The sequence below is a fragment of the Pseudomonas nitroreducens TX1 genome (assembly GCF_000313755.1).
Taxonomy (GTDB): Bacteria; Pseudomonadota; Gammaproteobacteria; order Pseudomonadales; family Pseudomonadaceae; genus Pseudomonas; species Pseudomonas nitroreducens_A.
On record NZ_AMZB01000136.1, the window covers coordinates 1 to 357048 of the forward strand.

The following is a 357048-nucleotide window of genomic DNA, read 5'->3' on the forward strand; positions in this document are numbered from 1 at the left end:
AAAAGCCGCCCCGAGGGGCGGCTTTTTTTCGTTGCAGCACAGCAGCCTTACAGCGCCGCCAGCATCGACTGGGCCGGGATGGCCTGGAAGTCGATGGACATCATCAGGCTCAGCACGCTGATCGCGATGATGGAGAAGGCGAACAACTGGCGTGCCCAGCGGCGGTCGTCCTCGGCACTGAAGCCTTTCACCGCGATGAACAGCCACCAGGCACTGACGGCCAGCGCCACCACCAGGTAACCGTAGCCGGCAAAGCCGGTCACAGTCAGCAGCAGGGTCGCCAGGCCGAAGGCCACGACGTAGTAGAGGATCTGCTTCTTGGTCGCTTCGATGCCCTGCTCCACCGGCAGCACGGGAATCCCGGCAGCGCGATAGTCGTTGAGGCGGAAGATCGCGATGGCGTAACTGTGCGGCATCTGCCAGAGGCAGAAGATCAGCAGCAGCACCGCCGCGCCCATGTCGAAGTGACCGCTGGCGGCGCAGTAGCCCACCACCGGCGGCATGGCTCCGGAGAGACTGCCGACCAGCGTGCCGTAGACCGAGCTGCGCTTGAGCCAGAGGCTGTAGAGCACGACGTAGACGAAGAAGCCGAACGCGGCGAGCAGGGTCGCCTGCACGTTGGTCTTCCACGCCAGCAGGCCGAAGCCCGCCACACCGAGCACCACGCCGTGGGCCATGGCGGCCTTCAGCGAGATCTGCCCGGTCACGGTGACACGAGTGCGGGTACGCTCCATGAAGCGATCGATGTCGCGGTCGATGCAGTTGTTGAACACACAACCACTGGCAACCACCAGGGACAGGCCGATCACGGTGGCCAGCAGCAGCATCGGGTCAACGCTGCCGCGAGCGGCGAGGAAGTAGCCCCCCGCCACCGCGATCAGGTTGCCGAAGATGATGCCCGGCTTGGCCACCAGCAGATAACGCTTGAGTTTCACGGCATCGGCCCTCAGGGCATCGGCATCATCAGGGCGTCTGCGGTGTAGATGATCCACAGCGACAGACCGACCACCAGCAGGATGATGATGGCGGTGAAGATGAATGCCATGACGTTCCAGCGGCCTTCGGAGCTGAAGTTCATGTGCAGGAAGCAGATCAGGTGCACGACGACCTGGACCAGGCCCAGGATCACCATGGTCAGCAGGGTGGCATGACGCGAGAAGCCACCGTCGATGACCATGTAGAACGGGATGGCGGTCAGGATCACCGAGAGCACGAAGCCGATGGCGTACGAGCCCAGGCTGCCGTGGCCGGCACCGTGGGAATCGTGGCCGTGGGCGCCATGGGAGTCGTGATGATGTGCAGCAGCGGACATTACAGAGCCCCCATCAGGTAGACGACGGTGAATACGCAGATCCAGACGATGTCCAGGAAGTGCCAGAACAGGCTCAGGCACATCATGCGGGTGTTGTTCTGCGCGGTCAGGCCACGGGTGCCGATCTGCGCCATCAGCACCAGCATCCACAGCAGGCCTGCGGAAACGTGCAGGCCGTGCATGCCGACCAGGGTGAAGAAGGACGACAGGAAGGCGCTGCGGCTCGGGCCGAAGCCTTCGACGATCAGGTGATGGAACTCGTTGAGTTCCATACCGATGAACGCCGCGCCGCAGAGGAAGGTCACGCCCAGCCAGGCGATGGCCTTGCCCTTGGCACCCTTGTGCGCGGCCAGCATGGCCAGGCCGTAGGTGCAGGAGGAGATCAGCAGGATCGCGGTTTCGACGGCCACGTAGGGCAGTTCGAAAATGTCCTTGCCGCTCGGTCCGCCGGCCGTGTGGTTGACCAGCACGGCGTAGGTGGCGAAGACGCTGGCGAAGAGGATGCAGTCGGTCATCAGGTACAGCCAGAAGCCGAATACCGTCATACCGCCGCTGTCATGGGCGTGGTCGTGGTCGTGCGCCGCTTCGTGCGTATCGACCAGGTGTTGATTCAGTACTGCCGTCGACATGGTTTTATACCTGCTGCGCGGTGGCGAGTTTCTGGAAGTTGGCGTTCTCGATGCGCTCGATCTCATCCGGCTGGACGTAGTAGTCCAGGTCGGTGACGTAGCTGCGCACGATGATCGACGCGATCATGCCGACGAAGCCAACACCCACCAGCCACCAGATGTGCCAGATGGCGGCGAAGCCGAAGAGGAAGGCGAACACGGCGATGGAGAAGCCAGCGGCAGTGTTCTTCGGCATGTGGATCGGCGCGTAGGCCGGCAGCTTGCGGTACGCGGTACCGGTCTGCTTCATGTCGTGGAACGCGTCGATGTCGTTGACCTTCGGCAGTTCGGCGAAGTTGTAGTACGGCGGCGGCGAGGAAGTGGACCATTCCAGGGTACGGCCACCCCATGGGTCGCCGGTCAGGTCGGCCAGTTGCTTGCGGTTCTTGATCGACACCAGCAGCTGGATCAGCTGGCAGGCGATACCGAAGAAGATCAGCACGGCGCCGAAGAACGCCACCACCAGGTACGGCTTCCACATCGGGTTGTCGTAGTGGTTCAGGCGCCGGGTCATGCCCATGAAGCCGAGGATGTACAGCGGCATGAAGGCCATGTAGAAGCCGACCAGCCAGCACCAGAAGGAACGCTTGCCCCACTTCTCGTCCAGCTTGAAGCCGAAGGCTTTCGGGAACCAGAAGACGAAGCCGGCCAGGTAGCCGAACACCGCACCACCGATGATGGTGTTGTGGAAGTGGGCGATCAGGAACAGGCTGTTGTGCAGCAGGTAGTCAGCGCCCGGGATGGCCAGCAGAACGCCGGTCATGCCACCGATGGTGAAGGTGACGATGAAGCCCAGGGTCCACAGGATCGGGGTGTCGAAGCGCAGGCGGCCACGGTAGATGGTGAACAGCCAGTTGAACAGCTTCACCCCGGTCGGGATGGAGATCAGCATGGTCGCAACGCCGAAGAAGCCGTTGACGTCGCCGCCCGAACCCATGGTGAAGAAGTGGTGCAGCCACACGGTGAAGCCGAGGAAGGTGATCGCGGCGCTCGCCCACACCATCGAGGTGTAGCCGAACATGCGCTTGCCGGCGAAGGTCGCGGTGACTTCGGAGAAGATGCCGAAGGCCGGCAGGATCAGGATGTACACCTCAGGATGGCCCCAGGCCCAGAAGAGGTTGATGTACATCATGGCGTTGCCGCCCAGCTCGTTGGTGAAGAAGTGCATGTCGAAGTAGCGATCCAGCGACAGCAGGCCCAGGGCCGCGGTCAGGATCGGGAACGACGCAACGATCAGGATGTTGGCGAAGGTGCAGGTCCAGGTGAAGATCGGCATCTGCATCAGCTTCATGCCGGGGGTGCGCATCTTGAACACGGTGACCAGGAAGTTGATACCCGTGAGCAAGGTACCCATACCCGAGATCTGTAGCGCCCAGATGTAGTAGTCCACACCCACGCCCGGGCTGTAGGCCAGTTCGGACAGCGGCGGGTAGGCGACCCAGCCGGTACGGGCGAATTCGCCCAAGCCCAGCGAGACGTTCACCAGCATGGCGCTGACGACCAGCAGCCAGAAGCTCAGGGAGTTCAGGAACGGGAACGCCACGTCGCGCGCGCCGATCTGCAGCGGCACGGCCAGGTTCATCAGGCCGGTCATGAAGGGCATGGCCATGAAGATGATCATGATCACGCCGTGGGCGGTGAAGATCTGGTCGTAGTGTTCCGGCGGCAGGTAGCCGTGGTTGGCGCCTTCAGCCAGTGCGAGCTGGCCGCGCATCATGATGGCGTCGGCAAAGCCGCGCAGGAGCATGATCAGGGCGACGATGATGTACATCACGCCGATCTTCTTGTGGTCGATGGACGTCAGCCACTCGGTCCACAGGTAGGTCCACTTGCGGTAGTAGGTGATCGCGCCGAACACACCGAGGCCCAGCAGGGCGACGACGGCCAGCGTGATGACGATGATCGGCTCGTGATACGGCACGGCCGACAGTGTCAGTTTCCCGAACATCTGTGCTTACTCCTGGCTCGGATTCATTTGCATGCCCGGCATGTTGCTCATGTCGTGGCCCGCCATGGCGGCCTCTTCATGCGCTTCGCCGTGCTCGCCCTTCTCGGCCTGCTCTTTGGCTTCGTGGGCCTTGGCCATGGCGTGGCCGGCGTGTTCCCACTTGTTCAGCACGTGGGAGAACAGCTCGGGGCTGACGGTGGCGAAGTAGGTCGCCGGGACGTTCTCGGTCGGCTTCACCAGCTCCGGGTACTGATCAAGGTTCAGGGTCTGCTGCGAGGCCTTGACCTTCGCGACCCACTCCTGGAAGCCCTGCTCGGAGGTGGAGATGGCCTTGAACTTCATGCCCGAGAAGCCGCCGCCGCTGTAGTTCGCGGAGATGCCGTCGAACACGCCTTCTTCGTTGGCGATCAGGTGCAGCTTGGTCAGCATCCCGGCCATGGAGTAGATCTGGCTACCCAGCTGCGGGATGAAGAACGAGTTCATCACCGAATCCGAGGTGATCTGGAAGTTCACCGGGGTGTCTTTCGGGAAGGCGATCTCGTTGACGGTGGCGATACCCTGTTCCGGGTAGATGAACAGCCACTTCCAGTCCAGCGAGATGGCCTGGATGGTCACCGGCTTGACCTCGGAGTCCAGCGGACGGTAAGGGTCCAGCTTGTGGGTGCTCTCCCAGGTGATCCAGCCGAGCACGGCGATGATCAGGCAGGGAACCAGCCACACCACCAGCTCGATCCTGGTCGAGTGGGACCAGTCCGGCATGTAGGTGGCCTTGGTGTTCGAAGCCCGGTATTTCCAGGCGAACGCAAAGGTCATCAGGATGACCGGCACCACCACGATCAGCATCAGCAGGGTTGCCGTGATGATCAGGGACTTCTCGTCAGCGCCGACCTGCCCTTTCGGGTCGAACAGCGCCATGTTGCAACCACCGAGCATCAGCATCGGCAGCCACGCCAGTCTCTTCAAAATTCCTGTGTACTGCTCTTTTTTCATCTTGCGGCCTTAGTGGATGAAAATCGCTTCACCGCCCATGAGCCTTCGCCACGCATTGCTCGACGACTCGTTACCCGCGACTTTTCCAAGCCGCCTGCCAGGGCTGTCATGGATTCACGAACGCGGCCGCAAGGATTCCAGGCAAAGGGAGGTCGCCCGGTCTTCGCGATGCGAAACCGATTTCGTCAGCTGATTCGTTCCGTGTTATTCAGCGTGTGGTGTCTGGACTGGCGGCCCGCTAGAGCGCGCGCGTCGCACACCGGATGCACGAGCGGATTGCCCGACTCGTCTTATGACAGGAGCCCACCAATGGCAGCCCCCTGTTGTTATGCCGCTGCACCGAAGGGTGAACACTGGCAATGATCTGCGTCAGTGCGACTCAGCGATTTGGGGGTAGGAAATGGACGGCGGATATTACAAAGCATTTCAGAAATGCCTTTCAAGGCCCATTCCGCCCATTTTTTACAAGATATTTTCTCACCCCGAGAAACAGTCCCATCTGAAATCGCTCAGAAAACGATCAACTCATACCAATAGCGCAAGGCTTCAGCTCGCCACCAGGGTCTTGCACGCGCGTGCCACACGACTGTGTCAGAACCATGAAACACGCGGCTTCCAGCCCATCACCATGAGGGCACCATGAGGTGCTAACGCCATTGGCAAAGACCTTGCCATGATGGGGATCAAGCACCGTTGCGAAAGAGACGGAAACGCCTTGCGCACCCTGCGACACATCGACGCACTGGAACGTTTGCAAGACGGAAAATCATTCAATTTGTGACGACAGTACCCGGAGAATCAGATCGAACCCACAACATGCGCGTATGGTTCCGGGGACGAAACCCGACTGCCATGGCCGGCGAGACGACCATGGCAGGAGATGAAATACCCGGGGCGAAAACGCTCCCGACACCCAGCGCCGTCGATCAGTGGCTGGAGGCTTCGTGCCCGGGCGCCAGCCAGGCCATCAGTCCGCTGGTCTCGGCACGAATGCGCAGATCGGAGGTGACCGAGTTGTAGTAGGTATCCGACGCTTCGAGCTGGTGGGAGTAGTACTCGTTCTCGGCGATCAGCACATCCAGCAGGGTGCGCTTGCCCAAGTGGTACCACTGGTCATAGAACATCTTGCGGACCCGATCGGCCTCGCTCAGCAACTCCTTGTAGTCGGCCGCCCGGGAGGCCGACAGATCACGCTGCTGGACCAGATTGCGAATGGTGTACTCCGACTCACGACGAGTCGCTTCCATCTTCTGCTCCGCCGCGTTGGCCCGCGAGTAGGCAGCACGCTGCGCCGCCGACGCCGAACCACCGGTGAAAGCCGTCCACTCGACAGCAAGGCCCGTCGACCAGGGCGCCTCGTTGTTCATCATGTTGCCACCGGCACTGCGCCCGACGACCCAGTTCAGCTTCGGCATGCGCGAGGACTTCACCGAGTCCGCGTTGGCCAGCGCTGCCTCCTGCTCCCAGCGTGCCTGGCGAATCGCCGGCATATCCGACAACTGAGCCAGCGCCTGATCCAACGGCATAGGAGTCCAGTCCCATTTCGCATTGGCCGGCACCGTTACGTCTTCGCCGACTAATCTGGCCAGGGTGGTTTTCACTTCCTGGAGCTTGGCTTGCACCGTGTCACGCGCGGTCTCCGCCTGCAGGAGGCGTGAGCGAGCCTGTACCGCCTCACTGGCACGACCGGGGTCCACCTGGGCGATCTTCGACAGCATGTCCACCAACTCGCGCATGCGGGTCACGTACTGGTCACTGATCGTCAGCGCCTGTTGCTGGTGAGCCAACTCCACCACGGCCGACGCCGTATTGTACGCAACGGTGACCTCCGACTGCGCCAGCGCTTCCTGCTGCGCGTTCGCGGTTTTCTCACGGCTATCGATGGTGTGGCCGATGGTGCCGAAATCATAGATCGGCGTAGTCATCTGCACGGTGGTGCTGCCGCTGTTGTCGTACTCGTCGCTCTTCTTGCTCTGCCAGGACTTCGAGGCCGCGCTGACCTGAACCTGCGGCCAGCGTGCGCCCTTGGCCTGATCCACATCCCCCTTGGCAGCCTGCCAGTTGGCATCGGCCTGCTTCATCTCCGGGCTGATCTGCAACGCGGTGCTGACCATCTGGCGCAGGTACTCCAACGAGGCCTCCGAGCTTCCCAGGCTGGGGGAGGAAACACTGCCGCCTGAGCCGAACGAACCGCCAACGCCGACACCTATCGGCACACTCAGGTCCAGCTTGGGCTGTGCGGCTTGCTTCACCGGGCTGGACGAAGCAGCGGGCGCAGCTGCCAAGGTTACTTTCGCGCTTTCGACCACCGGAGCAGCGCTCGAAGGCGCGGCGACAACCACAGCTGCCGGGGCCGGTTCGGCAGCCTGGCCCGCCTGAGTCGATCTCGGCGTGGAGTAGAAGGTCAACGTGTCGCTCGTGTCATAGGCGGAAGCATTGGCAAGACCTGCCAGCGACGACATTGCAATGACCAGAGCCGGGCGACAGAAACACCATCGCTGATTCTTGAATGGGTGGAAGCTGGATGTACGGCTACTCATTGCATTATCTCTCTCGGAAGGCCTCACGCGCCTTGAGCGCAGGTTTGAGGATGTAGTCCAGGATGGTTTTCTCGCCGGTACGTATCTCTACCGTCGCGGTCATACCGGGGATGATCGGGAAGTGTTTGTCGCCGCGAGTGAGCTCGGCCTGGTCGGTGCGAATCAGTACGCGGTAATAGGTGTCCGGCTTGCCCTGCTGGCGGGCGCGGTCGTCGTCCTTGATGGTGTCCGGGCTGATGAGCTCGACCTTGCCGCTGAGGCCGCCATAGATGGCGAAGTCGTAGGCGGAAATCTTCACGGTGGCCTCCAGCCCGGGGCGCAGGAATGCCACGTCAGAGGGCAGGATCTTGGCTTCCACCAGCAGCTTGTCCTCCAGCGGGACGATTTCCATGATGTCCTGGCCCTGCTGGATGACGCCGCCGATGGTGTTGACGCGCACGTTCTTCACGATGCCCTTCAAGGGGGCCGTCAGCGTGGTGCGCTTCATCACGTCCTCGCGCCCCGCCGCATTCTCCACCGATTGCGCGAGCTCACTTTCGACACGGGTCAGTTCGGCGTTGGCGTCGGAGCGGTACTTGTTACGGCGCTCGCTGATCTGCAGGTTGAACTCGTTTGCCTGGCGTTTCATGCGCAGGATTTCAACGTCGGAGATCAGGCCTTGCTTGGCCAGGCGCTCCGAGACGGCCAGCTCACCGTTCGCCAGAGACAGGCTCTTCTGCAGCCCCGAAATGCCTTCGTCCAGTGCTTGCTTGCGGGCGTTATAAGCCTCGGTCTCGGCACTGACGATCGACGGCACGGCGATGACATCCGCAGGGAACACCAGCGGCTGACCGTAGGCCTCCGAGCGCAGGCGGACCAGTTGCCCCTTCAGCGCCAGGGCTTTCGACTGCGCCTCACGATAGGAAGCGCCGGCACGGGTAGGGTCGATCTTCAGCAGGACCTGACCGGCCTCCACCACATCGCCCTCGCGCACGTTCATCTGCTCGAGGATGCCGCCTTCCAGGCTCTGGATAACCTGCTCGCGACTGGACGGGATCACCCTGCCCTCGCCCTTGGTGATTTCTTCCACCCGAGCGAAATAGGCCCAGATGAGCAGACCGAAGAACACCGCGGCGATCAGCAACAGCACCACCATGCTCGCGGTGGTCTTCTGGGCGATCAGCGCTGCCTGCAAGTCCGAGACATAGACAATGTCGTTGTCGCGCAGCCGCGCGACTTCTTTCGAGTAAGGGGAAACGTTCGTAGCCGCTACAGCCTTCTGGGGCCGAGCGACAGCAGGCACCGTTGCCGGCTTCGTTGGGGTATCGGTCATGAGGTTTACCTGGCGGCAGCCGGAGCCTTGCCCGGCGCCTTGGAGTTGTTGGCCTGCAGGGCGCGCAGCACTTCGTCCTTCGGTCCGTCGGCGACGATCTGGCCGGCATCGATAACTATCAGTCGCTCGATCTGCTCCAGCACCGAGAAGCGGTGCGTCACCACCACCAGCGTGCAGCCGCGGGTAGCGGTCTCCAGCCGTTGCAGGAACTGGCGTTCGGTCTGCATGTCCATGCCGCTGGTAGGCTCATCCAGCAGCAGCACCTGGGGGTGCAACAACAGGCAGCGTGCCAGAGCGACGAGCTGCCTTTGACCACCGGAAAGCGCCTGGCCCATTTCTCCCACCGGGCGGTCGAAGCCTTGCGGATGACCCGCGACAATGGAGTCCAGGCCGGTCAGGCGCATCACATGCAGCACTTCCTCACTGGTCGCAGATGGGTTACCGATCAGCAGGTTGTCGCGCAGCGAGCCGAAGAACAGCCGCGCGTCCTGGCCAACGAAACCGACCGTGGAGTTCCAGTCCGCCGGATCGATCTGTTCAGCGTCGATGCCGTTGACCAGCAGTTGGCCTTCCACCGGCTGGTAGAGGCGAGCCATGACCCTCAGCAGTGTGGATTTGCCGCTGCCGATACTGCCGACAATGGCAACGCGCTCGCCGTGCTTGATGCTCAGGCTGATATTGTTCAGCACGGTCGGCCGCGGTTGCATCGGCGGAGCCGGATAGGAGAACTTCAGCTTGCGCAACGACAGCGTCGCGTTCTTCGGCGCGTCCAGATAACGGCGGCTGTTGTCGCGAACCGTGGGAACTTCCATCAACTGATTCAGCGAATTCAGCGCGGTCTTGGCCTGCTGGTAACGCACGGCCAACCCCACGGCACTGGCCAGCGGCGCAAGCGCGCGGCCACTGAGCAATACCATGCCGACCAAGGCGCCCTGGGTCATGTCGCCATCGCCGATGCGATACACGCCCCACAACACCAGGACCACCGTGGTCATCTGAGTGATCAGCGAAACCGAGTTGGCGGCCAAGTTCGACAGGGATTTGGTCTTGATCGACGAAGCCGCCAGTTGCGCGCTGAAATCCTCCCAGCGACGCAGCATGCTGCCCTCGGCGTGCGTCGCCTTGAGCGTCTCGACACCCTCGATCGCCTCGATCAGCAGGCCGTGTTTCTGCGAGGCCTCGCGAAGGTTCTCCTTCATGTAGCGCGACAGCGGCAGCTGGATACAGGCACACACGCCGAGCAGGACAAACATCGCGCCCAGCGGCACCATCGCCAGTGGGCCGCCGATGAGGAACAGCACCAGGACGAACAGCGTGCAGAACGGCAGGTCCGCCAGGGTCGCCAGGGATGCCGAGGTGATGAAGTCACGCACCGACTCGAACTCGCGGAACTGGTTGGCGAAGGAGCCGGCGGACGGCGGCTTGTGCTCCAGTCGCACCTCCAACAATTGACGGAACAGCTTCGCGCCGAGGATCAGGTCGGCCTTCTTGCCGGCAGTATCGATCAGGTAGGCGCGAACCTGGCGCGAGGTGAATTCGAAGGCGATCGCCATCACTACACCCGCCGCCAAAGACCAAAGCGTCACATAGGCCTGGTTGGGCACGACGCGGTCATAGACGTTCATGATGAAGAAGGTGCTGGCCAGCGCCAGGATGTTGATCAGCACGGTCGCCAGCGCACCGCTGTAGTAAAAGCGGCGGTAGTTCCACAGGGTGGAGAACAGCCAGTGGCCCTTGCCCTCGCCACGCGGAATTTCGGTGCGCGCATCTGGCGCCGGCTTGGGCCGCACCAGCAGCGCGTAGCCCAGGTAGTTCTCCTGCAGCTCTTCCGCACTCAGAGTGATGGCGCCCCCGCCAGCCTCGGGAACGATCAGGTCGAACTCTTCACCCCGACGGGCCACCAGGATACGGGCCTCGCCATTGCGGAACAGCAGCATCAACGGGAACAGATAGGAGGACAGCTCAGCCGGGCGTCGCTTCACCCAGCCGGCCCCGATACCGGCCTGTTCGAGCATACGCACCACCAGACTGGGTCTCAGGCGCTGATCGCGCGGCAATCCGGCATAAAGAGACTCAAGGCTCGCGGGTCGCTTGAAATGCGCGCAAAACCAGCGCACACCGGCCAACAGGCTGTCGCTGTCGGATGCAACGCCCAGGTCGACGACGGCCTCGGGCGTTAAAGAGGGATTCATGGGCACACCTTCAGGTACCAGGGAGGAAAACTGTCCGCATGGTAGAAATGCGCCGTTTCCGGCGGCATCGGAAAAGACTGATTGGGCTGGTGTACCTTTCCCTCACCGGCCAGGGGCAATGCGGGATGTGCGGTTTCGAGGGGGAGAAGAGAGAGGCCAGCGCGAGGGGGGGCAGGGATACAGCGAGAAAAGATCCCGCCAGAAGCGTGCCGCGATGGCACGTCCCGGCGGGATCAGGCGGGAGATGGAAGGTGAGTTGGATCAGTTGCCCGCAGTATTCTGGATGATCAACTCAACACGGCGGTTCGGCGCGTTACAGGCAATATTCTGGCTGCGCGAACCGGAGTTGCACTGCGCCACCGGCTCGGAGCTGCCGCGACCGCTGGCATGCACCAGTTTGCTCTGTACACCGCTATCCAACAGCGCGGCGCGCACCGTCTCGGCGCGTTGCTCGGACAAGCGTTGGTTGGCTTGAGCTTTACCAATCGGGTCGGCGTGGCCCACCACTTCGATGCTGGTGATGTTCTCGCGCTTCTGATTGATCTCTTCGACTACCTGACGCAGTTGTGCATGGCCTTCGGGTGTCAGGTCGTTGTATCCGCTCTTGCCGAACTTGAACAATACGTCGCTGCGCAGGCTCAGCCTGGTCTGGGTCTGGCACGGCACCACGGAAGCGGCACGGCTGAGCATATGAGTCTGCCGGCGCATGCCCCGCAGGCTCTGCTCGGCGTCCTGACCGCTGTGCACGATCGGGGTGCTCTGGTTCGGGACGACTGGCGCTTCCAGGACATAGGTGCGGCCGCCGTCGAATTTCGCGTAGCTCTGCGGATTGCGCTTGCCGGTGTACAGCGGCTCATCGCCGATATAGGACTCTACCGAGTGCTCGCCTGCAGGCGTGCAGAATACGGTATAGCCTCCAGGCATGAGAGCGCTGTGCAGTTGGCCGTCGATATAAATGTGGGCGGCATTCTTGCCGTCGTCGTGGCCACGAAACATCACGATCTGGGCCTGTTGGGCGATGACGGACTCTGTCCGCTGGTAAGTTTCGCCATAGATCTTCTGATTAAGCTCGAAGGCCATGCTTTGCGGAGCATGGACAGCAGCCATCACAGCCAGGGCTGCCAGCGTCAGGGACCACTGGCGCTTGATAGACGATTTCATTGTCAAAACTCTCTGGTTGGCGTCGCCCGGTGGGCGACGCGCAGGAATTGGGATGGATGACGGGAGACGGGACACACACCCCATCTCCCCTTCAAGGCCATGATTAGACGAGGGTGCTGGTCACCGCCTGCTTGATCAGAACCTCAGCGTCCAGGTTGCTGTAGCTGTAGACGTTGTAAGTCTCGCCACCGATGGATGCCGTACCGGCACTCTGCCAGACGCCAGGGGCGGTACCGTGATCATGCAGGTTGGATAGCTCCACCCGATCGCCCGCATCGCCATCGACCATTACCTGGACCTTGCCATCGGCACGGAACAGGTTGGTTTCGCCCAGGTTCAACACGTCGTTGAGAGAGATCTTCAGCGTGTTGTCGCCGGTGCCGGTGATGTCGAACTTCTCGATGCTGGCGATCTTGCCCTGGTCGTGGTCGCCGATGAGTCTGGTCAGGTCAAGGACCTGATTCGCACCGGTCAACTTCAGCGTGTCGAGGCCCACGCTGCCGTGGATGTGCGCGCCGTCCTGGGCGAAGTACGCCACTGGGTCGACAGCCATCGAGATGATGTCGCCGCCGGACAATATCGACGAGGAAACGTGGGTCACATGGGTGCCGCCTTGATCGCCCGTAATTTCGATTCTGCCAATGTTATTGCTGCTCGACTCGTAGGAGAACGACTGGATGTCGTAGGTACCGGTCGGGTTGAGCATCTGGACAGTATCCAGCACGGTTCCGTCGGTACTGTAGACCGTCATTACAGCCGCGTTCCCGGTCCCTGGCTCGATACCAGTGACGCCGATCTCGACCGTGGAGCGCGCCGAGTCGAAGGTAATAACTGCCGTCTTGTCCGCAGCCACGTACATTGAACCGCTCGTAGCGTTGGCCCACATGTTGCTGCCCGACGCCGTCTTGGTGGCAGTGCCGGTGACAGTGAAGGTCCCACTGGTGCTGTGATAGCCATTCAAGGACGTACCATCGCTGAAGGATTGCACGGCAAAGGACTGACCCTGCCACGAGACCTCTTTCGTGGCATTAGCCCCGTCGTAGTATGTCTCCCAACCATGGTCAACCAGACTCTGGCCGGACGATGCCGACGTCGCCAGGGTCGTAGTGAAGTTGTCCAGCAACGTACCGTTCTTGTCCTGGTAGACCACCGCTTTGCCAATGTGCGTCCCTTCCGGCGCGGTATAGGACACTTGCTCATAGCTGTAGGTAGAACCGCCGTTGTTCACGACATAACGGTCGAAGATCAAGGCACCGTTGGTGTCGTAGACCTCCAGGCGGGAGCCATTGTTGGCGATGGTCTGTTGGGTTTCCAGGCCCCACAGGTTGTAGGAGATGGACTGCACCGGCTGGTCGAAGGTGAAGATCGCTGCCGAGTTGCTGATCGCGCTGGTGCCGGTACCGATGTACAGGTATGAGCCATCCGGGTTGTGCTCGATTGCGCTGCGTACCGATACAGTGCCCTGCGATGTCAACGTGAAGTGCCCTTCATCGCTGTGATAGCCAGTGCCCGAGGTGGCTTTGCCAACTTCATTGGTAAATGTGTCGTTGTAGCCAGGCACATGATGGACCTGAGAGAACTTCAGGGTATCAAGAACGACACCGCCTCCGGCCGCGCCCGAGCTGTTCACACCATCGCCATAGATCATCACTTTGCCGATATCCGCACCCACCGGGGCGGTGAAGCTGTACTTCGCCGAGGCGCTGACACCACCACTTCCGTCAGCCAGGACATTCGAATCGGAAAGGACATTACCCTCGGTGTCGTAAACCACCACGCGCGAGCCACCCGAGTTGTTCTGCAGCGAGCTTATGTTGATAGAGAAGCTATCCACCGGCGTAGTGAAGTTGATCTGCGCATAGTTGGTGGTTGCGCCACTCGACGGGTTATCGAAGTACAGGCCGGCGTTACCTGAAGCGGTCGCATCAAGGTGAGTAAGGGTGCCGTTGGAGGTGATGGTAATGCCACCGCCCTGGTAGACCGTTTGCGAGCCAAAGGTGGTGACGTTGCGGTTCAGGTCGTCGATAGCCAGCGTCTCCCAACCCTGGCCGTGAACCTGGAATACCGAACTCGGCAAGCTCACCTGCCCCTGCGGGGTGACGATTTGCGCGGTGACTGCGAAGTCCCACTGGCCACCCTGGGTAGTGGTCTGCTGGGTTGGAACATTGGCCGTCACAGTGCCCGAGGCGATGTCGCCATTGGTCAGCACCTGATCATAGGTAGTGTCGCCCCAGACGATGTGCAAGGTGTCACCCGCCTTGGCGTTGGTACCGGCCAGGGAGACGTTTACATCGCTACCGTCTGCCGCCTTGTCCGTGGTGTATGCGCCGACAGCATCCGGAATACCGGTGATTGTCGGCGCACCGCCTGCCGAGCCCAGCAAGGTCACGTTCTGGCTCGCCACATCGGTCTGCACCACACTGCCATCCACAACGCGGGCCTGGATAGTCCAGTTACCAGTGTGTGCGTCGGTGTCTACGGCAGTCCAGTTCAGGTTGTTCGTGGCGGCGTCTTTCCAGGTAGCACCGCCATCGAAGGAAACCTGTACCTTCTGATTACCGGTCAGTGCCTGCGCAACGGTGCCGTACACACCACGTCCAGCCCCGCCATCCTGCGTGATGAAATCGCCGGAGTGCGCCATGTCATTGGCCGAGTCCTTGCTCATGCCGGTGATGGATACCGCGTTCAGCTGGACCTGATACGAATGACTGGCAGTGATGGCGCCCGCGTTACCCGCCGCGTCATGCGCCACCAGGGTCGCATCGATCTCATGCGCTGCGTCATCCACCAGCTTGCTGCCAGGGACGTCCACGCCCCAGGTCCCGTCCGCCCTCACATCGGCGCTGTAGGTGGTAGCGTCGAGCACGAAGGTCACCTTGTCGCCCGCGGTGAAATCACCGGTCACCTTGCCACTGATCGTCACGTTGCCCTGCGACTCCACCGAGCTGATGGCGTTGTCGCTGGTCACATTGTCGATGGTCAGCTTCGTGGAACCGTCATTCGGCCCCGTGTAGTCGGTGATGAGGGTGAACGGATCGGACTTCGGACTGACGTTGCCGGCCTTATCGGTCGCATCGACGGTGAACGTGTGTTCGCCTTCGCTGATCGGCGTGGTCGGGGTGTAGCTCCAATTGCCATCCTTGTCGGCGGTGGTATTGCCCAGTTTGTTGCCGTTATCGTAGATGACCACGGTGGAGCCGGCTTCAGCCTTGCCCGACAGGGTCGGGGTGGAGTCGTCGGTCACGCCGCCGTTCCCGACCGGGCCCTGGATGCTGCCCACGTCGTCGTACACGGAATCAATGCTCGGCTTGGTCGGCGCGGTCGTGTCGAGGTTGAAGCTGAACTTCGCCGGGTCGCTGACGTTGCCGGCCTTGTCGGTGGCGGTGGCGCTGATGGTATGCGCACCGTCAGCCAGATCGGCGGTCGGGGTGAAGGTCCAGTTACCCCTGGCGTCCACGGTGGTGGTGCCCAGCCTGGTCTCGCCATCGTAGACGGTGACGGTGCTGCCAGCCTTGCCGGTGCCCTGGATTTCCGGACGCGTGTCGTCGGTCACGCCGTTGGCGGCGATGTCGCCCTTGATGGAGCCGACATCATCGATCACGTGGGTGATGGCGATGAGGTTCTTCGAAGTGTCGACGATCACGTCCAGCTTGTCGCCCTGGCCGCTGCTGTTGCCAGCCGGGTCCAGCACTTCGGTGGTGAGGGCGTGATCGCCATCGGCCAGCGGAGTGGTCGGGGTGAATTCCCACTTGCCGTCGGCGTCGACATCGGCTTCGCCCAGCCTGGTGCCGTTGTCATAGATGATGACCTTGCCGTTGGGCTCGGCATCACCGCTGAAGGTCGGGCGGTTGTCGTCGGTGATGTCGCCTTCGTGCAGCGGGCCGGTTACGTCGCCAACGTTGTCGGTCACGACCAGGTCGCTGACGTTGGACGGTTTGCTGGTGTCGACGGTGAAGTCCCACTTGCCGGTCGGTTCGCTGACCACGCCCACGGCGTTGGTGGCGGTGGCATAGACCTCATGTTCGCCATCAGTCAGTTCGCTGGTGGTGATGCTCCAGTTGCCTTTGCTGTCGGCAGTAGTGCTGCCGATCAGCAAGCCGTTGCCGTCATACAGCTTGACGGTGCTGTTCGCTTCGGCAGTGCCCGCGACAGTCGGCTGGTTGTCGTCGGAGACGTCGCCCTTCTGCAGGAAGCCCTGGTAAGGGCCGACATCGTCGTACACGCTGACGATGACCGGCGCGGCCGGTGCGGACGGGTCGAAGGTGAAGCTGTACGCTTCGCTCGCCGCGGAGCTATTGCCCACTGGATCGGTTTCCACCACGGTCAGGTCGTTCAGGCCGACGTTGAGCGGGGTTTCCGGCGTCATCGACCAATTGCCGTTCTCGTCCACCACGGCGCTACCGATCTTGTGGTTGCCGGTGCTGTCATTGGCGTACACGGTGATGGTGTCGCCGGCAGTGCCGGTGCCGCTGATTTCCGGACGCGGGTCGTCAGTGGTGCCACCTTGCGCGACATTGCCGGTAATGGTGCCGACCTTGTCTTCCACCCCGGTGATGGCCGGCGCGTCAGGCGCGGTGTAGTCGGTGGTGATGCTGAAGACGTCCGATTTCGGGCTGGTGTTGCCAGCCTTGTCGGCGGCATCGACGGTGAAGTCGTGCTGGCCTTCGCTGATCGGCGTGGTCGGGGTGTAACTCCACTTGCCCTCGGAGTCAGCCACCACGGAGCCCATTTTCTCGCCGTTGTCGTAGACGATCACGGTCGAGCCGGCTTCGGCGTTGCCCGACAGGGTCGGGGTGGAGTCGTCGGTCTTGCCGCCGTTCTCGATCGGCCCCTGAATGCTGCCCACGTCGTCGGTCACGCCGTCGATGCTCGGCGTGTTCGGCGCAGTGGTGTCCACGCTGAAGTCGAACGCGTTGGTCGGTGTGCTGGTGTTGCCGGCCTTGTCGGTGGCTGTGGCGGTGACGCTGTGCGCGCCTTCGGCCAGCTCGCTGGACGGGGTGAAGCTCCAGTGGCCCTTGGCGTCCACGACGGTGGAGCCCAGCTCAACCTCACCGTCAAAGACGGTGATGGTGCTGCCGGCCTTACCGCTGCCCTGGATTTCCGGGCGGGTGTCGTCGGTCACGCCGTGCAACTTGATGTCGCCCTGGATGGCGCCGACATCATCGATCAGGCGATCGATGGTCACGACGACCTCCTGGGTGTCGACGATCACGTGCAGCGGGTCGCTCTGGCCACTGCTGTTGCCAGCCTCGTCCAGTACTTCGGTGGTGACGGCGTGCTCACCATCCTTGATCGGCTCGGTGGGGGTGAACTCCCACTTGCCGTCGGCGTCGACGTCGGCTTCGCCCAGCTTCTCGCCGTTGTCATAGATGATGACCTTGCCATTGGGCTCGGCATCGCCGCTGAAGGTCGGGCGGTTGTCGTCGGTGGTGTCGCCGTCGTGCAGCGGCCCCTGCTTGTCGCCGACGTCGTCGGTCACGACAAGGTCGCTGACGTTGGACGGCGCGCCGGTGTCGATGCTGAACGGCCACAGGCCGGTCGGCTCGCTGGCCACGCCAATAGGGCTGGTGGCAGTGGCATAGACTTCGTGCTTGCCATCGGCCAGGGCAACGTCAGGGGTGATGTTCCAGTGACCCGAAGCATCGGCGATGGCACTGCCGATCGGGACGTGGTTGCCGTCATAGAGGGTGACCGTGCTGCCGGCCGGCGCGCTGCCGGCGAAGGTCGGCGTGTTGTCGTCGGTCACGTCGCCCTTCTGCAGGAAGCCCTGGTACGGACCGACGTCGTCATACACGCTGTCGATCGTCGGTACGGCCGGCGCAGACATGTCCAGCGTGATGCCGTAGGGCTCGCTGGTGGTCGAGTTGCCGGCAACGTCGGTTTCTACAGCGGTCAGCTCGTTCAGGCCGACGTTGAGAGGCAGCTCCGGAGTCAACGACCAGTTGCCATTCTCGTCCACCACGGCGCTGCCGATCGGATGGTGACCGGTGCCGTCCTGGGTGTAGACGGTGACGGTGTCGCCGGCGGTACCGGTACCGCTGATGGTCGGATGCGAGTCGTCGGTGGTACCGCCGTTCTCGACGTTGCCGGTGACCAGACCCGCGTCGTCGAGCACGCCGGTAATGGCCAGCTTGTCGGCATCCGGCGCGGTGGTGTCGATGATTACCTTGACCTCGGTCGGTTCACTCTTGTTACCCGCCGGATCGATGGCGATGACGGTGATGGCGTTTTCGCCTTCCGCCAGCGGCAGGGTCGGGGTGACAGACCAGTCACCGTTTTCGTCGGCTTTGGTTTTGACTTCTTCACCGGTGGGTAAGATGACGACCACGTCGGCACCCGGTTCGGTGGTGCCACCGATGGTCGGGGTGTTGTCGTTGGTGATGCCGTCCCCCTTGGTGCCCGAATCGGACGCAGGGTCGAGCCAGGCATCCGGAGCGCCCGGAGCCTGGGTATCGATCACCACGGCAATGACGGTCGGCTCGCTCTGGTTGCCGGCAGGGTCAGTGGCGATGACGCTGATGTCGTTCTTGCCTTCAGGCAGCGGCTGGGTCGGAGTCACCGACCAGTCGCCGTTCGCATCGGCCGTCGTGGTCACAGCCTCGCCCGTGGGGAAGGTGACTTCCACGGTGGCGCCCGGCTCAGTCTTGCCGTCGATGGTCGGCTTGGTGTCGTTGGTGATGTCGTCACCCTGGATACCGCTGTCGGAAGCGGGGTCCAGGTGCGCTTCAGGCGCGCTCGGGTCGCGGGTGTCGATCACCACGGCGATGACGGTCGGCTCGCTCGGGTTGCCGGCCGGGTCGGTGGCGATGACGGTGATGTCGTTGTTGCCTTCGGGCAGCGGCTGGGTCGGGGTCACCGACCAGTCACCGTTCTCGTCGGCCTGGGTGATGATGGTCTCGCCGGTGGGGAAGGTGACGGTCACCTCGGCGCCCGGCTCGGTCTTGCCATCAATGGTCGGCCTGGTCTCGCTGGTGATGTCATCGCCCTTGATGCCGGTGTCGGACGCAGGGTCCAGATGCACTTCGGGAGCCGCCGGGGCGATGGTGTCGATGATGACCGGCACGGTGATTTCGGTCTGGTTGCCAGCCGGATCCTGTTCGATCACCTTGATGTCGTTGTTACCTTCGGGCAGCGGCTGGGTCGGCTGGGGCGCCACCCAGGTGCCATCTTCGGCGACAACGGTGGTCACGCTCTCGCCCGTGGGGAAGATGACGATGATGGTGTCGCCCGGCTCTCCTTCACCATGAACGGCCGGCGTGTTGTCCGGGCTGTGGGTCTGGCCGTCGTCGCCCTTGGGGCCGTCGATCTCGGCGATCGGCGCAGCCGGCGAAGTGGTGTCGACGACGATGTCGATCACCTTGACCTTGTCGCTGAGGCTCTGGCCGGGAACGACCTGGGTAATGTCGAAGCTGTGCGGGCCATCTGCCAGCTCAGGGGTGAAGGACCAGGTGCCATCCGCCGCAACGAGGGCGGTGCCGATTTCCTGGCCGTTGTCATAGATGTGGATGGTCGCGCCAGGCACGCCGTTGCCGGAAATGGCCGGGTGCGAATCGTCGGTGACGTCGCCATTGGCTAATTGCCCCTGGATCGGACCGACATCGTCCATGGCCTTGGTGTTGGTGGGGGCAGCACTGGTGGGCGTGTGGTGACCACCGCCATCCTTGTTGTGATGGATGATGGCGGCGGCCGCGGCGCCAACGCCGGCCAGGCCGAGCAGCCACGGCCAGAGGACGAAGCCTGCAGCGTCATCGAAAGTGGACGCCTGATAAGCGGCGCCGTCCGCCAGGGCATCACCGCCCAATGCAATGGGAGCCGACTCCCCCTCGGCCAGCAGCAGCGGGCCGCCGAAACCTTCGCCGTCCGTGCGGACATAGGCATACAACTGGCCGTCTTCGGCAACGCCATAGAGCTGGCTGTCCACGCCGTCGGCATAGAAGTCGGTAATCGTCAGATCAGGCTCTTCACTGCCTTCGAAGCTGATCTGCAGATCCTTGCCAACGCGTTTGACGGTGACGTTTTCCGGGGCGACGTCGCTGTTTTCGACCTGGAGAAGGTACTTGGTACCTGAATGCGCCTTGGTTTTTCCGCCCGCTTTCACCGCAACCTTCTTGGCTGCGTTTTCGGTCACGGCGACAAGACCGATAGTTTCAACTGCCATTTAAACCCACCTCGGGAGGGACACGTTTCGAGGTGAGAAGCTTAATTTTCTGCCACAAGCGAAAAGATCAGACCGCTCTGACGAGGCGTCCGGTTTTTCTGATCAGCCATGTCAGGCGCCTGCGAAATCAAGCCATAAAAAACGAAGTTCGAGTCGATGCGAACTCGCAATGACGCCGCAAGGATCAGCCTGGAGTAGCAGCGACCATCACAGTGGCAAGCGAAGGATCCACCCTGCGCACTACCGCACAAAGGCATTCCTTCTCTTTGAGCATTCTGCCGGGTGTGGCCCCTGGGGGAACCAAGAGTTCGCGCGAACGCTGGCGTGACGGCAAAATGGATACTGTGCGCAGAAACGAAAAAGCCCACCTGTGAAGGTGGGCTTTTCGGGTGAAGCGGCTTTGACTCCGCTTCCAGGATCTGCTGATACAGATGCCTTGAATATGGTGGGTCGTGTAGGATTCGAACCTACGACCAATTGGTTAAAAGCCAACTGCTCTACCGACTGAGCTAACGACCCAAAGTTGGTCGGGGTAGGGGGATTCGAACTCCCGACATCTTGCTCCCAAAGCAAGCGCGCTACCGGACTGCGCTATACCCCGTTTGAAAGTTGGCTCCGCGACCTGGACTCGAACCAGGGACCCAATGATTAACAGTCATTTGCTCTACCGACTGAGCTATCGCGGAACTGCAAGACTTCCAATCTCTTCTACTTTCTTCCGGCTTCACCGGTTTCCCGTATCAGAGGCGCGCCATTTTACGTATATCGAAACGCCTGTCAACACTCTGATCCAAAAAGTTTTTCTCTCCTTTGCAGGCGGCCGGGCTGGTTGCTATATCTGCATGGAAAACTCGAGTGATCCACCGTGGCTGCAAACGGAACGATCACGCACAGGACGGCCATGAGCAACAAGGACACCCCACCGCCCTCCCCCCTCGCCAGCCGGGCTATCCAACCCCGCTTCGGCGAGCTGGTGCAGGCTTGCCGCCAATTGGCGATGAATCACCTTGCCGAGCTACTGGGGAATGTCTTCGCCCAGGTGGACGACGCGCTCTTCGAGTGCGCCGAGAAAGCCGAGAACAACCAGGTCCAGGCCCTTTTCTTCGATGCCATGCGCGAAGTTCGCCGCGAGCGGCCGAACCTCGAGCGTTTCTACCACCAGCGCATTGCCCATGGCCTGAGCGACTTCCTCGAAGGCAAACTGCCTTTCTCGGAGCCGCTGGAGGAGCTGGACGTCGACCAGCTGACCCTGGTCGGCAACGACGAATATGAAGAAACGCTGCTGGTAACCAACATGGTCAACCAGGTGCGCGCCCACTCAACCCAGCAGCTGTTCGCGCTGGATCAGCGCCTGGCACTGCTCAACAACGGCAGCAAGCTGGGCGAGGACCGCAACCCCTTCGGCCCGCAGGCCATTGCCCAGGCATTCCGCGACACTCTGGCACGAAGCACCTTCCCACTGCGGATCAAGACCATCCTTTATGTGCTGTTCGATCAACAGGTCATGCAGCATCTGCAACCTCTATATGAACAGCTGAACAAACGCCTGGCCGATGGCGGGGTCCTGCCCAACCTGAAATATCGCCCGCAGGGGCAGCGCCAGGCATCCCCAACCGCACCGCGCCCGCCTGTGACCGGGAAAAACACCGCCACAACGGACGTCGGAGCGCCAACGCCAGTGCCCTATGCCGCGAGCGATATGCCGGAAATGCCACCGGGCGACCGCAATGCGCTGTTCGGCGGCCTCGCAGTCCTGCTTGCCGAGCACCGCCGACGAGGCAACAAGGCCACGCTGTTCGGCAACACCCAGAGCATCGTCAGCTTCGGACCGAGTTCGGCCACCACGACCTACAGCGCCAACGAGTTGCTCGAGGCGCTGAATCGCCTGCAGCGCGAATCGGCCCACGAACTGGCCCAGCGCCTTCGCCAGCCACAGCCGGTCGATGCGCTGAAGGCCGACCTGCAGCGCCAATTGGAATCCGGCAGCGCGCAACCGAAGAACACCCGGCTGACCGACCAGGAGGCCGATGTCATCGACCTGGTGGGCATGGTCTTCGACTTCATCCTCGACGACGAGAACCTGCCGGACAGCTGCAAGACCACCCTCTCCCACCTGCATACGCCCTTCCTCAAGGTCGCCCTGCTGGACAAGCAACTGTTCACCCAGCATCACCATCCGGCACGCAAGCTACTCAATGCCATGGCCCAGGCCGGCGTGCTGTATGGCGGCGAGGGCGAGGAGCGCGCTCTGCTGGCGAAGATGCACTGGGTAGTCGAGCGGGTGATCCAGGGCTTCGTCGGCGACCTGTCGCTGTTCGACAGCCTGCTGGGCGACTTCAACGAATACGTCAGCAACCTGCGACAGAAGGTCGAGCTGCGCGAGCGTCGAGCCATGGAGGCCGCCCGCGGCCGCGACCGTCTACTGGCCGCCCGCGAGCAAGCGCTGGACGCCATCGCCAAGGTGACGCAGGACCGCGACTTGCCGGAACTGGTGCGCAACTTCCTGGAAATGAGCTGGTGCGATGCTCTTACCTTCATTGTGCTGCGCAGCGGCGAGCACAGCGACGAATGGAAACGCGCCTGCGAAGTCGGTGAACAACTCGCCTGGAGCGTGACGCCTCTGGATGCCGCTGGCCGCGATCATCTGCAGGCCATCCGCTTGGCCCTCCTGGAAGAGCTGCGCAAGGGTCTGGAAGTGCTGGGGGGTTACCACGAGGACGGCATCCGCCGGCTGCTGCAGGATCTGGTTGCCTGCCAGCACGCGATCCAGGCACAGCAACCGCAGATCGCCGCGCAACTCAAGCAGGAGCTGCCGGAGAGTCCGCTGGGCGCCATGCTTGGCGCCGAGGGCCATACCCTGGTCAAGCCCGATGGCGCGGCGCTCTCCGAACGCGTGCGGGTATTGATCAAGGAGTTGAGCCAGCAGGAGTTCGGCACCTGGTTCGAATTCAGCGACACCACGCCGCCGCGCCGGCTCAAGCTCTCGTGGTTCAGCCCGACCACTCGCAACTACATGTTCGTCGACCACACAGGGCAACGGGTGGCGGTCAAACCGATAGTGCAGTTGGCCCAGGATATGGAGGCGGGCAGGGTCCGCCTGGTACCGATGGAACAGTCCGCCCCGCTGATGGATCGTGCGCTGAATGCCATCTACCGGGTCCTGCAACGCTTTACTTCCGGGCGCAGCCCGGCACAGACCTGAGGGAGCAGTCGATGAGTGAACGTCGCCAGCATAGCCGGCAGCAGACCGGGCTGACCGTGGAAGTCTTCGACCGTCACACCAGGCGCAGCCTGGGCCGGCTCGCCGACCTGTCCGCCGAAGGGTTCATGCTCTGCGGGGTGGACGTGCCGGAGGCCGACTCGGTCTGGGAGTGTCATCTGGTACCGGCTCCGCCACTGGACGAAATCGGCGAGATCCAGCTCGGCGCCGATTGCCTGTGGAGTCGCGCCGGCACCGACGGCCAATTGGGCTGGGCGGGTTTTCACATCATCGACATCGCCGAGGATCAGGCGGAGCGGATCGAGCAACTGCTGATCCTGCTCGGTGGGGCCCGCGAGACAGGCTGAATACCAATGGGAGCCGGCCATGCGCGCGATCACGGAACGGGCCAGCGCCGGCCGGACAGGAAAAAGCCCGCCAATTGGCGGGCTTTTTCATGGAGCACGGATCAGGAGAAGACGATCTCGTCATTTTCGACCTTGGCGTGGATCTGCGTACCAGGGTTGAACTTGCCGGCCAGGATCAGTTGCGCCAGCGGGTTCTCGATCCAGCGCTGGATTGCGCGCTTGAGCGGCCGTGCGCCATACACCGGATCGAAACCGACGGCGATCAGCTTGTCCATGGCGTCGTCGCTCAGCTCCAGGCTCAGCTCGCGCTCGGCCAGGCGTTTGCGCAGGCGGCCCATCTGGATCTGGGCGATGCCGGCGATCTGCTCGCGAGCCAACGGTTCGAAGACCACCACTTCGTCGATCCGGTTGATGAATTCCGGACGGAAGTGCGAATTCACCGCATCCATGACTGCTGCATGCTGGGCTTCACGGTCGCCGACCAGTTCCTGGATCTGCGCAGAGCCCAGGTTCGAGGTCATCACCACCACGGTATTGCGGAAGTCCACGGTGCGGCCGTGGCTATCGGTCAGGCGGCCGTCTTCGAGCACCTGCAGCAGCACATTGAAGACGTCCGGGTGGGCCTTCTCGACTTCGTCGAGCAGCACCACGGAGTACGGCTTGCGTCGCACGGCCTCGGTCAGGTAACCACCTTCTTCATAGCCGACGTAGCCCGGCGGTGCGCCGATCAGACGGGCCACGGAGTGTTTCTCCATGAATTCGGACATGTCGATGCGCACCAGCGCTTCCTCGGTGTCGAAGAGGAATTCGGCCAGCGCCTTGCACAGCTCAGTCTTGCCCACCCCGGTCGGGCCGAGGAAGAGGAACGAGCCGCTGGGGCGATTCGGGTCCGCCAGCCCCGCACGGGAACGGCGCACGGCGTTGGCCACGGCTACCACGGCCTCATGCTGGCCGATGACGCGCTTGTGCAGCTCGTCTTCCATGCGCAGCAGCTTCTCGCGCTCGCCTTCGAGCATCTTGGAGACCGGGATGCCGGTCCACTTGGCGACCACTTCGGCGATTTCCTCGTCGGTCACCTTGTTGCGCAGCAGCTGCTTCTCGGTCTGGCCATGCTGGTCGACCATCTGCAGGCTGCGCTCCAGGTCCGGAATGGTCTGGTACTGGATGCGCGCCATGGTTTCCAGGTCGCCCTTGCGCCGCGCGGTCTCCATTTCCTGCTTGGCCTGCTCGATCTTCTGCTGGATCTGCGCGGAACCCTGGACCTCGGCTTTCTCCGACTTCCAGATTTCCTCGAGGTCGGCGTACTCGCGCTCAAGCTTGGCGATGTCTTCTTCCAGCTTGGCGAGGCGCTTCCTGGTGGCCTCGTCGTCTTCCTTCTTCAGCGCCTCGCGTTCGATCTTCAACTGGATCAGGCGGCGATCCAGGCGATCAAGTTCCTCCGGCTTGGAGTCGATCTCCATGCGGATGCGGCTGGCGGCCTCGTCGATCAGGTCGATGGCCTTGTCCGGCAGTTGGCGATCGGTGATGTAGCGATGGCTGAGCTTGGCCGCGGCGATGATCGCGCCATCGGTAATGGTCACGCCGTGGTGCACCTCGTAGCGCTCTTTCAGGCCACGCAGGATGGCGATGGTGTCCTCCTCGCTCGGCTCATCCACCAGCACTTTCTGGAAGCGGCGCTCCAGGGCGGCATCCTTCTCGATGTACTGGCGGTATTCGTCCAGGGTGGTAGCACCCACGCAGTGCAACTCGCCACGGGCCAGGGCCGGCTTGAGCATGTTGCCGGCATCCATGGCGCCTTCGGCCTTGCCGGCACCGACCATGGTGTGCAGTTCGTCGATGAACAGGATGATCCGCCCTTCCTGCTTGGACAGTTCGTTGAGCACGGCTTTCAGGCGCTCCTCGAACTCGCCGCGGAACTTGGCGCCAGCGATCAGCGCGCCCATGTCCAGCGCCAGCAGACGCTTGTCCTTAAGGCCGTCGGGCACTTCGCCGTTGACGATGCGCTGCGCCAGGCCTTCGACGATGGCAGTCTTGCCGACGCCGGGTTCGCCGATCAGCACGGGGTTGTTCTTGGTGCGGCGCTGCAGGACCTGGATGGTCCGGCGGATTTCGTCGTCACGGCCGATCACCGGGTCAAGCTTGCCGTCCTCGGCGCGCTTGGTCATGTCGACGGTGTACTTGTCCAGCGCCTGGCGCGAGTCCTCGGCGTTCGGATCGTTGACCGCCTCGCCGCCGCGCAGGTTGGCCACGGCGTTTTCCAGGGCCTTCTTGGAAACGCCCTGGCTGGTCAGCAGCTTGCCAAGCTTGGTGCTGTCGTCCATGGCCGCCAGCAGCACGAGCTCGCTGGAGATGAACTGGTCGCCTTTCTGCTGGGCCAGGCGGTCGGCCTGGTTGAGCAGGCGCGCCAGGTCCTGCGACAGGTTCACGTCGCCGGTGGGGTTCTGGATTTTCGGCAGCGTGTCCATCTCTTTATTGAGCGAGGCACGCAGCGCCGGGATATCGAAGCCGACCTGCATCAACAGGGGCTTGATGGAGCCGCCCTGCTGATCGATCAGCGCGGACAGCAGGTGCACCGGCTCGATGGCCGGGTGGTCATGTCCAACGGCCAGGGACTGGGCATCGGAGAGTGCAAGCTGGAGCTTGCTGGTCAAACGGTCGATTCGCATGAGGGTCGTCCTTCCTTTCTATAGCGGGCCGGAGCGATGAGTGCCCCTGGTCACGACAAAGCCCGCCGGGATGCCAGATAGATAAGGACGATTTTGGTCGGTTCAAGCCATTTGGCCATGACACCCGTCAGTTTGTGCCTACAGAAAGGCCATAAGGAGCGAGTCTCGGACCTCGACCTTGGAAGGACTTTGTAGGAGCGAGCTTGCTCGCGAACCGCTTATGACCGTGAGGTTCGCGAGCAAGCTCGCTCCTACGAAAAGCCGATCAGGTCAGCCAGATCAGGCTCGCCAGGCGGCCGGTACGGGGGTTGCGGCGGTAGGAATAGAAGCGTTCGGTGTCGGTGAAGGTGCAAAAGTCCCCACCATAGACGGCGGTTACACCTTTTGCCGCGAGACGGATGCGCGCCAGCTCATAGATGTCGGCCATGAACTTGCCGGCATTGGCGCTGGGTACGAAGGCCCGCGTGGTTTCGGCGTGGTCCGCCAGGAAGGCTTCGCGTACTTCCGGGCCGACTTCGAAGGCCTGCGGGCCGATGGACGGGCCGAGCCAGACCAGCAGCTCTGCCGGTGCGACGCCCAAGGCATCCACGGTCGCTTCCAGCACGCCACCCGCCAGCCCGCGCCAGCCGGCGTGGGCTGCACCGACACGAGTACCCGCGCGATCGCAGAACAGCGCAGGCAGGCAGTCGGCGGTCATGATGGTGCAGGCCATGCCGGGCGTGGCGCTCCAGCTGGCATCCGCGGTGGCGACGACAGACGGATCGGCCTCGACCACATCGATACCATGAACCTGGCTCAACCAGGCGGGCTGGCAGCCCAGATCGGCAGTCAGACGGCGGCGGTTCTCGGCCACGGCGGCCGGGTCATCGCCGACGTGGTCACCGAGGTTGAAGCTATCGAACGGCTCGAGGCTGACGCCGCCGGCGCGGGTCGTCACGCAAGCTCGGACGTTCGCCGGAGCCGGCCAGTCGGGCGTCAGCCACGGGGTCATACGAAGGACTCGTTGTCCTGCCGCAACAGGCTCAGCAGCCAGGTGAAGTCATCCGGCAGCGGCGACTCCCACTTCATGCGCACGTGGGTAGCCGGGTGATCCAGCTCCAGGAAGCGCGCGTGCAGGGCCTGGCGCGGGAAATCGCGCAGGGACTCGACCAGGGTCGGGCTGGCCCCCGGCGGAATGCGGAAACGCCCGCCGTAGGTGGGGTCGCCCACCAGCGGGTGGCCGATGTGCGTCATATGGACGCGGATCTGGTGGGTACGGCCGGTTTCCAGCTTCACCCGGGTGTGGGTGTGCGCTCGGAAGCGCTCCAGCACGCGGTAATGGCTGATGGCGACCTTGCCGGTCTCGATCACCGCCATTTTCTGCCGCTGCACGCCGTGGCGGCCGATGGGCGCGTCGACGGTGCCACCGGCGACGATCACACCGGTGACTATGGCTTCATAGATGCGGCTGACCGAGCGCGCCTGCAGCTGGGCGACCAGGTTGGTATGCGCTTCCAGGGTCTTGGCCACCACCATCAGGCCGGTGGTGTCCTTGTCCAGGCGGTGCACGATGCCGGCGCGCGGCACGTTGGCCAGATGCGGCACGTGGTGCAGCAGCGCATTGAGCAGGGTGCCATCCTGATGGCCGGCAGCGGGGTGAACCACCAGGCCGGTGGGCTTGTCGATGACCAGGATGTGGTCGTCTTCGTAGACGATGTCCAGCTCGATGTCCTGGGCTACCCATTCACCCTGGGCCTCCAGTTCAACGTCCAGCTGCAGGCGCGAGCCGGCATGGACGATGTCGCGCGGGCGCAGCACGGCGCCGTCGACCTTGAGACGGCCGTCCTTGATCCAGCCCGCCAGGCGGGACCGGGAGTGGTCGGAGAAGAGCTGGGCGGCGACCTGGTCGAGACGCTGACCACCGAGGTCGAACGGCACTTCTGCCGCGAGTTGGATGATATCGGACATGACTGGACACGAAGGGCGCGCGGCCTTTTGGTTCGGCTGCGCGCTGTGGTTAAATACGGGGCCTTTGTCCCAGGGGTACCCCTGGGGCGCCAATCATAACAGACGGTTGCGGCCGCGACAGCCGACCGTCCAGGGACGCAAGCCGCCATGCAAGTGAAACACCTGCTGCTGATCGCCACCCTCGCCTTCGTCACCGCTTGCTCCTCAAAGGGCGAGAAGGTGGATGAGAACCTGAGCGAAAGCCAGCTGTACCAGCAGGCACAGGAAGACCTCAACAACAAGAGCTACACCAACGCCGTCGCCAAGCTGAAGGCGCTGGAGTCCCGCTATCCGTTCGGCCGCTATGCCGAGCAGGCCCAGTTGGAACTGATCTACGCCAACTACAAGAACATGGAGCCCGAGGCCGCCCGCGCCTCCGCCGAGCGCTTCATCCGCCTGCACCCGCAACATCCGAACGTCGACTACGCCTACTACCTCAAGGGCCTGGCGTCCTTCGACCAGGACCGCGGCCTGCTGGCGCGCTTCCTGCCGCTGGACATGACCAAGCGCGACCCGGGCGCTGCCCGCGACTCCTTCAACGAGTTCGCCCAACTCGTCAGCCGCTACCCGAACAGCCGCTACGCCCCGGACGCCAAGGCGCGCATGATCTACCTGCGCAACCTGCTGGCGGCCTACGAAGTGCACGTCGGCCACTACTACCTGAAGCGCCAGGCCTATGTCGCCGCCGCCAACCGGGGTCGCTACGTGGTCGAGAACTTCCAGGAAACCCCGGCCGTCGGGGATGGCCTGGCGATCATGGTCGAGGCCTACCAGCGCCTGGGCCTGAACGATCTGGCCGATTCCAGCCTGGAAACCCTGAAGGCCAACTACCCGGACAACCCCAGCCTGAAGGATGGCCAGTTCGTTCCGCGTGAAGACGAAGCCGACAACCGTTCCTGGCTGGCCAAGGCCACCCTGGGCCTGATCGAGACCAACGATGCCCCGCCGCACATGGAAACCCAGGCATCGAAGGACGTGATCAAGCAGTACGAAGACGCCGAGCAGCAGATCCCGGCCGAACTCAAGCCCGAAAACCAGAGCGACGTCCAGGAAGAACAGCATGAATCCGAAGGCAACGCCGGCAGTGGCGACCGCTCCTGGTTCAGCTACATGACCTTCGGCATCTTCGACTGATAGCGGCAGGCTCGAGAAAAAAGGGAGGCTTCGGCCTCCCTTTTCATTTGGGCAAAGCCTGGACGTCTTATCCCGGGCCCGCCAGGTGCGCGCACAGGCTCACTGTGCGCCACCGCGCGGCTTGGATAAACTGCGGCTCTTTATGCACAAGGGATTGCCATGACCCGTCTGCTGTTCTGGATCGCCCTCTTCGCCTTCGGTTGGTGGTTGTGGCGCAAAGCCACCCGCCCGGCTCGTCCCGCCCACAAGGCCAAGGGCGAGGACACGGCCGCGCCGATGGTCCGCTGCAACCAGTGCGGCGTGCATGTGCCGCAGACTCACGCCCTCCGGGACGAGGGCAACTGGTATTGCAGCCGTGCGCACCTCGAACAGGACCGCACCGACCGTGGTCGCTGAAGGTATCTCGCTCACGGGCCAGGGCCTGCGGGTCCTGCGCCTGTATCACCTGTACCGCCTGACCATCGGGCTGGTGCTGGTGCTGCTGATCTCCAGCAGCCTGGATGATGAGCTCCTCAAAGTGGCCCACCCCGAACTGTTCCACATCGGCTGCTGGGTCTACCTGGTCCTCAATATCCTGATCGCGGTGCTGATGCCCACCCCGCGGCAGCTCTTGCCGCTGTTCATCCTGGCGGCGCTGGACATACTACTGCTGAGCGCCTTGTTCTATACCGCCGGCGGCATTCCCAGCGGCATCGGCAACCTGATGGTGGTGGCCGTGGCCATTGCCAATATCCTCCTGCGCGGCCGCATCGGCCTGCTGATCGCCGCCATCGCTGCTATCGGCCTGATCTACCTGACCTTCTACCTGAGCCTCACCCAGCCCACGGCTATCAACCACTACGTCCAGGCTGGCGGCCTGGGGGCGCTGAGTTTCGCCTCGGCACTGCTGATCCAGGCCCTGGCCCGGCGCCAGCAGATCGTCGAAAACATCGCCGAGCAGCGCGCCACCACGGTGGCCAATCTCGAAGAGCTCAATGCCCTGATCCTGCAGCGCATGCGCACCGGCATCCTGGTCCTGGGTGATCGCCACCGCGTGCTGCTGGCCAACCAGAGCGCGACGACCCTGCTCGGCGGCCACGACCTGCCCGGCCACTCGCTCGCCGAATACAGCCCGCAACTGGTCTCCAGCCTGCAGCAGTGGCAGCAGAACCCCGCCCTGCGCCCACCGAGCTTGCAGCCCCTGGAGTCGGGCCCGACCGTGCAGCCGAGCTTCATCCCCCTGCGCCGCGACAACGAGCAGCACATCCTGATGTTCCTCGAGGACATCTCGCAAATCGCCCAGCAGGCCCAGCAACTCAAGCTGGTCGCCCTGGGTCGCCTTACCGCCGGCATCGCCCACGAGATCCGCAACCCGCTGGGGGCGATCAGTCATGCCGCGCAGTTGCTGCTGGAGTCCGAAGAGCTGGACAAGCCCGACCGACGCCTGGCGCAGATCATCCAGGACCAGTCGCGGCGCATGAATCTGGTCATCGAGAACGTTCTGCAGCTCTCGCGCCGACGCCAGGCCGAGCCGCAGTTGCTCGACCTGAAATACTGGCTGCACCGCTATGCCGGTGAAATGCGCGAGAGCCTGCGCGAAGGTCAGCAGATTCACGTCGAAACCGGCCAGGGAACCGTGCAGACCCGCATGGATCCGCACCAGTTGACGCAGGTACTGACCAACCTTGTGCAGAATGGGTTACGGTACAGCACTCAGAAGAACGGCACCGGCCAGGTGTGGCTGCGGCTGTTCCGCGACAGCGAAACCGATCTGCCCGTGCTGGAAGTACTCGATGACGGGCCCGGAATCGCTGCCGAGCAGCGGGGGAAACTGTTCGAACCGTTCTTCACCACCGAAAGCAAGGGCACGGGCCTTGGCCTGTACATCTCCCGCGAGCTGTGCGAAAGCAACCAGGCTCGACTGGATTACAAGACGCGTGACGAAGGCGGCACCTGCTTCCGCATCACCTTCGCCCACCCGCGCAAACAAAGCTAAGAAGACGCAATGACCATGAGCCGTCAAAAAGCCCTGATCGTCGACGACGAACCCGACATCCGCGAGCTGCTGGAGATCACCCTCGGCCGCATGAAGCTGGATACCCGCAGCGCCCGCAACGTCAAGGAGGCCCGCGACTTCCTCGCCCGCGAACCCTTCGACTTCTGCCTGACCGATATGCGCCTGCCCGATGGCACCGGCCTGGACCTGGTGCAGTACATCCAGCAGCGCCATCCGCAGATGCCGGTAGCGATGATCACCGCCTTCGGCAGCCTCGACACCGCCGTGCAGGCGCTCAAGGCCGGTGCCTTCGATTTCCTGACCAAGCCTGTGGACCTCGCCCGGCTTCGCGAGCTGGTGAACACAGCCCTGCGCCTGCGCTCCCCGGATGCCGAGGAGGCACCGGTGGACAGCCGCCTGCTCGGCGACTCGCCGCCGATGCGCACCCTGCGCAACCAGGTGGCGAAGCTCGCGCGAAGCCAGGCGCCGGTGTACATCAGCGGCGAGTCCGGCAGCGGCAAGGAGCTGGTGGCCCGACTGATCCATGAGCAGGGCCCGCGCGAGAGCCAGACCTTCGTGCCGGTCAACTGCGGCGCCATCCCTTCCGAGCTGATGGAAAGCGAATTCTTCGGCCACAAGAAAGGCAGCTTCACCGGTGCGGTGGAAGACAAGCTCGGCCTGTTCCAGGCAGCGAACGGCGGCACCCTGTTCCTCGACGAAGTGGCCGACCTGCCATTGCCGATGCAGGTCAAACTGCTGCGCGTGATCCAGGAAAAAGCCGTGCGCGCCGTGGGCGGCCAGCAGGAGGTCGCAGTGGATGTGCGAATCCTCTGCGCGACCCATAAGGACCTGGCCGCCGAAGTGGCCGCCGGCCGCTTCCGCCAGGACCTCTACTACCGTCTGAATGTCATCGAGCTGCGCGTTCCGCCGCTGCGCGAGCGCCGCGAAGACATCCCACTGCTGACCGACCGCGTGCTCAAGCGCCTGGCCGGGGACAGCGGCCTGGCGGCCGCCTCGCTGAGCGCCGATGCACTGGAGAAGCTCAAGAACTACCGCTTTCCCGGCAACGTGCGGGAACTGGAGAACATGCTGGAGCGCGCCTACACGCTCTGCGAAAACGACGTCATCCAGCCCCACGACCTGCGCCTGGCCGAGACCAGCACCGCGGACAGCGGCGGCGAGGCGAGCCTCGCGCAGATCGACAACCTCGAGGACTACCTCGAGGACATCGAGCGCAAGCTGATCATGCAGGCGTTGGAAGAGACGCGCTGGAACCGTACTGCGGCAGCGCAGCGCCTGGGCCTGACCTTCCGCTCCATGCGCTACCGGCTGAAGAAACTGGGTATCGACTGATCCCCGGCAGGCCTCAGACGATGGGCGTCGCCACCAGACGCCCTTCCGGTGAGTAGGGTGCCGCCTCGATGATGGGCTGACGCTTCTGCATCAGGTCCACCAGCAACTGGCAGGACGCCGGCGCCAGCACCAGACCGTTGCGGTAATGGCCGGTGTTCAACCATAGCCCCTGATGACCGGGCACCTCGCCAATGAAGGGGATGCCCTGCGGCGCCCCCGGACGCAGCCCCGCCCAGTGGTTCACCGGCTGCATGCCCGCCAGCGCGGGAATCAACTCTTGCGCCGACGCGCGCAGGCTGCTCAGAGCCTCGTTCGATGGAGTCTTGTCGAAACCGGCAAACTCCAGCGTGCTGCCCACCAGGATATGGCCGTCACGGCGAGGTATTGCGTAGCGACCTTTCGCCAGCACCATGCTGGAGAGGAAATCAGGAGCGCAGCGATACAGGATCATCTGTCCCTTTACCGGCTCGACCGGCAACTCCAGGCCCAGCCTGGCCAATAGCTGGCCACTCCAGGCGCCAGCCGCCAGTACTACCGAGCCGGCAGTGAAATCGCCCTGCTCAGTGAGCACGCCTGTCACGCGCTCGCCCTTCTGCAGGAAGCCGGTCACCTCCACCTGTTCCTGTACGCTGACGTTTGGCAGCCGCACCAGCGCCTCGCGCAACGCCTTGGCCAGGCGCGGGTTGCGCACGTTGGCCACGCCGGACATGTACACCGCGCGAGCGAAGCCCTGCCCCAGAACCGGGACAGCCTCGTGTACGGCATCGATATCCACCTCAGAAAGCGGGCGGCCATTGGCCTTGGCCCAGGCCAGGGCTTCGGCCTGGTCGTCGAGGTCAAGCCAGTAGAGACCGGTGACATGCACTTCCGGATCGAGCCCCGTGTCGGCGAGCAGGCGATCCCCCAATAGCGGGTAGAAGTCCTGCGACCAGTGGGCCAGGTTGGCGACCGCCGCGCTGTAGCGCCACGGATAGAGCGGCGAGACGATGCCACCGCCCGCCCAGGATGCCTCACGCCCGGTCTCGCCGCGCTCCAGCAGCACCACCTCGGCGCCCGCCTGCCCCAGCGTCCACGCAGTCAGCATCCCGACTACGCCAGCGCCCACCACGATCATGTCCGGCATACCACGCCCCACATCACAGGAAAACCAACGGCCCATTGCCGGCCGCACACTATACCGGGCATGAGCGGATGAGGGAGCAGGACAGAAGTCGGTGCGGCATCGGACCGCTCCTACAACATCCATCCAACTTGCCCCCGAGCGCGCCGCGATCAAGGGCCGATACTTGGCCCTTCCGCACACATCCAGGAGCAGGTCATGGCCAGGGATCGGGGCTTCACTCTCGTCGAACTGCTGTTCACCCTGGCAATCATCGCCATCGCGCTGTCCATCGCAGCTCCGTCGTTCAGCGAAATGCTGAGCAACCAGCGCGCAAGCACGGCGACACATGAACTACGCAGCGCGTTGGACTTCGCCCGCGAAACTGCTGCGCATAGCGGGCAACCCATCAGCGTCGTCGCGAACCATGGCGACTGGGCGGCGGGCTGGGAGATCTTTGTCGACCCAGACAATCGCGGCACCCGTCCCCCGGAGCAAGTACTGCTCGCCGTTCATGATCCACTGACAGGCATCCGCGTCCACACGGACAGCACTTCGCGCCGCTTTATCCACTACATCCCCCGCGGCAACGCCATCCAACCCAACGGCGCCTTCCACGCCGGCACGCTGACGCTCTGCGGCGAGGGTCGCAGCAGCTTTCGCATCGTCTTCAATAAGGCCGGACGGATCCGCACCGAGTCCGGAACCACCGAGGACTTCTGTCTCCGCTAACGCACTTCGCACATCGTCCGTGACAGGCCTCACACAAGCCCGGATGGCATGACCGAACATCGCCCTATAACGAACGGTCATCCATAGAAAAAGGACATTTCCCACACGACTAGGCAGCATTGCCGCTATCGAAAATGTAGGGAATGCGCCCCATGTCGCGTCCAAAGGGACTGGCCGGATTTACACTGATCGAATTGATGCTTGTCGTGGCGCTATTGGCCGTATTTGCGTCCTTGGCGCTGCCAAGCTTCCAGACACTCATCCGTAACAACCGCACCGAGAGCACTGCCAACGAGTTGGCCGCGCTATTTCAATATGCGCGCGGCGAAGCAGTAACGCGCAGTCTGTCAATTACGGCAACGGCAGCCAACGGTAGCTGGGTCGTATCCCAGGGTAATATCTCGCTCCGCTCGATGAACGTACCGGCGTCCCCCATGAGCATCAGCCCCACCAGCACGACACTGACCTTCTATTCCAACGGTACGGCATCGGCAAATACCAGCATCTATGTCTGTCAGTCCAGCAACACAGCCAGCGGCTACCTGATCGAAATCACGGCCAGTGGATTGATCAAGCTGTGGCCCCGCGGCAAGAGCAGTGCAAGCCAGGCGCTGGGGAGCTGCGGATCATGAGTCATTGCCCAGAGCGTCAAAGTGGCTTCAGCATGATCGAGGTATTAGTCGCGCTTCTACTCATCTGCATCGGCGTGCTGGGTATGGTCGCCATGCAAGGACGCACCACTCAGTACAACGTTGATTCCACCCAGCGCAGCAATGCCGCCATGTTGGCCAACGAACTGCTGGAAACAATGCGGAGCAACCGCGACCAGGTGTACACGGCCGCCAACAGCATCAATAGCAGTTCGCCCTACTTCAAGCTGGGCAGCACCACTTATCCGACCGCGCTGGCCGCCAACGAATGTCAGCCTTTGCCCCCCAATTCCAACGCAGCCAAGCAACTCAGTTGTTGGCTGACCCGCGTTCGCCAGATCCTGCCCGATGCCGCAGCACTAGGCAGCGAGGTCCATGTCTGCCAGGCCGGCGACAGCATTGGCACGTGTGGCAATACCGGTCGCGCCGTTGAAATCCAGCTCGCTTGGCGTGTGAAGGAGGGCGAATGCATGGACGCTTCCTCCGCGGCGGGATCTGACGGCAGTGTTTGCCATTACCGGATACGGGCGGAGATTTGACATGCGCAACTGCACAACTACCCAAGCCGGCCTTTCCCTTATTGAATTAATGGTGGCGCTGGCTATCAGCAGCTTCCTCGTGCTGGGTATCACCCAACTCTACGTTGATAACAAAAACGGTTTTCTGTTCAGTACCGCGCAGATCGAGAACCAGGCAAACAGCCGCTATACCTTCATGATCCTTGATCAGGAGCTAAGCAAGGTCGGCTACCGCCGTCGCCCGGACCAATCCTTCGCAAGCGCCTTCCCTGCCGCCAATACTGGCGCGCCTTCGGGTTGCAGCTTCAGTGCGGGGCAGGCTGTAACCCTCCCCAGCAGCGGTGGCGGGCTTTGTATCCGCTACCAGCCACGCGATGGCAACGAGCGTGACTGCCAGGGCAACCTGCCAGCCAGCAGTGCAGTCCCCACCACCCCGTACACCAACGCAACGCTGATGGTCATGGAAAAGTTCACCATTGACGCCAATGGCAACTTGCAGTGCGCAGTGGGAAGCAATGCTGCGCAGACCGTTCTCAGTGGCGTGGCGGATATCCAGTTCGAGTACGGCGTCGGTCCTGCCACCTCCGACCGGGTGGTGGACACCTATACGGTATCCCCTGGCAGTTTGCCGATTCGCGCCATTCGTTACTCGGCACTGATGGCCAGCAGCATCAACGTGCGCAAGGGCGGTGACAGCCTGACGCTTTCGCAGTGGAAGACGCGCTACCCATCGTCAACACCCAGCACGAGTTCCTCATTCGACAGCGGCCAGTTGTTCCAGGTGGCCCAAGGCACCATTACGTTCAGGAATCTGTTGCAATGAAAACACCCCGCCAAGCGCAACAAGGCGCGATCCTGTTCGTCTCGCTGATCATCCTGCTCATCATCTCGCTCCTGGCCATTTCGAGCGTCCGTCAATCGACCCTGGAATCGCGTATCACCGGCAGCGTGATCGAGGAGAAACGCCTGTTCAACAGTGCGGAGTCCGGGTTGCGCAATACGGAATCGACCATTGCGAGCTCGATGCTGCCAGCGGACCAATGCGCCAGCACCATCGTATTGCCTTGCCTGTGGAATAAAACACCGGCCTATACGCAGGATTTCAGCGATGGATTGGCTTATACCGGGAAGGGGACCTACCCCGCAGCTACCTCCGGCGTCACTACTTCCGTGACCCGTTACATGATTTCCGCGCCCACTGGTGGCGCGGCCGGCCAAACAATGAATCCCGAATACGGCAACATGATGCTGGGTACGGGAACCTTCATGTATGAAGTCAACAGTCGCGCTACCAGCAATGGCCGCACAGTTCCAGTGCGCTCGGTCATGGCGCGCGTTTTCAACAATTGATCCAGGCCCAGATATGAAGAACCCTACCCGTTTTTCGGCCAGCGCTCGTCCGGCCATCCTGCTCGGCCTGCTGCTCTCGTGCTGCGCGGCACACGCTGATATCGACATATCCAACACGCCCGTATTCGTCAACGACTCGGTACCGCCGCTGAACATGCTGGTAATGGGGCGAGACCACAAGCTCTACTACGAGGCGTACAACGATGCCTCCGACCTGAACGGCGATGGTATTCTCGATGTGGGCTACAAAGGCTATCTGACCAAAGCCAACGGCGGCATCGACTATTACGGTTACTTCAATTCGTATGTCTGCTACGACTACTCTGATGGAAAGTTCGTCCCGTCGGTGGCGACTACCAACAAGCAATGCACCGGCAAGTGGAGTGGGGACTTCCTCAACTACCTGGCCACGTCCCGCATGGACGCGTTACGCAAGGTGCTCTACGGCGGCTATAGAGTGGAAGACACAACCAGTTCCACTGTGCTTCAGGCCGCCTATATCCCTCAGGATGCGCATACTTGGGGCAAGGAGTACCTGAGCCAGGCGCACGACGGCTATTTGATCAGCAGCTTCACTCCTTTGACCCAACCCGCTCCCGGCTACCGACACTTGTTTGCCGTTACCTCGCTGACGCAGGACACTGGCATTCCGCAACTGCGCACCTTGACCAACACAACGTTCCGCATTTGGAACTGGGTGTCCAAAGAACGCCCGGTGGCAGGCACGGACTGCGTGAACAGCTCAGGCTCGACCGTCGCCTGCACCAGCGGCGGTCCCAGTAACTCCTGGGCACTGGTACCTGCCGATCAACTGTCAAATCTCAACTGGACCATCTGGAAGGACAGTACCGCCACGTCCACCAACAAGTCGCAGATGGACACGCTGTTCAACGCTACCAACAGCGGCAACAGCACGCGCTGCGGCACGGGCACCTTGCCGTTCAGCAACATCAATACCGGACAGAACTTCACCAATCCCTGGACCGGCAGAAACAACAACAATTGCACGCAAGATGCTTTCCATACCGAAATCACCGGCACGCTGACGCCTTCCATGACCGGCACCTACGAGTTCTCAGTGGATGGTGACGACGCAGTGGAGTTCCAACTCAACGGGACTGTGATCGCTTCCGCCTACGGCGACCACGGAGCTACAGGCGCCGGTGGCAGCGGCACCCCCGGGTCCATATACCTGACCGCCGGCCAGGCTTACACCATTAAGTACCGCCATGAAGAGAATGGCGGTGACGCGAGCTTCTATCTCTATTGGAAGACCCCGGCCAGTGGCACCAGCACCATGACCGACCGCAACATCAAGGTTGTCGCCTGCCCTGCCGACTCGACGCTGCGCGAAAGCAACTGTACCGCCTACGGCCAGAGCGGCATCAAGCCCACCGGCATTCTTCACGACTACGGCGCCGCCAATAAGATGTATTTCGGCCTGCTCACAGGCTCATTCCAGAAGAACATCAGCGGTGGAGTGCTGCGCAGCAAGATCCAGAGCTTTGTGAAGGAATACAACACCAGTACCGGTCAGTTCTGCTCTTCGGGCAGTAACATCTGCACCAATACCGATGCGGTGACCAATGGAATCGTGGCAACGATCAACAAGTTGCGCATTATTGATTTCAGCTACAGCTCGCAGTCCTATGGCTGCGGCTGGATCACCACCCGCCCCATCGCTCAGACGGATACCTGCTATATGTGGGGTAACCCGATTGGCGAGATGATGTACGAAACGCTGCGCTACTTCTCCGGCGCTACCGCTCCGACCAGCACTTACGACTACGGTACTGGCAGCAGCAAGGACGCCGACCTCGGCCTGCCGCGAGTGGGCACCTGGACGCCTCCTTATCGCTCCTCGGCTAGCGCCACCGATGGCTACCCGCTGTGTTCGGTGCCGGCAATGACGGTCATCAGTGACATCAACCCCTCTTATGACTTCAAACTGCCGGGCAGTAATTTCTCGACCGCCGTCAGCGCCCCGAGCAGCGGGCCACTCGCCGGTCTGAACGTCTCCACCGAAGCAGACGCTATCTGGACCAAGGAGGGGGGCGGCAGCCGCAATATCTTCATTGGGGAATCCAATGGCGTCGCGGACAGCGCGCCTACCCCCAAGACCGTGAGCAATCTGTCCACCGTTCGGGGTTTGGCGCCGGAGGAACCGAGTAAACAGGGCACTTATTACTCTGCTGCAGTGGCTCACTACGGCGCTCGCACCGCCATCGGTGGGACCAAAAAAGTCCTGACCTACACCGTGGCGCTCGCCTCACCACTCCCCACTATCAAGTTCCCGGTCACCGTCTCGGGTACCACCAGCACAATTACGGTGGTTCCCTTCGCAAAATCCGTAGGGGGTAGCAGCATCGACCCCAATGGAGCCTTCCAGCCCACTGACCAGATCGTCGACTACTACGTCGAAACTTTCGCTAATACTGCGCCGGCCTGTAATGGCGGTGCCCCCAGCGTGGTGACCGACTGCGATGCCACCGTTAATGGAGGCCGTCCATACGCCAAATTCCGCATTAACTATGAGGATGTGGAGCAGGGTGCCGACCATGACATGGATGCCATTTCCGTCTACGAGTTGCTCGTTAACGCTCAAGGCAAGCTGGTCATCAACATGACATCCGAATACGCCGCTGGTGGCATCGACCAGCACATGGGGTACGTCATCTCAGGTACCACCCGCGATGGCATCTATTTGGAAGTCAAAGACCAGAGCGGCTCGAACGTTGCCTACAAACTTGACACCCCTGCCGATCAGATTCCTGGCTATTGCAACGTCACCGGCACCAAGCCGGCAGCCTGTACTCTGACAGCCCTCAACTCGAGTCGTACCTTCGACATTTCCGGCAACCCAGCAGCGACCTTCCTGCAGAATCCGCTATGGTATGCCGCGAAGTACGGCACAACCGCGGCTAACCCCGATGCCGATGGCGACGGTGTGCCGGACAATTACTTCTTGGTCACCAACGCCCTGACGCTGAAAGACCAGCTCAACAAGGCATTCAACGATATCTACCAACGTAACAGCTCTGTCTCGGCCCCCACGGTCGGCCGCATGCAGGCGGGCGCGTCGGTATCCGACGACCGCTCCGTCTATCGCACCAACTTCAAGGTGGAAGACTGGTCTGGCGACCTCATCAAGGAAACTATCAGCCCAGTGGACGGAAGCCGCACGGTCAATTGGCACGCCACCGTTCCTTCCAGCCGAACCATCAAATTCAAGGGAAGTTCGGGCTCGCTCGCCAATCTGACATACAGCAATCTTGCTGGCATTTCCTACAACGGCACATCGCTTCAAAGCACCTTGACGGAAGGCCAGCTTAACTACGTCCTGGGTTCACGAACCGGCGAAGGAACGGACTATCGGCGACGCGACTCTTTGCTGGGCGATATCGTCAACTCCAGCGTTGCGGTAGTTTCCGGTGCACAGTATCTGGCCTATCTCGCAGGCGCCATCGATGGCGGCAACGCGAAGTACCAGGCGTTCATGGCAGCCAAGAGGGATCGGGCGAAGCGCATCTATGTCGGCGCCAACGACGGGATGCTTCATGTATTCGATGACAATGGGAGCGAAGTCTTCGCCTATGTGCCACGCGCCGTGATACCCCAACTGCGGTATCTGAGCAGCCGTGATTACACAGCCTCCCAGCATCGCTGGTACGTGGATGGTGCGCTTACGGTACGCGATGTGTATTTCGACGATGACTGGCACACTGTACTGATTGGTAATCTGGGTGCGGGTGGGAAGTCGGTATTTGCTCTGGATATCACCGATCCGGCAAACATTTCGCTGCTCTGGGAATTCAGCGAAGAAACCGCAGCGACGAAGGACACCACCAATACCACGTTGAGCAACATGGGGTTCAGTATCCCGACCCCAGTGGTCGCACGGCTGCACAGTGGTCAATGGGGAGTGCTGATCCCCAACGGCTACAACAGCGCCAACAACGGTAGCGGCAAAGCAGTCATGTTCATCCTGGACATCAAGACCGGTAACGTATTGCGTACCTTGGTGGCCCAGGGCGCAGCAGGTACCAATGGTCTATCGAGCATCCGCGGCGCAGACAACAACGGCGACGGCATCATCGACTATGCCTATGCCGGGGATCTGCAGGGTAATTTGTGGCGTTTCGATCTGCTCGACACCAGCTCAACAACCCCATTTGCCAGCACCACCGTCAACGCATCCACCTTCAAGGTGTCATTCGGCGGCTCGCCCCTCTACACCGCGATGGACAGTACCGCCACAAACGCCGTGGCGCAGCCGATCACCGCTCCGCCATCGCTAGTGCGCCATCCGTCGATGACTGGCTATCTGGTCATGTTCGGCACTGGCCGGTACCTGGGCAGCTCCGACAAGGTATCGCCCTTCCAGGTGCAGTCGCTTTACGGCATCTGGGACAAGCAGACCGCTGGCGAGGCAGCTCCTAACACGCCGTCACTGACGCGCACCAACTTGCAGGAGCAGACCTTCTCCTCGCAGGTGAACGGCGCCAGCTTCACGAATCCAGCAACCTCCACCACGACCAGCCAAGACATCCGGCTGCTGAGCCAGAACAGCGTGAACTGGACAACCAAGAGCGGTTGGTTCCTCGACTGGCGCGTCGGTACCGGCAGTTCGTCTGTTGTCGGCGAGCGAGTCGTCGACGAGATGGCTGCCCGTGGCCAAGTGCTGTTCGTCAACACCCGCACGCCTAATCTGGATGTCTGCCAGGCAGGTGTGGAGGGCTGGTCTTACGGCATCGACCCCAACACGGGCGGCCGCTCCAGCTTCAATGTATTCGACTTCAATCAGAACTCGAAGGTCGATAGCGGAGATGCCTACGTCAATGGCAACAACAACTCTGTCGTCAGCGGCTACAAAACGCCAGCGGGAGGTTCAGCGCTGTCAGGCGACCTGCGTTTCACTTCCGATGGCGCTCCGATGACGGTCAGCTTCGGCCCGGAATCTACCGGTCGGCAATCCTGGCGCGTGATACCACAGAGCAATTAAAGAGGCAGTATTCATGACAACGCAACGTGGCTTCACGCTGCTCGAAATGATGATCACAGTGGTGGTGATCTCGATCCTGGCGGCGATTGCTTACCCTAGCTACCAGCAATACATCCTGCGCGGTAATCGTGCCGAGGGGCAGGCTGTGCTGAACGACGCAGCCGCCCGTCAGGAACGCTACTACGCTCAGAACAATGCCTATACCGATGACTTGACCAAGCTCAACATGCGCAACAGTTCCGGCAATGGCACCACGGCAAGCGTGCAGTCGGATACCGGACTTTACACCGTGACTCTCAGCACCACCGCAGCCAACAGCGGAGGCTATTTGCTGACCGCAACGCCACGGCGAGCTCCCCAGACGTCAGATAGTCAGTGCACCACATTGACGTTGAACGCACTGGGAGTAAAAGGCTCCACGGGCACGGCAACGACTGCTGATTGCTGGAAGTAAACGGCAAAAACAAAAAGCCCGATCAACTGATCGGGCTTTTTTTGTCCGCCTTCCAGGCTCGGCTCAGACCGCCTTGACCCTGAGTTCCTTGGGCATCGAGAAGGTGATGTTCTCCTCCCGCCCATCCAGCTCCACCTCGGGCTCCGCCCCCCAATCACGCAGTTGCTGGATAACGCCACGCACCAGCACTTCCGGAGCTGAAGCGCCGGCGGTGATGCCGATGCGCTGGACGCCTTCGAACCACTCCTTCTTCAGGTCTTCGGCGCCGTCGATCAGGTAGCCCGGAGTGCCCATGCGCTCGGCCAGCTCGCGCAGGCGGTTGGAGTTGGAGCTGTTCGGGCTGCCCACCACCAGCACCAGGTCGCACTGGTCGGCGAGCTCCTTCACCGCATCCTGGCGGTTCTGGGTGGCGTAGCAGATGTCGTTCTTGCGCGGGCCCTGAATGTGCGGGAACTTGGCGCGCAGCGCGTCGATCACCTTGGAGGTGTCGTCCATCGACAGGGTGGTCTGGGTAACGAAGTGCAGCGCCTCGGGGTTGCGCACCTCCAGCGCGGCGACATCAGCCTCGTCTTCCACCAGGTAGATGGCCCCGCCGTTGGAGTCATCATACTGGCCCATGGTGCCTTCGACTTCCGGATGGCCTTGGTGACCAATCAGGATGCACTCGTGGCCGTCGCGGCTGTAGCGCACGACTTCCATGTGCACCTTGGTCACCAGCGGGCAGGTCGCATCGAAGACCTTCAGGCCGCGGTTCTCGGCTTCCTTGCGCACCGCCTGGGAAACGCCGTGGGCGCTGAAGATGACGATGGTGTCGTCCGGCACCTGGTCGAGCTCCTCGACGAACACGGCGCCGCGGTTGCGCAGGTTCTCCACCACGAACTTGTTGTGCACCACTTCATGGCGCACATAGATCGGCGGGCCGAAGACGTCGAGGGCGCGATTGACGATCTCGATCGCCCGGTCGACGCCGGCGCAGAAGCCGCGGGGATTGGCGAGTTTGATTTGCATGGTGGCCTCGGGTGCTACGCAAGCCGGCCCACGAGGGGCCGGTAGGAATACTTCGCCTCAAGCGCAACGGCCCGCCGGCGGCGGGCCGCGCAACCAGTCAGGCTGGTTGTACGTCGATGATATCGACGTCGAACGACAGGGTCTTACCGGCCAGCGGATGATTGAAGTCGATGGTGACGTGCTGCTCATCGAACTGCTTCACGACGCCCGGCAACTCGGTCTTGGCGGCGTCGTTGAAGATCACCAGCAGGCCCTCGGCCAGCTCCATGTCCTGGAACTGGTCGCGCGGCATCACCTGCACGTTGGCCGGGTTCGGCTGGCCGAAGCCATTCTCCGGCTCGATGGTCAGGGTGCGCTTGTCGCCGGCCTTCAGGCCGAACAGCGCCTGCTCGAAACCCGGTAGCAGGTTGCCGTCGCCGACCTTGAAGGTGGCCGGCTGCTTCTCGAAGGTGCTGTCGACGACGTTGCCGTCATCGAGTTTCAGGGCGAAATGCAGGGTGACCTTCGAGTCGCCGCCGATGCGCTGAATGGTGTCAGAGGAATCAACCATTGGCGGTCTCTCCGGAATTCTTCGATTTGAACATGTCCAGCGCCAGCATGATGGCGCCGACGGTGATGGCGCTGTCGGCCAGGTTGAAGGCCGGGAAGCGCCACTGGTCCTGCCAGTGGACCAGGATGAAGTCCACCACGTGGCCCAGGACCATGCGGTCGTACAGGTTGCCCAGCGCGCCGCCCAGCACCAGCGCCAGGGCGATGGCAAGCCAAGTCTCCCCGCGCTTCAGGCGCTTGAGCCAGACCACCAGCACGACGCTGACCACGATGGCGATCAGGGCGAACAGCCAGCGCTGCCAGCCGGAGCTGTCGGCCAGGAAGCTGAATGCGGCGCCGGTGTTGTAGGCCAGCGTCCAGCTGAACAGGTCGGGGATGACCACGATCTGCTGGTACATGGTCAGCTCGGACTGGAAGAAGGCCTTGCTGACCTGATCCAGCACGAACACGACCACGGTGATCCACAGCCAGGGCAAGCGGCCGAAACGATCGGCGTTAGGCATAGTGACGCACCTCGCCCGCGCCATCGATGTTCTCGACGCAACGGCCACACAGTTCCGGATGCGCGGCATGGCTGCCGACGTCCGCACGGAAGTGCCAGCAACGGCCGCACTTGGCGTGGGCGGACTTGACCACTTTCAGCTTCAGGCCCGGCAGTTCGCTCTCGACGGCATCGGCCGGCGCATCGGCCAGCGGCGCGACAGTGGCGGCGGAAGTGATCAGCACGAAGCGCAGCTCATTACCCAGTTTCTCCAGGCGCTTGGCCAGGGAGTCTTCGGCGTAGAGGGTGATCTCGGCCTGCAGGTTGCCGCCGATGGTCTTGGCGCTGCGCAGGTTTTCCAGTTCCTTGTTCACGGCAGCCTTGGCAGCCATGACTTCGTCCCAGTAGGCGCGGTCCAGTTCGGCATCGGCCGGCAGCTCGGAGAGGCCGTCGTACCAGGTGGTCAGCATCACCGATTCGGCGCGCTCGCCCGGCATGAAGCTCCAGATCTCCTCGGCGGTGAAGGCCATGATCGGGGCGATCCAGCGCACCAGGGCCTCGGCGATGTGGAACAGTGCGGTCTGGCAGGAACGGCGGGCGACGCTGTTCGCCTGGGTGGTGTATTGGCGGTCCTTGATGATGTCCAGGTAGAAGCCGCCCAGCTCCTGCACGCAGAAGTTGTGCACCTTGGAATAGACGTTCCAGAAGCGGTAGTCGCGGTAGGCCTCTTCCAGCTCGCGCTGCAGCTGCAGGGCGCGGTCGATGGCCCAGCGGTCCAGGGCCAGCAGCTGGTCGTTGGGCAGCAGGTCCTTGGCCGGGTCGAAGCCGGACAGGTTGGACAGCAGGAAGCGCGTGGTATTGCGGATACGGCGGTAGGCGTCGGCGCTGCGCTGGAGGATCTGCTGGGAAACGGCGATCTCACCGGAGTAGTCGGTGGACGCGACCCACAGGCGCAGGATGTCAGCGCCCATGCTGTCGATCACGGTCTGCGGCACCACGGTGTTGCCCAGCGACTTGGACATCTTGCGGCCGGACTCGTCCACGGTGAAGCCGTGGGTCAGCAACTGGCGGTACGGCGCGTGGCCGTCGATGGCGCAGCCGGTCAGCAGCGAGGAATGGAACCAGCCGCGGTGCTGGTCGGAGCCTTCCAGGTAGAGGTCGGCGGCCGGGCCGCTGGCATGGCCCAGCTCGGCGTGGGAGCCGCGCAGCACGTGCCAGTGGGTGGTGCCGGAGTCGAACCAGACATCCAGGGTGTCGTTGATCTTGTCGTACTGCGCGGCCTCGTCGCCCAGCAGCTCGGCGGCGTCGAGCTTGAACCAGGCCTCGATGCCTTCTTTCTCGACGCGCAGGGCGACGGCTTCCATCAGCTCGACGGTGCGCGGGTGCAGCTCGCCGGTGGCCTTGTGCAGGAAGAACGGGATCGGTACGCCCCAGTTGCGCTGACGCGAGATGCACCAGTCCGGACGGCCGGCGATCATGCCGTGCAGGCGCGCCTGGCCCCAAGAGGGCACGAATTCGGTTTCGGTGATGGCTTCCAGCGCGCGCTCGCGCAGGGTGGCACCGGTCTGCGGCTGCTTGTCCATGCCGACGAACCACTGTGCGGTGGCACGGTAGATCAGCGGAGTCTTGTGACGCCAGCAGTGCATGTAGCTGTGGCTGATGCTGGCGTGCTTGAGCAGCGCGCCGACTTCATCGAGCTTGGCGACGATATTCGGGTTGGCCTTCCAGATGAACTGGCCGCCGAAGAACGGCAGGTCGGCGACGTACACGCCGTTGCTCTGCACGGGACTCAGGATGTCGTCGTTGACCATGCCGTACTGCTTGCAGGTACGGAAGTCATCCTCACCGTAGGCCGGGGCGGAGTGAACCACGCCGGTACCGGCGCCCAGCTCGACGTACTCGGCCAGGTAGACCGGCGAGAAACGCTCGTAGAACGGGTGGCGGAAGCGAATCAGGTCCAGCGCTTCGCCCTGTGCAGTGGCGATGACCCGGCCTTCCAGGCCGTAGCGTTGCAGGCAGGACTCGACCAGTTCCTCGGCCAGCACCAGCAGGCGCTCGCCGGTATCGACCAGCGCGTAGGTGAATTCGGGGTGGACGTTCAGCGCCTGGTTGGCCGGAATGGTCCAGGGGGTGGTGGTCCAGATGACGATGGCGGCCGGCTTGGGCAGGCCGGCCAGGCCGAAAGCGGCGGCCAACTTGTCCGCATCCTCAACCGGGAAGGCGACATCGATGGCGTCGGATTTCTTGTCGGCGTACTCGACCTCCGCCTCGGCCAGGGCCGAGCCGCAGTCGAAGCACCAGTTCACCGGTTTCAGGCCCTTGAATACGAAGCCCTGCTTGACCATCTCGGCGAGCGCGCGGATTTCCCCGGCCTCGTTGGAGAAGTTCATGGTCTTGTAGGGATTGTCCCAGTCACCCAGCACGCCCAGGCGGATGAAATCGGCCTTCTGTCCTTCGATCTGCTCGGCAGCGTATTCGCGGCACAGTTCGCGGGTCTTGTCCGCCGGCAGGTTCTTGCCGTGGGTGGTCTCGACCTTGTGCTCGATCGGCAGGCCATGGCAGTCCCAGCCCGGCACGTAGGGGGCGTCGTAGCCGGCCAGGGTCTTGGAGCGGACGATGATGTCCTTGAGGATCTTGTTGACCGCGTGACCGATGTGGATGCTGCCGTTGGCGTAGGGCGGGCCATCGTGCAGGATGAATTTCGGGCGACCTTCGCCAATCTTCCGCAGCTTCTGGTACAGGCCAATGTCGTTCCAGAGCTTGAGAGTTTGCGGCTCGCGCTGCGGCAGGCCGGCTTTCATCGGGAAGTCGGTTTCGGGAAGGTTCAGAGTGGCTTTGTAATCGGTCATCTCAGGGCCTGTTCAGGATCTTCAATCAAGCGGTTGGCCCAGCCAGTAGGCCCGGGCGGCGGCGATGTCGGCGAGGATGGCCGCCTTGAGTGCCTCGAGCGAGGCAAAACGCTGCTCATCACGCAGCTTCTGGTGGAACGTGATAGCCAGGTGCTGGCCGTACAGATCGCCGGCGAAATCCAGCAGATGCACTTCCAGGTGGGGCCGGCCATCGCCATTCACAGACGGCCGGGTGCCAATGTTGGCAACCCCGTTGCAGCGCTGGCCAGCCACCATCGTACTGACCAGGTAAACGCCGTTGAGCGGCGCCTTGCGGCGCTTGAGCTGGATGTTCGCGGTGGGCGAACCCAGCGTACGGCCCAGCTTCTGCCCATGCAGCACGCGGCCGCTCAGGCTGTAGGGGCGACCCAGCAGGCGCTCGACCATGTGCAGGTCGCCGTCGGCCAGGTCCTTGCGGATACGCGAGCTGCTCACCCGCATGCCGTCGACTTCCACGGTGGTCGCGGCCTCGACGGTGAAGCCCTGCTCCGCGCTGGCGTTGACCAGGAAGGCGAAGTCGCCGGAGCGGTCGCAGCCAAAACGGAAATCGTCACCCACTTCCAGGTGGCGAACCCGCAGGCCCTCCACCAGCACCTGGCGGACGAACTCGGCGGCCGACAGCTCGCGCAGGCGGCGGTTGAACGCCAGGCAGAGAACGAAGTCGACGCCGTACTGGCGCAGCAGTTCGAGCTTCTCGCGCAGGCGCGTCAGGCGCACCGGGGCGGCATCGGGAGCGAAATATTCGCGCGGCTGCGGCTCGAAGATCACCACGCAGCTGGGCACGCCCAGCTCCAGCGACCGCTCGCGCAGACGCCCCAGGATCGCCTGGTGGCCGAGATGGACGCCGTCGAAGTTACCGATGGTGGCGACACAGCCCCCGGACAGGGGCCGCAGGTTGTGAAGGCCTCGAAGCAGCTGCATAGCGCGCGTATTGCTCAGAAAGTGGTCGATTATACCTGCACCCGCCGCGGCGCGACAGGCAAAATGCCGTCGCCGCAAACGGATGCAATGCTTTACCCGATGAAGGCTACAGCACCGCGCGACGGGAAAAGTCCCGCAGGCGGAAGCCAAGGAGCGCCAGCATACCGAAATAGGCGGCGACACCCGCCGCCACCAGGGCACCCAGGCGTACCAGGCGGATCGGCATGCCGCCCTGATCCCAGGCCGGCATGAAGTGCATCATGCCGACCAGCACCGCGCACATCACCAGTACAGAGACGACTAATTTGGCGATGAACCCGCCCCAGCCAGGCTGCGGCTCGAACAACTGGTGCTTGCGCAGTTGCCAATACAGCAGCCCGGCATTCAGGCACGCCGCCAGGCTGATCGCCAGCGCCAGCCCCGCGTGCTTGAGCGGGCCGATGAACACCAGGTTCATCAACTGGGTGGATACCAGCGTAAAGAGCGCGATCTTCACCGGTGTCTTGATGTTCTGCCGCGCGTAGAAGCCCGGCGCCAGCACCTTCACCAGGATGATGCCGAGCAGGCCGACCGCATAGGCGACCAGCGCATGCTGGGTCATCAGGGCGTCGTGGCCGTCGAACTTGCCGTACTGGAACAGCGCGACGGTCAGCGGCTCGGCGATCACCGCCAGGGCCAGGGAGCACGGCAGCACCAGCAGGAAGCACAGGCGCAGCCCCCAGTCCATCAGCCGCGAATACTCATGGCGGTCATCGCTGGCGTAGGTCTTGGCCAGGGATGGCAGCAGGATGGTGCCCAGCGCAACGCCCAGCACGCCGGACGGCAGCTCCATCAGGCGGTCCGCGTAATACATCCAGGACACGGAGCCTGCGACCAGGAAGGAGGCGAAGATGGTGTTGATGATCAGCGAAATCTGGCTGACCGAGACGCCGAGGATCGCCGGCCCCATCTGTTTGAGCACACGCCAGACGCCAGAATCTCGCAGGTTGATGCGCGGCAGCACCAGCATGCCGATCTTCTTCAGGTGCGGCAGCTGGTAGAGCAGTTGCGCCAGGCCCCCGGCCAGCACCGCCCAGCCCAACGCCATGATCGGCGGGTCGAAGTACGGCGTCAGGAACAGCGCGAAGACGATCATGCTGACATTCAGCAGGGTCGGCACGAAGGCCGGCACCGAGAAGCGATTCCAGGTATTGAGGATCGCCCCGACCAGGGAGGCCAGCGAGATCAGCAGAATATAAGGAAAGGTCACCCGCAGCAGCGAACTGGTGAGCTCGAACTTCTCCGGTGAATCGACGAAGCCGGGAGCCGTCACCCAGATCACCCAGGGAGCTGCAAGCATCCCCAGCACGGTGACCAGCGCCAGGATCAACGTCAGCAGGCCGGACACATAGGCGATGAAGGTACGGGTCGCCTCCTCGCCCTGCTGGGTCTTGTACTCGGCCAGGATCGGCACGAAAGCCTGGGAGAACGCCCCCTCGGCGAAGATGCGACGCAGCAGGTTGGGCAGCTTGAAGGCGACGAAGAAGGCGTCGGTGGCCATGCCGGCGCCGAACATGCGCGCGACTATCGTGTCGCGCACGAAGCCGAGCACCCGCGAGATCATGGTCATCGAGCTGACCGCGGCCAGCGACTTGAGTAAGTTCATAGCGTCCAGAACTGGTAGAATGGCTGCCCCTGCAGGGTGCAGCCCTGGCCTTGGAGCAATTGCTCGAACGCCAGGCGAAGCGCAGCAGTGTAGGGCCGCGGGGCGAATAAATCACCCCACCCGCCGGACAGTGTGCGCCCGTCGCACCACTCGTCGGAGGCCGCGCATACCCTTGACAAGGCCTTGATGCAACGGCATTATTCGCGGCCTTAATTTATTCGCAACATCCCAAGTTTTCTTCGAGGAGCTCGACGGTGGCCAACACACCTTCCGCCAAAAAACGCGCCAAACAGGCTGAGAAGCGTCGCAGCCACAACGCCAGCCTGCGTTCCATGGTTCGTACCTACATCAAGAACGTAGTCAAAGCAGTCGACGCCAAGGACCTGCCGAAGGCCCAGGCCGCTCTGGTTGCCGCTGTACCGGTCATCGACCGCATGGCTGACAAAGGCATCATCCACAAGAACAAGGCCGCTCGTCACAAGAGCCGCCTGAACGCCCACGTGAAGGCCCTGGCCACCGCGTAAGCGTTCCGTTCTCGAAAAACCGGCCTCAGGGCCGGTTTTTTATTGCCTGCGATTTCTTCAGCAAGCCGTTCTCCACAGACTCGCCTTCTTTGTCGACGAAAAGCCCGCAGGCAAAAAGAAAGGGCGGTCACCCGCCCCTCTCTTTCTTATCTTACTTCTCAGGCCACGGCATGATCGGAATCGCCGTTACCGCATTCTGCGGACTGCCCTCGATCACCCGGTCGCTGTAGACTAGATAGACCAGCGCATTGCGCTTCCTGTCGAAGAAGCGCACCACCTGCATGGTCTTGAATACCAGCGACGTGCGCTGCTGGAAAACCACCTCGCCATCCTTCAGCTCACCCGCAAAGCGGATCGGCCCGACCTGGCGACAGGAGATCGACGCCTCGGCGCGGTCCTCCGCCAGCCCCAACCCACCTTTCACACCGCCAGTCTTGGCGCGCGACAGGTAACAACTGACACCTTGCACCTTCGGATCATCGAAAGCCTCGACGACGATCTTGTCGTTCGGCCCGACCCACTTGAAGACAGTGGACACCTCGCCAACCACGTCGGCCTGAGCCAGCACCGGCAGCAGCATCAGCGCCGCCATCAATCCCTTGCGCATGGACAATCTCCTCAGACGAGCACCAGGTTGTCGCGGTGCACCAACTCCGGACCGTCGACATAGCCCAGCAGACCCTCGATGGCGTCGGTCGGCTGTCCGATGATCTTCTGCGCCTCGAGCGCACTGTAGTTCGCCAGACCACGGGCGATCTCCCGCCCCTGCTGATCCACGCAAACCACCATTTCGCCACGACGGAAACTGCCTTGCACGGCTTTCACGCCGACCGGCAGCAGACTCTTGTGATCCTGGGCGACCGCCTTCACCGCACCATCGTCCAGCACCAGGGTGCCACGCATCTGCAGGTGCCCCGCCAGCCATTGCTTGCGGGCCGCCTTGCGGCTCTGCTCAGGGGTCAGCAGCGTACCGAGACGCTCGCCGACACGCAGGCGGTCCAGCACGCGCTCGATACGACCACCAACGATGACGGTGTGCGCACCGGAGCGCGCGGCCAAGCGTGCCGCGCGCAGCTTGGTCTGCATGCCGCCACGCCCCAGCGCACCACCGGTACCGCCTGCCACGGCATCCAGCGCCGCATCATCGGCACGGGCCTCGAAGATCAGCTGGGCGTCAGGGTTGTTGCGCGGGTCGGCATCGAACATACCGTCGCGATCGGTGAGGATCACCAGCAGGTCAGCCTCCACCAGGTTGGCCACCAGCGCCGCCAGGGTATCGTTGTCGCCAAAGCGGATCTCGTCGGTGACCACCGTGTCATTCTCGTTGATGACCGGGATTACGCCGAGATCGACCAGCGTGCGCAGGGTGTTGCGCCCGTTCAGGTAGCGCTTGCGATCGGACAGGTCGTCATGGGTCAGCAGCACCTGCGCGGTCTGCAGGCCGTGTACCCCGAAGCTGGACTCCCAGGCCTGCACCAGACCCATCTGCCCCACCGCGGCAGCCGCCTGCAACTCGTGCATGTCACTAGGCCGGGCAACCCAGCCCAGGCGACTCATGCCCGCCGCCACAGCACCGGAAGACACCAGCACCAGCTCGACACCCGCGCAATGCAGCGCGACCATCTGCTCGACCCAAACCGCCATGGCGTCGCGATCCAGACCGCGGCCGTCGGCGGTCAGCAACGCACTGCCAATCTTGACTACCCAGCGCTTGGCGCCAGTGACCTTCTCACGCATACCCTCAACCTTAGAAGTCAGGCTTCACACGTTTCATCCGGACCGGCGGGCGCCGCCCCGATCAAGGCACGTAGAAGATTTCCGGCCCATCACCGTCGTCTTCGTCATCCTCGAAATCATCGTCATCCACATCGTCGACATTCTTCAGGCCGGATCGACGCAGCGCACGGGCGTCATCCAGGGCCTGCAGACGGGCGCGAGCCTCGTCCTCGATGCGCTGATCCAGAGCCGCCAGGGCTTCACCATAGGCCGGCTCTTCCTCGATACGCAGGGTGCGCTCATCGAGGTACTTCATGATGTCCTGGCTCAGCTTCTCGGTGCCTTCACGCTCCAGGGCGGAGATCACATAGACCGGACCCTCCCAGCCCAGGCGCTCGACCACGGCCTGCTTGCGACGCTCCTGCTCCTCCGGCTCGAGGATCTGGTCCATCTTGTTCAGCACCAACCAACGGTCACGCTCGGTCAGCGCCGGGCTGAATTTCTCCAGCTCGTTGACGATGGTTTCCGCGGCATCGGCCGGATCGCTTTCATCCAGCGGCGCCATGTCGACGATATGCAGCAGTAGGCGAGTGCGCGCCAGGTGCTTGAGGAAGCGGATACCCAGACCGGCGCCCTCGGCAGCCCCCTCGATCAGGCCGGGGATATCGGCAACCACGAAGCTCTTGAAGCGCCCCACGCTGACCACGCCCAGGTTCGGCACCAGGGTGGTGAAAGGGTAATCGGCGACCTTCGGCTTGGCGGCGGATACCGCACGAATGAAGGTGCTCTTGCCGGCATTCGGCAGGCCGAGCAGACCGACGTCCGCCAGAACCTTCAGCTCCAGCTTGAGGTCGCGCGCCTCACCGGGCTTGCCCGGCGTAGTCTGGCGCGGCGCACGGTTGGTACTGGACTTGAAGCGGGTATTGCCCAGTCCATGCCAGCCGCCCTGGGCAACCATGATGCGCTGACCGGCAGCGGTCAGGTCACCGATGATCTCCTGGGTATTGGCATCGATGATGGTGGTGCCGACCGGCACGGGCAGGACGAGATCCTCACCCTTGGCGCCGGTGCAGTCCTTGCTGCCGCCGTTCTCGCCGCGCTGGGCGTCGAAACGACGGGTGTAGCGGTAGTCCACCAGGGTGTTCAGGTTCTCGTCGGCCTCGAGGTACACCGAGCCGCCGTCGCCACCGTCACCGCCGTTGGGACCGCCTTTCTCGATGAACTTCTCGCGGCGGAAGCTCATGAGGCCGTTGCCGCCGTCACCGGCTTTGACGTGGATGGATACTTCGTCGACGAATTTCATTGCGAACGCCTCCCGCCGAGCTGGCGGGTTGAAAATAAGAAAAGGAGCATAGGATACAGCCAAGTCCGCGCAAACGCCCGAACCGACAGCACCACGCCTGGAAACGCCAGAAACAAAAAAGCCCCGTCGCGAGACAGGGCTTTTTCAGTGAGAGCTCGCTTAGGCAGCGACGACGCTTACATAGCGACGGCCAAAGGCGCCTTTCACTTCGAACTTGATCACGCCGTCGACTTTAGCGAACAGAGTGTGATCCTTGCCCATGCCAACGCCGTAGCCAGCGTGGAACTGGGTACCGCGCTGACGCACGATGATGTTGCCTGCTTTCACAGCCTGGCTACCGAACAGCTTCACGCCAAGGCGTTTGCTTTCTGAGTCGCGGCCGTTGCGGGTACTACCGCCAGCTTTTTTGTGTGCCATGAGTCAATTCTCCTGAAGAGGAATTAGGCCTGGATGCCGGTGATCTTGATTTCAGTGAACCACTGGCGGTGGCCCTGACGCTTCATGTGGTGCTTGCGGCGGCGGAACTTGATGATGCGCACTTTGTCGTGACGACCGTGGGAAACCACTTCTGCAGTCACTTTCGCGCCTTCTACCACCGGCAGGCCGATCTTGACGTCATCGCCATTGGCGACCAGCAGAACGCGATCCAGGTTGATCGCTTCGCCGGTGGCGACGTCGAGTTTCTCGACCTTGAGGAATTCGCCTTCGGTGACTTTGTATTGCTTGCCACCAGTAACAATTACTGCGTACATCTGGATGTCTCCGTTAGACCTGCTCACCCGACGCTTTATAGAAAGAGGAATCGGTCGGCATGGCTGCATGGGGCCGGAAAGGACGCCCGTGCAATTGCGTAAGGCAGGATATGCCAGGGAAGTTCGGGGCCGCGATTGTACGCAAAGCCCCCGCGCGGATCAAGCCCCATGGGGCCTCGCCTTGACAGGCCTTCCCCGCGCCACCTAGCATGCCGCGCAATCTACGAGGAGCGCTGTCTTTAATGCAACCCCAGGCTTTCTATCGCGTGGTGGCGGACGACTTTACCGCCGTCGACGGCATCATCCGTCGCCAACTCACTTCCCGCGTTCCCCTGGTGGAAAAGATCGGCGACTACATCATCTCCGCCGGCGGCAAGCGTCTGCGCCCGCTGCTGGTGCTCCTCTCGGGCAAGGCCCTGGGCTATTCGGGCGATGACCTGAAGCTGCTGGCCGCCACCATCGAATTCCTGCACACCTCCACCCTGCTGCACGACGACGTGGTCGACGCCTCCGGCCTGCGCCGCGGCCGCGCCACCGCCAATGCCCAGTGGGGCAATGCGCCGAGCGTGCTGGTGGGCGACTTCCTCTATGCGCGCTCCTTCGAAATGATGGTCGAGCTGGGCTCCATGCCGGTCATGCGCATCATTTCCCAGGCCACCCGCGTGATCGCCGAAGGCGAAGTGCTGCAACTGTCGAAGGTCCGCGACGCCAGCACCACCGAAGAAACCTATATGGAAGTCATCCGCGGCAAGACCGCGATGCTCTTCGAAGCTTCCACCCACAGCGCGGCTGCGCTGGCTAACGCACCGGCCGAGCAAGCCGAGGCGCTGCGCCTGTTCGGTGATGCCCTGGGCATCGCCTTCCAGCTGGTGGACGACCTACTCGACTATCGCGGCGATGCCGCCAGCCTGGGCAAGAACGTTGGCGACGACCTCGCCGAAGGCAAGCCCACCCTGCCGCTGATCGCCACCATGCGCGACGGCACTGCGGAACAGGCCGCGCTGGTGCGCAAGGCCATCCAGCAGGGCGGCAGCCAGGACCTGGAAGGCATCCGCGCCGCTGTGGAAGCCGCAGGTGCGCTGGACTACACCGCCAACCTGGCTCGCGAGTATGCCGCCCGCGCCATCGAGCACCTCCAGGCGCTGCCGGACAACGAATACCGCGCCGCGCTGATCGAGCTGGCCGAGTTCTCGGTCGCCCGCACGCACTGATCCGCGTTTCGCAAAAGCCCGCCCCGGCTCGCCGCGGCGGGCTTTTTGTTGCTTGTCCCTTGATCGGGAACAACAGAGGGTCGCCTGCGCGAAATTTTTTCCAATTCAGGCTTGCTATTGAGATAATAAGAATTATTCTCATTAAACAGTCTGCACGGAGGAATACGCCATGACCTACATGATCGACGCCTGGCTGGATCGCCCACACCCCTACCTGCGCATCCTGCATCGAGACACCGGGGAAGTCTGCGCGGTGCTGGAGGAAGAGGCCCTGGACGAGCTGCGCGAACAGGGCGGCCTGGAACTCTCGGAGCTGTCTACCAGCGAGCCGGGAGTGCTCAAGGAACTGGTACGCAACCTGTTCCTGTTCTGTTACGCCCGCGCACTGCGCTGAGGGCGGCGCCTGCAGGAGCGCATGCATTCGGATTTACGGCGACGCCGGATGCGCCGTCGGTGCTCCGCCGCCCGGGAGGCGGATGCACGAAGGGGCGCCTGAGCGCCCCTTTTCCTGCGCAGTCGCCAGGGATGGCACTGCGCAGCGAACCTTCGGAAATCAGAGGATTTCCAGCAGCTCGACGTCGAACACCAGCACGCTGTGCGGCGGGATGCTGCCGACGGCCTGGCCGCCATAGGCCAGCTCGCTCGGCACATGCAGACGCCATTTGCTACCGGCATTCATCAGTTGCAGCGCCTCGACCCAGCCGGCGATCACACCGCCCACCGGGAATTCGGCCGGCTGGCCGCGCTCGTAGGAGCTGTCGAAGACGGTACCGTCGACCAGGGTGCCGTGGTAGTGGGTCCGCACGGTGTCTTCGCGGGACGGCTTGGCGCCTTCGCCAGTGGTCAGTACTTCGAACTGCAGGCCCGAAGGCAGGACGGTCACGCCTTCGCGCTGGGCGTTCTGCACAAGGTATTCGCGACCCACGCCGGCAGCGGCTTCGGCTTTCGCCTGGGCCTCAGCCTGCATGCGCTCGCGGATCACCTGGAAGCTGGCGGACAGGGCTTCGCCCGGAACGCGGCTTTCGGCACCGGCATAGGCGTCGGACAGGCCGGCCAGAATGGCCTCCAGGGTCATGCCCGGAACCGGGTTCTCGCGCAGCTGGTCGCCCAGCTGACGGCCGATGCCGTAGCTGACACGGCCTTCGTCGGTGGAAAGGTTGAGTTCGCTCATCGCGGCGCTCCGCTGGGGGTTCAAAAAAGGGCCGCCAGCCTAGCACAGATGCACCGCCTCCCCACCGCGCGAGTCTCGCGCGGCAGGTCAGGTCCAACGCAGCGCGCGCAACTAGCGCAACGGCATGGTCACGCCGGCGCCGATATCGCGCTCATCGAGCATGCCGCACATCTCGTCGTGCACCACCGCATGCACCAGATGGAACGGCAGTGGCGGAAGCGCGCGCAACACCTGGCGCGCATGAGTGACAGAGCGCACGCTGATGACGTGCCCCGAGTCATCCTGGACCGGGTAGAAGCGCGCGCCCATGCGGGCTTCCAGCACATAGATGTCACCCTCCAGCGACACCAGGTTGATTTCATCGATGTCGCCGGCAACGGAGCGGCTGGTCAGTTCCTGCAGATTCATGTGTTGCACCTCCTGCGGGTTGATCCACGCAGAAGTCTTGACCAGCAGGCGTCCACCGCAAGCCGAAAACGCAACCGCCCGTCCGTTTTGCAACGGCCGGGCGGCGGTGATGACGCAGCAGCACCTCAGTGGTCGTGGCGCGTGGCCTTGTCCAGGTAGCCCATGGCGAAGGCCGAGAGAACGAAGGTGAGGTGCATGATCACGTACCACATCAGCTTGTTGTCTTCGATGTTCTTGGCGTCCATGAAGATGCGCAAGAGGTGGATCGAGGAGATCGCCACGATGGAGGCAGCCACCTTGTTCTTCAGCGAACTGGCGTCCATCTTGCCCAGCCAGCTGAGCTTTTCCTTGCCTTCGTCGATATCCAGCTGCGACACGAAGTTCTCATAGCCGGAGAACATCACCATCACCAGCAGGCCGCCGACCAGCGCCATGTCGATCAGCGACAGCAGCACCAGGATCAGGTCCGCCTCGGCGATGCTGAAGATGCTGGGCAGGATGTGGAAGATTTCCTGGAAGAATTTGATGGTCAGCGCCAACAGGGCCAGCGACAGACCGATGTAGATCGGCGCCAGCAGCCAGCGCGCGGCGTACAGGGAGTTTTCGACGAAGCGTTCCATGGTTCTCGCGGGAAGGTCGTTGGGAAGGGGCTGCCGCAGTATAGCGGATGACTTTTACCCGTTATCCCGGCTTTCTATGGATAAATATGTCTATGGACGAATAGCTGGGCGGCCACGGCATGAAACCGTAGCGACCAGACGCCCCGCGACCTTCAGCGATTCGTACAGAGACTGCGCAACCGCACCGTTAACCTTCGGGGCGGAACTGGAAGCTGCCGACATGGCGCGACCGCTCGCCGTTGAGGCGGCGCAGTTCGCCCTGCAGGTGCAACTGCCAGATGGGGGGATCGTCTGCCACGATATAGCCCTGCTGGGCCAGGCAGTCGGAAATCGCCTCAAGCACGCCTTCGGCCACGAAAGGCCCGCAAAACGGGCCCTGCGCCTTGATGGCGGTGGGCTGCGCGCCGGACATGCCGGCGGCGCACAACAAGGTCCAGAGTCCATTCTCTCCGGCCAGCGGCCTGATCTCGCACTCGATGCGCGTGGTCAGCCCCAGACAGGGGCGGATAAGGCAGAGGTTACGCGGCATGGCGGCACCCTCGCGGTTGTCCTGAGTTCGAGACTACACCCAGGTTCCGACACGCGAAAGCGCGGATTTATCCGGCCATCTTGCGGACAACGGCGTGAAAATGGCGCCGGAGGAATGCCCCGGCCGGCGCCCTGCCATGGTTGTATTCAGTCGGCGTCTTTCTTCTTGCGGGCGCGCTCTTTCTCTACGGGTGCTTTTTCCACCGGCACTTTCTCCGCCTTCGGCTTGCTGGCGGGCTTGGCGGCAGCAGGCTCCTTCGCCGGCTTTTCCTTCTCTTCCTCGTCCATGCCCAGCTCGGAGATTTCCTTCAGGCGCTCGACGACACGGGCGTTGACGCTGCCCTTGGGGAAGTGGCCGTTGGCGTCCGGCGCACCGGCCGGCTCGCCGACCAGCAGGCTCAGCGCCTCGTCGGCCTGGCGCACGGCGTAGATGTGGAACTGACCGTTGCGCACTGCCTGCAGCACACGTTCGTCGAGCATCAGGGTGGCAACGTTGGCGCGCGGAATGATCACACCTTGTTCGCCGGTCAGGCCACGGGCCTCGCAAAGGCGGAAGAAGCCTTCGATCTTCTCGTTGACCCCGCCGACCGCCTGCACTTCCCCGAACTGGTTGATCGAGCCGGTGATCGCGAAGCATTGGCGCAGCGGCGTGCGCGACAGGGCGGAAATCAGCGTGCAGACCTCGCCCAGCGAGGCGCTGTCGCCGTCTACGTAACCGTAGGACTGCTCCAGGGCGATGCTTGCGGAAATCTCCAGGGGAAATTCCTGGGCGTAGCGGCTGCCGAGGTAACCGGTGAGGATCATCACACCCTTGGAGTGGATCGGCTGGCCGAGGTTGACCTCGCGCTCGATGTCGACGATGCCGCTGCCGCCCGGATAGACGGTGGCAGAGATGCGCGCCGGCATGCCGAAGGCGGAGTCGCCCACTTCCAGCACGGTCAGACCGTTGCACTTGCCCACCGCAGCGCCTTCGCTGTCGATCAGGATGATGCCGGCGAGGATGTCGTCGAGAATCCGCGCCGAGACGCGGCCGGTGCGGGTTTCCTTGGCCTTCAGGGCGCGCTCGATGTGGCCCAGGTCGGTCACTTCCTGGCCGGCCAGCTGGCGGATGAAGTCCGCTTCGCTGACCAGCTGGAACAGGTCGCCGATGCGCGCAGAGAGACGGCCCTGGTGCTCGGCCAGGCGGGCGCTGTAGGTGGCCAGGCGCGCCACGGCCTCGCGGGTGAGCGGCGCGAGGCCTTCTTCGGAGGTACGGGTTTTCAGCAGCTGGGCGAATTGTTCGAGGCTGTCCTCGGCGAGCGGGATGTCCTCGTCGAAGTCGACCAGCACGCGGAACATCTCCTGGAAGTCCGGGTCGAGGTCCTGCAGCGTGTAGTAGATCTGCCGCGAGCCGATGATGATCACCTTGAGGTTCAACGGGATCACCTGGGGCGTCAGGCTCATGGCGGTCAAGCGGCCGAGCTCGGCCAGGGGCGACTCCATCTTCAACTGGCGCGATTGCAGCGCACGCTTGAGGGCATCCCAGACGAACGGCTCGCTGAGCAGCTTCTCCGCCTCCAGCACCAGGAAGCCGCCGTTGGCGCGGTGCAGCGCACCAGGGCGCAGCTGGCGGTAGCTGGTGTAGAGCGCACCCTGGTCGGAAGCGTATTCGATACGGCCGAACAGGTTGTCGTAGGTCGGGTGCGACTCGAACACCACCGGCGCGCCGCTGGTGGCGTGGTGGGCGATGGCCTGGTTCGGCGCGTACTGCTCTTCCAGGCTCTGCTTGCGCTGCGGGTCGGTGCGCTCGGCGTCCACCAACTGGTCGACCACGGTCTTCAGCAGGTTGAGCTGCATGGCCTGCAGGTAGGCGCTGCCCCCGGAGTTGTTGTTGTACTTCTCCACCAGCGGCGCCAGCAACGGCTGCAGCGCCAGGGTGATGGTTTCCTCGTTGAGCTGGCGCAGCTGGTTGCTGGACTCGCGCTTCCACTGCGGCAGGCTGGAGAGCTCCTCGTTGAGGTGCTCCTCGAGGTCGGCAATGTCGGCGTGGAAGCGCTCGCGCTCCTCTTCCGGCAACTGGGCGAACTCGGCCTCGTCCAGCGCCTTGCCGTCCTTCATCGGGGTGAAGGCAATGTTGGCGCTGTCGCGATACAGGGCGACTTCCTTCTCCAGCGCCAGGCGCTCGACGGTGTCCAGGGCCTTGTCGTAGCGCTGGTTGAAGGCGCGGTCGATGGCACTCTTCTTCTGCTGGTAGGCCGGGTTCTCGAACACCGAGGGGAAGGTGGACAGCAGGTTGTCGATCAGGTGGTCGATGTCGGTGCCGAACTCGGCGGCGCTGCCCGGCGGCAGCTCGATCACGCGCGGCTCGCGCGAATCATCGAAATTGTTGACGTAGACCCAGTCGGCCGGCGTCGGCAGGCGCTTGCCCTCGGCCTTCAGGTAACGCTGTACGAAGGAGAAGCGACCGGTGCCCGGCTCGCCCATGACGAACACGTTGTAACCCGGGCGCGGCATCGCCACGCCGAACTGCAGCGCCTCGACCGCGCGCTCCTGTCCGAGCACGCCCAGGAAAGGCTCCAGTTCTTCGGTGGTCTTGAAGGGAAACTGTTCGGGGGAGAAGGGGCGGGTCAGTTCATCGGGCGCCAGGCGCAGGCCGGCAGCAACGGAATCGGGCATTGGAGGTCCTTGCTTCGGGCGGCGCGTGGCCGCGGAGATTCGTCCGCATTCTCGCGCCGCCCGCGCGCCACTGGCAAGGCAGTATTGGTGACAGTTTCAGTCCACCGCATCGGCGCAGCGCAGGCAGTGCTCGGCCGCCGGCAATGCGCGCAAACGGCGCTCCTCGATGAGCTCGCCGCAACGCACGCACTCGCCATAGGTGCCGTCAGCCAGGCGCAGGCGCGCCATGCCCACCAGGCGCATGCCTGCCTCCGCCTCGGCCAGCAGGGCGCGCAGCACATCGTCGTTCTGCCGCTGCTGGGCCTGCTCGGCAAAGTCCGGCGAATGGCTGCGACCCAGGTCGCGGCGGATGGCTTCGGCACGCTTGGAATACTCGGCTGCCAACTGGTCCAGCACTGGCCGTGGATCGAAATCGACCATGACGACTTCCTCGCAAGGGGAACTGATTCAAGTGTGGCCGGTTCCAAGACTTCCGCCGCTGATGCCGATCAACTGCCGGTCATCCGGGCCCTTTCAGCCGGGGCCGGCCATACTGCCTGCGGCAGCGGTTGCCTTGACACCCGCAAGGCATTGGAGAAAAGCTCTGACAGGCGCTGTTTTGCTGTCAGCGACTGCTCACCGGTCCCCGACCTCAAAAAGAGAGAAAAACGATGAAAAGGATTCTGCTCGGTACCCTCCTCGCCACCGCCTCCCTGAGCGCCCTCGCCGATGCACCCGGCAGCGACGGCTGCGGCTGGGGCAACATGCTGTTCAAGGGCCAGCGCGGCACCGCCACCCACGTCCTGGCCGCCACCACCAACGGCACCAGCGGCAATAACACCTTCGGCATGACCACCGGCACCAACGGCTGCCACACCAACGGTGCGCTGACCTATGGCGGCAAGCCGATGATCGTGCTCAGCAGCATGATGGACGAGCTGTCCGAGGACATGGCCAAGGGTGACGGCGAAGCGCTGACCACCTACGCCGTGGTGCTGGGCGTGAAGCCCGAGGATCGCGCGCACTTCGCCCAGGTCACCCACGAGCACTTCGCGCAGATATTCAACAAGGCCGACGTCACCGCCGAGGACGTCTACGCCAACACCCAGGCCGTCCTGAAGCAGGACAGCACCCTGGCCAAGTACGCCGAACAGGCCTGACGGCCGACGCGAGCCCGCTCACTCCGGGCGGGCTCACCCTTCCCTCCCAGTAGCCCACTCGATGCCCAAACGCCTGTTGCCCTGGATGGCGCTGTGCGCCTGCACCCCACTGCTGGCTTCGCCGGCGATCGACCCACAACGCCTGCAAAGCCTGGCCAACAAGCCCTACTGGCTCGCCCTGGGTCACTACGAGCACGCCAAGCTCGGTGGCTGGCGCAGCTTCGTCGACGACCCGAAGTTCTTCCTCGCCCAGGACGGAGACCGCCATCCGGAAGCCGAACTGGCCGCCACCGTGAAGGCCCTCTACGCCCCGGCCAGCCTCGGCGACAAGCACGCCCAATGCGTTTACCCGGCGCGCACTCGCTGGTTGCGCCAGCAATTGCAACTCGACGACCTGCCGACTGTGGCGTGCAAGGAATTCACCACCTGGTACCAGGACATCAACCCGCACAGCGCCGTGCTGGTGTTCCCGGCCGCCTACCTGAACAGCCCGTCCTCGATGTTCGGCCACACCTTGCTGCGCATCGACCAGGCCGACGTCGACTCCGACAACACGGCCCTGCTCAGTTACGCACTCAACTTCGGTGCCTACATCGAGGGCATGGACAACAGCATCCTCTATGCCTGGAAAGGCCTGATGGGCGGCTACCCCGGCCTGTTCGCCCTGGTGCCCTACCGCGAGAAGCTCTCCGAATACAGCCGCCTGGAGAACCGCGACCTCTGGGAATACCGCCTGAACCTGACGCCGGAAGAAACCGCGCGCATGGTCGAGCACGTCTGGGAACTGAAGCAGATCCGCTTCAAGTATTACTTCTTCGACGAGAACTGCTCGTTCCGCCTGCTGGAACTGCTGGAGATCGCCCGCCCTGGCACCAAGCTGACCGAGCACTTCCCGCTCACCGCCATCCCCACCGACACGGTGCGTGCGGTCAAGGATGCCGGATTGATCGACCGGGTGGACTACCGCCCGTCCCGCGAGCGCGAACTGCTGGCCCGCGGCGAACCACTGAGCCACGACGAGAAGGTGCTCGCGCGCCACATCGCCGACGACGACAGCCAGCTGCAAAGCCCCGAATTCGCGGCCCTGCCCGCCGACCGCCAGGCACTGGTGCAGGACACCGCCTTCCGCCTGGTGCGCTACCGCGCCACCGGCCAGGAGCGCGATCAGTCCACCGCGTCGCGCAGCTACAACCTGCTCAAGGCGATCAACCGCAACCCGCCGCCAGCACTGGACGTGAAACGCCCCGGACAGCCGGAGAACGGCCACGAGTCACGCACCTGGCAACTGGGCGCCGGCAGCCGCGATGGCGAAGCCTTCGCCCAGTACGGCCTGCGCATGGCCTACCACGACCTCGACGACAACGCCTACGGCTTTCCCCTCGGCGCACAGATCGAGATCGGCCAGCTCAAGCTGCGCCAGTACGAGGGCAATCGCTGGCAACTGCAACAGCTGGACCTGGTCACCATCCGCTCCATGACGCCGCGCAACGAGCTGCTGAAACCGCTGTCCTGGCAGGTCGCTGGCGGCTGGGAACGGGTGATCGGCAAGCACAGCGACAATGACCACGACACCCTGGTCGGCCACCTCAACGGCGGTGCCGGCGGCAGCTGGAAGCTGACTGACGAGCTGCAGGCCTATGCCCTGGGCACGGCGCGCCTGGAAAACAACCAGGATTTTGCCGCCACCCTCGCGCCGGCCATGGGCTTCGACACCGGCGTGCTGTGGAGCAACCCGCTGGGCAACCTCAGCCTCGAGGGCAAGGGCGACTACTTCCACAACGGCGAAGTACGCCGCACCCTGAGCTTCGGCCAGCAGGTGGAACTGGGCCGCAACCTCGGCCTGCGTCTGTCGGCACAACGCGAGTTCAGCCATGAAGCCAGCCCGCGCAACGAAGTGATGCTGGAGCTGCGCTGGTACCACTACTGATCCAGCTGGCGCTCCGCGATGCCCTGGACGGCAAACCATTGCACCAAGGCATCGTGCTGCATCACGCGCGCATGCACCGGCGCATTACCACCGCCCGTTAACAGCCGGCCGAGGTCGCAGCCCAGGTCGCGCAGCCGCTCCAGCAAGGCGATATCGCCGCTGCGCACCGCATGCATCAGGGCCAGGCGTTGCAGCTCTGGTTCCGCGGCGAGGCGTCCCTGCTCCAGTGCCATGCGCCAGTCACGCACCAATGGCCGCAGTGAATCGTGCAGAAGCCGCGCCAGCGTTTCGCCCTCGGCGCCCGCGGCGGCCAGTTCATCCAAGGCCTCGAGCAGCTCCTGCCCGGCATCCGCGCCCTCGGCGAACGGGTCTTCATCGAAGCCCAGCAACGCGAACAGGCCGTACAGGTCGTCGGCCACCCGGGTCAGTGCGTCCTCGTGCAGACGCAGCGGCCAGGCTGGCGGCAAGGCGCGGCTCCAGGCGTAGATAGCGCCGAACTCTTCCGGCTCGACGCAGACGTAGACCCGCTCCAGGTACTCGAAACCACCGATGGGCAAGAAGCCCACGCGGCCATTCCACTGCTCGCCGCTCTCGTCGGCGACTTCTTCGGCGCACTCCTGTTCGTGCTCCAGCCAGCCCCAAAGGTCGCGGTAGCCGTCGCTGTCGGGGTAGAACAGTTCATTGAAGGAGTACGGATGCAGGTGGCCGTCGTAGTCCACTCAGAGCTCGTAATCCAGTCGACCACCGAAGCTGCAGCGCCACAGGGCGACCAGTTCGGGCGGCAGCTGGCTGCCCAGGCGCAACTGGACCTCTGCCAGCTGGGCATCACTGATTGGCGGCTGCGCGTCGTGGATGATGCGCCCGGCGAACCAGGCCAGGCGGTGGTCGCGCAGCAGTTGCTGCTGGGCAGCCGTGAACTCAGGCATCGCCGCCCTCCTGGCGCAGCGCATCGCGTGCGCTCATCAGGGCGAAGCCCAGCAGATTCAGCCCGCGCCAGCGCGCCGGGTTGCCCGCGTCGGGGTGATCGGCCGCCAGGCCGATGCCCCAGATGGCATCCACCGGACTGGCCTCGACCAGCACGCGCTCACCGGTGCCCAGCAGGAACTCGCGCAAGTCGACGTTCTGCCCGAACTTGGCGTGGTTGGCGCGGATGACGATGCCCAGCCGCTCGGCATTCCAGGCCGCCTCGTCGAAGTCGTGGATCTCGCGGCCGATAGACTTCGCCTCGGCCGGCGTGCGCGCCGCGAGAATCCGCGCCAGCGCCGCTTCGTCGTCGAACAGCCGGGCCTTGGCGGCCATCATGCAGTGCTCGGCGCTGCGGTAGGTCACTCCGTCGATCTCGAAGTCCGCTTCGAACCACTGGCTGAAGCAGCTCTTGTCGACTTCCACGGCATGCTTCGGGCGATGCCCCCAAAAGTACACATACTTGAACGCTTCGCCTGCCTCGATGCGGCGGCACAGCTGCTCGACGCTCATCGCATCTTCCATGATCGGCTCCTTGCCGCTACCCAAAAACGCCGATTCTAGCGCACCCCGCCAGTGATGCCGGCCCAGTCCAGGCCGAAGCGTGCCAGGTACTTGCGCAGGCGGTCTGCATCGTTGGGATTCTGCTTTTCCTGGCGCGAAACGGCGAACAGCTGACGGCCCGCATCGGACAGGCTGCGCGCCTGCCGGCAGACGTCGATCACCGCTTCCAGTTGCAGGCGGTCGAACAGGTCCAGCGCCTCGGCGCTGTCGCCCAGCAGGACATCCAGCAGGCTGTCCGCCTGCGCGGCGCCCCAGGAGCGGCGCAGCCGGCCAATCTCTTCTTCCACCAGTGCCTCGTCGATCCGACCACTGTCGGCCAGGGTCGCCATGCGTGTGATGGACGCCGACAGCTCGCGGAAGTTACCGCTCCACAACGCCTGCGCCGAGTTGGCGAAAGCCAGGTAACGCGTGCGGGCCTCGCGGTTGAATCGCACCAGGCGGCCCTGCTCGCGGGCGTGGCGCTCCAGCTCGAAATCGATGTTCGGCTCGATGTCCTCGCGGCGCCCGGCCAGCCCCGGCAGGTCAAAGGTCCAGAGGTTGATGCGGGCGAACAGGTCCTCGCGGAACAGGCCTTCAGCCACGCGCTCACGGAGATCGCGATGGGTGCCGGCGATCAGCTGGAAATCGCTGCCCACCTCGCGGTCCGAACCCAGCGGGAAGAAGCGCTTCTCCTCGATGGCCTTGAGCAGCATGGCCTGCTCGTCCAGGCCCAGTTCGCCGATCTCGTCGAGGAACAGCATGCCGCCATCGGCCGCACGCAGCAGGCCTTCACGGGCGTTCTGCGCGCCGGTGAAGGCACCCTTGATATGGCCGAACAGCGCGGACATGGCGCCGTCGCCGCGCAGGGTCGCGCAGTTCACCTCGACGAAACGGCCCTGGAACTGGTGCCGTGCACGCTTGAGTTCGTACACGCGGCGAGCGAGGAAGGACTTGCCGGCGCCGGTCGGGCCGATCAGCAGCATTGGCGCGCGGGAGCGTCCGGCAACCCGCTCGATCTGTTCGATGGAACGGTTGAACTCGGCATTACGCGTGGCGATGCCGGACTTGAGAAAGGCCAGGCTTTCTTCCTGTTCGCGGCGGAAGCGTGTGGCGATGCGGTCATAGCGCGACAGGTCGAGGTCGATGACCGCCACCGTCCCTTCCGGGTGCCGCGCCTCGTCCTTGCGCCGCGCCGGCGAAGCCTGCACCAGCCGCGCCGGCAGGTAGCGCGCCTCGGTCAGGAGGAACCAGCAGATCTGCGCGACGTGGGTGCCAGTGGTGATGTGCACCAGGTAGTCCTCGCGCTCGGTATCGAAGCGGTAGCCACCGACGAAATCGTGCAGCGCGCCATACACCTCCTCGAAATCCCACGGGTTGCGCAGCGCCATGGGCTGCAGGCGCACCTCGGTTTCCGGGGAGATATGCCGCACGTCGGTGGCAATGCGCTCGGCCAGCCCGATATCCCGAGCATCCAGCCCATGAATCAGTTCCAGGCGGTCGATCAGCAGGTCCTGCTGCTGGCACAGGCCGACCGTGGGCCGCCACTTCTGCCAGCGCGCCGCGCCCTTGCCGACGCGATCCAGGGTCGAACCGAGGAAGCCGATGGCGACGGTTTTCTTGGCTTTCATCTTTTATCCATCAAGATAAATAACGATATCAGGATATCCACAAATCTCCTGAGCGGCCAACCGGCCCGGTCAGCAATACGCAGAATTTAAGTAATTAAATCGTTATATATCAGATACTTACAAAATACATCAGCCTTTCAGAACAAACCTGGCACGCCCCTCGCTATATCTCCCTCGACCGCATCGCTGATGCAGCCCACGGGCAGGGGCTTCAACTCCCGCCGGTGCCCGAGCCCACCCCTGGTGTCGGCTTCGTGCATGCCGCTGCAGCAGTCACGGTCGATGGCGCGGTAGCTCAGTCGGATAGAGCAACCACACGTGGTCGACGCAGGTTCGAGTCCTGCTCGCGCCGTTCGGTAGCTCAGTCGGATAGAGCAGCCATTTTCGGATGGCCTGTCGCGGGTTCGATTCCCGCTCGAACACTGCCCTCCCACGGCAGCTACTCATGAAGGCAACACCCCGCCGGTGGGCAACGGGACAGGCGCAAAGCGGCCAGGAGGCCGGAAATGCCAGGGACCCGAAGCCACCGCCGGTCCGTCCGGTACGAGGACCGGGCCCGCGACAAGGCAAGTGCTGGCCGATGGATTCGGCGCAATGGACAGGATGTCCGCAGCACCTGGCTCTCGCAGGCCCCCGCCTCGCCACCCGACGGGCCGGCGAACACCGGCACCCAAGGACAAGAGAAAGAAGGAAGAGAGCAATGAAACTGCTGAAGCGCTTTACCGTGAAGAAGAACGAACGCGGCCTGCTGTACTCCGAGGGCGATTTCCTGGCGATTCTCGAACCAGGCATCCACCGCCACCTGGACTTGTACAACCGCCTGAGCGTGGAAACCTTCAGCCTGAACACCCCGTTGTTCGAGCACCGCCTGGCCGGCTACCTGCGCCTGGCGGAACCGGCGCTGGTCGAACGCCATTTCACCCGCATGGACCTGGCCGAGAACGAGGCCGGCCTGCGCTTCGAAGACGGCGTGCTGGCGGAAATCCTCGCGCCGGGCAGCCGTCGGCTGTACTGGAAAGGCCAGACCGAGCAGCGCCTGGAGCGCATCGACCTGAGCCAGGAGTACCGCGTGTCTCCGGCGCTTTTGCAACAGATGCAGGGCAACCTGCGCGGCCGCAGCGTGATCGGCGTCGAGGCGTTGCTGGTGACCCTGGTGCCGGCCTACCAGGTCGGCGTGCTGAAGGTCGACGGTGCGGTGGTCGAGTTGCTGCCGGCGGGCCAGTACGGCTTCTGGCGCTACAACCGCCAGGTGAGCGTGGAGCTGATCGATACGCGGATCCAGGCGCTGGAAGTCAGCGGCCAGGAAATCCTCACCCGCGACAAGGTGAGCCTGCGCCTGAACCTGGCCGCCAACTGGCGTTACAGCGACGTACTGACGGCGTTTTCCAGCCTGTCCAAGCCGCTGGAGCACCTCTACCGCGAACTGCAGTTCGGCCTGCGCGCGGCGGTGGGCACCCGTTCGCTGGACGAGTTGCTGGAGAACAAGCAGCTCATCGACGACTCGGTCAGCGCGTACCTGAAGGAGCGGCTGCCGGGCACCGGCATCGAGGTCAGCGGCCTGGGCGTGCGCGACATCATCCTGCCGGGCGAGATGAAGACCTTGCTGGCCCAGGTGGTCGAGGCAGAGAAGGCCGCGCAGGCGAACGTGATCCGCCGCCGCGAAGAAACCTCGGCGACCCGTTCGCTGCTGAACACGGCCAAGGTGATGGAAGACAATCCCACCGCCCTGCGCCTGAAAGAACTGGAAACCCTGGAACGGGTAGCTGAACGAATCGACCGCATCTCGGTATTCGGCGGCCTGGATCAGGTATTGAATGGACTGGTAACGCTGAAGCAGGCCTGAGCCAGCTCGGCAACGAAGGAAACGGACATGAAAGAGAAAACCTTCCAACTGCTGGAAGTCGCCAACGGCAAACCGATCAAACTCTGGACCCAGGGCGTACCGGTCGAGGACGACGCCAAACAGCAACTGATGAACACCGCGAAGATGCCCTTCATCTTCAAGCACCTGGCCGTGATGGCGGACGTGCACCTGGGCAAAGGTTCCACCATTGGCAGCGTGATCCCCACCCGGGGCGCCATCATCCCGGCCGCCGTCGGCGTGGACATCGGCTGCGGCATGATCGCCGCGCGCACCTCGCTGGTGGCTGCGGACCTGCCGGATAACCTGCATGGCCTGCGCAGCGCCATCGAGAAGGCCGTGCCCCACGGCAAGACCTTCGGCCGCCGCGACCAGGGCGCCTGGGAGGACGTACCCGAGCATGCCGACGATGCGTGGCGCGCGCTGGCCGGGCGCTTCAAGGTGATCACCGACAAGTACCCGAAACTGGAGAAGACCAACAACCGCAAGCACCTGGGAACCCTCGGCACCGGCAATCACTTCATCGAGGTCTGCCTCGACGAGGCCAACCGCGTCTGGTTCATGCTGCACAGCGGATCGCGCGGGGTGGGCAACGCCATCGGCAACCTGTTCATCGAACTGGCCCAGGCCGATATGCGCCAGCACATCGCCAACCTGCCGGACCGTGACCTGGCCTACTTCGAAGAAGGCAGCCAGCACTTCGACGACTATGTCGAAGCCGTGGGCTGGGCCCAGGACTTCGCCCGGCAGAACCGCGAACTGATGATGCGCGCGGTGATCGCAGCGGCGCGGCAGATCATCCGCAAGCCGTTCGAGGCAAGCCTGGAAGCGGTGAACTGCCACCACAACTACGTGCAGAAGGAACGTCACTTCGGTGAAGAGGTACTGGTAACGCGCAAAGGCGCGGTGTCCGCGCAGAAAGGCCAGCTCGGCATCATTCCGGGGTCGATGGGCGCCAAGAGCTTCATCGTCCGCGGCCTGGGTAACGAGGAGGCGTTCTGCTCGTGCAGCCACGGCGCCGGCCGGACCATGAGCCGCACCAAGGCCAAGAAGCTGTTCAGCGTCGAGGACCAGGTGCGCGCCACCGCACACGTCGAGTGCCGAAAGGATGCGGATGTGATCGACGAGATCCCGATGGCCTACAAGGACATCGACGCCGTGATGGACGCCCAGCGCGAGCTGGTGGAAGTGCTGCATACCCTGCGTCAGGTGGTGTGCGTGAAGGGGTAGAAGGGCGCGGGCCGGACGGGCCCGCGTCGACAGCAAGACAGGAAAGGGACATGAACAAGGAAGAACGCCACCCCCTCCCCGCCGCCATGCGCGAACGGGTATTGGAGGAATTGGCAAGACTGGAACAGGAGCATGGCGTGACTGTGCTTTATGCGTGCGAGTCAGGCAGCCGCGCCTGGGGCTTCGCCTCGCCGGATAGCGACTACGATGTGCGCTTCGTCTACGTGCATCAACCGGAGTGGTACCTGCGTGTGGACGAACCGCGCGACGTGCTGGAACGCCCGCTGACCGACGAACTGGACCTCAGCGGCTGGGAACTGCGCAAGACCCTGAGGCTGCTGCGCAAGTCCAACCCGACACTGCTGGAGTGGCTGGACTCGCCGCTGGTGTACCGCAGCGAACCGGCGGCGGCCGAGGAACTGCGCCAACTGGCTCGGGACTTCTACTCCCCCGCCGCTGCGCGAGCGCACTACCTGTCGATGGCCAAGAAGAACTTTCGTGGCTATCTGCAGGGCGAGGCGGTTCGCTACAAGAAGTACCTTTACGTGTTGCGCCCGCTGCTGGCCGTGCGCTGGATCGACCAGGGCCTCGGCATGCCGCCGATGGTCTTCGAGACACTGATGGAGGCAACGCTCGACGATGCCGCGCAGCGCGCCGACGTCGAGGAACTGCTGGTGCTCAAGCGCCAGGCGGTCGAGGCCGAATACGGCCCGGCACGCCCGGCACTGCACCGGCTGATCGAGGCAGAGCTGCAACGCGCGGAAGACCTCGGCGCACCCTGTGGCGGCTGCCGCGACACGCAGCGCCTGGACCACTTCCTGCGCGATCAGGTGAGGACGTATGCCCGATGAACAAGGACCTGATCGAACTCGACGGCGCCGACGGCGGCGGGCAGATCCTGCGCAGCGCGCTGAGCCTGTCGATGATCACCGGCAAGGCGCTGCGCATCGTCGACATCCGTGGCCGGCGTTCGCGGCCGGGGCTGCTGCGCCAGCACCTGACGGCCGTGCGCGCCGCGGCGGAGGTCTGCGGCGCGACGGTGCAGGGCGATGAGCTCGGCGCGCGCAGCCTGACCTTCCGCCCCGGTGCGATTCGCGGCGGCGACTACCGCTTCGCCATCGGCAGCGCGGGCAGCGCCGTGCTGGTGCTGCAGACCCTGCTACCAGCCCTGCTGTTCGCCGACGGGCCGAGCCGCCTGGCGATCACGGGGGGCACGCACAATCCGTTGGCGCCGCCGGCGGACTTCATCGAGCGCAGCTGGCTGCCGCTGTTGCGGCGCATGGGCGCGAAGGTCGACTTCGAGCTGCTGCGCCATGGCTTCATGCCCGCCGGCGGCGGTGAATTGAGGGTGTGCGTCGAGCCTGGAGAGTTGCAGCCGCTGCATCTGCCGCAAGCCGGCGCCGTGCTTTCGCGCTCGGCCCGCGCCCTGCTCGCGGCCATTCCCGGTCACGTTGGGGATCGCGAGCTGGAGAAGGTGAAGCGACATCAGGATTGGCACGCGGCATCCGCTCGGGTCGTCCATCTGCCGGAGGACCAGGGGCCGGGCAATGCCTTGCTGCTGGAAGTCGAGTGCGAGCACCTGACCCTGGTGTTCTGCGCCTTCGGTCAATCCGGGATCAGCGCCGAGCACGTTGCCAGCCAGGCATTGCGCCAGGTTGATGACTGGCGCCGCAGCGGCGCCAGCGTCGAGGAACACCTTGCCGACCAGATGTTGCTGCCCATGGCGCTGGCCAGAGGCGGCAGCTTTACCACGCCGGTGCTGAGCGATCATCTGCTGAGCAATCGCGCGGTGATCGAAGCCTTCCTGCCCGTGCACATCGACTGTCTGGCAAAGCCTGCATCAGGCCAGCACATCCGCATCACGCCGGCTTGACGCTTTTCTCACCAACCGCGGGCTAGAGTCGCGCCATGTCACCTCGAGTGGCGCTTCCCCTGTCGGCGCGTGTACCCGCCTTATCGGTACACGGGAGCTTCCATGGCGCACCGCGCCACCCTGATCCTGCTCTGCGCCGCGCTACTCGCCGGCTGCGAAACCACTCACGAAAACCTCCTTGCCCAAGGCTACCCGCCCGCCTATGCCGACGGCTATGACGATGGCTGTGGCAGCGGTCGCCAGGCGGCCGGCGCGATTACCGGCGAGTTCCGCAAGAACGTGCCGCGCTACCTGGGCGAGCCGAAGTATGCGCTCGGCTGGAACGACGGCTTCCAGCAATGCCAGGCCATGCGCGTAAGCCAGGAACGCCAGCAGTACGAAGAACAGCGCAAAAGCGACCGGGACCGCGACTGGGAACAGCAGAAGGACCGCGCGCTCGGCCAAGCCCTGCGGGAGAACTGAGACTGCGGCAACATTCCACAGATGGCATGAGCGCCCGTTTGATTTCGGTCAAGCCTCCCCCGCCGCCCATCGCCTCTCCTTGAAATCAGAAGAAACCAAAGCCTGAAACCAAGGAGACTCCACATGCAGCCCATCAAACTGGCGCTGGGCAGCTTGCTGCTGGCCGTGAGCACGGCGGCCGCGCAAGCGAATGCCGACATCCTGCGCGACAACGCCAACAGCCTCTTCAAGCCCATCCCGGAGCAGCCCAGCGACAAACTCGACCCCAACCAGATCGAACTGGGTCGGCAGCTGTTCTTCGAACCACGCCTGTCCGCCAGCCATGTGATCAGCTGCAATACCTGCCACAACATCGGCACCGGCGGCGCCGACAACGTGCCCGCCTCCAGCGGCCATGCCTGGCAAAAGGGCGCGCGCAACTCGCCCACCGTGTTCAACGCGGTGTTCAACGTCGCGCAGTTCTGGGATGGCCGTGCCAAGGACCTGGAAGAGCAGGCCAAGGGCCCGGTGCAGAACCCGGTGGAAATGCACAACACGCCGAAGAACGTCGAGGCCACGCTGAGCAGCATGCCCGAATACGTCGCTGCCTTCGGCAAAGCCTTCCCCAGCGACAAGCAACCGGTCAGCTTCGACAACATGGCCCGCGCGCTGCAGGCGTTCGAGTCGACCCTGATCACGCCGGATTCGCGCTTCGACCTCTACCTCAAGGGCGACGACAACGCCCTCGACGCCAAGGAGAAGAAAGGCCTGCAGACCTTCATGAGCTCGGGCTGCATCAGTTGCCACAACGGCGTGAACCTGGGCGGCCAGGCCTACTTCCCGTTCGGCCTGGTGAAGAAGCCCGACAGCAGGATTCTGCCCACCGGCGACAAGGGACGTTTCGAGGTCACCAAGACGCAGAATGACCAGTACGTGTTCCGTGCCGCCCCCCTGCGCAACGTCGCGCTGACCGCGCCGTACTTCCACAGCGGGCAGGTCTGGGACCTGGAGGAAGCCGTAGCGATCATGGGTACCGCACAGCTGGGCAAACAGCTCAACGCGGAAGAAGTCGGCGACATCGTTGCCTTCCTCAAGACCGTCACCGGCAAGCAGCCGAAGGTGGAATATCCGATCCTGCCGCCGAGCACCTCGGCCACGCCCAAACCGGTGGATTAATCAGGCCAACGCCGAACCTGCAGGAGCGAGCTCGCTCGCGAAAGCACTACGCCAGCGCCGATAGGTTCGCGAGCAAGCTCGCCCCTACAGGGCACGCCGGCTGGAATGAAAAACGGGCCCGATGGGCCCGTTCTTTTCATGCTGTCGGAGCGATCAGACCACGCCCTGGGCCAGCATCGCGTCGGCTACCTTGACGAAGCCGGCAATGTTGGCGCCCTTCACGTAGTTGATCCGGCCATTCTCCTCGCCGTAGGCGACGCAGGCATGGTGGATGTTCTGCATGATGCCGTGCAGGCGCTGGTCCACTTCCCCGGCGGTCCACAGCAGGCGCATGGCGTTCTGGCTCATCTCCAGGCCGCTGGTGGCGACGCCGCCGGCGTTGGAGGCCTTGCCCGGCGCGTAGAGGATGCCGGCTTCGATGAAGATATCCACAGCCTCCAGGGTCGATGGCATGTTCGCGCCTTCGGCCACGCAGATGCAGCCGTTGGCCAGCAGGGTGCGCGCGTCGTTGGCGTCCAGCTCGTTCTGCGTGGCACAAGGCAGCGCAATGTCGCAGGCGAGCGACCAGGGACGTTCGCCGGCGAGGAAACGCAGGCCGGGGCCGGTCATCTCGCTGAGACGGCCGCGACGGACGTTCTTCAACTCCATGACGGCTTCCCACTGCTCCAGGGTCAGGCCGGCCTCGATGAACAGTGTGCCTTCGGAATCGGACAGCGAGATCACCTTGCCGCCCAGTTCCATGACCTTCTGCGCGGCATACTGGGCTACGTTGCCGGAACCGGAGATGGCCACGCGCTGGCCGTCGAAGCCGCTCTCGCGGGCCTTGAGCATTTCCTGGGCGAAGTACACGCAACCGTAGCCGGTGGCTTCCGGGCGGATCAGGCTGCCGCCGTAGGACATGCCCTTGCCGGTCAGCACCGAGGTGAACTCGTTGGACAGGCGCTTGTACTGGCCGAACAGGTAACCGATCTCGCGGGCACCCACGCCGATGTCGCCGGCCGGCACGTCGAGGTCAGCGCCGATGTGGCGGAACAGCTCGCTCATGAAGGACTGGCAGAAGCGCATGACTTCGGCGTCGCTCTTGCCCTTGGGATCGAAGTCCGAGCCACCCTTGCCGCCGCCCATGGGCAGCGAGGTCAGGGAGTTCTTGAAGACCTGCTCGAAGGCGAGGAACTTCAGCACGCCCAGGTTCACCGACGGGTGGAAGCGCAGGCCGCCCTTGTACGGGCCGATGGCGCTGCTCATCTGGATACGGAAACCGCGGTTGACCCGCACTCGTCCGGCATCATCCACCCAGGGTACGCGGAACAGGATCGCGCGTTCGGGCTCGACGATGCGTTCGACGATGCCGGCCTGCAGGTAGTGCGGGTTGGCTTCGAGGAAGGGCCAGAGGGAGCGCAGCACCTCTTCCACTGCCTGGTGGAATTCGGGTTGATCGGGGTCGCGCCGCTTCAGGCGCTCGAGGAACGAGTCAACGGATTGCGTCATGTCTACACCGGTACTTTTCTGATTATGTGATGCTTTTTGCCGGCAGACTCTAACAATCCACGCCGCCCCGAGATAGTGCAGCGTGACGCTTTTATGAATCTTTATGGTGCAAAAATATAAATCCCACTTCTGCCGGACCGGCAGAAAAACAGATTCCTGTATACAAAATCAATAGGTAGTTGCACTCAACAACTCATTCCACCAGGACGCCCATGATGCTCGCACGCCCTCTCGCGCTTCTCGCCGCTCTCACCTGCACCCTCGCCCTACCCGCCCACGGAGCCATGAAACTGGGTAACTTCACCGAATCCGGTGCGCTGGTGGTAGCGGATACATTCGACAGCGAAGTGATCCACAAGTCGAAGTTCAGCAGCGACGACCTGGAGCGCATGTCACGCCAGCTGGAAGAACAGCAACGCACCCTGCAGGACCAGGCGCGGCAAATCGACACACTGCAGCGCCAGCTGGAGGATCAGCGCCGCGCCCTGGACGATCTCAAGCGCAGCCGCTGATACAGGCACAGAAATGAAAACGGGGCCCGAAGGCCCCGTTCTCTTTCAGAAGCGGCTTACGCCAGCTTCTTGTAACGCACGCGGTGCGGCTGCGAGGCAGCGTCGCCCAGGCGTTTCTTGCGATCGGCTTCGAACTCGGTGTAGTTGCCTTCGAAGAAGACCACCTTGCCGTCGTCCTCGTAGGAGAGGATGTGGGTCGCGATGCGGTCCAGGAACCAGCGATCGTGGGAAATCACGATGGCGGCGCCGGGGAAGTCCAGCAGCGCTTCTTCCAGCGCACGCAGGGTTTCCACGTCGAGGTCGTTGGACGGTTCGTCGAGCAGCAGCACGTTGCCGCCCTGCTTCAGGGTCAGGGCCAGGTGCAGACGGCCACGCTCACCACCGGAGAGGTCCTTGACGAACTTCTGCTGGTCGCCGCCCTTGAAGTTGAAGCGGCCGACGTAGCTGCGCGACGGGACTTCGTAGTTGCCGATCTTGATCTGCTCGAAGCCGTCGGATACCTGCTCCCACACGGTCTTGTTGCCGTCGAGGATTTCGCGGCTCTGGTCGACGCTGGCGATCTGCACGGTTTCGCCGATCTCGATGGTGCCCGAGTCCGGTTGCTCCTTGCCGGTCAGCATGCGGAACAGGGTGGATTTACCCGCACCGTTGCCACCGATCACGCCGACGATGGCGCCCTTGGGAATGCTCAGGGACAGGTCGTCGATCAGTTGGCGATCGCCGTAGCCCTTGCTGACGTTGTGCAGCTCGATGACCTTGTCGCCCAGGCGCGGACCGGCCGGGATATAGATCTCGTTGGTCTCGCTGCGCTTCTGGAATTCCTGCGACTGCATTTCCTCGAAGCGCTGCAGACGGGCCTTGGACTTGGACTGGCGAGCCTTGGCGCCCTGGCGTACCCACTCCAGCTCGGCCTTCATGGCCTTGGCGTGGGAAGCTTCCTGCTTGGCTTCCTGGGCCAGGCGGTTGGCCTTGGATTCCAGCCAGCCGGAGTAGTTGCCTTCGAACGGGATGCCCTGGCCACGGTCCAGCTCGAGAATCCAGCCGGCGACGTTGTCGAGGAAGTAGCGGTCGTGGGTGATCGCCACCACGGTGCCCGGGAAGTCGTGGAGGAAGTGTTCCAGCCAGGCGACCGAGTCGGCGTCCAGGTGGTTGGTCGGTTCGTCCAGCAGCAGCATGTCCGGGGCGGACAGCAGCAGGCGGCACAGGGCGACACGGCGCTTTTCACCACCGGAGAGGTGCTCGATCTTCGCATCCCACGGCGGCAGGCGCAGGGCGTCGGCGGCGACTTCCAGCTGGCGCTCCAGGTTGTGGCCGTCGGAAGCCTGGAGGATGGCCTCCAGCTTGGCCTGCTCGGCGGCCAGGGCGTCGAAGTCGGCGTCCGGCTCGGCGTAGGCGGCGTAGACCTCGTCCAGGCGAGCCTGGGCGGCCTTGATCTGGCCGACGGCCTCCTCGACGATCTCGCGAACGGTGGCCTGCGGATCGAGCTTGGGCTCCTGCGGCAGGTAGCCGACGTTGATGCCCGGCATCGGGCGCGCTTCACCTTCGATCTCGGTGTCGACGCCGGCCATGATGCGCAGCAGGGTGGATTTACCCGCGCCGTTCAGGCCGAGCACGCCGATCTTGGCGCCGGGGAAGAACGACAGGGAGATGTTCTTGAGGATTTCACGCTTGGGCGGCACGACCTTGCCGACCCGGTGCATGGTGTAGACGTATTGAGCCATGGATACCTGACTTCTGGGATGAATTGTGATCGGGATGGCCGGAACAGACGACGGCAGGTTCCGGGACGCCGGCTCAGTGGCCGGAGCGGCAGCGCTCGAACGCTCGCGAGCGGGCTGCCGGCGGGCGCGAACGACCGATGGACGGCCCTTCGCGCGGGACTCTGCGCGGATGTACTTTATGCAACCCACACCACGCGCGCGTGCGGCAAAGCTACCGGAATGAACCAGGAAGGGCAAACGACGCTCGTCGGCCATACTGGCACTTCGCCGCCTTTCCGGGCATCCTAGCCTGCGCCGAATTCAGCCGTATCGCCCCAGGTCCCTAAGTCCTTGTCTATTTTCCCCCGTACTCCTCCGGACGCCCTGGCCAGGCCTGGCCGCGTGGCGACCCGGACCGCGCTGGTGCTGCTGGTGCTGTTCATGCTCGCCCTGCTGGGCTGGCAGCTGCACCAGGAGTTCCGCAGCCAGGAGCGCTTCGAGCGTGAGCGGGTGGTGCTGCACGGCGAACAGATGGCCCAGCGGATCTCCCTGACCCTGGAACTCAAGGCGGTGGCCGCCCAGGCCCTGCTGCAACAGGAACAGGACCGCGCCCCCAGCGATCTCCACGCACCGTTGATCGCGGGACTGAAGCACATCTATCCATCCTTCCACAGCCTGGTCCGACTGGACGCCAGCGGCGCACCCGTGCGCGACTCCAGTGGCATCAAGGACGCCGCTTTCATCGAAGCCCTGGGCCGGCGCAGCGCGCAGCAGGCCTATCACTATGCCTTCAGCGAGGAAAACGGCGGCTACTTCTATGTCTGGTTGAAGGCCACCAAGCCCGGCGAAGGCGACAACGTTATCCGCCTCGACGAAAAGTCCGCCCGGCGTGGATGGGCCGCGCAGATCCGCCCCGAGTCGCCCGACTGGATCCTGGTCGACGACGTCCAGCAGAAGGTCCTCGGTCGCTCCAGCGGCTACCGCCCCGGCCCGCTGTCAGCGGCCTCACCGCTGGAACAGGCGCAGAGCCTGGACGGCCTGGATATCCAGAACACCGACTGGAAGCTGCACCCGCAATTCGACGACCGGCAGATCCGCTCCATCCTGCTGCCGCGCCTGGGCGGCGAGCTGGCGCTGCTGCTGGTGCTGGCCGGGATCGCCGGCGCCGCCCTGCTGCGCCTGCAACGCGAACAGCAGAACCTGCGTACGCTGACCGCTGAGTCGCAGCAGGGCCTGCGTCAGGCCGCGCAGGCCCTGGGCGCAATCGACGAGCGGGTGCTGGTGACCCGCGCCGACGGCCGCCTCGCCTACCTCAATCCACAGGCGGAACAGTTGTTCGGCCTCACGACCGAAGATGTCGGCGAGCATCACCTGCTGGAGCTGCTGCCGGGCCTGGGCGGGTTGCTCAACGGCAGCGAAGCGGCCAGCGAGAACGGCGCGGAACTGGTGCGAGTGAACCATGCAGGACAGCCGCGCCTGTTCGCCGTCAGCCACCACTCGCTGGACGACAGCCCCCTGTCACCGGAGCAGACCTGGGTGCTGCGCGGCAACCTGCCCCAGGGCGGGCAGGTCTGGGTGCTGCGCGACGTCACCGAGGAACAGCAGGCACTGCATATCCTCGAGGAGACCCGCCGGCGCTACCAGGACATCTTCGACGGCGTCGGCGTCGCCCTCTGCGTGCTCGACCTCTCCGCCCTGCGCCAGAGCCTGGTGGACCTCAACCTGCGCCGGCAAAGCGATCTGCGCGACTGGATCGCCTCCCAGCCCGAGCGCTTGTCCTGGCTGCAACGCCAGGTGCGCATCACGGAGATCAACAACGTCGCCAAGCGCCTGATGGGCGTGGGCACCACCGAGCAGGCCTGGCAGGTGCTCATCGGAGGCGCCGGCATGCGCCCGGAGGGCGTCCGCAGCAAGGTGCTCGAAGCCGTCCTGCACGGCCACGGCATGGTCGAGCTGGAAGCCTGCATCAATACCCGTCAGGGCGAGCAGCGCCACCTGTGGCTGCAACTGCGCGTGCCGGAGATGATCCAGGACTTCCACGCCGTCACCCTGAGCCTGTCGGACATCACCAGCCGCAAGCAGGTCGAGCTGTCGCTGATCGAGCGCGAGAAGTTCTGGTCCGACGCGGTGCGGGCGGTGCCCGACACCCTGTACATCCACGACATCGCCGCGCGTCGGGTGATCTTCAGCAACCACAACCTCGGCCACCAGCTCGGCTACAGCAGCGACGAGCTGCGCGAAATGGGCGAGCGCTTCTGGGAAAAGGTGCTGCACCCCGACGATGTCGAGTGCTACTGGCGCGTGCGCAACCTGCAGCAGGTCGTGGGCGATGGCCTGCTGCTGGACAGCCAGCTGCGCTGGCGCCACCGCGACGGCAACTGGCACTGGTTCGACATCCGCGAACAGGCCTTCACCCGCGACGCTTCCGGCCGCGTGGCGCGGCTGATCGGCGTGGCCAAGGACATCACCGACACGGTCGAGGCGCACAACTCCCTGCGCGAAAGCGGCCGCCGCTACCGCATGCTCGCCGAGAGCATCAGCGACGTGATCCTCTCCACCGACGCCCAGGTCAAGCTCAACTACATCAGCCCCTCGATCCAGCAGGTATTCGGCTACAGCCCCGAGTGGGTGCTGACCAACGGCTTCCAGCCGATAGCCGCCAACCCGGTGCAACTGGAGCGCCTGGAAGAACTGCTGCACCGCGTACAGGCCGCCATCGGCGAGCCCAAGCGCCTCGCCGAACTGCGCGAGAACAGCGAACCGCAGCTGTTCAGCCTCGACTGCCTGCATGCCGACGGCCACAAGATTCCCGTTGAACTGCGCATCGCCCTGATGTGGGACGACCACGGCCGCTTCGAAGGCCTGCTCGGCGTTGCCCGCGACATCAGCCAGCAACGCCGTGCCGAGCGCGAGATGCGCATGGCGGCGACGGTGTTCGAACATTCCACGGCGGCGATCATGGTTACCGATCCGGCCGGCTACATCGTGCAGATCAACGACTCCTTCAGCCGCCTGACCGGCTACTCCGCCGAGGAAGTGCTGGACCAGCTGCCGCGCCTGCTCACCGCCGACCGCCAGGAAGCCAACCAGCTCAAGCACGTGATGGAAAGCCTGCTCAAGAGCGGCAGTTGGGAAGGCGAGATCCTGCAGAAGCGCAAGAATGGCGAGTTGTATCCGAGCTGGGTCGGCATCACCGCGGTGCATGACGAGGAAGGCGACCTGGTCAGCTTCGTCTGCTTCTTCAGCGACATCAGCGAGCGCAAGGCCAGCGAGCGGCGCATTCACCGCCTGGCCTACTACGACGCCCTGACCCACCTGCCCAACCGCACGCTGTTCCAGGACCGCCTGCACACCGCGCTGTTGCAAGCCGAGCGCCACCAGCAGTGGGTGGTGCTGATGTTCCTCGACCTCGACCGCTTCAAACCGATCAACGACTCCCTCGGCCACGCCGCCGGCGACCGCATGCTCAAGGAGGTGGCCGAGCGCCTGAGCCTTTGCGTCAGCGACGACGACACCGTGGCGCGCATGGGCGGCGACGAGTTCACCCTGCTGCTCGCCGGTCAGAAGGACCGCGAGAAGGCGCTGCGACAGGCGATCCAGGTGGCCGAGCAGATCCTTTCCAGCCTCGCTCGCCCCTTCACCCTGGAGGGCCGCGAATTCTTCGTCACCGCCAGCATCGGCGTGGCGCTCTCGCCGCAGGACGGCGCCGAGCTCAGCCAGCTGATGAAGAACGCCGACACGGCGATGTACCACGCCAAGGAAATGGGCAAGAACAACTTCCAGTTCTACCAGGCCGAGATGAACGCCCGCGCCCTGGAACGTCTGGAGCTGGAAAGCGATCTGCGCCGCGCCATCGAGCTGCACGAGTTCGTCCTGCACTACCAGCCGCAGTTCACCGGCGATGGCCGCCGCCTGACCGGCGCCGAGGCGCTGCTGCGCTGGCAGCACCCCAAGCGCGGGCTGATCCCGCCGGCTGAGTTCATCCCGGTGCTGGAAGAGCTCGGCCTGGTCGCCCAGGTCGGCGACTGGCTGCTGGAGCAGGCCTGCCTGCAGCTTCGCGCCTGGCACCGGGACAAGGTGCGGGTGCCGAAGATTTCCGTAAACCTCTCGGCCCGGCAGTTCGCCGACGGCCAGCTGGGCGAGCGCATCGCCGGCATCCTCGAGGACACCGGCATCGCCCCGGCGTGCCTGGAGCTGGAACTGACCGAAAGCATCCTGATGAGCGACGTTTCCCAGGCGATGCAGATACTTCAGGGCTTGAAGCGCCTGGGGCTGGCGATTGCGGTGGACGACTTCGGCACCGGCTATTCGTCGCTCAACTACCTCAAGCAGTTCCCCATCGACGTGCTGAAGATCGACCGCAGCTTCGTCGACGGCCTGCCCCACGGCGAGCAGGACGCGCAGATCGCCCGCGCCATCATCGCCATGGCCCACAGCCTGAACCTGATGGTGATCGCCGAGGGCGTGGAGAGCCACGAGCAATTGGAGTTCCTCCGCGAGCACGGCTGCGACGAAGTGCAGGGCTTCCTCTTCGGCCGCCCCGTGCCGGCCGACCAGTTCGCCGCGCTGTTCGCCAGCAACGCGCTGTTCCTGCTGGGCTGACCGCGCATCCGCAAGATGCCTGGTCCGCTCCTACATCCAGCCCACCATCGGTGTTGAACCGCTCCCAATTCCGCGCACCGACTGGCCTTGAACCCCGCTTGTCAGCCACATGACCGCCTTTCATGTGCCAGCACCGACGCCTTGGGTTAGAATGCGCGCCTTTCCCCCCCAGCACCCGATCCTTAAGAGGACCGCCATGTTCAGCCGTGATTTGACCCTCGCCCGCTACGATGCCGAACTCTTCGCCGCGATGGAGCAGGAAGCCCAGCGCCAGGAAGAGCACATCGAGCTCATCGCCTCCGAGAACTACACCAGCCCGGCGGTGATGGAAGCCCAGGGTTCGGTGCTGACCAACAAGTACGCCGAAGGCTACCCGGGCAAGCGCTACTACGGTGGTTGCGAGTACGTCGACGTCGTCGAGCAGCTGGCCATCGACCGCGCCAAGGAACTGTTCGGCGCCGACTACGCCAACGTACAGCCGCACGCCGGCTCCCAGGCCAACGCCGCCGTCTACCTGGCCCTGCTGTCGGCCGGTGACACCATCCTGGGCATGAGCCTGGCCCACGGCGGCCACCTGACCCACGGCGCCTCCGTCTCCTCCTCCGGCAAGCTGTACAACGCCGTGCAGTACGGCATCACCGACGCCGGCCTGATCGACTACGACGAAGTCGAGCGCCTGGCCCTCGAGCACAAGCCGAAGATGATCGTCGCCGGCTTCTCCGCCTACTCCCAGGTCCTGGACTTCGCCCGCTTCCGCGCCATCGCCGACAAGGTCGGTGCCTACCTGTTCGTCGACATGGCCCACGTGGCCGGTCTGGTCGCCGCTGGCGTCTACCCGAACCCGGTGCCGTTCGCCGACGTGGTCACCACCACCACCCACAAGACCCTGCGCGGCCCGCGCGGCGGCCTGATCCTCGCTCGCAAGAACGAAGAGATCGAGAAGAAGCTGAACTCCGCCGTCTTCCCGGGTGCCCAGGGTGGCCCGCTGGAGCACGTGATCGCCGCCAAGGCCGTGTGCTTCAAGGAAGCCCTGCAGCCCGAGTTCAAGGCCTACCAGCAGCAGGTCCTGAAGAACGCCCAGACCATGGCCAGCGTGTTCATCGAGCGCGGCTTCGACGTGGTTTCCGGCGGCACCCAGAACCACCTGTTCCTGTTGTCCCTGATCAAGCAGGACATCACCGGTAAGGACGCCGACGCCGCCCTGGGTCGCGCCTTCATCACCGTGAACAAGAACAGCGTACCGAACGACCCGCGCTCCCCGTTCGTCACCTCCGGCCTGCGTATCGGCACCCCCGCCGTGACCACCCGCGGCTTCAAGGAAGCCGAGTGCCGCGAGCTGGCCGGCTGGATCTGCGACATCCTGACCAACATGGGCGACGAGTCCGTGGTGGACGGCGTGCGCGAGAAGGTCAAGGCCATCTGCGCCAAGTTCCCGGTCTACGGCGCCTAAGCCGAACCCGCGAACCGCACGATGAAAAAGCCCGGCAGATGCCGGGCTTTTTCATGGGCGCCCCGCTACGGGAGCAGGCCGAACCTGTAGGAGCGAGCTTGCTCGCAAACGAATTCCAGCCAGGTGCCGGCGTTATGCGGCTCGCGAGCAAGCTCGCTCCTACAACGGCACGAACATCCCTTCCATGGAGCTCCATTTCGTAGGGCGCATAACGCGTCAGCGTTATCCGCAGCAGCGCTCGCGGCGGATAACCTGTTCCAGGTTATTCGCCCTGCGTCCTCAAGTCCCTATAGAGAAGCTAAGGCTGCCCACCGGACTTCTGCTCCGGCTGAACCGGCACATCGCGCATCTGGTTGAGCCGGTGCACCAGGGTTTCGGCTTCCGCCTGGCTGGCGAATCCCTTGAGCATCACCTGGCCATCGGTCACCACCCGCGTCACTTTCGGCAGCAGGCGCAGTTGCCCGTCGATGACTACTGCCAGGGCGCTGCCCTGCTCTTCCTCGGTCAATTTAGCCAGACGTTGGCTGGCTTCGGGGGTGAACAGCACGCGCACCGCCGGCTTGCCGCCAGCAACACTGGCCAGTTCGGCCCGCTGCACGTCGCGCTGGGTCAGCGCGGGATGAGTCGCCACCAGCACGGCCTTGCCTTGCGGATCGGCCAGGGTGCGAGTGCTGGCCGTGGGCTTTTCCGCCACGGCATGGACATCGAAGGTGTGCTGCGGTGCCGACGGCGGCGCACCGGCGCAGGCGCCCAACAATGAGGCGAAGAGGATCGGAATAGAGCGTTTCATCGACAAGGAGGCGGGCTGAAGGGCCCGGTCAGGCCAGGGTTATAGAGGGTGAGACCACTGTCAGGGTACAAGTTGCACTCCCTTGGTCGGTTGCCGCGACTAAGCTTGCAGACGAACGGATGCTGGCGGTCCGGTCAGAAATTCTCCGGCTCAGGGCAAGCTGGTATCATGCGCGCCTTTTGCCGGTCACAAGAAAAGGCGCAGGGCCCACCTGGGCATGCACCTTGCTTTTCCCGGCCAGAACGATAACGGCGCAAGCGCGTCACGGGGAGCCAAACATGCTGGAAAAGCTGTTCCAACTCAAGGCGCACAACACCAATGTGCGTACCGAGATCCTGGCGGGTATCACTACCTTCCTGACCATGGCCTACATCCTTTTCGTCAACCCGAGCATCCTCGGCGAGACGGGCATGGACAAGGGCGCGATCTTCGTCGCCACCTGCCTGGCCGCCGCCATCGGCTCGGCGGTGATGGGCCTGATCGCCAACTACCCGATCGCCCTGGCTCCCGGCATGGGTCTGAACGCCTTCTTCACCTACACCGTGGTCCTGCACATGGGCCACACCTGGCAGGTGGCGCTCGGCGCGGTGTTCCTCTCCGCGTGCATGTTCTTCATCATTTCGATCTTCCGCATCCGCGAATGGATCATCAACAGCATCCCGCTGGCCCTGCGCTCGGCGATCGCCGCGGGCATCGGCCTGTTCCTCGCGCTGATCGCGCTGAAGGAATCGGGCATCGTCGTCGCCAACCAGGCCACCCTGGTGGGCATGGGCGACCTGGCCAAGCCGGCGCCGCTGCTGGCAATCCTCGGCTTCATCCTGATCGTTGCCCTGGAAGCCCGCCGGGTGACCGGCGCGGTGATGATCGGCATCCTGGTCGTCACCTTCATCTCCATCGCCATCGGCGTCTCCCAGTTCGGCGGCGTGGTGTCGATGCCGCCGTCGCTGGCGCCGACCTTCCTGCAGCTGGATATCAAGGGCGCGCTGGACATCGGCCTGTTCAGCGTGATCTTCGCCTTCCTCTTCGTCGACCTGTTCGACAACTCCGGCACCCTGATCGGCGTGGCCAAGCGCGCCGGCCTGATGGGCAAGGACGGGCACATGCCGAAGATGGGCCGTGCGCTGATCGCCGACAGCTCCGCCGCCATGGTCGGCTCGCTGCTGGGCACCTCCACCACCACCAGCTACATCGAGTCGGCGGCGGGCGTTTCCGCCGGCGGCCGTACCGGCCTGACCGCCATCGTGGTCGCCGTGCTGTTCCTGCTGGCACTGTTCTTCGCCCCGCTGGCAGGCAACGTGCCGGCCTTCGCCACTGCGCCGGCCCTGTTCTTCGTCGCCGTGTTGATGGCCTCGGGCCTGGCCGAGATCGACTGGGACGACCTGACCGTCGCTGCGCCGGTCGTAGTAACCGCCCTGGCCATGCCGCTGACCTTCTCCATCGCCAACGGCATTGCCTTCGGCTTCATCACCTGGACCGCCTGCAAGCTGCTGTCCGGCCGCTTCCGCGAGCTGAACCCGGCGCTGGTGATCCTGTCGATCCTGTTCGTGATCAAGCTGGGCTGGTTCAACGCTTGAGTTAAGGGGGCTGCTGCGCGTCGGCCATACTGCGTTGCCAGGTCAATCCGGAAAGCCGCTTGCGGCTAACCCGTAGGGCGGCCCCGAAGGGGCGAGCGAAGTGAGTCATGCTCATTTACCCTCCGCTTCCGAATCGACCTGGCGCCTTGTCTGACCTAGCTCGCACGCCCCGATGGTTTCGAGTTGCCCTTAGATGAAAAGCGGTCCGGCAAGTCCGGGTCCTTTGAAGAGTTTTCCCATGAGCAGTCCGCGTTTCGATCCCTCCCACTACGACAGCCAACTGGCCGACAAGGCCGCACGCCTGCGCGAGCTGCTGGCGCCCTTCGACGCGCCCGAGCCTGCGGTGTTCGATTCGCCCCGTGAGCATTACCGCCTGCGCGCCGAGTTCCGCCTGTGGCGCGAGGGCGAGGCACGCCACTACGCGATGTTCGAGCAGGGCGACAAGCACACGCCGATCCTGATCGAGGAATTCCCCATCGCCAGCCAGCGGATCAACGAACTGATGCCGCGCCTGAAGGCAGCGTGGGCTGAGCCAACGCTGGGCCACAAGCTGTTCCAGGTGGAGTTCCTCACCACCCTGGCGGGCGACGCGCTGATCACCCTGTGCTACCACCGCCCGGTGGACGCCGCCTGGCAGGCCGCCGCCGAGAAGCTGGCCGCCAAGCTGGGCGTGAGCATCGTCGGCCGTTCGCGCGGCAAGCGCCTGGTGGTCGGCCGTGACTATGTCAGCGAAGAACTGACCGTCGCCGGCCGTACCTTCCGCTACCGCCAGCCGGAGGGCGCCTTCACCCAGCCCAACGGCGAGGTGTGCCAGAAGATGCTCAACTGGGCATACGAAGCCCTGGGCCAGCGCGACGACGACCTGCTGGAGCTGTACTGCGGCAACGGCAACTTCACCCTGCCCCTGGCCACCCGCGTGCGCAAGGTACTGGCCACCGAGATCAGCAAGACCTCGGTGAACGCCGCCCTGGCAAACCTGGCCGACAACGCCGTGGACAACGTCACCCTGGTGCGCCTGTCCGCCGAGGAGTTGACCCAGGCGCTCAACGACGTGCGCCCGTTCCGCCGCCTGGCCGACGTGGACCTGAAGTCCTACTCGTTCGGCAGCGTGTTCGTCGACCCGCCGCGCGCTGGCATGGACCCGGATACCTGCGAACTGACCCGCCGCTTCGACAGCATCCTGTACATCTCCTGCAACCCGGAGACCCTGGCGCAGAACATCGCCCAACTGCACGACACCCACCAGGTCAGCCGCTGCGCCCTGTTCGACCAGTTCCCCTACACGCATCACATGGAGGCCGGCGTGCTGTTGACCCGCCGCTGAGCCCCGGCCGGCCGACCGCGTGCCGCCCAACCAAGGGTTGGGCGGCGAGCCGCCGCAAGGCGGCTACGCTTGCGGGACAATGACAAGAGGCACGTCCATGTCCCGCCTGATCCTTCCCCTGCTCTGCCTGTTGCTGGTCGCCTGCGCCGGCAGCGACCCCGCCAACATCAGTGTGTCTCCCGCCGCCAACGGCCGGCAAAGTACCTTCTTCATCCAGGCCGTGCGCGCCCAGGGCCACCGCGAGGACCTCGAAGATCGCTTCGATCTTGCCGTGCGCCGCGCGCTGGAAGCCAAGGGCTACCGCTATCAAGAGAACTCAGGGGAGTTGCGAGTGATCTATGCCGTCGGGCTGGACAGCCAGACCGGCATCGTCCAGCGCCCGGTAGTGACCGGCGCGGGCGTGATGACCCAGACACAGATTACCGACCAGGAACAGGCGCGCCTGGCGCTGCAGATTCTCGACGAGGCAACCGGCCAGGTGCTCTATCAGGCGCAGGTGGCGCGCCAGCTGCACGACCCGAAGATCACCCAGCAGGCCGTGGACGAAGGCATCGCCCGCCTGCTGGCGGATTTCCCCGCGCATGCAGGGCAGTGAGGATCAGCTGTAGTTCGACGGCGACTTGCGCACGAACTTGATGCTGTACTTGAAGTCGGCCTTGCGCGTGACGCTGATGGCACGGCGGGTAACGGTATCGATGGTGATGTTCCAGTTGCCGGTGCTGGGCACCTTGATCTTCGCCGGGAACCGGTCGAACGCGCCGCCGTGGTAGACGTGGCGCCCGCCATTCTTGAAGCTGCGGAAGGCGGCATCGGTCATCAGGCGGATGTTGCAGGTCATGGAGCACTCGATGACAACCAGGTCGCCTTCGTTCAGGTGCTCACGTTGGTGTACGAACTTCATGCTGGCTCCGCCTTGCTTCTACCGCGAAATCAATACGATAGCACGGAGCAGGGGTTGCCCGGCAGCGGGGCCGCCAGCAGGCCGGGCCGCTTATCCGACGCTCGCATCATCCGCCGTTCACAGCCCCTCGAAGTCCGCCTTGCGCTCTTCCGGCTCCTCTTCCTCGCGCACCACCACGTGGCGATGGCGCGACTGCCGCTCCAGCCAATAGAGGGCGAAGATCGCCAGTGCCGAAATCGCACCGCGATAGACCACCCCGGCCAACTGGGCGTCCCATTCCATGCCGCCTTCGGTCCAGGCGATGAGCAGGCGCGACAGCGTCAGGGTCAACTGGACCAGGATCACCAGGATCAGCGCCGGCCGCACCAGCAGGCGTCGCCGCAGGGCGAAAACGAGGAACAGCGCCAGGGCGAACTGGTGGCCGCCGTAGAACACGCGGGCATCGCTCACCGAGGACGGTTCCATCAGCAACATACCGCTGAGGTTGGCCATTTCGTACGGGCGGATCCAGTAGAGCAGTCCCAGGCCACCCCAGACCAGAGCCTGGACCAGCAGGACGAGACGGGCGAAGAGCATCCGATTTTCTCCTTGGCCATGCAGCCATTGCCGAGCGTCCAACCCTGCGACCGACAGTCGCGGACGCACCACCGATCAGCTAGAGACCCCACGCCGCCTGGCAAGTTCGACGCCCACGTCATATCGGGAAACAAACGGCCGGTGGGGCCGCACCCACCGCGGGAGTATGCTCGGTCGCGTTCAACTTCCAAGGCTCCCAACCATGCGCACCCTGCTTCTGCTCACCGCCCTTGTCGCCGGCGCCGCCCAGGCCGCCGAACCGCTGACCATCGACGTACACCGCGATGCCAACTGCGGCTGCTGCAAGGACTGGATCAAGCACCTGGAAAGCAACGGCTTCACCGTCAACGACCATGTCGAGGCGGACATGAGTGCAGTGAAGACCAAACTGGGCGTTCCGCACAGCATGGGCTCGTGCCACACCGGCGTGATCGACGGCAAGTTCGTCGAGGGTCACGTGCCGGCTGCCGACGTTCTGAAGCTGCGCGAGCGTACCGATCTGATCGGCGCCGCCGTGCCGGGCATGCCGATGGGCTCGCCGGGCATGGAGATGGGCGACCGGCATGACGCCTACCAGGTGGTTGGCCTGAACAAGGCCGGCCAGCGCGAAGTGCTGGCGGATTATCCCGCTCGCTGAGCCCCTGTAACGAGGCACTCCCTCACCCCTGAGCGCGAGCGGAGGCGGGATGGGGCTTCCGGCGCGCGGGGCACTCTCCAGGTCCCTGCGCGACATGGCTCCGCAAGCCCGATGGGGTGAGGGACTCCAAAACGAAAAGGGCGGCCAGTTGGCCGCCCTTTTCATTATCCACGCCCGGTCACTCGGCCTTGGCCGGCAACAGGCCATCGGCGCGGAACATCGCCTTGATTCCGCGCACGGCCTGGCGCAGGCGGTCGCGGTTTTCGATCAGGGCGAAGCGCACATGGTCGTCACCATAGTCACCGAAGCCGATGCCCGGCGACACCGAAACCTTGGCATCCTTGAGCAGCTTCTTGGCGAACTCCAGCGATCCCATGTGCGCGTAGGGTTCGGGAATCTTCGCCCAGATGTACATGGAGGCCTTGGGGTTCTCTACCATCCAGCCGGCCTCATGCAGGCCCTTCACCAGCACATCGCGGCGTTTCTGGTACTGCTCGGCGATATCACGCACGCACTGCTGGTCGCCCTCCAGTGCGGCGATGGCCGCCACCTGCAGCGGGGTGAAGGTGCCGTAGTCGTGGTAGCTCTTGATCCGCGCCAGGGCCGAGACCAGCTCCGGGTTGCCGACCATGAAGCCGATGCGCCAGCCGGCCATGTTGTAGCTCTTGGACAGGGTGAAGAACTCCACCGCAATGTCCTTGGCGCCGGGCACCTGCATGATCGAGGGGGCTTTCCAGCCGTCGAAGGTGATATCGGCGTAGGCCAGGTCGTGCACCACCAACACGTCGTAGCGCTTGGCCAGATCGACCACGCGCTCGAAGAAATCCAGCTCCACGCATTGCGCGGTAGGGTTGGAGGGGAAGCCGAGGATCATCATCTTCGGCTTGGGGATCGATTCGCGGATCGCCCGCTCCAGCTCGTTGAAGAAGTCGATTCCCGGCACCAGCGGCACCGAGCGTACCTGGGCGCCGGCGATCACCGCGCCGTAGATGTGGATCGGGTAGCTGGGGTTGGGCACGAGGATGGTGTCGCCGTGGTCCAGGGTCGCCAGCATCAGGTGCGCCAGGCCTTCCTTGGAGCCGATGGTGACGATGGCTTCGGATTCCGGGTCGATCTCCACCTCGTAGCGGTCGCGATACCAGTGCGAGATGGCGCGGCGCAGGCGCGGAATGCCACGGGAGGTGGAATAACCGTGCGTGTCTTCGCGCTGGGCGACCTGGCAGAGCTTCTCGACGATGTGCGGCGGCGTGGCCCCGTCCGGATTGCCCATGGACAGGTCGATGATGTCCTCGCCACGGCGGCGGGCGGCCATCTTCAGTTCGGCGGTGATGTTGAAAACGTAGGGGGGCAGGCGATCGATGCGCGCAAAGCGACGAGCTGAACGGGGTTCAGTCATGGTGTCCTCGGATGAACGTAGGCGCCCGGAACCGTCCGAGCGACGCCGGCCACTGCGGTGGCCTGGAAAGCGCGGCGCTGTGACCTGCGCTTTCTTGTCGGCGAACATATAGCTCGCTAGGCTGGCTGTCGAGTTTTTCTTTAGCCGCTCAAGGTCGGCATCTGGAGGCCCATGTCCGCGCAACAGTACTGGCAGCTCGACGTTTTCGCCGACCAACCGCTCACCGGCAATGGCCTGGCGGTGTTCCCCGATGCCCGTGGCATTCCCGAACAGACCCTGCTGGCACTGACCCAGGAGCTGCGGCAGTTCGAGTCGATCTTCCTGTTTCCATCCGCCTCGCTGGACACCTACTCGGCACGCATCTTCACCGTCGACGAGGAACTGCCCTTCGCCGGGCACCCGGTGCTTGGCGCGGCAGCGCTTTTGCACCACCTGCACCAGCGCGGCGAAGAGGAACACTGGACGCTGTTGTTGCCGGCCAAGGAAGTGAAAGTGGCGACGCGCCGTCGCGGCAGCGGCTTCCACGCCGAAATGAACCAGGGCGCCGCCGACTTCGGTACCGTGCTCGATGACGAGGCGCGCCGCTGGTTCGCCGAAGCCTTCTCGCTGACCGCTAGCGATCTCGCCGACTACCCCGCCGCCGTGGTCAGCACCGGCCTGCCCTACCTGCTGCTGCCGGTGCGCAGCGAGGCCCTGGGCCGCGTGCGCCAGCGCACGGATCTGACGGCCGAGCTGGCAAAACTCAATGCCGCCTTCGTTTTCGTGCTGGATGTGGATAATCGCGAGGGCCGCACCTGGGACGGCGCCGGGATCGTCGAGGACATTGCCACCGGCAGTGCCGCCGGCCCTGTCGCCGCCTACCTGGTGGAACTGGGCAAGGCGCGCCGTGGCGAGCTGTTCCAGCTGGCCCAGGGCCGTTTCGTCGGTCGCCCCAGCCGGCTCGACGTGCAGGTCGGTCAGGACGACGAAGTCCGCGTTGGCGGCGATGTGCAACTGCTCGCCCGCGCCGAACTGCTGCACCGTTTCGCCTGACGACCGGGCTGGCGGTGAGCCCCACCCGAGACAACACTGAACCCACCTGTTCGATGGAGATGCCGCCATGCAATGGCGCAAAGGACGACGCAGCGACAACGTAGTGGATGCCCGCGATGACAACGGCGGCGGCATGAGCGGCGGCGGGGGCATGCGTATCGGCGGCCGCGGCCTGAGCCTGGGCGGCGTGGCCATTGTGGTGGTGATCGGCCTGCTCTCCGGACAGGACCCGATGACCATCCTTGGCTCGCTGCTTGGCCAGATGGACGTCTCCCAGCAGGCGCCTGCCCGCCCGACCCAAGGCAAGCCGGCCACCGGCAACGATCCGCAGGTGGAGTTCGTCCAGTCGATTCTGGGCGATACCGAGGACACCTGGGGCGAAATCTTTGCCCGCAGCAATGCCCAGTACGAGCAGCCCAAGCTGATCCTGTTCAACGGTGGCGTGAACTCCGCATGCGGCTTCGCCTCCTCCGCCGTCGGCCCGTTCTACTGCCCGGGCGACCATCGCGTGTACCTCGACCTCGGATTCTTCCGCGAGATGGAGCAGAAGTTCTCCGCCGCCGGCGACTTCGCCCAGGCCTATGTGATCGCCCACGAGGTTGGCCACCACGTGCAGAACCTGCTGGGTGTTTCCGCCAAGATCAACGCCGCTCGCCAGCGCGGCGCGCGCATGGAAGGCGCCAACGGCCTTTCGGTGCGCCAGGAATTGCAGGCCGACTGCTTCGCCGGCGTCTGGGCCAACCACGCCCAGCAACGCCTGAACTGGCTGGAACCGGGCGACGTGGAAGAGGCGCTGAACGCCGCCAATGCCATCGGCGACGACCACCTGCAGCGCCAGGCGCGCGGCACGGTAATGCCGGACTCCTTCACCCACGGCTCATCCGAGCAACGCGTGCGCTGGTTCAAGCTCGGCTTCGAAAGTGGCGCGCCGGGCAAGTGCGATACCTTCAAGGCGCAGACGCTGTGACGTCTTGACCGGGTTCGCGAGCTCGCTCCTACAAGCACCGAACATAACGGTAGGAGCGAGCTTGCCCGCGAACCGCCCGGAACGATGGTCTACAGGTACCGCCCTAGCACCTCAAGGAAGTACGCCGGGTCCAGCGGCTTGACCATGAAATCCAGCACGTTCAGCCGCATCGCCTCGATCACGTCGCGGGCGTCGGCCTGGCCGGACAGGACGATGATCGGCAGGAAGGTGCCAATCTCGTTCAGTTCGCGGATCAGGTCCAACCCTGCACTCTCGTGCTCCATGCGCAGGTCGGTCACCAGCAGGTCGATGTCCGACTCGTCGCGGCGGATACGGCGCAGTGCTTCGGCAGCGCTGCCGACGGTCAGGCAACGCAGGTTCGCCCCCTCGACCAGCTCGCGCACCTCGGCCAGCACCTCGAGGTCGTCGTCGACCACCAGCACCAGCGGCTTGCGCGGCGCCCGCGCAGCAACTTCGCGCAGCGCTTCGAGCTCCTCCTCGTCGAGGACCACAGGATTGACCATGAACGCCACACCGCAAGTAGAGGCTCGTTGACATCAGTCTAGATGGCAACTGGCCTTTATTCCTGTCGACCGGCAGGCGCAACGCAGATAAAAAAAGGGCCGCAACGAGTGCGGCCCTGGAAATACGCCGGCAGAACCGGCGTCGTGGGATGTCAGCCCGCCTTGGCGAGCCCGGCCTGGCCAAGGCGCTCGGCGATCTCGCCGAGGATGGCCGGGTCGTCAATCGTGGATGGCGGCGCGTAGCCCTCCCCGTCGGCGATCTTGCGCAGCACGGCACGAAGGATCTTGCCCGAGCGGGTCTTGGACAGGCGCTTCACCACCACTGCGCGCTGGAAGCAGGCCAGCGCGCCGATACGCTCGCGTACCAGGGCCACCAGCTCGCGCTGCAGATCCGCCTCGCTCGCCTGCGCGCCATCCTTGAGCACCACCAGCCCCAGCGGCACGTGGCCCTTGAGGTCGTCCTGCACGGCGATCACCGCGCATTCGGCGACAGCCTCGTGCAGCGCCAGCAACTCCTCCATCTCGCCGGTGGAAAGGCGGTGGCCGGAGACGTTGATCACATCATCGGTGCGACCCATGATGTAGACGAAACCCTCTTCGTCCACATAGCCGCCGTCGCCGGTGTGGTAGTAGCCGGGGTAGGTCTTCAGGTACGCCTGCAGGTAGCGTGGATGATCGTTCCACAGTGTCTGCGCGCAACCGGGCGGGAGCGGCAGGGCGATGACGATGGAGCCCTGTTCGTTCGGCCCGAGCAGCTGCCCCTCGTCGTCCACCACCTGTACGTGGTAGCCAGGCACCGCGCGGTTGGTGGAGCCGGCACGCAGATCATGGTCGCCCAGGCCGGTACAGGGCGCTGTCACCGGCCAGCCGGTCTCGGTCTGCCACCAGTGGTCATGCACCGGCTTGCCGGTGAGTTCCTCCAGCCAGTGCTGGGTGCTGCTGTCGAGCTTTTCGCCGGCCAGGAACAGGTGGCGTAGCGAGCTCAGGTCATAGCGCTTGAGCAATTCGCCCTGGGGGTCTTCCTTGCGGATCGCGCGGATCGCCGTGGGCGCGCAGAACAGGCTGTTGACCCTGTGCTCCTCGATCACCCGCCAGTAGCTGCCGGCATCCGGCGTGCGCACCGGCTTGCCCTCGTAGAACACCGTGGTGCAGCCATTCATCAAGGGCCCGTAGACGATCAGCGAATGGCCGACCACCCAGCCAACGTCGGAAACACCCCACCAGACGTCCCCCGGCTGCAGGCCGAAGATGGTCGGCAGCGCGTAGCTCAGCGCCACCGCGTGGCCGCCGTTGTCGCGCACGATGCCCTTGGGTTTCCCGGTGGTGCCGGAGGTGTACATGATGTAGAGCGGGTCGCCGCTGGCGACTTCCACCGGGGCGGCCGGTTGCGCGCGGGCCAGGGTTTCGCGCCAGTCCAGGTCGCGGTCGGCCGTCAGCTCCGCCATTGCCTGCGGACGCTGCAACACCAGCACATGGGCCGGCTTATGGCTGGCCAGCTCCAGCGCCTTGTCCACCAGCGGCTTGTATTCGATCACCCGCTCGAACTCCAGGCCACACGACGCCGTGAGCACGAGCCGGGGTTTGGCATCGTCGATGCGCAGCGCCAGCTCATGGGGCGCGAAGCCGCCGAAGACCACCGAGTGCACGGCACCCAGCCGCGCGCAGGCGAGCATGGCCATGGCCGCCTGCGGCACCATCGGCATGTAGATGATGACGCCGTCGCCCTTTTCCACGCCGAGTGCGCGCAGGGCTCCGGCCAGGCGCGCGACTTCATCGCGCAGCTCCAGGTAGCTGAAACGTTGCTGGGTGTTGGTCACGGGGGAGTCGTAGATCAGCGCGGCCTGCTTGCCGCGGCCCAGTTCGATCTGCCGGTCGAGGGCGAGGTAGCAGGTGTTCAGGCGGCCATCGGCGAACCAGCGGTGGCTGCCGTCGGGCAGGGCCTGCAGGGTCTCCTGCGGGGCACGGTACCAGGCCACGCGGCCGGCCTGCTCGGCCCAGAAGGCGGAAGGTTCCGCGATGGAGCGGTCATGGGACTGCCGGTAACTCATCGTCACTGCCTCTTATTGTTGTTATCGAGGTCGAACAACGAGTATGGACGGGGATCGCCACCCCACCATCAACCTTTGGTCGTAGGCCATTCGCCCGACCGGTGCATGATTGCTTTTCAGGATTTTTCAGCGAAGCGCGGCCACCCTCCTCCACTCCCGGCCGACGCGCTCTGGGAGGGGCTCTGGGGAAGAGTTCAACGCAAGGCCGCCGCATGTCGGCGACCACAAGTCGCACCCGCTACCGCCCGATGACAGGACTAAACTGACAGTCCCTTTTCACCTGACAGCGTAGGGGTGAGCAGCATGAACATCCTCGTCCGTCCGTCCCATCTTCGCAAAGACCAGCCGTGGGAAGTCTGCCTCGATCAGCAGGCCGTGGGCTTCCGCAGCGAGCTCGAGGCGCGCAGTTTCGTGGCTACCCTCGAAGCGCGCCTCAAAGCCCCGCACCAGCTACCGGAACTGGTGCAGCGCGTCGCCAGTTGATCAGGCCGCGCGTTCGCTGATCTGCCCGCTCATCCAGCCGAGCACGGCGGCCACCAGGCCGCAGACGGTGATGACCACCGCCATCGGCAGGGCAGAGCCGTCGTGCAATGCACCGACCAGCGCCGACGCGCCGGCCGCGACGGTGAACTGCAGGCTGCCCATCAGCGCCGACGCGCTGCCCGCGTGCCGCCCCTGGCTGGCCATGGCGCAGGCCGATGAGTTGGGCAACAGGAAGCCCAGGCTGGCGATGGCGCCGAACAACGGCAGCAGCAACGGCCACAAATGCTCGGGCCTGGCCAGGGTGATCGCCAGCAGGGCCAGGCCGCAGCCGAAGTACACCCATACCGCCCGGCGCAGCCAGAACCCCGGTCCGCGATAGCGCAACAGCCGTGCATTGACCTGCGCCATCAGGATGAAGCCCGCGGCGTTGCTGCCGAAGATCCAGCCATAATGCTCGGCCGGCACGCCGTAGAGTTCGATGAAGACGAAGGGCGAACCCGCGATATAGGAGAACATTCCGGCGATGGCGACCCCGCCGGTGAGCGCGTAGGTGATGAAGGAACGGTCGCGGAACAGCGCGCGGTACTGCTTCAGCGCACCGCGCAGCGGTGGACGCGGCCCGCTCGGGATGGTCTCGGGCAGCCACAGGGCGATGGCGCCGCCGGCCAGGGCGCTGAACAATGTCAGGCAATAGAAGATCGACTGCCAGCCGGACAGGCTCAGCAGCAGCCCGCCGCCCAGCGGCGCGAGTATGGGTGCCAGGCCCATCACCAGCATCAATTGAGAGAAGGCCTTGGCAGCGGCGATCGGGTCGCACAGGTCACGCACCACCGCCCGCGAGATCACCATGCCCGCGCAACCGCCCAGAGCCTGGACGAAGCGCGCGCCAATCAGCCATTCCAGGTTCGGCGCGAAAGCGCAGGCGAGCGACGCCAGGGTAAAGATGCTCACGCCCAGCAACAGCGGAATGCGCCGGCCGATACGATCAGCCAGCGGTCCGTAGAGCAGTTGGCCGATGGCGAGACCGGCGAAGTACGCCGACAGGCTCAGCTGAATGTGTTCGACGTCGGTGCCGAAGGCCTGCGCCAGCGCCGGGAAGCTGGGCAGATAGAAATCGATGGCCATCGGCCCGAAGGCGCTCAGCGCGCCGAGGATCAGCAGGATGCGGAGGTTCATGGATCACCTGGTCACACGCGTCCGCCAAAGGAGCGGTCGATACCGCGGGGCAGGCAGGTGTGGATAACGGGTTGGCGCGCACGCTGGGCGCGGCGAAGCTCTGCATTGTGGCGAGCGCCGGAAAATTAGCAAGCTCCCTAAGCAAATCCCGAAACAAAGGGGAGAAGCAGGCCCGGCCGCGCCAACCGGGCCCACTGCTGAGTCAGGCCTTGTGTACCCCCTCTGGCTCGGCCTTGGCCTTGCGGCCGGCGAGCTTGTCGGCGGCGGACTCCACCAGCATGTAGAACATCGGGATGAGGAAGGTCGCCAGCAGGGTCGCGGCGAGCATCCCGCCGATCACCCCGGTACCGATCGAGTGACGGCTCGCGGAGCCGGCGCCGGTGCTGATGGCCAGCGGTACGCAACCCAGGATGAAGGCCAGCGAGGTCATCACGATGGGGCGGAAGCGCAGCTTGGCCGCCTCCAGCGCCGCCTCGATCGGGCCCATGCCCTGCTCTTCGCGGCACAGCACGGCGAACTCGATGATCAGGATGGCGTTCTTCGCCGCGAGACCGATCAGGGTCACCAGGCCGACCTGGAAGTACACGTCGTTATCCAGCCCGCGCAGCCAGATCGCCAGGATCGCCCCGAACACTGCGAAGGGCACTGCGGTGACCACCGCCAGCGGCAAGGTCCAGCGCTCGTACTGGGCCGCGAGGATGAGGAACACCAGGATCAGGCCGAAGATGAACGCCGTGCTGCCCGAGCCCTGGGTCGCCAGCTCCTGGTAGGCCGAACCGATCCACGCCAGTGAATATTCTTGGCCCAACACCTGGTCCGCCACTTCCTGCATCGCCGCCAGCGCCTGGCCGGAGCTGTAGCCCGGCGCCGGGCCGCCGAGGAGCTTCGCCGCCGGGAACACGTTGAAGCGCGCGTAGGAATCCGGGCCGAGGATGCGTTTGACCGACACCAGCGTAGTCAACGGGACCAGATCGCCGGCGGAGGAACGCACGAAGACCTGGCTGAGGTCGTCCGGCTTGCGGCGGAACTCCGGCTCCGACTCCAGGGAGACCTGCCAGGTCCGCCCGTAGAGGGTGAAGTCGTTGACGTAGTAGCTGCCGAAGGTGGACTGCATGGCGGTGAACACGTCGTTGATCGCCACGCCCAGGGAGCGCGCCTTGGTGCGGTCCAGGTCGACGTAGTACTGCGGCACGTTGGCGTTGAAGGTGGTGTTGACCCCGGCCAGTTCCGGGCGCTTGGCCGCGGCGGCGAGGAACTTCATGGTCACCTCTTCGAGCTGCTCGGAGGTGCCACCGCTGCGATCCTGGATGTAGGCCTCGAAGCCGCCGGTGGTACTCATGCCGGTGATCGGCGGCGGGTTGAAGGACATCACCACGCCGTCTTCCTGGCCGGCGCCCATCTTCATGAATTCGCGGGTCAGGTTGCGCGCATCCAGTTCGGGCGTGGTGCGTTCCTTCCAGTCCTTGAGCGGCACGAAGGACACGCCGGCGTTGCTGCGGGTGCCGAAGGTGAGGATGTCGAAGCCGGCGAAGGTGACCACGTCCTGCACCGCCGGATGCTTCATCAGCTCGTGGGTCACGTCGCTGGTGAGTTTCTCGGTACGGGTCAGCGAGGCCGCGGGCGGCAGGAAGTAGGCGTTGAGCACGTAGCCCTGGTCTTCGTCGGGGACCAGCGAGCCGGGCACCCGGCCGAACAGGATGATCAGCAGGGCGATCATGCCGCCGAACAGCAACAGCCCCAGCGCCGCGCGCTTGAGGAAGAACTGCACCCCGGCGCCGTAGCCGTTGGTGATGCGTTCGAAGGTGCGGTTGAACCAGCGGAATGGCGCGGCCGGCTCCTTGTGCTCGGGCTTGAGGATCAGCGCGCAGAGTGCGGGGGAGAGTGTCAGCGCGACGATGCCGGAGATCACCACCGACACTGCGATGGTGATCGCGAACTGCTTGTACATCTGGCCGGCCAGACCACCGAGGAAGCCAACCGGGATGAACACGGCGCAGAGCACCAGCACGATGGCAACGATCGGCCCGGTCACCTCCTCCATGGCCTTGATCGCCGCGTCCTTCGGGCTCAGCTTCTCGGTGCGCATCACCCGCTCGACGTTCTCCAACACCACGATGGCGTCGTCCACCACGATACCGATCGCCAGCACCATGCCGAACAGCGACAGCAGGTTGATGGAGAAGCCCATCAGGTACATGCCGGCGAAAGTGCCGACCAGCGACACCGGGATCGCCAGCACCGGGATCAACGTGGCGCGGATGTTCTGCAGGAAGATGAAGACCACCACCATCACCAGGATCAGCGCCTCGACGAAGGTGTGGATCACCTCTTCGATGGAGACTTTCACGAAGATCGTGGTGTCGTACGGGATCTTGTAGGTGATGCCCTGCGGGAAGCGCTTGGACATGGCGTCCATGTGGTCGCGCACGGCCTGGGCGGTGTCCAGCGCGTTGGCGCCGGGCTGCAGGTAGATACCGAAGGCGGCGTTCTGCTGGCCGTTGAGCGAGGTCACCAGGGAATAGTCCTGCGCGCCCAGCTCGACCCGCGCCACATCCTTGAGGAGGAGGCTGGCGCCGGTGGAATCGCTGCGCAGGATGACGTTCTCGAACTCCTTGGGATCGGTGAAACGGCCCTGCGCCGTAGCCATGTAGGTGAAGTCCTGCGGCTCCTTCATTGGCTGCTGGCCGAAGCTGCCGGCGGCGAACTGCGAGTTCTGTTCGCGGATGGCGTTGACCACGTCGGTAGGCGTCAGGTCGTACTGCGCCAGCTTGTCCGGGCGCAGCCAGACGCGCATCGCGTAATCCTTGGAGCCGAACTGGCTGACGTCGCCGACACCGGGAATCCGCTTGAGGTCGTCGATCACGTTGATCAGCGCGTAGTTGCTGATGAAGATCGGGTCACGCGAGTTGTCCGGAGAGAACAGCGTCACCACCTGCAGGATGTCGGAGGACTTCTTCTCCACCTTCACGCCCTGCCGGCGCACTTCCTCGGGCAGCTTGGCGAGCGCTGCCTGCACCTTGTTGTTGACGTCGATGGTGGCCTGGTCGGGATCAGTGCCGACTTCGAAGTAAACGGTCAGGCTCATGGCGCCGCTGGCGTCGGAGTTGGACAGTTGGTAGATCATGCCCTCCACGCCGTTGATTTCCTGCTCCAGCGGGGCCGCCACGGTTTCGGCGATGACCTGGGAGCTGGCCCCCGGATAGGACGCCGATACGGACACTTGCGGCGGCACGATTTCCGGGTACTGGGCGATGGGCAACGCGCGCATGGCCACCAGGCCCGCGAGCAGGATCACGATGGAAATCACCATCGCGAACACCGGACGTTCGATGAAGAAGCGCGAAATCACGATGTGCGCTCCTTAGGATTGGGAAGAAGCGGTGTTGGCCGCAGCTTCCTGCGCGCCACCTTCGGTCGCCTTGACCGGCTGGTCCGGGCGCACCTTGAGCAAGCCGTCGACGATCACGCGGTCGCCATCGTCGACACCGGCGTCGATGATCCAGCGGCCATCCACAGTCTTGGAGGTGGTCACCTGACGCACGCGGGCGAAGCCGTCCTTGTCCACCACGTAGACGAAAGTGCCGCGCGGGCCCTGCGCCAGCGCGCGCTCGGGCAGCGTTACGGCGTTGCTCTGGGTGATGCCGGTGATCAGGATGCGCACGAACTGGCCGGGGATCAGCAGGTTGTGCGGGTTGGGCACCACGGCGCGGGCGTTCACGGTGCCCGTGCCGGTGTTGACGAAGCTGTCGGTGAAGTCGACGACGCCTTCGATGGGGTACTTGCTGCCATCGCCGAAGCGCAGCTCGGCGGTGAGTTTGCCGTCCTTGGGCAGGAGGTAGCGACCACTCTTGACTCCGTCGTTCATCTGGCTCGCCTGGGTGTCGGGATAGGCGAAGTTGACGTACACCGGGTCGAGCTGGGTGAGTTTGGTCAGCAGGCTGGAATTCGGGTCGCTGGCCACCACCAGGCTGCCTTCGGAGCGCACTTCCTTGCTCGCCATGCCGGAAATCGGCGCGGTCACCGTGGTGTAGTTGAGGTCGATCTGCTTGGCCTGGACGTTGGCCCTGGCGGCTTCGACATCGGCCTTGGCCTGCTCGAAATCGGAGGTGTAGCGGTCCAGCTCGCTCTCGCTGGCGAAGCCCTTGCGTTGCAGCTCGCGAATACGCTTGAGGTCTCGCTCGGTCTGGCGATAGCGCGCCTGCGTCTGCGCCAGCGAACCCTTGGCCTGGCCCAGAGCGGCCTGGTAGGGGCGCGGGTCGATGCGGAACAGCACCTGGCCTTCCTTCACCGGCCGGCCTTCTTCATAGGTGCGTCGTTGCAGGATGCCGCTGACCTGGGCGCGTACTTCCACCTCGCGGTAACCGGCGGTGCGCGCGGCGTACTCGAACGTCAGGGGAACAGGAGCGCTCCTGGCGACTTCGACCGTCACTGCCGGAGGAGGTGGCGCAGCCGCGGTGGGCTTGTCCTCGGCCTGGGCCCAGGCAGCGAACAAGACTGGCAACCCAGCGACAACAAGCGCGACGGGCAAACGGCGGGCGAACGACATGTAACCTCTCCATGGAAATGACTGACGGCGGAACCCCTAGGGACGACGACTGTGAGGCCTTTACCTACGCCAGTGTCTGTAAAGCACTGTTAGCGCAGTAAAATCAGTAAACTGGCGGTCACCCAGTGATCCTAGCCTGTATACCACCAAGCGCCATGCGAAGAACTAAAGAAGATTCGGAACGAACCCGTCAGACCATTCTTGACTCGGCTGAAAGCCTTTTTTTTGCGAAAGGCGTCTCAAATACCAGCCTCGAAGAGATCGCACGCGCTGCTGGCGTCACCCGTGGAGCGGTGTACTGGCATTTCCAGAACAAGGCGCACCTGTTCAACGACATGCTCAACCAGGTTCGCCTGCCGCCCGAACAGTTGGCCCAGCGCCTATCGGGCTGCGACGGCCACGACCCGATCGAGTCGCTGTTCCAGCTCAGCGTGGAAGTGGTCGAGAACCTCGCCCGCGATGAGCAGCGCCGGCGCATCCTCACCATCCTCCTGCAACGCTGCGAATTCACCGATGAACTGCGCGACGCCGAGGAGCGCCACAACCATTTCATCCGCCAGTTCATCGAGCTCTGCGAGCAACTGTTCAGCCGCGAGGATTGCCGCACGCGGCTGATGCCGGGGGTGACGCCCAAGATAGCCTCGCGCGCGGTGCACGCGATGATCTTCGGCCTGCTCAGCGACTGGCTGCGCGATCCGGCGTTGTTCGACCCACTGCAGGAGACCCGCGAGCTGTTTGACGCCGTGTTCCGCGGTCTGGTGCGCGACTGGCACCCGGCGCAGACGTAAGGGCCGGCACGACACCGGCCCGGAAGGAAAGACGCCTCAGGCCGCCTCGGCCTCGTAACCCTCCTCGCGGATCGCCGCGAGGATCGCGGAGTCGTCCAGCCGGCTGGCGACGCGGACTTCGCCGGCACCCAGGTCGACCTGTACATCCGCCGCGGCGTCCAGCGCCTGCACCGCCTGGGTGATGGCCCGCACGCAGTGGCCGCAGCTCATGCCTTTGACATTGAAGGTGTGCATGGAATCTCTCCTCTGATGGATTGAAGCGTTGGGCGCAGTCTCGACCTTGCCACCGTGGCAAGGTCAAGCCTCTCGCGTACCCATCGTCCTGCACTTGTCCTACGTCATCCTCTCAGCCAAGCTGCGGAAATAGCTGACTCATCGGAGAACGCCCATGCGCCGTTCCCTAGTGCTCGCCGTTGGTCTCACGGCCACCCTTCCGTTCATTGCCTGCGCCGACGGCATGCCCGAAGGGCCCTCGGCGCCTTCCGCACCCGCGCCTGCTTCCCCGGCCGCACCGCCGCCGAGCACGCCAGGCTCCTGGCCGATCCCCGACGCCCAGCCGGTGGCCTATGCCGTGCTGATCGTCAGCCGCGAACGGCTGGACACCGGCACCGCTTGCGACATCGACCTGTATGTCCAGGACGAAAAGGTCTCGCGCCTGCAGCCCGAAGGCGAAATCGCCCTCAACCTGCCGCCCGGCGAAGTCTCCCTGCGCCTGCAGACCGCCAACTCCGGGCTCTGCCGCAGCGGTATCCAACCCCTGCGCGCCCAGTCAGTCCTGTTGCACGCCGGCGAAGTACGCAAGTTCCGTATCGCCAACAGCGAAAGCGGCCTTTACCTGATGCCGGTCTCCAGCGGCAGTTGAGAATGCGCCTCGCGGCCTGACCTGCGACAAGATGGCAGCGAGCGAGGGTTGACCTTACCCTCGTGTCAAGGTTGATGCTATCGGGGAACTTCAGGGAGAAAGCCCCATGAGCAGCGCCACCCCCATCGAACTCGACCTGCCCGTCTCCGGGATGACCTGCGCCAGCTGCGCCGGTCGAGTCGAGCGTGCCCTGCGCAAAGTACCCGGCGTGCAGGACGCCAGCGTCAACCTCGCCAGCGAGCAGGCCCGCGTGCAGCTGGCCGCGCCGTCCACCGGCGAAACCCTGCCGGCGCTGGTCGCCGCCGTCGAGCAGGCCGGTTACCAGGTGCCGTCCCACAGCCTGGAACTGGCCATCGAGGGGATGACCTGCGCCAGTTGCGTCGGCCGCGTCGAGCGCGCCCTGAACAAGGTTCCCGGCGTGCGCTCGGCCAGTGTCAACCTGGCCAGTGAGCGCGCCCATGTCGAGCTGCTCGGCGCGATGGATAGCGCCGCGCTGATCGCCGCCGTCGACAAGGCCGGCTACCGGGCCCGGCCCATCGAACCCGACCAACCCACCGTGGACCCGGCCGTGGCCCGCCTGGCGCGCGAGCGCTGGTGGCTGGCCGCCGCCATCCTGCTGTCGCTGCCGCTGGTGCTGCCGATGGTCGGCGACGGGTTCGGCCAGCACTGGATGCTGCCGGCCTGGGTGCAATTTCTCCTCGCCACGCCCGTCCAATTCATCATCGGCGCGCGCTTCTATGTGTCGGCCTACAAGGCCGTGCGCGCCCGCAGCGGCAACATGGACCTGCTGGTCGCCCTCGGCACGAGCGCCGGCTACGGCCTGAGCCTGTACCTCTGGTACGCCGCAGTTCCCGGGCAGATGCCGCACCTGTACTTCGAAGCCAGCGCCGTGGTCATCACCCTGATCCTGCTCGGCAAGTACCTGGAAAGCCGCGCCAAGCGCCAGACCGCCGCTGCCATCCGTGCCCTCGAGGCGCTGCGCCCGGAGCGCGCCACCCGCGTGCGCCACGGCGTCGAGGAAGACGTCGCCATCGCCGAACTACGCCTGGGTGACGAAGTGCTGGTGCGCCCCGGCGAACGTTTCCCGGTGGACGGCGAAGTCCTCGCCGGACAGAGCCACGCCGATGAAGCCCTGATCACCGGCGAAAGCCTACCGGTGCCCAAGGACGTCGGCGACCCGGTCACCGGCGGCGCAATCAACGGCGAAGGCGTGCTGCGCGTGAAGACCACCGCCCTGGGCGGCGAGACCGTCCTGGCGCGGATCATCCGCCTGGTGGAAGACGCCCAGGCGGCCAAGGCGCCGATCCAGAAGTTGGTGGACAAGGTCAGCAACGTGTTCGTCCCGGTGGTGATCGGCATCGCCCTGGTCACCCTGGTCGGCTGGCTGATCGCCGGCGCGGGCTGGGAACAGGCGCTGATCAACGCCGTGGCCGTGCTGGTCATCGCCTGCCCCTGCGCCCTGGGCCTCGCCACCCCGACCGCGATCATGGCAGGCACCGGCGTAGCGGCCAAGCATGGCATCCTGATCAAGGACGCCGAAGCCCTGGAAGTCGCCCACGCGGTGACTGCCGTGGCCTTCGACAAGACCGGCACCCTCACCTCCGGCCAGCCGCGTATCACCAACCTCGCGGCAGTCCATGATGAGGCGCAAGCCCTTGCCCTGGCCGGCGCTTTGCAGCGCGGCAGCGAACACCCGCTGGCCCGCGCCGTACTCGACGTCTGCGCCGAACGCCATCTGAACCCCGCCGCCGCCGAGGCGACCCAGGCCCTGACCGGCCGCGGCATCCAGGGCCGCATCGAAGGTCGCCTGCTGGCGCTGGGCAACCGCCGTATGCTCGACGAAGCCCAACTGCTGCCCGGTGCGCTGGAAACATCGGCCAAGCGCTGGGAAGCCGAAGGCCGCACCCTGTCCTGGCTGATCGAGCGGGAGCCGCAAGCCCGCGTGATCGCCTTGTTCGCCTTTGGCGACAGCCTCAAGGAAGGTGCGAAAACCGCCATCAACGCCCTGCGCGAACGCGGCATCGCCAGCCACCTGATCACCGGCGACAACCGTGGCAGCGCCCAGGTCGTGGCCGATGCGCTGGGCCTGGACGACGTGCATGCCGAAGTATTGCCCGGCGACAAGGCCGCCGTGGTCGGCGCGCTGCGCCAGGAAGGAAAAGTGGTGGCGATGGTCGGCGACGGTATCAACGATGCCCCGGCGCTGGCTGCAGCGGACGTGGGTATCGCCATGGGCGGCGGCACCGACGTTGCCATGCATGCCGCCGGCATCACCCTGATGCGTGGCGACCCGCGCCTGGTGCCGGCGGCGCTGGACATCTCCCGGCGTACCTACGCGAAGATCCGCCAGAACCTGTTTTGGGCCTTCATCTACAACCTGGTGGGCATCCCGCTGGCCGCCTTCGGCCTGCTCAACCCGATGGTGGCCGGCGCGGCGATGGCCGCTTCGAGCGTCAGCGTGGTGAGCAATGCCCTGCTGCTCAAGCGCTGGAAACCCCAGGATCGGAAATGACAGTGCCGCTCCCGAGCCATCGGGGGCGATCGCTCAAGAGGAATCGGCATGAACATCGGCGAAGCAGCGAAGAAAAGCGGCCTGACCGCGAAGATGATCCGCTACTACGAATCCACCGGCCTGCTCGCCCCCGCCGGGCGCAGCGCCAGCGGCTACCGCCACTACAGCGAGCACGACCTGCACACCCTGGCCTTCATCCGCCGCTCGCGGGACTTCGGCTTCTCCCTGGAAGAGGTCGGCCAGTTGCTCGCCCTCTGGCAGGACCGCCAGCGCGCCAGCGCCGACGTGAAGGCCCTGGCCGCCCGGCATATCGACGAGCTTAACCGCAAGATCGCCGAACTCAGCAGCCTGCGCGACACCCTGCAGGAACTGAGCGACCACTGCCAGGGCGACCACCGGCCGGACTGCCCGATCCTCAAGGACCTGGAGTCAGGAACGTGCTGTCACTGATCTGCTGCCTGGGTCAGCCTTGGCCGCTCACTGCCATGCGGCGGCGCCAGATCGAGGCCGGCAATACGGTCACCGCGAGGCCGACGAACACCAGCACGCAGGCCATCCAGTCCTGGGTGGTGAGGTCTTCCCCCAGGAACAGCCAGCCCGACAGCAAGCCCGACACCGGCACCGCCAGGGCGAAAGGCGTGACCTGGCTGGCCGGGTAGCGGCGCAGCAGGAAGCTCCACAGGCCGAAACCGACGGTGGTGGCGAGGAAGGCGATGTAGAGCAGCGCGCCTGCGCCGGTCCAGTTGATGTTGACCACGGCGTGCTCGATGGCCTCCGGGCCTTCGAAGATCCACGACAGCACCAGCAGCGGCAACGGCGGGATCAGGCTGACCCAGCTGATCAGGCGCAGCATATCGCTGGCGCCGGAGCGCTTGGTGGCGATGTTGGAAAAGGCCCAGGCCAGCGCGGCGGCAATCACCAGCAGGAAGGCCACCAGGCTATCGCCCAGCGGGCGCTCCAGGCCGATCAACAGCAGGCCCCCGGCGGCCAGCGCCAGGCCGATCAACGCACGCGGGCTCGGGCGCTCGCCGAGGAAGACGGCGGCGATCAATACGGTGAAGAACACTTGGCTCTGCAGCACCAGTGACGACAAGCCGGCGGGCATCCCGATGTGCATGCCGACGAACAGCAGGCCGAACTTGACCACGCCCAGCAGCACGCCGATCTGCACGATGCGCCAGAACGGCGCCGGCAGCGGACCGCGCAGGAAGATCAGCGGCAACGCCGCGAGGGCGAAACGCAGGGCGCAGAACAGCAGCGGCGGGAAGTCGTGCAGGCCGACCTTGATCACGACGAAGTTGACGCCCCAGATCAGGGTGACCAGCAAGGCGAGGAGAACGTGGCGGAGGGGCATGGCAGAGCGCTCGGGGTGGGATGCGGGAAAACTAACAGCCCTCGCTTGAAATGTATGGATACAGTTGCGGCCTTACAGTTCTCCGACACGTTTTTTGTAGGAGCGAGCTTGCTCGCGAACAGATTCACCGGGCAAATCGGCGATGGGCGGGATCGCGAGCAAGCTCGCTCCTACGCAGGCTCGATCTGGAGTTTCGGCCAGCGCGCCGGCCAGTTCTTGGCGGCAATACGCTCGCGATAGATGTGCGGCTTGGCGCGGAAGTGCCCGGTCGGCCGGACGCGCAGCGCCCAGATGTCGTCGATCCCCAACGGCGCCAGCAGTTCCAGGCAACTACCGCGCAAGCGCAGCGCCACCGCCGTGCAGAGCTCGGGCCAATGGCACATTGCGTCCCCGCAATCCCGATAGGGCGAATCGCCATTGCGCAGGTGCATTCGCGCCTGGTTACGCACGGACCAGGGTACGCCGGGACAGGCTTCCTGCAACCGGCGTTCCCACTGGTAATCAGCTTCCGGCGCCAGGCAGTCGGAACAGAAGTAGAGGACATCCACATCGCTGACTGGCGTCTGCTCGTCGTAGCCATGCATGGCGTCCCACACCGCATTGCGCACGAAACCTGCGGCGATCCAGGCGCCTTCCGGGCCGTGATCGCGCACTATACGCAGCAGGTGCAGGCGCTCGGGTTGCCCGGCGATCAGTGCCAGAAGCGCCGACTCACCGGGCAATGGGCTCAGGCCTGCTCCCACGGCGGAGGCGGCGGCTCGTCGCGCTGCTGCGGGGCATCCTGGGCGGCGCGGCCGGCTTCGCGGCGTTCCTGCTCACGCATGGCATCGGCAATTTCACGCAGCACCGAATCCACGTCCGCCTCGTCTTCCGGATCATCGAAGTGCCCGGTCAGCGGGGTGTCCGGCTGCAGCTTGCCGTCCTCGTAGAGGGCCCACATTTCCTTGGCGTAGTGGGTGTACTTGAGTTCCGGGGCGAAGCGGCCGAAATAGGCGGCCATGTTGCCCACGTCGCGTTCGAGCATGCGGAAGGCGTGGTTGTTGCCGGCGGCGTCCACGGCCTGCGGCAGGTCGATGATCACCGGGCCGTCCGGCCCGACCAGCACGTTGAACTCCGACAGGTCGCCGTGCACGAGGCCGGCGCAGAGCATCATGACGATCTGGCGGATGAGGAACTCGTGGAAGTCTCGGGCCAGCTCGGGCTCCATCACCACGTCGTTCAGACGTGGCGCAGCGTCGCCCTCTTCGTCGGCGACCATTTCCATCAGCAGCACGCCGTCGAGGAAATCGTAAGGCTTGGGCACGCGCACGCCGGCATTGGCCAGGCGGAACAGTGCCGCCACCTCGGCGTTCTGCCAGGCGTCCTCCTGCTCCTTGCGGCCGTACTTGGTGCCCTTGGCCATGGCGCGGGCCTGGCGGCTGTTGCGCACCTTGCGGCCTTCCTGGTATTCGGCGGCCTGGCGGAAGCTGCGCTTGTTGGCTTCCTTGTAGACTTTGGCGCAGCGCAGCTCGGCGCCGCAGCGCACCACATAGACAGCTGCTTCCTTGCCGCTCATCAGCGGGCGCAATACTTCGTCGATCAGGCCGTCTTCGATCAACGGCTCTAGGCGTTTCGGGGTCTTCATCGGGCTTCCTGGCGTACCTCTCTGGGGCGCTGCGCTCCTTATACGGCAAACGTCGACGACCGCCCAGCGCGATCAGGGTTCGGGCGGGGTCAGCTCGATGCTTTCGGTCACCGCATCTTCGAGTCGTTGCAGTTCGAGCCCCAGCGCCTCGTCGCTGTCGGCGTAACGCTGGGCGATATTGGCGAAGCCTTCGGCAACCTCGCGGAAGGCCTCGACCACCCGCGGGTCGAACTGGCTGCCGGCGCCGGCCTTGATGCGCTCGGCGGCTTCCTCCGGAGTCAGCGAAGAGCGGTAGGCGTGACGGCAGGTGTATTCGTCATAGCAATCGATCAGCGACAGCATGCGGGCGCCCAGGGGGATCTGCTCGCCGGCCAGGCCTTCGGGAAAGCCGCTGCCGTCCCAGTGCTCATGGTGGCTGTAGGCGATTTCCTTGGCAAAACGCAGAAAGTCCGCTGGCGATCCGAGTTTGCGCTCCGCCGCTGCCAAGGCATCGCGGCCAACGGTGGTGTGGCTTTCGAGGATCAGCCGGTCGGCCTCTTCCAGTTGGCCGGGGTTGTGCAGAATGCGGTCGGGCACGGCGACCTTGCCAATGTCATGCAACTGCGCCGAGCGCACCAGCAGTTCGATGTTTTCCACCGACAGCTCGGCTGCGAACTCCGGGTGCAGCGACAGCGAGCTGCCCAGCAGTCGCATGTAGTGCTCGATACGTACGAGGTGGTTGCTGTGCGGGTTGTCGCGCAGGTCGCAAAGGGTCGCCATGGCTTCCAGCGTGGCGTCCTGAATCGCCTGCAGTTCGCGGGCGCGACGGCGCACCTCCAGCTCCAGGTACTCGCTCTTGTCGCGCAGGAAGTCGGCGTTGGCCTTGAGGTTCAGGTGCGCGCGGATGCGCGCCAGGGTCACCGGCGGGCTGATCGGCTTGGTCAGGTAGTCCACCGCGCCCAGGTCCAGGCCCTTCTGCTCGTCGGCGGCGCTGACCATGCCGGTGAGGAAGATCACCGGTATGTCGCGGGTCATGGGGTCGGCCTTGAGCTGCCGGCACACTTCGTAGCCGTCCATCTCCGGCATCATGATGTCGAGCAGCACCAGGTCCGGGCGCGGATCGCTCTGCATCAGGCGCAGCGCCTTCGGCCCACTGGACGCCACGCGCACCTGATAGCGGTCCATGAGCAGCTCGCTCATCAGCATCAGGTTGTCGGGTTGGTCGTCCACCACCAGGATCATCTCCTGCTCCGGCCGGTCCAGCATGCTATCCATCGCAACTCCTCGCATCGGTCAGATTCGTGACATGCCACGGGTGATCGGACCATGGCCCTGTCCGCGTGTTCCTATCCCGCCCTTTCTTATCTGCTGCGTCATATGCGGATATCGCGCTCCCTCGCGAGATTCACCAGACTTTCCAGGGCCCGCTCGAATTCGAATCGCCGCACATTCGTGGCGATGCCCTCGTAGCCCTCATTGAAGACGCTGCGCAGCAGGCTTGCACGCTCGCCGAGCAACCGTCCGGCGCGCGGGTCGTCCGCCGCCAGCAGGTGCGCCAGGCGCCGACAGACCTGCTCGACCTCGGCGACGTTGCCGCTCTCCAGCAGCGCCGGCGCGGTCGCGGCGGTCGGCAGCAGCGGCACCGGCAGCGGTTCGTGATTGATGTTCTGCAGGCTCAGGTTGACCGAATCATCCACCCGCCCCAGCGGCAGCCGGCACCAGAACAGGCTGCCGCGATCCGGCTCGCTTTCCACCCCGACGCTGCCGCCCATCGCCTCCGCCAGCTTGCGGCAGATCGCCAGGCCCAGGCCGGAGCCGCCGTAGCGCCGGGTGATGGAACTGTCCGCCTGCTGGAAGGATTCGAACAGGCGCTCCTGCTGCAGTTCGGTGATGCCGATGCCGGTATCGCGGAAGGCGAAATACAGCTGCAGGCTGTCCTCGTCCTCGTCTTCCAGGCGGACGATCAGCACCACCTCGCCCTGCTCGGTGAACTTCAGCGCGTTGTTGCCGTAGTTCATCAGGATCTGCCGCAGGCGCAGCGAATCGCCCACCACCTGGGCGGGCACTCGCGGGTCGATCTCGCAACGCACCGTCAGGCCCTTGCTCGCGGCGCGGATACTGAACAGGTCGAACAGCTCGCCGAGCAGGCGTTCGAGGTCGAAGCCGATGTGTTCGAACTCCAGCTTGCCGGCCTCCACGCGGGACAGGTCGAGGATGTCGCTGATCAGCTCCAGCAGGTACTGGCCCGACCCCTGGATCTTGCCCAGGTAATCCACCTGCTGCGGGTCCAGGGTGGTTTCCTGCAGCAGGTGCGCCAGACCGATGATGATGTTCAGCGGCGTGCGGATTTCGTGGCTCATGTTGGCGAGGAAGTCGCTCTTGAGCTGCGCAGCCTCCTCGGCCAGGTCGCGCGCCTCGGCCAGCGCCAGCTCGGTGGCCTTGCGCGCGGTGACGTCGCGGCTGACGCCCACCAGCCCCAGCAGCCGGCCCTGGTCGTCATGGAAGGCGCTGCGCAGGGTATCGAACAGCACCCGCCGGCCATCGGGGTAGACCACCCAGCCTTCGCTGGCGAACGGCTGCCTTTCGGTCAGCGCCTGGCGGTCGCGGTCCTGGCGACCGGCGCCGGCGGCGCGGCTGAACAGCTGCTGATCGCTGCGGCCAATGATGTCTTCCGGCGCGCGCCCCAGGCAGTCGGCGAAAGCCTGGTTGACGCCCAGGTAGCGGCCCTGGGTGTCCTTGAACCAGATCGGATCGGGAATCGAGTTGATCAGCGCCAGCAGCGTGCTGCGCTGGCGCCGCTCCTCCGCCTCGGCGCGGGCGCGCTCGGCCACCTGGATCGACAACCGGCGGTTCCACACCAGCACGAAGGTCAGCAGGCCGAGGACGCCCACTACCCAGGGCCAGGCGATCTGTAGCAGGTGCATCCAGTCGAAGATGTCCAGCGCCGGCAGCCAGCGGGCCTGGATCGCCTCCTGCTCGTTGCGGGTGATGCTGCCCAGCGCGCGGTCCAGCAGCGGCACCAGCGGTTCGAGCTCCTTGCGCGTGGCGAAGCGCACCTGGCTGTTGCCCAGCCCGCTGTCGCCGCGCACCTCCAGATTGGACAGGTCGAGTTGCTCGATCAGGAAGGTGGAGGTGATGAGGTTGCCCACGTAGGCATCGGCGCGCCCGGTGGAAACGGCCTTGAGTGCGCTGGGGGAGTCCTCTACCAGCACGAAGTCGATACCCGGAACCGCCTTGCTCAGCAGCTCGTGCACGGCGTAGCCCTGCTCCACCGCTACCCGGCGGCCGGACAGATCGTCCAGCGTGCGGAGTGTGCTGTCGCGCCGGGCGAAGATCAGGCTGCTGCTGGTGACGTAGGGCTGGGTGAAGCTCAGGAAGCGCTGGCGCTCTTCGGTGGCCGCCATGGATGGCAGCAGGTCCACCTCGCCGGCCTTCACCGCCGCCAGCACCTCCTCCCAGGTGTTGTAGAGCACCGGCTGGATGCGCATGCCCAGGCGCTCGGACAACAATTGCAGGTAATCGGCGCTGATGCCGTGGAACTGGTCGAACTCGTCGATCACCTCGAACGGCGGCCAGCCGGCGCGGAACAGCCCAACGCGGATCGGTTCGTGGGCGGCGACGAAGGCGCGCTCCTGCTCGCTCAGGTCAACGCCCGCGGCACGGACCTGCGCGCACAGCGCGAGGAGCAGCAGAACAGAGAACAGGCAGAGTCGGCGCAAGGACATGGGTTCTTCTTCAGGCGATACCCAGCAAGCGTAGCCCCTGCTGCCGCGCTTCGAATTTGAAAACGCGATGCGGATTGCTGCACTTCGTGTCGGGACGGAGAATCCCCTCAACAGCCATTGCCTGGAGAGCTGCCATGACGACCACCTCACTTGACCCCGAGCGCTGCTGGCAGGCGGTCTGCGAGCGCGATGCACGCTACGAGGGGCGTTTCGTCTTCAGCGTGCGCTCCACGGGCGTGTACTGCCGGCCGAACTGCCCGGCGCGCCGGCCGTCGCGGGAGAACGTGGCCTTTCATGCAGCGCCAGACGCGGCCGAAGCCGCCGGCTTTCGCCCATGCAAACGCTGCTCGCCGCGTGGCCCGAGTCCAAGGGAGCAACTGGATGCGCTGGTCGCCGCGGCCTGCGAACTGCTCGACAAGGCCGAGAAGCCGCCCACCCTGGACGAACTCGCCGGGCGCATCGGCCTGTCCGCCTCGCACCTGGCCCGCGCCTTCAAGGCCCGCACCGGCCTGACGCCCCGCGCCTGGGCCGAATCCCGCCGCGAGCAACGCCTCGCCGCCGCCCTGCCGCAAGCGCGCTCGGTGCTCGACGCCGCACTCGAAGCCGGCTACTCCGGCACCCGCGCCCTGTATGAAAGCGACATGCCCCTGAGCCCCGCACAACGCCGGCAGAAAGGCGCCGGCGAACGCCTGCGCTACGCCATCGCGCCCTCCCGGCTCGGACTGGTACTGCTGGCCGCCACCGACAAGGGGGTGTGCGCCCTGCTCTTCGCCGACGATGCCGGCGAGCTGGAGCGCCAGTTGGCCGAGCGCTTCAGCGCTGCCGAGCGAGCCCGCGACGATGAGGGTCTCGGTGACTGGCTGCGCCAGGTCCTCATCCAGCTGGAAGAACCCGAAAAGGCCGCGCAGCTCCCGCTGGACCTGCACGGCAGCGCCTTCCAGCTTCGCGTCTGGCGCGCCCTGACACGCATTCCCAGCGGCGAAACACGGCGCTACGGCGAACTCGCCGAGACATTGGGCACCCACCCGAGGGCCATCGCCCGCGCTTGCGCCAGCAATAATGTCGGCCTGCTGGTGCCCTGCCACCGTGTGGTCGGCGGTACGGGCGAAGGCGGCTATCGCTGGGGCCTGCCGCGCAAACGCGAACTGCTGCGCCGCGAGGAACACGCCGCCGGTCAGAACCCCGAGGTGGATTGACCTCGATCACGCACGGCGAAGGGGGGCGGCGTGCTATTTTCCCCCGCCTTACCCCACCTCCCCGGCACACCATGGATTTCTGGTCCCTGATCACCCGCCTGGGCGACAGCTCCCTGCTCGCGCCCGCCGCCTTGTTCGTCTTCTGCTGGCTGCTGTACCGCCGCGAGACAGCCAAGGCCGGGTTGTGGGCGCTGCTGTTCGGATGCTCGACCGCACTGGTGGTGGGTTCGAAGCTGGCCTTCATGGGCTGGGGAATCGGAATTCCGAACCTGAACTTCACTGGCATCTCCGGCCACAGCATGATGGCCGGCGCAGTACTGCCGCCGCTCGCCGCGCAATTGTTCAGCAGGCGGCGCGCCAGCCTCGTCGCGGCCGGGCTGGCGGCGCTGGTCGCCGTACTGGTGGGCCTGTCTCGGCTGGCGATCAACGTGCATTCGCCAGCCGAGGTCTATGCAGGCCTTGCGCTGGGTCTGGGGACCAGCGCCATATTCCTCGGCGCCACGCGCGCCGCCCTGCCTGCCCTGCAGCCTGCGCTTCTGCTGCTGGTCGTAGCGCTGGGGCTGGGCCAAGCGACCACCGGGGTTCGCGCGCCGACGCACCAGTTGCTGGAGCGCATCGCCGCACACCTGGCCGACCGCGACCAGCCCTATCAGCGCGGTCAGTGGGCGGGCCAGCCGGACGTCTGAGCCGGAGTCTCGTTCGGATTTCCGAACGACAATTCCCCGAATATCCGGGAGGCCGAACGCCACGCTGCCTCGCCGCGACGCCTACCTCTTAATTAATCATTATATTTCATATAGTTAGATGAATATCCAGGATTTGGCACGGACCCTGCTCTGCTCCACCTCGAACGTGCGACCGGCCTGGAGTGAGCCTCGTCGGCGCAGGACTGAATAACAAACACAACCAGTCGAGGTAGTCTCCATGCGTTTCGCACCCCGTGCGTTGGGCGTCGCCATTGTCGCGGCCCTGCTCGCCACTCCCGTCGTCGCCGAAGAACTCACCGGTACCCTGAAGAAGATCAAGGACTCCGGCACCATCGTCCTCGGCCACCGTGACGCCTCCATCCCCTTCTCCTACCTCGGCAGCGATCCGCGCCAGCCCGAAGGTTATTCCCACGACCTGCAGATCAAGGTCGTCGAAGCCCTGAAGAAGGAGCTGAACGCTCCCGACCTGAAGGTTCGCTACAACCTGGTGACCTCCCAGACCCGTATCCCGCTGGTGCAGAACGGCACCGTGGACATCGAGTGCGGCTCCACCACCAACAACCTTGAGCGCCAGAAGCAGGTCGACTTCTCCGTCGGCATCTTCGAGGTCGGCACCCGCCTGCTGACCAAGACCAGCTCGGGCATAAACGACTTCCCGGACCTCAAGGGCAAGAACGTGGTGACCACCGCGGGCACCACCTCCGAGCGCCTGCTCAAGCAGATGAACGCCGACCAGAAGATGGGCATGAACATCATCTCCGCCAAGGACCATGGCGAGTCCTTCCTGATGCTCGAATCCGGCCGCGCCGTGGCCTTCATGATGGACGACGCGCTGCTCTACGGCGAAATGGCCAAGGCCAAGAAGCCCGACGACTGGCACGTGGTCGGCAAGCCGCAGTCCTTCGAGATCTATGCGTGCATGGTTCGCAAGGGCGATGCACCGTTCAAGAAGGTGGTCGACAAGGCCATCTCCGACACCTTCGCTTCGGGTGAGGTCAACAAGATCTACGACAAGTGGTTCATGCAGCCCATCCCGCCGAAGAACCTGAATCTCAATTTCCCGATGAGTGATGAGCTCAAGAAGCTGATCGCCAATCCGACCGACAAGTCTGCCGAGCAGATGTAACGGTCGCGCGCGGCTGCGCCCACAAGGCGTAGCCACGCGGGGGATCGGGAGCGCGCGCCATGCGCTCCCGAGCCCACTACTTCAATGATGACGATGCCGGAACACCCGCTACCCGCGGGTGGTGGGAGTCCTTGCGCCCGCGTCCGGCCTCGAACACACCGTGAAATGTCTTACCCGAGGGGAAACCCGTCATGGATTACAACTGGGACTGGGGCGTGTTCTTCAAGTCCACCGGGATCGGCGACGAACGCTACCTGGACTGGTACATCACCGGCCTGGGCTGGACCATCGCCGTCTCGCTCGCGGCCTGGGTCATCGCCCTGGCGCTCGGCTCGCTGCTGGGCGTGATGCGCACCCTGCCCAACCGCTGGTTGTCGGGCATCGCCACGGCCTATGTGGAGCTGTTCCGCAACGTGCCGCTGCTGGTGCAGCTGTTCATCTGGTACTTCCTGGTGCCGGATTACCTGCCACAGCCGATCCAGGACTGGTTCAAGCTGGGCATCGCCCCGGAGACCTCGGCCTTCATCAGTGTCGTCGTGTGCCTGGGCCTGTTCACCGCCGCGCGGGTCTGCGAGCAGGTGCGCACCGGCATCCAGGCGCTGCCCAAGGGCCAGCTCGCCGCCGCCAGCGCCGTGGGCTTCCGCCTGCCGGCGATCTACCGCCACGTGCTGCTGCCGCAGGCGTTCCGGATCATCATTCCGCCGCTGACCTCGGAATTCCTCAACGTCTTCAAGAACTCCTCGGTGGCCTCGCTGATCGGCCTGATGGAGCTGCTGGCGCAGACCAAGCAGACCGCCGAATTCAGCGCCAACCTGTTCGAGGCCTTCACCCTGGCCACCGCGATCTACTTCACCCTGAACATGAGCCTGATGCTGATCATGCGCATGGTCGAGAAGAAAGTCGCCGTGCCGGGCCTGATCTCCGTGGGAGGTAAATGATGGACTTCAGCCAGATCGTCCCCGCCCTCCCCGGCCTCTGGGAAGGCATGCTCACCACCCTGCAGCTGATGGCGCTGGGTGTGCTGGGCGGCGTGGTGCTCGGCACCGTCCTCGCGCTGATGCGACTGTCGAGCAGCAAGCTGCTGTCGAACATCGCCGGCTTCTACGTGAACTACTTCCGCTCGATCCCGCTGCTGCTGGTGATCACCTGGTTCTACTTCGCGGTGCCGTTCATCCTGCGCTGGATCACCGGCCAGGACACCCCCGTGGGCGCGTTCACCTCGTGCCTGGTGGCCTTCATGATGTTCGAGGCGGCGTACTACTGCGAGATCGTCCGCGCCGGCATCCAGGCCATCCCCAAGGGCCAGATCGGCGCGTCCTACGCGCTGGGCATGACCTACGGCCAGTCCATGCGCCTGATCATCCTGCCCCAGGCGTTCCGCAAGATGACCCCGCTGCTGCTGCAGCAGAGCATCATCCTGTTCCAGGACACCTCGCTCGTGTACTCGGTCGGCCTGATGGACTTCCTCAACGCCGCCCGTTCCCGTGGCGACATCATCGGCCAGCCCCATGAATTCCTGATCTTCGCCGGTCTCGTCTACTTCGTCATCAGCTTCGCCGCGTCCTTCGGTGTGAAGCGCCTGCAGAAAAGGTTAACCGTATGATCTCCATCGATAACGTCAGCAAGTGGTATGGCGACTTCCAGGTGCTCACCGACTGCAACACCAAGGTGTCCAAGGGTGAAGTGGTGGTGGTCTGCGGGCCGTCCGGCTCGGGCAAGTCGACCCTGATCAAGTGCGTCAACGCGCTGGAGCCCTTCCAGAAGGGCGACATCACCGTCGACGGCACCTCCATCGCCAACCCGAAGACCGACCTGCCGAAACTGCGCTCGCGCGTCGGCATGGTGTTCCAGCACTTCGAGCTGTTCCCGCACCTGACCATCACCGAGAACCTCACCATCGCCCAGCGCAAGGTGCTGGGACGGAGCAAGGAAGAGGCGATGGACAAGGGCATGAAGCTGCTCGACCGCGTCGGCCTCAAGGCCCATGCGCACAAGCATCCCGGCCAGCTCTCCGGCGGCCAGCAGCAGCGCGTGGCGATCGCCCGCGCGCTGGCCATGGATCCGATCGTCATGCTGTTCGACGAACCGACCTCGGCGCTCGACCCGGAGATGGTCAACGAGGTGCTCGACGTGATGGTCCAGCTCGCCCACGAAGGCATGACCATGATGTGCGTGACCCACGAGATGGGCTTCGCGCGCAAGGTCGCCGACCGGGTGATCTTCATGGACCGCGGGCAGATCGTCGAGGACTGCCCGAAGGAGGAGTTCTTCGGCGACCTGCAGAATCGCGCCGAGCGCACCCAGCAGTTCCTCGCCAAGATCCTGCCGCACTGAGTCGGGTTCGCTGATCCACCCGAGCGCCCCGGTTCGCCGGGGTCCTCAACCTCACCGCAACTACAAGAATAAATAAGGAAGTCCCATGCGCGTGTTCCACTTCAGCAAGTTGCCCCTGGGCGTCGCGATCCTCGCGGCGAGTTCGTCGGTCTTCGCCGTCACCCTCGACGGCGGTGCGGTTGCCGCGCCGGACCAGTACGGCGCGAAAGTCGCCAGCGAGATCCTCAAGAAGGGCGGCAATGCCGTCGACGCAGCGGTCGCCACCGCCTTCACACTCGCGGTCACCTATCCCGAAGCCGGCAACATCGGCGGCGGCGGCTTCATGACCCTGTACGTCGAGGGCAAGCCGTATTTCCTCGACTACCGCGAGATTGCGCCGAAGGCCGCGACCAAGACCATGTACCTGAATGAAAAGGGCGAGGTGATCGAGAACCTCAGCCTGGTCGGCGCCAAGGCCGCCGGTGTACCGGGTACCGTGATGGGCCTGTGGGAAGCGCACAAGCGCTTCGGCAAGCTGAAGTGGAGCGAGCTGCTGACCCCGGCCATCGGCTACGCGCAGAGCGGCTTCCGCGTCGCCGACCAGCAGTACCAGTACCGCCAGGACGCCATCGCGCTGTTCAACGGCAAGACCAATTTCGGCGACTACTTCGGCACCATGAAACCGGGCGAGACCTTCAAGCAGCCCGAACTGGCCAAGACCCTGGAACGTATCGCCGACAAGGGTCCGGATGATTTCTACAAGGGCGAGACCGCCAAGCTGCTCGTCGCGCAGATGAAGCAGGACGGCGGCCTGATCACTTCCGACGACCTCGTCGACTACAAGGCCCAGTGGCGCGAACCAATGCGCATCGACTGGCAGGGCAACACCCTCTACACCGCGCCGCTGCCCAGCTCCGGCGGCATCGCCCTGGCCCAGCTGATAGGCATCAAGGAGCAGCGCGCCGCCGACTTCGAGGGCGTGGAGCTGAACTCCGCGAAATACATCCACCTGCTCGCGGAAATCGAGAAGCGCGTGTTCGCCGACCGCGCCGACTACCTGGGCGACCCGCAGTTCTCCAAGGTGCCGGTGGCCCAGCTGACCGACCCGAACTACATCGCCAAGCGCGCCAAGGAAGTGAACCCGGACGCCATCTCGGAAACCGAGAAAGTCCGTCCGGGCCTGGAGCCGCACCAGACCACGCACTTCTCCATCGTCGACAAGGACGGTAACGCCGTCAGCAACACCTACACCCTCAACTGGGACTTCGGCAGCGGCGTGGTAGTCAAGGGCGCGGGCTTCCTGCTCAACGACGAGATGGACGACTTCAGCTCCAAGCCGGGCGTGGCGAACGCCTTCGGCGTAGTGGGCAGCGATGCCAATGCCATCGAGCCGGGCAAGCGCATGCTCTCCTCCATGAGCCCGAGCATCGTCACCCGCGACGGCCATGTCAGCCTGGTGCTGGGCACTCCCGGCGGCTCGCGGATCTTCACCTCGATCTTCCAGGTGCTGAACAACGTCTACGACTTCCACCTGCCCCTGGAGAAGGCCGTCGCCGCGCAGCGCGTGCATCACCAGTTGCTGCCCAAGGACACCATTTACTACGACGCTTATGCGCCGCTCACCGGCAAGGTTGCCGACGAGCTCAAAGCCATGGGCTACACCCTCGAAGACCAGGGCTGGAACATGGGTGACATCCAGGCCATCCGCGTCGACGGCAAGGCCCTGGAAACCGCCTCCGATCCGCGCGGCCGCGGCGTCGGGCTGGTGGTCAAGCCCTAACCCCTGGCGGACGCACCGTGTGGTACCCGAGTCAGTCCATCGCCGCCCCCCGGCGTTGGGCTGGCTCGGCCCCGGCGACTGTGCTGCAATGCGCTTCCAGCCCATTGCCGCCGCCGCTCACCGTGAAGCCACGCCTCGTGCGCAACTACCTGTTGCCCCTCCTGCTGCTCCTGCTCACCCTGGGCTTCGGCTACGGCGGCTACCTGATCAGCGAAGGTGCCGGCACCCGCAGCCTGATCGAGAGCGGCGAGCGCCAGCTCGAACTGCACGCCCGCGGTGTGGAAAGCGAGATCAGCCGCTACACCTACCTGCCCAGCCTGCTGGAACTCGAAGGCAGCGTCAGCCGCCTGCTGGTGGACCCGACACCGCTGCATCGCGACCGCGTCAACCATTACCTGGAAGGCCTCAACCGCCGCGCCGGCAGCCGCGCCGTGTACCTGCTGGATACCTCCGGCCGCGTGCTGGCCACCAGCAACTGGCAGGATGCCGACAGCTACCTGGGCGAAGACCTGTCCTTTCGCGCCTATTTCCAGGAAGCGGTGAACGGCCGCCCCGGCCGCTTCTATGGCATCGGCAGCACCACCGGCGAGCCCGGCTACTACCTCGCCCACGGCCTGGTCCACGGCGGCAGGATCGTCGGCGTGGCGGTGGTCAAGGTGCGCATGGAAGCCCTCGAAGAGCGCTGGGAGAAGGCGCGCCTGCAAGCCTTCGTCAGCGACGAGAACGGCATCATCATCCTCTCCAGCGACCCGACCCTGCGCCTGAAGGCCGTGCGTCCGCTCAGCGACCAGGACAAGGAACGCCTCGCCCGCAGCCTGCAGTACTACTGGTGGGCGCTCAATGAATGGCAGCCGCTGGCGCGCCACCCCCTCGGCAAGGGCGTGGAGGAGATCAGCTTCCCGCCGCCGGGCGAGAACACCGAAGGCCACAAGCCGCTCAGCTACCTGATGCAGACGCGCAGCCTGAGCGACACGCCGTGGAACTTCACCCTGCTCACCCCGCTGGCCGACCTGCGCCGCGAAGCGCTGATGCATGGCGTGCTGGCCGCCGTCGGCTTCGCCCTGTTCGCCTTCCTGCTGATTGCCTGGAACGAGCGGCGCAAGGTCATCGCCACCCGCCTCGCCGCCCGCGAGGCACTGGAGCAGGCCAACAACGCCCTGGAGCGACGCATCGCCGAGCGCACCGCCGACCTGCGCGCCAGCAACCAGCACCTGCGCGAACAGATCCGCGAGCGCCGGCAGGCCGAGGACACCTTGCGCAAGGCCCAGGATCGCCTGGTGCAGGCCGGCAAGCTGGCGGTGATCGGGCAGATGTCCACCAGCATCGCCCACGAACTCAACCAGCCGCTGGCAGCGCTGCGCACCCTGTCGAGCAACAGCGTGCGCTTCCTGGAACGCGGCAAGCTCGATGTCGCCAGCAGCAACCTCGAAGCCATCGCCGAAATGGTCGACCGCATGGGCCGCATCACCGCCAGCCTGCGCGCCTTCGCCCGGCGCGCCGACGACCACGGCCAGGCAACCCTGAGCAAGGCAGTGGACGCGGCGGTGATGGTGTTGCAGGTGCGCCTTGCCGAAGTACCGGTGACCCTGCACCGCGACTACCCCGACGCGCAGCTGGCCATCGACCAGACGCGCCTGGAACAGATCCTGGTCAACCTGATCGCCAACGCCCTCGATGCCATGGGCCCGCAGGCCGACCGCCAGCTGTGGCTGGAAGGCCGCAGCGAAGGCGACGGCCACTACCGCCTGGTCGTTCGCGACAATGGCCCTGGCATTCCGCAGGATGCGCGAGCGCACCTGTTCGAACCCTTCTTCACCACCAAGCCCGGCGAACTCGGCCTGGGCCTGGGCCTGACCCTGTCGGCCAGCCTCGCCACCGCCGCCGGCGGCAGCCTCGGCGTGGCCTATCCGGAGGCCGGCGGCACCGCCTTCGAGCTGCACCTGCCGCTGCTGCCCGCCATGGAGACACCCGCATGAGCGACCCATCCCTGCGCGTCCTGATCGTCGAGGACGACCCCCACGTGCGCCTCGGCTGCCAGCAGGCGCTGGCCCTGGAAGACATCGAGACCGACAGCGTGGGCAGCGCCGAGGAGGCGCTGAAGAAGGTCGGCGCCGACTTCCCCGGCATCGTCGTCAGCGACATCCGCATGCCCGGCATGGACGGCCTGCAACTGCTGGAGAAGCTCAAGGAGCGCGACCCCAGCCTGCCGGTGGTGTTGATTACCGGCCACGGCGACATCGCCATGGCGGTCAAGGCCATGCGCGACGGCGCCTACGACTTCATGGAGAAGCCCTTCTCACCGGAAAAACTGGTGGACACTGCGCGCCGCGCCCTGGCCCAGCGCGCGCTTACCCGCGAAGTCAGCCAGCTGCGCCGCCAGCTCGCCGGCAAGCAGGCCCTGGAAAGCCGGCTGATCGGCCGCTCGCCCGCCATGCAGGCGCTGCGCGAGCTGATCGCCAACGTCGCCGACACCTCCGCCAATGTGCTCATCGAAGGCGAGACCGGCACCGGCAAGGAACTGGTCGCCCGCTGCCTGCACGACTACAGCCGGCGCCAGCCCAAGCCCTTCGTCGCGCTCAACTGCGGCGGCCTGCCGGAAAGCCTGATCGACAGCGAAATCTTCGGCCACGAGGCCCATGCCTTCACCGGCGCCGGCAAGCGGCGGATCGGCAAGATCGAGCACGCCGACGGCGGCAGCCTGTTCCTCGACGAGATCGAGAGCATGCCGCTGAACCTGCAGATCAAGCTGCTGCGCGTACTACAGGAACAACAGCTGGAGCGCCTGGGCTCCAACGAACTGATCCGCGTGGACTGCCGGGTGATCGCCGCGACCAAGTCCGACCTCGCCGCCATGGGTCGCGAAGGCAGCTTCCGCAGCGACCTCTACTACCGCCTCAACGTCATCACCCTGAACCTGCCGCCGCTGCGCGAACGCCGCGAAGACATCCTGATGCTCTTCGAACACTTCCTGCAGCAGTCCTCGCTGCGCTTCGACCGCCCGGCGCCGATCATCGACAACGCCACTGCCGCCACCCTGATGGCCCACGACTGGCCAGGCAACGTGCGCGAGCTGCGCAACGTCGCTGAACGCTTCGCCATCGGCCTGCCGGTGCTGGCAGGCGGCAGCCTCGGCCCGGACGCCGGCGAGCCGCGCTTCGCCGAGGCCGTGGAAGCCTTTGAGAAAAGCCTGCTGTCCACCGCCCTGGAACGCCACGCCGGCAACCTCAGCCAGGCCGCGCACGCGCTGGGCATGGCCAAGACCACGCTGTTCGACAAGGTGAAGAAATACGGCCTGAAGAGCGATTAAGCGGTCTTTGCTTCCCACATGGCGAATGGGCAGAAGCCATTGTTTTCACTTGAAAGCCCGTGCCGTTGCTTTCCCTCTCCCCCGCCCTCTCCCTGAAGGGAGAGGGAGCCGTTCGGCGCCGCCGATGAGCGCGGTATTTACCGGCCGCCCGGACTAGTCCCCTCTCCCGTCAGGGAGAAGGGCCGTTCGGCGTCGCCGATGAGCGCGGTGTTTACCGGCCGCCCGGACTAGTCCCCTCTCCCGTCAGGGAGAAGGGCCGTTCGGCGCCGCCGATGAGCGCGGTATTTCGCGGCCGCTCGGGCCGGCCCCCTCTCCCTTCAGGGAGAAGGGCCGTTCGGCGCCGCCGATGAGCGCGGTATTCCCCGGCCGCTCGGGCCGGTCCCCTCTCCCTTCAGGGAGAGGGTTAGGGAGAGGGCATGCCCTCGTGCCGAGTCTCCTGCAGGAGCGGACCATGCCGCGCCCACGGAGCACGCCGTTCTGCTACGGGATTACCGGCCTGCCTGCTTCCGTTCCCATTGATCTGCGCCGTCCCGTCCCGGACACTATCGACCTTTGAACCGGCCGCACGAGCGGGAGCCCTCATGTCCACCCAAGCCGAAACCCTCTGGAACCAGCTCTGCGCCGACGCCGGCGTCGATCCGCAGCAGCGCATGGCCGCGCGCCGCGCCATCCTCGCCGACAGCAGCGCGCTGGACGCCACCGTCTACCGCCCGGACGACAACGACCCGGACGCCGAAGAACTGGACATGGGCGATGCCAAGGTGCAATTCCTCGGCCCGTTCGAGGCGCCGGTCGAATGGGACGCCGCCGAGCGCGAAGATTTCTTCGACGACGCCGACCCGGCACTGTTCTTCAGCGTTCGCATCGAGTGCGAGGCAGAACCCGGCACCTCCGGCTTCTTCGTCCCGGAAGTGGGCGACTACCTGGCAGTCATGGATGGCGGCAAGATCCAGATGTATTTCCTGCACGACTGGCGCGAAGACGAAGACGGCTGCACCTGCGTGCTGATCCGCGACGACATCCAGCTCTGATCGAGGCGACGCCCTTCGAGGACTTCGCCCAGCCCTGGGCCGAGGCCTACCGGCTATTGCCTATGAAGGAGCCGTCAACCAGGGCAACATACTTTCCTACAAATATCTCGGAAGGCTCCGATGAGTCTGGCGTGAGTTCGCTGTCTAGAGTACTCACCCTTTTTCATCAGCCGGACCTTCCGCCATGAACCTCGCTCCCGACAGTCTCTGGGTCGATGTGGAGACCTGGTCTCCCTACCGCCCGCAACGCATCCTCCACGGCCGCATCAGCCGCGCGGACTATCTCGCCCTGTGCAATGGCCACGCGCCCTCCGAGGTGCGCCTGGGCGATTGCCAGAGCCGCCACTGCCCGACCGGCCCGGTACAGGACCTGTTCCTCAGCGGCTCGCACATCCTCAACGTCACCCCGGTGGAGCGGGTGGCCTGAACGGCGAGGGCTGGAGATTCGGAGAGGAAAGTCCCACAGCCCATTCAGAGGAACCCGACAGAGCCTGCACGGAACCGACGTTAAGGTTTGCCCCCTCTTCTCACCCATGTGGAGCGACGTGGCAATGAACGAACATCTCAAGGTCGAAGTCGTGGTTCGCGCGCATAATCGCGAGTCCTCAGTGCTCCAGGGCTGGATCAGCCAGGGCGACTACTCCGCGCTGTGCCATGGCGCGGCGCCGTTCGTGGTGCGCATGAACGACTGCCAGTCGGAGATGGGGCTGCTCGAACGGCCGGAAGACATCTACGTACGCAGCGCCTACATCCTCAGCATCGAAGTGCTCGACCGCCTGCCTGCGCGTCAGTCGGCCATGCCACGGTAGACGTAGGTCATGGGCCGCGGGCCCGGCAGGTAATCCTGGATCAGTTCGCGCAAGTGGAAGCCACCGGATTCGATCAGCGCCGGCATGTCGCGGTCCAGGTGGCAGCCGCCGGCCAGCGGCTTCCACACCGGCGTCAGGCGGTGCTGCCAGGCACGCACGCTGGCGTCCGGCGCCAGGCCGTGTTCGCAGAAGAAAAATTCGCCACCGGGCTTGAGCACCCGGCGCATTTCCTTCAGCGCCGCCACGGCATCGGGAATGCTGCACAGGGTGAAGGTGCAGACGATGCTGTCGAAGCTCGCGGCGTCGGCGCGGATCTCGCCCAGCTCCAGCGCCACCATCTCCACCGGGATGCCAATCGCCGCGGCGCGGTTGCGGGCGAGCTTCTGCATCTGCGCCGCGGGGTCGACCCCGACGATTGTCGACACTTTCGCCGGATCGTAGAACGACAGGTTCAGCCCGGTGCCCATGCCGATCTCCAGCACCCGGCCATGGGCGCGGGGCACCAGCAGCGAGCGCTGCTTCATCACATCGCCCAGTCCGCAGGCGAAGTCGATCAGCCGGGGCAGGACATAACGGTCGTAGAGTTGCATGCGTGTGATCTCCGCTTTTCCCCTGATCCTAGCGGTCCTCAGCCGCGCCGGCTCAGGGGCTGATGAGGGGATATCCGCCAATTTCACGGACAGCAGCGCCGACTGACCACTCCCCTTGGGCATAAACCCTGGCGGCCGTTAGACGATTGTCGACACTTCATCAAATCTTGATTGACCCAGAGGCTTTCGAGGGGTAGCTTTCGCCGCACATCAAGAAGATTGTCGACACCATGAGCGATAGCCTGACTCTGCCAAGCCCCGTTTCCGACGACAGCGAGACCCTCTCGGAACACGTGTTCCGCAAGATCCAGTCCGCCATCGTCAAGGGCGAGATCGCCCCCGGCAGCAAGATTTCCGAGCCGGAACTGGCGCGCACCTACGGCATCAGCCGGGGCCCGCTGCGCGAGGCGATCCACCGCCTGGAAGGCCAGAAGCTGCTGGTGCGCGTACCGCACGTCGGCGCGCGGGTGGTGTCGCTGAGCCACGAGGAGCTGCTGGAGCTCTACGAGATCCGCGAATCCCTCGAAGGCATGGCCTGCCGCCTGGCCGCCGAGCGCATGAGCCAGGAAGAGATCGACGAGCTGCGCCGTGTGCTCGACACCCACGAGCGCGACGAGGCGTTCCAGGCCGGCCGTGGCTACTACCAGCAGGAAGGCGACTACGACTTCCACTACCGGATCATCCAAGGCAGCGGCAACCGCACCCTCACCCGCATGCTCTGCGGCGAGCTCTACCAGCTGGTGCGCATGTACCGCCTGCAGTTCTCGGCGACGCCCAACCGGCCGCGCCAGGCTTTCGCCGAGCACCACCGGATTCTCGATGCCATCGCCGATCGTGACGGCGAGCTGGCCGAGTTGCTGATGCGCCGTCACATCGGCGCCTCGAAACGCAATGTGGAGCGTCACTACCTGGACGCCCAAGCCAAGACAGCCAACGTACGAGGTGAACAATGAGCTACAAGACCGCCGGCCAACGTTTCCGTGACGCCCTTGCCGAAGAAAAGCCGCTGCAGGTGATCGGCGCGATCAACGCCAACCACGCCCTGCTGGCCAAGCGCGCCGGCTTCAAGGCCATCTACCTCTCCGGTGGCGGAGTGGCGGCGGGTTCCCTCGGCCTGCCGGACCTGGGCATCAACACCCTGGATGACGTGCTCACCGACGTACGCCGCATCACCGACGTCTGCGACCTGCCGCTGCTGGTGGACATCGACACCGGCTTCGGCCCCAGCGCCTTCAACATCGAGCGCACCGTGAAGAGCCTGATCAAGGCCGGCGCCGCCGCCGCCCATATCGAAGACCAGGTCGGCGCCAAGCGCTGCGGCCACCGTCCGGGCAAGGAAATCGTCTCCGTCGACGAAATGGCTGACCGCGTGAAAGCCGCCGCCGATGCCAAGACCGACCCGAACTTCTTCCTGATCGCCCGTACCGACGCCATCCAGGCCGAGGGCGTGGACGCCGCCATCGAGCGCTGCCTGCGCTACGTCGAGGCCGGTGCCGATGCGATCTTCGCCGAAGCCGCCTACGACCTGCCGACCTACAAGCGCTTCGTCGATGCGCTGAACGTGCCGATCCTGGCCAACATCACCGAGTTCGGCGCCACCCCGCTGTTCACCCGCGACGAACTGGCCTCGGTCGGCGTGGCCATCCAGCTGTATCCGCTGTCCGCCTTCCGCGCCGCCAACAAGGCCGCCGAAGCCGTGTACACCGCGATCCGCCAGGAAGGCCACCAGCAGAACGTGATCGAGCTGATGCAGACCCGCGCCGAGCTGTACGACCGCATCGGCTACCACGCCTTCGAGCAGAAGCTCGACGCGCTGTTCGCTGCTGGCAAGAAGTGATTTTCGTTCGTTCAGGCCAGGCCTGGACGAATCGTAGGGTGCATAACGCCTCAGGCGTTATCCACCATCGGCTGTAACGGCGGATAACGCTTCGCGTTATTCGCCCTACGCCACGGCGAAGCCCGAGCGGCTTTCGCCAACCAGATTCGAACCGACCGCACGGCCCAGGCCAGCGGAACAAGAACAAGCAACCGGATTTGATGAGGAGACACGCGATGAGCGCTACCGCAGAAACCACCACCGGCTTCAAGCCGAAGAAGTCCGTGGCCCTGAGTGGCACCGCCGCTGGCAACACCGCCCTGTGCACCGTCGGCCGCACCGGCAACGACCTGCACTACCGTGGCTATGACGTCCTGGATTTCGCCAACCGCTGCGACTTCGAGGAAATCGCCCACCTGCTGGTCCACGGCAAGCTGCCCAACGCCGCCGAACTGGCCGGCTACAAGGCCAAGCTCAAAGCCCTGCGCGGCCTGCCGGCCGGCGTCAAGGCCGCCCTGGAAACCCTGCCGCCGTCCGCCCACCCGATGGACGTGATGCGCACCGCCGTGTCCGTGCTCGGCTGCCTGTCGCCGGAGAAGGACGACCACAACCATCCGGGCGCCCGCGACATCGCCGACAAGCTGATGGCCTCCCTGGGTTCCGCCCTGCTCTACTGGTACCACTTCAGCCACAACGGCAAGCGCATCGAAGTCGAGACCGACGATGAGTCCATCGGCGGCCACTTCCTGCACCTGCTGCACGGCCAGAAGCCGCGTGAATCCTGGGTGCGCGCCATGCACACCTCGCTCAACCTGTACGCCGAGCACGAGTTCAACGCCTCCACCTTCACCTCCCGCGTGATCGCCGGCACCGGCTCGGACATGTACTCCTGCATCGCCGGTGCCATCGGCGCGCTGCGCGGTCCGAAACACGGCGGCGCCAACGAGGTGGCCTTCGAGATCCAGAAGCGCTACGACAACCCGGACGAAGCCGAGGCCGACATCCGTGCCCGCGTCGAGCGCAAGGAAGTGGTGATCGGCTTCGGCCACCCGGTCTACACCGTGTCCGACCCGCGCAACAAAGTGATCAAGGAAGTCGCTCACCAGCTGTCCGTCGAGCAGTCCAACACCAAGATGTATGACATCGCCGAGCGCCTGGAAAGCGTGATGTGGGAAATCAAGAAGATGTTCCCCAACCTCGACTGGTTCAGCGCCGTCAGCTACCACATGATGGGCGTGCCGACCGCCATGTTCACCCCGCTGTTCGTGATCGCCCGCACCGCCGGCTGGTCCGCCCACGTCATCGAGCAGCGCATCGACGGCAAGATCATCCGCCCGAGCGCCAACTACACAGGCCCTGAAGACCTGAAGTTCGTGCCGCTCAAGGATCGCAAATGATGAACACTCAATTCCGCAAACGCCTGCCCGGCACCGCGCTGGACTACTTCGACGCCCGCGAGGCGGTCGACGCGATCCAGGCCGGCGCCTGGGACAAACTGCCCTACACCTCGCGCGTGCTGGCCGAACAGCTGGTGCGCCGCTGCGAGCCCGCCGACCTGACCGCTTCGCTGGAGCAACTGGTCTACCGCAAGCGCGACCTCGACTTCCCCTGGTACCCGGCGCGCGTGGTCTGCCACGACATCCTCGGCCAGACCGCGCTGGTCGACCTCGCCGGCCTGCGTGACGCCATCGCCGAACAGGGTGGCGACCCGTCCAAGGTCAACCCGGTGGTGCCGACCCAGCTGATCGTCGACCACTCGCTGGCCGTGGAAGCCGCGGGCTTCGACCCGGACGCGTTCGAGAAGAACCGCGCCATCGAGGACCGCCGCAACGAGGATCGCTTCCACTTCATCGACTGGACCAAGACCGCGTTCAAGAACGTCGACGTGATCCCGGCCGGCAACGGCATCATGCACCAGATCAACCTGGAGAAAATGAGCCCGGTGATCCAGGCGCGCGGTGGCGTGGCCTTCCCCGACACTTGCGTCGGCACCGACTCGCACACCCCGCACGTGGATGCCCTGGGCGTGATCGCCATCGGCGTCGGCGGCCTCGAAGCCGAGACCGTGATGCTGGGTCATCCGTCGATGATGCGCCTGCCCGACATCGTCGGCGTCAAGCTGACCGGCAAGCGCAAGCCGGGCATCACCGCCACCGACATCGTCCTGGCACTGACCGAGTTTCTGCGCAAGGAGCGCGTGGTCGGCGCCTACGTCGAGTTCTTCGGCGAGGGTGCGGACAGCCTGACCATCGGCGACCGCGCGACCATCTCCAACATGTGCCCGGAATACGGCGCCACCGCCTCGATGTTCTACATCGACGGCCAGACCATCGACTACCTCAAGCTCACCGGCCGCGAGCCCGAGCAGGTGGCGCTGGTGGAGACCTACGCCAAGACCCTCGGCCTGTGGAGCACCGCCCTGGAGACCGCGGAGTACGAGCGCGTGCTGGAATTCGACCTGGGCAGCGTGGTGCGCAACATGGCCGGCCCGTCCAACCCGCACCGCCGCCTGCCGACCTCGGCGCTGGCCGAGCGCGGCATCGCCGACGAAGCCAAGCTTGCAGCCGGCAAGGGTGAGGAAGCCCAGGGCCTGATGCCCGACGGCGCGGTGATCATCGCCGCCATCACCAGTTGCACCAACACCTCCAACCCGCGCAACGTCATTGCCGCCGGCCTGGTGGCGAAGAAGGCCAACGCGCTGGGCCTGGTCCGCAAGCCGTGGGTGAAGACCTCCTTCGCACCCGGTTCGAAGGTCGCCAAGCTGTACCTGGAGGAAGCCGGCCTGCTACCGGAGCTGGAGAAGCTCGGCTTCGGCATCGTCGCCTATGCCTGCACCACCTGTAACGGCATGTCCGGCGCGCTGGACCCGGCGATCCAGAAAGAGATCATCGACCGCGACCTGTACGCCACCGCCGTGCTTTCGGGCAACCGCAACTTCGACGGCCGTATCCACCCCTACGCCAAGCAGGCCTTCCTCGCCTCGCCGCCGCTGGTGGTCGCCTACGCCATCGCTGGCACCGTGCGCTTCGACATCGAGCAGGACCCGCTGGGCACTGACAGTCAAGGCAACCCGGTCACCCTGAAGGACCTCTGGCCGTCCGACGAAGAGATCGACGCCATCGTCGCCTCCAGCGTGAAGCCCGAGCAGTTCAAGCAGGTCTACATCCCGATGTTCGACCTGGGCAGCGTGCAGGAAGCCGAAAGCCCGCTGTACGACTGGCGCCCGATGTCCACCTACATCCGCCGCCCACCGTACTGGGAAGGCGCGCTGGCCGGCGAGCGCACGCTCAAGGGCATGCGTCCGCTGGCGATCCTGCCGGACAACATCACCACCGATCACCTGTCGCCGTCCAACGCCATCCTGGCGGACTCGGCCGCCGGCGAGTACCTGGCGAAAATGGGCCTGCCGGAGGAGGACTTCAACTCCTACGCCACCCACCGCGGCGACCACCTGACCGCCCAGCGCGCCACCTTCGCCAACCCGCAGCTGGTCAACGAAATGGCCGTGGTGAATGGGGAAGTGAAGAAGGGTTCGCTGGCCCGCGTCGAGCCGGAAGGCAAGGTGATGCGCATGTGGGAAGCCATCGAAACCTACATGAACCGCAAGCAGAACCTGATCATCGTGGCCGGCGCCGACTACGGTCAGGGCTCGTCCCGCGACTGGGCGGCCAAAGGCGTGCGCCTGGCGGGCGTGGAAGTGATAGTGGCCGAAGGCTTCGAGCGCATCCACCGCACCAACCTGGTGGGCATGGGCGTGCTGCCGGTGGAGTTCAAGCCGGGCACCACCCGCCTGACCCTGGGCCTGGACGGCACCGAGACCTACGACATCAAGGGCGACATCTCGCCGCGCAGCGACCTGACCCTGGTGGTCAATCGCCGCAACGGTGACGTGGTCGAAGTCCCGGTCACCTGCCGCCTGGACACCGCCGCCGAAGTGAAGGTGTACAACGCCGGCGGCGTGCTGCAGCGCTTTGCCAAGGACTTCCTCGAGTCGTCCGTGGCGTGATGTATCGGCTCCGGCCTGCCGAGTGCAGGCCGGGTTGAAAGCCCCTCTCCCCCGCCCTCTCCCTGAAGGGAGAGGAAGCTGTCCGTGCCGGCTGATGCCATGGTCTCAACCTGCACCCAACGGTCCCCTCTCCCTTCGGAGCGGGGCGCGCAGCCAGGGTTAGGGAGAGGGCAGCCCACCACCGAATTCCCAGGGACCCGACCCATGCCCCACGTACCCCAAGTGAAGATACCCGCCACCTACATCCGCGGCGGCACCAGCAAGGGCGTGTTCTTCCGCCTGCAGGACCTGCCCGAGCGCTGCCAGGTGCCCGGCGCGGCGCGCGACAAGCTGTTCATGCGCGTGATCGGCAGCCCCGATCCGTACAGCGCGCACATCGACGGCATGGGCGGCGCGACCTCCAGCACCAGCAAGTGCGTGATCCTGTCGAAAAGCACCCAGCCGGACCACGACGTCGACTACCTCTACGGGCAGATTTCCATCGACAAGGCCTTCGTCGACTGGAGCGGCAACTGCGGCAACCTCTCCACCGCCGCCGGCTCCTTCGCCATCCACGCAGGTCTCGTCGACCCGTCGCGCATCCCGGACAACGGCACCTGCGTGGTGCGTATCTGGCAGGCCAACATCCAGAAGACCATCATCGCCCACGTGCCGATCACCAACGGCCAGGTGCAGGAAACCGGCGACTTCGAGCTGGACGGCGTGACCTTCCCCGCCGCCGAGATCGTGCTGGAATTCCTCGACCCGTCCGACGATAGCGACGAAGGCGGCTCGATGTTCCCCACCGGCAACCTGGTGGACGATCTGGAAGTCCCCGGCATCGGCACCTTCAAGGCGACCATGATCACCGCCGGCATCCCGACCATCTTCGTCAACGCCCAGGACATCGGCTACCAGGGCACCGAGCTGCGCGAAGCGATCAATGGCGACCCCGAGCAGCTGGCGCGCTTCGAGAAATTCCGCATCGCCGGCGCCCTGCGCATGGGCCTGATCAAGACGGCCGAAGAAGCCGCAACCCGCCAGCACACGCCGAAGATCGCCTTCGTCGCGCCGGCCAAGGACTACGTCACCTCCAGCGGCAAACAGGTGCAGGCCGGCGACATCGACCTGCTGGTGCGCGCGCTGTCCATGGGCAAGCTGCACCACGCCATGATGGGCACCGCCGCCGTGGCCATCGGCACCGCCGCCGCCATTCCCGGCACCCTGGTGAACCTCGCCGCCGGTGGTGGCGAACGCAGCGCGGTGCGCTTCGGCCATCCCTCCGGCACCCTGCGTGTGGGCGCCGAGGCCAAGCAGGTGAACGGCGAATGGACCGTGACCAAGGCCATCATGAGTCGCAGCTCGCGCATCCTCATGGAAGGCTGGGTAAGGGTGCCGGGGGATTCGTTCTGATCCTTCGGTGATGCCGTCAAAACACAAGGCCCGCGGATGCGGGCCTCGTTTTTTCCTGGGGAAGATCGTGCCTGGGGTGAGGGCTGATCAATGCGCCGATGCATCCCAGTTGGCACGAGCGACACGCTTTTGATCTCGTAGGAGCGGAGCTTCTCCGCGAACACCGGCGCGAGCTGAACGTTTCGCGGACAAGGTCCGCTTCTACGTAGTTGGGTATTCCTCAGCGGAGGCTTGCCCTCTCCCTAACCCTGGCTGCGCGCCCCGCTCCGAAGGGAGAGGGGACCGTTCGGAGTAGGATGAAACCGTGGCATCAGCCAGCACGGACGGCTCCCTCTCCCTTCAGGGAGAGGGCTGGGGAGAGGGAAGGACCCCGAGCACGGACTCGCAGAAGAAGACAGTTGCTCCTACGAATGCGCCCGATGCAGATCCGGCGTCAGGCGACGAAGTCGCCTTGCAACTGTTCCAGCAAGACCTGGATGCGCGCCAGGCGCACGGTGGGGTCGTCCATCTCCAGCAGCACCTGCTTCTGGTCGCGCTCGAACGGCAGCAGATAAGCGAGCTGGCAGGCCAATGCCTGCTGGCCGTTGACCTCACCGCCCATTTCCAATGCCGATACCATCGGGTGCATGGACAGCGCCTCCAGCAGAGCCGCCAGGTCGTCGTGCTCCTTGGTCAGCGGCCGATCGGGCTGTTCGTCCAGCCACTCCACCTCGGCCACGGTCAGTTGATCCGTCTGCACATTGGCCGAAAGCACGCGGAAGCGCCGCCCGCCCTCGACCCGGATGCCCAGCAAGCCGTTGGACTGCTGCTGCCAGTCGCAGATACGCGCCTCGCAGCCGACCAGGCTGTAGCGCTCCGGCGCATCGCCGACTTCCTCACCCTCGACGATGGCTACCACGCCAAACCCGCCGCTCTGCTTCATGCAGCGGCCGATCATGTCCAGGTAGCGCGCCTCGAATATCTGCAGGTCGAGGCGGCAGCCGGGAAACAGCACGGTATTGAGGGGGAAGAGCGGAAAACTCATGGGTACTCCCATTTTTGATCAGAGCCTGTTTACGCTCGTGCGAGCTAGAGCCGTAGTAGGCGGCAAGCGCCCGAAGAGCGGAGTTTACTGCTGTAAATGAGCATCTGAGGGCGTTTGCCAACGCCCTACGGTCGACGCGCAGCAGATCGTCAACAGGCGGTCAGGCGATCAGCGCTACCGCCAACGGTAGCAGCACCGCGGTGGCCACGCCCATCAGGCTCATGGCCAGGGCGGCGAAGGCGCCGCATTCCTCGCCCTCCTGCAGGGCGCGGGAGGTGCCGACGGCGTGGGCGGTCATGCCCAGCGCCATGCCTTGCGCGGCCGGGTGATGCACGCCGAAGCGGCGCAGCAGTTCCGGGCCGAGGATGGCGCCGAGTACACCGGTGATCAGCACGAACACCGCCGCCAGCGCCGCCACGCCGCCGATCTGGCTGGCGACGAGCATGGCAATCGGCGAGGTCACCGACTTGGGCGCCAGGCTCATCAACAGCTCGTGGTCGACGCCGAACAGCCAGCCCAGGCCGATCCCCAGGGCCGTGGCGAACAACCCGGCCACCACCAGCGTGATCAGCGTCGGCCAGAACAGCTGGCGGATGCGCTTGAGATTGAGGAACAGCGGCACCGCGAGCGCCACGGTGGCGGGGCCGAGGAGGATGGTCAGCACCTTGGCGCTGGTGCTGTATTCGGCATAGTCGATACCGCAGGCCAGCAGCACCGCGATGACGATCAGCATCGACACCAGCACCGGCTGCAGGAACACCCAGCGCGTGCGCTCGTAGGCGGCCAGCGCCAGCTGGTAGGCGCCCAGGGTGACGCCCACGCAGAACAGCGGATGGTGGATGACGGCATTCACCGCGCCTTGCCAGTCGAACATCACGCGCCCTCCTTCTGCTTGCGCTGGCGGTCGATGAGCTTCTGCATCAACCAGCCGGCGAACACGAAGGACACCAGCAGCGACAGCGCAAGCGCCCCGACGATGGCCCAGAAGTCCGCGGCGATCTGCTTGGCATAGGCCATTACGCCCACCGCCGCCGGCACCAGCAGTAGGGGCAGGTAGCGCAGCAGCGAGGAGGCGGCCTCGTTCACCGGCTTGCTCACCTCGCCGTTCCACACCAGGAAGGCGAACAGCAGCACCAGCCCAATGATGGGGCCGGGAATCATGTGCAGGATGAGAGCATTCAGGCCCGTGCCGAGCAGTTGGAACAGCACCAGCCAGGTCAGACCTCGTAACAACATCGGGGACATCTCCAGCGCAAGGAGCCGCCATTATGCCCGCCCGGCGCCCGCTATGGCTCGGCATTCGCCCAAAGCATGAATGCCGCTGCGGCTTGACCGACCGCGGACCCCATGCTGATCTGTTGGCGGAACTCTTGCAGGCCGAACTAGAAGAACAACGATATCCCCGGAGGAAACATGGCATTCGTACCCGTAAGCGCACTGAAGGACTACATCGGCAAGGACCTGGGCCATTCGCAGTGGATCACCATCGATCAACAGCGCATCAACCAGTTCGCCGAGTGCACCGAGGACCACCAGTTCATCCACGTCGACCCGGAGAAGGCGAAGAAAACGCCGTTCGGTGGCACCATCGCCCACGGTTTCCTCTCGCTGTCGCTGATCCCCAAGCTCTGCGAGGGCCTGCTGGTCCTGCCGGAGAACCCCAAGATGGTGGTCAACTACGGCCTGGACAGTGTTCGTTTCATCCAGCCGGTACCGGTGGACTCGCGGGTGCGCCTGCAGGTGACCATCACCGACATTACCGAGAAGAACCCGGGCCAATGGCTGATCAAGGCCCGCTGCACGCTGGAGATCGAAGGCCTGCCCAAGCCGGCTTACATCGCCGAATCCCTGAGCCTGTGCTTCGTCTGACGGCTTGCGCACAGCGCTGAGAAAAAAGCCCGCGTCCGCGGGCTTTTTTACGTCACACTGATTCTGCGCCCCACCGTCGATTCGAGAGTCCCGATGCCACGCCACCTCCTGCCCTTGAGCCTCGCCCTGCTGCTGATCGCCTGCGGCGAAGGCGAACCGCTGACGCCCCCGGATGCCCGCCTGCCCGATGGCGCGCGCTACCGAGGCGAGCTGGTGAACGGCCAGCTGCAGGGGCCGGGCCGGCTCGATTACAGCAATGGGGCCTGGTACGAAGGCGCATTCGACAAGGGCCTGCAAAGCGGCCAGGGCAAATGGAACGACGGCAACGGCACGAGCTATGAAGGCGAGTTCCGTGACGGCCTGTTCGAAGGACGTGGCCGCCTACAGTACGCCGACGGCAGCTTCTACGAGGGCCAGTTCAAGCGCGGCGAGTTCGAGGGCGAAGGCCGTCTCTCCCAGGGCGGCACCACCTACAGCGGCGGCTTCCGCAAGGGTCGCTACGAGGGCCTGGGCAGCCTCGAACTGGCCGACGGCACCCGCCACCAGGGGGCCTTCGCCAGGGGCGAGGCCAACGGCGAGGGCGCCCGCCGGGACAGCCTGGGCAACCAGTACAGCGGTACGTTCAAGAATGGCGTACTCGAAGGCAAAGGCATCTTCCGCGACGACGCGGGCGATCAATACAGCGGTGAATTCCGCAACGACCAGTTCGACGGTACCGGGCGCTTCCAGAATGCCGATGGCGACGTCTGGTCCGGTCGCTTCAAGGCTGGCGCGCTCAGCGGGCCGGGCGAGTTCATCGGCGCCGATGGCAGCCGCTACAAGGGCGACTTCCGCTTCTGGCGCTTCGACGGCCAGGGCACCCTGAGCAAGGCCGACGGGCAGACCTACAGCGGCGGCTTCGCCCGTGGCGAGTACTCCGGCGCCGGCACCCTCACCCGGCATGACGGCAGCGTGCAGAAAGGCATCTGGAATGCAGGCCAGTTGCGCCAGGACGCCGCCGGCCAACGGCTGCCCAACCCGCTGGAAGTCGGCTTGCTGGAACAGGGCGTCCTGCTGGAGAAAGCCCTGGCCGCCGTTCCGCAGTCCACCCCGGCCATCGAGCTCTACGGCGTCAGCCTCGGCGGCGACGGCAAGCAGAGCGTGTTCCTGCGCGAGGCCGACTATGTCGCCAACCTGCTCGGCGAGCGCTTCGGCGCGCGCGGCGTGGTGCGCCTGGTCAATCACCGCGATCACCTCGCCGACCGCCCCATGGCCACCCGCGAAACCCTCGCCCGTACGGTGCGGACCATCGCCGAGCGCAGCGGCCCGGAGGACCTCGTGTTCATCTACCTGACCAGCCACGGCTCCCACGACCACCAGCTGGTGCTGGACATGCCGGGCCTGAAGCTCGACGACCTGCCGGCCAGCGAGTTGGCCAGCCTGCTCGCCCCGCTCAAGGATCGCGCCAAGGTGCTGGTGATCTCCGCCTGCTACAGCGGCGGCTTCATCCCCGCGCTCAAGGACGACAAGACCCTGATCATGACCGCCGCACGTAGCGACCGGGTATCCTTCGGCTGCTCCGAAGAGGCCGACTTCACCTACTTCGGCGATGCGCTGTTCGCCAAGGCGTTCCAGCAGACCGACGACCTCAATCAGGCGTTCAGGCTGGCCAGCGCTGCCGTGGCCAAGCGCGAGAAAGAGGAAGAGTTCGAGCCATCGCAGCCGCAACTCTGGGCGCCTGAAGCGGTCATTACTCGCTGGCAGGCCCTGCGTGCGCAACAGACACACACCACGTTGGCGCTCGGCGGCAACGATGCGCAGGCAAAAGGACAGGGCGACAACTAAGCTGGAAAGTGTGTCAGAGGGGAAACACAGATGTACTCGAAACCGACGAATATCCTGCTAGCTGGCGCCACCGGTCTGACCGGTGAGCATCTGCTCGACCGCATGCTCAACGAGCCCACGGTCAAGCGCGTCATTGCCCCGGCCCGAAGGAAGCTGGCGGAGCACCCACGCCTGGACAACCCCGTCGGCCCGCTGGCCGAACTCATCCCGCACCTGCTCCAGCCGGTGGACACGGTGTTCTGCTGCCTGGGCACCACGCTCAAGGAGGCCGGCTCCGAGGAAGCTTTCCGCAGTGTCGACTACGACCTGCCGCTGGCCCTGGGCGAGCGCGGCCTGGCCCTGGGCGCCCGGCACTACATCGTGGTCAGCGCGCTGGGCGCGGACAGCAAGTCGTCGATCTTCTACAGCCGGACCAAGGGCGAACTGGAAGATGCCCTGCGCCAGCAAGGCTGGCAGCAACTGACCATCGCACGGCCGTCACTGCTGCTGGGCCAGCGCGAGGAAATCCGCCTCGCCGAACTGCTCGCCGCGCCCTTCGCGCGCATCCTGCCCGGCAAGCTGCATGGCATCGAAGCCATCGCCCTGGCCCGAGCACTCTGGCGCCTGGCCCTGGAGCCGGGCAAGGGCGTCCGCGTCGTCGAATCGGACGAACTGCGCAAGCTCGGCAAGTAATCCCACAACCGCAGGGCGCACAACGCTTTTGCAGGATGGCGTGGAGCGAAGCGATACCCAATCACGATCACGCCTGCATGGCTATCGCTCCGCTCCCTCCATCCTACGAAGGCTCACTCTGAACGCTCGTCAGAGCTCCTACTTGAACGGATTCAGTTCCCGCCCCACACCTGCAGGCCGATGCCCAGTTCCGCCGCAATCGAGAGCGGCAGCAGCAGCGTATCGAGCAACGCGCTGCCCGGCAGGTCGAGCGCCGGGTAGGCCGGCGCGTCGGTGCCGAAGTGGTCCTTCGGGCAGCAGCCGCCATTGAGCGAATACCAGTCCAGCCGGGTGCCGGCATAGATCAGCGGATCGCCGGGGCGGCTGTCATTGAGTGTCTTCACGGTGGCGCAGCCACCCAGTTGCAACAGCAACAGGGCGGCGAGGAGCTTATTCGTCACTGACAAGATGGTGTTCGCCCCAGCGCGGCAGCATGTCCTGGGGAATACCCAGCTGATTGAGGATGCGCGCAACGACGAAGTCGATCAGGTCGTCGACTGTCTGCGGCTGGTGATAGAAGCCCGGAGCAGCCGGCAGGATCACCGCGCCCATATTGGACAGCTTGAGCATGTTCTCCAGGTGGATACTGGAGAACGGTGCCTCGCGCGGCACCAGGATCAGTTGGCGGCGCTCCTTCAGCGCAACGTCGGCGGCGCGTTCGATGAGGTTGTTGCAGGCGCCGGTGGCAATCGCCGAGAGCGTCCCCGTCGAGCAGGGCACCACCACCATCGCACTCGGCGCGCCGGAGCCGGACGCTACCGGCGCCATCCAGTCTTCCTTGCCGTACACGCGGATCTGCCCGGGAGCGGCGCCGGTGTATTCGCTGAGGAAAGCCTGCATCGCCTGCGGCTTGCTCGGCAGGGTCACGTCGGTCTCGGTGGCCACCACCAGTTGCGCAGCCTTGGAGATCAGGAAGTGCACCTCGCGGTCCTCCTGCACCAGGCAGTCGAGCAGGCGCAGGCCGTACTGGGCGCCGGAGGCGCCGGTCATGGCGAGGGTGACGCGTTCGGCTCCGGCCATGTTCAGCCCTCCAGCGCCTGGGCGAGCTTGCCGTGCAGGCCGCCGAAACCGCCGTTGCTCATGACCACCACCTGGGTGCCAGGCGTGGCGATGGCTTTCACGCCCTCGATGATGGCTTCCAGCGAATCGCACACGTGCGTGGGAACCGTGGAGCTGGCCACGGTGGCAGCCAGGTCCCAGCCCAGGTTCGGCGGGGCGTACCAGAATACGTTGTCAGCCTGCACCACCGACTCCGGCAGGCCGTCGCGGTGGGCGCCGAGTTTCATGGAGTTGGAACGCGGCTCGACCACGGCGATCACCTTGGCATCGCCGACGCGCTTGCGCAGGCCGTCGAGGGTGGTGGCGATGGCGGTCGGGTGGTGGGCGAAGTCATCGTAGATGGTGATGCCCTTGACCTCGGCGACCTTCTCCATGCGCCGCTTGACGCTCTTGAAGGCCGACAGCGCGGCGCAGCCCAGCTCCGGCACCACCCCGACATGGCGGGCCGCCGCGAGGCAGGCCAGGGCGTTGGCAACGTTGTGCTGGCCGGTCAGTTCCCAGTCCACGGTGCCCTGGGCACGGCCGTCGAACATGACCTCGAAATGCGAGCCGTCCTCGCTGAGCAGGCGCGCCTGCCACTGGCCGCCTTCGCCGGTGGTCTGCACCGGGGTCCAGCAGCCCATGTCGATCACACGCTTGAGCGCGGTTTCGGCGGTGGGATGGATGACAAGGCCTTCGCCGGGGATGGTCCGCACCAGGTGGTGGAACTGCCGCTCGATGGCGGCGAGGTCGGGGAAGATGTCCGCGTGGTCGAACTCCAGGTTGTTCAGGATCGCCGTGCGCGGGTGGTAGTGGACGAACTTGGAGCGCTTGTCGAAGAAGGCGCTGTCGTACTCGTCCGCCTCGACCACGAAGAACGGCGTGCCGCCCAGGCGCGCGGAGACGCCGAAGTTCTGCGGCACGCCGCCGATCAGGAAGCCCGGGCTCATCCCGGCGTGTTCCAGTACCCAGGCCAGCATGCTGCTGGTGGTGGTCTTGCCGTGGGTGCCGGCGGCAGCCAGGACCCAGCGGCCCTGCAGCACGTGGTCGGCCAGCCACTGCGGGCCGGAGACGTAGGGCAGGCCCTTGTTCAGGACGTATTCCACAGCGGGGTTGCCGCGCGACAGGGCGTTGCCGACCACCACCAGGTCCGGAGCCGGCTCCAGGTGGGCGGGATCATAGCCCTGCATCAGCTCGATGCCCTGGGCTTCGAGCTGGGTGCTCATGGGCGGGTAGACGTTGGCGTCGGAGCCGGTCACGCGGTGGCCCAGCTCCTTGGCCAGGACGGCCAGCGACCCCATGAAGGTGCCGCAGATGCCGAGGATGTGAATATGCATGCAGACTCCTGCAATCAAGCCTTTGAAGGCGCTTCGAATGGGCGGCAGAGTAGCACAGCGCGCCCCCGCGCGGCCCGCCGCCGGGGCATCAGACGACGAGGTGGGGAGGCGGTTCCCGGTGGAGGGGGAAGGCGTTCACTTTTCCATCATCGTCGTGCGTTTCAAGTCGGCGGTGGTCGACGGGGATATGTGCTTGCGCGCCCCCTCACCCCAGCCCTCTCCCTCAGGGAGAGGGGGCAGATCGTGCCGGCTGACGTCGAGGTTTTCGCCTTCACCGTACGATGCCCTCTCCCCCGCCCTCTCCCTGAAGGGAGAGGGGGCCGTCTGTGCCGGCTGATGCTGAGGTTTCATCCTGCACCATGCGGTCCCCTCCCCCTTCAGGGGGAGGGTTAGGGAGAGGGGGCGAAGTCAATCGAAGCGCCTGCCCAACGCCCAAGCACCGTTCGCGAGCAAGCTCGCTCCTACAGGCTCGGCGAACGCGCTCTTCGTAGGAGCGAGCTTGCTCGCGAACCGCATGGCACGGGGCCAATGGCGGACGGAGTGCGCTCCTACGACAGCTGCTTCCTGCTCAACCCGTGGCGGTTGAGCTTGCGGTACAGCGTGTTGCGACTGATGCCCAGGTGCTGCGCCACCCGGCTGACATGCCAGTGATGCGCCTCGAGCACCTCCAGCAGCGCATTGCGTTCGGCCACGCCGAGGGTGTCGCCGCCGTCCTCGGCCATCGGGGCCGGCGGGGCAGCAGGCGCCGGCGCGCGGCGCAGGTCCGGCGGCAAGTCGGCCATCTGGATGCGCCCGCCCTCGCACAGCGCGCAGAGCGTGCGCAGTACGTTGCGCAACTGGCGCACGTTACCCGGCCAGGGGAAGTCCAGCAGGTGCCGGCGCACGTCGTCGTCCAGGCGCACGCTGCGGCCCTTGCTCTCCTCGGCCAGCAGGTGATCGAGCAGCGCGCCGCGGTCTTCGCGCTCGCGTAGCGGCGGCAACGCAACCACCAGGCCGTTGAGGCGGTAATAGAGGTCTTCGCGGAACTGTCCGGCGGCCACCAGCGCTTCCAGATCGCGGTGGCTGGCACTGATCAGGCGGATATCCACATCCTGCGGCTCGCCGCCGATGGGCACCACCTGGCGCTCTTCCAGCACGCGCAGCAGGCGGGTTTGCAGCGCCAGCGGCATGTCGCCGATCTCGTCGAGGAACAGGGTGCCGCCATCGGCCTGTTGCAGCTTGCCGCGCATGCCTTCCTTGCGCGCGCCAGTGAAGCTGCCGCCGCGATAGCCGAACAGCTCGCTCTCGATCAGGGTCTCGGGAATCGCCGCGCAGTTCAGCGCGACGAAGCTCTTGCCAGCGCGCTCGCCGCCCAGATGCACGGCGCGGGCGAAAGCCTCCTTGCCGGTGCCGGTCTCGCCCTGCAGCAGCAGTGGTACGTCGTGGGCGTAGACCTTCAGCGCACGGCGGAAATCGTGAGCCAGTTGCGGGTCGTCAATGCACAGCCCCTTCGCCAGCGGCGCGCGCGGCAGCACCGGCGCGGCGGCGATGGGACGCTTGCCGCGCAGCAGCGCATAGAGCATTCGCCCGGCATGGGTGCGCAGCGGCCAGCTGGCATTGGGCTGCGGGTCGGCGCGGCTGAACAGGTCATCCAGGCGACACTCGAAGAACTGTTCCAGGGAGCGGCCGATCAGGCTTTCCCGGCGGCTGCCGAGCAGGTTGATGGCGCTCTGGTTCGCCGCACGGATGCGTCCGTCGGCGCCCAAAGCCAGCATGCCTTCGCTGAACAACCCGAGGCCATCGGGTTGCAGGTGGAAACGCAGCAACCACTGGTCCTCGAAATGGCGCAAAAAATAGCAGCTCTCGATGGCCTTGGCCGACAGGTTGACCAGCGCCATGGTGTGGAACTGGCTCTGCCGCGATACATCGCGGCGCGCGGAAGAAACGTCGAGCACCGCCAGCAGTTCGCCCTGCGGGTCGAACACCGGGCTGGCCGAGCAGGTCAGCCCGGTGTGGCGGCTGCGGAAGTGTTCGTCCTGGTGAATGGTCAGCGCCTGGCGCTCCACCAGGCAGGTGCCGATGCCGTTGGTGCCTTCGCGGGCTTCGCTCCAGTCGGCGCCGAGCCACAGCCCGGCCTGTTCGAAGGTGCGTCGCTCGGCGGCTTCGCTGACGCAGTTGAGGATCACCCCGCGGGAATCGGTGAGCAGCACCGCATGACCGGCGCCGGACAGCTGCTGGTGCAGGCTGTTCATCTCGTCGCTGGCGATCTCCAGCACCTGGCGATGGCGCTCGCGGACTTCGAGCATGCGTGCGTGCTCCAGCACGGCCGGCGCCATGGGCTGCGCCGGGTCGAGGTGATACTGCTCCAGGCAGCGCATCCAGGAGCGGGCGATCGACGGGTCCGCGCCGGGAGCACCGGCGGGCGCCTTGCCCTCGGCCACGGTCATGACCTGGCGGGCGTGGCGGCTCAAATCGTTGGCGCGCATTCTTGTTGTTCTCCGCTTGGCGACGGGGAGGCAGCCCCGAATTCCCACGAAAGTCCTGTAGGACCTTTCTTTCCTACAGAAAGCGCGGGAATGCAGGACAGCATCCCCTACGCGCCAGCCCAATGCAACGCCTGGCCGACCGTCAGGTCACGACTGTCACGCAAACGGGACAAAGTGTCACGAAACGCTGTGCCAAGGGCGTAACAGCGCGCTTTCCAGCTCATCGCCAGCAAACCGTCCAGCCCATGCGCGGCGCGCCTTTCGCTGGCATGGCCCGGCCCTTGCTCTACGCTTGATCAACGTCCTCCCCAACAAGCACAAGACCCAGGAGATCCGACCATGCGTTATGCCCATCCCGGTAGCGAAGGCGCCATCGTTTCGTTCAAGGCGCGCTACGGCAACTACATCGGCGGCGAATTCGTCCCGCCGGTGAAGGGTCAGTACTTCACCAACACCTCGCCGGTGAATGGTCAGCCCATCGCCGAATTCCCCCGCTCCACCGCCGAGGATATCGACAAGGCGCTGGACGCCGCCCATGCCGCCGCCGACGCCTGGGGCCGCACCTCGGTGCAGGACCGCTCGCTGGTGCTGCTGAAGATCGCCGACCGCATCGAACAGAACCTGGAACTACTGGCTGTCACCGAGACCTGGGACAACGGCAAGCCGGTGCGCGAAACCCTCAACGCCGACATCCCGCTGGCCGCCGACCACTTCCGCTACTTCGCCGGCTGCATCCGAGCGCAGGAAGGCAGCGCCGCCGAGATCAACGACAGCACCGTCGCGTACCACATCCATGAACCGCTGGGCGTGGTCGGGCAGATCATCCCGTGGAACTTCCCGCTGCTGATGGCCGCGTGGAAGCTGGCCCCGGCGCTGGCCGCCGGCAACTGCATCGTGCTCAAGCCGGCCGAGCAGACCCCGCTGGGCATCTGCGTGCTGATGGAACTGATCGGCGACCTGCTGCCCAAGGGCGTGCTCAACGTCGTCCAGGGCTTCGGCAAGGAGGCCGGCGAAGCGCTGGCCACCAGCAAGCGCATCGCCAAGATCGCCTTCACCGGCTCCACCCCGGTGGGTTCGCACATCCTCAAGTGCGCTGCCGAGAACATCATTCCGTCGACCGTGGAACTGGGCGGCAAGAGCCCGAACATCTACTTCGAAGACATCATGCAGGCCGAGCCGACCTTCATCGAGAAGGCTGCCGAAGGCCTGGTGCTGGCCTTCTTCAACCAGGGCGAGGTGTGCACCTGCCCGTCCCGCGCGCTGGTGCAGGAGTCCATCTACCCGCAGTTCATGGACGTGGTGATGAGGAAGGTGAAAGCCATCAAGCGCGGCGACCCGCTGGACACCGACACCATGGTCGGCGCCCAGGCTTCCCAGCAGCAATACGAGAAGATCCTCTCCTACCTGGACATCGCCCAGCAGGAAGGCGCACAGATCCTTACCGGCGGCAAGGTGGAGAAGCTCGAGGGCAGTCTCTCCACCGGCTATTACATCCAGCCGACCCTGCTCAAGGGCAACAACCAGATGCGCGTGTTCCAGGAGGAGATCTTCGGGCCGGTGGTGGGCGTCACCACCTTCAAGGATGAGGCCGAAGCGCTGGCGATCGCCAACGACACCGAGTACGGCCTGGGCGCGGGCCTCTGGACCCGCGACATCAACCGCGCCTACCGCATGGGTCGCGGCATCAAGGCCGGCCGCGTGTGGACCAACTGCTACCACCTGTACCCGGCGCATGCCGCCTTCGGTGGCTACAAGAAATCCGGCGTGGGCCGCGAGACCCACAAGATGATGCTCGACCACTACCAGCAGACCAAGAACCTGCTGGTGAGCTACGACATCAACCCGCTGGGCTTCTTCTGAGTTTCTCCTGAACCACCCGCCCGGCTCGCGCCGGGCATTCTCTCCAATCGATCTTTGCGCGGCCTGCGGGCCGCGCTTTTTTTTGCCTGGGGGAAACCGGCTTCTCATGAAAGCCCGCGCCGGGGCTTCCCCTCTCCCCGCCCTCTCCCTGAAGGGAGAGGGAGCAGATCGTGCCGGCTGACGACGTGGATTCACCCTGCACCGAACAGTCCCCACTCCCTACAGGGAGAGGGTTAAGGGCAGTCCCTCGCGCAGGGTTTCATGTAGCGGGCCGCGCAATGGAAATCTCAGCAGGCGCCGCTGCGCCACTGCCGCGGGCTCACGCCGAACCAGCGGCGGAAGGCACGGGAAAAGGCGCTGGTCTCGGAGTAACCGAGCAGCGGCGCCAGCTCGGAGATCGGCCGCTGCGGCTGGCGCAGGTAATGCAGGGCCAGCTCGCGGCGGGTGTTTTCGACCAGTTGACTGAAGCTCAGCCCAGCCTCGCGAAGGCGCCGTTGCAGGCCGGCGGTCGTCAGCTCCAGCTGCTCGGCGATGATCTCCAGCGACGGCTCGCCGTCCGCCAGCGCAAGGCGGATCTGCGTGCCCGCGTCCTCCACCAGGTTCGGCGCGCCGCCCTGCTCGCCCAGGCGGCGGATCACGTCCTGCACCAGGAACAGCAGGTTGGCGTCGCGCTCGGGCATCTGCCGGCCGTAGAGGTCGCGCTTGGGAATCAGCATCGAATTGCAGCCACGCTGGAACAGCACCGGCGCATCGAACACCCGACCGTGCTCCTGCCAGCCCTCCGGCCGTGCATGCTCGAAGCTCACCGCACGCGGCGCCCATTCAGGGCCAAGGGCATGACGCAGCAGGTTCAGTGCCATGCCCAGGGTCAGCTCGGCGTCCTGACGGCGGTCGAGGATCGCACCATGGCGCACCTGGTAGTCGAAGCGATAGCACTCACCGCAATCCACCAGGCGGATCAGGGTGTCGTGCTGGTGATAGGGGAAGGCGGCAGCGAAGTTCTTCAGCGCGTCCTCCAGGGTTTCCGAGCACAGCCCGACATAGCCCAGCAGACCCAGCTCGCGCGGGCGGAACTGCTCGCCGTAGCGCAATCCGAAGTTGTCGCAGCCCGACTGCCGCGCGGCTTCTTCCAGCACCTGGCAATAGTTGGTCAGCGCCAGGCTCAGGGTGGGATGCAGCAGGCGCTCCGGGTCGATGCCGGCGCGGCCGAAGACGCGGTCGATGTCGCCACCCTGGTCGCCAATGAAGCGGCCCAGGCCGCTGGCGGCGGCAGACAGCACGCCAATGTTGCTGGCCAGTGGAAGGTTGAGTCCGGATGGAGAGAACAGAGGCTGGCTCATGTCGGTTACCGATCTTGTTATGGAGCACCCAGGGCAGGTCGTTCCCGGAAGGGATGAATAAACAAAGCAAAACCCGTGCCTCGCCCATGCTTCGACCCATGGGCCGGACAGGGCGCCACGCCTGGCTTTCAGCTGCTACAACCGGGGGCAAACCGGTGATTTTCGGCACCAGAAGCGGGCACTGCGCGCACGGTGGGGCGATGGGTAACAACCAGTTGACCCTGCACGCCAAAAGCCGGTTCCACCGGTCAAGTCTTGCGCGGCAGTGCGCCACTACCATCGAGGCTCTGGTATCCGTCCACGCCCTTGCGGCCCGCCCCGGTGGCGGCCTATCCCTTGCGGAGAGAGGAATAACAACAATGAGCGCATCACAACTCAAACCGACGCTTGGCACCCTTCACCTCTGGGGGCTCGCCGTGGGCCTGGTGATCTCCGGCGAATACTTCGGCTGGAGCTACGGCTGGGCCGCCGCCGGCACCCTGGGCTTCCTCGTCACCACGCTGATCGTCGCGGTGATGTACACCTGCTTCATCTTCAGCTACACCGAGCTGACCACCGCCATCCCCCACGCCGGCGGGCCCTTCGCCTACAGCCTGCGGGCCTTCGGCAAGACCGGCGGGATGATCGCCGGCATCGCCACCCTGATCGAGTTCGTCTTCGCCCCGCCGGCCATCGCCATGGCCATCGGCGCCTACCTCAACGTGCAGTTCCCCGGCCTCGATCCGAAGTGGGCGGCCACCGGCGCCTATGTGATCTTCATGACGTTGAACATCCTCGGCGTGAGCATCGCCGCCACCTTCGAGCTGGTGGTGACCGTGCTGGCGGTGGCCGAACTGCTGGTGTTCATGGGCGTGGTCGCTCCGGGCTTCAGCTTCAGCAACTTCGTACTCAACGGCTGGGCCGGCTCGGACGTCTTCGGCACCCCGGCCATGGCCGGCATCTTCGCCGCGATCCCGTTCGCCATCTGGTTCTTCCTCGCCATCGAGGGCGCGGCCATGGCCGCCGAAGAGGCGAAGGACCCGAAACGCACCATTCCACGCGCTTACATCGGTGGCATCCTGACCCTGGTGTCGCTGGCCATCGGCGTGATGATCTTCGCTGGCGGCGTGGGCGACTGGCGCGCCCTGTCGAACATCAACGATCCGCTGCCGCAGGCGATGAAAACCGTGGTCGGCAACAACTCCACCTGGATGCACATGCTGGTGTGGATCGGTCTGTTCGGCCTGGTGGCGAGCTTCCATGGCATCATCCTGGGCTACTCGCGGCAGTTCTTCGCCCTGGCCCGCGCGGGCTTCCTGCCCCGCAGCCTGGCCAAGCTGTCGCGCTTCCAGACCCCGCACCGCGCGATTCTTGCTGGCGGCGCGGTGGGCATCGCGGCGATCTTCAGCGACGGCCTGATCAGCCTGCAGGGCATGACCTTGACGGCGGCGATGATCACCATGAGCGTGTTCGGCGCCATCGTCATGTACATCATGAGCATGTTCAGCCTGTTCAAGCTGCGCCGCAGCGAACCGGACCTGGAGCGCAGCTTCCGCGCACCGGGCTACCCGGTGGTCCCCGGCATCGCGCTGGCGCTGGCGCTGGTCTGCCTGGCCGCGATGCTATGGTTCAATAGCGTCATCGCCTCGGTGTTCCTGGTGCTGATGATCGGCGGCTGCTCCTGCTGCAGCATCGTCATCAGCCTGAATCGGGGCACCGACGCATCGTTCGCCAGCCAGGGTTGAGGAGAAGCGCCATGTCCGGATTCGCCCACAGTGTCGGTGGCCAGACCTGGCGCTTCGACAGCCTGCGCGAGGTGATGGCCAAGGCCAGCCCGGCGCGCTCCGGCGATCGCCTCGCCGGGGTCGCCGCAGGCAGCGACGCCGAGCGCGTCGCCGCACAGATGGCACTGGCCGACATCCCGCTCAAGCGCTTCCTCGACGAAGCGCTGATCCCCTACGAAAGCGATGAAGTCACCCGGCTGATCATCGACACCCACGAACGCCAGGCTTTCGCGCCGGTCAGCCACCTCACGGTGGGCGGGCTGCGCGACTGGCTGCTCGGCGATGCGGCCGACGAAACCAGCCTGCGCGCCCTGGCGCCGGGATTGACGCCGGAAATGGCGGCGGCGGTGTCGAAGATCATGCGCGTGCAGGACCTGGTGCTGGTGGCGCAGAAGATCCGCGTGGTCACCCGCTTCCGCAACACCATGGGGCTGCGCGGGCGCATGTCCACCCGGCTGCAACCCAACCACCCGACGGACGACCCGGCCGGCATCGCCGCCAGCGTGCTCGACGGCCTGCTCTACGGCAACGGCGACGCCATGCTCGGTATCAACCCGGCCACCGACAGCCTGCAGTCGATCTGCACCCTGCTGGAGATGCTCGACGCCATCATCCAGCGCTACGAGATTCCCACCCAGTCCTGCGTGCTGACCCACGTCACCAGCTCCATCGAGGCGATCAACCGCGGCGCGCCGCTGGACCTGGTGTTCCAGTCCATCGCCGGCACCGAAGCGGCAAACGCCAGCTTCGGCGTGAGCCTGTCGATCCTCCAGGAAGGCTATGAGGCCGGGTTGTCGCAAAAGCGTGGCACCCTGGGCGACAACCTCATGTACTTCGAGACCGGCCAGGGCAGCGCGTTGTCGGCCAACGCTCACCACGGCGTCGACCAGCAGACCTGCGAGACTCGTGCCTATGCAGTGGCGCGGCACTTCAAGCCGTTCCTGGTGAACACCGTGGTCGGCTTCATCGGCCCGGAGTACCTGTACAACGGCAAGCAGATCATTCGCGCGGGCCTGGAAGACCACTTCTGCGCCAAGCTGCTCGGCGTGCCCATGGGTTGCGACATCTGCTACACCAACCACGCCGAAGCCGACCAGGACGACATGGACATGCTCCTGACCCTGCTGGGCGTGGCCGGCATCAACTTCATCATGGGCATCCCCGGCTCCGACGACGTGATGCTCAACTACCAGACCACCTCCTTCCACGACGCGCTCTATGCGCGGCAGACGCTGGGACTTAAGCCTGCGCCGGAGTTCGAGGAATGGCTGGCGCGCATGGAAATCCTCCGCCAGCAGGACGGCCGGGTGCAGATGGCCGGTCAGCTTCCCGGCGCCTTCCGCCATGCACTCGCGCAATTGTCCTGAGCGCCACTCGCTTGAGGAGTTTTCGATGAGCGACAGCTTCACCCCCAACCCCTGGCAGGAACTGCGCCGCCTCACCGCGGCGCGCATCGCCCTGGGCCGCGCTGGCACCAGCCTGCCGACCCATGCCCAGCTGGACTTCCAGTTCGCCCACGCCCAGGCGCGCGACGCCGTTCACCTGCCCTTCGACCGCGACAGCCTCGCCGCGCAATTGGCCGGGCGCGGCCGCGAAACGTTGCTACTGCACAGCGCTGCCGCCGACCGCGACACCTACCTGCAACGCCCCGACCTGGGCCGCAGGCTGAACGAAGAGTCGGCGCAAATCCTGCGCCGCCATGCCGACCGCCATCCCCAGGGCTACGACCTGGCGGTGGTGATCGCCGACGGCCTGTCCTCGCTGGCCGTGCAACGTCACAGCCTGCCCTTCCTCGAACGCATGGAAGAACAGGCGCGCAACGAAGGCTGGAGCCTGTCGCCAGTGGCCCTGGTGCAACAGGGCCGCGTCGCCGTGGCCGATGAAGTGGCCGAGCTGCTGCGGGCGAAGATGGTGGTGATCCTGATCGGCGAGCGCCCCGGCCTGTCCTCGCCGGACAGCCTGGGGCTGTACTTCACCTGGGCACCGAAAGTCGGGCTGAACGATGCCTACCGCAACTGCATCTCCAACGTGCGCCTGGAAGGCCTGAGCTACGGCCTGGCCACGCACCGCCTGCTCTACCTGATGCGCGAAGCCTGCCGCCGCCAATTGTCGGGTGTGAACCTGAAGGACGAGGCGCAGCTGCCGGTCCTCGAAGGCGAGAGCGCGGGTGGCCGGGGCAACTTCCTCATCGACGGTTGAGCGGACCTGAGTATCACCTGCACTGTGAGCGCGACCACATGCCGCGTGGTCGCTCCACGGCTTTAAGATTTGTCTTAAATCACCCTCTGCGCCCATCGCGATAAAAACCAGCCCATCAGCGTGCCCAGCGCACGAACAGAAGCGCCGCATGCCGCGCTTCATGTCGATGGCGAGAAGATGGATTTACCCAGCAACGCATTACTCACCCCAGCCGTTCCCGCGCCGCGACAAGACGGCTTCACCCTGATCGAGGCCATGGTGACCATCGGCCTGCTCGCCATCCTGCTGGGCATCGCGGTGCCCTCCTTCGATCTGCTGATCAATCGCAACCGCGCGCAAAGCACCGGCAAGGAGCTGGCCGCCCTGCTTCAGTATGCCCGTGCCCAGGCGCAGATCGGTCACCAGCCAGTGCGGGTGACGCCGCAGACCGAAGGCGACTGGACTGGCGAGCTGATCGTCAGCCGCTTGCGCGGCGGGGATCTGGCCGGCCATCGCGAAATCGAGTTGCGCAGGGTCCGGCTGGTCGATGCGGGAACTGTCTCGATCACCCAGGACGCGACGGCCCCGTTGGAGTTCGACGGAAACGGCATCGCCATCGGCAGCGGCGGTTTTCCTCGAGTCTTCACCCTGACGGCGGGCCGCTATTCCAGCAAGGTCTGCCTGCAGCGCGGCGGAGCGGTGGCTCCATGCGACTGATACAGGGCAGCCCGATGGCACAACGGGGCTTCTATCTGATCGAGGTGCTGGTGGCGGTCATGCTCACCAGCGTCGCCCTGCTCGGCATGCAGGCCCTGCAGGGCCGCGCCATTGCCTACAGCCATGACAGCCAGCAGCGGCAGAATGCCCTGCTGCTCGCCGCAGATCTGGCGCGCAGCATCCAGGCCAATCGCGAGGCGCTGGCGAGCAAGGGCAGGCTCAGTAGCGATGCGGCCTACCTGGTACCGGCCGGCACCAGGTTCCCCAGCCTGGGCAACGGCCAGAGCTGCGCCACCAGCGGCCTTGGCAAGGCGGCCAGGGCGCAGCGCGAACTGGCCTGCTGGGCAGAGCAGGTGCGCCTGAAACTGGACACCGACGATGCCTTGCTGAGCGACTCCACCTTCATCTGCCCCAGCCGCGACGGCAAAACTTGCGCTGCCGGCTCGCGCCAGCCGCTGCTGCTGATCCAGCTCGCCTGGCACAGCCGCAACTGCCGGGCCGGCAGCCCCACCACTGCCGACGATAACGACGCGGCCTGCCTGTCCGGCGGCGATGCGGGCGGCGTCGAACGCTATCGCCTGAGCTTCCAGCCATGAATCCGCACCGCGAATCGGGCATGTCCCTGATCGAACTGATGGTCGCCATCACCCTCGGCGTGATCGTGCTGCTGGGAGTGCTGCAGGTCTACCTCGCGGGCAGCGACCATGCCGCCTTCAACCATGCCCAGCAGCAGAACCAGGCCAGCGCGCGGTTCATTCTCGACCTGCTGCAGCGCGAGAGCGGCCATGCCGGCTATAGCGCCTGGGTGCGCCACGCCACCGAAGCCGATAGCCAGCAATACGACTTTGTCATCGATCGCGAAGGCCCCTTTCCCGCCCTTACCGACAGCGCCACCGGCTGCACCTTTGCAGAGCGCCAGGTCGCCAGCCTGGACGCCGGCGGCAGCGGCCTGTGCCTGCGTTACCAGCTCGCCCAGAGCAGCGACGCGCAAGTGCACCAGGATTGCACCGGTGCGGCGCTCTATGGCGAGCAGGACAAGGGTAACCCGCTGACCCTGGTCAGCCATCTGCGGCTGGCCGACGGCCAGTTGCTCTGCAGGACCAACAATGCGCGGTCCACCGGCGAGGTAGTCCTCGCCAACGGCATTCACGACCTGAAATTCGCCGTCGGTTCGGCTCACCAGGTGCGCGCCGGCCTGGTGCTCGCCTCCACCCGTGCACTGCTACCGGAGAACTGCACGTACCAGGACCCGCTGAACCCCGCGACGCAGAAGAGTACCGGCACGCGCGGGCTCTGCAGCGCCTTCAGCCAGACGCTCTACCTGAGGAGCCAGCCATGAACAGGCAAAGTGGCCAGACCCTGCTGATCGCCCTCCTCATGCTGCTCGCGCTGAGCATCCTGACACTGGGCAACCTGCGCAGCGGCATGCTGCTGGACAACAGCCTGGCGGAAACGCGGGACTACCAGGCGGCGCTGGGCGGCGCCGAATCGGCCATCAGCGAGGCGCTGGACCGCACCCGCTATAGCCCGTCGATGGCGGTCGACGCTGCCGACACCTGCGTCAGCACCATGCAGGACCAGCAACAAGTGCTGCTGTGCGACCGCCTCTGGCTGGAACCCGACAATGCCGTCAGCGCCGCCCTTCTGACGCGGGCGCGCAGTTACCAAGGCAACGACCTGGCCACCCCCGACCAATTGGCCGAACTGAGCAGCGCGCCGCGCTGGTATGTCGCCGCGCAGTGCGAGAGCCGCTCCTCCAGCGCGATGGCCGACTGCCTGAGCGGCAACGGCACCTTGCTGCTGCAGATGAACGCCCTGTCCACGGGCATCACCGACCAGGCCCTCGTGCGCCTTCAGGAGTACGCCCGTGTCCAGCGCTGAGAAGCCCTATCGCCGAAACCTGGCTGCGCTGCTTGGCTGCCTGCTGGCCAGTGCCGGCGCCTGGGGCGGAGCGCCCAGCCAGGCGCCGCTGTTCCTGGTGGAAGGCGTCTCGCCGAATCTGATCGTCACCCTCGACGACTCCGGCAGCATGACCAGCGCCTATACCCCGGACGGCATGAGCTCCTACAGCATCGCCAACCGTGCATCGGCCTACAACCCGATGTACTACAACCCGGACATCACCTACGAAGCGCCGTGGAAGGTCACCTTCAGCGGCGGGCGGATCGTCAGCGAGCGCTATACCACGAGCTTCGACAAGGCGTACTACGACGGCTTCCTCACCCTCCAGACCAATACCGTGGACCTGAACAGGAACACCGGCAATGGCTACAGCCAGAACGCATTGCAGAGCGTCAACACCACCGACGGCTACCAGCGCTATGCCCACTATTACCAGTTCGACGCAGCCTGCCCGCACAAGCGCAACGTCGCCACCAGCACGCTGAGCGCGGTGCAGAACTGCGCGGCCGATTCATCGTTCACCAGCGCCGGCGCCTGCACCCGCACCTGCTTCACGCCAAAGTGGATAACCACCCCGCAGGAACAGCAGAACTACGCCAACTGGTTTTCCTTCTACCGCACCCGCCAGCTCGCCACGCGCACCGCCGCCAACCTCGCGCTGTTCGATCTGCCCGAGCACATCCGGGTGACCTGGCAGGGCCTGAACAACTGCTACAGCCCGAATTTCAACCTGAACTCCACCGCCTGTGGCAACCAGACCCTCGCGGCCTTCAGCGGCCAGCACAAGGCCGATTTCTTCACCTATGCCAGCCGCCTGGCCGCCAGCGGCGGTACCCCGCTGGGCACTGCGCAGAACCGCGTCAACAGCTATCTCTCCAACACCACAGCCTACAACCCCTATGCCCGCGTACCAGGCAATGCCCGCGATACAAAGACCGAGTATGCGTGCCGTCCCAGCTACCACCTGCTGATGACCGACGGTTTCGGCGACGGCTCCGGCGGCAGCAACGCCGACGGTACGGCGCGCACGCTGCCCGACGGTACTGCCTTCCCGGCCTCCGCGCCCTTCCAGGACAGGTGGTCGAACACCCTGGCCGACAACATCTTCCTGGGTTGGGCCACCGACGCTCGCAGCGATCTGGACAACAAGGTTCCACCGCGCTTTCGCGACGGCAACGACTACTGGAATCCGAAGAACGACCCGGCCACCTGGCAGCACGTCACCACCTACACCGTCGGCCTGGGGCTCGGCCCGACGCTGAAATACCTGCAATGGGGCGGCGATACCTATTCCGGCTCCTATGCCCAACTGCTCGATGGCAGCAAGAGCTGGCCGAATCCCAGCGCCAGCACCAGCCTCGACGGCATGACCGTCACCGCCAACGAGGGCAAGGTCGCCGCGCTCTGGCACGGCGCGCTGAACTCTCGTGGCGAGTTCTTCAGCGCCGACTCCACCAGCGAGTTGGTGAAGGCCTTCCAGGCCATCGTCAGCAGCATTTCCAGTGACCAGCTCGCGGTGGCCGCCGCGGGGGCAACGTCCACCTCGCTGAGCACCAGCACCTACCTCTACCGCGCCAGCTACCAACCCATCGACTGGAGCGGCGACATCCTGCAATACCGCCTGGATGCCAGTGGCAATGCCCAGGCCAATACCAGTCTGTCCTTTCGCAACCAGCTCAACCAGCGCTCCCCCGCCAGCCGCAGCATCTATACCAACACCGATCCCGACGGCAGAACGGGCAAACTGCAGGCGTTCATCTGGAACAACCTCGCCGAGCAGCAGAAGGCCCTGCTCGACCGGGCGCCCGGCACCCAACGCGACGACAACCTCGGCCAGCGGCGAGTCGCCTGGCTGCGCGGCGACCGCAGCGACGAGGGGACTATCTTCCGCGCCCGCAACCATTTGCTGGGCGACATCATCTATTCCTCGCCGCTGGTCGTAGGACCGCCCTCCTCCGTCGCCTACTACCTGGAGAAGGCCGCCGGCGCCACCGGCTACAACGACTTCCGGCAAGCCCACGCAGACCGGGAGAGCCGTCTCTACGTCGGCGCCAACGACGGCATGCTGCACGCCTTCGATGAAACGGGCAGGGAGCGCTGGGCCTTCATCCCCGCCGCGGTATTCGCGCAGCTCAACTACTTGCCCGACACCCGATACGCCGCGCGCTCGGAAGAGGAAAACACCAACAGCCTGCACCGCTTCTACGTCGACGGCAGCGCAGTCACCCGTGACGTCTATTTCAATGGCAGCTGGCACACCGTGCTGGTCATGGCACCCGGGCGCGGCGGACGCGGCCTGTTCGCGCTGGACATTACCGAAGCGGACTCGCCCCGCCTGCTCTGGGAGCACTCCGCCACCAGCCGTAGCGAGGACGGCAAGGACATCGAGTTCGGCTACCTGCTCGATCGTCCGGTCATCAGCCAGTTCGGCGGCGTACCCTACGTACTCACCGGCAACGGCTACGACACCGGCACCGGTTACTCGCTTTCGATCCGCCTGGAGGATGGCCGCATCAGCACCGCCAGCCAGTCCGACGCCGGGGACGGCGAAGTGGGCAGCACGGTTTCCTGGACTCGGGCAGCCAGCCCTGGCGACCTCTCGCACCGCTACTTCGGCAATCTCCAGGGCCGGCTCTACCGGCAAACCGGCATCGACTCGGTGACCAGCCTGCTGTCGAGCATTCCCGCCAGCCGCAGCCAGCCGCTGAGCGCAGCCGCCGAAGTCACCCAGCACCCGCGCGGCGGCCAATTGGTGATGGCCGGCACCGGCAAGTATTTTGAAGGCGGCGACAAGGAAGGTGCCGGCAGCCGGCAGTCCCTCTACGGCTTCTGGGACCAGACCGACTACCTCGCCCATGTCGATGGCGCCGGCGCCCCCGCCACCCTGGGCAAACTCGCCGACCTGCAGGTGCAGACCCTCACCCAGGAGTCGGTCCAGCACAGCGCAGGCACCAGCGAGGTGCGGCAACTGAGCAGCCGCCGCGTGGACTGGGACAGCAGCGGCAAGCGCGGCGTCGGCATCCGCGGCTGGTATTTCGACCTGGCCGACGGCGAGCTGATCCTCGATCAGCCATTCATGCTGGGCGATGTCCTCTTCGTCACCATCAGCCGACCCAACGCCGATCCCTGCAGTGCCGGCATCACCTACTGGCTGCTCGCCATCGATCCGAAAACCGGTGGCGCCCTGAACTTCAACGTGTTCGACCTGGTGGGCGACGGTTCCTTCAGCGAGCGCGCCAGCGGCATCAGCATCAACGGGCCGGTAACCCGCATCGGCGACAGCCTCTACACACCGGACGGCAAGCGCATCCCTGTGCAGCTCTTCGATCCGATGAACCAAGGCCGTTTCAACTGGCGGATCATGAACTACAACCTGCCCACGAGTTATCCATGAAGTGCCCGCACGCAAGCCGGGCAGCCGCTGGCGGCTTTACCCTGGTCGAACTGATGGTGGTGGTGTCCATCCTGGCGCTGCTCGCCGGCATCGCCATTCCCAGCTACCGCCAGTTCGTCCTGCGCGCCAACCGCAGCGACGCCCAGACCCTGCTGCACGACGCCGCAGTCCAGCAGGAGCGCTACCTGGCGCAGTACAGCAAATACACCGACGACCCTGCCAAGCTGGCTTTTGCCTATCCCCTGGCGGCCGACGGCAAGCGCCTCTCGCAAAACGGACTGTACGAACTGGCCGTCGTTTACCTCGACGGCAGCCCCCGCCGCTACCAACTGACCGCCCTGCGGCGGGGAGCGCAGTTGCGCGACAACGACTGCGGCGACTTCACCCTGGACAACCGGGGCACTCGCGGCGCCAGCACCGGCAGCGTGCAAAGCTGCTGGCGCTGATCAAACGCTCGCTTGGATTGCGCTTTCAACAATTTCTGGTGCAGCATCAAGGCCAATGGCTATCCGCTGGCATAGCCCCTGCATTGCCCTACCAGCCCATTCACTCCCTCCGCCGAGGCCCGCTTATGCGCATCGTGCAAGCCACGCTCGACCACCTCGATCTGCTCGCGCCGTTGTTCGTCAAATACCGCGAGTTCTACGGCATGCTCCCCTACCCCGAGTCCTCGCGAAAATTCCTCGAGAAGCGCCTGCGCCGCAAGGAATCGGTGATCTACCTGGCCCTGCCGGATGACGACGACGGCAAGCTGCTGGGCTTCTGCCAGCTCTACCCGAGCTTCTCCTCGCTGTCGCTCAAGCGCGTGTGGATTCTCAACGATATCTACGTCGCCGAAGAGGCCCGCCGCCAGCTGGTCGCCGACCACCTGCTGCAAACCGCCCGGCAAATGGCCCGCGAGACCCAGGCCGTACGCATGCGCGTGTCCACCAGCGTCAACAACGAAGTGGCGCAGAAGGTCTACGAGTCCATTGGCTTCCGCGAGGACAGCGAGTTCAAGAACTACATCCTGCCGATCAGCGACGATCTGAACTGACGATCTGAATTGAGGTGCGGAGCGGCCCGCTGGCATCGGCGGGCCCGGAGTATTAGAGTGCCAGTATCGGAATTGCCGCGGCCTCCGCATGAAGGGATCCCATGCGTATTTCCCTGCTTGTTCTGCGCACCGCCTGTCTCTGTCTCGCGCTGCTGGGCACCACCGCCCAGGCCCAGACCCTGCGAGTCGCCACCCTGGAGTGGGCGCCTTACGTCGGTAGCGACCTGCCGGGCAACGGGTTGGCCAGTCGCATCCTCAACGAAGCGCTGGCGCTCAACGGCGACAAGGCCGAACTGGTCTTCCTGCCCTGGCAACGCGCCCTCAACGAAGCCCGCGACGGCCGCTTCGACGCACTGATGCCGGCCTACCTGTCGGCAGACCGCCGGGAAGATTTCTACACCTCGATGCCGCTGCTGGACTCCCAGCTGGGCTTCTTCCGCCGCCGTGACCGCGCCCTGCCGATCGACCCACGCAACCTCGACAGCCTGCGCCCGTACCGCATCGGCGTAGTGCGCGGCTACGTCAACCAGAGCGCCTTCGACGCCGCCGACTTCCTCAACAAGGACGTAGTCAGCAGCGACTGGCAGAACCTGGAGAAACTCCTGCGCGGACGCATCGACCTGGCCGTGGTGGACCGCTACACCGGCTACCAGTTGCTCAGCCAGAACGCCCCGGCGCTGCGCGAACAACTGGAGTTCATCGACCCGCCGCTGGAGGTCAAGCCGCTCTACGTGCTGGTGCCGAAGAAGCGTGCCGAGGGCGAAGCCCTGGCTGCCAGCCTCGACCGTGGCCTGCGCACCCTGCGCCGTAGCGGCCGCCTGCAGCAGCTGATCGCCGAAGCCCACCTGGAATCCGCCATGAACACCCGTGAAGTGGCCGCCCACCCACTGGCCGAGCAACTACCGCAAGCCGGCGGACAGCACGGCGCCGCGCTGACCCCCAGGACGCCGCCGGAGCTGTTGAGCTGGCAGGCGAGCCTGCTCTGAGACAGTCCCCCACTCCGCTCGGTATTTGTCACAAGGCGTTGCCGCGCTCACAGCGACAGGATTTTCACGCAGAAGCTGTAATATCCTCCCGCGGACTTCCGTCGCAGGATTCGACGGAGCGCGCGCCGTCATACCGGCCACGCCTTATACTGGGCGGCCCGGCCGTTCACCTTGTTGTCAGACAGGCTTCTCATGGAATTCAACCCGATCGATCTGATTCTCCACCTCGACAGCTACCTGTCGCTGGCGGTGGCCAACTACGGCACCTGGATCTACGCCATCCTCTTCCTGGTGATCTTCTGCGAAACCGGCCTGGTGGTAACGCCCTTCCTGCCCGGTGATTCCCTGCTGTTCATCGCCGGCGCCATCTGCGCCACCGGCGGCATGGACCCATGGATGCTCGGAGGCCTGCTGCTGGTCGCGGCGATCAGCGGCGACAGCACCAACTACGTGATCGGCCGAACCCTGGGCAAGCGCCTGTTCAGCAATCCGAACTCGAAAGTCTTCCGCCGCGATTACCTCGATCAGACCCACGCGTTCTACGAGCGCCACGGCGGCAAGACCGTGACCCTGGCGCGCTTCCTGCCCATCGTGCGGACCTTTGCCCCCTTCGTCGCCGGCATGGCCTACATGCCCTATGCCCGCTTCCTGTTCTTCAGCGTGGCCGGCAGCATCGCCTGGGTCGGTGGCCTGGTGACCCTGGGCTACTTCTTCGGCAACGTGCCGTTCATCAAGCAGAACCTGTCGGTGATGATCGTCGCCATCATCGCCTTCTCGCTGGTGCCCATGCTGATCGGCTTCATCCGCCACAAGCTGCGCCCCTCGGCCAAGGCCCAGCCCGGCGAGCACTGATCCGCCCATGTGGTCGTTCAAGGCCTGGCGCCGCCGGCGCTTTCTCGCCCGCTATCCGCTCGATGCAGAGCTGTGGACGCAGGTGCGCCGGCACCTCCCGATCCTCGACGGCCTGAGCGAGGAGGAACTGCGCCGGCTCGGCGAGCGGGCGCTGCTGTTTCTGCGCGACAAACGCCTGTCGCCGCTGCCGGGCATCGAACTGGACGACTACCGCCGCCTGCTGCTGGCGACCCAGGCCGAACTGCCGCTGCTGCACCTGCCGGACCTGAACTGGTACGGCGGCTTCCATGAGCTGGTGCTCTATCCCGACGACTTCGTCAGCCCGCAGAAGCACCGCGACCCGGCTGGCGTCCTGCACGAGTTCGATGACGAGCGCGCCGGCGAAACCTCCTTGCAGGGCCCGGTGATTCTCGCCTGGCCCGGCGTGGAAAACGGCGGCGGCTGGGATGCCTACAACCTGGTGATCCACGAACTGGCGCACAAGCTCGACATGCTCAACGGCGACGCCAACGGCTTGCCGCCGCTGCACCGCGACATGCGCGTGGCCGACTGGGCCGCGGCCATGCAGGCCGCCTACGACGACCTCAACCGCCAACTCGACCACGATCCGCAGGCGCACACCGCCATCGACCCGTACGCGGCGGAGAATCCGGCGGAGTTCTTCGCCGTCACCAGCGAGTACTTCTTTACCGCTCCGGACCTCCTTCAGGCGGCCTATCCCAAAGTCTATGAACAGCTTTCGCTGTTCTACCGGCAAGATCCGCTCTCGCGCCTGCACAAGCTTCAGGCCGAGCACCCCGAATATCAGGAAACTCAGGCGCACTAGGCGATGTCTGTGGCTTGGACACGGCAATCTGCCTATAATCCGCCGCACTTTTTCGGCCCGACCATTATCTGGAGTCGTCCATGAGCTACAGCAGCATCCCGGCTGGCAAAGACCTGCCGAACGACATTTACGTCGCCATCGAGATCCCGGCCAACCACGCGCCGATCAAGTACGAAATCGACAAGGACACCGACTGCCTGTTCGTCGACCGTTTCATGGCTACCCCGATGTTCTACCCGGCCAACTACGGCTTCATCCCGAACACCCTGGCCGACGACGGCGATCCCCTGGACGTGCTGGTCGTGACCCCCTACCCGGTCGCTCCGGGCTCGGTGATCCGCGCCCGTCCGGTTGGCGTGCTGAACATGAGCGACGAAGCCGGCGGCGACGCCAAGCTGATCGCCGTACCGCACGACAAGCTGACCGTCCTGTACAAGGACGTGAAGGAATACACCGACCTGCCGGCCCTGCTGCTGGAGCAGATCAAGCACTTCTTCGAGAACTACAAGGATCTCGAGAAGGGCAAGTGGGTGAAGGTCGAAGGCTGGGGCGACGCCGCCCAGGCCCACGACTACATCACCAAGGCCGTCGCCGCCTTCCAGGCCAAGTGATGGTGGCGCGGATTATCCGCGCAACAGAAGAAGCCCCGCCTCGGCGGGGCTTTTTTATGACCGGGATTAGGCTTTTCGTCCCGACTTTGCTACCATCTGCGCCCCGCGAGCAGCTCGCTGCATCGCCACAGAATCAAGGCGGTCCGCCCTACCAGAAGTAAGGTTGGACCACCCCCTGAAAGCCGGCCACAAGCCGGCTTTTTTAATGCCCGCGATTTGCCTCCCTGCATCCGGCACAGCCCCCTCCAGACCGCTCGCCGGCCAATGCGCCATTGTCACGGACCGGGCATAAGATCGGACTACTGCCCCGCCGGTCCGCTGCCATGAATTGCTCGTCATCGCTCCTGCTCGCCTTGCTGCTGACCGTGCCTGCCCTTGCCCATGCGCAAGCCGCGGACTGGAAGCTCGCCAAGGACCAGGACGGCGTGCGCGTCTACCTGAGCGAAGTGCCCGGCTCACAGTACAAGAGCTTTCGCGGCGTAACCCTGGTGAAGGCGGATGTCGCCACGCTCGGTCACCTGCAGGAGAACCTGCGCGTCTCCTGCGCGTGGCTCTATGCCTGCGCGCAGATGCGCCTGCTCAAGTACAGCGACGAAGCCATCTGGGTCTACCTCGATACCCAGTTGCCCTGGCCCGCCGCGCCGCGCGACCTGGTGCTGAAGGTGAGCACCGAGGAAACGCCCGACGGCGGTATGATCCGCCACCTGCAGGCCGCTCCGGACTACGTCCCGCCGGTAAAGGACCGCATCCGCGTACCCAGCGTCTCCGGCACCTGGAAAATGGTCCCCAAGGGCCCGAAGCTCACCGAAGTCACCTACGAGATGCGCGGCGAGCCGGGCGGCAGCGTGCCGTCCTGGCTGGCGAACCGGTTCGTGGTGGACGCGCCCTTCGAGTCGCTGCGCATGCTGAAAGTGGTGGCGGAGCACCAGGGCGTCCGTGACGGCGGCTACTAGAAAGCCGGTAGGAAATCACCGCTGTCAGCACTTGCGCAGTCGCCTGCACCCTGACCGAAGATTTGCCCGCAAAGCCCGTCTCTGCTAGTGTCGCGAGGTTTCCGAATACCCCCGCCGAGATGTCCGTATGGCCCGCAAGAAAGCTTCCCTCGACTTCGAACAGTCCCTCGCCGAGCTGCAAACGCTGGTGGAGCGTCTGGAAAGCGGCGAGCTGTCGCTGGAGGATTCGCTGGGTGCCTTCGAGCAGGGCATCCGCCTGACCCGCGATTGCCAAACGGCGCTGACCCAGGCGGAGCAGAAGGTACAGATCCTGCTGGAACGCGATGGCGAACTGAGCGAAGCGCCCTTCGATCCGGAAGGCGAAGACGCATGATCGCCGAGTACCAGGCGCGCTGTACGGCGCGTGTCGATGCTGCGCTGGAAAAGCTTTTCGTCGCTCCCCGTGAAGAACTCACCCGCCTCTATGCCGCCATGCGCTACAGCGTGGTCAACGGTGGCAAGCGCGTGCGCCCGTTGCTGGCCTACGCGGCCTGCGAAGCCCTGGGTGGCGAGGCCGAACGCGCCGACGGCGCGGCCTGCGCGGTGGAGCTGATCCACGCCTATTCCCTGGTGCACGACGACCTCCCGGCCATGGACGACGACGATCTGCGTCGCGGCCAGCCGACCACCCACATCGCCTACGACGAAGCCTGCGCGATTCTCGCCGGTGACGGCCTGCAGGCGCTGGCATTCGAGGTGATCGGTAACGCGCAGCTCAATCCGCAGGATGCCCAGACCCGCCTGGACATGCTGATGACCCTCGCCCGCGCCGCCGGTTCTGCCGGGATGGTCGGCGGGCAGGCAATCGACCTGGAATCCGTGGGCCGCAAGATCGACCAGGCCGCGCTGGAGACCATGCACCGACACAAGACCGGCGCGCTGATCGAAGCCAGCGTTCAGCTGGGTGCCCTGGCCAGCGGCCGCGCCAACGCCGATGCGCTGGAAGCGCTGCGCCGCTATGCCGAGGCCGTGGGCCTGGCGTTCCAGGTGCAGGACGACATCCTCGACGTGGAAAGCGACACCGCCACCCTCGGCAAGACCCAGGGCAAGGACCAGGCGCACGACAAGCCAACCTACCCCGCCCTGCTCGGCCTCGATGCCGCCAAGGCCTACGCCCTGGCCCTGCGCGACCAGGCGCTGGCCGCGCTGGAGGGTTTCGGCGACAACGCCGAGCCGCTGCGCGCCCTGGCGCGCTACATCGTCGAACGCCGCCACTGATTGCCCGGCACGCGCATTGCGTGTGCAAATGCCGTGAATCGCCGATTGCGATGACCGCTGGCCGGTGCTTCACTGCATTGCAGGGATTTCGTATACCATATCCGACAATAACCACCTGACCGGACTGCATCGTGCCGCTACGCAACGCCCCCAACCTGGGTATCGTTCCCTCCGCCTCGGAGACCATCGCCAAGCACCTGCGCGAGGCGATCATTTCCGGCCAGATGGCGGAAAACGAGCCGATTCGCCAGGACGACATCGCGCAGATCTTCAACGTCAGCAAGATCCCCGTGCGCGAGGCGCTCAAGCGCCTGGAAGCCGAGGGCCTGGTGGAGTTCCAGCGCAACAAGGGCGCGCTGGTGACGAAGATTTCCGAACCGGAACTGGCGCAGATGTTCGAGGTGCGCGTCGTGCTCGAAGCCCAGGCGATCCGCCTCGCGGTGCCGAACATGACCACCGAGACCTTCGAGCGCGCCGAGCGCATCTGTGCCGAGTTCGTCGGCGAAGACGATGTCGGGCGCTGGGCCGAACTGAACTGGGAATTGCATGCCTGCCTCTACGAGCCGGCGCAGCGTCCCTATCTGGTCGGCCTGATCCGTTCGATCCACGATAAGCTGGAGCGTTACCTGCGCATGCAGATGAGCCTGTCCTCGGGCAAGGAACGCGCGGACCACGAGCACCACGACATCCTCGACGCCTGCCGCGCCGGCGACGGCGAGTTGGCCGCGCGCTTGCTGGAAGAACATATCAACGGCGTCTGCCGCACGCTCTACGAACACCTGCCGAACCGGCCGACGCCGAGCTGAGGTTGGCGTCTGTTGATGCTTTGTCACGGCCGCGACGGCACTGAATTTTGCGCGGGATAGGGGTTATAGGAAGTCAGTGCCGCCAGAGTGGAGTGAAGCGTTGCGCAAAATGCAGAGCCGTCCCTTTGGGTTGCGCGGCAAATCGCACCAGGCGTCGTTGCGGGACTAGACAAGGGGCGGCCATTGCCGTCGTCCCGCGTCTAGCCTGACGCGATTTGGCGCAGCAACGCGGCTCGCGCCAAAGCATCAACAGACCCCACCGCCGCTGTGCCGATTTCATCATCGGCCCGGCGGAAAACCCTCAAGCCCCGATTCCCGACCCACGCCACCCTAGGGTCTACAACAAGACGCTTGAGGGGGCAGCATGAAACGCATCCAGGTTCTCGATTCCCACACCGGCGGTGAACCCACGCGCCTGGTGCTCGACGGCTTTCCCGACCTTGGCAGGGGCAGCATGGCCGAACGCCGCGCGCTGCTGGCCGAGCAGCACGACAGCTGGCGCGCCGCGACCGTGCTGGAACCACGCGGCAGCGACGTGCTGGTCGGCGCGCTGCTCTGCGAGCCGGTTGACCCGAGCGCCTGTGCCGGGGTGATCTTCTTCAACAACACCGGCTACCTGGGCATGTGCGGCCACGGCACCATCGGCCTGGTGGTCTCGCTGGCGCACCTGGGCCGCATCGGCCCGGGAACGCACAAGATCGAGACGCCGGTGGGCACCGTCGACGCAACCCTGCACGACGACCGCTCGGTGAGCGTGCGCAACGTGCCCGCCTACCGCTACCGCAAACAGGTACCGGTTGACGTACCCGGCTACGGCAGCGTGCGCGGCGACATCGCCTGGGGCGGCAACTGGTTCTTCCTGATTGCCGATCACGGCCTGCGTGTCGCCGGCGACAATCTCGATGAACTGACCGCCTACACGGTCGCCGTGCAGAAAGCGCTGGAAGACCAGGGCATCCGTGGCGAAAACGGCGGGCTGATCGACCACATCGAACTGTTCGCCGACGATCCCGACGCGGACAGCCGCAACTACGTGCTCTGCCCCGGCAAGGCCTACGACCGCTCGCCCTGCGGCACGGGCACCAGCGCCAAGCTGGCGTGCCTGGCCGCCGACGGCAAGCTCGCCGCCGGCGACATCTGGCGCCAGGCCAGCGTGATCGGCAGCCAGTTCGAGGGCCGCTTCGAGTGGCTCGGCGAGCCGGCCGAGGGGCGCATCATCCCGACCATCCGCGGCCGCGCCAACATCAGCGCCGAAGCCACCCTGCTGCTGGAAGAGGACGATCCCTTCGCCTGGGGCATCCGCCCGTGAGCGATGCCGACATCATCGTCATCGGCGCCGGCATAGTCGGCGCCGCCTGCGCCAATGCCCTCGCCCGGCGAGGGCTGGCCGTGCTCGTGCTGGACGCGCGCCTGCCCGGCGCCACCGCCGTCGGCATGGGCCACCTGCTGGTGCTCGACGACAACCCCGCCGAACTGGCGCTGAGCGACTACTCCCTGCAGCGCTGGCGCGAATGGGGCCACGGCATGCCCGCCGAATGCGCCTACCGCAGCAACGGCACGATGTGGCTGGCCGCCAACGACGAAGAGATGGCCGAAGCCGAACGCAAGTTCGCCGTACTGCGCGAGCACGGTGTCGCCTCGAAGCTGCTCAACGCTGCGGAGCTGCTGCGCGAAGAACCCGAGTTGCGCAATGACCTGCACGGCGGGTTGGAAATCACCGGCGACGGCATCCTCTACGCGCCGCGCGCCGCCGCCTGGCTGCTGGAATCGGCCCTCAAACCGATCCGCCAGCGTCAGGCAAAGGTCGTGGAAATCGATGAACCCCGCGTGCGCCTGGAAGGCGGCCAGTGGCTGAGCGCCAAGGCCATCGTCCTGGCCAACGGCATCCAGGCAGGCGAGTTGTGCCCCGGCCTGCCCATCGAGCCGAAGAAGGGTCATCTGCTCATCACCGACCGCTACCCCGGCAAGGTGCGCCGCACCCTGGTCGAGCTCGGCTACGTCACCAGCGCACACAACGCCAGCGGCCCCTCGGTGGCCTGCAATATCCAGCCGCGCCCGACCGGGCAGCTGTTCATCGGCGCCTCGCGGCAGTTCGGCACCACCGACCCGCAAGTGGAAGGCTGGATGCTGGCGAAGATGTTGCGCCGCGCCGTGGACTACATGCCGGGCCTCGCCAAGCTCAACGTGATCCGCAGTTGGGCCGGCTTTCGCGCCGCCAGTCCGGACGGCATGCCGCTGGTGGGCGAACACCCGCAGCGCCCCGGCCTGTGGTTGGCGGTCGGCCACGAGGGCCTCGGTGTGACCACTGCGCCGGGCACCGCCGACCTGCTCGCCGCGCAGCTGTGCGATGAGCCGCTGCCCTTGGTGGCCGAACCCTATTCCCCGAACCGATTCCTCGGAGCCAACGCCCATGCCTGAGCTGACTCTCGATGGCCGCCCGCTGCGCGTCGCCGCCGGCACCACGGTCGCCGCCGCGCTCGTCCTGGGTGGCGACGGCACCACGCGCACCTCGGTCAGCGGCCAGCGTCGCGCCCCGCTGTGCGGCATGGGTGTCTGCCAGGAATGCCGGGTGACCATCGACGGCCAGCGCCGCCTGGCCTGCCAGACCCTGTGCCGCGACGGCATGCAGGTGGAGACGCGTCCATGAGCGAAACGGCCGAGATCGTCGTCGTCGGCGCCGGGCCGGCGGGCCTGTCCGCCGCTCTCGCCGCCGCCCCCAGCGGCGCGAGCGTCGTCATCCTCGACGACAACCCGCTGCCGGGCGGGCAGATCTGGCGCGACGGCCCCAAGGCACACCTGCCGAGTGCCGCCATCGAGCTGCGCGAGCAGGTTGCCGCCTGCGCCAATATCAAGATTCACAGCGGCACGCGCGTGGTCGCGCTGGCCGGCGAGCGCAGCCTGCTGCTGGAAGACTTCGAGCGCGGCTGGCGGCTGGACTACCGCAAGCTGATCCTCTGCACCGGCGCCCGCGAGCTGCTGCTGCCCTTCCCCGGCTGGACGCTGCCCGGCGTCACTGGCGCGGGCGGCCTGCAGGCGCTGATCAAAGGCGGCGTGCCGGTGGATGGGCAGCACGTGGTGATCGCCGGCAGCGGCCCACTCCTGCTCGCCAGCGCTGCCACCGCCCGCGCCAACGGCGCGAAAATCCTGCGCATCGCCGAGCAGGCATCCTGGCGGGCGGTGGCACGTTTCGCCCTGAAGCTGCCGCGCTGGCCGAACAAGCTGTTGCAGTCGTTCAGCCTGTACGACCCGGCCTACCGTGCCGACAGCCATGTAGTCGCCGCGTTGGGGACCGATCACCTGGAAGGCGTGCGAATCAGCCAGGGCGGCAGGCTGAAGGAAATCGCCTGTGATCGGCTGGCTTGCGGCTTCGGTCTGATCCCCAACGTGCAGCTCGGCCAGGCACTGGGTTGCACGCTGGACGACGGTGCGATCCGCGTCGACGCCTGGCAGGCAAGCAGCCACGATGGCATCTACGCGGCGGGAGAATGCACCGGTTTCGGTGGCTCGGAGAAAGCCCTGGTGGAAGGCCGCATCGCCGGTCATGCCGCCGTGGGCGAGCACGACCGCGCTCGCGAACTCTGGTCGCAGCGCCAGCGCTGGCAAGGCTTCGCCAAGGCACTCGGGCGCGACTTCGCCCTCGACCCGCGCCTGAACCAGCTGGCGCAACCGGACACCCTGGTCTGCCGCTGCGAAGACGTGCCCTACTCGGCGCTGGCCGGCAAACCCGACTGGACTGCCGCCAAGCTCGCCAGCCGCTGTGGCATGGGCGCCTGCCAGGGCCGTGTATGTGGCGCGGCGGCGAAACAGCTGTTCGGCTGGCAACCGCCAACGCCGCGCCCGCCTTTCAGCCCGGCACGGGTGGAAACCCTGCTGCAGCTCGCCGAAGACGGAAATTCCGGCCGCGTCACCCCGTAGGGCGCATAACGCCTCTGGCGTTATCCGCCATCCTCCGCCGCGAAAGAGCAGAGACGGCGAATAAAGCGTTCCGCTTTATTCGCCCTACGAGTTGACAGCGCCCGACCATCTCGCCACTTTGCAGCGTACCTTCCGCCATGTTCCGACAGCCGACCCGCTTCCCGATGCACGACCTGATCCCCCAGGGCGCCCGCGACCTGGACAGCCTGCTGCAGACTTTCCGGCAGATAGCTCCGCTGCTCGATGCCATGCCCGGCGTGGTGTTCTTCATCAAGGACACGGCGGCGCGCTACGTATTGGTCAACCAGACCCTGGCGCGGCGCTGCGGCGTGAAGGACGCCCGCGAGTTGCTCGGGCGCACGGCCGAGGAGGTCTTCCCCTCGCGCTTCGGGCCGATCTACACCGAGCAGGACCGCCGCGTGCTGGAGACCGGCGGCCAGCTCAGCGACCAGCTGGAGCTGCACCTCTACCCAGGCCGCCAGCCGGGCTGGTGCCTGACCCACAAGCTGGCATTGCGTGATGCGGAAGGTGACGTCATCGGCATGGCGGGCATTTCCAGCGACCTGCAGGCGGCGCAGTCCACGCATCCGGCGTACCAGCGCCTGGCGACGGTGGACGCCTATATCCGCGAGCACTTCGACAAGCCGATCAATCTCGCCGAGCTGACCGAGTTGGCCGGGCTGTCCGTCGCGCAACTGGAACGTCACTGCAAGCGCATCTTCCAGCTCACCCCGCGGCAGATGATCCACAAGGCGCGCCTGGGCGCGGCCACCCGGCTGCTCGGCGAAGACCTGCCGATCACCGAGATCGCCCTGCGCTGCGGCTACACCGACCACAGCGCCTTCAGCCGGCAGTTCCGCGCACTCACCGGACTGTCGCCGACGCAGTACCGCGAGTCGCAATCCGCACCCAGCTGACTGGACACCCGTGGCGCATAACCCCTACGGAGTTATGCGCCGCCGGACCAGGCGCTGAGATGGCAGATAAAGCGTGCCGCTTTATGCGCCCTACGGGTCTGAGCCTCCTGCGAACCACCCCCACCCAACCTACGACACCCGAGTGCTCCCATAAGGGGCAACGAAACACGCGCCTGCTTCATTTGGTAACAGCGACCGGACCGCGCCTACAGTTGTTTCGGAAGGGGCCCTGCAACCAATCCCCCCAACGCCGGGCCCTGCGACCCATGAGTCACGTCCCGATGGTTTCTGGCACATGCCTTGCTCATGAAAATATCGTATACGAAATCCATAATACAAAAATCGCTGCACAACACTGACTCAGAGAGGCCCCCATGAAATTCTCCCGAATTGCGCTAGCCCTCACCGCTGTGTTCCTTGCCAGCCAAGCCCAGGCCGACAAGCTCGACGACATCATCGAATCCGGCAAGCTGCGCTGCGCCGTTACCCTGGACTTCCCGCCCATGGGCTCGCGCGATGCGCAGAACAACCCGGTCGGTTTCGACGTGGATTACTGCAACGACCTGGCGAAAGTCCTCGGTGTTACCGCCGAAGTCGTCGAGACGCCCTTCCCGGATCGTATTCCCGCGCTGGTTTCCGGCCGCGCCGACGTGATCGTCGCCTCCACCTCCGACACCCTGGAGCGCGCCAAGACGGTCGCCATGACCATCCCCTACTTCGCCTTCCAGATGGTGGTGCTGACCCGCGAGGACACCGGCATCACGAAATACGACGACCTCAAGGACCGCCCGGTGGGCAACACCAGCGGCACCTACGAGGCCATCGCCCTGGAGAAGGACGTGAAGAAATGGGCCGGCAAGGGCTCCTTCCGTGCCTACCAGAGCCAGAACGACACCATCCTCGCCGTCGCCCAGGGCCACATCGACGCCACGGTGGTCACCAACACCGTCGCCGCTTCCACCCTCAAGTCCGGCAAGTACAAGGGCCTGAAAGTCGTGGGTAACGCGCCCTACGTGATCGACTACGTGTCGCTGGCCGCCGCGCGCAACGAATACGGCCTGATCCATTACCTCAACCTCTTCGTCAACCAGCAGGTGCGCACCGGCCGCTACGCCGAGTTGTACGAGAAGTGGGTGGGCGGCACCCCGGTCGATCTCACCGTTCCCCACGTGTACTACTGACAGCGGGTGCGACATGTCTTCGATGCAGGCTTCAAGGGTGCAGGACTCACGCCTGACAGGGCGGGTCCTGATGGGGGGTAGCGCCGAAGGGGCACTACTGTCCGCCGACACCGGGCTGAGCTTCTGGGGAGGCGTCGAGCCTTTCACGGGCGAGGTCATCGACCGCCACCATCCGCTGTCGGGCAGCTTCCTGCCCGGCCGGGTGCTGGCGATTCCCAGCGGACGCGGCTCCTGCACCGGCAGCAGCGTGATGCTGGAGATACTGCTCAACGGCCACGCACCGGCAGCGCTGCTGCTGGCCGAGCCGGATGAAATCCTCACCCTCGGCGTGCTGGTGGCGCAGGCGTTGTTCGGCCGCTCCATCCCGGTGCTGTGCGTGGGGCGCGAGGGTTTCGAGCTGTTGTCCGCGGGCGGCTGGGCCCGCATCGAAGGCGATACCGTGACACTCACGGCCCAGCGCCCTGCCGATGGCTGGCAGGGCGTGATGGCCAGCGATGCCGGGCCGCTGCCGGAAGGCCTGGCGCTGAACGCGGGCGACCATGAGCTGCTCGATGGCAAGCACGGCAAGGCCGCCCAGGCCGCCATGCAGATCGTCCTGCGCATGGCCGCGCTGCAAGGTGCAAAGGATTTGCTCGACGTCGCCCAGGCGCACATCGATGGCTGCATCTATACCGGCCCCGCGAGCCTGCGCTTCGCCCGCCAACTGGCGGACTGGGGCGGCAGGGTGAAGGTGCCGACCACTCTCAATTCCATCTCCGTGGACCACCGCCGCTGGCGGGAGCTGGGCGTCGACAAGGCCTTCGGCGAGCCTGCTGCCGCGCTGGGCGACGCCTACATGGAGATGGGTGCGCAGATGAGCTACACCTGCGCGCCCTACCTGCTGGACAGCAGGCCGAGCCTCGGCGAACAGGTGGTCTGGGCCGAGTCCAACGCCGTGGTCTACGCCAACAGCGTGCTCGGCGCGCGCACCCTGAAATACCCGGACTACCTGGACATCTGCATCGCCCTCACCGGCCGCGCACCGAACGTCGGCAGCCACCGCGACGAAGGCCGGCTGGCCACGCTGCGCATCGATGTCGAGCTGCCGGCCGAGCACGACGAGTCGCTCTTCCCGCTGCTCGGCTACCACATCGGCGAGCTGTGCGGCTCACGCATCCCGGTGGTCGACGGCCTGCAGCCGCTGGCGCCGGACAGCGATGCGCTGAAAGCCTTCGGCGCGGCCTTCGCCACCACCTCCGCCGCACCGATGTTCCACATCGCCGGCATCACCCCGGAAGCGCCGGACACCGCCACCGCCCTGGGCGACCGGTCGCCGCAGCAACACCTGCGCGTCACCCCGGCGGACCTCATCGCCTCCTGGCGCGAGCTGGACCACGCCAGCGAACCCGGCGTGCAATTGGTGTCCCTGGGCAACCCGCATTTCTCCGCCAGCGAATGCGCGGAACTGGCCAAACTGGTTGCCGGGCGCCGCAAGCATCCGGACGTCGCACTGGTCATCACCCTGGGCCGCGCCGTGCAGGAAAAGGCCCGCGCCGCCGGCGACGTAAAGGTGCTGGAAGACTTCGGCGCGCAGCTGCTCAACGACACCTGCTGGTGCATGATCGGCGAGCCGGTGATCCCGCCGCAGTGCACCACGCTGATGACCAACTCGGCGAAGTACGCCCACTACGGTCCGGGCCTGGCCGGGCGGCAGGTGCATTTCGGCAGCCTCGCCGCCTGCGTAGAGGCGGCCTGCAGCGGACGCGGTGACGGTGGCGTGCCGCGCTGGCTGAGCGAGGGGGTACGCTGATGTTCAACTACAGCTTCCACTGGCGCTCGGCGTTCAAGGCCCTGCCGGACATGCTCGGCGGCGCCTGGGTGACCCTGGAAACCGCCGCGCTGTCGATGATCCTCGGCGTGCTCATCGCGCTGCTGCTGACCGTCATGCGGCAGATGAAGAATCCATTGCTGAAGGGCTTCGCCGACACCTGGGTATCGATTGCCCGCAACACCCCGTCGCTGTTCCAGATCTACATCCTGTACTTCGGCCTGGGTTCCTTCGGCCTGCACGTCAGCTCCTGGGTGGCGCTGCTGGCGGGGATCACCTTCAACAACGCCGGCTACCTCGCGGAGAATTTCCGCGGCGGCCTCAAGGCCGTTCCGGACACCCAGATGCGCGCCGCGCGCTCGCTGGGCATGAGCGCCTTCCAGGCGTACCGGATGATCATCGTTCCGCAACTGCTGCGCATCGTCTATTACCCGCTGACGAACCAGATGGTCTGGGCGGTGCTGATGACCTCGCTGGGCGTGGTGGTGGGCCTGAACAACGACCTCACCGGCGTGACCCAGGACTTCAACGTGCGCACCTTCCGCACCTTCGAGTACTTCGCCCTGGCCGCGGTGCTCTATTACCTCATCGCCAAGGTCATCGTGGCGGTCGCCCGCCTGCTGAGCTGGCGACTGTTCCGCTACTAGGAGAAGCACGCATGTTTTCCACGAGCTTCACCGCAAACGACCTGCTGTTCCTGCTGCAGGGGGCCTGGGTCACCGTCAAGCTGACCGTCGGCGCCATGCTCATCGGCACCCTCGCCGGCATCGTGCTCGGCTGGCTGCGCGCCACCCTGCCGCGCGCCACCATGCCGGTCGGCTGGTTCCTCGACATCTTCAGAAGCGTGCCGCTGCTGATCCAGTTCGTGCTGTTCAACTCGCTGAAAAGCATCGTCGGCCTGAACTGGAGCGCCTTCACCGTCGGCTGCCTGGTACTGGGCGTGTACGCGGCGGCGTTCTGCACCGAGATCATCCGCAGCGGCATCCTCGCCGTCGGCCCGAACATCCGCCGGGCGAGCCGCTCGCTGGGCCTGACCTACTGGCAGGACCTGCGCTACATCGTGCTGCCGCTGGCCGCGCGCGTGGCCTTCCCCGGCTGGCTGAACCTGGTGCTGGGGGTGATGAAGGACACCGCGCTGGTCATGTGGATCGGCATCGTCGAACTGCTCCGCGCCTCGCAGACCATCGTGACGCGCATCCAGGAACCCCTGCTGGTGCTGTGCATCGCCGGGGTCATCTATTACCTCATGAGTTGGGTCGTGGCGCGCCTCGGCGCCCGGCTGGAACAAAGGTGGCAGGAAAATGATTGAAATCGACAACGTGCACAAAGCCTACGGCGATCTCGAAGTGGTCAAGGGCGTGAGCCTGACCGTGAAGAAGGGCGAAGTGGTCTCGATCATCGGCGGCTCGGGCTCGGGCAAGTCCACCCTGCTGATGTGCATCAACGGCCTGGAGCCGATCCAGCGCGGCAAGATCCGCGTCGACGGCATCGAGGTCCACGCCAGGACCACCGACCTGAACAAGCTGCGGCAGAAGATCGGCATCGTCTTCCAGCAGTGGAACGCCTTCCCGCACCTCACCGTGCTGGAGAACGTCATGCTCGCCCCGCGCAAGGTGCTGGGCCTGTCCAAGGAAGAAGCCGAGGCGATGGCGGTGAAGCAGCTCAAGCACGTCGGCCTGGGCGACAAGCTCAAGGTATTTCCGCAGAAGCTCTCCGGCGGGCAGCAGCAGCGCATGGCGATTGCCCGCGCGCTGGCCATGTCGCCGGACTACATGCTGTTCGACGAAGCCACCTCGGCGCTCGACCCGCAGCTGGTGGGCGAGGTGCTCGACACCATGCGCCTGCTCGCCGAAGAGGGCATGACCATGGTGCTGGTGACCCACGAAATCCGCTTCGCGCGCGATGTGTCCGACCGCGTGGCGTTCTTCCGCGAGGGGCTGGTGCATGAGATCGGCACGCCGGAGCAGGTGATCGGCAACCCGCAGCGGGCAGAGACCGCGGAGTTCCTGAGGTCGGTGAACTAGGCCGTTGATGAACTAGAGACAAGAGCCCCTCTCCCTAACCCTCTCCCGCATGCGGGAGAGGGGACTGAACGGAGCAGGTTGATGCCTTGGCGTCAGCCGGCACGGACGGCTCCCTCTCCCTTCAGGGAGAGGGCTGGGGAGAGGGAAAACGGGCCGCCAGAGAATCAGGAGAGAGCAATGCGTTCAAGCAAGATCATCCACGTCGTCAGCTGCCACGCCGAAGGGGAAGTCGGCGACGTCATCGTCGGCGGCGTCGCCCCGCCACCGGGCGACACCGTGTGGGCACAGTCGCGCTTCATCGCCAGCGACAACGTGCTGCGCAACTTCGTCCTCAACGAACCGCGCGGCGGCGTGTTCCGCCATGTGAACCTGCTGGTTCCGCCGAAGGACCCGCGCGCGCAGATGGCCTGGATCATCATGGAGCCGGCCGACGTGCCGCCCATGTCCGGCTCCAACTCGTTGTGCGTCAGCACCGTGCTGCTCGACAGCGGCATCCTGCCGATGCAGGAACCGCAGACCCGCCTGACCCTGGAAGCGCCGGGCGGCCTGATCGAAGCCGTGGCCGACTGCAAGGACGGCAAGGTGCAGCGTGTGGAAGTGCGCAACCTGCCCTCCTTCGCCGACAAGCTCGACGCCTGGATCGAGGTGGAAGGCCTGGGTTCGCTGCAGGTGGATACCGCTTACGGCGGCGACAGTTTCGTGCTCGCCGACGCCCATGCCCTCGGTTTCACCCTGCATGCCTCGGAAGCCGCCGACCTGGTCGCCACCGGCCTGAAGATCACCCAGGCGGCGAACCAGCAACTGGGCTTCAAGCATCCGGAGAACCACGACTGGGCGCACATCTCCTTCTGCCAGCTGACCGCTCCGGTGGAGCGCGTTGACGGGGTACTGCACGGCCGCAACGCGGTGGTCATCCGCCCCGGCAAGATCGACCGTTCGCCCTGCGGCACCGGCTGCTCGGCGCGCATGGCGGTGCTGCATGCAAAGGGCCAGCTGAAGGACGGCGAGCGCTTCGTCGGCCATTCGATCATCGATTCCAAGTTCCACTGTCGCATCGACGGGCTCACCCAAGTCGGCGACAAGGCGGCGATCCACCCGCGCATTTCCGGTCGGGCCTGGATCACCGGCACCCACCAGCACCTGCTCGACCCGAGCGATCCGTGGCCCGAAGGCTACCGGCTCTCGGATACCTGGCCGAACGGTTACTGAATTCCCCCTGCAACCCTGATTCGCCGCGTAGCGGCACCCGACGACGAAACTTCCTCAAGAAGCTTCGTATACGAAATACGACAATGGAGACAACCATGAGCAAGAAGGTCAATTGGAGTGGCGTGTTCCCCGCGGTGACCACTCAATTCAACGACGATTATTCGGTCAACCTGGAAGCCACCCACCAGGTGATCTCCAACCTGGTGCGCGACGGCGTCTCGGGCCTGGTGGTCTGCGGCAGCGTGGGCGAGAACACCTCGCTGTCCATCGAGGAGAAGATGGCCGTCACCGAAGTCGCCAAGGACGCCTCCGGCGGTCGCGTACCGGTGATCTGCGGCATCGCGGAGTTCACCAGCCACGGTGCCTCCCAGGTAGCCAAGGCGGTGCAGAAGGTCGGCGTCGACGGCATCATGGTGATGCCCGCGCTGGTCTACTCCTCCAAGCCGCACGAGACGGCGGCGCACTTCCGCAGCGTGGCCACCAGCACCGACCTGCCGGTGATGGTCTACAACAACCCGCCGATCTACAAGAACGACGTCACCCCGGACATCCTCATCTCCCTGGCCGACTGCGAGAACATCGTCTGCTTCAAGGACAGCTCCGGCGACACCCGCCGCTTCATCGACGTACGCAATGAAGTGGGCAACCGCTTCATCCTCTTCGCCGGCCTCGATGACGTCGTGCTGGAAAGCATCGCGGTGGGCGCCGAGGGCTGGATTTCCGGGATGTCCAACGTCTTCCCCCAGGAAGGCGAAACCATCTTCCGCCTGTGCAAGGCCGGCCGTTATGAAGAGGCCATGCCGATCTACGAATGGCTGATGCCGATTCTCCACCTCGACGCCCGCCCGGACCTGGTGCAATGCATCAAGCTGTGCGAGGAGATCGCTGGCCGCGGCACCGCCCTCACCCGCCCGCCGCGCCTGGCGCTGCAGGGGGCTGATCGAGAGCACGTGGAGACGATCATGGCCAAGGCGCTGGCCAATCGGCCGAAGCTGCCGGAGGTGGGGCTTTGAGCCGCGTTGTATCGAGTGCCCGGGGCAACCCTCTCCCCCGCCCTCTCCCTGAAGGGAGAGGGAGTGTCCGAGCGAAATGAAGGTCCACTGCTCTCCTGACGCATTGGCTGCGGGAGAAGGACGCCGCGACGCATCGCGCCGGACCAGTCCCCTCTCCCTTCAGGGAGAGGGTTAGGGAGAGGGGCCTTTGCTCCCGCACAAAGCCCACCGGAGACTATGGAACACATCCCATGACCGCCCAGAACTTCATCGCCGGCCAGCGCGTCGGCTCCGGCACCCTCCGCCTGCAGAGCCTCGACGCCAGCACCGGCGAAGCCTTGCCCCGTGAATTCCTCCAGGCCACCGATGCCGAAGTGGACGCCGCCGCGCGCGCCGCCGAAGCCGCCTTCCCGGCCTACAACGCGCTGCCGCCAGAGCGCCGCGCACAGTTCCTCGATGCCATCGCCAGCGAACTCGAAGCCCTCGGTGACGACTTCATCGCCACCGTCTGCCGCGAGACCGCGCTGCCCGCCGCCCGTATCCAGGGCGAACGGAGCCGCACCGCGAACCAGATGCGCCTGTTCGCCAAGGTCCTGCGCCGGGGCGACTTCCTCGGTGCGCGCATCGACCGCGCGCTGCCCGAGCGCCAACCACTGCCACGCCCGGACCTGCGCCAGTACCGCACCGGCGTCGGCCCGGTGGCCGTGTTCGGCGCCAGCAACTTCCCGCTGGCCTTCTCCACCGCCGGTGGCGACACTGCCGCGGCCCTGGCCGCCGGCTGCCCGGTGGTGGTTAAAGCCCACAGCGGCCATATGGCGACCGCCGAGTTGGTCGGCGAAGCCATCATCCGCGCCGCCGAATCCACCGGCATGCCCGCCGGCGTGTTCAACATGATCTACGGCGTCGGCGTCGGCGAGCCGCTGGTGAAGCACCCGGCGATCCAGGCGGTCGGCTTCACCGGCTCGCTCAAGGGCGGCCGCGCACTGTGCGATCTCGCCGCCGCGCGCCCGCAGCCGATCCCGGTCTTCGCCGAGATGAGCAGCATCAACCCGGTTCTGGTCCTGCCCGCCGCCCTGCAAGCACGCGGCGAGAACGTCGCCCGCGAGCTGGTCGATTCCGTGGTGATGGGCTGTGGCCAGTTCTGCACCAACCCCGGCCTGGTGATCGGCATTGCCTCGCCGGCCTTCAGCCTGTTCGTCGCCCACCTGATCGCCGAGATCGGCCAGCGCCCGGCGCAGACCATGCTCAACGCCGGCACACTCAAGAGCTACGAAAAGGGCATCGCCCGCCTACTCGCCCACCCCGCCGTGCGCCACCTCGCCGGCCAATCGCAGGAGGGCAGCCAGGCTCTGCCACAGCTGTTCCAGGCTGGAGCCGAACTGCTGGTGGAAGGCGAGGAATTGCTGCAGGAAGAAGTCTTCGGCCCGACCACCATCGTCGTCGAAGTGGCCGATGAGGCCGAACTGCACCGCGCGCTGGACGGCCTGCACGGCCAGCTCACCGCCACGCTGATCGCCGAAGCCGCGGACCTGTCGCACTTCGCCGCGCTGGTGCCGGTGCTGGAGCGCAAGGCCGGTCGCCTGCTGATCAATGGCTACCCCACCGGGGTGGAAGTCTGCGACGCCATGGTCCACGGCGGCCCGTACCCGGCGACCTCCGACGCACGCGGCACCTCCGTCGGTAGCCTGGCCATCGACCGCTTCCTCCGCCCGGTGTGTTACCAGAACTATCCCGACGCGCTGCTGCCCGATGCGCTGAAGGACGCCAATCCGCTGGGTATCGCGCGGCTGGTGGATGGCGAGACGACGCGCAACGCGGTGACTCGCTGAAGGGTTCGTCGGCGCGGGAGTGAACTGTCGGCCAGTCCCGCGCCGCTGCTCGGCCCCGGCCTTGCGCCGGGGCTTTTTTATGCGCCGCTTTTCGTAGGAGCGAGCTTGTTCGCGAACCGCCCCAGCAGCGGAGCCAAGCTGTTCGCGAGCAAGCTCGCTCCTACAGGGAAAATCCCTTATGCCAGCAAAGCGCGCAAATCGGCATACAGCGAATCGCTGATCTCCACGCCCTCTTTCAGACTGCGTTCGCGCACCGTGAAACGCCGCTGGGACGGCAGACGCGCGCCCATGTCGAGGATGGACTCGAACAGCTTCTCCGCCCGCGCCAGGTGCTGCGGGGCTTCTGCGCCAAGGAAGCGCGCCGGATCGATGGCGATCAGCAGTTCGCCGTGATACGGCGAAGACTTCGTCCCGGCGTCGAACACCGTGGACTCGGCACTGGTCAGGTCGCCAATCAGCGGGCCGGCAATCAGTTCGACCATGGTCGCCAGCGCCGAGCCCTTGTGACCGCCGAAGGTCAGCATGGCGCCCTCGAGCACCGCCCCCGGGTCAGTGCTGGGGTTGCCCTGGGCATCAATGCCCCAGCCCAGCGGAATCGCCTTGCCCTCGCGCTCATGCAGCTGGATTTCCCCGCGCGCGACCACCGTGGTGGCAAAGTCGAAGACGTAGGGGTTCTGCCCCACACGCGGCCAGCCAAAAGCGATGGGATTGGTGCCGAACAGCGGCCGCGTGCCGCCCGCTGGCGCCACGTAGGCTTGGGCCGGCGTAACGGCCAGGGCTACCAGGCCATGGGCGACGATCCGCTCGATCTCCACCCACAGCGCGGAAAAGTGCACGCAATGGTTGACCGCCATCGCAGCGATGCCCTGGCTGCGCGCCTTCTCGACCAGTGTCGGCAGCCCGAGATCGAACGCGCACTGCGAGAAACCGCCCTTGGCGTCCACCCGCACCAGCGCCGGGGCCGGTTCCGACAGCTCCGGCACGGCATCGAGCGAAACCTTGCCGGCGCGCGCCGTGTGGATGCAGCCAAGCAGCCGCCACACCCCGTGGGAGGTGCAGCCATCACGCTCGCCGGCCAACACCGTCGCGGTCACGCCCTGCACGTGGGGCTCACTGAAACCGTTGCGACGCAGGATCGCTTCGGACAGTTCGCGCAGTTCTTCCAGGCTCAGTCGGGTCACGCCATCCTCCTCGGTTGCTACAAAAGACTGCGGCAATCCGCCGCCGGTCGGTGATCGTGTCTACAGTGGATGCTCGCGCCAAGGCCCGCTTGCGTGCAATCGTCGGCAGCGACGACGATTTCGGCACAGCCTGCCGTACCATTTCCGACCATCCGGTCGTCCGAAGGATTGGCCCCACGTTGCTTGGGGCATTCCGGCGCATCAGGTAAACTTCCGCATCTTTGCCTTCTCATAACGATCAGCCTGATGCCCACGACGTTTCACGAGATTCCCCGCGAGCGCCCTGCCACGCCCCTGCTTGACCGCGCCAGCACGCCGGTCGAGCTGCGCCGGCTGGGCGAAGCGGAGCTGCTGACCCTCGCTGACGAACTGCGCCAGTACCTGCTGTACAGCGTGGGCCAGACCGGTGGCCATTTCGGCGCGGGCCTGGGCGTCATCGAACTGACGATCGCCCTGCACTACGTCTTCGACACGCCTGACGACCGCCTGGTGTGGGACGTCGGCCACCAGGCCTACCCGCACAAGATCCTCACCGGTCGCCGCGAGCGCATGGGCAGCCTGCGCCAGAAGGATGGCCTGGCCGCCTTCCCGCGCCGCTCGGAGAGCGAGTACGACACCTTCGGCGTCGGCCACTCCAGCACCTCCATCAGTGCCGCCCTCGGCATGGCCATTGCTGCGCGCATGCAGGGCTCCAGTCGCAAGTCAGTGGCGGTGATCGGCGACGGCGCGTTGACCGCCGGCATGGCCTTCGAGGCGCTCAACCACGCGTCGGAGGTCAAGGCCGACATGCTGGTGATCCTCAACGACAACGACATGTCGATCTCCAACAACGTCGGCGGCCTGTCCAACTACCTGGCCAAGATCCTCTCCAGCCGCACCTACAGCAGCATGCGCGAAGGCAGCAAGAAGGTGCTATCGCGCCTGCCCGGCGCCTGGGAGATCGCCCGCCGCACCGAGGAGTACGCCAAGGGCATGCTGGTCCCCGGCACGCTCTTCGAGGAACTGGGCTGGAACTACATCGGCCCCATCGACGGCCACGACCTGCCGACCCTGATCGCCACCCTGCGCAACATGCGTGACCTCAAGGGCCCGCAGTTCCTACACGTGGTGACCAAGAAGGGCAAGGGCTTCGGCCCGGCCGAGATCGACCCCATCGGCTACCACGCCATCACCAAGCTGGAACCCGAGGGCGCCCCCGCCCACGCTGTGCCGAAGAAGGCCGGCGGGCCGAAGTACTCCAGCGTGTTCGGCCAGTGGCTGTGCGACATGGCGGCGCAAGACCCGCGCCTGGTCGGTATCACCCCGGCGATGAAGGAAGGCTCCGACCTGGTGGCCTTCGCCGACAGGTTCCCGGAGCGCTATTTCGACGTCGCCATCGCCGAGCAACACGCCGTGACCCTGGCGGCCGGCATGGCCTGCGACGGCGCCAAGCCGGTGGTGGCGATCTATTCCACCTTCCTGCAGCGCGGCTACGACCAGTTGATCCACGACGTCGCGGTGCAGAACCTCGACGTGTTGTTCGCCATCGACCGCGCGGGCCTGGTGGGCGAAGACGGCCCGACCCACGCCGGCAGCTTCGACCTCTCCTACCTGCGCTGCATCCCCGGCATGCTGGTGATGACGCCCAGCGACGAAAACGAACTGCGCAAACTGCTCACCACCGGCCATCACTTCGAAGGCCCGGCGGCAGTGCGCTATCCGCGCGGCACCGGCCCCAACGCCACCATCGAGGCAGCCCTGGAACCGGTCGAGATCGGCAAGGGCGTGGTGCGCCGCGAAGGCAAGGCCGGCAAGGTCGCCTTCCTGGTGTTCGGCGTGCAGCTGGCCGAGGCACTGAAAGTGGCCGAGCAGTTCGACGCCACCGTAGCCGACATGCGCTTCGTCAAGCCGCTGGACGAGGAACTGGTGCGCCGGCTCGCCGCCAGCCACGAGTTGCTGGTGACCGTCGAGGAAAACTCGGTGATGGGTGGCGCGGGCGCCGCCGTCAGCGAATTCCTCGCCCGCGAGAATATCCAGCAGCCGATCCTGCACCTGGGCCTGCCGGACTACTACGTCGAGCACGCCAAACCGGCGCAGATGCTCGCGGAGTGCGGGCTGGACGCCACCGGCATCGAGGCCGCGGTGAAGGCGCGCCTGGAAGCGCTCGGCAGCCGCTGAGCGCATCCCTCGCACTGAGTATTGCCAGTCACCGGCGCACCCTCTAAGGTGCGCCGGTTTTCGTTCGAGGTAACGGGAAGCAGGTGAAAGACCTGCGCTGCCCCCGCAACGGTAACCGACGCGCCCCTGATGGAGCGCAGCATCGCCATCCGCCACTGCTTAACGCGGGAAGGCGGCGATGTGATGTCGGCAGCCCGGAGACCGCCCTCGACACGCCCCGACAGGTGTTGCGGAGGGCCGCACCGTCAAGTGCGGTGCGTCCGCCCTTGCCACGCCCTCCTCGAAAGTCATCCGACCACTTTTGAGGACGTTCCATGAAACTGACCCGACTCGCCCTGGCCACCAGCCTGCTGCCCGGCCTGGCCTTCGCCGCCGACGACATCTACCGGCTCTCCGACCAGGTGATCACCTCCGCACGCCAGGCCCAGCCGCGCGCCGAAGCCACCTCGGCCAACAGCGTGTTCACCCGCGCCGACATCGAACGCCTGCAGGTACGCAGCGTCCCCGCCCTGCTCGCCCGCGTACCCGGCGTGCAGATGGGCAGCTCCGGCGGCGTGGTCTCCTACTCCGTGCGCGGCACCAGCACCGCGCAGACCCTGGTGCTGGTGGACGGCCAGCGTGTCGCCTCGGCCAGCAGCGGCATCGCCCGCCTGGACTACCTGAGCATCGACAGCATCGAACGCGTCGAAGTGACCCGTGGCCCGCGCTCCGCGCTGTACGGCGCCGACGCCATCGGCGGGGTCATCCAGATCTTCACCCGTCGCGGCGAAGCCGGCCTGCACCCGGAAGTACGCCTGGCCGCCGGCAGCCACGGCACCTTCGAACGCAGCCTGAATCTCTCCGGTGGCGACGAACAGACGCGCTACAACCTCGGCGCCAGCCTCGACGAGAGCCAGGGCTGGGACCGCACCAGCGACAACGTCGGCGCCGACAGCGACCACGACGCCCAGCGCAACAAGGCGGTACACCTGAACCTGGACCACCGCTTCAGCGAAGACTGGAAGGCCGGCCTGAACCTCAACGACCAGCGCGGCAAGAACGAATACGACGACGCCTACAACTTCGAACCGGGCTCGCCCCGCGACGAATTCCGCGTCAGCAGCTACAGCGCCTACCTCGACGGCCAGATCACCCACATGTGGAACAGCCGCCTGGAGCTGGGCCGCAGCTTCGACCGCAACAAGGCCGTGGGCGCCGCGGACAGCTGGAACAACGGCACCCTGGAAACCACCCGCCACTCGGCGAGCTGGATCAACCGCCTGCAACTGGACGACGCCAACCAGCTGGCCCTGGGCGCCGACTGGTACGAAGACAAGGTCGACGGCAGCACCGACTTCGCCGAGGACCAGCGCAGCAACCGCGCCTTCTTCGCCCAGCACAGTTTCAAGGGCGACGACTTCGGCACCGAACTGGGCATCCGCCACGACAACAACCAGGCCTACGGCAGCCAGAACAGCTGGAACGCCGCCTTCAGCCTGCCGGTCGGCGACAGCCAGACCTGGATCGCCAGCTATGGCGAAGGCTTCCGCGCGCCAACCTTCAGCGACCTCTACTACCCCGGCGCGAGCAACCCGGAGCTGAAGGCCGAGACCTCGAAAACCTACGAACTGCAATGGCGCGGCGACTTCTCCGGCACGCACCTGGAAGCCTCGCTGTACCGCACCGAGATCGATGACCTGATCGCCTGGGACAGCAGCAGCAACCAGCCGGAGAACATCAACAAGGTGCGCATCGACGGCTTCGAGGCCAGCGTCGCCCGCGAGGTACTGGGCTGGCAGGCCGCCCTCGGCCTGAGCCTGATCGACCCGCGCGACCGCGACACCGGCCACACCCTGCCTTACCGCGCGCGCCGCACGCTGAGCCTGGACCTCGACCGCCAGTTCGCCGCCTTCGGCGTCGGCGGCACCTGGCGCGCGGTCAGCCAGCGCTACGACGACGCGGCCAACACTCGCGAGCTGTCCGGCTATGGCGTTCTCGATTTGCGTACCAGCTGGCTGGCCAGCAGCGAGATTCGTTTCGACCTGAAGCTGGATAACGCCCTGGACCGCGACTACACCCTCGGCGACTACCTGCGCCCGACCAGCCCGATGGACTTCATGGGCGAAGCCCGGCCCTATCGCGAGCCGGGCCGCACCGCACTGCTGGCGGTGACCTGGACGCCGGAGCTATAAGGCGTCGCGCTTTTGTAGGATGGCGTGGAGCGAAGCGATACCCATCGCTCACTGCACTGGCAGCATGGGTATCGCCTAGGCTCCACCCATCCTACGTTCGAGGCTCCCTGGACCTGCAGCAGCGGTGTAAATGGCTGTTCGCGAGCAAGCTCGCTCCTACGAAGAGCAGCCCAGCAAACGCCGAAGCTTCAGCGTAGGCAATACCTGTAGGAGCGAGCTTGCTCGCGAACCCGCACGGCAGCAGGACTCAGAGTACCCCCGCCATCCGCCCCAGCTCCGCGCAATCGCGCGCATGCCAGTCGGTCAGCTCGGGCCAGGGGTTCTCTGGCAGATTCACCAGCGCACTGTGCGCCCCGGCGGCACGGGCGCAGTCGAGATCGAAGCGGTAATCGCCGACCATCAGCATCCGCTGCGGCGCCACGTCCCAGCGCGCGGCGAGGCGCAGCAGGCCATCCGGGCTGGGCTTGGGAGCGGCCTCGCCGCGGCCGAGGACATCTTCGGTCAGGAAGCAATCACCGATGCCGATGGCGGCCAGCGTGATCAGCGCCAGCTCATGGGCATTGCGTGTGAGAATGCCCAGTCGGTAGCCGGCGCCATGCAGCGCGCGCACCAGTTCCACGGCACCCGGCGCGGCGGTAGAGGCCACCGCCAGCTCGCGCTCGTGCTCCAGCAGCCAGGCATGCTTGGCCGCCGCCTCGTCCTCCGGCAGCGCGGCCAGGTGGCTGAGGATGTCGTGTTCCTGGGGGATCCCCAGCGCCCGCTTGATCGCCGGGAAGTCGTGCACCGCCAGGGTCAGGGTGCCGTCCATGTCGAACACCCAGTGGCGCACTTCACCCAGGGTCATGCCCAGTCCTCACGGCGACGGATCAGGCCTTCCTGGGTCGAGGACGCCACCAGCTGGCCGTCACGGTTGAAGATGCTGCCGCGCACGAAGCCGCGGCCGTTGCCAGCCCAGGGACTGTCGATGGCGTAAAGCAGCCACTCGTCCGCGCGCAGGTCGCGGTGGAACCACACGGAGTGGTCGATGGTGGCGACCTGCATGTCCTTCTGCCACACCGAGCGGCCGTGGGGCAGCAGCGAGGTGGTGAGGAAACCGAAGTCCGAGGCGTAGGCGAGGATGTACTTGTGCAGCGCCGGCACATCCGGCAGCTTGCCGTCGGCGCGCAGCCAGAGGTACTTGATCGGCTCGCCGACCACCGGGTCATAAGGGTCGTTCTGGGTGACCGGGCGGATTTCGATGGGCTTGGGGTACAGCAGCTTGTCGCGGATGCGCTCGGGGAACTGCTGGGCGCTGCGCTGCTTGAGTTCGAGGTCGGTCGGCAGGTTCTCCGGGCCGACCACGTCGGGCATGCTGATCTGGTGCTCGAAGCCTTCCTCGTCGGTCTGGAACGAGGTGCTCAGGGCAAAGATCGGCTGGCCCTTCTGGATCGCGGTGACGCGGCGGGTGCTGAAGGTGCCGCCGTCGCGCACGCGGTCGACCTGGTAGACGACCGGCTTGCTGGCATCGCCCGGTCGCAGGAAGTAGCCGTGCATCGAGTGCACGTGGCGCTCGGCTTCCACCGTCTGGCTGGCGGCCGACAGCGCCTGGCCGAGCACCTGCCCGCCATACAGCTGGCGGAACCCGAGGTCCTGGCTCATGCCGCGGAACAGGTTCTCTTCGATCTGCTCCAGGCTCAGCAGAGCCACCAGGTTGTCCAGGATCTGGGTCATGCGCGTTGTTTCCTCAATTGCGGTCTTGCTGAAGTGGGAGTCGGCGTGGCGACGGATAGGCGGGAAGGCTGCTGAGGCGTTCGTCCCACACGGCGCGGCCGATGGTGAAATGATAGAGGCTGACCGGGCAGTCCGGACCGCCGCCGAGCAATTCGTCCAGCGCCGGATCGAAATAGCAGCCGATGCCGGTGCCCGACAGCCCCGCCGCTTCGGCTTCCAGGTAAAGCAACTGGCCGATCTGCCCAGCTTCCCAGTACAGGCGCGGATAGGTCCAGGCGCCCTCGGCCAGCGCGGCGTCGAGATCAGCGAGCATGGCGAAGGCGACGCAGCCGTCGCCAGCGATGTCCTGCCCGCAAGACAGGAAGGCCGACAGCCCGCGCGCATCGCCGGACAGCAGGCGGTACAGCGGCACACCGCTCTCCGTCACCGGCTGCCACAGGTAATCCTCACGCAACCCGCCTGGCTCGCGACCACTGCGGCCCAGCCAGTACAGCCCCGGCTCCAGGCCCTGCACGCGGTGGACGAAGATCAGCAGGTCAATGCGCGTCGGCTCTCCCGTGCAGGCGAACGGCACCGGCGAGCGCTCCGGTAGCAGGCGGCGCAGCCAGGCATACAGCAGCTCGGCGTAAATGCCGCTGCGCCCATCCATGGACTGCGCGCTGCGCCGGCGATGCAGGATCGGGCGTAGCGGCAGGCCGGGATTATCCACAGCCGGATCGGCGTTCGCGGCGCGCCATTCACGCGCAGGCAACATCGGCGCGCGACACAGGTGGTGCACGCGCTCCAGCTCCGGCCAGTGCCGATAGTCCCGCGACAGGCGATTCGGCACGCCGGCCAGCGGCAGTTCGGCGAGCCCCTTGAGCAGGGTCTCCGGCAATGGGAACTCGGCCGCCTGCGTCGGACCGATCCACAGCAGCACGTCGGCGCATTCGCGTTCGCTGAAGCCTTCGCGGTCCAGGCCGATCAGCGCATCCAGCCGTGTTTCAGCAATGCCGCGCAGCAGGCGCACTCCCCAGCCCTGGATCGCCGCGGCGATACCCAGACAGGCCAGCGCGTGGCCGAGGTCGTGATTGCAGTATCGATAGGCGCGCTCGCCGTACTTCCAGGCTTCGCGCCAGGGAATGCTCGCCAGCGCCAGCAAAAAGCCGCCGGCAGGCAGGGCGTCGCTCAGTTGCTCGGCCAGCGGCGCAGAAAGCTCGGCGCGCACCTCCAGCACATGCTCGTCGGCGCTGTAGTGCGCCAGCAGCGCTGCGTTATCCACCGCCCCGGCGGGCAGCAGCAGATAGGCCTCGGTCGGGTGCAGGTTGCCGCTGGAAGGATTGACCCGCAGTGCCCAGCGGCTGCCGCCCGCGTCCTTCCAGGCCGACAGCGCCAGGCTGTCGTAGAGCAGCTGCGAGACGCTGGCGAGGGTCAGCAGCGCGGGCGTGCCGAGCGGGCCGGCGAACGCCTCGTCATAACCCGGCGACTCTTCCTGCGGCCGGTGCAGCAATTCGATGCAGCGCGCGCCGGCATAACGGCGGAAGGCGGCCGGCTGGGTCGCCCAGTCGAGTTGGCCGGGGCCGGGGGCGAAGCGTTCGGGGCGATGGCTGCTGAGGTCGTGATAGGCGCGGACGCCTTCGATTGGCTTCATGGGCGACGAATCCGGTAGAGCACATGCGGGCGCAGCGGATGGCCTGGCGGCAGGCGCGGATGCTCGAAGTCGCCGGCCTCGTCGCGCTGCATGCCCAGGCGCTGCATCAGCCCTTGGGACGGCAGGTTGGCCGGCACGGTGAATGCGACCACCTCGTCGAGCTTCAGCGAATCGAAGGCGAACGCCAGCGCCGCGCGGGCTGCCTCCAGCGCATAGCCCTGTCGCCAGTACGCCGTGTTGAAGCGCCAGCCGATTTCCACCGCCGGGGCGAAAGGGGCGTCGAAGGTCACTCGCGCCAACCCGAGTACACCGATGAAGGCGCCATCGTCGCGGCGCTCGACCACCCACTGGCCGAAGCCGTGTTCGTCGAAGTGCTGGAGGATGCGTGCGGCCAGCAGGTCGCTGTCCTCGCGGCTCAGGCAGGCAGGGAAATGGCGCATCACCTGCGCGTCGGCGTTCAGCGCGGCGAAGGGCGCGAGATCGTCGCGACGCCAGGGACGCAGCAGCAGGCGCTCGGTGGTCAGGCTGGGAAAATCCATGGGAATCTTCGCGCTCAATCAAAGGTCACCATGATACCCGGCGACGGGCCTGTAGGACGCACTCCGTCAGACGAGGCGCAATCGATTCAGCACAGAGGCGCCTTCATCTGGTATTTTTCTCCTACCTTCGCTGTCGGTCACTGCCTTGACCGTGCTCACGCAGACAGCCGCGCCGCCCGGGCGCACCGCAAAAAAGACCAAGGAACTCCCATGACGACCTCCACCACCGGACTGCAACGCAGTACGGCCCTGGTGCTTTTCGCATTGGCTGTCGGCGGCTTCGCCATCGGCACCACCGAATTCGCCACCATGAGCCTGCTGCCCTACTTCGCCCCGGCGCTGGGCATCGACGCCCCGACCGCCGGCCACGTGATCAGCGCCTACGCCCTGGGCGTGGTCGTCGGTGCGCCGCTGCTGGCAGTGCTCGGCGCCCGGCTGCCGCGGCGTACCCTGCTGGTATTGCTGATGGCACTGTTCGCCCTCGGCAATGGCCTGAGCGCCCTGGCACCGACCTACCACTGGATGCTGCTGTTCCGCTTCATCAGCGGCCTGCCCCACGGCGCCTATTTCGGCATCGCCGCGCTGGTCGCCGCCTCCATCGTGCCGCCACACCGTCGCACCGTGGCGGTGGGGCGGATGTTCCTCGGCCTCACCGTCGCCACCATCATCGGCGTGCCGCTGGCCAACTGGCTGAGCCAGGCCGTGGGCTGGCGCTGGAGCTTCGCCCTGGTGGCCGCGCTGGGCGTGCTGACCATGATCTGCGTGCGCCTGCTGGCCCCCTACTCGCCCGCCGAGCCGGACTCCAGTCCACTGCGCGAGCTGGGTGCACTCAAGCGCGGCCAGGTCTGGCTGACCCTGGGCATCGGCGCCATCGGCTTCGGCGGCCTGTTCGCGGTGTACACCTACCTGGCCGACATCCTCGGCGCCGTCACCCACGTTTCACCCAGCATCGTACCGCTGGTGATGGCGGTGTTCGGCATCGGCATGACCCTGGGCAACCTGTTCATCCCGGTGCTCGCCGACCGCGCCGTGATGCCCACCGCCGGCGGCCTGCTGGTGTGGAGCGCAGTAGTGCTGGCGATCTTCCCGTTCACCGCGGGGAACATCTGGACCATCTCGATCTGCGTGTTCTTCGTCGGCTTCGGCGGCGCCTTGGGCACCGTGCTGCAGACCCGCCTGATGGACGTCGCCGAAGACGCCCAGGGCCTGGCCGCGGCGCTGAACCACTCGGCGTTCAACTTCGCCAACGCCCTGGGCCCCTACCTCGGCGGCGTGGCCCTGGCGGCCGGCTACGGCTGGACCTCGCCGGGCTGGGTCGGCAGCCTGCTGGCCATTGGCGGCTTCCTGCTGTGGTCGGTCTCGGTGGCCACCAGCCGAAGCGCACCACGCAGCACCGCCCTCTCCAACGAAGGCTGATCCAAAAGGGCCGGCGCAACGCCGGCCCTTTCGTCTGTGCCCCCCCCGGCGTACCCTTGCCTGCATGCCGATACCCCTGGTCTACCACGACGACTACAGTCCGCCCTTCCCGGACAACCATCGCTTTCCCATGGAGAAGTTCCGCTTGCTGCGCGACCACCTGGTGGACAGTGCCCTGGTGAGCGACGCCGAGCTGCTGCGCCCGGAACTCTGCCCTGTGGATATCCTCGCCCTGGCCCACGACCGCGCCTATATCGAGCGCTATTGCAGCGGCGCGATGGAGCGCGAAGAACTGCGCCGCCTCGGCCTTCCGTGGAGCGAAGCCCTGGCGCGACGCACGGTACGGGCGGTGGGCGGCTCGCTGCTCAGTGCAGAACTGGCGCTGGAACACGGCCTGGCCTGCCACCTCGCCGGCGGCACGCACCACGCGCACCACGACCACGCCTCGGGCTTCTGCATCTTCAACGACCTGGCGGTGATCAGCCTCTATCTGCTGGAAAGTGGCAAGGCCAACCGGGTGCTGATCTTCGACTGCGACGTGCACCAGGGCGACGGCACGGCGCGCATCCTGGAGAACGTGCCGGACGCGGTGACAGTATCATTGCACTGCGAGAAGAACTTCCCCGCGCGCAAGGCTCAGAGCGACTGGGACATACCCCTGCCATTGCACCTGGGTGACGCGGAGTACCTGAAGGTGGTGCAGGAGGCGCTGGACTACCTGCTGCCGCTGTACCAGCCGGACATCGTGCTTTACGACGCCGGCGTGGATGTGCACAAGGACGACGCCCTGGGTTACCTGCAACTCACCGACGCGGGACTGGCGGCGCGGGACGAGCACGTCATCCGCCGCTGCCTTTCCAGCGACATCCCGGTGGTGGGCGTGATCGGCGGTGGCTACGACAGGGACCGCCAGGCGCTGGCCCGGCGCCACGGCATCCTGCACCACAGCGCCGCGCGGGTAGCGCGCGAGTTTCAGCTGGACCGGTAGCGCGAGTTGTTGGTGTCCATGCGCGACGGCAGGCGCTGCTGTTCCCAGCGCATCAGTTCGTGGTCGGAGTACCCCAGCAAAGCAGCGGCGCGTGGCCGGCATTCGGCGGCGTAGTGCTTTTCGCAGAAGCGCATCACCTGTTCGGGAACATGGTGCTGCAACAGCTCCTGCGCGCGCAGCGGTCCCGCGTATTGCAGGTAGCGCGGCAGCAGGCGGCTCCAGTTGGTGAACACGTAGAGGTTGTGCAGGGCGATCTGTATCGACAGCAACTCCAGCACGCGTTGTTCGAACTTCACTTTCGAACCCTGCAGGTTCTTGTTCAGGCGCACCACCATATGGGCCACCGCCTCGTTGAGCAGGGTGCGAATCTCCTCGCTGGGGAGGCTGCGGATGACAATGTCGAGGCCATTCACCCGGACGCGGGTGTCGCTGCCCTCCACCCACAGGTGGGCCTCATGAGAGCGAAGGTAATCACGGACTTTCATCGTCAGTCGGACCAGGTTGCAAGAGGCCCGCATGCTGATGGATTCACAAAAGCGCCAACATCGGCGCAATCCCGATCCCCTGTAAGAATTATCGCAACCCCTAGCGTTCAGGAGACAGAAAACCTCTTCCCCGCTCCCCAGTTTTTTCCACGGCAGCGGTGGAGCGGTCTGTGGATAAGCTGCGGGAAAACGCCTGCCAGGCGCACCCTCTCAGGCTCCGGGGAAACTGAACAAAAAATGAGCAACCGGTGCACCGTGTCGCTGCGCTAGAATTGCGCCCTTTCCCGCACTCCTTTGCCTGGCCCTTTGCATGACCGACTCCCGCCCGCTCGCCTCCCGCACCGCCATCGTCATCGGCGGCGGTCCTGCCGGCCTGATGGCGTCCGAAGTCCTGGCCGGCGCCGGTGTGCAGGTGGAGTTGTTCGACGCCATGCCTTCGGTCGGGCGCAAGTTCCTGCTGGCCGGCGTGGGCGGCATGAACATCACCCACTCCGAGGAACGTGAACCCTTCCTGTCGCGCTATGGCCAGCGCGCGCAAGCCCTCGCGCCGCTGATCGACGCCTTCGACAACCAGGCGCTGTGCGCGTGGATTCACCGCCTGGGTATCGAAACCTTCGTCGGCACCTCCGGCCGCGTCTTCCCCACCGACATGAAGGCCGCGCCGCTGCTGCGCGCCTGGCTCAAGCGCCTGCGCGAAGCCGGTGTGATCATCCACACCCGGCACCGCTGGCTGGGCTGGAACGCCGAGGGCGCGCTGTTGATCGACGGGCCGGAAGGCCAACGCAGCGTCAGCGCCGACGCCACCGTGCTGGCCCTCGGTGGCGGCAGCTGGCAGCGCCTGGGTTCGGACGGCGCCTGGGTGCCGCTGCTGGCCGAACGCGCTGTGGATATCTCGCCGCTGCGCCCGGCCAACTGCGGCTTCGAGGTGACCGGCTGGAGCGAGTTCTTCCGCGACAAGTTCGCCGGCGCGCCGGTCAAGCCGGTGGCGCTCTCGCTGGCCGGCGGCACGCCGCGCCAGGGCGAGTTCGTGGTCACCGTCGGCGGCATCGAAGGCAGCCTGGTCTATGCACTGTCCTCCGGCATCCGCGAGCGCATCGAACAGACCGGCAGCACCACCTTGCACCTGGACCTGCTGCCCAACCGCAGCCTGGAGCAGGTCGCCAAGGCCGTCGCCCAGCCGCGCGGCTCGAAGTCCATGGCCAACCACCTGCGCGGCCGCCTGGGGCTGGAGGGCGTGCGCGCCGGGCTGTTGCGCGAGTTGTCCACAGCGCAGGACTACGCCGATCCGCAGCGCCTCGCCCAACTCATCAAGGCGTTGCCACTGACCGTGGTACGCCCCCGCCCACTGGATGAAGCCATCAGCAGCGCCGGCGGCGTGACCTTCGAAGCGCTGGACGAACAGTTGATGCTCAAGGCACTGCCGGGCGTGTTCTGCGCCGGCGAGATGCTCGACTGGGAAGCACCCACCGGCGGCTACCTGCTCACCGCCTGCTTCGCCAGCGGTCGCGCCGCCGGGCTCGGCGCCTTGCAGTGGCTGCAGGCGCCAGGCTGACCCTGCTTTTCATGGAACCATAGTGCTAGATTCTCGACTCCCACTCAGGAGTCGCCTGCATGTCGCTGACCTTCCGCCGCGCCCGTCCCGATGATGTCGATGCCGCCATCCCGCTGATCTACAGTTCCGGCCCCGACGCCTTCGACTACGCCTTCGCCCGCCCCGGCCGCAACAGCGCCCAGGATTTCCTGCGCTACGCCTTTGTCCAGGGCGGCGGCCAGTTCGGCTGGCGCCAGCACTGGGTCGGCGAACAGGACGGCGAGGTGGTAGCGGCCGGCACGGTGTTCGGCGGCGAAGCCAACCTGGGCTACATGCTGGCGGCGACGCGGCAGATCCTCGGTTACTTCGGATGGAGCTCGGCGGGGGTGATTCGCCGCGGCCTGCAATTGGAACGGATCATCTGCCCGCCGCCGCGCCGGACACTGTATCTGGCGCACCTGGGCGTTACGCCGACACTGCGCGGCGAAGGCCTGGGCAGCCAGTTGATCGACCACTTCCTGCAGATCGGCCGCAGCGTCGGCCTGCCCATGGCGGCACTGGACGTCTCGGCGGCCAATCCCAGGGCCCAGGCGCTCTATGAACGGCTGGGTTTCAGCGTGCAGGCGGAGCGCGTCTCGACCCTGCCGGGCGTCTCCAGCCATCGCTACATGCAGCGCCCGCTTTGAGATAGACTCGCGGCCAGCCGCCCGCCAGAGGCGGCCTGCTCCGTCGCCGTCGAGAAAGCCTGCTCACGCATGAACCAGGAAGGTTGCCCCATGAGCACTGCCAGCGTTGAACTGAAGGTCTTCGTCCCCGCCCGCGATTTCGCACTCTCCCAGCAGTTCTACAAGGAGCTGGGATTCCTCTCGCCCTGGAACTCCGAGGAGCTCGCCTACTTCCATCACGGCGACCGTTGCGCCTTCCTGCTGCAGAACTACTACGTCAAGGAATTCGCCGAGAACCTGATGCTGCACCTGCTGGTGGAGGACGCCGATGCCTGGTACGCCAAGGTCCGCGGCTCCGGCCTCGCCGAGCGCTACGGCGTGCGCCTGGGCGCCCTGCAGGACCAGCCATGGAGGATGCGCGACTTCACTCTGCACGACCCGAGCGGCGTGCTCTGGCGGATCGGGCATGACCTCGACTGATTGCGCAGTGCGCTCCTGCTCTCGTAGGAGCGGATCTCATCCGCGAACTCCCGGCGCAGCCGGGAGGCTGGACGGGGCACCGGCCTGTCGGCCGGATCGCGGATAAGATCCGCTCCTACACGACGGGAAATGACGGGGGACTGCAGGAGCTATTTCAGGTACCAGCCCCAGGGCTGATCCGAGATGTACTCGGTCACCTGCTTCACCTCCAGGTAGTTCTCCAGCCCCCACACGCCCAGCTCGCGGCCGATGCCGCTGTGCTTCATGCCGCCCCAGGGCGCCTGGGTGAAGGTGGGCTGCGAGCAATTGATCCAGACGATCCCCGCTCGCAGCCCGTCGGCCACCCGCGCGGCGCGCTGCGGGTCGCCCGACATCACCGCGCCGGCCAGGCCGAAGCGGCTGTCGTTGGCCAGGCGCAGGGCCTCGGCCTCGGTCTTGAAGCGCTTCACGCAGAGCACTGGGCCGAAGATTTCCTCGCGCCAGATCAGCGCATCCTCGGCGGGTTCGTCGAAGATCGCCGGCTCGATGAACCAGCCCTGCTCCAGCCCCGCCGGGCGCTTGCCGCCAGTGAGCAGCCTGGCGCCACTGGCGCGGCCCTTCTCGACGAAGCCCAGCACCTTCTCGTGCTGCCCCTGGCTGACCAACGGGCCGAGCAGCACCCCGGGCTGCAGGCCATTACCGATGGTGATGGCGCGAGTCGCCTCCACCAGACGCTCGATCAGCCGCGGGGCGATGCCCTCCTGCACCAGCAGGCGCGAGGTGGCGCTGCACACCTGGCCCTGGTTCCAAAAAATGCCGAACAGGATCCACTCCACCGCCGCCTCGACGTCGCTGTCGTCGAAGACGATGAAGGCCGACTTGCCGCCCAGCTCCAGGCTGACGTTCTTGATGTCCTGGGCTGCCGCCGACATGATCCGCGAGCCGGTCGGCACGCTGCCGGTGAAGGCCAGCTTGTCCACCCCCGGATGCTGGCTGAGCGGTCCGCCGGCTTCCGCGCCGAGGCCCGGCAGCACGTTGAGCACGCCCGCCGGCAGGCCCACGGCATCCGCCGCAGCGGCCAGTTCCAGTGCACTCAGCGGCGTCAGCTCGGACGGTTTGAGCACGCAGGTGGCGCCTGCCGCCAGGGCCGGCGCGACCTTCCAGGCCGCCATCAGCAGCGGGTAGTTCCAGGGAATGATCTGCCCGGCGACGCCCACCGGCTCCTGGCGGATGCGGCAGCGGAAGCGCTCGTCGGGCAGTGGCAGAGTCTGGTCCTGGCGCTCATCCAGTTCCCGCGCCAGCTCGGCGTAGTAGCGGAAGCAACCGATGGCGTCGGCCACGTCCCACTGTGCCTCGGGCAGCGGCTTGCCGTTGTCGCGCACTTCCAGCTCGGCCAGTGAGCCCTGGTTGCGTTCCAGTTCAGCGGCGAGCGCTTCCAACCATTCGGCGCGCTCGGCGCCACGGCTCTGGCCCCAGCCGCGATTGAACGCGGTGCGCGCCGCGCGTACCGCGTGGTCGATGTCTTCCTCGGTCGCCGCCGGCACGTCCTGCAGGGGCTGCCCGGTGGCCGGGTCGAAGCTGGTGAAGCGGCCGCCCAGGTCCGGCCTGACCCATTGCCCGTTGATGTAGAGCTGGTCGCGCATCCTCGAGTCTCCTTGAAGTCGGCCCTCAGGCGGCCTGAACGCCGGTGCGGCGGTTCTGCAGGTAGCGGGAGGTGAACAGCAGCGCCAGCGAGGCGCAGATGATCACCGTGGAGATGGCATTGATCTCCGGTGTGATGCCTCGGCGGATCGACGAGAAGATGTAGATCGGCAGCGTGGTCTCGGAGCCGGCCACGAAGAAGGCGATGATGAAATCGTCGAAGCTGAAGGTGAACGCCAGCAGGAAGCCGGCGAGGATGGCCGGGGCGATCTGCGGCAGGGTCACCCGCCAGAAGGTGTCCAGCGGCGGCGCATAGAGGTCGGCGGACGCTTCCAGCAGCGACTTGTCCATCGCCTCGACACGGGTGCGGACGATCACCATGACCAGCGCCATGGTGAACAGCGAGTGCGCCGCGACCACGGTGCCGAAGCCCATGTTGAGCTTCGGCAGGCCGATGTCCAGCAGCGCCAGCAGCGGGTTGAGCACGTCGAACAGGGTGATGAAGGCGATCAGCGTGGCAATGCCGATGACAATGCCCGGCACGATGATCGCGCAGTAGGTCAGCGCGTCGAACAGCAGGCGCACGCGCTTGCCGACCCGCTGCAGGCCGAACACCGCGAGGGTACCGAACAGTGTGGCGATCAGCGCAGAGCAGAAGGCGATCATCGCGCTGTTGCCCAGCGCTTCCATGATGAACGGGTTGCCGAAGGCGCGACCGAACCACTGCACCGAGCAGCACTGGAAGCTCAGCCCGCTGCGCCCGGCGTTGAAGGCGAAGAGCATGATCAGCGCAATGGGCGCGTAGAGGAACAGGTAGACCGAGGTGGAATAACCGCGCAGCCACATGTCAGAGCACCCCGTCGTTGCGCGAGCCGCCGTAGCGGGCCACGAGTTTCAGGTAGACGCCGATGATCGCCAGCATCATCGCCACCAGGGTCATCGCCACCGCGCTGCCGAACGGCCAGTTGCGCGATTGCAGGAACAGGTCGACCAGGGCGTTGCCGACGAAGAACACCTTGCCGCCACCGAGAATGGCCGGGATCAGGAACTCGCCCATGAGCAGGATGAACACCAGCATCACCCCGGTGATCACCCCCGGTGCCGACAGCGGCAGGGTGATCCGGCGGAAGGTCTCGAAGGCGCTGGCGCCCAGGTCGCCCGAGGCTTCCAGCAGGCGTTTGTCGAGCTTCTCCAGGGTCACGTAGATGGGGAACACCATCAGCGGCAGGTAGCCGTAGACGATGCCGATCAGCACCGCGTAGGGCGTGTTGATCAGGCGCACGTCGGCGATGCCGAAGCTCTCCAGCAGCGCCGGGATGCCGCGGCCGCTGAGAATGAAGATCCAGGCATAGGTGCGGATCAGGAAGCTGGTCCAGAACGGCACGATCACCAGGGTCAGCAACAGTGACTTGTTGCGCCGCACCTTCACCGCCAGGAAGTAGGCCAGCGGGTAGGCCGCCAGCAGACAGGCCAGGGTGCCCAGCGGCGCCAGGGTCAGGGTGTTCCAGAAGGCCTGGGCGCGGGAGCCGAGGTTCAGGTAGTTCTCCAGCGTCAGCCCGCCACCGTAGCCGCCCACTGCGCTGCGCTCGCCGAAGCTGAAGACCAGGATGATCACCAGCGGCATCAGGAGCAGCAGCAGGAACCACAGGGTGGAGGGCAAAAGCAGCAGCCAGGTGACACGCCGACCGAGGCTTTTCGCACGCGAGACCGTGGGCGTCGGCCGGGTCTGCGGCAACGGAGCGCTGACAGCGATGTTCATGTTCGATTCCCTACGCATGGGGTTACGCAGTTCCCCTGTAGGAGCGAGCTTGCTCGCGAAAGAACTCACCGGCAGCTCGGGAGCTGGGCGGTTCGCGAGCAAGCTCGCTCCTACAGTTCTCAGGCGGCCTTGAAGCGCGCCATCAGCTCGGCGCGCGCCGGGCTGGTGAGGGTCGCCGCGGCGCCGAATTCCAGCGGCGAAAGACGCTCGGCCGCCGGGTACATGATCGGGTCGTCGAGCATCTCCCTGGAGAGCAGCGCATCGACGCGCTTGTCCCCGCTCGGGTAGCCGTGGGAGAGCACCTCCAGCTTGTTGTGCTGCGGATCGAGCAGGTAGTTGATGAACGCGTAGGCGGCATCCTTGTGCTCGGCGCCCTTGGGAATGGCGAAGAAGTCGCTCCAGATCTCGCCGCCCTCCTTGCCCAGCACGAAGGTCATGTCCGGGTTGTCGCGGTGCAGCTGCGAGGCGTCGCCGGTCCAGGCCATGGCCATCCAGGCGTCGCCGTTGCGCAACGAGGGCTGGATGTCGGAGTTGATCGCGAACAGGTGCGGCTTGGCCTGGATCAGCAGTTTCTCGGCCTCGGCCAGTTCCTTCGGGTCCAGCGAGTTGAAGCTGTAGCCGTAGTACTTGAGCGCGTTGCCGATGGCGGTGAGCTGGTAGTCGTGGACGATGGTGCGGCCGGAGGCGCTGGTGAGGGTCAGGTCCCAGAACTGCTTCCAGGAATCCGGATTGCCCTTGACCTTGCTGGCGTCATAGACGATGCCGGTGGTGCCCCAGTTCTTCGGCACCGCGTAGACCTTGCCGTCCACCGTGCCCTGGGCCATGAAGCGCTCCTCGAAGGCCTTGGGGTCGAAGTTGGGGATGCGCGAGAGGTCCAGCGGTTCGATCAGCCCGAGCTGCACGTAGGTGCTGATGGTGTAGTTGGTCGGCACGAAGACGTCCCAGCCGCTGCCGCCGGCCTGCAGCTTGGCGAGCATCTCCTCGTTGGAGCCGAACACGTTCATCTGTACGCGCGCGCCCGTGGCCTTGGCGAAGGCGTCGAAGTTTTCCTGGCTGTGGTAGTTCGGCCAGGTGGCCAGCGCGAGCCGGTCACCGATATTGCTGCCCTCGGCCGCGTAGGCCTTGCCGGTCAGCAGACCAGGGGTGTTGGCGGCGACCACCGCCATCGCCAGGCCGAGACCGGTCCTGCCGAGGAAGTCGCGCCGCGTGATGGAGCCGTTTTCCCAGCTGCGCATCGTCTTGATGAAGCTCTTCTTGTCCATCGTCACTCCCCGCCTGTCTGCTGATTGTCGTTATGGTTGAATCATCGAACTCAAAGGGCCATGGCCAGGCCGCTGGCCTGGTTCCAGCCGACCTGCACTGGCGCGCCGTGCTCGAAGGCTTCCGCCTCGCCCCCCGCCTTGCGCGGCACGCGCACGCAGACGATGCCGAAAGCGTCGGTGCGCACGCGGTATTCGGTGAGGTTGCCCAGGTAGATGCGATCTTCGACGCGCCCCTTCAGGCGCACCTCGCGCTGCAGGTCCGAATCGACGGCGGCGATGCCGACCAGCTCGGGGCGCACGGCGATACAGCCCTCGGCCTGGGGCGCCAGCGAGGGGCCGGTGGGTGTCGGCGGGCTGCTCAGTTCCAGTCCCGCCGGCGTGCCCAGCACCACACGGCCGGAATCGAGGCGGCGCACAGTGCCCGCGAACAGGTTGGACTCGCCGATGAAGTCGGCCACGTAGCGGCTCGCCGGGGTCTCGTAGAGCGCCTCGGGGGTGGCGGTCTGGATGATCAGGCCGTCCTTCATGATGCTGATGCTGTCGCTCATCGACAGCGCCTCTTCCTGGTCATGGGTGACCAGCACGAAGGTGATGCCGACCTCGCGCTGCAGGCGCAGCAGCTCCGACTGCATCTCCTTGCGCAGCTTGCGGTCCAGCGCCGCCAGCGGCTCGTCGAGCAGCAGTACGGTGGGCTTGTTCACCAATGCACGGGCCAGTGCCACGCGCTGTTGCTGGCCGCCGGAAAGCTCATGTGGCTTGCGCGTGCCGAAGCCGGACAGGCGCACCATCTCCAGCGCCTCGTCGGCCATGCGGCGCTGCTGCGCACGATCGGGGCGCGGCGTGCGGTAGCGCAGGCCGTAGGCGATGTTCTCGGCAACGGTCAGGTGAGGAAACAGCGCGTAATGCTGGAACACCATGTTCACCGGGCGCTGGTGCGCCGGCACCCCGGCCACCGCCTGGCCGGCCAGCAGCACCTCGCCTTCGCTGGGCTGTTCGAAGCCGGCAATCATCCGCAGGGTGGTGGTCTTGCCGCAGCCGGAGCTGCCAAGGAAGGAATGGAAAGCGCCGCGCTTGACCTTGAAACTCAGCCCGTTGACCGCCGGCACGCTGCCGTAGCGCTTGACCACGTTACGGAATTCGATATCGAAGTCCTGACCGCTTTCCATCACTGCGCGCTCCCACTTTGTTCTTGTTGGGGCTCACGCTAGCAACGCGGCTTTCGGGGTGTATATATCCCTCGGGGGATAGATGGCGGGATTGGATAGGCCCACGGGGAAAGTTCGGCACAAGCTCTAACCCTCTCCCCCGCCCTCTCCCTGAAGGGAGAGGGAGCCATCCGTGCCGGCTGACGCATCAACTTGAACCTGCACCGAACCAGTCCCCTCTCCCTTCAGGGAGAGGGTTAGGGAGAGGGAAACCCAGACACGGATTTCGCCGGAGGTCTGCTCACCCCACCGCGCGCATCCCACCCGCCGCATCCCGCCCCGCCAACTCGCGGATGAACAGCCCGAGCAGCTCCGACTGACTGCCGATACCGAGCTTGGCGTAGAGGTTCTTGCGGTGGATCTTCACCGTGCCGGGGCTGATGTCCAGCTGCTCCGCCACCGAGGCGCTGGAGTGGCCACGCAGCAATAGCTGGACGATCTCCTGCTCGCGCGGCGTGAGCAACTGCGCGCCGAACTGGTCGAAAGCCTCGCGGATCTGGTAGTCCAGGTCCTGCGCCGGGCGCGGTTGCGCACGCCGCAGCTCCCAGGCCTCGCGCACCACCTGCTCGACCACCGGCCGTGCGCACTCCAGCAGCTGCATCTCGTCGCGGCTGAAGGCGGGGCTGGAGGTCTTGCGCATCAACGAGAGCACGGCTGTGGCGCCATCGGCGAGGTCGACGAAGAAGGCGATCTCCTCGGTCAGGCCAGTCTGCTGGTAGTAGGTCTGGTAGTACTCGCCCAGGTAGAAGTGGTCCGGCGCGAACTGCCGCAGGCGCCATAGCCCCGGTGGCTGGTTGCGCGTGCAGGCAAGGTAGAAAGGATCGAGCAGGTAGGGGCCGGCCTGGTAGTCCTCGACGTAGACGTGTCGGACATCGGCCGGGAAGGTGTCGAACAGGTCCAGTGGCCGGTGGTTGCCCTCGTAGACGAAGAGCACGAAGTTATCCACCGCGCAGACCTGCTGCAGCCACTGGCTGAGGCCGAGCAGGCGCGGGCGACCGGAAGCCAGCGGGAGCAGGTGGGCGACTCCGCCGGTCCAGGCTTTGAGTTCCTTGTGGCGCATGGGCTGTCGTTCTTGTTGTGTGCGCAATGGGCACACTATAGGCGTTCGGGATTCCACACGGAAATGCAGCTTTTGCGCCACACCCGGCAAAGCCCCGCCACGCCTGACGACAGCAACTGATCCGGCCTCGGCCGCGCACCGCGATGAAGCAGGCGCGCGCCTTATCGGCTCAGGGGCGGCGACCGCCCTTGCCGCCACCCGGCTTGCCGGACGACGACTTGCCAGCGGCGGGCTTGCCGCCTGCCGCTTTGCCACCGAGCCCGAACCCCGGCGCCTTGCGCACCGCCTTGACCTGCGGTTTGTCGTCCAGCAGCGAGCCGAGGTGCACCTTGCCCGGCTTGCCTTCGGGCACCTTGGGTTGCTTGGGCTTCTTCGGCTTCTTCATGACCTGGCCGCCGGGGGCGGTGACGGGTACCCGGTGTTCCGCCTCGAAGCCATCTTCTTCCTGGCGTTGCAGCGTCTGGCCGATCAGCGTCTCGATGGCCGCCAACTGCTGCACTTCGTCGGCGCAGACCAGCGAGATCGCCTGACCGCTGGCGCCGGCACGGCCGGTGCGGCCGATGCGGTGTACGTAATCCTCGGGGACGATGGGCAGGTCGAAGTTGACCACCAGCGGCATCTCCTCGATGTCCAGGCCACGGGCGGCGACGTCGGTGGCGATCAAAAAGTCCACTTCGCCGGTCTTGAACCGCGCCAGGGCGCGCAGGCGTGCCGGTTGCGGCTTGTCGCCATGGATCGAGTCGGCGCGGATGCCTTCCTCTTGCAGCACGCCGACCAGCTCGTCGACGCCCTTGCGGGTCTTGGCGAACACCAGCGCCTGGCGCCAGCCCTGCTCGCGCAGCAGGTGCAGGAAGAGTTCGGCCTTGCGCTTCTTGTCTACGGTGATCAGGTGTTGCTTCACCGTCTTCGCCGCCGTGTTGCGCGGCGCCACGTCGATGGTCAACGGGTCGCGCAACAGATTGCGCGCCATCTGGCGGATGGCGTCGGAGAAGGTCGCGGAGAACAGCAGCGTCTGCCGGCGCCTGGGCAGCGCGGCGAAGATTTCGTCCAGCTCGCGGGCAAAACCCAGGTCGAGCATGCGGTCGGCTTCGTCCAGCACCAGCACCTGCAGCTGGGTGAATTTCAGCGCGTTCTGGCGGTACAGGTCGAGCAAGCGGCCGGGGGTGGCCACCAATACGTCGACACCCTTGCGCAGCTTCATCATCTGCGGGTTGATGCTGACCCCACCGTAGGCCACGGCGGTGCGCAGCGGCACGTGCTGGCCGTAGGCGCGGAAGCTCTCGTGCACCTGCTCCGCCAGCTCGCGGGTCGGCACCAGCACCAGCGCGCGGATGGAATTCGCCGCCACCTGCGGGCCCTCCTGCAGCAACTTCTGCAGCAGCGGCAGGGCGAAACCGGCGGTCTTGCCGGTGCCGGTCTGGGCAGCGGCGAGCAGGTCGCGGCCCTTGAGCACGGCCGGGATGGCCTGGGCCTGCACCGCCGTCGGGTTCTGGTAGCCAAGCCCGTCGAGGGCGCGCAGGAGGGGATCGATCAGGCCAAGGTTGGCGAAGGTCATGGAGCGCTCGCGAAAAACGATTCGAATGGGCGGCATTGTAGCCGCAGGGTCAGGAACGCAGCAGCAGCGCGCCTTCGATGGGCACGTAGCGGCTGGCCGCGCGGATCAGCGCCTGGGCGGTGAGGCCCGGCACGCCGTAGGCGGTGGCGTCGGTGCCGCCAGCGCGGACACGGTCGAGCAGCAGGTCGAAATCGCCGTCGCCAGAGGCCAGGACGATCTCGTCCACGTTCGGCGCGGCGTCGAGGATGTCGATGGTGATGCCGACGTCCCAGTCGCCCTTGGCCGAACCGTCGGCGCGCTGGATATAGGGCTTGAGCTTCACGGTGAAGCCCAGCTTGCGCAGGATCTGCTGGAACTGCTGCTGCTTCGCGTCGCCGCGGTCGATGGCGTAGGCGTAGGCCTGGACGATAATGCCCTGGGCACTCAGCTCGGCCCACAGGGCGGCGTAGTTGAAGTGGCAGCCGTAGGCCTGACGCACGGTGTAGTAGAGGTTCTGCACGTCGGCGAACAGGGCGATGGTCTTCAACGGTGACTCCGGGACTCGAACAGCGGGGGCGCATTATCGGCACAGCGGCGCGCCCCCGCCAGTCCCGGCGGGCGGGCGGCTCAGCTGAACAGGTCGCCGTCGTCGCCGCCGAAGAAGCCGGAGTCGTCACCGTCGTCGTAGTTGGCGTCACTGAAGTTGCTGTCGGCATAGCGGTCGCCGCCGCCAAAGGAGTCGTCGTCCGTCCGCGAATCATCGAAGTTCGACGGCTCCGGCTGCACCGGTGCCTGCTCCTGGATCACCTCGACGATTTCCTGCGGCTGGTTGTGGTGGAACATGCTGGTCAGCAGGTCAGCCACCATCACGCCGCCAGCCACGCCGGCCGCGGTCTGCAACGCGCCGCGCAGGAAACCGCCGCCCTGGGGCGCGGCCTGGGCAGGCTGGGACGGACGGAAGTCGTTGGGATTGCTGGCGTAACCGGCGCTGCCGCCGGGCTGGGAGAAACGCGTCTGCCCCCAGCCGTCGGGGCGCTGCTGGGTTTGCGCCGGACGCGGCTCCTGGCTCTGGCCACCACCGAACAGGCCGGCGAGGAAGCCGCCGCTGCTCGGACGGCTCTCCTTCGCCTGGGCTTCCAGCTCCTTGACGCGCTGGTCCAGGCGCTTGATCGCCGCTTCCTGGATCAGCATCGCCTGGGCCATGTAGTACGGCGCCGCCGGCTGTTGCACCAGGTGCCGGTTGATCTGCGCCTCGGCCTGGGCATCGCGCGGCGCGGTCTGCGCCTCGGCGTCGCGCAGGCGGGTGAACAGACCATCGATCAGGGATTGCTCTTCGGAATTCATGGCAGGCCTCGAGTGAGCGGGTGGTTCGGCAGAACGTTGCCTCTGCAACATTGGATCGGCTCGCAAAAAAACAAGTTCCGATCGCAGAATTCTGGCGTCTTCAGCTGAGGGTTTGCTTAAGTTAGAGTCGAAGCCCTCGGACAGTATCGGGTTACTGATGAATCCCCTCTCCATCCTCCGCGACACCTGGTTCTTCTTCTCCCGTCATCTGGGCACCCTGGTGCCGCTGTGCCTGCCCTGGATCGTCATCGAGACGCTGGTGCAGCAGCAGATCAACGTTGCCGCCGGCTCGCAGAATTTCGCCCCCTGGGGCATGGCCGCGGGCCTGGTGTTCTACCCGATCTACACCGCCAGCCTGATCCTCTTCATGATCGACGCGGGCGAAGGCGTGGAGCGCGGCGTCCGCGACCTCTGGAGCGCGGCGCTGCGGTTGTGGCCGGCGTTCGCCCTGCTCTCGGCGATCACCTCGCTGCTGATAGTGCTCGGCCTGTACCTGATGGTGCTGCCGGGCATCTTCGTGATGATCAAGCTGGCCTTCGCCGAATTTCTCCTGGTGCAACGCGGCCGCGCGCCCATCGACGCCATGCGCGAGAGCTTCGCTCAGACTACCGGGCACTTCTTCCTGTTGCTGATGACCTCCCTGGTGATACTCGCGCCGGTGTGGCTCGCCGAAGGCTGGATCACCGAGACCGGCCAGGACTCGCCGGTACTGGGCATCGCGCTGCACTCGCTCAGCGGTTTTTTCCAGCTGCTGCTGACGGTGGCCGCCTACCGCATCTTCATCCTGCTCGGCCGCGAAGCCGCCTGAGCGGCAGCAAGTCGCAACACATCCTCCGGCAAGCCGCGCGCTGGCGTTCTACGCTGGAGTCTCCTTTCACCGAGTAAGGAGACTCGCCGTGAGCGACTTCCCTCCCAGCTGCCTTTCGCACATTTCCATCGGCACCAATGATTACCCGCGCGCCAAGGCGTTCTACGACGCGGTGCTGCCGACCCTGGGCTGCCAGCCGATCATGGAACACCCCGGTGCCGTGGCGTATGGCCGCGTATTTCCCGAATTCTGGCTGCAGACGCCCATCGACGGCCGCCCGGCCAGCGTGGGCAACGGCACGCATTTCGGCTTCATGGCCAATTCCCGCGAGGAAGTGGACGCTTTCTACCGCGCCGCGATTGCCGCCGGCGCGACCGACGACGGCGCGCCCGGCCCGCGCCCGCAGTATGGCGCTCCTTACTACGGCTGCTTCATCCGCGACCTGGACGGGCACAAGATCGAGGCATCGTTCTGGGACATGGCGCTGGCAGGTGGTGGGTTCGACACGCACTCGCATTGATCTGAACGGATCTTCATAAAGGGTATTGCCGCCTGGCCGCTGGGTTCGTCGTTCTGCCCAACGGTCCCCTCTCCCGCTTGCGGGGGAGGGCTAGGGAGGGGGAGCGCCCTCTCCCCAACCCTCTCCCTGAAGGGAGAGGGAGCAAGAGCCCCCGGACATTCAGTTTCCGGGCTTGAGCCCCGACATCTTCGGCACCAGCAGTTTCTCGAACAGACGCGGGAAGAAGCGCGCCAGTATGCGCGCCCGCCAGTTGACGTTGGACAGCACCAGCAGTCGCCGGCGACGCAAGGCCCCCTGGTAGATCGCCTCGGCCACGTCGCGCGGCGAGGCCACTTCCGCGCCCAGCACCACGGTTGGCTGGCGAATCACCGAGCCGTCGCCCACCAGGGCGTTCTTGCGCAGATCGGTAGCGGTGAAACCCGGGCACGCCAGGGTGACCGCCACCCCCGTGCCGTCCAGCTCCATGCGCAGCGTGTCGAACAGCCCGTGCAGTGCATGCTTGCTGGCGTTGTAGGCGCTGCGGTAGAGCAGCGGGGCGAAGCCGGTCAGCGAACTGAGCACGACAATCTGCCCGTGCCGCGCCAGCAGGCTGGGCAACGCCGCCTGGGTGCAGTGCAGCGCCCCATAGAAGTTCACCGCCATCACCCGCCGGAAGACCGCCAGCTCGGTCTCGATGAACAGGCTGCGGTGGGTGATGCCGGCGTTGTTCACCAGCACGTCGATGCCGCCGAAGCGCTCGACGGCAAGCGCCACTGCACGCTCCACCGCCTCAGCGTCGGCGATGTCGCAGCGCAGGCCGAGGGCTTCGACGTTCAGGTGCTCGCGCAGGTGCTGCACCAGGCTGTCCAGCGCCGCCTGGTCGAGGTCGAGGATCACCGGGTGCGCACCGGCCTGGGCGAAGCGCAGCACCAGGGCGCGACCGATGCCGGAACAGCCGCCGCTGACCAGCACCACCTTGCGCCGGAAGGTCGAATGGGAGAAGCGTGGGCGGGGCATGGCAGTCTCCCGAAGCCCGCAGGGCGCGATGTTGACGTCTTGCGAACTACATCTCACACGGTTTCAGGATAATTCCCACATTAAACACAGAGGTGAAATACAAAGTCGCAACCACTATCCTCTGGACCCAACAAGCATAGCCCCTGGTCACCCATGAGCCTCTCGCTTCGCCGCCGCCTACTTTTCGTATTGTTGGTTGCCCTGCTGCTCGTCGTCACCGCTGCCGCCTGGCTGCTGGCCTGGCACCCCGCCGAGCGCGAGGCGGTCGCCGTGCAGTGCCGTGCACCCGCGCCGCAACTGCAGCCGGGGCAGGCGCTGAAGGTGATGACCTGGAACGTCCAGTACCTGGCCGGCAAGCGCTACATCTTCTGGGACGACCTGCCCGACACCACCGGCCCCGACGACAGCCCCAGCCCCGAGGACATCGCCTACAGCCTCGACGAAGTGGTGCGGGTGATCCGCGACGAAGCGCCGGACATCGTCCTGCTGCAGGAGGTCGACGACGGTGCCGCCGCCACCGGCAAGCAGGACCAGCAGGCGCTCATCGGCGACCGGCTGACCGACCTCTACCCCTGCTCCACCGCCGCCTTCGACTGGAAGGCACGCTTCGATCCCAACCCTCACGTATTCGGCAGCGCCGGACGCAAGCTGGTGACCTTCAGCCGCTTCCAGATCAGTGGGGGCGAGCGCATCGCCTTGCCGCAGCGCTCGTCCATTCCGCTGCTGCATCTGTTCGCCCCGCAGCCGGCGATGCTGCAAAGCGACCTGCCAATCCGCGGCGGTGGCCAGTTCAGCGTGATCAACACGCGGCTGGAGCGCCCCAACGGCGACGACACGCCGCAACGCCAGGTCGAGGCCGTTGAAGCCCACCTGAACACCCTGCAAGCTGCCGGCCGCCCCTGGTTGCTAGGCGGCGACCTCGGCCTGCTGCCGCTGGGCCAGTACCCCTACCTGCCGGAGGTGCTGCGCGCGCCCTACCGCGCCAACAGCGAACTGAACCTGCTGGCGGCGCGCTTCCCGGTGGTCCCAGCTGTCGAGGAGTCCAGCGGTGCCGAGCAGGAGAAGTGGTACACCCACTTCCCCAATGACCCGCGCGTGCACAAGCCCGATCGCACCCTCGACTACCTGTTCCACAGTCCCAGCCTGAACCGCCTCGATGCCGGCGTGCGCAGCCACGACACCCTGCGCATCTCCAACCATCTGCCGCTGTCCGCGCGCTTCCTGCTGCCTCACTGAGCGCTGCGGCACAAGGTCGCTGGCGGAAGCTGGACAGGAGCGACGTGGCGGTCGCATGCTCGGCCCGCTTCGAACAAAAACGATAACGAGCACTCGGGCCATCCATGCATTTGCGCCGTCTCGCCGGGCTGATCCTCGCCCTGTTCTGCCTTAATGCCCTCGCCGTCGACAGGCCCACGCTGGCCGACCGGCTGCCGCATCCGCTGCCCGCCTTGACCGTCGGCTACTATGAATTCCCGCCCTACACCTACACGGCCCCGGACGGCACCACCCGCGGCAGCGGCGCCGAGATGGTCCGGCGCATCCTGCTCAAGGCCGGCTACCGCGCCGACTTCCGCCCGCTGCCCAGCGCCCGCCTCTACCTGGGCCTGCAGGACGGCAGCGTGCAGCTGTGGGCCGGCGCACCGGGCAAGCCGGAGCTGGTGGACAGCACGCTGGAATGCGAACGCGTGCTGGGGCACGTCGAACTGAACCTTTACCGCCTGGCCTCGCGCCCGTCGCCGCAGTTGCCCGAAGGGCTGACCGGAAGCCGGATGATCCTGATCAGCGGCTACAGCTACTGGCGGCCGATCACCGAAATGCTCGAAGACCCGAAGCTCCAGCTGGAAGTGCACCGCACCAGCACCCACGCCGCTGCCCTGCAGATGCTCGAACGCGGCCGCGGCGACTACCTGATCGACTACCAGACGCCGGTGGAGCAGGCACGCCGGGAGCTGAACATGGCGCCCCTGGCCTTCGACAACCTGTACAGCGTGCCGACCAAGCTCATCGTCTCCCGCCACGCCCCCAACGCCGAAGCCCTGCGCGCACGGCTGGACCACGCCTACGACGAACTGCAGGCGGCCGGCTACGACATGAAATTGCCCTGAGCGAAAGAACCGAGTCACCCCCCCTGTAGGAAAAGCGGTCGTGCTGCACAACCGTATGCAGCCTGATCCATGGGTAGGAGCGGACGCCGTCCGCGATTGGCCACCCGCCACTCCCGACCATCCCGGATGAATCGCACCTACCGAATCGCCACCCGTTTCACCCACTGAGGGCGGGCTCCACCTGTAGGAGCGCGCCATGCGCGCGATCGCGGGCATGGCCCGCTACGACTTGATATTTCGTGCCGGGGCCTGCCCTCTCCCCCGCCCTATCCCTGAAGGGAGAGGGAGCTGTCCGTGCCGGCTGACGCCATGGATTCCTCCTGCACCGACCGGTCCCCTCGCCCTTCAGGGAGAGGGGAAACCCTCGGTACAGACTTGCAAATTGTTGCTCCTGAACAGGCCCTGCTCAGCTCTTGCGCGGCTTCGCCCGCGCCGTAGGCTCGGCGATCAGCGGGTCGTCCGGCCAGTAGTGCTTGGGGTAACGGCCCTTCAGGTCCTTTTTCACCTCGGCGTAGGTGCTGCGCCAGAAGTTGGCCAGGTCCTGGGTCACCTGCACCGGGCGTTGCGCCGGTGACAGCAGGTGCAGCTTCACCGCCACCCGTCCACCCGCGATCCGCGGGGTGTCGGCAAGGCCGAACAGCTCCTGCAGGCGAACGGCAAGCACCGGCGGAAACTCGCTGTAGTCCAGGCGGATGTTCGAGCCCGACGGCACCTGCAGCGCGCGCGGCGCCTGCTCGTCCAGCCGTTGCGGCAGCGGCCAGGACAGCAGCGCGTGGAGAATCCCGCTCAGCTCCAGGTTGGCGAAGTGCGACAGCCGCGAAACCTTGCCCAGGTAGGGCAGCAACCAGTCGTCCAGCGAAGCCAGCAGCGCGGAGTCGCTGACATCCGGCCACTCGCTCTCGCCCTTGCCGTCCAGATCGAGCCGACGCAGCAAGGCGATGCGCGCCTGCCACTGGCGCAATTCCGGCGTCCACGGCAGCAGCTCCAGCCCCTTGCGCCGCACCAGCCCGAGCAGCGCGCGGCTGCGGGCCTCGGCGTCCAGGTTGGGCAGCGCCTCGGTGGACAGCACCAGTTCGCCGACCTTGCGCTGGCGTTCGGCCCGCAACACGCCTTCGCGCTCGTCCCAGTCCAGTTCGTCGTGGACGCTGACCTGCTCGGCCAGGATCGACTCGAACAACGCCGGCTCCAGCGCCGCCGCCAGGTAGATGCGCTCCTCGCGCTGTCCCTGGCGGCTGCCCAGGTCGGCGATCACCAGCCAGGGCTCTTTCATCAGCGCATCCGGCTCGCCGAACTGCGCGGCGCGGCCGTTGGCCAGGCGGTATTCGCCACCGCCGGCGCGGCGTTGGCGGGCAATGCGGTCTGGGTAGGCGAATGCCAGCAGGCCGCCGAGCCAGCGCGGGTGATCGGGGTCGGCCACCGGTTCGCGGACCGGGCCACGCAGGTAGCCCTTGAACTGCCGCGCCAGCTGCCGCACCCGCTGCACCGCACCGCGACTGGCACGCGGGGCATTCTGCTCGCCGGCCAGCAGGGCGATGCGGTGGTGCAGGTCGGCGTCGTTGCCACGCAGGATGTCACGCTCGCCGAGCAGCGCGGCGAGATCGCAGGCCAGCGCGCCCAGCCCCAGCGCATGACCACGCAGCAGCAGATGGGCGATACGCGGGTGCGCCGGTACCTCGGCCATGGCCTGGCCGTGGGGCGTGAGGCTGCCGCCACCGGCGCGGGAGGCCAGCGCGCCAAGGCGCTCCAGCAAGTCCTGCGCCTGGGCATAAGCGGCGGCGGGCGGCAGGTCGAGCCAGGCCAGCTCCTGCGGGGCGACGCCCCAGCGCGCCAGTTGCAGGGCGAGGCCAGCCAGATCGGCCTGGAGGATTTCCGCCGCGCCATAGGCCGGCAACTGATCGTGCTGCGCCTCGGACCACAGGCGGTAGCAGGCGCCCGGCTCCAGTCGTCCGGCACGGCCGGTGCGCTGGGTGGCGGAGGCGCGGGAGATACGCTGGGTGTCCAGGCGGGTCATGCCACTGCCCGGATCGAATCGCGGCACCCGCGCCAGCCCGGCATCCACGACCACCCGCACGCCGTCGATGGTCAGGCTGGTCTCGGCAATGTTGGTCGCTAGCACGACCTTGCGCTTGCCCACCGGAGCGGGCTCGATGGCGGCACGCTGGGCATCGAGGTCCAGCTCGCCGTGCAGCGGGCAGATGAGAACGTCGGGGCGAGCGGCCAGTGCCTCGCCCAGTTGTTCGGCGACGCGGCGAATCTCCGCCTGACCGGGGAGGAACACCAGCAGGCTGCCGGGCTCATCCGCCAGCGCCTGTTGCACTGTCTGCACCACGCGCGGCTCGAGGAACTCGCCGGCCTGCCACGGCCGCCCCCAGCGGATGTCCACCGGGAACATGCGACCCTCGCTGCGCACCACCGGCGCGTCGTCGAGCAGCGCGGACAGGCGCTCGCCCTCCAGCGTGGCGGACATCACCAGCACCTTGAGCGGCGGCTCGTCGCGCAGCAGCGCGCGACCGTTGAGCGTCAGCGCCAGCGCGAGGTCGGCATCCAGCGAGCGCTCGTGAAATTCGTCGAAGATCACCAGCCCCACACCTTCCAGCGCCGGGTCGTCCTGCAGGCGGCGGGCGAGGATGCCTTCAGTGACCACCTCGATGCGTGTCTTCGGTCCGACCCTGCTGTCCAGGCGGATGCGGTAGCCGACGGTCTCGCCGACCTTCTCGCCCAGTTCCGCGGCCAGTCTTTCGGCGGCGGCGCGGGCTGCCAGCCGGCGCGGTTCCAGCATCAGGATCGACTGTCCGTCCAGCCACGCCTCGCCCAGCAACGCCAGCGGCACGCGGGTGGTCTTGCCGGCGCCGGGCGGCGCTTCCAGCACCACTTCGTGGCGCGCGGCCAGGGCCTGGCGCAGGGCGGGAAGGACGCTGTCGATGGGAAGGGCGTTCATGCCGGCTCCTGGAACTCCAATTTCATAAGGCGGTAACCCGGAATACGCGGGGGGCGGCGATTATAGCGGGCGAACCGCGGTGCCAACTCAGCAGTCATAGAAGCAACGAGAACGCTGGCTAGTGCGAAACTGCCAGCAGCCGTTCAGGACTCGTTGTTATAGTTGTCCGCATCATCCTCCCGGAGGTTTTTTCATGCGTCTTGCCACCCGAGTGTCCTGTGCCGTTCTGAGCGCCGCCCTGTTCAGCCAGCTGACTGCCTGCGGCACCCTGTTCTACCCCGATCGCCGCGGCCAGATCGACGGCCGCATCGACCCGGCTGTCGCCGCCCTGGATGCCGTCGGCCTGTTGTTCTACGTCATCCCGGGCCTGATCGCCTTCGGCGTAGACTTCGCCACCGGCGCGATCTACCTGCCCGACGAGAAGTACTCGGTCGCACCGGAGAAGCTCAAGGATGCCGTGAGTGAAGACGGCAGCGTGGACAAGGCTAAACTCAAGGCGATCCTCGAGCGTGAAACCGGCCGCAGCCTGCCCCTGGACGACCCGCGTCTGATCCAGCGCAGCGGCAGCCTCCAACAACTCGCCAGCCTGGGCCTGCGCCCGGAGGCCTGATATGCACGGCGCTCTCGCTTCACACCTTCAGCAACTCCTGGCGTACCACCAGTGGGCCTACGAACGCATCCTGGAGGCCGTCGCGCCGCTGGATGAACAGGCCTACCGCGCACCGCGCGGGCTGTTCTTCGGCAGCCTGCACGTCACCCTCAACCACCTCGCGGTGGTCGATCGCATCTGGTTCGCCCGTGTGCAGCGAGAGCCCTGGCAGTTCGAACGACTCGATGCCGAGGCCGCGCCGGATCGCGCCAGCCTCGCCGAATTCCTCAACGACGGTGTCGGCGCCTGGCGCCTGTGGCTGAGCAGGCAGAGCGACGCCACCCTCGGCACCCAGCTGGACTACCGCAACATGGCCGGGCAGGAACACCGCCAGAGCCTGGCGAACATCGTCCAGCACCTGGTCAACCACGGCACCCACCACCGCGGGCAGATGAGCGCTGCGCTCACCGCGCTGGGCCAGAAGGCGCCGCTGCTGGACTACATCTACTTCCTGCCCGACCGCCTGGACACCTGATGCTCAAGCATGCCAGCCACGCCCACCTGATGCGGCTGGCGACCTTCGCGTCGCTCGGCGTCGCCACCACCCTGATCGTCGCCAAGGCCATCGCCTGGTGGCTCAGCGGCTCGGTCAGCCTGCTCGCCGGCCTCACCGACTCGCTGCTCGACGGTGCCGCGTCATTCCTCAACCTGCTGGCAGTGCACTACGCCATCCGCCCGGCGGACGATGACCACCGCTACGGCCACGGCAAGGCGGAATCGCTCTCGGGGCTGGCGCAGGCGCTGTTCATCGCGGTCAGCGCCCTGCTGGTCGGGGCCCAGGCCATCGACCGCCTGCAACATCCCGAACCGGTGGAAGCCGCAGGCTGGGGCATCGCGGTGATGATCCTGTCCCTGGCACTCACCGCCTGCCTGCTGATGGTGCAGGGTTATGTAGTGAAGATCACCGGCTCCAATGCCATCCGCGCCGACTCCCTGCACTATCGCTCCGATCTTCTGCTCAACAGCAGCATCCTGGTCGCCCTGCTGCTGGCGCAGTTCGGCTGGCAACAGATGGACGCCATCTTCGGCCTGGGCATCGCCCTGTACATTCTGTGGAGTTCCTTCCAGATCGCCCGCGAATCCGTCGCGGTGCTGATGGATGAAGAGCTGCCGCCCGACGTCAGCACGCGCATGCTCCAACTGGTTCGCGAGGTTCCCGGCGTGCTGGGCGCCCATGACCTGCGCACGAGGATTTCCGGCACCCACTGGTTCGTCCAGCTGCACCTGGAGCTGCCCGGCGAGCTGTCGCTGTCGAAGGCGCATCACCTGTGTGACGAAGCCGTGCTGGCGATCCACAGGGAATTCCCGCGGGCCGAGGTGCTGGTGCACGCCGACCCGCAGGAAGTGGTGGGTAAAGAGACCATCAGTTGACGCTATAGCCACGCCCGCTCAGGCAGGCGCCCAGGGCGCGGCGGTAGTTGTCGGCGACGTAGGCCGGCGGCGCGTAGTTCGCCGAGGCCGGGTCGAAGCCGCTCTGCTGCACCGCCCAGCCATGGCATTCATAGCGGTCGCGGGCCTGCTGGTCCCGCCCCTGGCCGTACAGCGGATAGGCGATCACGTCGTAGGGCGACTGCGCCGCCGCCACGGCCTGCTGCTGGGGCGGCGCGACCACTTCATAATCCTGTGAACCGGCCTGCCACATGTAATAGGTGCCGGCGGCGAGGAAATAGCCAATGCTGCCGATCCAGACCTGCTCGGCGTAGGACGGCAGGTAGCGCACCCGCGCCCCGTAAGGCGGGGTCACCACCACATAGCGCGAGCCGTAGGGGCGATACCAGTAGCCGTCGTTGAAGTAGTAGTCGCGACCGCGATAGGGCACGCGGTAGTGCCCGCTGGGCATGCTGTCCGTCACGTACCCGGGCCGCCAGTAGGACGGATGCGGCCCCCAATTGCCGTGGGAGGGCGGCGGGCGACCTTGCCAGCCGCCCGGCGGAGGACGGGTACCCCCTTGCCAACCGGCGCCGCCGTGGTCGTTACCCTGCCACTGCAAAGTGGTACCGCCGCCAATGGGACGGCCTTGCCACTGGCGTCCGCTGTCGCCGGAAGGGCGCGGGGCGGGCTGATGCTTGTCATCTGCGGAAGGACGACCTTGCCACGGCCCGCCATCGTTACCGTGCCATTGCCCATCATTATCGCCCTGGGGACGACCCTGCCATTGCCCACCGTTATTGCCCTGGGGACGGCCCTGCCATTGCCCACCGTTATTGCCCTGGGGATGGCCCTGCCATTGCCCACCGTTGTTGCCCTGCGGACGACTCTGCGACTGTCCGCCGGAGTTCTGCGGCGGGTGCGGCTGCCAGTTGCCCATGGGGCGCGACGGCCCCTGGCGGGTCATCGGTGATTGCCCGGCATTGGCGGACGGATGGCCCTGCCCCTGTATATCGGGCCCATCGGCCGCCAGCGCCTGGACCGCAACGGCCAGCGAAAGCACAGCGAACCAGGCGAACCGCCCGAATCCCGACTTCATGGAATCCTCACTTCGGCAACAGCCGAAACCAGTGATGTGACAATGCCATAGACCACGACACAGCGCCCGCATTGCAAGGCGCTGGGTAAAGTCAGGGTAAAGATGGAGGGACAGATCGCGGGCAAGAAAAAAGGGAGGCTCGTCAGCCTCCCTTTGTGGAATCTCGTCCTGCTCGTCGCTGTTGGCGCCGGCTCACCTCGCTCCGCCTTCTGGGCAGTGCGTAGCCCGGTGGCCGGCGCGATCCTGTGGGGTCGGCAAGCCGCGAAGCGCCTGATTGGGCGGATCGCAGGGGGACGTGATGTCCGGGCTGTGAATCTGGAAGAAATAGTAAAGCGACAGGCCGGGGAAATGATTGCTAAGATTGCTAACACAGGCACCACCTGAGCAACAAATTCCTAAAAATTACGCCACAAGCGCAATTAAATAGAAACACGAGGCTTTCATGGACAAGTTGGACCGCTACGACCTGCGCATTCTTGCCGAACTGCAACGCGATGCGCGCATCTCCAATCAGGAACTGGCCGAACGTATCGGACTATCTCCCTCCCCTTGTTCACGGCGGGTCAAGCAGCTCGAGGACGACGGCTACATCGTCCGCCAGGTCGCCCTGCTGGACAGCAAGAAGCTCGGCCTGAGCCTCACCGCCTTCGTACTGATCGGCATGGACCGCCACACACCGGAGCGTTTCGAGCACTTCCAGCAGATCATCGGCAAATGCCCCGAAGTGCTGGAATGCAGCCTGGTGACGGGTATGGACGCAGACTATCAGCTCAAGGTGATGGTGCCGGACATGGAACACTACCAGCACTTCCTGCTCGGCACCCTGACCCGCATCGAGGGCGTGACCAGCGTGCGCTCGAGCTTCGTGCTGCGCAATGTGATGGCCAGTACCGAGCTGCCGCTGGATCACCTGCGGGTCTGAGCCGGGAGGTTTTTTTGTAGGAGCGGAGCTTCTCCGCGATGCTTTTGGCTTGGGTGTTATGCGCCGCTTCGGCGTCCGCGCGGACTCCGTGTTTCGCCCCCTCGGGCAACCTCCTTTGGCAAACGCCCCATAGGAGGCAAAGGTCTCGCCCCTGCCATCCGGCTTTTCGCTTCGCGAAAAGTACCCTCGGTTCTTCGGAGTTCCAGGGGCCCGCCGCGAAGGGCCATCCCTGGCCCATCGCGGCTCTCGCGACATCCATGTCGCTCAACCCCTGAAACTTCGATCACCTTCGGCCTCCTGAAAGGGGCACTCCGGAGCGTGCGGATATCTCCCTGGAAGACCTCAAAGCACAGCGTCCGCCGGACAAGCCGCCCCTGCGACACAGCACCGCACCCCGCCTCCCGCAGAATCAAATCAATACCGCAGATTTCCCCACCAGCCGCGCCATGGCGGGGAATTGCCCGGCATTCCACCCAGCCCACAGCAGGAACTGATCATTTTATGAACGGTTCTGAACACCAAAGCACCGCATGCGTATAATGCGCGCCTTCTTCACCACCACCGCGTCCCGGCGTCCCTCGGACACCCTCCGCACCGGGCAGGAGCAGTAATGAACGAAAGTTTCGAAGACTGGATGATGTACGGCCTGGTGACCGGCCTGATCCTGTTCATGGCCTTCATCGTCTGGGACCTCGCCAAGAAGTCCAAGGCCGGCCGCATGGGCACCCTGGTGCTGTTCTTCGCACTGGGCCTGGGCGTGCTCGGCTTCCTGATCAAGTCCGTGGTCGTCGCCGGGCTCGAAGGCGGCTTCTGACCCACGCCCCACCCCGAGCCTCAGAGCTCGGGGCTGATTTCCCGCCACTGTCCCGGCTGCAGCCCATCCAACTGCCACGGCCCGATGCGCACGCGCACCAGGCGCAGCGTGGGCAGGCCGACCGCTGCCGTCATCCGCCGCACCTGGCGGTTGCGCCCCTCGCGGATCACCAGTTCCAGCCAGGCCGTCGGAATCGACTTGCGGAAGCGTACCGGCGGATCGCGCTCCCATAGCTGCGGCTCCACCAGCCGCCGGGCCTCGGCCGGCAGGGTCGGGCCGTCATTGAGCTGCACGCCCTTGCGCAGCTGTTCGAGCTGCTCGTCGCTCGGCTCGCCTTCCACCTGCACCCAATAGGTCTTCGGCAGCTTGTGCTTCGGATCGGCGATGCGCGCCTGCAAGCGACCATCATTGGTCAGCAGCAAAAGGCCCTCGCTGTCGCGGTCCAGGCGGCCGGCCGGGTAGATGCCCGGCACATCGACGAAATCCTTCAGCGTCGCGCGGCCCTCGCTGTCGTTGAACTGCGTCAGCACGTCGAACGGCTTGTTCAGCAGGATCAGCTTCGGTTGCGCTGGCGGCGCCTTGGCCACGCGGCGAGGCGCGGGACGGCTGGCGGGGCGGCGATTGCTGGGGCGCGGAGGACGGGGCATGGCGAAAAGACTGGTAACCGAGGTTGGGGGTACGGCGAATGCCCGGCATGCTAGGTTGTGCCGAGTACTCATCGCAAGAGCGCGCACGAGCATGCCCAAGAGCCACCCCACCTGGCTGATCACCCTGCAGAACCTCAGCGGTCGCCTCGGCGCCCGCTATCGCGGCCCGCAGACGGAGCATTTCGACGGCACCCGCTTCCACAACCTCGACCGCCGGCCGCACCATGGCCTGCGCGCCTTCCTCAAATGGCAGCGCGAACGCGGCCGCCAGCAGGAATGGATCGCCCAGCCCGGCCGCGATGAGCGCCCGGAAACTCCGGTGCGCGTCGAGGGCGATGAACTGCGCGTCACCTACATCAACCACGCCACCCTGCTGATCCAGCACCGTGGCCTGAACATCCTCACCGACCCGCTCTGGTGCGAGCGAACCAGCCCGTTCAGCTTCGTCGGCCCCAAGCGCGTGCATCCGCCAGGCCTGGCGCTGGACGAGTTGCCGGCGATCAACCTGATCCTGGTCAGTCACAACCACTACGACCACCTGGATATCCACAGCCTGCGCGAGCTGGCGCGGCGCTTCCCGTCGGCGAAGGTAGTGACGGGACTGGGCAACGGCGAGCTGATCCGCGCCTGCGGCTTCACCGATATCGCCGAGCTGGACTGGTGGCAGAGCCTGCCGATGCCCGAGGGCATGCTGCTCACCGGCGTGCCGGCGCAGCACTGGTCCGCGCGCTCGCGGCGCGACACCAACCGCACGCTGTGGATGGGTTTCGTGCTGCAGTCGCCGGATGGCCCGCTGCTGTTTCCCGGCGATACCGGGCTGGGCGAAGAGTTCGGCCTGATGTACGAGCGCTTCGGCCCCATGCGCTTCGCCGCCCTGCCCATCGGCGCCTACGAACCGCGCTGGTTCATGCGCCGCCACCATATGAACCCGGATGACGCCGTGCAGGCACACCAGCACCTGGACTCGCAGTGCAGCATGGCGATCCATTTCGGCACCTTCCGCCTGAGCGACGAAGGCCAGTTCACGCCGGTCAGCGACCTGGCGGCAGCGTTGCAGAAACGAGGCGTGGCGGCGGAGCGTTTCCGCGCGCCGAAGCCGGGGGAACAATGGCAGGTTCCACCGATGCCGGATGCATCCCTGTAGGAGCGAGCTTGCTCGCGAACGTGCATTCCGGCGACTTGGATGCTGGGCGGTTCGCGAGCGAGCTCGCTCCTACAAAAACCGTCAGAACGGTAGAACGGGTTATCCGGCGGCCCTTCTCGGCGGATAACGCTGGTGCGTTATTCGCCCTACGAAAAATCCCCTTGGGTCAGTTTTCGCGGACGCGCTTGCTGCAGCAGTTGCGATAACGCTTTCCGCTATTGCACGGACACGGCTTGTCGCCGCGGCCACCCAGCTCCAGCCAGCTTTCCAGGCGCTGGCGCATGGATTCACGGACTTCTCGGCGCTCGTCGTCCAACTGCGGTTTGCTCAGCTCGCGGCTGAGCCAGAGGTAGTCTTCCAGCAGCTCGTCACGCTGCAGCGCGTGCAGCTGTTCGGCCAGTGGCACGCCTTCGTAACGGCGCTTCGGGTCAGGCAGGAAGGCGATGGCCTCCCCGCCCGGCAACACGTTCCACAGGCGGCCCTGGGCGTCGCGCCAGCAGGCGCTAAAACGGCCGCGCAGCGCCAGGCCTGGCCACTCTTCCAGGCACCAGCCATCCACCCGCTCACCGCCCAGCCCTTGCACCGCCTTGCCCACGGAGAACCAGGGTTCGCCGGCGATGCTGTCGGGCAGGGGGAGCGGCGCGGCAACTTCGGGCGTGCCGTTTTCCACCAGTCGGCGGGCGAAACGGCGCAGCGGGTTGGTAAGGTGAGAAGGAGCGCGAAACGGCATGGGATCACCAGCGGAAAAGGTCGGCGAAGGTCCGACCGGAGGGACGCGCCACGGTTCCCCGTAGCGCGGTAGGCGAGCCTTCCAGGCCCGCCTCGGGTAGCGTCAATGCGCTCGGTTCAATTGCTGCGAGTGGAGATGGGCTTGGCTTCAACGCCCAGCTCGCGCAGTAGATCGTCGAGCAAGGCGGAGGCTCCGAAACGCAGGTGCTCGGGCGTTATCCACGCCGAGCCGAAACGCTCCTCCACCAGCGCCCGGTATTGCAGTGCGTCGGCCAGGCTGCGCAGCCCACCGGACACCTTCAGCCCGACCTTGCCGCCCGCCTCTTCGATGCATTCGAGCATCACCGTCACAGCTTCGGGCGTCGCGGGCGTGGTCGCCTTTCCGGTGCTGGTCTTGAGGAAGTCCGCACCGCCGGCAATGGCTTCGCGGCAGGCCGTGCGGATCAGCTCCGGATCCGCCAGCTCGCCGGTTTCCAGGATGACTTTCAGGCGATGGTAGGGACCACAGAGTGTCTTGCAGGTGCGGATCAGCTCCTCCGCAGCGGTGGCGTCGCCCGCCTTGAGCTTGCGCCAGGGATAGACCAGATCGATTTCATCAGCCCCCTCGGCGAGGGTCTTGCGCACCTCCTCCGCCACATCCGCCAGCGGCGCATTGCCGGCGGGGAAGTTGCACACGCTGGCGACCTTCACCGAGCGCCCGCCCAGGGTGTTGAGCGTACGCCGGGCAACGTGCACCAGCTTCGGCCACACGCACACCGCCGCCACTTCGCCGTATGGCGTCAGGGAACGGCGGCAGAGGTCCACGGTGCTTTGCAGGTCATCGCCGGCATTCAGCGAGGTCAGGTCCAGCAGGGCGAGCACACGGCCCGCCGGGGTCTTGCGAGGATCGGTCATCGGCAACTCTCTCCTTCGGCATTCTTCAGCCCCGCCTGCGAGGGCAACAAATCACCAGCACGCCCTCAAGGCCGTAGGGCGCATAACCTGGAACAGGTTATCCGCCGCAACCACCACGGCGGATAACGCTGGCGCGTTATGCGCCCTACACGGCAGCCGGGGCAACCACCATCGCCCTGGCAGGCGCTTCGCGCCCTGTCGCAGATCAGCGGAACGGCGGCTCGTCGAAGCTGCGCAGCTTGCGCGAGTGCAGCGAGTTGAGCTGGGTGCGCAGCAGGTCGACGGCGGCGATGCCGATGGACAGGTGCTGGCTCACCGCGCGCTGGTAGAAGGCCGTGGCAGCGCCGGGCAGCTTGATCTCGCTGTGCAGCGGCTTGTCCGACACGCACAGCAGCGTGCCATAGGGCACCCGCAGGCGATAACCCTGCGCGGCGATGGTGCCGCTTTCCATGTCGACCGCAATCGCTCGCGCCAGGTTGATCAGCGGGCGCTCCTGGGCCCAGTGCAGCTCCCAGTTGCGGTCGTCATAGGTGAGCACGGTGCCGGTGCGCAGGCGACGCTTGAGCTGGTCGCCGCGCTCGCCGGTCACCAGCGCGGCGGCTTCCTGCAATGCCAGTTGCACCTCGGCCAGCGCCGGGATCGGGATGTGCGGCGGCAGCACACGGTCGAGGATGCCGTCGCGGCGCATGTAGGCGTGGGCCAGCACGTAGTCGCCAATGGTCTGCGATTGGCGCAGGCCACCGCAGTGGCCAACCATGAGCCAGCAATGCGGACGCAGCACGGCGAGGTGGTCGGTGATGTTCTTCGCGTTGGACGGGCCGACGCCGATGTTCACCAGGGTCACGCCGTCGCCGTCTTCGGCGATCAGGTGGTAGGCCGGCATCTGGAAGCGGTGCCACTCGACGCTGGCGACGATGGCGTTCGCTTCCCCCTCGTCGGTGCCGCGCTCGATGATCACGTTGCCCGGCAGCACCATGCGCACGAAGCGCGGGTCGTCGCGCAGGCGCTCCAGGCCCAGGTGGATGAACTGGTCGACATAGCGGTGGTAGTTGGTCAGCAGAATCCACGGCTGCACATGGCGCCAGTCACTGCCGGTGTAATGCACCATGCGGCGCAGGGAGAAGTCGGTACGCGCGGCGTCGAACAGCGCCAGCGGCATCGGGTCGGCGTTCTCCCATTCGTACAGGCCGTCGGCCACGCCGTCGGAGGTGGCCGACAGGTCGGTACTGGGGAACACCCGCGCCAGTTCGGCGGCCGTCACGCCGGAACCTCCCAGCTCGTCGCCGCTCTCCACCACATAAGGGTAAGGTATGTTCTGCTGGCTGACGCCGACCTCCACCCGCACGGTGAAGTCCTCCATCAGCGGGCGCAGCTGCTCCAGCAGGTATTTGCGGAAGGCCTTGGGCTGGGTGATGGTCACCGCGTAGGTGCCGGGCACCTGGACCTTGGCGTAGGCGCGGGTGGTGGAGGGCACTTCGCCCTGGCACAGGTAGGTCACCCGCAGCAGGGGGTAGCGGAATTGTTCGCGCTGCTGCGCGTCGGGGACTTCGCGGTCCTTCAGGTACCGCTTCAGCGCCTGGTTCAGGGCGCCGGTGGCGCGCTCGTGGAGCACGGCCAGTTGATCGACGGCCTCTTCGGCAGTCTGCGCGACGAAGAACTCATCGCCAGTCGTAAGACTCATGGTGGGCATCCTGTCTGAACGATCAGCTCCATCTTGCCTGCTTCCGTCACAGAAAGGGATGACAGATTCAACACAGACGATCAGTGACAGGAGCGGGCCAGCTGCCCGTGGCGGGCAGCTGGCAAAGTTGCATTACGCCAGGTGCGGCGTCGAGCGCGCTACCAGCGCTTCCACATCCACCCCGCGCGGCAGGGTGCCGTAGACACGACCGCCATCGTCCAGGCGGCTGGCGATGAAGGCGTCGGAGACCACTGAGTTGCCCGCTTCCAGCAGCAGCTTGGCCTGCAGGGCGATGGCGACGTTCTCGGTGAGCTGGCGGGCGCGGTACTGGATGTCCTGGGTGTCGGCGAAGGACGCCTTGAGGTTGCCGATGAACGAGGCCAGTCGCGCGTCGCCGTGGCCATCGCCCAATTCGGCGAACAGCGCGTCGAGCACGCCCGGTTCCTTCGACAACGCACGCAGCACGTCCAGGCACTGCACGTTGCCGGAGCCTTCCCAGGTGGAGTTGACCGGCGCTTCGCGGTACAGGCGCGGGAGGATGGTGTCTTCGACGTAGCCGGCGCCGCCCAGGCATTCGGCGGCTTCGTTGATCATCGCGGGGGCGCGTTTGCAGATCCAGTACTTGCCCACGGCGGTGACCAGGCGGGCGAACTTGTCCTCCTGCTCGTCGTGCAGATGGTCCAGGGCGCGGCCCATGCGCATCGTCAGTGCCAGCGCGGCTTCGCTTTCCAGGGCCAGGTCCGCCAGCACGTTCTGCATCAGCGGCTGCTCGGCCAGCACGCGGCCACCGACCTGGCGGTAGGCGCAGTGGTGCGCGGCCTGGGTCAGTGCCTGGCGCATCAGGGAGCTGGAACCGATCATGCAGTCGAAGCGGGTCATGGCGACCATCTCGATGATGGTCGGCACGCCGCGGCCTTCCTCGCCGACCATCCAGGCCAGTGCGCCGCGGTATTCCACCTCGCTGGAGGCGTTGGACCAATTGCCCAGCTTGTTCTTCAGGCGCTGGATGTAGAACTCGTTACGGCTGCCGTCCGGACGGTGGCGCGGCAGCAGGAAGCAGGTCAGGCCCTTGTCGGTGTAGGCCAGGGTGAGGAAGGCATCGCACATGGGCGCCGAGCAGAACCATTTGTGGCCGACCAGTTCGTAGGCCTGGCCCGGGCCGGGAATGCCCACCGGATAGGCACGGGTGGTGTTGGCGCGCACGTCGGTGCCGCCCTGCTTCTCGGTCATGGCCATGCCGATGGTGGCGCCGGCCTTCTGCTCGATGGGCAGGTTGCGCGGGTCGTATTCGGTGGAGAGGATCTTCGGCAGCCACTTCTCGGCAATGTCCGCTTGCAGGCGGATCGCCGGCACGCTGGCGAAGGTCATGGTCAGCGGGCAGCCGGTGCCGGCTTCGGCCTGGCTGTGCAGGTAGCTCAGGCCCGCGCGGGCGACCTGGGCGCCGGCACGCGGGTCGGTCCAGGGCATGGAGGGAATGCCGGTCTCGATGGAGGCGCGCATCAGCTCGTGGTAGGCCGGGTGGAATTCGATCAGGTCAATGCGATGGCCGTAGCGGTCGTGGGACTTGAACACCGGCTTGTTCTCGTTGGCCAGGAAGCCCGCCGCCATCAATGGCCCGCCGGCCAGCGCACCGTAAGCGTCGAGCTTCTGCTCGGCGAAGCCGCCGTCATAGCGACGCACCCACTCCTGCAGCGGCAGGTCGATGCGATAAAGGTTGGCACCGTCCAGTGGCGGCACCTGGTTGGTCACTTCATGGGTTTCGGCGTACTGGTGCAGGCTCATGGCGGGTCCTCCGTGGCGATTGTGGGCGAGGCAGGCGTTGGCAGAACGGATGGGCGCGCCCCGACGGCGCGCAGGCAGAAGGTCACGAGGGCGTCGCTGACGTCCTCCAGGGAAGCGCTGGATTGCCCGGCATCCCGTGCCGCGCGGGCCGGCGGCGAGAGCGGGCCGATCAGAGCCTCGGCGATGGCGCCGACCAGGCAGGCGGCGGTCAGCTGCACCGACTGCGGCTGGAATTCGCCGGTGGCGATGCCCTGCTCCAGCAGGGTGACGAACAGCGCGGCGTAGGCTTCGCGGTAGATCAGGCGCTGCTCGTCCACTTCCGGATCGACCGGTTCAGCGATCAGCGCAAAGGCCAGTTGGCGGCTACCCCAGGCGCGCGCGGCGAACTGGTGCAGGCCACGGTTCAGGCGTTCGGAGGCGCTGCCGGGAGCTTTCAGCAGCTCGCCCAGGGTATCGACCTCACGCTGGCTGGCACGGGCGAAGACCTCGGCGGCCAGCTCGCCCTTGCCGCTGAAGTGCCGGTAGAGGCTGCCGGTGGCGATGCCGGCGTCATCCGCCAGGCCCTGCATGGTCAGCGCGCTGAAGCCGCCATCGGCAACCCGCGCCAGCGCCAGCGCGAGGATGCGCTCACGCTGTTCGCCGTCCTTTTGCAGGCGGGCCGGGGTTTGCCGGTAAGCCATGGTCTGAATCCTGATTCACTGCATGGAAAGCAGTGAATCACGGTTCAGACTTTGGCGGAAAGGGACATTCCCGCCACGGGCGGAGCGATTCTGGCCAAACCCCCACCGCTTATTTTCCCAGCTACCAGAGCGGCATCTGATAGCTGACGATCACCCGCGTCTCGTCGATATCGTTGCCGAAGTCGCTGCGGAAGGCGCCGTTGCGCACCTTGAAGCCGAGGTTCTTCAACGGGCCGTTCTGCACGACGTAGCCGATATCGGTGTCGCGCTCCCATTCCTTGCCGCGCCCCTGGCCATTGAGCAGGTCGATGTGGTCGCCCTGCAGGTAACGGGTCATGAAGGTCAGGCCGGGCAGGCCGAGGCCGGCGAAGTCGTAGTCGTAACGCACCTGCCAGGAGCGCTCGTCCTTGTTGGCGAAGTCGCCGATCTGCACGAAGTTGGTCAGGTACGGGTCGGTGCCGCTGAGGTAGGCGAAACCGGTGTCGCCGGACATGCGCTGGTAGCCCACGCCGAATCCGCTGCCACCGATGCGGTAGGTGAACAGTGCGTTGAGCGCGCGGTTGTCGACATTGCTGCCGCCGTCATCGGTGGAGCGCGCCCAGCGGATGTCGGACTTGAGCGATTGGCCCTCGGTGATCGGCAGGGTGTGCACCACACTCAGGTAGTGCTGGCGGTAGAAGTCCTCCAGGCCGCCGTAGTGGTAGCTGGTGCTGAGGTTGTCGGTCCAGCGGTAGGTGCCGCCGGCGAGGTTGAAGCGGTCGCTGCTGCTGTGGCTGCCGAGCACGATGTTGCGCTTGTTGCCACGGGTCATCGACAGGTCTTCCTCGTTGGTCGAGTCGCGCTGCTTCACCTGGCGAAGCTGGCCGATCTGTGTGGTGAGGCCGTCGATCTCGTTGATCTCGGCGAGGCCGCCCTGGAAGGTCTGCGGGGCCAGGCGGGTATCGTTGTACTGCACCACCGGCAACTTCGGCAGCAAGGTGCCGACCTTCAATGTGCTTTTCGAGGCGCGCAGCTTGGCGGTCAAGCCAAGGGAGCTGTAGTCGTCGGCAGCGCGCTTGTCGCTGGCCGAGTACGGCAGCAGACCGGAGCCGGTGCGGTCGGGGCTGGAGTCCAGCTTGATCCCCAGCAGGCCGAGCGCATCGACGCCCACGCCGACCGTGCCCTCGGTATAGCCGGACTCGAAGCGCAGCAGGAACCCCTGCGCCCACTCCTCGGATCTCGACTGGGCGGCACCGCTTTGGCGGTAGTCGCGGTTGAAGTAGAAATTGCGCAGTTCCAGGTTGGCCTTGCTGTCCGCGATGAAGTCCGCGTGGGCGAACAGGGGCAGGCAGGCGACGCTCGAAACGAGCGCCCGTACGGGAAGATTTTTCATTGTTGTTGTCTCTTCGTCAGGTGAGGTGAAGGCGGCGCCGCTGCTTCATGAAAGTCCGTGCAAGCCCATTCCCTCTCCTCTCCCTGAAGGGAGAGGGGACCGTTCGGTGCAGGTTGAAACCTTGGCGTCAGCCGGCACGGACAGCTCCCTCTCCCTTCAGGGAGAGGGCGGGGGGAGAGGGCAAGCCCAGGCACAGGCGTTCAGAAAAAGCGCTTGCTCCCACGCCGCCAAATTGAAAATCACTGGATGAGCAGACCCTCCAGTCGCTGGCGGATCAGCCCGCGCGCCTGCTCGACGATGCCGCGCAGCAGTTCCTCGCAGCTGGGCTCGTCATCGATCAGACCCTGGACCATGCCCGCCGACCAGATCCCCAGGTCGGTGTCGCCCTGCTCGTAGACCGTGCGCCCGCGCAGGCCGCTGACCAGTGTGGCGATGTCGGCGTAGGTAGCATTGCCGCGTGCCTCGATGGCCAGTACCTCCTGGCTGATGACGTTGCGGGCGACCCGGGCGCTGTTGCGCAGCGAACGCATGATCACGTCGGTGGAGCGCTCGTCGGCGGCACGGATCGCCGCCTTGACCTGCGGGTGGATCGGGCATTCGCGGGTGCTGAGGAAGCGCGTGCCCATGTTGATCGCGTCGGCCCCCAGCGCCAGCGCCGCCACCAGTCCCCGACCGTCGGCGAAACCGCCGGAGGCGATGATCGGCACGCTCAGCCGGTTGGCCGCCGCCGGCAGCAGGACCAGGCCGGGAATGTCGTCCTCCCCCGGATGGCCGGCGCATTCGAAGCCGTCGATGGACACCGCATCCACCCCCAGTTGCTCGGCCTTGAGCGCATGGCGCACGGCGGTGCATTTGTGGATCACCTTGATGCCGTGCTGGCGGAACTCGGCGATGTGCTCGCCGGGGTTGTTGCCGGCAGTCTCCACCACGCGGATGCCGCCCTCGATGATCGCCGCGCGGTACTCGGCGTAGGGGATCGGCTTCTGCGTCGGCAGCAGCGTGAGGTTCACGCCGAAGGGCTGGTCGGTGAGTTCGCGGCAGCGCGCGATCTCGTCGGCCAGCGCCTGCGGAGTCGGCTGGGTCAGCGCCGACAGAGTGGCCAGGCCGCCGGCATTGGCGACCGCCGCCGCCATCTCGGCGCGCCCCACCCACTGCATGCCGCCCTGCATGATCGGGTGCCGCACGCCGAAGGTTTCGGTGAATCGGGTCTTGAACATGCGCCTGCCTCCGAAAGGTCAGATCGGGTCCCAGGAGAACACGTCCGGGCTGCGCGCCAAGTCCATGAAGCTGCCGCGCAACGCCGGCATGCCGTGCTCGGCGATACTCTGCGGCGTCCAGCCGTGGTCGCTGTGCACGCTGCGCAGCGGGCGGCTCTGGCTCATCAGGAAGATCTCGTGGTTGCGCGCGGCGAACACCTGGCCGTTGACCGCACTGGCGGCGTCGGAAGCGAGGTACACGGCCAGCGGCGCGTTCTTGTCGGGCGTCATGCGCTGCAGGTTTTCCACCCGCGCCTTCTGTTCCGGCGTCTCGGCCGGGATGGAGTCGGTCATGCGGCTCCAGGCGAAGGGCGCGATGCAGTTGGAGCGCACGTTGTAGCGCTGCATGTCGAGGGCGATGGACTTGCTCAGCGCGACGATGCCCAGCTTGGCCGCCGAGTAGTTGGCCTGGCCGAAGTTGCCGATCAGCCCCGAGGTGCTGGTCATGTGCACGAAGGCGCCGCTGTTCTGCGCGCGGAAGTGCTCGGCGGCGGCGCGGCTGACGAAGAAGCTGCCGTTCAGGTGCACGTTGATCACCGACAGCCAGTCCTCGGCGCTCATCTTGTGGAAGATGGTGTCGCGAAGGATGCCGGCATTGTTCACCACGATGTCGACGCGGCCGAAGGCGTCGATGGCGCTGGAGACGATGCGCCGGGCGCTGTGCCAGTCCGACACACTGTCGGTGTTGATCGCGCCGTCGCCACCGCGCTGGCGGATCAGCCCGAGGGTTTCCTCGGCCGGGGACGCCGAGCCGCCCTCGCCCTGCAGGGACACGCCGATATCGTTGATCAGCACCCGCGCGCCGCTGTCGGCCAGGGCCAGGGCGATCTCGCGGCCGATGCCGCCACCGGCGCCGGTGACTATCGCTACCTTGCCTTCGTTGAGTCGTTGGGTCATTGCTAATTCCTTACGGTTCGTTCAATCAGAAAGTTGGTTACGCGCACGATCAGCTCGGCAGGCCGAGCACGGCCTTGGCCAGGATGTTGCGCTGGATCTCGTTGGTGCCGCCGTAGATGGTGGTCGGCCGCGACTGGATGAAGATGCCCGCCGGGTGCAGCTCGGGATCGTCGCTGAAGGGGTTGAGCAGCGCCGAATCGAGGCCGGCGATCTCCAGCCCCAGCTCGCTGATGCGCTGGTACAGCTCGGACTGGTGGATCTTCAGCAGGGAAACGTCCGGGCCCAGTTCCTCGCCGCGCCGCAGGCGTTCGGCGAAGCGCTCGTAGAGCGCCTTGTGGCAGTCCAGGTCCATGCTCAGCGCGGCGAAGCGCTGGGAAAACACCGGGTCGTCCCACAGGCCCTGGTGACGCGCCAGGCGCACCAGGCGTTCGAGGGCGAAGGTGGCCTGCTTGGGCGAGCCGAGGAAGATGCGCTCGAAGCCAAGCAGCGCCTTGGCCATGCCCCAGCCGTGGTTGACCGCGCCGACGAGGTTCTCCTGGGGCACGCGCACGTCGTTGAAGAACACCTCGCAGAATTCGCCCTGCAGTTCGAGGTTGAGGATCGGCCGAACCTCGACGCCGGGGCTGTCCATCGGCACCAGCAGGAAGCTGATGCCCTGCTGCGCCTTGGCGCTGCGCTCGGTGCGCGCCAGCACGAAGATCCAGTTGGCCTCGGTGCCCATGGTGGTCCAGGTCTTCTGGCCGTTGATCACCCATTCGCCGTCACGCAGCACCGCCTCGGTGCGCAGGCTGGCCAGGTCGGAGCCGGCGTTGGGCTCGCTGTAGCCCTGGCACCAGATGTCTTCGCCACTCAAGATGCGCGGCAGGAAGCGCTCGCGCTGGGCGTCGGTGCCGTAGCGGATCAGCAGCGGGCCGAGCATGGTGATGCCGCTGTCGGGCAGGCGCGCGCAACCGTAGTTTTCCATCTCTTCGATCATGATCAGTTGCTTGCCGGCAGACAGGCCCATGCCGCCGTGCTGCACTGGCCAGCCAGGGCACAACCAACCTTGTTTGGACAGCGCCTGGTACCACTCCCAGGTGTCGTCGCGGCCCAGGCGGTGGGCCGGGTTGCGGATGCGCTGCGGGTAGTTGGCGGCGACCCAGTCGCGCACCAGCCGGCGGAATTCGTCATCGCCCAGGGCGTTGTAATCGGTCATGTCACGGCTCTCTTGATTACTGGCCCCGGAAATTCGGGGAACGTTTTTCGAGGAACGCCGCCTTGCCTTCGGCATGGTCGGCGCTGAGGAACAGTTGGCTCTGGAAGTCGCCCTCGCGTTCGAGCAGCAGTTCCAGGCCGTCGGCCAGCAATGCCTTGGTCAGCGCCAGCGGCAGCGGTGCCTGCTGCTCGACCTTCGCGGCCAGCGCAAGGGCTGCATCCAGCGCGGCACCTGGCGCACAGAGCTGGTCCACCAGGCCAATGCGCAGCGCTTCCTCCGCTTCGATCACCTGGCCGAACATCAGCACCTGCCGGGCGCGACCGATGCCGATACGCGCGGGCAGGGTGTGCAGTTGGCCAAGATCAGCGATCAGCCCGACCTTGCCGAAGCCGGCGGCGAAGCGCGCCGTGCCGCCACATACCAGGCTGTCGCAGGCCAGCGCCACGGACAGCCCGGCCCCCACCGCCCAGCCTTCGATGGCGGCGACGATCGGCTTGCCCATGCGCAGCATCTGGCGGATCAGGTCGGCGTTCTTCTGCATGCGCACGCGGCCGGCGCTGAGGTCGGTGACGTGCATGTCGCTCAGGTCGCCGCCGGCGCTGAAGACTTCCGCCGAGCCGGTGAGCACCACGCTGCGCACGGCAGCATCAGCGTCCGCTTCACGCAGCGCTTCGAGCAACTGGGCACGCAGCGCGGGGGACAATGCATTGCGCCGCGCCGGATTGTTGAAGCGCAGCAGGCGCACCGAGCCATGGGTTTCCTGCAGCAGCATCTCGCTCATCACGCCACCTCCGCATGCAGCAGGGCGATGTAGCGCGCCCGGTGGAAGGCCAGCGAGCCCTGGCTGTTGAGCAGCACCATGGCGCGGCGCAGGAACAGGCCGATGTCGGCCTCGTCGGTGTAGCCGATGCCGCCGTGCAGCTGGATCGCCTGGCGGGTGACCAGCATGGCCGCTTCGGCGGCACGCACCTTGGCGGTGGATACCAGGCGCTGTACCAGGGCAGTCGGCGCACCGTCATCCAGCGCGGTGGCCGCTTCGCCGACGATGGCGCGGGCCAGTTCGATCTGCAGCTTCAGGTCGACCATCCGGTGCTGCAGCGACTGGAAGCTGCCGATCTCGCGGCCGAACTGGCGGCGCACGCCGAGGTAGTCGCGGGTCAGTTCGAAGGCCGCATCCATCAGCCCCACCAGGTAGGCGGCGCAGGCCAGTGCCGACTCATCGAGCGCTGCGGGCGCGGCTTCGACGAGTTGCGCCGGCGTGCCATCGAAGCGCAGGCGCGCCAGGTGGCCGCCGTCCTGGGTCGGCTCCTGGTGAACGCTGAGCCCTTCGGCGTTGCGTTGCACCAGTGCTAGGCCGGCGTTGCAGGCCACCAGCCACGCATCAGCGGCAGCACCCAGAGCAACGTGGGCGATCTCACCGCGCAGTTGGCCGTCGCGCAGTACCGGCAATGCAGCGCCCGCCTCGTAGCCGATTCCCGCGGGCAGGATCAGCCGCTCGCCAGCCAGCAGTGCATCGCGCTCGTCAGCCGGCAGTAATGGCGCCACCAGGCTCGCCTCGATCAGCGGCTCGGGCAGCAGGCCGCGCCCGAGCTCTTCCAGCAGCGCCGTGTACTCGGCCATGCCCAGGCCGCTGCCGCCCAGCTCTTCAGCGAGGCGCAGGCCCGGCCAGCCCATGGCGCAGACTTCGCCCCAGGCGTCGCGGTCCACGCCCGCCGACTGGAAGCGCAGGCGGCGCACCCGCCCCAGGTCGCCGCCGCGCGGGACCAGGGAGGCGGCGCTGTCACGGATCAGCCGCAGGCGCTCTTCGCGTTCCTCGGCCATCGCGGTGTGGTCGGTCATTTCATCATTCCCGTGTCGGTTGAACAGCTCCGGCCGCCGCGGGCCGGTATTTGAAACTGCCAGTGGCGCTGGCGATCAGCTCGCCGGCCTCGTCATAGATATCCGCCGCGCAGAAGCACAGCGTGCGGGTGCGCTTGAGCACCCGGCCGACCGCGTTGATCTCGCCGCGCGTGCTGCCCATGAAGTGCGTGGCCATGTCGATGGTGACCATCGAGCAGCCCGGCATCTGCGCACGGATGGCACCGGCCATGGCGGCGTCGAGCACGCTCATCAGCACGCCGCCATGGAAGCTGTCGATGTAGTTCATCAGCTCCGGTCGATGGCGCAGGCGCACCCGCACGACGTCGCCGTCGATCCAGCGTTCCAGGCCGAGGAACTCCTGGAAGGTGAAGCGGCCGCGGGGGAACATGTCCGGGCCGAGCGGAGTCGCCGCACTGTTCAGGTCGGTCATCGCAGGCTTTCCTCCGTGACGGGTTGGCCCAGCGGGCGGGCAGTGCTGTGCGCCGGTGCACGCTCGGGGGCGCCGGCCTGCACCGAGCGCGCTTCGCGGTTCGGGTCATACAGGCGGTTGGGGATCAGCAGCGCGGGGATCAGGCCGGTGATGACGTAGGTAATGCCCATCACCAGGAAGCCCGCGCCGATGGACACGTGGGAGGCCAGCAGGCCGATGGCCGCCGGGGCCACCGCCGCGCCGATGCGGCCGAGGTTGTAGGAAGTGCCCACGGCGGCGCCGCGTACCTGGGTGGAGAAGCTCTCGGTCATGTAGGTGGCCAGCACGCCTACCGGCACGCCGTAGATGAAGCCGAACAGCGCGAGGATCCAGACGATGTTGTCCGGCGTGTGCCAGAACACGATCACCGGCATGAAGATGGCGGTGCCGATGGCGCCGGCGGCGAAGGTGGCGCGGCGGCCGAAGCGGTCCGAGGCGATCCCGGCGAGCACCTTGCCGAGGATCATCGCGGTGTAGGTGCCGACCATGTAGCCGGTCATGGACTTGAAGTTCATGCCCAGTTCGCTTTCCAGGTACGAGGGCATCCAGTTGTTGGTGCCGTAGTAGCCGAACAGCAGGAAGCACGAGGTGAGGCTCCAGAGCACGAACATGCGTCGGGTGGACGGGTCGACCAGCAACTGGCGCATGCCGCCGCTGTTGGCGGCCGGGCGGGCAGCGCCGGCGGCGCGCTGTTGCGCCCGTTGCGCACGAGCGGCCAGCCACGACGGCGACTCCGGCACCCAGGGCCGCAGCGCCAGACAGATCAGTGCCGCACCGATGGCGGTGAAGAACAGCGCACGCCAGCCGTAATCCGGGATGATCTGTCCGGCGAGCACCGTCGCCACCAGGTAGCCCACGGTCCAGCCGGCCTGCATGGTCGCCAGGATGGTGGTGCGGTACCTGGCGGTGACGAACTCGGACATCAGGATGTTGCAGGCGACGAACAGCGAGCCCAGGCCCAGCGAGGAGACGAAGCGGATCAGCGCGAAGGCCCAGTAGTTGTGCGCCAGGCCCAGCAGCGCGGTGCCGACGGAGAACACCAGGATGGTCCAGGTCACCACGCGCACCCGGCCGAAGCGGTCGCACGCCCAGCCGCCATAGATGCCGCCGATGGCCATGCCGGCCAGGGTGATGCTGCCCAGCGAGCCGGCCTCGAAGTTGGACAGGCCGAATTCGGCCTTGAGGCTGTTCAGGCTGTAGGCGAGGAACATCAGGTCCGCGCCGTCGGCGAGCAGACCCAGGAAGCAGAAGAAGAAGGCGATCACCAGGGTCCGCCGCGGTAGCGCGGTGCCCTGGGCCAAGCTGTCGGGTGCGTTCATTGTTGTTGTTCTCGCAGGTTGGTTGAGGTCGTCGTCGCGCTAGGCCCGCCCGGCTGGTTCTCCACTGTCCGGGGTCAGGCACACGCGGCCGTTGTCCAGCACCACCACGTCGCGCTCGAGGACGCGGGTGCGGAAGGAGCCGTCATTCCAGATTTCCGTACGCAGGGTTTCGCCGGGGAACACCGGTGCCGAGAAGCGCACCTGCAGGTGGGCGAAGCGTTCCGCGCGGTAGTCGGCGAAGCCGCGTAGCAACGCGTGGAAGGCCACGCCGAGCGTGCACAGGCCGTGCAGGATCGGCCGCGGGAAACCACCGCGGGCGGCCGCCGCGGGGCTCGCGTGGATCGGGTTGTCGTCGCCGTTCAGGCGGTAGAACAACGCCTGCTCCGGACGTGTCGGCAGATCGATGAGCAGGTCCGGCGCCTGTTCGGGCAGACGGTGCGGCTGGCTCAGCGACTGGCTGTCGCCGCCGAAGCCGCCGTCGCCGCGCAGGAAGGTGGTGCCACGGGCGATCGCCAGCACCTCGCCGCTCTGCGCATCGCTGACGACCTTCTCGCTGTAGAGCAGCGCGCCCTTGCCGGCGCCCTTGTCCACCAGCCCCGTGACACGGGTGCGGCCAATCACTTCCCCCTCCACCGGCAGCGGCTTGCGCCACTCGATGCTCTGCTCACCGTGAACCAGGCGCAGGGCATCGACGCCGGTGTCCGGGTTGCCCAGCCAGAAGCCGGGATGACCGAGCACCACGGCCATGCAGGGCAGCGCCTGGAGGTCGCGGTTGGCGTCGACGAAGGTCAGCTGGTGTTCGTCCATCGGGTCAGCCCCCAGCCCCACCGACAGTGCATAGAAAGCACTGTCATGGCGGCTGAAGCGCTGCCGCACTTCGGGAATCGGGTAGTTCAGCAGGTGCTCAGGATTCAGCGCCATGGGCCACCTCCTCCACTTCCAGCACCGCGTCGGCGGCCCAGGCGCCCTGCCCCTCGGGCATGGCGAAGACCGGGTTGAGGTCCACCGAACGCAGGCGCGGCCCCGCCTCGGCGGCGAACTGCGAGAGCTGCGCGAGCACCCGCGACAGCGCCTTGATGTCGGTTACCGGACGACCCCGGGCACCCAGCAGCAGCGGCGCGCCCTTGATGCTGCGGATCATCTGCTCAGCCTCGTCGACGCCGAACGGGCAGCGGCGGAACACCACGTCCTTGAGGACTTCGACGAAGATCCCGCCAAGGCCGAACACGGCCACCGGACCGAACTGCGGGTCACGCTGGATGCCCATGAAGCACTCCACGCCGCCCTGCAGCTGACGGGCCACCAGCACGCCGTCGAGGCGAGCGTTCGGCGCGTGTTCGGCGGCGCGTTGCAGCAACAGCTCATAGCCCTCGCGCACCGCCTGGGCACTGTTCACATTGAGCAGCACGCCGCCGATTTCCGATTTGTGCAGGATGTCCGCCGAGGCGATCTTCAGCACCACCGGGAAACCGATCTGCTCGGCGAAAGCTGCAGCTTCCACGGCACTCTTCAGTACCCGCTCGGGAGCCGATTCGATGCCGGCGCGGGCCAGCAGTTGCTTGGCTTCGGCCTCACCGGGCGTGCTGGCCGGCAGCTCGACGCCGCCAGGTCCGGGAATCCTGCGCAGCGGTCGGGCAAAGGCCTCGCCCAACTGGCCCATGGCCTGGATGGCACGTACCGCACGGGTCGGGTCTTCGAACAGGGCGAAGCCGGCTTTCTGGTAGGGCGCCAATTCCTCGCCCTCGCCCATCACCGAGACCACGAACAGGCGATCCGGATGGTCAGCCTTGATCCGCGCGAACTGCTCGGCCAGGCGCGGGCCGATGGAGGCGGCGGTTCCGGCCTGGGTGAAGAAGGCGATCAGCGAACGGTAGCCGCCGTCCACCACCATGGACTCGGTGAAGTCGTGCACCAGGCTCAGGTCGTTGAGCGCCTGGGCAGTGCAGTCCACCGGGTTGAGCGGCGAGGCATAGTGCAGGCGCTGTTTCAGGCGCGCCTGGGCCTCTTCCGGCATCGGCGGCATGGGCAGGCCGACGTCCTCGGCGGCATCGCTGACGATGATGCCGGCGCCACCGCTGACGGTGATCATCCCCAGGCTGTTGTTCACCGGGTAGATGCGCTGGGTGGCGAGGTAGGCGATGTCCACCAGTTCCTCGGTGGTGCGCGCGCGGACCACCGCGTAGTCGGCCAGCACCGCATCGAGCACCTTGTCGTCGCCCGCCAGGGAGGCGGTGTGGGACATCGCCGCGCGGCCGCCCAGTTCACTGCGCCCGACCTTGTGCAGGATCACCGGTTTGCCGGCGCGATGCGCCGCTTCCAGGGCGGCGAGGAAGCTGTCGACGTTGCGGATGGATTCGGCATAGGCCATGACCACGTCGATCTCCGGCGACTCCACCAGCCAGCCGATGGCGTCGCCCAGGGTGACATCGGCTTCGTTGCCGGTGGCGACGCAGATCGGCGTGCCCAGCCCGCGCTGCCGCGACAGGCCCAGCAGGTGCGCGCCGTAGGCACCGGACTGGGTGGCGATGCCGACGCGCCCGGCCAGCGGAATGCCGCGCTCCAGGCTGGTGGAGAAGAAGGCGTAGTAGCCCAGGTTGGCGTTGAACACGCCCAGCGCGTTCGGCCCCAGCAGGCGCATGTTCGCCGCGCGGGCAGCCTCGACGATGGCATCCTGCATGACCACGCCTTCCTCGCCGACTTCGCTGAAGCCGGAAGAGAACACGATGGCGCTGCGCGCGCCCTTTCGGCCCAGCGCCTGGACGGTCTCCAGCACCTGCGGCGCGGGCACCGCGATGATCGCCACGTCCGGCGCTTCGGGCAGCGCATCGACGCTGGCGTAGGCCGGCAGGCCCTGGATCTCGGTGCGGTTGGGGTTCACCGGCAGGATGCGCCCTGTGTAGCCGTTGCGCAGCATGTAGGCGATGGGGCGGCCGCCGATGCGGTGCGGGTCGCTGGAGGCGCCGACCACTGCGACCGAGCGCGGCTGCACCAGGGGGGTGAGACTGGAAAAACCGGTGTGTTGCAAGTGACTCACGGACATGACGTTCCACCTGAACAAGTAGCGGGTGCCGGCCGTTTGTGGGCCGGCGCGAGGGCGAACGCGTCCACGGCGGGCCATCTGCAACGGCCACCGGGAGCGTCGAACCCGAATCTCAGAGCACGTTCTGGGTGCCGAGCAGCGCGGTGACCTGGCTGGACAGGGTGCCGCCGTTGCCGTGCAGCAGTGCTATATCGGCCTTCTTCAACTGGCGCTCACCGGCCTGTCGGCGCAATTGGGTGACCGCCTCGATGATCAGGAACATGCCGTACATCCCCGGATGCACACAGGACAGCCCGCCGCCGTTGGTGTTCACCGCCAGCTCGCCACCGGGAGCGATACGCCCGCCCTGGACGAAACGACCGCCCTCGCCCTTCGGGCAGAAGCCGAGGTCTTCGAGGAACAGGATCGTATTGATGGTGAAGGCGTCGTAGACCATCACCAGGTCGATGTCCGCGTGCTGCACGCCGGCCATCTGCATGGCGCGCGGGCCGCTTTCGGAGGCAGCGGTGACGGTCAGCTCGGGCATGGCGACGATGGAGCGGTGCCACTGCGCACCGGCCGCGCCGAGGAAGTAGATCGGTGCCTTGGGCAAGTCCCGCGCGCGGTCGGCGCGCACCATCACGCAGGCGCCACCGCCATCGGTGACCAGGCAGCAGTCGGCCTTGCTCAGCGGGTCGCTGACCATCCGCGCGGCGAGCACTTCGTCGATGCTCAGCGGGCCACGGGCAAAGGCCTCGGGGTTCAGGTTGGCCCAACCGCGCGCCGCCACGGCCACTTCGGCCAGATGCTCGCGGGTAGTGCCGTATTGATACATGTGGCGGCTGGCGGCCAAGGCATAAGCGGTAATCGGGTGCCGCGGCTGGTACGGCGTCTCGTGCCACTGCGGCTCGCTCATCGACACCAGCTTGCCGCCGGCAGTGCGCTGGTTGGAGCCGTAGCAGATCAGCGCCGCGTCACACAGGCCGGCCTCCAGGGCGAGGGTCGCCTGCAGCAGGTGCAATTCGAAGCTGGAGCCGCCGACATTGGTGCCGTCGACGAATTTCGGCTTGATGCCCAGGTATTCGCAGACCGAGAGGGTCGGGAAGGCGTGGGAGCTGGTGGCCGAGAATACCGCGTCGATGTCCGAGAGCTTCAGTCCGGCATCGGCGATGGCCTTCATCGAGGCCTGGCCGAGCAGTTCCATGGCGCTGTAGCCGTGGGCTTCGCCGATACCGGCGCTGCCGATGCCGACGATGGCGGTCTTGCCGCGCAGGACCTGGCTCATGGCTGCACCTCCGCCAGGGGCTCGAAGACGACGGCGGGACCGCTGTCCTGCTGGACGATGCGCGCCTTGACACGGGTGCCGATGGGCAGGCTGAGACGGCCTTCGACGCGGGACATCATGCGCACCCCCTCATCGAGGTCGACCAGGGCGACGTTGTAGTCACCGCTGCGGGCGCGGTTGACTGTCAGGGCATAGAGGGTGCCCAGGCCACTGGCGGGAACCCATTCCAGGTCCGTTTCGCCGCTGCCGGGCACCTGGGTGCGCGGGTAGAACACGTGCCGGCCGGTGGAGGCGCTGCGCTGCAACATGAAGCGCCCCTGGGCGAGGAAGGCGAGGTACTGCGCCTCGGGCCCTGGCATGTTGCGGTCGGGGAAATCCACCATCGAGGTTTCTCCTTTGTTCTTGTTCTGCCTTTGTTGCAAAGTGCGTTACCGCCCATGCCAAGCCAGCTTCACGGAAGCCGTTGCAGGCGTCGCAGGGTCAGAATACATTCACAATACTGAATGTCAATCAGAATACAGAATATGACCACTGAAAAAACCGTCGAAGAAGCCAGCAGCAAACGCACCGGCGGCGCAAAGGATGTCGGCGCCGTGGTGAATGCCATCCAGATCCTCCGCCACCTGGCCAATGCCGAAGGCCCCGAGGGCGCGACCGCCATCGCCCGCGCCACCGGCATCAGCCCGAGCACCACATTCAATATCCTGCGCACGCTGAGCAACGAGCAGCTGACCTCGTTCGACAACGAGACCAAGACCTATCGCCTGGGCCTGGGCCTGTCGGAGCTGGCTGTGAGCTTCATCGGCCGCAGCTACGCCGACCTGATCCAGCCGGAACTGGAGCGCCTCAGCACCAACCACAGCATCCTGATCACCCTGTGGCAGGTCACCGACGATGCGCACATCCGCGTGATCGCCGTTTCCGCCCCAACCGTGGCGCACGTCAATGTTGCCGTGGGCTCGCGCCTGCCGGAACTGGTGGGGGCCGCCGGGCGCTGCGTCGCCGGGCTGCGCAACCTGCCCGAGGACGAACTGCGTCGCCGCCTGACCCGCGTACGCTGGGAGAATCCGCCGAGCTTCGAGGAGTACCGCAGCGACGCTGCGGCCACCCTGGAGCGCGGCTGGGCCATCGACCAGGACCACCTGTATCGCGGCGTCAGCATGGTCGCCAGCGCGATCATCGATCACGATCGCCAGCCACGCTTCATCATTTCCGGCATCGGCATCAGCGCCCAGCACGACCGTGAAAAGCTGGAGCAGATCGGCGCCGGCCTGCACGAGACGGCGCGCTTCATCAGCCGCTCGCTGTTCCCACAGATTGGCACTGCGGAATAAGCCACCAACTATTCTTCATATGAAATGGCATTCTTCCGAATGGATGCTTTCACCGAAACCAGCGGAACTGGCGCGGAACCGCACAACGCCCTCCGCACGCCGGCGCCCGTGTCGCAGCATTCCCGATGCGACTGATGGCAGCGATATTCGCCGCCAGGGGCCCACAGCCGCAGCTATCGCCGGTATCATGGCAAGTCTTGATGGAGTCCTGGCGGTGACCATCGCGCGGAGAACGCCGTTCCCGCCGCAAGCCCGAATCCCTGTGCGATCCGGGCAGCCCGCCGCCAGAGCCCGCCAAACCCTCTGCCCGGATGCTCGCCCGCCTTGCATGGCTTGCGGCCTCCGCAGGTAATCCCATTGAATGAGGCAACCATGGAACAGAAAGACATCGATTGGGGCACGCTCGGATTCGATTACATCAAGACCGACTTCCGCTACATCTCCCACTGGCGCGATGGTCTGTGGGACGACGGCAAGCTGACCGAAGACAACACCCTGCACATCAGCGAAGGCTCCTCCGCCCTGCACTACGGCCAGCAGTGCTTCGAAGGCCTTAAGGCGTACCGCTGCAAGGACGGCTCGATCAACCTGTTCCGTCCGGACCAGAACGCCGCGCGCATGGCCCGCAGCTGCGCCCGCGTGCTGATGCCGCAGGTGTCCGAACAGCAGTTCATCGACGCCTGCAAGCAGGTCGTGCGCGCCAACGAGCGCTTCATTCCTCCGTACGGCTCCGGCGGCGCGCTGTACCTGCGCCCGTTCGTGATCGGCGTGGGCGACAACATCGGCGTGCGCCCGGCTCCGGAGTTCATTTTCTCGGTGTTCTGCATCCCGGTCGGCGCCTACTTCAAGGGCGGCATGAAGCCCCATGACTTCGTGATCTCCACCTACGACCGCGCCGCCCCCAACGGCACCGGCGCCGCCAAGGTCGGCGGCAACTACGCCGCCAGCCTGATGCCGGGCGCCCAGGCCAAGAAAGATGGCTTCGCCGACTGCATCTATCTAGACCCGGCCACCCACAGCCGTATCGAGGAAGTGGGTTCGGCCAACTTCTTCGCCATCACCCACGACAACGAGTTCGTCACCCCGCGCTCCAGCTCGGTACTACCGGGCATCACCCGCCTGTCGCTGATGCAGCTGGCCGAACAGCGCCTGGGCCTGAAAGTGATCGAAGGCGACGTGCAGATCGATGACCTGGCGCGCTTCAAGGAAGCCGGCGCCTGCGGCACCGCCGCGGTGATTACCCCGATCGGCGGCATCCAGTACAAGGACAACCTGCACGTATTCTTCAGCCGTGAAGACGTCGGCCCGGTGACCCGACGCCTCTACGAAGAGCTGACCGGCATCCAGAAGGGTGACGTGGAAGGCCCGGAAGGCTGGGTCGTCAAGGTCGACTGAGACTGACTTCTCGCTGAAACGCAAAACGCCGCGATACCGAAAGGGATCGCGGCGTTTTTCATTCAGTTGTACGCAGAGTCATCGCTCCGCCGCACAGACCGTTCGCGAGCAAGCTCGCTCCTACCAGCCTGCGCCGGCACGCTCTTCGTAGGAGCGAGCTCGCTCGCGAACCGACCCGCACAAGGCTATCGCGGACGAAGTCCGCTCCGCAGGGCCAATCTCAAACCGAGCTCGGCAACGCCGGCTGGCAAAGCGTCCAGTCGTGCAACAGCGCCTGCAGCTCCTCGAACTTTACCGGCTTGGCCATGTAGTCGCTCATGCCGGCAGCCAGGCAGCGCTCGCGGTCGCCGCTATGACTATGGGCGGTGATCGCCAGCACCGGCAGGTCGGCGCAACGCGGCAGCGTGCGAATCGCCCGGCAAGTGGCGAAGCCGTCCATCACCGGCATCTGGCAATCCAGCAACACGGTGTCGACGGTCTCCCGACGCAGCAGTTCGATGGCCTCGGCGCCATTGTCGGCGGTGCGCACGCGATAACCGAGCTTGAGCAGCATGCCGCGGATCACCAGCTGGTTGATGGCGTTATCCTCGACCACCAGCACGGTGCACTGGTCGGGGCTGCGCAATACCTGGCCGCCTGCGCGACGCGGCGGCGGTGCGATGCCTTGCACCGGCTGGCCAACCTGCAATTCCAGGGTGAAGCGGCTGCCCTGCCCCGGCACGGATTCGTGGGCCAGCGTGCCGCCCAGCAGCGCGACCAGCTTGCGCGTCAGCGCCAGACCGATACCGAGGCCGCCGTACTCGCGGGTCAGCGAACCGTCGAGCTGGAAGAAGCGCTGATAGAGCGTGCCATCGGAGGGCGTGGAGAAGCCGATGCCGCTGTCCTGTACTTCGATGCGCAGCGCCAGCCCTTCATTGTTCGGCACACCGCCAACCCGCAGGCTCACGCCGCCCTGGTGGGTGAACTTGATGGCATTGTCGATCAGGTAGCCGAGCGCCTGGGTCAGCTTGCCGGCATCGCCTTCGAGGGTGTCGGGCAGGCTCTCGTCCAGTTGCAGGACGAAGCGCAGCCCGCGCTCCTCGGCACGTGGCGCGTACTGCGCACGCAGGCCATCGCACAGGCCGCGCAGGCTGAACGGCTCGCGGCGCGGGTAGAGCTTGCCGGCCTGCAGCTCGATCAGCGCGAGGATGTCATTGACCATGCGCATCATGTCGCGCGCCGAACCGGTGGCGGTCTTGTGGTACTGGGCCAGCTCGATGTCCATCGGCACCGTCTGCATCAGCTCCAGCGAGCCGATCACTCCGCTCATGGGCGTCCGCAGTTCGTGGGTGACGGTCGCGAGGAACTCGTCCTTCAGGCGGTTGCTGCTGGCCAGCTCCAGGTTCAACTGCTCCAGCTTGCGGCTGGTTTCCTGGAGGATGCGCGTACGCTCTTCCTTCATGGCGTTGATGCGGTCCGCCAGCGCCAGGGACAGCAGGCCGACCTCCAGCGCCGAACCGATCTGACTGGCGTACATGGTGAGGAAGATGTTGGGCAGCAGGCCCAGCACCATCAGCGTGTTGATCACTCCGCCGAGCAGGAAGGCGCTCCAGGCGAAGATGAAATAGCGCGCCACGCGCATCCCGCGCAGCCAGGCGACGATGCCGGCGGTGAAGATCACCACGGTGAAGGCCAGCGCCAGGTAGGTGGCCAGGCGAAGGGCGATGGCATAGCTGACGGTCAGCGCCAGCACCATCACCAGTGCGCCGATGCCCATCAGCACGCGCAGGATGCGGTCGATCCACAGGCTATGTTCGCGGGTGTGCAGGAAACTGCGGGCGAACTGGCAGCCGAACAGCCCCGCCGAGCCGATCAGGAAGGGCGTGGCGGCGTTGGCCCACCAGGGACTGTCGGGCCAGAAGTACTCGATGCCCGCGCCGTTGACCGAGACCTGGTAGAAGCCGAACGAGGCTATATAAAGGATGTAATAGAGGTAGCTGGTGTCGCGGACGCTGAGGAAGATGAACAGGTTGTAGATCAGCATCACCAGCAGCACGCCGTAGATGATACCCAGCACATAGATGCGCTGCGGCTGCTCCTCCAGGTAGGCCCTGGACGACCAGAGCGTCAGCGGCGCCTGGATCGAGCCCTGGCTTTCCAGGCGCAGGTAGACGCGCAGGGGCTTGCCCGGCTCCAGCCTGAGGTCGAACAGGTAGTTGTTCTGGCGGATCGGCCGGCTGTCGAATGGCAGGGTGTCGCCGGTGCGCTGGGCCAGCTTGAAACCGCCCTGGCCGTCGGGCAGGTAGAGGTCGAGCTTGTCCAGCGGCGGGTAGGCCAGCTCCAGCAGCCAATTGGCAGGATCGCTCGAGGCCTTGGGCTGGTAGTCCAGATCCAGCCGCAGCCAGAACACCGAGCGCGAATAGCCGGCGTTGAGCACATCGCGCTCGTGGCGGCGGAAGCTGGCGGCCAGCGCCGGCGAACTGATCTCGGCGATATCGGCCGTGCCGCGAACATCTTCGAAGACATCCATCGCCCGCCCCAGGGGCAGTTGCCCGACGTGTTCGTCGAAGCTGATGGCACTCGCCACTGGCGAGAGGATGAGTAGGATCAGGAAGATCAACCAGTGCCGCATGGTGCCCCGCCGTTGCCGCCGACAGCTGCGCCGGAGATCCCCATCTCCCGCTTTGGCGCGCCGTGGTGGCGTTGTGTTGGAATCGGCGAACTCTAGCACAGGCCTTGTGCCACGTGACATTCGACCATTCGGACAGGGCGTGGCCAGGCGATGCGCACCGGACCGCTCGGTCAGCTCAGCAGCCCATTTTGGTGATAAGCTCCCGCGCCATGAAAACACCTGCCTCCCGTCCCGTAGTGCTCTGCCTGTCCGGCCACGACCCCAGTGGCGGTGCCGGCCTGCAGGCCGATATCGAAGCCCTGATCGCCCAAGGCTGCCATGCGGCGCCGACCGTCACTGCGCTGACCGTTCAGGATACCGTCAACGTTTCCGACTTCCGCGTGCTTGACCGCGAGTGGGTGCTGGCCCAGGCCAACGCCGTGATCGCCGACCTGCCGGTGGCCGCGGTCAAGCTGGGCATGCTCGGTTCGGTGCAGATGGTCGACACCGTGGTCGAAATCATGCAGTCGCTGCCGGGCATCCCGCTGGTCTGCGACCCGGTGCTGCGCGCCGGCGGCGGCGGCTCGCTGGGCAAGGACGACGTCGGCTACGCCATGCGCGAACGCCTGCTGCCAATCGCCGCTGTGGCGACACCGAACCTGCCCGAAGCGCGCATCCTCGCCGAACTGCCCGAGGGCACCGCGGACGAGTGCGCCGACAAGCTGCTGCCGTATATCCAGACCTTGCTGATCACCGGTGGCCATGGCGACGAGTCCGAGGTGCACAATCGCCTGTACACCCGCGACGGCCAGCGCCACACCTTCACCTGCCAGCGTCTGCCCGGCAGCTACCATGGTTCGGGCTGCACACTGGCGAGTACCCTCGCCGGCCGCCTGGCCCTGGGGGAGGAACTGGTGAGCGCGGTACGCAGCGCCCTGGACTACACCTGGCGCACCCTGCGCGACGCGGAAGCACCCGGCCACGGCCAGTACGTGCCGCGCCGCCTGCCGCTGGACTATTGCTCTTAATATGTGCGGCGCCTGCCGCGGCGGGCACCTGAAATCGAGGTTGTGATGAAACTGCGCGGACTCTACGCCATCACCGACAGCCAGCTGCTCGACGGCGGCCGCCTGCTGCCCTACGTCGAAGCCGCCCTGAAGGGCGGCGCCAAACTGCTGCAGTACCGCGACAAGTCCGACGACGCCTCGCGCCGCCTGCGCGAAGCCGAGGCCCTGCGCGAACTCTGCGCGCGCTACGGCGCCACGCTGCTGATCAACGATGACGCCGAACTGGCCGCGCGCCTGGGCGTCAGCGTGCACCTGGGGCAGACCGACGGCTCGCTGGCCGCCGCCCGCGCCCTGCTTGGCCGCAACGCGGTCATCGGCGGCACCTGCCACGCCAGCCTGGAGATGGCCGAGAAAGCTATCGCCGAAGGCGCCAGCTACGTCGCCTTCGGCCGCTTCTTCGCCTCCCAGACCAAACCCGGCGCCTCCGCTGCCAGCGTCGAACTGCTGGAGCAGGCCAGGGCCCGCTTCAACGTGCCGCTGGTAGCCATCGGTGGTGTGACCCTGGATAACGCACCCGAGCTGATCGCCCGTGGCGCCGACATGATCGCCGTGATCCACGCCCTGTTCGCCGCCGACACCCCGGCGGAAGTCGAGCAGCGTGCCCGCGCCTTCAGCCAACTCTTCGAAACCCGCTGAGCGCCACGCGCCCAGCCCTTCACCGCTTCGCGAGGTACACCATGTCCCGTTCCGAAACGCTTTTCGCCAATGCCCAGAAACACATCCCCGGTGGCGTCAACTCGCCGGTGCGCGCGTTCAAGAGCGTCGGCGGCACCCCGCTGTTCTTCAAGCACGCGGAAGGCGCCTACGTGGTGGACGAGGATGACAAGCGCTACGTCGACTACGTCGGCTCCTGGGGCCCGATGATCCTCGGCCACAGCCACCCGGACGTCCTTGACGCCGTGCGCAAGCAACTCGACCACGGCCTGTCCTACGGCGCGCCGACTGCGCTGGAAGTGGAAATGGCCGACCTGGTCTGCTCCCTGGTCCCGTCCATGGACATGGTGCGCATGGTCAGCTCCGGTACCGAAGCCACCATGAGCGCCATCCGCCTGGCCCGTGGCTACACCGGCCGCGACAGCATCATCAAGTTCGAGGGTTGCTACCACGGCCACTCCGACAGCCTGCTGGTAAAAGCCGGCTCCGGCGCCCTGACCTTCGGCGTACCGAACTCCCCGGGCGTGCCGGCGGCCTTTGCCAAGCACACCCTGACCCTGCCCTACAACGACATCGCCGCGGTGGAAAAGACCCTGGCTGAAGTCGGCAAGGAAGTGGCGTGCATCATCGTCGAGCCGGTCGCCGGCAACATGAACTGCGTGCCGCCGACCGCCGGCTTCCTCGAAGGCCTGCGCAGCCTGTGCGACCAGTACGGCGTGGTGCTGATCTTCGACGAAGTCATGACCGGCTTCCGCGTGGCCCTGGGCGGTGCGCAGGCGCACTACGGCATCACCCCGGACCTGTCGACCTTCGGCAAGATCATTGGCGGTGGCATGCCGGTGGGCGCCTTCGGCGGCAAGCGCGAGATCATGGAGCACATCTCTCCGCTCGGCCCGGTCTACCAGGCCGGCACCCTGTCGGGCAACCCGCTGGCCATGGCCGCCGGCCTGACCACCCTGCGCCTGATCAGCCGCCCCGGCTTCCACGACGAGCTGACCCGCTACACCACCCGCATGCTGCAGGGCCTGCAGGACCGTGCCGACGCAGCCGGCGTGCCGTTCGTGACCACCCAGGCGGGCGCCGCGATGTTCGGCCTGTACTTCAGCGGCGCCGACGACATCATCACCTTCGAAGACGTCATGGGTAGCGACGTGGAGCGCTTCAAGCGCTTCTTCCACCTGATGCTGGACGCAGGCGTCTACCTCGCGCCGAGCGCCTTCGAGGCCGGCTTCACCTCCATCGCCCACGGCGAAACCGAGCTGAAGCTGACCCTGGACGCCGCCGAGCGCGCCTTCGCCGCCCTCAAGTGATGCTCCTTGCGAAGGCGCCCGAGCGGGCGCCTTCCGCCCTGCCGCGCCGCTCCGAGGACTTCACCCACGCTTTACTCCGCCCATAAGCTGTCGCCGTTTTCTGACAAAAAAACAGAAAAGAAGGTAAAGACTTTGTAAGGAAGCGCCTGCTTATTTCATAATGTGAAGGCTGGCGCATTTCGCTGGCCGGGTTTTACCCGCCCCGATCCTGGAGGCCGTTTCTCCCCATGTACCGTTCCGGTCGCACCCTGCTGGGTTGCCTGTTGCTCGCACTGCCCCTGTTCACTCAGGCGGGCGGCAACTCGCTGCTGATTCCAGCCACCGGACGCTGCACCCTGAATACCGTGCCGGAACAGCTGCAACAGGCCCTGGCCAGCTGCCAGCAGGCCGCCAATGCCGGCGACGCCCAGGCACAGTTCGAACTGGGGGAATTCTTCTACACCGGCGAGCGCGCCCCGCGCGACTTCCAGGCTGCACTGCACTGGTACGAGAAGGCTTCCCTGCAGGGCCACGCCGACGCACAGTTGCGCCTGGGCACCATGTTCTTCCGCGGCGAAGGCGTGAAGGCCAACAACGTGCAAGCCTACATCGTGCTGAAGATGGCCGCTGTCAACGGCGCCGAAGACGCCATGGACAGCGCCGATCTGGTCGCCGAGCAGATGAACAAGGACGAACTGGACATCGCCACCAAGGTGCTCGGGCAGATTTTCCGCAACTACCTGATCGAATTGCAGACTGCCGGCAATTCGCCGTTCTCGCCGCTGCCCTGAGCCGCACGCCAGGCCCCCATACCCTGTAGGAGCGAGCTTGCTCGCGAACAGGGCTATACGGCTGACTTCGGTGCTGAACGGTTCTCGAGCAAGCTCGCTCCTACAAACGTCAGCTGTCCTTGCCGGGCATCGGCATGGGGAACGGCATCACATTGCCGCTGGGCTTGGCCTCGCTGATCTTCGCGGTGCCCAGGCGCTCCACTTCGTCGATGCGGATGATCGAGTGCAACGGCACGAAGCTGCGGATGACGCCGTCGAACTGCGCCTTGAGCTTCTCCTCGCTGGGGTCCACCACCACCTGGGTGCGCTCGCCAAAGACGAACTCCTCGATCTCCAGGAAGCCCCACAGATCGCTCTGGTAGATCTGCTTGGCGTACATCTCGTACACCTGGCCCTGATTGAGGAAGACCACCTTGTAGATCGGGTTCTCGCGCTTGCTCATGAACGAAGGATGACAGCTTTGCAAAAAGGGCACGCAGGATAGCACAGACAGCCGCCTCGCACGGCCGCCGCTGGTAGAGGCCGACGTCGGGGCTTATAATGCGCGGTCATTTTTTAACCAGTTCAAGATAGATTCCATGGCCAAGAAGCTTTTCATCCAGACCCACGGTTGCCAGATGAACGAGTACGACAGCTCGCGCATGGCTGATCTGCTGGGTGAACACCAGGCCCTGGAAATCACCGAGAAAGCCGAGGAAGCCGACGTCATCCTGCTCAATACCTGCTCGATCCGCGAGAAGGCCCAGGAGAAGGTGTTCTCCGAGCTGGGCGCTTGGCGCGTGCTCAAGCAGCAGAACCCGGACCTGGTGATCGGTGTCGGCGGCTGCGTGGCCAGCCAGGAAGGCGCGGCGATCCGCGAGCGCGCGCCCTACGTCGATGTGGTGTTCGGCCCGCAGACCCTGCACCGCCTGCCGGAAATGATCGACGCCGCCCGCACCACCCGCAAACCGCAGGTGGACGTGTCCTTCCCGGAAATCGAGAAATTCGATCGCCTGCCCGAGCCCCGGGTCGACGGCCCCACCGCCTTCGTCTCTGTGATGGAAGGCTGCAGCAAGTACTGCACCTTCTGTGTAGTGCCCTACACACGCGGCGAAGAAGTCAGCCGCCCGTTCGACGACGTGCTGGCCGAGGTGATCCACCTGGCCGAGAACGGCGTGAAGGAAGTCACCCTGCTCGGACAGAACGTCAACGGCTACCGCGGGCCGACCCATGACGGGCGCATCGCCGACTTCGCCGAACTGATCCGCGTGGTCGCCGAGGTCGATGGCATCGAGCGCATCCGCTACACCACCTCGCATCCACTGGAATTCTCCGACTCGCTGATTGCCGCCCACGCCGAAGTGCCGCAACTGGTGAAGTTCGTCCACCTGCCGGTGCAGGCCGGTTCCGACCGCATCCTGGCCGCGATGAAGCGCAACCACACCGCGCTGGAATACAAGTCGCGCATCCGCAAGCTGAAGGCTGCCGTGCCGGACATCTGCATCAGCTCGGACTTCATCGTCGGCTTCCCCGGCGAGACAGAAAAGGACTTCGAGCAGACCCTGAAGCTGGTGGAAGAGGTCGGCTTCGACTTCTCCTTCTCCTTCATCTACAGCCCGCGCCCAGGCACCCCGGCCGCCGAGCTGGTCGACGACACCCCGGACGAGGTGAAGAAGCAGCGCCTGCTGATCCTCAACAGCCGCCTTAACCAGCAGGGCTTCGAGATCAGCCGACGGATGGTCGGCACCCTCCAGCGCATCCTCGTCACCGACTACGCCAAGCGCGACCCCGGCCAGTTGCAGGGGCGCACCGAGAACAACCGCGTGGTCAACTTCCGCTGCGACAATCCGCGCCTGATCGGCCAGTTCGTCGACGTGGAAATCTACGAGGCGCTGCCCAACTCCCTGCGCGCGACCCTCGTGGAAGCGCCGCACTGACAGTGAAAGCCAGTCACTGACAAACGACCGTTGAAGGCCCCAGTGGCGACTGAACTTTCGTACTCGGTCGCGCGGGGTTATTCTTCGACCATCTCCCTTTGAAGCACGGCGACTTAGACAACACCTTGAACGCCCCCCTGGATATTCATCGTTTCATGCTCGAGCCCTTCGAGGCCCGCAGCTTCGCCAACCTGTGCGGCCAGTTCGACGAACACCTGCACCAGATCGAGAAGCGCCTCGGCATCGAGATCCGCAACCGCGGCAACCAGTTCGAACTGGTCGGTGACGCCGAGCGCACCCAAGCGGCCGAAAACCTCCTGCAACGTCTCTACCGCGAAGTGCAGAACGGCACCGAGATGACGCCCGACCTGGTCCACCTGTTCCTGCAGGAGTCCGGCCTGGAAGAACTCTCCGTCGAGCCCGCCGCCCCGCTGGTCACGCTCAAGACCCGCCAGGCGCACATCCGCCCGCGCGGTGCGAACCAGCAGCGCTACGTGAAGGCCATTCTCGACCACGACATCAACTTCGGCATCGGCCCGGCCGGCACCGGCAAGACCTACCTCGCGGTGGCCTGCGCCGTGGACGCCCTGGAGCGCGAGCAGATCCGCCGCATCCTGCTGGTGCGCCCGGCGGTCGAAGCTGGCGAGAAACTCGGCTTCCTGCCCGGCGACCTGTCGCAGAAGATCGACCCCTACCTGCGCCCGCTGTACGACGCGCTGTACGAAATGCTCGGCTTCGAAACCGTGGCCAAGCTGATCGAACGCCAGGTGATCGAAGTCGCACCGCTGGCCTACATGCGCGGCCGCACGCTGAGCAACAGCTTCATCATCCTCGACGAAAGCCAGAACACCACGATGGAACAGATGAAGATGTTCCTCACCCGGATCGGCTTCGGCTCCACCGCGGTGATCACCGGCGACGTCACCCAGGTCGACCTGCCCAAGGGCACCCGCTCCGGCCTGAAGCACGTGATGGAAGTGCTGCGCGACGTTCCCGGCATCAGCTTCACCCATTTCAAGTCCAAGGACGTGGTGCGCCACCCGCTGGTGCAGCGCATCGTCGATGCCTACGACGCTTACGAGAATCGCCTGACCGGCATAGAAGGCCAGGGCAACAAGCATGCTTGAACTGGACCTGCAGGTCGTTTCCGAAGCGCCCGGACTGCCGAGCGAAGCGCAGTTCCGCCAATGGTGCGAACTGGCCCTACGCCAGCGCCAGAACGATTCGGAACTCACCATCCGCCTGGTGGACGAAGCCGAAGGGCGCGAACTGAACAAGACCTGGCGACACAAGGACTACGCCACCAACGTACTGTCCTTCCCCGCCGACGTTCCCGATGAGCTGCTGGACATCCCCCTGCTCGGCGACCTGGTGATCTGCGCCCCCGTAGTCGCCCGCGAGGCCGCCGAACAGGGCAAGGCTGCCGAGGCCCACTGGGCCCACCTGGTCATCCATGGTTGCCTACATCTGCTTGGCTACGATCACATCGAAGACGAAGAAGCCGAGGAAATGGAAGGCCTGGAACGCGAATTGCTGGCTGAACTGGGTCACCCCGACCCGTATGCGGCCGACGAAGAATAAAAGCCACCGAGCAAGGAAAAGATGAGCGAAGACCGATCGAGCAATGGGCACAAGTCATGGTTGGACAAGATCACCCAGGCTTTTGCCCATGAGCCGAGAAACCGCCAGGAGCTGCTTGAGCTGCTGCGCGAAGCACACGCCAACAAGCTGCTGGACAGCGAAGCGCTGTCCATCGTCGAGGGCGCGATCCAGGTGGCGGACCTCCAGGTCCGCGACATCATGATCCCGCGTTCGCAAATGATCTCCATCAAGTCGACGCAGAAGCCTGCTGACTTCCTCCCCGCCATTATCGAAGCGGCGCACTCGCGCTACCCGGTGATCGGCGAGAGCCTGGACGACATCATGGGTGTGCTGCTGGCCAAGGACCTGCTGCCGCTGATTCTTCACGACCAGAACCACGCCTTCAACATCAAGGACCTGCTGCGCCCTGCCACCTTCGTGCCCGAGTCCAAGCGGCTGAACGTGCTGCTGCGCGAGTTCCGCGCCAACCGCAACCACATGGCCATCGTCATCGACGAATACGGCGGCGTGGCGGGGCTGGTGACCATCGAGGACGTGCTGGAACAGATCGTCGGCGACATCGAGGACGAGCACGACGTCGAGGAAGACAGCTACATCAAGCCGCTGCCCAGCGGTGACTTCATCGTCAAGGCGCTGACCCCGGTGGAAGCCTTCAACGACTTCTTCGGCGCGGAGTTCTCCGATGAGGAATTCGACACCGTTGGCGGCGTGGTGATGAGCGCCTTCGGCCACCTGCCCAAGCGCAACGAAACCACCGAACTGGGCGGTTTCCGCTTCCGCGTCCTCAATGCGGACAGTCGCCGCCTGCACCTGCTGCGCCTCACCCCGCTGCAGGACTAAAGGTAGATACCTGTAGGAGCGAGCTTGCTCCCGAACGAACTCCGCTGCGGCGGCCGTTCGCGAGCAAGCTTGCTCCTACAATCAACCCCGACCTTTCCTGCAACATCCCGCCGCAGTCAGCTCATGGCTTTTGGCTTTCATCCCCATAGCCTACCGTTCGTCTCTCCATTACTCTTGCGCATCGCTTAACCGCAACAAGGATTTCCGATGCGCTGGATCACCCGACCCGGCCTGCCAGGCCATTTGCTCGCCCTGGCCGCCGGCGCGCTCACGCCGCTGACCCTCGCTCCGTTCGGCTACTGGCCGCTGGCGGTGCTCTCGCTGGCCCTGTTCTACCTCGGCCTGCGCGGCACCCCCCCCGGCTCGTCGCTCTGGCGCGGCTGGTGGTACGGCTTCGGCGCTTTCATCGCCGGCACCAGCTGGATCTACTTCAGCATCCACAATTTCGGCGGCGCCTCCGGACCATTGGCCGGCTTCCTGGTCGGCGGCTTCAGTGCGGGCGTGGCCTTCTTCTTCGCGCTGCCCGCCTGGGTCTGGGCGAAGTTCTTCCGTCGCAACAACGCCCCGGTCAGCGATGCGCTGGCCTTCGCCGCGTTGTGGGTGGTGCTGGAGCTGTTCCGCAGCTGGTTCCTCACCGGCTTCCCCTGGCTCTACGCCGGCTACAGCCAGCTCGAAGGCCCGCTGGCCGGCCTCGCGCCGCTGGGCGGCGTCTGGCTGGCATCCTTCGGCATCGCCCTGACCGGCGCGCTGATCATCAACCTCCCGGCCCTGGCCCGCCGCCCCGCGCGCCTGGTAATCGGGCTGATCCTGCTGATCGCCCCCTGGGCCGTCGGCCTGGGCTACAAGGGCCACGCCTGGACCACTCCGGCCGGCGCACCGCTGAAGGTCGCCGCGCTGCAGGGCAACATCGCCCAGGAAATGAAGTGGGACCCGAAGGCCATCACCCACCAGCTGGAGCTGTATCGCGACCTGACCGCCGAGCAGAAGGACATCGACCTGATTGTCTGGCCGGAAACCGCCGTCCCGGTGCTCAAGGACCAGGCCACCGGCTACCTGGAGATGATCAACGGCGTCGCCACCGCCAAGAAGGCCGCGCTCATTACCGGCGTGCCGGTGCGCGAGAAAACTGCCGAAGGCATTCGCTACTACAACGGCATCACCGTGGTCGGCGAAGGCAGCGGCAACTACCTGAAGCAGAAGCTGGTTCCTTTCGGTGAATACGTCCCGCTGCAGGACCTGCTGCGCGGCCTGATCGCCTTCTTCGACCTGCCGATGTCCGACTTCGCCCGCGGCCCGGCCGACCAGCCCCTGCTCAAGGCCAAGGGCTACTCCGTGGCACCGTACATCTGCTACGAAGTGGTCTATCCGGAGTTCGCGGCCGAACTGGCGGCGCAAAGCCAGCTGCTGCTGACCATCAGCAATGACGCCTGGTTCGGCACCTCCATCGGCCCGCTGCAGCACCTGCAGATGGCACAGATGCGCGCCCTGGAAGCCGGCCGCTGGATGGTGCGCGGCACCAACAACGGCGTCACCGCGCTGATCGACCCGTTCGGCAGGCTCGCAGTGCAGATCCCGCAGTTCCAGCAGGGCGTACTGCACGGCGACGTGGTGCCGATGCAGGGCCTGACACCGTACTTGAAATGGCGCGTCTGGCCGCTGGCGATCCTCAGCGCCGTGCTGCTGGTGTGGGCGCTGGTGCGCCGGCGCACGCATCCGGAAGAGCGACGGCTGTTCGGCTGACGAATGAAATGGGCCTCATGATGAGGCCTTTTTTCTCGCTGGAAGGTGGTATTTCCGTAGGTGCGGACTCCGTCCGCGACAGGCCCGTAACGCGCCGGATAGCATCACGGACGGAGTCCGCTCCTACGTAGGTTTCTGTGCGGGGCAACCCTCTCCCCCGCCCTCTCCCTGAAGGGAGAGGGAGCTGCCCATACCGGCTGACGCTATGGATTCACCCTGCACCGACCGGTCCCCTCTCCCTTCAGAGAGAGGGTTAGGGAGAGGGATATTCTCGGCACGGACTTCCCAGAAGAAGACAATTGCTCCTACAGAATCCTGCTAGCGATAGAACAACCGATACCCGACCAACCCGATCGCCTCGTTGAGCAACTGCCCGCTCTGCCAGATCGCTCGTCCTTCGGGCAGCCAGCCGCCCAGGGGCACCTCGTCATCCGTGCCGAGATAGGCCGCCGGCGCCGGCACCACCTGCAGGCCGGCCTTCTCGAAACTCCAGATCGAACGGGGCATATGGATGGCACTGGTGACCAGCACCACCCGCTGGATACCCGCCTCGCGCAGCATCTCGGCGCTGAATTGCGCATTCTCCCAGGTCGTGCGGCTGCGGCCCTCCTCCCAGCGTACCGGCACGCCGTAATCGTCCAAGAGGCTCTGCGCCATGATCCGCGCCTCCGAGGGCGGGGTGCCGTAATGCAGGCCGCCGGAGGTCAACACCGGCAGGCCGCTGGCCTTGGCCAGGCGGGCGGCGTAGCGGATACGCTCGCGGGCCATCAGGCCGGGCTGGTCTTCGTCCCAGGCACGATCCCCGCGCACACGGCCGGCGCCCAGCACCACAATGGCGTCGGCGCGCTGCGCCAGCCCCGCCCAGTCCGCCTGCCTGAGCGGTGCCTGCTGCTCCAACTGACGCGCGCCCCACTCCACGGAGACTGGCAGGCTCATCACCAGCAGGCCGAGAAAGCCGGAAAAGAAGCAGAACGCCGAGAATCGCGGATAACGGCGGCGCAGCACGAAGCCCAGGAGCAGCAACAGCAGCAGCAACCCAGGCGGCATGAAGATCTGTTTGAGGATGAAGCGGATAGGCATTGGCGCCTCCTTGTCGAGGCGCCAAGCCTAACGGATCGGGGAAATGTCAGCGTGCTTTCGCGTTGCGGAACAGCTGCGAGCCACAGGAAGTGCAGGGCAGCACGCCCTGGTTGCGACTCCAGGCCACGGGCGAGCCACACAGCGCGCATTGCAGCGATTGCGGGCGCGGCACCAGGCGCAGACGGCTGGGCGCTGCAGGTTGGCGCACATGGCGCGGCGGGCGGGCCGGGGCGCGCTCCAGCATGGCGAGTTCTTCCGCGGCGGCATGCCAGCCGCGCAGCCAGTTCACATCCTGATCCAGATAAGCCCTGATCAACTCCATCTCGGCACTGCTCAAGCCGCGCAACTCCAGTTCCACGGGGCATTCGTCACGTAGTCTCTCAGCGGTATCGGCCTCATCCAGGGCCAGCGCGAGTCGTTGCAACAACCGTTCATACAGACCGGAACCCGAAGCACTTGCGCGATGCAGCTCAGCCATCAGTCACCTCAAGACAGGCGGAAACCTCCCGCCCTCAGGCAAAGCTTAGCGGGCCACCCCGCGCCACACCGAGCGTGCGACAAACGGCGCGGGCTACCGGCTCGAGTGGGGGTCATGTATGCTACGGGGCTTTCTGTAGCCGCCCGGCCCGTGTCTTCTCGGGGGTCGGTTCAGCGGAGGGCCACTCGACCTCCCTGGCTGCACACTTCTTTTCCGTACAGGTTCAAATCGCGCCATGCACGAGCAATATCAGCCTCTCGAGATCGAATCCCAGGCCCAGAAGTTCTGGAACGAACACAACTCCTTCCGCGTCGACGAAGTCGCCGGCAAGGAGAAGTTCTACTGCCTGTCGATGTTCCCGTATCCGAGCGGCAAGCTACACATGGGGCATGTGCGCAACTACACCATCGGCGACGTGATCAGCCGCTACCATCGCATGCAGGGCAAGAACGTCCTGCAGCCGATGGGCTGGGACGCGTTCGGCATGCCGGCGGAAAACGCCGCGATGAAGAACAACGTCGCACCGGCGGCCTGGACCTACGACAACATCGCCTACATGAAGTCCCAGCTCAACAGCCTGGGCCTGGCGATCGACTGGACCCGCGAAGTCACCACCTGCAAGCCGGACTACTACCGCTGGGAGCAGTGGCTGTTCACCCGCCTGTTCGAGAAAGGCGTGATCTACCGCAAGAACGGCACCGTGAACTGGGACCCGGTCGACCAGACCGTACTGGCCAACGAGCAGGTCATCGACGGCCGTGGCTGGCGTTCGGGCGCGCTGATCGAGAAGCGCGAAATCCCGATGTACTACTTCAAGATCACTGCCTACGCCGAAGAGCTGCTGTCCAGCCTCGACGACCTGCCGGGCTGGCCCGAGCAGGTCAAGACCATGCAGCGCAACTGGATCGGCAAGTCGCGCGGCATGGAGATCGCCTTCCCCTATGACCAGGCTTCCATCGGCGAAGCCGGCCAGCTGAAGGTCTTCACCACCCGTCCGGACACCCTGATGGGCGCCACCTACGTCGCCGTGGCCGCCGAGCACCCGCTGGCTACCCGGGCCGCCCAGCGCGATCCGTCGCTGCAGGCGTTCATCGACGAATGCAAACGCGGCGGCGTCGCCGAAGCCGACATCGCCACCCAGGAGAAGAAAGGCGTCGCCACTTCCCTGTTCGTCGAGCATCCGCTGACCGGCGACAAGCTGCCGGTGTGGATCGCCAACTACGTCCTGATGACCTACGGCGAAGGCGCCGTGATGGCCGTGCCGGGTCACGACGAGCGCGATTTCGAGTTCTCCAACAAGTACGGCCTGCCGATTGTCCAGGTCATCGCCCAGGTCGGCGCGGACAACGACTTCGAACCGACCACCTGGAAAGAGTGGTACGGCCTGAAGGACGAGAGCGTCATCACCGTCAACTCCGGCAAGTATGGCGGCCTCGGCTACCAGGCCGCGTTCGACGCCATCGGCGCCGACCTCGCCGCCAAGGGCCTCGGCCAGCAGCGCACCCAGTTCCGCCTGCGCGACTGGGGCATCAGCCGCCAGCGCTACTGGGGCTGCCCGATCCCGATCATCCATTGCGACGCCTGCGGCGACGTGCCGGTCCCGGCCGACCAGCTGCCGGTCGTCCTGCCCGAGGACGTGGTGCCGGACGGCGCCGGTTCGCCCCTGGCCAAGCTGCCATCGTTCTACGAGTGCAGCTGCCCGAAATGCGGCCAGTCGGCCAAGCGCGAAACCGACACCATGGACACCTTCGTCGAGTCGTCCTGGTACTTCGCCCGCTACGCCTGCCCGCAGTTCGAAGACGGCATGCTGGACAAGAAGGCCGCCAACTACTGGCTGCCGGTCGACCAGTACATCGGCGGCATCGAGCATGCCATCCTCCACCTGCTCTACGCGCGCTTCTTCCACAAGCTGATGCGCGACGAAGGCCTGATCGACTCCGACGAGCCGTTCAAGAACCTGCTGACCCAGGGCATGGTGGTCGCCGAGACCTACTACCGCACCAATCCCAACGGCAGCAAGGATTGGTTCAACCCTGCCGACGTCGAAGTCGAGCGGGATGCCAAGGCCAAGGTCATCGGTGCACGCCTGAAGAGCGACGGCCTGCCGGTGGAAATCGGCGGTACCGAGAAGATGTCCAAGTCCAAGAACAATGGCGTGGACCCGCAGGCGATGATCGATGCCTACGGCGCCGACACCTGCCGCCTGTTCATGATGTTCGCCTCGCCGCCGGACATGAGCTGCGAATGGTCCGACTCCGGCATTGAAGGCGCCAACCGCTTCCTGCGCCGCGTCTGGCGTCTGGCCCAGGCCCACGTCAACGCAGGCCCCGCTGGCGCCGTGGACAAGTCCGCGCTGGACGACGCACAGAAAGCCATCCACCGCGCCATCCACCTGGCCATCCGTCAGGCCAGCCAGGACGTCGGCCAGCACCACAAGTTCAACACCGCCATCGCCGCCGTGATGACCCTGATGAACGTACTGGAAAAAGCCCCGACCGAATCCGCCACCGACCGCGCCCTGCTGCAGGAAGGCCTGGAGACCGTCACCCTGCTGCTCGCCCCGATCACCCCCCACATCTGCCACGTTATCTGGCAGGAACTGGGCAAGGACGGCGCCGTGATCGACGCCAGCTGGCCGCAGGTCGACGAAGCCGCCCTGGTGCAGGACAGCCTGCAACTGGTGGTACAGGTCAACGGCAAGCTGCGCGGCCACATCGAAATGCCCGCCAGCGCCAGCCGCGAGGACGTCGAAGCAGCCGCGCGCGCCAACGAAAACGTGCTGCGTTTCACCGACGGCCTGACCATCCGCAAGGTCATCGTGGTGCCCGGCAAGCTGGTCAATATCGTCGCCAACTAAAGCAACGCTGGAAAAGACCCATTCGCCCGTGGCACCTTCGCCACGGGCATACCGGATCAACAGGAGTGAGGGAAGCTTGATGAAACGTATCCTGACCAGCCTCGCGCTGATCGGCCTGGCCGGCGTGCTGAGCGCCTGCGGTTTCCAACTGCGCGGCCTGGGCGATACGAACTTTGCGCTCAAGGAAATCGATGTGAGCGCGCGCAATGCCTACGGCGAAACCGTCACGCAGCTCAAGCAGGTGCTTCAAGGCAGCGGCGTGAAAGTCGTCTCCCGCGCGCCCTACCACCTGATCCTTGCCCGCGAGGACGTGACCCAGCGCAGCGTCAGCTACACCAGTTCGGCGCGCAGCGCGGAAAACGAACTGACCAACACCCTGAGTTACGAGATCCGTGGCAGCGACAACCTGCTGCTGCTCGCCAACCAGGTTCAGGTGCGCAAGGTCTACGTACAGGACGAGAACAACCTGATCGGTTCCGACCAGGAAGCCCAGCAGATCCGCAACGAAATGCGCCGCGATCTGGTCCAGCAGATGGTCACCCGCCTGCAACTCATCACCCCGGCTCAGCTCGACGACCTGCAAGCCAAGGCGGAAGCCAAGGCCAAGGCCGAAGCAGACGCGATGAAGGCCGCGGACGAGGCTGCCAAGTCTCAGCCGCAGCAGTCGCCGATCGAATTTCCGAAGCAGTAAGCGACAAGGGGCCGGCCAACCGGCCCCTTTCTCATCATGAAGCTCAATCCCGGACAACTCGCCAAGCACCTGCAAGGCAACCTCGCGCCCGTCTACGTGGTCAGCGGCGACGAACCGTTGCTCTGCCAGGAAGCCTGCGACGCCATCCGTGCCGCCTGCCGCCAGCGTGATTTTGGTGAGCGCCAGGTGTTCAACGCCGAAGCCAACTTCGACTGGGGCCAGCTGCTTGAAGCCGGAGCCAGCCTGTCGCTGTTCGCCGAAAAGCGCCTGATCGAACTGCGCCTGCCCTCCGGCAAGCCCGGCGACAAGGGCGCGGCGATCATCCAGGAATACCTGCAACGGCCGCCGGAAGACACCGTCCTGCTGGTCAGCCTGCCCAAGCTCGACGGCAGCACGCAGAAGACCAAATGGGCCAAGGCCCTGATCGACGGCGACGCCGCACAATTCATCCAGATCTGGCCCATCGACGCGCACCAGTTGCCGCAGTGGATCCGCCAGCGCCTCTCCCAGGCCGGACTCGCTGCCAGCCAGGAAGCGGTGGACCTGATCGCCGCGCGCGTCGAAGGCAACCTGCTGGCCGCCGCCCAGGAAATCGAAAAGCTCAAGCTGCTCGCCGATGGCCAGCAGATCGATGCCGACACCGTGCAAGCCGCGGTCGCGGACAGCGCGCGATTCGATGTCTTCGGCCTGATCGATGCAGCCTTGAATGGCGAAGCCGCCCACTGCCTGCGCATGCTCGAAGGCCTGCGCGGCGAAGGCGTGGAGCCGCCGGTCATCCTCTGGGCCCTGGCCCGGGAAGTCCGCGTGCTTTCCAGCCTTGCCCAGCAGTTCAGCCAGGGCGTACCGCTGGACAAAGCCTTCAGCCAGTGTCGCCCGCCCATCTGGGACAAGCGCCGCCCGCTGATGAGCAAGGCCCTGCAGCGGCACACCGCACAGCGCTGGAACCAGATGCTGCAGGACGCCCAACTGATCGACGCGCAGATCAAGGGCCAGGCTACCGGCAACGTCTGGAACAGCCTCGCCCGTCTCGCCCTGCTGGTCGCCGGCCAGCGCATCAACCTGCCTTCGGCCTGATTGCAGCAGCTCGCGACCTGACTACCGGTGTGACCGAGAGGCCTTGCGGACGAAGTCCGCCTCTCCTTGTCACCGCCTCCGCGCGGCGCCCGGCCGGAGCGACCTTGCTAGCGCACCCGCCCAACGCTCGAGAGTTTCAGGGCCGCGCCGGCGCTGCCCGGTGCTCCCGCCCTTCCGACCTATCCAACGCCACCCCGCGAGTATCGCGGCCGGTACTGATCAGCACACAGATGAGCACCGCCACCACCCCGGCAACCACGGCCATCGCCGTGCCATAGCTGTAGCTCCTGGCGATCTCCGCCTGCAGCGGCGCATTGACCGAAGCGATCAGGTTGCCCAGCTGATAGACGAACCCCGGCAGCACCGCACGGGTACCCACTGGCGCCAGCTCGTTCAGATAGGCCGGAATCACACCCCAGGCGCCCTGCACCATGAACTGCATCAGGAAGGCACCGACGCCCAGCGCCACTGCGCCATGGCTGAACGCCCACAATGGCAGCACCGGTAGCGCCAGCAGCGAGCCGCAGATAATGGCCTTCTTTCGCCCGATGCGCTCGGACAGGCTGCCGAACAGGATGCCTCCCAGGATCGCCGCGATGTTATAGACCACCGCGATCAGGCTGACCGTCTGCGTATCGAACCCGTGCTGCACTTTCAGGAAAGTCGGGTAGAGGTCCTGCGTGCCATGGCTGAAGAAATTGAAGCAGGCCATCAGCAACACCGCGTACAGGCACAGCTTCCACTGGTTGCGCAGGACCGACCACAGCGGCGTCGACTCCTTGCGCTCGCGAGACGCCTGCCAGATCGGCGATTCCGGCACCTTGAACCAGATGAACACCACCAGCACCACCGGCAGGCAACCGACGATGAACATCCCACGCCAGCCCAGCGCTTCGAAGAACAGACCATAGATGATCGACGCGATCAGGTAGCCCGCCGGATAACCCGCCTGGAACAGCCCCGACACCATCCCCCGCGAACGCTCGGGAATGGTCTCCATCGCCAGCGAAGAAGCCACGCCCCAGATGCCCCCCATCGCCACGCCGTAGACCACGCGCAGGATCAGGAAGGTCTCGAGGTTCGGCGAAAAAGCCGAGGCCAGCTCCAGCACCGAGTAGGTCAGGATATTCACCATCAGGACCGGTCGTCGGCCGTAGCGCTCGGCTGCCCGTCCGAACAGCAGCGCGCCGATGGGCCGCACCGCCAGGGTCAGCAGGATTGCCAGCGACACCTGCGGGAGGCCCACCTGGAAGCTCTGCGCAATATCGGTGAGGACGAAGACCAGGAGAAAGAAGTCGAAGGCATCCAGCGTCCAGGCGAGCACCGAAGCGATCACCACATTGCGCTGGGTCGGGGACCATTGCTGCATGACACATCTCCAGCCGGGGGCGTCGCGGTCCCTGCACACCGAGGCAATAGTTAGTCAGCTGCCAAGCTAACTGAGCCAGCGAACGAGCCACAGCCGCGCCCTTGAAAAAATCTGTTACAGAAATCGCGACAATCCGCCGCCGCCCAGGGTTCGACGAATCCGCAAGGCGAGCGGCCATGGCCGCGAACGGTTCAGCGCACCGCCGTTCCGGACTCCTGCAAAGCGGGACGCCTCCTCCCCCGCTCCTCGGTCGGCCGATCCAGCGCCAGCTCGTAAAGCTGCCGAGCTTCGCTGACCAGCGGCGAGAGCGCCGCTGCCAGACGCGACGTCGCGCGGATCAAGCCAGGATCGGAGTCGTCCTCCAGCAGACAAAGCAGGTCTTCCACCGCCGTCAGGCGCCGCAGCGCGGCGTCGCGCAATGCCTCGACCGAGGCCAGGGCATTGATGAACATCACATCTTCGTAGGGGCGGGATTCCAGCGGAACGGGGAGGAATTCAGGCACCTTGCACCTCCGGGAAAGAGAAGACTGGAAAGGTGAAACTGAGGCGGTGCGCGGGCGTAAAAACGGGATAGTGCATGATTCGGGGCTCTCGTATGCCGAAGAAGCGCCTCCGCACTCGCTGCGACGCGAGTAAGGGAGGCGGACCGTGCGGAGGTCGCAGTACCGGGAGACGAGAGCCAAGAACCGGTCAGGCGTGAGCCTGCACCGCACGATCCGCCATAGAAGCACTGCGGCCACAAGCAATTGAATATGCCTGCACCGATAGCCATGGCGCTACGTGAACTCTCCTCTCACATTCCAGGCTGCGACACCCGGCCACGGGATTGACCGTGGCAGACGGAATCTAGCGAGCGCGCGCGTAGGCCCTCAAGGCTAAAAGAAGGTAGGAGAATTCACTGTTCCGAAGGATCTAGATTGGGATGTTTCGCCCAATAGCGTGGTCTTGTTCACCTCTCAAGAACCGACACTCGATACGTCTGAAGGGTGATTTCCTTTGTAGGAATAGGCGATGCCTGGGAGCGCGCCAACGGGAGCGAACTTGCCGGGCACCGCCTCACTCCCACTCCCGTACCTGTCGAACCTCCACGCACCCGAGCCGCCCCGGCGGAATCTTCGCGGCGATGCGCTCGGCCTCCTCCATGCTCTGCGCCTCGATCAGGTAGAAACCACCCAACTGCTCACGCGTCTCGGCGAACGGTCCGTCGGTAACGGAGAGCTTTTCACCTTGCCCGCGCAATGTGCGGCCGGTCGGCGTCGGCAACAGCGCGTTAGCCGCGATGTAGTTACCGCTGCGGCGCAATTGTTCGCTGTAGGTCATGCACTCGTCGACGATGCCACGCAGCTCGGCTTCCGGCAGCGCGGCGGCCTTGCGCTCGTCGAAATAGATCATGCAGAGAAACTTCATCACCCTTGTCCTCGTTCTTGTCTGTTATGTCAGAAATGTCCGTCGTCCCAGCGTAACCCCGAACGCCGACGGCTTGCCTTGGCCCGCCCGCCGGTAGACCAGCGGCATGGACAAGCATCCCGGATGGGCGGAAGATGCGCGCGCCGGCAACGGCGCCGGCTCCAACGAGGAAAGTCAGATGGCGAAGAAATCCAAACGGCCGAACAAGGCCAAGTCCCTGGTCGCACAACCGCTGTTCCGCAGCCGCCAGGAGCAACCGCTCAAAGGCAAAGGCAGTTACCGCCGCGAAGCCTCCCACAATTGGGAGGCTTCTTCGCTTCTGGCGGCCTGAAACGTCAGAAAACCTGAACCACCCCCACCCTTTCGCTTTCAACCGGACAGCCAAGCCATGGAGGTCCACCCATGAAAGCGCCCCTGATAGTCGCCATCCTAGCCCTTCCCTTCAGCCTGTCCGCCCACGCGTTCTGCTCCGACCAGGAAGCCGAAGCCAAGGGCAAGCAGGTCGCTGCCAAGGTCACCGAAGTCACCCGCAGCGATCCGCAGCGCGCGCAGAAGCTCAATGAAAAGCTGGTCGAATTGAACAAGGCTCGCTCCAGCAAACAGCGTCCGGATGACTGCGCCGCCTATGACGACATGCTCAAGGAACTGAACCAGAGCGCGCCGAAGGTCGACCAGGAAACCGGCAGCAAGCCAAAGCAGTAGCCGCTGCGCCATGCCTCCCGCAGACTTCCGATCGCCGCCCGTGTAGGGCCGCGATAGGCCTTCCCTAGGATGCGCCTGCCGGAGGATGGCGTATAAATCGCTCCTAAAAGACCCATCAGATGCACCACTCGACGGGGCATCTATCGGGAAGGGGAATTTTCCCGCGTCCGTGTCATCGAACCTGCAGACCCACCGCTTTTGCCCAGGCAGACGCGTCACGGTGGCCATGCTAAGGTGGCCCCTCCCCTGCCAGTTCCCGAGGAGAGCAATGCGCAAGCCTGTTTCACCTGTTGTCGGCCAACGCTGCCTGCTCGTCGCCGCTCTGTCCCTGGCCAGCTTCGGCCTGCTGACCTCCTGCACCGAGCCTCCACCCAAGGGCGCAGCCGTAGAGCATGTACAACCAACGCAAAGCTTCGCCCAATGGCGCGACGGCTTTCGTGCGCAAGCGCTGGCTGCCGGCATCAGCCCGCAGACCTTCGATCAGGCGTTCGAAGGCATCGAACCGGATGACTCGGTGGTGACCGCCGACCGCAGTCAGCCCGAGTTCACTCGCCCCGTCTGGCAGTACCTGGAAAGCGCCGTCTCCGCGGCGAGAGTGCGCAATGGTCAGGACCGCCTGCTACAGAATGCCGAGGTGCTGCAACGCATCGACAGCACCTACGGTGTCGACCGCGAAGCCGTGATGGCGATCTGGGGCATGGAGAGCAACTTCGGCCAACAGATGGGCAGCAAGAACGTGGTCCGCTCGCTGGCTACCCTGGCCTATGAAGGCCGCCGCCCTGACTTCGGCCGCGACCAACTGATCGCCGCGCTGCAGATCATCCAGCACGGTGACGTGCCGGTTAGCAACATGATCGGCTCCTGGGCTGGCGCCATGGGGCAGACCCAGTTCATTCCCACCACCTACAACCAGTATGCGGTGGATTTTGACGGTGACGGTCGCCGTGATATCTGGGGCTCATCTGAGGACGCCCTGGCCTCGACCGCCAACTACCTGCATGTGTCGGGCTGGCAGCCCGGCCAGGCCTGGGGATTCGAAGTGAAGCTACCGCCGGGATTCGACTATTCCCAAGCGGACATGAGCATCCGAAAACCCTTGGCAGAGTGGCAGCGGCTGGGGGTGCAGCCAATGAGCGCCAAACAGTTCGACGCCCTTAAGACCAACGCCTCGCTGCTACTACCGGCTGGCTATCGGGGTCCGGCATTCCTGATCACGGATAACTTCCGCGCCATCCTCAAGTACAACAACTCAACCGCCTACGCCTTGGCTGTTGGGCTGCTGGCCGATAGCTTCAAGGGAGGTGGACAGTTGGTCGGACAGTGGCCGATGGATGAGAATCCGCTCAGCCGAAGCGAGCGTATTGAGCTTCAACAGAAGTTGACGGATCGCGGCTATGACCCTGGAAGTGTGGACGGCATTATCGGTGCTAATACCCGACATGCGGTCCGCTCTTTCCAGAAAACTATCAGTTGGCCAGCAGATGGTTATCCGACACAGACACTGCTGATGCGGCTGCGAAAATAAATTGGACACCCAATAAAAAGGGCGCCACGTTGGTGCCCTTCTGGCCTAACCGGACCATGCGCTCACTAGTATCAATTATAGGTAAGGTAGAGGTATGTAAAGGTCGAGAGATTACCACCGGTTACTGGTAATGCCTTGGCATAGTATTTGGCCACATATGTGAAAGTCTTGTTAGTTTCAGTGAAAGTTTCACCCGGATCATTCATTAGATTGATGGCCGTCGTCCCATCACTTTTGAACAACTGAATTTGCGCGTTTGTGCCGCCTGAACTGGTGTTTTTCAGTGTACCTACGCCAGCATCGACATTCATCGCTGTATCCCAATTCATTGTCATCGTGGCAGTTGGGCAGTTGCTCAGCACAACATTGAATGATTTTTGATTTTTGCTGAGAGCTCCGATAGAGGTGAAATCACTGCTCATAACCGAACTCAGCGGTACGTTAATCTGTGTGGGACCACTGCCGGTTCCGGCAATAGTGCAAGTTCCGTCTATGACCCTCCCTGTAATATTTATCTGCGCATCCGGGATCGCAAAACAGACATCAACAAACAAGGAGGAAAGCGCTACCGCCAGAAATATTTTCTTCATCATATAGCCTCACCCAAAATTACCCTATGAAACACCAAAGCCTTAACTACAAATACAACATTGTTATTGTTAAACTTGTATTTGCCTCCCCGGGACCAACGACAGGACTAACCTGATAATATCGAGCCTTGAGATTTATAACGTACTCACCACCTGTCGAAGGATTATAAGAGCTAAAAGTATTCCAATCACCCAACACAAAAGGACGAGTTCCCGTCGAATCCAGCAACTGAACCCCTACTCCCGATGCAGATGAAGTCCCATCCAATGAAACAACAGCCAAAGAAGTGTTCACGACCGAAGTTGTTGACTCAATCATATACCTAATATAATTCATATTAGGAGGACAACTATTGAGCCTAACATTTACATCCCGCGCATTGCTTACATAACCAACCCCAGAGAATTCCCATTTATAGTGTTCACCTAGGTTGACCGAAACGGGTGGAACGTCGCATGCCAGTACTACAAAGGTCGCACTTCCCACAAGCGAAATGTTCTGTATATAGCTTGGGGATGTTACAGGACGGGAGTCCACTGCTGCCTGCACTGCCAATTGTCCACCATAAGTGACGGTACCACTTGTAATTGGACCAGTTTTAACGAAGGCATATCTGAACGAGTCGCCAAAGTTCCAACTGGTAGCCGCAGTATTCTTACCGGCCACCACGTTGGTCCAGTCAGCCCCTACAGAGAAAGGATTGGGGAACCAGGAAGAAGCCGTACTATATCTTCCGCCAATTATTAGACCTACCCCTGGAACCGTCGTTGGGTAAACCGTATAGCTCACCCCATCCACACTGACAGTACCATTTGATGGCAATACCCCACGAGAAAGGACGCCATAAAAGATATTTGCCTGTATGGCACAGTTCGTCCAAACATTGGCTGATCCTTGATAGGACGTCCATGGGGTCAACTGTGTTCCGACAACAGCATCCCGCGGGATACTATAAGTACCCGTTGGCACAGTATTTGTACTAGCCGCAGGCGAGGGACCATCACAGGAAATAGCTGCATAACTACTTCGAGCCACACCACAAAGTAGGAAAAATAAAATGGCGAATAGATACCACCAATCCCCTTTATTTAATCTAGCGACCATAGTAACCACCTGAATTCCCCAACAAAATCGTCAAACTACCGTCCCGCAACCTGTGGAGCATCAAGTAGAGCGTGGCAAGTAACATCTATCTTCATGAACGGAGCATCATTGGCCGTACTCGTCGGCAGTTCATAATTAATTTGGCAACCCTGCCCTGATTTACTACCCCACTTGACGATCAACCGACCTGTGTGATCCAAACCACGAAGGAATATTCGTCCCCCTTGCCCCACCATAGACAGATTGTTTCCTTTGGCATCCAGTACATCCGCACCGATCGGGATTGCCTCACCGTTATCTCGAGCTACCTGCATCAACACAGGCGCACCGGTGATGGTGGAGTACTTCAGCATCACGACGGAACCGTAACGTGGTGCGGTCTGTTGCGAGGTGACCTCAAGCTCCACGTCTTTGGAAGTGCCTTTGGGGTCAAGATCGATGTCGTTACGGCGATAAGGGGTCAGGCCGCCCACGACGGCATACCCGTTGCTAGCGACCTTGGCGCCGACGTTAGTGCTGATGGTGGCGCCTTCGGCGCCTTTGGCCTCAACCACGGCCATGGTTTCACTCTGGTTCTGCGAGAAGTTGATACCGCCGGGGTGGGCGACGACCGACCCGCGCACACCCAATCCCACCTGCTTGTAACTATCGCCCGTACTGAAGTTGGCGTTATAGATAGCTTCCGGCGCACTATAGGAAAGGTTCGCGCCACCGTTATAGGTGCGGTCACCATCGTATTTGTTGCCCGAGCCATAGATGCCGTAGGACATCTGGTTGTTTTCACCAGCGGAGCCACTCAGGCTGGTCTGGATACTGTTGTTCTTGCCATTGGTAAAGTTGACGTTGCTGGTCAGTGACATGGGATGGCGATTCCCCATACCAATGGGGACAGTCGCACTCAGCATGTAGGTATTGTCGTACTCGCCTTTTTCATTGCTGGTTCGTGAAGCGGATAACGCCATCGAGCCCCAGGTGAAGCCAGTATTGATGCCACCCTGGAAGCTGGTATCGCTACTGTCCTTGTTCCAGTAGTTCTGCTTCGAACCACTGAAGAACAGGGAGCTGCGATCGGTCAACGGCTGGTTGATACCCAACTGATAACGATTGCGCTGCCGATAGAGGCTGTAGTTATTTTCCCGGTCAGTGCCCCAGGCTTGTGCGAAATCCTGGAAGCTCAGGTAGTTTTCGCTGTTGAAGCGATAGGCAGCAATGGTGAAGTTGGTATTCGTCGGTTCCAGCAACTTGCTATAGGTCACGCGGTAGCTCTGACCGCTCATGTCCTTCTTCAGCCCGTATTGGCTGTCATTGAGGTTCTTGGCCTTGGACTGCGTCACGTCCGCCGCCAAGGCACCCAGCGACGTGCTCAACGCGAGCCCCCCCTGAGCCGCCGCGTAGTCTTCGGCCACGATGCCGCCGGTATAGGCGGTCAAGTAGTTGTTGATACCGTACTGGTAGGTACCCTGGGCAAAGTTGGGCTCTCGATCCAGGTTATCGTCACGATACTTGCCCGCCGTTACGCTGTACCGGGATATGCCAGGGCGAACCAGCTGGTTGATCGACGCGAACGGCACCAGGAATGATTTCACACGGCCATCAGCTTCGGTGATTTCCACCGTCAGGTCACCGGAGTAGCCGGTGTTGTAGAGGTCGTTGATCTCGAACGGGCCAGGAGCGACGCTGGTTTCATAGATGACGTTGTCGCCCTGCTTTACTCGTACCCGCGCGTTGGTGTCCGCCACACCGCGAATGTTAGGCGCGAAGCCTCGCTGCGAGTCCGGCAGCATCCGGTCGTCACTGGCAAGCTGTACGCCCGTGTACGGCACGGAATCGAAGACGGCACTGTCGGTGTAGTACTGACCGGCGGTGAACTGCGACTTCAACGGCGTAACGTCACGTTGGACGTAGGTGCTGATGGAGTTGTAGTTGCTTGTGGACTTGCTGTTATCCGCCTCGTTACGACTGTAGCTACCGTTATAGCGGGCACGCCACTCGCCCAGGTTCACACCCGCGTTGATGCCCGCGTAATAGTTGGTCGAATCGGAACCATGGCTATCGCTTTTGTAGACATTGGTGTCGTACATGAGGAAGCCTGCAGTCACACCGCTATCCCACTCCGATGGATCGACGTAGCCGTGGACTTGCCGGCCCAGATACAGTTGCGGCACGGAGATGCTGGCGGAGAGTTCGGACAGGTCGATATCGAGCTTCCCCGACGGGACAACCGCGTTGAAATCCACGCAATCACCAGTTATCAGCTTCTGCTTTTCCGGGGGCAGCTTGCTGACATCGACACCCAGTTCCGCGAACTGAGAACTCTTGATGCAGTACGTCGTGCTTGCTTCCTTGCCGCTCCCTTGAGACACCGCACGAACTGGCATCCGGCCCACCCAGGACTGGTTGACGTAAACGTCCAGTCGATACACACCTGGCTCTACGGGCGTTCCGTTCTCGAAACGGGACACGTCCACGCTGGGTACGCTACCGCCATGATCGAAGAAGCTGGGGTTGAACTCGGCGACCTCCAAGGAGCTGGAATTCCGTTTTACGGCAGGCACATCATCCGCCAGGGCAGATGTCGTGCCACAAGCCAGCAAGGCCCCATACAGCAGGCAACATCCCATGGCGACAGGGAACCAAGTCGCCCCCATGGCGACTGCGGACGCCAATGGAGTGCGTTGCTGGGAGAGGGAGCCTTGCGTGATATCCATCATCGATTTCTCTGTTGATCCGTCTTCTTGCGGACGAGCTGGTCCACACCCGAGCGAAGGCTGGGTGCGCAGGGAGGAAACGCATTTGGTTCGCTAGCGGGCCAGTTGACGCTTGGCGTTGCTGGCTGAATCAGGTGCTCAAAGCTTGGCTTCAAGCTTCTGCGGCGAGCCCCAGTCGTTCACCCACTGGTAGTCGACCTGGGTTCCAGGGCCAGGGGCTGTGCTCAGATCATGGAGCGGAAATACTTCGCTGGCTCCAGGGGCAACCATCTTCACTTCCTCAGGCTTGACCTGATAAGTCTTGCCATTGGTCTGGACAGTGATAGCGGAGAGCGAGACGTGGAAGGCACCGCTGTTCGTAGCCTTCACTCCATAACCGACGCCACTCTGCACAACCGACCACTTCAGACCCTGGGCGGACTCAGCGGGAGAACCCGGCAAACCGTCAGGGCGATAGAAAATCTTGAGGCGCGAACGGACGGCCACCTGGAGGAAGTTGGCTTCCTTGTCCTTGGGCATGGGCGGAACGTCGAGCACGTTCAGCCAGAAAACGGTTTCCTGCTTCTTGGAAGCAGCGTCATCGCCGGTATAGACAAGGCGCAGCGCCTGCCCCTTCTTTGGCTCCACCCGCGTAATGGGGGGAGTGATAAGGAACGGGCCGTCGGCCTTGTCCGGCGTCAGCTTGGCATCGCCTTTGTCGACCCAGGCTTGAACAAGCGACGGCTCTTCCGCGTTATTGGTCATCTTGACCGTCACTTCTCTGTCCTTGGCGGGGTAAACAACGCGGGAGCCAGTAATCACGATGCCAGCACTGGCCATGCTGGACCACAGGACGACTGCACTCATGCAGCCGGCAAACCACAGAGACCTGGAAGAAAGCTTGACCATCACGCACCAACCTTTGAGTAAGACCGCCGGGAACAAACGTCCCGGCGGGTATTGCAGTCACCCGCTGCGGCCGGAGGCCGCTCGACCTTAGTAGGTCAGGGTGATGTAGCCGTAGGTATTGACCAGGCCAGCGGTGGCCGACAGTACGTTGGCGTAGTACTGGCCGTAGTAGCTGACGGTGGCACTGTTGGAAGCGTCCAGCGTCACTGCGTAGCCAGCGTCGTTGTTCAGGTCGATCACCTGCTGGTTCTGGTTCAGAACCTGGACCTGCACGTTGGAGCCACCAGCGGTCAGGTTCCTCAGGGCACCAGTGGTGAGGTCGACGTTCGGCAGCGGCTCCCAACGTACGGTCGGCGCGGCGGTGCAGTCGGTCAGGCTCAGGTCGAACTTCTTGGCACCGGAAACACGGGAGTTGGTGGTGAAGGAGGTTGCGCCAACCTTCGGCAGGGTGACGGCGACGTCAACCATCGGATCGGAACCGTTGATCTTGCAGGTCTGGTCAACCACTTCACCGTCGAAGGTGACTTTGACGTCAGCGGCGTAAGCGCTGATGGAGGCAGCAGAAACCAGGGCAGCTACGAGCAGCTTTTTCATTTGAATTTCTCAGCAGTGTTCTGGGAGGCCGGGGTTATCCTTCCAGGGAGTCGAGCCACATCGTTGTTCCCCCGTGGCACATGGCGCTGCCCGTTGGATGAGGGCTAGCGACGTCGACGATTTTCCAGACTGCTGGACCTGGGCGCTGTCGGCGACTCCCTCACGACCTATCAGAATTTTCTTGTTCAAAGCCGATCGAAGGGAGTTCAACGTATTCAGAACTTGCGAGGTGGTTGGGGATCAGCGACGGGCTCGCTGCGGATGACGGAGCCGGGAGAGCGACACAGCGGACATTTCAGCGATGCCGATGTTGGCGAGGTAATGCTGAGATAAAAGAAAAAGGCCGCGTCCCAGGCAGGAGGCGGCCTTGTTCAAAGCGGGCAGGATCAGCCGATCTTGTGCCCGTGCGCCTGTTGGTCGGCGTGGTACGAGGAGCGCACCAGCGGGCCGGAGGCGACATTCTTGAAGCCCATCTTCGCGCCTTCCTCGGCGAACCAGGCGAAGGTGTCCGGGTGGACGAAACGCTGCACCGGCAGGTGGTTGCGCGAGGGCTGCAGGTACTGGCCGAGGGTGAGCATGTCGATGTCGTGCTCGCGCATGCGCTGCATGACTTCGATGACTTCCTCGTCGGTCTCCCCCAGGCCGAGCATCAGGCCGGACTTGGTGGGTACGTGGGGAACCATTTGCTTGAATTTCTGCAACAGGTCCAGCGACCACTCGAAGTCGGAACCCGGACGCGAGGACTTGTACAGGCGCGGCACGGTTTCCAGGTTGTGGTTGAACACGTCCGGCGGCTCGTTGGCGGTGATTTCCAGGGCGATGTCCATGCGGCCGCGGTAGTCCGGGACCAGGGTTTCGAGCTGGATACCGGGGGACAGCTGGCGGATTTCGCGCAGGCAGTCGGCGAAGTGCTGGGCACCGCCGTCACGCAGGTCGTCGCGGTCCACCGAGGTGATCACCACGTATTTCAGGCGCAGGTCGGCGATGGCGATGGCGAGGTTCTTCGGCTCGTCCACGTCCAGCGGCTTCGGCCGCCCGTGGCCGACGTCGCAGAAGGGGCAGCGGCGGGTGCAGATGTCGCCCATGATCATGAAGGTGGCGGTGCCGCCGGAGAAGCACTCGCCCAGGTTCGGGCAGGAGGCCTCCTCGCAGACGCTGTGCAGCTTGTGCTTGCGCAGCAGTTGCTTGATGCGGTCGACCTCGGGGGATACGGGGATGCGCACGCGAATCCAGTCAGGCTTCTTCGGCAGTTCGTCGGTGGGGATGATCTTCACCGGAATGCGCGCGACCTTCTCTGCGCCGCGCAGCTTGACGCCGACTTCCACCTTGCCGGGCTTGGCGGCCGGGGCGGCCTGACCGGAGTTCTCCACAACAGTGCTCATCTAGGTTAGATCCCGCCCGTTAGGGTCTTCTGTGCCGCGTAGCCAAGGCGTTCGACGAGTTCGCCACGCAGGCGCTCGCGCACATCGGCCAATGCGATGGGGCCCGCCAGCTCTCGCAGCTGGGTCATGGCCATGCCTGCGTAACCGCAGGGATTGATGCGTCGAAAGGGTTCCAGATCCATGTCCACGTTCAGCGCCAGGCCATGGAAGGAGCGGCCGTTGCGGATGCGCAGGCCAAGGGATGCGATCTTCGCGCCGTCTACATAGACGCCCGGAGCGTCAGGTTTGGACACAGCGGTGACGCCGTAGCTGCTCAGCAGGCCGATAAGGCTCTGCTCGATGCGTGAGACAAGGTCACGGACGCCAATGCCGGAGCGGCGCACATCGAGCAATAGATAAGCCACAAGCTGGCCGGGGCCGTGGTAGGTCACCTGGCCGCCGCGGTCGACCTGGACGACCGGAATGTCGCCGGGGAACAGCACGTGCTCGGCCTTGCCGGCCTGGCCCTGGGTGAATACGCGCTCGTGCTCGAGCAGCCAGACCTCATCGGGCGTAGCGGCTTCGCGCTCGGCGGTGAAGCGCTGCATGGCGTGCCAGGTCGGCTCGTAAGGGAGGATACCCAGCTCACGAAAGCCCAGCGTTTCGCCCATCAGAGCACCATGTGGACGCGACCGGTGGCGCGCAGGTCTTTATGGATGTTCTGCAGTTGGTCGACGCCGGTGGCGGTGATCAGCACCTGCACGGACAGGAAGCGGCCGTTGCGGCTGTCACGGGTGACCAGGGTGGTGATGTCGAGTTCCGGCGCATGGCGCTGGATGACTTCGATGACCAGATCGGAGAATCCTTCGCCGGCATCGCCGATGACCTTGATCGGATAGCGTTCGCAGGGAAACTCGATCTTCGGCGCGGGTTGTTCTGTGGTATCGACAGAATCAGGGGTATCAGTCATGGCTCTCGCGGGCGGGTGGCCCGCCTCCGCATGAGCGTCCGGGATCGGGGCGCTCCGGGTGGATCGGACGACGGCTGCCGGGCCACTGGAGGGACCGGGCAGTCGCAGGCGGGCATTTTACCCGAGTTTGCGACTGCGCGGGCGGGTCAATCCGGGCCTTGTATACAAAAGTGCAAGGTCGGGACGAGCGGTCAGTTGAACAGACCGTAGAAGAACATGCGCAGGCTGTCCCAGATACGGCGGAAGAAGCCACCTTCTTCCACAGCGTTCAGGGCGACCAGGTCGGAGGTGCGGACGACCTTGTCACCCAGCTTGACCTCGACCTTGCCGATGACCTGGCCCTGCTGGATCGGCGCGACCAGGTTGGGCTCAACCACCATGTTGGCCTGCAGCTGCTTGAGCTGGCCGCGCGGCACGGTCATGGTCAGGTCTTCGGACAGGCCGGCTTTGACTTCGTGCTCGGAACCTTTCCAGACCATGGCCTTGGTCAGCTCGGCGCCCTTCTTGTAGAAGGTCTGCGATTCGAAGAAGCGGAAGCCGTAGGTCAGCAGCTTCTGGGTCTCGGCGGCGCGGGCCTGTTCGCTGTTGGTGCCGAACACCACGGCGATCATGCGCTGGCCGTCGCGCACGGCGGAGGCCACCAGGCAGTAGCCGGCTTCGTCGGTGTGGCCGGTCTTCAAGCCGTCGACGGTCTTGTCGCGCCACAGCAGCAGGTTGCGGTTGGGCTGCTTGATGTTGTTCCAGAAGAACTCTTTCTGCGCGTAGATGGCGTAGTGGGTCGGCTCGCCGTAGATGATGGCGCGAGCCAGGACGGCCATGTCCTTGGCGGACGAGTAGTGGTCCGGGTTGGGCAGGCCGGTGGCATCCATGAAGTGGGAGTTGGTCATGCCCAGCTTCTGCGCGGTGGTGTTCATCATGTCGGCGAAGGCGTCTTCGCTGCCGGCGATGTGCTCGGCCAGGGCGACGGAGGCGTCGTTGCCCGACTGGATGATGATGCCGTGCAGCAGGTCGCTCACCGAGACCTGGGAGCCGACCTTGATGAACATGCGCGAGCCGCCGGTACGCCAGGCGTGTTCGCTGACGGTGACCAGGTCGGATTCGGCGATGCGGCCGCCTTCGATTTCCTTGGTGGCGATGTAGGCGGTCATCAGCTTGGTCAGGCTGGCGGGCGGCAGGCGCTCGTCGCCGGCGTTCTCGACCAGGATGTTGCCGCTGGCGCCGTCCATCAGCACCCAGGCCTTGGCCGCGAGCTGCGGGGCGGCGGGAACGACTTCAGCTGCCCAGCTGGCCACGGGGGCGCTGAACAGCACGAGCAAGGACAGGCGTTTGGCGAAGTTGAAGATGTTCATCCGTCTCTCTGGGGTTCACTAATGGTCAAACAATCCCCTGGGGGGGAACTCGGTGCTGCGACCTCTGACGGGCCGCTGCAGCGCGTGCGGTGGAATCTCAGTCCAGGCGCACGAGCTTGGGTTGGCCAAGGTTGGCCACGCGGATGCTGTCCTGCATCCTGCTTGCTTCATCCTGCGTTCCGATCGGCCCCAGGCGTACCCGGTACAAGGTCTGCTGGTTGACCACGACCGAGCTGATAAAGGATTTCGCCCCCGTCAGGCCGCCGACCTTCTCCTTGAGAAGCTCCGCAGCGTCCGGGTTGGCGAAGGCACCCACCTGGAGATACAGGCCATCGGCTGGTAATGAAGCGTTTTTTTTTGAGTCGATCTGCACCGGCGCCACCGGCGCGGCGTGCTGCGCCGGCGGCGGCGTGTAGGTTTCGATCGGCTGGGCCATGGCGACCGCCTGCGGCTGCGCAGCGGGCTGCGAGGCCATCTTCGGCAGCGCCATGATCATCGGCGGCTGCTTGCCCTGGGAGGCCCACCAGCGGTCGGGGTCGATACCCTCGACCTTCACGTGGGCAGTGCCGGTCTCGGCGTAGCCGAGCTTCTTGGCGGCGGCGAAGGACAGGTCGATCACCCGGTCCGAGTAGAACGGGCCACGGTCGTTGACGCGAACGATGACGCTCTTGCCGTTGTCGAGGTTGGTCACGCGCACATAGCTGGGTAGCGGCAGGGTCTTGTGCGCGGCGGTCATGCCGTACAGATCGTACTGCTCGCCGTTGGCGGTGGCCTGGCCGTGGAACTTGGTGCCGTACCAGGAGGCGGTGCCGACAACGCTGTAGGTGTTGGCGTTGTTCAGCGGATAGTAGGTCTTGCCCAGCACGGTGTAGGGGTTGTTCTTGAACGGCCCGTTGTGCGGCATCGGCACGGCATCCGGAATGCGCGAAACGTCCACGTCCCACCAGGGCGCGCCATCGCGGTGCGGGCGGTTGTAGTCGTAGGGCCCGGAAATGCCGCTGCTGACCTGCGGCTGGGGCTGCGGCGCGCGGTTGCCCGTACAGCTGGCGAGGAACAGGGTGCTCAGGCCAACGCAGGCGGCCAGCGACCAGAGGCCGGGACTTGCGATTCGCTTGCTCAATGGACACCTCGCGCCTTGGCGATCTCGCCGGCCAGCTGATGCACCGCCATGGCATACATGGCGCTGCGGTTGTAACGGGTGATCACGTAGAAGTTCGGCAGGCCGACCCAGTATTCGGTGCCCTGCGCCCCCTCCAGCCGCATGGCGGTCACCATCAGGTCGTCGCGGATCACGTCATGGGTGCGCCAGCCCTGGGAGCGTAGCTGACCGAGGTTCATCTGCGGTTCCAGCCCCTGGGTGAGCGCGCCCTCGGCGGTGGAGGTGCCGATTTCCGCCTGCGACACCACCGGCTCGCCGGTGTGCCAGCCGTGCTGCTTGAAGTAGTTGGCGACACTGCCGATGGCATCGGTGGGGTCGCTCCAGATATTGATGTGGCCGTCGCCGTCGAAGTCCACGGCGTAGGCGCGGAAGCTGCTCGGCATGAACTGCGGCAGGCCCATGGCGCCGGCATAGGAGCCGGTCAGGCTGAGCGGGTCGACCTGCTGCTCGCGGGCCAGCAGCAGGAACTGCTTGAGTTCCTTGCGGAAGAAGTCGGCGCGCGGCGGGTAGTCGAAGCCCAGGGTGGACAGCGCGTCCATCACCTTGAAGTTGCCGGTGTTGCGGCCGAAGAAGGTCTCCACGCCAATGATGGAGACGATGTACTGCGCCGGCACGCCGTATTCCTGCTCGGCGCGGGCCAGGGCCTCGGCGTTCTGGTTCCAGAAGTCCACTCCCCGGCTGATGCGCGCGTCAGTGACGAAGATCGGACGGTATTCCTTCCAGGTCTTCACCCGTTCGGCCGGGCGGGAGATGGCATCGAGGATGGACTGCTTGCGCTCCACGTCGTGGAAGAGGCCCATGAGCTGTTCGCCGGCGAAGCCGTAGTCACGGGTCATCTCGCTGACGAACTCGGCGACCTGGGGCGAACCATCGTAGTCGCCCGCACCAGCGGCGCCGGACATGCCGATCGCCCCCGCGATTCCGACCCAATGCACCCCCCTGGCAGCCCAGGCGCGCAGTACTTGCATTCCTTTCTTCACTCTTGTCATCAAACCTGGGCGATCCACTTCCGGTGGGTGTGGATCGACATCAAAACGCCGAACCCTGACATCAGGGTCACCAGCGAAGTTCCGCCGTAACTAATGAAGGGCAGCGGTACCCCCACCACTGGCAACAATCCGCTGACCATACCAATGTTGACGAACACATACACGAAGAAGGTCATGGTGATGCTGCCAGCGAGCAGTTTGCCGAACAGCGTCTGCGCCTGCGCCGTGATCACCAGCCCCCGGTAGATCACCAGCAGGTACAGCACCAGCAGCAGGCACACGCCGACCAGGCCGAACTCTTCGCCGAGTACGGCAATGATAAAGTCCGTGTGGCTTTCGGGCAAAAATTCCAGATGGGACTGCGTACCCAGCAGCCAGCCCTTGCCGAACACCCCGCCCGAGCCGATGGCGGCCTTGGACTGGATGATGTTCCAGCCGCTGCCCAGCGGGTCGCTTTCCGGGTCGAGGAAGGTCAGCACGCGTTGCTTCTGATAGTCGTGCATGACGAAGTACCACATGCCCACGGCCACCGGCACGGCAGCCGACACCGCCATGATGATCCAGCGCCAGCGCAGGCCGCCGACGAACAGTACAAAGGCGCCGGAAGCCAGTACCAGCATCGCGGTGCCCAAGTCCGGCTGCTTGAGGATCAGCACGAAGGGCACCACGATCAGCGCCAGCCCCACCACGCTGTGCTTGAAGCCGGGCGGCAGCGAACGTTTGGAGAGGTACCAGGCAATGGTCATGGGCATCAGCAGCTTCATGAATTCCGCCGGCTGGAAGCGGATCACCCCTGGAATGTTGATCCAGCGGGTCGCGCCCATGGCGTTGTGGCCCATGACGTCGACCACCACCAGAAGCGCCACGCCGATCAGGTAGCCCAGCGGCACCCAGCGAGCGAGGAAGCGCGGTTCGATCTGCGCCAGCACGAACATCGCGCCCAGGCCCATGCCAAAGGACGAAGCCTGCTTGATCAGCAGGTCCCAGCTCTTGCCGCTGGCGGAATACAGGACGAACAGGCCGACCGAGCCTAGGGTCAGCAGCAGCAGGAGCAACAGGCCGTCGATGTGCAGGCGCTGCAGCAGGCTGGATCGCCGCTTCATCACGTCTTCGCTGGACAGCGTGCGGTCGAAATTACCGTTCATGGTCATGGCTTGGGCGCCTCCGCCGTGGCCTGCGGTGCGTATTCGGGCTTGAGCTTGCCGGTCTCGTCGAGCAGCCAGGCGTCGGTCACGGCCTTGAGCACGGGAGCGGCGACGCCGGAGCCGGACTCGCCATTCTCCACCATCACCGCCACGGCGATCTGCGGGTTGTCCGCCGGGGCGAAGCCGACGAAAAGGGCGTGGTCGCGGTGGCGTTCGAGCAGCTTGGAGCGGTTGTACTTCTCGCCCTGCTTGATCGCGACGACCTGTGCGGTACCGGACTTGCCGGCGATGCGGTAGACGGCAGTGGCGCCGACCTTGTGCGCGGTACCGCGAGCCCCATGGACCACCTGCTGCATGCCGTAGTCCACCAGGTTCCAGTTGTTCGGGTCCTTGAGCACGATATCGGGCATCGGGTCCTCGTCGACCGGCGGCTTGCCATCGATGGTCTTGGCCAGGTGCGGACGAATCCACTTACCCTTGTTGGCCAGCAGCGCGGTCATCTGCGCCAGTTGCAACGGCGTAGCCTGCATATAGCCCTGGCCGATACCGAGAATCAGGGTCTCGCCCGGGAACCAGGCCTGCCGGCGCAGGGCGCGCTTCCACTGGCGCGACGGCATCAAGCCTTCGGCCTCGCCGTACATGTCCAGGGCGACGCGCTGGCCGAAGCCGAATTCGCTCATGTAGTCGTGCAGGCGGTCGATCCCCAGCTTATGCGCCAGGTCGTAGAAGTAGGTGTCGTTGGAGCGCATGATCGCGGTCTCCAGGGTCACCCAGCCATCACCCGTGCGGTTCCAGTTGCGGTACTTGTGATCGTAGTTCGGCAACTGATAGAACCCGGGGTCGAACACGCGGCTGGTGGGCGTCACCACCCCGGCGTCAAGGCCGGCGATGGCCACCGCCGGCTTCACCGTCGAGCCCGGCGGGTACAAGCCGCGCAGTACACGGTTGTAAAGCGGGCGGTCCTCGGAGTCGCGCAGGGCCGCGTAGTCCCTGAAGCTGATGCCGGTGACGAACAGGTTGGGGTCGTAGCTCGGCTGGCTGACCATCGCCAGCACGTCGCCGGTGGACGGCTGGATCGCCACGATGGCGCCGCGCCGGCCCGCCAGCGCCGCTTCGGCGGCAGCCTGCAGCTTGCTGTCGATACTCAGCACGATGTCGCGGCCGGAGACCGGCTCGGTTCGCTTGAGCACGCGCAGGACGCGGCCACGGGCGTTGGTCTCGACTTCCTCGTAACCCACGGTGCCGTGAAGCGCGTCCTCGTAGAACTTCTCCACGCCGGTCTTGCCGATGTGGTGGGTGCCCGAATAGGCCACCGGATCGAGCTTCTTCAGCTCCGACTCGTTGATCCGCCCGACATAGCCGACCGAGTGGGCGAAGTGCTCGCCCAGCGGGTAGTGCCGGACGAACTGCGCGGCCACGTCGACGCCGTTGAGGCGGTACTGGTTCACTGCGATTCGGGCGATCTGCTCTTCCGAGAGCTCGAACATGATCGGCACCGGCTCGAACGGCCGGCGCCCCTGCTTCATGCGCTTCTCGAAGATGGCCTTGTCTTCCTCGGTGAGGCCGAGGATATCCACCAGGGTCTTGAGCGTTTCCTGCAGGTTCTCGGTGCGCTCGCGGGTGATGGTCAGGCTGAAGCTGGGACGGTTGTCGGCGATGATCACCCCGTTGCGGTCGAAGATCAGCCCACGATTGGGCGGAATCGGCTGCACGTGGACGCGGTTGTTTTCCGACAGCGTCGAGTGGTAGTCGTACTGCGTCACCTGCAGGTGATACATGCGCGCCACCAGCACCAGGGCGAGCAGGAAGATCGCCACCCCGCCGACGATGACGCGGGCGCGGACCTGACGGGCGTCCTTCTCATGGTCCTTGAGCTGTATCGGCTGCGGCATCGAAAACGGCTACGACTACTTGTGGTAGGGGTGCCCGGACAGGACCGTCCAGGCGCGGTAGATCTGCTCGCCGACCAGGATCCGCACCAGCGGGTGCGGCAGGGTCAGCGGCGACAGCGACCAGCGCTGTTCGCTGCGCGCGCAGACCTCCGGCGCCAGGCCTTCCGGCCCGCCGACCATGAGGTTCACGGTGCGCGCGTCCAGGCGCCAGCGGTCGAGTTCCTGCGCGAGCTGCGGGGTGCTCCAGGGCTTGCCTTCGACTTCCAGGGTGACGATGCGTTCCCCCGGCTGGACCTTGCCCAGCATGGCCTCGCCTTCCTGGCGGATCAGCCGCGCCACGTCGGCATTCTTGCCGCGCGTGTTCAGCGGGATTTCCACCAGCTCCAAGGACAGCTCCGAGGGCAAGCGCTTGACGTACTCCGCCCAGGCCTCTTCCACCCAGCGCGGCATGCGCGAGCCGACCGCGATCAGACGCAGACGCACGGCTGGCTTACTCGGCGCTGTGCGAGGCGCGGCTCTGCTCGGCGCCCTGCCACAGGCGCTCCAGATCGTAGAACTGGCGGGTGGCCGGTTGCATGACGTGGACCACGACGTTGGCGAGGTCGATCAGGACCCACTCGCCGCCTTCCTGGCCTTCGCTGCCGATGGGGCGCACGCCCTGTTCCTTGACCTTTTCCAGGACGTTGTCGGCCAGCGACTTGACCTGACGGCTGGAGGCACCGGTGGCGATGACCATGGTATCGGTGATGCTGGTCTTCTCGCGCACGTCGATGACGACGATGTCCTGCGCCTTGAGATCTTCCAGGGCAGCGATGGTCAGTTCGACCAGTTGTTCGGTTTGCATGTATGACTCTCTGACTTGTTCAGTGGGGCGCCTGGTACAGGCCGTGCGCCTCGATATAGTTCAATACCGCATCCGGCACCAGGTAGCGCACCGAGCGCCCCTGCGACAGGAGTTGGCGGATCTGGGTGGCGGATACAGCCAGCGGCGTCTGCCAGACGAAGGTGATCTGCCCGGCAGGGCCGGTCATCGCCTTCGGGTCGGCAACACTGCGCGCCGCCAGCAGGTCGCGCAGGTCTTCCGGCGGCTCGCTGTCGGCATCCGGGCGCTGCAGCACGACGATATGACAGTGCTCCAGCAACTCTTCCCAGCGATGCCAGGTCGGCAGGCCGCAGAATGCGTCCCAGCCGACCAGCAGGAACAACTGGTCCTGCACATCCAGCTCCTCACGCAGCGACTCCAGGGTGTCGATGGTGTAGGAGGGTTTGTCACGCTTCAGCTCGCGGTCGTCGACCACCAGCGGGTCTACGCCGGCTACTGCCAGCTCGACCATCGCCAGCCGCTGCGCAGGTTTCACCTGGGGCGTGTCGCGGTGCGGCGGGCGGAAGTTGGGGATCAGGCGCAACTCGTCGAATTCGAACTGCTCGGCCATCTCCAGCGCACTGCGCAGGTGGCCGATGTGCACCGGGTCGAAGGTGCCGCCGAACAGGCCGACCCGACGGAAAGTCGCCTTGTTCATCAGGTCCGCACGTGCCCGTCGCCGAACACCACGTATTTCTCGCTGGTCAGGCCTTCCAGGCCGACCGGGCCGCGGGCGTGCAGCTTGTCGGTGGAAATACCGATCTCCGCGCCCAGGCCGTACTCGAAGCCGTCAGCGAAGCGAGTCGAGGCGTTGACCATGACCGAGGCCGAGTCCACTTCGGTGAGGAAGCGGCGAGCATCGGTGAAGTTCTCGGTGATGATCGCGTCGGTGTGCTGCGAGCCATAGGTGTTGATGTGCTCGATGGCGGCGTCGAGGCCGTCGACGATGCGGATCGACAGGATCGGCGCGTTGTACTCGGTGCGCCAGTCTTCCTCGGTGGCTTCCAGCACGTCGGCGCCCAGCAGCGCGCGGGTGGCGGCATCGCCACGCAATTCCACGCCCTTGTCGCGATAGATGGCAGCCAGCGGCGGCAGCACGCGGTCGGCGATGCCGGCGTGCACCAGCAACGTCTCCATGGTGTTGCACGGCGCGTAGCGCTGGGTCTTGGCGTTGTCGGCGACGCGGATGGCCTTGTCCAGGTCGGCAGCGACGTCGATATAGACATGGCAGATGCCGTCCAGGTGCTTGATCACCGGCACCTTGGCGTCGCGGCTGATGCGTTCGATCAGGCCCTTGCCACCGCGCGGAACGATAACGTCGACGTATTCGGGCATGGTGATCAGCGCCCCCACGGCTGCGCGGTCGGTGGTTTCCACCACTTGCACGACGCTGGCGGGCAGGCCGGCTGCGGCCAGGCCCTTCTGGATGCACGCGGCAATCGCCTGGTTGGAGTGGATCGCCTCGGAACCGCCGCGCAGGATGGTCGCGTTGCCCGACTTCAGGCACAGGCTGGCGGCGTCGATGGTCACGTTCGGACGCGACTCGTAGATGATGCCCACCACCCCCAGGGGCACGCGCATCTTGCCCAGCTGGATGCCGGAAGGCACGTAGCGCATGTCGCGGATCTCGCCGATGGGATCCGGCAGCGTGGCGACCTGGCGCAGACCTTCGATCATGTCGTCGATGCGCGCCGGGGTCAGGGCCAGGCGGTCGAGCATGGCTGGCTCCAGACCATTGGCACGGCCATTGGCCAGATCCTGTTCGTTGGCTTCGGTCAACTGGGCGCGGGCGGCGTCCAGGGCATCGGCTGCGGCCAGCAGGGCTTGGTTCTTCTGCGCGGTCGTGGCGCGCGCGACCACGCGCGACGCTTCACGGGCGGCGCGGCCCAGGCGGCTCATATAGTCGAGAACGGACTCGGTCATGATCAAACGCGTCTGCGTGAGGGAAATGCGCAAGTATAGCGGGAGCGCCCCCTCAGCGGCCAGCCACAGCAGCCGGCCGGTCAGCGACGCGCCGCACGTAACGCTTAGCCGCCTCCGCGCCCCGCCCCATCGGTGAAACGGTGACATCCACGGCTCCCGCCGCCCCCTCCGCCCCCCCGAAGGTTGGGTAACCAAATTCGTATCGGCTGGTTACTTTGCAAGCATGGCTAATTGCCCCCGCAGTGCTCGCATGTCAGGGACTCAGGCCAGGGAAGAACAACAAGAGGCGGCCCACCGCCGGAGAACTGCCATGCGCTATCGCACCGATTACAGCGCCCAGTCCCTGACCGCCGCCCCGGCGGTGCTGGAACTGGACGGTTGGCAACTGCACTACCAGGCCTTCTCCTCCCGGGAAGATGACACTCGCCCGCCCGTCCTGCTGCTGGGTGGCGCATTCCAGAGCTTCCGCTCTTTCGCCAGCGAGGTCTCGGAGCTGCTCGCCGGGCACCCGGTGATCCTGCTCGACCTGCCCAGCCAGGGCGGCAACCTGCAACTGGCGCCGCAGCTGAGCCTGGAGGACCTGGCCGACCTGATCGCCGCGTTCGCCGAAACGTTGCAACTGCCGCCGCTGATGCCCATTGGGCTGTCCTACGGCTCGGCCCTGGCCGCGCTGTTCGCCGCCCGCCATCCGGCGCGCTGCGGCCGCCTGCTGCTGGCCGGCATCACCGCCTTCGGCCGTCCCGGCGCCCGCGCGCTGCTGGTGGAAGCCCTGGCGCGCCTGGAACTGGGCGAGCAGGCGCCTTTCGCACACGGCGTGCTGACCGGACTGATCAACCCGCTGCGGCTGGCCGACACCGGTGTTTCCCCGGTGTTCCGCAAAGCCCTGCTGCGCCAATTGCAGCGCCTGACCCCGGCGGAGATCGAACGCTACCGGCAGAACAGCCAGCGCCTGCTGGCCTTCGGCGGTTTCGACCGCCACCCGCAGTGCCCGACCCTGGTGCTGGCAGGCGAGTACGACCACTTCACCCAACCCTGGGAGCACGCCGAATTCGCCCACGCCTGCGCGGACGCCGAGTTCGCGCTGATCCACAACGCCGATCACCTGGCCCAGTTCGAACGCCGCGACGCCTGCGCCCGCCTCTACAACCCCTTCCTGCGTGGCGAAGCGCTGCCGCGCAGCGCCGCCGGTAGCACGCGCTTCCAGCGCCAGCAACTGCTGCATCTGGAGCGCCGCTTCGAGCCGCGCCTGGCGCCGGCAGACACACGCGCCGTGCTGAGCAACGGTGAAGGTGGCGAGTGGCACTGCGAGTTGGCGGAACTGGGGTACTTTGGCGGATTGATCCGCGTCGAGTTGCCGATGGATCGCCCCGCGCGCGGCTGGAAATTGAGCGCCGCCGGGCTGCCGGAGCTGGATATCCTGCCGCTGCGCTACGGCGACGACGGCCTGGCCTTCATCTTCGCCCACGGCGACCCACAGGCCAGCGCGGCGCTGGCGGCGCTGGTGGTGCCGATGCAGCAGGGGGCGTGTGCGGCTTGATTGACTGAGCGATGATGTCCCCGCGCTCGAGCTGCTTCCCTCTCCCCTGCCCTCTCCCTGAAGGGAGAGGGAGCCGTTCGGCGAGGCTGGGGACTCTGGCGTCAGCCGGTTACTTCATGGGGACTCCCCTGCCACAAGCGGCTGAGGACAGTCCCCTCTCCCTTCAGGGAGAGGGCTAGGGAGAGGGCAATCCCCACTCCGAACCTACAAAGATATCGAATCAAACCCGCGCCTCGATCACCCGCACCAGACTCGGCATCCGCCCTTCCGGCAAGCCCAGCCCCACGCCATCCACCTGCGGATCGAGCACACCCACCCGGCCAAACCCGCAACCGATGAACGCCTCCTCGATCTCCGCCGCACTGCGGTAATGCAGTGGATAACCGCCCCGCGTCAGCCGACCGATCAACCCGACGCCCCAGCGGATCTGCCGGTAGCGTGGGTGTTCGCGCAGGTCGGGATACAGCTCGGTCAGGTAGGTCGCGTCGGGAAACGCCCGCAGCGCCGCGCACAGGCGCCGCCAGAATCCCTCGATCACCGGGCGCTGGAAGTAATTCACCAGTCCTTCGGTGATCACCGCCACAGGGCGATCCGGGTCCAGTTCGGACAGCAACGCCGCCAGGCACTGCTCGCCCTGTTCGGCGAGGATATCCACAGCCCGGACGCGGTGCTTGCCGTCCAGCCAGCCCTGTTCCTGCAGCAGCGCGGACTTGCGCGCGGCCATTGGCGGCAAGTCGGCTTCAAGGTAGGTCAGCTGCGGATAGCGCTCGCGAAAGCGCCGGCCACGGGGCGACAACCCGCAAGCGATCTCCACCACCTGGGTCACACTGCGCAGTTCGATGGCCTGGGTCAGCCGCGCATCGATCAGCAGGTGACGTTGCAGCAGGAAGTCTTCGATATTCAGCCCGAAGCCGATCCGAGCGCCCCAGTTGATCGGCGCCACGCAGCCATGCACCCAGCGGCCGAAGGCGGTGGCGAAGGCCGGGTCGGCCAGTTGGTGCCGATACCAGACGTAACCGGTGTAGTGCGCACTGGGGGTGATGTGGGCGCTGTCGGCCCGGATCCGTTCAGCCATGCTTAAGATTCTTGTTGTTATGATTCCCCAGCCTAAGACCGGCCCGAGAACCGCGACAATCCAATGTCTGCCGAACCCAACCTAAGTTTGCCCTGGCCTGGCGCCAACCCGCTGCCGGACGCCTTCTTCAACCGCGACGCCCTTACTGTTGCCCGCCAACTGCTGGGCAAGGTGATCCGCCACCGGGTCGGCGACCTGTGGCTGTCCGCGCGGATCATCGAGACCGAGGCCTATTACCTGGCCGAAAAAGGCAGCCACGCCTCGCTGGGCTATACCGAGAAGCGCAAGGCGCTGTTCCTCGATGGCGGGCACATCTATATGTACTACGCCCGTGGCGGCGACTCGCTGAACTTCAGCGCCGGCGGCCCGGGCAATGCGGTGCTGATCAAGTCCGGCCACCCGTGGCTGGACCGCATTTCCGGCGATGCCGCACTGGCCTGCATGCGCCAGCTCAACCCCGCCGCGGACGGCAGCGAGCGCGCACTGGGCAAGCTGTGCGCCGGCCAGACCTTGCTTTGCCGCTCGATGGGCCTGAAGGTGCCGGACTGGGACGCCCAGCGTTTCGACCCGCAGCGGCTGTTCGTCGACGACCTCGACGAGACGCCCTCGCAAATCATCCAGGCCGCGCGCCTGGGCATTCCCCACGGCCGCGACGAATACCTGCCATACCGTTTCGTCGACGCCGCCTTCGCTCCCTTCTGCACACGCAACCCCATGCGCCGCGGACAGGTCGAAGGACGTGACTACCACCTGCTAGGACCTCAGGACGACTCCATCCGATGATCGATCTCGCCGCCTTCAACACCTGGATGGCCACCCACCCGCAATGGCTCGCCCTGGTCCTGTTCCTGGTCGCCTTCCTTGAATGCGCCGCCATCATCGGCATCCTCCTGCCGGGCGTCGTGATGCTCTTCGCCATTGCCGTACTCGCCGGCAGCGGTGCCCTCGGGCTCGGTGAAACCCTGGCGCTCGCATTCTTCGGCGGGCTGCTGGGCGATCTCTCCTCATACTGGATCGGCCGTCACTTCCACCAGGACATCCGCCGCCTGCCGGTGCTGCGCCATCATCCTGAATGGATCGCCAGCGCAGAAGGCTTCTTCCACCGCTACGGTGTCGCCAGCCTGCTGGTGGGCCGTTTCATCGGTGCACTGCGGCCCTTCCTGCCCATGGTTGCCGGCATGCTGGACATGCCCTTCGGCCGCTTCCTCGGCGTTTCAGTGATCGCCGCCGCCGGCTGGTCCGTCGCCTACCTGGTGCCGGGTTGGGCCACGGGCGCGGCGATGCGCCTGCCGTTGCCGGAAGGCTTCTGGCCCGAGGCCGGCGTCGTGGCCGCCTGTATCGCCGCGGTCTTTGCGCTGATCATTCACGCTGAGCTGCGCAAGGAGCGCAACGCCCCGCTGATCGGTGCCATTGGCTGCTTCGCCCTGCTGGCCGCCATGCTGATCGGCTGGCCCTACCTGGACGCCCTCGACAAGGGCCTGATGGCGCTGGTGCAGGAACACCGCCAAACCTGGCTGGACGACGTGATGGTGGCCGTCACCCGGGTCGGCGACTTCCGCACCCAGTTCATCGCCGGCGCGCTGCTGGCGGTGCTGCTGGCCGCGCTGCGACTGTGGCGCCACGCGCTCTTCGCCGCCGGCACCATGGTCGGCACCGCGCTGCTCAACACCACCCTCAAACACCTGTTCAGCCGCGCACGGCCGGAAGTGATCGCCGACCCGCTGTCTGCCTTCAGCATGCCCAGCGGGCACAGCTCGGCGTCCTTCGCATTCTTTTTGGTACTCGGCGTGCTGGCCAGCCGGGAGAAATCCCCGCGCGTGCGCCTGACCTGGATGCTGCTGGCGGTGATCCCCGCCGCGACCATCGCGCTGTCGCGGGTCTACCTCGGGGCGCACTGGCCCAGCGATATCGTGGCCGGCGCCCTGCTCGGCGCTTCGGTGTGCGCTGCCAGCCTGTGGATGAGCCAGCGCCGCATCGAGCTGCCAGCCCTTGCGCCACGCATCTGGTGGAGCCTGCTGCCCACGGCGATGGTGCTGCTGGCAGTGGCCAGCGCCTGGGGCCTGTCGGCGGCGATCCACCGCTACACGCCGCTCTGACTCAAGCCCAAGGGCGCTTGCGCATCAGTTCGGCGCAGCGCAACTGGACGAACTCGCGCAACTGGGTCACCGCCTGGCTGAGCTGGGCGCGGTGGGTGCAGAACAGGTTCATCGGCGTGGCTTCGCCCAGGTAGTCCGCCAGCGCCACTTCCAGCCGGCCGGCGCGCACGTCGGCCGCCACGTCCAGCCAGGACTTGTAGACCAGCCCCTGCCCCGCCACGGCCCAGCGCCGCACCACATCGGCATCGTCGCAAAGGCGATCGCCGCGCACCGTCACTTCGTGCTGCTTGCGGCTATCACTGAAACGCCAGCGCTCGTGGGCGCGCCCGCCCAGCATGTACAGCAGGCAATTGTGTTTCTGCAACTCGTCCGGGTGCGCCGGCTTGCCATGGCGGGCAAAGTAGTCCGGAGCGCCACAGAGCACCCGGCGGTTATCCGGGGCCAGCGGCAGCGCCACCAGATTCGAATCGCCCGGCAGGCCGAGGCGGAAGGCGACGTCCACCGGCTGCCGGTAGAGGTCGGCCTGGCGGTCGCTGATCAGCAGGCGCAGGTTCATCCGCGGGTGCAGCATCTGGAACTCGTCGAGCCAGGGCAACAGCACGTTGCGACCGAAGTCCGAAGGCGCCGAAACCTGGAAGTTGCCAGCGATCTCGCTCTTGCCGCCGGCCAGCAACTGGCGGCCGTCGTCCAGGCTCTGCAGCGCGGCACGGGCATGGGCCAGATACAGCTCGCCCTCGGCGGTCAGGCGCAGGCTGCGGGTAGAGCGGGCGAACAGGCGCACATCCAGCTCGCTTTCCAGGCGCTTGAGCGCCGCGCTGGCCACCGCCGGCGACAGTTCCAGCTCGCGGGCGGCGGCGGAGAGGCTGCCGCGCTCGGCGGTGCGGACGAAAATCTGCAGGTCGTCGAAACGCAGCATTTTCAAAATTCCTTTGAAAGAGACTCTCTACTTACGCGGTTTTTCTTCACGGCGAAAGAGAGCAGCATGCCTTCACGTTCAATGCACCTGCCCCACCAATCTGGAGATACCCGGATGAGCCTGACCCTGATCGCCATCATTCGCGCCAAGCCCGGCCGCGCCGACAGCCTGCAGGAGCGCCTGCACGGCATGCTCGCGCCATCCCGTGCCGAGGCCGGCTGCCTGCAGTACGACCTGCACCGCGATATCAAGGACGCCGAGCTGATCTACATGATCGAGCAGTGGCGCGACGAGGAAGCCCTGGCCGAGCACGAGGCCAGCCCGCACTTCCAGGCCTTCGTGAAGGCCGCCGAACCTGACCTGGCGGAACTCGACATCCGCCTGATGAACCGCATCGACTGATCGTTCAAAACGAATAGGACCCCCCATGAAAGCCATCGGCTACACCCAGAGCCTGCCCAGCAGCGACGCCCATTCCCTGCTTGACATCCAGCTGCCCGACCCCACGCCCGGCCCGCGCGACCTGCTGGTGGAAGTGCGCGCCATTTCCGTCAACCCGGTGGACACCAAGGTGCGCCAGCGCGCCCAGCCTGCCGAAGGCCAGTACAAGGTGCTCGGCTGGGATGCCGCCGGCGTGGTCCGCGCGGTGGGCAGCGAAGTCAGCCTGTTCAAGCCGGGCGACAAGGTCTGGTACGCCGGCGACCTGACCCGCCCCGGCAGCAACGCTGAACTGCAGTTGGTGGACGAGCGCATCGTCGGCCACATGCCGCAGAGCCTCGACTTCGCCCATGCCGCCGCCCTGCCGCTGACCACCATTACCGCCTGGGAGCTGCTGTTCGACCGCCTGCAGGTGGCCGAGGGCAACGCCAGCAAGGGCCAGAGCCTGCTGATCGTCGGCGCCGCCGGCGGCGTTGGCTCGATCCTCACCCAGCTGGCGCGCCAGCTCACCGGCATGACCGTGATCGGCACCGCCTCGCGCCCGGAAACCCAGGAATGGGTGCGCCACCTCGGCGCGCACCATGTGATCGATCACCGCAAGCCGCTGAGCGAAGAGCTCAAACGCATCGGCATCGGCGAAGTTACCCACGTGGCCAGCCTGAACCAGACCGAACAGCACCTGGCCGAGATCGTCGCCAGCCTGCGACCGCAAGGCCGCCTGGCGCTGATCGACGACCCGGAAAACCTCGACGTGCGCCTGCTCAAGCAGAAGAGCCTGTCGCTGCACTGGGAGTTCATGTACACCCGCTCGATGTTCCAGACCGACGACATGATCGAGCAGCACAAACTGCTGCAACGCGTGGCCGGCCTGATCGACAGCGGCGTGCTGAAGACCACCCTGGGCGAACACTTCGGCAGGATCGACGCCGCCAACCTGCGCCGCGCCCACGCACTGCTGGAGAGCAATACGGCCAAGGGCAAGATCGTGCTGGAAGGCTTCTGATCCGGTAGTTCCCCGTAGGGCGCATAACGCCTACGGCGTTATCCGCCGCGTTGGCGGATACTCCGTTCCGGGTTGTGCGCCCTACGGGGATCGCGCCGTGCGGGAAGCGCCTGTGCATGGCTGTTCGCGAGCAAGCTCGCTCCTACGAAGAGCCACTCCGGCGTTTTCGGTTATCTGTAGGAGCGAGCTTGCTCGCGAACCCCGGCCAGCTCAGTCGTTGGCCCTGGCCCCGGCAAGCATCCGACAGAGCTTCCCGGTAGCCTCGAGCATCGCGAAGCTCGGCTTCTCCAGGTTGCGATCCGGCACCACCCAGAGCTGCTTGAGCCGCGTGGCGCTGAGTTGCTGCATGCCGGTCCAGCCATGCAGTTGGTCTTCGCTGGCCGCCAGGATCACCTGGGGATCGCGCGCCAGCACGGCCTCCTGGCCGACCTGCGGCGCGGGCAGGTCGAGATCGGCAAACAGGTTTCGCCCCCCGCAGACTTCCAGCGCCTCGCTGATGATCTGCCGGCCACCGACGGTATACAGCGGGCGATCCCAAACCTGATAGAACACCCGCAGCGGCTGCTCGCGCCGGTACTGCGCCCGCAACTGCGCCATGCGCGTATCGAAGGCTTCCGCCAGTTCACGCCCCTTCTCGGCCCGCCCCAGGCGCTCCCCCAGCTCACGAAACTGCCGGGAGATATCCTCCAGACGGTGTGGATCGGCCACATAGACCGGCATGCCCACGGCCTTCAGGCGCTGCAGCTGCGCTTCGGACACGGCACCGGGCCAGACCAGCAGCAGGTCGGGCTGCAGGGCGAGAATCTGTTCGAGATTGACCTGGCCGTAGCGGCCGACGGACGGCAGGCCTTGCAGCGACTGCGGACGCGGCCCGCCATCGAGCAGGCCGGCCAGCCGGTCGGCGGCGCCCAGTTCGAGGACCATGTCGGTGAGCGAGGGCGCCAGGCTGACCACCCGCTCCGCTGCCGCGGCGGGCAGGCCGGCGAGCAGCAGGAGCAGGCAAAGAAAGCGGCGCATCAGGCCAGTTGGCGCGGCAGACGGTACAGCCAGAGTATGACCAGGCTGGCGAAGCCCAGCAGCAGGACCGGCACGCCATGCAGATCGACCAGCACCGCCAGGGCACCGATCCAGGCCGGAATGCTACCCACCAGCGCACCACGGCGCTGAGCGGCGCCCAGTGCCTGCCAGGCCGCAGGCTCGTCCGCGCCATCGCGAGCCTTGCCGGTAGCGATCAGCGCGTGCTTGTAGCGACGGAACAACGGCAGGGTGAGGAACATCGACAGCAACCCGACGACAAACACCGGCGTGGCCAGCGATTCGGGCCCGGGTGCCTCCCCCATCAGCGCCAGCATCAGGTGCTGCGGCGCCAGCGCGAGCGCCAGCAGCAACCACCAGAGCAGGTTCAGCCGGCGCCGGGCAGCGGCGCGATTCACGAAGCGGATGCCTCGGCCTCGGCTTCGCCCTGGTGCATGTTGCCCAGCATGTGGCCCAGCTTGCCTGCCTTGGTCTGCAGGTAACGCTTGTTGTGCGGGTTCAGGCCCTTGTGCAGCGGCACGCGCTCGGCAACGGTCAGGCCGTAGCCTTCCAGCGCCTTCACCTTGCGCGGGTTGTTGGTCATCAGCCGCAGCGAGCAGACGCCCAGATGCTGGAGCATCGGCAGGCACATGGCGTAGTCACGCTGGTCGGCGCCAAAGCCCAGGGCCAGGTTGGCTTCCACGGTGTCGGCGCCTTCGTCCTGCAGGGCGTAGGCGCGGATCTTGTTAAGGAGGCCGATGCCACGGCCTTCCTGACGCAGGTACAGCAGGACGCCGCGGCCTTCCTTGGCGATGGCCGACAATGCGCCCTCGAGCTGGAATCCGCAGTCGCAGCGCAAGCTGAACAGCGCGTCGCCCGTGAGGCATTCGGAATGCAGACGCCCCAGCGCCGGCTGGCCGTCGTCGAGCTTGCCCATGGTCAGGGCGACGTGTTCCTTGCCGGTTTCCTCGTCGAGGAAGCCATGCATGGTGAATTCGCCGAAGGGGGTGGGCAGCTTGGAGGCGGCGACGAAAACGACAGACACCGGAAACTCCTGAAAGATTTGTCTAAGGAAGGAAGACCGGCATTGTAACAGCAGCGCCGGCCGCACCGTCATTGCGAATTCTGCAAGATAAGCATCGATGCTTTTGATAGAAACCGCACGATCAGTGCTTGGCCTGGATGTACATCATGCCCTGGTCTTCCCGCCAGCCAACGCGGTTGAGATAGCTCATGCCCAGCAGGATCTCGGTGGGGAAGTCGCCTTCGAGCACCACGGCCTCGACGCCCAGCACCTCGACCCCGCCCAGCTTCACGCTGTTGAGCGTGACCCGCCAGCCCTTGGCCGTGCCACTGGCGGTGGAAGCCATCATCGGCGTGCCGCTGGCGCGGTAATCGATGCCCAGGCGACGGGCCTGGCCTTCGTTCATGGCGACCGAGGTGGCGCCGGTATCCACCAGGAACTGCGCGTTCTGGTTGTTGATGGTGCCGGCCACCCAGTAATGCCCGCCAGTACCACGGGCGATGCCCATCTCGGTACGGGCCGAGGGCGCGGCATAGCCGGCTCCGCTGTACTCGCGACTCAGCTCATAAGTCTGCTCGACGCCGCCGACGCGCAGTACCGCCTTGTGGCTGTCGGCGCTGACTACCTGCACGCCTTCGGGGCCGGTCTGGCCGACCTTCACCAGCTTGCGCTGGCCGTCGATATTGAGCACCGCGGCCCCCGGGAACAGGCCTACCACCCGGATCTGGGGCGCCGCCACTGCAGCGACGGAACACAGAGACAGGCAGATCAGGGCGAACAGGCGCATGGCGATCACTCCTTGGGCGGCAACAGAGGTTTCAGCGGGGCGTAGGGCCAATTCCAGCGAGCGAAGATACGCTCCAGCTCGCCGCTGCGATACAGCGCCTGCATGCGTGAATCATAGAGCTTCGCCAACGCCCGCCCACGTTCGTTGTTGGCGAAGCCAAGATACAGAGGAATCGAGCCGACATCGGTGATGCGGTACTCGCTGGCGTCGACGCCCTGGGCCTGGATCATCTCTTCCAGCTCAGGCCGTGCATCGATGAAGTAGTCGATACGGTGGCCATCGAGCATCGGCAACGCCGAGCTGCGCCGCTGCAGTTCGTTGCGCTGTTTGAGAGGGTCCAGGTAGCGGTCGAAGGCGTATCCGCGCATCCATGCCAGGCGGTAGCGATCCAGCGTGGCGAGCGAGGGTGCGGGAGAAGTCTTCAGGCCCAGTGCGCCGATGGGGTCGACATCATACGGCCAGTGCGGATAGAGGATGTGTTCGATTTCGTTGCGGTAGGAGCCGACCCAGGCATCCGCCTCGCCGCGCTGCACCAGCCCGACCGAACGCACATAGGGCTCGCTGCGCAGGTTCAGGCGCACACCCTCCGGCTCGTAGATGGCCCGCAGCAGATCCCAGGCCAGGCCACGACCATCGGCCTGGGTGTAGTTGACCCAGACTTCGCTGACGACGCGGATGTCCCTGGGAGCCCTGGCATACGCTTGCGCAGTCGTGTCGGCAGCCAGGGCCGACGGCAGGGATGTCGCCGGCAGCCAGCACAGGCACAAAAGCAGGCACAGCAGTGGGCGCATCGATCTTCCTCAGATCAGCCAGTGAGCCCAACCCCATGTCAGGCCTTGCATGACCAGCCAGGCAAAGACGCCGGCCAGCACGTCGTCCAGCATGATGCCGACGCCGCCGTGGACGTTGCGGTCGACCCAGCTGATCGGCCAGGGCTTGGCAATGTCGACGATGCGGAACACCACGAAGCCGACCACAAGCCACCACCATCCCTCCGGCACCAGCCAGAGGGTGATCCACATGCCGACCATCTCGTCCCAGACGATGCCCTCGTGATCGTGTACACGCAGGTCGTCGGCGACCTTGCCGCAAAGCCAGAAGCCGAACAGCATGGTGACGCCCAGCATCAGCCAGTAGCCCCAGTCCGGCAGCATCTGCCAGAGCGGAATGAAGGGTAGCGCAACCAGCGAACCCCAGGTGCCCGGCGCCTTGGGCAGGGTACCCGAGCCGAAGCCGAAGGCCAGGAAGTGCCAGGGATTGCTCCACACCGAATGGGGTACGGGTTGGGCCGGGGCCTGGTTGGGGTGTTCTGTCACGGTCACTCCATGAAATGCAGGTAGCCGCCCTGACGCGGCGTGATGTCGGCGCCGGCAGCATCGAGCACGCGGACGCCGGAACCGGCTTCCACCCTACCGACCACACACAATGCTGGCCAGTTCGCGGAAAGTGCCGGCAGGTGCTCGGGCGGCAGGGTGAAGGCCAGCACATAGTCGTCGCCGGCGCCCAGTTTGAGCTGCAAAGCGCGCTGGGGCCCCAGCAGGGCTTCCAGCTCCGGGCTGGAGGGCAGTCTGTCGGCCTCGACGACGAGCGCCACGCCCGAAGCGCGGGCGATGTGTCCGCAGTCGGCAAGCAGCCCGTCGGAAATATCCAGCGCCGCCGTGGCCTTGCCACGCAGCGCCTGTCCGAAGTCCAGCTGCGGCTGCGGCGACCAGTAGCGCGCCAGCAGCGGCTCGGCAATGGCCGGCTCGGCCGAAAGCTCACCCAGCACCAGCGGCAACGCCCCGCCGGCCTCGCCCAGCGGCCCGCCGACACAGAGCAGGTCGCCCGGCCGCGCACCGGCGCGGGTCAGCGCCTGTCCGGCAGGCACGCCACCGAATACGGTGACGGTCATCGCCAGCGGCCCACGGGTGGTGTCGCCGCCGATCAGCGCCAGCGTGCATTCCTGCGCCTTCTGGTTCAAACCACGGGCGAAACCTTCCAGCCAGGCCGGGTCGGCCTCGGGCAGGGTCAGGGCAAGGGTGAAGCCGATGGGCGATGCGCCCATGGCCGCCAGATCGCTGGCAGACACCGCCAGGGCCCGCTGGCCGAGCAGGAAGGGATCGCAGACGGTAGGGAAATGCACACCGACGACGAGCGTATCGGTGGATATCGCCAGCTGTTCGCCGGCCCGGGGCGCGAGGAGCGCGCAGTCGTCGCCGATCCCCAATGCCACTGCCTCGCCGCCGGCCGCACAGGCGGCCGAGGCGAAGTAGCGACGGATCAGCTCGAACTCACCCATGCTCAGAACCGGTCCAGGCTCTGTAGCGAGAGGCCGTCAGCGGAACGAAGAGCAGCGCAGGAACCGGAGTTTATGAACCATAAATGAGGATTCCGAGCAGCGCATGAGTTCCGATCACGGTCTCGCAGTAGGAGCATGGACAGGGTCTCAGCGCTTGGCGCCGCGCAGTTCGGCTGCCCGCAGGCGCGGAGCGAGCTTGTCCAGCACGCCGTTGACGAACTTGTGTCCGTCGGTGGCGCCGAAGGTCTTGGCCAGCTCGATGCCTTCGTTGATGACGACCTTGTACGGCACGTCCAGTCGGTTACGCAGCTCGTAGGTGGCCAGGCGCAGGATGGCCAGCTCCACCGGGTCGATCTCTTCCAGCGCGCGGTCCAGGCAGGGCGTGAACTCCTCGTCCAGGTCGCTCTTCAGGCGCGGCACGCCGTGCAGGATCTCGTGGAAGTAGGCGCCATCGACATCGCTGAAATCGTTGTCGGTACGGAAGGTCGCCTCGATCTCATTGAGCGGCTGGCCAGCCATCTGCCAGGAATACAGGGCCTGCACCGCAAGGCTGCGGGCCTTGCGACGCATGGCGATCTTGTTCGGCTTGGCAGGCTTTGCGGGCTTGTTGTCCGGAGTGTTGCCGTCCTGGGTGCTCACTTGGCCTCCAGCTGCGACAGCAGGCTCACCATTTCCAGGGCGGACAGGGCAGCCTCGGCGCCTTTGTTGCCGGCCTTGGTGCCGGAGCGCTCGATGGCTTGTTCGATGGAGTCGACCGTCAGCACGCCGAAGGCGACCGGCACGCCGAACTGCAGGGAAACCTGCGCCAGACCCTTGGTGCACTCACCGGCTACGTACTCGAAGTGCGGGGTGCCGCCGCGGATCACCGCGCCGAGGGCGATGATGGCGTCGAATTCGCCGCGCTGGGCAACTTTCTGCGCCACCAGCGGGATTTCGAAGGCGCCCGGAGCGCGGATCACGGTGATGTCGCTCTGGGCGACGCCATGGCGCACCAGCGCATCGATGGCGCCTTCCACCAGGCTTTCCACCACGAAGCTGTTGAAGCGGCCAACCACCAGGGCGAAGCGGCCTTTGGGGGCGATGAAGGTACCTTCGATGGTCTTCAGGGTCATGGGCAAGTCTCACTGTTAAAGAGCCGGAGCGTCAGCGTGACGCTCCGCAAATAGGGTAGAAGAACGGCGCCGCCGTGCCAGGGCACGGCGGCGAGGTTCATTCGGGTAGTCCTGAGCGCGTCGCGAGCGCAGGTCGGGCAAGGCGGAAGTCGCCGAAAAAGCGCAGTTTACTGAAGTAAATGAGCATTTTGAGGCGGCTTCCAACGCGGCCTGACCAAGCGCAGCAGCGATCAGGGCTGCCCGTCAGCGGGCAGATATTCTACTACTTCCAGGTCGAAACCGGATATCGCGTTGAAGCGCATCGGTGCCGACATCAGGCGCATCTTGCGCACGCCCAGGTCGCGCAGGATCTGCGAACCGGCCCCCACGGTGCTGTAGGTGGTGGTCGGTTTCTGCACGGGCGCCGGGGTGTTGGTGATTTCGCGAACATGCGCCAGTAGGTCATCGCCGCCGACCTGGTGGCCCAGCAGCAGGACCACGCCGGTGCCAGCCTCGGCCACCTTGGCCATGGCCGCACGCAGGCTCCAGCGGCCCGCCTGGTTGACCATCAGCAGGTCGCGCAGCGGATCGGGATTGTGCACGCGCACCAGGGTCGGCTCTTCCGCGCAGACCTTGCCCAGGGTCAGCGCCAGGTGCACGTCGCCTTCAACGGAGTCGCGGTAGGTGATGAGGTTGAACTGGCCCAGTTCGGTGTCCAGCGGCTGTTCGGCGAGGCGCTCGACGGTGCGCTCGTGGATCAGGCGGTAGTGGATCAGGTCGGCGATGGTGCCGATCTTGATGTCGTGCTGCTTGGCGAACTCTTCCAGTTCCGGACGACGGGCCATGGTGCCGTCGTCGTTCATGATCTCGCAGATCACCCCGGACGGTTCGAAGCCGGCCATGCGCGCCAGGTCGCAGGCCGCCTCGGTGTGGCCGGCGCGCGCCAGCACGCCACCGGGCTGCGACATCAGCGGGAAGATGTGGCCGGGGCTGACGATATCGGCGGCGACGGCGTTCTTCGCGGCGGCGGCCTGCACGGTGCGGGCGCGGTCAGCGGCGGAGATGCCGGTGGTGACGCCTTCGGCGGCCTCGATGGAGACGGTGAACTTGGTGCCGAAGCCGGAGCCGTTGCGCTGCACCATCAGCGGGATGCCGAGGCGCTCGCAGCGTTCGCGGGTCATCGGCATGCAGATCAGGCCACGGGCGAAGCGGGCCATGAAGTTGATGTCTTCGGTGCGGACACACTCGGAGGCGATGATCAGGTCGCCTTCGTTCTCGCGGTCCTCGTCATCCATGAGGATGACCATCTTGCCCTGACGCATGTCGTCGAGCAGTTCTTCAATGCTGTTGAGTGCCATACGGGGACGAGCCTTATCAGTGTTTCATGAAGCCGTTTTCGGCCAGGAATGCTTCGGTGATGCCGCCGGCTGCGGGGTCCGCTGCCTTGTCGCCGAGCAGCAGGCGCTCCAGGTAGCGCGCCAGCAGGTCGACTTCGAGGTTGACCAGGCGACCACCGCGGTAGTCGGCCATGATGGTCTCCTGCACGGTGTGCGGGACGATGGTCAGCTCGAATTCGGCGCCGTTGACCGCGTTCACCGTCAGGCTGGTGCCGTCTACGGTGATCGAGCCCTTGAGCGCGATGTACTTGGCCAGCTCGCGCGGCGCGCGCACGGTGAACTGGATGGCGCGGGCGTTTTCCTCGTGCTTGACGATCTCGCCGACGCCGTCGACGTGGCCGCTGACCAGGTGGCCGCCCAGGCGGGTGGTCGGGGTCAGGGCCTTTTCCAGGTTCACCCGGCTGCCGATCTTGAGTTGTGCGAAGGCGGTACGCGCCAGCGTCTCGCGGCTGACGTCGGCCCAGAAGCCGTCGCCGGGCAGTTCCACCGCCGTCAGGCAGATGCCGTTGACCGCGATGCTGTCGCCGAGTTTGACATCGGCGAGGTCGAGCTTGCCGGTCTTCACGTACAGACGCACGTCACCGCCCTTGGGGGTGATGGCCGCGATGGTGCCGATGGATTCGATTATGCCGGTGAACATGTGGCCTCCCACACGGCAAGGGCCGTTAGCCGGCAAGGCCGCGTAGCCAACTGGGAAAGATGATGCATGTGGCGAACTCCTGTTTTGGTTAAAAAACAGGGCATATCGATCGAAGGGACTTCTCGGGCGCGCGCAGGCACGCCCCGATGGCTCATCCCGTTCTCTCTTCATCCGGACTATGACCGTCGGCCCCGGAATCACACCGGGTCTGCTGACCCTGGCCATCCGGCGAACCGGTCTGGACAGGCGCTCGCGGGCTAGACGCATTGCGCGTCATTACCGCCGGTGGGGACTTTCACCCCGCCCTGAGAACGTCAATCGCGGTCGTTACAGCGTCGACCGCGTGTGGCGTTTTACCACAGGCCGGCGCAAGTCGGAAGCTTCCTATGGATCGCTCAGCACCTGTCGACAGGCCGATGACGACAGCGCCGGCGCGCCATCACAGTGGTCTGGCGGTGACCAGCCAGTCGTCACCCACGGCACGGATGTCGACGATCTTCAGCTCGCGGGATTCGCTCATGCGCTCCAGCGGCAGCTCCAGCAGCGGCCGCGCGGAGGAGCCGAGCAGCTTGGGCGCCATGAAAATGCTGTATTCGTCCACTAGGCCGAGACGGGCAAAGGCACCCGCCAGGCGCGGGCCGGCCTCCACGAGAACCTCGTTGATGCCACGGCGGCCGAGCTCACTGAGCAGTGCCAGCAGGTCGACCTGACCATCGAGGCCGGCAAGGTTCAGCAATTCATGGCCGACCACGGCGTAGTTCGGGTCGTCCTGGGTGCTCACCACCAGCGCCGGGCCGGCCTGGAAGAAGGTGGCGGTCAGCGGCACGCGCAGGCGCCCGTCGATCAGCACGCGCAGCGGCCGGCGCCGGGCGGCCAGTTCAGTCTGCTCGGCATCCAGGCCCAGCTCGTCCGGTCGCACGGTCAGGCGGGCATCGTCGGTCAGCACGGTATCCGCGCCGGACAGCACCACGCTGGACTGCGCGCGCAGCCGTTGCACGGCACGCCGCGCCGCCGGGCCGGTGATCCACTGGCTCTCGCCGCTGGCCATGGCGGTGCGGCCGTCCAGGCTCATCGCCAGCTTCACACGGACGAACGGCAGGCCGGTTTCCATGCGCTTCAGGAAGCCGACGTTCAGTGCGCGGGCTTCGCCCTCCAGTACGCCGGAGCGCGTCTGGATGCCGGCTTCGGCAATACGCTTCATGCCGCTGCCGGCCACTTGCGGGTTCGGGTCCTGCATGGCCGCCACCACGCGGGCAAGGCCGGCGCCGATCAGCGCATCGGCGCACGGCGGCGTGCGGCCGAAGTGGCTGCAGGGCTCCAGGGTGACATAGGCGGTAGCACCACGGGCTTTGTCACCGGCCTGGCGCAGGGCGTGGACTTCCGCATGGGGCTCGCCGGCGCGCATGTGCCAGCCTTCACCGACCACCTCGCCATCGCGGACGATGACGCAGCCGACGCGCGGGTTGGGATGGGTCGTGTACCAGCCCTTGCGCGCCAGCTCAATGGCGCGGGCCATCCACTGCTCATCCATACCACTCATTCCTTGGATGGCTCGCGGGCCAAGCGCTCGATTTCCTCGCGGAACTCGTTGAGGTCCTGGAAGCGTCGGTACACCGAGGCGAAGCGGATGTAGGCGACTTCGTCGAGCTTCTGCAGTTCGGCCATCACCAGTTCGCCGAGCACCCGCGACTTGATCTCGCGCTCGCCGGTGGCGCGCAGCTTGTGCTTGATATGCGCCATCGCCTCTTCCAACCGCTCGATGCTCACGGGGCGCTTTTCCAGAGCGCGCTGCATGCCGGCGCGCAACTTGTCCTCGTCGAAGGGCTGACGGCTGCCGTCCTGCTTGATCAGGCGCGGCATGACCAGCTCGGCGGTCTCGAAGGTGGTGAAACGCTCACCGCAGGCCAGGCACTCGCGGCGCCGGCGGACCTGGTCGCCCTCGGCGACCAGGCGCGAATCGATGACTTTGGTGTCGTGGGCGCCGCAGAAAGGACAGTGCATGGCGAGTATTGGGCAGTCTTGTCGGAAGAATGGGTAAGAGGCTCATGGTAGCGCATCGACTGGCCGAAGAAACCCCGCTCCCACGAGACAAGCCGCAGGCATTAGGCTATATAGGCGCCCGCCTGGAATCTGTTGCGATGGAGCCCGCCATGTTCGCCCGTCTGCTCTGCCTGTCCCTTACCATCCTGCTGGCCGCCTGCGCCAGCGAGAAGCCCGCGCCGGCCGCCCAGCCGGTCACCGTCAAAAAGCAATCGACTTCCCCGCTGAACGAGCCGCTGCCGGCCAACATGCGCGCCCTCAGCGGCCAGCTCAGCAGCTCCCAGGGCTTCCTGCCGGCCGGCAGCGAAGTGGAGCTGGCGCTGCTGGTGATCGACCAGCGCGACCGCCCGCAACAGCTGCTCTCCAGCGAAAAAATGATCGCCACCGGCCAGGCCCTGCCATTCCGCGTGGTATTCAATCCGCAGTCCTTCCCGGCCGGCGCTCGCGTCGAACTGCACGGCCGCGTCTCGCAGTCCGGCCAGTTGGCCTGGCGCCTGCCGCCGGTGCGCATCACCCAGCCGGAAACCCGCGCCCTGGGCGAACTGCGCCTGGAGCGCGCGCCGTGACGCCGCCGCTTTCCCTGCAGAAGGCCCTCGGTGAACTGCTCGGCGACGCGCGGCTGTCCGCCGAGACGTTGCCCGGTACCGACATCCGTCTCTGGCTGATCGACGCGCAGAACATGGACCGCGAGTTCAGCCCCGACGAGACCCGGCGCATCCTCGAAGAACCGCCCTACTGGTGCTTCTGCTGGGCCAGCGGCCTGGTGCTCGCGCACTGGCTCGCCGAGAAGCCCGAATGGGTACGCGGCAGGCGCGTGCTGGATTTCGGCGCGGGCTCGGGCATTGCAGCCATCGCCGCGGCCAAGGCCGGCGCCGCCGAGGTGGTGGCCTGCGACCTCGACCCGCTGGCGCTGGACGCCTGCCGTGCCAACGCCGAACTGAACGGCGTAGAGCTGACCTATTCGGCGGACTTTTTCCAGGAGCAGGACCGCTACGACCTGATCATCGTCGCCGACGTGCTCTACGACCGCGCCAACCTGCCGCTGCTGGACGAGTTCCTCAGCCGTGGCCGCGAAGCCCTGGTCGCCGATTCGCGGGTCCGCGACTTCAGCCATCCGCTGTACCAGCGCCTGGGGATTCTCGACGGCTGCACCTGGCCGGACCTGGCCGAACCGGCCGAGTTTCGCCATGTGAGCCTCTACCACGCTCGACGGGAGGCGTAGCTTTTCTGTAGGAGCGAGCTTGCTCGCGAACCATGACACTACGCCGATTGATCTGGCGTGCGCGGATGGTTGTTCGCGAGCAAGCTCGCTCCTACAGGTCACCGGTTGTATCCGTGCAAGGGCGCCCCCACTTATAGTGGCAATCACCTCCATCGCCCCACTCGATTCGGGATTCCCATGAGCGATACGCCCTACATCTTCGACGCCAGCATCGCCAACTTCGATCAGGTCGTCATCGAGAACTCCTTCCACAAGCCGGTCCTGGTGGACTTCTGGGCCGACTGGTGCGCCCCGTGCAAGGCGCTGATGCCGCTGCTGGCGCAGATCACCGAGTCCTACCAGGGCGAACTGCTGCTGGCCAAGGTCAACTGCGATGTCGAGCAGGACATCGTGATGCGTTTCGGCATCCGCAGCCTGCCCACCGTGGTGCTGTTCAAGGACGGCCAGCCGGTGGACGGCTTCGCCGGCGCGCAGCCCGAATCGGCGATCCGCCAGATGCTCGAACAGCACGTGCAACCGCCCGCCCCGGCCGCCGGCAATCCGCTGGAGCTGGCGCAGGCCGCCTTCAACGAAGGCCGCTTCGCCGACGCCGAGGCGCAACTGAAAGTGCTGCTGGGCGAGGACAACACCAACGCTGCCGCGCTGATCCTCTACGCCCGCTGCCTTGCCGAACGGGGCGAGCTGGGTGAAGCCGAGACGGTGCTCGACGCCGTGAAGGGCGACGACCACAAGCAGGCACTGGCCGCTGCCAAGGCCCAGCTGACCTTCCTGCGCCAAGCCGCCGACCTGCCCGACGCCGCCACGCTGAAAACCCGCCTGGCCGCCGACGCCAACGACGACGAAGCCACCTACCAGTTGGCCATCCAGCAACTGGCCCGCCAACAGTACGAGGCGGCGCTGGACGCCCTGCTCAAGCTGTTCGTACGCAACCGCAGCTACGGCGAGGACCTCCCGCGCAAGACGCTGGTCCAGGTGTTCGACCTGCTGGGCAACGACCACCCGCTGGTGATCACCTACCGCCGCAAATTGGCGAACGTACTGTACTGACGAAAAAGGCGCCGCAAGGCGCCTTTTTTCTTTCTGCACGTCTCCCGGCTACTCCTCTGCCCAAGTGAACACCTGCACACCCTCGCGCACCTCGATCTTCACCTTCGGGCTGTGCCGCAGGCGCACCAGCAATCCCTTTGCCGCCCCGGAACTGCCCGTCAGCGCCGCCAGTTCTTCCAGCAATTGAGGTCCTTCGCTGCTGCCACTGCGCCGCAACAGGTCCTGCGCGGCCAGCCACAGCTGATCCACGGGCGCGCCGGCTGCCGGTGTCGGCACAGCAGCGGCCGCAGGCGCTGCGGCAGCAACCGGCAGGCTCTGCCCCAGCCGTGCCCAATCGGCGTCATCCATCTCCAAGGTGAGGTCCACCGGCCATTCGCCAATGGTGCCCTTGATTCTCAGCATCACCCTTCTCCTCGCGCTGTTTCGCGCATGCTCCCACGGCATCGGCGCCACGCCAAACGCATGCTAAGCTGGCCTTAATTTTTCATCTGTTATAACGTAACAAAATCATTCACCGGACCGGAGTCTCCCATGCGCCCCCTGCTCCTCGCTGTTGCCCTGCTGCCCTTCGCTGTACAAGCCCACGACGAACATGAACACGGCAGCCTCGGCAAGCACGAGCATGGCGTCGCCCAACTCAACGTCGCCCTCGACGGCAAGACCCTGGAACTGGAGCTGGACAGCCCGGCGATGAACTTCGTCGGCTTCGAGCACGCCGCCGCCAGCGACGCCGACAAGGCCACGGTCGCCGCCGTGCACGCCCAGCTCAAGCAGCCGCTGCAACTGCTCGCCCTGCCCGCCTCGGCCCAATGCAGCGTAAAGTCGGTGGACCTCTCCAGCCCGTTGTTCGGCGATGCGCCCAAGGCCGAAGTTCACGATCATGAACACGCCGATGGCGACCACGACGAGCACGAAGGCCACCAGCACGCCGACATCGATGCCCGCTATCAGCTGACCTGCGCCGAGCCTCAGCATCTGGCCGGCCTCGATTTCGCGCCGCTGTTCCAGCGATTCCCGGCGACCCAGAAGATTCAGGTACAACTGATCGGCCCCAGCGGCCAGCAAGGTGCAGAATTGACCGCTGCCAACCCGACCCTGAACTTCTGATCACGACGCGCTGAAATGACCGCACTGCTCGAACTCGACAACCTCGGTTTCGCCTGGCCCGGCCAGGCGGAGCTGCTGGACATCCCCGCCTTCGCGCTGGCCCGTGGCGAAACCCTGTTCCTCAAGGGCCCGTCGGGCAGCGGCAAGACCACCCTGCTCGGCCTGCTCGGCGGCGTACAGCGCCCGCAGCGCGGCAGCGTGAAGCTGCTCGGCGAGGACATCGCGCAGATGAAATCGGCACGCCGCGACCACTATCGCGTCGATCACACCGGCTACATCTTCCAGCAGTTCAACCTGCTGCCGTTCCTCTCGGTGCGGGAGAACGTCGAGCTGCCCTGTCATTTCTCCCACAGCCGTGCCGAGCGGGCGACCCTGCGCCACGGCAGCGTGGCCAAGGCGGCGCAAACGCTGCTCAAGCACCTGGGCCTGGGCGACCCCGCACTGATCGAACGCCGCGCCGACAGCCTGTCCATCGGCCAGCAGCAACGGGTCGCTGCCGCCCGCGCGCTGATCGGCCAGCCGGAACTGGTGATCGCCGACGAGCCGACCTCGGCGCTGGACGCCGACGCCCGCGAAGCCTTCCTCCAGCTGCTGTTCGCCGAGTGCCGCGAGGCCGGCGCCAGCCTGCTGTTCGTCAGCCACGACCAGAGCCTGGCGCCGCTGTTCGACCGCGCCGTCTCGCTCGCCGACCTCAACCGCGCCGCCCGCGCTCCGGGAATCTGAGCATGTACCTGTTGCGCCTGGCGCTCGCCAGCCTGTCCAACCGCCGCTTCACCGCCCTGCTGACCATCTTTGCCATCGCCCTCTCCGCCTGCCTGCTGCTGGCGGTGGAGCGCGTGCGCACGGAGGCCAAGGCCAGCTTCGCCAGCACCATCTCCGGCACCGACCTGATCGTCGGCGCGCGCTCGGGGTCGGTGAACCTGTTGCTGTACTCGGTGTTCCGCATCGGCAACGCCACCAACAACATCCGCTGGGAAAGCTACGAGACGGTGACCCACAGCCCGCTGGTGAAGTGGGCGATCCCGATTTCCCTGGGCGACTCGCACCGCGGCTACCGCGTCATGGGTACCGATACCGGCTACTTCGACCACTACCGCTTCGGCCGCGGGCAGACGCTGGAACTCGCCGAGGGCCGTCCCTTCGGCCAGGACCTGTTCGACGTGGTACTGGGTGCGGAAGTCGCCGAAGCGCTGCACTACAAGCTCGGCGACCGGATCGTCCTGGCCCACGGCGTCAGCACCATCAGCCTGGTACAGCACGACGACAAGCCGTTCACCGTGGTCGGCATTCTCAAGCGCACCGGTACGCCGGTGGACCGCACCCTGCACATCTCGCTGCAGGGCATGGAGGCACTGCACGTCGACTGGAAGAACGGCGTCCCCGCTCGCGGCGCCGACCGTGTCAGCGAAGACCAGGCACGCACCATGAACCTGCAGCCCAAGGCGATCACCGCCTTCCTGCTGGGCCTGAAGAGCAAGGTGGCGACCTTCAGCCTGCAGCGGCAAATCAACGAATATGACGGCGAGCCGCTGATGGCGATCCTGCCGGGGGTGGCGCTGCAGGAGCTGTGGGGCCTGATGGGCACGGCGGAAAAGGCGCTGTTCGTGGTCTCGCTGTTCGTGGTGCTGACCGGACTGATCGGCATGCTCACGGCCATCCTCACCAGCCTCAACGAACGCCGCCGCGAAATGGCCATCCTGCGCTCGGTGGGCGCGCGGCCCTGGCATATCTTCAGCCTGCTGGTGGCGGAAGCCTTCGCCCTGGCGCTGGCGGGTGTGGCACTGGGCGTCGGGCTGCTCTATGCGGGCATCGCCGGCAGCCAGGGGTACGTGCAGGCGAACTACGGTATCTTCCTGCCATTGGCGCTGCCCAGCGCCTATGAATGGTCGCTGCTGGGCGGCATACTCCTGGCCGCGCTGCTGATCGGCTGTGTGCCGGCGTGGCGAGCCTACCGGCAATCGCTGGCCGATGGACTGTCGATTCGCCTTTGAGCCAGCCCCTGCGAGCCATCCCCGTGCAAGCCAGTCCGATGAAAAAGAGCCCCATGCGCCGCCTGCTGTTCCTGCTGCTGCTTGCCACCAGCGCCGCCGTCTGGGCGGCGCCACGTGAGCTGACCTGGCCCGAACTGATTCCCGAAGGCGCACCACCACCGCCGCCTCCGGTGCCGCTGCACGATATGTCCAAGCTTTCCGATGTACTCAATTCGGAGAGTGGCCCGGCGGTGAAGCAGCAGATACCCAACGCACCCGTGGTACAGCAACTGGACGGCCAGGAAGTGAAGATGCCGGGCTACATCGTGCCCCTGGAAGTGGAGGAGGACGGCCAGACCGTTCGCGACTTCCTGTTGGTGCCCTATTACGGCGCCTGCATCCACGTGCCAGCGCCACCGTCCAACCAGATCGTCTATGTTCGAGGCGGCAAGGGCGTAAAAGTCGACGAGCTTTATCAACCCTTCTGGATCATCGGCACGATGAGCGTGAAGGCGATGGAAAGCGATCTCGCCGAGGCCGGCTACCAGATGCAGGCCAGCAGCATCGAACCCTACGAGTACACCGGCCAGTAATGGTGCGGCGCTTTGCCGCACGCCTTGGCCCTCTGCGGTCTGGGGTCTTTATTGAGCCAGGTCAAAAGTGTGCTTTTAGCGCTCTCTACTATTCTGAGCACCAACACTTATACCAAAGAGATATTGGAGCTCATCATGCGTAAGTCCTGGCTCACCGCCTCGCTTCTCTCCCTCGCCGTCGCAGCGCCGATCGCAGCCCAGGCCGCCGACATTCGCGGCCACCAGGCTGGCGACTTCCTGGTACGCGGTGGTTTTGCAACCGTAGCCCCCAACGACAGCAGCTCCGACATCAAGCTCGACGGCGCCAAGGTCAGCGGCACCAAGGCTACCGTCGACAGCGACACCCAGCTGGGTCTGACTTTCGCGTACCTGCTCACCGACAAGATCGGTATCGAGCTGGTCGCTGCCACCCCGTTCAACCACCAGGTCGACGTGAAGGGTCTGAACCGCGCCACCGGCCTGACCGGCCTGGACGGCAAACTGGCCGACATCAAGCAGCTGCCGCCGACCGTGCTGCTGCAGTACTACCCCATGGGTGGTACCAACTCCGCCTTCCAGCCCTACGGCGGCCTGGGTATCAACTACACCACCTTCTTCGACGAAGACCTGGCCAGCAACCGCAAGGACCAGGGCTTCAGCAACCTGAAGCTGCAGGACTCCTGGGGTCTGGCCGCCGAACTGGGCATGGACTACATGCTCAATGAACACGCCTTCGTCAACGCCGCCGTCTGGTACATGGACATCGATACCAAGGCCAGCGTCGATGGCCCGTCCGCCCTGGGCGTGCAGAAAACCAAGGTTGATGTCGACGTCGACCCCTGGGTTTACATGGTGGGCTTCGGCTACCGTTTCTGACGGAGCAAACATGAAAAAGGCGCCCAAGGGCGCCTTTTTCACTTTCAGGGAATCGGTATGTACCTCGAACTCAAAGCACTGCACGTCAGCCTGGCGATCATCAGCACCCTGCTTTTTCTCCTGCGCCTGGGCCTGAGCTGGTGGGGCAAGCGTCCTTCGGGCTGGCAGCGCGGGCTGCCCCATCTGATCGACACCCTGCTGCTGCTCAGCGCCCTGGGCCTGGTACACCTGGCGATGCCCTGGCCGCTACCCGCCTGGCTGCAGGTGAAGCTCGGCCTGCTGGTGCTCTACATCGTGCTGGCAGCCTTTGCCCTGCGCAGCGCCGCAAAGCCGCGCAAGGCGTTGTTCAGCGTGCTGGCGCTGAGCGCGCTGGCCGGCATCTTCTTCCTGGCGGTCAACAAGCCTTGGTGGTGATCAGCTGGGCAAGACCTTCGGCCAATGGCGTGGGCGCGTCCAGCCTGTAGCGCTGCAGCAGGCGGCGGTTGTCGGCGCGAGAGTGGCGAATGTCTCCGTGGCGCGCCGGCCGGTAGGTGATGTCCGGCAGCCCGCCGGTGAGCTTGCCGATCTCGGCCAGCAACTGGTTGAGGCTGGTGGACTGGTCGAGACCGACGTTGATCGCCGACTCTGCCACCTCATCGGCCAACAGCGCCGTGACCAACAGCTTCACCAGATCGCCGACGTAGATGAAATCGCGGGTCTGCTCGCCGTCGCCGAACACGGTGATTGGCAGGCCCTGCTCGGCGCGCCGGGCGAAGATGCTGATCACCCCGGAATACGGCGAGGACGGGTCCTGGCGCGGGCCATAGACGTTGAAGAAGCGGAAGATCGCCGGCTCCAGCCCGTGCTCGCGACGGTAGAAGTCCAGGTAGTACTCGCTGGCCAGCTTGTCCGCGGCGTAGGGCGTCAGGGGCGCCTTCACCACGTCCTCGTCGATGGCGGAGCCTTCGCCGTTCTGCCCGTAGACCGCCGCGCTGGAAGCGAACAGCACCCGGTGGATGCCTTCCTGGCGCATGGCCTCGCAGAGGTTCAGGGTGCCGATGAAATTGGCGCGATGGGTACCCACCGGGTCTTCCACCGAGGCCTGCACCGAGGCGATGGCGGCAAGGTGCACGACGCCCTGGCAGCCGCTGACCGCGCCACGCAGCGCCGCTTCATCGGCAACATCGCCGACGATCAGCTCGACGCGGCCATCGAGGTTCTCGCGCTTGCCGGTGGACAGGTCGTCCAGCACGCGCACGGAGAAACCCTGCGCCAGCAGGGCGTCTGCCAGATGGGAACCGATGAACCCCGCGCCGCCGGTGATGAGGATGGGCTGCGCGGTGGGGGAAAGACGATCAGACATGGCGGTAGTAACGGTCCAGCAAGGCGGGCAGGCCGGCGCGCCAGGCGCGCGGCTTGATACCGAAGGTATGGAGGATTTTCTTGCAGGCGAGCACCGCATGCTGCGGTTCGTCGCCGGCGTCCGGGCGCGCGGCGTGGGCCTGCGGGCTCGGTTCCTGGACGGCCAGGGCATGGAAGGCGCGGGCCTCGCCCAGCACCACCTGGCCCAGGGACAGGGTGGTGGTGGCCTCCAGACCGCCGTAATGGTAGGTGCCCCACAGTGGCGCCTGGCAGTCGAGTTGCTTGAGCACGGAGAGGATCACGCGCGCGGCGTCATCCACCGGAGTCGGGTTACCACGCCGATCATCGGCGAGGAACAGCACCTGCTCTTTCTCGGCACGCTCGAGGAAGCGGCCGAGCACGCCGTCGGCGCTGTCGTCGAGCAGCCAGCCGAAACGCAGCAGCACATGACGCGGACAGGTCGCCCGCACCCACTGCTCCATGCGCCAAAGCGCCTGGCCACGCGGGCCCAGGGGCAGCGGCTCGTCCTTCTCGCTGTAGGCGGTGGCGCGGGCGCCATCGAACACGCGGTAGCTGGACGGTTGGATCAGCAGGATCTCGTGGTGCTGGCACAGCTCGGCCAGACGCTCCACTGCACGTTCCTGGCTGGCCAGGCGCGCGGCGTCAACGGCCTCGGCCTGGAACCAGTCGTAGTAGTAGGCGAGGTTGATCACCGCGTCGGGGCGGGTCTCGTCCAGCAGGACGGTGAGGCTGGAAGCGTCCCAGCCCTGTTCGGGCGGCCGGGGGGCGAGGAAGCCGATGTCTTCCTCGGCGCCAAGGCGGATCAGCGCCTGTCCAAGGGCATTACCGCCACCCAACAGCATCAGGCGCATGCGCATATTCTGGGGGTCACTCGAATCCGTGGGTTACCGCCGGAGCGCGGGGCGCCGGGGATGATACCCGCATTTTTCCTGTGCCCCGGCACAGCGTCAAGCTTGGCCGACCCGCTGCAGACTTCAGCGCACGCGGCGGCGCCGCTCTAGGAGCGGCGGCGGAACAGCGGGCGCGGCTCGATCACCGAACGGCCGTAGAGCACGCTCAAGCCCGCCAACCCCTTCAGTGCGTCGTCCACGGACTTGTCCTCGCGCACGGCAAAGGCATCGAAACCGCACTGGCGCATGTGCGCCAACTGGTCTCGCAGCACGTCACCGACAGCGCGCAATTCCCCGCGCCAGCCCAGGCGGCTGCGCAGCAGGTAGGCCAGGCTGTAGCCGCGACCGTCGCGGAAGCTGGGGAAGTCGATGGCGATGAGCGCCGGCTCCTTCAGTCGCCAGATCAGGTCCTCGGGGTCGTCGTCCGGCGCCAGCCACACACCGTGAGGCTGTAGGAGCGAGCTTGCTCGCGAACCGACCAGCTCCGGCGCCGCCAGGAATTCCTCTTCGCGAGCAAGCTCGCTCCCACAGGTGCCCCGTGCCAGCCAGTCCTTCAGCGGCAGGATCAGGTTGCCCGCGGGCAAGTCGTCCGGCACTTCGCGCAGCAAGGTCCAGGGATCGTTCGGCGCCACTTCCGCCACACCATCACGCAGACGGATCAGATTGTTCATGCCGGCACCTCCGCCTGGCGGTAGACCCGCGCCTTGAAAGGCTCCAGGCCGATACGTTCGACCGTATCGACGAAGCGCTCGCCGACACCGCGCTGCTCCACGTAGGTCTTCACCAGCGCCTCGATCACGTCCGGCACCTCGGCGGCACTGAACGACGGGCCGATCACCTTGCCCAGCGCGCTATTCACGCCCTGTGCGCCACCCAGGGTGATCTGGTACCACTCGCTGCCGTTCTTATCGACGCCGAGGATGCCGATATTGCCGATATGGTGGTGACCGCAGGCGTTCATGCAGCCGGAGATGTTCAGGCTGAGGTCGCCCAGGTCGTGCAGGTAATCCAGGTCCTCGAAGCGCTGCTGGATGCCCTGGGCGATAGGGATCGACTTGGCGTTGGCCAGCGCGCAGAAGTCGCCGCCGGGGCAAGCGATGATGTCGGTGAGCAGGCCCTGGTTCGGCGTGCCCAGCCCGGCGTTGCAAGCCTCCTGCCAGAGCTCACGGAGATCGGACTTGCGCACGTCCGGCAGCACCAGATTCTGTTCATGGGCCACGCGGATTTCGCCGAAACCGAAGCGCTCGGCCCAATCGGCCACCCGCTCCATCTGCTCGGCTGTCGCATCCCCCGGCGGCGCCTCGGCTCCCGGCTTGGTGGACAGCACTACGCTGGCGTAACCCGGCACGCGATGCGGGCGTACGTTGCGCGACACCCAGCGGGCGAAGTCGGCATCGGCGGCCAACGCTGTCCCGTAAGCGAGGTCGTCGGAAACTGCGTAGACCGGCGGCTCGAAGGCGGCGGCCACGCGCTCGTACTCCTCGAGGGTCAGCTGGGCCTCACCATCGCGCAGGTGCTGCCACTCCTCCTCGACCTCTCGGGAGAACGCCTCGATGCCCAGCGCCTTCACCAGAATCTTGATCCGCGCCTTGTACTTGTTGTCACGCCGGCCATGGCGGTTGTACACGCGCAGGATGGCCTCGACGTAGGACAGCAGGTGCCGCCACGGCAGGTCGTCGCGGATCACCTGGCCGAGCATCGGCGTGCGCCCCAGCCCGCCGCCCACCAGCACCTTCAGACGCAGCTCGCCGTCTTCGGCGCGGCGCAGGTAGAGCCCGATGTCGTGCATCATCACCGCCGCGCGGTCTTCCTCGGCGGCGCACAGGGCGATCTTGAACTTGCGCGGCAGGAACAGGAATTCGGGGTTCACCGTCGACCACTGGCGGAGGATTTCCGCCAGCGGGCGTGGGTCGAGGAACTCGTCGGCGGCGACGCCGGCAAACGCCTCGGTGGTGATGTTGCGCACACAATTGCCGGAAGTCTGGATGGCATGCATCTCGACATCGGCGAGACGCTCGAGAATGTCCGGCACGCGCGCCAGTTCCACCCAGTTGAACTGGATATTCTGCCGCGTGGTGAAGTGGCCATAGCCGCGGTCGTGCTCGCGGGCGATCCAGGCCAGGGTGCGCATCTGCTCGCTGGACAGCGTGCCGTAGGGAATCGCCACCCGCAGCATGTAGGCATGCTTCTGCAGGTACAGGCCGTTCTGCAAGCGCAGCGGCAGGAATTCCTCTTCGCTCAGCTCATCGCTCAGGCGACGCTGCACCTGGTCACGGAACTGTGCCACCCGTTCGCGCACCAGGGCGCGGTCGTAATCGTCGTATCGGTACATCGCCAGGCCACCTTCGGATCGTTGCGTGGCGGCCTGCTTCTGTCGTCGGACGCGCCACTTTTCGGTTGACCGAACTATGGCCGGCGCCTGTTGTGCAAAACAGCGGCAGATCGCGCGCTAAAAACCGGATCAGATGCACCCTGCCTCTGCCCCGGCGGGGCTGCGACCGGTTGCCGCAACAGGCCCGATCAGCCGTTCCATCGCGCAGTACGCCAGGCCCGTGGTGCTGCGGCGCGGAGCGATTCTCGCCATCTGATATGGTTTTTTCCGGCGAACCTGAATCTGTTTCGGGTGCAGACCGATTCGTACAGTCGCGGCGCCTCTTCTGCCTGATGGGCCACGACAATGAGCGAAAGAATCCCCGCGAAGGTCATCGAGATCGACGCACCGCAACGTTTTACCCCGCCGCCGAAACCGCTGTCGGCGGTGACCCCGACGGTCTACACCAAACGCTTCGCCGGACGCTTCCGCGACCTGCGCCGGCTGGGCGGCGGCCTGCTGTTCCTGCTGTTCTTCGGCACCCTGTGGCTGCAATGGAACGGCCGCCAGGCGGTGCTCTGGGACCTGCCCGAACGCAAGTTCTACATCTTCGGCGCGACCTTCTGGCCGCAGGATTTCATCCTGCTCTCGGCGATCCTGATCATCGCCGCCTTCGGCCTGTTCTTCATCACGGTGTTCGCCGGCCGCGTCTGGTGCGGCTACACCTGCCCGCAGAGCGTGTGGACCTGGATATTCATGTGGGCCGAGCAGGTCACCGAGGGCGACCGCAACCAGCGCATGAAGCTGGACAAGGGTCCGGCCAGCGCCGAGAAAGTCCTGCGCAAAAGTGCCAAGCACGGTCTCTGGCTGCTGATCAGCCTGGCCACGGCGGTCACCTTCATCGGCTACTTCACGCCGGTGCGGCCGCTGGTGATGGACCTGCTCACCTTCAAGCTCGACCTGGAAAGCACCTTCTGGGTCGCCTTCTTCGCCGCCGCCACCTACGCCAACGCCGGCTGGCTGCGCGAGCAGGTGTGCATCCACATGTGCCCGTATTCGCGCTTCCAGAGCGTGATGTTCGACAAGGACACGCTGATCATTTCCTACGACGCGGCGCGCGGCGAGTCCCGTGGCGCACGCAAGAAGGACGCCGATCCCAAGGCCCTGGGCCTGGGCGACTGCATCGACTGCCAGCAGTGCGTACAGGTCTGCCCTACCGGCATCGACATCCGCGACGGCCTGCAGATCGCCTGCATCGGCTGCGCCGCCTGCGTCGACGCCTGCGACTCGGTGATGGACAAGATGGGCTATGACCGCGGGCTGGTGCGCTACACCTCCGAGCGTGCGCTCGAAGGCGGCAAGACCCACCTGCTGCGCCCGCGCCTGATCGGCTACGCGGCGGTGCTGCTGGTGATGATCGGCGCCTTCGTCTGGGCATTGGAGGCGCGGCCGCTGATCAACCTTGACGTCGCCCGCGACCGTGGCCTGTTCCGCGAGAACGCCGCCGGCGAGATCGAGAACATCTACAACCTCAAGCTGATCAACAAGACCCAGCAGCCGCAGCACTATCACCTGAGCCTCGCCGACGGCGCCGGCTACCGCCTGCAGGGCGTGCCGGAACTGATGCTGCAACCAGGCGAGATCCGCGACTTCGCCATCTCGGTGGCAAGCCTGGCGCAGAGCAGCGCCGGCGGCTCGGTGCCGCTGCACTTCAAGGTCAGCGATGGCAACGAGTCCATCGACGCCGCCAGCACCTTCGTCTCGCCGAGGCGCTGAGCATGGCCAGGGAGCTTGGCGTGACCTCGGCGCAGCGCCTAGAGTGGGCGGACTCTTCCGCCCCCCAGGCCGCCGTGCAGGACAAGATGAAGCGCTACGAGAAATTCGCCGACGAGATCGCCGGGCTGATCCGCAGCGGCGTGCTCGCCCCCGGCCAGAAAGTCCCCTCGGTACGGCACGCCAGCCGCACCTACGGGGTCAGCGCTTCCACGGTGTTCCAGGCCTATTACCTGCTGGAGGATCGCGGCCTGATCGTCGCCCGCGCGCGCTCGGGCTACTTCGTCCGCGAGCATGTGCAGCGCGCCCTGGCCGAGCCGGAAATCGCCCGCCATGACGCGCAGACCACCGAGGTGGACGTCAGCGAACTGGTGTTCTCGGTGCTCAGCTCGATCAAGGACCCGGACACCGTGCCCTTCGGCTCGGCCTTCCCGGCGCCGGAACTCTTCCCCCTGCCTCGCCTGGCGCGCTCCATGGCGCACGCTGTGCGCGACATGGACCCGCGCTCGGTGGTGGCCGACCTCGCGCCGGGCAGCCACGCGCTGCGCCGGCAGATCGCCCTGCGCTACATGGTCGGCGGGATGCCACTGCCGGTGGAAGAACTGGTGGTCACCAACGGCGCGCTGGAAGCGCTGAACCTGTGCCTGCAGGTGGTCACCCAGCCGGGCGACCTGGTGGCCATCGAAGCCCCCGCTTTCTATGCCAGCCTGCAGGTACTGGAGCGGTTGAAGCTCAAGGCCGTGGAAATCCCCGTCCATCCGCGCGAAGGCATCGACCTCGACGTGCTCGCCGACAGCCTGGCGCGCCTGCCGATCAAGGCCTGCTGGTTCATGAGCAACTTCCAGAACCCGTTGGGCGCCAGCATGAGCGAGGACAAGAAACGCGCCCTCGCCGCGCTGCTGAGCCAGCACCAGGTGCCGCTCATCGAGGACGACGTCTACGCCGAACTGTACTTCGCCGCGCAGGCGCCCAAGCCGGTGAAGGCGTTCGATAGCGAAGGGCTGGTGATGCACTGCAGCTCCTTCTCCAAGAGCCTGGCGCCGGGCTACCGGGTTGGTTGGGTCGCTGGCGGGCGCTACGCCGAGCAGATCGAGCGGCTCAAGCTGATGACCAGCCTGTCGGCCTCGGTGCCGGCCCAGGCGGCCATCGCCGATTACCTGCAGCACGGCGGCTACGACCGCCACCTGCGCAAGCTGCGCCATGCGCTGGAAAGCCAGCAGCACGCCATGCTCGCCGCCGTGGCCCGGCACTTCCCTGCCGCTACCCGCGTCACCCGGCCCAGCGGCGGCTACTTCCTGTGGCTTGAGCTGCCCGAGCAGATCGACGCGCTCAAGCTGTTCCAGCTCGCCCACGCCCAAGGCATCAGCCTCGCGCCGGGCCCGATCTTCTCGGCGACGCGGCGCTTCGGCCACTGCCTGCGGCTGAACTATGGCCACCCCTGGACCACGGCCAGCGAACAGGCCATGGAAACCCTCGGGCGGATCATCCATTCGCTGCAGGGCTGAACGCCTGCGTTCGACTGATCCGCACATTCGGAAACGATCTGTATCTGTGCGACGTGTTGTCGCAGACCTACCCTGTCAGGCAGGAAACCCGGACGAGGGACGCTGCCATGGAAGCGGAAGGCCTGACGATCTTGCTGACAGTGTGCGCCGCACTCGGCGTACACCTGTGGGTGCGCTGGTACCTGCGCCGCGGAATGCAGCCGCGTGGAGATCAATGGCTGGCCTGAGCGGCTCTACGTAGGAGCGAGCTCGCTCGCGAACGGCCCAGCTCTGGCGCCCCCAGGAAGGTCTGTTCGCGAGCAGGCTCGCTTCTACTGGAAGCAAAAGCCCGCGTTCTACGGCCGATACAGATGCGCATGCCCTGCGCTGTACAGCGACGAATCGGCAAACCCCTCCGCTCCCAGCACCCTGCCGACCAGGATCAGCGCCGTGCGCCGGAAACCCTTGGCTTCGGCCTTGGGCAGGATGTCGCCAAGGGTGCCGGTGACCTGGTCCTGGTCCGGCCAGCTCGCGCGGTGGACAACGGCGATGGGGCAATCAGCGCCGTAGTACGGCAGCAGTTCTGCAACGATGTTCGGCAACTGCCCCACGCCCAGGTGAATCGCGAGGGTCGCGCGGTGCTGCGCCAGTTCGGCGAGGGATTCACCCTCGGGCATGCGCGTCCTGCTTGCGTAGCGGGTGAGAATCAGCGTCTGCGAGATGTCCGGCAGCGTCAGCTCGCAACCCAGGAGCGCCGCGCAGGCGGAAGTCGCGGTGACGCCAGGGACGATCTCGTAGGCGATACCCAACTCGCGCAGATGGCGAATCTGCTCGCCGATGGCGCCGTACAGCGACGGGTCGCCGGAGTGCACCCGCGCCACATCCTTGCCTTCGGCGTGGGCCTGCGCCAGCAGCGCGATGATCTCTTCCAGAGTCAGTTCGGCGGTGTTCACCGCGCGCTCGGCGCTGTGCCCTTCCAGCACTGTCGGCGGCACCAGCGAGCCGGCGTAGAGGATCACCGGGCAGCTGCGGATCAGCCGCTGGCCCTTGACCGTAATGAGCTCGGGGTCGCCGGGGCCGGCGCCGATGAAGTAGACCGTCATGTGGGCTCCTGTGCGGATTCGACGGGGATGAAGGCGAGCGCGCAAGTGGCTTGTTCGCTGCGGCGCTTGCCCACCAGCAGGCGTGCAGGCGCACCCGCTTGCACCTCGGCCTGCAGCAACGCGGCCGCCTCGGCCACGCTGGCGCTGCCGACAGCCGTGCGCACGGTTTCGGATGGCTCGCCCAAGCGCTTCTCGCAGGCCGCAAGCTGTTGCGGCGTGAACAGCGCCAGCGGCAGGTCGAGCGCGGCGGCCAGCGCAGCCAGCCCTTCTTCGTCGGCCTTCAGCGTGGCGCTGGCCAGCGCAGTGAGATTCGATTCGTCGAGCCCGGCCTCGGCCAGCGTTTCGCGCAGCAGGGCGCGCAGTTCGTCGAGCGGGCAACCCCGGCGGCAACCGAGGCCGGCAACCAGTGTCATGGTCGCTCTCCTGGCAGATGAAAATAAAAACCCCGCAGACGGCAGTGCCGACTGCGGGGTCGAGCATAGCGCGTGGATCAGGCCGACGGCGCGAAGCGGCGGAACAGCCAGGCGGCGAGCAGGCCGAGCGCTACCCAGAAGACCGCATTGGTGACCAGCGAGGCGAGGATGAACTCGTGGGCCAGGCTTTCCGGTGCAAGACTGGAATGCATTTCCGGCTGCGGCGCACCGATCACATGCGGCACTGCCAGCAGCGCGACACCGACGACCTTCAGTGCCCAGTGTCGGCCGAACACCAACAGCGCGAGGCCGGCGGCAGTGGCGGCGGCGGTGCCGATCCACCAGGTCTGCCGCAGGGTCAGGTCGGCGGCGGCGGTGCCGGGGACTTCCGGCGGCAGGCCCAACGAAGGCGCCAGGGTGAACACGGCGAAACCGGCCAGGCCCCAGAGCAGGCCTTCGGAGGTCTTGCCCGGCTCGCGCAGGGTGAACAGGCCGGCCAGCATCAGGGCGAAGCCCACCGCGACCACCAGGTTGCCGCCGGTGGTGGAGAGGATGCGCTGCCAGCCGTCTTCCGGTTCCCAGGCTTGCGCGTCATGGTGGTGGCCAGCGGCAGCACCCTCGGCATGCTCATGAGCGTGCTCCTCGACCAGCGCGGCGGCCGGCTCGGATTTCTCATAGGTCTCCGCCTTGAGGATCAGCGGGGATACCCACAGCAATTGGACGACCGTCAGCACCAGCGCCGCGATCAGACCGGCGAAACCGGCGGTCTGGGCGATACGTTTGATCATTGCAGTTCTCCGGACTCTCGGGCCGCGTATGACAGGCAAAGCATGTTCGTGACCGCATCGAACGAGCAGTCAGGGACGCTTCAACTCAGCCGCGTCTACACGCAGCCCACACAGATCAGTGGCAGGGGAAGCCCGCGCTATGACGGGTATCGTGGGCTGCGTTGTGCACCGCCTCCAGATGCGAGAAGCCGGCGAAATACACCAGCAGCGCACCCAGCAGGCTGGCGCCGACGGCCAGGCTGATGCGCTTGGAAAGGGGGATGGAAGTGCTCGACGCGTGCGTCAGGGTGCTGCTGGACATGAACGTTCCCTCTGAAGATCAAAGTAAGAGAACGCAGAGGTTGAACGCATTCGAACGCGCCGAAACGGTCGCGCCACGGCCTGCGCCCGCCCACCGCGGGTTTGCCAAAACGAAGGATTCCAGGCCGGTCTCCGGGCTTGCGATGTCGACCGTATGGCCGGGCGAGTCAGCCTTCCCATGCGCGAGCACAGTGGCTACCGATGACTCATCAATCGCTTACCGTTGCGGGGGCAGCGCCGGACTTGTCCTTGTGGACGCACCGGCTTCCCGTTTCACCTCGCGCGCGACGGCGCGAGACACCTGAAACCGCGCTAGCTGACCACGAAGGCCCGCAAGCGTCAACCACGCGGCAATCGATCCTCGGCAATTGACCGTGCCGCCTGCGCTGCGTAGCCTTCCTCCCTTCGAGGTTCTCCGGCGCCGGCCGGAGCTAAGAGGGAACGTGGAAATCTTCGGATGCGCCACGGCTGCCCCCGCAACTGTGAACAGCCTGTCTCTTCACGCGCCACTGCCGATTCGGGCGGGAAGGCGAAGGGACGACAGAGGGCTGTGAGCCAGGAGACCTGCCTCGTGCAGCATCAAGACAACCGGGCGGGGTGATCCGGTGGCGACCTTCGTTGCGCGGCGAACCCGCGAGCGCGCCCTTCATCCGCCCTCCAATTTCACTTGCGAGGCGCGCATGAAAACCCTGGCCAAACTCCCCGTCACCATCGTCACCGGCTTCCTCGGCGCCGGTAAGACCACCCTGCTCCGCCACATGCTCGACTCGGCCTCCGGCCGCCGCATCGCGGTGATCGTCAACGAGTTCGGCGAGTTGGGCATCGACGGTGAAATCCTCAAGCAGTGCTCCATCGGTTGCAGCGAAGAAGAAGCGGTCGGCCGCGTCTTCGAACTGGCCAACGGCTGCCTGTGCTGCACCGTGCAGGAAGAGTTCTTCCCGGTGATGCGCGAACTGGTGGCGCGCCGCGGCGACCTCGACCAGCTCCTCATCGAGACCTCGGGCCTGGCCCTGCCCAAGCCGTTGGTGCAGGCCTTCCAGTGGCCGGAGATCCGCAACGCCTGCACCGTGGACGCGGTGATCACCGTGGTCGACAGCCCGGCCGTGGCCGCCGGCACCTTCGCCGCGCACCCCGAGCAGGTGGACGAGCAGCGCAAGCAGGACCCGAACCTGGACCACGAATCGCCACTGCACGAACTCTTCGAAGACCAGTTGGCCAGCGCCGACCTGGTGGTGCTGAACAAGGCCGACCTGCTGGACGCCGAAGCGCTGGCCCGCGTGCGCGCCGAAGTCGCCGAGGAGCTGCCACCGGCGGTGAAGATCGTCGAAGCCAACTCCGGCCAGCTGTCGCTTTCCGTGCTGCTGGGCCTGAACGCCGAGGCCGAGCTGCACATCGACAGCCGCCCGACACACCACGACCACGAAGGCCATGAAGATCACGACCACGACGAGTTCGACTCCTTCCATGTCGACCTGCCGGAAGTGGAAGAGCGCGCTCTGCTGGATGCACTGAATACCCTGGTCGAGCGCCACGCCGTGCTGCGCATCAAGGGCTTCGTCGCCATCCCCGGCAAGCCCATGCGCCTGCTGGTGCAAGGTGTCGGCAAGCGCTTCGACAAGCACTTCGACCGCGCCTGGCGCAGCGATGAAACCCGTGGCACCCGGCTGGTGGTGATCGGCCAGGAATTGGACCAGGCCGCCATCGCCAACGAGCTGCGTACGGCCCTGGCGTGAACCTGACCACCCTCTCCCCCAGCCCCTCTCCCTGAAGGGAGAGGGGAGCTACATCGGCGCTCCGCCGGCAGAACGGTGTATAGGCAAACGCCATGTACGCCTGTGAGCACAAAACCAGCGCGCACGCCGATCCACCCCCTCTCCCTTCAGGGGGGGACGCCCAGTCAGAGGGCTGGGGAGAGGGTGTCACCACCGAGCGATAAGGCCCGATCCATGCACCTGCTGCGCACCCAACCCGGCGGTTTCGTCCCCGACGACGGCATCGCCCATCTGGCCCAGACGCCCGCCGAGCTGGTGATTCTCTGCAGCGGCGACTCGCACCTGGCGCTGCTCGCCGAGGCCGCCCGCGAACTGCCGGAGGACTACCCGAGCCTGCGCCTGGCCAACCCCATGCAGTTGCAGAACCACGCCTCGGTGGACCTCTACGTCGACGAAGTGCTGCAACATGCCAAGGTCATCCTGATTTCCGTGCACGGTGGCGTCGGGTACTGGCGCTACGGCATGGAGCAGTTGGCGGCGCTGGCCGAGCGCGGCGTCACACTGATCGCGGTACCCGGCGACGACAAGCCAGACCCCGAATTGACCGCCCTGTGCAGCGTTGCCCCGCAGGACGCCGAACGCCTCTGGCAATACCTGCGCCAGGGCGGTATGGACAATGCCCGGCACCTCTTCGCCTGCCTCGCCACGCAGCATCTGCAACGCGACTATCCGTGGAGCGAGCCACGAACGCTGCCCCGCGTCGCGCTCTACCATCCACCGACCGGTCACTGCGACCTCGCCCGCTGGCAGGCCGACTGGAAACCCGAGTGGCCGGTCGCCGCGCTGCTGTTCTACCGCACGCACCTGCAGGCGGCGAACACCGGCTTCATCGACACCTTCTGCGAACGCCTGCAGGCCCAGGGCATCAACCCGTTGCCCATCGCCGTGGCCAGCCTCAAGGAAACGGCCTGCCTGGACGCGGTGGAAACCCTGCTCGACAACGCGGACGCCGAGCTGATCATCAACACCACCGGCTTCGCCCAGTCGAACCCGGAGGCGCCACAGGATCGGCCGTTCAGGCGCGACGTGCCGGTGCTGCAGGCCATCTGCTCGCTGGACAACCACGACCTCTGGCGCGCCAACCCACAAGGCCTCGGCCCACGCGACCTGGCCATGCACATCGCGCTGCCGGAGCTGGACGGCCGCCTCATCACCCGGCCGATCAGTTTCAAGGGTCTGGCCTGGCGCAGCGAGCGCAGCCAGAGCGATGTGGTCTGCTACCTGCCGCACCTGCCGGGCATGGACTTCGTCGCCGAACTGGCGCGACGCTGGATGCTGCTGGCGCGCAAGGCCAACGCCGACAAGCGCGTGGCGCTGGTCCTGGCGAACTACCCGACTCGCGACGGACGCATCGGCAACGGCGTCGGCCTCGACACGCCGGCCGCCGCATTGAACATCCTGAGCGCGCTGGAGGCTCAGGGTTATCCGGTCGCCGGTCTGCCCGATTCCGGCACCGCGCTGATCCACCAACTGCTCGGCGGTATCAGCAACGATCCCGACAGCCTCGACCTCCGCCCCTGCGCGCAGAGCCTGGCGCTGGACGACTACCTCGCCTGCTTCGCGCGCCTACCCGCAGCCAACCAGCAAGCGGTTCGCGAGCGCTGGGGCGAGCCGCAGCAGGACCCGATGTTCCGCAGCGGCCGCATGATGGTCGCCGGCCTGCGCCTGGGCCTCGGCTTCGTCGGCATCCAGCCGGCGCGCGGCTACCAGCTCGATGCAGCGGCGATCTACCACGACCCGTCACTGGTGCCGCCCCACGGCTACCTCGCCTTCTACTTCTGGCTGCGCGAGGTGTTCGGCGCCGACGCGGTGGTCCACGTCGGCAAGCACGGCAACCTGGAATGGCTGCCGGGCAAGGGCGTCGGGCTCTCCGAGGAATGCTGGACGGACGCGATCCTCGGACCGCTGCCGAACCTCTACCCGTTCATCGTCAACGACCCCGGCGAAGGCGCACAGGCCAAGCGCCGCGCCCAGGCGGTGATCATCGACCACCTGATGCCGCCGCTGACCCGCGCGGAAAACTACGGCCCGCTGCGCGACCTGGAACGCCTGGCCGATGAGTACTACGACGCCTCCCTGCTGGACCCGCGCCGCGCCAGCGAACTGCGCGGCGACATCCTCACGCTGGTGCGCGACACCGCGCTGGACCGCGAGCTGGGCCTGCAACTGAGCGACGATCCGGAAAGCTGGCTGCCGCAGCTGGACACCTACCTGTGCGACCTGAAGGAATCGCAGATTCGCGATGGCCTGCACGTGTTCGGCGAGTCACCCGTGGGCGAGCTGCGCCGCGATACCTTGCTGTCGTTGGTGCGCATTCCGCGCGGCGATGGTCGCGGTGAAAATGCCAGCCTGCTGCGCGCGCTGGGCGAGGATCTGCAGTTGGGCCGCGACCCGCTGGATGAAGCTTTCGCCGAGCCTTGGGAAGGCCCGCGTCCGGATGTGCTGCTCGCCGTGAGCGACGAACCCTGGCGCAGCAACGGCGACACCCGCGAGCGCTTGGAGCTGTTCGCCCTGCGCCTTATCGATGGCTTGGTCAGCGCGCCCGGCAGCGCCAGCGCGGCGGTCCTTGCACACCTGCACCAGCAGATCGCGCCGGCCCTCGACGCCTGCGGCGCCAGCGAGATCGGCCACCTGCTCGCCGGCCTCGACGGCCGCTTCGTACCGCCCGGCCCCAGCGGCGCGCCCAGTCGCGGGCGGGTCGATGTGCTGCCCACCGGGCGCAACTTCTTCACCGTGGACGTGCGCAACCTGCCCACGCCCACCGCCTTCCGCCTGGGCTTCCAGTCCGCCAGCCGACTGCTCGAACGCCACCTGCAGGATCACGGCGACCACCTGCGCCAGCTCGGCCTGTCGGTGTGGGGGACGGCGACCATGCGCACCGGCGGCGACGACATCGCCCAGGCGCTGGCGCTGCTCGGCGTGCGCCCGGTGTGGCAAGCCGGCAGCCAGCGCGTGGAAGACTTCGAGATCCTGCCGATCAGCCTGCTCGACCGCCCGCGGGTGGACGTGACGCTGCGGGTGTCCGGCTTCTTCCGCGATGCCTTCGCCAACCTGATCCGCCTGTTCGACGCCGCCGTGCAGGCCGTCGCCGCGCTGGATGAGCCGGACGACCTGAACCCGCTGGCCGCCCGCGTACGGGCCGATCAAACGCGGCTGGTGAGCGAAGGGCTTCACGCCGACGAGGCCCGCCGCCAGGCCGGCTGGCGCATCTTCGGCGCGCAGCCCGGCGCCTACGGTGCCGGCGTGCAGGGCGTGATCGAATCGCGCCAGTGGGACAGCCGCGCCGACCTCGCCGAGGCCTACCTGAACTGGGGCGGCTACGCCTACGGCGCCCGCGACGAGGGCACCCCGGCGCGCGAGCGCTTCGCCCAGCGCCTGTCCGGCCTGCAGGCGGTGCTGCACAACCAGGACAACCGCGAGCACGACATCCTCGATTCCAACGACTACTACCAGTTCCAGGGCGGCATGCTCGCCGCCGCCGAGGTCATCCAGGGCCAGTCGCTGTCCAGCTACCACGGCGACCACAGCCAGCCGGACAACCCGCGCATCCGCACCCTCAAGGAAGAGCTCGGCCGCGTGGTCCGCGCCCGCGCGGTGAATCCGAAATGGATCGCCGGCATGAAGCGCCACGGCTACAAGGGCGCCTTCGAACTGGCCGCGACGGTGGACTACCTGTTCGCCTTCGACGCCACCAGCGAACTGGTCGACGACCACCAGTACCGCCTGCTGGCCGACGCCTACCTGCTGGACGACGCCACCCGCGAGTTCATCCGCCAGCACAACCCCGAAGCCCTGCGCGACATCGCCGAACGCCTGGTGGAAGCGCAGCAGCGCGGATTGTGGGAAGAGCCGGGGGAGTACCGGGAGATGCTGGAGAACCTGCTGGTGGATAGCGAAGAGCAGTGAGGAATTTCCAACTTTCGTACGTAGCTTGGGATTCCTCAGCGGAAGCTTGCCCTCTCCCTAACCCTCTCCCTTTAGGGAGAGGGTTAGGGAGAGGGAAGCCCCGCCGAGCACGGACCCGCAGAAGAAGACAATTGCTCCTACAGAAAAGCCTCAACCGCGACGCAGCCGCTCCGCCGCGTTCAGCAGCAGCGCCTCGGTGCCGCTCCAGCCCAGGCAGCCGTCGGTGATCGATACACCGTAGCGCAGTTCGCCGGACAACGGCTGGCAGCCATCGAACAGGTGACTCTCCAGCATCACGCCGCGCAGCGAAGCGTCACCGGCCAGGCGCTGGTCGAGCACGCTGTCCAGTACCGCCGGCTGGCGCAGCGGGTCCTTGCCGCTGTTGGCGTGGCTGCAATCGACCATGATGCTCGCCTCGAGGCCGAGCTTCTCCAGCCCCTGGCGAATCTGCTGCACGCTGGCCGCATCGAAGTTCGGGCCGGCGTGACCACCGCGCAGCACCAGATGGGTGTCCGGGTTGCCCTGGGTCTGCACCAGCGACGGGCGGCCCTGCGCATCGATGCCGAAGTGCTGGTGCGGGTGAGCCGCGGAGCGCATGGCATCGGTGGCGATGCCAATGCTGCCGTCGGTGCCGTTCTTGAAGCCCACCGGCAGGTCCAGGCCGCTGACCATCTCGCGGTGCACCTGGGATTCGCTGGTGCGCGCGCCGATGGCGGCCCAGCCCAGCAGGTCGTCGAAGTAGCCGGCCACCAGCGGTTGCAGCAGTTCGGTGGCGATCGGCAGGCCGCGTTCGAGCATGCCCAGCATCAGTCGGCGCGACAGTTCAAGGCCGCCGGCCATGTCGCCGGTGCCGTCCAGCTGCGGGTCGTAGACCAGGCCTTTCCAGCCAATCGTAGTGCGCGGTTTTTCGACGTAGGCGCGCATCACCAGCAGCAGCTGGTCGCTCACCTGCGGCGCCAGTTCGGCGAGGCGGTCGGCGTATTCGAGGGCGGAAACGGGGTCGTGCAGCGAGCAGGGACCGATCACCACCAGCAGGCGCGGATCGCGGCCATCGAGCACGGCGCGGATCGCCTCGCGGCCTTCACGCACGCGGTGGGCCATGGCGGCGGAGAGCGGCTGGCGCTGGCGCAGTTCGGCGGGGCTCGGCAGCGGTTGTTCGCGGCGGCGAGCGGAGGGCAGCGGCAGGTCGAGGACTTCGGCGGTAGCTGCGTGTTCTTGGCGGATCAGGGAGGAGGTGGAGGCGTTCATCTGACTGGCATCCTTGGCCGGCGCGGTGGTCGTTCCGCGCTCGGCGCTCTATCTAAGTGTTCGTGGCAAGGCTCTTTGGGTGGCACGCAGCGCGCTGCTAAATCGCCAGTCGGAGTTGCGGTAATAACGGTAATCAGTGGTGTAGGCGTTCATGTGTCGATCCTCTGTCTGAGCGTTTTCGCTCGTTTCGATGCGGTGGGCCTTGTGGGCCGGAAAACAAAAACCCCGGTCGGGTTGCCGACCGGGGTTTTGGGAAACTGTCTGGTTGGCGACCCTGCTTGCTAGGGCGCCTGTGGGGTATCAGGCGCGCCTTTGGCTAAACCAATACCCATAGAAGAAATAGCCGGCAGCAGCGACCAGGACCTGCGCGCGAGCAACCACGGAGCCAATGGCACCGAGGCGGGCGAGGGACTGGATGGACAGGCTGGACGGCATGATGTTCTCCGTGGAAGTGGAGCCAAGTTACTGCATCGCGACGTGCCGATCAATGACTTGGCTCTATCGTTCTGATGGACATTGGTCGCACCTCCTACGCTCGGTTCGCTACCATGCACGGACGAAATCCGCAGGAAATCCCCATGAGCGCCCTTCCCCATTTCCCACTGGCAGCCGTCGTCGGCGCCGATGAGCTGAAGCTGGCCCTGTGCCTGGTGGCCATCGACCCGGCCATTGGCGGTGTGCTGATCGAAGGGCCGCGCGGCATGGCCAAGTCCACCCTGGCGCGCGGCGTCGCCGACCTGCTGGACGGCGGGCGCTTCGTCACCCTGCCGCTGGGCGCCAGCGAGGAACGCATCGTCGGCACCCTCGACCTGGATGCCGCGCTGGGCGAAGGCCGCGCGCAGTTCTCCCCCGGCGTGCTGGCCCATGCCCACGGCGGCGTGCTCTATGTGGATGAAGTGAACCTGCTGCCCGACCACCTCGTCGACCTGCTGCTCGACGTGGCCGCCAGCGGCATCAACCTGATCGAACGCGACGGCCTGTCCCACAGCCACCCGGCGCGTTTCGTGCTGATCGGCACCATGAACCCCGAGGAGGGCGAACTGCGCCCGCAGCTGCTGGACCGCTTCGGTCTCAAGGTGCAGCTGCAAGGCACGCCGGCACCCACCGAGCGCGCCGAGATCGTCCGTCGCCGCCTGGCCTTCGATGCCGACCCGCAGGCGTTCCTGAATCAGTGGCAAGTTGCGCAGCAGGCGCTGCAACAACGCTGTGTCGATGCGCGCCAACAGCTGGCGGTGATTGCGCTGGATGACGCTGCGCTGAACGAGATCGCCGAGCGCTGCCATGCCGCCGGCGTCGATGGCCTGCGTGCCGATCTGGTCTGGCTGCGCGCCGCCCGTGCGCATGCCGCCTGGCGCGGTGCCAATGCCATCGAGGCGCAGGACATCGATGCGGTGGAACACTTCGCCCTCGCCCATCGCCGTCGCCACGCGCCGTCACAATCGGCAACGCCTCCGCAGTCATCCTCCAGCCAACCCCAAGCGCCGTCCAACGCCTCCAACGGCGAAGGCCAATGGGGCGAGCTGCCCGCGCAGAGCATTGCCATGGGCGAACGCCGGCAACTGACGGGCTGGCCAAAAAAGCCCTGAGCATCCGCCCGCGCCCGGCCCCAGGCGCGGATGCCACCCCCCGACCCGGCCAGCTCGCCGGCGGCCGCAGCGGCGCCCGCCAACAGGGCGCGCTCGGCCGCATCGACTGGCCCGCCACCCTGCGCAATGGCCGCCCACAACGCCGCACGGATCTCGTGCTGCGCGCCCGCAGCCGCAAGCCCGGCGAGCTCTGGCTGGTGATAGTCGACGCCTCCGCCAGCACCCGTCGCCACGGCGCCCTCGCGCAGGCCAAGGGTCTGCTCGCTGACACCTTCGAACAGGCCTACCGCCAACGCGCACGCCTCGCCGTGCTGCACGCCACCGGCGCACAAGCGCGCTGGTTGTGGCAAGGGCAGAAAGCATCCGGTCAATTGCAGGAGTGGCTGGAGCAACTGGGAGCCGGCGGCGGCACTCCGCTGGTCGAGGCAATCGAGCAAGCCCGCGAATGGCTGGACCGGCGCCAGCGCCAGAATCCGGGCGAACACCAGCGCCTGCTGGTGCTGACCGACGGCCGCCTGCGTGACTGGCCGGCGCTGCAGCCACTGAACTGCCCGACAGTGCTGGTGGATATCGAGGGTGGCGTGGTCAGGCTTGGCCGCGCACAAAAACTGGCCGGCGAGCTGGGCGCGGAGTACCGGCGGATCGCTGAGATTTCCGCGCCCTATCGCTAGGAACCCTCAGGGCTCCCCATTGCGCCCGTGCAGCAGGAACCCGGGCCGCTCGCTCAGGCGCTCGTAATAAGCCGCCACGGCCGGCAACTCCGGACGCTGCATGGGTGTCAGGTACCAGCGGTTCACCGACAGTCCGATGACGACATCGGCGAGGCTGAAGCAAGCCCCGGTGACGAACGCGCCGGTGTGGGCCAGCTGTCGATCCAGCAGGGCCATGCAGTGGTTCCATTGCGCCTCGCTCAGGGCGATGGCGGACTCGTCGGTGTGGCTTGGGCTGTTGCGCACCCTGGCCGTGAACACGTAACGCCAGGCGCTGTTCAGCTCGGTGGCCTGCCAGCCCATCCATTGCTCCACCAGCGCGCGCCCGCGGGGTGAGGTGGGCAGCAGTTCGTCGAGTGGGTACTGGGTGGCGAGATAGCCACAGATGGCATTGGATTCCCAGAGCACGAAGTCGCCGTCGATGAGGACCGGCACCATGGCGTTGGGGTTGAGGGCGATGAATTCCGCCGAAGCGGTTGAGCGGAAGCCCGTGCCCCAGTCTTCCCGCTCGTAGAGCAGGTTCAGCTCGGCGCAGGTCCAGAGCACCTTGCGCACGTTGATCGATGAAGCACGGCCGAGGATTCGCAGCATGGTGTCACTCCCTGTGAAAACCGGGGCCCAGCATAGAGACTGGCGGGGCGCCGGAGAAGCATCGTGACGACGTTCGTAGGGGCGAGCTTGCTCGCGAAGCACTACGAGGCTGTGAACACCGCGTAGCCGGGTCGTTCAATGGAACCGCCGGAGCGGTGCGATTGCAGAGGGAACAACCCGCGGCGACGCAATCGCTCACATCTGCAGGCAACACGGGGGCGCGCGCGAGCAAGCGCACTCCTACGAAAGGCAGCGCTTGAGCTCCGACCAGAGCGACTCCACGCTGTCGAACTCCCGATCCACCGTGGGCAACGCCGGCCGCGCCACGATCAGCACCGGCACACCGCGCTCGCGGGCGACCTGCAACTTCGGCTCGGTGGCCTGGCTGCCGCTGTTCTTGCTCACCAGCACGTCGGTGCCCAGGCCAGTGAACAGCTCGCGCTCGCCTTCCAGGGTGAACGGCCCGCGCGCGCCGAGCACGTCTGCACGGGCGGTGCCGGGCAGGCTTTGCAGGCAGCGCACGGTCCAGTGCTGGTGGGTGGGAATCTCGCCCAGGTGCTCCAGCGGCTCGCGACCCAGAGTGAACAGCGGGCGGTGAAACGCCTTCAGTGCCTCGATCAGCGCCCCCCAATCGGCGACCTGCCGCCAATCGTCGCCCTCGCCCGCCTGCCAGCCGGGGCGGCGCAGCGCCCAGCACGGCACGTTGGCCAGTTGCGCGGCGCGGGCGGCGTTGGCGCTGATCTGCGCGGCGTAGGGATGGGTCGCGTCGAGCAATAGGTCGAAACCGCGCTCGCGGATGAAGCCGGCAAGACCTTCTGCGCCGCCGTAACCACCCACGCGCACCTCGCAGGCCAGATCGTCCGGCACCTTGCCCAGGCCGGCGAGGCTGTAGAGATGCTGCGTCCCCAGGCGCCGCGCGATGGCCAGCGCTTCGCCGATACCGCCCAGTAGCAGGACTCGTTTCATCGAACCTCCAGCGCTTCGCCCACCAGGTTGCCCTGGCGGTCGATGGCGAAGACTTCCAGTTGTACTTCGGCGGGCACGATGCGCCGGGCGAAGGCCAGTGCGCGGGCGCAGACGGCGTCACCGAGAGCGATGCCCTCGGCGCGGCAGAGCGCCAGCGCCTGCTGGCTGGTGTTGGCGTCGCGCATGCGTTGCTGCAGGTCCACCGAGGCCCCGATGGCCGCCGCCCACTCGGCGAGCTGCGGCAGGTCGATGCTGGAGTGACGGCTGTGCAGGTCCATGTGCCCGGCCGCGAGCTTGCTGATCTTGCCGAAACCGCCGCAGAGGCTGAAACGCTCCACCGGCACCTTGCGCAGGTGCTTGAGCGCTGCACCGGCGAAGTCGCCCATCTCGATCAGCGCGGTGTCGTCGAAACCGTAGCGACGGCGCATGGCCTCCTCGCTGGCGTTGCCGGTGCAGGCGGCGAGATGGCGGAAACCGTTGGCGCGGGCGACGTCGATGCCCTGCTGGATCGACGCGATATAAGCCGAGCAGGAGAACGGCCGGACGATGCCGGTAGTGCCGAGGATCGACAGGCCGCCAAGAATGCCCAGCCGCGGGTTCATGGTCTTGAGCGCCAGCTCGGCACCGCCCTCGACATGGATGGTGACGTCGAAGCCACCGACATAGCCGCACTCGGCCGCCAGCGACGCGAGGTTGCTCCGCATCATCTGCCGTGGAACGGGGTTGATTGCCGGCTCGCCCACCGCGAGCACCAGCCCTGGCTTGGTGACGGTGCCGACGCCTTCTCCAGCGAAAAAGCGCACGCCCGGCTCATCGCTCAAGGCGACGCGCGCGAAGACCAGCGCACCGTGGGTCACGTCCGGATCGTCGCCGGCATCCTTCAGCGTACCGGCTTCGGCACCGCCAGCGGTGAGTCGGCAGAACTCCAGGCGCAGGGTCGCGCTGCGCTCTTTGGGCAGGCTGATCTGCGCGGCGTCCAGCGCTTCACCGGTGAGCAGCAGGCGCGCCGCCGCCAGGCTGGTGGCGGTGGCGCAACTGCCGGTGGTGTAACCGCTGCGCAGCGGGCGGGGTTCTTCGGGCGTCTCGTCACGCATGGTCATTCGGCCAGGGGCTTGCGCACTTCCAGCAAGGTGATCGGCAACGCCGCGCGCCAGGTATCGAAACCACCGAGCGGCTGGGCCTGGGACACAGCCAGGCGGGTCAGCTCGCCGCCGATGCGCGCGCGCCAGCTCAGCAGCATGGACTCGCTCTGCAGGGTGACGGCGTTGGCGACCAGCCGGCCACCGGGCTTGAGTTGTTCCCAGCACTGTTCGAAGACACCGGGCAGGGTTACACCACCGCCGATGAAGATCGCGTCGGGGCGCTCCAGCCCCTGCAAGGCTTCCGGCGCGGCGCCGCAGACCAGTTGCAGCGCCGGCACGCCGAGGCTGTCGCGGTTGAAACGGATATGCTCCTGACGCCCTTCGTTGGCTTCGATAGCCAGCGTTCGGCAGCTCGGATGCGCGCGCATCCATTCGATGCCGATGGAGCCGCAACCCGCACCGACGTCCCACAGCAGCTCGCCGGGTTTGGGCGCCAGCCGCGCCAGGGTCACGGCGCGCACGTCGCGCTTGGTCAGTTGACCGTCATGGCGGTAGGCCTCGTCCGGCAGGCCGATGGTCAAGGGCAGACGAACCGCGGCTGAGGCGGCTACGCATTGCACCGCAACGATATTCAGCGCAGCGGTCTCGCCCTGCGACCAGTCGCTCGCCAGCCCGTCAATACGTCGCTCCGCCTCTCCGCCCAGGTACTCGAGCACGCTCAGACGACTCGCGCCAAAACCTCGTTCGCGCAGCAGCGTGGCAATAGCCGCCGGGCTGCCGCCGTCATTGCTGAAGATCAGCAGCTTTGCTGCATCGTGGATTTGCGCGTTGAGCGCGGCCAATGGGCGTGCCACCAGCGACAGCAGTGTGCAGTCCTGCAACGGCCAGCCCATTCGTGCCGCGGCGAGAGAGGCGGAGGAAGGCGCGCAAAGCACGAGCATTTCCTCGGATGGAATCTGGCGGGCAAGGCTCGCGCCGACACCGAACAGCATCGGGTCTCCGCTGGCCAGCACGCAGGTCGGTTCGCCACGCCGGCGCAGTACCGGTTCCAGGCTGAACGGGCTCGGCCAGGCCCGGCGACGGGCGCCCAGGCAAGGCGGCAGCAACTCCAGCTGGCGTGGCGCGCCGATCACTTCGCTGGCGGCGAGCAGGGCGCGGCGGGCGGCCTTGCCGAGGCCGGCATAGCCGTCCTCGCCGATGCCGACGATGGTCAGCCAGGGCGTCATGACATGTCCTCATGGGTGCGACGTTCGATCCGACGGGCAGGCTTTTCCTGCCTTCGGGCAAAGCAGGCATAATACCCGCTTCGTCGGTGCTCGTAGGACGCTTCACCTTTTGCGGTGAGGTTTCTCAGAGCCGAAGAGGGAACACGGTTAAGCCGTGGCTGCCCCCGCAACTGTAAGCAGCGAGTCCGCGCAATGCGGCGACACGAGAACGAGGTTCCGTGCCGCCGGCCAGGCCACTGGGCAACCGGGAAGGCCGCGCTGGATGAGGACCTGCCAGCCAGGAGACCTGCCGACGAAACCAGTCGCGCGTGCAGACATCGAGCGGGGTGTATCGGTGTCGTGAAGTCCCCTTCGGGGGATTCGCAGGTCACCGCGACCCAGCCCTGGTGACCGCCGTGCAAGACCCTTCAGCCCTGCCCGTCCGCCCGCATGCCTGCCCCGGCCTGCTGCGCATCGTGGCCTCACGCGATGGCGGCATTTGCCGCATCAAGCTGCCCCGTGGACAACTCGACGCCAAGGCCGCGCGCGCCATCGCCCTGGCTGCCGAACGACATGCCGACGGCGTGCTGGAAGCAACCAACCGCGCCAACCTGCAGATTCGAGGCGTGCATGCCGGCGCCGAAAATGCGCTGAGCCTTGAATTGTTGGCCGCCGGCCTCGGCCCGCGTGAACTGGCGGCGGACGATGTGCGCAACCTGCTGGTCAGCCCTGCACTGGGCCTGGGCATGGGCATGGGCGGAGCTTTCGACGCGAGCCCGCTGGCCGCCCAACTGCTCGACCTGCTGGAGCGCACCCCGCGTTTCCATGGCCTGTCACCCAAGTTCGGCGTCCAGCTGGACGGGGGCGAAGCACTGGCGATGCTGGAGCACCCCAACGATGTCTGGTTGTCGGCAATGTCCGACGACCCGGCGCCGCTGTTCGCCTTCGGCCTGGCCGGGTGTCCGCCACAACGCGAGACCGACCGCCCCGCCCTCGCCGCCGTGTCCGCCGGGCAGGTATCGCTACTGGTGGAAACCCTGCTGCACCTGTTCCTCGATCTCGCCGGCGACGGCCCGACGCGCATGCGCCAGCTGCGCGAAATGCTCGGCGACGACGTGCTGCTGGAGCGACTGCAACAACGCCTGCCCTTCCAGCTGCAACTCGGACCGGTTGTGGATAACTGGCGACGTCCCGCACCGCAGGCTTTCGGCCATCTTGGGATTCATCCCCAGCGCCAGCCGGAACGTGCCATGGTCGGAGCAGGATTCGTCCTCGGACGTCTGGACAGCACCACGCTGTTCGGCCTCGCCGATCTCGCCGAGCGCTTCAGCGGCGGACAGCTGCGTCTGACGCCCTGGCAAAGTCTGATCCTGCCCAACCTGGCGCAGACCGACGCCGCGGTCGTACTCGGCGCGCTGGCCAATCTCGGACTGGTGATCGACGCCGCGCAGCCGCTGTCGCGCCTGATCGCGTGCAGCGGCTCCAGCGGGTGCGCACGCGGGCTGGCCGACACCAAGGCCGACGCCCTTCGCCTGGCCGAGCGCCTACGCCACGCGCCCCCGGCCGGCGTGCACCTGTGCGGTTGCCCGCGCTCCTGCGCCGCCGCCCACATCGCCCCCTACACCCTGCTGGCCGTCGCCGACGGCCGCTATGACCTGTTCCGTCGCGCCGTTGGCGTGGCCGGCTTCGGCCAGCCGCTGGCGCGCAACCTTTCCCTCGAGGCCGCCGGCAACCTGCTGGCCGCCCCCGGAGCCCCCACCGATGCTTGATTACATTCGCGACGGCCAGGCGATCTACCGCCAGTCCTTCGCCACCATTCGCGCCGAAGCCGACCTGTCCGCCATCCCCGCGGACCTCGAGAAACTTGTCGTGCGGGTGATCCACGCTTGCGGCATGGTCGATGTGGTGCAGGACCTGCGCTTCTCCGAAGGTGCCGGTGCCATCGGCCGTGCAGCCCTGGCCAACGGCGCACCGATCCTCTGCGATGCGCGGATGGTCGCCGAGGGCATCACCCGCGCGCGCCTGCCGGCCCACAACGAGGTGATCTGCACGCTCAACGATCCGGACGTTCCGGAGCTCGCCCGCGAGCTGGGCAACACCCGCTCGGCGGTGGCGCTGGAGCACTGGCGCGAGCACCTGGAAGGCAGCGTGGTGGTGATCGGCAACGCGCCGACCGCCCTCTTCTACCTGCTGGAAATGCTCGATGCGGGCGCGCCGAAACCGGCGCTGATCCTCGGCTTTCCGGTGGGCTTCGTCGGCGCCATGGAGTCCAAGGACGCCCTCGCCGCCGACAGCCGTGGCGTGCCCTATGTGATCGTGCGCGGTCGCCGCGGCGGCAGCGCGATGGCCGCCGCCGCGGTGAACGCCCTGGCCACGGAGGTGGAATGATGGCGGGCCGTCTCATCGGCCTGGGCGTCGGCCCGGGCGACCCGGAACTGCTGACCCTCAAGGCCCTGCGCCTGCTGCGCGCGTCCCCGGTGATCGGCTACTTCGTGGCCAAGGCCAAGCACCATGCCGGCCAGGGCGGCAATGCCTTCGCCATCATCGAGGAGCACCTGCTCGCCGAGCAGCAGCGCCTGCCGCTGGTCTACCCCGTAACCACCGAGAAACTGGAGCCGCCGCTGACCTACGAGGGCGTGATCAGCGACTTCTACGACACCGCCGCCGCAGAGGTCGCCGCGCACCTGGACGCCGGCCGCGACGTGGCGGTGATCTGCGAGGGCGACCCGTTCTTCTACGGCTCCTACATGTACCTGCATGACCGTCTTTCGGACCGGTATGACACCGAAGTCGTGCCCGGCGTCTGCTCCATGCTCGGCAGCGCGGCGGTGCTCGGTGTGCCGCTGGTGTACCGCAACCAGAGCCTGTCGGTGCTGTCCGGCGTGCTGCCTGAAGAGGAGCTCAAGCGCCGCCTGGCCGACGCCGATGCGGCGGTGGTGATGAAGCTGGGGCGCAACTTCGACAAGGTCCGCCGCGTGCTGCGCGAACTGGGCCGCGATGGCGGCGCCCACTACGTCGAGCGAGCGACCATGCGCGAGCAGCGCATCGTCGCGCTGGACGATGTGGACCCGATGGCTTCGCCCTACTTCTCGATGATCGTCATCCCCGGCCAGCGGTGGAACGGCTGATGCGCGCTGCCATCGTCATTCTTGGCCAGGGCGCGCTGGCCACCGCGCGACGCCTGCAGGACGTTTATCCACAGGCACGCGTATTGGGTCTGAAAGACCGCGTCGAAGGCGCCGATGAGTCCTACTCAAACTTCGGCGATATCCTGCGCCAGCTCTACCGCGACGACACCTCGATCATCGCCCTGTGCGCCGCCGGCATCGTCATCCGCACCCTCGCCCCCCTGCTCAGCGAGAAGGGCGCAGAGCCACCGGTGCTTGCCGTGGCCGAAGACGGCAGCGCCGTGGTGCCGCTGCTCGGCGGGCTGGGTGGGGTGAACCGCATGGCCCGCGAGATCGCCGCCGCGCTGGACGTGGCGCCCGCCATCACCACCAGCGGCGAATTGCGCTTCGGCGCCTGCCTGCTGGACCCGCCGCCGGGCTATGCGCTGGCTGACATCGAACAGGGCAAGCGCTTCGTCTCCGACCTGCTGGGCGGCGACACCCTGCGCATCGAAGGCGACGCGCCCTGGCTGGACGAGTTGGACCTGCCGCTGGCCGACGATGCCGCGCACACCCTGCGAATCGATGCCCGCGCCGAAGGCATCGCGCAGAACGAGCTGCGCATCCATCCGCGTATCGTCCTCGCCCACGTCACGCTGGTTGACTCGCAGTTGCCCGAGCGCATCCGCCAGGGCCTGGCGCAGGCCGGGCTGGCCGAGGCGTCGCTGGCCGCCGTGGTCGCGCCACGCTGCCGCATGGCCGATCCGGCACTGGCCATAGCTGCCGCAGAGCTGAATGTTCCGCTGCGCTTTGTCGAGCAGGACGCGACGTTGCCGCCGGAAGTGCTGCACGGCGATTCCTTCCATTTACACCGCGCCGCCACCCCGCTAGAGGCCCAGCGCATCGGTCAGCCGCGCGGACGACTCAGTGTCATCGGCCTGGGCCCCGGCGCCAGCGACTTCATGATCCCGGCAGTGCGCCGCGCGCTGGACGAAGCCCAGGACCTGCTCGGCTACGAAACCTACGTGAAGATGGCCGAGCCGCTGCGTGACGACCAGGTGCGCCACTGCACCGACAATCGCGAGGAGATGCAGCGCGCCCGCCACGCCTTCGAACTGGCCGCCAGCGGCCGGCGCGTGGTGGTGATTTCCTCCGGTGACCCCGGTGTGTTCGCCATGGCCGCTGCGGTGATGGAGGCCCTGCACGAAAGCAGCGATCCACACTGGCATGGCGTGGAGCTGGAGGTACTGCCGGGTGTGTCCGCTGCGCTGGCCGCCGCGGCCAAGGCCGGAGCACCGCTGGGACACGACTTCTGCCTGATTTCCCTGTCAGACAACCTCAAGCCCTGGGAAACCATCGAGTCGCGCCTGGACCATGCCGGCGCCGCCGACCTGGCCATGGCCTTCTACAACCCGATCTCCAAGGCGCGGCCATGGCAATTGGGCCGGGCACTGGAAATCGTCCGTCGCCACCGCACACCGGAAACGCTGGTGGTGCTCGGCCGCGACATCGGTCGCCCGGCGGAGGCGCTGCGGGTCGTCACCCTGGGCGAACTGCTACCGGAGATGGTGGACATGCGCACCCTGGTGATCATCGGCTCGTCCCTGACCCGGCGCTTCCCCCGCGCCGGTGGCGGCGATTGGGTGTATACGCCGCGCTGGTACCGCTGAAGGCCGGCATGGCCGCTTTTCGTAGGAGCGAGCTTGCTCGCGAACGTTCCGGCACCGCAGCTACCGGGGAAATCTGTTCGCGAGCAAGCTCGCTCCTACAACAACACCGATCCGGCGAGCACGCTTGCAAATGACCAATGGCTTATTGAAAATGCGATAAATTATCATTTGCAGCGTTTCGCTCGCCCATGTCATCCACTTTCGATGTCCACGCGCTCTACAGTGACCATCACGGCTGGCTGCACAACTGGCTTCGCGGCCGGCTGGGCAACGCCGCCGATGCCGCCGATCTGGCCCAGGACACCTTCCTGCGCGTATTGCTCAGGCCGGAGCGCGTCGAACTGCATACCCCCCGCGCCTTCCTGCGTACCGTCGCCCGCGGCCTGGTCATCGATCACTGGCGACGCCAGGAACTGGAGCGCGCCTACCTCGACGCCATCGCCCATCTGCCGGAAGCGCAGGTACCCTCAGCGGAAGACCGGCACAACATCCTGCAACTGCTGGAAAACATCGCCCGCCTGCTCGACGGCCTCAAGCCGAAGGTGCGCAGCGCCTTCCTGCTGGCGCAGTGCGAAGGCATGCCCCACGCGAGAATCGCAGAGGAACTGGGCGTCTCGGTACGCTCGGTGGAGCGCTACATCGCCGAGGCGCTGTTCCACTGCTACCAGCTGCGGTACGCCGAGTGAGCAGCGCCAGCGCAACGCCCGATCCACGAGTGGTGAAACAGGCCATCCAGTGGACCCTGCGCCTGAATGGCAGTGCCGACCCCGAACTGCTCAGCGCCTGCGAGCACTGGCGCCAGGCCAGCCCGGAGCACGAAACCGCCTGGCTGCGGGTGCAAGCGCTGAACAGCGAACTGGCCAGCGGTTACCAGGCTGTGCCCGGCGCCCGCGTGGCACTGGAGACGCTGGAGAACACCAGCCAGCGCCTGCAACGGCGCCAGGCGCTCAAGCTGCTCTCGACCTTTGCCATCGGCGCCTCCGCGCTATGGCTGGCCCGCGATGTCGCGCCCTGGCAGCGCTGGCTGGCCGACTACAGCACGGCCACCGGCGAACGCCAGCGCTTCACCCTGGCAGATGGCAGCCTGCTGCAACTCAATACAGACAGTGCGGTGAACGTGCGCTTCGATCCGCACCAGCGCCTGCTGGTACTGGAGCGCGGCGAGATTCTGGTCAGCACCGCGAAGGACGCCGCACGACCGTTGCGCGTGCGCAATCGCAATGGGCTGTTCGAAGCGCTGGGCACCCGCTTCATGCTGCGTCAGGACGAGCACTCCACGCGCCTGAGCGTCGAGGAAGGTTCCGTGGCCATCGCCCCGCGCGTGCGCGGCCAGACCACCGCCATCGCCGAGGCCGGGCAGACCTACGAGATCAACGGCGACAGCGCGCTGCTGGCCGAGCAGAGCAATATGGACAGCGCCGCCTGGGTCGACGGACTGATCGTTACCCGCGACATGCGCCTGGCCGATTTCCTCGCCGAGATCGGCCGCTATCGCCATGGCCATCTGCAGTGCGACGAGAGCGTGGCCGACCTGCGGCTCTCCGGCGTGTTCCGCCTGGACGATACCAATCAGCTACTGGCCCTGCTGCCGCAGACCCTGCCAGTGCGGATAGAGAAGCGCACGGACTGGTGGGTGACGGTGAGCGCGCGGGGCTGAGCTGGAGGACTGGCGCGACCACAGGCCCCCTCTCCCAACCCTCTCCCTGAAGGGAGAGGGCGCTATCCGTGCAAACGGAGGGCTCTACGCTCGGCGGTTAGCGAGGTGTTCCGTTTCGCTCCGACCAGTCCCCTCGCCCTTCGGAGCGGGGCGAGTAGCCAGGGTTAGGGAGAGGGGACTCTTGCCGGACACACACCAGGCCTCCGGCGACATCGTCAGGAGATAATACTCTTTCGCAATCGAGAATTATTTTTGTCGGGTTTCGCCACCTCGGCCGGCAAGGAGGAATAACCCGATCATTTCCCCGCTAACGGAAGCCCCAGCATGCCAGCCGCCCACCTCCCGATGCCCTCCCCCGCTCTGCCTCGCACCAGCCGGCTGGCCCATGCCGTGCGCGGTGCCCTGCTCTGTGCAAGCCTGGGCGCCAGCCTGCCGCTGACCGCCGTCGCTGCGGACGCCAGCGCCATCACCAGCAGCCGCGCCTATGCCATTCCGGCCGGTCCGCTGGGTGAGGTGCTGAACGCTTTCGCCCGCGAAGCGCGAATCACCCTGTCGGCTACCCCCGAGCAGACCCGCGGCCTGAACTCGGCCGGGCTGAACGGCACCTACTCGGTGGACCAGGGCCTGGGCCGCCTGCTGGTGGATACCCCACTGGAAGCCGTCGACCAGGGCGACGGCAACTACGTACTGCGCGCGGCCGCACAGAGCGACGTGCTGGCCATGCCGTCCAGCGACGTGTTCGCCCTGGGCAACGCGCTGGGCGAGGAAGACGGCTACCTGGCGACCCACAGCCAGATCGCCACCAAGACCTCCAAGTCTCTGCTGGAAACCAGCCAGAGCGTCTCGGTGATCACCCGCGAGCAGATCGACGACACCGCCTCCAAGACCGTGCAGCAAGCCATGCGCTACACCCCCGGCATCTTCACCGGCCAGGTCGGCGCCTCGAACCGCTACGACTATGTGGTAATGCGCGGCTTCGCCGACAACAGCGTGGACAACATCTACCTCGATGGCCTGAAGGCCATGGGCGACAGTGGCACCTTCAGTTCGATGCAAATCGACCCGTACTTCCTCGAGCGTATCGATGTGCTCAAGGGTCCGTCCTCGGTGCTCTACGGCCGCAGCCTGCCGGGCGGGCTGGTGGCGCTGACCAGCAAGAAGCCGTTGTATGAGGACTACCACCAGATCACCGGCACCGTCGGCAACATGGGCCAGAAGGAAATGGGCTTCGACTTCAGCGGCCCGCTGGATGAGGAGAAGCGCATCGCCTACCGCCTGGTCGGCCTGGGCAAGGGTTCGGATACCCAGTTCGACCACGTCAAGGAAGAGCGCTACGCCATCGCCCCGACCCTGGCCATCGACTTCACCGACGACACCACGCTGACCCTGCAGGGCTACCTGCAGCACGACCCGAACGGCGGCTACCACGGCGGCGTGCCGGCGGACGGCGCGCTGTTCCACCACAACGGCCGGAAGATCTCCCGCGAGTTTTTCGACGGCGAACCGAACCAGGACGACTTCGACCGCACCCAGCGCATGTTCGGCTACCAGCTGGAGCACCGTTTCGACGAGGTGTGGAGCGCGCGGCAGAACTTCCGCTACCTCGACTCCGACGTCGACCTCTCGCAGGTCTATGCCTATGGCTGGACCGCGCCGAATGAGAACACCCTGAACCGCTACTACTCAGGCGCCAGCGAGCACCTGCAGGCTTACATCATCGATAACATGGCCCAGGCCGAGTTCAACACTGGCGCGGCCCAGCACACCCTGTTGATGGGCCTGGACTACCAGAAGCGTCGCACCGCCGTGGATTGGCGCTCAGGCTCCGCGGCGCCACTGGATGCCTTCGACCCGCACTACGGCAACGACGCCATCAGCTACTACCCGGACGATAACCACACCCGTCGCCTGGAACAGACCGGCGTCTACCTGCAGGACCTGATCGACATCGACCACTGGCGCTTTTCCCTGGGCATGCGCGAGGACTGGGTGACGGTCGAGGACAAGAACCGCAGCACCGGCAGCAAGGCCGACGACGACTGGAAGAAATTCACCGGGCGCATCGGTGCGCTGTATCTGTTCGACAACGGCATCGCGCCGTACATCAGCTACTCCGAGTCGTTCAACCCCAACGCCTACTCCGACCAGTCCGGCACGCCGCTCGAGCCGACCGAGGGCAAGCAGTGGGAAGCCGGCCTGAAGTTCCAGCCCGAGGGCAGCCGCAGCCTGTACACCGCGTCGGTCTTCCACATCACCCAGGAGAACGTCGCCTCGAAGGAGCCGCAGGACAACTTCTACACCTCCGTGGGGGAAGTGCGCTCCCAGGGCTTCGAACTGGAGGCCCACACCCAGGTCACCGACAACCTCAAGGTGCTCGGCAGCTACACCTACACCGACATCACCTACGCCAAGTCACTGGACGGCAACCAGGGCCATACCCCGAACCAGGCACCCAAGCACATGGCCTCGCTGTGGGCCGACTACGGCTTCAACGCCGGTCCGCTGGACGGCCTCTCCCTCGGCGGCGGTGCCCGCTACGTCGGCGAGACCTGGGCGGACAAGGAAAACACCCTGCGCGTGCCGGACTACACCCTGGTGGATGCGCGCATCGGCTACGACCTGTCCCGCGTCGGCCTGAAGGGCCTGGATGTCAGCCTCAACGCCAACAACCTGCTGGACAGGGACTACGTGGCCTCCTGCTACAGCCTGGACTTCTGCTACTTCGGCGAGAAGCGCAACGTCACCGCGACGGTGAACTACCAGTTCTGATTGCATGCCACCCAGGTCGCCGGGCGGCATTCTTGTAGGAGCGAACCTTGCCCGCGAGATCCTGCCCGAATCAGCAGGGTCGCAGGTTTCGCGGATATGATCCGCTCCTACAGAAAAAAGAGCCCCGTGTCGCGGCCGTCGGCCCGGGGCCTTCATACCTTAGAACTCTGCCGCCTGGCGGTAACGCGCTTCCAGCTCCAGCGAAACCCGGTAGGCCTGCGCCTCGCCTTCGGTGTGGAAGATGCCGACCAATTGCCCCTCCTGGTACACATCCCAGCAACGCCCGCCATGGGCGCGGAACTCGCGGGATTTATGGTCATCGTCACGCTCGGTCACTGTAATGCTCATGTCTTTCTTCTCCGGTTTTGCCGTACATCAAGGCAGCTCCAGAATCATTCAGTTAGCTAGCTAATTAAATGCCTGATTTCGAGAAAGACCCTTGCAAGGATTCGCCAAAACGAGCGTCCCAGAAACGCAAAAGCGCAGCTCGAAGGCTGCGCTCTTGGTGACGAACCGTTCGGCTCAGAACGGGATGTCGTCGTCGAAGCTGTCGTAGTCCGGAGCCGGTTGCGGCGCAGGCTGGGACTGCTGCTGAGGCGCAGGACGCTGGGCCTGCTGCGGACGCTGCTGCGGCTCGCGGGGAGCGCGCGGAGCGTCGTCACCACCGGCGCCGGGACGGCCGCCCAGCAGTTGCATGTTGCCGTTGATGTCGACGACGATTTCGGTGGTGTACTTGTCCTGGCCGTCCTGACCCTGCCACTTGCGGGTACGCAGGCTGCCTTCGACATAGATCTGCGAACCCTTGCGCACGTACTCGGCGACGATTTCCGCCAGGCGACCGAAGAACACCACGCGGTGCCACTCGGTACGCTCCTGCTGCTGGCCGGTCTGCTTGTCCTTCCAGCTCTCGCTGGTGGCGAGGGTGACGTTGGTCACCGCGTTGCCGTTGGGCATGTAGCGGGTTTCCGGATCGCCACCGACGTTACCGACCAGAATGACTTTGTTAACCCCACGGGCCATGACGCTCTCCTAAAGGCTTCGGCACGTCGCCTGCTCGGCGCCGGCGAGGCGCTCGAGGGACGTGCGATCAACTTGTTGGGAATCCACTTTGACATAAGCGGCCGCTTCTTCAGCGACCACCATCACATCGCTCACACCGGGCAATGCCTTGAAACGCTCAGCCAACGAAGCATCGCGCAGCGCCTCATCGGACAGAGGCAGGCGAATACTCGTTACATAAGGCGGTTCACGCATGGTAACAGCAATCGCCAGCCAGATGGCAGCCAGCACGGCGCAGCCGATGAATACCCCGTCAAGCCCGCCGTGCTGGAACATCCAGCCGCCCAGGATGCCGCCCACGGCGGCGCCGAGGAACTGGCTGGTGGAGTAAACGCCCATTGCCGTGCCCTTGCCGCCGGCAGGCGAGACCTTGCTTACCAGCGAAGGCAGCGAAGCCTCCAGCAGGTTGAAAGCGGTGAAGTAGACGATGATGCCGAACACCAGTTCCTTGAGGCTGTTGCCGAATTCCCAGAAGAACAGTTCGCAGAGCATCAGGGTCGCCACGGCGCCGGCCAGCACGCGTTTCATCTGGCGCTTCTTCTCGGCGTAGATGATGAACGGCACCATGCCGAAAAAGCCCACCAGCAGTGCGGTCAGGTAGACCCACCAGTGCTCTTCCTTGGGCAGCCCGGCGCGCTCCACCAGCGCCAGCGGCAGCGCGACGAAGCTGGCCATGAGGATGGCGTGCAGGACCAGGATGCCGGCGTCCAGGCGCAGCAGCTCGCCGTTCTTCAGGGTCGGCAGCAGAGACTGCTTGGCCACGCTGGACTCGCGGTGCTGCATGCGGTGGTCCGGCGTTGGGACGAAAAACAGGATGATCAGCATGCCCACCAGGGCCATCCCGGCAGTGAACCAGAACAGCCCGTGCAGGCCGAACCAGTGGGTCAGCACGGGGCCGGCGACCATCGCCACGGCGAAGGATACGCCGATGCTCATGCCGATCATCGCCATGGCCTTGGTGCGGTGCTGCTCGCGGGTAAGGTCGGACAGCATCGCCATTACCGCCGCGGAGATCGCCCCGGCGCCTTGCAGGACGCGGCCGGCGATGATGCCCCAGATGGAATCGGCGTTGGCCGCCAGCGCAGCGCCGGCGGCGAACACCAGCAAGCCGACGACAATGATCGGCCGGCGGCCGATGCGGTCGGACAGGGTGCCCAGGGGAATCTGCAGGATGGCCTGGGTCAGGCCGTAGGCGCCGATGGCCAGGCCGATCAGCGCCGGGGTGGCGCCGGCCAGGTCCTGACCGTAGGTGGCGAGCACCGGCAGCACCATGAACATGCCGAGCATGCGAAACGCGAAGACCAGCGACAGGCCGGCGGCTGCGCGGGTTTCGGTGCCACTCATGCGCTCTGTGTGGGAATCGTGCATAGGCCCCTCATGGAAAGACGAAAAACGGGGATGCGCTGAATTGCCCCCGTGACGTCGCGTCATCCGGGCCTTGCAGAGCCGGTTGTCGCCAACGCCGAAAAATAGCCGCGCATTCTAGCAGTCCTGCGGTCCAACGACACGTACGCGCCACTTTGCCGCGTGCCGACCCCGCCCCGTATACTCATCTGTTTTCGCCCGCCAAGCGAGGCCGTAGTGGACAAGATCCTCATCCGTGGGGCACGCACCCACAACCTGAAGAACATCGACCTGACCCTGCCGCGCGACAAGCTGATCGTGATCACCGGCCTGTCCGGTTCCGGCAAGTCTTCCCTGGCCTTCGACACGCTCTATGCCGAGGGCCAGCGTCGCTACGTGGAATCCCTGTCGGCCTATGCCCGGCAGTTCCTCTCGATGATGGAAAAGCCCGACGTCGACACCATCGAAGGTCTGTCGCCGGCGATTTCCATCGAGCAGAAATCCACGTCCCACAACCCACGCTCCACCGTGGGCACCATCACCGAGATCTACGACTACCTGCGCCTGCTCTATGCGCGCGTGGGTATTCCGCGCTGTCCGGACCACGACATCCCGCTGGAGGCGCAGACCGTCAGCCAGATGGTCGACCAGGTGCTGGCGCTGCCCGAGGGCCGCAAGCTGATGCTGCTGGCCCCGGTGATCCGCGAGCGCAAGGGCGAGCACCTGGCGGTGTTCGACGAGATGCGTGCCCAGGGCTTCGTCCGCGCCCGCGTCGACGGCAAGCTCTACGAACTGGATGAAGTGCCCAAGCTGGACAAGAAGCTCAAGCACTCCATCGATATCGTGGTGGATCGCTTCAAGGTGCGCGGCGACTTGCAGCAGCGCCTGGCGGAGTCCTTCGAAACGGCGATCAACCTGGCCGACGGCATTGCCCTGGTCGCACCGATGGACGATGAAGAAGGCGAAGAAATGATCTTCTCCGCCCGCTTCGCCTGCCCGATCTGCGGCCACTCCATCAGCGAGCTGGAGCCCAAGCTGTTCTCCTTCAACAACCCGGCCGGCGCCTGCCCGACCTGCGACGGCCTGGGCGTGAAGCAGTTCTTCGACGCGCGACGCGTGGTCAACGGCGAACTGACCCTGGCCGAAGGTGCCATCCGTGGCTGGGATCGACGCAACGTCTACTACTTCCAGATGCTCGGCTCGCTGGCCGGGCATTTCGGCTTCAGCCTGGAAGAGCCCTTCGGCAATCTCGACCCGGATCACCAGAAGTTCATCCTCCACGGGTCGGGCCGCGAGAACGTCGAGTTCCGCTACCTCAACGACCGCGGCGATATCGTCAAGCGCGCGCACCCCTTCGAGGGCATCCTGCCGAACCTGGAGCGCCGCTACCGCGAGACCGAATCGGCCACCGTGCGCGAGGAACTGGCCAAGTTCCTCAGCACCCAGCCGTGCCCGGATTGCCATGGCACCCGCCTGCGTCGCGAGGCGCGCCACGTATGGGTCGGCGACAAGACCCTGCCGGCGATCACCGCGATGCCCGTGGGCACCGCCTGCGAGTATGCCGAGAGCCTGAGCCTGACCGGCCGCCGTGGCGAGATTGCCTCGAAGATCCTCAAGGAGATCCGTGAGCGCCTGCAGTTCCTGGTCAACGTCGGCCTCGACTACCTGACCCTGGACCGCAGCGCCGACACCCTGTCAGGCGGCGAAGCCCAGCGTATTCGCCTGGCCAGCCAGATCGGCGCCGGCCTGGTAGGCGTCATGTACATCCTCGACGAACCCTCCATCGGCCTGCACCAACGCGATAACGAGCGCCTGCTCGGCACCCTCACCCACCTGCGCAACCTGGGCAATACGGTGATCGTGGTCGAGCATGACGAGGACGCCATCCGTCTCGCCGACTACGTCGTGGACATCGGCCCCGGCGCCGGCGTGCATGGCGGGCAGATCGTCGCCGAGGGCACGCCGCAACAGGTCATGGACCATCCTGATTCGGTCACCGGCGCCTACCTGTCCGGCCGTACCAAGATCGTCGTGCCCGCCGAGCGCACCCCGCGCAACAAGAAGCAATTGCTGAAGCTCAAGGGCGCGCGCGGCAATAACCTGCAGAACGTCAACCTGGAAATCCCGGTCGGCCTGTTCACCTGCATCACCGGCGTCTCGGGTTCAGGCAAGTCGACGCTGATCAACAACACCCTGTTCCCGATCACCGCCACCGCGCTGAACGGTGCCACCACGCTGGAAGTTGCGCCTTACGACTCGTTCGACGGCCTGCAGCATCTGGACAAGGTGGTGGACATCGACCAGAGCCCGATCGGCCGCACGCCGCGTTCCAACCCGGCGACCTACACCGGGCTGTTCACGCCGATCCGCGAGCTGTTCGCCGGCGTGCCGGAAGCCCGCTCGCGCGGCTACGGGCCGGGGCGTTTCTCGTTCAACGTGAAAGGCGGCCGCTGCGAGGCCTGCCAGGGCGACGGCGTGATCAAGGTGGAAATGCACTTCCTGCCGGACATCTACGTCCCCTGCGACGTCTGCAAGGGCAAGCGCTACAACCGCGAGACGCTGGAGGTCCGCTACAAGGGCAAGAGCATCACCGAGGTGCTGGACATGACCATCGAAGACGCTCGCGCGTTCTTCGACGCCGTGCCGGCCATCGCCCGCAAGTTGCAAACGCTGATGGACGTTGGCCTGTCGTACATCAAGCTGGGCCAGAGCGCGACCACACTATCCGGCGGCGAGGCACAGCGGGTGAAGCTGTCCCGCGAACTGTCCAAGCGCGATACCGGCAAGACGCTGTACATCCTCGACGAACCAACCACCGGCCTGCACTTCGCGGATATCCAGCAACTGCTCGACGTACTCCATCGCCTGCGCGACCACGGCAATACCGTGGTGGTGATCGAGCATAACCTGGACGTGATCAAGACCGCCGACTGGCTGGTCGACCTCGGCCCGGAGGGCGGTTCCAAGGGTGGCCAGATCATCGCCACCGGGACGCCGGAGCAGGTCGCGGAGCTGGCGGTGTCGCACACAGGGCACTTCCTCAAGCCGCTGCTGGAGCGCGATCGAGCCTGATCCGCACCGGCATGAAAAAGCCCCTGCCGCCGAACGGCGCAGGGGCTTTTTATTGTGCCCTTGGAGAAGCGGGTCATGCCCGCGGCAGGCGCGAGAGCGCGCCTGGATCAGAGCTGCGACTGCAGGTAATTCTCCAGGCCCATCTTCTGGATCAGCCCCAGTTGCTGCTCCAGCCAGTAGGCGTGGTCTTCCTCGGTATCGGTCAGTTGCACACGGAGGATGTCGCGGGTGACGAAGTCCTTGTGCTTTTCGCACAGGGCGATGCCCTTGGCCAGCGCGGCGCGGACGTGACGCTCCAGCTTGAGGTCAGCCTCCAGCATCTCCGGCACGGTCTTGCCCGGATGGATGTCGTCCGGACGCATGCGCGGGGTGCCTTCGAGCAGCAGAATGCGGCGCAGCAGGGCGTCTGCGTGCTGGGTTTCCTCTTCCATCTCGTGGTTGAGACGCTCGTAGAGCTTGGTAAAGCCCCAGTCCTCGTACATGCGCGAGTGGATGAAGTACTGGTCGCGAGCGGCCAGCTCACCGGTCAGCAGCGTGTTGAGATAATCGATAACCTCGGCGTGGCCTTGCATCAGCCTTCTCCCTGGGATGTGACAGCGAATTAAACGGCGCTATGGTCGCGACTGGCCATGACCGAGGTCAAGCACCGGAAACGCAGCCGCCCTCCGAGGAGGGCGGCTGGTAGTGCGCGTTGAACTTAGGCGAGCTGCAAGCCAAGGGCCTTGGCGACGCCTTCGCCGTAGGCCGGATCGATGTTGAAGAACAGCGCGAGCTGACGGCGCTGGATAGCCTCCGGCACACCCGCCATGTCACCGGCGATGTTCTGATACAGACGCTGCCGCTGGGCCTCGTCGAACAGGCGGAACAGCGCGGCCGGCTGGCTGTAATAGTCATCGTCCGCGCGGTGGTTCCAGTGATCCGCACTGCCTTCCAGCGTCAGCGGCGGCTCGGAATAGTCCGGCTGCTCCTGCCACTGGTTGAAGCTGTTCGGCTCGTAGGTGACGGTCATGTCGCCATTGTTGCCGTCCACCCGCATGGCGCCGTCGCGGTGGTAGATGCGCGGATTGTTGCGCGCGGCGTTCACCGGGATCTGGTGGTGGTTCACGCCCAGGCGGTAGCGGTGCGCATCGCCGTAGGAGAACAGGCGCCCCTGGAGCATCCGGTCCGGGGAGAAGCCGATGCCGGGAACAATGTTCGCCGGGCTGAAGGCGGACTGCTCGACTTCCGCGAAGTAGTTGGCCGGATTGCGGTTGAGCTCGAAATAGCCCACCTCGATCAGCGGATAGTCACCGTGCGGCCAGACCTTGGTCAGGTCGAACGGGTTGTAGCGGTAGGTCGCCGCTTCCTTCTCCGGCATTACCTGGACGTACATCTTCCAGCGTGGGAAATCGCCGCGCTCGATGGCGTCGTAAAGGTCCCGCTGCGAACTCTCGCGATCAGCGCCGACCAGCTTGGCGGCTTCCTCATTGCTCAGGTTCTCGATGCCCTGCTGGGTCTTGAAGTGGAACTTCACCCAGAAGCGCTCGTTGCTGGCGTTGATGAAGCTGAAGGTGTGGCTGCCGAAGCCGTGAACGTGACGGTAGCTGCGTGGCAGACCTCGGTCGCTGAAGTCGATAGTCAATTGGTGCAGCGCTTCGGGCAGGTGCGAGAAGAAGTCCCACTTCATCGTGGCGTTGCGCAGGTTGGTACGCGGGTCGCGCTTCACCACGTGGTTCAAGTCAGGGAATTTCAGCGGATCGCGGAAGTAGAAGACCGGGGTGTTGTTACCCACCAGGTCCCAGTTGCCTTCCTCGGTGTAGAACTTCAGGGCAAAGCCGCGGATATCACGCTCGGCATCCGCCGCGCCGCGTTCACCGGCGACAGTGGAGAAACGCAGGAACAGCGGGGTCTGCTTGCCGACTTGGGAGAACAGCTTGGCGCGGCTGAAGCGGGTGATGTCATGGGTGACGGTAAAAGTGCCGTAGGCGGCAGAGCCCTTGGCGTGCATGCGGCGCTCAGGAATCACTTCGCGGTCGAAGTGCGCGAGCTTCTCCAGGAACCAGACATCCTGCAGCAGCATCGGGCCCCGCAGGCCGGCGGTCTGGACGTTCTGGTTATCAACGACCGGCGCTCCGGCAGCAGTCGTCAGGCGGGTGTTGTCACTCATCGTTACTCTCCTCAACGGCGGGGTGTTGGAAATCGACATTTCACCCAAGCGGTGGGTGGATCCAACATCCCAATCGGACAATTAAGCGCTTCCTTCAGCTTTGCGGCAGTTGATCCCGCTCACCTAGCAGTAGAAGTCGACGCCGTTAAGGATCGGTGACAACGGGATGGATCAGCCAATTTATTGATTTGAGCTGATCGATAGAGAAAACTTTTCAACAGGCGATAAAAAACCGGGCACAGGGCCCGGTTTCTTATCAAGGCGTGAGCCTTACTCTGCAGCTTCTACTGCTTGGCCGCCAACAGCGCGGTCAATCAGTTCGACGTATGCCATGGGGGCATTGTCGCCGGCGCGGAAGCCGCACTTCAGGATGCGCAGGTAGCCGCCCGGACGGTTGGCGTAGCGCTTGCCCAGTTCGTTGAACAGCTTGCCTACGGCTTCTTTCGAACGGGTACGGTCGAAAGCGAGACGACGGTTGGCAACGCTATCCACTTTAGCCAGGGTGATCAGCGGCTCGGCAACGCGACGCAGTTCCTTGGCCTTGGGCAGGGTGGTTTTGATCAGTTCGTGTTCGAAGAGCGACACAGCCATGTTCTGGAACATAGCCTTGCGGTGCGCGCTGGTGCGGCTCAGGTGACGACCACTTTTACGATGGCGCATGGTTCAATTCCTTTCCAAACTTTACGTTCGGTAGCTACGACGATCAGGCAGTAGCCTTGTCGTCTTTCTTGAGACTTGCCGGCGGCCAGTTGTCGAGGCGCATACCGAGGGACAGACCGCGAGAAGCCAGAACGTCCTTGATTTCGGTCAGGGACTTCTTGCCCAGGTTCGGCGTTTTGAGCAGCTCCACTTCGGTGCGCTGAATCAGGTCACCGATGTAGTAGATGTTCTCTGCCTTCAGGCAGTTGGCCGAACGGACGGTCAGCTCAAGGTCATCGACCGGACGCAGCAGGATCGGATCGATTTCGTCTTCCTGCTCTTCAACGACGGGTTCGCTATCGCCTTTGAGGTCCACGAACGCTGCCAGCTGCTGTTGCAGGATGGTAGCGGCGCGACGGATAGCCTCTTCAGGGTCCAGGGTGCCGTTGGTTTCCAGATCGAGGACCAGCTTGTCCAGGTTGGTACGCTGTTCGACACGGGCGTTCTCGACCACGTAGGCAACACGACGCACGGGGCTGAACGAAGCGTCGAGCTGAAGACGGCCAATGCTACGGCTTTCGTCTTCATCGCTCGAACGGGCATCAGCCGGCTCGTAGCCACGGCCACGAGCGACTTTCAGCTTCATGTTCAGCGCGCCGTTATCGGCCAGGTGGGCGATAACATGGTCACCGTTGACGATCTCGACATCATGATCCAGCTGAATATCGGCAGCGGTCACCACACCCGAGCCCTTTTTCGCCAGGGTCAGCGTCACTTCGTCACGGCCGTGCAGCTTGATGGCCAGGCCTTTCAGGTTGAGCAGGATCTCGATGACGTCTTCCTGCACACCTTCGATGGCGGAGTACTCGTGGAGTACGCCGTCGATCTCGGCCTCGACTACTGCACAGCCAGGCATGGAGGACAACAGGATGCGACGCAGCGCGTTGCCCAGGGTATGGCCGAAACCACGCTCGAGAGGCTCGAGAGTGATCTTGGCGCGGGTTTGGCTGACCACCTGCACATCGATGTGGCGGGGGGTCAGGAACTCATTTACCGAACTCTGCATGGATGCACCTATTTTCTAGCCCTTACTTGGAGTAGAGCTCGACAATCAGGTTTTCGTTGATGTCGGCGGACAGATCGGCACGAGCCGGGACACTTTTGAAGGTGCCAGCTTTCTTGTCGGTGTCCACTTCGACCCACTCAACGCGACCGCGCTGGGCGCACAGGTCCAGAGCTTGGGCGATACGCAGCTGGTTCTTCGATTTCTCGCGAACAGCAACCACATCACCAGCTTTGACCTGGTAGGACGGTACGTTTACGGTCTGACCGTTGACGCTGATGGTCTTGTGGGACACCAGCTGGCGGGATTCGGAACGAGTGGAACCGAAGCCCATACGGTAGACGACGTTGTCCAGGCGGCACTCAAGCAGCTGCAGCAGGTTTTCACCTGTGGAGCCCTTGCGACGGGACGCTTCCTGATAGTAGCCACGGAATTGACGCTCGAGGACGCCGTAGATACGACGGACTTTTTGCTTCTCGCGCAGCTGCAGACCGTAGTCGGACAGACGACCACGGCGCTGGCCGTGCTGACCGGGAACTTGTTCTGCCTTGCATTTCGAGTCGAGGGCACGAACGCCGCTCTTCAGGAAAAGATCAGTGCCTTCGCGGCGGGACAGTTTGCACTTGGGACCAATGTAACGAGCCATTTCTCACTGTCTCCTATTACACGCGACGCTTTTTCGGCGGACGGCAGCCGTTATGCGGGATCGGGGTTACGTCGGTGATGCTGGCGATCTTGTAACCGCAGGCATTCAGCGCACGAACAGCCGACTCGCGGCCCGGGCCCGGGCCTTTGACGTTGACGTCAAGGTTCTTCAGACCGTATTCCAGAGCAGCCTGGCCGGCACGCTCGGCCGCTACCTGGGCAGCGAACGGGGTGCTCTTACGCGAGCCACGGAAGCCCGAACCACCCGAGGTGGCCCAGGACAGCGCGTTGCCCTGACGATCAGTGATGGTAACGATGGTGTTGTTGAAGGACGCGTGGATGTGCGCGATCCCGTCGACCACCGTCTTTTTGACTTTCTTGCGAGGACGAGCAGCAGGTTTTGCCATGACTAGATTCCTAAGCGATTACTTGCGGATCGGCTTACGCGGGCCCTTACGGGTGCGCGCGTTGGTCTTGGTGCGCTGACCGCGAACCGGCAGACCACGACGATGACGCAGACCGCGGTAGCAACCGAGGTCCATCAGACGCTTGATGTTCATGTTGATTTCGCGGCGCAGGTCACCTTCGGTGGTCAGCTTGGCCACCTCGGTACGCAGCGAATCAATCTGCTCTTCGCTCAGGTCCTTGATCTTTGCAGCCGGGCTGATGCCGGTGGCTGCACAGATGCTCTGTGCGGTAGTGCGACCAACACCATAGATGTAGGTCAGCGAGATAACAGTGTGCTTGTTATCCGGAATGTTTACGCCTGCAATACGGGCCATTCAGAAAAACTCCAATTGACAGCTACCCGGCGCCCAGGGAGCCAAGAAAGGGCGCGGATATTAGCGCTGTAAAAACAAATAATCAACCCGGCAGCACACTAGCTGCCGGGTTATAACGCGTGATTCACACTCAGCCTTGGCGCTGCTTGTGACGCGGCTCCGCGCTGCAGATCACACGAACGACGCCTTCGCGACGGACGATCTTGCAGTTACGGCACAGCTTCTTAACCGATGCACGAACTTTCATCAGTGACTCCTCGAACCTTACGGATTAGCGCAGCAGACCGCTGCCATAGCCCTTCAGGTTGGCTTTCTTCATGAGGGATTCGTACTGGTGAGAAACGAGGTGCGATTGTACTTGAGCCATAAAGTCCATCACAACCACGACCACGATCAGCAACGAGGTCCCGCCAAGGTAGAACGGTACGTGGGCAGCTACGACCAGGAACTGGGGCAGCAGGCACACAGCCGTCATGTACAGGGCACCGAACATGGTCAAACGGGTCAGCACGCCATCGATGTAGCGAGCAGACTGTTCACCCGGACGAATACCCGGAATAAATGCACCGGACTTCTTGAGGTTTTCCGCCACGTCCTTCGGGTTGAACATCAGCGCTGTATAGAAGAAGCAGAAGAAAACGATCCCTGCACTAAACAGCAGAATGTTCAGCGGCTGACCAGGCGCGATCGCTTGCGCGACGTCCTGCAGCCAACCCAGGCCTTCCGACTGACCGAACCAGGCACCCAGGGATGCAGGGAACAGCAGGATGCTGCTGGCGAAGATCGCAGGGATGACACCCGCCATGTTCACTTTCAGCGGCAGATGGCTCGTTTGAGCGGCAAACACCTTGCGACCTTGCTGGCGCTTGGCGTAATGCACGGCGATTCGACGCTGACCACGCTCGATGAACACCACGAACGCGATGATGGCCACGGCCAGCAGGCCGATGGCGATCAGGGCGAAGATGTTGATGTCACCTTGACGCGCAGACTCGAAGGACTGGCCGATTGCTCGGGGCAGGCCCGCGACGATACCGGAGAAGATCAACATGGAGATGCCGTTACCGACACCCCGCTCGGTGATCTGCTCACCCAGCCACATCATGAACAGTGCACCCGCCACGAAGGTGGTGACCGACACGAAGTAGAAGCCGAAGTCGTTGGAGAAGGCCACACCCTGGCTACCCAGGCCAATGGACATGCCAATGGCCTGGACGAGTGCCAGGGCGAGAGTTGCGTAGCGGGTGTACTGGCTGATCTTGCGACGCCCAGACTCACCCTCTTTCTTCAACTGCTCCAGCTGCGGGCTGATAGCGGTCATGAGCTGCATGATGATCGATGCCGAAATGTACGGCATGATCCCCAGTGCAAAGATACTCATGCGCTCCAGCGCGCCGCCGGAAAACATGTTGAAGAGGCTAAGAATGGTCCCCTCGTTCTGCCGGAACAGTGCCGCCAAGCGATCAGGGTTGATGCCCGGAACTGGGATATGCGCGCCGATCCGATAGACGATGATCGCCAGGAACAGGAAACGCAGACGTGCCCAGAGCTCGGACAAACCACCACCGTTGCTCAGCGCAGAGAGAGCACCTTGCTTAGCCATTTAGTCCTCGATTTTGCCGCCAGCTGCTTCGATAGCCGCACGAGCGCCCTTGGTGGCGCCGATGCCTTTCAGAGTGACCGCGCGAGTAACGTCGCCCGACAGCATGACTTTCACACGCTGTACGTTCTGGTTAATCACGTTGGCATCTTTCAGGGCCTGCACGGTTACGACATCACCCTCAACCTTGGCCAGTTCGGAAGTGCGCACTTCTGCGCGATCCATGGCTTTCAGCGAGTTGAAGCCGAACTTCGGCAGACGACGGTGCAGCGGCTGCTGACCACCCTCGAAGCCCGGAGCGATGGAGCCACCGGAGCGGGAGGTTTGACCTTTGTGACCACGGCCACCGGTCTTGCCCAGACCGCTACCGATGCCACGGCCCGGACGGTGCTTTTCGCGACGGGCACCCGGCGCGGAACGCAGATCGTTCAGTTGCATGGATTAACCCTCCACACGCAGCAGGTAGTAAGCCTTGTTAATCATGCCGCGGTTTTCAGGAGTGTCCTGAACTTCGACGGTGTGATTAATGCGACGCAGGCCGAGGCCTTTGACGCAAGCCTTGTGATTGGCCAGACGGCCGTTCAGGCTCTTGATCAGGGTAACTTTGACAGTTGCCATGGTTAGAGAATCTCCTCGACGCTCTTGCCACGCTTGGCCGCTACCGACTCAGGGGACTGCATGTTCTTCAGGCCCTTGAAGGTTGCGTAGACCACGTTCACCGGGTTGGTGGAGCCGTAGCACTTCGCCAGAACGTTCTGCACACCGGCCACTTCCAGGACAGCACGCATGGCGCCGCCGGCGATGATGCCGGTACCTTCGGAAGCCGGCTGCATGTACACCTTGGAGGCGCCATGAGCGGACTTGGTCGGGTACTGCAGGGTGGTGCCGTTCAGATCAACCTGGATCATGTTACGGCGAGCAGCTTCCATTGCCTTCTGGATAGCGGCCGGCACTTCACGCGCCTTGCCACGGCCGAAGCCAACACGGCCCTTGCCATCGCCAACCACGGTCAGCGCGGTGAAGGCGAAGATACGGCCACCTTTTACGGTTTTGGCGACGCGGTTCACTTGAACCAGCTTCTCGATGTAGCCTTCGTCGCGCTTTTGATCGTTGTTTGCCATAACTTAGAACTCCAGACCGCCTTCACGAGCGGCATCAGCCAGGGCCTTGATACGACCGTGGTACTTGAAGCCAGAACGGTCGAACGCCACCTGAGTGACGCCGGCAGCCTTGGCGCGTTCCGCGACCAGTTGACCAACTTTCTTGGCTGCGTCGACGTTGCCAGTGGCAGCTTCGCGCAGTTCTTTGTCCAGGGTCGAGGCGCTGGCCAGGACCTTGCCACCATCGGCTGCAATGACCTGGGCGTAGATGTGCTGGGAAGAGCGATACACGCAGAGGCGTACGGCTTCCAGTTCGCGCATCTTCAGGCGAGCCTTGCGAGCGCGGCGCAGACGGGTTTCTTTCTTGACGCTCATTTGCTATGCCCTACTTCTTCTTGGCTTCTTTACGAAGGACGACTTCGTCGGCGTAACGCACGCCCTTGCCTTTGTACGGCTCCGGCGGACGGAAGTCGCGGATTTCCGCGGCAACCTGACCAACCAGCTGCTTGTCGATACCCTTGATCAGGATGTCGGTCTGGCTGGGGGTTTCCGCGACGATGCCGGCAGGCAGTTCGTAATCAACCGGGTGGGAGAAGCCGAGAGCCAGGGACAGCACTTGGCCTTTGGCCTGCGCCTTGTAACCAACACCAACCAGCTGGAGCTTGCGCTCGAAGCCCTGGCTGACGCCGATTACCATGTTGTTGACCAGAGCGCGGGTGGTACCGGCCATGGCACGGGTCTGCTGGTCGCCGTTACGCGCAGCGAAACGCAGCTCACCGTTGTCCTGAATGACTTCGACGGACGGATGTACTTTCAGCTCGAGAGCGCCTTTGGCACCCTTGATCGAAAGTTCCTGACCAGCCAGCTTGATTTCAACGCCGGCAGGCAGAATGACGGGGTTCTTAGCAACGCGAGACATGCTGATTCCCCTTAGAACACAGTGCAGAGCACTTCGCCACCGACGCCAGCGGCACGGGCAGCACGATCAGTCATCACACCTTTGTTGGTGGAGACGATCGAAACACCCAAACCGCCACGAACTTTCGGCAGCTGGTCTACGGATTTGTACTGGCGCAGGCCAGGACGGCTGATTCGCTTCACTTCCTCGATGACAGGCTTGCCTTCGAAGTACTTCAGCTCAATCGACAGCAGAGGCTTGGCCTCGGCAGTGACTTGGAAATCCGCAATGTAACCTTCGTCCTTGAGGACTTTGGCGACTGCCGCTTTCAGCTTGGAAGACGGCATGCTCACGACGGTCTTCTCAGCCATCTGGGCATTACGGATGCGAGTTAGCATGTCTGCTAACGGGTCCTGCATACTCATGGGCTTAATGCTCCTGATACAAAAGATAAGCCTTCAACTTCATAACTCGCCCTCAAAACGCCGGACGAACTAAAACCCGGACTCGGGGGAGCCGGGTATTCTAGAGACCGCTTAAAAACGAATCAAGCCCCACGAGGGGGCTTGATTCGCAAAGCGATCAACGGAGCCGTCGCCGACTCCGTCTAGCACTTACCAGCTGGCTTTCACCAGGCCCGGTACGTCACCGCGCATTGCTGCTTCACGCAGCTTGTTACGGCTCAGGCCGAACTTGCGGTAGTAACCGTGCGGACGACCGGTCAGGCGGCAACGGTTACGCAAGCGGCTGGCGCTCGCGTCACGCGGTTGCTTCTGCAGGGCGACCTGGGCATTCCAACGATCTTCAGCCGAAGTATTCGGATTAGCGATGATCGCTTTCAGCTCGGCACGCTTCTTGGCGTACTTGGCTACCGTTTGCTGACGCTTCAGCTCACGGTTCTTCATGCTCTCTTTAGCCATGGTCCTACTCCAATCAGTTGCGGAACGGGAATTTGAAGGCGCGCAGCAGGGCACGACCTTCATCATCCGAACGCGCGGTGGTGGTCAGAGTGATATCCATACCGCGGAGGGCGTCGATCTTGTCGTAATCGATTTCCGGGAAGATGATCTGCTCTTTGACGCCCATGCTGTAGTTGCCACGGCCGTCGAAGGACTTGGCGTTCAGACCGCGGAAGTCACGAACGCGCGGCAAGGAGATCGACAGCAGACGGTCCAGGAACTCGTACATGCGATCGCCACGCAGGGTGACTTTCACGCCGATCGGCCAGCCTTCACGAATCTTGAAGCCAGCGATGGACTTACGAGCGTAAGTCACAACCGGCTTCTGACCCGCGATCTTTTCCAGATCAGCTACGGCGCTCTCGATGACTTTCTTGTCGCCGACAGCTTCGCCAAGACCCATGTTCAGGGTGATTTTGGTAACGCGCGGAACTTCCATCACGTTCGCCAGCTGAAGCTCTTGCTTCAGCTTGGGAGCGATTTCCTTCCGATAAATTTCTTTCAATCGTGCCATGGTGATCTACCTAGCTCCCTCAAGCCTGAACCGGTTTCTGGGTCGACTTGAAGACACGAATCTTCTTACCGTCTTCGACTTTGAAACCAACGCGGTCAGCCTTGTTGGTTTCAGCGTTGAAGATAGCGACGTTGGAGACGTGCAGAGGCGCCTCCTTCTCGACGATCCCGCCTTGCTGGTTGAGCATGGGGTTGGGCTTGGTGTGGCGCTTGACCAGGTTCACACCACCAACGACCAGACGGTCGTCAGCCAGAACCTTGATCACTTTGCCACGCTTGCCCTTGTCCTTGCCGGCAATGACGATGATTTCGTCGTCACGACGAATTTTTTGCATGACGGCTACTCCTTACAGCACTTCAGGGGCAAGGGAGACGATCTTCATGAACTTCTCGGTACGAAGTTCACGAGTCACCGGCCCGAAGATACGGGTGCCGATCGGCTCCTGCTTGTTGTTCAGCAGGACGGCGGCGTTGCCGTCGAAGCGAATGATGGAACCGTCGGTACGACGTACGCCGTGCTTGGTGCGAACGACCACGGCAGTCATTACCTGGCCCTTCTTCACCTTGCCACGCGGAATTGCTTCCTTGACGGTGACCTTGATGATGTCGCCAATGCCGGCGTAACGGCGGTGGGAACCGCCGAGCACCTTGATGCACATTACGCGACGCGCGCCGCTGTTATCAGCGACTTCGAGCATGGATTGAGTCTGAATCATCTTCTATCTCCGACCCTTAGACTTCAACCGCGCGCTCGACGATATCAACCAGGGTCCAGGCCTTGGTCTTGGCCAGCGGACGAGTCTCGCGAATGGTGACCAGGTCACCAATGCGGCACTGATTGGTTTCGTCGTGTGCGTGCAGTTTGGTCGAACGCTTCACGTATTTGCCGTAGATCGGGTGCTTAACGCGACGCTCGATCAGTACGGTGACGGTCTTGTCCATCTTGTCGCTGACGACGCGGCCAGTCAGCGTGCGGACGGTTTTCTGAGCTTCAGCCATGATTACTTACCTGCTTGCTGGTTGAGCACAGTTTTCACGCGAGCGATGTCGCGCTTAACCTGCGAGAGCAGGTGAGACTGCCCCAACTGGCCAGTTGCTTTCTGCATGCGCAGATTGAACTGGTCGCGCAGCAGGCCGAGCAGTTGCTCGTTCAGCTGCTCAACGGATTTTTCACGAAGTTCATTCGCTTTCATCACATCACCGTCCGCTTAACAAAGGAGGTGGCGAGCGGCAGCTTTGCAGCAGCCAGGGCGAATGCCTCACGCGCCAGCTCTTCGGATACACCCTCGATCTCGTACAGGACCTTGCCCGGTTGAATCTGGGCCACCCAGTACTCGACGCCGCCCTTACCTTTACCCATACGTACTTCCAGGGGCTTCTTGGTAACCGGCTTGTCGGGGAATACACGGATCCAGATCTTGCCGCCACGTTTTACGTGACGGGTCAGCGCACGACGCGCGGACTCGATCTGACGTGCAGTGAGACGGCCACGGCTGGTTGCCTTGAGGGCGAACTCGCCGAAGCTGACTTTGGAACCGCGATGAGCCAGGCCACGGTTGTGACCGGTCATTTGTTTGCGGAACTTCGTACGCTTGGGTTGCAGCATTTGCGTACTCCTTACTTAGCAGCTTTTTTACGAGGAGCGGGCGCTACAGGCTTGAGCTCTTCCTGGCGGCCACCAATGACCTCGCCTTTGAAGATCCAAACCTTCACACCGATCACACCGTAGGTGGTGTGCGCTTCGTAGGTTGCATAGTCGATGTCGGCACGCAGGGTGTGCAGGGGCACACGACCTTCGCGATACCATTCGGTACGAGCGATTTCAGCGCCGCCCAGACGACCGCTTACCTGGATCTTGATGCCTTTGGCACCAATGCGCATGGCGTTCTGTACAGCGCGCTTCATGGCGCGACGGAACATAACGCGACGCTCCAGCTGCTGAGCTACGCTTTGCGCAACCAGCATACCGTCGAGTTCCGGCTTGCGGATCTCTTCGATGTTGATGTGCACGGGCACACCCATTTGCTTGGTCAGGTCCTGACGCAGCTTCTCAACATCTTCACCTTTCTTGCCGATCACGATGCCGGGACGAGCGGTGTGGATGGTGATACGTGCAGTCTGAGCCGGACGATGGATATCGATACGGCTTACGGACGCGCTTTTTAGTTTGTCTTGGAGATACTCACGTACCTTCAGGTCGGCGAACAGATAATCGGCGTAAGTGCGCTTATCTGCGTACCAAACGGAGGTGTGCTCCTTGACGATACCCAGGCGGATGCCATTGGGATGTACTTTCTGACCCATCTGATCGACTCCGTTACTTGTCCGCAACCTTGACAGTGATATGGCAAGACCGCTTGACGATGCGATCAGCACGGCCTTTGGCACGCGGCATGATGCGCTTGAGCGAACGACCTTCGTTGACGAAGACGGTGGAGACTTTGAGATCGTCTACATCGGCGCCTTCGTTGTGCTCGGCGTTGGCAACGGCCGACTCCAGCACTTTCTTCATGATCTCGGCGGCTTTCTTGTTGCTGAAAGCCAGGAGGTTGAGCGCGTCGCCCACCTTCTTCCCGCGGATCTGGTCGGCGACCAAGCGGGCTTTCTGGGCGGAGATACGAGCGCCCGAGAGCTTAGCGGCTACTTCCATCTTCCTTACCCCTTAACGCTTGGCTTTCTTGTCCGCAGCGTGCCCACGATAAGTGCGGGTAGCAGCGAACTCGCCGAGTTTGTGACCGACCATGTCTTCGTTGACCAGAACCGGCACGTGTTGACGGCCGTTGTGGACAGCGATGGTCAGACCAACCATGTGCGGCATGATCATAGAACGGCGCGACCAGGTCTTGATCGGCTTGCGGTCGTTCTTTTCTACCGCCACTTCGATCTTCTTCAGCAGGTGAAGATCGATAAAAGGACCTTTTTTCAGAGAACGTGGCACTGTCGTATCCCTCTATTTACTTGCGGCGACGGACGATCATGTTGTCGGTACGCTTGTTCGCGCGAGTCTTCTTACCCTTGGTCTGAAGACCCCACGGCGATACCGGATGACGACCAGCAGAGGTACGACCTTCACCACCACCATGCGGGTGGTCGACCGGGTTCATGGCAACACCACGAACGGTCGGGCGAACGCCACGCCAGCGCTTGGCACCAGCTTTACCCAGCGAACGCAGGCTGTGCTCGGAGTTCGAGACTTCGCCCAGGGTCGCACGGCAGTCAGCCAGAACTTTGCGCATTTCGCCGGAACGCAGACGTACGGTTACGTAAGCGCCTTCACGGGCAACCAGCTGAGCCGAAGCGCCAGCGGAGCGAGCGATCTGAGCGCCTTTACCAGGCTTCAGCTCGATACCGTGGATGGTGCTACCCACCGGGATGTTGCGCAGCGGCATGTTGTTGCCGGCCTTGATCGGAGCGCCGATACCGGAGATCAGTTGATCACCAGCCACCACGCCTTTGGGGGCGATGATGTAGCGACGCTCGCCGTCCGCGTATTTCAGCAGAGCGATGTGAGCAGTACGGTTCGGATCGTATTCGACGCGCTCAACGATGGCAGGGATGCCATCCTTGTTGCGACGGAAGTCGACCAGACGATAGTGCTGCTTGTGGCCACCACCGATATGACGGGTGGTGATACGACCGTTGTTGTTACGGCCGCCCGACTTGGACTTCTTCTCGAGCAGGGGAGCGAACGGAGCACCTTTGTGCAGGTCCTGGTTCACTACCTTGACGACGAAACGACGACCAGCGGAAGTCGGTTTGCATTTAACGATTGCCATGATGCACCCCTTTACTCAGCGCCAGCTGCGAAATCGAGATCCTGGCCCGGCTGGAGAGCGATGTACGCTTTTTTCCAGTCGTTACGCTTGCCCAGGCCGCGAACGGTACGCTTGGTCTTGCCCTGAACATTCAGGGTGGTGACGCGACGCACTTTCACGCCGAACAGGCTTTCTACGGCCTTCTTGATTTCCAGCTTGGTTGCATCAGTGGCAACCTTGAAAACGAATTGGCTGTTGCCGTCCGCCAGGCCAGTGGCCTTCTCGGAGATATGCGGGCCCAGCAGCACTTTGAATACGCGTTCCTGGTTCATGCCAGCAGCTCCTCGAACTTCTTCACGGCGGACACGGTGACGAGCACCTTGTCGTAGGCGATGAGGCTGACCGGATCGGAAGCCTGGACGTCACGTACATCGACGTGGGCCAGGTTGCGAGCTGCCAGGTACAGGTTCTCATCGACGCCTTCGGTGACGATCAGTACATCTTTCAGGCCCAGGCCTTCCAGCTTGCTGACCAGACCCTTGGTCTTCGGTGCATCGACAGCGAAGTCGGCAACGACAACCAGACGATCCAGACGAACCAGCTCGGAGAGGATGGAGCGCAGTGCTGCGCGGTACATCTTCTTGTTGAGCTTCTGGGAGTGATCCTGGGGCTTGGCTGCGAAGGTCGCGCCGCCGCCACGCCAGATGGGGCTACGGATGGTGCCAGCACGAGCACGACCGGTGCCCTTCTGACGCCACGGCTTCTTGCCACCACCGGAGACTTCGGAACGAGTCTTCTGAGCCTTGGTGCCCTGACGGCCGCCAGCCATGTAGGCGACGACTGCCTGGTGAACCAGGGTCTCGTTGAATTCGCTGCCAAAGGTACGCTCGGAAACCTCGATCGCCTGAGCGCCATTTACATTCAGTTGCATCTCAGCTTCCTCTCTTAACCGCGAGCCTTGGCTGCCGGACGCACCAGCACATCACCACCGGTAGCACCGGGAACGGCACCTTTGACCAGCAGCAGATTGCGCTCTGCATCGACACGTACGACTTCCAGGGATTGAACGGTTACACGCTCAGCACCCAGGTGGCCGGACATTTTCTTGCCCTTGAACACTCGACCAGGAGTCTGGCACTGGCCGATGGAACCCGGGACGCGGTGGGAAACGGAGTTACCGTGGGTGTTATCTTGGCCACGGAAGTTCCAGCGCTTGATGGTACCGGCGAAGCCTTTACCCTTGGACTCGCCAGTAACGTCTACCAGCTGACCGGCCTGGAACAGATCGACAGAGATGGAATCGCCTGCCTTGAACTCCTCTTCGCCCAGACGGAATTCCCACACGCCGCGACCGGCGGCGACATTCGCCTTGGCAAAGTGACCGGCTTGCGCCTTGGTCACGCGAGAAGCACGGCGCTCGCCAGCAGTTACCTGCACGGCGCGATAGCCATCGCTTTCTTCGTTTTTGAACTGGGTGACGCGATTCGGCTCGACTTCAATGACCGTAACCGGAATAGAGACACCATCTTCGGTGAAGATGCGGGTCATGCCGCACTTACGACCGACAACACCAATTGTCATCTTTAGAACCTCTTTAGTGTACGGGGCTTTCACCCGCTATGGCCGCCCATTTCAGAGCGTTACACGACCAATGCCGAAGGCATTAGCCGAGGCTGATCTGTACTTCGACGCCAGCAGCAAGGTCGAGCTTCATCAGCGCATCGACGGTTTTGTCGGTCGGCTGAACGATGTCGAGCACACGCTTGTGGGTACGAATTTCGTACTGGTCACGAGCGTCCTTGTTGACGTGCGGGGAAATCAGCACGGTGTAACGTTCCTTGCGGGTCGGCAGAGGAATCGGACCACGCACCTGAGCGCCAGTACGTTTCGCGGTTTCCACGATTTCCTGGGTAGATTGGTCGATCAGGCGATGGTCAAAAGCCTTCAACCGAATACGGATTTGTTGATTTTGCATTTGACCTCAGACTCCAAGTTGCCATTCCCAACGGACGGACTCCGCCCGTTAAAAGGAGGCGCAATTGTACGGATGCGCCTGGGGGGTGTCAATATTTAACCAACTCAACGAAAAAGGGACCCCGAAGGGTCCCTTTTTCTGCAGCGGATCAGCGATTACTCGATGATCTTGGCAACCACGCCGGCGCCAACGGTACGGCCGCCTTCGCGAATCGCGAAGCGCAGGCCATCTTCCATGGCGATCGGAGCGATCAGGGTGACAACCATTTTCACGTTGTCGCCCGGCATTACCATCTCAACGCCTTCCGGCAGTTCGCAGTTGCCGGTTACGTCGGTGGTACGGAAGTAGAACTGCGGACGG

337 protein-coding genes, 4 tRNA genes and 5 riboswitches are annotated in these 357048 nt (G+C 65.3%); of the genes, 153 read left to right on the forward strand and 188 right to left on the reverse strand.

Features of this window, described 5'->3' with window-relative positions; genetic code table 11:
* Nucleotides 1-47: 47 nt before the first annotated feature.
* From cyoE to C167_RS0127780, 13 genes are all read right to left on the reverse strand, one after another.
* Nucleotides 48-935 carry a heme o synthase gene (gene cyoE, locus C167_RS0127720; RefSeq protein WP_017521587.1) on the reverse strand — a complete coding sequence of 296 codons (888 nt, stop codon included), beginning with the start codon at nt 933-935 and terminating at the stop codon, nt 48-50.
* Between the two features lie 11 nt (nt 936-946).
* Nucleotides 947-1312: a cytochrome o ubiquinol oxidase subunit IV gene (gene cyoD, locus C167_RS0127725; RefSeq protein WP_017521588.1), complete on the reverse strand. Its 366-nt coding sequence runs from the start codon at nt 1310-1312 to the stop codon at nt 947-949.
* Nucleotides 1312-1941, reverse strand: a complete 630-nt coding sequence (gene cyoC, locus C167_RS0127730; RefSeq protein WP_015475724.1) for a cytochrome o ubiquinol oxidase subunit III — start codon at nt 1939-1941, stop codon at nt 1312-1314. Before cyoC ends, cyoD begins: the two co-directional genes overlap by 1 nt.
* A 4-nt stretch (nt 1942-1945) precedes the next feature.
* Nucleotides 1946-3928 carry a cytochrome o ubiquinol oxidase subunit I gene (gene cyoB, locus C167_RS0127735; protein ID WP_017521589.1) on the reverse strand — a complete coding sequence of 661 codons (1983 nt, stop codon included), beginning with the start codon at nt 3926-3928 and terminating at the stop codon, nt 1946-1948.
* 6 nt (nt 3929-3934) lie between these two features.
* Nucleotides 3935-4918: a ubiquinol oxidase subunit II gene (gene cyoA / locus C167_RS33015; RefSeq protein WP_051168002.1), complete on the reverse strand. Its 984-nt coding sequence runs from the start codon at nt 4916-4918 to the stop codon at nt 3935-3937.
* Nucleotides 4919-5844: 926 nt separating this feature from the next.
* The gene (locus C167_RS33020; protein ID WP_081596730.1) at nt 5845-7458 is read right to left on the reverse strand and encodes a TolC family protein; all 1614 of its coding nucleotides are present in this window, start codon (nt 7456-7458) and stop codon (nt 5845-5847) included.
* A gap of 4 nt (nt 7459-7462) precedes the next feature.
* The gene (locus tag C167_RS0127750; RefSeq protein ID WP_081596731.1) at nt 7463-8770 is read right to left on the reverse strand and encodes an HlyD family type I secretion periplasmic adaptor subunit; all 1308 of its coding nucleotides are present in this window, start codon (nt 8768-8770) and stop codon (nt 7463-7465) included.
* A gap of 5 nt (nt 8771-8775) precedes the next feature.
* Nucleotides 8776-10962 (reverse strand): type I secretion system permease/ATPase, encoded by a 2187-nt coding sequence (locus tag C167_RS0127755; RefSeq protein ID WP_037006376.1) that lies wholly within the window; start codon nt 10960-10962, stop codon nt 8776-8778.
* Nucleotides 10963-11223: 261 nt separating this feature from the next.
* The gene (locus tag C167_RS33025; RefSeq protein WP_017521594.1) at nt 11224-12123 is read right to left on the reverse strand and encodes an OmpA family protein; all 900 of its coding nucleotides are present in this window, start codon (nt 12121-12123) and stop codon (nt 11224-11226) included.
* A gap of 103 nt (nt 12124-12226) precedes the next feature.
* Nucleotides 12227-20281 carry an Ig-like domain repeat protein gene (locus tag C167_RS0127765; RefSeq protein WP_017521595.1) on the reverse strand — a complete coding sequence of 2685 codons (8055 nt, stop codon included), beginning with the start codon at nt 20279-20281 and terminating at the stop codon, nt 12227-12229.
* A gap of 443 nt (nt 20282-20724) precedes the next feature.
* Nucleotides 20725-20800: transfer RNA gene (locus C167_RS0127770), tRNA-Lys, on the reverse strand.
* A 5-nt stretch (nt 20801-20805) separates the two neighbouring features.
* Nucleotides 20806-20882 (reverse strand) — tRNA-Pro (locus C167_RS0127775).
* A gap of 9 nt (nt 20883-20891) precedes the next feature.
* Nucleotides 20892-20967, reverse strand: a tRNA-Asn gene (locus tag C167_RS0127780).
* Nucleotides 20968-21182: 215 nt separating this feature from the next.
* Here C167_RS0127780 and C167_RS0127785 point away from each other — a divergent pair.
* On the forward strand, nt 21183-23483 hold the full coding sequence (locus tag C167_RS0127785) for a DUF1631 domain-containing protein (protein ID WP_017521596.1): 2301 nt from the start codon (nt 21183-21185) through the stop codon (nt 23481-23483).
* 11 nt (nt 23484-23494) lie between these two features.
* The gene (locus C167_RS0127790) at nt 23495-23848 is read left to right on the forward strand and encodes a PilZ domain-containing protein (protein ID WP_017521597.1); all 354 of its coding nucleotides are present in this window, start codon (nt 23495-23497) and stop codon (nt 23846-23848) included.
* A 101-nt stretch (nt 23849-23949) separates the two neighbouring features.
* Here C167_RS0127790 and clpB read toward each other — a convergent pair whose 3' ends face one another.
* The 3 genes from clpB to rluD all read right to left on the reverse strand — a co-directional run bounded on the left by clpB (nt 23950) and on the right by rluD (nt 28461).
* Nucleotides 23950-26514, reverse strand: coding sequence for an ATP-dependent chaperone ClpB (gene clpB / locus C167_RS0127795; RefSeq protein WP_017521598.1), 2565 nt, complete (start codon nt 26512-26514; stop codon nt 23950-23952).
* A gap of 265 nt (nt 26515-26779) precedes the next feature.
* Entirely contained in the window at nt 26780-27505 is a 726-nt protein-coding gene (gene pgeF / locus C167_RS0127800; protein WP_017521599.1) for a peptidoglycan editing factor PgeF, read from the reverse strand.
* A complete protein-coding gene (gene rluD, locus C167_RS0127805) occupies nt 27502-28461 on the reverse strand; it encodes a 23S rRNA pseudouridine(1911/1915/1917) synthase RluD (protein ID WP_017521600.1) in 960 nt (319 codons plus the stop codon). The genes pgeF and rluD overlap by 4 nt, the downstream gene beginning before the upstream one ends.
* Nucleotides 28462-28608: 147 nt before the next feature.
* Here rluD and C167_RS0127810 point away from each other — a divergent pair, with 147 nt between their 5' ends.
* From C167_RS0127810 to C167_RS0127825, 4 genes are all read left to right on the forward strand, one after another.
* Nucleotides 28609-29634, forward strand: a complete 1026-nt coding sequence (locus C167_RS0127810; protein ID WP_017521601.1) for an outer membrane protein assembly factor BamD — start codon at nt 28609-28611, stop codon at nt 29632-29634.
* 153 nt (nt 29635-29787) lie between these two features.
* Nucleotides 29788-30030: a PP0621 family protein gene (locus C167_RS0127815; protein ID WP_026079328.1), complete on the forward strand. Its 243-nt coding sequence runs from the start codon at nt 29788-29790 to the stop codon at nt 30028-30030.
* Complete coding sequence (locus tag C167_RS0127820) at nt 30020-31609, forward strand: sensor histidine kinase (protein ID WP_017521603.1); 1590 nt, start codon at nt 30020-30022, stop codon at nt 31607-31609. Before C167_RS0127815 ends, C167_RS0127820 begins: the two co-directional genes overlap by 11 nt.
* 15 nt (nt 31610-31624) lie before the next feature.
* Nucleotides 31625-32962, forward strand: coding sequence for a sigma-54-dependent transcriptional regulator (locus tag C167_RS0127825; protein ID WP_026079329.1), 1338 nt, complete (start codon nt 31625-31627; stop codon nt 32960-32962).
* A gap of 13 nt (nt 32963-32975) precedes the next feature.
* Here C167_RS0127825 and thiO read toward each other — a convergent pair whose 3' ends face one another.
* The gene (gene thiO, locus C167_RS0127830) at nt 32976-34085 is read right to left on the reverse strand and encodes a glycine oxidase ThiO (protein WP_017521605.1); all 1110 of its coding nucleotides are present in this window, start codon (nt 34083-34085) and stop codon (nt 32976-32978) included.
* A 195-nt stretch (nt 34086-34280) separates the two neighbouring features.
* Here thiO and C167_RS0127835 point away from each other — a divergent pair, with 195 nt between their 5' ends.
* From C167_RS0127835 to C167_RS0127865, 7 genes are all read left to right on the forward strand, one after another.
* Entirely contained in the window at nt 34281-34793 is a 513-nt protein-coding gene (locus C167_RS0127835; RefSeq protein WP_017521606.1) for a GspH/FimT family pseudopilin, read from the forward strand.
* A 152-nt stretch (nt 34794-34945) separates the two neighbouring features.
* Entirely contained in the window at nt 34946-35425 is a 480-nt protein-coding gene (locus tag C167_RS0127840) for a GspH/FimT family pseudopilin (protein ID WP_017521607.1), read from the forward strand.
* Nucleotides 35422-35982, forward strand: coding sequence for a type IV pilus modification protein PilV (pilV, locus tag C167_RS0127845; RefSeq protein WP_026079330.1), 561 nt, complete (start codon nt 35422-35424; stop codon nt 35980-35982). Before C167_RS0127840 ends, pilV (C167_RS0127845) begins: the two co-directional genes overlap by 4 nt.
* Before the next feature lies 1 nt (nt 35983).
* Nucleotides 35984-36784 carry a prepilin-type N-terminal cleavage/methylation domain-containing protein gene (locus C167_RS0127850; protein ID WP_026079331.1) on the forward strand — a complete coding sequence of 267 codons (801 nt, stop codon included), beginning with the start codon at nt 35984-35986 and terminating at the stop codon, nt 36782-36784.
* Nucleotides 36781-37311, forward strand: a complete 531-nt coding sequence (locus C167_RS0127855) for a PilX N-terminal domain-containing pilus assembly protein (protein ID WP_017521610.1) — start codon at nt 36781-36783, stop codon at nt 37309-37311. The genes C167_RS0127850 and C167_RS0127855 overlap by 4 nt, the downstream gene beginning before the upstream one ends.
* Nucleotides 37312-37324: 13 nt before the next feature.
* Nucleotides 37325-42313, forward strand: a complete 4989-nt coding sequence (locus C167_RS33030) for a PilC/PilY family type IV pilus protein (protein WP_017521611.1) — start codon at nt 37325-37327, stop codon at nt 42311-42313.
* Nucleotides 42314-42326: 13 nt separating this feature from the next.
* Nucleotides 42327-42767, forward strand: coding sequence for a type IV pilin protein (locus C167_RS0127865; RefSeq protein ID WP_017521612.1), 441 nt, complete (start codon nt 42327-42329; stop codon nt 42765-42767).
* A 63-nt stretch (nt 42768-42830) separates the two neighbouring features.
* Here C167_RS0127865 and ispH read toward each other — a convergent pair whose 3' ends face one another.
* The 6 genes from ispH to murJ all read right to left on the reverse strand — a co-directional run bounded on the left by ispH (nt 42831) and on the right by murJ (nt 50259).
* Nucleotides 42831-43775: a 4-hydroxy-3-methylbut-2-enyl diphosphate reductase gene (gene ispH / locus C167_RS0127870; protein ID WP_017521613.1), complete on the reverse strand. Its 945-nt coding sequence runs from the start codon at nt 43773-43775 to the stop codon at nt 42831-42833.
* Between the two features lie 97 nt (nt 43776-43872).
* Entirely contained in the window at nt 43873-44325 is a 453-nt protein-coding gene (gene fkpB / locus C167_RS0127875; RefSeq protein WP_017521614.1) for an FKBP-type peptidyl-prolyl cis-trans isomerase, read from the reverse strand.
* Complete coding sequence (gene lspA, locus C167_RS0127880) at nt 44318-44827, reverse strand: signal peptidase II (protein WP_017521615.1); 510 nt, start codon at nt 44825-44827, stop codon at nt 44318-44320. Before lspA ends, fkpB begins: the two co-directional genes overlap by 8 nt.
* Nucleotides 44820-47654: an isoleucine--tRNA ligase gene (gene ileS / locus C167_RS0127885; RefSeq protein ID WP_017521616.1), complete on the reverse strand. Its 2835-nt coding sequence runs from the start codon at nt 47652-47654 to the stop codon at nt 44820-44822. Before ileS ends, lspA begins: the two co-directional genes overlap by 8 nt.
* 21 nt (nt 47655-47675) lie before the next feature.
* Entirely contained in the window at nt 47676-48614 is a 939-nt protein-coding gene (gene ribF / locus C167_RS0127890; RefSeq protein ID WP_017521617.1) for a bifunctional riboflavin kinase/FAD synthetase, read from the reverse strand.
* Between the two features lie 106 nt (nt 48615-48720).
* The gene (gene murJ, locus C167_RS0127895) at nt 48721-50259 is read right to left on the reverse strand and encodes a murein biosynthesis integral membrane protein MurJ (RefSeq protein WP_017521618.1); all 1539 of its coding nucleotides are present in this window, start codon (nt 50257-50259) and stop codon (nt 48721-48723) included.
* 254 nt (nt 50260-50513) lie between these two features.
* Between murJ and rpsT the strand changes: the two genes are divergently transcribed.
* Complete coding sequence (gene rpsT / locus C167_RS0127900) at nt 50514-50783, forward strand: 30S ribosomal protein S20 (protein ID WP_009617555.1); 270 nt, start codon at nt 50514-50516, stop codon at nt 50781-50783.
* 151 nt (nt 50784-50934) lie between these two features.
* Here rpsT and C167_RS0127905 read toward each other — a convergent pair whose 3' ends face one another.
* The 5 genes from C167_RS0127905 to rplU form a co-directional block, all read right to left on the reverse strand.
* On the reverse strand, nt 50935-51390 hold the full coding sequence (locus C167_RS0127905; protein ID WP_017521619.1) for a CreA family protein: 456 nt from the start codon (nt 51388-51390) through the stop codon (nt 50935-50937).
* 11 nt (nt 51391-51401) lie between these two features.
* Nucleotides 51402-52520, reverse strand: a complete 1119-nt coding sequence (gene proB / locus C167_RS0127910; protein ID WP_017521620.1) for a glutamate 5-kinase — start codon at nt 52518-52520, stop codon at nt 51402-51404.
* 61 nt (nt 52521-52581) lie between these two features.
* The gene (gene cgtA / locus C167_RS0127915) at nt 52582-53802 is read right to left on the reverse strand and encodes an Obg family GTPase CgtA (protein WP_017521621.1); all 1221 of its coding nucleotides are present in this window, start codon (nt 53800-53802) and stop codon (nt 52582-52584) included.
* Between the two features lie 159 nt (nt 53803-53961).
* Nucleotides 53962-54219 carry a 50S ribosomal protein L27 gene (rpmA, locus tag C167_RS0127920; protein ID WP_017521622.1) on the reverse strand — a complete coding sequence of 86 codons (258 nt, stop codon included), beginning with the start codon at nt 54217-54219 and terminating at the stop codon, nt 53962-53964.
* Nucleotides 54220-54242: 23 nt separating this feature from the next.
* Entirely contained in the window at nt 54243-54554 is a 312-nt protein-coding gene (rplU, locus tag C167_RS0127925) for a 50S ribosomal protein L21 (protein ID WP_017521623.1), read from the reverse strand.
* A 242-nt stretch (nt 54555-54796) separates the two neighbouring features.
* Here rplU and C167_RS0127930 point away from each other — a divergent pair, with 242 nt between their 5' ends.
* Together C167_RS0127930 and C167_RS0127935 are read left to right on the forward strand one after the other, a co-directional pair.
* Nucleotides 54797-55765, forward strand: coding sequence for a polyprenyl synthetase family protein (locus C167_RS0127930; protein ID WP_017521624.1), 969 nt, complete (start codon nt 54797-54799; stop codon nt 55763-55765).
* A 169-nt stretch (nt 55766-55934) separates the two neighbouring features.
* Entirely contained in the window at nt 55935-56159 is a 225-nt protein-coding gene (locus tag C167_RS0127935) for a hypothetical protein (RefSeq protein WP_017521625.1), read from the forward strand.
* A gap of 159 nt (nt 56160-56318) precedes the next feature.
* Here the strand turns inward: C167_RS0127935 and C167_RS0127940 are convergent, their stop codons facing one another.
* From C167_RS0127940 to C167_RS0127965, 6 genes are all read right to left on the reverse strand, one after another.
* On the reverse strand, nt 56319-56936 hold the full coding sequence (locus C167_RS0127940; protein ID WP_017521626.1) for an FKBP-type peptidyl-prolyl cis-trans isomerase: 618 nt from the start codon (nt 56934-56936) through the stop codon (nt 56319-56321).
* A 111-nt stretch (nt 56937-57047) separates the two neighbouring features.
* Nucleotides 57048-57344, reverse strand: a complete 297-nt coding sequence (locus C167_RS0127945) for a DUF6482 family protein (protein WP_017521627.1) — start codon at nt 57342-57344, stop codon at nt 57048-57050.
* A 125-nt stretch (nt 57345-57469) separates the two neighbouring features.
* Nucleotides 57470-57964, reverse strand: a complete 495-nt coding sequence (locus C167_RS0127950; protein WP_017521628.1) for a TIGR00645 family protein — start codon at nt 57962-57964, stop codon at nt 57470-57472.
* Nucleotides 57965-58151: 187 nt separating this feature from the next.
* Nucleotides 58152-58493, reverse strand: coding sequence for a hypothetical protein (locus C167_RS0127955; protein WP_017521629.1), 342 nt, complete (start codon nt 58491-58493; stop codon nt 58152-58154).
* 146 nt (nt 58494-58639) lie between these two features.
* Complete coding sequence (locus C167_RS0127960; RefSeq protein WP_017521630.1) at nt 58640-61147, reverse strand: Lon protease family protein; 2508 nt, start codon at nt 61145-61147, stop codon at nt 58640-58642.
* A gap of 96 nt (nt 61148-61243) precedes the next feature.
* On the reverse strand, nt 61244-61567 hold the full coding sequence (locus tag C167_RS0127965; RefSeq protein WP_017521631.1) for a TraR/DksA family transcriptional regulator: 324 nt from the start codon (nt 61565-61567) through the stop codon (nt 61244-61246).
* 230 nt (nt 61568-61797) lie between these two features.
* On the opposite strand from C167_RS0127965, the gene C167_RS0127970 reads away from it, so the two are divergent.
* Together C167_RS0127970 and C167_RS0127975 are read left to right on the forward strand one after the other, a co-directional pair.
* Entirely contained in the window at nt 61798-62286 is a 489-nt protein-coding gene (locus C167_RS0127970) for a DUF3015 domain-containing protein (protein WP_017521632.1), read from the forward strand.
* Between the two features lie 61 nt (nt 62287-62347).
* Nucleotides 62348-64213, forward strand: coding sequence for a DUF4105 domain-containing protein (locus tag C167_RS0127975; protein ID WP_017521633.1), 1866 nt, complete (start codon nt 62348-62350; stop codon nt 64211-64213).
* Here the strand turns inward: C167_RS0127975 and C167_RS33035 are convergent.
* From C167_RS33035 to rtcR, 4 genes are read right to left on the reverse strand one after another with little or no spacing between them, the layout of a single operon-like run.
* Complete coding sequence (locus C167_RS33035; protein ID WP_017521634.1) at nt 64207-64932, reverse strand: hypothetical protein; 726 nt, start codon at nt 64930-64932, stop codon at nt 64207-64209. The two genes, C167_RS0127975 and C167_RS33035, sit on opposite strands and share 7 nt — an antisense overlap.
* On the reverse strand, nt 64933-65139 hold the full coding sequence (locus C167_RS33410; protein WP_017521635.1) for an SMI1/KNR4 family protein: 207 nt from the start codon (nt 65137-65139) through the stop codon (nt 64933-64935).
* Nucleotides 65132-65701 (reverse strand): NADAR family protein, encoded by a 570-nt coding sequence (locus C167_RS0127985; RefSeq protein WP_017521636.1) that lies wholly within the window; start codon nt 65699-65701, stop codon nt 65132-65134. Before C167_RS0127985 ends, C167_RS33410 begins: the two co-directional genes overlap by 8 nt.
* A 35-nt stretch (nt 65702-65736) precedes the next feature.
* Complete coding sequence (rtcR, locus tag C167_RS0127990; RefSeq protein ID WP_017521637.1) at nt 65737-67347, reverse strand: RNA repair transcriptional activator RtcR; 1611 nt, start codon at nt 67345-67347, stop codon at nt 65737-65739.
* A 284-nt stretch (nt 67348-67631) separates the two neighbouring features.
* Here rtcR and C167_RS0127995 point away from each other — a divergent pair.
* The 7 genes from C167_RS0127995 to C167_RS0128030 all read left to right on the forward strand — a co-directional run bounded on the left by C167_RS0127995 (nt 67632) and on the right by C167_RS0128030 (nt 73928).
* Nucleotides 67632-67699: transfer RNA gene (locus tag C167_RS0127995), tRNA-OTHER, on the forward strand.
* 348 nt (nt 67700-68047) lie between these two features.
* On the forward strand, nt 68048-69190 hold the full coding sequence (locus C167_RS0128005) for a slipin family protein (RefSeq protein WP_017521638.1): 1143 nt from the start codon (nt 68048-68050) through the stop codon (nt 69188-69190).
* A 27-nt stretch (nt 69191-69217) separates the two neighbouring features.
* Nucleotides 69218-70438, forward strand: coding sequence for an RtcB family protein (locus C167_RS0128010; protein ID WP_017521639.1), 1221 nt, complete (start codon nt 69218-69220; stop codon nt 70436-70438).
* A 50-nt stretch (nt 70439-70488) separates the two neighbouring features.
* Entirely contained in the window at nt 70489-71289 is an 801-nt protein-coding gene (locus tag C167_RS0128015; RefSeq protein ID WP_017521640.1) for a nucleotidyltransferase domain-containing protein, read from the forward strand.
* Nucleotides 71286-72311 (forward strand): RNA 3'-terminal phosphate cyclase, encoded by a 1026-nt coding sequence (rtcA, locus tag C167_RS0128020; RefSeq protein ID WP_017521641.1) that lies wholly within the window; start codon nt 71286-71288, stop codon nt 72309-72311. Before C167_RS0128015 ends, rtcA begins: the two co-directional genes overlap by 4 nt.
* A 102-nt stretch (nt 72312-72413) precedes the next feature.
* A complete protein-coding gene (locus tag C167_RS0128025; protein ID WP_017521642.1) occupies nt 72414-72773 on the forward strand; it encodes a hypothetical protein in 360 nt (119 codons plus the stop codon).
* Nucleotides 72774-72896: 123 nt separating this feature from the next.
* The gene (locus C167_RS0128030) at nt 72897-73928 is read left to right on the forward strand and encodes a cytochrome-c peroxidase (RefSeq protein WP_017521643.1); all 1032 of its coding nucleotides are present in this window, start codon (nt 72897-72899) and stop codon (nt 73926-73928) included.
* A 153-nt stretch (nt 73929-74081) separates the two neighbouring features.
* On the opposite strand, the gene gdhA is transcribed toward C167_RS0128030, so the two are convergent.
* Nucleotides 74082-75416 (reverse strand): NADP-specific glutamate dehydrogenase, encoded by a 1335-nt coding sequence (gdhA, locus tag C167_RS0128035; RefSeq protein WP_017521644.1) that lies wholly within the window; start codon nt 75414-75416, stop codon nt 74082-74084.
* A gap of 215 nt (nt 75417-75631) precedes the next feature.
* Here gdhA and C167_RS33040 point away from each other — a divergent pair, with 215 nt between their 5' ends.
* The gene (locus C167_RS33040; RefSeq protein ID WP_037006388.1) at nt 75632-75928 is read left to right on the forward strand and encodes a hypothetical protein; all 297 of its coding nucleotides are present in this window, start codon (nt 75632-75634) and stop codon (nt 75926-75928) included.
* Nucleotides 75929-75984: 56 nt separating this feature from the next.
* On the opposite strand, the gene ettA is transcribed toward C167_RS33040, so the two are convergent.
* Complete coding sequence (ettA, locus tag C167_RS0128045) at nt 75985-77649, reverse strand: energy-dependent translational throttle protein EttA (protein WP_017521646.1); 1665 nt, start codon at nt 77647-77649, stop codon at nt 75985-75987.
* Nucleotides 77650-78069: 420 nt separating this feature from the next.
* Between ettA and C167_RS0128050 the strand changes: the two genes are divergently transcribed.
* The gene (locus tag C167_RS0128050; protein ID WP_085988877.1) at nt 78070-82230 is read left to right on the forward strand and encodes a GGDEF and EAL domain-containing protein; all 4161 of its coding nucleotides are present in this window, start codon (nt 78070-78072) and stop codon (nt 82228-82230) included.
* Between the two features lie 196 nt (nt 82231-82426).
* Nucleotides 82427-83680, forward strand: a complete 1254-nt coding sequence (gene glyA, locus C167_RS0128055) for a serine hydroxymethyltransferase (RefSeq protein WP_017521648.1) — start codon at nt 82427-82429, stop codon at nt 83678-83680.
* Between the two features lie 298 nt (nt 83681-83978).
* Here glyA and C167_RS0128060 read toward each other — a convergent pair whose 3' ends face one another.
* Nucleotides 83979-84470 (reverse strand): SecDF P1 head subdomain-containing protein, encoded by a 492-nt coding sequence (locus tag C167_RS0128060; RefSeq protein WP_026079333.1) that lies wholly within the window; start codon nt 84468-84470, stop codon nt 83979-83981.
* A gap of 278 nt (nt 84471-84748) precedes the next feature.
* On the opposite strand from C167_RS0128060, the gene C167_RS0128065 reads away from it, so the two are divergent.
* From C167_RS0128065 to C167_RS0128075, 3 genes are all read left to right on the forward strand, one after another.
* Nucleotides 84749-86044 carry an NCS2 family permease gene (locus tag C167_RS0128065; RefSeq protein WP_017521650.1) on the forward strand — a complete coding sequence of 432 codons (1296 nt, stop codon included), beginning with the start codon at nt 84749-84751 and terminating at the stop codon, nt 86042-86044.
* Between the two features lie 238 nt (nt 86045-86282).
* On the forward strand, nt 86283-87368 hold the full coding sequence (gene trmA / locus C167_RS0128070) for a tRNA (uridine(54)-C5)-methyltransferase TrmA (protein WP_017521651.1): 1086 nt from the start codon (nt 86283-86285) through the stop codon (nt 87366-87368).
* A 97-nt stretch (nt 87369-87465) separates the two neighbouring features.
* Nucleotides 87466-87963, forward strand: a complete 498-nt coding sequence (locus tag C167_RS0128075) for a DUF4136 domain-containing protein (protein ID WP_017521652.1) — start codon at nt 87466-87468, stop codon at nt 87961-87963.
* A 3-nt stretch (nt 87964-87966) separates the two neighbouring features.
* Here C167_RS0128075 and C167_RS0128080 read toward each other — a convergent pair whose 3' ends face one another.
* Together C167_RS0128080 and C167_RS0128085 are read right to left on the reverse strand one after the other, a co-directional pair.
* Nucleotides 87967-88269, reverse strand: a complete 303-nt coding sequence (locus tag C167_RS0128080) for a DUF1883 domain-containing protein (RefSeq protein ID WP_017521653.1) — start codon at nt 88267-88269, stop codon at nt 87967-87969.
* 117 nt (nt 88270-88386) lie between these two features.
* The gene (locus C167_RS0128085; RefSeq protein WP_017521654.1) at nt 88387-88845 is read right to left on the reverse strand and encodes a DUF4345 family protein; all 459 of its coding nucleotides are present in this window, start codon (nt 88843-88845) and stop codon (nt 88387-88389) included.
* A 202-nt stretch (nt 88846-89047) separates the two neighbouring features.
* Here C167_RS0128085 and C167_RS0128090 point away from each other — a divergent pair, with 202 nt between their 5' ends.
* Nucleotides 89048-89482: a DUF411 domain-containing protein gene (locus C167_RS0128090; RefSeq protein WP_017521655.1), complete on the forward strand. Its 435-nt coding sequence runs from the start codon at nt 89048-89050 to the stop codon at nt 89480-89482.
* A 178-nt stretch (nt 89483-89660) separates the two neighbouring features.
* Here C167_RS0128090 and alaC read toward each other — a convergent pair whose 3' ends face one another.
* Nucleotides 89661-90878, reverse strand: a complete 1218-nt coding sequence (gene alaC / locus C167_RS0128095; RefSeq protein ID WP_026079334.1) for an alanine transaminase — start codon at nt 90876-90878, stop codon at nt 89661-89663.
* Nucleotides 90879-91049: 171 nt separating this feature from the next.
* On the opposite strand from alaC, the gene C167_RS0128100 reads away from it, so the two are divergent.
* Nucleotides 91050-91910 carry a PhzF family phenazine biosynthesis protein gene (locus tag C167_RS0128100; protein ID WP_017521657.1) on the forward strand — a complete coding sequence of 287 codons (861 nt, stop codon included), beginning with the start codon at nt 91050-91052 and terminating at the stop codon, nt 91908-91910.
* 67 nt (nt 91911-91977) lie between these two features.
* A complete protein-coding gene (locus C167_RS0128105) occupies nt 91978-92877 on the forward strand; it encodes a neutral zinc metallopeptidase (RefSeq protein WP_017521658.1) in 900 nt (299 codons plus the stop codon).
* A gap of 89 nt (nt 92878-92966) precedes the next feature.
* Here the strand turns inward: C167_RS0128105 and C167_RS0128110 are convergent, their stop codons facing one another.
* The gene (locus C167_RS0128110; protein WP_017521659.1) at nt 92967-93401 is read right to left on the reverse strand and encodes a response regulator; all 435 of its coding nucleotides are present in this window, start codon (nt 93399-93401) and stop codon (nt 92967-92969) included.
* Nucleotides 93402-93553: 152 nt separating this feature from the next.
* Complete coding sequence (locus C167_RS0128115) at nt 93554-95449, reverse strand: propionyl-CoA synthetase (protein WP_017521660.1); 1896 nt, start codon at nt 95447-95449, stop codon at nt 93554-93556.
* 303 nt (nt 95450-95752) lie between these two features.
* Between C167_RS0128115 and C167_RS0128120 the strand changes: the two genes are divergently transcribed.
* Complete coding sequence (locus C167_RS0128120; RefSeq protein ID WP_017521661.1) at nt 95753-95932, forward strand: hypothetical protein; 180 nt, start codon at nt 95753-95755, stop codon at nt 95930-95932.
* Here the strand turns inward: C167_RS0128120 and C167_RS0128125 are convergent, their stop codons facing one another.
* The 3 genes from C167_RS0128125 to C167_RS0128135 all read right to left on the reverse strand — a co-directional run bounded on the left by C167_RS0128125 (nt 95933) and on the right by C167_RS0128135 (nt 101654).
* Nucleotides 95933-97108, reverse strand: a complete 1176-nt coding sequence (locus tag C167_RS0128125) for a multidrug effflux MFS transporter (protein ID WP_017521662.1) — start codon at nt 97106-97108, stop codon at nt 95933-95935. It abuts the gene before it with no gap.
* Nucleotides 97109-97310: 202 nt separating this feature from the next.
* Nucleotides 97311-100457, reverse strand: a complete 3147-nt coding sequence (locus C167_RS0128130; protein ID WP_017521663.1) for an efflux RND transporter permease subunit — start codon at nt 100455-100457, stop codon at nt 97311-97313.
* A gap of 12 nt (nt 100458-100469) precedes the next feature.
* Nucleotides 100470-101654: an efflux RND transporter periplasmic adaptor subunit gene (locus C167_RS0128135; RefSeq protein WP_017521664.1), complete on the reverse strand. Its 1185-nt coding sequence runs from the start codon at nt 101652-101654 to the stop codon at nt 100470-100472.
* A gap of 155 nt (nt 101655-101809) precedes the next feature.
* On the opposite strand from C167_RS0128135, the gene C167_RS0128140 reads away from it, so the two are divergent.
* The gene (locus tag C167_RS0128140; protein ID WP_026079335.1) at nt 101810-102442 is read left to right on the forward strand and encodes a TetR family transcriptional regulator; all 633 of its coding nucleotides are present in this window, start codon (nt 101810-101812) and stop codon (nt 102440-102442) included.
* Between the two features lie 36 nt (nt 102443-102478).
* Here C167_RS0128140 and C167_RS0128145 read toward each other — a convergent pair whose 3' ends face one another.
* On the reverse strand, nt 102479-102676 hold the full coding sequence (locus C167_RS0128145) for a heavy-metal-associated domain-containing protein (protein ID WP_017521666.1): 198 nt from the start codon (nt 102674-102676) through the stop codon (nt 102479-102481).
* 154 nt (nt 102677-102830) lie between these two features.
* On the opposite strand from C167_RS0128145, the gene C167_RS0128150 reads away from it, so the two are divergent.
* The 3 genes from C167_RS0128150 to cueR all read left to right on the forward strand — a co-directional run bounded on the left by C167_RS0128150 (nt 102831) and on the right by cueR (nt 106266).
* Nucleotides 102831-103304 (forward strand): hypothetical protein, encoded by a 474-nt coding sequence (locus C167_RS0128150; RefSeq protein ID WP_017521667.1) that lies wholly within the window; start codon nt 102831-102833, stop codon nt 103302-103304.
* Between the two features lie 106 nt (nt 103305-103410).
* A complete protein-coding gene (locus C167_RS0128155; protein ID WP_017521668.1) occupies nt 103411-105816 on the forward strand; it encodes a heavy metal translocating P-type ATPase in 2406 nt (801 codons plus the stop codon).
* Between the two features lie 48 nt (nt 105817-105864).
* Nucleotides 105865-106266, forward strand: coding sequence for a Cu(I)-responsive transcriptional regulator (gene cueR, locus C167_RS0128160; protein ID WP_017521669.1), 402 nt, complete (start codon nt 105865-105867; stop codon nt 106264-106266).
* A gap of 13 nt (nt 106267-106279) precedes the next feature.
* Here cueR and C167_RS0128165 read toward each other — a convergent pair whose 3' ends face one another.
* The 5 genes from C167_RS0128165 to C167_RS0128185 all read right to left on the reverse strand — a co-directional run bounded on the left by C167_RS0128165 (nt 106280) and on the right by C167_RS0128185 (nt 112498).
* The gene (locus tag C167_RS0128165) at nt 106280-107170 is read right to left on the reverse strand and encodes an EamA family transporter (RefSeq protein ID WP_017521670.1); all 891 of its coding nucleotides are present in this window, start codon (nt 107168-107170) and stop codon (nt 106280-106282) included.
* A gap of 170 nt (nt 107171-107340) precedes the next feature.
* Nucleotides 107341-107892, reverse strand: coding sequence for a nucleotidyltransferase family protein (locus C167_RS0128170; RefSeq protein WP_017521671.1), 552 nt, complete (start codon nt 107890-107892; stop codon nt 107341-107343).
* 5 nt (nt 107893-107897) lie between these two features.
* The gene (locus C167_RS0128175) at nt 107898-108794 is read right to left on the reverse strand and encodes a PA4780 family RIO1-like protein kinase (RefSeq protein ID WP_017521672.1); all 897 of its coding nucleotides are present in this window, start codon (nt 108792-108794) and stop codon (nt 107898-107900) included.
* A gap of 72 nt (nt 108795-108866) precedes the next feature.
* Complete coding sequence (locus C167_RS0128180; RefSeq protein ID WP_017521673.1) at nt 108867-110048, reverse strand: two-component system response regulator; 1182 nt, start codon at nt 110046-110048, stop codon at nt 108867-108869.
* Between the two features lie 98 nt (nt 110049-110146).
* A complete protein-coding gene (locus C167_RS0128185; RefSeq protein ID WP_017521674.1) occupies nt 110147-112498 on the reverse strand; it encodes an ATP-binding protein in 2352 nt (783 codons plus the stop codon).
* A gap of 134 nt (nt 112499-112632) precedes the next feature.
* Here C167_RS0128185 and ada point away from each other — a divergent pair, with 134 nt between their 5' ends.
* From ada to C167_RS0128245, 12 genes are all read left to right on the forward strand, one after another.
* Entirely contained in the window at nt 112633-113694 is a 1062-nt protein-coding gene (ada, locus tag C167_RS33045; protein WP_017521675.1) for a bifunctional DNA-binding transcriptional regulator/O6-methylguanine-DNA methyltransferase Ada, read from the forward strand.
* A gap of 71 nt (nt 113695-113765) precedes the next feature.
* Complete coding sequence (locus C167_RS0128195; RefSeq protein WP_017521676.1) at nt 113766-114380, forward strand: phosphatase PAP2 family protein; 615 nt, start codon at nt 113766-113768, stop codon at nt 114378-114380.
* A gap of 238 nt (nt 114381-114618) precedes the next feature.
* Nucleotides 114619-115527: a glutamate/aspartate ABC transporter substrate-binding protein gene (locus tag C167_RS0128200; RefSeq protein ID WP_017521677.1), complete on the forward strand. Its 909-nt coding sequence runs from the start codon at nt 114619-114621 to the stop codon at nt 115525-115527.
* Between the two features lie 191 nt (nt 115528-115718).
* The gene (locus C167_RS0128205) at nt 115719-116465 is read left to right on the forward strand and encodes an amino acid ABC transporter permease (RefSeq protein ID WP_017521678.1); all 747 of its coding nucleotides are present in this window, start codon (nt 115719-115721) and stop codon (nt 116463-116465) included.
* A complete protein-coding gene (locus C167_RS0128210) occupies nt 116462-117130 on the forward strand; it encodes an amino acid ABC transporter permease (RefSeq protein ID WP_026079336.1) in 669 nt (222 codons plus the stop codon). The genes C167_RS0128205 and C167_RS0128210 overlap by 4 nt, the downstream gene beginning before the upstream one ends.
* Nucleotides 117127-117861: an amino acid ABC transporter ATP-binding protein gene (locus C167_RS0128215; RefSeq protein ID WP_017521680.1), complete on the forward strand. Its 735-nt coding sequence runs from the start codon at nt 117127-117129 to the stop codon at nt 117859-117861. The genes C167_RS0128210 and C167_RS0128215 overlap by 4 nt, the downstream gene beginning before the upstream one ends.
* Nucleotides 117862-117946: 85 nt before the next feature.
* A complete protein-coding gene (ggt, locus tag C167_RS0128220) occupies nt 117947-119620 on the forward strand; it encodes a gamma-glutamyltransferase (RefSeq protein WP_017521681.1) in 1674 nt (557 codons plus the stop codon).
* 80 nt (nt 119621-119700) lie between these two features.
* Nucleotides 119701-121596, forward strand: a complete 1896-nt coding sequence (locus C167_RS0128225) for a sensor histidine kinase (protein ID WP_085988873.1) — start codon at nt 119701-119703, stop codon at nt 121594-121596.
* Nucleotides 121593-122927 carry a sigma-54-dependent transcriptional regulator gene (locus C167_RS0128230; RefSeq protein WP_017521683.1) on the forward strand — a complete coding sequence of 445 codons (1335 nt, stop codon included), beginning with the start codon at nt 121593-121595 and terminating at the stop codon, nt 122925-122927. Before C167_RS0128225 ends, C167_RS0128230 begins: the two co-directional genes overlap by 4 nt.
* Nucleotides 122928-123508: 581 nt before the next feature.
* A complete protein-coding gene (locus tag C167_RS0128235; protein WP_017521684.1) occupies nt 123509-123958 on the forward strand; it encodes a hypothetical protein in 450 nt (149 codons plus the stop codon).
* 184 nt (nt 123959-124142) lie between these two features.
* Nucleotides 124143-124385, forward strand: coding sequence for a hypothetical protein (locus tag C167_RS0128240; protein ID WP_017521685.1), 243 nt, complete (start codon nt 124143-124145; stop codon nt 124383-124385).
* A 124-nt stretch (nt 124386-124509) separates the two neighbouring features.
* Nucleotides 124510-124767: a hypothetical protein gene (locus tag C167_RS0128245; protein WP_017521686.1), complete on the forward strand. Its 258-nt coding sequence runs from the start codon at nt 124510-124512 to the stop codon at nt 124765-124767.
* Here the strand turns inward: C167_RS0128245 and C167_RS0128250 are convergent.
* Nucleotides 124746-125357, reverse strand: a complete 612-nt coding sequence (locus tag C167_RS0128250) for a class I SAM-dependent methyltransferase (protein ID WP_017521687.1) — start codon at nt 125355-125357, stop codon at nt 124746-124748. The two genes, C167_RS0128245 and C167_RS0128250, sit on opposite strands and share 22 nt — an antisense overlap.
* Nucleotides 125358-125587: 230 nt before the next feature.
* On the opposite strand from C167_RS0128250, the gene C167_RS0128255 reads away from it, so the two are divergent.
* From C167_RS0128255 to prpF, 5 genes are all read left to right on the forward strand, one after another.
* Entirely contained in the window at nt 125588-126310 is a 723-nt protein-coding gene (locus C167_RS0128255; protein WP_017521689.1) for a GntR family transcriptional regulator, read from the forward strand.
* Nucleotides 126307-127194 (forward strand): methylisocitrate lyase, encoded by an 888-nt coding sequence (gene prpB / locus C167_RS0128260; protein WP_017521690.1) that lies wholly within the window; start codon nt 126307-126309, stop codon nt 127192-127194. Before C167_RS0128255 ends, prpB begins: the two co-directional genes overlap by 4 nt.
* Nucleotides 127195-127409: 215 nt before the next feature.
* On the forward strand, nt 127410-128570 hold the full coding sequence (gene prpC, locus C167_RS0128265) for a bifunctional 2-methylcitrate synthase/citrate synthase (RefSeq protein WP_017521691.1): 1161 nt from the start codon (nt 127410-127412) through the stop codon (nt 128568-128570).
* A complete protein-coding gene (gene acnD / locus C167_RS0128270) occupies nt 128570-131179 on the forward strand; it encodes a Fe/S-dependent 2-methylisocitrate dehydratase AcnD (protein ID WP_017521692.1) in 2610 nt (869 codons plus the stop codon). Before prpC ends, acnD begins: the two co-directional genes overlap by 1 nt.
* A gap of 204 nt (nt 131180-131383) precedes the next feature.
* Nucleotides 131384-132571 carry a 2-methylaconitate cis-trans isomerase PrpF gene (prpF, locus tag C167_RS0128275; protein WP_017521693.1) on the forward strand — a complete coding sequence of 396 codons (1188 nt, stop codon included), beginning with the start codon at nt 131384-131386 and terminating at the stop codon, nt 132569-132571.
* 433 nt (nt 132572-133004) lie between these two features.
* Here prpF and C167_RS0128280 read toward each other — a convergent pair whose 3' ends face one another.
* From C167_RS0128280 to C167_RS0128290, 3 genes are all read right to left on the reverse strand, one after another.
* Nucleotides 133005-133595 (reverse strand): LON peptidase substrate-binding domain-containing protein, encoded by a 591-nt coding sequence (locus tag C167_RS0128280; RefSeq protein ID WP_017521694.1) that lies wholly within the window; start codon nt 133593-133595, stop codon nt 133005-133007.
* Nucleotides 133596-133755: 160 nt separating this feature from the next.
* Nucleotides 133756-134469: an LrgB family protein gene (locus C167_RS0128285; RefSeq protein ID WP_017521695.1), complete on the reverse strand. Its 714-nt coding sequence runs from the start codon at nt 134467-134469 to the stop codon at nt 133756-133758.
* The gene (locus C167_RS0128290; RefSeq protein WP_017521696.1) at nt 134469-134831 is read right to left on the reverse strand and encodes a CidA/LrgA family protein; all 363 of its coding nucleotides are present in this window, start codon (nt 134829-134831) and stop codon (nt 134469-134471) included. The genes C167_RS0128285 and C167_RS0128290 overlap by 1 nt, the downstream gene beginning before the upstream one ends.
* Before the next feature lie 177 nt (nt 134832-135008).
* Between C167_RS0128290 and C167_RS0128295 the strand changes: the two genes are divergently transcribed.
* From C167_RS0128295 to C167_RS0128305, 3 genes are all read left to right on the forward strand, one after another.
* The gene (locus C167_RS0128295) at nt 135009-135464 is read left to right on the forward strand and encodes a MaoC family dehydratase (protein WP_017521697.1); all 456 of its coding nucleotides are present in this window, start codon (nt 135009-135011) and stop codon (nt 135462-135464) included.
* 93 nt (nt 135465-135557) lie between these two features.
* Nucleotides 135558-137288 (forward strand): C13 family peptidase, encoded by a 1731-nt coding sequence (locus C167_RS0128300; protein ID WP_017521698.1) that lies wholly within the window; start codon nt 135558-135560, stop codon nt 137286-137288.
* Nucleotides 137289-137318: 30 nt separating this feature from the next.
* A complete protein-coding gene (locus tag C167_RS0128305) occupies nt 137319-137960 on the forward strand; it encodes an oxidoreductase (protein ID WP_017521699.1) in 642 nt (213 codons plus the stop codon).
* 152 nt (nt 137961-138112) lie between these two features.
* On the opposite strand, the gene C167_RS0128310 is transcribed toward C167_RS0128305, so the two are convergent.
* The 4 genes from C167_RS0128310 to C167_RS0128330 all read right to left on the reverse strand — a co-directional run bounded on the left by C167_RS0128310 (nt 138113) and on the right by C167_RS0128330 (nt 142839).
* A complete protein-coding gene (locus tag C167_RS0128310; protein ID WP_017521700.1) occupies nt 138113-138400 on the reverse strand; it encodes a YceK/YidQ family lipoprotein in 288 nt (95 codons plus the stop codon).
* Nucleotides 138390-139019 (reverse strand): flavin prenyltransferase UbiX, encoded by a 630-nt coding sequence (gene ubiX, locus C167_RS0128315; protein ID WP_017521701.1) that lies wholly within the window; start codon nt 139017-139019, stop codon nt 138390-138392. Before ubiX ends, C167_RS0128310 begins: the two co-directional genes overlap by 11 nt.
* Before the next feature lie 2 nt (nt 139020-139021).
* Complete coding sequence (mpl, locus tag C167_RS0128320) at nt 139022-140374, reverse strand: UDP-N-acetylmuramate:L-alanyl-gamma-D-glutamyl-meso-diaminopimelate ligase (protein ID WP_017521702.1); 1353 nt, start codon at nt 140372-140374, stop codon at nt 139022-139024.
* 548 nt (nt 140375-140922) lie between these two features.
* A complete protein-coding gene (locus C167_RS0128330; protein WP_017521704.1) occupies nt 140923-142839 on the reverse strand; it encodes a sigma-54-dependent Fis family transcriptional regulator in 1917 nt (638 codons plus the stop codon).
* Nucleotides 142840-143178: 339 nt separating this feature from the next.
* Here C167_RS0128330 and C167_RS0128335 point away from each other — a divergent pair, with 339 nt between their 5' ends.
* Nucleotides 143179-144699, forward strand: coding sequence for an aldehyde dehydrogenase family protein (locus tag C167_RS0128335; protein WP_017521705.1), 1521 nt, complete (start codon nt 143179-143181; stop codon nt 144697-144699).
* Nucleotides 144700-144986: 287 nt separating this feature from the next.
* Here the strand turns inward: C167_RS0128335 and C167_RS0128340 are convergent, their stop codons facing one another.
* On the reverse strand, nt 144987-146039 hold the full coding sequence (locus C167_RS0128340) for an AraC family transcriptional regulator (RefSeq protein WP_017521706.1): 1053 nt from the start codon (nt 146037-146039) through the stop codon (nt 144987-144989).
* A 359-nt stretch (nt 146040-146398) separates the two neighbouring features.
* On the opposite strand from C167_RS0128340, the gene eat reads away from it, so the two are divergent.
* From eat to C167_RS0128495, 31 genes are all read left to right on the forward strand, one after another.
* Nucleotides 146399-147763, forward strand: a complete 1365-nt coding sequence (gene eat / locus C167_RS0128345; protein WP_017521707.1) for an ethanolamine permease — start codon at nt 146399-146401, stop codon at nt 147761-147763.
* A gap of 11 nt (nt 147764-147774) precedes the next feature.
* Nucleotides 147775-149169, forward strand: a complete 1395-nt coding sequence (locus C167_RS0128350; protein WP_017521708.1) for an ethanolamine ammonia-lyase subunit EutB — start codon at nt 147775-147777, stop codon at nt 149167-149169.
* Nucleotides 149170-149194: 25 nt separating this feature from the next.
* Nucleotides 149195-150001 (forward strand): ethanolamine ammonia-lyase subunit EutC, encoded by an 807-nt coding sequence (eutC, locus tag C167_RS0128355; protein ID WP_017521709.1) that lies wholly within the window; start codon nt 149195-149197, stop codon nt 149999-150001.
* 177 nt (nt 150002-150178) lie between these two features.
* Complete coding sequence (locus tag C167_RS33415) at nt 150179-150697, forward strand: GspH/FimT family pseudopilin (RefSeq protein ID WP_081596734.1); 519 nt, start codon at nt 150179-150181, stop codon at nt 150695-150697.
* Complete coding sequence (pilV, locus tag C167_RS33420; RefSeq protein WP_017521711.1) at nt 150688-151293, forward strand: type IV pilus modification protein PilV; 606 nt, start codon at nt 150688-150690, stop codon at nt 151291-151293. Before C167_RS33415 ends, pilV (C167_RS33420) begins: the two co-directional genes overlap by 10 nt.
* Complete coding sequence (locus C167_RS0128370; protein WP_017521712.1) at nt 151290-152036, forward strand: PilW family protein; 747 nt, start codon at nt 151290-151292, stop codon at nt 152034-152036. The genes pilV (C167_RS33420) and C167_RS0128370 overlap by 4 nt, the downstream gene beginning before the upstream one ends.
* Nucleotides 152033-152578, forward strand: a complete 546-nt coding sequence (locus tag C167_RS0128375) for a hypothetical protein (protein ID WP_017521713.1) — start codon at nt 152033-152035, stop codon at nt 152576-152578. The genes C167_RS0128370 and C167_RS0128375 overlap by 4 nt, the downstream gene beginning before the upstream one ends.
* Nucleotides 152565-155993, forward strand: coding sequence for a pilus assembly protein (locus tag C167_RS0128380; protein ID WP_017521714.1), 3429 nt, complete (start codon nt 152565-152567; stop codon nt 155991-155993). The genes C167_RS0128375 and C167_RS0128380 overlap by 14 nt, the downstream gene beginning before the upstream one ends.
* Complete coding sequence (locus tag C167_RS0128385) at nt 155990-156439, forward strand: type IV pilin protein (RefSeq protein WP_017521715.1); 450 nt, start codon at nt 155990-155992, stop codon at nt 156437-156439. Before C167_RS0128380 ends, C167_RS0128385 begins: the two co-directional genes overlap by 4 nt.
* 125 nt (nt 156440-156564) lie before the next feature.
* Entirely contained in the window at nt 156565-157029 is a 465-nt protein-coding gene (locus C167_RS0128390; protein WP_017521716.1) for a GNAT family N-acetyltransferase, read from the forward strand.
* Nucleotides 157030-157130: 101 nt separating this feature from the next.
* Nucleotides 157131-158015, forward strand: coding sequence for a substrate-binding periplasmic protein (locus tag C167_RS0128395; RefSeq protein ID WP_017521717.1), 885 nt, complete (start codon nt 157131-157133; stop codon nt 158013-158015).
* A 192-nt stretch (nt 158016-158207) separates the two neighbouring features.
* Nucleotides 158208-158867: a DedA family protein gene (locus C167_RS0128400; protein ID WP_017521718.1), complete on the forward strand. Its 660-nt coding sequence runs from the start codon at nt 158208-158210 to the stop codon at nt 158865-158867.
* A 7-nt stretch (nt 158868-158874) separates the two neighbouring features.
* Nucleotides 158875-159693, forward strand: coding sequence for a zinc-dependent peptidase (locus tag C167_RS0128405; protein ID WP_017521719.1), 819 nt, complete (start codon nt 158875-158877; stop codon nt 159691-159693).
* 80 nt (nt 159694-159773) lie between these two features.
* Nucleotides 159774-160304: an inorganic diphosphatase gene (ppa, locus tag C167_RS0128410; RefSeq protein ID WP_017521720.1), complete on the forward strand. Its 531-nt coding sequence runs from the start codon at nt 159774-159776 to the stop codon at nt 160302-160304.
* 323 nt (nt 160305-160627) lie between these two features.
* Nucleotides 160628-161257, forward strand: coding sequence for an START domain-containing protein (locus C167_RS0128415; RefSeq protein ID WP_017521721.1), 630 nt, complete (start codon nt 160628-160630; stop codon nt 161255-161257).
* Between the two features lie 127 nt (nt 161258-161384).
* Nucleotides 161385-161630 carry an exodeoxyribonuclease VII small subunit gene (locus C167_RS0128420; RefSeq protein ID WP_017521722.1) on the forward strand — a complete coding sequence of 82 codons (246 nt, stop codon included), beginning with the start codon at nt 161385-161387 and terminating at the stop codon, nt 161628-161630.
* A complete protein-coding gene (ispA, locus tag C167_RS0128425; RefSeq protein ID WP_017521723.1) occupies nt 161627-162514 on the forward strand; it encodes a (2E,6E)-farnesyl diphosphate synthase in 888 nt (295 codons plus the stop codon). The genes C167_RS0128420 and ispA overlap by 4 nt, the downstream gene beginning before the upstream one ends.
* A gap of 131 nt (nt 162515-162645) precedes the next feature.
* On the forward strand, nt 162646-163320 hold the full coding sequence (locus tag C167_RS0128430; RefSeq protein WP_017521724.1) for a GntR family transcriptional regulator: 675 nt from the start codon (nt 162646-162648) through the stop codon (nt 163318-163320).
* Between the two features lie 364 nt (nt 163321-163684).
* The gene (locus C167_RS0128435) at nt 163685-164629 is read left to right on the forward strand and encodes a 4-hydroxyproline epimerase (protein ID WP_017521725.1); all 945 of its coding nucleotides are present in this window, start codon (nt 163685-163687) and stop codon (nt 164627-164629) included.
* Nucleotides 164626-165738, forward strand: coding sequence for an NAD(P)/FAD-dependent oxidoreductase (locus C167_RS0128440; RefSeq protein WP_017521726.1), 1113 nt, complete (start codon nt 164626-164628; stop codon nt 165736-165738). Before C167_RS0128435 ends, C167_RS0128440 begins: the two co-directional genes overlap by 4 nt.
* Nucleotides 165731-165967: a 2Fe-2S iron-sulfur cluster-binding protein gene (locus C167_RS0128445; RefSeq protein WP_017521727.1), complete on the forward strand. Its 237-nt coding sequence runs from the start codon at nt 165731-165733 to the stop codon at nt 165965-165967. The genes C167_RS0128440 and C167_RS0128445 overlap by 8 nt, the downstream gene beginning before the upstream one ends.
* Nucleotides 165964-167235 carry an NAD(P)/FAD-dependent oxidoreductase gene (locus tag C167_RS0128450; protein WP_017521728.1) on the forward strand — a complete coding sequence of 424 codons (1272 nt, stop codon included), beginning with the start codon at nt 165964-165966 and terminating at the stop codon, nt 167233-167235. The genes C167_RS0128445 and C167_RS0128450 overlap by 4 nt, the downstream gene beginning before the upstream one ends.
* A gap of 137 nt (nt 167236-167372) precedes the next feature.
* Entirely contained in the window at nt 167373-168152 is a 780-nt protein-coding gene (locus tag C167_RS0128455) for an AraC family transcriptional regulator (protein ID WP_017521729.1), read from the forward strand.
* A gap of 374 nt (nt 168153-168526) precedes the next feature.
* Entirely contained in the window at nt 168527-169333 is an 807-nt protein-coding gene (locus C167_RS0128460) for a transporter substrate-binding domain-containing protein (protein ID WP_017521730.1), read from the forward strand.
* A gap of 70 nt (nt 169334-169403) precedes the next feature.
* Nucleotides 169404-171122: an aconitase X gene (locus tag C167_RS0128465; protein WP_017521731.1), complete on the forward strand. Its 1719-nt coding sequence runs from the start codon at nt 169404-169406 to the stop codon at nt 171120-171122.
* Entirely contained in the window at nt 171122-171787 is a 666-nt protein-coding gene (locus C167_RS0128470; RefSeq protein ID WP_017521732.1) for an amino acid ABC transporter permease, read from the forward strand. Before C167_RS0128465 ends, C167_RS0128470 begins: the two co-directional genes overlap by 1 nt.
* A gap of 11 nt (nt 171788-171798) precedes the next feature.
* Complete coding sequence (locus C167_RS0128475) at nt 171799-172449, forward strand: amino acid ABC transporter permease (protein ID WP_017521733.1); 651 nt, start codon at nt 171799-171801, stop codon at nt 172447-172449.
* The gene (locus tag C167_RS0128480; RefSeq protein ID WP_017521734.1) at nt 172442-173164 is read left to right on the forward strand and encodes an amino acid ABC transporter ATP-binding protein; all 723 of its coding nucleotides are present in this window, start codon (nt 172442-172444) and stop codon (nt 173162-173164) included. Before C167_RS0128475 ends, C167_RS0128480 begins: the two co-directional genes overlap by 8 nt.
* Before the next feature lie 177 nt (nt 173165-173341).
* A complete protein-coding gene (locus tag C167_RS0128485) occupies nt 173342-174373 on the forward strand; it encodes a trans-3-hydroxy-L-proline dehydratase (protein WP_017521735.1) in 1032 nt (343 codons plus the stop codon).
* 95 nt (nt 174374-174468) lie between these two features.
* Nucleotides 174469-175386 (forward strand): dihydrodipicolinate synthase family protein, encoded by a 918-nt coding sequence (locus tag C167_RS0128490; RefSeq protein ID WP_017521736.1) that lies wholly within the window; start codon nt 174469-174471, stop codon nt 175384-175386.
* 230 nt (nt 175387-175616) lie between these two features.
* Nucleotides 175617-177194 (forward strand): aldehyde dehydrogenase (NADP(+)), encoded by a 1578-nt coding sequence (locus tag C167_RS0128495; RefSeq protein ID WP_017521737.1) that lies wholly within the window; start codon nt 175617-175619, stop codon nt 177192-177194.
* Between the two features lie 176 nt (nt 177195-177370).
* On the opposite strand, the gene C167_RS0128500 is transcribed toward C167_RS0128495, so the two are convergent.
* Nucleotides 177371-178375, reverse strand: coding sequence for an Ldh family oxidoreductase (locus C167_RS0128500; protein ID WP_017521738.1), 1005 nt, complete (start codon nt 178373-178375; stop codon nt 177371-177373).
* Nucleotides 178376-178621: 246 nt separating this feature from the next.
* Here C167_RS0128500 and dxs point away from each other — a divergent pair, with 246 nt between their 5' ends.
* Nucleotides 178622-180532 carry a 1-deoxy-D-xylulose-5-phosphate synthase gene (gene dxs, locus C167_RS0128505; RefSeq protein WP_017521739.1) on the forward strand — a complete coding sequence of 637 codons (1911 nt, stop codon included), beginning with the start codon at nt 178622-178624 and terminating at the stop codon, nt 180530-180532.
* 28 nt (nt 180533-180560) lie between these two features.
* Nucleotides 180561-180757: riboswitch (cobalamin riboswitch) on the forward strand.
* Between the two features lie 89 nt (nt 180758-180846).
* On the forward strand, nt 180847-182703 hold the full coding sequence (locus tag C167_RS0128510; RefSeq protein WP_017521740.1) for a TonB-dependent receptor domain-containing protein: 1857 nt from the start codon (nt 180847-180849) through the stop codon (nt 182701-182703).
* A gap of 247 nt (nt 182704-182950) precedes the next feature.
* Here C167_RS0128510 and C167_RS0128515 read toward each other — a convergent pair whose 3' ends face one another.
* Genes C167_RS0128515 through C167_RS0128530 form a run of 4 tightly spaced genes read right to left on the reverse strand, consistent with a single transcriptional unit; the run spans nt 182951 to nt 186582 of the window.
* The gene (locus C167_RS0128515) at nt 182951-183547 is read right to left on the reverse strand and encodes an HAD family hydrolase (RefSeq protein ID WP_017521741.1); all 597 of its coding nucleotides are present in this window, start codon (nt 183545-183547) and stop codon (nt 182951-182953) included.
* Nucleotides 183544-184413, reverse strand: a complete 870-nt coding sequence (gene tesB, locus C167_RS0128520; RefSeq protein WP_017521742.1) for an acyl-CoA thioesterase II — start codon at nt 184411-184413, stop codon at nt 183544-183546. Before tesB ends, C167_RS0128515 begins: the two co-directional genes overlap by 4 nt.
* Before the next feature lie 13 nt (nt 184414-184426).
* The gene (locus C167_RS0128525; protein ID WP_017521743.1) at nt 184427-186043 is read right to left on the reverse strand and encodes a nitroreductase family protein; all 1617 of its coding nucleotides are present in this window, start codon (nt 186041-186043) and stop codon (nt 184427-184429) included.
* Nucleotides 186040-186582, reverse strand: a complete 543-nt coding sequence (locus tag C167_RS0128530) for a GNAT family N-acetyltransferase (protein ID WP_017521744.1) — start codon at nt 186580-186582, stop codon at nt 186040-186042. The genes C167_RS0128525 and C167_RS0128530 overlap by 4 nt, the downstream gene beginning before the upstream one ends.
* 210 nt (nt 186583-186792) lie before the next feature.
* On the opposite strand from C167_RS0128530, the gene C167_RS0128535 reads away from it, so the two are divergent.
* Nucleotides 186793-187998 carry an MFS transporter gene (locus tag C167_RS0128535; RefSeq protein WP_017521745.1) on the forward strand — a complete coding sequence of 402 codons (1206 nt, stop codon included), beginning with the start codon at nt 186793-186795 and terminating at the stop codon, nt 187996-187998.
* A 64-nt stretch (nt 187999-188062) separates the two neighbouring features.
* On the forward strand, nt 188063-188986 hold the full coding sequence (locus C167_RS0128540) for a histone deacetylase (protein WP_017521746.1): 924 nt from the start codon (nt 188063-188065) through the stop codon (nt 188984-188986).
* On the opposite strand, the gene C167_RS0128545 is transcribed toward C167_RS0128540, so the two are convergent.
* Nucleotides 188971-189471, reverse strand: coding sequence for a hypothetical protein (locus C167_RS0128545; protein ID WP_051168003.1), 501 nt, complete (start codon nt 189469-189471; stop codon nt 188971-188973). The two genes, C167_RS0128540 and C167_RS0128545, sit on opposite strands and share 16 nt — an antisense overlap.
* Nucleotides 189472-189781: 310 nt before the next feature.
* Here C167_RS0128545 and C167_RS0128550 point away from each other — a divergent pair, with 310 nt between their 5' ends.
* From C167_RS0128550 to C167_RS0128560, 3 genes are all read left to right on the forward strand, one after another.
* Complete coding sequence (locus C167_RS0128550) at nt 189782-191023, forward strand: TIGR03862 family flavoprotein (RefSeq protein WP_017521748.1); 1242 nt, start codon at nt 189782-189784, stop codon at nt 191021-191023.
* 59 nt (nt 191024-191082) lie between these two features.
* A complete protein-coding gene (locus C167_RS0128555) occupies nt 191083-191688 on the forward strand; it encodes a GNAT family N-acetyltransferase (RefSeq protein WP_017521749.1) in 606 nt (201 codons plus the stop codon).
* A gap of 90 nt (nt 191689-191778) precedes the next feature.
* Nucleotides 191779-192147, forward strand: a complete 369-nt coding sequence (locus C167_RS0128560) for a VOC family protein (RefSeq protein ID WP_017521750.1) — start codon at nt 191779-191781, stop codon at nt 192145-192147.
* 149 nt (nt 192148-192296) lie between these two features.
* On the opposite strand, the gene C167_RS0128565 is transcribed toward C167_RS0128560, so the two are convergent.
* From C167_RS0128565 to C167_RS0128605, 9 genes are all read right to left on the reverse strand, one after another.
* Nucleotides 192297-193769: an aldehyde dehydrogenase family protein gene (locus C167_RS0128565; RefSeq protein ID WP_017521751.1), complete on the reverse strand. Its 1473-nt coding sequence runs from the start codon at nt 193767-193769 to the stop codon at nt 192297-192299.
* A gap of 25 nt (nt 193770-193794) precedes the next feature.
* Nucleotides 193795-194613: an ABC transporter permease gene (locus C167_RS0128570; RefSeq protein ID WP_017521752.1), complete on the reverse strand. Its 819-nt coding sequence runs from the start codon at nt 194611-194613 to the stop codon at nt 193795-193797.
* A 1-nt stretch (nt 194614) separates the two neighbouring features.
* Nucleotides 194615-195526 carry an ABC transporter permease gene (locus C167_RS0128575; protein WP_017521753.1) on the reverse strand — a complete coding sequence of 304 codons (912 nt, stop codon included), beginning with the start codon at nt 195524-195526 and terminating at the stop codon, nt 194615-194617.
* Nucleotides 195527-195645: 119 nt separating this feature from the next.
* On the reverse strand, nt 195646-196788 hold the full coding sequence (locus C167_RS0128580) for an ABC transporter substrate-binding protein (RefSeq protein WP_017521754.1): 1143 nt from the start codon (nt 196786-196788) through the stop codon (nt 195646-195648).
* 50 nt (nt 196789-196838) lie between these two features.
* Nucleotides 196839-197954, reverse strand: a complete 1116-nt coding sequence (locus tag C167_RS0128585; RefSeq protein WP_017521755.1) for an ABC transporter ATP-binding protein — start codon at nt 197952-197954, stop codon at nt 196839-196841.
* A 280-nt stretch (nt 197955-198234) separates the two neighbouring features.
* A complete protein-coding gene (locus tag C167_RS0128590) occupies nt 198235-199053 on the reverse strand; it encodes a helix-turn-helix transcriptional regulator (RefSeq protein ID WP_017521756.1) in 819 nt (272 codons plus the stop codon).
* A gap of 169 nt (nt 199054-199222) precedes the next feature.
* A complete protein-coding gene (locus tag C167_RS0128595) occupies nt 199223-200608 on the reverse strand; it encodes a DEAD/DEAH box helicase (RefSeq protein WP_017521757.1) in 1386 nt (461 codons plus the stop codon).
* Nucleotides 200609-200657: 49 nt separating this feature from the next.
* Nucleotides 200658-201134, reverse strand: coding sequence for an NYN domain-containing protein (locus tag C167_RS0128600; RefSeq protein ID WP_017521758.1), 477 nt, complete (start codon nt 201132-201134; stop codon nt 200658-200660).
* Nucleotides 201135-201214: 80 nt separating this feature from the next.
* Entirely contained in the window at nt 201215-201931 is a 717-nt protein-coding gene (locus tag C167_RS0128605; RefSeq protein WP_017521759.1) for a DUF2076 domain-containing protein, read from the reverse strand.
* 157 nt (nt 201932-202088) lie between these two features.
* On the opposite strand from C167_RS0128605, the gene C167_RS0128610 reads away from it, so the two are divergent.
* Together C167_RS0128610 and C167_RS0128615 are read left to right on the forward strand one after the other, a co-directional pair.
* Nucleotides 202089-202739 (forward strand): hypothetical protein, encoded by a 651-nt coding sequence (locus tag C167_RS0128610; protein ID WP_017521760.1) that lies wholly within the window; start codon nt 202089-202091, stop codon nt 202737-202739.
* Between the two features lie 88 nt (nt 202740-202827).
* Nucleotides 202828-203259 carry a VOC family protein gene (locus C167_RS0128615; protein ID WP_017521761.1) on the forward strand — a complete coding sequence of 144 codons (432 nt, stop codon included), beginning with the start codon at nt 202828-202830 and terminating at the stop codon, nt 203257-203259.
* A 159-nt stretch (nt 203260-203418) separates the two neighbouring features.
* Here the strand turns inward: C167_RS0128615 and C167_RS0128620 are convergent, their stop codons facing one another.
* Nucleotides 203419-204255, reverse strand: a complete 837-nt coding sequence (locus C167_RS0128620; protein WP_017521762.1) for an SDR family oxidoreductase — start codon at nt 204253-204255, stop codon at nt 203419-203421.
* 153 nt (nt 204256-204408) lie between these two features.
* Between C167_RS0128620 and C167_RS0128625 the strand changes: the two genes are divergently transcribed.
* Nucleotides 204409-205491, forward strand: coding sequence for an endonuclease/exonuclease/phosphatase family protein (locus C167_RS0128625; protein WP_017521763.1), 1083 nt, complete (start codon nt 204409-204411; stop codon nt 205489-205491).
* 104 nt (nt 205492-205595) lie between these two features.
* Nucleotides 205596-206360 (forward strand): substrate-binding periplasmic protein, encoded by a 765-nt coding sequence (locus tag C167_RS33060; RefSeq protein ID WP_017521764.1) that lies wholly within the window; start codon nt 205596-205598, stop codon nt 206358-206360.
* Nucleotides 206361-206766: 406 nt separating this feature from the next.
* Here C167_RS33060 and hrpB read toward each other — a convergent pair whose 3' ends face one another.
* Nucleotides 206767-209298, reverse strand: coding sequence for an ATP-dependent helicase HrpB (hrpB, locus tag C167_RS0128635; protein ID WP_017521765.1), 2532 nt, complete (start codon nt 209296-209298; stop codon nt 206767-206769).
* Between the two features lie 193 nt (nt 209299-209491).
* Here hrpB and C167_RS0128640 point away from each other — a divergent pair, with 193 nt between their 5' ends.
* The 3 genes from C167_RS0128640 to C167_RS0128650 are packed head-to-tail and all read left to right on the forward strand — an operon-like array spanning nt 209492 to nt 211318.
* A complete protein-coding gene (locus C167_RS0128640; RefSeq protein ID WP_017521766.1) occupies nt 209492-209908 on the forward strand; it encodes a polyribonucleotide nucleotidyltransferase (polynucleotide phosphorylase) in 417 nt (138 codons plus the stop codon).
* 1 nt (nt 209909) lies between these two features.
* Nucleotides 209910-210422 carry a DinB family protein gene (locus C167_RS0128645; RefSeq protein ID WP_017521767.1) on the forward strand — a complete coding sequence of 171 codons (513 nt, stop codon included), beginning with the start codon at nt 209910-209912 and terminating at the stop codon, nt 210420-210422.
* Complete coding sequence (locus tag C167_RS0128650; protein WP_017521768.1) at nt 210422-211318, forward strand: cation diffusion facilitator family transporter; 897 nt, start codon at nt 210422-210424, stop codon at nt 211316-211318. Before C167_RS0128645 ends, C167_RS0128650 begins: the two co-directional genes overlap by 1 nt.
* Here the strand turns inward: C167_RS0128650 and C167_RS35330 are convergent.
* Complete coding sequence (locus tag C167_RS35330) at nt 211311-212414, reverse strand: DUF6515 family protein (RefSeq protein WP_081596736.1); 1104 nt, start codon at nt 212412-212414, stop codon at nt 211311-211313. The genes C167_RS0128650 and C167_RS35330 overlap by 8 nt on opposite strands.
* A gap of 442 nt (nt 212415-212856) precedes the next feature.
* On the opposite strand from C167_RS35330, the gene C167_RS0128665 reads away from it, so the two are divergent.
* A complete protein-coding gene (locus C167_RS0128665) occupies nt 212857-213336 on the forward strand; it encodes an Lrp/AsnC family transcriptional regulator (RefSeq protein ID WP_017521771.1) in 480 nt (159 codons plus the stop codon).
* 610 nt (nt 213337-213946) lie between these two features.
* Nucleotides 213947-214150 (forward strand): DUF2788 domain-containing protein, encoded by a 204-nt coding sequence (locus C167_RS0128670; protein WP_017521772.1) that lies wholly within the window; start codon nt 213947-213949, stop codon nt 214148-214150.
* Between the two features lie 20 nt (nt 214151-214170).
* Here the strand turns inward: C167_RS0128670 and C167_RS0128675 are convergent, their stop codons facing one another.
* Complete coding sequence (locus C167_RS0128675) at nt 214171-214737, reverse strand: pseudouridine synthase (RefSeq protein WP_017521773.1); 567 nt, start codon at nt 214735-214737, stop codon at nt 214171-214173.
* Nucleotides 214738-214888: 151 nt separating this feature from the next.
* On the opposite strand from C167_RS0128675, the gene C167_RS0128680 reads away from it, so the two are divergent.
* Complete coding sequence (locus tag C167_RS0128680) at nt 214889-215941, forward strand: MBL fold metallo-hydrolase (RefSeq protein ID WP_017521774.1); 1053 nt, start codon at nt 214889-214891, stop codon at nt 215939-215941.
* Nucleotides 215942-216107: 166 nt separating this feature from the next.
* Here C167_RS0128680 and C167_RS0128685 read toward each other — a convergent pair whose 3' ends face one another.
* From C167_RS0128685 to C167_RS0128765, 17 genes are all read right to left on the reverse strand, one after another.
* The gene (locus tag C167_RS0128685; protein WP_017521775.1) at nt 216108-216671 is read right to left on the reverse strand and encodes a hypothetical protein; all 564 of its coding nucleotides are present in this window, start codon (nt 216669-216671) and stop codon (nt 216108-216110) included.
* A gap of 116 nt (nt 216672-216787) precedes the next feature.
* Complete coding sequence (gene deoC / locus C167_RS0128690; RefSeq protein WP_017521776.1) at nt 216788-217564, reverse strand: deoxyribose-phosphate aldolase; 777 nt, start codon at nt 217562-217564, stop codon at nt 216788-216790.
* Nucleotides 217565-217769: 205 nt separating this feature from the next.
* Entirely contained in the window at nt 217770-219245 is a 1476-nt protein-coding gene (gene amn, locus C167_RS0128695) for an AMP nucleosidase (protein ID WP_017521777.1), read from the reverse strand.
* Between the two features lie 132 nt (nt 219246-219377).
* The gene (locus tag C167_RS0128700) at nt 219378-221027 is read right to left on the reverse strand and encodes an acyl-CoA dehydrogenase family protein (RefSeq protein ID WP_017521778.1); all 1650 of its coding nucleotides are present in this window, start codon (nt 221025-221027) and stop codon (nt 219378-219380) included.
* The gene (locus C167_RS0128705; protein WP_017521779.1) at nt 221024-221707 is read right to left on the reverse strand and encodes a TetR/AcrR family transcriptional regulator; all 684 of its coding nucleotides are present in this window, start codon (nt 221705-221707) and stop codon (nt 221024-221026) included. Before C167_RS0128705 ends, C167_RS0128700 begins: the two co-directional genes overlap by 4 nt.
* Nucleotides 221708-221828: 121 nt before the next feature.
* On the reverse strand, nt 221829-223079 hold the full coding sequence (locus C167_RS0128710) for an OprD family porin (RefSeq protein WP_017521780.1): 1251 nt from the start codon (nt 223077-223079) through the stop codon (nt 221829-221831).
* 239 nt (nt 223080-223318) lie between these two features.
* Entirely contained in the window at nt 223319-224296 is a 978-nt protein-coding gene (locus C167_RS0128715; RefSeq protein ID WP_017521781.1) for an NADH:ubiquinone reductase, read from the reverse strand.
* Between the two features lie 18 nt (nt 224297-224314).
* Entirely contained in the window at nt 224315-225232 is a 918-nt protein-coding gene (locus tag C167_RS0128720; RefSeq protein WP_017521782.1) for an SDR family NAD(P)-dependent oxidoreductase, read from the reverse strand.
* 49 nt (nt 225233-225281) lie between these two features.
* Nucleotides 225282-226427: an acyl-CoA dehydrogenase family protein gene (locus C167_RS0128725; RefSeq protein WP_017521783.1), complete on the reverse strand. Its 1146-nt coding sequence runs from the start codon at nt 226425-226427 to the stop codon at nt 225282-225284.
* Between the two features lie 16 nt (nt 226428-226443).
* The gene (locus C167_RS0128730) at nt 226444-227199 is read right to left on the reverse strand and encodes an enoyl-CoA hydratase/isomerase family protein (protein WP_100227324.1); all 756 of its coding nucleotides are present in this window, start codon (nt 227197-227199) and stop codon (nt 226444-226446) included.
* Between the two features lie 8 nt (nt 227200-227207).
* Nucleotides 227208-228266: an acyl-CoA dehydrogenase family protein gene (locus C167_RS0128735; protein ID WP_017521785.1), complete on the reverse strand. Its 1059-nt coding sequence runs from the start codon at nt 228264-228266 to the stop codon at nt 227208-227210.
* 4 nt (nt 228267-228270) lie between these two features.
* Nucleotides 228271-228675 carry a PaaI family thioesterase gene (locus C167_RS0128740; RefSeq protein ID WP_026079343.1) on the reverse strand — a complete coding sequence of 135 codons (405 nt, stop codon included), beginning with the start codon at nt 228673-228675 and terminating at the stop codon, nt 228271-228273.
* A gap of 38 nt (nt 228676-228713) precedes the next feature.
* Nucleotides 228714-230075 (reverse strand): MFS transporter, encoded by a 1362-nt coding sequence (locus C167_RS0128745; RefSeq protein WP_017521787.1) that lies wholly within the window; start codon nt 230073-230075, stop codon nt 228714-228716.
* A gap of 39 nt (nt 230076-230114) precedes the next feature.
* Nucleotides 230115-230996 (reverse strand): MaoC/PaaZ C-terminal domain-containing protein, encoded by an 882-nt coding sequence (locus tag C167_RS0128750; RefSeq protein ID WP_017521788.1) that lies wholly within the window; start codon nt 230994-230996, stop codon nt 230115-230117.
* Nucleotides 230980-233115 carry an acetate--CoA ligase family protein gene (locus C167_RS0128755; RefSeq protein WP_017521789.1) on the reverse strand — a complete coding sequence of 712 codons (2136 nt, stop codon included), beginning with the start codon at nt 233113-233115 and terminating at the stop codon, nt 230980-230982. Before C167_RS0128755 ends, C167_RS0128750 begins: the two co-directional genes overlap by 17 nt.
* A 112-nt stretch (nt 233116-233227) precedes the next feature.
* Nucleotides 233228-234379, reverse strand: a complete 1152-nt coding sequence (locus C167_RS0128760; protein WP_017521790.1) for a thiolase — start codon at nt 234377-234379, stop codon at nt 233228-233230.
* Nucleotides 234376-234762: a Zn-ribbon domain-containing OB-fold protein gene (locus C167_RS0128765; protein WP_017521791.1), complete on the reverse strand. Its 387-nt coding sequence runs from the start codon at nt 234760-234762 to the stop codon at nt 234376-234378. The genes C167_RS0128760 and C167_RS0128765 overlap by 4 nt, the downstream gene beginning before the upstream one ends.
* 141 nt (nt 234763-234903) lie before the next feature.
* Here C167_RS0128765 and C167_RS0128770 point away from each other — a divergent pair, with 141 nt between their 5' ends.
* Both C167_RS0128770 and C167_RS0128775 read left to right on the forward strand, forming a co-directional pair.
* Entirely contained in the window at nt 234904-235713 is an 810-nt protein-coding gene (locus C167_RS0128770; protein WP_017521792.1) for an IclR family transcriptional regulator, read from the forward strand.
* A gap of 372 nt (nt 235714-236085) precedes the next feature.
* The gene (locus C167_RS0128775) at nt 236086-237108 is read left to right on the forward strand and encodes a branched-chain amino acid aminotransferase (protein WP_017521793.1); all 1023 of its coding nucleotides are present in this window, start codon (nt 236086-236088) and stop codon (nt 237106-237108) included.
* A 220-nt stretch (nt 237109-237328) separates the two neighbouring features.
* Here the strand turns inward: C167_RS0128775 and C167_RS0128780 are convergent, their stop codons facing one another.
* Nucleotides 237329-239719 carry a hybrid sensor histidine kinase/response regulator gene (locus tag C167_RS0128780; protein WP_017521794.1) on the reverse strand — a complete coding sequence of 797 codons (2391 nt, stop codon included), beginning with the start codon at nt 239717-239719 and terminating at the stop codon, nt 237329-237331.
* 209 nt (nt 239720-239928) lie between these two features.
* Between C167_RS0128780 and C167_RS0128785 the strand changes: the two genes are divergently transcribed.
* From C167_RS0128785 to C167_RS0128800, 4 genes are all read left to right on the forward strand, one after another.
* Nucleotides 239929-240726, forward strand: coding sequence for a hydroxymethylpyrimidine/phosphomethylpyrimidine kinase (locus C167_RS0128785; RefSeq protein WP_026079345.1), 798 nt, complete (start codon nt 239929-239931; stop codon nt 240724-240726).
* Nucleotides 240727-240771: 45 nt separating this feature from the next.
* Entirely contained in the window at nt 240772-241401 is a 630-nt protein-coding gene (gene thiE, locus C167_RS0128790) for a thiamine phosphate synthase (protein WP_017521796.1), read from the forward strand.
* Between the two features lie 41 nt (nt 241402-241442).
* Nucleotides 241443-242729 carry a glutamate-1-semialdehyde 2,1-aminomutase gene (gene hemL, locus C167_RS0128795; RefSeq protein ID WP_017521797.1) on the forward strand — a complete coding sequence of 429 codons (1287 nt, stop codon included), beginning with the start codon at nt 241443-241445 and terminating at the stop codon, nt 242727-242729.
* A 227-nt stretch (nt 242730-242956) separates the two neighbouring features.
* Nucleotides 242957-243499, forward strand: coding sequence for a tetratricopeptide repeat protein (locus C167_RS0128800; protein ID WP_017521798.1), 543 nt, complete (start codon nt 242957-242959; stop codon nt 243497-243499).
* Nucleotides 243500-243608: 109 nt separating this feature from the next.
* Here C167_RS0128800 and C167_RS0128805 read toward each other — a convergent pair whose 3' ends face one another.
* Nucleotides 243609-243941 carry a DUF1820 family protein gene (locus tag C167_RS0128805; protein WP_015475440.1) on the reverse strand — a complete coding sequence of 111 codons (333 nt, stop codon included), beginning with the start codon at nt 243939-243941 and terminating at the stop codon, nt 243609-243611.
* Between the two features lie 136 nt (nt 243942-244077).
* Between C167_RS0128805 and miaB the strand changes: the two genes are divergently transcribed.
* The 5 genes from miaB (at nt 244078) to lnt (ending at nt 249597) form a co-directional block, all read left to right on the forward strand.
* The gene (gene miaB, locus C167_RS0128810) at nt 244078-245415 is read left to right on the forward strand and encodes a tRNA (N6-isopentenyl adenosine(37)-C2)-methylthiotransferase MiaB (protein WP_017521799.1); all 1338 of its coding nucleotides are present in this window, start codon (nt 244078-244080) and stop codon (nt 245413-245415) included.
* Between the two features lie 125 nt (nt 245416-245540).
* Complete coding sequence (locus C167_RS0128815) at nt 245541-246542, forward strand: PhoH family protein (protein WP_026079346.1); 1002 nt, start codon at nt 245541-245543, stop codon at nt 246540-246542.
* Entirely contained in the window at nt 246535-246996 is a 462-nt protein-coding gene (ybeY, locus tag C167_RS0128820) for an rRNA maturation RNase YbeY (RefSeq protein WP_017521801.1), read from the forward strand. The genes C167_RS0128815 and ybeY overlap by 8 nt, the downstream gene beginning before the upstream one ends.
* Before the next feature lie 21 nt (nt 246997-247017).
* Nucleotides 247018-247857 carry an HlyC/CorC family transporter gene (locus tag C167_RS0128825; protein ID WP_017521802.1) on the forward strand — a complete coding sequence of 280 codons (840 nt, stop codon included), beginning with the start codon at nt 247018-247020 and terminating at the stop codon, nt 247855-247857.
* A gap of 207 nt (nt 247858-248064) precedes the next feature.
* Nucleotides 248065-249597, forward strand: coding sequence for an apolipoprotein N-acyltransferase (gene lnt, locus C167_RS0128830; RefSeq protein ID WP_017521803.1), 1533 nt, complete (start codon nt 248065-248067; stop codon nt 249595-249597).
* Nucleotides 249598-249915: 318 nt separating this feature from the next.
* Here the strand turns inward: lnt and C167_RS0128835 are convergent, their stop codons facing one another.
* On the reverse strand, nt 249916-250677 hold the full coding sequence (locus C167_RS0128835) for a YdcF family protein (RefSeq protein WP_017521804.1): 762 nt from the start codon (nt 250675-250677) through the stop codon (nt 249916-249918).
* A 46-nt stretch (nt 250678-250723) separates the two neighbouring features.
* Nucleotides 250724-251155 (reverse strand): hypothetical protein, encoded by a 432-nt coding sequence (locus tag C167_RS0128840; protein ID WP_026079347.1) that lies wholly within the window; start codon nt 251153-251155, stop codon nt 250724-250726.
* A gap of 235 nt (nt 251156-251390) precedes the next feature.
* Here C167_RS0128840 and leuS point away from each other — a divergent pair, with 235 nt between their 5' ends.
* The 3 genes from leuS (at nt 251391) to holA (ending at nt 255777) form a co-directional block, all read left to right on the forward strand.
* Nucleotides 251391-254012 (forward strand): leucine--tRNA ligase, encoded by a 2622-nt coding sequence (leuS, locus tag C167_RS0128845; protein WP_017521806.1) that lies wholly within the window; start codon nt 251391-251393, stop codon nt 254010-254012.
* Nucleotides 254013-254091: 79 nt separating this feature from the next.
* Complete coding sequence (gene lptE / locus C167_RS0128850) at nt 254092-254703, forward strand: LPS assembly lipoprotein LptE (RefSeq protein ID WP_017521807.1); 612 nt, start codon at nt 254092-254094, stop codon at nt 254701-254703.
* Nucleotides 254704-254739: 36 nt separating this feature from the next.
* Complete coding sequence (gene holA / locus C167_RS0128855; RefSeq protein ID WP_017521808.1) at nt 254740-255777, forward strand: DNA polymerase III subunit delta; 1038 nt, start codon at nt 254740-254742, stop codon at nt 255775-255777.
* Nucleotides 255778-255913: 136 nt separating this feature from the next.
* Here holA and C167_RS0128860 read toward each other — a convergent pair whose 3' ends face one another.
* The 3 genes from C167_RS0128860 to C167_RS0128870 form a co-directional block, all read right to left on the reverse strand.
* Nucleotides 255914-257146: an MFS transporter gene (locus C167_RS0128860; RefSeq protein WP_017521809.1), complete on the reverse strand. Its 1233-nt coding sequence runs from the start codon at nt 257144-257146 to the stop codon at nt 255914-255916.
* Nucleotides 257147-257337: 191 nt separating this feature from the next.
* Nucleotides 257338-257649 (reverse strand): hypothetical protein, encoded by a 312-nt coding sequence (locus C167_RS0128865; RefSeq protein ID WP_017521810.1) that lies wholly within the window; start codon nt 257647-257649, stop codon nt 257338-257340.
* 553 nt (nt 257650-258202) lie between these two features.
* The gene (locus C167_RS0128870; protein WP_017521811.1) at nt 258203-258553 is read right to left on the reverse strand and encodes a YciI family protein; all 351 of its coding nucleotides are present in this window, start codon (nt 258551-258553) and stop codon (nt 258203-258205) included.
* A gap of 178 nt (nt 258554-258731) precedes the next feature.
* On the opposite strand from C167_RS0128870, the gene arfA reads away from it, so the two are divergent.
* The 3 genes from arfA to C167_RS0128885 all read left to right on the forward strand — a co-directional run bounded on the left by arfA (nt 258732) and on the right by C167_RS0128885 (nt 260780).
* Entirely contained in the window at nt 258732-258884 is a 153-nt protein-coding gene (gene arfA, locus C167_RS33065) for an alternative ribosome rescue factor ArfA (protein ID WP_037006394.1), read from the forward strand.
* A 71-nt stretch (nt 258885-258955) separates the two neighbouring features.
* Nucleotides 258956-259255 (forward strand): hypothetical protein, encoded by a 300-nt coding sequence (locus tag C167_RS0128880; protein ID WP_017521813.1) that lies wholly within the window; start codon nt 258956-258958, stop codon nt 259253-259255.
* Nucleotides 259256-259523: 268 nt separating this feature from the next.
* Entirely contained in the window at nt 259524-260780 is a 1257-nt protein-coding gene (locus C167_RS0128885) for a lytic murein transglycosylase (protein WP_017521814.1), read from the forward strand.
* Between the two features lie 71 nt (nt 260781-260851).
* On the opposite strand, the gene C167_RS34660 is transcribed toward C167_RS0128885, so the two are convergent.
* The 17 genes from C167_RS34660 to C167_RS0128960 form a co-directional block, all read right to left on the reverse strand.
* Complete coding sequence (locus tag C167_RS34660) at nt 260852-261373, reverse strand: fimbrial protein (RefSeq protein ID WP_157791875.1); 522 nt, start codon at nt 261371-261373, stop codon at nt 260852-260854.
* Between the two features lie 43 nt (nt 261374-261416).
* On the reverse strand, nt 261417-262475 hold the full coding sequence (locus C167_RS34000) for a fimbrial protein (RefSeq protein ID WP_081596737.1): 1059 nt from the start codon (nt 262473-262475) through the stop codon (nt 261417-261419).
* A gap of 35 nt (nt 262476-262510) precedes the next feature.
* Nucleotides 262511-265186 (reverse strand): fimbria/pilus outer membrane usher protein, encoded by a 2676-nt coding sequence (locus tag C167_RS0128890; RefSeq protein ID WP_017521815.1) that lies wholly within the window; start codon nt 265184-265186, stop codon nt 262511-262513.
* Between the two features lie 135 nt (nt 265187-265321).
* Complete coding sequence (locus C167_RS0128895; RefSeq protein ID WP_017521816.1) at nt 265322-266071, reverse strand: molecular chaperone; 750 nt, start codon at nt 266069-266071, stop codon at nt 265322-265324.
* Between the two features lie 87 nt (nt 266072-266158).
* Nucleotides 266159-266665 carry a fimbrial protein gene (locus C167_RS0128900; protein WP_017521817.1) on the reverse strand — a complete coding sequence of 169 codons (507 nt, stop codon included), beginning with the start codon at nt 266663-266665 and terminating at the stop codon, nt 266159-266161.
* 386 nt (nt 266666-267051) lie between these two features.
* Nucleotides 267052-268047 carry a lipoyl synthase gene (gene lipA, locus C167_RS0128905; RefSeq protein WP_017521818.1) on the reverse strand — a complete coding sequence of 332 codons (996 nt, stop codon included), beginning with the start codon at nt 268045-268047 and terminating at the stop codon, nt 267052-267054.
* A gap of 5 nt (nt 268048-268052) precedes the next feature.
* Nucleotides 268053-268697, reverse strand: a complete 645-nt coding sequence (gene lipB / locus C167_RS0128910) for a lipoyl(octanoyl) transferase LipB (protein ID WP_017521819.1) — start codon at nt 268695-268697, stop codon at nt 268053-268055.
* Nucleotides 268697-268996: a DUF493 domain-containing protein gene (locus C167_RS0128915; protein WP_017521820.1), complete on the reverse strand. Its 300-nt coding sequence runs from the start codon at nt 268994-268996 to the stop codon at nt 268697-268699. Before C167_RS0128915 ends, lipB begins: the two co-directional genes overlap by 1 nt.
* Nucleotides 268997-269187: 191 nt before the next feature.
* Nucleotides 269188-270345 carry a D-alanyl-D-alanine carboxypeptidase family protein gene (locus C167_RS0128920; RefSeq protein ID WP_017521821.1) on the reverse strand — a complete coding sequence of 386 codons (1158 nt, stop codon included), beginning with the start codon at nt 270343-270345 and terminating at the stop codon, nt 269188-269190.
* A 97-nt stretch (nt 270346-270442) separates the two neighbouring features.
* The gene (locus C167_RS0128925) at nt 270443-271465 is read right to left on the reverse strand and encodes a septal ring lytic transglycosylase RlpA family protein (RefSeq protein ID WP_017521822.1); all 1023 of its coding nucleotides are present in this window, start codon (nt 271463-271465) and stop codon (nt 270443-270445) included.
* Entirely contained in the window at nt 271462-272484 is a 1023-nt protein-coding gene (mltB, locus tag C167_RS0128930; protein WP_085988875.1) for a lytic murein transglycosylase B, read from the reverse strand. Before mltB ends, C167_RS0128925 begins: the two co-directional genes overlap by 4 nt.
* 8 nt (nt 272485-272492) lie before the next feature.
* Entirely contained in the window at nt 272493-273596 is a 1104-nt protein-coding gene (gene rodA, locus C167_RS0128935; protein WP_085988880.1) for a rod shape-determining protein RodA, read from the reverse strand.
* A 44-nt stretch (nt 273597-273640) separates the two neighbouring features.
* The gene (mrdA, locus tag C167_RS0128940; RefSeq protein WP_017521825.1) at nt 273641-275530 is read right to left on the reverse strand and encodes a penicillin-binding protein 2; all 1890 of its coding nucleotides are present in this window, start codon (nt 275528-275530) and stop codon (nt 273641-273643) included.
* A gap of 15 nt (nt 275531-275545) precedes the next feature.
* Entirely contained in the window at nt 275546-276013 is a 468-nt protein-coding gene (gene rlmH / locus C167_RS0128945; protein ID WP_017521826.1) for a 23S rRNA (pseudouridine(1915)-N(3))-methyltransferase RlmH, read from the reverse strand.
* A gap of 7 nt (nt 276014-276020) precedes the next feature.
* A complete protein-coding gene (gene rsfS, locus C167_RS0128950) occupies nt 276021-276374 on the reverse strand; it encodes a ribosome silencing factor (RefSeq protein WP_017521827.1) in 354 nt (117 codons plus the stop codon).
* A gap of 19 nt (nt 276375-276393) precedes the next feature.
* The gene (nadD, locus tag C167_RS0128955) at nt 276394-277050 is read right to left on the reverse strand and encodes a nicotinate-nucleotide adenylyltransferase (RefSeq protein WP_017521828.1); all 657 of its coding nucleotides are present in this window, start codon (nt 277048-277050) and stop codon (nt 276394-276396) included.
* The gene (locus C167_RS0128960; protein ID WP_017521829.1) at nt 277050-278315 is read right to left on the reverse strand and encodes a glutamate-5-semialdehyde dehydrogenase; all 1266 of its coding nucleotides are present in this window, start codon (nt 278313-278315) and stop codon (nt 277050-277052) included. The genes nadD and C167_RS0128960 overlap by 1 nt, the downstream gene beginning before the upstream one ends.
* A gap of 310 nt (nt 278316-278625) precedes the next feature.
* Between C167_RS0128960 and C167_RS0128965 the strand changes: the two genes are divergently transcribed.
* Nucleotides 278626-279852, forward strand: a complete 1227-nt coding sequence (locus tag C167_RS0128965; protein ID WP_017521830.1) for an alpha/beta fold hydrolase — start codon at nt 278626-278628, stop codon at nt 279850-279852.
* 220 nt (nt 279853-280072) lie between these two features.
* Here C167_RS0128965 and C167_RS0128970 read toward each other — a convergent pair whose 3' ends face one another.
* A complete protein-coding gene (locus tag C167_RS0128970) occupies nt 280073-280927 on the reverse strand; it encodes a class I SAM-dependent methyltransferase (protein WP_017521831.1) in 855 nt (284 codons plus the stop codon).
* A 63-nt stretch (nt 280928-280990) separates the two neighbouring features.
* Between C167_RS0128970 and C167_RS0128975 the strand changes: the two genes are divergently transcribed.
* Entirely contained in the window at nt 280991-281710 is a 720-nt protein-coding gene (locus tag C167_RS0128975; protein ID WP_017521832.1) for a DNA-3-methyladenine glycosylase, read from the forward strand.
* A complete protein-coding gene (locus C167_RS0128980; RefSeq protein ID WP_017521833.1) occupies nt 281707-283023 on the forward strand; it encodes a bifunctional DedA family/phosphatase PAP2 family protein in 1317 nt (438 codons plus the stop codon). Before C167_RS0128975 ends, C167_RS0128980 begins: the two co-directional genes overlap by 4 nt.
* 1 nt (nt 283024) lies before the next feature.
* On the opposite strand, the gene C167_RS0128985 is transcribed toward C167_RS0128980, so the two are convergent.
* On the reverse strand, nt 283025-283939 hold the full coding sequence (locus C167_RS0128985) for a LysR family transcriptional regulator (RefSeq protein ID WP_017521834.1): 915 nt from the start codon (nt 283937-283939) through the stop codon (nt 283025-283027).
* Nucleotides 283940-284053: 114 nt separating this feature from the next.
* Here C167_RS0128985 and C167_RS0128990 point away from each other — a divergent pair, with 114 nt between their 5' ends.
* Both C167_RS0128990 and C167_RS0128995 read left to right on the forward strand, forming a co-directional pair.
* Complete coding sequence (locus tag C167_RS0128990; RefSeq protein WP_017521835.1) at nt 284054-284341, forward strand: putative quinol monooxygenase; 288 nt, start codon at nt 284054-284056, stop codon at nt 284339-284341.
* Nucleotides 284342-284366: 25 nt separating this feature from the next.
* Nucleotides 284367-285380 carry a zinc-binding alcohol dehydrogenase family protein gene (locus C167_RS0128995; protein WP_017521836.1) on the forward strand — a complete coding sequence of 338 codons (1014 nt, stop codon included), beginning with the start codon at nt 284367-284369 and terminating at the stop codon, nt 285378-285380.
* Between the two features lie 210 nt (nt 285381-285590).
* On the opposite strand, the gene C167_RS0129000 is transcribed toward C167_RS0128995, so the two are convergent.
* From C167_RS0129000 to nrdR, 13 genes are all read right to left on the reverse strand, one after another.
* Nucleotides 285591-286397: a cobalamin-binding protein gene (locus C167_RS0129000; RefSeq protein WP_017521837.1), complete on the reverse strand. Its 807-nt coding sequence runs from the start codon at nt 286395-286397 to the stop codon at nt 285591-285593.
* The gene (locus C167_RS0129005) at nt 286397-286813 is read right to left on the reverse strand and encodes a hypothetical protein (protein WP_017521838.1); all 417 of its coding nucleotides are present in this window, start codon (nt 286811-286813) and stop codon (nt 286397-286399) included. Before C167_RS0129005 ends, C167_RS0129000 begins: the two co-directional genes overlap by 1 nt.
* Nucleotides 286810-287439, reverse strand: coding sequence for a GTP cyclohydrolase II (gene ribA / locus C167_RS0129010; protein ID WP_017521839.1), 630 nt, complete (start codon nt 287437-287439; stop codon nt 286810-286812). Before ribA ends, C167_RS0129005 begins: the two co-directional genes overlap by 4 nt.
* Nucleotides 287440-287560: 121 nt before the next feature.
* Nucleotides 287561-288205, reverse strand: coding sequence for a retropepsin-like aspartic protease family protein (locus C167_RS0129015; RefSeq protein WP_017521840.1), 645 nt, complete (start codon nt 288203-288205; stop codon nt 287561-287563).
* A gap of 5 nt (nt 288206-288210) precedes the next feature.
* Nucleotides 288211-288996 (reverse strand): substrate-binding periplasmic protein, encoded by a 786-nt coding sequence (locus tag C167_RS0129020; protein WP_017521841.1) that lies wholly within the window; start codon nt 288994-288996, stop codon nt 288211-288213.
* Between the two features lie 9 nt (nt 288997-289005).
* Entirely contained in the window at nt 289006-289521 is a 516-nt protein-coding gene (locus C167_RS0129025; RefSeq protein ID WP_017521842.1) for a phosphatidylglycerophosphatase A, read from the reverse strand.
* Between the two features lie 2 nt (nt 289522-289523).
* Entirely contained in the window at nt 289524-290483 is a 960-nt protein-coding gene (gene thiL, locus C167_RS0129030) for a thiamine-phosphate kinase (RefSeq protein ID WP_017521843.1), read from the reverse strand.
* Nucleotides 290484-290630: 147 nt separating this feature from the next.
* Nucleotides 290631-291122: a transcription antitermination factor NusB gene (nusB, locus tag C167_RS0129035; protein ID WP_017521844.1), complete on the reverse strand. Its 492-nt coding sequence runs from the start codon at nt 291120-291122 to the stop codon at nt 290631-290633.
* Nucleotides 291119-291595, reverse strand: a complete 477-nt coding sequence (ribE, locus tag C167_RS0129040; protein ID WP_015475395.1) for a 6,7-dimethyl-8-ribityllumazine synthase — start codon at nt 291593-291595, stop codon at nt 291119-291121. The genes nusB and ribE overlap by 4 nt, the downstream gene beginning before the upstream one ends.
* Nucleotides 291596-291825: 230 nt before the next feature.
* Nucleotides 291826-292932, reverse strand: a complete 1107-nt coding sequence (gene ribBA, locus C167_RS0129045) for a bifunctional 3,4-dihydroxy-2-butanone-4-phosphate synthase/GTP cyclohydrolase II (protein ID WP_017521845.1) — start codon at nt 292930-292932, stop codon at nt 291826-291828.
* Between the two features lie 16 nt (nt 292933-292948).
* Nucleotides 292949-293611, reverse strand: coding sequence for a riboflavin synthase (locus C167_RS0129050; RefSeq protein WP_017521846.1), 663 nt, complete (start codon nt 293609-293611; stop codon nt 292949-292951).
* Nucleotides 293612-293765: 154 nt separating this feature from the next.
* Nucleotides 293766-293928, reverse strand: a riboswitch (FMN riboswitch).
* A 122-nt stretch (nt 293929-294050) separates the two neighbouring features.
* The gene (ribD, locus tag C167_RS0129055) at nt 294051-295151 is read right to left on the reverse strand and encodes a bifunctional diaminohydroxyphosphoribosylaminopyrimidine deaminase/5-amino-6-(5-phosphoribosylamino)uracil reductase RibD (protein WP_026079350.1); all 1101 of its coding nucleotides are present in this window, start codon (nt 295149-295151) and stop codon (nt 294051-294053) included.
* Nucleotides 295148-295612: a transcriptional regulator NrdR gene (gene nrdR, locus C167_RS0129060; RefSeq protein ID WP_017521848.1), complete on the reverse strand. Its 465-nt coding sequence runs from the start codon at nt 295610-295612 to the stop codon at nt 295148-295150. The genes ribD and nrdR overlap by 4 nt, the downstream gene beginning before the upstream one ends.
* Nucleotides 295613-295749: 137 nt before the next feature.
* On the opposite strand from nrdR, the gene C167_RS0129065 reads away from it, so the two are divergent.
* The 3 genes from C167_RS0129065 to trxA all read left to right on the forward strand — a co-directional run bounded on the left by C167_RS0129065 (nt 295750) and on the right by trxA (nt 297920).
* Nucleotides 295750-296217: a YbaY family lipoprotein gene (locus tag C167_RS0129065; protein ID WP_017521849.1), complete on the forward strand. Its 468-nt coding sequence runs from the start codon at nt 295750-295752 to the stop codon at nt 296215-296217.
* Nucleotides 296214-296873 (forward strand): class I SAM-dependent methyltransferase, encoded by a 660-nt coding sequence (locus C167_RS0129070; RefSeq protein ID WP_017521850.1) that lies wholly within the window; start codon nt 296214-296216, stop codon nt 296871-296873. The genes C167_RS0129065 and C167_RS0129070 overlap by 4 nt, the downstream gene beginning before the upstream one ends.
* Nucleotides 296874-297050: 177 nt before the next feature.
* Entirely contained in the window at nt 297051-297920 is an 870-nt protein-coding gene (trxA, locus tag C167_RS0129075; RefSeq protein WP_017521851.1) for a thioredoxin, read from the forward strand.
* Between the two features lie 48 nt (nt 297921-297968).
* On the opposite strand, the gene C167_RS0129080 is transcribed toward trxA, so the two are convergent.
* Complete coding sequence (locus tag C167_RS0129080; protein ID WP_017521852.1) at nt 297969-298322, reverse strand: hypothetical protein; 354 nt, start codon at nt 298320-298322, stop codon at nt 297969-297971.
* Between the two features lie 129 nt (nt 298323-298451).
* Here C167_RS0129080 and C167_RS0129085 point away from each other — a divergent pair, with 129 nt between their 5' ends.
* The 6 genes from C167_RS0129085 (at nt 298452) to C167_RS0129110 (ending at nt 302859) form a co-directional block, all read left to right on the forward strand.
* Nucleotides 298452-299027, forward strand: a complete 576-nt coding sequence (locus tag C167_RS0129085) for a DUF2796 domain-containing protein (RefSeq protein ID WP_017521853.1) — start codon at nt 298452-298454, stop codon at nt 299025-299027.
* 15 nt (nt 299028-299042) lie between these two features.
* The gene (locus C167_RS0129090; protein ID WP_017521854.1) at nt 299043-299750 is read left to right on the forward strand and encodes an ABC transporter ATP-binding protein; all 708 of its coding nucleotides are present in this window, start codon (nt 299043-299045) and stop codon (nt 299748-299750) included.
* 2 nt (nt 299751-299752) lie between these two features.
* Nucleotides 299753-301018, forward strand: coding sequence for an ABC transporter permease (locus tag C167_RS0129095; RefSeq protein WP_017521855.1), 1266 nt, complete (start codon nt 299753-299755; stop codon nt 301016-301018).
* A 53-nt stretch (nt 301019-301071) separates the two neighbouring features.
* A complete protein-coding gene (locus tag C167_RS0129100; protein ID WP_017521856.1) occupies nt 301072-301590 on the forward strand; it encodes a DUF3299 domain-containing protein in 519 nt (172 codons plus the stop codon).
* A 135-nt stretch (nt 301591-301725) separates the two neighbouring features.
* A complete protein-coding gene (locus C167_RS0129105; RefSeq protein WP_017521857.1) occupies nt 301726-302445 on the forward strand; it encodes an OmpW family outer membrane protein in 720 nt (239 codons plus the stop codon).
* A 57-nt stretch (nt 302446-302502) separates the two neighbouring features.
* Nucleotides 302503-302859: a SirB2 family protein gene (locus tag C167_RS0129110; protein ID WP_017521858.1), complete on the forward strand. Its 357-nt coding sequence runs from the start codon at nt 302503-302505 to the stop codon at nt 302857-302859.
* Here the strand turns inward: C167_RS0129110 and C167_RS0129115 are convergent.
* The 4 genes from C167_RS0129115 to C167_RS0129130 all read right to left on the reverse strand — a co-directional run bounded on the left by C167_RS0129115 (nt 302840) and on the right by C167_RS0129130 (nt 307029).
* On the reverse strand, nt 302840-303787 hold the full coding sequence (locus C167_RS0129115; protein ID WP_017521859.1) for an NAD-dependent epimerase/dehydratase family protein: 948 nt from the start codon (nt 303785-303787) through the stop codon (nt 302840-302842). The genes C167_RS0129110 and C167_RS0129115 overlap by 20 nt on opposite strands.
* Complete coding sequence (locus C167_RS0129120) at nt 303780-304664, reverse strand: sugar nucleotide-binding protein (RefSeq protein WP_026079352.1); 885 nt, start codon at nt 304662-304664, stop codon at nt 303780-303782. Before C167_RS0129120 ends, C167_RS0129115 begins: the two co-directional genes overlap by 8 nt.
* 140 nt (nt 304665-304804) lie before the next feature.
* Nucleotides 304805-305368 carry a DUF934 domain-containing protein gene (locus C167_RS0129125; RefSeq protein ID WP_017521861.1) on the reverse strand — a complete coding sequence of 188 codons (564 nt, stop codon included), beginning with the start codon at nt 305366-305368 and terminating at the stop codon, nt 304805-304807.
* Entirely contained in the window at nt 305365-307029 is a 1665-nt protein-coding gene (locus tag C167_RS0129130; protein WP_017521862.1) for a nitrite/sulfite reductase, read from the reverse strand. Before C167_RS0129130 ends, C167_RS0129125 begins: the two co-directional genes overlap by 4 nt.
* Before the next feature lie 345 nt (nt 307030-307374).
* On the opposite strand from C167_RS0129130, the gene ccoG reads away from it, so the two are divergent.
* Nucleotides 307375-308784: a cytochrome c oxidase accessory protein CcoG gene (gene ccoG / locus C167_RS0129135; RefSeq protein ID WP_017521863.1), complete on the forward strand. Its 1410-nt coding sequence runs from the start codon at nt 307375-307377 to the stop codon at nt 308782-308784.
* An 86-nt stretch (nt 308785-308870) separates the two neighbouring features.
* Nucleotides 308871-310286 (forward strand): GntR family transcriptional regulator MpaR, encoded by a 1416-nt coding sequence (gene mapR, locus C167_RS0129140; RefSeq protein WP_026079353.1) that lies wholly within the window; start codon nt 308871-308873, stop codon nt 310284-310286.
* Nucleotides 310287-310621: 335 nt separating this feature from the next.
* On the opposite strand, the gene cobM is transcribed toward mapR, so the two are convergent.
* From cobM to C167_RS0129165, 4 genes are all read right to left on the reverse strand, one after another.
* On the reverse strand, nt 310622-311368 hold the full coding sequence (cobM, locus tag C167_RS0129150; protein WP_017521866.1) for a precorrin-4 C(11)-methyltransferase: 747 nt from the start codon (nt 311366-311368) through the stop codon (nt 310622-310624).
* Nucleotides 311365-311781, reverse strand: coding sequence for a cobalamin biosynthesis protein (locus C167_RS0129155; RefSeq protein WP_017521867.1), 417 nt, complete (start codon nt 311779-311781; stop codon nt 311365-311367). The genes cobM and C167_RS0129155 overlap by 4 nt, the downstream gene beginning before the upstream one ends.
* A gap of 77 nt (nt 311782-311858) precedes the next feature.
* A complete protein-coding gene (locus C167_RS0129160) occupies nt 311859-312569 on the reverse strand; it encodes a CbtA family protein (RefSeq protein WP_017521868.1) in 711 nt (236 codons plus the stop codon).
* Nucleotides 312570-312684: 115 nt separating this feature from the next.
* Complete coding sequence (locus C167_RS0129165) at nt 312685-312870, reverse strand: CbtB domain-containing protein (protein WP_017521869.1); 186 nt, start codon at nt 312868-312870, stop codon at nt 312685-312687.
* A gap of 104 nt (nt 312871-312974) precedes the next feature.
* A riboswitch (cobalamin riboswitch) is annotated at nt 312975-313189 on the reverse strand.
* A 71-nt stretch (nt 313190-313260) separates the two neighbouring features.
* Nucleotides 313261-313456: riboswitch (cobalamin riboswitch) on the forward strand.
* A 93-nt stretch (nt 313457-313549) separates the two neighbouring features.
* Between C167_RS0129165 and cobW the strand changes: the two genes are divergently transcribed.
* Both cobW and cobN read left to right on the forward strand, forming a co-directional pair.
* Nucleotides 313550-314602 (forward strand): cobalamin biosynthesis protein CobW, encoded by a 1053-nt coding sequence (gene cobW, locus C167_RS0129170; protein ID WP_017521870.1) that lies wholly within the window; start codon nt 313550-313552, stop codon nt 314600-314602.
* Between the two features lie 213 nt (nt 314603-314815).
* Nucleotides 314816-318547 carry a cobaltochelatase subunit CobN gene (gene cobN / locus C167_RS0129175; protein WP_017521871.1) on the forward strand — a complete coding sequence of 1244 codons (3732 nt, stop codon included), beginning with the start codon at nt 314816-314818 and terminating at the stop codon, nt 318545-318547.
* Nucleotides 318548-318697: 150 nt separating this feature from the next.
* Here the strand turns inward: cobN and C167_RS0129180 are convergent, their stop codons facing one another.
* On the reverse strand, nt 318698-319795 hold the full coding sequence (locus tag C167_RS0129180) for a 3-deoxy-7-phosphoheptulonate synthase (protein WP_017521872.1): 1098 nt from the start codon (nt 319793-319795) through the stop codon (nt 318698-318700).
* A 300-nt stretch (nt 319796-320095) separates the two neighbouring features.
* A complete protein-coding gene (locus C167_RS35335) occupies nt 320096-320230 on the reverse strand; it encodes a hypothetical protein (protein WP_017521873.1) in 135 nt (44 codons plus the stop codon).
* A gap of 143 nt (nt 320231-320373) precedes the next feature.
* Here C167_RS35335 and C167_RS0129190 point away from each other — a divergent pair, with 143 nt between their 5' ends.
* Both C167_RS0129190 and C167_RS0129195 read left to right on the forward strand, forming a co-directional pair.
* Nucleotides 320374-321381 (forward strand): ATP-binding protein, encoded by a 1008-nt coding sequence (locus C167_RS0129190; RefSeq protein ID WP_017521874.1) that lies wholly within the window; start codon nt 320374-320376, stop codon nt 321379-321381.
* Complete coding sequence (locus C167_RS0129195; RefSeq protein WP_081596739.1) at nt 321306-322052, forward strand: vWA domain-containing protein; 747 nt, start codon at nt 321306-321308, stop codon at nt 322050-322052. Before C167_RS0129190 ends, C167_RS0129195 begins: the two co-directional genes overlap by 76 nt.
* Before the next feature lie 6 nt (nt 322053-322058).
* On the opposite strand, the gene C167_RS0129200 is transcribed toward C167_RS0129195, so the two are convergent.
* The 4 genes from C167_RS0129200 to cbiE all read right to left on the reverse strand — a co-directional run bounded on the left by C167_RS0129200 (nt 322059) and on the right by cbiE (nt 325956).
* Nucleotides 322059-322682, reverse strand: a complete 624-nt coding sequence (locus tag C167_RS0129200; protein WP_017521876.1) for a glutathione S-transferase family protein — start codon at nt 322680-322682, stop codon at nt 322059-322061.
* A gap of 240 nt (nt 322683-322922) precedes the next feature.
* The gene (locus tag C167_RS0129205; RefSeq protein ID WP_017521877.1) at nt 322923-323648 is read right to left on the reverse strand and encodes a cobalt-precorrin-6A reductase; all 726 of its coding nucleotides are present in this window, start codon (nt 323646-323648) and stop codon (nt 322923-322925) included.
* Complete coding sequence (locus C167_RS0129210) at nt 323645-324742, reverse strand: cobalt-precorrin-5B (C(1))-methyltransferase (RefSeq protein ID WP_026079354.1); 1098 nt, start codon at nt 324740-324742, stop codon at nt 323645-323647. Before C167_RS0129210 ends, C167_RS0129205 begins: the two co-directional genes overlap by 4 nt.
* A 2-nt stretch (nt 324743-324744) precedes the next feature.
* Complete coding sequence (cbiE, locus tag C167_RS0129215) at nt 324745-325956, reverse strand: precorrin-6y C5,15-methyltransferase (decarboxylating) subunit CbiE (RefSeq protein ID WP_017521879.1); 1212 nt, start codon at nt 325954-325956, stop codon at nt 324745-324747.
* Nucleotides 325957-326057: 101 nt separating this feature from the next.
* A riboswitch (cobalamin riboswitch) is annotated at nt 326058-326265 on the forward strand.
* A gap of 77 nt (nt 326266-326342) precedes the next feature.
* On the opposite strand from cbiE, the gene cobG reads away from it, so the two are divergent.
* The 7 genes from cobG to C167_RS0129250 all read left to right on the forward strand — a co-directional run bounded on the left by cobG (nt 326343) and on the right by C167_RS0129250 (nt 335138).
* Nucleotides 326343-327704: a precorrin-3B synthase gene (cobG, locus tag C167_RS0129220; protein WP_200860184.1), complete on the forward strand. Its 1362-nt coding sequence runs from the start codon at nt 326343-326345 to the stop codon at nt 327702-327704.
* Nucleotides 327697-328323: a precorrin-8X methylmutase gene (locus C167_RS0129225; protein WP_017521881.1), complete on the forward strand. Its 627-nt coding sequence runs from the start codon at nt 327697-327699 to the stop codon at nt 328321-328323. Before cobG ends, C167_RS0129225 begins: the two co-directional genes overlap by 8 nt.
* Nucleotides 328320-329063: a precorrin-2 C(20)-methyltransferase gene (locus C167_RS0129230; RefSeq protein ID WP_085988876.1), complete on the forward strand. Its 744-nt coding sequence runs from the start codon at nt 328320-328322 to the stop codon at nt 329061-329063. The genes C167_RS0129225 and C167_RS0129230 overlap by 4 nt, the downstream gene beginning before the upstream one ends.
* Nucleotides 329063-330712, forward strand: coding sequence for a precorrin-3B C(17)-methyltransferase (gene cobJ, locus C167_RS0129235; protein ID WP_017521883.1), 1650 nt, complete (start codon nt 329063-329065; stop codon nt 330710-330712). The genes C167_RS0129230 and cobJ overlap by 1 nt, the downstream gene beginning before the upstream one ends.
* Nucleotides 330713-330900: 188 nt before the next feature.
* Nucleotides 330901-331398 carry a sigma-70 family RNA polymerase sigma factor gene (locus C167_RS0129240; protein ID WP_017521884.1) on the forward strand — a complete coding sequence of 166 codons (498 nt, stop codon included), beginning with the start codon at nt 330901-330903 and terminating at the stop codon, nt 331396-331398.
* Nucleotides 331395-332369: a FecR domain-containing protein gene (locus C167_RS0129245; RefSeq protein WP_026079355.1), complete on the forward strand. Its 975-nt coding sequence runs from the start codon at nt 331395-331397 to the stop codon at nt 332367-332369. Before C167_RS0129240 ends, C167_RS0129245 begins: the two co-directional genes overlap by 4 nt.
* A 324-nt stretch (nt 332370-332693) precedes the next feature.
* Nucleotides 332694-335138: a TonB-dependent siderophore receptor gene (locus C167_RS0129250; RefSeq protein ID WP_017521886.1), complete on the forward strand. Its 2445-nt coding sequence runs from the start codon at nt 332694-332696 to the stop codon at nt 335136-335138.
* A 159-nt stretch (nt 335139-335297) separates the two neighbouring features.
* On the opposite strand, the gene C167_RS0129255 is transcribed toward C167_RS0129250, so the two are convergent.
* The 3 genes from C167_RS0129255 to C167_RS0129265 all read right to left on the reverse strand — a co-directional run bounded on the left by C167_RS0129255 (nt 335298) and on the right by C167_RS0129265 (nt 337565).
* Nucleotides 335298-335486: a hypothetical protein gene (locus C167_RS0129255; RefSeq protein WP_017521887.1), complete on the reverse strand. Its 189-nt coding sequence runs from the start codon at nt 335484-335486 to the stop codon at nt 335298-335300.
* A gap of 174 nt (nt 335487-335660) precedes the next feature.
* A complete protein-coding gene (gene ssb / locus C167_RS0129260; RefSeq protein ID WP_017521888.1) occupies nt 335661-336158 on the reverse strand; it encodes a single-stranded DNA-binding protein in 498 nt (165 codons plus the stop codon).
* A gap of 9 nt (nt 336159-336167) precedes the next feature.
* Complete coding sequence (locus tag C167_RS0129265) at nt 336168-337565, reverse strand: MFS transporter (protein WP_017521889.1); 1398 nt, start codon at nt 337563-337565, stop codon at nt 336168-336170.
* Between the two features lie 213 nt (nt 337566-337778).
* Here C167_RS0129265 and uvrA point away from each other — a divergent pair, with 213 nt between their 5' ends.
* Complete coding sequence (gene uvrA / locus C167_RS0129270; RefSeq protein WP_017521890.1) at nt 337779-340613, forward strand: excinuclease ABC subunit UvrA; 2835 nt, start codon at nt 337779-337781, stop codon at nt 340611-340613.
* 107 nt (nt 340614-340720) lie between these two features.
* On the opposite strand, the gene bfr is transcribed toward uvrA, so the two are convergent.
* The 31 genes from bfr to C167_RS0129425 all read right to left on the reverse strand — a co-directional run.
* Nucleotides 340721-341185 carry a bacterioferritin gene (bfr, locus tag C167_RS0129275; RefSeq protein ID WP_017521891.1) on the reverse strand — a complete coding sequence of 155 codons (465 nt, stop codon included), beginning with the start codon at nt 341183-341185 and terminating at the stop codon, nt 340721-340723.
* Between the two features lie 125 nt (nt 341186-341310).
* On the reverse strand, nt 341311-342759 hold the full coding sequence (gene katA, locus C167_RS0129280; protein ID WP_017521892.1) for a catalase KatA: 1449 nt from the start codon (nt 342757-342759) through the stop codon (nt 341311-341313).
* Nucleotides 342760-343029: 270 nt separating this feature from the next.
* Complete coding sequence (gene rplQ, locus C167_RS0129285; protein WP_015475338.1) at nt 343030-343419, reverse strand: 50S ribosomal protein L17; 390 nt, start codon at nt 343417-343419, stop codon at nt 343030-343032.
* A 43-nt stretch (nt 343420-343462) separates the two neighbouring features.
* The gene (locus C167_RS0129290; protein ID WP_009617182.1) at nt 343463-344464 is read right to left on the reverse strand and encodes a DNA-directed RNA polymerase subunit alpha; all 1002 of its coding nucleotides are present in this window, start codon (nt 344462-344464) and stop codon (nt 343463-343465) included.
* Between the two features lie 22 nt (nt 344465-344486).
* Nucleotides 344487-345107, reverse strand: a complete 621-nt coding sequence (gene rpsD / locus C167_RS0129295) for a 30S ribosomal protein S4 (RefSeq protein WP_017521893.1) — start codon at nt 345105-345107, stop codon at nt 344487-344489.
* Between the two features lie 16 nt (nt 345108-345123).
* The gene (rpsK, locus tag C167_RS0129300; protein WP_003093689.1) at nt 345124-345513 is read right to left on the reverse strand and encodes a 30S ribosomal protein S11; all 390 of its coding nucleotides are present in this window, start codon (nt 345511-345513) and stop codon (nt 345124-345126) included.
* Between the two features lie 18 nt (nt 345514-345531).
* Nucleotides 345532-345888, reverse strand: a complete 357-nt coding sequence (rpsM, locus tag C167_RS0129305; protein WP_017521894.1) for a 30S ribosomal protein S13 — start codon at nt 345886-345888, stop codon at nt 345532-345534.
* 130 nt (nt 345889-346018) lie between these two features.
* On the reverse strand, nt 346019-346135 hold the full coding sequence (gene rpmJ / locus C167_RS0129310) for a 50S ribosomal protein L36 (protein ID WP_014854209.1): 117 nt from the start codon (nt 346133-346135) through the stop codon (nt 346019-346021).
* Nucleotides 346136-346159: 24 nt separating this feature from the next.
* Entirely contained in the window at nt 346160-347491 is a 1332-nt protein-coding gene (gene secY, locus C167_RS0129315; RefSeq protein ID WP_017521895.1) for a preprotein translocase subunit SecY, read from the reverse strand.
* The gene (gene rplO / locus C167_RS0129320; protein WP_017521896.1) at nt 347492-347926 is read right to left on the reverse strand and encodes a 50S ribosomal protein L15; all 435 of its coding nucleotides are present in this window, start codon (nt 347924-347926) and stop codon (nt 347492-347494) included.
* A 3-nt stretch (nt 347927-347929) separates the two neighbouring features.
* Nucleotides 347930-348106: a 50S ribosomal protein L30 gene (rpmD, locus tag C167_RS0129325; RefSeq protein ID WP_009617174.1), complete on the reverse strand. Its 177-nt coding sequence runs from the start codon at nt 348104-348106 to the stop codon at nt 347930-347932.
* A gap of 2 nt (nt 348107-348108) precedes the next feature.
* Nucleotides 348109-348609, reverse strand: a complete 501-nt coding sequence (rpsE, locus tag C167_RS0129330; RefSeq protein WP_009617173.1) for a 30S ribosomal protein S5 — start codon at nt 348607-348609, stop codon at nt 348109-348111.
* A 3-nt stretch (nt 348610-348612) separates the two neighbouring features.
* Nucleotides 348613-348963 carry a 50S ribosomal protein L18 gene (gene rplR / locus C167_RS0129335; protein WP_017521897.1) on the reverse strand — a complete coding sequence of 117 codons (351 nt, stop codon included), beginning with the start codon at nt 348961-348963 and terminating at the stop codon, nt 348613-348615.
* A gap of 10 nt (nt 348964-348973) precedes the next feature.
* The gene (rplF, locus tag C167_RS0129340; RefSeq protein ID WP_015475332.1) at nt 348974-349507 is read right to left on the reverse strand and encodes a 50S ribosomal protein L6; all 534 of its coding nucleotides are present in this window, start codon (nt 349505-349507) and stop codon (nt 348974-348976) included.
* 11 nt (nt 349508-349518) lie between these two features.
* Entirely contained in the window at nt 349519-349911 is a 393-nt protein-coding gene (gene rpsH, locus C167_RS0129345) for a 30S ribosomal protein S8 (RefSeq protein ID WP_015475331.1), read from the reverse strand.
* Nucleotides 349912-350100: 189 nt separating this feature from the next.
* The gene (gene rpsN, locus C167_RS0129350; RefSeq protein WP_026079356.1) at nt 350101-350406 is read right to left on the reverse strand and encodes a 30S ribosomal protein S14; all 306 of its coding nucleotides are present in this window, start codon (nt 350404-350406) and stop codon (nt 350101-350103) included.
* Between the two features lie 13 nt (nt 350407-350419).
* Nucleotides 350420-350959, reverse strand: coding sequence for a 50S ribosomal protein L5 (rplE, locus tag C167_RS0129355; protein WP_017521899.1), 540 nt, complete (start codon nt 350957-350959; stop codon nt 350420-350422).
* A gap of 19 nt (nt 350960-350978) precedes the next feature.
* Nucleotides 350979-351293, reverse strand: a complete 315-nt coding sequence (rplX, locus tag C167_RS0129360; RefSeq protein ID WP_017521900.1) for a 50S ribosomal protein L24 — start codon at nt 351291-351293, stop codon at nt 350979-350981.
* 12 nt (nt 351294-351305) lie between these two features.
* A complete protein-coding gene (rplN, locus tag C167_RS0129365; RefSeq protein WP_017521901.1) occupies nt 351306-351674 on the reverse strand; it encodes a 50S ribosomal protein L14 in 369 nt (122 codons plus the stop codon).
* Between the two features lie 16 nt (nt 351675-351690).
* Nucleotides 351691-351957, reverse strand: coding sequence for a 30S ribosomal protein S17 (gene rpsQ / locus C167_RS0129370; RefSeq protein WP_009617165.1), 267 nt, complete (start codon nt 351955-351957; stop codon nt 351691-351693).
* Nucleotides 351958-351959: 2 nt separating this feature from the next.
* Nucleotides 351960-352151, reverse strand: coding sequence for a 50S ribosomal protein L29 (gene rpmC, locus C167_RS0129375; protein ID WP_003093720.1), 192 nt, complete (start codon nt 352149-352151; stop codon nt 351960-351962).
* Complete coding sequence (gene rplP, locus C167_RS0129380; protein WP_009617163.1) at nt 352151-352564, reverse strand: 50S ribosomal protein L16; 414 nt, start codon at nt 352562-352564, stop codon at nt 352151-352153. The genes rpmC and rplP overlap by 1 nt, the downstream gene beginning before the upstream one ends.
* Nucleotides 352565-352575: 11 nt before the next feature.
* The gene (gene rpsC, locus C167_RS0129385; protein WP_015475326.1) at nt 352576-353262 is read right to left on the reverse strand and encodes a 30S ribosomal protein S3; all 687 of its coding nucleotides are present in this window, start codon (nt 353260-353262) and stop codon (nt 352576-352578) included.
* Nucleotides 353263-353275: 13 nt separating this feature from the next.
* On the reverse strand, nt 353276-353608 hold the full coding sequence (rplV, locus tag C167_RS0129390) for a 50S ribosomal protein L22 (protein WP_015475325.1): 333 nt from the start codon (nt 353606-353608) through the stop codon (nt 353276-353278).
* Between the two features lie 12 nt (nt 353609-353620).
* The gene (gene rpsS, locus C167_RS0129395; RefSeq protein ID WP_017521902.1) at nt 353621-353896 is read right to left on the reverse strand and encodes a 30S ribosomal protein S19; all 276 of its coding nucleotides are present in this window, start codon (nt 353894-353896) and stop codon (nt 353621-353623) included.
* Between the two features lie 16 nt (nt 353897-353912).
* Nucleotides 353913-354734 (reverse strand): 50S ribosomal protein L2, encoded by an 822-nt coding sequence (gene rplB / locus C167_RS0129400; RefSeq protein ID WP_024767388.1) that lies wholly within the window; start codon nt 354732-354734, stop codon nt 353913-353915.
* A gap of 11 nt (nt 354735-354745) precedes the next feature.
* Nucleotides 354746-355045, reverse strand: coding sequence for a 50S ribosomal protein L23 (gene rplW / locus C167_RS0129405; protein WP_015475322.1), 300 nt, complete (start codon nt 355043-355045; stop codon nt 354746-354748).
* The gene (gene rplD, locus C167_RS0129410) at nt 355042-355644 is read right to left on the reverse strand and encodes a 50S ribosomal protein L4 (protein WP_017521904.1); all 603 of its coding nucleotides are present in this window, start codon (nt 355642-355644) and stop codon (nt 355042-355044) included. Before rplD ends, rplW begins: the two co-directional genes overlap by 4 nt.
* A gap of 14 nt (nt 355645-355658) precedes the next feature.
* Nucleotides 355659-356294: a 50S ribosomal protein L3 gene (rplC, locus tag C167_RS0129415; protein WP_017521905.1), complete on the reverse strand. Its 636-nt coding sequence runs from the start codon at nt 356292-356294 to the stop codon at nt 355659-355661.
* An 82-nt stretch (nt 356295-356376) separates the two neighbouring features.
* On the reverse strand, nt 356377-356688 hold the full coding sequence (gene rpsJ, locus C167_RS0129420) for a 30S ribosomal protein S10 (RefSeq protein ID WP_003243886.1): 312 nt from the start codon (nt 356686-356688) through the stop codon (nt 356377-356379).
* Nucleotides 356689-356843: 155 nt separating this feature from the next.
* Nucleotides 356844-357048 (reverse strand): hypothetical protein (locus tag C167_RS0129425; protein WP_017516424.1); only part of this gene is annotated, 205 nt, incomplete at its 5' end.

Excerpts from the sequence above, each read along its gene's own strand:
- thiO (WP_017521605.1), bottom strand. The coding sequence starts at position 34,085 with ATGCCGGACATGATCGTGGTGGGCGCTGGCGTAGTCGGGATGCTGACT.
- rpsK (WP_003093689.1), bottom strand. The coding sequence starts at position 345,513 with ATGGCAAAACCTGCTGCTCGTCCTCGCAAGAAAGTCAAAAAGACGGTG.
- lipB (WP_017521819.1), bottom strand. The coding sequence starts at position 268,697 with ATGGGCGAAACGCTGGGCTTTCGTGAGCTGGGTATCCTCCCTTACGAG.
- glyA (WP_017521648.1), top strand. The coding sequence starts at position 82,427 with ATGTTCAGCCGTGATTTGACCCTCGCCCGCTACGATGCCGAACTCTTC.
- C167_RS0128735 (WP_017521785.1), bottom strand. The coding sequence starts at position 228,266 with ATGACCGACCACACCGCGATGGCCGAGGAACGCGAAGAGCGCCTGCGG.
- C167_RS33040 (WP_037006388.1), top strand. The coding sequence starts at position 75,632 with ATGCTCGCACGCCCTCTCGCGCTTCTCGCCGCTCTCACCTGCACCCTC.
- C167_RS0129230 (WP_085988876.1), top strand. The coding sequence starts at position 328,320 with ATGATGGCGGGCCGTCTCATCGGCCTGGGCGTCGGCCCGGGCGACCCG.
- C167_RS0129115 (WP_017521859.1), bottom strand. The coding sequence starts at position 303,787 with ATGTCTGATCGTCTTTCCCCCACCGCGCAGCCCATCCTCATCACCGGC.
- C167_RS0129080 (WP_017521852.1), bottom strand. The coding sequence starts at position 298,322 with ATGCTGAGAATCAAGGGCACCATTGGCGAATGGCCGGTGGACCTCACC.
- C167_RS0129100 (WP_017521856.1), top strand. The coding sequence starts at position 301,072 with ATGCGCCGCCTGCTGTTCCTGCTGCTGCTTGCCACCAGCGCCGCCGTC.
- C167_RS0128580 (WP_017521754.1), bottom strand. The coding sequence starts at position 196,788 with ATGGACAAGAAGAGCTTCATCAAGACGATGCGCAGCTGGGAAAACGGC.
- C167_RS0128475 (WP_017521733.1), top strand. The coding sequence starts at position 171,799 with ATGTTTTCCACGAGCTTCACCGCAAACGACCTGCTGTTCCTGCTGCAG.
- ispA (WP_017521723.1), top strand. The coding sequence starts at position 161,627 with ATGATCGCCGAGTACCAGGCGCGCTGTACGGCGCGTGTCGATGCTGCG.
- C167_RS0128135 (WP_017521664.1), bottom strand. The coding sequence starts at position 101,654 with ATGTCGTTCGCCCGCCGTTTGCCCGTCGCGCTTGTTGTCGCTGGGTTG.
- C167_RS34000 (WP_081596737.1), bottom strand. The coding sequence starts at position 262,475 with ATGGTCGCTAGATTAAATAAAGGGGATTGGTGGTATCTATTCGCCATT.
- C167_RS0129105 (WP_017521857.1), top strand. The coding sequence starts at position 301,726 with ATGCGTAAGTCCTGGCTCACCGCCTCGCTTCTCTCCCTCGCCGTCGCA.
- C167_RS33020 (WP_081596730.1), bottom strand. The coding sequence starts at position 7,458 with ATGAGTAGCCGTACATCCAGCTTCCACCCATTCAAGAATCAGCGATGG.
- rtcA (WP_017521641.1), top strand. The coding sequence starts at position 71,286 with ATGAACAAGGACCTGATCGAACTCGACGGCGCCGACGGCGGCGGGCAG.
- C167_RS0128335 (WP_017521705.1), top strand. The coding sequence starts at position 143,179 with ATGCGTTATGCCCATCCCGGTAGCGAAGGCGCCATCGTTTCGTTCAAG.
- C167_RS0128065 (WP_017521650.1), top strand. The coding sequence starts at position 84,749 with ATGCTGGAAAAGCTGTTCCAACTCAAGGCGCACAACACCAATGTGCGT.
- C167_RS0128560 (WP_017521750.1), top strand. The coding sequence starts at position 191,779 with ATGAGCACTGCCAGCGTTGAACTGAAGGTCTTCGTCCCCGCCCGCGAT.
- C167_RS0128975 (WP_017521832.1), top strand. The coding sequence starts at position 280,991 with ATGTCTGCCGAACCCAACCTAAGTTTGCCCTGGCCTGGCGCCAACCCG.
- C167_RS0128550 (WP_017521748.1), top strand. The coding sequence starts at position 189,782 with ATGACCGACTCCCGCCCGCTCGCCTCCCGCACCGCCATCGTCATCGGC.
- C167_RS0128990 (WP_017521835.1), top strand. The coding sequence starts at position 284,054 with ATGAGCCTGACCCTGATCGCCATCATTCGCGCCAAGCCCGGCCGCGCC.
- ggt (WP_017521681.1), top strand. The coding sequence starts at position 117,947 with ATGCGCGTGTTCCACTTCAGCAAGTTGCCCCTGGGCGTCGCGATCCTC.
- lnt (WP_017521803.1), top strand. The coding sequence starts at position 248,065 with ATGCGCTGGATCACCCGACCCGGCCTGCCAGGCCATTTGCTCGCCCTG.
- C167_RS0128705 (WP_017521779.1), bottom strand. The coding sequence starts at position 221,707 with ATGGCTTACCGGCAAACCCCGGCCCGCCTGCAAAAGGACGGCGAACAG.
- C167_RS0128730 (WP_100227324.1), bottom strand. The coding sequence starts at position 227,199 with ATGCTGCTGCAGGAAACCCATGGCTCGGTGCGCCTGCTGCGCTTCAAC.
- rodA (WP_085988880.1), bottom strand. The coding sequence starts at position 273,596 with ATGAAGCGGCGATCCAGCCTGCTGCAGCGCCTGCACATCGACGGCCTG.
- C167_RS0128235 (WP_017521684.1), top strand. The coding sequence starts at position 123,509 with ATGTCCACCCAAGCCGAAACCCTCTGGAACCAGCTCTGCGCCGACGCC.
- C167_RS0128090 (WP_017521655.1), top strand. The coding sequence starts at position 89,048 with ATGCGCACCCTGCTTCTGCTCACCGCCCTTGTCGCCGGCGCCGCCCAG.
- C167_RS0129255 (WP_017521887.1), bottom strand. The coding sequence starts at position 335,486 with ATGAGCATTACAGTGACCGAGCGTGACGATGACCATAAATCCCGCGAG.
- C167_RS0128985 (WP_017521834.1), bottom strand. The coding sequence starts at position 283,939 with ATGCTGCGTTTCGACGACCTGCAGATTTTCGTCCGCACCGCCGAGCGC.
- C167_RS0127850 (WP_026079331.1), top strand. The coding sequence starts at position 35,984 with ATGCGCAACTGCACAACTACCCAAGCCGGCCTTTCCCTTATTGAATTA.
- C167_RS0128280 (WP_017521694.1), bottom strand. The coding sequence starts at position 133,595 with ATGAGTTTTCCGCTCTTCCCCCTCAATACCGTGCTGTTTCCCGGCTGC.
- C167_RS0128215 (WP_017521680.1), top strand. The coding sequence starts at position 117,127 with ATGATCTCCATCGATAACGTCAGCAAGTGGTATGGCGACTTCCAGGTG.
- mrdA (WP_017521825.1), bottom strand. The coding sequence starts at position 275,530 with ATGCCGCAGCCGATACAGCTCAAGGACCATGAGAAGGACGCCCGTCAG.
- C167_RS0128015 (WP_017521640.1), top strand. The coding sequence starts at position 70,489 with ATGAACAAGGAAGAACGCCACCCCCTCCCCGCCGCCATGCGCGAACGG.
- C167_RS0128175 (WP_017521672.1), bottom strand. The coding sequence starts at position 108,794 with ATGAAGACCCCGAAACGCCTAGAGCCGTTGATCGAAGACGGCCTGATC.
- arfA (WP_037006394.1), top strand. The coding sequence starts at position 258,732 with ATGGCGAAGAAATCCAAACGGCCGAACAAGGCCAAGTCCCTGGTCGCA.
- C167_RS0129125 (WP_017521861.1), bottom strand. The coding sequence starts at position 305,368 with ATGAACAATCTGATCCGTCTGCGTGATGGTGTGGCGGAAGTGGCGCCG.
- C167_RS0127985 (WP_017521636.1), bottom strand. The coding sequence starts at position 65,701 with ATGGAAGATGCGATGAGCGTCGAGCAGCTGTGCCGCCGCATCGAGGCA.
- prpC (WP_017521691.1), top strand. The coding sequence starts at position 127,410 with ATGAGCGCTACCGCAGAAACCACCACCGGCTTCAAGCCGAAGAAGTCC.
- C167_RS0128290 (WP_017521696.1), bottom strand. The coding sequence starts at position 134,831 with ATGTTGTTACGAGGTCTGACCTGGCTGGTGCTGTTCCAACTGCTCGGC.
- cyoD (WP_017521588.1), bottom strand. The coding sequence starts at position 1,312 with ATGTCCGCTGCTGCACATCATCACGACTCCCATGGCGCCCACGGCCAC.
- C167_RS0129020 (WP_017521841.1), bottom strand. The coding sequence starts at position 288,996 with ATGCGCCCACTGCTGTGCCTGCTTTTGTGCCTGTGCTGGCTGCCGGCG.
- C167_RS0128510 (WP_017521740.1), top strand. The coding sequence starts at position 180,847 with ATGAAACTGACCCGACTCGCCCTGGCCACCAGCCTGCTGCCCGGCCTG.
- C167_RS0128740 (WP_026079343.1), bottom strand. The coding sequence starts at position 228,675 with ATGTTCCCCCGCGGCCGCTTCACCTTCCAGGAGTTCCTCGGCCTGGAA.
- ppa (WP_017521720.1), top strand. The coding sequence starts at position 159,774 with ATGAGCTACAGCAGCATCCCGGCTGGCAAAGACCTGCCGAACGACATT.
- C167_RS0129085 (WP_017521853.1), top strand. The coding sequence starts at position 298,452 with ATGCGCCCCCTGCTCCTCGCTGTTGCCCTGCTGCCCTTCGCTGTACAA.
- ada (WP_017521675.1), top strand. The coding sequence starts at position 112,633 with ATGACGACCACCTCACTTGACCCCGAGCGCTGCTGGCAGGCGGTCTGC.
- C167_RS0128685 (WP_017521775.1), bottom strand. The coding sequence starts at position 216,671 with ATGCCGTTTCGCGCTCCTTCTCACCTTACCAACCCGCTGCGCCGTTTC.
- gdhA (WP_017521644.1), bottom strand. The coding sequence starts at position 75,416 with ATGACGCAATCCGTTGACTCGTTCCTCGAGCGCCTGAAGCGGCGCGAC.
- C167_RS0128340 (WP_017521706.1), bottom strand. The coding sequence starts at position 146,039 with ATGAGCCAGCCTCTGTTCTCTCCATCCGGACTCAACCTTCCACTGGCC.
- C167_RS0128825 (WP_017521802.1), top strand. The coding sequence starts at position 247,018 with ATGAGCGAAGACCGATCGAGCAATGGGCACAAGTCATGGTTGGACAAG.
- nrdR (WP_017521848.1), bottom strand. The coding sequence starts at position 295,612 with ATGCACTGTCCTTTCTGCGGCGCCCACGACACCAAAGTCATCGATTCG.
- C167_RS0128060 (WP_026079333.1), bottom strand. The coding sequence starts at position 84,470 with ATGAAACGCTCTATTCCGATCCTCTTCGCCTCATTGTTGGGCGCCTGC.
- C167_RS0129110 (WP_017521858.1), top strand. The coding sequence starts at position 302,503 with ATGTACCTCGAACTCAAAGCACTGCACGTCAGCCTGGCGATCATCAGC.
- rplB (WP_024767388.1), bottom strand. The coding sequence starts at position 354,734 with ATGGCAATCGTTAAATGCAAACCGACTTCCGCTGGTCGTCGTTTCGTC.
- C167_RS0128420 (WP_017521722.1), top strand. The coding sequence starts at position 161,385 with ATGGCCCGCAAGAAAGCTTCCCTCGACTTCGAACAGTCCCTCGCCGAG.
- C167_RS0128595 (WP_017521757.1), bottom strand. The coding sequence starts at position 200,608 with ATGACCTTCGCCAACCTTGGCCTGATCGATCCCCTCCTGCGCGCCCTC.
- C167_RS0128105 (WP_017521658.1), top strand. The coding sequence starts at position 91,978 with ATGCAATGGCGCAAAGGACGACGCAGCGACAACGTAGTGGATGCCCGC.
- C167_RS0129155 (WP_017521867.1), bottom strand. The coding sequence starts at position 311,781 with ATGACACTGGTTGCCGGCCTCGGTTGCCGCCGGGGTTGCCCGCTCGAC.
- nadD (WP_017521828.1), bottom strand. The coding sequence starts at position 277,050 with ATGAACAAGGCGACTTTCCGTCGGGTCGGCCTGTTCGGCGGCACCTTC.
- C167_RS0129240 (WP_017521884.1), top strand. The coding sequence starts at position 330,901 with ATGTCATCCACTTTCGATGTCCACGCGCTCTACAGTGACCATCACGGC.
- C167_RS0127840 (WP_017521607.1), top strand. The coding sequence starts at position 34,946 with ATGTCGCGTCCAAAGGGACTGGCCGGATTTACACTGATCGAATTGATG.
- C167_RS0128915 (WP_017521820.1), bottom strand. The coding sequence starts at position 268,996 with ATGACTGATACCCCTGATTCTGTCGATACCACAGAACAACCCGCGCCG.
- C167_RS0128835 (WP_017521804.1), bottom strand. The coding sequence starts at position 250,677 with ATGCCTATCCGCTTCATCCTCAAACAGATCTTCATGCCGCCTGGGTTG.
- rplR (WP_017521897.1), bottom strand. The coding sequence starts at position 348,963 with ATGAGCGTCAAGAAAGAAACCCGTCTGCGCCGCGCTCGCAAGGCTCGC.
- C167_RS0127750 (WP_081596731.1), bottom strand. The coding sequence starts at position 8,770 with ATGACCGATACCCCAACGAAGCCGGCAACGGTGCCTGCTGTCGCTCGG.
- rplQ (WP_015475338.1), bottom strand. The coding sequence starts at position 343,419 with ATGCGCCATCGTAAAAGTGGTCGTCACCTGAGCCGCACCAGCGCGCAC.
- C167_RS0129120 (WP_026079352.1), bottom strand. The coding sequence starts at position 304,664 with ATGCGCATGCGCCTGATGCTGTTGGGTGGCGGTAATGCCCTTGGACAG.
- ccoG (WP_017521863.1), top strand. The coding sequence starts at position 307,375 with ATGAGCGAAAGAATCCCCGCGAAGGTCATCGAGATCGACGCACCGCAA.
- C167_RS0129095 (WP_017521855.1), top strand. The coding sequence starts at position 299,753 with ATGTACCTGTTGCGCCTGGCGCTCGCCAGCCTGTCCAACCGCCGCTTC.
- rsfS (WP_017521827.1), bottom strand. The coding sequence starts at position 276,374 with ATGCAAACCGAACAACTGGTCGAACTGACCATCGCTGCCCTGGAAGAT.
- C167_RS0128405 (WP_017521719.1), top strand. The coding sequence starts at position 158,875 with ATGTGGTCGTTCAAGGCCTGGCGCCGCCGGCGCTTTCTCGCCCGCTAT.
- C167_RS0128115 (WP_017521660.1), bottom strand. The coding sequence starts at position 95,449 with ATGAGTTACCGGCAGTCCCATGACCGCTCCATCGCGGAACCTTCCGCC.
- ettA (WP_017521646.1), bottom strand. The coding sequence starts at position 77,649 with ATGGCTCAATACGTCTACACCATGCACCGGGTCGGCAAGGTCGTGCCG.
- rpsM (WP_017521894.1), bottom strand. The coding sequence starts at position 345,888 with ATGGCCCGTATTGCAGGCGTAAACATTCCGGATAACAAGCACACTGTT.
- C167_RS0128455 (WP_017521729.1), top strand. The coding sequence starts at position 167,373 with ATGTTCCGACAGCCGACCCGCTTCCCGATGCACGACCTGATCCCCCAG.
- C167_RS0128480 (WP_017521734.1), top strand. The coding sequence starts at position 172,442 with ATGATTGAAATCGACAACGTGCACAAAGCCTACGGCGATCTCGAAGTG.
- C167_RS0128775 (WP_017521793.1), top strand. The coding sequence starts at position 236,086 with ATGGAACAGAAAGACATCGATTGGGGCACGCTCGGATTCGATTACATC.
- C167_RS0128150 (WP_017521667.1), top strand. The coding sequence starts at position 102,831 with ATGCGCCGTTCCCTAGTGCTCGCCGTTGGTCTCACGGCCACCCTTCCG.
- C167_RS33410 (WP_017521635.1), bottom strand. The coding sequence starts at position 65,139 with ATGCCTGAGTTCACGGCTGCCCAGCAGCAACTGCTGCGCGACCACCGC.
- C167_RS0128670 (WP_017521772.1), top strand. The coding sequence starts at position 213,947 with ATGAACGAAAGTTTCGAAGACTGGATGATGTACGGCCTGGTGACCGGC.
- C167_RS35335 (WP_017521873.1), bottom strand. The coding sequence starts at position 320,230 with ATGCCGTCCAGCCTGTCCATCCAGTCCCTCGCCCGCCTCGGTGCCATT.
- fkpB (WP_017521614.1), bottom strand. The coding sequence starts at position 44,325 with ATGGTTGATTCCTCTGACACCATTCAGCGCATCGGCGGCGACTCGAAG.
- C167_RS0128545 (WP_051168003.1), bottom strand. The coding sequence starts at position 189,471 with ATGAAAGTCCGTGATTACCTTCGCTCTCATGAGGCCCACCTGTGGGTG.
- C167_RS0128495 (WP_017521737.1), top strand. The coding sequence starts at position 175,617 with ATGACCGCCCAGAACTTCATCGCCGGCCAGCGCGTCGGCTCCGGCACC.
- murJ (WP_017521618.1), bottom strand. The coding sequence starts at position 50,259 with ATGAACTTACTCAAGTCGCTGGCCGCGGTCAGCTCGATGACCATGATC.
- C167_RS0128050 (WP_085988877.1), top strand. The coding sequence starts at position 78,070 with ATGCTCGCCCTGCTGGGCTGGCAGCTGCACCAGGAGTTCCGCAGCCAG.
- C167_RS0128715 (WP_017521781.1), bottom strand. The coding sequence starts at position 224,296 with ATGTTCAAGACCCGATTCACCGAAACCTTCGGCGTGCGGCACCCGATC.
- ribBA (WP_017521845.1), bottom strand. The coding sequence starts at position 292,932 with ATGGCACTCAACAGCATTGAAGAACTGCTCGACGACATGCGTCAGGGC.
- rplO (WP_017521896.1), bottom strand. The coding sequence starts at position 347,926 with ATGCAACTGAACGATCTGCGTTCCGCGCCGGGTGCCCGTCGCGAAAAG.
- pgeF (WP_017521599.1), bottom strand. The coding sequence starts at position 27,505 with ATGACCCCGTGGCTGACGCCCGACTGGCCGGCTCCGGCGAACGTCCGA.
- C167_RS0128515 (WP_017521741.1), bottom strand. The coding sequence starts at position 183,547 with ATGACCCTGGGTGAAGTGCGCCACTGGGTGTTCGACATGGACGGCACC.
- rplX (WP_017521900.1), bottom strand. The coding sequence starts at position 351,293 with ATGCAAAAAATTCGTCGTGACGACGAAATCATCGTCATTGCCGGCAAG.
- pilV (WP_017521711.1), top strand. The coding sequence starts at position 150,688 with ATGCGACTGATACAGGGCAGCCCGATGGCACAACGGGGCTTCTATCTG.
- C167_RS0128155 (WP_017521668.1), top strand. The coding sequence starts at position 103,411 with ATGAGCAGCGCCACCCCCATCGAACTCGACCTGCCCGTCTCCGGGATG.
- C167_RS0128570 (WP_017521752.1), bottom strand. The coding sequence starts at position 194,613 with ATGTGGCTGCGCGGTTATTCCACCTCGGTCTACCTGTTCCTCTACGCG.
- bfr (WP_017521891.1), bottom strand. The coding sequence starts at position 341,185 with ATGCAAGGCCACGCCGAGGTTATCGATTATCTCAACACGCTGCTGACC.
- C167_RS0128470 (WP_017521732.1), top strand. The coding sequence starts at position 171,122 with ATGTTCAACTACAGCTTCCACTGGCGCTCGGCGTTCAAGGCCCTGCCG.
- C167_RS0128640 (WP_017521766.1), top strand. The coding sequence starts at position 209,492 with ATGCGTCTTGCCACCCGAGTGTCCTGTGCCGTTCTGAGCGCCGCCCTG.
- hrpB (WP_017521765.1), bottom strand. The coding sequence starts at position 209,298 with ATGAACGCCCTTCCCATCGACAGCGTCCTTCCCGCCCTGCGCCAGGCC.
- lipA (WP_017521818.1), bottom strand. The coding sequence starts at position 268,047 with ATGAGCACTGTTGTGGAGAACTCCGGTCAGGCCGCCCCGGCCGCCAAG.
- proB (WP_017521620.1), bottom strand. The coding sequence starts at position 52,520 with ATGCGTGAGAAGGTCACTGGCGCCAAGCGCTGGGTAGTCAAGATTGGC.
- ribE (WP_015475395.1), bottom strand. The coding sequence starts at position 291,595 with ATGACCCTGAAGACCATCGAAGGTACCTTCATCGCCCCCAAAGGCCGC.
- rplE (WP_017521899.1), bottom strand. The coding sequence starts at position 350,959 with ATGGCACGATTGAAAGAAATTTATCGGAAGGAAATCGCTCCCAAGCTG.
- C167_RS0128760 (WP_017521790.1), bottom strand. The coding sequence starts at position 234,379 with ATGAGCCAGGTCCTGCGCGGCAAGACCGCCATCGTCGGCATCGGCAGC.
- C167_RS0128610 (WP_017521760.1), top strand. The coding sequence starts at position 202,089 with ATGAATCCCCTCTCCATCCTCCGCGACACCTGGTTCTTCTTCTCCCGT.
- rtcR (WP_017521637.1), bottom strand. The coding sequence starts at position 67,347 with ATGAAAGCCAAGAAAACCGTCGCCATCGGCTTCCTCGGTTCGACCCTG.
- rpsE (WP_009617173.1), bottom strand. The coding sequence starts at position 348,609 with ATGGCAAACAACGATCAAAAGCGCGACGAAGGCTACATCGAGAAGCTG.
- C167_RS0128870 (WP_017521811.1), bottom strand. The coding sequence starts at position 258,553 with ATGAAGTTTCTCTGCATGATCTATTTCGACGAGCGCAAGGCCGCCGCG.
- prpB (WP_017521690.1), top strand. The coding sequence starts at position 126,307 with ATGAGCTACAAGACCGCCGGCCAACGTTTCCGTGACGCCCTTGCCGAA.
- C167_RS0128840 (WP_026079347.1), bottom strand. The coding sequence starts at position 251,155 with ATGGCTGAGCTGCATCGCGCAAGTGCTTCGGGTTCCGGTCTGTATGAA.
- C167_RS0127955 (WP_017521629.1), bottom strand. The coding sequence starts at position 58,493 with ATGCCGCGTAACCTCTGCCTTATCCGCCCCTGTCTGGGGCTGACCACG.
- C167_RS0127950 (WP_017521628.1), bottom strand. The coding sequence starts at position 57,964 with ATGGAACGCTTCGTCGAAAACTCCCTGTACGCCGCGCGCTGGCTGCTG.
- C167_RS0128900 (WP_017521817.1), bottom strand. The coding sequence starts at position 266,665 with ATGAAAAAGCTGCTCGTAGCTGCCCTGGTTTCTGCTGCCTCCATCAGC.
- C167_RS0128620 (WP_017521762.1), bottom strand. The coding sequence starts at position 204,255 with ATGCCCCGCCCACGCTTCTCCCATTCGACCTTCCGGCGCAAGGTGGTG.
- C167_RS0128165 (WP_017521670.1), bottom strand. The coding sequence starts at position 107,170 with ATGCCCCTCCGCCACGTTCTCCTCGCCTTGCTGGTCACCCTGATCTGG.
- C167_RS0128770 (WP_017521792.1), top strand. The coding sequence starts at position 234,904 with ATGACCACTGAAAAAACCGTCGAAGAAGCCAGCAGCAAACGCACCGGC.
- C167_RS0128980 (WP_017521833.1), top strand. The coding sequence starts at position 281,707 with ATGATCGATCTCGCCGCCTTCAACACCTGGATGGCCACCCACCCGCAA.
- C167_RS0128435 (WP_017521725.1), top strand. The coding sequence starts at position 163,685 with ATGAAACGCATCCAGGTTCTCGATTCCCACACCGGCGGTGAACCCACG.
- C167_RS0128800 (WP_017521798.1), top strand. The coding sequence starts at position 242,957 with ATGTACCGTTCCGGTCGCACCCTGCTGGGTTGCCTGTTGCTCGCACTG.
- C167_RS0128665 (WP_017521771.1), top strand. The coding sequence starts at position 212,857 with ATGGACAAGTTGGACCGCTACGACCTGCGCATTCTTGCCGAACTGCAA.
- C167_RS0129225 (WP_017521881.1), top strand. The coding sequence starts at position 327,697 with ATGCTTGATTACATTCGCGACGGCCAGGCGATCTACCGCCAGTCCTTC.
- rpsH (WP_015475331.1), bottom strand. The coding sequence starts at position 349,911 with ATGAGTATGCAGGACCCGTTAGCAGACATGCTAACTCGCATCCGTAAT.
- C167_RS0128585 (WP_017521755.1), bottom strand. The coding sequence starts at position 197,954 with ATGGAAAGCGGTCAGGACTTCGATATCGAATTCCGTAACGTGGTCAAG.
- C167_RS0128525 (WP_017521743.1), bottom strand. The coding sequence starts at position 186,043 with ATGAAGCCAATCGAAGGCGTCCGCGCCTATCACGACCTCAGCAGCCAT.
- C167_RS0128390 (WP_017521716.1), top strand. The coding sequence starts at position 156,565 with ATGCGCATCGTGCAAGCCACGCTCGACCACCTCGATCTGCTCGCGCCG.
- miaB (WP_017521799.1), top strand. The coding sequence starts at position 244,078 with ATGGCCAAGAAGCTTTTCATCCAGACCCACGGTTGCCAGATGAACGAG.
- C167_RS0129195 (WP_081596739.1), top strand. The coding sequence starts at position 321,306 with ATGGGGCGAGCTGCCCGCGCAGAGCATTGCCATGGGCGAACGCCGGCA.
- ribF (WP_017521617.1), bottom strand. The coding sequence starts at position 48,614 with ATGCAGCTGCTTCGAGGCCTTCACAACCTGCGGCCCCTGTCCGGGGGC.
- C167_RS0128605 (WP_017521759.1), bottom strand. The coding sequence starts at position 201,931 with ATGAATTCCGAAGAGCAATCCCTGATCGATGGTCTGTTCACCCGCCTG.
- C167_RS0128285 (WP_017521695.1), bottom strand. The coding sequence starts at position 134,469 with ATGTTCGACTGGCAAGGCGCGGTGAATGCCGTCATCCACCATCCGCTG.
- trmA (WP_017521651.1), top strand. The coding sequence starts at position 86,283 with ATGAGCAGTCCGCGTTTCGATCCCTCCCACTACGACAGCCAACTGGCC.
- C167_RS0128555 (WP_017521749.1), top strand. The coding sequence starts at position 191,083 with ATGTCGCTGACCTTCCGCCGCGCCCGTCCCGATGATGTCGATGCCGCC.
- C167_RS0128185 (WP_017521674.1), bottom strand. The coding sequence starts at position 112,498 with ATGTCCTTGCGCCGACTCTGCCTGTTCTCTGTTCTGCTGCTCCTCGCG.
- C167_RS0129130 (WP_017521862.1), bottom strand. The coding sequence starts at position 307,029 with ATGTACCGATACGACGATTACGACCGCGCCCTGGTGCGCGAACGGGTG.
- C167_RS35330 (WP_081596736.1), bottom strand. The coding sequence starts at position 212,414 with ATGAAGTCGGGATTCGGGCGGTTCGCCTGGTTCGCTGTGCTTTCGCTG.
- C167_RS0129090 (WP_017521854.1), top strand. The coding sequence starts at position 299,043 with ATGACCGCACTGCTCGAACTCGACAACCTCGGTTTCGCCTGGCCCGGC.
- C167_RS0128210 (WP_026079336.1), top strand. The coding sequence starts at position 116,462 with ATGATGGACTTCAGCCAGATCGTCCCCGCCCTCCCCGGCCTCTGGGAA.
- cobW (WP_017521870.1), top strand. The coding sequence starts at position 313,550 with ATGAAAACCCTGGCCAAACTCCCCGTCACCATCGTCACCGGCTTCCTC.
- C167_RS0128880 (WP_017521813.1), top strand. The coding sequence starts at position 258,956 with ATGAAAGCGCCCCTGATAGTCGCCATCCTAGCCCTTCCCTTCAGCCTG.
- C167_RS0128330 (WP_017521704.1), bottom strand. The coding sequence starts at position 142,839 with ATGCGCGCCAACGATTTGAGCCGCCACGCCCGCCAGGTCATGACCGTG.
- C167_RS0129050 (WP_017521846.1), bottom strand. The coding sequence starts at position 293,611 with ATGTTCACCGGCATAATCGAATCCATCGGCACCATCGCGGCCATCACC.
- C167_RS0129200 (WP_017521876.1), bottom strand. The coding sequence starts at position 322,682 with ATGCTGCGAATCCTCGGCCGTGCTTCATCGATCAACGTGCGCAAGGTG.
- C167_RS0128965 (WP_017521830.1), top strand. The coding sequence starts at position 278,626 with ATGCGCTATCGCACCGATTACAGCGCCCAGTCCCTGACCGCCGCCCCG.
- cyoB (WP_017521589.1), bottom strand. The coding sequence starts at position 3,928 with ATGTTCGGGAAACTGACACTGTCGGCCGTGCCGTATCACGAGCCGATC.
- C167_RS0128080 (WP_017521653.1), bottom strand. The coding sequence starts at position 88,269 with ATGAAGTTCGTACACCAACGTGAGCACCTGAACGAAGGCGACCTGGTT.
- rplD (WP_017521904.1), bottom strand. The coding sequence starts at position 355,644 with ATGCAACTGAATGTAAATGGCGCTCAGGCGATCGAGGTTTCCGAGCGT.
- C167_RS0128195 (WP_017521676.1), top strand. The coding sequence starts at position 113,766 with ATGGATTTCTGGTCCCTGATCACCCGCCTGGGCGACAGCTCCCTGCTC.
- C167_RS0127865 (WP_017521612.1), top strand. The coding sequence starts at position 42,327 with ATGACAACGCAACGTGGCTTCACGCTGCTCGAAATGATGATCACAGTG.
- C167_RS0128205 (WP_017521678.1), top strand. The coding sequence starts at position 115,719 with ATGGATTACAACTGGGACTGGGGCGTGTTCTTCAAGTCCACCGGGATC.
- tesB (WP_017521742.1), bottom strand. The coding sequence starts at position 184,413 with ATGACCCAGATCCTGGACAACCTGGTGGCTCTGCTGAGCCTGGAGCAG.
- C167_RS33060 (WP_017521764.1), top strand. The coding sequence starts at position 205,596 with ATGCATTTGCGCCGTCTCGCCGGGCTGATCCTCGCCCTGTTCTGCCTT.
- C167_RS0127825 (WP_026079329.1), top strand. The coding sequence starts at position 31,625 with ATGAGCCGTCAAAAAGCCCTGATCGTCGACGACGAACCCGACATCCGC.
- prpF (WP_017521693.1), top strand. The coding sequence starts at position 131,384 with ATGCCCCACGTACCCCAAGTGAAGATACCCGCCACCTACATCCGCGGC.
- trxA (WP_017521851.1), top strand. The coding sequence starts at position 297,051 with ATGAGCGATACGCCCTACATCTTCGACGCCAGCATCGCCAACTTCGAT.
- rpsN (WP_026079356.1), bottom strand. The coding sequence starts at position 350,406 with ATGGCTAAAGAGAGCATGAAGAACCGTGAGCTGAAGCGTCAGCAAACG.
- C167_RS0129250 (WP_017521886.1), top strand. The coding sequence starts at position 332,694 with ATGCCAGCCGCCCACCTCCCGATGCCCTCCCCCGCTCTGCCTCGCACC.
- C167_RS33025 (WP_017521594.1), bottom strand. The coding sequence starts at position 12,123 with ATGAAATCGTCTATCAAGCGCCAGTGGTCCCTGACGCTGGCAGCCCTG.
- C167_RS0127810 (WP_017521601.1), top strand. The coding sequence starts at position 28,609 with ATGCAAGTGAAACACCTGCTGCTGATCGCCACCCTCGCCTTCGTCACC.
- C167_RS0128805 (WP_015475440.1), bottom strand. The coding sequence starts at position 243,941 with ATGAGCAAGCGCGAGAACCCGATCTACAAGGTGGTCTTCCTCAATCAG.
- cyoA (WP_051168002.1), bottom strand. The coding sequence starts at position 4,918 with ATGAAAAAAGAGCAGTACACAGGAATTTTGAAGAGACTGGCGTGGCTG.
- rpmA (WP_017521622.1), bottom strand. The coding sequence starts at position 54,219 with ATGGCACACAAAAAAGCTGGCGGTAGTACCCGCAACGGCCGCGACTCA.
- ileS (WP_017521616.1), bottom strand. The coding sequence starts at position 47,654 with ATGACCGATTACAAAGCCACTCTGAACCTTCCCGAAACCGACTTCCCG.
- C167_RS0128970 (WP_017521831.1), bottom strand. The coding sequence starts at position 280,927 with ATGGCTGAACGGATCCGGGCCGACAGCGCCCACATCACCCCCAGTGCG.
- rplV (WP_015475325.1), bottom strand. The coding sequence starts at position 353,608 with ATGGAAGTAGCCGCTAAGCTCTCGGGCGCTCGTATCTCCGCCCAGAAA.
- C167_RS0128350 (WP_017521708.1), top strand. The coding sequence starts at position 147,775 with ATGTCCGGATTCGCCCACAGTGTCGGTGGCCAGACCTGGCGCTTCGAC.
- C167_RS0127930 (WP_017521624.1), top strand. The coding sequence starts at position 54,797 with ATGCAACCCCAGGCTTTCTATCGCGTGGTGGCGGACGACTTTACCGCC.
- C167_RS33415 (WP_081596734.1), top strand. The coding sequence starts at position 150,179 with ATGGATTTACCCAGCAACGCATTACTCACCCCAGCCGTTCCCGCGCCG.
- C167_RS0128445 (WP_017521727.1), top strand. The coding sequence starts at position 165,731 with ATGCCTGAGCTGACTCTCGATGGCCGCCCGCTGCGCGTCGCCGCCGGC.
- alaC (WP_026079334.1), bottom strand. The coding sequence starts at position 90,878 with ATGACTGAACCCCGTTCAGCTCGTCGCTTTGCGCGCATCGATCGCCTG.
- C167_RS0128370 (WP_017521712.1), top strand. The coding sequence starts at position 151,290 with ATGAATCCGCACCGCGAATCGGGCATGTCCCTGATCGAACTGATGGTC.
- C167_RS0129015 (WP_017521840.1), bottom strand. The coding sequence starts at position 288,205 with ATGCGCCTGTTCGCCCTGATCTGCCTGTCTCTGTGTTCCGTCGCTGCA.
- C167_RS0129210 (WP_026079354.1), bottom strand. The coding sequence starts at position 324,742 with ATGCGTGACGAGACGCCCGAAGAACCCCGCCCGCTGCGCAGCGGTTAC.
- C167_RS0128110 (WP_017521659.1), bottom strand. The coding sequence starts at position 93,401 with ATGGTCAATCCTGTGGTCCTCGACGAGGAGGAGCTCGAAGCGCTGCGC.
- C167_RS0128255 (WP_017521689.1), top strand. The coding sequence starts at position 125,588 with ATGAGCGATAGCCTGACTCTGCCAAGCCCCGTTTCCGACGACAGCGAG.
- C167_RS0128295 (WP_017521697.1), top strand. The coding sequence starts at position 135,009 with ATGGCATTCGTACCCGTAAGCGCACTGAAGGACTACATCGGCAAGGAC.
- cyoC (WP_015475724.1), bottom strand. The coding sequence starts at position 1,941 with ATGTCGACGGCAGTACTGAATCAACACCTGGTCGATACGCACGAAGCG.
- leuS (WP_017521806.1), top strand. The coding sequence starts at position 251,391 with ATGCACGAGCAATATCAGCCTCTCGAGATCGAATCCCAGGCCCAGAAG.
- C167_RS0128300 (WP_017521698.1), top strand. The coding sequence starts at position 135,558 with ATGCCACGCCACCTCCTGCCCTTGAGCCTCGCCCTGCTGCTGATCGCC.
- rplP (WP_009617163.1), bottom strand. The coding sequence starts at position 352,564 with ATGCTGCAACCCAAGCGTACGAAGTTCCGCAAACAAATGACCGGTCAC.
- cbiE (WP_017521879.1), bottom strand. The coding sequence starts at position 325,956 with ATGACGCCCTGGCTGACCATCGTCGGCATCGGCGAGGACGGCTATGCC.
- cobN (WP_017521871.1), top strand. The coding sequence starts at position 314,816 with ATGCACCTGCTGCGCACCCAACCCGGCGGTTTCGTCCCCGACGACGGC.
- C167_RS0127785 (WP_017521596.1), top strand. The coding sequence starts at position 21,183 with ATGAGCAACAAGGACACCCCACCGCCCTCCCCCCTCGCCAGCCGGGCT.
- C167_RS0129160 (WP_017521868.1), bottom strand. The coding sequence starts at position 312,569 with ATGATCAAACGTATCGCCCAGACCGCCGGTTTCGCCGGTCTGATCGCG.
- amn (WP_017521777.1), bottom strand. The coding sequence starts at position 219,245 with ATGAGTCTTACGACTGGCGATGAGTTCTTCGTCGCGCAGACTGCCGAA.
- thiE (WP_017521796.1), top strand. The coding sequence starts at position 240,772 with ATGAAACTGCGCGGACTCTACGCCATCACCGACAGCCAGCTGCTCGAC.
- C167_RS34660 (WP_157791875.1), bottom strand. The coding sequence starts at position 261,373 with ATGATGAAGAAAATATTTCTGGCGGTAGCGCTTTCCTCCTTGTTTGTT.
- C167_RS0127835 (WP_017521606.1), top strand. The coding sequence starts at position 34,281 with ATGGCCAGGGATCGGGGCTTCACTCTCGTCGAACTGCTGTTCACCCTG.
- C167_RS0129180 (WP_017521872.1), bottom strand. The coding sequence starts at position 319,795 with ATGAACGCCTCCACCTCCTCCCTGATCCGCCAAGAACACGCAGCTACC.
- C167_RS0128400 (WP_017521718.1), top strand. The coding sequence starts at position 158,208 with ATGGAATTCAACCCGATCGATCTGATTCTCCACCTCGACAGCTACCTG.
- C167_RS0129165 (WP_017521869.1), bottom strand. The coding sequence starts at position 312,870 with ATGTCCAGCAGCACCCTGACGCACGCGTCGAGCACTTCCATCCCCCTT.
- C167_RS0128305 (WP_017521699.1), top strand. The coding sequence starts at position 137,319 with ATGTACTCGAAACCGACGAATATCCTGCTAGCTGGCGCCACCGGTCTG.
- C167_RS0128645 (WP_017521767.1), top strand. The coding sequence starts at position 209,910 with ATGCACGGCGCTCTCGCTTCACACCTTCAGCAACTCCTGGCGTACCAC.
- C167_RS0127935 (WP_017521625.1), top strand. The coding sequence starts at position 55,935 with ATGACCTACATGATCGACGCCTGGCTGGATCGCCCACACCCCTACCTG.
- C167_RS33030 (WP_017521611.1), top strand. The coding sequence starts at position 37,325 with ATGAAGAACCCTACCCGTTTTTCGGCCAGCGCTCGTCCGGCCATCCTG.
- C167_RS0128200 (WP_017521677.1), top strand. The coding sequence starts at position 114,619 with ATGCGTTTCGCACCCCGTGCGTTGGGCGTCGCCATTGTCGCGGCCCTG.
- C167_RS0128230 (WP_017521683.1), top strand. The coding sequence starts at position 121,593 with ATGAGCGACCCATCCCTGCGCGTCCTGATCGTCGAGGACGACCCCCAC.
- C167_RS0128780 (WP_017521794.1), bottom strand. The coding sequence starts at position 239,719 with ATGCGGCACTGGTTGATCTTCCTGATCCTACTCATCCTCTCGCCAGTG.
- acnD (WP_017521692.1), top strand. The coding sequence starts at position 128,570 with ATGAACACTCAATTCCGCAAACGCCTGCCCGGCACCGCGCTGGACTAC.
- C167_RS0128680 (WP_017521774.1), top strand. The coding sequence starts at position 214,889 with ATGCCCAAGAGCCACCCCACCTGGCTGATCACCCTGCAGAACCTCAGC.
- deoC (WP_017521776.1), bottom strand. The coding sequence starts at position 217,564 with ATGACCGATCCTCGCAAGACCCCGGCGGGCCGTGTGCTCGCCCTGCTG.
- eat (WP_017521707.1), top strand. The coding sequence starts at position 146,399 with ATGAGCGCATCACAACTCAAACCGACGCTTGGCACCCTTCACCTCTGG.
- C167_RS0128245 (WP_017521686.1), top strand. The coding sequence starts at position 124,510 with ATGAACGAACATCTCAAGGTCGAAGTCGTGGTTCGCGCGCATAATCGC.
- rplN (WP_017521901.1), bottom strand. The coding sequence starts at position 351,674 with ATGATTCAGACTCAATCCATGCTCGAAGTCGCTGATAACAGCGGCGCG.
- lspA (WP_017521615.1), bottom strand. The coding sequence starts at position 44,827 with ATGCCTAACGCCGATCGTTTCGGCCGCTTGCCCTGGCTGTGGATCACC.
- C167_RS0128385 (WP_017521715.1), top strand. The coding sequence starts at position 155,990 with ATGAAGTGCCCGCACGCAAGCCGGGCAGCCGCTGGCGGCTTTACCCTG.
- ribD (WP_026079350.1), bottom strand. The coding sequence starts at position 295,151 with ATGAGTGGTATGGATGAGCAGTGGATGGCCCGCGCCATTGAGCTGGCG.
- C167_RS0128960 (WP_017521829.1), bottom strand. The coding sequence starts at position 278,315 with ATGACCGAGTCCGTTCTCGACTATATGAGCCGCCTGGGCCGCGCCGCC.
- C167_RS0129290 (WP_009617182.1), bottom strand. The coding sequence starts at position 344,464 with ATGCAGAGTTCGGTAAATGAGTTCCTGACCCCCCGCCACATCGATGTG.
- C167_RS0128415 (WP_017521721.1), top strand. The coding sequence starts at position 160,628 with ATGAATTGCTCGTCATCGCTCCTGCTCGCCTTGCTGCTGACCGTGCCT.
- rpsD (WP_017521893.1), bottom strand. The coding sequence starts at position 345,107 with ATGGCTCGTTACATTGGTCCCAAGTGCAAACTGTCCCGCCGCGAAGGC.
- C167_RS0127755 (WP_037006376.1), bottom strand. The coding sequence starts at position 10,962 with ATGAATCCCTCTTTAACGCCCGAGGCCGTCGTCGACCTGGGCGTTGCA.
- pilV (WP_026079330.1), top strand. The coding sequence starts at position 35,422 with ATGAGTCATTGCCCAGAGCGTCAAAGTGGCTTCAGCATGATCGAGGTA.
- C167_RS0129265 (WP_017521889.1), bottom strand. The coding sequence starts at position 337,565 with ATGCACGATTCCCACACAGAGCGCATGAGTGGCACCGAAACCCGCGCA.
- C167_RS0128700 (WP_017521778.1), bottom strand. The coding sequence starts at position 221,027 with ATGAGCCTGCACCAGTACGCCGAAACCCATGAAGTGACCAACCAGGTG.
- ubiX (WP_017521701.1), bottom strand. The coding sequence starts at position 139,019 with ATGGCCGGAGCCGAACGCGTCACCCTCGCCATGACCGGCGCCTCCGGC.
- C167_RS0128565 (WP_017521751.1), bottom strand. The coding sequence starts at position 193,769 with ATGCGCGACCAGCTCTACATCAACGGGCAATGGGTCAGGCCGGACCTG.
- C167_RS0127970 (WP_017521632.1), top strand. The coding sequence starts at position 61,798 with ATGAAAAGGATTCTGCTCGGTACCCTCCTCGCCACCGCCTCCCTGAGC.
- rpsC (WP_015475326.1), bottom strand. The coding sequence starts at position 353,262 with ATGGGTCAGAAAGTACATCCCAATGGCATCCGCCTGGGTATCGTCAAG.
- C167_RS0127905 (WP_017521619.1), bottom strand. The coding sequence starts at position 51,390 with ATGCGCAAGGGATTGATGGCGGCGCTGATGCTGCTGCCGGTGCTGGCT.
- ispH (WP_017521613.1), bottom strand. The coding sequence starts at position 43,775 with ATGCAAATCAAACTCGCCAATCCCCGCGGCTTCTGCGCCGGCGTCGAC.
- C167_RS0128395 (WP_017521717.1), top strand. The coding sequence starts at position 157,131 with ATGCGTATTTCCCTGCTTGTTCTGCGCACCGCCTGTCTCTGTCTCGCG.
- C167_RS0127765 (WP_017521595.1), bottom strand. The coding sequence starts at position 20,281 with ATGGCAGTTGAAACTATCGGTCTTGTCGCCGTGACCGAAAACGCAGCC.
- C167_RS0128650 (WP_017521768.1), top strand. The coding sequence starts at position 210,422 with ATGCTCAAGCATGCCAGCCACGCCCACCTGATGCGGCTGGCGACCTTC.
- ybeY (WP_017521801.1), top strand. The coding sequence starts at position 246,535 with ATGCTTGAACTGGACCTGCAGGTCGTTTCCGAAGCGCCCGGACTGCCG.
- C167_RS0128010 (WP_017521639.1), top strand. The coding sequence starts at position 69,218 with ATGAAAGAGAAAACCTTCCAACTGCTGGAAGTCGCCAACGGCAAACCG.
- C167_RS0128625 (WP_017521763.1), top strand. The coding sequence starts at position 204,409 with ATGAGCCTCTCGCTTCGCCGCCGCCTACTTTTCGTATTGTTGGTTGCC.
- C167_RS0128085 (WP_017521654.1), bottom strand. The coding sequence starts at position 88,845 with ATGCTCTTCGCCCGTCTCGTCCTGCTGGTCCAGGCTCTGGTCTGGGGT.
- C167_RS0127965 (WP_017521631.1), bottom strand. The coding sequence starts at position 61,567 with ATGGTCGATTTCGATCCACGGCCAGTGCTGGACCAGTTGGCAGCCGAG.
- C167_RS0128860 (WP_017521809.1), bottom strand. The coding sequence starts at position 257,146 with ATGCAGCAATGGTCCCCGACCCAGCGCAATGTGGTGATCGCTTCGGTG.
- C167_RS0128075 (WP_017521652.1), top strand. The coding sequence starts at position 87,466 with ATGTCCCGCCTGATCCTTCCCCTGCTCTGCCTGTTGCTGGTCGCCTGC.
- C167_RS0127975 (WP_017521633.1), top strand. The coding sequence starts at position 62,348 with ATGCCCAAACGCCTGTTGCCCTGGATGGCGCTGTGCGCCTGCACCCCA.
- C167_RS0127945 (WP_017521627.1), bottom strand. The coding sequence starts at position 57,344 with ATGAATCTGCAGGAACTGACCAGCCGCTCCGTTGCCGGCGACATCGAT.
- rpsQ (WP_009617165.1), bottom strand. The coding sequence starts at position 351,957 with ATGGCTGAAGCTCAGAAAACCGTCCGCACGCTGACTGGCCGCGTCGTC.
- C167_RS0128490 (WP_017521736.1), top strand. The coding sequence starts at position 174,469 with ATGAGCAAGAAGGTCAATTGGAGTGGCGTGTTCCCCGCGGTGACCACT.
- C167_RS0128375 (WP_017521713.1), top strand. The coding sequence starts at position 152,033 with ATGAACAGGCAAAGTGGCCAGACCCTGCTGATCGCCCTCCTCATGCTG.
- C167_RS0128005 (WP_017521638.1), top strand. The coding sequence starts at position 68,048 with ATGAAACTGCTGAAGCGCTTTACCGTGAAGAAGAACGAACGCGGCCTG.
- thiL (WP_017521843.1), bottom strand. The coding sequence starts at position 290,483 with ATGGGTGAGTTCGAGCTGATCCGTCGCTACTTCGCCTCGGCCGCCTGT.
- C167_RS0128145 (WP_017521666.1), bottom strand. The coding sequence starts at position 102,676 with ATGCACACCTTCAATGTCAAAGGCATGAGCTGCGGCCACTGCGTGCGG.
- rplF (WP_015475332.1), bottom strand. The coding sequence starts at position 349,507 with ATGTCTCGCGTTGCTAAGAACCCCGTCATTCTGCCTGCCGGCGTTGAA.
- C167_RS0127790 (WP_017521597.1), top strand. The coding sequence starts at position 23,495 with ATGAGTGAACGTCGCCAGCATAGCCGGCAGCAGACCGGGCTGACCGTG.
- C167_RS0128895 (WP_017521816.1), bottom strand. The coding sequence starts at position 266,071 with ATGGTCAAGCTTTCTTCCAGGTCTCTGTGGTTTGCCGGCTGCATGAGT.
- C167_RS0128720 (WP_017521782.1), bottom strand. The coding sequence starts at position 225,232 with ATGACCCAACGACTCAACGAAGGCAAGGTAGCGATAGTCACCGGCGCC.
- C167_RS0128540 (WP_017521746.1), top strand. The coding sequence starts at position 188,063 with ATGCCGATACCCCTGGTCTACCACGACGACTACAGTCCGCCCTTCCCG.
- C167_RS0128755 (WP_017521789.1), bottom strand. The coding sequence starts at position 233,115 with ATGTCCGTGAGTCACTTGCAACACACCGGTTTTTCCAGTCTCACCCCC.
- C167_RS0128250 (WP_017521687.1), bottom strand. The coding sequence starts at position 125,357 with ATGCAACTCTACGACCGTTATGTCCTGCCCCGGCTGATCGACTTCGCC.
- C167_RS0128750 (WP_017521788.1), bottom strand. The coding sequence starts at position 230,996 with ATGGCGCTGAATCCTGAGCACCTGCTGAACTACCCGATTCCCGAAGTG.
- C167_RS0128575 (WP_017521753.1), bottom strand. The coding sequence starts at position 195,526 with ATGAACATCGCTGTCAGCGCTCCGTTGCCGCAGACCCGGCCGACGCCC.
- holA (WP_017521808.1), top strand. The coding sequence starts at position 254,740 with ATGAAGCTCAATCCCGGACAACTCGCCAAGCACCTGCAAGGCAACCTC.
- C167_RS0128920 (WP_017521821.1), bottom strand. The coding sequence starts at position 270,345 with ATGAACATCTTCAACTTCGCCAAACGCCTGTCCTTGCTCGTGCTGTTC.
- cobM (WP_017521866.1), bottom strand. The coding sequence starts at position 311,368 with ATGACGGTCTACTTCATCGGCGCCGGCCCCGGCGACCCCGAGCTCATT.
- C167_RS0127855 (WP_017521610.1), top strand. The coding sequence starts at position 36,781 with ATGAAAACACCCCGCCAAGCGCAACAAGGCGCGATCCTGTTCGTCTCG.
- rplW (WP_015475322.1), bottom strand. The coding sequence starts at position 355,045 with ATGAACCAGGAACGCGTATTCAAAGTGCTGCTGGGCCCGCATATCTCC.
- C167_RS0128120 (WP_017521661.1), top strand. The coding sequence starts at position 95,753 with ATGAACATCCTCGTCCGTCCGTCCCATCTTCGCAAAGACCAGCCGTGG.
- C167_RS0128890 (WP_017521815.1), bottom strand. The coding sequence starts at position 265,186 with ATGATGGATATCACGCAAGGCTCCCTCTCCCAGCAACGCACTCCATTG.
- mapR (WP_026079353.1), top strand. The coding sequence starts at position 308,871 with ATGAAGCGCTACGAGAAATTCGCCGACGAGATCGCCGGGCTGATCCGC.
- C167_RS0127960 (WP_017521630.1), bottom strand. The coding sequence starts at position 61,147 with ATGCCCGATTCCGTTGCTGCCGGCCTGCGCCTGGCGCCCGATGAACTG.
- rpmD (WP_009617174.1), bottom strand. The coding sequence starts at position 348,106 with ATGGCAACTGTCAAAGTTACCCTGATCAAGAGCCTGAACGGCCGTCTG.
- C167_RS0128530 (WP_017521744.1), bottom strand. The coding sequence starts at position 186,582 with ATGGATTTTCCCAGCCTGACCACCGAGCGCCTGCTGCTGCGTCCCTGG.
- C167_RS0129065 (WP_017521849.1), top strand. The coding sequence starts at position 295,750 with ATGGAGCCCGCCATGTTCGCCCGTCTGCTCTGCCTGTCCCTTACCATC.
- C167_RS0127940 (WP_017521626.1), bottom strand. The coding sequence starts at position 56,936 with ATGAGCGAACTCAACCTTTCCACCGACGAAGGCCGTGTCAGCTACGGC.
- C167_RS0128030 (WP_017521643.1), top strand. The coding sequence starts at position 72,897 with ATGCAGCCCATCAAACTGGCGCTGGGCAGCTTGCTGCTGGCCGTGAGC.
- C167_RS0128460 (WP_017521730.1), top strand. The coding sequence starts at position 168,527 with ATGAAATTCTCCCGAATTGCGCTAGCCCTCACCGCTGTGTTCCTTGCC.
- rpmJ (WP_014854209.1), bottom strand. The coding sequence starts at position 346,135 with ATGAAAGTTCGTGCATCGGTTAAGAAGCTGTGCCGTAACTGCAAGATC.
- C167_RS0128765 (WP_017521791.1), bottom strand. The coding sequence starts at position 234,762 with ATGGTGGATTTCCCCGACCGCAACATGCCAGGGCCCGAGGCGCAGTAC.
- C167_RS0128590 (WP_017521756.1), bottom strand. The coding sequence starts at position 199,053 with ATGCGCCACAAGGAACTCAAAGCCTGGACCGGCGGAGTCGCCCACCTG.
- lptE (WP_017521807.1), top strand. The coding sequence starts at position 254,092 with ATGAAACGTATCCTGACCAGCCTCGCGCTGATCGGCCTGGCCGGCGTG.
- C167_RS0128025 (WP_017521642.1), top strand. The coding sequence starts at position 72,414 with ATGGCGCACCGCGCCACCCTGATCCTGCTCTGCGCCGCGCTACTCGCC.
- rplC (WP_017521905.1), bottom strand. The coding sequence starts at position 356,294 with ATGACAATTGGTGTTGTCGGTCGTAAGTGCGGCATGACCCGCATCTTC.
- hemL (WP_017521797.1), top strand. The coding sequence starts at position 241,443 with ATGTCCCGTTCCGAAACGCTTTTCGCCAATGCCCAGAAACACATCCCC.
- clpB (WP_017521598.1), bottom strand. The coding sequence starts at position 26,514 with ATGCGAATCGACCGTTTGACCAGCAAGCTCCAGCTTGCACTCTCCGAT.
- secY (WP_017521895.1), bottom strand. The coding sequence starts at position 347,491 with ATGGCTAAGCAAGGTGCTCTCTCTGCGCTGAGCAACGGTGGTGGTTTG.
- ssb (WP_017521888.1), bottom strand. The coding sequence starts at position 336,158 with ATGGCCCGTGGGGTTAACAAAGTCATTCTGGTCGGTAACGTCGGTGGC.
- C167_RS0128485 (WP_017521735.1), top strand. The coding sequence starts at position 173,342 with ATGCGTTCAAGCAAGATCATCCACGTCGTCAGCTGCCACGCCGAAGGG.
- C167_RS0128240 (WP_017521685.1), top strand. The coding sequence starts at position 124,143 with ATGAACCTCGCTCCCGACAGTCTCTGGGTCGATGTGGAGACCTGGTCT.
- C167_RS0128725 (WP_017521783.1), bottom strand. The coding sequence starts at position 226,427 with ATGACCGATTACAACGCCCTGGGCGATGACGAATTCCGCCGGCTGGTG.
- rpsJ (WP_003243886.1), bottom strand. The coding sequence starts at position 356,688 with ATGCAAAATCAACAAATCCGTATTCGGTTGAAGGCTTTTGACCATCGC.
- C167_RS0128450 (WP_017521728.1), top strand. The coding sequence starts at position 165,964 with ATGAGCGAAACGGCCGAGATCGTCGTCGTCGGCGCCGGGCCGGCGGGC.
- eutC (WP_017521709.1), top strand. The coding sequence starts at position 149,195 with ATGAGCGACAGCTTCACCCCCAACCCCTGGCAGGAACTGCGCCGCCTC.
- rluD (WP_017521600.1), bottom strand. The coding sequence starts at position 28,461 with ATGTCCGATATCATCCAACTCGCGGCAGAAGTGCCGTTCGACCTCGGT.
- cobJ (WP_017521883.1), top strand. The coding sequence starts at position 329,063 with ATGCGCGCTGCCATCGTCATTCTTGGCCAGGGCGCGCTGGCCACCGCG.
- C167_RS0128710 (WP_017521780.1), bottom strand. The coding sequence starts at position 223,079 with ATGAAAAATCTTCCCGTACGGGCGCTCGTTTCGAGCGTCGCCTGCCTG.
- mpl (WP_017521702.1), bottom strand. The coding sequence starts at position 140,374 with ATGCATATTCACATCCTCGGCATCTGCGGCACCTTCATGGGGTCGCTG.
- C167_RS0129000 (WP_017521837.1), bottom strand. The coding sequence starts at position 286,397 with ATGCGCCGCTTTCTTTGCCTGCTCCTGCTGCTCGCCGGCCTGCCCGCC.
- C167_RS0128100 (WP_017521657.1), top strand. The coding sequence starts at position 91,050 with ATGTCCGCGCAACAGTACTGGCAGCTCGACGTTTTCGCCGACCAACCG.
- C167_RS0128745 (WP_017521787.1), bottom strand. The coding sequence starts at position 230,075 with ATGAACGCACCCGACAGCTTGGCCCAGGGCACCGCGCTACCGCGGCGG.
- C167_RS0128125 (WP_017521662.1), bottom strand. The coding sequence starts at position 97,108 with ATGAACCTCCGCATCCTGCTGATCCTCGGCGCGCTGAGCGCCTTCGGG.
- dxs (WP_017521739.1), top strand. The coding sequence starts at position 178,622 with ATGCCCACGACGTTTCACGAGATTCCCCGCGAGCGCCCTGCCACGCCC.
- C167_RS0128785 (WP_026079345.1), top strand. The coding sequence starts at position 239,929 with ATGAAAACACCTGCCTCCCGTCCCGTAGTGCTCTGCCTGTCCGGCCAC.
- katA (WP_017521892.1), bottom strand. The coding sequence starts at position 342,759 with ATGAGTGACAACACCCGCCTGACGACTGCTGCCGGAGCGCCGGTCGTT.
- C167_RS0128140 (WP_026079335.1), top strand. The coding sequence starts at position 101,810 with ATGCGAAGAACTAAAGAAGATTCGGAACGAACCCGTCAGACCATTCTT.
- cueR (WP_017521669.1), top strand. The coding sequence starts at position 105,865 with ATGAACATCGGCGAAGCAGCGAAGAAAAGCGGCCTGACCGCGAAGATG.
- C167_RS0129190 (WP_017521874.1), top strand. The coding sequence starts at position 320,374 with ATGAGCGCCCTTCCCCATTTCCCACTGGCAGCCGTCGTCGGCGCCGAT.
- C167_RS0129205 (WP_017521877.1), bottom strand. The coding sequence starts at position 323,648 with ATGAAACGAGTCCTGCTACTGGGCGGTATCGGCGAAGCGCTGGCCATC.
- C167_RS0128995 (WP_017521836.1), top strand. The coding sequence starts at position 284,367 with ATGAAAGCCATCGGCTACACCCAGAGCCTGCCCAGCAGCGACGCCCAT.
- C167_RS0128535 (WP_017521745.1), top strand. The coding sequence starts at position 186,793 with ATGACGACCTCCACCACCGGACTGCAACGCAGTACGGCCCTGGTGCTT.
- rplU (WP_017521623.1), bottom strand. The coding sequence starts at position 54,554 with ATGTACGCAGTAATTGTTACTGGTGGCAAGCAATACAAAGTCACCGAA.
- C167_RS0128465 (WP_017521731.1), top strand. The coding sequence starts at position 169,404 with ATGGGGGGTAGCGCCGAAGGGGCACTACTGTCCGCCGACACCGGGCTG.
- rpmC (WP_003093720.1), bottom strand. The coding sequence starts at position 352,151 with ATGAAAGCGAATGAACTTCGTGAAAAATCCGTTGAGCAGCTGAACGAG.
- cgtA (WP_017521621.1), bottom strand. The coding sequence starts at position 53,802 with ATGAAATTCGTCGACGAAGTATCCATCCACGTCAAAGCCGGTGACGGC.
- C167_RS0128885 (WP_017521814.1), top strand. The coding sequence starts at position 259,524 with ATGCGCAAGCCTGTTTCACCTGTTGTCGGCCAACGCTGCCTGCTCGTC.
- C167_RS0128180 (WP_017521673.1), bottom strand. The coding sequence starts at position 110,048 with ATGGATAGCATGCTGGACCGGCCGGAGCAGGAGATGATCCTGGTGGTG.